This window comes from Mesorhizobium sp. RCAM 05104 (genome assembly GCF_059683645.1).
Window position 1 is genome coordinate 2,305,685 of sequence record NZ_CM185033.1, and the last position, 461,373, is coordinate 2,767,057.

Genomic DNA, 461,373 nt, shown 5'->3' on the forward strand with positions numbered 1-461,373 from the left:
GAACCATGTTCGCCTGCGAGCAGGCGAACATCTCTCCAGACATCCTGTGCACCTCGAAGGGCCTGACCGGCGGCGCCATCCCGCTGGCGGCCACGCTCGCCACCGATGCCATCTTCCAGGCCCATTATTCCGAAGACCGGAAGAAGACCTTCTTTCATTCGAGCTCCTACACCGCCAATCCGATCGCCTGCGCGGCAGCACTTGCCAATGTCGAGATCTGGCAGGACGAGCCGGTGGCCGAGCGGATCGCGACGTTGAGCGCGATGCAGGCCACCGGGCTGCAACGCTTTCGGGACAATCCATGTTTTGCCGACTGCCGAACCTCGGGAACGATCGCAGCGCTCGACCTTCGAACCGGTTCCGCAGGTTACCTCGCCGAGATTGGTCCGAAGCTGCGCGCGTTCTTCCTCGAGCGCGGCCTGCTTGTTCGTCCGCTCGGCAATGTCCTCTATCTACTCCCGCCCTATTGCATCACCGGCGGCGAGTTGGACGCGCTCTACGACGCGATCGAGGAGGCCGGCGAACGCTTCGGGTCTAGGCCATGAGCAAGTCGTCGCGCATTCTCGGGTTCGGTCATCATGCGCCTGGGCGCAAGGTTGCGAATGCCGAGATCGAAAACAATCTCGGCCTTGAGCCGGGCTGGATCGAAAGGCGTACCGGAATCCGCACCCGCTTCTGGGCAACGGACGAAGACACGCTGTCTGGTCTTGCCACGCAGGCTGGCGACATGGCGCTGGCGAACGCCGGTATTGACCGTAGCGACATCGGTCTACTCTTGCTCGCCACCTCGACGCCCGATCACCTCCTGCCGCCCAGTGCACCGCTGGTCGCACATCGGCTGGGACTGGGCCGCGCCGGCGCGATCGACCTGACCGGCGCCTGCGCTGGCTTCATCTATGCGCTGATGTTTGCGGATGGGTTCACTCGCCTGCACGGCAAACCAGCGCTGGTCATCGCCGCCAACATCCTCAGCCGCCGCATCAATCCAGCCGAGCGCGCGAGCTCGGTCTTGTTTGCCGATGCCGCTGGCGCCCTGGTGGTCGGTCCGTGCGAGGACCCGGATCAGGGCATTCTAGGCGCTTCGGTGGATTCCGACGGCTCACGCTACGGGCTGATCCATATCCCGGCGGGAGGAAGCAACATCCCGTTCCGCGGCGACCTCGACATCGGGCAAACCCGCATGACAATGACCGACGGCCGCGAAGTGTTTGCCAAGGCTGTCGAGATGATGACCGATTGCTCCATAAGCGCGCTGGCCGCGGCCCGAATGCGGCCGCAGGACATTGATCGGTTCGTGCCGCATCAGGCCAATGCCCGCATTTTCGACGCGGTCGGGCGAAACCTCGGAATAACGGACCAAGCAATCGTCAAGACGATCGCCGATTACGGCAACTCTTCCGCCGCGACGATCCCACTGTCGCTCTCGCTGGCCCATCGGACGGACCCATTTCGACCGGGCGAGAAAATCCTGCTGGCGGCAGCGGGTGCGGGTCTCAGCGGCGGTGCACTCGTCGTCGGAATTTAGCCGACACCTGGCTGCTCCGAGGACGGCAGGATTCATTATGGATAGGACAACAGACCCATGCGAAAACTAGTCGCCGGCAAGCTGCACGGCATCTACGTCACCGAAGCGAACCTCAACTACCACGGTTCGATAACGCTTGACCCTGACCACTGCGAAGAAGCGGGGATCCTGCCCATGGAATTCGTGGAGATATGGAACAAGAATTCCGGGGCGCGGATTTCGACCTATGTCATCCTGGGCGAGCGCGGTTCACGATGCTGTATTCTCAATGGAGCAGCGGCCCGCACTTGCCAGCCGGACGACCAGATCATTGTCTGCAACTCCATCTACCTGGACGAAGCGCATATTACCTCTCTGAAGCCCCGGATCGTTACGTTCGACCAGGATAACAACATACTCGACCGCCTAAGCTACTCCGTCGATCTTGACGCAGATGGCCGCTACACCTTCTCGATCCTTGACGAGACTGATGAGGCTTTGGCCATTCCTGCCATGGTCTCCGGGGCGTGACACCCGCCGCACATGTGACATCAGTGTTCGTCAATTGGTGGCCTGCTAGCAAGGCCGAGCCTGGCTCGTTGGTCATCGGCAAAATGTTCGGCGGGCGACTGCGTCTTGAACCGATGAACTGTCAGTTTGCCGTTCTCAACAATATGAACGGCCCATCCCCCACCGCAACGCTTGACGCGCACGTCGTTTGGTTCGCCAGCCACCATTGCCGCCCCTCATTTTCGTCGCCCTGGACCGAGACTGGAAGTCGCTCCATGCACGGCGAAAGACACGGGACCTTACGTTACGTCAAGCAAAGATTTTCTGACGGCTGATGACTTGTCGATATGACTACGGAGGCAATTCAGGCGCGGAACGTCCGGGCACGCGGTATCTTGCGCTCGGATCGATTTAGATGCCCAAATTTTGCATTTTAATGCAGTCTTAATTATCCGCGGCCAATGTGAATGGGAACGCGTATCCAGTTCGAGTAACTCTGCAAAAAGCCCGCCGCTCTTGCCCTCAAGAGTGGCGGGTTTTTCGGTTGTGAGCACTGGTGCGGTCGTTGCGGATGCGGCCACAGCACAAGCGCCGTGGCGTCATCCCTGCCCCCCTCCGTCAATGGCGCGGTGCTGCTTTTCGGGGCGAAGGCTCGTCTAGGACGAAGCTGAACGCGCGAGCCGCCGGCTCTTGCTGATGCTGGGCACCGGACCCCTCCCCGGTGCACGAGCCTTGGCGCCCGGGTTCTCGTGGCAATCGTTTCCGGTCTCGACCAGATGGTTGCAGAGGAACAGGAGAACGCCTGTCACCTACCGGTGCATCTGTCCGGAATATGAAAAGGCGGGGTCTACCCGCCTTCTCTTGCAAGCAGCCTGGCTCCCAAGTACTTCGCGCTGGCTTACAGCAGCCTGCTCCTCAAGCCGTCCGGTGAGTCCTGTTCTCCCCTTATATCGCTCGGCCAGCACATCCGGGCGGACCGCATCCCTCCGCTGCTGGTAGGAGTCAGGGAAAAAATTCAGCCGGCTTTGCTGAGGCTGCCAGCTGAGGACTTGCCAGTGCGGCGGTCCTGTTCGATTTCATAGTTGATCTTCTGGCCGTCAGCGAGAGTCGAGAGGCCCGCCCGTTCAACGGCGGAAATGTGGACAAAAACATCCTGACCGCCATTGTCGGGCTGGATAAATCCAAATCCCTTGGTGCTGTTGAACCATTTTACCGTTCCAGTCGCCATGTGCGTTTTCCTTTGTAACAATTGCAATGTGGGCAGGCCGTCAGGCCGGTCCCGATTCATAACCGACTTTGGAGTAAGACGCCGCAAAAACGAGAAATCTGCAAGGCTCAATTTGATCGGCGGCTGTAACTCCTCATGGACCGTCCAGCGTCCGCCCGTAAAGGCTCACAACGACACGCGTTACGGCCCCGATGCGATACCCAAGACGGACGGGGCTGGAAGCGCAATAGCTACCAGGCAGGGCGACGGGAAGTTGATCGTTTGGGGAAAATGGGGGCTATGGACGACGCCGCTGGCGGACGGTTCGGGCCTCGCCGGTATGGACGGAAGCTGGCCGTCGGCCTGTCCCGCGGCAGGGCCACTCAGCATGCGCGACTTTTCGTGAGAGGTGGTCCTATGCAAAAGCCATACGTGCGCAGTAGATGTCCACCCGGCCGGACAGGCCAAGAGCCTTTTGGGGAATCGACATTGCCGCTGCTCCCACCTTTGATCCGCCACCTCAAATCTCCTGACCTGTTTGGCAGCCTTGACCGCGTGCCGGCGCTTGGCAAAGCAGTCAGTGAGCGGACATTTGAGGTCCTCAACCCATCGACGGGCGAAGTGCTGGCAGAGCTTCCCGATATGGGTGTCGAGGAGACGCGGGCTGCGGTCGACAAAGCATATAGCGCGCAGCCTGGATGGGCGGCATTGACGGCCCGTGAACGCAGCGACGTTCTGTGGCGCTGGCATCAGCTGATTATCGACCACGCCGATGACCTTGCCGCGATATTGACCGCGGAAATGGGCAAGCCCCTTGCCGAGGCCAAATCGGAAGTGTCGCATGCGGCGGCCTACCTGCAATGGTACGCCGAAGAGGCCAACCGCATCTATGGGGAGACGATCTCCGCACCATCGACGGACCGCCGTCTGCTCGTGATCAAGCAGCCGATCGGCGTCGTCGGCACGATTACGCCATGGAATTTCCCGGCTTCCATGGTGGCGCGCAAGATCTCGCCGGCCTTGGCGGCAGGCTGCGCGATCGTGCTGAAACTGGCTGAACAGACGCCGCTCGTGGCCGGTGCAATGTTTGCCCTTGCGCATCAGGCCGGCTTTCCCGAAGGCGTGGTCAACCTGATCTACGCGTCTGAGGGCGATGCCGTCGGATGCGAACTCTGCACAAACCTCAAGGTCCGCAAGATCAGCTTCACCCGCTCGACCGAGGTTGGCCGGCTGCTCATGCGCCAGTGCTCGGACCAGATCAAGAAGGTCAGTCTCGAGCTCGGCGGGTCCTCGAACATGTGAAGCAGGTCGCACCTCGATGGGCGGCGGCTCCGGACCCGCTGAAACTGTCGCATTCGTCACCTTGAGGTCAGCTTCGCACCGACGCCGCTGTTGTGCCACAGTCAAGCAAGGCGGTCGCCTCGAGGTGAGCACGTCCCCGGAAGCGTCGGGTATCGGACCTGGACAAGCGTTCACATCATCGTTCCACCCCACCGGCTGTCCCGGCGATGGCCGTCAGCAGGTCCTGAGCATCCCAGCTTTCTAATCGCTGCGCAGAATCTTTGCTTCAAGCGCGGCTGCCACGAAAGCTCTTCGAGCCGCCGCTGGATAAGCCTCACCGCGCAATACCTGCAGACAGGCATCCATCGCGGCCTTCCGTTTCGCGGTCTGACGTTGAAGATCACGCAGCAAAATAGCGGCCGCGTCATTGACCTCGAACACGATCCGCTCTGAGCTGTGAAGGCTAAGCCGAACAACGACTGGCCTCTCAAATCTGCTCAATACGGTCATGTCTCCGCTCCTGCGAGGCAAATAGCCTCGATCGCACCTTGGCTCGGCCGAACGGTTCGGCTGCTCACTGAACCTCGCCCCTCGCGATCGATGTGCGGTACCTGATTCATGGCGGGGTTGCGCCGCTAATGTCGAGACCTGCTTCTGCTTTCTGCTATCCGTGAAATCCCGACACAATGCTCCCTCGGCGTGCCCCGTGCCAGACGCCTAAACCTGCACTTTTCCACGGCCGGACTTGCAGGCAGCGAGCCATTGCATGGCGGAAATTGCATCTTCTAATATGGCGGCCCGTTTCGCAAAGCCGAAAAAGGCATTGCGTGCTGCGCTTACAGGTTTTCGCCCATCGTATGCATCATAGCAGGTCCTGAGGGCTGCCTCGTAATTCACGTCTCTGCGATCTTCTGGCCATTCGTTGAGGAAATCGATGGCGTCCGCAAGGCTGGCAATCTCCTGCACGATGTAGGTTGCACGCTTTACGAAAACTGGGCTGCTGAAAGCCTCAGGGTTCATTGGTTCCTCCCGACCTACTGAACGACTGGTCTGCGTGAACAGGCGCTTCATCGACACCCGCCGACATTCGCAGAATGTGTTGTCAGGGCAATGACGGTTCAAGAGGAAGGCAGCGGCGTGATGCCCTCCGGTAGGCCAGCAGGCCGATTCCATACATACTGTTGCAAGAGCGGCTCATCAGGTGGCAAAAAAATCTGCATCGTTCCGACCATTTCGCACGAAACGCTTGGTACATCTTCCGGCGTTGACCCGCCACGAGGAAGCGGCTCCGCACCCTCCGCTTCGTCACAGGGCTACTCCCAGGGTTGTACGGACTTGCGGCCTTCAGCCTACCTGAGCAAGGCAACGTGACCGTCGAGATACGAGACAACCAGACCATCGCCGCAAAAGTGCCGGTCCTGCTATTCAAGTACCTAGCTCCTGACCCACCGGCTCCGCGGCAATGCCAGGAATTTCGCCTATCCGGAGAGGTTTCCCGATTAAATAGCCTTGAGCTTCATCACATCTGACGCAGCGCAGATAGTCGAGCTGTTCGGGAGTTTCTACGCCTTCGGCTGTTACCTCGATTCGAAGCTCATGCGCCAACTCAACCAACGATCTTACAATCGCAGCGCAGTCCGCATCGGTGAGCATATCCTGGACAAAAGATCGGTCGATCTTGAGGCGCGAAAGAGGCAGTTTACGAAGATAGGTCAGTGATGAATAGCCGGTGCCAAAATCGTCAAGAGCAACTGTGACGGATAGAGAAACTAACGATTGTAAGAATGAAATCGTTTCTTCAAAATTCGAAATCAGCACAGTTTCTGTGATCTCGACCTCGAGTCTTCGGGGCTCCAAGCCGGCTTCAGCCAAGGCCACTACAATTCCATCCAGCAAGGCCTTGTTCTTAAGCTGCACTACCGACAAGTTGACGGAGACCCGCAAGTCGCGCGGCCAGCGCGCCGCTGCCAAACAAGCCGTTTTGACGACCCAGTGTCCGATGGAGTGAATCAAACCCGTTTCTTCAGCGATGGGTATGAACTCCGACGGAGGGATTGGGCCAAGGATCGGATGCTGCCACCGCAGAAGCGCTTCAAAACCTCGGATGCGATCGCTCCCGAGGTCGAGAAAGGGTTGAAATGCGAGCCAAAGCTGGTCGTTGGCGAGCGCAGATGCCAGATCGCGTTCAAGGGCACGGCGCCTTGCAGCGGCTTCATCGTCGCTTGCGCTGAAAAACTCGATGGACCCCGCCCCCAGCGTCTTAGCCCTGTATAGCGCGGTGTCGACGCACCGCAGGAGTTGGTTGGCATCCAAACCGTCAGTGGGCGCCAAAGCGATACCGATAGAGGCCCTCCAATAAATTTCTCGTCCTTCGATCAAGAAAGGGGCGCGCATGGCCTCTATGATCTGTTTGGCCAAGGACCTGATCTGATCTGGCCTGATATCGCGCGTAGCAATTATTGCAAATTCGCCGCCCTCGAATCTGGCAATGCCATCGCTCTCCCGCGTCGATCTCCGAAGTCTCGCAGCCACTTCGACCAAAAGGGCATCCGCCATGGCTCGGCCAAAGCGATCATTCACCTCGGCAAAATTGTTAAGATCGAACAAAAGCAACGCACAGTGCTGGTCAAACTGCTTTGCGTCCACCAACGCGTTCTCCAGCCGCTCGTTGAAGCTGAACCGGTTTGGCAGTCTCGTTAGAACATCCCTGCGAATGGCATTTTCGCTTTCCGCTTGCAGAATGAAGCGTTGGGTAAATTCGACCGCGTGAGCAAGCACTGCACGAAACAGCGTGATGGCGTAGCTAACTATCAGGATTGCAACGGGCAGATTGACGGCGCCTTCCATCCACACAATCGCAACCGCCGAACCGACGAAGATCGGCAGCGTATACGCGATGGCGGCAATAGGAATCGTGGAGAAAGAAGCGGCGCCGCCTGCGATCATCCCGGCGCTCAGGCAGGTAATGACGACCTGGGCGGCACTTGTTGCCCCGCTGAAGAACAGGACGGGAAGTGCTCCCCACCAAGTGCCGAACAGGAAGGCGTTCCGCACCAGGTTTTGCGTTGTTTGGCGAGACACTGACCTTGGTTTGACTGGCTGAAACGATAATCTCGCTCTTAGGCCTACGAACCCGGCGGCGACGATGATAACACTCGCCCAGAGGATGGCTTTCGTTTGGTCCGGGGAGCCCCAAAGCGCCATAACAAGAGTGGCCGCATTGAGTATGTTCGCAACCATGCCGAGAGGCGTGTTGCGAAGCACGATACTGACCTGCTCCGCCCTGATTCGGCCGGCAAGTGGTTCGATTGTCGAGGGCCCGCCAAAAACTCGCAGGTCTCCCGCCAGAAGGTCACCAAACCTTGCGGCATACAGACGCTGCATCACTCTTTCACTCCCCCACGCTAGAGTAGTAGCTGCGTGTTGGTCTCCTAGCACCGAACACTTCGGAAAAAGTAAATTTCAGCCGCAAAAATTGGACAGCCCAGTTTGGAAACCGAGGCCTTCGGAAATTCGAAGATAGCGAAAACCGCAATGCTTACTTAGGGGCATCGTCGACCTAACGTGATCCATGTTTTCGCAATTGTGGCGTTGGCGATCGCGCTTTCTGTTTCGACGCCTGCTGGCTAAGCTGGTTTAATGAGCCGGCTCATTCTCGAAGGGATCGAAATTCGTCGATGGTTTCGACCTCGTCATCTTCGAGCTCGTCGCTTGGGAGAACACCGCTATCCCGACACCGCGTTCTGTCTTATTGGTGTGACGTTTGCATGCGCCCGAACCGCGTACTCTCCAGGACAAGCATCAGCGGCACGGCGAACCGCTGCTCGAGGCGCTACGCCCGTTCGATGTAACGCGGAAGGCGCAGCCGTCGATCGCGGCTGGGCGGGCAGAACCGAGTTGCCGAAATGCGCCACCATCTCAGCATAGGAGCTGTTGACCTGTAGAACCCAGCATCATCTCCGAACGCTCGCGAGTCTCACCACGAACGTGCGACGGGCTTGCGCACTACGCCGCGCTGTTCTTGACCAGGCGCAGTTCGTGGTTGCTCTGCCGTCGGGAAGCGGGCGTCCTGCCTTTGCCGCTCGTATGCTGGGCGAAGTCGGAAATCGGGCAGGGTCGGCCAAGTAGGTAACCCTGGATCGCATCGCAGGCTTCTTGCCGCAAGAAGGTCAGCTCTGCGTCCGTTTCGACACCCTCTGCCAGGACCGGGAGCTTGAGGCCCCGAGCGAGGCCAAAGACCGCACGCATGACGGCAGCCGCCTCATCGCTGGTATCCACTGCCCGGATAAGAGACTGATCGACTTTGATCTTGTCAAACGGGAATGCCCGCAAATTCGATAGCGACGAGTATCCGGTGCCAAAATCATCCATGGCAATTTGAACCCCAAGGCTTTTGAGCTGACGCAGGGCAGCGAGCGCCCGCCCGATATCCTTGATCAGGCAAGTTTCGGTAATTTCCAGCTCGAGGCGGAACGGATCGAGACCGGTTTCTTTCAGCACTGCCCCGACCAGCTCGGGCAAATTCCCGCCGTGGAGTTGCATGGCCGAAACGTTGACGCTGATTGCTAGCGGTTGTTGCCAGCTTGCCGCTTCGGCGCAGGCGGTCCGCAGCACCCATTCACCGATCTTCAGAATGGCGCCACATTCTTCAGCGACCGGGATGAACACCGCCGGCGGAACTGCGCCGCGTTCCGGATGATCCCACCGCAGCAGCGCTTCGAAACCGAACACCTCGTTGGACTGGAGTTGCGCCTGCGGTTGATAGACGAGGCGGAGTTCCTTGCGCGAGATCGCGTGACGGATGTCGTGCTCGAACTGGCGGCGATCGCGCAGATGCTCGCCCATGGACGGCTCAAAAACGCAATAAAGGCCACGCCCCTGCACCTTTGCCTCATAAAGCGCTGCGTCGGCATGGCTCAGAAGCGTCTCCCGATCGGGTGCATCGTTCGGGAATACAGCGATGCCTATGCTGGTGCCGATGGTGACGCCGGCAGGCAGGTTGGCGCCTGTGTCGTTGAATGCGTCCAGGATGTCTTCAGCAGTGCGCGTCGCATAGCCCGCGCTCGGCAGACCGGGAACAATCACAGCGAACTCGTCGCCGCCCAAGCGCGCAACCATCTGCCCTGGCTTAAGGACGCCCCTGATCTTGTCGGCCACACACTGCAGTACAGCGTCTCCGACGAGATGGCCGAAGAGGTCGTTGATCTCCTTGAAGCGGTCGAGATCGAGGAAGAGGACGGCAAGGCACCTCTCAGCGCTGCGATGCGTCGCAAACTCGGCCTCCAGCTTTTCGTTGAAGCTCGTGCGGTTTGGAAGCTTGGTCAAGGGATCGTGGTGGGCAAGGAAATGAATCTCCTCCTCCGCCCGCTTGCGCCCGCGGATATCGCGCACGGCAAGAACCTGGTGTTGCTTGCCGGCATAGAGCATGCTGTGCCGGATCAGCTCAACCGGGACCGTACTGCCGTCCGTCGCGCATAGCCCCATCTCCAGCGGCGTTTGCGCAGTGCCCGTGAACTCGCCTTGGGAAACGGTGGGAAAGAAGGACGCGAGCGGGCGGCCGGCCGGCTGAGAGCCGTCGAGGCAGGCAAGCGCGGCGAAACTGCGATTGGCTGCCACGATCTCGGTTTCGTTGCACACGATCAGCCCCTCGACGGCCGCGTCGGCCAGCTCCTGCATACGCGCTGCCTCGCCGGCGCGACGGAGATCGCGCACGTCGAGGGCGAGGCCGATGATGGCCAAAAGGATGATGAGGATCGAAACGAGGGCTACGCCAGCCGCCATCCAGTCCGCCGGCAACGCCGTTGCGGAAATGACAATGCGCGGGTCTGGCATGATTGCAGCCGCGGCCATCGCCGTGAAATGGTGGCAGCAAATCGCTACCGTCAGCACGAGGCTGCCGAGCGCCTTCCACTTGACCGTGTTGGCGTGAAGGGCAACCGGCAATGCGGCCGCGCCGAACAGCCCACCAAGAATGATTGAGGCGGCGACGAGCGGCACGTCCCAGACGACGCGGCCCGCGATCTCGAATGCGGCCATGCCGGTGTAGTGCATCACCGCGATGCCGCCTCCCACGATCGCACCCCCGATCCAGCGTACATGTGGGACGCGTGGCGAGATGCCGATCGTGAGACCCGTCCCGGTCAAGGCGATCGCGGCCAGCAACGACATGATCGTCAAGGCGATGTTGTAGCCGCTCGGTACGGCGGGCTGGAAGGCCAACATGGCTATGAAATGCGTCGCCCAGATGCCGAAGCCGGTGGCGACCGCGGCGACAGCTAGCCAGATCCGTCGCATTTCGCTTTCACTGCGCCCGACATGGTGGAGGAGGTTCACGGCCGTGAACGAGGCCAGGGCGCAGATGAAGGCGGCCAGCGCGACCAGACGCAGATCATGCTGCGTCGCAATACAAGTGTAGACTTTCAGCATGCTCTTCCCCCAAGCAGGACGATCACCCCGTCTGGGAAGAAATCTACGACCAAAACTTGAATAAAGCGCTTAGGCGAAAAATCCACTTTGATTATCGTTACCGAAGGTTGTGAAGGAACTCCACAGGCTCGCTGCAGAATGGGCGGGCCGGTAGCGCCGTAAATGGGAACGCCTGATTCTAGGCTTTGCAGTATGTTTGCCTAAGGCTACGGGCGTGAGGCGAACTCAGCGGAGGCCGTCGATGTCGAGCTGCGCTTGCGGTCGGCGATGTCGCCGGCGGAGCTCGAGGTCCAGCGCAGGGGCTACGCTACCACTCTACACTGACGACCGGTGATCCAGGCAATCGAGCAGGGTGCCGTACCACCCCGCGCGTCTGGATCAACGACAATGAGGGCTGCGGAACAAGCCTGGTCAGCGCCACCTTCTTGCGGCTTCTCAACCCGGTGGAGGGAAGCCGATGCGATGGGCACCAACTGCGGCTTTGGGATTGCCGAGCGCTTGCCGATCGGCAATCTGTGTCCGCCCACTCATGACATCCAGCATGCTTCCATCAGCAGCATGAATCAGTTGCAGGTGACCGATTCCAAAAATGCGTTGGACGGGACCGATATGCTCAGGAACATGGGAGTATGGACAAGGGTGGCGGTCATCTTCATTGCATTTTGAATATTTTACGGATTCGCCGATGGGCCCAACAACGGCGGCTGCGTAGGGCGATATGATCGTATGGCGATCACCCTGAAAGCTGGACAAGAGATCGCGAGCGCGGGCCCGGGTGCCGGCGGGGAGCCGCTTTCGTCGTGGCTTGGACGGCGGCAACGCCTCCGAAAACCTTTGGAGAATGCGTGGCGCGGGTGGACGAAAGCGTGCGCTCCGCCTAGAGGACACTCGCAACTCCCCTAAGTCCGCGAGATCACTATGAGGCAGCCGCAGCGACCCTTTGTCGTCGAGATCAAACAGAAGCGTGGGCTGGTGAAGCGGCCACAGTCGATCTGGGGCGGCATCGACCTGGCAGCCATCGCGAACGAAGTCGCGGAAGCGAAGACGGAAAGTGCGATCGCCAAAGCGACGCCGCAGCCGACTTTTTCCGAAGATCTTCGTTCTCAGCCCGTGCCAACCACGAGCGAAGCGGTATCCGACGCCAAGGACGTGATCATGCCCGACGGATCGTCTCCTAAGCCGCCGACGGTTGAGGAAGCGCTGGTTCCTGAGGCACCGACCGCACTGACACTGACGGGAGGCAGACGAACCCGCAAGTTAAAGCGGTGGCAGAAAGATGTTCCTTTGCCGCGAGGTCAGCGATGGAAGCGGCGCCTGCCTTGGGTGCTCCGCCAGATCCGGGCCTAGCGGTAGATAGATCGCTCCAGATTGAAACTGCCCTTGTCACTGTTCATGACAATCGGCAGCTCATCCAGCTAACGAAGAGCCGCCCTGTCAGCCGCTCTCGGATTTGGGTGCGAGGATGAAATCGAAGACTGGCTGAGGCGGTTGGCCCGGCATCGGCTCTCGCAAAACAACCGGGAGAGTTGTGGCCGCTTCGGCTTCGACCGCGAGGGCGGCGGGTTTCATTCCAATTGCGGCCTCAAAGAGCCGGCTCGGCAGAAGCGCCACCTGACGAAAGAGCGCTGCAGCTCTTGCGGCATGGCGCGCGGCAGCGACCCGCTTTCCCTGGCGGATCTTCACCCCGGCCGCCGCCAATAGGATCAATCCCTTGAAGAACAGGGATGCTGGGCGCTTTGTTTCGCAGCATGCCATAGAGGCTCCCAAGCCTCATGAGCTTCCCAGTAATAGCCGTGGTTGAAAAGGTCGATTCCACATCGGAACACGTTTGAGCTGAGTGATTCCTCGACCGTAACAACAGTCCCCGGATCGCTTTGGTAACTGTGACCCAACGGGTCGCGGACCGGATGTGGATGTTTGCCAGGCAGGTATGCGTAGCCCGGGAAATTCTTTTCGGGCAGCAGGCGAGGACGTCACATTGGCCAGCAATCATGAAAGCGCCGTGGTGGCAATTCCAGATGAAGTAATCGCTTGCGCCAGAGTGCCAGCGGTAAAGAAATGTCTTGCGCTGCCCCGACAAAATGCGCTCATGGGACCATTCCTCCATGGGCACGTGCGCCGGGAGGGCACCTCTAACGCGACCGATAGACCGAGGAAGGGCTCAACCCAATGAGCAGGGTGGCGCGCGAAGATGCGAGTCCAGCGTCGTCGGCGACATTTGCGCCGCTCGAGAATGCGACCTTTCGTTCGATCTGGCTTGCCACACAGGTCGCCAGCCTTGGCTGGCTGATTCAAACCGTCGCCATCAGTTGGCTGATGGTGACCATCTCGACCTCGGACGTGATGGTCGCCCTGGTGCAGGCTTCGACCACACTACCCGTATTTGTCCTGTCGATCTTCGCCGGGGCCCTGGCTGACAACTACAGCCGCCGCAATCTCATGTTCGCCGGCTGGTGCGCGATAGCGTTGTCCTCGGCGACGCTGACTGTTCTTGCGGCGCTGGGGATTTTCAATCCTTGGATGGTTCTCGCCTTCAGCTGTTTGGCCGGAGCGGGAGCCGCGTTCACCGATCCCGCCTGGCACGCGTCGGTGGGCGATATCTTGCGAAAACGCGAAGTCCCGGCCGCGGTCACGCTCATCTCGGTTGGATACAATGCCATTCGAAGCGTGGGCCCGGCGCTCGGTGGCATCGTCGTTGCCTCCTTTGGACCGCTGACAGCTTTTGCTGTGGCGACACTGACCTATGTAGCGCTGCTGTGGACCATAGGGCGCCGCAAATGGGATGTTCGCGCTTCACCTCTCCCGCGCGAGCCATTGACCACTGCCATCCATGACGGAGCGCGCTTCACGGCCCTGTCGGCGGAGATCAAGGCGGCAATCGCGCGTGGAGCGCTTTTTGGCCTGACCAGCATCTCCATACTCGCGCTCCTGCCTCTCGTTGCCCGCGATCAGCTAGGCGGAGGACCAATCGTTTATGGTGTCCTGATGGCCGGCTTTGGGACCGGCGCCTTGTGCGTCGGCATTTGCAACAATGTCTTGAGGCGGTCTTTGTCCCAGGAGCGGCTGACAACACTGGCATGCATTGCCTGTGCGGCATGTTGTCTATCTCTTGCTCTTACCTCCTCAGTGGTGGTGGCGGCTATCGCGCTGGCACTCGGTGGCGCGGGCTGGGTCGTCACCTGGACGGGGCTTGACGTGAGCGTCCAATTGGCAAGCCCAAGGTGGGTCGTCGGTCGCACGCTCTCGATCCACTATGCCCTTTCGTCTGGCGGTATCGCGGCCGGCAGTTGGCTGTGGGGCACCGTGGCTGAGAACTATTCGCTCACCACAGCCCTGGAATCTTCCGCTGGTGCGCTAATAATGGTCGCGGCCACCGGGCTCCTGATGCCTATCCGCCAATGGCAGGACTCTGATCAGGATCCTTTTGGCTTCGAAACGCCGCAGCTCGCTCTCGATCTGAAGCCGAGAAGCGGGCCGATCGTTGTCAAGATCGAGTACTCAATACCGGAGGCGAACGTCGAAGCTTTCCTGGACCGGATGCAGGAACGACGGCGCGTGCAAAGCCGCGTCGGTGCTCGCCACTGGAACCTCCAGCGCGATCTTCAGGATCCCTTGCTTTGGACAGAAACCTTTCGTACGCCGACCTGGATGGACTATCTGCGGCTGAATCATCGGCTGACAACGGCGGACAAGAAGTTGGACCAACATCTGCTCGAATTGAACATGGGAGCTCCACCTCTTACCAAGCTATCGATTGAGCGACCGACCGGGGCAACCCGCAAGCGGGCTCAATCGACGCGATTTTTCTTCCGGCTGTGAACGCAGGGTTTGGGCCGGTAGGGCTTGGTGGGCGCGGCGGCATGATCGCTTGTGGTCCGCGAATGGTTGAAAGTAAGCCAAACCGAGGAGAAACAGGTGTTCCGCAACACCTGTGCGGCCGTGGCGCTGGGTTACCCCGGTTACGAGGCGCGCGCTATGACCTGCAGTTGGAAGCGACTATTGCGGCGCGGCGATTAGGATGAGATTCAGCGTCAATCAAGATGAGACTCGGCGGGGGTGGTGTGACGCACTGAGGGCGTAGCCCGAACGGAGTTACACCACCCCCGCGGCGTCACTGCCGGCGTCTGTTGAGCGCGGTTGGCTGAAGTACCTTGGCGATTTTCTGAAGAATGGAGAATCACCTTTGTGCCAGGCCGTCATGTAACCGACCATCAGATGAGGCTCTTTATGAAGTTACGACAGGAACACACGACCGAGGTTGCCGCGGCCAAGGCGTCGATCAGCAGAGCGACGGCCTATCGCATCAAAAAGAATCCGGACCTGCCATCGCAAAAGCAAAAGGCTCGCGGCCGGCGACGGCCTGACCCTCTCGAGCACATCTTCGATGCTGAAGTCGTTCCCCTTTTGAAGGCGGCGCCAGGCATCCGTACAGTCGCCATCTACCAAGAGATGCTGCGGCGGCACCCGGAACTGAGCGAGGGCATTCGCCGGACCCTGGAGCGGCGCATTCGGTCATGGCGCGCCATCCACGGCGAAGAGCAGGAGGTCATCTTCCGTCAGCTTCACGAGCCCGGCCGGCTCGGGCTGTCGGATTTTACCGACATGAGCAGCCTGGGCGTGTCGATCGCTGGCCAGCCGCTCGATCATCTGCTCTACCACTTCCGGCTCGCCTGGTCGGGCTTCGAACACAGCCACGTCATTCTCGGTGGCGAGAGCTTCGTGGCCCTGGCCGAAGGACTGCAGAACGCGCTCTGGTCACTTGGCGGAGCGCCGTTCTATCACCGCAGCGACAGCCTGTCGGCGGCTTTCCGCAATCTCAGTGCCGATGCGCAGGAGGACCTGACACGGCGCTACGAGGAACTCTGCGCCCATTATCGCATGACGCCGACCCGCAACAACAAGGGCATCGCCCACGAGAACGGGTCGATTGAAAGCAGCCATGGTCATCTCAAGAGCGCCATCCGTGACGCCCTTCTGATGCGCGGCAGCAGGGACTTCGACGATCTCGACGCGTACCGCGCCTTCATCGATGAGATCGCCAGCCGGCACAACGCCAATCATGGCAAACGCATTGATGCCGAACGCCCTCATCTGCAGGAACTCCCCGACCGGCGGACCAGCGACTTCGAGGAGGTGGCCGTGACCGTGTCGCGGACGGGTGGCTTCACCTTGCGCAAGGTCTTCTACACCGTTCCCTCCCGCCTGATCGGACATCGGCTTCGCGTCCGGCTGTTCGACGATCGCCTCGAGGTCTTTGTCGGAGGAACACACCTGATGACGCTGCCCAGAAGCCGCGGGCATGCGGATGGAAGGCACGATCAGGTCGTCAATTATCGGCACGTCATCCATTCCCTGCGCAAAAAGCCGATGGCGCTTCTTAATCTCGTCTATCGTGACAAGCTCTTCCCGCGGCAGGAATACCGCAGGGCCTTCGATGTGCTCATTGAGCGGCTGCCGGACAGGCAGGCCTGCAAGGTGATGGTCGAATTGCTGGCGCTGGCCCATGATCGAGGCTGCGAGCGCGAACTTGCCGAGCAGCTCGCCGAGACCCTCGACGCCGGCGACCTGCCCGATATTGCTGTCTTTCGATCGCTATTCGGCCCGGATCCCGCACTGCTGCCGACCGTCTCGGTGCAACTCGCTTCCCTCAACGGCTATGAAGCCCTGATCGGCACGGCCTATGCGGGAGACGTCGCATGAAGGCCGCCCACATCATCGACGAAGCCCGTCTCGGCATCATGCTCAACGAACTCAGATTGCCGACGATCAAGACCCTGTGGCCGCAATTTGCCGAACAGGCTGATCGAGAGGGATGGCCCGCCGCCCGGTTCCTGTCGGCCATTGCCGAGCATGAGTTGGCCGAGCGCGATCGGCGCCGGATCGAACGCCATCTGGCCGAAGCGCATCTGCCGCCCGGAAAGACACTCGACAGCTTCGCCTTCGATGCCGTACCCATGGTCTCCAAGGCGCAGGTCATGGCCATGACCGCCGGCGATAGCTGGCTCGCAAAGGGCGCCAATATCCTGTTGTTTGGCCCGCCCGGCGGCGGAAAGTCGCATCTCGCCGCAGCTATCGGGCTCGCCCTCATCGAGAACGGCTGGCGTGTGCTGTTCACCCGAACAACCGATCTCGTCCAGAAGCTTCAGGTCGCACGGCGTGAGCTGCAACTCGAATCCGCCATCGCCAAGCTCGACAAGTTCGATCTGCTCATCCTCGACGATCTGGCCTACGTCACCAAGGACCAGGCCGAAACGAGCGCGCTCTTCGAACTCATCTGCGCAAGATATGAGCGGCGTTCCATCATGATCACCGCCAATCAGCCCTTTGGAGAATGGAACAGGGTCTTTCCCGACCCCGCCATGACCCTCGCCGCGGTCGACCGACTTGTTCATCACGCAACGATCTTCGAGATGAATGTCGAAAGCTACCGGCGCAGATCCGCCATCGAAGCCAAACGCCAGCGCGGCAGGCCAGCCTCCTACGCGACAATCAAAAACACGCACGAGCTTGTCGCGGAGCGACAATCAGAAAACGGCGAAACTCTTGCCAGCGACAATCAGCATGATAATTTGCCCGTGACCGCGCTCTGAGAGTCTCATCCAGATTGTCGCGCAGGTCTCTTCCAGATCGACGCGCTATAGACTATCCCGGACGCCGAAGAAATGGTTCTTTCCGAGTGCCATCAGCGCAACCGCGGTCTTGCGAAGTGACGCGCCGGCCTAGCCGGCGCAGTTGCGCGGTCACCCGGCGATAGCCTTAGCGGCCCCCTTGTGGCTGTCAAAGATAGCCTTGATCGCCTCCTTCAGCGCCGCATGGCGGTCCGGGCGCGAGGCCGCCTTTTGCCGAACGTGCTGCGCGGCAGCTTCGCCAGTTCGAGTAGTCCCTCAAGCGGATGCAACGGCCTTAACGCCTGGACGGCTTGCGCTTTTTGGGCGCGTGTCCCTGCGTTAAGGCCTCCAGTTTTTTAGGTAGGCGTTCTCCATCCGCAGCTGCTTCAGCTCGGCCAGCAGTTCTTCACGGCTTTTGGCCTCGTCACTGGCTGCAACAGGCACTGCGGGGGCCGGCGGCTTTGACATGGGTTGTCCTCTGGGGCGCGGGCCGAGCGCCTCTATCCCGCCCGCATGATAGCGCTTCTCCCAGTCCGTCAGGCAACCGGCATTGCGGATATTGAACAGCGCCGCCGTCTGGCGATGCGACAGACCGTCCTCCCACATCCGCTCAAGCACTGACAGCTTGAAAGCCGCGTCGTAACGACCGTACTTGCCCAACAGCCCGGCATCGCCATGCACCCTGTCGCATTGCCTCAAGGAAAATGTTACCGCGCGGGTTCGTTGCCTCACCTAAAATATTACCCGTGAAGGCGCATGTCGCCATGGTGCCTTCACCACCAGGGAGGCAACATGAAGACGAAGATGACACATGCCATGCGTGTGGAACTGGCCAATGCGGTCAGGGATCGCTATGCGGCCGCAACGACCAAGGACAAGCGCCGGATCTTGGAGGAGTTCATTGCGGCGACGGGGTATCACGAAAAGTCCGCAATCCGTGTCCTGAACAGCCGCCCGGAGCCAAAGCACCGTCAGATCCGCCAACGCCCGTCGCTCTATGACGAGGCCGCGCGGGCCGCCTTGATCGTGCTGTGGGAAGCTTCTGATCGAGTTTGCGGCAAGCGCCTCAAGGCACTGCTGCCCATTCTATTGCCGGCGCTGGAACGCAATGGGCATTTGAAGCTCGAGGAGGAGATACACCACAAGGTCCTGTCGATGAGCGCCGCGACGATCGACCGCTTGCTCCAGATGCCAAGGCGCACCATGCGTACGAAAAAGCCGCCAAGGGTTATGCCAGAGCCCCGGCGGCGCATCAAAATGCGCACCTTTGCCGACTGGAACGAGCCGCTGCCCGGCAGCATGGAGATGGACCTGGTCGCTCATTGCGGGGAAGTCAACCGCGGTAGCTACGTTCACAGCCTGGTTCTGACCGACATCGCGAGCGGATGGACGGAGGCCGCGCCCATCGTGGTCCGAGAAGGTACCCTCGTGGTCGAGACACTCGATCGGATCCGCACGGGCTTGCCCTTTGCCCTGAGAGCGCTGGATGTGGATAATGGCAGCGAGTTCGTCAACAACAGGCTGATCGAATATTGCCTTGGTCACGGCATCGAACTCACTCGCTCGCGGCCTTACCGTAAGAACGACCAAGCGTGGATAGAGCAGAAAAATGGCGCCGTAGTACGGAAGCTCCTGGGGTATCGGCGCTTCGAGGGCTTGGCGGCGGCCAGAGCGATCACGCGCCTCTACGCGGCATCCCGGCTGTTCGTGAACTTCTTCCAGCCCTCGTTCAAGCTGGCTGCCAAACAGCGTGACGGTGCGAAGGTAGCTAAGCGCTATCATCCACCGCAGACTCCCTGCGAGCGTCTCCTGCAGGCGGAGGCTATCCCGATGACCGCCAAGAACAAGCTGCGCGAGATCGCCGGCGACCTCGATCCGCTGAAGCTGCTGGAGGAGATGCGAGCTGTCCAGGCTTATCTGGCGGCGCTGGCTGACGGCGAAACACCGCCACCGGCGACATCGGAACCGCCCAACCTGGCCGCGTTCGTAGCCAGCCTATCGAGCGCCTGGCATGCGGGCGAGATACGTCCGACCTTCTCCATTGAGGCCAAACCGCGTTACCTGCGAAGTCTACAAAAGGTCTCGACACAAACCCTTATTGCGAGTCCCTCGCCGACGCTCAAACCGGTGATCCCACCCACTCCTCCCGTGACAGCCGCGAAGATGCAGGAGAAGCCGAAGCTGGTCTACGCCGAGCCTGGCCAAGCCCGCGTCCAGGCGCTCCGCATGGTGTGGCCGATCGTTTGTCGCCGATTGGAGGAATTCCCCAACATCAACGCCACGCAGCTCTTCGAGGAGCTGTGCGTCCAGTTTCCAGGTCGATTTACCCGCAAGCAGTACAAAACACTCGTTCGACGGGTCAATCTCTGGCGCCAAGCGGCTCGCGCCCGCGGTGTTGTCGTTGGGCCAAAGACTTATCGTCGGCTCAACGACAAACCGCGCGGCCGACGTCCCGACATCTTTAAGGACCATTGGGAAGAGATGGCACGATGCCTTGAAGAGCGTCCGGATCAGACCGCACTTGAACTTCTCGTCGAGTTCCAGGTCCGTTATCCCGGACGATACAGCTTGCACCAGCTTCACACGTTGCAGAAGCGAGTAAGGGCGTGGCGACAACAAGCCGTGCAGCGGCTCATCGGCGAGGTCAGCAGCCTAGCGCCGTATGTCGCTTCAGATTCCGCACGTCTGGCGAGCGGGTAACATTCTTGGTGAGGCAGCTGGTAACAAAATTAGGTGAGGCAACACGACACACCTGGTATAAGGCAACCCACTTGCGAACAGTCGCCGCGTCAACTCCATGGTCCGACGCCGCACTCGCGTAGCTTTCATCTCCGCTCAGATACTTATCGACAACTGATCGCTTGAAACTCGCACTGTGTCTGGACATGCAAAACCCCGAAGGTTGTGTCCAACTTTCGGGGGGCAGTTCATTGACGGGGCTTCTTTGTTCAGCGACTGTGCTCAACCTTCAGGAAGTCGGAACAGCTGACGAGCAACCTCCCTTCTCCAAAGCAAGCGAGTTCGAGCGGGCTCGGCATGCTTGGCGTCTTCCTGACACCGGGTGCGAAAAACGAGGCACTTGCAAGCCTCGCGGCAGCTTTCCCGGCTAAGGCTGTCGCCGAGGCCTTGGCTGAGGATGTGGATCCGAACGGTCTCCTACCCGCCTCGCTGGCCTATTGGAGCTACGAGGGCTCGCTGACGACGCCGCCATGCTCGGAGATCGTCGACTGGATGGTGGCACGCGAGCCGCTGCAGGTTGGCGCCGCCGACATCGACAAGTCACCGCGCTTTACCCAATGAATGCGCGGCCGGTCCTGGCGCCGAACCGCCGTTTCATCCTGACGAGCTGACAGACGTTAGGGGTTGGAGGACAAATCAGCGGCCTTATGTAATGCTTGGGAATCTGTTTTCGGCGAAATTCGTCTTGTAGGACCAATTTTCGTGTGGTAAGATCATTCTTCACGGTTTGGGCGGCTTGAAACCAAAATTCGAGCGAAGGGTCCGATTTTCATGGCTGCAGCGCAGCAGCACCAATTTTTAGGACCTGTTATTGTTTTTCAGGAAATACGCCTTCCGGAGACCGCGACCCCGGCCGGATACAGCGCCCTGATAGGAGCCTACGGGCTCGCCGTTCCCTTGCCTCGCACGTTGTCCGCGATTGGCGAGCATCATCGAATTACTGAACGGGACGGCTGGAGGATCATGACGCCCCGCCATGCCCCACATCCAACCGTAGAAGGCCACCTTACCTTCGCGCTCAAGTACGAGGGGCTCGACCTTGCCGTCCTCAAGCGGCTGTTCCAGGTCACCGGTCCCGTACCGATCGAGGCGTTGGTCCGTGAACGCCCAACCGGCAGTTATGCCCGCCGCATCTGGTTTCTATATGAATGGCTGACGGGCGCGCGTCTCGATCTGCCCGACGCGGATGCCGGACGCTACGTTCCGGTTGTCGATCCCGAGTTGCAATGGTCCGGACCCGTGAAGACCGCTTCGCGCTACCGCATAAGGGACAATCTCCCAGGCACGCCTGAGTTCTGCCCTCTGGTGTTCCGCACCAAGGCTCTTGAAAAATTCATTGGCCTTGAACTGCCGAGGCGTGCGGAGGCAATCGTAGCGGACGTGCCGCGCGACCTCCTTGCTCGGACCGCCGCCTTTCTTGTGCTCAAAGACTCGCGATCAAGCTACGCGATCGAGGGCGAGCGCCCGCCGCAAGACCGAATCCAACGCTGGGGTCGCGCCATCGGCGAAGCCGGCCGCCAACCGATCGATCGCGATGAGCTGCTGCGTCTGCAAAGAATTGTACTCGGCGATGCCCGTTTCGTGAGACTTGGCTTCCGAAAGGAAGGAGGCTTCGTCGGCCAGCATGACCGAGATAATCGCATGCCTCTGCCCGATCACATCAGCGCTCGGCCTGAGGACCTGCCGCGGCTCATCGATGGGATGGTGGCCTTCGATCAAGGCCCCGCGCAAAACCTTGATGCAGTTGTCGCCGCCGCAATCCTCGCCTTCGGCTTTGTCTACATCCACCCGTTCGAGGACGGAAACGGCCGCATTCACCGCTACCTAATCCACCATGTCCTTGCCATGTACGGCTTCAATCCGCCGGGACTGGTGTTTCCCGTCTCGGCCGCGATCCTGGACCGGATCGACGAGTACAGGCGCGTGCTCGAGAGTTATTCGCAGCGCCTTCTGCCATTGGTCGAATGGGAACCGACGCCGCAATTCAACGTCCGGGTGCTGAATGACACGGGGGATTTCTATCGATTCTTCGATGCAACCCCACACGCTGAATTCCTCTATGCCTGCGTTCAGCGGACGATCGAACGAGACCTTCCCGAGGAATCCGCTTTTCTGCAGCGCTACGATCGATTCCGGCAACAGGTGGATGCCTTTATCGACATGCCCGAACGTCTGACCGATCTGCTCTTCCGTTTCCTTCACCAGAATGGTGGTCATCTGTCGAACCGCACCCGCGAAAACGAATTCGCCGCACTGACCAATGACGAGGCAGGGCGGATCGAGGCGATCTACGCGCGAACCTTTGGTATCGATTGAAGGCGTGATCATCATAACGATCGATCTTTAGTCCGGCGGTTTGGCATCCCCTTCCCTCTCTTGGTCCGAGGCGTGATTTGTGGCCGACACATGCACGAGCTTTCCGTCCCAGTTTTTTCCGCCGGCCCAAATGCGCTTCACAAAATATAGCACCGTCCCGTTCAATCTGAGGCATTCATCCGGGCGGCAAAGGCGGTGGGATACGGCTGGCTTTCGCGGCGCAGTGACCCGTTGAACCTGATCCAGTTCATACTGCTGCTAGAGACGGCACAAACGCTTTGCGGGAGTTACGCCCGAAGTCCTGTTTGGGCAGGGTCGACCAAAGCGTCTTTTCATCCTTCCGGCATCGATCTGAGTCTCCAATGTTGATGGCTTTTCAAAAGCGCGGCTAAACGACGACAAGAGTTTGGTGCTTGTGGACGGAACAAAAAGGCGGCCTTCGCAGGCCGCCGAGTGTCGAGGATGTGTGCTTCAGAGCGCCGGAGGAGCGGCTGGTGCGTTTTTCGCGCTGTGCCTGCTCTTGTCGTCGTTTGTCAGCGGTTTTCGACCGTCTTCGACACTCCAATGCATGAGCAAAGGAGCTTAATGAATGCCATCATCCCTACCGTGTCCACGGGACCGCTGCCGGCCTCGCGGAAAGTCCACAGACCCGGCTTGATCCACCAGCAGATCAGGGTGCCGGTGCGCAAAATTTCTGTCTATCCGACGGCCGGCGAGCCGCCCGTCACCGACTCGATCCGTCCAGTCCATCATTGGGTGCCACGGCCAGTCTATGATCTTGATTTTTCAGCATTTTTTCTTTAACATCAAATCGTTAGAACCTGCCGAGTGCACACGAATTTACGCCAGAATACGACCCTTTTCGCCACGTTTCGATCTCTCGGTGCACACGGAGCGCACACGAAAAAATGGCCACCTACACAAAGCTCTCGTCCGGTTCCTGGCGTGTCCAAGTCCGTCGCAAAAGGTCGCTACGTCAGCGAGACCTTCCTGCGCCGAGACGACGCACGGCGCTGGGCAACAGAAACCGAGCGCCAAGTCGATCGCGGTGAGACGCCGACCAAGTTCCGTATAGCGCGCCTGAAAACTTTCGGCGAACTCATCGACCTTCATATCGACGACATGTGCGATGTAGGCAAGTCCCCTCGCCGCTCCAAGGCAGCAGCCCTCGAATTGCTGCAAAGACATCTAGGGAAGTGCAACATCGCGGCTCTCGATCGCGAACGGCTCATTCGTTTTGGGCGTGACCGGGCAGCCCAAGGTGCCGGACCGATGACGCTCGGCATCGACATCGGCTTTATAAAACTCATTCTGGCTCATGCCACTGCGGTGCACGGCCTGCCCGTCAAGGTCGAACCAGTTGATCTCGCGCGTATTGCCCTAAAGAGGCTTGGCCTCGTTGGTAAAGGCAATCAGCGCGACAGGAGGCCGACCCAAGATGAACTCGACAGGCTTATCGCCCACTTCGATGCAAATCCTCGTCAAATGGCGCCGGTTGGTCAGATAATACGTTTTGCCGTCGCAACCGCGATGCGCCAGGAAGAAATCTGCAAGGCGCGATGGTCCGACATGGACGCCCGCACGCGGATGCTTCTAATTCGTGACCGGAAAGACCCGCGAAACAAAAACGGGAACAATCAACGCATACCCTTGTTCGCGGCAACTGGGTACGACGCATGGGCCATTGTCGAGGAACGACTGACCAAGCGAAGCAATGACGATGATCGAATTTTCCCATTCAATCATAGGTCAGTCGGAACCGCCTTCCGTCTAGGGTGCGTTGACCTGGGCATCAACGACCTTCATTTCCATGATTTGCGGCACGAAGGCACGAGCCGCCTATTCGAAGCTGGGTTCACAATCGAACAGGTAGCGCTGGTTACAGGGCACAAGGATTGGAAGATGCTGCGACGCTACACACATCTAAAGCCCGAGATGCTTCATACTATCCACGCTGCGAAGGCTGCGTAGTTGAGTTGCGAGGGCGGCAGCATTAGCTGAGCCACCCCGAGAGCAATGTTCGCGTAGCCGCTTTTGTAATTGATGTGCAAGGATTTGTGTAAGGCAATCCGATCTTTTCGACCTTATTTTGGCGCTCCCCTGCGCCGTGCATACCGAGACAAAGTCCCGGGGAATGAGGGCATCGTCCAAGACTCGCGACTTGAGAATGCTGGATCAAAGCTGCCTGTCAAAGCCCCCGCTGATTCAGTTATGTTTTTAGCATATTGCTATTAGCTATATGCTACGATACCGCTATCCATAGCGAGTGACCCGGAGCTCTACGAATGACGGCTGACGAAGCACTAAAGAAAATCAAAGTTGCAATCGAGACATCGCCGCGGAACGGCTATATCGCCGAGCTTCATGTCCAGGTGATCAAGTACGCCAATGTCCTGGAGGGTGTTACCGGTAAGGAATTCTGCGCGGCCGTGGGGCTGACGCCGGCCTTCGGGACTGAATTTGCGAAGATGCGCAAGATTGCCGGCAGGCTGATCGACGCTGGCCTTGATGTGGACAGGATATGACGACCGTCGCATCAAACTACCTTTACTCCACCCTGCGGGAGCGCATCGTCGAGCATGTGTTCGTAGGCGACGCTCTCCGCGAGCTGTGGAGGCTCGGTGTATATGACGTTGAGGTACTCCGATCGGAGTTCGACGCCCACGGCTACGACTTGGTCATGGCCCGAGGAAAGATCGTTCGGCACATCCAGTTCAAGACTGGAACGCAGAAGAGGCCCGGCACCGTGTCCCTCTCCCGTGCCTTGGCTGAGAAACCCAGCGGCTGCGCCATTTGGATCCGACTGGAATCCGACCTCGCCATGGGACCGTTTTTCTGGTTTGGCGCTGCGCCAGGAGAACCGCTCGCTGCGCTTGATCATTATCCCAACTCCCGGCGCCCAACGCCCAACAAAACCGGTGTACGGCCGATCCGCAAGAACCATCACGAGGTGCCAAGTGCCGCCTTCGTGCCCCGTAGCACCTTACGTGAAATTCTCACCGACCTTTTCGGGGACCTAGCGCCAACGCTGGTTCTGGAGGAATTGGAATGATCCCTGCCCTTCGGCCCGACGTGAGACACTGTCATGTACAACTACGTCTTCTTTAAAATGTGGGGACCCCACCGGCAGTCCCTGATCAAGGGGCATCAGTTTTACATCGAACAGGCCCGCAAGCGCCTGTTGTCACAGTTCGCGAACATGGAAGCCGAAGCCGAAAAGGCCTCGGAGGAGCGGCTGGAGCAAAGCAGTGACCGGTTTGACCCCGACCGGCACGATCCCAGTGATTTCTACGAGGCCGCCAACGACGCCGGCATTGAGTTCTACCAGCTCCTGAGCGACATGCGCGACCAAACCCGGCTGAGTGTGATCGCGGGAATGTTTCACGAATGGGAGAAACAGCTGCGGGACTGGCTGGTGCGCGAAATCCAGCACTGGCATCAAGGAGACACGGCAATTGCAAAAGTCTGGTCAGCGGACTTCGGCAAGATTGCCGACCTCTTAGAGAGTTTGGGCTGGAGGATCCGGAGCACCGACTATTTCACGACGCTCGACGCGTGCAGGCTGGTGGTCAACGTCTACAAGCATGGCGACGGACCAGCTCTGAAGGACCTGAAGCTGAAGCACCCTGAATATCTCGAAGATCGGCTTAGTGGTTCGGGCTTGCCATGGACTTTCGACCTGGTGGACTACACGAATCTCAAGGTAAGCGATGACCAGTTTCAGGCGTTCTCGGACGCGATTGTCGCGTTCTGGCGGAATGTTCCCGACAGCGTCGCCGGATCCGAAATAGCAAAGCCCCCTGAGTGGTTCAAAAAAGCCATTCAAAGCGATAACGCCGCCGGGTCTCAATAGGGCGACGAAAAAGGCAGGCAGGCCGCCAGGGCGACTGTCAGGCCGCCGCCCTAGCGTCTCGGCCTTCCAAGGCCAGCAGGTAGTCGCTGGCTTCCGACGCCTTGCTGGCAGCTGCGATGAATGCCCTGCGGTCACCTTTAAGAATCTTGATCCAGCTGGCCACGTACTTGGCGTGGTCAGCGCGAGGTTCCGCCTCGATACCCAGCTTCGCGCAGAGGAATGCGGCTCCGAGTTCGGCAACCAATTCTTCGGCCGCGTAGGCGGCATCACCGAAGCGCTTGCCGAATTCGCGTTGCAGACGTGGCGCCGTCCAATGGGTGAGTTCGTGGAGGGCGACACCGTAATAGGCCTCGGTGGCGCTGCTGGTGGACGTGCCAGTGAACAGATGCTGGGGTGGCAACACGATTTCGTCAGTGCTTGGCCGGTAGAAGGCTTGTGCGCCCTCGTGGGTGATTTTGGCACGGCTTGCGGCGATCAAGGTATCGACTCGCGCTATCGAGGACACCTTGTTGTCTTCCGGCGTGCGGGCTTTTTCGGGCTGATAACCATCTACCTGCCCGACGTTGAACACCCAGCTCAGACGGGCACAGGGAATGCGGTGGCCGTCCTCGTCAGTGCCGGCATCGTCGGCATCCTTGCGCTCGAGCATCTTGAACCAGATGACCGGGGTGCCTTTCTCGCCCTTGCGGACGCTTGCGCCCTTCTCGGACCACTGCTTGAACGTCGCCCAGGTATTCTCCGGGTAGCCGGCCTCTTTGGCGGCGACCCACAGCATGACCACGTTGATGCCGCGATATTCGTGGCCGGATACAGCGTTGACCGGCATGGTCAGCGACGGGCCGACCCAGGGGCGCTCGCAAGGCCCGCAGTTTTCGAGGGCACCGAGAATGGTGTCGGTGATGATCTGATAGGTGTCGCGCTTCGTTGGCATGGTTGGCTCCTTTCTGGTCCGCCGTTGCGGCGGGAGCCTCCAGGCGGCGGAGGGCCATAGCGTCGCATGCACCCGCAGGGCCGGAACGAAGTGAAGGAGGGCTTGCCCTTGCCTGCGGCGCGGCCTGTAGCAGCCTGCTCCCCATTGCCGCACGGTTCAGAAGGGCCGGAATCCCATGCGCGCGTCACCGGATCATGCCGAGACGCGCCTGCCCCGATGCGGGATTGCGCTGCTGGGGATGGATGATCCATCGACCTGGCATATAGGCGGCCTGCTAACCCGCGGTTCTGCGATATGATTGCTGTGGTCCGCCACGGGTGCCTCAGAAACGGGCACTCCTGGTTGTAATCGGGCTCATCTGCCGCAGCGTGAGCCACAAGAACATATCAAGAACTCTATTGGGGTTGACCCCGTGTTGATCCGGGGCGTTTTCCATACTAATGTAATCGAATGCGTTACACTCAAAGTCAGATTCGCGAGCTGCTTTCCATTTCGGTGGATGCGTTTCGTACGTGGCGGGATGCCATTCCCGCGCTGGCGATGCACAAGGGACATGCTCCGAGTTTCACGCCTGGGGACGTTGTTGCGATGGCAATCGTCGCGGAACTCGTCAAGGACTTTGGTGTCCGTGTTAGCACGGTCGGCGGCCGTTTTGATCAACTGTTCATGGAGTGCCGGGGTAGGTCTTGGCTGTCCCTTGAACACTGCGTTGCTCTGATCGAAGTCGACAATCTCCGCCTTGTGGACGTGAACGCGCCTCATCGCCCATCACTGGACGCCTCCACTCTTCGCGTTCCTTGCGCGCCGATCATATCGCGCCTGCGCTCGGCGCTCACGGCAACCGAAACCGATGATGTGCAAGGCTATCTACAGTTTCCCCCGACTTCTGTAACCAAGCAGCCTGAGCAGCGCGGAAAACGAGCATGACCACGGTCCAGGCATCCGCGTTGGCGCCGGAGTGGAAAGTCCGCTTGGGACTTACTCATCGGCATTCGCCCGAACTTTACGAGTCAGCTGACGCCGTTAGCGACGTGCCGCATGCGCCAGCTATCCGCGCCGCACTCAATGAAATGGGCGTTTCAGCGATTTTCTGTGTTCAAGGAGTTCCCACCGTCGCCATTCTCGAAGCCGATGTTTACGATCGTGCCAAAATTATCGATCTCCACGGCGCGCTTTGGAACCAGGGCTTGGCGAGCCTGCTGCTGGTCATCGCCGAGGATACGCTCAGAGCGTTTTCGCTCGCGCGCACTCCGTTTAGCGATCCTGGCGACGCATTCGAGACCCGCTGCCTCATTGATAGCCTCAGCCTGACGACCGAAGCCCTAAGGTTTCAGAATCTCATCTATGGCGCGGAATCCGGACGCCTTTGGAAGGACTACGGCGATTATTTCCCGCCAAAAGAACGTATCGACCAAGTTCTTCTCGATAATCTGAATGCGTCCCACGAACTCTTGCAATCTGCCGAACTTGCCCCTGATGCGGCGCAAGCCTTGCTCATACAGGCAATGTTTATCGCCTATCTTGAAGATCGAGAGATCGTAACGCCTGCCTATTTTGCGGCCGTTACCGAGATGAGCGCTGAGAGTTTCTCGGCGCTGCTGGAAACCGGCGACGTCGATCTCTTTCGATCGCTCTTTCGAACTCTCCATAAAGATTTCAATGGTGACCTGTTCGTTGCGCCCTGCTCTTTCGAGCCGAAAGGCGAGGCGCCTGAAGTCACGGCCACCCATCTTACCATCCTGGCCCGCTTTCGATCGGGGCGTGAAGAGATGGCGCATTCAGGCCAGCAACGGTTCTGGGGTTATGACTTCCGCTATATCCCGATCGAGCTTGTCAGCGCCGTCTATGATCGCTTTCTGGGGGAACGAGAGGCCGAACGCCGTGCAAACGGCGCCTATTACACGCCCATGTTCCTCGCCGATACCGTCGTTTCCCAAGCCTGGGAGATGTTACCGGACGCGGCACGGACGGCTGGAAACTTCCTTGACCCCGCCTGCGGTTCGGGCGTTTTTCTCGTCCGGTCGTTCCAGCGGCTCTGCGAGCATTGGCGAGCGAAGCACAAAACGCAGACGATTTCCTGGAAGACACTTTTATCGCTGCTGAGCCAAATTAATGGCTGGGATCTAAATGGCGGGGCCGTTCGCGTCGCGGTGTTCTCGCTCTATGTCGCCCTCCTCGAAGAGGTCTCACCACGCGACATCCGAAAACTCATCACCCGGGGAAAACTCCTCCCCGAACTCTGGGGCAAGACCCTCGTCTGCCGAGACTTTTTTGAGGTGTCGCCAGACGGCGCCCGGTACGACGTTATCATCGGCAATCCGCCATGGACTAGCCGCCGCGGCTCGGCGCGCTCGTCCGTCCAGTGGAGCAAGAAGACCGGCCATCCTATGCCCGGAGGCGAAGACGCCTGGGCATTCAGTTGGAAAGCTCTCTCACATCTCGCTGACGGCGGACTGATCGCGTTCCTGTTGCCGGCGATGGGATTTTTGCACAACCACGCCCAAAACACCGTTGACGCACGTGACGCGTTCTTCCGGAAATCTCGGGTCCGCCGCATTATCAACTTCGCGGACCTTCGATTTCAGCTTTTCGAGAAAGCCCATCGTCCCGCCGCTCTGATTATCTACGGCAGCGCGAAAGCGGACAGTTTCCCATATCGGTTCGACTATTGGGCGCCGAAAGCCGATCTTAATCTCCGTATCAAGCGTGTCATCACGCTGAGCAGCGCCGACAAGACCGTACTAGGGGTCGGCACGGTTCTGGATAACCCGCTTATCTTCAAGCAGCGGCTTTGGATGCGGGACCCAGACGCCAAGCTCTTTGGTTACCTTGCCAGGCTCCCCAAGCTGGAGGCCTTCGTTAGCGATTTCGGTAGCCTGAGCCGTCGCCGTGAAGAGCCCGGCGATCGATGGGTGATCGGGCAAGGCTATCAGCCTTTCAATGAGGACAGCGAAAGCAACGCGCCTCCGCTCGCCAGCGAATACGTCGGTCGATTGCCGGACCTACCGATTACAGCCTACTCACGTTTGGCTCAGGCTGCGGAAGGCTTGCAACCGGCCGCTTCACCGACGGTTCGTCGTCGCGGATTCGAGGCCGGGTTCGACGGTGCGCGCATTCTTATCCCGCGTGGGGTGGAGACATCGCAAAATCGCCTGCGGGCCGCCTATTGCGACGAGCCCCTGACCTTCCAGCATATCTTCCAGGCGATAGTTGTGCCGGATGGCCAAAGCGACCGTGCGAAGGTCCTCACCGCCATACTCAATAGCCGAATCGCGGTTTGGTACGCCTTTCATGGCACCGCGTCGTTCGGTTCGGATCGACCGGAGGTCCAGCAGGCCGACCTGCTGCGATTGCCGTTTCCGTCGCCTGCCGATGTTCCCGATCAAGACGCAGCTGCGCAAGCAGCTCGTAAGCTGATTGCAATTGTTGACGCCGCACGCGGCCGGTCGAACGAGACGTTTTCGATGCAGGGCGAAGAGAGCGAGATCCTTCGAACCATCGATCGGCTGGCGTACCAATATTTTTGCCTGTCGCCCGATGAAATCGCGCTGATCGACGATACCGTCGAAGCGATCCTGCCCGCGCTTCAGCCCCATGAAGGCCACTTCCCGAAACTGTGGGGTGCACCGAACGAACCGCAACGGGCACAATACGCGCGCACGTTGGCGGCCAGCCTGACGGACTGGTTCAAAGACAAGAAAATTGATGCTCGCCTCGTCGCGCGCGGAGCGGACCTAGCGATACTTCGCCTGCACTTGGGCGGCCATGAAGACTATGCCGAGGATGCCGGCGGCGAGCTAAGCGACGTTCTTGAGCAACTCGCTGCTCACATCAACAGGCCCCTCGATGGCAATTTCCAGTTGATGCCGGACCTCCGGGTTTTCGTCGGTGACCACCTTTACCTAATTAAGCCGATGCAGATGCGCTTTTGGCTACGCTCCACCGCGCTCGCCGATGCGGATGGAATAGCGCTCGATCTCCAGCAAGCCGCAGCCGTACCGCAACGGCGGAGCGCTGATTGATGCTAATCGGTGATATGCAGGAGTGGGTCGACAGCTTCGTTTCGTTTGATGATCGCTTTCTAGAGAGGATCGCAGCGGCGTGGCCGGCTTGCATGGCCGTTCTCCCCGAACAGCCTGGGGAAGATGAGATCACCATCAACCTCGTCGATCATCTCACCAAGGACGTCGTCGTGCGTCGGCTGTGCCATTGGGTCGAGTATCAGTTCGAGCCATTCGGCCTCGCTACGGACGGGTCGAAATACAGCAAGGGCATCATCGACATCGCCGTACTCTTCGACTGGGAACGAGAGCGATATCTGGCTTATGAGTGTAAGCGGCTCAACGTGATCAACGGCGGAAACCGCAGCTCCTTGGCCACCATGTACGTCACCCAAGGCATGATGCGTTTTCTCACGGAACAGTATGCGGAGCATCTGCCTATCGGCTGCATGCTGGGCTATGTGCTGGACGGGGATGTGCCCTTTGCCAAGGCGCGGCTCGCCAGCGTCATAGGAAGCCATCCTCCTCTTGCGCTCATAGATGGGCCAACGCCACTTGCCGCAATCGAAACCATCGAACGATTCCGAACACGGCACACCCGTCGAGCTGGATTGGAAATTGAGCTTCGACACGCGCTATTTTCTAACCCATCAGTGTCTGCGCCAATTGGCTGACGAACCGAGCCGAATCGACCGCTACTGAGTTCGACACAGATGGCGCCTCGATAGTCCAGGACCAGACGTGGAGAGCGGTTTTGGGATCGCAATGGCCAACGTCAGACCGTCGATCCCGTTCTCCAATACCCCGTCCCAAGGAAGGAAGCCGCTCTCAAGAAACCAGCATCGATCTATCAACTGAGCCGCCCGTGGCACCGTTTGTACTTTTCGCCTGATCCACATGGGCATCGCTCGTTACGACCGACCTTCCGCTCTGCTACGGGACCCCGCACAGTTGGAATGCGCCCGTTGCCCTTCAATATGCAGGTGACTGCCGTTCCCAACATCGAACGCGCCGCCTTCGGCCTTGCAGGGTAGCGCTACGTGGCGACGATTTATTGCATCGACACATCGGCCATGATCGCTGCCTGGTACGAACGTTACAAGCCCAAGTGCTTCCCGAAACTGTGGGACGAGTTTGACAAGCTGATCGGTCCCCGGAGCTGCATGACTGGCTGAAAGAGCGCGCGGACATGTTTGTCGCGCCCGACCAGGCGATCCAGCAGCGCGTCCAGCATGTGCTGAACACCTACAAAGGCCTGGTCGCCGCCGGCAAAGAGAAGTCTGCCGCCGACAGCTTGGGCTTGCGGCCGAACTTAACCCCCATGGCCTTGGCGCGAGCGCGTCCATTCGACGTGTTCTCGAGGATCCTGCGCCGTTGCCATTTGGCGGCCCATCCGACAAGGAAAAGTACCAGATCTGACATCTCCGACGTGGTGTCGATAAAGGGCTCGTCCAGCAGGCGCAGCCCGGCGCCGGCCGACCCTCACCCTGCGCGTGGCGAGCGGATGAAGCCGCGAGATCGTGCTGTTGCTGACATTGTAGCGGTGGGCGACCTCACCCCTTGCCTCCCCACGTAAAGGGTCCCGGTGCTTCCGCACCGATTCCAAAATTATTTGCTCTTCGCCCGCCCCCTCTTCCGCCTTGACTAGTACCAGCCTACGGCCTATCTCAGCGCCACGTTAGCACTCGCCACTGTCGAGTGCTAACGCCGCTCCGGCAACGGACAACCGTTCAACCTCCGCGCACCAGGGACATCCAAAATGGCAAACTCGAATTTCCGACCGCTTCATGACCGGGTGGTCGTTCGTCGGGTCGAATCCGAATCCGAGACCGCCGGCGGGATCATCATCCCCGACACGGCGAAGGAAAAGCCGCAGGAAGGCAAGATCGTCGCCGTCGGCTCCGGCGCCCGCGACGAAGCCGGCAAGCTCGCGCCCCTGGACGTCAAGGCTGGCGACCGCATCCTGTTCGGCAAGTGGTCGGGCACCGAAGTCAAGCTCAATGGCGAAGACCTTCTGATCATGAAGGAATCCGACATCATGGGCATCATCGGCTGAATATCGGCCTCACCGTCAACTGAATCTTGAATCTGCGGGTTCGATCCCGAACCCCTGACAGGAGCTTACAATGGCTGCAAAACACGTAAAATTCTCCCGTGATGCCCGCGAGCGCATGCTGCGCGGCGTCAACATCCTCGCCGACGCGGTGAAGGTCACGCTCGGCCCCAAGGGCCGCAACGTCGTCATCGACAAGTCGTTCGGCGCCCCGCGCATCACCAAGGACGGCGTCACCGTCGCCAAGGAAATCGAGCTTGAGGACAAGTTCGAGAACATGGGCGCGCAGATGGTCCGCGAAGTTGCTTCCAAGACCAACGACATCGCCGGCGACGGCACCACGACCGCGACCGTTCTGGCGCAGTCGATCGTCCAGGAAGGCCACAAGGCGGTTGCCGCCGGCATGAACCCGATGGACCTGAAGCGCGGCATCGATCTGGCCGTCACCGAAGTCGTCGAGGCTCTCGGCAAGGCTGCCAAGAAGATCAAGACCTCGGAAGAGGTTGCCCAGGTCGGCACAATCGCCGGCAATGGCGACGAGTCGGTCGGCAAGATGATCGCGGAAGCGATGCAGAAGGTCGGCAACGAAGGCGTCATCACGGTTGAGGAAGCCAAGACCGCCGAGACCGAACTCGAAGTCGTCGAAGGCATGCAGTTCGACCGCGGGTACCTGTCGCCCTACTTCGTCACCAACGCCGACAAGATGGTTGCGGATCTGGAAGACGCTTACATTCTCCTGCACGAGAAGAAGCTCTCCAACCTCCAGGCCATGCTGCCGATCCTCGAGGCTGTCGTGCAGACCTCGAAGCCGCTGGTCATCATCTCGGAAGACGTCGAAGGCGAGGCCCTCGCCACGCTCGTCGTCAACAAGCTGCGTGGCGGCCTGAAGATCGCCGCCGTCAAGGCGCCGGGCTTCGGCGATCGCCGCAAGGCCATGCTGGAAGACATCGCCATCCTCACCGGTGGCCAGGTCATCTCGGAAGACCTCGGCATCAAGCTCGAGAATGTCGGCCTCAACATGCTCGGCCGCGCCAAGAAGGTGTCGATCTCCAAGGAGAACACCACCATCGTCGACGGCGCCGGCAAGAAGGCCGAGATCCAGGGCCGCGTCGCCCAGATCAAGCAGCAGATCGAAGAGACCACCTCGGACTACGACAAGGAGAAGCTGCAGGAACGTCTCGCCAAGTTGGCGGGCGGCGTTGCGGTGATCCGCGTCGGCGGCGCGACGGAAGTCGAAGTCAAGGAAAAGAAGGACCGCGTCGATGACGCCCTCAACGCGACCCGCGCGGCCGTGGAAGAAGGCATCGTTGCAGGCGGCGGCGTTGCACTGCTGCGCGCCTCGGCCAACATCAAGGCCACCGGCGCCAATGCCGACCAGGCCGCTGGCATCAACATCGTGCGTCGCGCTCTGCAGGCTCCGGCCCGCCAGATCGCGGCCAACGCCGGTGCGGAAGCATCGATCGTTGCCGGCAAGATCCTCGAGAACAAGGGCGCGACGTTCGGCTACAACGCCCAGACCGGCGAATATGGCGACATGATCGCCATGGGTATCGTCGATCCGGTCAAGGTCGTGCGCACGGCTCTCCAGGACGCGGCCTCGGTGGCCGGCCTGCTCGTCACCACCGAAGCCATGATCGCGGAGGCTCCGAAGAAGGAGTCGGCTGGCGGCGGCATGCCTGGCGGCATGGGCGGCGGCGGCATGGGCGGCATGGGTGGTATGGGCGGTATGGGCGGTATGGATTTTTAAGGCCCACGCATCTCAACAATCTCGAAAGGGCGGCAGCAATGCCGCCCTTTTCTTAGGCGCAAATCCGGTCTGGAAAAGTTCGGCGCTCGCGAAATTTTGGATCGACGGCCGCTATCGGCGTTAGCCGGTGTCAAAGGAGTTTCGGAGGAGAAATCCGAAGAGACGATTACGGCAATCGCTGACCCCTATTCGCGCAGGACCGGGCGCAGCCTGCTCGCGCAAATTCATGTCAGTTTCATAAATCCGTTGCGGCGATCTCGTAGATGAGGGAGGCGGCTTTGCTTTGCGGCCGCCCCTGGAAAAGGATGGAACAATGTCCAAGATCACCGGCAAGACTGAAACGATCGAAAACGTCGAATTCCCTACCTTCGACCCATCCAAGGGTGCTGAGCAAGTCCGCGCTGTCGCGGATCAGAGCGTTGAGCAGTCGAAAGAAGTATTTTCCAAATTGAGCTCGGACGCCGAAACGGCTCAAAAGGCTTTCGAGTCGACATTTGAAATGGCCAAAACCACCAGCAACGAGATGCTTCTGAAAACGATTGCGGCTCTGCAAGCCAATGCCGAAGCCGGCTTCACGCACCTCGAAGCGCTGGTTGCCGTGAAGACGCCGTCCGAGTTCTTCGAACTGCAGACCGCCTTCCTGCGCAAACAGATCGAGAAGTCCGCCGAGCAGGCCAAGGGCGTCCAGGCATTGATGTTGAGAGCTAGCGAGGACGTGTCAAAGCCGATCAAGGATGCCTTTGAAAAGGCTTTGAAGGTACGCAAGGCCGCTTGATTGCTTCAAGCAATCCGGGACAGACGGTCAATACCTCGTCGAACGTCTCATTGGCTCATTGGGCAAGACCGGCACCTCGCGCGGGTCTTTTCCCATCTGATCGGATATCTTTTTCCTTTGTCTGCCCGACTGGGTCGGTTTGACACGGTGGCCACTGACCGAGACCACAGCGTCAATGTTTTGTGTAAGCGGCGACCGTGTTCTTGCCGCGCGGGTGCGGCGGTCTCGCGACCACTGAGAAGCGCGCCGGCAGCTTCGACCCACAATTTCGGCCGCAGGCTCAGGCCTTACGGAGACGCACCAACGGGAACAAACAGCTTGTCGCCATTGTGGTCGACTTCTACCAGCTCTGGCTTTTGGCTCATGCGCTCCCCGATCCCGCGATGAAAGATGATGGCGTTCATATAGGCGAAGGGTCATCGCGAGCGCGGCGGTTCGCAACGGGTAGTCGACAAGAGAATGCACGAGCAAGAACACAACAGAAAGAAACGCCGCCTTCTGAAAGGAGTCCTAGCGAATTCTAGCAAACGCAATCAAGAGAAGGCATAGGTACAAAGCCACTAAGATGGCTGCGACCACTCCACCTTCGAAAGTAATTTCGAGATACTCGTTGTGGGCATGGTTTACATATGCGCGGAATATCATCCCTTCTTTTTCGTATATTTGGTAGGCCTTCTGAAAATTTCCAAATCCGACTCCGGTAACCCAATTCTCTTTTATTCCATCCATGGTACGGGGCAAACTCCGCGCGTCCGAACGCAGGATCTATCTCCCTTGCATCGATGGTCGTCCATGCCCCTATCGTGTAGACGGGAGAGCCCAACGAACAGGACGAATGCGCTAAAGCCAGGCCCCGGCCCCGGCCCAGGCAGGCTGCGCGCGTGCCAGCGTGTCGAGCGCGCCCAGGGCGGCGCCGGCCCGGAAGGCGGCGTCGCCGTCGCTCGGTGCGCCGGCGCTTGCGATCGCCCACGCCGCAGAAGAGCTGGCGGTCGCGGGATCGAGGCGAATCATGATTTTGGAGGGTAAAGCGCTCGTGCGCTTTGTGCCATGATTTTCGCGCCAAAACGCACAGCCTGTCGGCGCACCAAAACGAATGATAACTTGCCTTATCGGACGTATCCGAAATCCACTTAGCCGAGCGCCGCCAGCCCGTGCTTCTTGACCACAGACAGCAGTTTCAACGCCATCCCGCTCGGCCGCTTGGCGCCAGTCTCCCACTTTTGCACCGTCGATTCCGACGTGTTGAGATAACGCGCGAACACCGGTTGGCTGACATGGTTCTTCTCGCGCAGCGCCTTGATCTCGTCGGGCCCGATCGCCGCCGGCGCCGTCAGGCAGCTCGCGTCGAAGCTGCGCATCGTCGTCTTGTCGATTGCCCCGACCTTGTAGAGCGCGCGCGCCGAGCTATGGATCGCCTCAAAGGCGTCGGACTTGTAAGTTCTAGTCTTGCTCATGGCATATCTCCACGAAGTCTCCATCTCCAAGCAATTCGGCGATCTGCCGATCCGTCAAACCTGCATAGGCCTTGGCCAACTTGCGGAACTGCGCCAGTTCATGGTCATCGATGTTGGCCCTGTCCTGCTTGGCGAACAGATATTCATAGACCCAGAACTGGTCGAAACCAGCCAGGATGATCGAGCGGTGCCGGTTGTCGTTCAGGCGCTTCTTGAACACGCCGCCGCCCAGATCATCCGCCTGTCCCACCGCCACCTGTTCGATCGCCTTGCACAGGGCAGCGTCGCTGATCCGCGCCTTGCGCGCCACCTTGGCGAACCAGGCCGTCTTGAACGTCCGTCGTCTCATGGGTTTAGATAGCACCAGGTGCTATGGTTTTCAATAGCGATCGTCGCCCTCGACCGAGTCCGCTTAAGGGCGCGAGAATCCCGTGCCCGGCCTGGAAATCCGTGCGGTCGCCAGGTGGACAGCCTCGTTGTTTGGCGGCAAGCTGGCGCCACCACGCGTGATTCACATTGTGGCCTGCATCATCGGTCTCACATTCTTCAATCGCCCAACCGCGCCGTCGAACGCAACTGCGGCAATCGTCAACCCGGAAATGCCGTTTGTGACAAAGAGCGCATCCCAAGTCTCAGCCGATCCCTTTCGCAAAGCAAAATTTCGCGAGATCGCCCGCGGCATCGTCGCCAAGGACCGCTACAATCGAAAATATGGCCTGGCTGTCGATACCGCGGGCGCCATCGCCGGCGCCCTGGAACGGGCCTACCGACAAGGCGCTGCCGGCTCCCGGCCGGATCGGCAGCCGCAAAGCCGGAATTCAGAAACTGGTCCGCTCGATTGGGCGCTCATTCCGCCGCGGCCGCGCAACGCCTTCTGGAGCGTTTGCCTGGCAAGCTTTGGCCGCGATGGCACGCGCCAAGACGAGGGCTATCTCGTGCCGACAGTGACGCAACGCGGGACTGCGGGATGGCAGCTCATTGTGTCCGGCAAAAGATATAACGACAGACCGATCGCCGAAAGAACGATGGTCCCACTTGTGCGTCTTGGGTTGATCGAAGCGGCGGCGGTCGGCACAGGACGTCTCATCGTTTCGCAGCATGGCCAGGAAACATGGCGGCTATTCAACAAACGTGGAGGACGGTTCCCCGATGACCTCACCGATTTGTGACGCAACCGGCCACGACGACGGCGACCTGCCCGACATCGTCGATCTCGTGCTTGATATGGGCCGCGTGCCGGCCGAGCCGCAAAAGTCCCCTCCCCTGCCGGTCGGGCTGGAAAACCTCGTCGAAACGGCCAGGGACTACGCCAGACGCGCCAGTTCGGAGAATACACAGACCGCCTACGCCAAGGATTGGCGGCATTTTTCGTCCTGGTGCCGCCGCAGCAGCTTTGAGCCGCTGCCGCCGGAGCCGCAAACGGATCGGGCTTTATATCAGCGCCTGTGCTGCCGGCGACGTCAAGCGCGGCGTGAAACCGCTTTCCGTCGCCACCATCGAGCGGCGCCTGTCCGGATTGGGGTGGAATTTTACCCAGCGCGGTTTTTCTCTCGACCGCGCCGATCGTCACATCGCGACAGTGCTCGCCGGCATCCGCCGCAAGCACGCCAAGCCGCCGCGGCAGAAAGAGGCCGTGCTCGGCGACGACATCAAGGCGATGGTCAACACGCTCGGCCACGATCTCAGGGGCCTGCGCGACCGGGCGATCCTACTGCTCGGGTTCGCCGGCGGGCTGCGGCAAATCGTCGGCCTCGACGTCGTGCGCGACGACAAGAGTGACGGCGCCGGCTGGATCGAGATTTTTGCCGACAAGGGCGTGCTGGTGACGCTGCGCGGCAAGACCGGCTGGCGCCAGGTCGAGGTCGGCCTCGGCGCATCCGCCCAGACCTGCCCGGTCGCCGCGCTCGAGAGCTGGATCCGTTTCGGCCGCATCGCTCGCGGTCCCCTGTTCCGGCGCATCTTCAAGGACAACAAGACCGTCGACGTCGAGCGGCTCTCCGACAAGCATGTCGCCCGCCTGGTGAAGCAGACCGCGCTCGCCGCCGGCGTTCGCTCCGATCTTCCGGAAGGGGAGCGCGCGCTCCTGTTCTCAGGACACTCGCTGCGCGCCGGCCTTGCCTCTTCGGCCGACATCGAGGAGGGTTACGTGCAGAAGCAGCTCGGCCATGCCTCGGCCGAGATGACCCGCAAATATCAGCGCCGACGCGATCGGTTCCGGACCAACCTCACCAAGGCGAGCGGGCTGTAGGTACAAAAAATGCCCCCGCCCCTCCCCTTCTTGCACATCTCATGGCGAACCCGGCGTGGCGCGCCAGCGGTTCAATAACTAGATTACGCGAACGCCTTTCACTCTGACCTGGCATTCTCATGAAGAACATTGGTTTTCTGTCGTTCGGACACTGGACGCCCTCGCCGCAATCGCAGACGCAGTCCGCCTCCGGCGCTCTGCTGCAGTCCATCGAGCTTGCCGTCGCTGCCGAGGAACTGGGCGCGGACGGGGCTTATTTCCGTGTACATCCCTTCGCCCGCCAGCTCGGCTCGCCGTCTCCGCTGCTGGCGGCCATCGGCGCCAAGACCGGGCGGATCGAGATCGGCACGGCCGTCATCGACATGCGCTACGAGAACCCGCTCTACATGGCCGAGAACGCCGGTGCTGCCGACCTGATCGCCGGCGGGCGTTTGCAGTTGGGTATCAGCCGCGGCTCGCCCGAGCAGGTGATCGACGGATGGCGCTACTTCGGCTACGCCCGCAAGAGGGTGAGAGCGATGCCGAAATGGCCCGGCGACACACGGAGGTGCTGCTCGAAGTCTTGCGCGGCAAAGGCTTTGCCCAGCCTAATCCGCGGCCGATGTTTCCCAATCCTCCCGGCCCGCTTCGCGTCGAGCCGCACTCGGAGGGTCTGCGCGACAGGATCTGGTGGGGCGCCGCCACCAACGCCACCGCGGAATGGGCGGCGAAATTAGGCATGAACCTGCAGAGCTCCACACTCAAGTTCGACGAGAGCGGAAAACCCTTTCACATCCAGCAGGCCGAGCAGATCCGCGCCTTTCGTGCAGCTTGGAAGGCGGCCGGTCACGAACGTGAGCCGCGAGTGTCCGTGAGCCGTAGCATATTTGCGCTGGTCGACGATCGCGACCGCGCCTATTTCGGCAGCAATGAGAGCGAGGATCATTTCGGCTACATCGAAGCGGCCACGCGCGCCGTGTTCGGCCGCACCTATGCCGCCGAGCCAGACGTCCTCATCGAGGAACTGAAGAAGGACGACGCCATCATTGAGGCCGACACGCTGCTGCTCACCGTCCCCAACCAGCTCGGCGTCGATTACAATGCGCATGTGATCGAGGCGATCCTGACCCATATCGCCCGGCCTTGGGCTGGCGCTGACGCGTGCGGCCGAAGACGCCCTGCCCTTCGGCGAGCGCTTCACCGCCAGGACAGCTGGTCTTTCGGCAGCCGGCCGCTCGGATCGAACACGTTCACCTTGTGTGGAAGATCCGGACCCCAGTCCCACAGCACCAGGTTGCGATCCTCCATTTCGGCGCCCGGCGCGAAACTCGGAACCAGAATACCGGCAATGCCTTGAGGCCGCAGTTGGCCATAGATGGACCAGGATGCAGGGCGCTCTCCGTCGCTGAGAGCGGTCGCCCAGGCGCAGCCCATGTCCGCGAGCGTGGCAGAAGATTCTCCCCTCCCCTTTTCGCTCGTCAGATCCGCAACGTCGTCGCAATCGACTTCGTAAGAGCACAGCACGCAGGGGGCGATCCGATGCGCGAAACCTTGGTTGGCTTCCTTACTCGTGGCTGCTCGGGCACACCCACCTGTCGACGACGGCGTGCTTCACACAGGTGGCGACAACCACGATCGCCCGGACTGAGAGCCCGCTCGATCGGCTGCGCCTCGAGGTCGTGCCGCCGGCCTGAGATCGCGCCATGAGAGGTGGCTCGGTTTGTCTGAACAGTTTAGGGCGTTTCGCTAAGTGGATTTCCGCCTCGATTATGCTGCCGCCATCATCGGCGTCAGCGTGTTAAAGTAAGCCTGATCCGGCGTCTGCCGGTCAAGGGATGAATGTGGGCGTCGGCTATTGTAGAAGGTCAGGTAACGGCCGATGCCAGCGCGGTCCTCGGACACGGTTTTGTAGGCGTGGAGATAGACCTCCTCGTATTTGATCGAACGCCAGAGCCGCTCGACGAAGACATTGTCCCGCCATGCGCCCTTGCCGTCCATCGAGATGTCGATCTCGGCCTTCTTCAGCACGGCGGTGAAGTCGACGGATGTGAACTGCGACCCCAGGTCGGTGTTGATGATCTCCGGCTTGCCATAGCGGGCAAGCGCTTCCTCGACCGCCTCGATGCAGAAGGCCGCTTCCATGGTGATCGACAGCCGCCACGATAAGACCTTCCGGCTGAACCAGTCCACGACAGCGCAGAGATAGACGAAGCCCCGCGCCATGGGAATGTAGGTCAGGTCCATCGCCCAGACCTGGTTGGGTGTGGTGATCGCCAGCTTGCGCAGGAGATAGGGATAGACCTTGTGACCTGGTGCCGGTTTCGAGGTGTTCGGGCGACGACAAATCGCCTCGATGCCCATCTTCTTCATCAGCGTGGCGACGTGAAGACGTCCGGTTTGCAGCCCTTCTGCCTTCAAAAGCCCTTGCAACATCCGGCTTCCGGCAAACGGGTAGTCGAGATGCAGTTCGTCGATCCGGCGCATCAAAGCCAGATCGCCGTCCGACACAGGCCGCGGAGAATAATAGACGCTGCCACGGCTGAAGCCGAGAAGCTTCGCCTGGCGCACGACCGACAGTTTGTGCTCGCGGTCGATCATTTCTTTCCGCCCAGCAATCCCGCTTTGCCGAGCGCACGGGACAAAAAAACGTTCTCCAACGTCAGTTCGCCGATCTTGGCGTGCAGTGTTTTGACATCGACTGTGGGGACCGCCGGCTCTGCTTTGGCTTCATCGCCGAACACGCCCGTCGCCCCTCAATGAGCTGGTCTTTCCACTGCTTGATCTGATTGGCGTGCACGTCGAACTGCTGGGACAGTTCCACCAGCGTCCTTCGCCTTGAAAGCCGGGCTGTGGTTCCGGCGCGGTCGTCATGCAATCTCCTGTTTCCGGCATCTAAGCCAAACACAGGCAGAAATTCCACTTATCCGCGCTGTTCAAATTTCCCGAGCCAGCTCTATGCGACCGGCGCTGGAGGTGGCGGACATCTTCCGCCGCCATGGCCCCGCTTATCGTCGTATCCATGATGGTCATCTCGGCCGGGGGGAGCGCCGCGTCATGGCGGCCATCGAGCTGTGCCGGACGGCGGTGCTCGGCGGCATGAGCCGCGCGATGGCTGGCTCGCCGATCGTCAAGTCGATCTGTTGCCGGTATCCTGATCTTTACGCGGATGGCGTCGAAGAAGACGAGCGGATAGCACGGGCTCGAGCGGCCGGTTCTGCCATTCGCTGGCCTGCTCCGGCACCGCATCGGTGACCGCCGAAGTCAGGTCCGGTGACACCTCGAGGCCGTAGAGCTCCTCCAGATGCCCCTGAATTTCGCGAGCCGTCAAGCCGCGGGCATACATCGAGATGATCTTCGTCGAAATCCGGAAAGCGACGTTGATACTTGGCGATCAGCTTCGGATCGAAGGTGCCGGCCCGGTCGCGCGGGCCAGTTAGCGTCATCTTCGACGTCCCGGTCAGCACGGTCTTCCTCGAAGACCCGTTGCGACAGTTGCTAGAACCACCTCACGGCGCTCGCCCTCGAGGTATTCGCCAGTTCCGCGTTCAAAATCCGCTCCGACAGCGCCTTCTTCAGATCGTCCGATCGTCCAGCAGGCCGTCCTCGCTGAAAACCTCGACGAGGACGGTCCGTTTGCGAGCTGACCCCATGCACGGTGCCTGTACTTGCCGACGGATGGCGCCCTCGAACTGCTCCGGCTTTAGATGCGCCAAACGTTCCAGGTCACCGCTCTTGTGAAGGTCATTAGACGGAGTAGTACATCTTAAACTCGATGGGTTGCGGGGTCCTCTCGACGCAGGTGACCTCCTCCATCTTCAGCTTGATATAGCTATCGATCAAGTCGTCATCGAAGCTTCCGCCAGCCTTAAGGAACGCGCGGTCCTCGTCAAGACTGGTAAGAGCTTCGCGCAGCGAACCGCAGACAGTCTGGATCTTCTGCTGCTCGCACTGCGGCAATTCGTAGAGATCCTGATCCATCGGTACTCCGGGATCGATCTTGTTCAGGATGCCATCGAGACCGGCCATCAGGACCGCCGCGAAGGCGAGGTAAGGATTGGCGGCTGAATCAGGGAAGCGGACCTCGACTCGCGTGGCCTCCGGCGAGGTCGCCAACGGAATGCGGCAGGAGGCAGAGCGATTACGGACTGAGTAGGCCAGCAGAACCGGAGCCTCGTAGCCAGGGACGAGACGCTTATAGGAGTTCGTCGTCGGGTTGGTGAAGGCGTTGAGTGCCCGGGCGTGCTTGATGATGCCGCCGATGTACCACAGGCATTCCTGGGACAGGCTGGCATACTTGTCGCCGGCGAAGAGAGGCTTGCCGCCCTTCCACAGCGACTGGTTCACGTGCATGCCCGAGCCGCTCTCGCTAAATACCGGCTTAGGCATGAAGGTCGCCGTCTTTCCATAGGACTTCGCGACATTGAGAACACAATATTTAAGGATCTGGATCGCGTCGGCGCTGCGAACTAGGGTGTCGAACTTTATACCGAGTTCGTGCTGGGCGGGAGCCACCTCGTGGTGATGCTTCTCGACTATCACGCCCATGGCCTTCATGGTTGCCAGCATCTCACTGCGCATGTCCTGACCGGAATCCAGCGGCGGAACCGGAAGGTAGCCGGCCTTGGTCTGGATGCAGTGACCGTGGTTGCCGCCTTCACGATGCGTATAGCCGTTGACCGGCAGCTCGGAGGATGTGAGCTTAAAGCTGGTGTCGTAGGGGTCAGACGTAAACTCCACGGAGTCGAACACGAAGAACTCGGACTCGGGGCCGACATAGACCGTATCGGCAATTCCCGTGGACTGCAGGTAGGCCTCGGCCCTCTTCGCGATGCGGCGCGAATCTCGGTTGTATGGCTCGCCCGTCTCCGGCTCGAGAATGTCGCAGTTGATCGTCAGGGTGGACGCCGAGGTGAACGGGTCCATCTGGGCGGTCGTCGGATCGGGCATAAGGGTCATGTCGGACTCGTTGATCGCCTTCCAGCCGGCAATGGACGAGCCGTCAAACATAATGCCGTCAGCAAACGTGTTCTGGTCGGCTGTCGAGGCGTCGACAGTGATATGATGCAACTTGCCGCGCGGGTCGGTGAAACGGAAGTCGAGGTATTGGACGTCGTCATCTTTGATAAACTTAAGCACTGTCTTGGCGGTCTGCATTATGTCTGGCCACTTCTGCCTGTTAAGCGTCTGAATCAAAACGACTGGTGCCTTTGCGAGGCGACGCGCGAGCAGGCGGATGTGGGCGATGAAGACCCAGGCTTCGGCGGACGCGATGGTTCCTTCGAAGTCCTTGGCCAGTCTGCGGCATCTGCCGAGCCAAGCGAATGTTCTCATAGACCGCGCTGCTGCCGTCTGAGCGTGCGACGGCTCGGCCACCGCTCCGCTCTCGAAGGTGAGAGCATCACCATAGAGCGCTATCAGCTGCTCGCGGCAACCAGCGTCGGGGAGCGGAATTTCAATAGCTTCGTCTACGCGGCCCGGGCGCGAAGCGAGCGCTTCCTCAATGTCCTCCGGCCGGTTCGTCGTCAGCAATAAAAAGATAATTGTCCCTGACACAAGACCGTCGTCCATCTCGTTCAACAGACGGTTGAGGAGGCGTTCGGCCTTTTGACCATGAACATCCTCTCGCGACCGGCCCACCAGATCGACGTCCTCCAGCACGACGATGCTCGGCTGCAAGGGGTCGCAGCCGACGATTAGGATCCTTTGCCCGAGGTCGACAAGGACGGCGAGCGCATTTTTGGGACGTCGTCGATTTGCCGATGCCCCCCTTGCCGTAGAACGCGATCTGACGCAGACGTGACATGTAGCTTTCCTTCTTCTGTGCCATTTGCGTCTGCCCGCGACATGAATACCGGTCGGCAGCTCTCGCCGCTTTGCACCTAAGGGTTTCAAGACCCGTGCCAACTTGGCTGATTGGCCGGAGAAGAAGATTTGTGAATGCTTTTCAGCGGCTTAGCCCGAGGCAACAAGAGATCGGCTAAGCGAGCCGTGTGTAACGGACCCGACAAAGACGACAATGTGTCGGATCCTGACTGCGGCGGATCGGAGCGGTGCGGGACCGCTCCGCAGGTGAGCGGCCAGGTGAATTCGGGCACTCATCGTTCCTGGCCTCGCATCGAGCCGACCAGGCATGGCCGAGGGGCGCCCATTGGCGCCTTGCGCTGATTAGAGCGAAGCATCGAAAATCAGCACAAGGCGCACTCGGGCCGCAGAACTTTAGTCGCAGCAGTCACTGTCATCTTCTTCGGCGTTTTTTCTTCTTGACGCCTTGTCGATGAGGCCGACGATGCGCCTGTTGAGACGGCTGGACAATACTCCGGAGTCGCCGAAGACCACCTCCACATCGTCGCGCGAGACAAAATCAGCGCCATCTCGCGCAAGGCTCCTTTGAGCCAGACGACGGACCATCTCTTTGACATAGACCGCGCTGCTGCCGTCTGAGCGTGCGACGGCATCGGCCACCGCTCCGCTCTCGAAGGTGAGAGCATCACCATAGAGCGCTATCAGCTGCTCGCGGCAACCAGCGTCGGGGAGCGGAATTTCAATAGCTTCGTCTACGCGGCCCGGGCGCGAAGCGAGCGCTTCCTCAATGTCCTCCGGCCGGTTCGTCGTAAGGAAGAAAAAGATATCTGTCCCTGACTCAAGACCGTCCATCTCGTTCAACAGACGGTTGAGGAGGCATGCGGCCTTATGACCATGAACATCCTCTCGCGACCGGCCCACCAGATCGACGTCCTCCAGCACGACGATGCTCGGCTGCAAGGTACGGGCCAGCGCGATGTAGTACCTAATCCCAATTGTCTGCTCAGCCGTGACCAGAACGGTAGTGCGGCCAGGCAGGTTGGCACAAACATGACGGATGACGTGCGTCTTGCCTGTCCCAGGAGCTCCGTAAAGCAGAATACCCTTTTGCGTCGATTGGCCGAGACGCTTCAGCCCTTCTCGGTGTCGATCGAAATCGAAGATGTGGGCATCAAGACGCGCCATAGTTGCCTCGGAAAGCACCAGGTCCTTCCGGCATACGGCAGGAAGGCTATGAACCCGCATCGTACCCTGCATCCCAGAGGTTCCTGCATCTTCTTCGAAAGAGAGGACCTTGTTGCGATAATATCTTGAATTCTCGCAGCCCTCCTGGATCTTGCGAAGAAATTCGCGCGAGAAGTCGGATGCCTGCTCGCCGGGCAGACAAGCGATTTCCGCTTGAACGTATGTTATGCCATTGTATGAGGCGGTGAACTGCGACAGAAAAACCGCAACCGGCTCGTCGCCGATCTGGAACAACCACAGGCCGTTGTGCAGAGACGCATAAGGCTCCTCTTCGCCAATGTCGATGTCCTGATATTGCAAGGGTGTTATCGAGACTGCATCTTCCTGGCGAATGATCAGGTCCGACAGCTTCATCGGCTCGTCCGCCCAGCGCTGGTGGACGCCGACCAGCTTGGGAGACAGAGGCGCGATCTGCTCTTCGATCATGGTTTGAAGATCCGGCAGGAGATGTAAATAAAACCGTCGGCTGGAGCTCGTCAGCTCCGTAAAATCATCGGTTTTGAAATGGGCATGGAGTTCCTGCCATGTAAAGGGAAAACCGCTCATGGTGATATACTTTGCGAGCTCATAATTGAGCGACGATTTGCGCGACAATGCATCAGGTGTCCTCACAGCATGCTGTACAACAAGTCCCAGGATGCATGGAAGTAGCCGGCCTTGAGCACGTCCTGGAGTTCGAGATCTTCCACCGAACCTTCTTGTGCTGCGAGGTGCAGGACGTATCCTGCGCCTTCGCGTTCAGGATCAGGCGGGTGGAGTCGGCTTTCGGATCGCAGCCGACGATGAGGATCCTCTGCCCGAGGTCGACAAGGGCGGCGAGCGTATTTTGGGAGGTGGTGGACTTGCCGATGCCGCCCTTGCCGTAAAAGGCGATCTGACGCAGACCTGACATTATAGATTTCCTTCCTTCGTTCCATCCATCGCGGCTGCCCGCGACATAAATGCCGATGGGCAGCTCTTGCCGCCTCGCACCTAAGGGTTTCAAGATTCGTGCCAACTTTTCCGATGCATAGCTAACGGGGATCTTCCTTTTTCTTTTCAGCTAGTTAGCTTGGGCTCTAACAAGTGCTCGCTGCCAATAAATAATTCTCGGAACAAGCCGTGTAGCGGACGCGACAATGCCCGACACAAAGCGTCAGCTTCGAGCCGCTACCAGAAGTTGGGCCTTTAAGTCAGAGTCGATTTTTGGCTGCCTAAGGCTGCGGGCATAGCGACTGGCTTGCGTCGTTCCCGCCGCGGGACATCAGACGTCCGTGCTCGGAGCTGCTTTGCGCATCGCTGGTTCGAGACGGACCGGCGAAGTCGGCATGGAACGGCCTGAGGGGTGCCTTCCGACGCTGACATCCTAGTCCGGTATGGAGAATCCGGCACCGATATTGCAGGCCGGACCATCACAACATGTCGGGCAGCGATGGCCATTCCCTCCGTGCAACGCCGCCGCAACGGCGGCCCTTCTGTCTTTAACGCGGCTTAACGCAGCAACCCCTGTTGCAGCGCACCCAAACTGGCGGGGCTTATTCATGACCGAATTCGCGACTGGCTTCATGAAGGCTGTTCTGCACGGCCCAGAAAAGCCGGATGGGCGGTCTCGACCCGTATGGGGTGCGGTCATTTCGCTTGCCTTGGGCACCTTCGGGCTGGTGGCGGCAGAGTGTCTGCCTGCCAGCGTGCTGACGCCGCTCGCGCATGATCTCGGTGTCTCGCCGGGTGAGGCTGGACAGGCGATGACAGCGACGGCGGTTGCTGCGGCCATCTCGGCGCCAACGATAGCCATCGTCACAAAGCGCCTGGACCGCAGGACCGTCCTGTGGGCGATGATGCTGCTTCAGATCCTGTCCAACCTTCTGATGGCAGTCGAGTCGCTGCCGGTTTGCCTGGCAGCACGCGTCTTGCTCGGCATTGCGCTCGGAGGCTTCTGGTCGATTTCGGCATCACTGGCGATACGGCTCGTTCCAGATCACCTTCTGTCGCGCGCCATGTCAATCATCCTCGGCGGCGTTTCGGTCGCTCTCGTATGCGCGCCTTCAATCGGCGTCTATGTCGGCGCCACCTGGGGATGGCGAGCGCCCTTCATGCTGACCGCGGTCCTCAATGCCGTTACACTGCTGGTGCTACTTTTAACGGTGCCGAGGCTGCCTCCCGTTGAAATGGCTGGATTCCGCAGTCTGCTGGATGTGGCCAAAAATCCGGCCATCAAGGTCGCACTTTTGGTCGTACTGCTGGTCGCTTCTGGGCACTTCGCCAGCTTCAGCTATATCCGGACCTTCCTCGAGACGACTCCCAAGCTCGATACCAATGGGATCTCCATACTGTTCCTCGTTTCTGGCATAAGCGGCTTCTTCGGCAGTTTAGCCGGAGCATTCCTGGCCAAACACAGTCTCAAGGCAGTCGCGGCCCTGCCATCCCTGCTTATGGCGATAGCCGCTATCTCGTTGCTGAAGTTTGGAGCATCGACCTTTGCCTCGGCGATTGCGGTTTCCGTATGGGGCTTTGCCTTCGGTGCGGTGCCGGTGGGGTTGCAGACTTGGATAGTGCTGCGTGCCGTTCCCGAGCAGGCCGAAAGCGCCGGTGTGCTGACGGCCTCAACGTTCCAGGTAGCCATCGCAGCCGGCACGATTTTTGGCGGGCTGCTTGTGAATAATGCCGGCGTCACCAGTGTCTTTGCCTACACCGCGATTGCCACATTGCTTGCGGCCCTCACAGTGTTCTTATTCGGCCCGAAACGCGCAACCTAACCTCCTGATGGGAGAGAAGCTCAGCGCTGGGGTGCAATCGCACCAGCCGCGCGACGCGGTCCTGCCCACGATACTTTTTCGATCCAGGCCTTCGTCTCGCTATCGGATAGGCCGCCCTGGATCGCCGCTACTGCCCTTTCCGCGTTGGCCCGACCAGGCATGGACCAGCGCCGGCGCGCCTCGCCGGCCTTCACCGTCCGAGACTACAGGGAGCGATCAGCGTTCGGCCGGGCGGAGTTGGTCAGGTTGCGCAGCCCGGCCGAGCGCGGATCGCGTTTGCCAGCTGATGGGTGAATACGCGCGGTTCTTGTCTCGAAAATACGCGCGGTTCTTGTCTCGAAAAGCCGGGCCGGCAGTAGGTCGACGGTTGCGCCCGCCATCATCATCGCGCGCAACAGTCGAGAGGGCGGCATTCCCGACAGCACGCCCGCATGATCCGAAAGTTAATTCCGATCCGCGATGCACTGCGCGAGTGCCGTAGGCGCGCGAATTCGACGGCCCTGAGAGCAAAAGCGCACGCAGAGTGTGCATCGCGCCGCCGGAACGAGCTTACAGCGCGTCAGCTCACCGTCAGCTCCTTCGAGTAGCCCTCTTCGAGAGCGATGTAACAAACTCAAAATCATATTGAAAGACTCCCGCCAAAAGAAGGGAACGAATGCCAGGTACGGTCGGAAAAGTGGCTCATCCGAAAGCTCCAACCAAGCTAACGACCCGGTACGGTCAAAGGGCAGCGACGGCTTTGGCAAGCACTTGCGCACTTTGCTTGCCACATATCACGGCCACGTTAGTTACAGCGACACGGCCTACTACCTCACGGGCTCCGCGGAGCTCCTCGCTATCGCGGCTGAGCGTGCCGCCCTCGATGGAGGCGCAGCATGAGCGAACACCTGCTCCTGGCGCCGCTCCTGGAGTCCTATTTCCGCCGGCGCCTGACGAAGCAACGCAATGCGCTCCCGCGACCGTGGCCCAGCTATCGCGACGCCTTGCGCATGCTGATCCTCTTTGCCGCCGACCGGTTGCATAAGAAGCCGGCGGGGTTGGCGCTCGAAGATCTCGATCGAGACCTCGTTCTCGCTTTTCTCGACGAACTCGAGGAGAAGCGCAACAATTGCGTCGCCACGCGCAACGCCCGCTTGGCCGCGATCCGGTCTTTTTTCCACCACGTCGCTGCCGCCGACCCGGCGTCCTTCGGTGTGGCCCAACGCGTGCTGTCGATTCCCATTAAACGGGCACACATCGAGGTAACGCACCATCTCACCAAGGCCGAAGTGGATACCCTCATCGCGGCGCCCGATCCAAAGACGCCTCGTGGTCGGCGCGACCGAGCCTTTCTGCTCTTCCTGGCACGGACCGGCGCCCGCGTCTCGGAAGCCACCGGCGTCAACGCAAATGACCTTCAGTTGGAGCGCTCTCACCCGCAAGTGCTGCTGCGCGGCAAGGGGCGCAGAGACCGCGTCGTGCCCATTCCTAAGGACCTGGCGCGAGCGCTGACGACCTTGTTGGGCGAGCGCGGGATCACCATCACGAGCCGCGACCGATATTCGTCGGCGCCCGCAACGAGCGCCTGACTCGCTTCGGAGCGACCCATATCGTGCGGCGGCCGAGGCCGTGCCTATCAGGCCAGCCTTGGCCGACAAGCCCATATCGCCGCACATCTTCCGGCCCTCCCTCGCCATGAAGCTTCTCCAGTCTGGCGTGGACCTTTTGACGATCCAAGCCTGGCTTGGGCACGCACAGGTCGCCACGACCCACCGCTATGCCGCAGCGGATGTCGAGATGATGCGCAATGGACTCGAGAAGGCCGGCGTCAACGGCGATCACGGCGCGCGTTTCCGACCGAAAGACTCCGTTCTGCAACTGCTGAACTCCATCTGAATATTATGTGGCGGAGGCAAGCTGGGTTTGGCCGGCCCGAAAGCGGTCAGGGCGGCTCCGCCACATAATCTTCTGTCAAATATATAATCGCCCGCCCGACGCATAAGAACGGTTATGTGGCGCGCCACATAACCGTTCAACGGCGCGCTTTACGTGTTCCGCTCGAAAAGAGCGGACAGAATCAAGGCGGTCTGGTGGGACGGGTCCGGGGTATGCCTGTTTGCCAAGACGCTCGAGGAAACGAAGTTCTGCTGGCCACGCATCGGGCCCTCGCGTGTTCAGCTGAACCACGCTCAGCTCTTGGCGCTGGTTGACGGGCTGGACTGGAAGAAGGTCCGGCCGGCGGTGGTGAGGCGGCCGCAATCGGTAGGCTGAAGAGCCTGTGGCAAGTTGAATCAGGCCCTTGAAAGCGTTGGGAAAACGGCTGCGAACATGCTGTGATGCCAGTCATGGCGATGGCTGCCGAAGAGCTTCCGGACGACGTTGATGCGCTGAAGGCGATTGTCGTGGCGCTAGCCGAAAAGGCCGCCCTTCTGGAGGTGATACCAAGTCGACATCGACGCGAATCCAAAGCAGAAGAGGGGCTAAGGTCGATGACAACACCAATTGCCGATACCAATGCCAAGACGATTATGGCCACAGAGGCACGCGATTGGGGCCAGGTTGGTGCGCGGGGGCTCTACGATCCGCGAAACGAACACGATGGCTGCGGGGTCGGCTTCGTCGCGCATCTCAAGGGTGAGAAGTCGCATCAGATCGTGCGCGATGGCCTCTTCATGCTCAAAAACCTGACCCACCGCGGCGCGGTCGGTGCCGATCCGCTGATGGGCGATGGCGCCGGCATTCTCGTTCAGATCCCGGACCTCTTTTTTCGCGAGGAGATGGCGAAGAAGGGCGTTACCTTGCCGAAGGCAGGCGAATATGCCGTCGGCTATCTCTTCATGCCGCGCGACGAGAAGCTTGTCGCCCATTTCCAGGATGTGATCAGCGAAGTCGTGGCCGAGGAAGGCCAGATTCTACTCGGCTACCGTGACGTGCCGGTCGACAATTCGTTGCTCTCCAAAGCGCCGGACATCGCTGCGACCGAGCCGCATCATGTCCAGGTGTTCATCGGTGCCGGCCGCGAGGCAGCCACGAAAGATGAATTCGAACGGCGGCTGTTCACGCTCCGCAAGGTGATCTCCAACCGCATCTATGCGGAAGCCGGCGGCGATCTCGGTTTCTATATCGTGTCACTGTCGACCACCACCATCGTCTACAAGGGCATGTTCCTCGCCTATCAGGTCGGGGCCTATTACAAGGACCTCGCCGACGAACGCTTCCAGTCGGCGGTTGCGCTCGTACACCAGCGCTTCTCGACCAACACCTTCCCGTCCTGGAAGCTCGCGCATCCTTACCGCATGGTCGCCCACAATGGCGAGATCAACACGCTGCGCGGCAACGTCAACTGGATGGCGGCACGACAGGCGTCCGTTTCCTCGCCGCTCTTCGGCGACGACATTTCCAAGCTCTGGCCGATCTCCTATGAAGGCCAGTCGGACACGGCCTGTTTCGACAATGCGCTCGAATTCCTCGTGCGCGGCGGCTATTCGCTTTCGCATGCCGTCATGATGCTCATTCCGGAGGCCTGGGCCGGCAACCAGCTCATGGCGCAGGAGCGCAAGGCCTTCTACGAATATCACGCGGCGCTGATGGAGCCGTGGGATGGGCCGGCGGCGGTCGCCTTCACCGACGGCCGCCAGATCGGCGCCACGCTCGACCGCAACGGCCTTCGCCCGGCGCGCTATATCGTCACCAGCGACGACCGCGTCATCATGGCGTCGGAGGCGGGCGTGTTGCCCGTCGCCGAGGACAAGATCGTCAAGAAATGGCGTTTGCAGCCCGGCAAGATGCTGCTGATCGATATGGAAGAGGGCCGCATCATTTCCGACGAGGAAGTGAAGTCGTCGCTTGCCGGCAAGCATCCCTATCGCCAATGGCTCGACAACACCCAGCTGATCCTCGAAGAGCTGAAGCCGGTCGGGCCCCGGGCACTGCTGCACCGCGACGTCTCCTTGATCGACCGGCAGCAGGCCTTCGGCTACACGCAAGAAGATACGAAGCTCCTGATGTTGCCGATGGCGACGACCGGTCAGGAGGCGATCGGCTCGATGGGCACCGACACGCCGATCTCGGCGATGTCCGACAAGCCGAAGCTGCTGTACACCTATTTCAAGCAGAACTTCGCCCAGGTCACCAACCCGCCGATCGACCCGATCCGCGAGGAACTGATGATGAGCCTCGTCTCCTTCATCGGTCCGCGCCCGAACATCCTCGATCACGAGGGCATGGCACATGCGAAGCGGCTCGAGGTCCGCCAGCCGATCCTTACCAATGGCGACCTCGAGAAGATCCGCTCGATCGGCCACACTGAAGACCGCTTCGACACCAAGACGCTCGATTTTACCTATGACATTACCCGCGGTGCCGAAGGCATGCCGGAGATGCTCGACCGTCTGTGCGAAAGGGCGGAAGCGGCAGTCAAGGGCGGCTACAACATCATCGTGCTTTCGGACCGGCAGATCGGCCCGGACCGCGTCGCGATCCCGGCGCTGCTCGCCACCGCAGCCGTGCACCACCACCTGCTCTGCAAGGGATTGCGCACGTCGGTCGGCCTCGTCGTCGAATCCGGCGAACCGCGCGAGATCCATCATTTCTGCCTGCTCGCCGGTTACGGTGCGGAGGCGATCAATCCCTATCTCGCCTTCGACACGCTCATCGACATGCACAAGCGCGGCGAGTTTCCGAAGGAACTCGACGAGAAGGAAGTCTTCCACAACTACATCAAGGCGGTCGGCCAAGGTATCCTCAAGGTCATGTCCAAAATGGGCATCTCTACCTATCAGTCCTATTGCGGCGCGCAGATCTTCGACGCCGTCGGCCTTTCGTCCGAGCTGGTCGGCAAGTACTTCTTGGGTACGGCGACGACGATCGAAGGCATCGGCCTCGAGGAGTTCGCGGCGGAAACCGTCTCTCGCCACAAGGCCGCCTTCGGCAGCGATCCGGTGCTCGCCAATACGCTCGACGTCGGTGGCGAATACGCCTTCCGCATGCGCGGCGAAAGCCACGCCTGGACGCCGGCCGCCATCGCCTCGCTCCAGCAGGCGGTGCGCGACAATGCCGAGGACCGCTATCGCGAGTTCTCCGCGATGATGAACGAGTCGGCGAGCCGCATGAACACGATCCGCGGGCTCTTCACGATCAAGGACGCCGAGGCAGCCGGCCGCAAGCCGATCGCTGTCGAGGAGGTCGAGCCGGCATCGGAGATCGTCAAGCGCTTCTCGACGGGAGCGATGTCCTTCGGCTCAATCAGCCGCGAGGCGCACACGACGCTGGCAGTCGCGATGAACCGGATCGGCGGCAAGTCGAACACTGGCGAAGGCGGCGAGGAGAGCGATCGCTACCTGCCGCTGCCGGACGGCTCGACGAACCCCGAGCGGTCGGCGATCAAGCAGATCGCCTCGGGCCGCTTCGGCGTCACCACCGAATATCTGGTCAATGCCGACGTGCTGCAGATCAAGGTGGCTCAGGGCGCAAAACCCGGCGAAGGCGGCTATCTGCCGGGCCACAAGGTCGATGCGACCGTCGCCAAGACTCGGCACTCGACTCCGGGCGTAGACCTGATCTCGCCGCCGCCGCACCATGACATCTATTCGATCGAGGATCTGGAGCAGCTGATTTACGATCTGAAGAACGTCAATCCCGAGGCTGACATCTCGGTCAAGCTGGTTTCCGAATTTGGAGTCGGCACGGTTGCGGCCGGCGTTGCCAAGGCGCGCGCCGATCACATCACGATTTCCGGTTTCGACGGTGGCACCGGTGCTGCGCCGCTGACCTCGGTGAAGCATGCGGGTAGCCCCTGGGAGATCGGCCTTGCCGAAACGCAGCAGAGGCTGGTGCGCAATGGTCTGCGCTCTCGCATCGCTCTGCAGGTCGACGGCGGCTTGAAGACCGGCCGCGACGTCGTCATCGGGGCACTGCTCGGCGCCGACGAATTCGGTTTCGCCACCGCGTCGTTGATCGCGGTCGGCTGCGTCATGATGCGCAAGTGTCACCTGAACACCTGTTCTGTCGGCGTCGCTACCCAGGATCCGATGCTCCGGAAGCGTTTTAAGGGGACGCCGGAGCATGTCGTCAACTACTTCTTCTTCGTTGCGGAGGAAGTGCGCGAAATCCTCGCATCGCTTGGAGCCAGAAAGCTTGACGACGTCATCGGGTCCTCGGACCTGCTGGATCGCGACGGAATGATCGAGCACTGGAAGGCGAGGGGCCTCGACTTCTCGAATATCTTCCACAAGGAGGAGGCTCCGAAGGAAGCGACCTATTGGACGGAGCGCCAGAACCATCCGATCGACGACATTCTCGACCGCAGGCTGATCGAGAAGGCGAAGCTCGCGCTGGAGACCAAGGTGCCGGTCGCCTTCGAGGCCGAAATCAAGAACGTCGACCGCTCGGCCGGCGCGATGCTTTCGGGCGCACTTGCCAAGCGCTGGGGCCATAAAGGGCTGAAGGACGATACGATCCACGTGACCATCAAGGGCACGGCGGGCCAGTCCTTCGGCGCGTTTCTCGCCCGCGGCATCACTTTCGACCTAGTCGGTGACGGGAACGACTATGTCGGCAAGGGGCTCTCGGGTGGACGCATCATCGTGCGGCCGCCGGAGAACGCGCGGATCGTGCCGCATCAGTCGATCATCGTCGGCAACACCGTGCTTTACGGTGCGATTTCCGGCGAGTGCTACTTCAACGGCGTCGCCGGCGAACGCTTCGCGGTGCGCAACTCCGGAGCGATCGCGGTCGTCGAAGGCGTCGGCGATCACGGCTGCGAATATATGACCGGAGGCGTCGTCGTCGTTCTCGGCGGCACCGGCCGCAATTTCGCGGCCGGCATGTCGGGCGGTGTCGCTTATGTGCTCGACGAGGAGGGCGATTTCGCCCGGCGCTGCAATATGGCCATGGTCGAGCTGCAGCCGGTGCTGGAGGAGGACGACATGCTGGAGAAGCTGCATCACCACGGCGGCGACCTCATGCACGAAGGCATGGTCGACGTCTCGGGCGACATGACGCGGCATGACGAGGAGCGGCTCTACCGACTCATCTCGAGCCATCTGCACTACGCCGGTTCGGCCCGCGCCAAGGAGATCCTCGATCACTGGGCGGACTACCGGCCGAAGTTCCGCAAGGTGATGCCGGTCGAGTACCGCCGCGCGCTCGAGGATACGGAGCGCATGAAAATGGGCGGTGGAGAAAACGTTCCATGATCACATCCACAAAAAGCGCCGTTACTCCGATCGGACGGGATCTAAGCTCACCTTCACCAATCCTGGCCTCAGTGCAGAGGGCAATCTTAACAGGCAGAAGAGGCCAGACATAATGCAGACCGCCAAGACAGTGCTTAAGTTTATCAAAGATGACGACGTCCAATACCTCGACTTCCGTTTCACCGACCCGCGCGGCAAGTTGCATCATATCACTGTCGACGCCTCGACAGCCGACCAGAACACGTTTGCTGACGGCATTATGTTTGACGGCTCGTCCATTGCCGGCTGGAAGGCGATCAACGAGTCCGACATGACCCTTATGCCCGATCCGACGACCGCCCAGATGGACCCGTTCACCTCGGCGTCCACCCTGACGATCAACTGCGACATTCTCGAGCCGGAGACGGGCGAGCCATACAACCGAGATTTGCGCCGCATCGCGAAGAGGGCCGAGGCCTGACGCTAACTGTCCCGCGCGACCGCTTCGCGCTCAGGGAAACGGCTGCGGTTGCGGTCGAGATTGATCCGCGCACCTTCACGGCCGAGATGGCCGAAGCCTGGGGAGCAGCCGGCGTGAACCGCGCAAGCCTCGGCGTGCAGAGCTTCGATCCCGTTGTTCAAAAAGCGGTCAACCGGGTGCAGAGTGAGACGCAAATGGCGGCTGCCGTCGAAGGCTGCGCCGGCATGGAGTAAGCCGCATCAATTTCGACCTGATCTTCGGTCTCCCGCATCAGACGGTGCAGTCCTGCGTCCAGACCGCGACGGCGGCGGTCGCCATGCGCCCCAACCGGCTTGCGGTGTTCGGCTATTCGCACATTCCGTCGCTCATAAATAATCAGCGCCAGATCGAGGAGACAGCACTGCCGGACAGCGCTGCCCGCGCCGAACAGGCTGCGGCCGTGGCCGAGACGCTGGTTGTCGCCGGCTACCGAGAGATCGGGCTCGACCATTTCACCTTGCCGGACGATGAGCTTACACTGGCGCAGAAAACCGGTCGCCTGCGGCGCAACTCCTGGGTTACTCGGCCGACACCTGCAAAACCCTGATCGGTTTCGGCGCGTCGGCTATCGGCCGCGTCGGCGAAGGGTACGTCCAGAACGAGGTTACACGGGATTCTTACACCCGGCACATCGCAGCTGGCCGTCTGGCGACGTCAAAGGGCTACCGTCTCACCGACGAAGACCGCGTGCGAGCCGCAATCATCGAGAGACTGATGTGCGATCTCGAGGCGGATGTGCCGGCAATCTGTGCCGGTCACGGATCTGATCCGATCCGTTTTCTCGATTCAGCTGAAGGCTTGGCGATGCTGGCCGAGGACGGGATAGTGGACATCGAAAAGGGTTTCATTCGCGTGCGGCAGGAGCATCGCTTTGTGATTCGCGCTGTTGCTGCCGCATTCGATGCATTTCTCGACCGGGTTGCCCCGTAAGCACAGCCATCGGCATGAGCGGAGGCCAAAGGGATTACCGCTCGTCGCTAACGGCTTGGGTAGCTTGGCGATGTTCTCGACGACCGTTCCGTGGCAGCGTGGTGGTCGCAATCCTTTCGAACGGACCCTGCCGAAGAAACCGCCTTTCTGCAGCTCGATTCGGCAACAGGTGGCTGTCCTTATCGACATGCCGCGGCTGGCCAGTCTGCCCTTCCGTTTCCTTCACTGGTGGTCATCTGTCGAACCGCGCCCACGAAAATGAATTCGCCGCTGACCAATGACGACGGCAGGTCGGATCGAGGCGATCTACGCGCAAACGTTTAGTGCCGATTGAAGGCGAGACCATCATAAGGATCGATCTTTAAGCCCCGAAGGTTTGGCGATCCCCGTATCCCTGTCCAGGTTTCCGGGGCGTGATTGTCGCTGACGCATGCGCGAGCTTTCTGCCCGGTTTGATGGGCCGCCGATCAGCGCCGCGAGCCGAATGCGCTTGACAAAGCAGCGCCGGCCCGTTCAATTCCAAGCATTCACCAGGGGAGTCCCGGCAAGGGGCTGAGATACTGCTGGCTTTCGCGGCGCAGTGACCCGTTGAACCTGATCCAGTTCATACTGGCGTAGGGACGGTGCAAGCGCTTTGCGGGAGTCACGCCCGAAGTCCTGTTTCGAACAGGCGGCCAAAGCGTCTTTTCATCCTTCCGGCACAGAACTGGGTCTCCAATGCACGAGCAAAGGAGCCTCAAGATGAATGCCCTCACCCCCGCCGTGTCGACGGGACCACTGCCCGCCTCACGCAAGATCCACAAATCCGGCGTCCTCCATCCGCACATCAAGGTGCCGATGCGCGAAATCTCCGTCCATCCGACGGCGGGCGAACCGCCCGTCACCGTCTACGATCCGTCCGGCCCCTATACCGACCCGACCGTCGAAACCAGTATCGAAAAAGGCCTCGCCCGGCTTCGCCATGAATGGATTACGGCGCGCGGCGATGTCGAAGCCTATGACGGTCGCCACGTGCGGCCGGAAGACAACGGATTTGTCGCTGGCGAGCGCCTGACACCGGAATTTCCGGTCCGCAACCGGCCGCTCAGGGCCAAGGCCGGCAAGGCGGTGACACAGCTTGCCTATGCGCGCGCCGGCATCATCACGCCCGAAATGGAGTTCGTCGCCATCCGCGAGAACCTCGGCCGCGAAATCCTGCGTGGCAAACTTGAGCGCGACGGCGAGGCCTTCGGCGCCGCGATCCCCGACTTCGTCACGCCCGAATTCGTGCGCGAGGAGGTAGCGCGCGGACGCGCGATCATTCCTGCCAACATCAATCATCCCGAGAGCGAGCCGATGATCATCGGTCGCAATTTCCTGGTGAAGATCAATGCCAATATCGGTAACTCGGCGGTCACCTCCTCGATGGCGGAGGAAGTCGAGAAAATGGTCTGGGCGATCCGCTGGGGCGCCGATACGGTGATGGATCTGTCGACAGGCCGCAACATCCACAACATCCGGGACTGGATCGTGCGCAATGCGCCAGTGCCGATCGGCACGGTGCCGCTTTACCAGGCGCTCGAGAAGGTCGGCGGCATCGCCGAGGACCTGACCTGGGAGGTCTACCGCGACACGCTGATCGAACAGGCCGAACAGGGCGTCGACTATTTCACCATCCATGCCGGCGTGCGGCTGCACTACATCCCGCTGACCGTTGACCGGGTCACGGGCATCGTCTCACGCGGCGGGTCGATCATGGCCAAATGGTGCCTGCACCATCACCGGGAAAGCTTCCTCTACGAGCATTTCGCGGAGATCTGCGACATCTGCCGCGCCTATGATGTGTCCTTCTCACTCGGCGACGGCCTTCGTCCCGGCTCGATTGCCGATGCTAACGACGCGGCGCAATTCGCCGAGCTGGAAACGCTCGGCGAGCTGACCCAGATCGCCTGGGCGAAAGATTGCCAGGTGATGATCGAGGGGCCCGGCCACGTGCCGATGCACAAGATCAAGCAGAACATGGACAAGCAGCTCGCCGTCTGCGGCGAAGCGCCGTTCTATACGCTTGGACCGCTGACGACGGACATCGCGCCGGGCTACGATCACATCACCTCAGGCATTGGTGCTGCCATGATCGGCTGGTTCGGCACGGCCATGCTCTGTTACGTCACGCCGAAGGAGCATCTCGGCCTTCCCGATCGCAACGACGTCAAGATTGGCGTGATCACCTACAAGATCGCCGCCCATGCCGCCGACCTGGCGAAGGGCCATCCGGCAGCGAAAGTCAGGGATGATGCCCTTTCCCGCGCGCGCTTCGAGTTCCGCTGGGAGGACCAGTTCAACCTGTCGCTCGACCCCGAAACCGCGCGCTCCTTCCACGACCAGACCTTGCCCAAAGAGGCGCACAAGCTGGCACATTTCTGCTCGATGTGCGGGCCGAAATTCTGCTCCATGCGTATCTCGCACGACATCCGCGCCGAGGCACAGAAGGAGGGCATGGCGGCGATGGCGGCAAAATACCGCGAGGGTGGCGATCTCTACATACCTGCTGACGAGACCGGCGCACCGCTCATGCCAGAGGCGCCGGAACCGTCATGAAGGTCTTGGTCAAAGGGGCCGGCGTCGCCGGCCTCACGGCCGCCTTCGAGTTCGCCACACGCGGCGCGGCGGTGACAGTTGCCGAGACAAGACATGCCCTCGGCGGCAATGCGTCGTGGTTCGCCGGCGGCATGCTGGCGCCATGGTGCGAGCGTGAAAGCGCCGAGCAGCCGGTGCTCGACCTCGGACGCGATGCCGCTGATTGGTGGGATGCGGCAACGCCCGGCCAGGTGACGCGGGCTGGAACACTGGTCTTGGCCGCGCCGCGCGATGCGGGCGAGCTCGACCGATTTGCCAGCCGCACGTCGGGCCATCGGCGTCTCGATGAAAATGAAATCGCCCTTCTGGAGCCCGACCTTGCCGGCCGCTTCCGCCGCGGATTGCTTTTCCCAGACGAAGCCCATCTCGACCCGCGCCTGGCGATGGCGGCACTTCATCACAGACTGTCGGCGATGGGTGTCGAATTCCGCTTCGGCGCCGATGCCCGGCACATTTCCGGTTTCGATCGCCGGATCGACTGCACGGGGATGGCGGCAGAAGACGACGGCCTGCGCGGCGTTCGCGGCGAGATGCTGATCCTGCGCACGCCGGACATTTCGCTGTCACGCCCGGTCCGGCTGCTTCATCCGCGCTTTCCGCTCTACGTGGTGCCGCGTACCGATCACCGTTTCATGGTTGGCGCGACGATGATCGAAAGCCAGTCCACAGGACCGGTCACGGCGCGTTCGATGATGGAGCTTTTGGGCGCGGCCTATGCTCTCCATCCGGCCTTCGGCGAGGCTGGCATCATTGAGACCGGCGCCGGCGTCCGTCCGGCCTTTCCCGACAATCTGCCGCGTGTCGAGGCATGTGGAAGCACCGTCGCGATCAACGGGCTCTATCGCCATGGTTTTCTTCTCGCCCCCGCCATGGCGCGCCAGGCTGCCGACCTGGTTTTTAGCCAAGACAGAACCAAGGAGCTTGCGGATGAAACTGATGGTCAACGGCGAAGTGCATGAGGTTGCCGCCACCACACTGGCCGAGCTGCTTGCCGCGCTCGACTATGAGGGCGATTGGCTGGCAACGGCCGTCAACAACGATCTCGTGCACAAAGCCAACCGCGCGGAATTCCAGTTGAGCGACGGCGACCGGATCGAAATCCTCTCACCCATGCAGGGAGGCTAGACCATGTTCGAGCTTTATGGAACCGAGCTTCCGTCGCGTCTGCTTCTCGGCACCGCTCAATATCCTTCGCCGACCATCCTTGCGGAGGCAGTCAAGGCGTCGGGCACGTCGGTGGTGACCGTCTCGTTGCGCCGTGAGATGGCGGGCGGTAGGGCCGGCGAAAAATTCTGGTCGTTGATCCGCTCGCTGGGTGTCAGAATCCTGCCCAACACTGCCGGCTGTCACTCCGCCAAGGAAGCGGTCACGACCGCGAAAATGGCACGTGAGGGCTTCGGTACGAACTGGATTAAGCTCGAAGTGATCGGCAACCACGACACGCTGCAGCCGGACGTGTTCGGCCTTGTCGAAGCAGCCCGCATCCTGTGCGAGGACGGCTTTGATGTATTCCCCTATACCACCGACGACCTCGTCGTCGCCGAGCGGCTGCTTGCGGCGGGCTGCAAGGTCTTGATGCCGTGGTGCGCACCGATCGGTTCCGCGCTCGGGCCGGTCAACATCATGGCGCTGCGCTCGATGCGCGGCCATTTCCCTGGCGTCCCGCTGATCGTGGACGCTGGCCTCGGACGGCCGTCGCATGCGGCCACCGTCATGGAACTTGGCTTTGACGCAGTCCTCCTGAACACGGCGGTCGCCAAGGCCGCTGATCCGGTCGGCATGGCGCGTGCGTTCGGCAAGGCGGTCGATGCCGGTCGTGAGGCTTTCCGCTCGGGAATGCTCGAACCGCGCGAGGTCGCCGTGCCGTCGACACCGACGAATGGCAGAGCAGTCTTTTCATGAAGCTCGATCCCTTCTACCTAATCGTCGACAGCGCCGCCTGGATCGAACGGCTGGTGCCGCTCGGCGTCAAGCTGGTTCAGCTTCGCATAAAGACCATGGATGAGGCCGGGTTGCGCGCGGAGATCCGCAAAGCGAAGGCCTTATGCGCCCAGCACCGCTGCCAGCTCATCGTCAACGACCACTGGCGCCTGGCAATCGAGGAAGGCTGCGACTTCGTCCATCTTGGCCAGGAGGATTTGCAGACCGCCGACCGTTCGCGGATTCGGGCAGCCGGCGTGCGGCTCGGATTGAGCACGCATGATCATATCGAACTGGAAACGGCGATGGCCGCCGAGCCCGACTATGTAGCGCTCGGCCCCATCTACCCGACCATCCTGAAGAAGATGAAATGGCCCCCGCAAGGGGTCGAACGGATCAACGAGTGGAAGCGCCGGGTAGCACCGATTCCTCTGGTCGCCATTGGCGGCCTCAACCCGGACCGGCTCGACGGCGTCTTCGCGGCTGGCGCGGACAGCGCGGCGGTGGTGACCGACATCACGCTGAACGACGACCCCGAAGCACGCACGCGAGAATGGATCGAAAAGACAGGCCGATGGCGCTGAGGCGAGACCCGCATGTGCTCGTCGTCGGTGGCTCGGACTCCAGCGGGGGTGCCGGAATTGCTCGCGATATCGAGACGATCTCCTCCATTGGCGTGCGAACCTGCCTTGCTGTTGCCGCGCTGACGGTGCAGACGCACGAAGCCGTCATGGAAATCCATCCTTCGCAGCCCGATCTTGTGGCCGATCAGATGCGCGCCGCGCTGCAGGCCAACACGGTGGCGGCCATCAAGATCGGCATGCTGGCGACTGCCGAGATCATCGTTGCCGTTGCGGCGGTGCTGCGCGAAAATCCGCAGGTGCCGGCAATCCTCGACCCCGTGCTCGCCTCGACCTCAGGCCGGGCGCTGCTGGAAGCAGATGCCATCGCTGTCATGAAGCGCAGTCTGATGCCGCTTTGCCGTCTCGTCACGCCCAATCTCATCGAGCTGGCGCTCCTTGTTGGCTCGGAACTGGCGATGGATGAAGACAGCGCGGTGTGGCAAGGCCAGGAATTGCTGAACGCCGGAGCGCAGGCCATTCTGATCAAGGGCGGCCATGCATTGGGACCTCGATCAACCGATATTCTGTTGCGCTCCGATCACGAACCAGTCCGCTTCGACACACCGCGTCTGGCTACGTCGATGCGCGGGACGGGATGCATGCTGGCCAGTGCGATTGCGGCGCATATGGCGAAAGCGAGCCCACTCGAAGACGGCGTGCGCGAAGGCAAGCTGTTTGTTTTCGAGACGCTGAAGGAGAATGCGGCCGCGTGACAGCGACCGCTTCATGTGCGCCACTTTGCGGTCCGTTTGGTCATACCGCCAGTATAGACTTCAAGCGCTGACACTCATGGACGGCCTTCGGACGGGGTTCCTTGCGTCGACGACCTCCGGTCACTGAAGGTTGAACTCTCGTCCGCAGGAGTGATCGCGAAGGTTCATGCGCGCTGTAACAAGCGAGATCCACGTCCGACCAAAATTGTCGAAGCCGGTCCGATGCGAGCCGGTGGTCGCCACCTGATCAGCACCTCGCCATTCGCGTGCAGCGCTGCAACAGATCCTTCAAAGAAATTCATAGAACTCTTAGCAACTCAAAACCGGTGTGAATGGTATGTTATCGAAACATCTGAGGTTAGCGGGTCAAAACCGAGGTGACGCGACTACCGAACAGCATTCAATCTCTGTTTAGCGGCAATGGCAAGAAGATCATCTCTCATCTTGGTCGCTCGAACACCGCCACCGTCTTCTCAAGACAAGTACATGCTTGCAAAACAGGCGTGTTCCCTCGCGACCAGCGTGATTGTCTGGGCATTTGGAGGCAAAAACAAGATTTTTTCGAAGGCTGTAGCATCGACGGAGAACGCCAAGTGACAAAGTCAGTAGGACGGGCGCCCAATTTTTCCATATGGCTTGATGCTGACCAATGATGACACTGGTCAGTCGCCTACGCACGGCAGCGCATCTTGATCGCCTTCGGATCCTGGGCCTTTGCGCCCATGCGGACCTAACTGTCTGCCAGCTAGCGGAGATTTTGGGTCTGCGTCGCGAGCAGGTTGTGCGACACGTCCGGCTGCTCGTCAGAGCCGACTTTCTTTGGAGCAACGAACAACGTCCCTGGTCCTCGTACCATCTCAAAGCAGGAGGCAAGGACGGCGGTCTGGTTCAATTCTTGGTCGATCTCCTGCCCCACGGCGATGGCTATCATAAACGAGACCTACAACGGCTCGAAGCGACACAAGACGCGCGGTCGAAGGAGACCGCCTGCTTGCTCGTGAACAGATCAATCCAGTTGGAGCGCGAGACTACAATGGACAACTCCTCGGACCGCGCGATCGTGCTGCCCGACACCCCCGGACGGTCTCCCTTGGCCGCGGTCGATTACCGCGTTCACGAACTGCTTCTAAGACAAGAGCGGCAGGAGCGAACAACGCTCAAACTGATCGCTTCTGAGAACTTCGCCTCATCGGCCGTGCTGGAAGCGACGGGCTCGATTTTCACGAACAAGTACGCCGAGGGGTACCCCGGTGCGCGCTACTACGCGGGAAACGAGATCATCGATGAGCTTGAGAACCTCGCCATTGAGCGCCTGAAGGCGCTATTTGGCAGTGAACACGCCAACGTCCAGCCTTATTCCGGCTCGCCGGCCAATCAGGCTGTCTATCGCGCGGTTTTGAGCCCGGGAGACAAGGTGATGGGCTTGTCCCTCCCGGGTGGGGGTCATCTGACACATGGATGGGCCGTCAACTTCTCAGGCACTGATTACAAACGCATCCCCTATGGGCTGCACGAAAAGACGCAGCAGATTGACTATCACCGCTTGCGCGAGACGGCCAAGCGGGAACGGCCGAAACTTATTTGGGTCGGCGGAACTGCTTATCCCCGCGTTTTTGACTATGCGGCAATGGCGGAAATCGCTTCGGAGGTGAACTCCTATCTCGTGGCCGACATCGCGCACATAAGCGGCCTCATTGTCGCGGGAGCGCACCCGAACCCCGTCGGCCATTGCGACGTCGTCAGCAGCACGTCTCACAAGTCAATCCGCGGTCCCCGCGGGGGCTTCATTTTGTCAAGGAATGAAGATCGCTATCAGGCGCTCTATCATCCGAAAAGCAAACACAATCTGGCCAAACGTATAGACCGTGCGGTGTTCCCTCTCCTGCAGGGCGGACCGCATATGAATATCATCGCCGCTCTAGCTGTCACTTTGCAGGAAGCCGCGAACCAGTCCTTCCGTGCCTACGGTCAGCAGATCGTCAAGAATGCCAAGGCGCTGGCTCAGGCGCTCCTGGAGAGAGGGTATGATCTGGTCACCGGTGGGACTGACAATCACATGCTGATCCTTGATCTGCGCGATCGGCCACTGTCTGGCAAAGCCTATGCCGAGCGATTGGCAAAGGCCGGCATCATTACGAATTTTAACATGGTGCCGGGCGACCCGCGCCATCCGGCGGTCACAAGCGGAATTCGCCTGGGGTCGCCAGCAGTGACGTCGATGGGCATGCGCGAGGCGGAAATGGCGCAGATTGCCGCCTTCATCGACCTGGTCTGCCGCCAGCCCAATGATCCGGATGTCCATGCCTGCGTGCGGAAAGACGTCGCCGACTTCTGCGCTGCGTTCGATGTCCCTGGCATCACCGACAGGTAAGGCGGGCAAATCGAAGGTCGCCACCTAACTGCAACATCTGAAACGAGGACATTCAATGACTAGGCAGTTCGTATTCTCTTCCGAATCCGTCGGCGCGGGACACCCGGATAAGATGGCCGACAACATCTCGGATGCCATCCTCGATGCGATCCTCCGCACCGATCCGAAGGCGCGAGTCGCGTGTGAAGCATTGGTGAAGACAGGGATGGTCGTTCTCGCCGGCGAGATTACCAGCGATGCGCAGATCGATTACAGCCAAGTAGCCCGCGATACGATTGTCGATATTGGATACGATGACGATGCGATCGGCTTTGATGGTCGGCGTTGCACCGTCGTTTTGGCTCTCACAGAGCAGTCGCCCGACATTAGCCAGGGCGTTGACGAGGGGCGAGGGCAGGATCTCGAGCAGGGAGCGGGGGATCAGGGCCTCATGTTCGGGTTCGCATGCAGCGAGACCGATACACTGATGCCCTTGCCGATCCAGCTCGCTCACTGCTTGACGAAAAGACAGGCAGAGGTCCGCAAAGCGGGACAGCTGAGCTGGTTGCGTCCGGACGTAAAATCTCAAGTGTCCATCCGCTATGAAGGTTTGCGCCCGGTGGCGCTGGATACCGTAGTCCTGTCGACGCAACATGCCGAGGAGGTCACACAAGAAACAGTCCGAGAAGGCGTCATCGAGGAGATCATCAAGCCGGTCTTGCCGCCCCACCTGGACACGACGGGAACCAGGTTCTTGGTCAATCCAACGGGGCGGTTCGTAGTCGGTGGGCCGCGCGGCGACTGCGGCCTCACTGGACGCAAGATCATCGTCGATTCCTATGGTGGGATGGGGCGTCACGGCGGCGGCGCCTTTTCGGGCAAGGACCCATCCAAGGTTGACCGCTCGGCTGCCTACGCGGCCCGGTATGTCGCGAAGAATATCGTGGCTAGCGGACTTGCGGAAGTCTGCGAAGTTCAGCTTGCCTACGCGATCGGTGTGGCCGCTCCGGTGTCTGTCCTGGTCAACACGTTCGGGACCGCGAAGATCGCGGAAGAAAGGATCGAGCGGCTCATTCTTGAGCTGTTCGATCTCAGACCGAAGGGCATTATCAAGATGCTTGATCTCTTGCGCCCGATATACCACAAGACCGCCACGTACGGGCACTTCGGCCGCGAAGAACCCGAGTTCACCTGGGAGAGGACGGACAGAGCGGATGACTTGCGGCGCGAGGCGGGACTCGCCGCCGCGCAAGGGCCGACGCCGGATCGATCGCCATGCGGAAAGTCCATTCCAAGCGGACCGTTGAGCGGAGACTTTGATGCCGGATTATGACGTGCTTTGCATCGGCAATGCCATTGTCGACATCATCGCCCAGTGCGACGAGGAATTCCTCGAGACCAACGGCATCATCAAGGGCGCGATGAACCTCATCGATCCAAAGCGCGCCGAACTGCTCTACAGCCGCATGGGCCCGGCGATCGAAGCGTCCGGCGGCAGCGCCGGCAACACGGCAGCCGGCGTCGCCAGCTTCGGCGGTCGCGCCGCCTTCTTCGGCAAGGTCTCCAACGATGCGCTCGGCGAGATTTATGCCCACGATATCCATGCGCAGGGCGTCGCCTTCGACACCAGGCCGCTCAAGGGCGAGCCGCCGACGGCGCGCTCGATGATCTTCGTCACGCCGGACGGCGAGCGCTCGATGAACACCTATCTCGGCGCCGCCGTCGAGCTCGGGCCCGAGGACGTCGAGGCCGACAAGGCCTCGGGCGCCGCGGTTACCTATTTCGAAGGCTATCTGTGGGACCCGCCGCGCGCCAAGGAGGCGATCCGGCAGACGGCCATGCTGGCGCACGCTGCCGGGCGCGAAGTGTCGATGACCTTGTCGGATTCGTTCTGCGTCGACCGCTACCGCGACGAGTTCCTCGAGCTGATGCGCTCGGGCACGGTCGACATCGTCTTTGCCAACAGCCACGAGATCAAGTCGCTCTATCAGACATCGTCCTTCGACGAGGCGCTGGCCAAGATCCGCAAGGACTGCAGAATAGCCGCCGTGACCCGCTCGGAAAAAGGCTCGGTGATCGTGCGCGGCGACGAGACCGTGGTCATCCAGGCGACCGCGATCAAGGAACTGGTCGACACGACAGGCGCCGGCGATCTTTACGCCGCCGGTTTCCTGCATGGCTACACGCAAGGCCGCGACCTCAAGACCTGCGGCGACCTCGGCTCACTGGCGGCCGGACTGGTGATCGAGCAGATCGGCCCAAGGCCACGGCAGAATTTGCGCCGCGAGGCGGAACAGGCGGGGCTGCGTCAGGCGGACATCTCGAGGAGTAGCTGCTCACCTCCCCCTTATGCAGGCGGTCCAGGCGAGCGCGGATAAATCAAAATGTCGCACGCGCATCCGCCGGTTTTCCGCTGTGTTTCAAGTTGCCGAAATTCAGACTTTGACGCCACCTGCCGGTAGCAGTCTAGGATCTTGATCATCACGACGCCGAGGCCTGCCGCAAGTCGCTCAAGAGCCGGGATCATGTGATTGGCTGATTTGCCGGCCCCTTATCGGCATCCACAGCCTCCTGGAGAGCGACTGGAAGGCAACAGCTGACGACAACGATCCAAGCGATTTTGGGCAACATTGCCCACAAGTTAAAGACGCGATCACATAACCACATAAACATTTCTTTATGCGGCATTGACAAGAGAGTGGGCTGCTGTGATTGTCTGCGCGTCGTGGTTCTCCGTACGGCGTTGCCACAGCGGAGCTAAGAGGGAAGCCGGTGCGATGCCGGCGCTGCCCCCGCAACTGTTAGCGGCGAGCCCACCCCTAATGTCACTGAGGAAAACAGCCTCGGGAAGACGGGCAGAGGCTATGACCCGCGAGCCAGGAGACCTGCCACGGCGAGCAACGTCCACGGGCGGGGTGTCTCGGTGGTCGCGGCAGCCGGCGTTCGTGCCGGCCTGCTAGCGCCTTCGGTGTCCCCACGGCCCAACCATCGGGGTATGACATGACCATCTCTCAGCAGATTCCTGTAGCAACGCTCGGTATGCCGCGTATCGGTCGCAGGCGAGAACTGAAATTCGCGCTTGAAAGCTACTGGTCCGGAAAATCTTCCGCTGCCGACCTTCTGACGACGGCGAAGGCCCTCCGTGCCGCCAGTTGGAGGGAGCAGCAAGATCGCGGCGTATCAAAAATCCCGTCGAACGACTTCTCACTCTACGACCATGTGCTCGACACCGCGGCCATGGTCGGTGCCGTGCCATCCCGCTACGGTTGGAAGGGCGGCGAGGTCCCACTCGACATCTACTTCGCGATGGCGCGCGGCAAGCAAGGTGAGACCGCGGGTTGTGGACATGCCGGCCACGAGCATGCGGCTCAGGGGCACCGCTTAACCGCATTGGAAATGACCAAATGGTTCGACACTAACTATCATTTCATGGTGCCGGAGCTGACCGAACAGACCTTCGCCCTCTTGTCTGCGAAACCGGTCGACCACTTCCTCGAAGCCAAAGCCCTCGATATTCACACACGCCCAGTCATCCTTGGACCGGTCACCTTCCTCAAGCTGGCAAAAACACCTGCCGAAGGTTTCAATCCGATAGCGCTCCTGCCGCGGCTGCTGCCTGTATACGAGCAACTCCTGCGCAGGCTAAAGCTCTCGGGAGCCGACTGGGTGCAGATTGATGAGCCAGCGCTTGTGCTCGATCTTAACCCGAACGAACGAGCTGCGTTCGAGTTCGCCTACGGCCAGCTGTCGAAAGCCGCGCCCGAGTTGAAGGTCATGCTGGCTACCTATTTCGGACCGCTGGGAGACAACCTCGAGACCGCGATTTCTCTGCCCGTGGCGGGCCTGCATCTCGATCTCGTGCGCGCTCCCGAGCAGTTGGAGACGGTTGGTCGGCTCACACCGAAGGATCTGGTGCTCTCGCTTGGCTTGATCGACGGCCGCAACGTCTGGCGCGCGAACCTGCCTGCGATTCTCGACCGCATCAAGCCGATCGTCGCAGGCTGGCCCCTGGACCGTGTCGAGATCGCGCCTTCCTGCTCGATGCTTCATGTGCCGATCGACCTGCGGATGGAGACCGCGCTCGATGTGGACGTCAGATCCTGGCTGGCATTCGCGGCCCAGAAGATCGATGAGCTGGTCGTGCTGGCCCAGGCCTTGTCGGAAGGCAGGGAGGCCGCAGCAGGCGCATTGAAAGCTTCTGCCGAGGCGGCCGCCGCGCGCGCAACGTCCACAAAGGTCCATAATCCGCTCGTTGAGGGGCGGATCATCAGCATCGACGCCATGAAGCAACGAAAGAGCGCATTTGCCCAGCATTCCAGAGTCCAGGCTGGCACGCTCGGCCTGCCGCCATTCCCAACGACGACCATCGGGTCCTTCCCGCAGACGCCGGAGGTGCGCAAGGCGCGCTCCGCTCATGCGAAGGCGAGCTGAGCTATGTCGATTACGAGACCTTCCTGAAGAAGGAGACCGAGGCTGCTATTCGTTGGCAGGAGGAGATCGGCCTGGACGTGCTGGTGCACGGTGAGTTCGAACGAAACGACATGGTGCAGCATTTCGGCGAGCAACTGTCCGGCCTCGCCTTCACCCAGCATGGCTGGGTGCAAAGCTATGGCTCCCGCTACGCACGCCCTCCCATCATCTTCGGCGACGTATCGCGGCCCAATCCGATGACGGTGCGCTGGTGGCAATTTGCCCAGTCGCTGACGGAAAAGCCGGTGAAGGGAATGCTCACAGGCCCAGTGACCATTCTTAACTGGTCTTTTGTTCGCGACGACGTACCTCGCTCCGAAGCCTGCCGCCAGATCGCGCTCGCCATGCGCGATGAGGTGACAGACCTCGAACGAGCCGGTGCAAGGATGATCCAGATCGACGAGGCCGCTTTTCGCGAAGGCCTGCCACTGCGCAAGTCCGACTGGAAAGTCTACCTCGACTGGGCCGTCGAATGCTTCCGGCTCGCTTCAACGGGTGTAAAGGACGCGACCCAAATCCATACTCACATGTGCTATTCGGAATTCAACGAGATCATCGACGCGATCACCGAAATGGACGCGGATGTAATTTCGATTGAGACGTCGCGCTCGAAAATGGAACTGCTGGACGCCTTCACGAGCTCCAAATATCCGAACGAAATCGGTCCCGGAGTCTACGACCTTCACTCACCACGTGTCCCGGAAGTCGCGGAGATTTCGGACCTCGTCACGCTTGCCCGCGAGCGACTGTCCGACGGCCAGTTGTGGATAAATCCGGACTGTGGCCTCAAAACACGCAAATGGGAGGAGGTCCGCCCTGCCCTCATGAACATGGTCGCTGCAGCCCGGGCGCTTCGGGAGAAAGTGCCGGCCGGGAGGCCTTCCTGAGTCCTAACCATGTGGTGATTTACCGGCTGCCGCGTGTCGGCCGTTAAATGCCCAACCGATTACTTTACTGGAAATAGTCATTCGAGGAAAAACGGGTGGGCGGCACGCTGCGCTTGTCAAACATATGGCAGCCGGGTTCAATTGGAAGATCTCGGTTGGTTCGAACGCCGGAGCGGATGGAGCTTTGATCCCGGACGCCGCGCGGACGGCCGGTGGATCCCAGAAATCCCGGCGCCTGGCGACTATCACCGAACTTTGACCGATCGCGGGTGCGAAGCCACATTGGTATGTGAGCGCCTGAATGGAGTGTCATGCCACGCCCGAAACGCGTGCAGATCTCCCCGTCCGAAAAACTGCACCAGAGGACTGCAACCCGCTGCTTTCCTCTTGAAACTGTCATCGCCCTGACAACACATTCTGCAATTGTCGGAGGGTGTCGATGAGGCGCCGCGTCACGCAAACTAGTTGTTCAGCAGATCGGGAGGACCGAATGAACTCTGAGGCCTTCAGCAACCCCCTTTTCGTGAAGCGTGCACCGTACATCGTGCAAGAGATCGCCAGCCTTGCGGACGCTATCGATTTCCTCAATGAGTGGCCGGGACGCAGAGATCTGATCCACGAAGCCGCCCTCAGAGCGTGCTACGATGCATATGATGGGCGAAAACCGGTAAGTACAGCGCGCAATGCCTTTTTCGGCTTTGCGAAACGGGCCGCCATATTGGAAGATGCAACCTCCGCGATGCAGTGGCTCGCTGCCGGCAAGTCGGGCAGTGGAAAAGTGTAGGCGTCGGCGAAATGTATGAGGCGGGCGCGGGGCAGCACGCTGAGGAGGGCGCTGTTCGAGATTTCGCTATTCGAGATTTTCAGAGTTCGCCGAAAGCAAAACTCACCGCAACAGGGCAGATTTCACGCAATCCCGACCATGAACCAAACACTGCACATCGGTCGTTGGTGGCAAAATCGGGCTGTTTGAAAGGGGATCGACGGTTTAGACTCGCTCTGCCGCCGTGCTGGGCGCGTGCTCCGAAGATTGTGGCTGCCATCTCGACCTGCGTGTCATCATGGAAACTGTCGCTTGGACAACGGCTGATCGAGATGGCAAGAGCTACAGCATTTAACTGCTCCCCTCCTCAGGGTTTGACGGACCGACGAGCCAGCTCCGGCATTGATCCATCATCATGGTGCATATGGATCGTCGCGAGTGCCGATGTTGACGTTCCGTGCCGCAATTTACTTTGATATTGAGATGTCCTGATCTACTAACCCATGGCAGCGGCGGAAGCCCATTATGAGCTGCCGATGATCTTTCTCAGCACTCGGTTTTCATCGGTGTGAGAATCGACCACTTGCCTTGATGCCGAGGGATCGCCACATTTTTTTCGCGGCCTGCGCTACTGATGGGCACATCCTTCAGAACCTCTACGGTGCACGCCGCCGTCTGCACCATTGGTTTTTCCGAGCAAAGAACCCTCCCGTCCATGGTCGTCTGACCTCGGCAAGGAACACCTGAGCGGAGGTCTCGTATTCCACCATGCGATCGGATTCCGCACTTGCTGAAGACTGCGAGTTCGGACGAGAATTTTCGACTTATTTCACCGAATAATCGAAGCCATTGCCGCGGCTTGCAAGTCTCCGCGCGTGGTGCACCTGCCGTTGACTTTCATCTGCTGCGCGCTTCGCCCTGCGGACAGGATACAGCGAAGCCTCCACGGCCGCGAAAATCTCGCGACGGCGGCTCGATTCCGGGGCCGGACCGCCATTTTGCGGATGTGATCCGTGGTGCCTGGCCTGGATCACGCCATCCAACTCCTGACCGCATCATCATTACCATCGCCCTCCTCCAGCCCGGCCGAGCCTCCCGATCGCCGGATCGATGATGATGATCCCCTTGGAGAATAGTCTCTTTTGAAAAGTGTGACGGTCTGCGCCGTCCTACCGTGTTTCAGCCTTTGCGTTGGCCTCCTGCGCTTCCTGCCGCACACACGGCGAAGCGCTGTCATTCTACCGTGTAACACCCACTGGAAATACGACAGGCGGACCACAATAATCACGTCTGAGCTAAAAATTTTTCGGGCAAACCTCGAAAAAGGAAACGACAGCTCTTGGTCTTCAAGACGCCGCTTGAACTTGGTTGGGGAAAGGTCACCAGTCTGGCCGTTCCGAAACTTAGTTACCTTTCTTTGACCCGGCATCGTCGCCGAGAGATCAACGGGCGTGTTGTAGAGCGCGACATTTCGTCGGGTCGTGGTCGAGTAGCTCAGCCATTCGGCTTTCGCCCTCACAGATCCGCGCGGGCGAATTTCCGGCAGTCGGCTCTTTCCGAGGGTGACCCGCGTCATATGTTCCGCGCCGACGAGCTGACTGCGCGGCAAGGATTGAGAGCGACGAAGCTTCGCTAACGCTTACATTTCTCCGGTATTTCGGCGATGCATTCCTCGAGACGCTCCAGGCGGAATTTCGCATTGCGAAGTTCATGTCCGGCTTCGTTCGATGGCGCCCGATTGGTGTGGTCACCACGAGGTCGCGCTCCAGTTCGGCTATGCGCGCGCGCACCTGCCGAGCCTCGTCCTGACGCGACGCCTTGATCCATCCACGCCGCGCATCCGCCTTCCTGCCAACCGCCCCGAAACCATGCGGGGCATGCGACCAAGACCGTAATTTCCGGCAAGCCGAAACGCTCTAAATTTAACATCCGCTAATGTAAGTCTAGTCGCATCGGCATGGCCGTGGGCGTTCGGCTTGACGCGCGCATCGACAACCGCAAATCGGTGATGCGTTTGGCGGCAAGCCATGCACGCTGGACGCCGAGAAGGTGGTAGAAATCACTGGCCACCCTGTTAGCGGCGTTTACCGCTGCGCGCCTACGATCGAGCGGTGTCGGCGCCCGGCGAAGCCAATGCAGCGGGTAAGGGCGCCCAATGGTGCGACACTGCCAAGATGCCGAACCTGGGGCGGATGCAATAGTCGACTGACAGCGATGTGCGGCATAGTCAAAGCGCAGTGACAGGCCGTTAAGCGCCGGGCAGTGCGCCTTTCGCTGACATCTCGAAGACATCGAGCAGGATGGCCAGCCCGACGCCGCACGCGGTCAGGATGACGCCGGCCATGAAGATGCGGTTGGCGCGTTCATAGATGGGTCGGCGCAGCGAACTCATGTCGAGCAGTATGGACAGCGCCCGCATCTGCAACGCGATACCGACCAGGATCGGCACAATGGCGAACAGGTCGTACAGCCGCCATGGCATGGGATTCGCCGCCCAATGCGTGACGAAGCCAAGCGAAAAGGCGAGCAGGATGCCCACAACGGTGATTGTGCCGTTGCGGAAAATTGTCTCGATCAGCTCTTCCTTCGGATCGTGCTCGTCCAGCGTCCCTCTCCTCCCTATCCGTGGCAGGCTTTGCACAGTTTGCGACTAAGCTCTCGGAAAAACCCTCTACATCGCCGCCAATTAGTCAAGAGACCTTCGGAGATCGGGCAAAGCGAACCGGTGGCTGCGCGGGGAATTAGCGGAACTGGACGGTCAAACGCCGTTGACTTTGGCATAGTCTGAGACCGGCGATCGGGGCCATGTGCCCTATCGCCCCATATGGGCGTTTCTCGTTGTAGGTATCTGCGCCAATCCTCAACTTTTGGAACCTTTGGCCTGTCTCGCGCCAGATACTAGCATGATGCCGTCGCAACGGGCTGGCGGCGGAAGCATTGTCTGCACTATGGGATCACGCAAGGCATTGCCTTCTCAAGGAGGTTGCGATCATCTCTTCCCAGTGATGGTCGCAATCATTCGTTGTCGCCGTTTCGGCGGGTAAGATGGGCAAGACCACCTCCGGTACCTTTCCGGTCAGCGAGTTGAGGAAGGCAACGAGCAGGTCGACTTCTTCTGCCTTCAATTCTTCGCCCGAGCCGGGTGGCGCCGATAATGGCCACGGCCTGTTTCAGATCCCAAACCTTGCCCGAATGAAAGTACGGCGCGGTGAGTGCTACGTTGCGCAGCGGCGCCGCGCGGAAAACATAGGAATCGTCAGCTGTATTGGTGACCGCAAAGCGGCCCTTGTCCTTTTTCGGCAGGACCTCGCGCTGGGCTTTTCCACAAGGCCGAATTGGTAAAAGTCCTGCCCGCCAACGTTGATACCGGCATGGCAGGACGAGCACCCTTCTCCATGAAAAGAGGCAGGCCCTGTTTCTGTTCGGAAGTCATGGCTGCATCATCGCCATTGAGGAAGGCATCGAAGGGGGCCGGCGTGACCAACGTCGCCTCAAAGGCTTCAACTGCCTTGGCCAAGTTGTCGAAGGTGACGCGATCGGCCTCACCCGGGAATGGTGGGATGCGGCTATAGACCTCGATGCTGGACGAGCATCGCAATAATCCTGTCGAGACATTTGTTGCTTTCAGCGGCAGCCGCCACTATGAAGCGACGCTTCGCCGACTACGTTTCAAGCCGACCGGAGAGTTTCATGACAGAAGAAGCCGACAAGAACATCGACACCCTCATCGAGCTCACCGCCGATGTCGTCTCAGCCTATGTCTCCAACAATCCGGTTCCGGTGGGGGATCTCCCTGCTCTGATCGGCCAAGTGCACGCAGCTTTGAAAGGCACGACCGGAAGCGTCTCCGCAGCAGAGCCTGAGGCTCTCAAGCCTGCGGTCCCGATCAAGAAGTCGGTGACACCGGACTACATCATCTCACTTGAGGACGGGAAGAAATTCAAATCGCTAAAGCGCCATCTGTCGACCCACTATGGGCTGACGCCGGATGAGTATCGCGCCAAATGGGGCCTGTCGGCGGATTATCCCATGGTCGCCCCGAACTACGCAGCGGCGCGCTCGGCCTTGGCCAAGACGATGGGGCTCGGCCGCAAACCGAAGGAGCCGGAAACGCCGGTGCCGGCGAAGCGGACTCGCAAGAAGGTCGCGGCTTAATCTCGGCAACCGAGATTCGCTGCTGCCATTGGCATGATCTGCGCGGAATATGAAAGGCGGGGGAGCAACCCCCGCCTTACCTTTGCAGACAGCCTTCGCGACCGCTTGCAGCAATCTGCTGCTCCGGCCTTCCGGTCGGGTTAGCCCATCCGGGACGTACCGCGTGCTTCCGGCTCTCGCGGGACGCGGCCTGAAAATCAGCCAGCTTTGCTGAGACTGCCAGCGGATGACTTGCCAGTGCGGCGGTCCTGTTCGATCTCATAGTTGATCTTCTGACCTTCATTGAGGGTAGAAAGGCCCGCGCGCTCGACAGCGGAGATGTGGACGAAAACATCCTGCCCCCCATTGTCGGGCTGGATAAATCCAAATCCCTTGGAGCTGTTGAACCACTTCACCGTTCCGGTCGCCATATGGGTATTCCTTTGTAACAATTGCAGCGTGGGCAGGCCATAAGGCCAGTCCGCTTCATAGCCGAGACTATAGGCAAAGCAAAAACGAAAAATTGCACGGCCCCGGCTCGATCTGCTGATAGTGGCTCGCGCCACGGGTCAACGGCCGGGTGGTTCACGTCGCCACCTTGGTGCATGACCCTGGCGAGGGCTTGAAGGAGTTCGGAATTGGATTGTTTCGAAAGGATCGAGGCGTTAGTCGATGCGGCCAGCGCGGATGCGATCGATAGGGCGCGCGTTTTGCTGGATCAGTTCGACGATAAGTCACAAACAATCGCCCAGGCGATCGACGACTTCCTGCTTGATTTAATGACCCTGGTGTTTGTTATAGAAAGCACCCAAGAGATGTTCCATTATCCAGCGCGGCGGTTGGCACATCTGAAATTGACCAGGATCAGGCTGTTGTTGGCATCATAGCGTTGAGCTTGGAGCCGGTCCCGGTTAGAAACATCGATCTGTTAGTCGGCTAACCAGCGCGTAAAACTACCTGCATGGCGCGTGCAAGATGCCGTCGCCTCCTCAGCCAGCCTCTTCGCCACCTCTACTGCGAAGAGTCCGGCGGCCACCTCCCCTTTCCTACGACCCAGGCTCCTGACTCCTCTGCTCGTTCAGCGTCGACCCTGGCCTGCCTGTCGATGACAGCGATCTGCGGCGACAAGCATCATCCCCATTCCAACGCTCTCCGTGCCGCAGCGAATTCGAGGCACATCATATCTCCTGCGCGGCCGCGTGCTCGATCGTCTCCCGGACGCGCGTTTCGGATAACCGCGCATGTACCGTGCCAAATCAGAAAACCGTTGGAGGCGATGTGGTCGATCGGCCTTTGCTATGTTGCGTATCCGACATTGTCGGACATCGGACCTGGCCGAATGCGAAGCACTTGCGGCTTGGGACCTCACCAAGAAATACAGCCGCGGGCCTCCCAGACCCATCCGAAGATGACACTCGAGCCAGGCCTGGCAACACGAAGACGGTTGCTCACCCGGCTCGGCGTTGCGCGACGATCCGGCCTTTCGCGCAAGAGGAGACGGGGACGAAGCGCCTTCAAAATGAGGAACAAATCACTTGGCCTCAAACCTTGTCTGTCGACCGGCCACCACAACGGGGGCCATCGATCGAACTTCGGTTTCACTGGCTGCGGAGGCATTCATTGCCACCGCATTGGTTCTCTCGGCGACCGCTCCGGTTCTGGCCGCTAAAGATGATGATAAAGTCACGGATTTCCTGCTCGACAACGGCATGGAGGTGGTCGTCATCCCCGATCACCGTGCGCCGATCGTCACCCATATGGTGTGGTACAAGATCGGCAGCGCCGACGAGCCGCCGGGCAAATCTGGCCTTGCCCATTTTGTCGAGCATCTGATGTTCAAGGCAGCGATTTTCAACCATGCAGCCGGCGAGTTCGACCGCGCCGTCTCCGCCATCGGCGGCTCGCACAACGCCTTCACCTCCTATGACTACACCGCCTTCCATGAGACGGTGGCGCCGTCGGCATTGGAGCAGATGATGAGCTTCGAGGCCGATCGCATGGAGAATATCTTCTTCACCGACGACGTCATCAAGACCGAGCGCGACGTGGTCCTGGAGGAACGCCGCTGGCGCATCCACAACAATCCGCAAGCCGTGCTGGACGAGGAAGTCGACGCCACGCTCTGGCAGAACCAGTCCTACCGGATCCCGGTTATCGGCTGGATGCAGGAGATCGAGCAGTTGAACTGGGACGACGCGACCGCGTTTTATGACAAATACTACCGGCCCAACAACGCCGTGCTGATCGTGACCGGCGATGTCGAGCCGGAAACGGTGAAGGCGCTGGCCAGAAAGACGTACGGAAAGGTTGCAGCTGGTCCTGGTTTAGACCGCATCCGCCCGGTCGAGCCGGAGAAGAACACCAAGCGTACCGTGACGCTGACCGATGTGCGCGTTTCGGTACCCCGCTTTTCCACGCCATGGGTGGTGCCGTCCTATCATACGGCCGAATCTGGCGAGGCCGAGGCGCTGGACCTCCTGGCCGATATCCTCGGCGGCGGGAACCGCAGCCGGCTCTACCAGCAGCTGTTGGTGAAGCAGGGCATTGCTGCCGAGGCCGATGCCGATTTCGAGGGCACTATGCTGGATGCCACCAGCTTCACCATCTACGCCTCGCCGCGCGGCGATGCCAAGCTCGCCGATCTGGAAGCCGCGGCTAATGCCGAGATCGCCCGCATCGTCAAGGACGGTGTGACCGATGACGAGCTGAACAAGGCCAAGGACCGCCGTATCCGATCGGTGATCCTCGCCCGCGACAACCCGGCCGGCACGGGCCACATATATGGCTCAACGCTTGCCACCGGCGGCAGCGTAAAGGATGTCGCGGAATGGCCGGACCGTATTCGCAAGGTCACCGCCGATCAGGTGAAGGCCGTAGCCGCCCGCTATCTCGTGCCCGACAATTCGACCACCGGCTATCTCTTGCCAGAGACGGAGAATTGATGTGATGACGAACCAACATCGCCGCGCTTTTGCACACGCCTTGGCTTCTCCCCCTCTTCTGGAAGAAGGACGGGCCGCGTGCCGCGCTAACCCGCTGACTATCCTTCTCCTCACCGTCCTTTTCCTCATCCCGCCGGCGCTCACCGCCAATGCGGCGATGAACATCCAAGAGGTGAAATCTCACAAGGGCATCACCGCCTGGCTGGTGGAGGACCATACGGTGCCGATCATCTCGGTCCGCTTCGTCTTCAAGGGCGGCACCACCCAGGACCCCGTCGGCAAGGAGGGGCTCGTTTATCTTATGACCGGCCTGTTCGACGAGGGTGCCGGCGATCTCGACAGCGAGGCCTTTCATGTGAAGCTCGACGATGCCGGTGCCGAGATGAGCTTCGACGCGCAACTTGACGGCATCCATGGCTCGATGCGCATACTTTCGGGACAACAGGACGCTGCTTTCGATCTGCTCAGGCTCGCAATCAACAGGCCGCGCTTCGACCAGGAGCCGGTCGACCGCATCCGTGCCCAACTCCTCTCCGGCATCATCGCCAATGAGCGCGACCCCGAAGCGATCGCTCAGCGCAAATGGCTGCGCGCGATCTACGGCACGCATCCCTATTCGAGGCCGGACGACGGCACCAAAGTGAGCCTCGCCGGCATCACGCCGGCCGATCTCGGCGCCTTCCACAACGCTATTTTCGCTCGCGACGGGCTCCATGTTGCCGTGGTCGGCGACATTGACGCGACGAGGCTGAGTGAAAAGCTCGACCAGCTATTCGGCGATTTGCAAGAGAAGCAGACGCTCTCCCCCCTTGCCGATGTCGCCGCAAAACTCGCACAGCAGGTGGAGGTGAACTACGAGCTTCCGCAGACCTCGCTGCGATTGGCTTTTCCTGGCGTCGGACGCAGCGAGCCGGATTTCTTCGCCGCGCTGCTGATGAACGATATCCTCGGCGGCTCGCCCTTCACGTCGCGCCTGTGGGAGGAGGTGCGGGAAAAGCGCGGCCTTGCCTATGGCCTCGGCTCTTATCTGACCGGTTACGAGCATTCTCATGAGCTGCTGCTTACGACGGCGACAAGCTCGGACCGCGTCGTCGAGACACTGAACATCGTGCTCCAGGTGGCACAGCAGGGGCCTACTGGGGCCGAACTCGAGGCGAGCAAGAAACATCTGATCGGCGCCTATGCCATCAACTATCTGGATTCCTCCAGCTCGATTGCAGCCGCGCTCGTCGGATTGCAGCTCGACAATCTCGGCATCGACTACATCCAGCGCCGCGCCGCTCTCATCGATCAGGTGACGCTCGAAGAGGTTAAGGCAGCGGCGAAGAAGCTGCTTTCCGCCGATCCCGCCATTATGGTGATCGGGCCGCCGCTGGCGGGCAAAGGATGAGTACAGGACCCGGTTCATCGCCCTTCTCCCTTGTGAGCCTTTTTCATGGGGAGAGTCCGGCTGGTGAGCAACAGGCCCTTTTTAACGGACCCCAGACCGCTGACAAACCCCGTCGATTTTCGGCGGGGCTTTTCTTATGGGGGGTTGGCGGGTCAGAATTTTCGGGTGTCGACAGCGTTTGTCAGCGGGGTGCCTGCCTCATGCGAGGCCGGGCTTTGGCGTTTGGCTGAGTGCCAGGGCCCCATGCGGTCAGCCGGTTGGTGTCGATGCGCTCCTTCGCATATCGGACCAGACGTGGCGAATGATGGTGCTGGGCCTTGGCAATTTTCGGCTAGTGAGAACCGCGAGCCATCTTCCGGAGAACTCAAAGTAGCCTCCTTTTCCTGTTTGGGGACGGTGGCCTACCAGCTGTCTGGCCGAGGCCCTATAAGGAACCAGGACGTCGCGGAATACACAAGCACACTGCTGACAATATACGCACTGCATCAAGGAGGAATCCGGTATTGCCCCTGTGCCTCCCGATGATCCGGCACCTGAGTTCCCCGGACCTGTTTGGGCCCATTGATCGCCTGCCGGCGCTTGGCACGCGGCTCAGCGAGCGCACGTTCGAGGTCCTCAACCCGTCGACTGGCGAAGTGCTGGCAGAGCTTCCTGAAATGGGCGTGGAGGAGACGCGCGCTGCGATCGACAAGGCCTATGTCGCGCAGCCTGCATGGGCGGCTTTGACCGCGCGTGAGCGCAGCGATGTTCTGTGGCGATGGCATCAGTTGATCATCGACCACGCCGACGATCTCGCCGCGATTCTCACCGCTGAGATGGGCAAGCCGCTTGCGGAAGCCAAGTCGGAGATATCGCATGCTGCGGCGTATCTTCAATGGTACGCCGAAGAGGCCAATCGCATTTATGGCGAGACGATCTCCGCACCATCGACGGACCGTCGAATGCTGGTGATCAAGCAGCCGATCGGCGTCGTCGGCACGATCACACCATGGAATTTCCCGGCTTCCATGGTGGCGCGCAAGATCTCGCCGGCCTTGGCGGCGGGCTGCACGATCATCCTCAAGCCCGCTGAACAGACGCCGCTCGTGGCGGGCGCAATGTTCGCCCTTGCGCACCAGGCTGGCTTTCCCGAAGGCGTCGTCAACCTGATCTATGCGTCCGAAGCCGATGCGGTCGGTCACGAACTCTGCACCAATCCCAAGGTCCGAAAGATCAGCTTCACTGGCTCAACCGAGGTTGGCCGGCTGCTGATGCGCCAGTGCTCGGACCAGATCAAGAAGGTCAGCCTCGAGCTGGGCGGCAATGCACCTTTTATCGTCTTCGATGACGCCGATGTCGACGCCGCGGTTGACGGTGCGATCCAGGCGAAGTTCCGCAATGCTGGCCAGACCTGCGTTTCGGCGAACCGCCTTTACGTCCAATCGAGTGTTCACGATGAGTTCGTTGAGAAATTCGTGGAGAAAGTCTGGCACTTATCGGTTGGCGACGGCTTCACTCTGGGAGCGGAAATCGGACCACTGATCGACGGGCATGCTTTGGCCAAGATCGAATCCCATATCACCGATGCCGTCTCCAAAGGCGGCACAATTCGATGCGGGGGCAAACGCATCGGCACGAAGGGAACATTTTTCCAACCGACGGTCCTCACTGAAATCTCCAGCGAAATGACAGTGGCGCAGGAGGAGACATTTGGGCCCTTGGCTCCGATCATTCGTTTCGAAGATGCGGATCAGGTCGTGCGTGAGGCCAACGACACGATTTATGGCCTCGCCGCCTATTTTTATGCGTCAAACCTGAAGCGTGTCTGGCGTGTAGCCGAGGCCTTGGAGTATGGAATGGTGGGCATCAACACCGGACGCATGTCCTCGGAAGCGGCACCCTTCGGCGGGATGAAGCAGTCCGGCATCGGGCGGGAGGGTTCCCGCCATGGCCTGGAGGATTACCTCGAAATGAAATACCTTTGCATAGGCGGGATCTAAGGCGTCTGTTGGCGCGGTTCGCAGATCCGACAATCGCGCGATCTCTAACGACCGGCATCGGAAGATCGCTGCTCGATGGGTCCGGCCAAGGGCACTATTTCCCATCCGATATCCCTTGAAACCCAAGGAATGCAAGGCCTTCCGTTTTCCCCGGGTACACTTTCGGGTACACCAAACTCGGCCAGTGAACGGCTTGTCCATGGATGGAGATTGTACCTCGCCGTCTTTTTTTGCAAAATCTAATGTAAGCACGTTTCGTGAACGAGAAAGTGGACTATAATTCGGCTAGCCGGCGTGAACAGACCACGTAGCCCGCAGTCGCTCATGACGGCGATGTTTTGCGATGCCATAATCGCATCGTCGGACAAAAGCTTCTAGACGACGAGTGGCGCGCCCACAGCCTTGAGGTTTCTCCGGCGCCGCTTAATGCCATCCAAATCCTCCTCAAGAGGCTTGGAGATTGCCTTCTTCATGTTCCAATCGCCGCAACCCTCTTCAGCCGGACATTGCCGCCGGCTAACCTCAACTTCTGAACGCCAGGGGCACATACACGCTGAAACCGGATGCCCGGCAGGAGCCTGAGCTCGCTGCCGGGCCGGGTACGCCTTGGGAGGTGGCGTAACTCAGCGGTTTTTCGGGGCCATGAGACGACTTCTCAGTCCGAACGCCTTTTGCCGAAAGCCTTGCATGTACCGTGCCAAGGAAAAAAGCATTTAAAAACAACTGATGGATCATCCGATTCTGCTATGTTGTGTATCCGACATTGTCGGGTACCGCCGGACGTAGCTGAATGGTGCATGAATTAGCCCCCCGCGGGTTCTGACCGCTATTCCCGAGACGACGCTGGGCAACCGGGATCTGCTGCATGCCAGGCACGACGTTATCGATCGCGACGGCTCTCAGCATCGAGTGCGACGTCTAGTTCGTCCGAGCTGTCGGTCGATGCGGGGACAGCGCCCAGAGCATCAAACTTTCCCTCCTCATTATTGCGCGTCTGGCTGCGATCGCGGATCCAGCAAGGGCGCGGTAGGCTGGATCATCGAAGGCCTCCTTCCCCGCCATTGGAGGCGAAACTTCACACTATGGCAGCCTGTGCAGTTGCACAGGGGAAGCCGACTATCGGTGAACCGAAAAAAACGAACCGCGAGACGCGCAATGGCCTGTTGGTGGTGCTCACGTCGGCTTCTCTGCGGAAGTATCGAGATGGAGCGCGGGCGCGCTCCGCTTGCCCCTTGAATGCAGCCAATTTTCAGGCAGACCTGCTCCTCCCTGCCTATTATTGCGAGCACACATTCGCAGCAGCGTCAGTGACATACCGTCCACATTGCTAGTCTGACCGAGATACTGCACCGAGCCGGACCGCCCGGTTTCCTGAACCCTCGCACCTTGATGGGCCGCCTGCAGGCCAAGTTCTCATAGGAACCAGGCGTTTGCGTCCGTTCGAACGCAGCTTGCTGACACGATGGATAGACCTCAAATACGTCAAGCGGACGGTGAAGCCTGGAATGCTGGCAGAGCTTGCACAACCGTCATTCGGCCGACCCGTGCCCCCATCCCCTTCACCTCGGGTCTCCGATTCCTTTCGCCGACGGTGTGTAGATTTAGACGCGTAGCCGATCTTTGTCGCTCAGATCGTCGTCAACTCATGGGTATCTGCTGATCGAAGCCGGAGAAGCGTGTTGGAGCGAAGATGTTGCGATGTTGCGTCCCAACCAAGTTCGCTGTGAGCTTCACTGCTTGAGTTTCGTACGGTGTTACCGAGCCCGTACCGAAAAGGTCGATCCGGTGGTTACGGGTGCAGTCATTGTCGGATCTTCGACGATGTCGGACATGAGACACAGCGCTGTCAGAGTGATCGCATTGTTCTGAAACGATTTTCCTAGTTGGCACGACACATGCAGTTCCTGTCCGCAAGCGCTACGCCGCACCAACTGAGAAGAACTCATCCCATGCTCACGCTTTTCGATCATGCGGTCGCCGCCGCAAACACTGAGCTTACCCGAGCCGACGGAAGCCTTTGCGCTTTCATTCTTCAGGTTGTCCGGAAATGACCGCATTCGATTTCCGTCCAACTCTGAATGCTCCCGACGATGACCCCTATCTTTGGCTTGAAGATATAGAAGGCGAACGGGCACTTGACTGGACCGCCAGCCAGTCGGCCAGGACCCTGGGGAACTTCGGTGGAACGCAGTTCGAGCGCGACCGCGCGGCTCTGACAACGATTTTCGACCGTCCCGACAGGATTCCCCTGATCACGCGCCGCGGTCAGTACCTCTACAATTTCTGGCAAGATGCCCGTAACCCGCGCGGCCTGTGGCGCCGGACCACCCTTGCCTCCTACGCAAAGGCGCATCCCCAATGGGAGGTACTGCTCGATCTGGACGCCCGCGCCGTTAAAGATGGAGAGGATTGGGTCTGGGGCGGCGCGTCGATCGAGCCGGAGAGACGGGAGAGAGCCGTTCTGCGCCTGTCGCGCGGCGGCAGCGATGCGGTCGTGCATCGCGAATTCGATCTGGGGTCTCTGAGCTTTGTCGGCGACGGCTTCAATCTCCCCGAGGCCAAGGGCGGCATTGAATGGCTCGACCCCGACACGCTTCTGCTTTCCAGTGCGCTTGGCGATGGCATGGCCACCCGCTCCGGCTACGCGCGCACCGTACGGCTGTGGAAGCGTGGCGCGGATCCGCTCACCGCGCCGGTAATCTTCGAGACTGGCTCCGAATCCCTCAGCGTGTCTGGTCATCTGGACCGCACCACCGAGAGCGAGCGCATTTGGTTCATCGAGAAGCCGGCCTTCTTCGAAGTGATAGGTCATATCGGCGACAGGAGCGGGCCGAAGATTGAGATCGACCTTCCTCAGGACGCCCGGTGGAATGGCTTCGGCGACTGGCTGGCGGTAAAGCCACGCAAGCCCTGGACTGTGGGAGGGACGACCCATGCCGCCGACGCGCTGATCGGCATCTCGCTGTCCTCCTTCATCGCCGGCGAGCGCAGTTTTAGCACCCTCTTTGAGCCAGGCGACAGGCGCTCCCTGCAGTCATTCTTCTGGAATGATGGAAAGGTCATCACCTCCTACCTCGTCAACCTTGTTCCGCGTTTCGAGATGTTCACCCCCGGCCCGCAGGAATGGACGCGCCGAGCGCTGGACACAGTACCAAAAGGGACTGTTCACCTGTGGTCGCTCGATGCGAGAGATCACGAGACGAATGGAGAGGTCCTCATTTCGGCTCAGGATCCGATCACGCCGCCGCAGCTTCTCCTATTCGACCTCAATGCCGCGCCGCCTCTCGGCGCTCCAGTTATTCTGAAGCGCAACCCGGAGAATTTCGACGCATCCGGGCTGGTGGTCACGCGTCACGAGGCAGTCTCGACCGATGGTGAGATGATCCCCTATACGCAGGTCGGCCCGGCGAACGGGAACGGGGATGCCCCGGTTCACCTCACCGCCTACGGCGGGTTCGGCATATCGCTCCTGCCCCACTACAACTCCTCGATCGGCAAGCTGTGGCTCGAACGAGGCGGCACCTGCGTGGTCGCGAATATCCGGGGCGGCGGCGAGTTCGGCATCCGTTGGCACGACGCCGGGCGCAGACAGGGCAAGCGCCTCACCCATGACGATTTCGCCGCCGTTGCCGCCGACCTTGTGCGCAGGGGCATTGCGCGGCCGGAGCGGATTGCCGCCGAGGGCGGCTCAAATGGCGGCCTCCTGATCGCCAATATGCTTACCCGCTACCCTGAGCGTTTCGGCGCGCTGTTCTGCACAGTTCCGCTTATCGACATGCGCCGCTACACCAAGCTTTTGGGCGCAGCCGGGATTGACGAATATGGCGATCCCGACAAGCCGCAGGATTGGGCTTTCATCAAGGAATTCTCCGCCTATCACGCGGCGACGCCGGGACAGCCCTATCCGCCGATCCTGCTCGCCACCACGAAGCGGGACGACCGCGTCCACCCGGGCCACGCGCGTAAGATGGCCGCAAAGCTGCAGGCACTTGGCTATCCCGCTTACTTCTACGAGCTCAGCGCGGGCGGGCACAGCTACGGCAAGGACAATCGCGAGCGGGCCGCATTCATCGCCCTGGGCAACAACTTCCTTCGCAGTGCGATCGGCTGGCACGCCGATTGCGTTCGATAGGTAGGCGCAACCCATGCAGAGGCAACGTTTCAAATAAAGTGAGCACTGGTCGATGATTGCGGGAAACACCAAAATAATGTCGGCACACTATCATGCACAATGCGTATTATCCGCCTTCAATATAAATCAATCCAAGGAGATTCGTAGTAGTGCAGCGCATAATTTCTGAAGGTAAAGGAGAGAATATCATGGCGAGAAAGCGAATGGCGGTGGCGCGGGGAGTAACAGCAGCGGTCGTCCTTATCGGGATGGGACAGCAGGCTGTCGCGGCGGACCTTGCGCAAGCCGTGAGCGTCCCGCAGGCAGGAGTCTCGGTCACGGAAGCGCCAAGCCCTTGGCAGATCCGCCTGCGTGGGTTGGGGGTCATCACCAAGGATTCGGGCTACGTCAATGCGGTGCCCGGCTCCGATCTTTCCTATTCGGACACCGTGATCCCGGAACTCGATATCACCTATTTCTTCACGGACAACATCGCCGCCGAACTCATACTCGGCACCACCTATGCGAACATCGACGGCCAAGGAACGATCGGCGGGTTGGGCAACATCGGCAAGGTTTGGCTGCTGCCGCCCACGCTCACATTGCAGTATCATTTTACCGATTTCGGCGCCTTCAAGCCCTATGTCGGTGCCGGCGTAAACTACACGATCTTCTATAACCAGGATGTCGGCAGTGCCGATGCTCTCAATGTCAAGAACACGTTCGGCGCCGCGCTGCAGGTCGGGTTCGACTACATGGTGGATCGGCACTGGGGCGTCAACTTCGACGTGAAGAAGCTCTTCCTGAAGCCAGACTTCGACGTCACTGTGGACGGCGCGAAGCTGACGGGGAAGGCCGCACTCGATCCCTGGTTGATAGGCGCAGGTGTCACCTACCGCTTCTGATAGCGAAAGGCGAAGGCGGCTTGCTGATAGCCGATCTGAAATGAAGGGCGCCTCGTGCGCCCTTTTTACGGTCGTCCCTGCACGGGCGACACTTGAAGAAGCCGTTGTCGAGAGGGCGGCCGCCCTCTTCCGGCGGACCAAGAAGGGGACCCTTGGTCAACGCGGCCTTGACTAACGCCTGAAATGGAAGTGCTTTGATGCGCTTTGGATCAGGATGGCTTTTGGTATTGTTGATGGAATGCTGCAGCCAGACCCTTTGCCGGCATCGGTCTCCCGGACGTCATTTCTGAGCTTATGCGCCTGCGTACGGCGAGCACGGAGCTCCTCGACGCCGACAACATGCCTTGTTCAGCCATGCTGCGACAGCTGGCTGTTGTTTTGCTGCAGTAGCGGTGGCTGGCGCCTCGGAAGCATTCCTCGGCAGCCCAAGGCCGGCCTTTGCGCTCCCCCATGGCTTGACCCATGGCACGGTGCCGCGCTCCAGCTCGGCAATGATGCGGTCGGTGATCTCCTGATAGAGGCTGGCGCCCGCGCGCTCGCCCTTGGCTGCGCCAGCCTCTCCGCTGGCGGAACGCTTACTATTTGCGCGCATCGTTTCATCCTCCGCTTGCCAATCGCGCGCCTTTCCCCGGAAGCGGGGTGGGCGGCGAGTCGCGACCGGAAAGGCCCGCCGTCTAAGGCGGACCGCATCCGAAGGACCGGAACGAAGAGAAGGACCCGAAGCGAGAGCGAAGGGTTGCGGGATGCCGCGGCGGGTCTAGAAGGGAGGGCCGCCCACCTTGCGCCGCCGGGAAAGGCCCAACAGAGAAGAATGGCGCGGGTTAGACGACCCGCGCCAGGGGGCGAAGCCGAATGGCCGAGACCGCCTGCGCTTGCCGAAGAAAAGCGGGCTCGGTTCACGAGCAGCTGGCGCGCGCCGTGAGGCGCGCGGGCGCCCGCTACGTCCGCAGGCTGGACAGAATCTCGCACGGATCAGCGTCAAGCACCGCAGTTACGTCGAGAAACTCAATGATATCGAGACGCTGCTCTCCACCCTCGTACTTGGCCACGAAGGATTGCGGCCGACCAAGCTTCTCAGCCACCTGCGCCTGGGTCAGGCCTTTGGCCTTGCGCAGCGATATTAGCTGGGCCAGAAACCGCTGGTGGCGGGGCGATCGAAGAGATTTGGGCATGTAGCGAACCGGTCAGGTAAAGACCGGCTCAGCGACTAATCCCAGTTTCGGATTATCCCAGTTTGGGATATGCTGCATGGCTTCAGCGATCAACATGCGAGGTTCGCAGCAGACATGAATCGATCAACGGGAACAGATGGGACTCAAAGCTCAACGCTGCGCGACGAAGTCCCCTGGTCGGAAAGCCTCACGAGCTACGACAGGGAGCATTTCACCATTTACCTGCGGATCTTGGACGCCTGCGCCGACAATGCCAGCGTAGAAGAGATGGCCGATCTCATTCTTGGCATCGACCCGGCTCTTGAGCCGGTACGGGCTCGCAAGGTTTTTCGCAGTCATCTCGACCGTGCGAACTGGATGGTGACGACCGGCTACAAGGAAATTTTCGCCGGCTGACGCACAGCGCGGACTGTGATGCTTTTTCAGACGTGGAAGTCTCGATAGCCACCATTCAGGGTGACGGCGCGGCGGATGCGGTCGCGCAGGTGATCGCGAGGATCCCTCCAGTCGGCATGGACGCGGCCCTGACCTATCAGCGCTTCAGCGATTTCGCGATGTGACGCTCCGACGAGCGATCCGTCGAGCGCACGAAGAACGAAGGTCAATCGGGGGCCGCGTTTGTCGGGCGGAAACAAGCGTGTGGGCATTTGTCCGTGCGCACAGAGGGCATTGAGGCACTCGAGTGCCCACAGGCGATGCTTCGAAAGTGCTGCCGGCCAGATCGCCTCGGCGCGCAGGTAAACAGGCCGCAGGATGTCCGCACCCGAGACAGCGAGCTGGAGACTGCGATGCGCATTGCGAAGAAGAACATGCTGGCTCTTGCATCAGCAGGACTGTCGCACGACATGACAACGCCGCCAGGTCGAAAGGCGACGTCGCCGACAATGTGGACAGCTGTTCCGCAATGATCGGCAACACATGTGCGCACCGAGGCGGACACCAGAACACGGCCGCACTGCGCCCATAAGCCTCAGCGAAACAAAACACCCCAGCGCGACAGGTCGCCGGCCGACGCGATCACCTCGACGGGGGCGCTACGCGGCAAATTGTTGGCCCGCTGGAGCGCAGCGAGCAGATCCCGCTGGAATGCCGGGTTGCGTCTCAGAAACTCCCAGGCCCAGCCCCGCACCGTCAAATGAGCGGTGTAGTCGTACGATCTTTCGTCCCACCAGTCTGGCGTAACGTCTGTCGCAACAGATGCGGGCATGACGGTACTCCCCTGCCCGCCCCCGTTGCGTGGAAAGATCATGCCACCCGCCGAAGCACTGGCGACCATAGCACCGGACCGCCAATGCCGCCGTTTTGTCGAACCACCTGCAATATTTCTCTCGACACTTCGAGATAGCCGGCCAGCGCGCGGGTGACGCCGATCGTTTGCGGCTCGCCGATCCGCTCAAGCGGCCAGCCGGCGCGCCGAAGGATGCGCTCCAAACGCAAATCGGTGACTGTCACGATGCGGCTGAGCTGGCGCGACAGACCGAACTCGATCATGCCGGCGAAGAGTTCGTTGGTACCGAGAGCAATACCTCCCGCTCCCTTCGGTGCGGACGGCGCAATGTCGAGCGCGAAGCGGCTGCTTTCCCAGATGCGCGAGTCCCCGGGCGCGGTCTTGCCCTCCAACAGCATCGGAAACGTGTCGCGAAGCATTGTCGGGCCTGTAGAGGGCAAAAGGCGCACGCAACCAGCGACTCGAGCGTCGAAACTATGGAGCAGCAGGTAGTGAGGTCTCAGCGCGTCAAAGGTATCAATCTCATGCCCGCCATTCACTCCCACGTTCCAATCGAGACGTTCCTTGAAGACGCGGTAGCGCAGGCGATGCATTGCATGCAGTTCGTCGGCAAAGTCATCGTAGCAGTCGGGCGCAATCAGCTGGATCATCGAAGGCCTCCTCGCCGGGATATCTCCCCGCTATTGGAGGCGAATCTTCACGATCTGGCAGCCTGTGCAGTTGCGCAGGTGAGGCTGACTTGTCATTGAAGCGAAAAACCTGAACGGGCGAGACGCGTAATCGCCTGTCTGGTGGTCGTCAATCCAAGCTTTCGGCGAGCGTTGCCCAGATGAAACGCGGCTGTGTGCCGCGTGATCCCGAGGATACGGCCGATATCGCGGGCCGACTTGCCCTTCGCGGACCATTGCAAGCATTCGTATTCGCGCGGCGTCAGCGACACACCGTCCACCATTCGATTGCCCGAAAGCCTGCTGCGAACGAACATATGAAAACTGGTCGCGATAAACGGGAGACCTTGTTCATAGCGTTCCTCGACTCGGAAAAATGCAGGATCGGGCTTGTCAGCGGCAAAGGTCATCGCCGCAAAATTCCCTCGGAGATCTATAATCGGGATCGTCACGCCGCAGCAGATGCCGAACTGCGCCGCTTCTTCGAAAACCTGAGCCCCTGAAGCCTCGCTGCCCTTCAGATCGGATCCCCATCGAAACGGGCATCCACCACAGCGTGCACGCACAATGACCGGGTCGACACTCTGGTACCGGTTTTCAAGATAGCGCGATGTCCAGTGCGCCGGATAGTTCGAGATCAGCGTGGGCTTGCCACCAGACCGCATTGGCAAGGATAGGTAGGCAAAAGCGAGTAGATCGAGTTCCGAAGCTACATCGGCCAGGGCGCTGCGAAGATCGGCCTCATCGATGCTTTCCGACAGCCGTTCCAAAAATCTCTCGAAGACAGCTTGCACGTCTCTCGCCCTACCTTGAACTCACCCCCGATTCACACGCAGCGAAGCGCTGCTACGGCGCATACCGCCGGGCAGACAGCGGGAAGACAAGCGGCCTAACTCGCCGGGAATGCAGCACGTTATAAAATCACGCCCAACGCCGCGAAGTCGGCACGATGTCGCGCTAACTTTCTGCCTGCTCGAACAAGGACGCTTCGAGACATTTGCCAGCAGCGCAATGCCGGCGGACGACTTGGGCCTGTTCATACGGAACCCGCGATCTCCCCACCGGGACGTCGTTGTGGCGACCTTGGTCAAACGGCTGAGACCAGAGCAAGAAATCTCGTTGGGAAACGTTGAGGCGTCCGACCCGGACTTCTCCCGTTCGCGCCCGATGTGAGTGTGATCTCGATAATCTGGCCACGATGACACTGCCCCAGATCGTAGTGCGTGAAATTCATTTTGCCCTCATTCTGTGTGCCCGAATGCTGAAACGGTCGGAATTTTTATTAAAGCTTCGCGATTTCCTCGCCTGTTTCGGAAGCGCGACTCGAGTAGGCTAAGATGGTCGCCTCTCTCTCATCCAATACTTCAAAGAGAAATAACTTAGTCCGGAATTGGCAGAGCCATGGATGCAAGACCCATTCATGTGGTTTGCCGCACATGAGGACCATGAGGGGCTTCTGATTGCGCGCAGCCGGTGTCCTGATGATCGTCTTCAGGCATGCTCGATCCGTCCAACTCAGGCGGTTCGAAACTGCATCCGGGTGTGTGTGCCAGTCCCCAAGATACGTGTCCAACCTCCCCGAACGTTCATAGTGCTTCGCGATCTCCGCGTGCTGCCAGCTTTGATCAGGGAGAAAGCTGCTTCGCTCATGAGATGCTTGGGGCCCGGCCGGTATCATTGCAGTTACGACGGCAACGTTGCTTTCGGCCCAGTACCCCATGAAGGTCCCACCCGTTTCCCGATCATACCAAAGGTCGGCATCGGTCTGCATGCCCTGCATGATCGCTCGAGGCAGCCATACTACGGGTTGCATCCGCATTCCAGCATGGGAGGCAACCCGTCGACCCGCCAAGACGGCGGCACCCGCTTGATGCCGTCATGCAATGTGAGGGTGTGAACCAAGGATTCCTTGAAATCGTCTGGCTGCCAAAGCATGTCCACGGTCAAGCGGACAGCTTCCAAAGATAATTCATGGAGATCGAATGAAGCCCCAGTGAAGGTCAGCTCGGCGCATCCAGCCGGCTGATTCAGCCCTGATGTTTCTCCTGATCCAGGAGCTTTATCGATCAAACCTTTCGCATAGGCGAATTCGCGGCAGGTTGGACAGCCGGATTTCGGCTGGTAGGCAGCAACGACACCTCCCTTCAATGAGAGCGACCCGAAAAGAGAGATCATCGGTTTGCCTGCGGACTTGCAGTGATCAGCCAGCAAACGTGAGATTCCGGAAGAGGCCGTCGCGTCGATGACGATGTCCGCCTTCCCAAAGATCGGCGGTAGAACTGAATGGTCTCCTCCGGTCCCGTGGGCAGCCGTGGCTATCCCTACGGTGTGATGGATCGCCTCGACCTCGACCCCTGGGTATTCGGATTCCACATGCTGCTTGACGGCAGCGGTCTTTCGCATTCCCCAGGCCGTCGCACCAAGCGGCCATCGGATGGAGTTTCCTGGTTCGACGATGTCATGGTCGATAACGGTGAGATGGGAACAGCCGTTGCGGGCAAGCTCGATCGCAACTGGGGCACCAATAGCTCCCATTCCGAAGATGGCGATCACCTTGTCTTTCAAGATGCCAACTGACGGAACTCGGGCGCCGATGTCTGTGGCCCCGGCGCGGAGCGTAGGCACGATGATCATCGAGGGGCTGGTAGCTCTCTGCCCCTGCTTCACAGGCCGGAACGACTTTGCCGGTCCGTAACGCAGTGGAAATAGCCAGGTGTCGCCGTCAATACCGTGGCTGAGTTCCGTCGACTGGACAGTGACGGACATCGAAATGGCGGGCGAGTCATAAGTGATCGCGCGGCTTTCGAAGGTAATCTGGTCCTGCACCTTTCGATCACGCCAGCCCTCGCGCGGTGGCGGCGCGAAACGACCTACGCGCCTCCATGGAAATGTGCCTGTGACCTTCTTCAATTCAAGTCCGTGGGGAAGAGGATATGTCCGAGTAGCTAGAACGGATCCGTCCTTCGCCTTGATTTCCTCAACCGCACCCTGGAATCTGATTTTGTTGTCCATCTTCTGCAGGGAGTAAGACACCCGCAGCGTTCCCTCTGTTTGATCTCCTACGTTCCAGGCGGTGTCGATCAACATGTAGCTCCCATCGACATAGCCAGGGAATGCTGGGGCAATGCCGTTCCACCAGACTTCCATCGGTTCGCCCTGCGGATCCTCCACGCCCGTGCCATCCAGAGCGTTGGTGAGCTGTTTCTCAAGAAGTTTCGCCAACGTCCACTCGATGGACCACAGTCCCGTGTCACGGCCCAACAAGCAAAGGTTACCGTCAGTCGGTGAGCAATGTTTGTGCGGAAAGGTTTCCGGGTTTCCTCGAAGGGCGACTTGCGGGCGGACGAAGGGATAGCTGTCGGGGAAAACTGCGCGAAGCTGGCAGACTTCCCCGGATGCCAGCGGCCATTCAAACTCGACGCAGAGCACCCCGTTTTTCAGTTGGTCTTCGTCGATTCGTAGCGAGTCTCGGGCGAAGAATGCGAGGTCACGGAGTTCGAAATCAAATCGTCCTACGCAGGTATACTCCCAGTGGGGGAGCATACCTGCTTTCAGATCGCGATAGCCTATCCAGTTCATCCTACGGGACGGTCCGGCGGCTGAGGTGGGTCCTTAGGGCCAGGCGGAACGCCGGGCGGACGACCCGGAACCCCATCTGGCGGGCCCGGGACCCAGTCGGGCGGGCCGGGCGGGGTGTGGCCTGGATTGCCGGGGGTTGGGGGCCGTGCCATGTTGATTCTCCATTTTGGCTTTGGTCGAAGATACAGATTTTCACATCGCGGCGTTCTCAGCTAAGCTGAGAAGATACGATTGTTTTATTTCGGTTGAGCATAATCCGCCGCTCGAGATGCGGTTTGGCGGCCCGTGCGAGGACGCGGCGCTGGCGCCGCCTCGCGCGCGACTACGAACAGCGCATCGACGTCTCCAAATCCATGGCCTACGTCGCCACGCGAAGTCTTTCGCTGCGCATAATCAGCCATTGAACCAATTCTCAAAAAGACTCTAACGACTGATCGGACGGCGACATTTGAGAACTATAGTAATTAGGGACGAGAGTTTGCGCCAAAATGCGTTGGCTGCTGAAATATGGGCTGCAGAAACCGGCGCGCTTTGAAACGTCACCAGCCACTGCGTTGCGCGCTGTGACCGGATATGGTCTTCCTCCTGATGCTAGGGTCCGGCCCAAGACCGATCGCAACGATGCCCTGCTCAAATCTTTGGACCGTTTGCTTCGAGTCCGTTCATTCGAAGGCCGCTGCTGCGCAGAGGCTGCGGACGATCGGAAGCAGCTAGGAAGGCAGCTGGCAGGGCATGATGGCAAACTGGCAAACGCGCCGGGAATGCCGGAGTGTGGCGCGGGCGATCCCCTGGGGCGCCGATACTGCGCATCCGATGAAGCCGGCCATATTTGAAGCTCTGATGTTGGGAATCCCAATCGATTAATATTGGATAGAAACTTTGGCTACTACAGCGCTATCGACGCATGCTCGGCCACCTGTTGGTGCGTGGCGAACCAGACACAAGCGCGGATTAGCTCCTCAACGATGATGATCCAGGTCTCGAAAAGTGCGGCTGGTGACGACTCCGGATCCATCACACAGTCCCAAGCGAGCATATGGGCTGCCGCACGGCCCGCCGCCTCGTTTTCGAATCGCAGATGGCGGAGGATCGCCTGCATCCGTTCCGCTGGGATCGAATAAAGATCATTCTGAAGCGCGCAGGATTCAGCGAGTGTGTTTCGGTTGGCCATCCAGGACCGGCAAATCCGTCGCGCCCGGCTTCGGTCGTTCCATTCGTAGCTGATCGGTGGATTGCCCACCTCCCAGCCCGACGGCAGATTCATCTCGTTGGCTGTCGCAAGGAAGCCCCGTTCGGGATTTCGGGCCGACGGCAAATCTTCCGGCGCGACATAGCCGCTCCACTCGTAGCGCCCGTCGCCCGACACAGGCAGGAGCCCGTTCCAGTTGGGCCGGATCGGGGTCTTGCCGGCCGTCTGCCAACCGGCCTGGGGCGGTCAAAAGGTTCGGCCGGATCGGCGCCGCCGAGCGCGAGCTCCTCGAACAGGTCCCGTCCCACTTCGAGCGGCTCGTGCGTTCCGAAGATGAGCTGCCGCGCGCGCCCCGCGGAGGTGAGACATTCCAAATCTCGCCCGCTTTGCGCGGCCTGCATTTCAGCAGTCGGCGCATTTTGGCGCAAACGTTCCTCCCGCCGGTGCTACCATTCTCAAAAATGCCGCCGCCCGATCGCCCGATCAGTCGTTTGTTAGAGTCGTTTGTTAGAAACGACAGGCGAGCCCTGGCTGGTGGCGTCGACAAGGCCCAATAAGCGCGGGTTAACCGCGCCGGTGGCTCAAAATAAGGGGAACTTGAACATGACGATTTCTCGACGCAACCTCTTCAAGGTGGGTATCGCGGCCGGAGCAGCTTTATCGATCCCTTCCGTCCTGCGGGCGCAGACATCACCAACGACCCACCGGACGGTGCGCATGGTGAAGGGTGACCTTACCGTCTTCGACCCGGTCGTTACAACGTCTACCATCACCACCGACCATGGTTTGGCCATTTACGACACGCTGTTTGCGCTCGACCCCAAGTTGATGCCGCAGCCGCAAATGGTAGGGGAGTGGGGCGTTTCCGACGACAAGAAGACCTACACGTTCGAGCTCCGGGATGGCCTGGGCTGGCACGATGGCACTCCCGTCACTGCGGCGGACTGTGTGGCCTCGATCCGTCGCTGGGGACAGGTGGATCCCGGCGGACAACTCCTCATCGAGCGAGCCAGAGATATCTCGAAGAAGGATGACAAGACCTTCACGATCACGCTCAAGGAACCGCTGGGGCTGCTGATCGATCTGCTGGCGACATCAGGGCAACCCCTGTTTATCATGCGCGAGAAGGACGCCAATCGCCCCGCAACCGAGCAGGTGACCGCGAATATCGGTTCGGGGCCGTTCAAGTTTAACCATGCTCTTGCGAAGCCGGGCGCGAGCTTCACCTACGATCGCAACGAAAAATATGTGCCGCGCAGCGAGGCGTCCGACGGATTCGCCGGTGGGAAGGTCGTCAAGATCGATCGCGTCATTTGGGAAAATATCGCCGATCAGCAGACTGCTTTCGCGGCCTTGCAAGGGGGTGAAATTGACTTCGTTCAGTCGCCGCCCGCCGATCTTTATTCAGCGATCGAGAGCGACCCTAACCTTGAACTCCAGCTTCTGAACACGACGGGCAGCGATTACTACCTGCGCATGAACTGTCTGCAGAAGCCGTTCGACAATGTGAAGGCCCGCCAAGCGATGCTTCACCTGGTCGATCAGGAGGCGTTTTTGCGCGTTACTGCCCCCGACCCAAAGTACGCCAACACCGTCACTTCGATATTTGGAACCGGAACGCTCTATTCCAACGACGAAAATACGGGATGGTACAAGAAGGGCGGCGACCTGGAAAAAGCCAAGCAACTCTTCAAGGAAGCGGGATATGCGGGCGAGAAAGTCGTCATCCTGCAGCCCACGGACTGGGCGGAGGGGAGCAACGCCTCTCAGCTTCTAGCGGCCACGCTACGAACGATTGAGGTGAATGCCGAGCTTGCGCCGAGCGACTGGGGCGGAGTTGTTGCGCGCCGGGCGAACAAGGGCCCCGTCGAGAACGGTGGCTGGAGCATATTCATCACGAGCCAGTCCGATTACGAACACGGCGATCCGATCGGCTCACCATTCTTTCTCGCGAATGGCGACAAGGCCTGGTATGGCTGGCCGAAGAACGACGAATTTGAGGCTCTTCGGGCCCAATGGGCAGATGTCGAAACGCTCGAAGAGCGCAAGGCGCTGTCCCGCAACATGCAAAGGGTTTGGTGGGACTTCGTCGGCGCCGTCTTCTTGGGTCAAGCGAAATCGCCAATTGCGCGCCGCAGGGCACTCACCCACCTCATCAGCACCCCGGGGGCATACATCCCTATGTGGAACATGCAGAAGGCCTGAGCGCAATTGGGGGCCGCCTACATCCTTCGCAGGCTTCTCACGCTGTCGCCGGCGACCCATGATCTCTGGCGTCGTCATCACGGAAACGGTTTTGTTCGACAATCCCGACAAGCGCGGTGCGGGTATCGTTCAGGCCGGACCAGGCGCGGAGCTGAGCGCGGCCGGCGTCTGGCCGCTCCGGCGCAGCACCGCGTCGCGGATCAGCCGCATGCGGTCGTTGCCGAAATACATGCCGTCGCTGCCGACGAACGTGGTCGGCGAGCCGAAGTCGCCGCGATCCAAATCAGCAGGACTTCTCTGGCCTAAAGATTGCCGTAGAGACTGGAACAACAATCCAAACCCAGCTCGAGGCGCAAAACCACAAGTTGAAGGGACCGGCGGATCTGGCTTTGCCGGCTTCGGGCACCGCCAACGGTCCGAGACATCGTACTAAAAAGAAGGCAGAAATATATGCGCGATTTCCAAGTTCCCGGTCGGTCACCGGTCCGATCCACGCAGGGTATGGCCGCCACATCACACCCCTTATCAACGCTTGCAGCGATAGAGACTCTTCACTCTGGCGGCAACGCGGTGGACGCGGCGATCTGTGCCTCTGCCGTGCAAGCCGTGGTCGAGCCGCAATCCACCGGGATTGGCGGCGATTGCTTCGTGCTTTACTGCCCCTCCGGGACGGACGAGCCTATCGCGCTCAACGGGTCTGGCCGTGCGCCTGCAGAAGCGACTATCGATTGGTATCGCGGCCAGGGCATGACGGCCATGCCGACATACGGGCCCCATTCCGTGACAGTGCCAGGGGCGATCGATGCGTGGTGCCGCCTGCAACAGGACCATGGCAAGCTCACGCTGGCCGACGTGCTTGCTCCCGCCATTCGTTACGCCGCGGCGGGCTATGTCGTGCATGACCGCGTGGCTTTCGATTGGGCGGCGTCGGCGAGCCTTCTGTCGGCCGACCCGCATTCGGCCGAAATCTTCTTACCTGGCGGCCAAGCTCCGCAAGCTGGCGATATCCACCGCCAGCCGGCCTTGGCGCGCACCCTGCAGAAGATCGCGACCGACGGGCGCGACGGCTTCTACGCCGGCTCAGTCGCCGAAGCCATCGTGCGGCGACTAAACGCGCTCGACGGGCTCCACACGACAGAAGATTTTTCCGCGACGGCGAGTGACTACGTCGCACCCATCTCGACAGAATACCGCGGTTATCGCATTCATCAGATGCCGCCGAACAATCAGGGTCTAACGGCGCTCCTGATGCTCAACATTCTGTCAGGTCAGTGCCTCACCGAGCTCGATCCGCATGGGGCAGACCGGTTCCACTTGGAGGTCGAGGCGGGTCGTCTGGCCTATCGCGAGCGCAACCTCCGACTGGGCGATGCCGAGAGCAGCTGGGAAGCCGTAACAGAGATGCTGTCCTCCCAGCACGCCGATTGCTTGCGTCGGGAAATCAACCTCGGTCGTGCCATGATCAATCTGCCCGATCCTGAACTGGCCACGAGCGACACGGTCTATATCTCGGTCGTCGACAAGGATCGCAATGCAATCAGTTTCATCAATTCGACCTACAATTACTTCGGCAGCGGGATCACCTGCCCCGAGACGGGCGTCGTTCTACAGAATCGCGGTGCGAGCTTCCGGCTGAACCCACAGCACCCCAATGCCCTGGCCCCCCGCAAGCGCCCGCTGCACACCATCATGCCGGGCATGGTGACGCGGGCCGGGCGCGCGGTGATGCCCTATGGCGTCATGGGCGGGGATTACCAGCCCTTCGGTCACGCTCATTTCCTCACCAACGTGATCGACTACGGAATGGACCTGCAGGAGGCAATCGATAGTCCGCGCGTGTTCTACCAGGACGGATGCGTGGTCGTTGAACACGGCGTGAGCGAGGATGCAATCCGTCAACTGCGGGACAAAGGGCACAAGGTGGCGCTTGCGGACAAGCCTCATGGTGGCGGACAGGCCATCTGGATAAACTGGGAACGAGGCACGCTTACGGGGGCTTCGGACCCTCGCAAGGACGGCATGGCGGTCGGATATTGAGCCGTCACGGCGCACTGGGTCCTGAAAGAGTTTCAGAAGGTCTACACCGACCCGGCATCTCCGTTGCACGTACGGGAGGACCCAATGCAGTTCATCAGGCTTGATGGAATCGTTTATCGCGGGGCATTTTGCACGTGTTCTTCAACATGAGAACCGGTTTGAGCCAGAGGTCAGGCTCATTTCAAACCGCGCCGCTGTGTGCGGTGCGTATTTCAGCTGCCAACGCATTTTGGCGCAAACTCTCCTCCCCCAGGCATTACCGTTAAAAATGTCGTCTCCCGGTCAGGTCTGCGTTGGAGAGCGGCCACGCAAGGAGGCGCCAGACGGACTGGCGGGCGGGAAGATCGTGAAGGTCGATCATGTCATCTGGGACAATATTGCCGATCAACAGACTGCTTCCGCCGCCTTGCAAGCGGGTGAGATTGATTACGTTGAAGCGCCTCTCACAGATCTTTTCTCAGAGATCGAGAGCGATCCCGAGCTTGAACTCCAAGTTCTGAACAATGCGGGCGAAGACATGTACTTGCGCATAAACTGTCTGCAAAAGCCGTTCGACACCGTGAAGGCGCGCCAAACGCTGCTGCACTTGGTCGATCAGAAGGCGATGGTGCGCGCCGCATTCGGCGACCCAAAATACTTCAACACCGTCACTTCGACGTTTGGAAACGAAGCATCGGTCTCCAGCGACGAAACACGGGATGGTTCAAGAAGGGCGGCGATCCGGAAAAGGGCAGGCAAGTGTTCGAGGAGGCCGGATATGCAGGCGAGAAGGTCGTGATTCTCCAGACAACGGACCGGCCGCCGGCCGACAAGGCATCACAGCTTCCGGCGGCCACGCTGCGCAAGATTGGCTTCAATGCCGAGCTTGCGCCGAGCGACTGGGCCGGGGCTGTTGCGCGCCGGGCGAACAAGGGCCCCATTGAGGACGGCGTTTGGATGTCCGAACTGCAGCCCAGCTCGACCCCCCAGCTGGACAGCTAACTTGGGCCGTCCGGCCGCGAGACTTGCGCTCTGTCCTTGGACGACGCTCGACCATTAGTGCTTGCATTGACCCTTGCCTCTAACAGGTGAGCCATCCCTTGTCCTGAGCCTATGCTCCAGGTCCGTCCCTAGCACCGAAAGAGGTCCTATGAACTACCGCGTCCTCACTGGCCAAATCTCCCAGGAGACTAACACCTTCAACAAAATACCGACCAGGCTCGACCAATTCCGGGCCTCGGGATTGCTGCTGGGCGACGAGATTCCGCCGGCGTGGCGCGGCACGCGCACCGCGCTCGGCGCGACGTTCGAGGCGGCGGACAAATTTGACTGGACGCTCTCCCATTCGCTCGTCTCTAGCGCCAACCCGGGGGGAACGGTGACGAAGGAAACTTTTGAGCAACTCTGCTCCTGGTTCCTTGCAGGCGCTGAGGGCTGCGATGGCGCGCTTATTGACCTCCACGGTGCGATGGTCGCTGAGGGCTATGAGGACGCGGAGGGCGAGATCCTGGCCCGCCTTCGTACAGTCCTCGGCCCCGATGCGCCGATCGTCGTCACGCTCGACCTGCATGCCAACGTCACGGAGAAGATGGCGACGAACGCCTCGGCGCTGATTGCCGTGCGCACATATCCTCATATCGACTACTATGAACGCGCTTGGCAGGCGGCCGAGTTGCTCAACCGCGCTCTTCGCGGCGAGATCCGTCCGCGCACCGTCATCGCCAAACGCCCGATGCTGCACGGTCTTGATTATGGGCGCACTCAGGTAGGCCCGATGCGCGAGCTGATTGAGCGCGGCGAGGCGCTGGAAGCCTCTGGCAAGGCGCTCGTGGTCAGCGTCTGCGCCGGGTTCTCTCTAAGCGACATTTACGATGTCGGGCCCAGCGTCACCGTTACTGCCGAGGGCGATACCACCGAGGCGCAGCGCATCGCCGAGGAATTTATGGACTATGCTTGGGAGACACGTGAGTTTGTCTCCGTCAGCCACACAGCTATTAGCATCGACGAGGCGGTGGAACGCGCCAAATCCGGTGAGGCGGGCGCCGACAAGCCACTGGTGCTCGCTGATGTCAGCGACAATCCCGGGGGCGGTGCTTACGGCGATACGACGAACCTGCTTCGCGCGATGATCGCGGCCGATCTCCAGAACGCCGCCTTCCATGCGATTTTCGATCCGGCCGCCGTGCAGACCGGTATTGCCATCGGCATCGGGAACAAGGGGCGCATCCTGCTCGGCGGTAAGTACGCCCCCGAGGCGGGCGGAGGGCCGCTCGAAGTCGAGGCGCAGATTGTCTCCATCACTGACGGGCATTTTCGCTGCTATGGACCTATGGGCGGAGGCCAATGGCGCAATTATGGGCCGAGCCTTATGCTACGCGTTGGCGGCGTCGAAGTCGCGGTGATCACGCGGAACGGCCAAGCGACCGACCTCGCCCAGCTCACCTCCCTCGGTATCGACCCGCTTCACTGCGCGACCATAGTAGTGAAGTCTTATCATCATTTCCGTGCGGCGTTGGAACCGATCGCGCGCGAGGTAATCGGGGTCGACGGCGGCGGGATGCTGGGATCCGCCCCCCTATCAAGGTACCACCGTGTCCGGCGCCCGATTTGGCCACTCGATGAGATCAAGCCCTATTAGCTGTGGAGCCTTCTGTGGTTGCCGCCCGGAATGCAAGAGGCTTCTGGCCCTTTTCGACGTGTGGATCGAGTGCGGTCTTCTGTCAGGCCTTCATGTGCGGCATTCCAGAAGCCGCTGGTCGGTATGGTGATCTGCAGATCCAATTCTCAACAACGAGCGCATTGGCTCTTTGGCTCCAGCTGGGTTTCCTGATCCAGATCTGTTCGATCGTTGCGCCCATTCGGGTCGTCGCCTTCTCACCCCCTTTACCGGCGCCGGGCTGTTTGCTGCAGGTCGATTATGCAGCCGCAGCCGACGCCGGATTCCGATAATCCTCATTTGTTCTGAGCATCGCCCTGATCGCCCACGCCATCTTTGCCAGGGCGATCGCCACGAGCATTCGCGGCTTTCTCGACAGCTCATACAAGTTCCAAGTGACAACTTCGTCATTCGACGTTCTGTGTCAGCCGTGTCCGATTAAAAACGTCATGTTCGGGACTCGACACGCGGAGGCGCAAGCATTCGGCCGTTGCGGCATAAAACACATGGTTTGCCCTCTTACTCGCACAACCTCTTCGGTGGCACGCCGATTGTAGGGGACATGGTGAAGCATCCGTTTTGACTATTGCGGTCTGGCGGTCTCCGGCCGAGGAGGTCCATATGAAACTTGCTCAAACGATGCAACTCGATGCGATAGAGACTGCACTGTTGAGTGCTGTCCCGCCAATCGAAGCGTTGCCGCGTCCGTCGCGGATGCCGCTGTCATTCCCGCAGCAGCGGCTTTGGTTCCTGTCGCGTCGGGCGGGCGGCAGCAAGGCCTGTCACATCCAGGTTGGGCTTCGGCTTCGCGGCGAGCTAGACCAGGCGGCACTGCAATCGGCTTTGGACGGGGTAGTGGCGCGTCACGAGGTGCTGCACACCACCTTCGGTGTGGAGGACGGCGAGCCGTTCCAGCGGATCGGGCCGGCGGACGTGGGCCTGCCGCTGAAACGAGACGATCTGACAGCGGTAGCGAATGTGGAGGCGACGCTCGCGGAGCTGATGCGGCATGAAGCGCAGGCGGAGTTCGACCTGGAAGCCGGGCCGCTGATCCGCGGACGGTTGCTGCGCCTGGCGGTGGACGATCATGCGCTTCTGATCACCATGCATCACATGGTCTCGGACGACTGGTCGCGGACGATCCTGACACGCGAGCCCTGCGAGCTCTACGCCGCGGCCCGGGGCGGCCGCGCGGATCGGCTGACGCCGTTGCCGGTGCAGTATGCCTTTTACCCGGTTTTGGCAGCGCCGTTGGCTGTTGGGCGAGGTGCTGAAACGTCAGTCGGCATACTGGCTCCGGATGCTGGAGGGAGCAAGTCCGTTCGCCGCTCGGCCGGCCGTACCGGCGGGGCGCGAGGGGTCCAGACGAGCTGTTCCCTTCGATCAACCAAATCCGAGCGTATGAACGCAATAGCGAGAAAACATCCAGGGAGTATCTTATGCGAATAGCCGTGGTGTGGAACCATGATTATACGGGCGTGATCAACCGGTTCGGTCAGTCTTCTCCGGAGGAATACGACCACGAGATGGTCGAAAGCGTCGCGGCGGCACTGCAAGAGGGCGGCCACGAGACGCTGCTGTGCGAAGGCGATAAAGGACTGCTCGCTACGCTCGAGCGGTTCATGCCGCCCGATCCCCAAGCCTGTCCCTCCGGATTCGTCTTCAACATGGCGTATGGAATTCAGGGCGAGTGCCGTTTGACCCACGTTCCGGCCATGCTCGAGATGGCCGGCGTTCCGTACACCGGATCGAGCCCGCTCGGGCATGGGCTGGCGTTCGATAAAGTCATCACCAAGAGACTCATCACCGATTGCGGCGTGCCGACGCCGAACTTCCGCGTCATGCGCCGCGGCACCGAGAATACCGGCGACCTGCGATTCCCAGTGGTAGTGAAGCCCCGTCACGAACTCGCCAGCTTCGGAGTGCAGCTCGTACATGAGCCTGCTCAGCTGAGGCACGCCGTGGAAGTGATCGTCACGCAGTATTCGCAGGATGCGCTCGTGGAAGAATACATCGAGGGGCGGGAAATCTGGGTCGCGCTGCTGGGAAACGGAGATCTCGAGGTGTTGCCTCCGGTGGAGCTGGACTTCGGCGAGCGCGAAGCGCGTCTCATGACTTGGGAAGCGAAGCACGTGGCGACCGCGGCGCCGCAGACGATTTGCCCGGCGCAAATCGGGAGCAAGCTTGCAACGGTGCTGCGGGATATTTCGGTTGCGACCTTCCGTGCCTGCCATTGCCGGGATTACGCCCGCGTAGACCTCCGAATCGACCACTCCGGCCAGCCCTTTGTCCTGGAAATCAACTCCATGCCGGTGCTCGGTATGGGCAGCAGTTATGTCCTGGCCACGACGGCCTGTCGATACCGGATCAATACTCCCCAGAAGTGCCGTTTGAATCTTCCTCAGTCTAGTGTTGCCGCCGGTCCTCCGGGGCGCGCCCCGGAGGACCGGCGGCGCGTCATCACCGATACTGCTCTCGATGGTCGAGAGGGGAATGGCGGTGATCAAACTCGGGGAGATAGTCATGATCTTGGATATGCACCGGCAGGGGCTGTCGGTGTCAGCGATCGCCAGGCAGACCGGCGTCGATCGAAAGACAATCCGCAAATACATCGAGCGTGGCCTTGAGGCGCCTGCCTATGGACCAAGAAAGCCGCGGGCGACGGTGATTGATCCCTTCACCACCTATCTGCGTGAACGGGTTGCTGCCTATCCCGGCCTTAGCGGTCGGCGGCTCTTGCGAGAACTGAAGGATCGTGGGTACGCCGGTGGCTACACTACCGTCACGGACTTCCTCAGAGACGTTCGTCCGACCTCAGAAGCCGGCTTTGAAGTTCGGTTTGAAACAGCTCCCGGCGAACAGGCACAGGTGGATTTCGCCCAATTCCATGTCGTCTTCACCGACGAGCCGGCAACCCCCAGGATCGTCTGGCTGTTTTCTATGGTGCTGGGCTATAGCCGTCTCATCTGGGCGCGCTTTGCCATGCATCAGGATCTGCCGACGGTGTTGCGATGCCACGCGGCGGCGTTCGATGCGATCGGCGGCGTCCCGCGCGAGATCCTTTACGACCGGATGAAGACAGCGGTCATCGGCGAAGGCGAAACGGGCGGCATTGTTTATAACCGTGCTCTGCTCGATCTCGCCCGCCATTTCGGCTTTCATCCAAAGGCCTGCAAACCATATCGCGCCAAGACGAAGGGAAAGGTCGAGCGACCATTTCGCTATATTCGTGAAGACTTCTTCCTGGCGCGCTCGTTTCGTAACCTTGATGATCTTAACACCCAACTGCGGCAATGGCTGGATGCCGTTGCCAATCCGCGCGTGCACGCCACAACGCAGCGCGTCGTCGTCGAGGCCTTCGCGGAAGAGCGCCTTCATCTGCGTCCCTTGCCGCTGGCTCCGTTCCGATCGGTTCTGCGGCTTGAGCGAAGGATATCCCGAGAGGGCATGGTGAGTGTCGGTGGAAACGCATACAGCGTGCCCGACGCCACCAGAAGGCGGCTCGTCGAGGTTCACACCTTGGCCAATGAGGTTCGAATCTTCGAAGACGGCGCGCTGATTGCTGTCCATCCGGTGTTGGAAGGTCGCCATCAGCGCCGCGTCGAACCAGGACACAGAACCCTTCGCTCACCGCCGCGATCGCGATCGCGCGTCAACAATGACGAGATCATTCTTCATGGATCCGGAGACCGGGTCACGCAGCGGCCGCTCGCCTTCTATGACGCCGTCGCCAGAGCCATGGCGCAGGAGAACCGCCCATGAACGCCGCTCTCGATGCCGTGCCGTCGATGATCGACCGCATTCGCCATGACCTTGTCGGCTTGAAGATGCCACGTGCCCTTGAAGCGCTCGACCATATTGTCCGCCGCCTGGAGCATGGCGAGCTGTCGGCACTCGAAGCGATCGACATTCTCCTTTCCGAAGAGCTGACCCTGCGCGAGAACAGTCGCATAAAGACGGCGCTGCGGATGGGTCGGCTGGCAACCATCAAAACGCTCGCCGGCTTCGATTTCACTTTCCAGCCCTCCCTCGATCGCGATCGGATCTTCACGCTCGCGCAACTGGGTTTCGTCGAAAGGCACGAGGCCGTCCATTTCCTCGGGCCGCCGGGAACCGGCAAAAGCCATCTCGCCGTGGCGCTCGGCGTCGAGGCTGTCAAAGCCGGCAAGAGCGTCTACTTCTGTACGCTTGCCGATCTCATCGCAGCGCTGTCCAGGGCCGAGCGCGAGGGACGGCTGCAAGAACGCATCCGCTTCTTCTGCAGGCCAGGTCTGCTGATCGTCGATGAGATCGGTTATCTCCCGGTCATCGCCGGCGGCGGCAACCTGTTCTTCCAGCTCGTCAACGCCCGCTACGAGAAAGGGGCAATGATCCTGACGTCCAATCGCGGCTTTGCAGAGTGGGGCGATGTTTTTGGAGACGCCGTGGTCGCCACCGCGCTTCTCGACAGGCTTTTGCATCATGCCGTCGTCGTTCAGATCGAAGGATCAAGCTACAGGCTGCGCCAACATGCCGAATTGATGCCTGAACACGTCCGTTCGAAAGCCCTGATTACTCCACCGTCCTTCGCCCCACCATCACGGCCGCGAGGGCGGCCGCCGAAAAATACCCAATTCTCCATGCCGTCCGAGACGGCATAATTGGGGAATTTTACTTCGGCACTTTTGAGGAAAGTTCACCCGGTATTGACACGGCCGCCGGACACAGCTTCTCGAGCTTGGTTACTCGTATCCTCGATGTCGCCCACACGCGGTATTTCGGAACCGGCATCCCCTAGGCCGAACACGCATCGAGCCGACGTCCTGCGGGCGCCACCTTCACCCGAGAAAACAACCGGCGACCGGTTCGCGTGGCATGGTGGTGACCAATCACCCGCTCGCTTCCGCCGCGGGGGCGGAAATGTTCGCTGCCGGCGGCAACGCGATCGACGCCGCCATCGCGGCCTTATTCACCCTCACAGTCGTTGAACCGATGATGGTCGGGGTACTGGATGGGGGGTGTGGCTCACATCCGCCTCGCTGCCGCGGCGGGCCTAGAAGGGAGAGCCGCCCACCCCGCGCCACCGGGGAAGGCCAACAAACAAACCGCGACGGCCGTCTGGCCGGCGACCGTCAGCAGCCCACAGGCTGCCCGCGGCAGGGGGCGAAGCCGAATGGCCGAGACCGCCTGAGCCTGCCGAAGAAAAGCGGGCTCGGTTCACGAGCACCCAGTGCGCCGTGAGGCGCGCGGGCACCCGCTACGTCCGCAGGCTGGCCAGAATCTCGCACGCATCAACCTCAAGCGCCGCAGTTACGTCGAGAAACTCAATGATATCGAGACGTCGCTCTCCACCCTCGTACCTGGCCACGAAGGATTGCGGCCGACCAAGCTTCTCAGCTACCTGCGCCTGGGAGGCCTTTGGCGTTGCGCAGCGATATTAGCTGGGCCAGAAACCGCTGGTGGCGGGGCGATCGAAGAGATTTGGGCATGTCGGCGAATCGGTCACGTAAAGACCGGCTCAGCGACTAATCCCAGTTTCGGATTATCCCAGTTTGGGATATTCTGCATGGATCCAGGGATCGACATGCGAGGTTTACAGCAGACATGAATCGATCAACGGGAACAGATGGGACTCAAGGCTCAACGCTTCGCGACGAAGTCCCCTGGTCGGAGAGTCTCACAGCCTATGACAGGGAGCATTTCAGGATCTACCTGCGGATCCTGGACGCCTGCGCCGACAATGCCAGCGAAGAGGAGATGGCCGATCTCATTCTCGGCATCGACGCAGCCCTTGAGCCGGTCCGCGCCCGCAAGGCTCTTCGCAGCCATATCGACCGCGCGAACTGGATGATGACGACCGGCTACAAGGAACTGTTCGCCGGCTGACGCACGGCGCGGACTATGACGTTTTTCAAACAAGGAAGTCTCTGTACCCGCCATTCATGAGCGCACGGCCGCGAGAGACGGCGCGGCGGATGCGGTCGCGGAGGTGATCGCGAGGATCCGTCCAGTCGGCGAGGACGCGCCTCTCACCGATCAGCACTTCAGCGATCTCGCGATGTGACGCTTCGGCGAGCGATCCGTCGAGGGCGCGAAGAACGAAGTTCAATCGGGGGCCGCGTTTTTCCGGCGGAACCAAGCGGGCAGGCAATTCGCCGTAAGCACAAAGGGCATTGAGGCACTCGAGTGCCCACAGGTGTCGTGTTGCCTCACCTAATTTTGTTACCGAGTGCCTCATCAAGAATGTTACCCGCTCGCCAGGCGTGCGGAATCTGAAGCGACATACGGCGCTAGGCTGCTGACTTCGCCGATGAGCCGCTGCACGGCTTGTTGTCGCCACGCCCTTACTCGCTTCTGCAACGTGTGAAGCTGGTGCAAGCTGTATCGTCCGGGATAACGGACCTGGAACTCGACGAGAAGTTCAAGTGCGGTCTGATCCGGACGCTCTTCAAGGCATCGTGCCATCTCTTCCCAATGGTCCTTAAAGATGTCGGGACGTCGGCCGCGCGGTTTGTCGTTGAGCCGACGATAAGTCTTTGGCCCAACGACAACACCGCGGGCGCGAGCCGCTTGGCGCCAGAGATTGACCCGTCGAACGAGTGTTTTGTACTGCTTGCGGGTAAATCGACCTGGAAACTGGACGCACAGCTCCTCGAAGAGCTGCGTGGCGTTGATGTTGGGGAATTCCTCCAATCGGCGACAAACGATCGGCCACACCATGCGGAGCGCCTGGACGCGGGCTTGGCCAGGCTCGGCGTAGACCAGCTTCGGCTTCTCCTGCATCTTCGCGGCTGTCACGGGAGGAGTGGGTGGGATCACCGGTTTGAGCGTCGGCGAGGGACTCGCAATAAGGGTTTGTGTCGAGACCTTTTGTAGACTTCGCAGGTAACGCGGTTTGGCCTCAATGGAGAAGGTCGGACGGATCTCGCCCGCATGCCAGGCGCTCGATAGGCTGGCTACGAACGCGGCCAGGTTGGGCGGTTCCAATGTCGCCGGTGGCGGTGTTTCGCCGTCAGCCAGCGCCGCCAGATAAGCCTGGACAGCTCGCATCTCCTCCAGCAGCTTCAGCGGATCGAGGTCGCCGGCGATCTCGCGCAGCTTGCTCTTGGCGGCCATCGGGATAGCCTCCGCCTGCAGGAGACGCTCGCAGGGAGTCTGCGGTGGATGATAGCGCTTAGCTACCTTCGCACCGTCACGCTGTTTGGCAGCCAGCTTGAACGAGGGCTGGAAGAAGTTCACGAACAGCCGGGATGCCGCGTAGAGGCGCGTGATCGCTCTGGCCGCCGCCAAGCCCTCGAAGCGCCGATACCCCAGGAGCTTCCGTACTACGGCGCCATTTTTCTGCTCTATCCACGCTTGGTCGTTCTTACGGTAAGGCCGCGAGCGAGTGAGTTCGATGCCGTGACCAAGGCAATATTCGATCAGCCTGTTGTTGACGAACTCGCTGCCATTATCCACATCCAGCGCTCTCAGGGCAAAGGGCAAGCCCGTGCGGATCCGATCGAGTGTCTCGACCACGAGGGTACCTTCTCGGACCACGATGGGCGCGGCCTCCGTCCATCCGCTCGCGATGTCGGTCAGAACCAGGCTGTGAACGTAGCTACCGCGGTTGACTTCCCCGCAATGAGCGACCAGGTCCATCTCCATGCTGCCGGGCAGCGGCTCGTTCCAGTCGGCAAAGGTGCGCATTTTGATGCGCCGCCGGGGCTCTGGCATAACCCTTGGCGGCTTTTTCGTACGCATGGTGCGCCTTGGCATCTGGAGCAAGCGGTCGATCGTCGCGGCGCTCATCGACAGGACCTTGTGGTGTATCTCCTCCTCGAGCTTCAAATGCCCATTGCGTTCCAGCGCCGGCAATAGAATGGGCAGCAGTGCCTTGAGGCGCTTGCCGCAGACTCGATCTGAAGCTTCCCACAGCACAATCAAGGCGGCCCGAGCGGCCTCATCATAGAGCGACGGGCGTTGGCGGGTCTGACGGTGCTTCGGCTCCGGGCGGCTGTTCAGGACACGGATTGCGGACTTTTCGTGATACCCCGTCGCCGCAATGAACTCCTCCAAGATCCGGCGCTTGTCCTTGGTCGTCGCGGCCGCATAGCGATCCCTGACCGCATTGGCCAGTTCCATACGCATGGCATGTGTCATCTTCGTCTTCATGTTGCCTCCCTGGTGGTGAAGGCACCATGGCGACATGCGCCTTCACGGGTAATATTTTAGGTGAGGCAACGAACCCGCGCGGTAACATTTTCCTTGAGGCAACGCGACACACAGGCGATGCTTCAAAAGCGCTGGGGGCCAGATCGCCTCGGCACGCAGGTGAAACTGGCTGCAGGATGTCCGCACCCGAGACAGCGATCTGGAGGCTGCGCTCCGCATTGCCAAGAAGAACATGCTGGCTCTTGTCGGGCACCATCAGGACCGCCGCACGACATGGCAATGCCGTCAGTTCGAACGGCGATGCCGTCGACGATGAAGATGGCTGTTCCGCAATGACCGGCAGGACATTTGCGCAGCGGCGCGGACTCCAGAACACGGCCGCCCTGCGCCCCTGGGATTCAGCGAAACAAAACACCCCAGCGCAACAGGTCGCCGGCCGACGCGATCACCTCGACGGGTGCTCCGCGCGAGAAACTGTTGGCCTGCCGGAGCGCGGCGAGCAGATCACGCTGGAATGCCGGATTGCGCCGCAAGAACTCCCAGGCCCAACCGCGCAGCGTCAGCTGAGCGGTATAGTCGTATGATCTTTCATGCCACCAGTCGGGCGGATCGGTCTCTGTCGCAACAGATGTCTGCATGACCGCGCTACCCCTGCCCGCCCCAGTCGCGTGGAAAGATCATGCGACGCGACGAAGCACCGGCGCCCGTGGCACCGGACCGACCATGCCAGCGTTTCGCTGCACAACGTGCAGTCTTTCGACACTTCGAGATAGCCGGCCAGCGCGCGCGTGACGCCGATCGTGTGCGGCTCTCCGATCCGCTCAAGCGGCCATCCGGCTCGCCGAAGGATGCGCTCGATGCGCAAGTCGGTGACGGTGACGATGTGGCTGGTCGGCGCGACAGGCCGAACTCGATCATGCCGGCGAAGAGCTCGTAGGTGCCGACGGCAATGCCGCCCACTCCTTTCGGTGCAGACGAAGCAATGTCGAGGGCGAAGCGGCTGCTTTCCCAGATGCGCGGGTCCTCGGGCGCGGTTTCCCCCTCCAAAAGCACCGGAAGGTGTCGCGAAGCATAGTCGGGCCGGTCGAGGGCAGAAGGCGCACGCAACCATCGACGAACCGTCGAAACCGCGCAGCCAGGTAGTGCGGTCTGAGCGCGTCGAAGGAATCGATCTCGTAGCTGCCATCGGCTCGCACGTCCCAGTCGAGCCGTTCCTTGAAGACGCGGTAGCGCAGGCGATGCATTGCATGCAGTTCGTCGGCAACGTCGTCGTAGCAGTCGGGCGTAATAAGTTGGATCATCAAAGGCCTCCTCGCGGGGGAAATTTCCCCGCCATTGGAGGCGAACCTTCACCCCAGGGCAGCCTGTACAGCTGCACAGGTGAGGCTGACTTGTCAGTGAACCGAAAAACCCGAACCGGCGAGGCGCGCAATCGCCTGTTTGGTGGTCGTCACGCCAAGCTTCCTGCGGGCGTTGTCGAGATGGAACGCAGCCGTGCGCCGCTTGATCCCCAGGATGCAGCCGATTTCCCAGGCCGACTTGCCTCGGGCTGCCCATTGCAGGCACTCGTATTCGCGCGGCGTCAGCGAGACACCATCGATCATTCGCTCGGCGGACAGTTTGCGGCGAACGAACATATGAAAACAACTCGCGATAAACGGGAGACCTTGTTCATAGCGTTCTGCGGCGCGGAAAAATACAGGATCGGGCTTGTCAGCGGCAAAGGTCATCGCCGCAAAATTCCCTCGGCGATCGATAATCGGGATCGTCACGCCGCAGCAGATGCCAAACCGCGCCGCTTCTTCGAAAACCTGAGCCCCTGAACCCTCGCCGCTCAGATCGGATCCCCATCGAAATGTGCATCCGCCACAGCGTGCACGCACAATGACCGGGTCGACACTCTGATACCGGTTCTCAAGATAGCGTGCTGTCCAGGGCGCCGGATAATTCGAGATCAGCGTGGGCTTGTCATTAGGCCGCGGTGGCAAGGAGAGGTAGGCAAAAGCGAGCAGATCGAGTCCTGAGGCGATATCGGCCAAGGCGCCGCGGAGATCAGCCTCATCGACGCTTTCTGAAAGCCGTTCCAAAAATCTCTCGAAGACAGCTTGCATGTCTGTCCTTGTCAGCAGCTTTCCTTGACTCTCCGGCAACGTATCACGTGAAGAGTCACGCGGCAGCGGTAGGACATTGACAATCGTGCAAGAGCACTGCCGCGTAACACCTGCGCCAGTCGGCGTTCGCGCTCCAAGCCCCAGACATTCGCCAAAGTGCTCGCAGCGTTCAGAGGCGAGTCCACGTTTGGTGGCTTCTGCTGGAGGGAAAGCTGCAGGTAATATATGTGATGGTCGTCATATGGGTTCGACATAATCCGTATTGCTGCTCCCAGCCTATTCAGTCGCAAAAGCCAGTTCACCTTCCAGCGTCTCAGAAAAGGCGCCCTGCCGGTCGGGAGGTAAACCGGCAGGGCGCGCCGCGAAAACGTCGCGGTCGATGGGGGGACCGGACGGCAGCGGCAAGAAGTGACTGTTTTCGGATTCTGATCAAACGCGTGGGCAGCATTCTCGGATTGCGCTCAGATGCCTATCCTCTTTTAACTACTGGATGCGTCCCGATTGAGAATGCACGTTGATCGCTTGCTTCTTACTGCGCTGACAGTGCTCCGCCTTCGTTTCATCCCAGCAGAGCGAGATAGGTGGCGTTTTGCATGAGCAGCAGGTAGATCAGGGTGAACAGCCGTCGGGCGGTGTCGCTGTCGACAGTCACCTTCGGGGCGAGCCGCTCCCTCAGCAGCTCGGAGGCGTCGTTGTGAATGGCGCGGCGACCCACGTCGATCGCTTCGAACATGGCGGGGCTCGTGCGCGGCACTGCGTCGTAATAGCTCTCGCAGGTCAGGATGTAATCCTTGAGAAGCCGGCGTAAGGGGCCTAGAGAAAGATAATGGCTCACGATATGGGCTCCCTCCTCGGTGGCGATATGCAGTGCCAAGCGCGCGTTCTCCAATGCGAGGGTGAGACGATAGGGGCCGCTGTCATGACCGACCGGAATAAAGATGTTGCTCTCAAGCAAACCCTCCACGGCGATGGCGCGTTCCCGCTCGATGTGCGCGCAACGGCTGCTGCCTGAGCCCGCAAGCGACACATCGCAAAGCCGGAATGCGTCGGCGGCCATCGCGACTGCACGCTCACTGCCCTTCCACGCACATGGCGACGCCCATGCCGCCGCCGATGCAGAGCGTGGCGAGGCCTTTCTTGGCGCCGCGGCGCCTCATCTCGTAGACCAGCGTGTTGAAGATGCGGGCACCGGACGCGCCGATGGGATGGCCGATGGCGATGGCGCCGCCATTGACGTTGACGATGGACGGGTCCCAGCCCATGTCCTTGTTGACGGCACAGGCCTGGGCGGCGAAGGCCTCGTTGGCCTCGACCAGGTCGAGATCGCCGACCGACCAGCCGGCCTTGGCCAGCGCCTTGCGCGAGGCGGGAATAGGCCCGGTGCCCATGATCTGCGGATCGACGCCGGCGGTCGCCCAGGAGACGATGCGCGCCAGCGGCGTGATGCCGCGCTTTGCGGCTTCCGCTTCGGTCATCAGCAGCACGGCGGCGGCGCCGTCATTGATGCCGGAGGCATTGGCGGCGGTCACCGTGCCGTCCTTGTCGAAGGCCGGTCTTAGCTTGGTCATGGCGTCGATCGTGGCGCCGCGGCGGATGTATTCGTCCTGGTCGACGGTCGTGTCGCCCTTCTTGCCCTTGACGGTGAAAGCCACGATCTCGTCCTTGAACTTGCCGGCCTTCTGCGCGGCCTCTGCCTTGTTCTGGGAGGCCAATGCGAGCCGGTCCTGGTCCTCGCGGGCAATCTGGAACTGGCGAGCGACGTTTTCGGCTGTGTTGCCCATGTGGTAGCCATTGAAGGCATCCCACAGCCCGTCCTTGATCATGGTGTCGATCATCTTGTAGTCGCCCATCTTGACGCCAGCACGCAGGTGTTGAGCGTGCGGGGCCAGTGACATCGATTCCTGCCCGCCGGCGACGATCACCTTGGCATCGCCGGTGGCGATCTGCTGCATGCCAAGCGCGATGGCGCGCAGACCGGAGCCGCAAACCTGATTGAGGCCCCAGGCGGTGGTTTCTTTTGGCAGGCCGGCATTGATAGATGCCTGGCGGGCGGGGTTCTGGCCCTGAGCCGCGGTCAGCACCTGGCCGAGGATGACCTCGTCGACCTCCGCCGGCTCGACACCGGAACGCGACAGCAGTTCCTTGATGACCACGGCGCCAAGCTCATGCGCCGGGGTGGCGGCAAAGGCGCCGTTGAAGGAACCGACGGGCGTGCGCGCCGCGCTGGCGACCATGATTGAGGTTGTTCTCATAAGGCTTCCTCTGTTTTTAGAACTGAGCCCTGGCTCCGGCGGCGACGCGCCAACCCTCAGTTGACGACGGTTGCTTCGGTCGCGCTGCGAAGCGCACCGTCGCTCACGCCATCGGCGAGCCCGCCTTCGACGACGTCGAGCACGCCAAGATTTGTGATGATCCGATCGACCACGCGCTGGCCGGTCAGCGGCAGGGTGCAAGCTTTCAGCACCTTCGATTCGCCGGCTTTGTTGGTGTGGTCCATGACCACCACTACCCGCTTCACGCCAGCGACGAGATCCATAGCGCTGCCCATGCCCTTGACGAGCTTGCCGGGAATCATCCAGTTGGCGAGGTCGCCGTTCTCGGCCACTTCCATCGCCCCGAGAATTGCCATCGCGATCTTGCCGCCGCGGATCATCGCGAAGCTTTGCGCCGAGTCGAAAAAAGCCGAATGCGGCAGTGCGGTCACCGTCTGCTTCCCGGCATTGATGAGGCCGGCATCGATCTCGTCTTCGGTCGGAAACGGGCCGATACCGAGCAAGCCGTTCTCTGATTGCAGCGTCACCCGGACGCCTTCGGGAATGTGATTGGCGACCAGGGTGGGAATGCCGATGCCAAGATTGACCGACATGCCGTCCTGAATTTCGCGGGCGGCCCGTGCCGCCATCTGGTTCCGATCCCAAGCCATTGATTCCTCCTCGCTCAGGCCGCCGCGACCATTGTGCGCTGTTCGATGCGCTTCTCGTGCACGCCTTGGATCAGGCGGTGCACGTAGATGCCGGGCAGGTGAATCTGGTCGGGACCGAGGCTGCCAACCGGTACGATCTCCTCGACCTCGGCGACGCAGATCCTGCCGCAGGTAGCGGCCGGCGGGTTGAAGTTGCGCGCCGTTTTGCGAAAGACGAGATTGCCGAAGGTATCCGCCTTCCACGCCTTCACAATCGACAGGTCGGCGACAATGCCCGTCTCGAGCACATAGGTTTCGCAGTTGAAGGACTTATGCTCTTTGCCCTCAGCGACCACGGTGCCCACTCCGGTCTTCGTGTAGAAGCCGGCAATGTCGGCGCCGCCGGCGCCGCCGGCGCGCATGCGCTCAGCCAGCGTGCCCTGAGGGCTGAATTCGAGCTCCAGTTCGCCCCTAAGGTACTCGTGCATGAACTCGGCGTTCTCGCCGACATAGGACGAGATCATCTTCTTGATCTGCTTCGTCTTCAGCAGCAGGCCGAGGCCAAAGTCGTCGACGCCACAATTGTTCGAAGCGATTGTCAGCGCCTTCGTGGCCGCATCCCGGATCGCGCCGATCAAAAGTTCCGGTATGCCGCAAAGACCAAATCCACCCGCCGCAATCAAAATCCCGTCAAACAGCAAACCGTCGAGCGCCGAGCCCGCATCGCTATAGACTTTGTTCATGTAGCTCACCCCAAGTGTTGACCACTAACTTCTCGCTGACACGAATCACCTTGTGCGATGCTCAACAAGTGCCGAATACTTTTTGGCAGCGCGAATAGCCTCGCGACCCCACCTCTGAGAAACGAGTTCTCGCGCTTTTCATGGTTTTTCGCGGCGCTGTGACCGGCAGATACTGCGACATAGTCGTTCTGTGAGCTGCGCCGGTCCCCTCGCAGGTCTCGCCGAACCTGCCCGCTGGAGCGCACGTCCTCCATCATGGCTTGGCGCTCGATGGGCGGCCGGGAGCCGCCTTCGTCGAGCGACTGATGGTGCCGGCGAGCATAATGCGATCTTTGGTGGCGCTGGATGGCCAGGATGAAAAGACCATTCAACAGCGCGCTCGAGCACACTTCACCGACCTCAGTCGCCGACATTTCAGGCAGCCAGAACCGTCTCTACGAGGTTGACCCAATAGCCGATGCCATAAGGCAGGGCTTCGTCGTTGAAATCATATGCAGGGTTGTGCAAGGGAGCGGTCGGTCCATTTCCAAGGAAAATGAAAGCGCCCGGCCGTGCTTCAAGCATATATGAGAAATCCTCTGCCCCAATGCGTGGTTTCATCTTCTCGTCGACCGATGCAGGCCCCACTAGAGTGCATGCTGCCTCCACCGCTAAATTAGTTTCCTCCGTGTGGTTGACAGTAGTCGGGACGGATCGGAGGTACTTAAACTCAACATCTGCGCCGAATCCGCGCGCGATCCCCTGAGCGGAAGCGAAAATCTCTCGCTCGGCGAAGTCTCGAAGGCCTGGTGCGAGGGTCCTAACGGTTCCGGCAATTTCGACGCGATCGGGAATAACGTTGTAGGCCTGCGACGCGCTTAACTTGGTTACGGAGATCACGAGCGAGTCCTGAGGATCGGTCTGGCGCGAAACCAAGGTTTGCAAGCCCATGATGATCTGTGCTGCAATGACGACGGGGTCGACAGTGCGATGCGGCGCGCAAGCATGGCCGCCCCTGCCCTTCACAACAATGTCGAAGTCATCCTGCGATCCCATGATAGGGCCGTCACAAATTGCGAATTTACCGATCTCTATCCCAGATGCGTTGTGCATGCCAAAGACTTGGGAGATGCCGAAACGGTCCATAATTCCTTCCTGGACCATCTTATACCCGCCCGACGGGAATTCTGGCTCTTCTGCCGGCTGAAAGATTAACGCAACAGAGCCCTTGAACTTGCGCGTAGACGCCAGGTATTTCGCGGCGCCTAGCAACATGGCCGTGTGCCCGTCGTGGCCGCAGGCATGCATTACGCCTGGTATTTTGGACGACCAAGGCTTGTTTGACGCCTCGGTGATGGGCAGAGCATCCATGTCCGCTCTCAGCGCGATCGTGGGACCGTCTCCACCTTCGCCCTGAATCATCGCGACGATACCGGTCTCTGCTATCCCCGTTTCAATGTGATTGATGCCGAATGAGGCCAATTTCTCGGTCACGAACCTCGCTGTGTGGTGTTCCCGATAGTCGAGTTCAGGATTTTCATGGAGATAGCGGCGCCATTCGGTCGCCTCGCGCTGCAGATCCCCGCCGAAAGCTTCAACGCTTCTCATGTTGCATTAGCCCTTTTAGACACATTCCGCCGAGCCGTTTCGATAGCCCTTTTCCAGCCGCCGCGGTGGAAAAGGACAGCGGGATGAATTCAATCCGTTTTGAGCGCGGGACGACGATCGAACGTCAATCCTTCACCTTGTTCAATCGCCGTAGAATTCTTGATCCAACGACTCTGGGAATGATGACCCATGAGAGAGAGGGATTTGCGCCAAACTGCGTCGCCTGCTGAAATGTGGATTGCAAAAAAGCTGTGCGCTTTGAAATTTAGTCAGCTTTTTAGCGCACTTGGAACCTACTGCGGATGACAGCATACCGTCCGGGCGGCGACCACCGAACCGTGCCAACGGACAAACCGACGGTCAGATCACGTGGGTCAAGCTGGTGAAACGAACGGGTGTGGAAAGTTCGACCTCCTGCAGGCAAGGCTGATCGGCGCGCCATAGCTCCAAGCTGCATCGAAAGTGCGTCAGCCTTATCCCGACACCTGTAGATCGGCGATCAGTTCCTCGCGTCCGGAAGCGCCGCATCGCGTCCTGGCCCAAGGTGAGCGCGAGAGATTGAGCAGACCTTCCGCAATACGATAGAGGCGGCCAGGCTGTTGCTGAAGAAGCCCCTGGCATGGGGAACGAAAAAGGGACAAGCGGCGAGGCGCGGCGATCACTTCCAGCTATCGGGCAAAGGCGATCTCAGCCACGCTTGCCACACATATAGGGGCGCAGCTTGCCACGAGGACGACATCGCCGGCGGCCAGCGTCATGCCTGCCAACGCGGCCTACGGCGATCGAAGAAGGCCGCGATTCCTTCGGCGGCGTGGGTCGTTTCCCATGCATCGGCCAACAAAGCGACCGTCTCGTCGATGACCGCATCGTCGATTGCCGGGCCAAGTCGGCGCGCAAGCGCCTTGGCGGCGGCAACGGCCTGCGGCGAGGCCGAGCGATAGGGCCGGATCTCGGCCTCGACCGCCGCCTCCAGGTCGTCCGGCGGAACGGCGCGGGAAACCAGTCCGAGTTCGCGGGCTTCATTGGCGTCGAATATTCTGGCTGACATGAAGACCCGCCGCGCCCGGCCCTCTCCCATCCGAGCCAGCACATAGGGGGAGATCGTCGCAGGAATGAGGCCGAGCCGGACCTCGGTGAAGCCAAACCTCGCGGTGTCGACGGCGACCGCGACGTCGCAGACGCTCATCAGGCCGAGACCGCCACCGAATGCTTGGCCGTTGATGCGGCCGATCAGCGGCTTGGGCAGTTGGTTGAGCGCCCGAAGAGCCAGCGCCAGTTTCCTGGCCTCGGCGATTCGCTCGTCACGCGCGGCGGAGGCCTGCGCCCGCATCCAGGCGAGATCGGCGCCGGCACAGAAGCTGTCGCCCTCGCCGGTCAGCACTACCGCTCGCACCTTGTCGTCACTGGCGAGCAGTTCGGCGGCGCCCGCGAGTTCGGCGATCATCTGTCCCGACATGGCGTTGTGCTTGTCCGGGCGGGCGAGGGTCAACGTTGCGACGCCGATCTTGTCGGACGTGACGCGGATGGCGTCGAAGTTCATGGCCGCTCCTCTCTCAGGCTGCCCGCGAAGCGGGCAGCCTCCTCCAGTCGCTCCATACCGAGGCCCGTCTCATAGCCCTTGGCGGCTAGCATTGCAGCGACGGCGAGGGTGTCGACATTGCCCTTCGCACCAGGGGCGAAAGGGCAGCCGCCAAGGCCACCGACCGCGGCGTCGAAGGTGCGCACGCCCTTCTCCAGGCTTACCAGGATGTTATCGAGAGCCCGTCCCCCCGTGTCATGGTAATGCCCAGCAAGCCTCCCGGCCGGCACCTCTTCCAACACCGCATCGAGCATGGCCGCGATGGTTGCGGGCGCCCCCTGGCCGATCGTGTCGCCCAGCGAGATCTCATAGCAGCCCATCGCAAGGAGTTCTGCCGCAACCCTCGCGGCGGCAGCCGGTGGTATCGACCCTTCGTAAGGGCAGTCGGTGACGCAGGAGACATAGCTTCGCACCGGAATGCCATCGGCGGCAGCCGCGGCGAGCACGGGGCGGAAACGCTCGAGGCTCTCGGCAATCGAGCAGTTGATGTTCCTGCGGCTAAAGGTTTCGGAAGCCGACGCGAACACGGCGACCTCGTCAGCCTTCGCCGCCCCCGCCGCCTCGTAGCCCTTCAGGTTGGGGACCAGCACCGCGTAGATGACGCCGGGCGCACGGCGGATGCTGGCCATGACCTCGGTCGCATCGGCCATCTGCGGCACCCATCTCGGCGACACGAAGGAGGTTGCCTCGATCTTCTGGAAGCCGCAGTCTGACAGCATGTCGACGAGTCGAATCTTTTCGGCGGTCGGCACGAGGCGCTTCTCGTTCTGCAGGCCGTCGCGCGGCCCCATCTCGAAGATGCGGACGAATTCGCCCATTCGGGTCAGGCCTCCGGCTTTCCGTCGCACGGCGTGGCTCGCGCGTGCCCCATCACCTGACGCGTTGCTGCTCGGTAGGAGCGCAGCCTGTCGGCGATCATGCGCTTCAGCGCGAAGCCCTGTTTCTTCAACAGGCGCGTCACCAAACGATTGGCGGCCCTGGCATTGCGGCGGTTCTGGACGATCTCGTCGAGCACGTATCCATCCTGATCGACGGCGCGCCACAGCCAGTGCTTCTCGCTGGCGATGGTAATAGCCACCTGGTTGAGGTGCCAGATGTCGTCACGGCTTTGCTGTATTAGACATCAGACTTCCTCTCTTTTTCTAGGACTTCTCTTATTTTCCGACCAGCCTCACATCGACGGGGTAAATACCGCCTTCGTTCGCGATGATCGGGTTGATGTCGAGTTCTGAAAGGTTTTCCATTCTCATGATTGCAATGGAGACGGACGAGATAAATTCGGCAAGGGATCGCTTGTCGACTGTCGGATAGTTCCTGAAACCGTCGAGGATCTTCGAAACACGCGTCTCGTTGATCATGTCCAAAGCTTCTGCGGGAGAAAGCGGCGCCGCGCGAAAGGTCACGTCCTTGACCGCTTCGACCAGCACACCCCCGGAGCCGAACAAGACCACCGGGCCGAAGACTGGATCGTTGATGGCACCCACGAACAGCTCTACGCCGTCATTCACCATCGGCGCGACGATGTAACCGAAGGTCGTCACCGGGGGGCGTGGGATGCCATAGCCCTCGCGATGTCATCCGCGGCGGCGGGCGCCGCCTCTCGCGTCACACCTAGACGCACGCCACCGACATCGGATTTGTGCACGACAACGTCCGAGTCCAGCTTCACCGCACAAGGGATGGCAAAATTGGAGACCGCCGATTCTACGGACCCGGCATCGCTTGCAGCCGACCATTCACCGGTGTCCACGCCCAGGTTCTGCAAGATTACGCGGGCTGTCGTCTCTGCCGATAGCCCGATGGGAACGACAATGCGCGGCGCCTCCGGGGCCAGCGTTGCCTCATGGCTTTCCTGTTTCGAAAGCCAATTGGCCCGTTCAAACAGCGCCTTGGAACCGGTCACGGCCCAATCTAGCGAGGCGAAAACCTGCATGCCGCCATTTCGCAAGATGTCGTGATTCTCCGGCTTGCGATTGGCGTAGCAGCTATGAAAAACCAGAGGCAGGCCGGCGGACTTCTGCAAAGCCACGATCCGCTCGGCCGCCGAATTCTCAGCTCCCAACAGAGACTCTTCGAACCTTATGTGGTAAGCTCCAAACATGCCCGTTGTCAGAATGAGCCCTACCTGCGGATCTGACGCCAGAATTCCGATGCATTCGGGGAAAACGTCGGGATGCGCATCCACGGCGCTATAAACATCGATCGGATTTTCGACACTGGCCTCATCGCCAATGACTTTTCTCAACTTGGCCTTGGTGTCCTCCGAAAGGGAGGCAAGCGGAACCCCCGCCCGCGATAGCGCATCAACGGCGAGTGTTGCGTGTCCACCGCCGTCAGCCAGAACCGCAATCCCGGTTTCTGGTCTGGGAAGTGGGCTGGTTGCGAGGAGCGCAGCAACCGGCAACAACTCATCCGAGCGATCAACCAGGGTCACGCCCATTTGGGCCAACACCTTCACGGCGATTTCGTCGGCACCGGCGATCGAACCTGTATGGGAAAGCGCCGCCTTCCGGCCCTCGGTGGTTCGTCCGCCGCGCAGCATCACAATCGGGCAGCTCTGCCCCACTCGTGCCGCCGCGTCGAGGAATCTCCGGCCGTCACGCAAACCCTCACTGTAGATTGCAATTGAACCAGTGCTTTTGCGCAGGCCGAGCTCTTCGATCAGTTCGTCATATCCGACATCAGCCTGGTTACCGAGTCCCGCGATGACATCGAAGCCGAGCCCATTCATCGAGCGGCTATCCTCGGTGACCGAAAGTATCATGTTGCCGCTTTGCGTCAGAACACTGACCGGCCCCTTTGGCGGCAGCTCCGGCAAGCCAATGAGGTCCGCCTGCAAAGTGCAGTTCAGCATTCCCGATGTGTTCGGTCCAACAATCCGGACGCCGCTTTTCACCAAGGCGTCACGTAATCTTTTTTCCGTGGCAGATCCCTTGTCTCCTCGCTCGCCGAACCCGTGCGCCACAATCACTGCGCCCGGGATGCCTTTTTTGCCGCACTGAATCAGGATATCGGGCACTTCCTCCGCCGGCCGAACGATCACCGCGATATCCACACCTTCTGGAAGGGCATCGATGTCATTAACGACCGGCAAACCGAGGATCATCCCTCCCTTCGGGTTGACCGGCAGGATCGGATAGCCGTAGCCGGCCTTTTGAAGTGCCTTGATGATCTGATACCCGCGCTTGGAGGGACTCGCGGATGCGCCAATAACCGCGACGGAATGCGGCTCAAGTATGCGACTCACGGCTGTTGCCTCATTCACCCTTTCGCGGCGGTTGAAGATAGCGTGAAACGCTTGGTTTTCTTGCTTCGTAACGACTTCGTTCATGGATGATCTCTTGAGACGCTGCTAACCCTGCTTCATCCAAAAACTATTGCGCGTCCAACAGTTTTTTGGCATAGATTAATCGCGAATGAGCAATAATACTATCACTCTCAGGCATTTGCGGGCGCTTGTTGCGATCGCGGAGCGCGGTGGATACACCGCTGCGGCCCGCTCCCTGAATATCGCTCAATCGGCTTTAAGCCGAACGATCTTCGAGATTGAGGAGGAACTGGATACCCGCCTTTTCGAGCGCACTACAAGGAAGGTCGTCCTTACAGCATCCGGCGAACAGCTATTGATGAATGCGCGCCGTGTTCTCGAGGAATTCGACAGCGCGCTGTCACGGTTCCAGCTTTACCATAGAGGGCTAGACGGAATCGTGAGCCTAGCTGCACTTTCGTCGGTTGCGTCCATTATGCTGCCAACGATCATTTCCGAATTCCGGAAAGCCAGGCCCAACGTCAGAATGGCGGTAAGGGATGGTTTCGCGGACGAGGTTGTTCGTTACGTGTCCGACGGACACGTCGATTTTGGAATCACTTCCTTCCCAAGGGCGAAAGGACGGCTGATCTACGAGCAGATCGCGGCGGATAGTCTGATGTGCATCTGCTCGAAATCTCACAGATTTGCGGGCATGGAAACGGTGTCCTGGAACGACTTGGCTGGCGAAGACTTCGTCGCGTTCGCTCCCTTGAGCAGCATTCGCACCTGTGTGGATTTTGCAAATTCATGGAGTCCACAGAGGGGCCCCGGGCATCGCGCGACGGCCGCAAGTGCCTGACAGTAACATTATTGCTCATTCGCGATTGATCTATGCCCAAACTATGTTGGACGCGGGATAGTTTTTTGACAAAGCTGCGAGAAGGTAGAGATACCGCAGCGCTTCTCGGCGCGACGGCGATCGAATCGGTACGGCCGCATGGTGAGTGTCAAATAGCATTAAAACAACACCGAACAATGACAATGGGAGGAGTTACTGTGCCTGAGAGGAACAAACAAACTGGCGTTTTCCAGGACAGCCAGATTTCTCGCCGCGAACTCCTCAGTAGCGCGGCCGCCCTGGCTGGAGTCGCTGCCGTCAGCCCCATCCTGCTGAAGCCCGGACTTGCCAATGCCGCCGAACCGACTAAGGGCGGCTTCATGAAATTCGGCCTGGCTGATGGGTCCCAGACTGACACGCTCGATCCGGCTACCTGGCCCAGTTCATTCGCACTTGCGGCGCTCGGCGGGTCGATGTGCAACAATTTGACTGAGATCCTCCCAGACGGCTCGGTGGTGCCGGATTTGGCCGAGAGCTTTGAACCTTCCGGGGGCGCTACCAAGTGGGTGTTCAAGCTGCGCAAGGGCTCTACTTTCCACAACGGCAAAAATGTCACCCCTGCGGACATTATCGAATCTATGCGACACCATATGGGTGAGGGGACTAACTCCGGCGCGAAGGCCATGCTAGCACAGGTTGGGTCGATCGAGGCTGACGGGAAGGACGCTGTCACCTTTAAACTGAACAGCGGCGTCGCCGACTTCCCATACCTGCTCGCCGACTTCCACCTGCCGATCATGCCGGCGAAGGGCGAGGGCGGCCTGGACTGGACTGCGAAGGTGGGTACCGGCCCTTTCCTGCTTGAGCAATTCGAGCCTGGCGTGGGCGCCAAGCTAAAACGCAATCCCAACTACTACAAGGAAGGCAAGCCTTATCTTGACGAGGTTGAGTTCATCGTCATCACGGACGCCGTTGCCCGCACCAATGCACTTGTCACCGACGAGGTGCAGTACATGGAAGAGGTCGATATCAAGACCCTCACCATGTTGAAACGCAATCCGGACATTGCGATGCAGCTGGTACCCAGCGCGCGTCATGATTCGTTCGACATGAACACGCAGGTGGAGCCATTCAATAATAATGATGTTCGCTTGGCTCTTAAGTACGCCATCAATCGGGAAGAGATCTTAGACAAGATCTATTTGGGTACGGCGCAACTCGGCAATGATAACCCCTTAGCGCCGTCAATGCCCTTTGCTACTGATCCGCAGCCGCAACATGCCTACAGTATTGAGAAAGCTAAGGAGCACCTGAAGAAGGCGGGCTACGAGACGCTGAAAATCGACCTCTCGGTAGCTGAGTCGGCGGCGACAGGGTCCGTTGAGACCGCCGCTCTGTTCAAGGAGCAAGCAGCCAAGGCGGGCATTGAAATCAATCTGATTCGTGAGGCCGACGACGGCTATTGGGACAAGGTGTGGCTGAAGAAGCCGTTCGTTTCGGTCGGCTATTTTGGCCGGGCAACCAGTGACTGGCTCTTCACCCAATTTTATCAGACAGGCGCTGCGTGGAATTCGACCCATTTCAGTCACAAGCGGTTCGATGAGCTCCTGGCCGCAGCCCGCGGCGAAACCGACCAAGCCAAGCGCGCCGCCCAATACGGGGAAATGCAGCAAATTTTGCACGACGAAGGTGGCGCGATCGTGTATGCCTTCCTAAACTACACCAATGCCGTCTCCAAGAGGGTTGGTTTCAACAAAGTCGGCGGTGTATTTCCGCTTGATAATGGACGCGCTTCTGAGCGCTGGTGGTTGAACGCATAGTTTGGAACTAATATTTAGAGAGCGTCTGAGGCTTCAGGCGCCCTCCAAACCTCGGCAGCTTCACAACGACTGGCACTTTGTCAATATCGAGTCCTTAACGCCATAGGGGCTTGGGCGTTTTAGGATGGGTCCATGACACTATTAGGCCAAGCGTTGAGCTTACGTTTTACTGCTTTAGTTCTGTGCCGAAGACTCGTTCTCAAGCTGAGCTCTACCGTATGATACCGCCTCTTGTCCAAACAATTGTCTCGCGGCTTCTCCTTGGCGTTTTAACTCTAGCGGCTGTCTCGGTAGTTATCTTTTCCACAGTCAGCCTGCTTCCAGGTAATTTTGCCTCCGCGATTTTGGGTCAGTCGGCGACACCGGAGACAGTTGCGGCTTTTGAATCCCGCCTCGGCCTAGATGAACCCATCACCACGCGTTATTTCGAATGGGTGGGTGGCATCCTCCATGGTGATCTCGGCGAATCCTTATCGTCCAGTCAAGGTGAGCCTCGACTCGTCGCCGACATCATTTCATTGCGTCTCCGCAATACGCTGCTACTGGCCGGAGTGACCGCGATCATAGCAGTTCCACTTTCGATCGTGCTCGGCATCTTCTCGGCACTTTATCGCGGCACCCTTTTCGACCGCCTTGTGAACGGAATTTCACTAACCACGATTTCAGTTCCCGAGTTCTTTATTGCGTATCTCCTGATCATTTGCTTCGCCGTAAGACTGCGCTGGCTGCCTACACTTTCCAACGTCAAAGAGAGCATGGACGTTTTCGAGTGGATTTGGCGTATGGCCCTGCCCGTCTTGACCCTGACAATCGGGATTGTCGGCCATATGATGCGCATGACCAGGACGGCGATTGTGAGCGTGTTGTCAAGCCCCTACATCCACATGGCAAAATGTAAAGGTGCTTCACCCGCACGGGTCATCCTCCGGCACGCCCTGCCCAATGCTTGGGCCCCCATTGCTACGGTTGTGGCCTTGAACCTGGCTTATCTAGTTGTAGGCGTCGTGGTGGTGGAAACTGTTTTTGTCTATCCCGGTATAGGCCAGACAATGGTGGATGCAGTGCGCACACGCGACATACCGGTTGTGCAAGCATGCGCATTGATATTTGCGAGCGCCTACATCCTCCTGAATCTCTTTGCGGATATTGTTGCAATTTCCACCAACCCTAAGTTGCTCCACCCGAGGTGATGGACATGGTGGATATGCCAAACCCAGCCGATACCTCTTCGAGCGTCAAACGCATGTCACACCGGCGCAGCAGATTCGGGTATGCGCTCCGAAAAGCTCCCCTCAACGTCAAGCTCTGCTTCGCGATTATCGCAGTTTACCTGTTCGCCGTCTTTTTCGCCGACCTGATCGCTCCTTTCGGCGAATCCGAACTGGTCTCTCGGGAGGCATTCGCGCCGTGGAACCGCGTAAATCTGCTTGGCACGGATCAGCTTGGTCGAGACGTCCTTAGCCGACTTATCTATGGTGCGCGTAATTCCATTGGTATCGCCGTCGTAACAACGAGTATCGCCTTTTTGTTGGGCGGTACGTTGGGCATCATAGCCGCGTTGTTCCGCGGCTGGGTGGATCAAGTGGTCGGACGCCTTATCGATATCTTCATGGCGATTCCGCAGTTGATCTTTGCACTAATGCTGCTGTCCATTTTCGGAACATCGATCCAGAATCTGATCACAATTATCGCATTTCTGGATTCAACCCGCGTTTTCCGGCTTGCCCGCGCGTTGGCAATGGACGTCGCTGTGACAGATTACGTAGAGTCCGCACAGGTCCGCGGAGAGAACCTACTATGGATCATCGCTCGGGAAATCCTTCCCAACATTCGTCCAATATTGGTGGCCGAATTTGGGCTCCGCTTTTGCTTTGTGTTCTTAACCATATCCTCCCTGTCATTCCTAGGACTGGGCGTCCAGCCGCCGATGGCGGATTGGGGATCCATGGTGCGCGAGAATGCCAGCCTAATCACCTACGGGGGCATCACACCGCTAGTCCCAGCGGCAGCTATTGCTCTGATTACCATAGCAATCAACTTCATCGTCGATTGGTATTTGCAGATCAGTGGTGCTTCCAATGGCTGAGCGGACGAGCGAACAGGTGGAATCTTTGCCGAGCGGGACGGAACGCGGTCTGTTACTGCTCACGATCCGCAATCTCGTCATTAATGGTCTGGTCGACGACACCATTGTTCCAATTCTGCGTGGCATCGATCTTGACGTTCATCGTGGCGAGGTTATCGGCCTGATCGGTGAGTCCGGTGCCGGAAAATCGACGCTTGGGTTGGCGGCACTTGGAATCGTAAGCGAAGGCTGCATACTCGCCGATGGAAGCATCACTTTCGATGGAATCGACCTCCTCAGCTGCCCGGAAGCGGTCAAACGTCACCTGCGCGGCGTACGCATCGCCTATGTCGCACAGAGTGCCGCCGCGTCCTTCAACCCTGCGCACAAGCTGATCGACCAAGTGGTTGAAAGCGCTGAGATCCACAAGACCGAACGACGCAAGCGAGCCCTTGAAAAAGCGGTGGGCCTGTTTGGTGAGCTTGCGCTCCCGGATCCTGCTAGAATCGGCCAACGATATCCACACCAGGTCTCGGGCGGTCAGTTGCAGCGCCTGATGACGGCAATGGCAATGCACTGTTGGCCCGATCTTATCATTTTCGACGAGCCGACGACAGCCCTCGACGTGACGACTCAGGTCGAGGTTTTGGCGGCCATTCGCAAGGTCGTCCAGCAGTTTGGAACGGCGGCCATATACATCAGCCACGACTTGGCACTTGTGTCGCAGATGGCCGACCGCATCGTGGTTCTGAAGGACGGTGTCAAGGTTGAGGAAGCCGAGACGCGACGCATGCTCGCGGCGCCGGAACACCCATACACCAGAACTCTTTGGGCGGTCCGTTCCCTCGAAAAATCGCCGGCCGAGGCGGCGCTGCCGATTCTCGACATTCGGAATATCAACGCGGCGTACGGTCCGGTGCGGGTACTGGAGGACGTCAGTTTCACAGTGCCGCGCGGCCACACTGTTGCGGTGGTAGGCGAATCGGGCTCAGGCAAGTCAACCTTGGCTCGGGTCGTGTGTGGTTTGTTGGGAGTTCAGGGAGGCGAGGTGGTGTTTGATGGCAGTCGGCTGCCGCCGTTGAGAAAAGAACGCACAGGCGATATCCTGCGCCGTATCCAGCTAGTCTATCAATCCGCGGATACCTCGCTCAACCCCAGCCATACTGTGCGCACGCTCCTCTCGCGTCCACTGCGACTCTACTTCGGACTGAAGGGGTCGGCCGCCCATCAGCGCGTAAACGAACTACTCGAGATGATCGAGCTGAACGGCGCTTATATCGATCGGTACCCTTCGGAGCTCTCCGGCGGGCAGAAGCAGCGCATCTCCATCGCCCGCGCGTTGGCGGCCAATCCCGATTTGATCGTTTGCGATGAAGTGACCTCGGCCCTCGATCAAGTGATACAAGAGGGCATCCTGAAGCTGTTAATGTCACTCCAGAAGGAGCTGTCACTCTCATACCTCTTCATCACGCATGACCTCGCCACCGTGAAGGCGATTGCGGACGAAGTCGCCGTTATGCACGGCGGCCGAGTGGTTAGATTCGGTGAGAAGAATGCCGTTCTCTCGCCGCCGTTCGATGACTATACGCAACTGCTCATGAGTTCGGTGCCGCAGATGGACCCAGACTGGCTCGACGGCGTGATCCAGACGCGTGCGGGAGAGAGCACGCCGAAACGATTCGACCAAGTCCATTCTTTTCGATGAGTCGGGTCGCCATCGGCGGAAATCGATCTTCATGGGGGTTGCCAGACGCGATCATACCGAACTGGTCATTAATCAGTACGAACCGGCCCGGCCGAACGATGTCGGCACCGTATCCCCGATGTATCCCGCATCCGAGCTTCTTCAGATGCTCGAGACAGGAGCATCGAAGCGGGCGTCCCATGCTGGTGGAAGCGCGCAGATTGATTGACATTTTCCTTTCCATGATCCGCAAGAACGCCGCCGATGATCTCGAGCCGTGGATCTCAGCACACAAAAAGCCGCGTCGCATCTTTCGCTGTCATCCGCGACAGCACTGCCGAGCGTGCGGCGATCACCGACCGGTTGTCCGATGACAAACCGACGGTCGGGTCACCAGGCTCAAGGTGGTCAAGCAACAGATGTACGGGCGTGGAAAGCTTGACCTCCGCGCCGGACTGGAGAAGCTTCATGACGAGGGAGTGCCGCCTATGTTCCACCGACATAGGCGGCACGGCGTTGCCAGTCGAGTGCTAGGGGCGGGTGTACCTCTGAAGCAGATTGCCGATATCCTGCACCATCGCAGTAACGATGCGTCCATGATCTACACGAAGTCGATCTATTGGCTCGCGGCCGTCGGCATGCCCTGACTGGGGATCTGGGTTCCTCACCGGTTCGTGTCCATTATTGAGCTCTGAGCAGAAGGCCCATATGTTAATGGTCACAAATCGGGACCTCAGTTTTTCGTGCGAAAGGGGCTCTGACGCAGTTCGATGAAGCTCAGAGTTATGGCGCGCCGGTCACCCCTGCCTGTAGGACCTTTTGACGATCCAAGCCTGGCTCGGGCACGCGACACGCGCCGACCGCTAAGCCTCCGCGGATGTCAATCGACGGCGCATTGTCGCGGTTCGAGCCTTTGCCATTAAGGGCTAGAAAGGGCTCATTACCACAGCTGCACTTTCGTAAGCGTCCGGCCTGAGGCGTCTCCGCCAGCAACGCGTCGGCGGTAGCCATGACCTCAAACGAAGGGTCGCTCAGGATTCCGCCCAAGCGACGAAGGCTACGAAATCCAGTTAGCGAACTACTTTTCGAATGTTACTCAGAGCATAGAAAACCCAGCCGATGATGTGGCCGAAGAAATAAATGCACAGTGTGAGGTAAGCAAGCAGCGCCAACGTCAACAACGTCGAACTTGACGAAATATCGGTCACGAACATGGGTTGGAAAATATCTGAAATCCATCGGAAGCGCAGGCCCCAGCTGCATCCCAATTGTCCGCATTCCGAGTACGTACTGGGTATCGTTGCTCCGAGCCATGCGAGCGAAATTGCTATGAATTTGGTCCACGAATAACGTTGGTCCCGAATGAGCCTGTAGATCGAAATCGCCTTCCCAAACGCGAGCCCTATTGACGCCAGAATAGAAAAAACAATCGAGATTAGAAGGCTCATATCCGCTCCACTCGGGTTCCAGGCCGAAGTTACAGCTCGCGACTTTACGAAAGGTTCGGACAAACCTTCAATTTTTTGGTGACCGCGTCGAAAAGGCCACTAAATTGCGGTCATTGCCAATCCCTGTGACCAACGCCACGGCAGAAGCTCTTCGATCCGGTTGATCGGGTGTCCGTCGGCAGTGCGGGCAAGCACGTCGGTGAGCCAGGCTTCCGGATTGACGCCGTTGAGCCTCGCCGCGCCGATCAATGTGTAGATTGCCGCGGCCCGTTCGCCGCCGGCGTCGGAACCGGCGAAGAGGTAGTTCTTGCGGCCGAGCGCGATGCCGCGGAGCGCATTCTCGGCGATGTTGTTGTCGGCCTCCAGTCGGCCATCGCCGAGGAAGCGCGACAGGGCAACGCGACGCTTGATTGTGTAGCGGAACGCTTCCGCCAGCGCCGTGCCGAGAGCTTGCGAGCCGTTGCCTCCATCCAAGTGAACAGATCAGCGAGCAGCGGCTTTGCGGCGACGCGGATCGCCAAGCGATCATGCATAGGTTTGCCTCTTGCCGCGGCCTCGACCGCGTAGAGCTGGGCGATCCGGTCGAGCGCTTCCTTTGCGACCGGTGATGCGGTCGCTTCCCACGCGTCGAATATCTTGCGCCGGCAATGCGCCCAGCAAGCCACCTCTGTGATCTGGCCCGGGTTCGTGCGCTGTGGGCCGTAGAGTTCCTCAAAGCCGGCATAGGCATCGGCCTGCAGGAAGCCGGTGAAGGTCTTGAGATGCTCGCGTGGCCGTTCCGCCTTGCGGTCGGGGCTGTAGAAGAAGGCTGCAGCCGGCGGTGCCGTGCCCTGGAAAGGACGATCGTCGCGGACATAGACCCAGGCCCGGCCGGTCTTGGTGCGTCCGTTGCCCGGTCCAGCACCGGAACAGGCGTGTCGTCGCCATGGATCTTCTCAGCCGCGATGTGGCCGGGCACATAGTCGAGCACCTCGGTCACATCGTCGCCAAGCCGGGTCATGTGGGATCCACAGGCCCAGCAGAGGCAGGCTTCGCTGCCATCGGGATGGTGGACGATCTCTTCGCGTGGCAAATGGCCCGGCAAAGGCCGGCGCTTCGGCTGCACCCGGTCTGGTCGGGTGGGTGGAATGTTGGTCGCCTCGGCGGCTGCTTCGCTTTGCGCCTCGCCGGCCTCCAAGTCCTCAAGCTTCAGTTCGAGCTGCTCGATTGCCCGGTCGAGGCGTTCGGAGGAGCGGCCGAACTGCATGCAACGCAGCCGCGCGAGCTGCACCTTCAGCTTCTCGATCTCCAATCGGCCCAACTGAACGGCCGTCATTGCCGCCGCGAGCTCGGCCTGACAGGCTAGGGCGAACGCTCGCAAGGCGTCGGGATCGGAAGGAAGATCGGCGGTGGCCAGTGACATGATTCAGGATAGCAGAGACGAGGCTTTCGATCCAGAATAAATGAACAGAATCAGTGCTCTATCAAACGAGTTGAGGCACTCTCGGCGGCTCTGGCACTACCGTCCGCCGCCAGTCGATCCCTTCGATCAGAAGCGCCAGCTGTGCCGGCGTCAGCATTAAGGCGGCGTCGACGATCGACGGCCAGACGAACTTCCCCCGCTCCAGCCGCTTGGCGAACAAGCAAAGGCCGGAACCGTCATAGTAGAGTACCTTGAGGTAGCCGCCTTGCTTGCCGCGGAACAGGAACATGTGTCCGCAATAGGGATCCTTCTTCAGCACGGTGGCGACCACGGCAGCCAGGCCATCGAATCCCTTGCGCATGTCGACCGGACGGCAGGCGAGATAGACCTTCGTGCCTGGCGCGACGTTCGGGATCACGAGACGCTCTTCAACGCCATCAATACCCGGCGCAGCGCCCGCTCGTTGACGAAGGCGTCCGTGCGGACCCGAGCGCCATCCGGCAGATCGATCTCGATCACACCGGTGCGCTCCTCCAGCTTCGGCATCGGGGCCAGTTCGCGTCGTGATCCCGCGTTCGCCTTCGCCGGCGACACCGCGACCGGAACGCGCATTGCTGCCTCGCCCGTGTTCTCGTCACGACCGAGCACGCCGATCGGGATGAACTCCACGGCAGCGGATCTGTCGGCCTCTTCCAGCTTGGGTGCGACAGCAGGTAAGCGACCCTGTCGGGCCTCGCGTCGCCAGTTGAACAGCATGTTGGCGTTCATGTTGTGCCGCCGGGCTATCTCGGAAACCGATGCGCCCGGCACCAGCGTCTCCGCCACGATCCGGCACTTCTCTTCCTTGCTCCACGCCTGTCGGATAATCTTCCGAGCCGGCGGAGCTTCTCTCTCATCAACCAACATCAGCAAGTGTCCACTATCCCGACAAGTGGACACTATCTTCGTGTGATCGTCGCCGCACCGAAAGACGCCTCAGCCCGGACGCTTACGCACTTTCGTCGGTTGCGTGCCTTACGCTGCCGACCGACAAAGGCGGTCGGAACTCGCGGCTTCGAAGGTCTTTTAATGGTTGGCAGACTCGGCGCCCTACAACTCTTGGCATTGCCTCGACAGATTGATCATTAACGATGGACTTCAGGGCTCGATAATGGGGAGGTCAATGTAACAGCCTGCCGGACCATGATAGAACTTGAGAAGCGGCAGCTTTCCATCGGAAGGCACGCTGGGAAAGGTGGTCTTTTCGCTGCCGGCCAGAACCACTCTCAAGCTGTGACCCGCCGGTAGGCGGGCGGAAATCGGATGCAGCGTGAAGGTCAGGATGGCAGCCTCGCCCGGAATGAGCGGTTCGGCGTCGCGTTTAAGATAGCTGTGCTGCGGTCCAAGCGCACGGAACGGTGAATCGGTCCACACCTTCCGGTGCACAGCGCGCAGCTGCCCTTCCGTAAGGTAAAGGGAAACCCCGTCAGGCCGTACGGCTTCGAGATACACCAGAAAGGCACCATCCTCACGGGTCGAGGTAACATTCAAGTGGACGACGGGATGTCCAGTGATCTCGAGGTCACCGGTCAACTGCTCGCCGGTGTAGGCGAGGCGAGCGGCGTCGAACTGGCGCCGATCTCCATAATCCACCTTCAGTCCGGCACCAATCTGGGTTCCCCACCGGTTCGTGTCGACGTCACCCAAGGCAGGATCGACCTGGAGCGGGTCGAAGCCCGCCTCTCCGGGCGATGAGCTCAGGCGGGAGCCGCTTGCCATGTACCACCGTCGGCGGGTGGCCACGGGCGGCCATGAGCGGGTCGATTTCCACGCACCCTCTCCAAGCGTGTAGTAGTGGAGGACTTTCCCATGCTCGTGGGCAGCCTGGCCGTTGAAGCACAAGTCTGCAAAGCGGATGTCATTTGCGTGCTGGGTCGCGAAAGTTGGAACGATCGTCTCACCGGGGTCGCGGAGGGGATCATAGGCATAGTCGCCACCATGGTTCCAAGGACCGATGATCACGTTCATCGGATTTGACTGTCCCAGAAAGCGACGAATGGCGCCTTGCGCCGTTCCACCGTCAAACCAGCCCGCCAAGTTCTGTGTTGGGGTACCTGAGCGAGAGATCCGATCCGCTACCTCCTGGGTACTCCACTCGAGCATTGAGTCTCCTCCCCAGGTGCTCGGACGATCATCCTTGAACGTCACCTGCTGGAATCCCTGGGATATGGGCACCACGCGCTCGTGATCACGCAGTGCCGCGGCAAGGTCCGCCTCGCCATCGGCTCCTACGGGACGAACCCCCGGCGAGCGCTGGCCGTTGGCGAGAACTGCCGCATTGCGGTCGAGCTGCTTGACGCGATCTGACCAGGTTTGCACGACGAAGAGGTTGGGAACTCCGCCAGGAAAATAGCAATCTTCGTAAGAATCGTAATCCGCAAACCGCGGTATGATGCCCTTCAGCGCCGGATGATTTCGCTCCGCCATCCAGTCCGCCGTGTTGGCGGTGTAGGACAGGCCGTAGCCGACCACCTGACCCGTAGACCAGGGCTGGGCGACGATCCAGTCGAGTACTTCGCTGAAATCCAGCGTTTCGGCGCGCGCACGGTGATAGGGCCACTCGCCGAAAGATGCACCGGTGCCGCGAGAATCTCCGACGACAACCGCAAACCCATTTGGTACAAGCAGGTCAGCCCACTTGTTGGACAACTCTCCCTTTGTGCCGCGCCAGTAGCGCGTCATCACCAGAATGGTGTCGCGCTTGGTGTCGGTGTCGTCACCCATTGGACGGACGACATCCAAGGCAATCCTTACGCCATCGCGCATAGTTACGTAAGTGGATTCCAGCGGGCCGACCTTATTGGGGTTTGTAGCAGCACCATCAAGATCAAAGTCAAAAATCGAATTTGACGTTTCCTGACGCGAGAGGCTCATTCAATTCTCCTGTTGAGCGATTGCCATGTTGGCAAAGCGTGGCCACCCAAACCTGGTGGCACTGGGAAAGCGCCGCCTTCCGGCCCTCGATGGATCGTCCGTCGCGCAGCATCACAATCGGGCAGATCTGCCCACTCGTGCCGCCGCGTCGAGGAACCTCCGGCCGTCAAGCAAACCCTCACTGTAGATTGCAAGCGAACGAGTGTTTTTGCGCAGGCAAAGCTCCTCGATCAACTCGCAATATGAGGCCTGCTGATCTCATATCCGCGCTTGGCGGAATTCGTGGGTGCACCAATGACCGCGACGGAATGCGGCTCAAGGCTATTGCCTCGTCGTGACGCCCCATGGTCTATCTTCCTTCGAAACGAGGCGAGCGGCGTTCCGCGAAGGCCGTGACGCCTTCTGCCCAATCCCTGGTCTCCATGATTGCTAGCACGTCTTGGGCCTCGGTCCGAAAAAGGCTGTTGGGGCTTTGTGGGAAATTGATCGCCGCCTTGAGACGAGCCATTGGCAACGGTGCGTTCCTGACAATCCGCTCCACCAACGCGGCCGTGTGCTCCTTCATCTGATGCGCTGGCGGAGCCCCGGTTGCCAAGCCAATCTCCAGGCATTTCGCGCCGGTTATCCTGTCGCCCAGCAGCAAGAGACGCGCGGCATTCGTTAAGCCGATGAGCCTGGGAAGTCGGAGCGTCACACCTCCCCCCACATAGGTTCCAATGGCAACTTCGGGAAATCCGAGTTGGGCGTCCTCGGATATGACAAGAAAATCAGCAGAGGTCGCGATTTCCGCTCCGCCGCCTAGAGCATAGCCGTGCACCTGGGCAATTACGGGCGTCTTCATCGTCTGAATCCGCTCGCACACGCTCTGCCCGAGCATAATATAGGCCTCGCGCTCATCGCGCGTCCGTTCGCCGGATTTGTGGGCCTTCAGATCAGCACCGGCGCAGAAAGCCCGGCCGTTTCCGGACAGGATCACGCATCGGACATTAGGGTCATTGTCTGCATAATTCAGGGCATCCAACGTCTGTTGATATAGCGCTTCGTTGACCGCATTCATCCGTTCGGGGCGATTAAAGATAATGTGAAACGCTTGGTTTTCTTGCTTCGTAACGACTTCGTTCATGGATCAGTCCCCGGAAATGTTGCTCACTGCTTCGTCCAAAAACTATTGCGCGTCCAACAGTTTTTTGGCATAGATTAATCGCGAATGAGCAATAATACTATCACTCTCAGGCATTTGCGGGCGCTTGTTGCGATCGCGGAGCGCGGTGGATACACCGCTGCGGCCCGCTCCCTGAATATCGCTCAATCGGCTTTAAGCCGAACGATCTTCGAGATTGAGGAGGAACTGGATACCCGCCTTTTCGAGCGCACTACAAGGAAGGTCGTCCTTACAGCATCCGGCGAACAGCTATTGATGAATGCGCGCCGTGTTCTCGAGGAATTCGACAGCGCGCTGTCACGGTTCCAGCTTTACCATAGAGGGCTAGACGGAATCGTGAGCCTAGCTGCACTTTCGTCGGTTGCGTCCATTATGCTGCCAACGATCATTTCCGAATTCCGGAAAGCCAGGCCCAACGTCAGAATGGCGGTAAGGGATGGTTTCGCGGACGAGGTTGTTCGTTACGTGTCCGACGGACACGTCGATTTTGGAATCACTTCCTTCCCAAGGGCGAAAGGACGGCTGATCTACGAGCAGATCGCGGCGGATAGTCTGATGTGCATCTGCTCGAAATCTCACAGATTTGCGGGCATGGAAACGGTGTCCTGGAACGACTTGGCTGGCGAAGACTTCGTCGCGTTCGCTCCCTTGAGCAGCATTCGCACCTGTGTGGATCGCGCTTTGCAAATTGGTGAAATCCAACTCGGGACCATCACAGAGGCTCGGGACGTCGGCACGGTTGCGGGCCTCGTATCCGCCGAGCTAGGCATATCAGCGGTGCCTAGCCTTGTCCTGCCCATGATGCAGTTTTGTGAATTAACCCAGAAAAGGTTGGTGAGTCCTGTAGTCGAACGCGAGATCTATCTTGTCCACGATCCACAGACACCGATTCCTCCAGCCGCTGGATTTCTCATGGAAATGCTTCGGCAGGGAGCGATGCATGGATTCGGAATTCCGAGCGGAGCAAGATGGGTGAATGATCGTCCGATCCAACATCCGCGTAACAGTGTAGGCGCCAGTTCTCCTGTTTGAAGCGCCAACCACCTTCGACATAGGTGCCGCACGTGTTCGTGATTCCGACGTCATTTGATGTTGATTCCCGAAGTGACCTGGGACAGGGCAGTTTTCCAGTGTGAAGTGATCCATGGTTGAACCCACCCCTGCTGTCTGTTTGGAGGGATTTGGAATGATACACATGGATTACTGAGCGTTATCCGGAGCTTGCATCTGCGGGACGGACTGCGTATTCTGACAAAGCCGGGCCATCGATTCCGATTTGAAGCCGGCCAGTCATTCCGATTTCATTCCGGCCGGTGTTCCGATTTGAAGCCGGCTATTTTTCGGACTAATCCTGGGTCTGGTTAATGTTTGGGTTTCGTTCCGGTCAAGCTTGCGCTGTTTCAGACGCTCTTGGCGAGCGCTGTTTTCGCATGCTTTCCCCGGTGAGATCGATGCGACAGGCGTTGTGAACGAGGGGGTCCAGGCATTGGCCAGAGTTGGGTTTGCAATGATCTCGTACCAGCGATCCAGGGCAACTGACTGGTGACGATTGTCAATCGGCGTTCTTGCAGTCTCAAGCACATCACGCCGCTAGTCCACGAAGACATTGTCGCCCGCGGCGCGTTCTTGGCGCATCGTCGGAGAAAGCCATTGTTCGAAGCTGCGAAAGAGTTCGCAGGACCGGCTGTAGCCATATCCGTACGGCAAGATGGGCCCAAGTTCGGCTCTGTGCGTCGCCTGCTCCAGAACGCGGCGCACGGCCTGGCCGCGCATGATCATCATCTCGAGCTTCGCGATCGGCGTCGTATAGGCCATCAGGCAGACGAGTGGGTCTGGCCTTTCCGCATGCGGAAATGCGGCGGTGTAGTTGCCTTCGCATAACCAGCTGCGCGTTGCTCTACGAGCGCGCGTCCAACGCGAGATCCCGCCGGGCATCCCAAACGGCCAGATTATAAAGCCAAGTGGACACCAATATGAACGGTTCGCTCAACAGAACGTTACCAAACATTTGTACAACGGCTAACAAATATTCACAAATATTTCGCCTAAAAACCGCTCTGATCTGTGCAACAATGGATCGCAACAATCAGAACAATTAAGGAGCGAACATGGAAAAGCGCATGAACACCGATATGAGTAATTCCAATTCCCTGCCCGAGATTGAATCATATTTCAGCGAAGATCACTTGCTTCTGAGCGATTTGGTCAATCCGCCGGAAAAAAGTGACAGGGACGCAAGAGCAATTTGGGACCTTCTTTCACTTAAACAAGGCAGATCAGTCCTTGAAATCGGATGCGGTTATGGGCGGATTGCCAATCGATTGGCGGAAAGAGGAGCGCGGGTAACCGGACTGGATATCTCGCCGATTTTGCTAGAAAAAGCCAAAGCGGATGCGGCTGAACGCCGCGTAGAAGTTGAGTATGTGCTTGGCGATATGCGCTCACTACCCTGGCAAGATCGGTTTGACGCGGCTTTTTTGTGGTACACGACATTTGGCTATTTCGATGAAGCGGATAATGAGAGAGTGCTTCATGAAGCCGCTTCTTCACTTCAAAAGGGCGGGCGTCTGCTAATCGATCAGACCAATCGCTTCGCTTTGCAACGCGACGAGTCGCCTACCTACGATGTTTGGCAGCGTAACGACGATATAAAAATCAATATACTAAGCTACGATGCGCTAACCGATCGTGGAAACTCCGAAAGGATCGTAGTCCACGATGGATGCGTTAGACGAACGCGTTTTTCTGTCAGATACTATGGGTTTTCCGAATATGTTCGCATGTTGCGGAGCGCGGGGTTCGGGACTGTTGAAGCCTATGGGCAGGAGGGCGGAGAGTTCACATCCTGTGGTCCGCGCCTCGTGGTCGTCGCGCAGAAGTAAGTGGGCGTTCAGGGAGATGGGGATCGCTTTCTACAGTTCAAAAAAGCCCGCCGATGCCAACTGCAACCACCAAAGGTCAGCATTCCCACCTAAAGTCCCTGAGTAGCTCTCGAGCCACATTGTGGCCGGGCACTCCGCAACTCCTCCACCGGGATGCGAGGAAGCTCCGCACTAATACGGGCTTCTAATCGCGGCTCGGTGGTTCGAATAATGCGCTGCGTGTCGCTTGAAGAACATCTCGTCGATTGTCGTTTCGCACCGAGCGAGGGTCGCCGACGATCCTCGGTGGCTCATTCCGGCGCTTGATGCCGGTCGCCATGACCTCGTCGTATGCTCCTCGCATGCCATAGAGCTTCAACGTCCCCCTCAGATCCAGAACCTGCGTGCGTTCCATCAGCTTGCCCGCCTGAGGCTGTCGTAGCGGCGCAGTCGGCCTGCGGCATGCTGCAGGCGAAGAGCGTCTGGGGTGAGGATGGTGATGGCAGGCGTGGGGTCGCGCGGTCGCGCCGCCGCGCGAGAATGTGATGATGACGGCGGAGGAGCAGACGTTCTGGTTGAGCACTCCCTGGCAGACGACCTCCATGGCAACGATGCCGTCGGTCAGCACCGCGGCCCGGATCGCCACCATCTGCTGATCGCCGTCATGCGCCGCCTTCAATCTCCGCCGCACCCGCTCCATTGCGGATGCCAGAGTCCAGTCCCGGAACGGCGCGCCATTGCGCAGCGCACCGGGCTTGCGGGTGTCGCGTTGCCTCAAGGAAAATGTTACCGCGCGGGTTCGTTGCCTCACCTAAAATATTACCCGTGAAGGCGCATGTCGCCATGGTGCCTTCACCACCAGGGAGGCAACATGAAGACGAAGATGACACATGCCATGCGTATGGAACTGGCCAATGCGGTCAGGGATCGCTATGCGGCCGCGACGACCAAGGACAAGCGCCGGATCTTGGAGGAGTTCATTGCGGCGACGGGGTATCACGAAAAGTCCGCAATCCGTGTCCTGAACAGCCGCCCGGAGCCGAAGCACCGTCAGACCCGCCAACGCCCGTCGCTCTATGATGAGGCCGCTCGGGCCGCCTTGATTGTGCTGTGGGAAGCTTCAGATCGAGTCTGCGGCAAGCGCCTCAAGGCACTGCTGCCCATTCTATTGCCGGCGCTGGAACGCAATGGGCATTTGAAGCTCGAGGAGGAGATACACCACAAGGTCCTGTCGATGAGCGCCGCGACGATCGACCGCTTGCTCCAGATGCCAAGGCGCACCATGCGTACGAAAAAGCCGCCAAGGGTTATGCCAGAGCCCCGGCGGCGCATCAAAATGCGCACCTTTGCCGACTGGAACGAGCCGCTGCCCGGCAGCATGGAGATGGACCTGGTCGCTCATTGCGGGGAAGTCAACCGCGGTAGCTACGTTCACAGCCTGGTTCTGACCGACATCGCGAGCGGATGGACGGAGGCCGCGCCCATCGTGGTCCGAGAAGGTACCCTCGTGGTCGAGACACTCGATCGGATCCGCACGGGCTTGCCCTTTGCCCTGAGAGCGCTGGATGTGGATAATGGCAGCGAGTTCGTCAACAACAGGCTGATCGAATATTGCCTTGGTCACGGCATCGAACTCACTCGCTCGCGGCCTTACCGTAAGAACGACCAAGCGTGGATAGAGCAGAAAAATGGCGCCGTAGTACGGAAGCTCCTGGGGTATCGGCGCTTCGAGGGCTTGGCGGCGGCCAGAGCGATCACGCGCCTCTACGCGGCATCCCGGCTGTTCGTGAACTTCTTCCAGCCCTCGTTCAAGCTGGCTGCCAAACAGCGTGACGGTGCGAAGGTAGCTAAGCGCTATCATCCACCGCAGACTCCCTGCGAGCGTCTCCTGCAGGCGGAGGCTATCCCGATGGCCGCCAAGAGCAAGCTGCGCGAGATCGCCGGCGACCTCGATCCGCTGAAGCTGCTGGAGGAGATGCGAGCTGTCCAGGCTTATCTGGCGGCGCTGGCTGACGGCGAAACACCGCCACCGGCGACATCGGAACCGCCCAACCTGGCCGCGTTCGTAGCCAGCCTATCGAGCGCCTGGCATGCGGGCGAGATCCGTCCGACCTTCTCCATTGAGGCCTGTCAATACCGGGTGAACTTTCCTCAAAAGTGCCGAAGTAAAATTCCCCAATTATGCCGTCTCGGACGGCATGGAGAATTGGGTATTTTTCGGCGGCCGCCCTCGCGGCCGTGATGGTGGGGCGAAGGACGGTGGAGTAATCAGGGCTTTCGAACGGACGTGTTCAGGCATCAATTCGGCATGTTGGCGCAGCCTGTAGCTTGATCCTTCGATCTGAACGACGACGGCATGATGCAAAAGCCTGTCGAGAAGCGCGGTGGCGACCACGGCGTCTCCAAAAACATCGCCCCACTCTGCAAAGCCGCGATTGGACGTCAGGATCATTGCCCCTTTCTCGTAGCGGGCGTTGACGAGCTGGAAGAACAGGTTGCCGCCGCCGGCGATGACCGGGAGATAACCGATCTCATCGACGATCAGCAGACCTGGCCTGCAGAAGAAGCGGATGCGTTCTTGCAGCCGTCCCTCGCGCTCGGCCCTGGACAGCGCTGCGATGAGATCGGCAAGCGTACAGAAGTAGACGCTCTTGCCGGCTTTGACAGCCTCGACGCCGAGCGCCACGGCGAGATGGCTTTTGCCGGTTCCCGGCGGCCCGAGGAAATGGACGGCCTCGTGCCTTTCGACGAAACCCAGTTGCGCGAGCGTGAAGATCCGATCGCGATCGAGGGAGGGCTGGAAAGTGAAATCGAAGCCGGCGAGCGTTTTGATGGTTGCCAGCCGACCCATCCGCAGCGCCGTCTTTATGCGACTGTTCTCGCGCAGGGTCAGCTCTTCGGAAAGGAGAATGTCGATCGCTTCGAGTGCCGACAGCTCGCCATGCTCCAGGCGGCGGACAATATGGTCGAGCGCTTCAAGGGCACGTGGCATCTTCAAGCCGACAAGGTCATGGCGAATGCGGTCGATCATCGACGGCACGGCATCGAGAGCGGCGTTCATGGGCGGTTCTCCTGCGCCATGGCTCTGGCGACGGCGTCATAGAAGGCGAGCGGCCGCTGCGTGACCCGGTCTCCGGATCCATGAAGAATGATCTCGTCATTGTTGACGCGCGATCGCGATCGCGGCGGTGAGCGAAGGGTTCTGTGTCCTGGTTCGACGCGGCGCTGATGGCGACCTTCCAACACCGGATGGACAGCAATCAGCGCGCCGTCTTCGAAGATTCGAACCTCATTGGCCAAGGTGTGAACCTCGACGAGCCGCCTTCTGGTGGCGTCGGGCACGCTGTATGCGTTTCCACCGACACTCACCATGCCCTCTCGGGATATCCTTCGCTCAAGCCGCAGAACCGATCGGAACGGAGCCAGCGGCAAGGGACGCAGATGAAGGCGCTCTTCCGCGAAGGCCTCGACGACGACGCGCTGCGTTGTGGTGTGCACGCGCGGATTGGCAACGGCATCCAGCCATTGCCGCAGTTGGGTGTTAAGATCATCAAGGTTACGAAACGAGCGCGCCAGGAAGAAGTCTTCACGAATATAGCGAAATGGTCGCTCGACCTTTCCCTTCGTCTTGGCGCGATATGGTTTGCAGGCCTTTGGATGAAAGCCGAAATGGCGGGCGAGATCGAGCAGAGCACGGTTATAAACAATGCCGCCCGTTTCGCCTTCGCCGATGACCGCTGTCTTCATCCGGTCGTAAAGGATCTCGCGCGGGACGCCGCCGATCGCATCGAACGCCGCCGCGTGGCATCGCAACACCGTCGGCAGATCCTGATGCATGGCAAAGCGCGCCCAGATGAGACGGCTATAGCCCAGCACCATAGAAAACAGCCAGACGATCCTGGGGGTTGCCGGCTCGTCGGTGAAGACGACATGGAATTGGGCGAAATCCACCTGTGCCTGTTCGCCGGGAGCTGTTTCAAACCGAACTTCAAAGCCGGCTTCTGAGGTCGGACGAACGTCTCTGAGGAAGTCCGTGACGGTAGTGTAGCCACCGGCGTACCCACGATCCTTCAGTTCTCGCAAGAGCCGCCGACCGCTAAGGCCGGGATAGGCAGCAACCCGTTCACGCAGATAGGTGGTGAAGGGATCAATCACCGTCGCCCGCGGCTTTCTTGGTCCATAGGCAGGCGCCTCAAGGCCACGCTCGATGTATTTGCGGATTGTCTTTCGATCGACGCCGGTCTGCCTGGCGATCGCTGACACCGACAGCCCCTGCCGGTGCATATCCAAGATCATGACTATCTCCCCGAGTTTGATCACCGCCATTCCCCTCTCGACCATCGAGAGCAGTATCGGTGATGACGCGCCGCCGGTCCTCCGGGGCGCGCCCCGGAGGACCGGCGGCAACACTAGACTGAGGAAGATTCAAACGGCACTTCTGGGGAGTATTGATCCGGTATCGACAAGGCCAAACCGCGTTACCTGCGAAGTCTACAAAAGGTCTCGACACAAACCCTTATTGCGAGTCCCTCGCCGACGCTCAAACCGGTGATCCCACCCACTCCTCCCGTGACAGCCGCGAAGATGCAGGAGAAGCCGAAGCTGGTCTACGCCGAGCCTGGCCAAGCCCGCGTCCAGGCGCTCCGCATGGTGTGGCCGATCGTTTGTCGCCGATTGGAGGAATTCCCCAACATCAACGCCACGCAGCTCTTCGAGGAGCTGTGCGTCCAGTTTCCAGGTCGATTTACCCGCAAGCAGTACAAAACACTCGTTCGACGGGTCAATCTCTGGCGCCAAGCGGCTCGCGCCCGCGGTGTTGTCGTTGGGCCAAAGACTTATCGTCGGCTCAACGACAAACCGCGCGGCCGACGTCCCGACATCTTTAAGGACCATTGGGAAGAGATGGCACGATGCCTTGAAGAGCGTCCGGATCAGACCGCACTTGAACTTCTCGTCGAGTTCCAGGTCCGTTATCCCGGACGATACAGCTTGCACCAGCTTCACACGTTGCAGAAGCGAGTAAGGGCGTGGCGACAACAAGCCGTGCAGCGGCTCATCGGCGAAGTCAGCAGCCTAGCGCCGTATGTCGCTTCAGATTCCGCACGCCTGGCGAGCGGGTAACATTCTTGATGAGGCACTCGGTAACAAAATTAGGTGAGGCAACACGACATGCGGGCAAGGACCGGTATGCCAAGGATTGTAGAATGTGTCGCGCGCCCGAAGGAGCGGGCATACGCGGCGAGAGTGCGCCGTCCTGACCTGCCTTACAATTCGTTCTCGACCGTGCCGTGGCATTCTTATGAACGTTCGTCCGCTCCTCCGGGAATCACTGAAGCTGTGACAACCTCGCCTCGGATCGGACGGACAACCTATTTAAAACTCACATCTAGCTATTCGGGGATCAATGGCTTTGAAGGCCACCGGATTTATCTTTTTTAAGCGGGCGATGTGCGAATCTATATCATTGGGAAACATCGTAGCCGAGCCGCGTTCGTCCTTCCCCTTCGTGCCCGCCCGATAGGGCGAACAAGCCCGCGGCGTAAATCCCCAGTAGCGGGCAAAGGCGTGCAGTCGCACGTTAAACCGCACCTCCCGCGTCGTCGCATCGTGGTGTTCGACCAGCGCCTTCGGGTTGTCGAACAGTACTTCCGTTGGAACCCCGCCGAAGCGAAGGAAGGCTCCTTCCATCCCCTCGAACCAGTCCGCCTGGCGCTCCCGAAGCGAGGGACGGATATGCAGCCGACGCGAGTAACCCAGCGTTGCCACAAACAGGTGCACCCGAACACGCTCGCCGCCGATCCACGCCCGCGTGTCGCCAAAGTCGATCTGCATCTGATGTCCCGGCGCCGTCTCAAACCGAACCGTCGCGCGTTTCTGCGCCCTCAACTCCCGACGCCAACCCTGCACCCGAAGCTCCACCGAACGAAGCCCTATGACGATCCCATGTTCGCTCGCCAGTTCCTGGCGCACCACATCGGCGTTGCCGCCATGGCGAAAGAAGCGCTCCCGCAGCCAATCGTCCAGCCCGTCAAACGCCGTCCGCCGCACAGGCTTGCGAAACGGAACAGTCCCGCCCTCGCGCAGATACCGACGCACCGTGTTGCGCGCGCACCCGAATTCCTTCGCCAATCGCTTCGCTCCCCAGCCAAGCTCATGCAGCCGCAGCATCGCTGCCACCTCTTCAGGCTGAAGCATCTCCTCTCCCTGCAACGTTCTCGACAATGCAGAAGTCGCCGAAATCCCAGTCGTCATCCATGCCTCCTCTCATAATCGAGGGGGTCAGTTCGTCAGGGGTCAGTTTCTCAATTCGACCGACAGCGCCATCAGATTATCCGATGACCGACGAAGGTAGCCCGCGTGAGGCCGCCACGTTTCCTCGATACTTGGCGTCAGTTCTGGGGTGTAAAAGAATGCCCCTGGTTCTGTTGGGACTGAGCACGACCTTGTCAGCGAGCAAGCGAACCGAATCCAGGTCGCAACTCCGTCAACGGTTGGAGAAAATGGGGGACGTTTGATCGGCTTTTCTAGCGGGGCTTGTTGGTCGCTCGATCAATAGCGTTACTAAGGCGGAAGCTCTCCCGCGTGCAATTGGAAGACGCGTTTGTCCAGTTCCTTGTCTGCTTCCGTGAGACGATGGTTTAGGCGAAGGTAGTCGGTCCAGGTCGGCGTGCGGAAGGTCTCTGTCCATTCCACAGGCTTCTGCAGGTTGCGCTGGAGCGTCCAGTGCCGCGCACCGACGCGACTCTGTACGTGCCGGCGCTCGCGCATGACGTCCAGGAAAGCCTCGACATTTTCTTCGCGTACCAAATACTCGACCTTGACAGCGATGGGACCGCTTCTCGGCTTCAGATTGAGGTCCACTGCCGGGGCGTCGAATTCATCCAAAGGATCGGGCTCGGATTCGCGGCGCTCGCGAAGAGGAAACACGGCTCCGGCTGCAGCGACCAGCAACAGAGCTCCCGCGGAACCCTGCAGCGCCCAGACCAGGGAATGGTTCTGGGCCACCGTACCCCATACCCAACTGCCGGCCGCTATGCCGCCATCTACTAAAGCATAGTAGATCGAGATCGTGCGCCCCACGACCCATCGTGGGCTTGCCAACTGTACGCTCACGCCAACCCCGGACCAGGCGGTGACCCAACCCGCGCCGCCCAAGGCGAGCGCAATCGCCGCCACGGCAATCGAAGAGGTCAGCGCACGGGAGAGGGAGCATGCCGCGCAGGCGACGCAGGCGAGCGTCATCAGCCGTTCTTGAGACAAGCTCCGTCTGAATAGGGTATTGGAGATACCGGCGAAGACAGCGCCTGTCCCGAACCCGGCCATGAGGGTGCCATAGGCGAGAGGCCCTCCTCCCAACTGATCGCGGACAACCAGCGGCAGCAGCGCGAGTATGGCGATGCTGGCCAGGCCAAAGAGGGTTCCCCGCGCGATCGCCGCCTTGATTTCCGATGACATCGCCGTGAAGCGCAGCCCGTCATAGATCGCCGTCCTCATCGACTCACGCGGGAGCGGTGAGGAGCGAACCTTCCACTTGCAGCGCCATATGGTGGCTAGGGGGACCAGATAGCTGAGCATGGTTACGGCGAAGGCTGTCAGAAGGCCAAACGAGGCAACCACGATGCCGCCGAGTGCCGGGCCCACGGTCCGTACAGTGTTGAAGCCGACCGAGAGCAGGGTAACGGCAGCGGGAACGTCGCGTCGGTCCACGATGTCGCCAACCGAGGCTTGCCAGGCGGGATCGTTGAGAGCACCGCCGCATGCAATTAAAAAGCTGAAGCCGAGGATCATCCACGGGTCGGCAAAGTCCAGCGCCACAGACGCGGTCAACATCGCAGATGCTATCGCCATTAGGCACCGCCCGGCGAACATGACCCTGCGACGGCTGAAGTTATCGGCGATGGCCCCGGCGAAGACAGACAAAATGAACGCGGGCAGGTTCGCTGACGCCGGTACCAGCGCAACCATAAGATCGGAGGTCGAGATTGTGGCCATCAGCCAGCTAATGGCAACAGATCTGCATCAACCAGCCGAGACTGGAGACCTGCGTGGCGAGCCAGATGGAGCGAAAGGTCGGGTTCCTGAGCGGCGCAAACGTCGCTGGCGAAACTGATTCCGCGCCGTCACCCGCGACATTGCTCATTCAGTCTGACTCTTGCTCATGTTTCATTGTCACATTCTTCTACAGCCCGAAGCTGCCGCAATTCAGCTGAAGGATCGGACAGCGACTAATGTGCGCAGACACTCAGCAAATTGAATGCCCGGCAGGAGACTAAGCTCTCTGCCGGGCCGGTACGCCTTGGGGGGTCGCGTAAGTCGGTATCTTTGCGCATCAGTTCTAAATCGCGTTTTGCCGCTCTGGCAGGATCTGCAAGACGTGGCAGACCGCCGTCGGCGAGGTGGAAAATCCGCGCCTCCTTGTCCTTGTTGATGGCGACCATTCATGCCGGCTACATACTGGACGGCGCCAGCGACGTCGCAGGCAGCAGCGTCGAAACTGCCTGATGTGGGGCTATAAACAAACGGACTCGTCCTCGAAAATCATGGCCAACCTCGGTCCTCGGCGCGTAGGGCGTAAGGGATGGTTGTCATGCAAGCACGATTCGCGAGCGGTCATAACTTTTCTCCTGAATACTTCGCGCAAACACGTCGGGAGCTCGACCAACAAATGGGTCGAGCTCCAACTCAAATAGGCAACACCGTCTGCACCAGGTTGACCCAATAGCCGATGCCATAAGTCAGGGCTTCGTCGTCAAAGTCATATGCCGGGTTATGACACTGAGCCGTCGGTCCATTGCCAAGGAAAATGTAAGCGCCCGGCCGCGCCTCAAGCATGTAGGCGAAATCCTCTGCCCCAATGCTTGGTTTGATCTTCTCGTCCACCGATGCATGCCCGACGAGGCTGCGTGCCGCCTTGATCGCTAAATTGGTTTCCTCCGTGTGGTTGACAGTAGTCGGAACGGATCGAAGGTACCTGAACTCGATATCTGCGCCGAACCCGCGCGCGATACCCTGAGCGGATGCCAAAATCTCTCGTTCGGCGAAGTCTCGCAGGCCGGATGCGAGGGTCCTGACGGTTCCGGCGATTTCAACGCGATCGGGAATAACGTTGTAGGCCTGTGCCGCGCTCAACTTGGTGACGGAGATCACCAGCGACTCCCTAGGATCGGTCTGGCGCGAGACCAAGGTTTGCAGACCCATGATGATCTGTGCTGCAATGACGACGGGATCGATGGTTCGATGCGGCGCGCAAGCGTGGCCGCCCCTGCCCTTCACGATAATGTCGAAGTCGTCCTGCGAACCCATGATTGGGCCATGGCAGATGGCGAATTTGCCGACGTCCAAGCCCGGCCAACTATGCATGCCGAAGACTTGGGAGATGCCGAAACGGTCCATAATTCCTTCCTGGACCATCTTATACCCGCCCGACGGGAATTCTGGCTCTTCTGCAGGCTGAAAAATCAAAGCAACAGAGCCCTTGAACTTGCGCGTAGACGCCAGGTATTTCGCGGCGCCCAGCAACATGGCTGTATGACCGTCATGGCCGCATGCATGCATTATGCCTGGATTTTTCGACGACCAGGGTTTGTCTGACGCCTCATCGATGGGCAGGGCATCCATGTCGGCTCTCAGCCCGATCGTCGGCCCGTCTCCGCCTTCGCCTTGGATCAATGCGACGATGCCGGTCTCGGCTATCCCCGTTTCGATGTGATTGATGCCGAACGATGCCAATTTCTCGGCCACGAACCTCGCTGTGTTGTGTTCCCGAAAATCGAGCTCTGGATTTTCATGGAGATAGCGGCGCCACTCGGTCGCCTCGCGCTGCAGATCCCCGCCGAAAGCTTCAACGCTTCTCATGTTGCATTAGCCCTTTTTAGACACATTCCGATGAGCCGTTTCGATACCCTTTTCCAGCCGCGCTCTGCGTTGAAAAAGGACAGCGGGATGAATTGAATCCCTTTTTGAGCGCGGGATGACTATCGAACGTCAATTCATCACTTCGTTCAATCGAGAATTAGAATTCTTCGTCCAATACAGAATGATGCATGACGGAGAGAGATTTGCGCCAAACTGCGTCGGCTGCTGAAATGTGGATTGCAAGAACACCGCAGTGTGAAATGAAGTGGTCAGTTTGTGAGACCCACTTGGGACCTGCGCGTGGCGATGACAGTGCGGGGACGGATCTCGCCGCGTAGGGCGCGGTCGAGTAGTTCGGCCGCTTGCCATAGGTGCGCACGGCGATCAGCGCCGAGGCGTTCGTCGCCATCTTCTGAGTGACGTTGGCGTGCAGGTCGAGCGTGACGACGATCGGCGCGCAGGTCCCGTGTATGGCGCGCAACCGGCGAGGATCTCGCCTTTTGCGTCCTCGCAGCCCTCAGCGAGCATCGCACCGTGCAGGTTGATGAGCTCGCCATTGCAGCCCTTTTGCGCCTGCAAGGAACCAGGCACAGAGCTGCTCAAAAGTTTCCTCCGTCACCGTGCCCCAGGGTGGCGCTAGCTACGAGCGGATGAGAGAGCCGAATTTCTCCGCCGCCTCGAACGCCGCGCCCAGCGCGGTGTGTGTGCCCCGCCGCGCCAGAGGGATCTCGTCGCCCAGCAGCAATGCCAGAGTCCGGAAATGCTCGAGCATGGTGGGCACCTTGCTGAAGGTGTTTGCCTCATGTTCAATCTCGCCAGTGATGATGCGTAGTTCACGGGATGGGTCCGGATTACAAAGCGATGGAACAGCAGTTACGGTGCATCACCTGTTGACGTCATGTCATCCCAAGTACCAGGCTTCGAGTGCCGTTGGTGGGCAGAGCCCACGTCTCGCTGCCAGACGGGCTTGGCTAGTGCCGTCCTGCGCGGAGTTCAGCGAGCTGACTGCCATACCTCGCGGCGCAATTGTTACATGCCCCGCTGGGTCGGGATTGGCTGCAGTCGGATCAGTCCAATATCGTTCTCGATCTCGATACCGGTCCCGAATGGTTCCGAGAGCTTCCGCAGCCGCTCCAGAATAGCTCTTGCTTGCTGTCCCTGAGCGAGACGCGGCACGCCTCGGTTGGCAAATCTTTTCGAACGACCAAGTTCGATCGGATACAGCCGCAATTCCGCAAGCTGGTTGCGCTCAAAGCGGCTTACGGTCACGATGCTTTCATAAAAGGAAGGGCCGGATTGAGAGCCAACAAGTCCTTCTGCTGTCGGATACCCCTTTGCCACCTCGTCGATCGTTACCTCGGCGTCCGTGTGAACTCTTGGATCCTTGTCGTATTCATCGAACATGTCAGCGCCGACCGGGGTCCGAAGGTCCTGGCAGAAGAAATTTCCTAGGCTGTAAAAGATTGGCCTTCCTTTGTAGATTTCGATACCGCGCAATACATGCGGCCCGTGCACGATATATGCGTCCGCTCCGGCATCGATAACGCGGCGCGCAAACGGTTGTTCATAGTCCGGCGGGTCCAGGCTCCATTCCCCGGGCTCGTGCCCGTGATTCGTAACGATGCAGAAATCGGAGAACTGTTTGCCCTGACGAACATGTCGGAGAATGTTATCGACGTCACGCGGATCAGCTTCAAAGCTGTAACCGGCTTTGTTTCCCGGCTTGTACCTCACTCCGCCAAGCACGACCTGATCTGGCCGCTGTTCTGCAGGCCGGTCGCCCGGTAACGCTTCACGTACCCGTTTCAAATCCTCAAGCATCTCTGGTGGAACCACGATACTATTCGTCAGTCGAAGGGCATTCAGGCCTGGTCTCCCGGGTGCCTCACCAGCAGGATCGCATGCACGAGACATACGCGAGAACGTGGTTGCAAATGATATCAACGCCGCACAGCCACGAGAAGTCTCCATGAAGCGAGCCGCGCCGGCCTGAGAAAGATTCTCCCCTGCACCTGCATGGACGATGCCGTTCTCGTGGAGTATACGGCTCGTCTCGCGCATACCTTCAAGGCCCCAGTCTAGTGTATGGTTGTTCGCGCGACTAAGCATATTGAAGCCCATCGCTTTCAAGTCAGGTCCAAGCTCCGGGGCGCTGATGCAATATGCACCGCCATACTCCGCCTGTGGGCATCCTTTGGACCAAACATCCAAGATGTTGGTTTCCAGGTTGCCGAAAGTGACATCGGCTTCATGAAGGATCTTGACGAGCTCACCGAACCCAGGATGTCGCCCCTTGGTCACTGGTCGCGCATAGAGTAGGTCGCCAACTGCTGCCATTGTGAAGCCGTCTTCAACGTTTGTGGCAATTGAGCCGACCGTATCAAAGCCACCATCCTGATGGATTGGATTGCGACTGTTCTCGTACGAATCTCTCTCCATATGATCTCCTACTGTTCGCCAGTGCGAATTTGACTGTCGCTATACTTGGATTTTCCGATTCATTAGGATCGGGTCATGAGGCTGAGCCACATCCATAAGCGAATGATCGCCCGCTTCGGCCAGCTGGACCGGGATCTCTGTCGCCGGAGCGCGGACATGACAGGCCACGACGCGCCCATCTGCCATCGGCACCAAAGGCGGCACTTCGATGCGGCAACGCTCGACAGCGAGTGGACAGCGCGGGTGGAACGCGCACCCGCTCGGCGGATTGATGGGGCTTGGCACTTCGCCCTCCACCGGCGCTGCCAACCGAACTCGCGTGGGATCCGGCACTGGCGCTGCTGCGATGAGCGCCTCGGTATAGGGGTGGACCGGCTTGGCGAAGAGCGCTTCGCATTGAGCGAGTTCCACGATCCGCCCCAGATACATGACCGCAACGCGATGGCCGATATGCTCCACGACGCCAAGGTCATGTGAGATGAAGACGAAGGCGATGCCCATCTGTTGCTGGAGATCCAGAAGCAGATTCAAGATCTGTGCCTGTACGGATACGTCAAGGGCTGACACCGCTTCGTCGGCGATGATGAGCGAGGGCTGGAGGGCCAGCGCCCGAGCGATGCCGAGCCGCTGCCGCTGGCCGCCCGACAACTCGGACGGGAGCCGGTGCATCATCTCGGGCGACATTCCGACCTTCTGGAGAAGGTCCGCAGCAAGCGCGTTGCGTTGCTTCCGGCTGAGACGCTCAAAATTCTCGACGGGTTCGGTGATGATCTGTCCGGCGGTAAGGCGGGGATTTAGCGACGAGTAAGGATCCTGAAAGACCATCTGCATCCGACGGCGCCACGCGTGAAGCGCGTCCTTTTTGAGGCCCGCAATATCGGTTCCGTCGATCAGCACGCGCCCGCCCGTCGGCTCCACGAGTCGCATCAAGAGCCGCGCGACAGTCGACTTGCCGCAGCCGGATTCGCCGACGATGCAGAGCGTCTCGCCCGCCTCGACGGAAAAGGATACATCCTCCACCGCCCGGATCACTGGGACTGTCTTCTTGAAGATTCCCGAGCCAAGCGGATAATGCTTGGTCAGATTCGCGACTTTCAGCAGAGGACCATTCATGCGCCCATCACCTCTTCGGCGCGCCAGCAAGCTGCGGCATGGCTCAACCCGACATCACGCAGGGCGGGCGTCTTCTCGCGGCAAATATCGATTGCGAACGGGCAGCGAGGAGCAAAGCTGCACCCGACTATGGGCTCGCGAAGACTTGGGACAATGCCGGGAATTTCTGGAAGGCGTCGCTGTCGGCCGCGCCGCCGGTCAGGCACCGATCGCATGAGGCCCTGAGTGTAGGGATGCGCGGGACACGCAAATAGATCTATCGCGCTCGCTTGTTCAACGATCCGGCCGGCATACATGACAATGACGCGTTGGCATGTCTCGGCTACAACGCCCAGGTCATGCGTGATGAACATCACGGCCGTTCCCGTGCGCTCTTTCAGATCGACGATGAGCCGCAGGATCTGCGCCTGGATGGTGACGTCGAGCGCGGTCGTCGGCTCGTCGGCGATCAATAGTTCCGGTGAGCAGGCGAGTGCCATAGCGATCATGGCACGCTGGCGCATCCCGCCGGACATTTCGTGGGGATAGTTGTTGACGCGAAGCTCGGGATCCGCGATGCGGACGAGACGGAGCATCTCTTCGGCCTTGGCCATGGCCACCGATCGGGACGCTTTTGTGTGGATCTGCACCGCCTCGGCGATCTGGCGGCCGACCGTATAGACGGGGTTCAGACTCGTCATCGGCTCCTGGAAGATCATGGCAATCTGGTCGCCGCGGATCTGTCGCATTTCCCGATCGGACAGCTCAAGTAGGTCGCGTCCGTGAAAGTGGATCTCGCCGCCGACAGTCCTGGCGGTCAGCTTCGGCAGCAGGCGAAGGATGGAGAGGGCGGTGACGCTTTTTCCGCACCCCGATTCGCCGACGACGCCGAGCGTTTCGCCTTTCTTCACCTGGAAGCTGATGCCGCCCAGGGCGCGGGTGACGCTCTCTTCGCCGTAAAAGTGCGTTTCCAGATTTCGGACATCGAGAAGCAAATCGTTCCCTGCGGTTTGGTGCATCTGCATGTTAGCGCCTCCGCTTGGCGCGGGGGTCGAACATGTCGCGCAAGCCGTCCCCGAGCAGATTGACGGCAAGGACCGTGACGGCAAGCCCGATACCAGGGGCGAAGATCGTCATTGGAGCGATAGCAAGATACAGGCGAGAACTCGAGATCATGTTTCCCCAACTCGCAATCTCGGGTGGCACGCCAACGCCCAGGAAGCTCAGCCCGGCCTCTGTCAGAATCGCATCTGCGCAGACTATGGCGCTCTGGACCATGAGGGGCGCAATCGTGCTCGGGAGGATGTGTCGCCAAAGCACCCTCGGCAGGCGTGCGCCTCCACAGACGGCGGCCTCTACGTAAGGGCGCTCCCGAACACTCAGAACCACCGAACGGACAAGCCGCGTGATGCTTGGCATCTGGGGGATCGTGATGGCAACGATGAGGATGCCAATCCCAGGGCCCGTTAGGGAAATAAGGGCAATGGCCAGCAGAATCGTCGGGATCGACATGAGGCCGTCCATGACCCGCATGACAACGTTATCGAAGCTGCGGATATAGCCGGCGATGACGCCGATAAGAACGCCACCCAGAACCGCGCCGGCCGCCGCCGTCAATCCCACCAAAAGTGAGATCCGGGCGCCGAACACCGTTCGTGCAAAGACGTCACGGCCCAAATTATCGGTCCCGAACCACATCTCGGCTGAGGGCGGCTGAAGACGTTTGAATGGATCCATGTTCAGTGGATCGCCGGCGTAAAGCGGCGCCGCGAGTGCTAGAACGATCAACAGTGCCAAGAGGCCGCCGCCTATCACGACCAGCGGATGCCGCCTTGCCAGACGGGGAAGATCGGATATTCGCAGGCGGCCCGTCGGGACGTATTCAACTGGTGCGGACAATATTGTCATATCAGTACCGGATGCGGGGGTCGACCAGGGTGTAGGAAAGATCGACCGCGAGATTGATTAGGACGTACAGGCCCGAAACGAGGATGAGGACGCCTTGAATGATGGGATAGTCGCGGTTGTTGATCGCATCGACCACCAAACGACCGATACCGGGTACGTTGAACACCGTTTCCGTGATAACGACGCCGCCGATCAGACCAGCGAAACTTAAACCGATCACGGTGAGGATCGGCACACTCGCATTTTTCAGTGCGTGGTGGAAAAGCATGGCATAGGACGAGGCGCCCTTGGCAGCGGCTGTTCGCATATAATCTTCCGACAGAACTTCGAGCACGCTCGCCCGCGCGATCCGGGCGATGAAAGCAATGTAGGGAATGCTCAAAGTCACGGTCGGCAGGATCAGGTGCACAAACCAAGACCCGAGGCCGTTGTCGATCGGCACGTATCCCTGGACCGGCAGCCACCGCAGACTGATAGCGAAGAAGTAGATGAGAAAATAGCCGACCACAAACACCGGGACAGAAAAACCAATGGTCGCGAATGCCGTCATGATGCGATCAACAAGACCGCCAGATCGCCACGCGGCGAGGACGCCGAAGGAGACCCCAATCGTCACCGAGAGGATCATCGTCAGGATCGAAATGGAAATGGTCGGTTCAAGCCGCTGCGAGATGAGCTCGAGAACCGGTCTTCCGGCAAAGATCGAGGTGCCGAAATCGCCGCCGAGCATGTCCCGCACCCAATGCATGAACTGAACCGGCATAGGATCGTTCAGTCCCAGCTTCTCGCGGATGCCGGCGATCATCTCCGCCGTGGCCGACTTGCCGGCGATCATGTCAGCCGGGTCGCCGGGCGCCAGCCTGACAAGCAGGAAGACGAAGATCCCGACCATCGCCATGACGGCGATGGCCGAGATCAACCTGCGCACAATGTAAGCGGCCATTACGTGCTCAGCCCTTCTGCATGTTCCACATTGGCTCCAAAGCCGGCACGCCGATGAGGCCTGTGAGGGTCTTACGGCGCGCGATTGGCGAGACGCTTTGACCTAACAGAACCTCGGGCACATAATCCCACCATATCCGCTGCATCTTGCGGGCCAGTGCCTTGCGCTCCTCGAGCGTTTCGACATCCGCCCATTTGACCCGAAGAGCCTCATATTCGTCGTTCTGCGGCCAGCCGAACCAAGCTTTTTCGCCATCCATGGGCAGGCTGACCGCGGTGATAACATTGCCGAGGGTCACCTCAGGTTCGCTCGACATGAAGAGGCTCCAGCCTCCGTCCTCAATGGAGCCCTTTTTCGCGCGGCGTGCGACAACCCCACCCCAGTCGCTCGGGGCAAGCTCGGCATTGACCCCGATCTTCCGCAGCTCGGCCGCCAGGAACTGCGAGCCATCGTTGCTCGGCGCCCAGTCGGTGGCCTGGAGAATAACGACCTTCTCGCCGGCATATCCGGCCTCCTTGAACAGTTTCCTGGCCTTTTCCGGGTCGCCGCCCTTTTTGAACCACCCCGTATTTTCGTCGTTGGACACCGTCGTGTCGTTTCCAAACATCGAAGTAACGATGTTTGTGTATTTCGGGTCGCCAACCGCGGCGCGCAACATCGCCTCCTGATCGACCAAGTGCAGCAGCGCTTGGCGTGCCTTCACGTTGTCAAACGGCTTTTGTAGACAGTTTATGCGCATGAAGAGGTCTTGGCCCCACTTGTCCAGAACCTCGAGTTCCAGATTGGGATCGCTCTCGACCACTGGATAAAATTGGCTCGACAGACTCCCAAGGAAATCAACCTCACCTGCCTGCAAAGCCGCAAATGCAGTTTGCTCATCACCGTATAAACCGACTTCCGCGATGACACGATCGACCTTTACGACCTTTCCGCCAGAGAATCCGTCTGGGGCCTCTTTGCGCGGTACATATTTGTCATTGCGGTCGTAGGTGAAGCTAGCGCCCGGCCTGGCAAGAGCATGATTGAACTTCAGCGGACCCGATCCGATATTGTCGGTCGCCTGCTCCGTTGGAGCAAGATTCGCGTCCTTCTCGCGCATGATGAACGGGCCGTCGTCACCCAGGATGTTGAGAAGAACCCCCAGCGACTCCCTGAGAACGATGGTGAAGGTCTTGTCATCCTTCTTCGAGATATCCTTGGCCCGAGCCATAAGCAACTGGCCGCCGGGAAGCACTTGGCCCCACCGACGGATTGAGGCCACACAGTCCGCAGCGGTGACGGAGGTGCCGTCGTGCCATCCAAGGCCATCCCGAAGCTCGAAGGTATAGGTCTTCTTATCGTCGGAAACGTTCCACCTGCCCACCATCTGCGGCTGCGAGACAAAATTGGAATCTACGCCGAACAGCGTGTCGTATATCGCAAGGGCATGGGTTCGGGTCCCGTCACCCGTCGTAACAACCGGATCGAAGATTTGAAAGTCCTCCAATACCATGCGGACGGTCCGGTCGCGGCTCGGTTCTGCTGTCTGCGCCCGCAGGACGGAAGGAATTGATAAAGCCGTTCCGGCGGCGATGCCTACCTTAACAAAGTCGCGTCGAGAGATCGTCATGTTCCAGTTCCCCTTTCGAGTTAATGGCGCGGTTGATTCGCGCGCCTTGTTTTGGGATTTGTCGTCATCAGAGTTGGCTCGTTTCTTACAAGGCCTGATCGGGTGGCGGCAATTTGCAAACGCTACCACCATGGAGAGCAGAGTTTGTGCCAAAATGCATCGACTTCTGAAATGCAGGCCCCACAAAGCGGCGTGGTCTGAAATGTCTTTACCTCCGCGAGCCGCCCCGGGGCAGTTCGTCTTCGGTGGCAGACGCACGAGCCCTAAATTAAAACTAGAACCGGTAACTTTTCGAGGGCGCGCGTTCGACGGAGCGAACCGGCCGAACCTTTTGACCGCCACAAGTCGGGCAGAAAAAGGCCGATGCACGAGCAATCGATTTCTTCTGCGCACGGCATTGTAGCCCTTGCGCTTTTCCATGCCGTCGGCCTCGGGGATCGCGCCCGTACCGAAGCCCATCACAACGCGAGGCCCCCCTCGTATCGGATGTATTCAGCCTAGCGCGCATTCAGCCCCGGCACGAGCTGTGCCCGGCGATCGCTGATATCTCGCAGTCGACGTGGTTGGTCGGGACAGTGAAATCAGCCTCCTCCTGAACAAAATGGCCGACCTCGACCAGAGACGCCTTGTAGCCTCGATGCCGTAATGGGCTAGCGCTCCTCTGGTAGCCAGGAAGGTGGCTGTCCCTCAGAGTGATGATGTTGAAACGGGGTCCGATTGTGTTGGCCCCAAGCATCAAGCGAGGGACAACCATGGACTATTCTGCAGGAATTAATGTGTTGCTGGAACTAAGCAGTGTTTGCGTGGTCGATTCATCGGGCAAGATTGTACGTGAGACGAGGGTTGCGAGTGAACCGTAAGCACCCACATGGCCTCATGTTTCGCGGATCGATGAAGGGCGCGACACTCTCGTGATGATTTTCACGGGAGGTTTGTTTGCAGTCTGCACCCAAGTCCAGACCTGGAACATTTACAGTCATCGAGGCGGTGCGTGATCGTCTCGACGAGAGCCCGGCGGTGCTGCGCCGTCGCTGGTCGGATGAAGCAAAAGCGCGGGTTCTGGAAGAGGCGATGACGCCGGGAGCGAATGTCTCGGCGGTGGCGCGAGCGCATAGGGTGAGGCCGCAGCAGGTGTTTGCGTGGCGGCGCAAGGCGATCCGCTCCGGCGCCATCGCGATCCTGCCGGCAAAGCCGGAGGTCCAGACGCAGAGCTTCGCGCCGGTGGAATTAGCTCCTGGTGATGGTGATCGTGAGAGCGGTCTGGAGATCGTCATCGGCGACGCGACGAGGCGATCCGCTACGCCAGGAGCCGCCGCGAGGCACTTGAAAGCTTTTTGCACGACGGTCGCCTCGACATCGCGCCATTCGGCCCCAGACAATCACTCGCAAGAATGTGCTCTTCGCCGGATCCGACGGCGGCGGGCGGACATGGGCGACGATCGCCACGCTGCTGCAAACTGCGAAGATGAACGGCCTCGATCCGTTCGCCTGGTTCGCCCAGACTCTTCAGCGCATCGCCGCCAGCTGGCCCCACCGCGATCTCGATCAGCTCCTGCCACTCAACCAGCACGCCGGCTGAACGGCCACGGCTGGGCTACGAGTCAGGCGGAGATCATCGAGGTGTCGAGGCTGCGATGTCGGAGTAGATCAGCAATTTGCCTCAGTGCAATCCGAGTTCGGTCAGACACCGCACCATGGCGTAGGCGCGCATGCAAGACAACATTTACAAGCGTCAGCGGCACGGTAATCAGAAAGAAAGTAATCATTCATCATACCAGTCTCTCCCAATTTGCAGTGTAATTCGTTAGGCGGGCACTAGACTTATCCTGGAAGACGTCGCCTCTTCGACCTTTGTCATGGAATAGAGCAGTGGCTTGTATTCACCCTGCCTCCAGCTTGATGTCAGATCTGCATAATGTGCCGAGCCCGGAACGCCGGACTGTCCAGGATTGTTAACAAAGAGACTTTCGTCCCAGTTTCCCACGTCGATGATCATACGTACAGAGGGACCGCCGACAGCTGAAAAATCACCTATCCGATACGTTGCGTAATTGAGAGTCGAGCTGCTGCCGCCCAATCCCATCGGTTCCAAAGACCAATTCGCGGTTACGAGCGACTGGAGAGGATGCAGTAGATATAGTTTGTGGAGACGTCCCCATGACCAACCTGCGGCTTCTCCTCCCATCAACGTCGAACATTCCGTCCAGGCGTCCACGAGACTAGTTTGCAGAGCTTCAATCAATTCCCGATCTGGCGCAGCGTTTTCCAACCAGGCGGCAATGCTTGGCGCATCAAACGGCATGAGTAACGGAATGACTTGAGCACTGGCGCCTTCGCGCCTCGCGACCAAGGGGCCAAGGTGTTTGCTCAGCCAGACCTCAAACAGAGCCGCTGGTGCCGAATCCGCCGACAGATCATTGTCCCAGTTTTTCAGAAACTGCCAGATGGCCAGATCGCCTGCGTCTCTGAAAAGCTGGGTTACGGCCGTGGTGATGCGTGCCGCAATAGGCGAGAACGTCGAGCATTGCAGGCGGATGCAGTCTTCTAACGAGACAAGCTTGTCGCGGCTAAGCTCATAATGCAGCGTATTGTGTCTGCTGCTGTCCATCCATTCGTAGCCGATTGCCGGATTAGATTTGGACCAGTCATCTGGAACGTTCATTGCGTTCGCGGTGGCGATAAAACCGCGCGAAGGATTGAGTTCTGATGGACCTTTGCTGGGGCCAAGATAGCCTCTCCACTCGAAACGACCGTCGCCTGGCACGGGAAGGAGACCGTCCCAATTATCGCGGACAGGCGTAGCTCCGGCTGGCCGCCAAGCGATGGTATTGCTGGTATCCGCATAAACATGATTGACCGAAGGGCATCCCCAACCTTCAAGGCTACGAACATACTCTTGATGAGTCTTGGCCCTCATGACCGAGAGGCTGGCCATATAGGGCGCCATTCCCGGATCCATCCAGACAGTTCTCAGCCCGAACGCGCGGTTGTTTTTCTCGTCTTGATAAACCACCGGTCCGTGGCGGGTGAATTGCAGCCGAACTGGCTGATCTGGAAAGCCTTTAACCGGGATAACTTCCTCTGCGACGCGAAATTTCTCCCGACCACCATCATACGCGTAGCTGTCGGGATCATCTGAAGCAGTATCATAGACATAAATGTCTTCCTGATCCGCACCAAATATCGTGAGAGCGAAGGCTGCCGTTCCGTTGTGTCCCATTGACACTCCGGGCACCATTGGCTCCCCTGCGCCGATCACGTCCAGACCCGGCATAGCGAGATGCACGACGTAACGAATAGAAGGTAACGTGTGCGTGCGATGGGGGTCCAACGCTAAAATGGGGCGGCCTGTCGAGGTCTTTTCCGCCGAAATTGCCCAGTTGTTTGAGCCTTCCTCGAATGAGGATCGGCCAACTTCCCCTGATGGAACTACGACAGTCCAAAGACCGGCCTCCTCTAATGAACAGCCCAGTCTTTCTTTGGAGAAGGTTACCGGGCATCTTGCGAGTTGAAAATCTCGCAACACTCGGTCGCTCATCACCGCGGGCTCGAACCCCTCCGCAGGCGTCGGGGTGACTCCATGGGACAGTTGCCTGCGAAGCATATCGAGCTTTGCTCCGAGTTTCGGTCCGGCCAAAGCCATGACTTTCGAGCGCAGGAGTTCTGAAGACGCATTCTGAGCCAGCGAATGGGTGCGAACACGGACGACATCTTCCGGTTTCCAGCGATCCGGCCGATTTCCTAGCATAGCAAATTCGGGGGGAAGCTGGGCTAAGCCTGCATCGCAAGCATCGATGTAGGCGTTGATGCCGCTTGTGAATGCAGTGCAGATTTCTTCAGCGTCTGATCCATATGCTTTCCATTCGGACGCCATGTCGCCGCGATAAAGAAACAGGCGCGAAGCCCTGTCTTGCGCAAGGTATCCAGGGCCAAAATCGCGCGAGAGAAGGCCCAGGCCGCGTTTGCGGGCCAGATCGATTTGCCACAGCCGATCCCGCGCCGCATTCCAACCCTGCGCGAAGAAGAGATCATGCAGGTTTTCTGCTCGGATGTGGGGCACCCCCCACTGATCAAAATTGATAGAAACTTCGCTCTGAAGCCCCTTCACTTTCAGGCGCTTCGATGCTGGTGCGGAGAAGAGAGCCATATCAGTACCAGATTCGGGGATCGATCAGGGTGTAGGAAAGATCGAAGACGAAGATCCCGACCATCGCCATGACGGCGGCGGTCAAAACCAATCTACGAAAGGAGGTAAGCGGTCATCGCGCTCAGGCCTTCTGCATGTTCCACCACGGAGGCCTCGCGGGCACCTCGATGAACCCGGTGAGTGTTTTGCGGCGCGCAGTTGGCGTGACGGCTTGACCCAACCGCACGTCGCCGACGAAGTCCCACCATATCCGTTGCATCTTGCGGGCCAGTACCTTGCGCTCTTCCAGCGTTTCGACATCCGCCCATTTGGCCCGAAGCGCCTCATATTCGTCGTTCTTCGGCCAGCCGAACCAGGCCTTGTCGCCATTCGCGGCTAGATAGACTGCGGTGATCGGATTGCCTTGGTTGAAATCGGTATCGTCCGTGATGAAGATGCTCCAGCCGCCGCTCTCAACGTGGCCCTTGTTCGCCCGGCGCGCGACAACCCCGCCCCAGTTGCTCGATGCAAGCTCGGCATTGACCCCAATCTTTCGCAGCGTGTCCGCCAGAAGCTGCGCGGCGCTGTTGCCCGCTGCCCAGTCCGTGCTTTGGAGAATGACAACCTTCTCGCCAGCATATCCGGCCTCCTGGAAGAGCTGCTTGGCCTTATCCGGGGCGCCACCCTTCTTGAACCATCCCGTGTTTTCGTCGTTGGAATAAGGCGTACTATTTCCAAATATCGAAGTGACGGTGTGGCCGTACCTGGGGTCAGGGGCCATGACGCGCAAAAACGCCTCCTGGTCGATCAGGTGAAGCATCGCTTGGCGCGCCTTCACGTTGTCGAATGGCTTTTGCAGATGATTCATGCGCAGGCACATGTCCATGCCCGACTTTTCCAGAACCTGGAGTGCAAGGTTGGGATCGCCCTCGATCACGGAGAGAAGATCCATGGGCGGCTCTGCAAGGCAATCAATCTCACCCGCTTGCAAGGCCGCCAATGCAGTCTGCTCATCGGCGATATTGTTCCAGATGACGCGATCGACCTTGACGACCTTCCCGCCGGCAAATCCGTCGGGAGCCTCGCTGCGCGGCATGTATTTTTCGTTGCGATCATAGGTGAAGCTCGCGCCCGGCTTGGCAAGAGCATGGTTAAACTTGAACGGCCCCGATCCGATATTCGTCGTAACCTGTTCGGTTGCGGGCCGATCAGCGTCCTTCTCACGCATGATGTACAGCGAGCTTCCTGCTATCGTTGCCAACAGATCGATCAGCAGCCCCAACGGCTCCTTGAGTGTGATCGTGAAGGTCTTATCATCCTTCTTCGATATATCGCTGGCCCGCTCCATGAGCAGTTGTCCGCCGGGGTTCACTTGGCCCCAGCGGCGGATCGACGCCACACAGTCGGCCGCGGTGACCGGAGTGCCGTCGTGCCAGCCGAGCCCATCGCGGAGCTCGAACGTATATGTCTTCTTGTCATCGGAAACGCCCCACTTCCCCACCATTTGCGGCTGCGGCAAAAGCTTGGAGTCGAGCGCGAACAGCATGTCATAAATGGCGAGGGCATGCCTCTGGGTGATGCCAGTGGTCGTAAAGATCGGATCGAAGACCTGGAGGTCGCCCAGCGCCATACGGACCGTCCGTTCGGGCGTTGGTGCTGTCTGAGCCCGCAAGACCGACGGGATCGACAAAGCCGTACCAGCGGCCATGCCCATCTTAATGAGATTGCGTCGAGAGATTGTCACGTCCAGTTCCCCTTTCGAGTTCATGGCCCGGTTGATTCGCGGCTTTTTTGAGCTTTGTCGATGCCACCAGAGAAGGATTGCTTATCGTTTCTAATAAAAGCCTGATCGGGTGGCGCAATTTGGAAACGCTAGCACCGTGCACATGAGAGTTTGCGCCAAAATGCATCGATTTCTGAGATGCAGGCCCCACAAAGCGGCGGGATTTTGAAATATCTCAGCCTCCGCTGGCGCGACAGCCATCTTCGATCGCAGACGCACGAGCCTAAACTAGAAGCGGGATTTTTTCGAGCGGCGCGCGCTCGACGGCGCCAAACTGGCCGAACCCTTTAACCGCCGCAAGTCGGGCAGACGCGGGGCGGTTCATGGCATTCGTTTCCTTCGTCAGATGGTGGTCAAGCTCGCCCGGAGATCAGGCTTGAGCCGGTCAGGCGGCATGCTCTCGTCCGGAAAGAAGGCCGATGCCCGAGCAATGGATTTCTTCTGCGCATGGTATTGTAACCTTGCGCTTTTCCTGCGCCGTGGGCACCCGGGATCGCATCCGTACCGAATGCCCATCACAACGCGAGGCCCGCCCCATATTGGAGGTATTCAGCGTAGCGCGCATTCATCACCGGCACGAGCGGCGCCCGGCGACCCCTGAGATCTCGCAGTCGACTCCGCTGCAATCAGGCAACTTCGCGTGCCTCGGCAGGCAGGTCAATCGAAATGGTCTCCGCAAGCATCTCGGCAGTTGCAGCCGACAAGGTCCAACCTAAATGACCATGGCCCGTATTGTAGAACACACCGCGTGCCCGGCCTTTGCCGACCCGCGGCATCATGTCGGGCATCATCGGCCTCAACCCCGCCCACGGCACTACGTGATTGGTATTTATCCTCGGAAAATGCATTCGCGTCCAATCCACCAAAGGCTTAACGCGATCGTCCCGAATGTCGCGATTTGAACCGTTGAACTCAGCGGTTCCGGCGACCCGCAATCTAGACAAACCTAATCGGCTCGTAACGATCTTGGCTCGGTCATCGAGCAGGCTGACCCATGGTGCGGCTTCCTGTGACGCGGACTCATCGAGCTCGACCGTGATGGAGTAACCCTTGACCGGATAGATGTTGAGCCGATCGCCCAAGCTCGCGGCGAAGTCGCGACTGCTACAGCCCGCACAGATGACGATGGCGTCTGCGCATATGTCCTGGCTCCTGGAGTGTTGGTCCTCAGTACCAGTTGCATACAAAATTCGAAAACTTTGTTGACGTTCGATGCGCCTCACATCTGCATCGTAGTAGAAGCGAGCGCCGCGCCTCTCGCATGCCCGTGCAAGACCGGCTGTGTATTTGTGGATGTCGCCAGTCGAATCTGACGGCGTGTAGAACCCACCATATGGAGTATTGCGGAGAGCGGGTTCGATCGATTTGATCTCTTCCACTGTAACGGGCCGTCGGTCCAATCCGCCTTGCACCAACAACTCGTTTACCGCTCGCGCATGATCGAAATCGGCCTTTTCCCAATATAGATGAAGAATGCCGCGGCGAACATGATCGAAATCGATTCCTTCCCGCTCGGCGATCTCAAACATATGCTTCCGCGCCATGATCGCGAGCTTGGTCGTCTTTACCGTATTTTCGCGATAGTTAGCGATGTTCGCCACGAATTCCGCCAGCCAGCTGTACTTGTGCCAGCTGGGCGCAGGGTTCATTAGAAGTGGAGCGTCGCGTTTGATCATCCACTTGATCCCCTTGAGAATCGTCGACCAGCGGTTCCAGACTTCAGCGTTGCTTGCCGAGAGCTGTCCGCCATTGGCAAATGATGTTTCCATCGCAGCATACCGATGACGATCTAATACTGTGACATCATAACCACGCTCCAAAAGGGCATACGCAGTCGACACACCGGTGATCCCGGCGCCGACGACAACAATCTTGGGCATTTGCTCTCCAGACAACATAAACAGATAAACCGGTGCAGGTTCTGCGGGCGATCACCTAGACTACCGAGGCGGGCGAGCACTGCCTCGTTCCGGCTGGCATCAACGTGTCACTAGAGTTCGACAGTAGATTGGACGAGAATATCCAACCCTCTGGTTGCACAGATCGACCCGGATTTAACGCCAAAAACAATCATGACTTCCTCGCGGACATCGACGAAGGCGTTCCGTCATGTTGGACATCGGATGACTCCCAATTCCCTGCCCACCTCCGTGAAGGCCTCGACGGCACGGTCAACATCCGTACTCGAATGTGCGGCAGACATCTGCGTGCGGATGCGGGCCTGACCCTTCGGCACTACGGGGAAGGAGAAACTGATCACATAGATCCCGCGCTGGAGCATCTTCTCGGCCATCTGCTGCGCGAGAGTCGCGTCGCCCAATATCAAAGGGACAATTGGATGATTGCCTCCGGCTAGCGTGAAGCCGGCCTTCGACATCTTCGAGCGGAAACGGTCAGCATTGGCATAGAGCTTTTCACGCAGCGCATCGCCATGTTCGATCAGGGCGAACACCTTCAACGACGCCCCTGCGATGGAAGGCATCAGCGTGTTGGAGAAGAGATACGGTCGCGAGCGCTGGCGAAGCCAGTCGATGACCTCGCTCCTGCCCGACGTGTAGCCGCCCGAGGCGCCGCCGAGCGCCTTTCCCAGCGTGCCGGTGATGATGTCCACCCTGCCCTCGACGCCGCAATGCTCCGCCGTGCCGCGCCCATGCCTGCCGACGAATCCGACTGCATGGCTGTCGTCGACCATGACCATGGCGCCATATTTCTCGGCCAGGTCGCAAACGCCGCCAAGATTGGCGATGATGCCGTCCATGGAAAACACACCGTCGGTCGCGATCAATTTGAAGCGGCTGCCCTCGGCCTTCTTCAGCTCTTTTTCCAGCGCTTCCATGTCATTGTTGGCGTAGCGGAAGCGCCTGGCCTTGGAGAGGCGAATGCCGTCTATGATCGAAGCGTGGTTCAGCGCATCGGAAATAATGGCGTCTTCCTCGCCGAGCAGCGCCTCGAACAAACCAGCATTGGCGTCAAAACAGGATGAATAGAGGATCGCATCTTCCATCTTGAGGAATGAGGAGATGCGTGCCTCGAGTTGCTTGTGCTCTTCCTGAGTGCCGCAGATAAAGCGGACCGACGCCATACCGTATCCATAGCGGTCGAGCGCAGCCTTAGCCGCGTTCCGCAGATCTTCATTGTCGGCGAGACCGAGATAGTTGTTGGCGCAGAAATTCAGGACCTTGCTGCCACCCGCGAGTTCGATCTCGGACGACTGCGTCGAGGTGATGACGCGCTCGGATTTGTAGAGCCCCGCGGACTTCAACCCAGCCAGTTCCGCAGACAAATAGGCAATGAAATCGTTGTTCATCGGCAACTCCGCAGGAATGGCATGGAGTACGTCCAACACAAGTACATGATCAGTGACGACTGGACGCTCATCATCGAGTGGTAACGGCTGTCAATTCGCTCAACCCCGCGCGCCACGAGGCATAGGTAGCGTAGCCAGCTCCGAGCCCGTCATATTCCACAGGGTTTGTTACACCGAGCAAGCCGGCATCACCAGTTCGCGGAAGATCGACGGGTCGGTCGCCTCGTTGAGGTGCACGTCCACGGAGCGTGGGCGCGAGCTCGGCGGCGCAGAAAGTTGCCGCACCACCATCGCGGATCGACTGCTGGTCTTCCAGCAGCAGGAGACGTCGGTGTGTATCGGGCAGTCTGCCAAATCCAGGGCGGCGCCCCGTCGAAGCGCGCCTGCTCGACTTTCGGGAGCTTGCGGGACGACAGCTCATCGTCATCGTCACGATCCCGCTCGCCAAGTTGCTGTCGCATGGCTCATTTCCGATCACGGGTAGATGACAGCAGTCGACCATGCAGGATCATCGTGCTTTTGCCAGTAGAGATCCATGAGCCGGCGGGTGACGGATCCGACGCGCCCATTAGCGATCACGGCGTTGTCGATACGCGTCACGGGTATAATGCCGCCGGCAGTCGAGGTGATGAACACCTCGTCAGCCCCTTTAATCTCAATGCGACTAATGTCAGCAGCCGTAGCCGAGAGCCCGATCTCGGCGCAAAGGTCGAAGACAGTCCGGCGCGTGATGCCCGGCAACACTCCAAAAGCGGGTGTCCTCAGCGATTCGTCCTTGACAACGAACACATTGAAACCGGGCCCTTCCGCAATGTATCCGTTCGTATCTAGGATCAACGCTGTCTCCGCCCCCCTGTCGTAGGCGTCGAAAAGGCCCTTCACGAGATCGAGCCAATGATAGTTCTTGATTTCCGGATCGATCGATTTGGGCGGGATGCGGACGGTCTCGCTGATCGCGACGTGCAAGCCTCTTTCCAACTGTTCCTTGTTTGCAACCGACCCAAAAGGGACAGCAAACGCGATGAAGCGGTTCTCCGCTTGGCGGGGATCGCGGCTGAATGTCGGCGACGAACCGCGCGTGCAGATCATCTCCACGTACGCCGATCTATGGCCCGACAAAGCGACGCAGTTTTTGAGGATCGATACTATCACCTCGCGATCATAGGGCAGCTTCATTCGCAGCCGATCCATGCCCCGGAAGAAACGATCAAGGTGCAGATCCATTCGGAAGAACCTGCCATTCCAGACGTGCACGGTGTCGTAGGTCGCGTCGGAGTGCAGGAAACCCCAATCGAGCACGGAGATCTTGGCTTCGGACATCGGCAGGTATTGCCCGTCCATGAAAGCTACCCCGTTAGGATAGCGGCGTCGATCTGCGTGATGCTCGTCCACAGCTGGAAGCGCGGGTAAGATTTGCGTCATTTTCTACCTTTCCGATCCGGTACTTGGTCAGGCTCAAGAAGTGCCAGAGGCTTGCGGTCGAACGCGGCTTGGATGCTGATCACTGCAAGACAGAGCTCCGATACCAGCGATGTTGACGTGGAAGGCGCGACGTTGGGCATCAGATTCAGACGGTCAGAGAGCCGCAACGATCAGTTATCGGAATGAAATGAAATGGTTCGATCAGGCAGCGGCTAAACCATTTGGCTCAGGTTAGACCCGTCAGCCGAGCTAACCGCAAAAGCGGCCCCCGGGCTCTCGCGGTGAATTCGTTGTAATGAACAGCGATGGACTGAACGCTTGCACTTCATGGCTGGCTGCCATCAAGGCATTTACGCCCACTAAGCACGCCCGGCATTCGACCGTTGCGGCCCGCGCATCACATTGGGCCTGTGTCGGCGAGTCCCGCCCATGGCAAACCAGCTGCGTTTCCACGTTTAGAATAGCTTCGGCCGGATTGGCGCCGACGGGCGCGAGTTCCTCTAGAACGGGCCGTTCCACTTCATGGGGCTTGCACGTCTGCGACCGAAAGACGAGCTGCCACGTGCGGCCCGCTGAGGGTGAGACATTTCAAAACAACGCCGCTTTCAGGGGCTACATTTCAGCGGTCGATGCATTTTGGCGCAAACTCCCATCTCCAGCGCCTCACAGCTTCTTGCGGCCGCGCTGCGCAAGATAGATTGGAGTCAAATGCCGAGCTTGCACCGAACGACTGGGGCGGGGTTGTAGCGCGCCGGGCGAACAAGGGCCCTGTTGAGAGCGGCTGGAGCATCTTCATCACGGACGATCCTGATTACGTTCAGGGCGAGCCGAACGACCGAGGTCTTCCTCGGCGCGAACGGCGACAAAGCCTGGTTCGGCTGGCCGAAGAACAACTAATTTGAGGCACTCCGGGCCAAATGGCCAGATGTCAAAACCGCAAGGCACTGGCCCGCAAGATGCAACGGATTTGGTGGGACTTCGTCGGCGACGTCAGGCTTGGTCAAATTTATCACCAAGTGCTCGCCGCAAGAGACTCACCGGACCCATCGAGATGCGTACGTTGCATGGTGGAACATGCAGAAGGCCTAACCACGGCGGATACCGGCAAGTCCGCTGCGGCGTTGATGATCCCCGCCATCCGAGAGCAGCTGCGGCCGAACGATCCCCTGCCGGTTCAGGTCACACACTTGGGTGGGGGTGGCTCTGCGGTGATCTCGGCACCTCGATCTTTGCCCAACGGCCGGCTGTCGAGTTCATCTCGCAGCGGCTTGAACCGACCGTTTCCCTGTCCTGACATAAACGAGCGGTACTGGAGGCAAGACGGAAGGAGCGGCGAGCGTGCAGGCGTTGGCCGCGAAGGCGCGGCGATTTCCCACCTTACCGATCGCGACGGAGACTCCGGCTGCTTCCAGATCGGCACCTATTCGGTGGTTCGACGGCTGATCCTAGCCGCCTTAATGCACGGCGATAAGCTTTTGACGGCCTGAAGCGACGCTGTGGTTGCCGTTGCGGTGCTTTTCCACGCGCCTCGTCAGGCGCCGGGATTGCTCTGTCGTGATGGCAGGCGGGGGTTTGCAGGTTGCGGTCGACGGGTTCGTTTCGGGGCGTCAGCGCCCCATCGTTATGTCGCGAGTTGGGGGATGCGATCGAGGACGATGCGCAGGATGCGCTGGTCGGGGCACGATGTCGGCAGGTGCAGGCGGATTTGCGATTTCATCTCGACCACCCGCGCAGCGATTTTGATGAGGCGCAATCGCAGCGTGTCGAATTGGGCGACGGCAAAGCTCGAGCGCCTCGGCATCGCGGCCCGCAAGCCCCACATCAACCAGTAAGCACCGGCATGCAGGAATAGCCGGAACTGGTTGGCCGTCGCTCTGGTGCAGGATGTGCGGTCGGCGGCAAGATGCGTCTTCCACGACTTGATGTGGTTCTCGGCCGCGCCGCGCCGGCAGTAGACATCCTCGTAGAGCGCCTTGGCCTTCCCACCGGCAAGGTTGGTGACGAAGAAGCGGGTATCGGCACCTTGGGCGCCGACCTCGACCCGCGCGATGATGCGCTCGACGCGGCTCCAACTAGCGGCGCCGTCAACGAACTCCTTGAACCTGCGGACCTTGCCTGTCTTGGCCAACGCTTCGAAGCGCGCCGTCGTGCTGGCCTCCAGATCCGCGACATGCTTGCGCAGGGTCGTGGTGGGCGCGAGGCCAAAGATGAAGTCGACGTCGTTGGCGCGGCACCAGTCGATGACCTGCGGGCTGCAATAATGGCTATCGCCGCGGAGCAGGATTCGAATGTTCGGCCAGTTGATCCGGATCGCCCGCACCAGACGGCGCAGGTGGGGGCGGATCTCAGCCCCACTCGGCCGCTTGGCCGGTCGCAGGATCGCGCTGACGAACCGTCCCGCACCATCGAACACTACGATCGGCTGGAAGCCGTACTCGTCATGGTGGGCATTGAACAGGCGAAGCTGTTGGCCTCCGTGCACAGCGTCGAAGATGTCGTCAATGTCGAGTACGATCCGCTTCGGCACCTGCCGGAACGAGGCGCAATAGAGATCGACCATCGCCCGCCCCATCGCGACCAGCTCCCGCACGCCGGGCAGGTTCTCCAGCCGGCACAGCGTCGATTGCGACGCCAGATCCCGACCCGACGGCAGCGCATCCTGGGCCATCTTGAAGACCGGATCGCGGCGCAGCCGGTTGGCGTCGTTGCCGTCCTCGTAGCCGGCGGCAATCATCTTCATGCGAAAGCCGATCATGTCCGCCAGGCTGTGGACGACCTGGTCCGGGCAGCGCGGATCGTCGATGCAACGCGCCAGACGCTCGGCCACCCGCAACGCTTTTCCACCTCGGCCAAAGCCAGAACGCCGCTGTTGGACGACAGCATGCCGCCGTCGAAACGGGCGACGACGGACTTGCCGCCGACTGATGACAAACCGCTCAGCGGCAGCGTAAGATCGTTCATGGTGGGTGTGGTCTCCGGGAAATGGTTCGGATCGGCTTAAGCAACCAAATCCTACGTCATTTCAACGGCTTGCGCCACATCCACCAACCCCCATGAATTTTTCAGGCTAGGTCTTACCTGTTGCGCGGAAGACCTCCCGGCGGCAATCGGTGCCTTCAGTTCCCGCGAGGAGGACGGCTGCTACACACGTCCTGAGGGGCCGGCCTCCAGCGTGACCACCGAAAATGTCGATCCGGAGATCGCGGTGGTCGCCGGGCCGCAGCTGGTGGTGCCGGTGATGAATGCGCGTTATGCGCTGAATGCCGCCAGTGAGCGCGGGGGCTCGCTTTACGACGCGCTCTACGGCACCGACGCCATCCCGGAGACGGACGGCGCCGAGAGGGGCAACAAATTCAATCCGGCGCGCGGCGGGCCGCGCCGCGAGAATTGCGGTGCCGTAGTGGCTCGCCATCTCGGCGTAGGTCCGGTTGAGACCGGGATCATAGCGATCGGGGTTGGTGACGGCGGCCTTGAGATTGTCGCAGACCACGAACTTCGGTATGCCGCCTAGAAAGGCGAACAGGTTGGTGTGCACGCCGATCCAGTCGGGCAGGCTCTCGCTCCGGCACGCCTCGGCATAGGTGTAGTTCGAGGCTCCCATCGCCGCCACGAACAGCTTCATGGGGTGCGCTTCGCCGGTGTGACGGGATCGAAGATGTCGAAGGCGTCGCCGGCAAAGTCGACGAACACTTTCTCGCCGCCCAGGTGCGTCTGCCGCATTGAGGGGCGTACGCGTCCTTTCCAGGCCTCGAAAGTCGTACAGAACCACGTGTAGCCAAAGCCGTCGGGGTTGGCGGCGCGATACTCTTCCCACAGGAGCACGCGCGTCACACCGCGGCGGCGCAGCTCCTTCTCCACATGGCTCCAATCAGGCACGGCCGCCGAGGGCTGTGCGACGCTGACTTGGGCGCTGGAAACAGAAGAAGCTCAAGGCCTTCGTCGTCCATCCCTCGGACCAACGGCCAGGTCAGCCCGGCAAGGCGAGCTCGCCGTAGGTATCCATGCACAACCCCATTGCTGAGCCCAAGCATGCGCGCAATGACGCGCTCGGTGAGGCCCTGGACATGCCTTAAACGTAAAACTTCTCTGATCCGGCGCATCGACAATCTCTGGGTTGGCATCAGGCTTCCTCGTTGCATTGACGAGGCAACCTGTAGCCCGGTTGAGATGTCGGCCGAAGCGTCCACAACCTTCGAGAAGGCTGCTCACGATCATCTGAAATCGCTGCTCACGATCCCGCGAAATCCGTGCTCACGATCGACTGAAATACGCAACGGGATCAAGGGCCTCCTGTTGCCTCAAGTTACGAGCCGCTGCGGCGTGACCGGCAACATCGGCTTGAGGAATTGAGGACCGGCGACGGCCGCGCGCTGCCTGAACATCTGAAGGGCCAAATCCGTCGCGAGCTCGACCGACTCGAACTGGTGATAGCCCAGATCCCAGATCAAAGAGGTGCGGGCCGAGCGCGACGCTCTTCTGGCAATCGAAGTCGCCGAAACTCCAGCAGCGACATTGCTCGATCTATCGGCCCCGAGTGTGCGGCCATCCTCCACGTGGAAGGGCTGTTCCGGCACTTCGATAATCGCCCGCCGGACGCCGCCCATGCCGGGCTCGCGCCGACACCTTGGCAGAGCGGATCGGTCCAGCACAAACAAGGCGTCTCGAAGGCCGGGACCCCCGGCTCCGAACGACGATGGTTCGAGTTGGCCTGGCTGTGGCTGCGCAATCAACCGGGCTCAGCGCTTACCCGCTGGTTCCACGACGCTTGACGCGCAATCAGGGAGCCTTAAAAAGACAACCATCGTCGCCCTTGCAAGGAAGCTGCTCGTGGCGCTGTAGAAACACGTGACCGCAGGCGTCGTCTCGAAGGTGCCGTCATGAAGGCTGTCTGACGAGACCACACCGCCCCCCATCCCTCGAGGCCTGATCAGCACCGGCGGATCTGGGAGTCGGACCGAGATCCCAGCTGGCTGGGATGCCGTATCAAAGACGGGTCTCGCCTTCTGGGCTCTGCCGCCGCAAGCGGAACATTGGTGCAGCCACCCCAAGCAGCGACCGTATGTGAGTTTGACTAGGCTGGATTGACCGAGCCGTGTCGCGCAATCGGGCCCAGCTCTGGTTTCCGCTGCCAATTGGAGCAACACGACGCCGCCCTAACGGACCTCTTGACCTCAGCATCGTCATGTGAGCCCGGGATCAAACGGCCAGGCGTATTACACTGGGCCAGGTACCAGGACACGCAAAGCCGCATCACTGACTGAACCTGGCGTCCCTTGAACATCGCAACCCTCCGAAATTCGTCGAGACGCTCCGTACCCCACCGGCAACGAAAACGTTGCAACAATACCTTCAAGTAAATTTACAGAGTCTTTGCGACCACAGATCGCTGAGAATGGTACCTTCGCCGCAGGTCTGAGGTCAGACTCGGCTGAAAAAACCTGATGCCCGATGTTCGCTCACACCACCGCACCGCACGTATCGGAGGATATCAAAATCAATGACAAGAAAAACGCTCATCCTGCTTGAAGGGTCAGGTGCTAATGGTCCCCTCTACGTCCAAGCTGCCCTGCGTCTTGGGCTTCATCCAGTTACCCTGTCGGCTGACCCAGCTCAGTACGGCTATCTTTCGGCGGAAAGGCTTGAGGCAGTCCGTGTCGATACAGAGGACCTCGATGCGCTGATTCACGAATGCTCTCGGCTAGGTGCGATCTATGACATTGCTGGCATTACAGGCTTTGTGACCCCAGACGAGTCGGTCTATGCGACAGTTGGCAAGCTCTGCCGCCATTTCGATTTACCTGGACCGAACCCCGCATCAATTGAACGATGCTGTGACAAATTCGTTCAACGTCAGTTCCTCGCGGAGGGCGGCGTTCCAATACCTGCGTTTCGCTTGGCAGCGGACGCGAAGGAGGTGGAAAGCTCTGCCGCAGATATCGGCCTGCCGGTGGTTGTTAAGCCAGCGGTCGGCAACGGTAGCACCGGGGTCCGATTGTGCCGCAACGTCGATGAGTTAGCCGAACACACGACATACTTGTTGGGCGGGAAGCACATATGGCGATCTTCGCCGAGGATACTGGTCGAAGAATTCGCACAAGGCCCATACTACGAAGCCGAGATAATGGGAAACGCAGTCATTGGAGTTACTGCCGCTGAGTTCGACCGCCCACCACATTTCGTCTTTCGTGACAGCATCTTTCCGGCCCCGCTGACCGATGGCGAGCATAAACGTATCGCCGATGTTTCGCTAAGCTGTCTGCGGGCTCTCGGCCTTGGTTGGGGGCCAGCGAACATCGAATTCCGGTGGACGAAGCGTGGCCCAGTCGTCATTGAAGTCAATCCGCGCCTTCCGGTTGGTGTTACTCCTCGGGTGGTCCGGCTGGCTTACGGTATCGATCTCGTCACGGAGCACATCAAGCTTGTCATCGGCGAGGAATGGGATTTGCGCAGAAGGCATTCGCACACTGCGGCCACGCGGATTCTCGTTCCTGATCGCGATGGCATCCTCGATTGGATCGAAGGCGATATTCTGGCAGCTGCTATACCAGGTGTCGCCGAGGTCAAATTGTACGTTGAACCCAAGACCCCTATCGTCAGGAAAGGCGATTACCGAGACCGCATCGGACATGTAATCGCGGCTTCAGCCAGCCCAGGCCAAGCCAAGGCGATACTTCAGCGTGCCGTTGACTTGATCGATTGGTCGATCACACCATTTCCGACCTTGGCGAACGGGAGCAATCTGCGGCCCCCCTCGCACACCAGCGCAGGTGGTGCCGGGCAAGAGGTGATCGCGCCGAACGTTGGTACAATTGAGAGCACGAAGAGAGCAGATCGATCAGGATAGTTTTGCCGTGCGTGAGGAACCGGAGCAGGCTGATTTTGGCTGAGGCTTGATACTGTTGCGGTGAGCAGCATGATCAGGATCTGGCGCAGCAAAAAGTCTCAGTCAGCTGAGCGATAGTCGATGGCCTGCCACTGAACTTCCATCATCGGCGATTAGGCTCGGGCGTTTTCTGCTACGCCGTGGCGCGCGGTGTGAGCAACCGGCGGAGGCGCGAAGCCTTCAACTAGCGCAGTGCCAGAGCCGGTTGCGGCGAGAGTTCAGAGAGCTTGGTACAGGCACCGCGGTCTAAGAGTCGGTTTGGAAAATCACGGATGGGCGTTTCTGCGTAGCATGATGCCGCCCATGGCGACGAGGATCATGGCCTGCGAGACATCGATGCGCTGCTCGTAATCGCGCACGAGGCGTCGCCACCGGATCATCCATCCGAACGTCCGTTCGACGACCCAGCGACGCGGTAGAACCTTGAAGCCTTTCTGGTCGTCGGAGCGGCGGATGATCTCGACGATGAAGTCGAGATAGCAGGCCTTATCCATCAGCTTGAGCCGGTCATAGGCCCCGTCGGCGAAGAGATGCTTGACCCACGGCCAGCGTTTGCGGATGCCGTCGAGTATCGCCTGCGCACCCGCGCTGTCGGAGATGTCAGCGGTGGTCAGGTTGACCATCAGGAGCCGTCCGTCCGTATCGACCGCAATATGGCGCTTGCTGTCGTGTTGCCTCACCTAATTTTGTTACCGAGTGCCTCATCAAGAATGTTACCCGCTCGCCAGGCGTGCGGAATCTGAAGCGACATACGGCGCTAGGCTGCTGACTTCGCCGATGAGCCGCTGCACGGCTTGTTGTCGCCACGCCCTTACTCGCTTCTGCAACGTGTGAAGCTGGTGCAAGCTGTATCGTCCGGGATAACGGACCTGGAACTCGACGAGAAGTTCAAGTGCTGCGGCGCGGCGATTAGGATGAGATTCAGCGTCAATCAAGATGAGACTCGGCGGGGGTGGTGTGACGCACTGAGGGCGTAGCCCGAACGGAGTTACACCACCCCCGCGGCGTCACTGCCGGCGTCTGTTGAGCGCGGTTGGCTGAAGTACCTTGGCGATTTTCTGAAGAATGGAGAATCACCTTTGTGCCAGGCCGTCATGTAACCGACCATCAGATGAGGCTCTTTATGAAGTTACGACAGGAACACACGACCGAGGTTGCCGCGGCCAAGGCGTCGATCAGCAGAGCGACGGCCTATCGCATCAAAAAGAATCCGGACCTGCCATCGCAAAAGCAAAAGGCTCGCGGCCGGCGACGGCCTGACCCTCTCGAGCACATCTTCGATGCTGAAGTCGTTCCCCTTTTGAAGGCGGCGCCAGGCATCCGTACAGTCGCCATCTACCAAGAGATGCTGCGGCGGCACCCGGAACTGAGCGAGGGCATTCGCCGGACCCTGGAGCGGCGCATTCGGTCATGGCGCGCCATCCACGGCGAAGAGCAGGAGGTCATCTTCCGTCAGCTTCACGAGCCCGGCCGGCTCGGGCTGTCGGATTTTACCGACATGAGCAGCCTGGGCGTGTCGATCGCTGGCCAGCCGCTCGATCATCTGCTCTACCACTTCCGGCTCGCCTGGTCGGGCTTCGAACACAGCCACGTCATTCTCGGTGGCGAGAGCTTCGTGGCCCTGGCCGAAGGACTGCAGAACGCGCTCTGGTCACTTGGCGGAGCGCCGTTCTATCACCGCAGCGACAGCCTGTCGGCGGCTTTCCGCAATCTCAGTGCCGATGCGCAGGAGGACCTGACACGGCGCTACGAGGAACTCTGCGCCCATTATCGCATGACGCCGACCCGCAACAACAAGGGCATCGCCCACGAGAACGGGTCGATTGAAAGCAGCCATGGTCATCTCAAGAGCGCCATCCGTGACGCCCTTCTGATGCGCGGCAGCAGGGACTTCGACGATCTCGACGCGTACCGCGCCTTCATCGATGAGATCGCCAGCCGGCACAACGCCAATCATGGCAAACGCATTGATGCCGAACGCCCTCATCTGCAGGAACTCCCCGACCGGCGGACCAGCGACTTCGAGGAGGTGGCCGTGACCGTGTCGCGGACGGGTGGCTTCACCTTGCGCAAGGTCTTCTACACCGTTCCCTCCCGCCTGATCGGACATCGGCTTCGCGTCCGGCTGTTCGACGATCGCCTCGAGGTCTTTGTCGGAGGAACACACCTGATGACGCTGCCCAGAAGCCGCGGGCATGCGGATGGAAGGCACGATCAGGTCGTCAATTATCGGCACGTCATCCATTCCCTGCGCAAAAAGCCGATGGCGCTTCTTAATCTCGTCTATCGTGACAAGCTCTTCCCGCGGCAGGAATACCGCAGGGCCTTCGATGTGCTCATTGAGCGGCTGCCGGACAGGCAGGCCTGCAAGGTGATGGTCGAATTGCTGGCGCTGGCCCATGATCGAGGCTGCGAGCGCGAACTTGCCGAGCAGCTCGCCGAGACCCTCGACGCCGGCGACCTGCCCGATATTGCTGTCTTTCGATCGCTATTCGGCCCGGATCCCGCACTGCTGCCGACCGTCTCGGTGCAACTCGCTTCCCTCAACGGCTATGAAGCCCTGATCGGCACGGCCTATGCGGGAGACGTCGCATGAAGGCCGCCCACATCATCGACGAAGCCCGTCTCGGCATCATGCTCAACGAACTCAGATTGCCGACGATCAAGACCCTGTGGCCGCAATTTGCCGAACAGGCTGATCGAGAGGGATGGCCCGCCGCCCGGTTCCTGTCGGCCATTGCCGAGCATGAGTTGGCCGAGCGCGATCGGCGCCGGATCGAACGCCATCTGGCCGAAGCGCATCTGCCGCCCGGAAAGACACTCGACAGCTTCGCCTTCGATGCCGTACCCATGGTCTCCAAGGCGCAGGTCATGGCCATGACCGCCGGCGATAGCTGGCTCGCAAAGGGCGCCAATATCCTGTTGTTTGGCCCGCCCGGCGGCGGAAAGTCGCATCTCGCCGCAGCTATCGGGCTCGCCCTCATCGAGAACGGCTGGCGTGTGCTGTTCACCCGAACAACCGATCTCGTCCAGAAGCTTCAGGTCGCACGGCGTGAGCTGCAACTCGAATCCGCCATCGCCAAGCTCGACAAGTTCGATCTGCTCATCCTCGACGATCTGGCCTACGTCACCAAGGACCAGGCCGAAACGAGCGCGCTCTTCGAACTCATCTGCGCAAGATATGAGCGGCGTTCCATCATGATCACCGCCAATCAGCCCTTTGGAGAATGGAACAGGGTCTTTCCCGACCCCGCCATGACCCTCGCCGCGGTCGACCGACTTGTTCATCACGCAACGATCTTCGAGATGAATGTCGAAAGCTACCGGCGCAGATCCGCCATCGAAGCCAAACGCCAGCGCGGCAGGCCAGCCTCCTACGCGACAATCAAAAACACGCACGAGCTTGTCGCGGAGCGACAATCAGAAAACGGCGAAACTCTTGCCAGCGACAATCAGCATGATAATTTGCCCGTGACCGCGCTCTGAGAGTCTCATCCAGATTGTCGCGCAGGTCTCTTCCAGATCGACGCGCTATAAGTGCGGTCTGATCCGGACGCTCTTCAAGGCATCGTGCCATCTCTTCCCAATGGTCCTTAAAGATGTCGGGACGTCGGCCGCGCGGTTTGTCGTTGAGCCGACGATAAGTCTTTGGCCCAACGACAACACCGCGGGCGCGAGCCGCTTGGCGCCAGAGATTGACCCGTCGAACGAGTGTTTTGTACTGCTTGCGGGTAAATCGACCTGGAAACTGGACGCACAGCTCCTCGAAGAGCTGCGTGGCGTTGATGTTGGGGAATTCCTCCAATCGGCGACAAACGATCGGCCACACCATGCGGAGCGCCTGGACGCGGGCTTGGCCAGGCTCGGCGTAGACCAGCTTCGGCTTCTCCTGCATCTTCGCGGCTGTCACGGGAGGAGTGGGTGGGATCACCGGTTTGAGCGTCGGCGAGGGACTCGCAATAAGGGTTTGTGTCGAGACCTTTTGTAGACTTCGCAGGTAACGCGGTTTGGCCTCAATGGAGAAGGTCGGACGGATCTCGCCCGCATGCCAGGCGCTCGATAGGCTGGCTACGAACGCGGCCAGGTTGGGCGGTTCCAATGTCGCCGGTGGCGGTGTTTCGCCGTCAGCCAGCGCCGCCAGATAAGCCTGGACAGCTCGCATCTCCTCCAGCAGCTTCAGCGGATCGAGGTCGCCGGCGATCTCGCGCAGCTTGCTCTTGGCGGCCATCGGGATAGCCTCCGCCTGCAGGAGACGCTCGCAGGGAGTCTGCGGTGGATGATAGCGCTTAGCTACCTTCGCACCGTCACGCTGTTTGGCAGCCAGCTTGAACGAGGGCTGGAAGAAGTTCACGAACAGCCGGGATGCCGCGTAGAGGCGCGTGATCGCTCTGGCCGCCGCCAAGCCCTCGAAGCGCCGATACCCCAGGAGCTTCCGTACTACGGCGCCATTTTTCTGCTCTATCCACGCTTGGTCGTTCTTACGGTAAGGCCGCGAGCGAGTGAGTTCGATGCCGTGACCAAGGCAATATTCGATCAGCCTGTTGTTGACGAACTCGCTGCCATTATCCACATCCAGCGCTCTCAGGGCAAAGGGCAAGCCCGTGCGGATCCGATCGAGTGTCTCGACCACGAGGGTACCTTCTCGGACCACGATGGGCGCGGCCTCCGTCCATCCGCTCGCGATGTCGGTCAGAACCAGGCTGTGAACGTAGCTACCGCGGTTGACTTCCCCGCAATGAGCGACCAGGTCCATCTCCATGCTGCCGGGCAGCGGCTCGTTCCAGTCGGCAAAGGTGCGCATTTTGATGCGCCGCCGGGGCTCTGGCATAACCCTTGGCGGCTTTTTCGTACGCATGGTGCGCCTTGGCATCTGGAGCAAGCGGTCGATCGTCGCGGCGCTCATCGACAGGACCTTGTGGTGTATCTCCTCCTCGAGCTTCAAATGCCCATTGCGTTCCAGCGCCGGCAATAGAATGGGCAGCAGTGCCTTGAGGCGCTTGCCGCAGACTCGATCTGAAGCTTCCCACAGCACAATCAAGGCGGCCCGAGCGGCCTCATCATAGAGCGACGGGCGTTGGCGGGTCTGACGGTGCTTCGGCTCCGGGCGGCTGTTCAGGACACGGATTGCGGACTTTTCGTGATACCCCGTCGCCGCAATGAACTCCTCCAAGATCCGGCGCTTGTCCTTGGTCGTCGCGGCCGCATAGCGATCCCTGACCGCATTGGCCAGTTCCATACGCATGGCATGTGTCATCTTCGTCTTCATGTTGCCTCCCTGGTGGTGAAGGCACCATGGCGACATGCGCCTTCACGGGTAATATTTTAGGTGAGGCAACGAACCCGCGCGGTAACATTTTCCTTGAGGCAACGCGACACTTGCGCCCGACGATCTTCTTACCCGCGTCGTAGCCTCGTGCTTTTGCATGGGGTGCCTTGATCGACTGACTATCAATCACACCAGCGCTGGGTGAAGGTTCGCGACCCTGCCGCTCGCGGTCGAGCATCAGTTCCACGTCGTGGATCGTCTGAAACAGGAAGCGCCGTGCCAACTCGCGGAACCAGCTATAGACCGTCTGCCACGGCCCAAAATGAATGGGCAACATCCGCCACCCACAGCCTGAGCGCACCAGATAGCGCACCGCGTTGATTACCTCCCGAAAATCCACCTCGCGGGGACGCCCACGCCGACGTAACAGCCGGACTGGTCGGCGTGACACTGAGCACGGCCCGATCAGTGCGCGTCAGCCGGGTCTGAGGCGGGTGAAGAGGGCGAGTTTGTAAGCGACCACCGAGGACCAGACGTAAGCCTTGAAGTGGTTGAGCCCGCGCCAAGTGCAGCGGACCAAGCCATAGGCGCGCTCAAACAGGAGATGCTGGCCTCGATACCAGCGCGGAAGCTGCGCAGCTTGCGATAGACCCAGCGGCTCCTGACCATGTCTTCGATCCAGAGAGCGCTCTTCTTGTGGCACACCCAGATTTTTTGGCCTGGCGCAGATTGGCGGGCTGGCGTAGCCGCCGTCGGCCGCCGCCTGACGCGGCGGCTCGCCGTGAAATGATGTGGCGCTCCAGCATTAGCAGCAGACGCTCGCTGTCGGCTGGGTAGCCGCGCTTCGATGACGAGATCGAGGATCAGTCCATTGCGGCGGTCAGACTGAGCTTGTGACCGTAATCGACGTCGCGGCTGCCCCTCGATGATGATATCGGTATGCGGCTCGAACAGGCCACCAGCTTCTCGCCGGCCGGAACCGGCTCGCCGGCAGCACCCGCTGCTCGGTCTGGGGGATGATCCGCTCGATCAGCGGTCGGCAGTGGCGGACTTGGGCTTGCCTGAGTTCAACGGCCGGACCCGCCGCCAAGGTTATGCATCGCGCCGATCCAAGGAATCTGCAGTGCGATCTCAGAACTTTATCATCGACATCGGCGACCACTTTGACGCTTCAGACGTCGCTGGTTCAGGGGGGGCGATTCTGCTTTTGATCTCGCCGACATGGGCCAGTACGCAGTTCATCGCGACACATCAGGCGGACGACTTTCGTGTAGAGCCCAAAGTTCTCCTTGTCAGGTGAATCGTCCGGCGCTGCAGAATCCCGCTTTTTTCGAGATTTTCCTCTTTCGCTCAAACTGAAATGCATGGATCACGTATCTGTGTTGGAGATGATCCCAGTTTCATAGAAGAGCATCGCGGAACTTCTGACAACCACTTCTCAGCCCACAATGTCCATTAGAATCGCGGGTTTCGACCGCGGTTCACACTCGGCATAGAGGATCGCGGAGGCGCTTACTATTAGGTATGCCGCGAAATGGAAATTGCTCGGTAATCGAGCTCAACGCAGACGGCTACGACACGGTAGGGTAAGCAGAAGTCGGCCCTTAGGGCCAGCGGAACTGTGTCTCACACCCGCCGGCCCCTGCCGACCAAGGCATTGCGCTCTATGCGCGCTTCGAACTCACCGTGAGAGCTTCGTGTCACGACGACCCCGAAATACTCATCAAGAAGCGCGAGCACGCGCTGCGTGTCGCTCCGGAGCTTCTCTAGCCCGTACATCTTCACGACATATTCAGCCAGTAGTTGGAGAGCGCTCTCTTCGTCCCCTCCGTGGAAGACGAACGGGTCTGTGATACGCTGCACGGTTACCTCATCGAACTGCGCAGCAGCGAACAGATCGAGCACCTCGCCCGCGGTAAAATGAGGATAGTCATGCGGGGTCACGGAATACGTTGACACCACGTCAGCGAACCAGCGGGCAGTGGGCGAGCCCTCTTCGAAATCATGAAGAACAAAGATGCCACCGGGCCGGAGAATTCGCGCGGCCGCCCGGACAGCGGTGGCGCGCTGAGCGCGCGGGATGTGGTGCGTGCCGTAAGCCATCAGCACACCGTCTACCGATCCGTCTTTGATCCAGAACGGATCGGTCGCGCCTTGCCAGATCGCAAACAAGCCGTCGCGGATGCAACGGTCCACCATGAACTGAGACACGTCAGAGTTGATGAAACTCGGGCAGCGCGCCGCCCCCAAGAGCCGGTGCGCTACCTTGTTTACGTATCCGTCACCGGCGAGAAGATCGCAGATGATCAGTGATGAACAAAGTCCGTCGCGACCATTGGGATGCATTTTGCACAGGAGATCCATCACGCCCTCCGATCGTGCGAGCAGCGACAGTTGGATGCTATCGAGGTAATCCGACCCACGCCCTTCCGACGTGAACTCATTGCGCGACAGGTCGGTAAGGCAGTCGAATGATTCTCTAGCTATTCGGGGTTCGATGGCGCTGAAGGCGACCGGATTTGTCTGTTTTAAGCGGGCGATGTGCGAATCTATACCGTTGGAAAACATTTTAGTACTCCTTGGTGACCAGCCGACGGCGAGCTGAACGATACTTTAGGAACGAGACGCTGAGCGATCGAATTTGCGGACACCGTCTTTGGAGGGACTGTTGCCGCCGTGGGACCTCCCGTGACTATTTGGCATTCACTATGACGTTACTCCTTCTGGTCGGACTCTGTATCCGTCGCTCGCCAAGAGGACTGTCATGGATCTCTGAAGAACCCCTCAGCCTGGGGCGGGCAAACTAAGGAACGACTTGAGCACGCCGTAATTTCGCGCGCGCGTTCGGACCTCATCCTTCGGGCAAATCGTCCAACCAGCAGGCCCCCTCGAGATGCGGCCGAGAAAAGATCTTTCCGATCTTTTCCGGACTCTTGTTTTGATGATATCGCATGTACACGCGGTCATCGGCTGCTGCGAGATCGAGGATCTCGATCTTTCCTGTGTGATGGGACATGATGTATTTGAATGTCTTTTGAATACCGCCAAGACGTTGGTTAATGCCGCGTGCAATCTCTATCCCGCGGGACAGCGAAACCTGAAAATGCGATGCGCCTTTCACCGGTCTGGCCTGAAAGAGATAATAAGGACGCACACCCAATTTGTGACACTTGGCGAAAGTGGCAGCCAAGATCTCGGGATCATCGTTGACTTTCGCAAGAAGCACGGTTTGGTTCAGGAACTGCACGCCCTGTGCGCGCAAGGAGCAAATGTTGCGTTCCGCGTTGACCGAGATTTCACCGATGTGGTCGAAGTGTGTGACGATCACGGCGGCCTTACCCGCTTCATGGATCCGCTGAAACAAAGCCGGCAAAGCGGGATCCTCGAAGCGCTTGGGCTGATAGGCTAGTATTTTTGTGCCGATTCAGAATCGAGATCGAGATGTGGGATTGGCAGCAGATGATCAAGAATTTTGTCGAGCTTGGCCGTGCTGAGCACGAACGGGTCGCCCCCTGTTAGCAGCACGTTCGTAATTTCAGGATGGCTGCGAATATATTGCGCAATTTTCGCGAAATCAGCTGCTATTTCATCGGAGTCTTTGCCGACCATGCGTTTGCGAAGGCAATAACGGCAATATGAAGCGCAACGGTTCGTCACCAGCAACAAGCCGGTTTGGGCGTACTTGTGCTGAAACCCGGGAATGACCGTGTTTTGTTGCTCGCCGCTCGTGTCCAGGTTGCCGGAACTCTCGAACTCTTCGAATGAAGGCTGCACAATGTACTTGAGCTGTTCGTAATAACCGCTGTTGGCAATCTGCTCACGATAAAACTTTGTGACATGATTACGCATGATGCTGTTGGCTCGCAGTTCACCCTCGGCAATGACGCGCGTCCCCTCGATGAAATTCATCACCGCAGTGTCGGGCCGCGGGTCCGAGTTGGTGGGTGGTGCTTCGGGAGGGGGAGGGTAAATTCGAGATGCCGCGGAGGCCGCCCGCGCGTTCAACTCACGATCGCTAAGGCTCTGGCCCTTGTAGATGACCGCGATCGCTTCCGGATCCGACTGGGTCTGCGCCTCAAGCAGCTCGTGCACCCAGCGGTCCTGGGGAGAGGCTGCTTCCGTCGGGTTCGACTCGACTGGAAATCGATGTCCCTCCGCCAACACAAGCGGTGCCGACCAGACCCGCTGCCCCGTGTCGGCCGCCATCTGGCTCAGCGCCTGCTGAAAATAGCTCACCAACCGTTCCACCGTGCTCCGCTCAAACAGCGAAATCGGATAGATCAGCCTCCCGCAAATCGCTTTGCCGACCTGAGAAAGATTAAGCGCAAGATCATATTGTGCGACACGATCACCAACATCAGCGTAGTCAATTTCGAGCCCTGGCAGTTCCACAGTCTCCTCACCATTATTTCGCCATGCAAGTATAACCTGGACAATCGGGCTTTGATCCGGCTTGCGAGGAGCGGCGGCGAGTTCCACCGCTCGCTCAAACGGTAGGTCCTGATGATTCTGCGCCCCAAGCGCGGCGGCATTCACCCGTCCCAACAATGTTTCCAGCGTTGGATCGCCCGACAGATCGATCCGCAGCGGCAAGGTGTGAACGAAGCAGCCGATCAGCCCCTCGATCTCCGAGCGGGCGCGGTCGGCGCACGGTGTGCCAATCACCAGGTCGTTCTGACCTGACAGCCGCGCCAGCACCAGCGCCCAGCCCGCCAGGAGGGTCGCGAACAGTGTCGTCCCATGTCGCCGGCACAGCGCCTTGAGCTGTGCACTTAGCGGCTCGTGCAACACGAAGTCGACGTAACTGCCGCTGTAGTCCCGCTGCGCCGGACGCGGCCGGTCTGTCGGCAGTTCCAGCACCGCCGGCGCGCCATCCAGCATCCGGAGCCAGTATTCCGACTGCTGCTCTAGGACGTCACCTGCCAGCCAACCTCGCTTCCAAATCGCGTAGTCCGCATACTGCACCGGCAATGGCGTCAGCCGATCCGCGCGGCCCTCGAGGGCTGCGGCGTAGAGGTCGCTGAGCTCGCGTATCAGAATCTCCCGCGATCGGTCATCTGAGACCATGTGGTGCATGGTGATCAGCAGCATATGATCGTCCTCGGCCAAGCGTGCCAGTCGTGTGCGGATCAGCGGCCCGGCTTCGTTGGGGAACGCCGCCTGCTCTTCGAGGCACACCAACTCCGAGAGTGTCGCCTCTACGTCTGCCGCCGTTAGATCGTCCCGTTTCAGCGGCAGGCCGACGTCCGCCGGCCCGATCTGCTGGAACGGCTCGCCGTCCTCCATCCCGAAGGTGGTACGCAGCACCTCATGACGCGCCATCAACCCGTCCAAGGCCGACTGCAGGGCGGCCTCGTCCAGCTCGCCGCGAAGCCGAAGCCCTATCTGGATGTGACGGACCTCACTGCCGCCCTCCAGACGCGATAAGAACCAAAGCCGCTGCTGGGGGAATGACAGCGGAACCCGCGACGGACGCGGCAGAGCTTCAATTGCCGGGATCGCGCTCAGTGCACCGCCTCTCGCATTAATTTGGATTGTTCGAGCAAGTTTCATGTAGACCTCCTCGGTTGGAGAGTGCGACACCGCTATGGTTGCAACCAGATCCTTCAGCGTGTGCCATGCAATCGGCGTGCCGCCGACGAGGTTGTACCTGCAAGAGGGGGAAACCATGTGTTTTACGCCGCAGCGGCGGAATGCTTGCCCTCATTGTGTGTCAGGTTCCGAACAGCGACGTCTGCAACCGGTTACGGCGGGCACAGCAACACGTGAAATGACGGTCGGCTGCCAGAGATCGTAAATGCTCTGATCAGTTGGTCAGGCTCCGCGCGCATGCCAGTCGAGCGCCGTCAGATGCGAGGAGCAAGGCGATCATTCGGCAAGCCAGCGGCGAGATCGGCCATGGCTTCGGCGAGATCGCGCCGGCCTACGCAGATGATCGAGCGCGTTCCTGAGAAAGTGCACGTGTGGCAGCGTTGCCAAGCAGGTTCCGGGATCACGTCGCCGAGAACCGACGGACATCGCCGACTTCGCTGACGAAGGTGACGGCGACGACAAAGGAGACACCACGCAGCGCTTGATAGGCCGCCACCACCGGCGCCATCGACCAGCTCGGCACCAGCTCGGCGAGCTGGGCATCGAGCCGCTCCAGCCGGTTCTGCGCATCGGTGATCACATCGACCTGGTCCTGGAACACGATCTGCTGGGCCGGATGGTCGAACTTCTGCGCCGCCAGCCAGCGGGCATGCGCCGGGCCCCAATTCTTGCGTCCGCTAAAGACCCGGCCATGGCGCAGCAGGAACGACAGAAGCTGCTGGCGCTTCTTGCGCAGATCCTCGCTCGCCGCGGCTCGCACCCGCACCAGATCGCGCACCGCTTCATGCACCGCGTCCGGAACCCAGATCCCGGTCAGCTCCCCCGCCCTCAGCAGCCGTGCCAGGGTGACCGCATCGCGTCGGTTCGTCTTGACGCGTTCGCCCGGCCGCTTCGGGATCAGCGACGGCGCAACGACATCGCAGCGGTGGTCGAGCTCAACGATCTGGCGGCAAAGCCCGTAGCCGGTTGGGCCGGCCTCGTAGCAGAAATGCAGGCGCGGATATTTGCGCTCCAGCGTACGCACGAAGCGTTCCACCGCCGCTGGTGTCGCCTCGATCTCGCCGAAATAGCGGACCTCCCCTCCCGGCCGCCCTCCGCAATCGCAATCGCGTGCTTGGCTTTCGACACATCGACACCGACGTAAAAAACCTTATCTTCTGCCATGGCCCGTCCTTCCTTTGCTGGGGCTCGGCTCGGCATTCCCGAGCAACCCCCGTTTGCTTACAACTGCAAAGTCTAAGGACGGGCCGCCGCTCAGGCCACGGTCATAACGTCTAGAGTGCGGCCAGGCGTATTACGCTGGGCCAGGTACCATGCGCGAAGAAGGATCACTGACTGAACCCGGTGTCCCTTGAACAACCCTCCGAAATTCGTCGAGACGCTCCGCACCACACCGCCGGCAGCGAAACGTTGCAACAATACCTTAAAGTAACTTTACAGACACTTTGCGACCACAGATCGCTCACAATGGTACCTTCGCCGCCAAGCCTGATGCCAGGTGACTAGAAGGTTGACGCCAATTCGCGCTCGGACCTCGGCACAGCACGCAACGGAGGTTCTATAGCAATGACAAGAAGAGCACTCATCCTGCTTGAAGGCCACAGGAGCATTGGTCTGCTACACGTGAAAGCGGCCCTGCGTCTCGGGCTTCATCCAATTACCCTGTCATCTGATCCAACTCAGTACGGCTATCTTGCGGCGGAAAGACTTCAGGCAATCCAGGTCGATACAGACAATCTCGAAGCCCTGATCCATGAATGTACCCGACTACGTGCGACCTATGATATTGCTGGCATTACTGGATTCACGGGGCTCGACGAGTCGGTCTATGCGACGGTTTCTAAGCTCTGCCGGCATTTTGGTCTATCGGGACCGAACCCCACATCGATTGAACGATGCTGCGACAAATTTGTTCAACGTCAGTTCCTCGCGGAGGCTGGCGTTCCAATACCTGCTTATCGCTTGGCATCTGATTTGACGGAGGTGGAAAGCTCCGCGGTGGAGATCGGCCTGCCGGTGATTGTTAAGCCAGCCGTCGGCAGCGGCAGCTGCGGTGTCCGATTGTGCCGCACCGTCGACGAGTTGACCGAACATACGGCCTATCTGTTGGGCGGGAAGCACATACAGTGCTCTTCGCCGAGGATACTTGTCGAAGAATTCGCAGAAGGCCCCCAGTATAGCTCTTACACAATGGGAAATGAGGTCCTTGGGATTTGTGCCGCAGACTTCGGTCCCCTACCGCATTTCGTCTATCGTCAGTTCACCTTTCCGGCCCTGCTGACTGATGACGAGCATGAGCGTATCGCCGATGTTTCGCTGAGCTGTCTGCGAGCTCTCGGCCTTGGCTGGGGGCCGGCGCACGTTGAATTCCGATGGACGAAGCGTGGCCCAGTCGTCATTGAAGTCAACCCGCGTCTCCCAGGTGGGACCACTCCTCGGCTGATTCAGCTGGCTTGCGGTGTCGATCTGGTCACCCAGCACATCAAGCTCATCATCGGCGAGGAATGGAATTTGCGCAGAAGGCATTCGCACACTGCGGCTGCGCGCTTCCTAGTTCCTGATCGCGATGGCATACTCGAGTCGATCAATGGCGACCGGGCGGGTGCCCTATCAGGAGTCGCTGAGGTCAAATTTTATGTTGAACCCAAGACGCCGATCGTCAGGAAAGGCGATTACCGAGACACGATCGGACATGTCATCGCCGCTTCACCCAGCCCTGTTGAGACGGAGGCGACACTTCAGCGTGCCGTCGACTTAATCGATTGGTCCATCACACCAGTTCCGACCATTGGCGAATAGGAACAATCACCGACTCTTGCCGGTTTGCATTGCAAAGAGCTGTATTCGGGCGCATTGGAGGATCGGTTCGCTGCGGACCAGGCGGCGACAATGGCGAATACTCCGCGATGGACGGATCGGCTGCGTCTCGATCTGCTCTGCATCGTAACGCTCTGTGCTGAGGGTTGATCGGCGACTGGAGGCATGTCGACTGTTTCTGTCGCGAATTTGATTTTGGGCGCGAAGAACTGTGAAGGGTGCTGATCATGCTGGTAGCCGCTGTGTCGAGCGTCTGCACCGCACCTTACCTGGCGCGGCAACTTCCGCGTGGAGGCGGCGCGACGTGGTTCGACATCAGGGAACAGAGGCAGATCGCTCTCGATATCGACGCCGAGAACAGCAACTTTTGTTCCGCACAGATGAATCGTGAGCAGTGTCAAGCCACCAGATTTGGCAGTTCCTGAAAACGCCAACACGCTATATTCAAGTCCGTCAGCGACCAAGGGGCCCTAAATGGCTCGACCAGCGACGTCATCGGCATCGAAGTATGCGCGACTAAACCATCACTGGGCCCGGGTTTTCTCGCGGTCGATGGGACGCTGATCGAAGCCTAGCTCCGATGAAGAGCCACAAGCCGAAGGATGTTCGGACGAGGCCGCAGGCTGGTGGCGGCGGGCGCAGTGCCGAAACCATAGCGCGCGCCATTCTTCTCCTTCCTCACACCGGGGCGGTTGCTTTGCACGTGGCGAACAATCCGGCAGATCCCAAGGCCCCGAAGCATTGACTGCCAGTGGATCGCACGGTTTTCCACTCGAAAAAGCACAATTTGATGTTGGACGCGCAATGGCGGTTTTAAAAGGAAGTCCTGAGTGAGGGCTCCAGTACAACCCGCCCAACGCTACACCGTTACCCGCGGCTCGAACTTGACACGATCAAGCGCGATCATGCTCTTAAATTTTCGGACATTGGGGTTAGTGTAGAGCTTCGTCTTGACGAAGACGTCGAAGGCCTCGACATCCTCGACCGCCACGATCAGGATGAAATCGGCGTCGCCTGTAACCATATAGCATTGGGTAACCTCCTTGGCCGCCCGCATTGCGCGCTTGAAATCGTCGACAAGGTCCAGGCGTTCGCGGTCAAGCTCTACGGTCACGACAACGGTAAGCGATTTACCAAGAGCCTTCGGATCAACGAGCGAGATATCCGCAACGATTACGCCATCAACACGCAACTTGTTCACTCGACGCATGCATGACGCAGCCGAAGAACCGACAAGCTCCGCCAGCTCGGCAAAGGAGAGCCGATTGTTCTTCTGTAGCGCGGTAAGGATCCTTCGGTCTAGGTCGTCCACCGTGCGATGCCGCTTGTTTGAACATTTAATAATCGGATAGGAGTTTTAACAATCGCATAAGTTTTCGCAATGTTTGTTGCAATTCGCCCCAACGATTGAAACAACACGGCCATCCTAGCCCGGCGGATGATCGAATGTGCGCCCATTACGCATCCGAGTACCAAGGTCATGCAGTCGCGGCGCCCAGCGTTTGATGCCCTCGATGCCGAGTTGATCGCAAACTTCCTCAATCACATTTCTACAAGCCGGTCCAAAAACCGGAGCCCAATAGCAAGAATTTGCGGTGATGCGGCTGACACGCATACTATAGCGACCGCGAACTCGCTGGTGTCGACGCGTCCCGACGGCTGCATCCGGCGCTCATCCGACCGGCCACGTATGAGGCAATCCTAGGACTGATCGTAGCCACTGGATTGCGTTCAACGTTGCCGGCCGGTGCCTGGCCGAGCGCAAGACCAAGTTCATCAAGTCAAGGCACGTGCTGATAGGCTTCGATTACCACACGGCGCACGACGACGCTTTGGATGGGAAGGCCAAAGGGGGCCACGTGACGCACGAATATCGCGCGGTTCGCAGTCGCGGGTCGCTCGTGCTGCAGATAGGCCGCGATTGCGCGGCCCGTCTCGATCGGCAGGGGAAAAACGTCGAAACTGGCGGCTCTTCGTCCGGGCAATGCAGAGTGGTGCCCTGCCGCCAACTGAATCTCAAGGCACAGTTTGACCCCTCCCTGCAGTGCAATCCGAGATCCGTAGGCATCTCGCCACAGCCTAGAGCAAATCCAGCGATCGATGAATCGATTGTGATGTGACACCGGCTTGCTGGACTGATTCAACGTCCACTTTGATGAGGTTGGATGATGGCAAGGGCACTGAGCGAGGATCTTCGGTGGCGGGTTTTGAAGGCTTCCGATGAGGGTATGTCTGCCCGGCAGGCGGCGGCCCGGTTCGGGGTCGGAATATCGAGTGCGATCCGTTGGGTCGCGCGAGCCAAGCTCGGCGAGCGGACGCCTCGGCCACAGGGTTGGCGGCGAGGTTCAAGCCTCGATACGCATGAAGCCTTCATCGTCGGGCTGATCGAGGCGCGCAAGGACATCACGCTGGACGAAATGGTCGAGCGGCTGGCAGTCGAGCCGTCGGTACGCATCAGCCGCAGTGCCTTGAGCGCCTGGCTTGGCAAACGCGGCTGGACGTTCAAAAAAGTCCGCACATGCACTGGAGCAGGACCGTCCGGACGTCCTGAAGCGCCGTCGCGCCTGGTTCGACGGACAGCTCGATCTCGATCCGGCGAAGCTCGTGTTCATCGACGAGACCGGCCTGTCGACCAAGATGGCTCGGCTGCGGGGCCGTGCGCCACGCGGCGAGCGCTGTCGGGCCGGCGTGCCTCATGGCCACTGGAAGACCACTACCTTCACCGGGGCGCTGTGCCTTACCGGCATGACCGCGCCGTTCGTCTATGATGGCGCCATGAACGGCGCCGTCTTCCTCGCCTATGTCGAACAGGTCCTCGTCCCGACCCTGAAGCAGGGCGATATCGTCATCATGGATAACTTGCCGGCGCACAAGGCGGCAGGAGTGCGCGACGCGATCGAACAGGCCGGCGCGACATTCAGCTTGTTGCCACCATACAGCCCCGACTTTAACCCGATCGAGAACGCCTTCTCGAAGCTCAAGGCGCTTCTACGCGCCAAAGCAGAGCGTACGGTCAACGCCTTGTGGGATGCCGTCGGATCGATCGTCCAGCTGTTCTCCCCGGACGAATGTGCAAACTACTTCAAGGCGGCTGGATATGATCCGGATTAAGCCGGATGTGCTCTAGGCGCCCTTGCGCGACGAAAAATCCTGATCGAATGACGGTAGCAGTGTGTCGATCTGATCGCCGGACAGCGCAGTCTCGATCAGGCCGCCGTGGCTTCGGGAGGCGCTTTTTCTGATCTCGCCACTTTGCATGAAGATCACCCGATCGTCGGCCCGCCGGAGCGGCCAGACGCCGGTCGCGCTCAGCTCCGCGTCTGGTCCGGCCTGAACCATACGCCGCGCCGCGCCAATCCGCCGCCGAGCCCGATTGCCATACCGTCGGCACGCCAGCACGCGGCGCCAGTCATCGTGCCGTCGGCATCGAAGTAGATCGCACTCATGCCGCCCCCAACGATGTTAACCGCCGTCACATCGTGACCGCGGTCGCGCAATGCCGCGAGCACGCCTTCCGGCACCGAAGCCTCGACCTTCACCCCATAGCCCCGCGTCCAAAGCCGCGGCGCCTCCACCGCCTCCTGCACGCTCATGCCATGATCGATCAGGTTTGACAGCGCTTGCGTCACCGAGGGGAAGATCTGCAGTCCGCCAGGCAGGCCGATCGCATAGCGTAGCCTGCCGTCGCGCAGCACCATCACCGGTGACATCGACGAGGTGACGCGCTTGCCGGGTGCGACCGAGTTGGCGCGACCCGGACGCGGATCGAACGCGAACATGTAGTTGTTCGGGATCATGCCGGTTCCCGGCACGATATAGCGGGCACCGAACGAGGATCTGATCGTCTGCGTGCTGGCGACGACGTTGCCGAACCCGTCCGCCACGGTCAGATGGGTGGTGTGCGCGCCTTCACTAGGTGCCACCCCTGCGCTCCATGACTGGGTGCGGTCCATTGAGATGCGCGCCCGACGCTCCGCTGCATAGTCCTTGGACAGCAGCTTGCCGATCGGCTCCTGGACGAACGCCGGATCGGTGGACGCCGCTGCCCGGTCGGCGAAAGCGATCTTCAGCACTTCGGCCAGTAGGTGCAGCGTGTCCGGCGTTGCGAAGCCGAGCGCGCCGATGTCGTAGCCCTCCACGATATTCAACATCTGAATGATGTGCAGAGGGCCGAACAAAGGCGGCGGCGGCCCGACGATCTCATAGCTGCGATAAAGCCCGCGCAGCGGCTCACGATCGACGGTGCGATAGCCCGTCAGGTCCTCAAGTGTCAGAAAGCCCTCTTCCTGCGCTATGTGTTCCGTATAGTGACGTCCCAGCTCGCCGCCATACAGAATCTCGGGCCCCTTGCGCGCGATTGATCGCAGCGTCTCGGCATAATCGCCGGTGACCAGGCGGGTCCCGGACTGGATCGGCATGCCGCCGGGCAGATACAGTTTGGCGATTTCCGCATCGCGCGCGAGATCGGCCGCCGACTCGGAGACGCATTCCTGTAGATAGGGAGTCACGAGAAAGCCATGCGAGGCGTGACGGATCGCGGGCTCAGTAACGTCGGCCAAAGAGAACGTGCCGAACCGGCGCAGCGCCTCGCACCAGCCCAGCAGATTGCCGGGGGCGGCGACCGCGGTGGGGCCAATGGCGTTGCGGCGGCCGATCGTGTCCATCGTCCCGGGCGCGGCCTTCGGGTCAGGCGTGTAGGTGGTGGGGCCGGTCGCAAGCGGTGCGGTGCTCATGCCGTCGAGCACGTGATGCGTGCCGTTTGCGAGGCGGATATGCGCTATGCCGCCACCCAGCACCCCCACCATCATCGGCTCGACGACCGAAAGGGTGAATAAGGCCGCGATGGCAGCGTCGATCGCGTTGCCACCGGCAGCGAGCATTTCGGCCCCCGCGGCCGAAGCGAGCGGGTGATTGGTCACCACCATGCCACGCGACCCAGTCGCCGGTTGTTTCTCACAAGTGAAGGTAGCGCCCGCGTGAGAGCGCCAGTCAGTATCCCGCATCAATCACCTCCCGTTTACGGACCTGCAAATAGCGCACGGTGAGGCTGCTCCGCCATGCGGCATTGGCAGGCACGGAAGATGGCGCTGGAGACCCGGTGAGGCGAGGCATTGCCAATCAAGGCGCCGTTACCATTGTTCCAACATAGACACCTTCAGGCGGCCGGGTGTCCATCAATGAGTTCCCTCACCCTCTGTTTGCGGTGCATCTCGGCGCGCGCCCCGCGTTCCCGTATGTCCTCGCATTTTAGCTGCATGTCCCGAAAGAGTGTTTTTGCTAAGGAGACCTGGCTATCGGTTGATCTTATTCCTGGTCCTCCTCCGAACTGCAGCGCATCCCTGCACTCTTCAAGACTCGCCGGCAACACGCCAGCGAGATTGCTGGCCAGCTCGCTACGGCGCTCCGCGACGCAGCCATCCTGAGACAGGCGCTTGGCGATCTCGCTAACTAGTGTATGGGCCTTCCTGAAAGGAACCCCTCGCGATGCCATCCGTTCTGCGGCAACTGCCGTCATCGATGAGCCGTCTTCCAGATTGTTGCGCATAGACTGCACGTTGAAAGACATGAATTTCACTATAAGCAATGTGAGGGTGATGGCCCGCTTCAGGGCATCTTCTGCCAGGCCCAGCGGAGAGCAGCCGTAGTTGCTTACTTCGATCGAGTTGCTGAAAGGCGATTTGCAGGTAGCCGTTGCCGCAGAAACGTATGCGCCGATCACGGTGCTTGCCGACCCCTTGATGTGTTCGAGCAGAAAGGGGTTCTTCTTTGGGGGAGCATGGAAGAGCCGCCGGCAAGATTGTGAGGAATGTCGACGAGGGCGAACTCCCGCGTCGTCCAAACTTGCAGGTCCTGGGCCACACGACTGAGCAAGATTGAAACGCCAGCGAAGACTGAAAGCCCTTGCAGGTGATGGTCGCGGCTCGCGACCGCGTCAAGTGAGTTGAACGACGGTAGTTCGAATCCCAGAAGATTTGCGGTCTTCAAGGGATCTATGGGAATACTGGTGCCCCCGCCCGCGCCCCCCCCCATCGGGCAATTCCTGATGTCTTCCAGCAGGCAATGGAGGCGCTGGCGCTCGCGCCCCAGAGCGAAGAAGACGCCAAGCAGGTAGTGCCCTGGCGACCCAGGGAGTGCGATCTGGTATTGACTGTACAGCGGAGCCACAAGTCTCGATGCCTCTTCCTCTCGCTGAAGCAGGGCATCCTGTAGAATTCCTATTTCCTGCGAGATGGAACACGCGGCCTCCCGGAAAGCCAGTAGAGAAATGGTCGCGTTCAAGTCGTTACGGGATCTCGCAAGGTGCAGCCAGCCGGCCTTTTCCGGGCCAGCTCTGGCCGCAAGTTCGGCCTCATAGGCCAGATAGACACCACGCGGAGCATCGCGGCCCTCCAAAGACTGAAAGCCCTCGTCCTGGAGGTCCAAGATATGCTTGAGGAGATCGGCAGCGGCTGCCTGGCTGATCAAGCCCTGGTCCGCGAGCATCACCAGATGTGCTTCGTCTATGGCCGTCTGGTACTGCAGAAGGCGGCCGTCACGTGAGATTTCGATAGGTGGAGCGAGCAACTTCATCGCTTCGGGATGTAGGTTCCACCTGCCCTGGCTAGACCCAGCGACTTGCTTGTCGTCCGACTCTCCAGTAGCCGCTTCGACGTCGATCACAATGGCATCGATCATCCGGTCAGCTGCCGCGGCGGCGGCATTGAGTTCATCAGCGACGCCTATGGCGTAGGCTACCCGGTCTCTAAAGTCGCCGTTTGTTTGAACTTCCTCCCCCTCAGATTTCAGAAGACCCGCTTCAGGCACTGTCGGCTCTGGATTTCGAGAGAAGCCCAGGCGTTTAAGCTTGCCGGCCTTATGAAGAAGTCGGAAACGGATGGCTCCCGCCCTTGCGCTCGTCCGTGGAGGCGTGAACGCTTCTCCCGCGTAAAGTTTGATTACCATGTCCAGGATTGAGGTATCCAACGTGTGGGAGAGCATGACTGGAATCATTCCTCCAGCCAGCCTAGGATTGACCTCAATGATGACGGGGCCCGACTCCGCTATCACGAACTCTACATGAGCGGGTCCGAACTCCAAGCCCAGAGCCGATACTGCACCTGCGGCAAAAGAAGCCAGTTCCTTGAGGAACGGCTCCGGAAGCGGGGCCGGGAAGTCGTGCCCCACCTCGACGAAGCAGGGGGGCGGGCCTTTGTGCTTGGCAAGAATTCCAAGGCAATGCAGCGCCCCATCGTAAGCAATTATCTCTGCGGAGTATTCTTTACCCTCAATATATTGTTGGATGAGGATGTCGGGACTGGGCAGATCCACTTGATCGAGCAGTGCGCCCCTTGCACTCTCAAACGCCTTGATGGCGGCTGCGGCACTATCGCACAACCTTACGCCGCTACTACCGCTTCCGGAGACCGGCTTCACGACAACTGGCAGAGTAGCTTGGGCAAGAATGTTCTCGACGTCTCCGACGGATGTGGCCAACCGAGTTTCAGGGATCGTGATTGATTGTCGCTGCAACTCGGCCGCCTGTTTCCATTTGTTCCGGCATGTGGCTATAGCCTCCGGATTCGGTGCTGGTAACCCCATTGCCGTCGCGACACGTGACGCTACTTCCACAAAATAATCCGAGGATGAATATATCCCTGCCAGCCTGCTTAATTTGGCGGCGACCCCGATGAGTTCATCCGGACTACGCGTTTCAGCTTCGATCACTTCAGCGACGGAGTCCCTGAGAAACGGATAGCGCGCAGGATTGCGCGTGACGAGGTAGGGCTCAAAGCCCAGGACTCGGGCCCGCTTCATCAATAGTTCGCCGGTGCCTGTCGTGTTGCTTTCCACGAAAAGGAAGCTACCTCGGTTCATCATGAAGCCTGCTCCAGCGCGTTTAGGACAGTTTCCCGGCTTTTCCGATTCCAGCGATATCGGTTCCATGGCGGGAGAGCGGTCGAGGGATGCTCTTCGCTGGACGGAGCGTCCGGAAGAACACCTTCATGTAGACATCCGTTCTGCTTGAGCCACTCGTGATCGTAAACAGCTTCGACGTAGCGGTGGCCTTCGTCAGGACATATGACGACTACGGTTTCTCTTGGATACTGCCGAGCGCGCCAGCGCCCAACGATGTAGCTCACTCCGGAGGTCGGACCGGCGAAAACGGCGTGCCGCTCGTGGAGGCTTCGCGTTGCAGCAAATGCGAGCGGAGCCGAGATGAGATGCACCTCGTCATATAGTTCATGCTTCACGTTCTTGGGGACAAGACTGTTTCCCAGCCCCCGCAGTTTCCGTTCGCCATCCTGTTGGCCAAAAATGACGCTATTGAAGGTGTCCACTCCAATCAGGCGCGCGCCAGGGGCTTTTTGGCGGAGGCGCTCTATCGTTCCGCAAGTAGAGCCGCCCGACCCCACAGAACCGACCAAAGTTACGTCGGCGTCCAACATCCCCGATATCTGATCGGCGAAGAGCTTATAGGCTGCGGGGTTGTCCGGTGTTTCGTATTGCCGGGGCCAGAAACAGGAGTGGCCCAACTGTCTCATCCTAGCGTGTAATGCGTCGAGGCGGCTTCTTTGATTGCCACCCTGCTTCGCCTTTTCAGTTATTATGAAGACCTCGGCTCCCAAGGAGCTCAACCTGTTTTCCAGGCCTTTGTCCATCACTGGGTCTGTGAAGATTTCGAGCTGGAATCCACGTTCCCGGCAAACTACGGCCAAACCCAGCGCGAAGGTTCCGCTCGAGCTCTCAAGAACTTTCATGCCGTGCGTCAAAGTCCCTCGAGCCAGTGCTTGCTCAATGATGTACCTCGCGGGGAGAAGCTTCATGAACGCGAACTGCGCAAGATAAAGGTTTGTTTCACACCTAATAATGCTGGGGAGAGCATAGGCATCAGAATAGCCGGAGAATGGCAGGCATTTGCGAACAACGTCCATATTGCTTACCTCACCGGCAGCCAGTCATGGTCAGATATATTTTAGGCGAGTTGTCGAAAGGCGATACATGGGCGAACACGGACCGAAGCTTCCGTGGAAAGTCAGCCGCCATTCGATCAAGCAGGATTCCAATCATTGTGCCGCTGTGCGCGACTATGACCCCGAGAGCGTCAGTGGCCTCGGATGCTTTCAGCATCGAGTTTAGATGCTTCTTTGGGGTCCGCCCCTGATGCAGGAGAGCGCTGGCTGTAGCTATTCTGCCTATCGTGGCCGTGTCACCGCGGGGAATTGCTCTGCGGGCGCGGTCGAGTAATTCCTGATACTCTGCTCTGTGACTGGCGGAGATTTCACCTCGCCGTTGATCATAGTCGACGGTTTCGACGGTCCCTCCTTCATCGATACCTACGATTGCAAGCGGCGGCATTTGCCCGAGGAAGGAGAGAGGGCTACATGCTCGCTGCTGATAGGCGACCACGCCGGGGTACATCACCCCGTCGGATGGCTCAATCTCCGCCATTAGCTTCTCGATCAACGTTGTCCGGACTCTACGCTTGAAGCTGCAGGCGATTGACCGTGCAGTCGCAACGAGATCCGCAGACGAACTCGCCAACCCTTTGCCTTCCGGGAGTTCAGATTGCAAAAGGAGGTTTCCTCCTGAGACGCCGAGCGCAATCACGAGATTCTCAGCCAGTCGTTTTGCTTTGACTTTATGTGACGGATAAACGGTTACGGATCGTGTGCCTGCAATCGGCATGAAGTGAGCTCGCGCAAAGAGCGCGATGGGCATCGTGACCAAAAAGTGAGGGTCTCGGGGAACGCAGCCGACCGGTAGCTGACCTTGCAGCAACTCGCCGAATGTGCCGCAACAAAGAGCGTCGCTAGAATGAACCCTTGGCTGCTGCGCATCTTCGGCGATAATCTGGGCCGCATCTGCGCCATCGAACGTCTGGTGATACATGTATGGCCTCCAAACTTCATCGGCGGCCGCTTCGAGAAGTTCTCTAGTCAACATGCTTGCCCCGCCCCTTGGGGGCCCGACAGGATGGGTAGAATTTTGGATCGCCATATTACTTCCCCGTCATGTCCATTGAGTGGGATTTGCCGCTACGATACGAGACAATGGGCTCGCATTTCATTTGGGATACTTTCAAGTACCTGGGGCGCCCAGGTGCCTGATCTCCGCGTTTGGGGTGAACGTAGCATTGTCAGCGATTTTAGGTCGCAAAGAATCTGTGAAGTTACTTGTAGGAACTGTTGCACTGTCGATTGCCGGCGGCGTGGAATGCAGCGCCTCAGCGAATTTCAGTGCCTGTGACTTTCTAGGGACGCCATCTTGGTGGGTAGTCCTGCTTTGCGTTCGCAGGGACTTGGCCGTCCGACGCAATTGTTTAGGCCCCCAGCGTTCGTGTTGCCGAGTGTGAAGCCCGAGGATCCCAGCCCAGTGACGAGATCGACAGTCATGCCAGCGACGTGTGGTTCGTTGGCGGGATCGACGTATGTTCTAGTTCCGCCCGCCTCGATGACCGCGTCGCCGTCAGCGAGATGCTTTCCAGGCCTATTCCGTATTTTAGTCCAGCGCAGCCGCCCGCATCGACCATGATGCGCCGACCTTCGGCGGGCTTGGCGGCCAGCGAGAGCGCGGTCTTAAATGCGGCGACAGCATTTTCGGTGAGCTTGATCATAGGACGACATCCGCTGATGCGTTCGGAAGGTCCCTTGCATCGAACGTGCCAGAAAGGAAATTATCATCAAAGCAATGAGTTAGCAGATTTGTGATCCTGTCGGGAATCCGACATTGAGGGGAAAACCTTGCGGCGGCGGCCGATTTGCACGTCGTTGTCGCCTTTTGCCCGTGGGCTAATAGGGCAGCTCCGCACCCGGACACCAAATTTGCGGCATAGCCGATCAAGGAAAGCTCGCTAATGACTCGAATTTGGCTGCGAGCCCCAAGACCCGCTGCACGCTCGAAGCAAAGCATCAACTCGCAAAAAGAGAGAACCTTTCTGCTTGGCCAGCATTGGGGATCGCAATGCATTTGGCACACATGCATGCCTACCGCCAGGCTCGTCATCATCGTCCGCTTCACGCTACCTGGCTTGAGCTTCTTGCCGTTTCGGTCCTCAGGCGGTACCGGATCTCGACATTTGCGATTTCAAGGGGCCGCTCCATCTGAGCGCCGCCTGTTCCTGCCTCTCCCGCCTTGCGATTGAATTCCTAGCTGGCGACACAGGAGTTTTTCACGACGAAGCCGGTCCAGCTGCGGCTCGCGAATACCGCCATCCTCAGATTGACGATGATCGTGGCGAAAATGGCCAGGATGAGTGCCGGCATGTAAGCCGGCAGCTGTTCTGACGTCCTGATCGGAGTGGTCAGAACCCGTGACACAGAGTACGCTTTTAAAAGCCATCTGACTGCTTCTTTCTTTCCGAATATGTCGGGCCTTTAAGCGCGTTCGAGGCCCTTAGCTTACCCTCAGCATGACGGAGGGGGAGTGGCAGCGCACCGATGCCTATTCACCGTCAGGTTCAGGTTCAGCGTGCGCCTCCTCGAGCGAGTAGCCCTCGGACCTGATGGTACGAATGACGCTGCCGGCCGACGTCCTCTTCAGCTCCTTTCTGATCCGGCTGATATGGACATCGACGGTGCGCTCTTCGACGTGGATGTTGGGCCCCCAAGCTGCGTCCTTTAACTCCTTCCGCTTGAACACCTTGCCGGGATTCTCGAGCAAATGCTGCAGCAGTTTGTACTGGAGCGGTCCGAGGTGGATGTCGTGGCCGTTACCGCGGACTCGGCGGGCATCGACGTTCATCTCAAGGCTGCCACAGCGGAGCAATCTGCCGTTTACAATCCCGTTTGAACCGGGCTTCGCCAGCGCCAGCTTCGTCCGTAGACAGTCGAGCAGCTTGCCCGGTGCGAATGGCCGCACAAAACTTTCGTCAATGCCTGCCTTCAACAGATCGAAATGCTGGTTCTGGGCGCCGGGCGCGATCAGGGCAATAACGAGCAGCCGGCCGGTCCGGGGGTCCCCCTTGAGCTGGGAGCAGATGGTGGATCGTGTCGCGCTTGCCGGCTGGCAGTCCAGCACCACGGCCTTCGGCTCCCGCTCAACTGTCAATTTAAGCACGTCATCCACGCTGCTGGCCAGTTCAAACCTGAAGACATCCGCCTCCAGGATGTGTCCGTAGTTATGAATGAACTCCGGATCTTGCGAACAGATCAGGACCAGTGGCTTCATCGGTGCTGCGTTGTCTAAAGACATTAATTCTGCCTCGGCCGCATGGATTGATTGAGCTCGACATAGAAGTCGTCCCCCTGGGCGGCGCAGATGCCGACGGTTTCACCCGCCTGAGCCATGCCGTGAAGTTGCATGACCTCGCGTCAGCAGATCTTGAGGCGGCGACAGCAACCGATGCAGGTCGTCGCGTTGATAGCGGTCGCATATTCCGGGATCCTTCTGGCGTCGCGGGTGACGGAAGGGCTCGTCATCATGAATTCTCCAATGCACCGAACACTCTCCTTGCAGCGTCCACTCGGCAAGAATGTCGAACGTTTTCCCGCCGACGGCCTTGATCTCGGACAGCTTGATGGGAAGGCTCTTGGCGAGGTCGTGCAGTTGTCGTCTTCGCTGCACGCGAGAGACTGCAGGTTCGGCACGTTCTATGCAGCGCCTCAAGGTCTGACATGATCTCTTTCCCTCGAACCGGTTCCATCACGCACGCGCCACCTCGGGATAGGTCTCGATGGTGGCGATTGCGTCGCCGACCAGTTTCGTGCCGGCCTGAGTGAGCTTCCCGAACGTCTCGAAGCCGAACCGGTGGACGTCGCGAAGGGTCTTCGACAGAACCACCAACCGCCCGGACGTGAACAGCACCCGCCCGAAGCCTTCATGGCTCAGCTCCATGATAGGCGATGCCATCAGCCCGCAGCGCTCCTCGATCGCAAGCCCGACGGCGGTGTAAAACATATCAAGCCTCCACAGCACGTCCGGATCGGGATCGCCGATGATCGGGATTGCACGGCGCTGTTCCTTAGTGATGATGAAGGAGGCCAGCAGCTCGGGGTCCGCTTTGCCTTCCCACGCTCCGTAGGAGTCCTGAGCACGGATTAGCCGCACGAGGCATTTCAGGAACGGGCTGGCAAGCGCCACCTGATCCTCGGCGACAGCAGGGCTAACCACAGGGTCGGACATTTTCGCCTCCTCATTTCAGTCGTCGTCCTCAAAGGACGGTTTCGCGACGCCTGCCTCAGCCAGCAGCTTGCGCACCCAGGGGGAGGACACGTTCTGAGCATCACCTGCGTGCGCAACAGCACATCTTGGATACTCTGAGGCTGCGGAACCTTGAGCGGATAGATTTTTGCCGAAACAAGCTTGGCTGCCGAAGGTCCGCCGATTGCCAGACAAAACAGGAGGTGGCAGCCCTTCAGTGCTTCCACCTTCGGTGTGATGCGGTCATCCCCCTCGGTCCGATGTTTCCCGCTTTCGTCGGAGACGTCGTCGAAGGCCACGGCTTCCACGAGGTTCCACTCCTCGGGTGTCACATCGTAGATGACAAAGCGCCTGGCCGAGCCGAAATGCGCATTGAGCTCCTTCATGTCTTGTGTTGCGATTGCCACGCGCAAGGCGCCTGCTTGTCGTTCACGCATTGGATCTCGGCCCTCGTCAGTGACCAGTGAGAGGCGACGGACGGGCCCCATCTTGCGTTTCTCGCTTGCGGAGGGGATCAAGTTCTTCAGGTGTCGGCGCCTGCCGGCAAGCCTGGAAAATGTTGGCAACCTCGAAGACCAGGTCGCGGGTGCCCTGATAGAGGATTGTGAGCTTGTGCTGGCTGCCGAGCCGGTCGAAGACGGGGAAGCCGACGCGCATGAGCGGAATGCCAAGACGTTGCGATGCCTGGCGTCCATGTGAATGGGTGACCAGAAGATCAGCCCCGCCGGCAAGCGCTTCCAAATCGCCGAGATCGCCGATCTGAATCGAGGCCGCCGGAACCCTTTCCAGAATTTTCGACATATCGGTCGTGGCGACCGCCGCCGCGACTTCGGAGCCCATGCCGGTGAAGAAGGTTGCGAATTGATAGAGTTGGTCTGGTTCAGCAGCGATCGCAATTTTCTTGCCTCCGAAATGGAAATGTCCGTCGAGCAACGCATCCTGCAATTGCGCCCGGCGACGACGCACCCCGGCCGGCACCGCCGCGCCCGAAATCTCGGACAGCAGGGAGACGAAACGGTCGGCGCCCTCCATTCCGGTCAGCGACTCGAACAGCACGTAAGGGACGCCGGTCATCTTCTGCAGCACCTCGGCCGGACGGCGCATATGCTCTCCGATAGCGATGCATTGCGCGGCGGTGCCGAGCTCGCGGATATCCTCGACGCTGGTGCCGCCATAGGTTGTCGTAACCCACCAGTCGGGCACGGTGCCGTCGAGCGAGCCGGAGACGTCCGGCAAAATCACCGGCTGCAGCCCAAAGCTTTCAACCATCTCGCGCAAATGCTCGATGTCAGCCACGGTGAGATTCCAACCGGCCAGGATTGCGATCTTCTTTGACTGGCGCGCCCGCTCGCCCGGTCGCGTCATGCCTTCGATCATCGCGCTGACAGCCTTGGCCCAGCCCTGTTCGATCGCGCCGTCGAAATCCGGCGTGTTGGCCAGCACGATCTCCGTACCCGCGAGTTCTTCCGCCCGTTTCAGCCTGATGTCGGCAATGTCGCCTGCGCAATCTTCGCCACGGGTTTCCACCAGGGCCGTCGTGCAGACCCCGATCAGCTTTGGGTTCGTGCGGGTCTTCAGGTTGAGGATCGCCTCTTCCAGATTGTCTGACCCGCCGAGGATGGTTGTCACTTCATCCATCGCGGTGGTCTGTAGGGGAATCGCTTCCTTGAAATGCCGCACGAAGAGCACGAGCGCGAAGCTGGTGCAGCCTTGGATGCCGTGGAATAGCGGCACTGCGCCGTCGATCCCGAGAAAGGCCAAGGCAGCACCCAGCGGCTGTGACGACTTCAACGGATTGACCGAAGCTGATTTGGTCTGGGAAAGGACGCGGGTCATCGTGTTTCCTCAACGCTCGCCGAAATCGTCGGCGTGGTGCCGGTGAATTTCTTCAAAGCGTGCACGGTCTCGCTCGTTGTGCTCGGCGGTTCGTCCTTCATGGCAGGCTGGCAATCCCACGGTGCCGGTTCCCGCACCTGGCGCCAGATCGGGTTGTGAATGGCGAGGTCGATCTGGCGTACGAGTTCCACCATGCCGTCATAGCCGGCGTAAGGGTGTTGGCGCTCCTGGTTGATGTCGAGCCAGGGCGTCTTGGCCTTAAGCGCGATGAATTGCGTGCGCCCGCCCGACAGCATGATATCGGCCTTGTGTTCTGAGAGCATGGCGTAAAGCTCGCGCGCTGCCAGCTGCTCGAACATGTGGTTGTCGTCCTTGAGTATCTGCTTGATGCGCTCCTTGTCTTCGACTGTGGATTTCTTGACCGAGGTGCCGACGATCTCGATGCCGATCTCCATCAGCGCATGGACGACGGACCAGGACTTGACACCGCCTGTATTGAGCAGCACGCGCTTGCCTTGAAGCCGCGGCCGGTAGGCTTCGAGCTTGTTCCATGCAACCGCCTCCTGCTCAGCGATCAGCGTCTCCGTGCGGGCGAGGATCTCTGGATCAGCGCCCTTCTTCACGAGCAGCTCAGCAATGTTGCGCAGTGCTTCCGAGGTGTCGGTGATGCCGTAGAAGGAGCCTTCGAAGAACGGGATGTCCCAGCGCTCCTCCATCTTGCGAGCCAGATTGATGAGCGCGGTCGAGCACACCACCATAGCCGCCCGGGAGCGGTGCGCGGAAGCAACGTCAAGGTAGCGCGCGTCGCCCGGAATGCAGGCGCGCACCCGGATTCCGAGCCGATCGAGGAGCGGCTTCACCAGCCAGAATTCGCCGGAGAGGTTGAATTCGCCAAGGATATTGATGTCGTACGGCCCAGCGTCGTCGGGTTCCACCGTGCCGATGACGTGCTCGAGCAACGCCTCGGCGGCGAGCTTGTTGCCGAGGTTCTTGGAGCCGGCCAAGCCCGGCGCATTGACCGGCACCACGGCCAAGCCGAATTTTTCCCCCGCGCGTTTGCAGACCGCCTCGATGTCGTCGCCGATCAGCGCCGTCACACAGGTCGAATAGACGAAGATCGCTGGCGGCGCATAGGCTTCCTTGATCTCGCGGATCGCCTTGAACAGCTTGCGCTCGCCCTGCCCCATCACCACGTCGAGTTCGGTGAGGTCGGTCGTGAAGCTCGTGCGCCACAGCGTTGCCCCGGAGGAAGCGGCGCCGCGGTTGTCCCAGGAATTGCCCTCGCAGGCGAGCGGCGCGTGGACCAGATGCGCGACGTCGGTGATCGGCTGCAGCACGATCTTGGCGCCATCAAAGGCGCAGCCGCCGGCTGCCGCCCCGGGCGTCAGCGGCTTTGAGCAGCCCTCTTTGCGCGCCTTGGCATCCTTGCCGCGGTTTTTATCGCAGGCGGGCTCGTTGAAGACATCCTGGATTTTGGCGCTGGGCGATGACATTGCGTCGGTCTCCAAGGTCCGTTGGGCGGCGGACGGGCCCGGCGAAAAGCCGGCCGCCGCTGTTAGCGGGTGAGATCATAGGAATAGTCCGTCACGCCCGTCTCGCTCGTCTCGCGATCGAGCTTGTCGAAGATCTTGTCGAGGATCGTCGTCAGCACGCGCAGCCCGCCCTGGTAGCCCATGAGCGCAAAGCGATGGTGATGGTGCCGGTCGAAGATCGGAAACATCAGCCGGATCAGCGGCGTGCCGGTGTCGCGCTCCAGATACTTGCCATAGGAATTGCCGATCAGCAGGTCCACCGGCTCGGTGAAGAGCAGCGAGCGCATCGCCCACAGGTCCTTGCCCGCCCAGACCTGAGCGTCCTTGCCGAAGGGCGAGGATGCAAGCAGTTCCTTCATCTCGGCTTCCCACGCCGAAGTGCCATTGGTGGCGAGGCAATGTGTCGGCTCGCCACCGGTTTCCATGACGAAGCGCGCCATGGCATGGACGAAGTCCGGATCGCCGTAGATCGCGTATTTCTTGCCATGCAGCCAGGACTGGCTGTCAGCCATGGCGTCAACCAGTCGGCCGCGCTCCAGGCGGATTGTCTCAGGGATTTCCTTGCCGGAGATCGCCGAGAGCTCCATCAGGAATTCGTCGGTCGCCTGGACCCCGAGCGGGTAATGGAACGAGGCCGTCGCCTGTCCGACCTGCTCGCAATATTCCAGCGTTTTGCGGGTGTTGTAATACTGCAGCGAAAGTGTCGCCTCGGCGTTGAGCGCCTCCTTCACGTCTTCGATGTTCGTGCCGCCGTCATACATGCGGTATTCGCCGTCCGACGGGGTGTCGAACTGGTCAGAGGCGTCCTGGATGAAGGTGTAGGACACGCCCATCAGGTCAAGCAGGCGTTTGAGTTCCCGGTTGTTGCCAACGCAGAAGCCGTCGAAGCCCGGAATGATGTTGATGGTTCCCTTGGCTTCCGTGCGCTCCTGGCCTTTCCAGAAGTGCTCCAAAATGCCTTTGACCATGCCGTCATAGCCATCGACATGGCTGCCGACAAAGGCTGGCGTATGGGCAAAGGGCACGTCGAAGTCGCGCGGGACCGAGTTTTCGTCCTTGGCGTTCTGGATGAAGCTGTGCAGGTCGTCGCCAATGACCTCCGCCATACAGGTGGTCGAGACAGCGATCATCTTCGGGTCGTAGAGCTGGTAGGTGTTGGCGAGCCCATCGACCATGTTCTTCAGGCCGCCAAATACCGCCGCATCCTCGGTCATCGAAGAGGAAACCGCTGAAGCAGGCTCCTTGAAATGGCGCGACAGGTGCGAGCGGTAATAGGCCACGCAGCCCTGGCTGCCGTGGACGAAGGACATGGTCCGCTCGAAACCCGCGGCCGCAAACACGGCACCCAGCGGCTGGCAGGCCTTGGCGGGGTTCACGACAAGCGCTTCGCGGGCGAGATTCTTTTCGCGGTATTGCCACGTCTTGGTGAACTCGCGCTGATCGGTAACGATCTGATCGGCGTGCGGACATTCGAAATTCAGCTTCTTCTCGGCAAGCATCTGCCTGTATTCCGGCTCGCGGAACAGGGGGGCGTGGTCGAGAACTTTTTCAGCCGACTGCGGCATGGGTGGTTACCTCTTTCATCTGGGCGCCATACGGCAGCTCAGGGACGTGAAGACGTTTCAGGTCTCCCGCGGATCACGCGGCCACGGGCGTTCGTCGTCTCCCTGGGGAGACCAGGCCAAGGTCAGGTGTTACTCGGCAGCCATCGCTCGCCCACGGCTCGGGCTTGTTTTCCAGGGGGCCTGGTACAGGCCCCAGACCGGATTGTTGATGGCAAGGTCCACGTCGCGGGCGAAAATGGCAAAGCCGTCATAGCCGTGATACGGTCCTGAATAATCCCAGGAGTGCATCTGACGGAACGGTATGCCCATCTTCTGCACCGGGTATTTTTCCTTGATGCCCGAGCCGACAAGATTAGGGCGAACCCCCTCGATGAACTTTTCCAACTCGTAGCCGGTCACGTCATCATAGATGAGCGTGCCATTCTTCACGTAATGGCCCGTGCGCTGATAGTCGTCGTTGTGGGCGAACTCATAGCCGGTGCCGACGATCACCATGCCGAGATCCTCGTAGGCGGTGATGACGTGACGGGGGCGCAGGCCGCCGACATAGAGCATCACGGTATTGCCTTCGAGGCGCGGCCGGTACTTGGCAATGACCGCATCAACGAGCGGTCTGTACTTGGCGATGACCTTCTCAGTCTTCTCCTCGATTTCGGGCCCAAAATGCTTGGCTATGTTGCGCAGAGAGGCTTCGATCTGGGAGGGGCCGAAGAAATTGTACTCCATCCAGGCGACGCCATACTTTTCCTCCATGTGCCGGCAGATGTAGTTCATCGACCGGTAGCAGTGGATGAGGTTGAGCTTGGCCTTCGGGGCGCGCTCGATCTCGGCGAGGGTCGCGTCGCCCGACCAGTTGCCGACCACGCGCAGCCCTATCTCCTCGAGCAGGATGCGCGAGGCCCAGGCGTCGCCGCCGATATTGTAGTCGCCGATCACGTTGACGTCGTACGGGCCGGCCTCGAACTCCACGTCCTTCTTCTCGAAGACCCAGTCGCGGATCGCATCGTTGGCGATGTGATGGCCCAGCGATTGCGAGACGCCGCGGAAACCCTCGCAGCGCACCGGCACGATCGTCTTTTCGTGCTCCTTGGCCTTGTTACGGGAAACTGCTTCGGTGTCGTCGCCAATCAGGCCGATCGGGCATTCGGATTGCACGGTGATGCCATTGTTCAGCGGAAACAGTTCCTCGATCTCGTCGATGATCTGTTCCAGCTTCTTGTCGCCGCCGAAAACAATGTCCTTCTCCTGGAAATCGGAGGTGAACTGCATTGTCCCGAACGTGTCGATGCCCGTTGTTCCGACGTAGTAGTTGCGGCGCTGCGACCACGAATATTGCCCGCAGCCAACCGGGCCGTGCGAGATATGGACCATATCCTTGACTGGACCCCACACCACGCCCTTTGAGCCGGCATAGGCGCAGCCGCGAATGGTCATCACACCGGGAATGGACTTGATGTTCGATTTGACGTCGCATTCGGAAAGGACCTCGCCTTCCTCGCCAGCCTCGTCCCCGCTCTTTGCGACGCTGAGGTGCTTTTTGCGGCGCTTCGCCGCCTTGTCGGGATATTGCGACAGCACCTCCTCGATAAGCTTGGCGTGGAGAGCACCGTCATTCTCGTAATCCAGGCTCATGGGACCCCTTTCAAGGTATCTGGTGACGCTTCACCGACGAGGCGCCGTTCTTTGCAAGGCGGCCAGCTCAAGGAGGGCCCCCAATATCGGTCGTTACTGGGCTGCCGCCTTCGCCGCTTCCTTGGCCTGAAGCTCGGCAAGCATTTGCTCGTCGGTTTTCATGATGCCGAAGTCGAGCAGCATGTCCTCGAGCTCCTCCATCGTGATCGGGGTCGGGATGGTGCCCTGGCCAGAATTGGCGTGGATCTTCTCAGCCAGCGCCCGGTATTCGCCCGCCTGCTTCGAATCCGGCGCATACTGGATCACAGACATCTTCCTGAGTTCGGCGTGCTGGACGATGTTGTCGCGAGGCACGAAATGGATGAGCTTGGAATTGAGCCTGGAAGCCAGTGCTTCGGCAAGGTCGAGCTCGCGGTCGGTTTGGCGCTCGTTGCAGATCAGGCCGCCGAGCCGCACGCCGCCCGAATGGGCATATTTCAGGATGCCCTTGGCGATGTTGTTGGCGGCATAGAGCGCCATCATCTCGCCGGACATGACAATGTAGATTTCCTGGGCCTTGCCCTCGCGGATCGGCATCGCGAAGCCGCCGCACACCACGTCCCCGAGCACGTCGTAGGAGACATAGTCGACATCGTCATAGGCGCCGTTCTCCTCGAGGAAGTTGATCGAGGTGATGACACCGCGGCCGGCGCAGCCGACACCCGGCTCCGGGCCGCCGGATTCCACGCACTTGATCCCTCTGTAACCTACCTTGAGCACGTCCTGGAGTTCGAGGTCTTCGACCGAACCTTCCTGTGCCGCAAGATGCAGGACCGTATCCTGCGCTTTCGAGTTCAGGATCAGGCGGGTGGAGTCGGCTTTCGGATCGCAGCCGACGATGAGGATCCTCTGCCCGAGGTCGACAAGGGCGGCGAGCGTATTTTGGGAGGTGGTGGACTTGCCGATGCCGCCCTTGCCGTAAAAGGCGATCTGACGCAGACCTGACATTATAGATTTCCTTCCTTCGTTCCATCCATCGCGGCTGCCCGCGACATAAATGCCGATGGGCAGCTCTTGCCGCCTCACAACGAAGGGTTTCAAGACTCGTGCCAACTGGCTGATCGGACCAGAGAAAAACTTAGTGTTTGCTTTTCAACGGCTTAGGCCGAGGCCAGACATGCGATTGCCTGAACAAGCCTGTGTAGCGGACCCGACAAAGGCGACAGAAAGTGTCGGTTGGCGATCCTTGAGACCCTACGGCTGGGTCGGAGAGCTGGGGGCCTGTTGGAGCAGAGGCGATTTGACGACCCTTCGCGACAAGACTTCGCGGTTATTCTTGGACGCGCCGGCTCATCCGATAATGCTCAGCCATCAGGAATGTCACGTAGCTGCGGATCAGGTTACAATAGAGGCGCCCTTCATCGACATTGATCGTGATGCCGCTCTTAAGGTCAACGCCATGCCTGACCCCACCGCCTGTCGGTGACGAAAGATAGCCGTGTAGTGTAGTGAGCCAGGCAAGAACCTGCTCGATCGTTTGTCCCTTCTTCTTGGTCCGGAGTTCCTGCGCGATCTTGTTGAAGTACTTTTCTTCGATCGTGGTACTGCCGGTGCTAAGGCCTTTGAAAGCCGTTACAACCGATTCCATCAGCCACAGAATTTCCTGGACGGCCTGCCGGGGATGCCCTTCGGCGAGCAGCCTCTCGGATTGCTGGAGCGATTGTTGCACAATGTCCTGCGCCTGTTCATCGAGCGACTGATAGCGCTCGGGTACAGCGATTGGTTGATGAAGGCCGACGGCGATCAGTTCTGGCGGTCTGATCTCGTATCCGATGCCGTGCTCACTTAGAATGCGGTTCATGCGGCCGACATCAGGGACCGCAATGTCGTCGCTGCGCAGCGCCTCACACCCCTCGTAAAAGGCTTCGATGAATAGCGGCGCATTCTCTGCTGTCTGCCACATGAAAGTGTTCAGGTCGGATTCTGCCCAGCTCTCAGAAGAGCTGCTGCCCGATGCCCCGAAATATCCCTTGAAATGTTCGAGCATATGCCAGCGGTTTCCTTGGACCACGACTTTGCCGATGAGAGTGTCGAACTCATGCACCGCTTCCGGCGGCATAGGACCGGGTGTGTCGAAGCGCCAGGAAGCCGTCATTTTCATTTGTTCGTTTCTCCTTCAGCTGAATAGCTTTTCGAGCTCTTCCCTGTGAGCCTTATGCTTCTCAGGATTCTCAGCGCTGAGTTTGTTCAGGTTCAGCAGCTTCCAGCGTACCGCCGGGAGGGATGCTGCCTGCGGTAGACCGATCGCCTCGAAATCCGGCTCCCCCTCATGCAGGCTGGTCAGAAACCTGCGCGTATCGGCATCCATCCGCTTCCGCAAGTCTGCGAACAGCCGGTCTCTTGTCTCAGCGAGCTCTTCGAGAGTGACCGGTACCGTCGTCATGCCGACGAACTCACGAGCAAACGGTTCATCCAGTTTGCTCAGGCCCGGTGAAAGCAGCTCGTGCGCTGGTCGTGGGGAGCTGGCTACATAGACCAGAAACGTCCGGAACAGCGCGTCGGTGAAACCCTCGTTCTCGTAAAGTAGTTTTACGTCAAACAGATCGCGCGGATGCTGGCGATCGACGGCAGCATGAAGCTTGCCGCCGAACAGGTCCTCAAACGATACGACCTGGATGGATGCATATCCGAATTCATCTTCTACGGCCGCTGACACTTCGCGGCGTTCTGGATCATGCACAACCCCGCGCGTGACAGGCGAGGTCTCGATCTTGACTTCGGCGCCGTCGAGCCGTGCCTTGATACGGGTGGCGCCGCCGCCGCCGCCCTCTATCCGGCGGGCATCGAGTCGCGGGATGCCGCGGCTGGCGGCGGCGACAATCCGGTCGAGGGTTTCGTCAATGTCCGCCAGACTTTCCGCGCGATCCCGCACCGGCAGGTATGTCAGATCGATATCGACCGAGAGGCGCGGCATGTCGCGGTAGAAGAGATTGATAGCGGTCCCGCCCTTCAGCGCAAAGACTTCCTCATCTGCGATGAAGGGAAGCAGGCGCACCAGCAGAGCAACTTGCGCGGCATAGGCGTCACGGGCCATCGGCAGCTCCTTTTGGCGTTTCGGCAAACTCCGGTGGGACCATGATGCGATAGCGGGGATGTATCCTTCCCCCTTTCACAAGGGCGCGGTCCCCTGTTCCCAAATTGAAATCGTCAGTATTGAGACGCTCGCGCCAGGCATGTTTGTGGCGGTCGGCGAACACGAAGAACAGGCGTTTCACCTTGATGCTGCTGCAGCTCTGCAGCAAGGCGGCGAGGCGGCGGGGACTCAGCGTGGTGAGTCCCTCAAACACCATATCGAGATTGTGGAAGCTTTCGTTGGCAGGTAGTTCTTCGAGCGCTTCCAGGATCGCGCGTTCGGGCGAGGACAGGCGGAGCGCCCAGCCCCAGGGCAGCGTTACGGTGCTGGCGGATTTGTTGTCGGCAAGGCCGAGGGCCGATTCGCTGAACAGTGAGAGATTGCGTGTTGTGAGCGGCGCGTCCAGTTGAAGGCGCTGCAGCCAGGTGGGTATGTCGTTGCCGTAGAGCCAGACCGGGGCGGGGCTGCCGAGCGGAAGATAATGGCGGTAGCCCTGTAGGCCGAGGGCCGTGGTGCCGCCAGCGTGCACCTTGTAGTTCATGATGTGCTGGAGAGAGAGCAGACAGGTCGGCCAGTCGAGCGGAACCGGCTGCGGTGCCGGGCGGCGGAAAACACCGCGCGCGAGGCGCTGCAGCCAGCCGCTTTCTATATATTTGCGCGTCAGGAAACGGCTGACGCCTTGGGCCTCCAGCCAGTGCGCATCCACGATAAAGCCAGCCGGGACGGCCTTCAGAACGTTCTTTAGCTTATCTTCACGCGGTGCACTCATGGTACACATTATAGCCAATAGTTAAAGCGCCTGCCAAGCCCCCTTTAGAGGAACCTGATTATGGGTACCGATAGGACACCAAATTGATGGATATCAAAGAGACGCCGCTCGCTATTCCAAACCGAAAGATGCCTAGAGCATGTCCTGTTTAATCCGGTTCATATCCTGCGGCTTTGAAGTAGTTGGCACATTCGGCTGGGGTGAAGAGGTCGACGACCGCGCCGACCGCGTCCCACAGAGCCTTGATGGTTCTCTCGGCCTTTGCTCGCAGCAGGGCCTTGAGTTTGGCGAAGGCGTTCTCAATCGGATTGAAGTCGGGACTGTAGGGCGGCAGGTAGAGCAGGCTCGCGCCTGCGGCCTCAATCGCGTCGCGCACGCCGGCGGCCTTGTGGGCGGGCAGGTTGTCCATGACGACTACGTCGCCCTCCGACAATGTCGGGACCAGCACCTGCTCGACATAGGCCAGGAACACGTTGCCGTTCATGGCGCCGTCGTAGACGAAGGGCGCAGTCATGCCCGTCAGCCGCAGCGCTCCGGTGAAGGTCGTGGTCTTCCAGTGGCCATGCGGCACGCCGGCCCGGCAGCGCTCGCCGCGCGGCGCTCTTCCACGCAGGCGGGCCATCTTTGTGGAGAGGCCGGTCTCATCGATGAACACGAGCTTCGCCGGATCGAGATCGAGCTGGCCGTCGAACCAGTCCCGGCGCCGCTTCAGGATGTCGGGGCGATCCTGCTCCAGTGCGTGCGCGGACTTTTTTGAATGTCCAGCCGTGGCCGCGAAGCCAGGCGCTCAAGGCGCTGCGGCTGATCCGCACAGACTGCTCGGCGACGAGCCGCTCCACCATTTCGTTCAGCGTGATGTCCTTGCCCTCCTCGATCAGCCCGACGATGAAGACTTCATGCGCATCGAGGCTGGAGGCGCGGCGGCGGCCCTGCGGGCGTGGCGCCAGTTCGCCGATCTTCGCCCGCGCAATCCAGCGGATCGCGCTGGACACTCCCACGCCGAACCGCGCCGCCGCTTGCCGCGCCGACATGCCCTCGTCCGAAGCCTTCAAGACCCGCGACCGAAGATCCCCGCTCAATGCTCTTCCCATCGTCCACCTCCATCGAGGTGGATGTTGAATCAGCACAAAACGCAGCCGTCACATCACAATCGATTCATCGATCACAGGACGTGCTCTACTAATGCCTGTCGTTAGATCGCAGCAGAACGATGGCCGCCCTCGTGTGAGAAGTATATGATTTCCCATAGTAATTTGCGGACGCCTTTCATTGATTTTGAAATCGACGTCGCTCATCGAAATCCACTATGCTGAACCATGATTCTGAATTTCAGCGAATAGAGGTCCAAAGTCGCCGGGAGGCAATCTTTGTCAGGGGTGGTTCATGCGCGTAATGGAGCATTGAAAATACATGCCGCAACAGCCTTTGGCGCTGGGGCACGCAGTCACACATCACCGCCATGGGATGCTGCACCGCAGCTTGGCCATGGCGGTCCTGGAAAAGGTCGGCATCTGTCGCCAACGGAAACGCCATCTCACCAGGCGACCGGAGACCGTTCTTGCCAGTCTCCTTGACCGACTGTCAATCGGCCCGGAATGGGGACCCTGGATCGGCGCGCAAAGGGGCCCCCTTCATTGATCCGGGACGGTGAGCGCTCGCCGGGCGAAGCTGGTCAGGGTTGCGCAGCCCGAGCGAGCGCGGTTGGGCTTGGTGACGGCCCGATCATCAGCGCAGTTCTTGAAGCGCCAGCGCAAGTGAAGAAGATCAGGAGTGGAAAATGAGCAAGGCAGGATCGAGGATTTTGCAGGGCGCTCGGAAGCTCTTGCATACGCCAACGCTGACGCCGCCAAACTAAAGAATGCAACGGTCGATGTGCGTGCCATCCGCCGGAAATTGGGATGACGCAGAAGGAATTCGCAGCCCGCTACGGTTTTTCCTTCGGTCGTGTTCGTGATTGCGAACAGGGCCGCTCGAACCGACGCGCCGTCTCGCATCCTTCTCACTGTCCGAAGCCGTGGAACGCGCATTGTCGGCGGCCTAAAAAGAGCCATTCGAGAAACGCTGCTTGGCTGCGCGGCTTGGAGGGCTGTCCTCGACGATTCCTTTTCGGAGCATCATTCCTGGCTAAGTCCTTTTACCCGGCGATGCGCGCAGATGAGCCACTTACGGCCCGGACGAATGCGGCAAGCTGGCCGCCCCTCGTCACAATACGCACCGCCTTATATAGACGATGCTGATACTTTTTCTTCAACGATTGGTGTCAATGCGAAAGGGCCAGGCCGATCATTGCCTGGCCGAGCGCCAGACCGCCGTCGTTTGCGGGAACGCTTGCGTGCGCCAGCCCCTCCAATCCGGCAACTGTGAGCTCGGCGAGTACGCCTTCGAGCAGCAGCCGATTCTGGAAAGCGCCACCGGACAGTGCGACCGTGCCGACGCCGTTTTCCTTAGTGAGTCCGATGGCCTTCCGCGAGATGATCTCTATCAACGTCCTGTGGAAGCGTGCGGCAATCAGTCCGGTTTCGACGCCCGAAGCCTGATCGCGAAGAAGCGCTTCCCACAGACCTTTCCAAGAGATAGCCGGCCCCTTCGGCGAGGTTGCTGGCCAAGCCTCGGCCGCATCCATGAACGGGCTGGCGAGCGCCTCCATCTCCATGCCGGCTTGCCCCTCGTAGCTCTGGCGCTCGAAACAGATGCCGAGGAATGCCGCGCAGGCATCGAAAAGGCGCCCCGCCGAGGAGGCAAGCGGAGCATTGACGCCCCTCTCGATCATCCGGTCCAGCACGCCAAGCGGCTTTTTGGCCAGGGCGCGGACAAAGGGCCGATCGGCAGGAAGCTTGGCCAGGAAATCCGGACCGAAAGCCGCCCGCAGATGCGCATAGGCATTGCGCCACGGCTCGACGCTGGCCTTGTCGCCGCCGGGCATGGCGACCGGCTCGAAATATGCCAGCCTCCGGAACCCTCGATAGCCGCCGAGCAGGAACTCGCCGCCCCAGATCGTGCCGTCATCGCCGTATCCGAGACCGTCGAGGATAATGCCGAGCACCGGAGGTGCGTCGATTGCGCGGCCGTGCTGGGCAAGGCACGAGGCGAGATGCGCGTGATGGTGCTGGACCTGCACAAAACTTGCCGCGGTCTCACGGGCAAGCTCCATGGCAAGCTGGGTCGAACGGTAGCCCGGATGCCGGTCGGCCACAATGAGGTCCGGCTTCGTGTCGAACAGGCTTCGATACAGCCCCAACGCCTGCCCCCACGCGTCCTGGTTCTTCAGCTCCTCGAGGTCGCCGAGATGCTGCGACAGCAGCGCCTTGCCGTCGCCCGCCAGGCAGAACGCGGCCTTTAGATCGCCGCCCGCAGCCAGCACCCTGACCGGGCCATCGAAGCCCGCCGGCAGCGCGAGCGGCTCCGGCGCGAAACCGCGCGCGCGCCGCAACACCGAAATGCCGTGGCCGTCGCGGCGCACCACGCTGTCGTCGAGCCGGTTGACAATCTCGCGATCGTGCATCAGCCAGAAGTCGGCGATCCCGGCTAGCTCCTGCCGCGCCTCGTCGTTGTCCTTGCATTGCGGCTCGCCCGAGCGATTGCCGGAGGTCATCACCACCGGACCGTCCAGCGCCCGCAGCAAGAGATGATGCAGCGGCGTGTAGGGCAGCATGAAACCGAGCCGCTCGTTCTCCGGCGCCACGCCCCCCGCAACGCCGCAGCTGTCACGGCGCTTCACCAGCACGATCGGCGCCGCTCGCGCGGCAAGTGCGGCGCGCTCCTCGCCCGACAGCTCCGCGAATTCGGCAAGCTGCTCCAAGTCGCGCGCCATCAGCGCGAACGGCTTGCCGTCGCGTTTCTTGCGGGCGCGCAGCTGCGCCACCGCCGCTTCGTCCGTCGCGTCGCAGGCGAGATGGAACCCGCCGATGCCCTTGATCGCGACGATCCGCCCTTCCCCGATCAGCGCCGCCGCTTCCCGGATCACCGCCTGCGGGCCGCCGCCGACCACGACGCGGTCCGGACCTTCCAACCAGACGCGCGGGCCGCAGGCCGGGCAGGCGATCGGCTGGGCGTGAAAGCGGCGGTCGGCCGGATTTTCGTACTCGGCCCGGCATTCCTCGCATATCGAAAATCGTGCCATAGCGGTCGAGCGGCGGTCATAGGGGATAGCCTTGACGATCGACAGCCGCGGCCCGCAATGCGTGCAATTGGCGAAAGGGTAGAAATAGCGCCGGTCCTTGGGGTCGAGCACTTCCGCAAGACATTGCGGGCAGCAGGCGGCGTCGGGCACGATGCCGGTCTTCACCGGCCCGCCCGCACTCGCCGCAATAGCGAAGCCGCCCGCCGGCCGCGGCCCCTCAAGCGTCGCCGCCTCGATCCCGTCGATCTGCGCCAGCGGCGGGCATCGCGCCTTTAGCCTGTCCGCGAAGGTCTCGAACTCAGCATCGCTGCACCACAGCGCGATCTCCACGCCTGCAGCATCGTTGCGGACATGGCCCGATAGCCCCATAGCGGTCGCGATGCGCCACACTGTCGGCCGGAAGCCAACGCCTTGCACAAGCCCCGTCACCCGGACCAGGCGTCCCTCCACTGCGGGCTCGGCGAGCAGCGCGCCCATCAGTGCACCGTGCACACCATGCACGGCACGTCGAAATCCTCGCTCAGGATGCGCCACAGCGCCTCCAGCAAGCGGATTTCGTCGTCGACGAACAAAATGCACGGCAGGTCGCTCAAGATGCCTTCCTCATCCCCTCCCGGCCGCCCTGCCAGGCAACGTCGCGGTGGCGGGCGATCGTCACTGGGGTGCGCGACTTCGGCACCTTGTGCACGAAATTATGCCGCGCGACGTGGTAGCTCGGGTCGAAGCCGTAGAAATTGCGGCGCATCCGCGAAAGCTCCTCCTTGCGATAGGCTGAAAGCGGCTTGGCCGCCTCGTCGGCTGCGCGCTGGGCTTGTTTTTCGGCGAGCAACCGCGGAAACTCTGCGCTCCCGGCCAGCGCGGCAGCCGACGCCCTCACTTGCGCCATAAACAGCTCGCTTGCCCCCGCGAATACCCGGTTGGCCAGATTGAGATTCAGCGCCTCCTTCGCGCCCATCGGCAGGCGCGCCGCCGCGATCCGGCGGGCATTCTCAGGCCCGCAGCAGCTCGGCAGGAGATAGGTCCAGAACTCCGAGCCGTAGAGATTGCCCATGTCCTTGTAATGCGGGTTGAGGATGACGCTCGAGCGCATCCAGACCTGGTCGGTGCCGCGGGCGAGAAACACGCCGCCCGCTCCCGCATTTCCGGCAAGCGCTGCTACGGTGATGTGGCTTGTCGTGCGGATGATCGCCTCGGCGAGGTCGTCGATGGCATTGATGTTGACCCAGGACTCGTCGGCCGCGCTGTCGGCCGCCTCGATCCGGTTGAGGTCGAGCCCGTTGGACCAGAACTGCGCTCCTCCGCACAGCACGATCACCCTGGTCGGACGCTCCGTCGCTTTTGTATAAACGTCCAAAAGTCTTCGGCAGCCGTCCTTTCCCATTGCACCGTTATAGAAGGGGAAGTGCAGATAGCCGACCGCACCGCCTTCTTCGTAGATGATGTCCTGATACCCGCCCGGTGAATTGAGCGGGATCTCCGGCAGGCCTGCAACTTCGTTCGCGAAGACCATGGTCGCCGGGAGCTTGAACGGGTGTGGCGAATTGGGGTGCCGGACATGGCCGATCCACAACGCGCCGTCGACGGTGACGAGGGCGATCGCCGGCCCGCTCCTGGCGACGACCGCTCCCGGCTCCGGGAGCGATATCTTGCCCCGTTCACCCCGCGCGAGAGGCACGTCAGCCCCTGGTTCACGTGCCTCTCGCGCGTCGAAAAGGAAGACCGGTTCGCCGAAAAGCTTGTCCCGCACGCCCGGCGCGCCGTCCGCTGCTGCGATATTCTTCAGCACCGTTTCGGTCGTGTCGGTAGCCCAATCGATCCGCCGGTCCGCCTGCTTGATTGCATCCCGCCACCGGCCGAGGGGCGCAACAGATTGTTCTTCCGGGGCAATTGGCTTTTCGCCTTGCTCGAACCGCGCGATCGCTTCGAGCACCGCCGTCACCGCCGAGTCGGTCACCTCGTTACGATAGAGGCTCGATTTCGTCGCCTTTCGCACCGCGAAGGAGGCACTGGCCCAGACCGGCCCGGCATCCATTTCGGCCGCCGCCTCCAGCACCGTGACACCCCACTGCGTCGCCCCGTCCATCATCGCCCAGTCCAGCGCGGAGGGGCCGCGGTCGCCGACGATGCCTGGGTGAACGACCATGCAGCATTGGTTTTCATAGACTTTTTTCGGGATTGCGCGCTTCAGGAAGGGGGCGATGACAAGGTCTGGCCGAAACAAATCTACCGCCTCGATGGTCCGCTCGTCGTTGACGTCCATCTCGACCGAGACCTCGTGTGCGTGCTCGCCAAGCTCCACGAAAATCCTCTGACTCAAGGCGTTGAAGGCGGTGACGAGAAGCAGAATGCGCATCTTCAGCAGATCCTCGGAAGCTGTTCCCCGGCGATCCAGTCGACCACACGCATACCGCCAAGTCTCGTTTTCATCCGCACCAGCGCATGCTGGTCTGCGACGACTTCGCCAATGATTGCGGCATCCTGGCCCTTGGGATGAGCGCGTATCGCTGCGAGCAAAGTCTCCGCATCTTGCGCCGCGCAGATGGCGATCAGCTTGCCTTCGTTGGCAACGTTCAGCGGGTCGAGGCCGAGCAGTTCGCACGCCGCCGCGACCTCCGGCTTCACCGGAACCGCCGCTTCCCGGATTACCATTCCGACCTTGGACTGCTGCGCGATTTCGTTCAGCGTCGCCGACAATCCGCCGCGCGTTGGGTCACGCAGCACCCGGATACCGGGAATGGCAGCAAGCATCGCCGCCACCAGATCGTGCAGCTGCTGGCTGTCGGAGATGATTTCCGTTTCAAAATCAAGGTGTACTCGCTTCGACAGGATAGCCACTCCGTGGTCGCCCATGGTGCCGGAGACAAGGATTGCATCGCCCGGCCGGGCATTGCTTCCGCAGACGTCAGTGCCGTCCGCCAGCACGCCGACACCGGTCGTGGAGATGAAAACGCCATCGCCTTTGCCCTTCTCCACCACCTTGGTGTCGCCCGTAACCACGGGCACGCCCGCTTCCCGGGAGGCAAAAGCCATTGAAACAACTATCCTTTCGAGTTCGGCCAACGGAAAACCTTCCTCCAGGATGAAGGACGCGGACAGCCAGAGCGGCCGCGCGCCCATCATGGCGACGTCGTTGATCGTGCCGTGGATCGCCAGCGCGCCGATATCCCCACCCGGAAAGAACACAGGCGAGATGACATGCGCGTCCGTTGCCATCACCAGGCGTCCGCAGACGGTGCCGAGCAGGGCCGCGTCGTTGCCTTGGGCCAGGAACTCGTTGGCCAGATGTCTTTGAAAGATATCCCGAATCAGCTCGGCCGTCGCGCGGCCGCCCGCGCCATGCGTCATGTCCACCACGCCGCGGACCGACGAGGTGGTTACAGCTAGCCTGGGATCGTTCGCGCTCACTATTCCGCCGCCTCCAACGCCTTAGGCTTGCGGAAACGGCCATAGGTCCAGTAGGCCGCGCAGGCGCCCTCGGAGGAGACCATGCATGAGCCAATCGGGTTCTGCGGCGTGCACACGGTGCCGAACAGCTTGCAGTCGGTCGGCTTCTTCACCCCGCGCAGGATCGACGGGCATTCGCAGGACGTCACCTCGCGCGAAGCCTTGACCGACAGCTCGAAGCGCTTCTCGGCGTCGAAATCGGCATAAGCGTCGCGGATGCGCAGGGCGCTGTAGGGCACGGTGCCGAGGCCGCGCCAGTCAAAGGTCTTGCGCAGTTCGAAGACCGCGCTCACCAGGGCCTGCGCCTTGTGGTTGCCCTCCTCGGTCACGACGCGGGTATATTCGTTCTCGACCTCGTGCCGGTCTTCATTGACCTGCCGGATCAGCATCAGAACGGACTGCATGACGTCAAGCGGCTCGAAGCCGGCGATGACAACTGGCTTCTGGAATTCCTCGGCAAAGAATTCAAATGGCTGCGAGCCGATCACGGAGGAGACGTGCGAAGGTCCCAGGAACCCGTCGATCTTGACGATGCCCAGCTCCCGCACTTCCGGCGATTCAAGAATGTGAGAGATCGCCGCCGGCGTGAGCACATGGTTGCAGAACACGCTGAAATTCTTGAACCCCTCGGCTTGCGCCGTCTTGATCGCGACGGCCGTCGGCGGCGTCGTGGTTTCGAAGCCGATGGCGAAGAAGACGACTTGCCGCTCGGGGTTTTCACGCGCGATCTTCAAGGCATCGAGCGTTGAATAGACCATGCGGACATCCGCTCCGTCAGCCTTGGCGCGGATCAGGCTGCGATGCTTGGTGCCCGGCACGCGCATCATGTCGCCATAGGTGCAAAGGATGACCCCGTGCCGCTCGGCGAGTTCCACCGCATCGTCGAGGCGACAGATGGGCAGCACGCAAACGGGGCATCCGGGTCCGTGCACGAAATGCACGTTCTGCGGCATCAGGTCCTGCACGCCGTAGCGAAACATCGCATGCGTGTGCCCACCGCAGAACTCCATGAAATGATAGCTCTTTTCCGGATCAGCCTCGGTCGCGATGGCGCCGGCGATGGTCTTCGCAAGCTCCTGGTCGCGATATTCGTCGACATATTTCACGCCGAAGTCTCCTCCAGCTCCTCCAGCACGCCCGCTTCGGCCATCAGCTGCAGCGTGCGCTCGGCCTCCTCGGGGCTCACCTTGTGGAGCGCATAACCGACATGGACGAGCACGAAATCGTCAAGCGAGACGTCTGCCACCAAGGCCAACGAGATGCGCTTCCTGACCGTCCCGAACGCGACCACGGCCATGTCGTCGTCGAGCAGTTCAACGACGCGGGCGGGAATGGCCAGGCACATCAGGCTGCTCCCTTGAGCTCGGCCGCCAGCGGATGGCCGGCTAGCGCCATTGCGCGGGCCGCCCCGATCCAGGCCGTCCAGTCCGACATCCCCTCGCCCGTGCGCGCGGAAACCCTCAGCACCTTGATCCGCGGGTTCACCTTTCGGGCGTTGGCAATGCAGGCCTCCACGTTGAAGTCGAGATGCGGCAACAGGTCGGTCTTGTTGAGGATCATGAGATCGGCGGCGGCGAACATATCGGGATATTTCAATGGCTTGTCCTCGCCCTCGGTGACTGAGAGCACCACCACCTTGTGCGCCTCGCCGAGATCGAAGCCCGCCGGACAGACGAGGTTTCCCACGTTTTCGACGAGGAGCAGGCCTCCTTCGGCAAGGTCGAGGTGATCTGCGGCATGGCCGACCATATGCGCGTCGAGGTGGCAGCCCTTGCCGGTGTTGACCTGGATCGCGGGCGCGCCGGTGGCGCGGATGCGGTCGGCATCGTTGGAAGTCTGCTGGTCGCCCTCAATCACGGCGATCGGCAACTTGCCCCTCAGTGCGTCGATCGTGCGGCAAAGCAGCGTCGTTTTGCCAGAGCCGGGGCTGGAGACGAGGTTGAGCGCAAGCACGCCGCGCTCGGCGAACATTTTTCTGTTCGCATCGGCATACTCGTTGTTCTTGGAAAGCATATCCTTTTCCAGCTTGACCATCCGCGCCTGGCTCATGCCCGGCGCATGGGTGCTAGCGGGGCCCGAGCCACAATCGTGTATATGATCGTGATGATGATGATGGGGGCCGTGATCTTGGCCTTCGTGGCCGTGATGATGGTGATGGCCATGCGCCTTGCCCTCGATCCGGACCTCGCCCTCGCCACATCCGCAAACAGTGCACATCAGCTCACCTCCAATTCCCTGATCTTCATTTCCTCGCCGACGGTCACCTGCAGCTGATGGCTTCCGCAGTCGGGGCATGGATCGAAGCGTGCCGCGATCGGCACGCTCTGGCCGCAAGGCATGCACCAGGCCCTGCCTTCCGTCTCGACGATTTCCAGTCTTGCGTCTTGCGCCAGAGAGCCACGCATGACGACATCGAAGCCGAACTTCAGCGCCTCGACCTCGACATCGGATAGCCGCCCGATTTCCAGGCAGACGCGGCTCACCTTCCGAAAATCCTGTCTGGCGGCCTCTTCCTCGAGGATGCCACGGATGCACTCGCATATGGCCATCTCGTGCATTAGCGAAACCTCACATCGTAGCCGACGCAGGGGTCGATGGCCCGGACCAGGAGATCGGCCTGGACCGCCAGATCTTCACGCCTGGATGCAGCGAGCGCCGAAAGCGAGCGCGCGGCAATGCCGCTCTTCGCGAAATGAATGCTGGTCGGAGCCGTGATGTCGTAGTCGGCGATACGGTCGTCGTTCAAAACAATCCGATGTTCCAGCCGGCCGCGTGCTGCCTCGGCGAAGGCAGTAGCACAGCGGCCCCCGTTCTCGTCGCGAAAGACTTCGCACCTAGGCACTTCGGACCCGTCCGCGACATCCCGCAGGGCCGCCAGCCCTCCGGCGATCTGCCCCGGCAGCTTCGATGCCTCGACCAAGCGGGCGGCCAGCCGTGCGGCCAGCCCGGCGCCACCGTTTTCGGAAAGGAAAGCGCGAACGAGCGGCGCACCAGCCTGCCTGGCGAGGCAGCTCGTGTCGGCCGACGCTTGCTTCGGCAAATGTCCGTTTCCCCCATCTGTCGTTTCGGGGTGGCCTATCATGGCCCAGTCCCTTGCCAAGACCGGCGCGATGAGGCGGGCCGCAACCGTGCTGCGCTCCATAGCCCACTGCGCGAAGGCATCGCGATCCATCTCGCCAAGCGGCTTTTCGCCTTCGTAGACCACGGACTGCGTTAGATAGCTCGCTTCGGCTGCCGTTTCGGCGGCTTCCGCGCCCGGCATCCCCACGCACACGCCCGGAACGAATGCATCCCCGCCTGGAAAAAGTGCCTGCTTGAGGCGCTGCGGCAGGCCCATAGCCCGGCGCAGGATTTTACCGTCCGCAGGCTCGCCCGCGAGACTGGCAGTATCCAAGCCAATGCGCAGCAGGTGCTCGCGCAGCGTCTCGGCAAGCACAAGAAGCCGCCGCGCTTGTTTCGTGCGCCGGTCCGTCCCGATCTCCAGGGCCGCTTCGGCTGCCTCGACGCTCGCCGCCGACTGCGCAATACCACAAACACTGAACAGTGAGCCGATCACCGAGACGACCTCCCTCGCCGGCCGGCCACGCACGACCGGACCAAGCGCAATCGGGCGCGGCGGCATAACGATGGCTTCCACAACGCGACCGCCATCGCAGACGAGATCGATGGAGACGCGGCCATCAACGCTCATGCGGCGGTCTCCTCCTTGTCGCCCAAACCGAACAGCCAGCGGCGGGTCAGTCCCGGCGGCTGAGAGCTCGCAGGTATTCCGGTTGTCTCAAACTTGTCCAAGGTGCTTGCCTCTTCCTCAGGTAGCCGGCCTTCCCCGACACGGACCATGTCGCCGTCTTCGTCTTCTTCCGCCTCAGGATTGAACAGTTCCGCAAGCACCTGCCGCCCAGCCTCTTGCGCACTCTCCTGGTCGGCGAATTCGAACATCGGCGAGAACAGCGAGCACATGCGGTAGCAGCCGAGCTCCTCTTCATAGGCCTGGATGAACTCGAACCGATACGCCGGGAATGAGACATGCTCCTTCGCGCCCGTAGGCACGCGCGGGCGCGCTTGCCCGTCGCCAGAAGGTAGAAGCACGAGGTTCATGAACCAGGGTGTGACGAGAACCGCGAGCCATTCGCCCTGCCACTGCCGCACGCCCACCGCGCTGACGCAAAGCGCCGGGTTGAGGATCGGAATTCCTCCCATTGCCGTCCGTTCGATCCGCTGAAACACGAATTCTAGACGGGCAGCGACGGCTTGCGAATGATCCATGTCAGTCGTTCACGACCATGAAGCCCTGCTTGGAGCCGTCGCAGGTAGGGCAGCTCCAGTGCGCCGGCAGTTCGGCGAAAGGCGTGCCGGGCGAGATCTGCCAGTAGTCGTCGCCCTTGGCCGGGTCGTAGACATGCCAGCAAATCCTGCATTCGAGCCGCGACATCGGGTCGATCTTGGCATTGTCGCCGCCATAGGAACCGGCAAAGAACGAGTCGTTCATCGGTAGACCTCCAGGATTTCGAGGAGTCGCTGGCGGCTGTCGGCAATATCCTCGGGCGCGGCGCGGACCACCTCCGGCAAGGCCGTGACCTCGATCGTGTTGAGGATGAGATCGTCGCTCGAATTGAAAAAGCGCACCCACCAGACGCCGCGCGTCGCCGTCGTGGTCACGCGGCAATTGCCGTAGCCACGCGACAGCACGACCACCGGCCCGTGGCCAAGCAGGCCGTCGAGGAAGGTCAGGTCCTGTTCAGTGTGCGGCAGCAGCGACAGGTTTATGACGTGTGGCCCGATGCCGGGCCCGACGAGCGGGATGCGGTCATTGAGCTCTGAAATCAGCGGCGGCGCGTTCAAGACGCCCATCGGATAGGTCGCCGGCCCAACGAGCGTATTGCGGCAGCCGGCGAAGGCCCTCTCCAGCACGGCCGAGGGAAAGGCGCCGACATCGACGAAATCGCGCACAAGCCTGCCATCCGGTCCGGTCTGGCGCACGCGCCAGACACCGGCGAGCACCGACTCCTGAGCCTGCAGGTCTTCGCCGCAGATGATCGAGACCTCGCCTTCGCCCAGCGCCTGATCGATCAGCGCGCGATTGGCGCGGTCGAGGGGAGAAAGATCATGCACCGCGTTTTCGCAATCCAGCGAGCACCGGTCGAGGCTTTCGGCCAGCGCGGACAGCACCGCCAAAGCAGCTTCGAGCCCTGCGACATTTTCCTTCTCCGGCAACACGGGTGCCGCAGAGGTCGCCATGACCTTCAGCATTTCCATATACTGCAAGTCGCCGCCGTCCTCTTCGCCCGGCTGTGAACCCGGCCCGATGCCGCGGAATAGTGATGCTGCCATGGCGCGCCCTCCCCGGCGCTTTCGCTCAGTGGAAATGATCGTGGTCGCGACGGTCATGCGTCGCGCAGGCTTCGGGAAACTCGAAAGGCGGCGGCGCGCTCGGCTCGCGCGTCAGTATGCCGGCGATCTCGGTGAGGTAGTCTTCCCAGTCGAGCACGCGCTTTATGACGCCGAGATATTCGCCGTTCCTCAGGAAGACGAGCGCCGGGAAGGCGTTGAAGCGATAGCGGCTTTGCAGCTTGCGCTCGCTCTCGCGCGATACCACGACCGGCTTGAATACGCCCTGGAAGGCCTGCACCAGCTCCGGCAGGATCACCGCCACATCGTTGCTCTCGGCGAGCCGCAGCCAGTCACCGGGGAAAAACAGCGCGGTGAAGTCGAATGCGTCGATGTTCGCCTCGTCAACCACCGGGATGCGGTGGCGCTCCATCATCATGGTGAGAACGGGTGAAAACATGGACTCAGGCATCCTCCGTGCCTTGCGGTGCAAGGGCTTGCGTCGGCCGCAGATGCTCCGGCAGTTGCGGCTCGCGGCCGACCAGGTCGGCGAAGAGGTGGTCGACGTCGGCGTCGCCGGCGAGCGCACGCTCCGTCGCTTCGATGGCGTCGGCGATCAGGCGCGCCATCTCGGCTGTGACAGTCTCGCGCGCGGTGTCGAGGAAGGCGAGTATCCACGTACCCGCCGGCTGGTCGCCCACCAGCGTCATGTCGACGCGCCGCGTGCCGCTGCGACCGGTGCACAGGGCAATGCCGCCGCTGCATTCAACCACCTGGAAGGGAACGCCGACACACATCAGCCCTGCTCTCTGGACGATTGCAAAAGCGCGTCGACCTCGCGCTCGAAATTCGCCGGGCCAGCGAAGGCACTATTCGCGAGAAGCCGCGCGTCGCCGTGACGACAGGCCTCTTCCGGCCGGGGTCGACCGCTCTCGTAGATGCCGATGCGCATTTCGCGCGAGGCGAGCGTCTCTTCTTCGGCCAGCGGTTCGGGGCGCTTGGCGATTGTCGCGCCGTGCCGGGCGAGCCACTCGATGGCGATCTCGATTGCAGGCTCGATCTGAGCCTTCACCGCGGGCCGGAGACTGCCGCCGTAGTCGTCCAGCTCGACCGGTTGCACGCCGACGAGAAGGAGATGGGCGGGATAGTCACCCATCATCTCGGCCATGGCGAGAACTTCCTGAAAGCCAGTCTGGTGAAGCGAAATCTTCTTCACTCCGAGGAAGGCCGGCACCTCGCCGCCTTCGACGAGCTTCAGCGTGCCGGGCGCCAGGCCGTAGTCGACCGCATCGAACACGACGAGGATGTCGGCCTCGCGGATATGTTGGACGAGGTAGATGCCCTGCGTGCCGCCATCCATGGCCCGGACGTTGTCCGCCGTTTCGCAGAGCCGGTGGAACTCCTCCACCACGCGGACGCCGAAGCCCTCATCGGCCCATAGCAGATTTCCGATGCCGAGCACGAGCACCCGTGGCGCGCCGTTCATTGGAAAAGCCTCCTCCGTACCTTTTTCTTTCCAGCAGCAAGAGGCGGGCCAATTGGTGGGGGGCCGGCAAATGGTTTCGAAATAAGGGGTGATCTCTGGATAGCGAACGACGCGCAGAGGGCGATTACGATTTTACCGCACAGACGGAAAGTATCCTTCCATTGACGGGTGCGGCATCGGCCGGACTGAGAACCGACATTCCAGGCCGATGAAAAGTTTGCGTTCACTCGCCCACCCCACTGCGCCTCGCTCCGCACCTTTGCCCCTGAAAGGGATAGAGGAAGGGTGCCGGGCGTTGCGGTTGCGGTTGGCACTTCCGCTCCCCGTCGAACGGACGCAGAGGCGAAACCGAGACGAAATGTGGGTCGACTTCAAGGCCCCCTTGTTGAAGAGGAAAGCCGGCGCGGGCAAACGCCCGCGCCGGCAGGTGAGGTCACGAAAATCCTAGTGGGAATCACGCGGGGCACTGTTGCCTCGAAAAGTCCGCCAGCCTGAGAACATCGAGGAAATGATCGTCTGTCTCGACATGATGTCCTCGCGCACCGCGACATAGATGTGGATGATGACGAAGCAGATGATCACCCACATGCCGAGATGGTGCCAGGTGTGGACGTCCTGGCTCTGGCCGAACAGCGGGATCACCCGGCTCGAGAACAGCCTGTGCTGCCAGGAACCCATTCCGGTCCCTTCGCCGTAGAGTGCGAGACCGGTCACGATCATGAAGATGGTGAACCAGACGAACAGGATGTGCATGGCGATCGTGGCGAGCGGGTTGTGCCCCGAATACTTAATCGGCTCCCTGACAAGCAGGGCATACCAGAACACCTCATGCCAGACTTCCCGCCAGAAGCGGCCGCGCCAGACAGGCGGCAGGAATATCTGCCGGGCATGCTCGTTGCCGGCGAAGACCCAATAAATGCGGAAGGCGAAGCCAGCAATCAGGACATAGCCGGCCGCGAAATGCAGGTATCGTATCCAGCCGAAGACGAAGCTGGCGCTGGCTTCGCCGCCGACCGATGGCGGCGGCGAACCGATGAGGTAGCCGGTTCCGGCCAGCGCAAGGATCGCGAAGGCGTTGACCCAGTGCCAGAGGCGCAGCGGCGCCTCGTAGACATAGACCGCCTCTTGGCTGTGAGATGTATGGCTCACGGTCATGGCCGCCTCCTATCCGCCGAAGACGAGCGCGGCACCCGAGCCGGCGACCAGCATGCCGAGGCCGGTTCGCAGCCAGGGCGATGACGCGATTTTGAGGCCGACGCTGACGCCGAAGAGGCGGAGTGCTGCGGTCGACAGCGTGAAACCGCCGACATAGGCAAATGTTGCTCCTGCGGCCTCGCTGGCGTGCGCATGGCCGTGGAACAGCGCGAACAACCCGGCAAGGCCTATGCCGGCGATGCCCGGCAAACCTGCACCGAAAACGATCATCAGCCCGAGCGCCAGCACCGACAGCGCGATCATGCCTTCGATCTCTGGCAGGGCGACGCCGACAAAGGCGAGCGCGGCGCCGCCGCTCATGGCCATGAGGAAGGCGGCCGGTGCGGTCCAGACCCGCCACGGCATGGCGACCGATGACCAGACCCCGACCGCCGCCATAGCGAGCAGGTGGTCGAGACCGAGCAGCGGATGCGCGAGGCCCGCGGCAACGCCGCCCGCATAGCCTGCGCCGACATGGGCACAGGCCGGGCCGACAAGGGCGGCGAGCGATGCTGCTACGCCGAGTTTCACGACAGTGCGTCTCATCGAAAATCTCTCCCTACCGCACTTTGACATTGGCCAGCTCCCGGCCGTCCGGCCCCATCACGTGGGTCGAGCAGGCAAGGCACGGATCGAAGCTGTGTATCGTCCGCAGAATTTCGACCGGCTCCTCGGCGCGCTCGACCTTGGTGTCCATCAACGAGGCCTCGAAGGCGCCGATACTGCCGGCATTGTCGCGGGGAGAGCCGTTCCAGGTGGTCGGCACGACGCACTGGTAGTTCTCGATGCGGCCGTTCTTGATCCGGATCCAGTGACCCAGTGCGCCACGCGGCGCCTCGGTGAAGCCGACGCCCTTGATCTCGGCGGGCCAAGTCTTCGGGTCCCACTTCTCGGTGTTGGCCGTGGAGGAGTCGCCGGCCTTGATGTTGGCGATCAGCTTGTCCAGGAAGTAGGCCTGCTTGCGGGCCGCCCACTGCGCTTCTAGAGCGCGCGCAGCGGTGCGGCCGAGCGTGGAAAAGAGCGCGCTGAGCGGCGCGCCGAGCACGCGCAGCGTGGAATCGACTTGTTCCTTGATTTCCTCGTGGCCCTGGGCATAGCCCACGACATAGCGGGCGAGCGGGCCGACCTCCATGGCGTGGCCGCGCCATCGAGGTGCCTTGATCCAGGAATATTTTGCCGACTCGTCCAGCTCGATGATGTTGGTGCGTGTGCCCTTGGCATTGGGCCCCAGTTCGTAATGCGGCTCGGTGATGCCGTCCCAGGGGTGCAGGCCCTTGGCCTCGTCCGGATACTTGTACCAGGAGTGCGGCACGAATTCCTGGATCTGCTCGGGATCGCGTACGTCGACCGGCAGCACCTCCTTGAGATTGCCGTTGATGATGGCACCTTGCGGCATCATCAGGTTAGCGGCGGAATAGTCGTTGGCCTTGTCGGGGATATCGCCATAGGCGAGCACGCTCTTGCCCGACAGCCCGCCACCGTAGAGCCAGGCCTTGTAGAGATTGCCGATCGCGATAATGTCGGGGATGTAGACGTTGTCGACGAAGGCGATGGTACGCTCGATGACGCTGCGGACGTAGTTCAGCCGCTCCATGTTGATCGGCGCGCCGGCCGCCATCTCACCGTCGATATTGATCGCACAGGGCACGCCCCCCACCAGCCAGTTGGGATGGATGTCCTTGCCGCCGAAGATCGTGCGCGTCGTCATGATCTCCCTCTGGAAGTCAAGCGCTTCCAGATAGTGCGTCACCGCCATCAGGTCGGCTTCCGGTGGCAGCAGATAGGCCGGGTTGGTCCAGTAGCCGTTCTTGAACGGCCCGAGTTGGCCGCTCTCCACGAACTTCTTCAGCCGGTTCTGGATGTCACGGAAATAGCCCGGCGAGGACATCGGGTGGCTCGGCGAAACCGCCTGCTGCAGTTCCGACGTCGCCTTCGGGTCGGCTCTCAATGCGTTGACCGGGTTGACCCAGTCGAGCGCGTGCAGGTGGTAGAAGTGGACCAGATGGTCGTGCACCTGCAGCGAGAGCTGCATGATGTTACGGATCGAATTGGCGTTCTCCGGGATTATGATGCCCAGCGCGTCCTCGACCGCACGCACCGAGGTGAGCGCGTGCGTGCCGGTGCACACCCCGCAGATGCGCTGGGTGAAGGCCCAGGCGTCGCGCGGGTCGCGGCCCTTGAGGATGACCTCGAGCCCGCGCCACATGGTGCCGGTCGAGACCGCGTTGCGGATGATGTTGTTCTCGTCGATGTTGACCTCGCAGCGCATGTGGCCTTCGATCCGCGTGACCGGATCGACGACGACGCGCTGGCCGGAGGTATCGAGATTGAAGCCGTTCGGCGTCCGGATGCCCATCAGTTGTTCCCGCCTTTTTCGCGCATCCGCTTGACCACGCTCGCCGCCGCATGCGCGGCCGCGGCGGCGCCGACCACGGTCGCGGCTGTCGTGCCGATCCTGTCGGCATCGGCCTCGATGCCGAAGCCGTGGACGCGGGTCAGGCGGCTGTAGAAATCGCCCTTGTCCCAGAAGCCGTCCTCGGAGCAGCCGATGCAGGGATGGCCGGCCTGGATCGGGAAGGAGAGGCCGCCGTTCCAGCCCACCGTCGAGCAGGCGTTGTAGGTGGTCGGTCCCTTGCAGCCGACCTTGTAGAGGCAATAGCCCTTGCGCGCGCCCTCGTCATCGAAGGACTCGACGAACTGGCCGGCGTCGAAATGCGGGCGCCGATAGCATTTGTCGTGGATGCGCTGGCTGTAGAACATCTTCGGCCGGCCTTGCCGGTCGAGTTCGGGGAATTTCTCGAAGGTCAGGATATAAGTGATGACGGCCGTCATCACTTCTGCGATCGGCGGGCAACCGGGCACCTTGATGATCGGCTTGTCCGGCAGGCCGGGAACCTTATGGACGGGCGTAGCCCGCGTCGGGTTCGGCCGCGCGGCCTGTACGCAGCCCCAGGAGGCGCAGGAGCCCCAGGAGATGATCGCCTTGGCGTTGGAGGCGGCATGCTTGAGCTGGTCGACGAAGGGCTTGCCGCCGATGATGCAGAACATGCCATCCTCGTTGAGCGGCGGATTGCCTTCGACCGCGAGAATGTAGTTGCCCTTGTACTGTTCGACGATCTCGTCGACGATCGCCTCGGCCTGATGGCCGGCGGCCGCCATGAGCGTGTCGTCATAATCGAGTGAAAGCATCGACAGCACGACGTCCTTGGCGAGCGGGTGCGCCGAGCGGATGAAGCTTTCGGAGCAGCAGGTGCATTCGAGCCCATGCAGCCACAGCACCGGAATGCGCGGCTTGGATTCCATCGCGTAAGCTATTTTCGGCGCGAAGGCCGGTCCAAGGCCGAGGGAAGCCGCTGTCAGGCTACAGAATTTCAGGAAACTTCGGCGAGTGATCCCCTGCCGGCGCATGACCTCGTAGAATGTTTCTGGCGTCAGGACTTCCTCCACAGGCGGCGGCATCTCTTGTTGCCGGGATATGCGAAGGCGAAGCAAGTCCGGTGCCAGACTTGAAAAGTCGAACAAATTAAATACGCAGATGCTTTTCGAGGCGTTGCCTTGTTCCGGTCGCCGGCAATGGAGTGGCAACCGGGCTGGCAGATTGCAGAGAAAGCTTCCGCGATGCAGGGACGGGCGAGGAGCCCTAGCGACGGGTGCCGACGATATTCGGCGGACCTCGACCGACCGCGCCCAGAGGCCACGCGGCTTGTCAGGACGGCCGAACAGATCGCGCTCGCCCTGCGCGGCTACAGCAAACTGGGTATCGCGGGATTTGGTTCACGGGTTGGATGACGTCGAAGACGTTGCGCTCTTCGGCAGTCAGGTGGCTCCGCTTGTCCGGCGCTAGACCGCGCACGATGAGGCGGTGAGATCTGGCCACACGCGCGCCGGGGCCACTCCGTGATTTCGCTTGACGTACTGACGGCGACGGACCGGTGCCGACCACATGGTGTCTCGATCCATGCAAACAATACTGTCGCTATTGACCCAAACTGTCGACTATCGAACAGACGCACCATAGGCGAAACGTTTTGCATTTCGTGCGCAGCCCTCAAGCAAAAACGAAGGAAGAGCGCGACGCGAAGGTGCGCACACCTGTCTCGGAGCAAAGGAGGATATCGGGCTTGCAGGAGGTCGAGTTTTCCGCGTCCATACATCTAGCGCTTTACGAGCTTGAGTTTCGTATTTGGCCCTCCGTCTGGCCGTTTGACCAGGGTTCGGTGATCGCGGCGCGGACGGCTGCGCGGTCGCGAGTGATACCGCTGGCGAAGGATGCGGTGACCCGGCATCGGTTTCCAACCTGAGGGCGACCGGTGTGCGCGGCGTTTCGGAACCCGTCTCGCCTCCCCCTTCCACGGCAGGAAACCCTGGAGTGCTGTCTCTCTCTCCGCCAGCTCAGGAGCGCAATCACTCGAGGTATAGGGAGATCCTGATGTCGAACATGATGAAGGCGCTGGTCAAAGCCAAGGCCGAGCCGGGCATCTGGATGGAAGAGGTGCCGGTGCCGGAAATCGGCCCAAACGACGTTCTGATCAAGGTCAAAAAGACGGCGATCTGCGGTACCGATGTCCACATCTATAATTGGGACCAGTGGGCGCAGAAAACCGTGCCGGTGCCGATGGTGACCGGCCATGAATTCGTCGGCACGGTCGCCGATTTCGGTACGGCGGTGACCGAGTACAAGATCGGCCAGCGTGTTTCGGGCGAAGGCCACATCGTCTGCGGCCACTGCCGCAACTGCCGGGCGGGCAGGGGGCATCTGTGCCGCAACACGCTCGGCGTCGGCGTCAGCCGCCCCGGCGCCTTCGGCGAATATCTGGCGATCCCGCAGCACAACGTCGTGCCGATTCCCGATGATGTGCCCGACGAGATCGCCGCAATCTTCGATCCCTTGGGCAATGCCGTTCACACCGCACTGTCCTTTGATTTGGTCGGCGAGGACGTGCTGGTCACCGGCGCCGGGCCGATCGGCATCATGGGCGCGCTGGTGGCGCAATGCGTCGGCGTCCGGAAAGTCGTCATCACCGACATCAATCCGGTCAGGCTGGCGCTGGCGAGGAAGCTCGGCGTCCAGCACGTCGTCGACGCCTCGAAGGAAAAGCTGCGCGACGTCATGCCGGCGCTCGGCATGACCGAGGGTTTCGACGTCGGCCTCGAAATGTCGGGTGCCGCGCCTGCCTTCCGCGACATGATCGATACCATGAACAATGGCGGCAAAATTGCCATTCTCGGCATCGCGCCGACCGGCTTCGAGATCGACTGGAACAAGGTGATCTTCAAGATGCTGCATTTGAAGGGCATCTACGGCCGCGAGATGTTCGAGACCTGGTACAAGATGATTGCGCTGGTGCAGGGTCGTCGGCCGGTCCCGGTGGGGGACCTCCCTGCACCAACCGGCCAAGTGCACGCAGCACGGAAGCCAGGGTCGGAAGTGTCTCCGGAGAAGAGCCGCAAGGCTCTGAAACCTGCTGTCCCGATCAGGAAGTCGGTGACACCGGACTACATCATCTCCCTTGAGCACGGGAAGAAATTCGCGCGCTTTGCCCCTTCGCCGCGGGACACCATGTTCGTCGGACCACCGGGTCAACGAGCGGGTAGCTCACGTCTCTACTTCGTGCATAACTTCCTAAGCCGGGGTTGAGGAGTTTCGGAACTGGATTGTTTTAAGCCACGTCCGCCGATGGCAGCTTAAGCCAGGCACCTTCAGCACCTCGTTGATGTCGGCCTACCAAGCCTCCTCTCGCTAACCGCCACTTCCACTGAGAGTGGCCCGGCGGGCAGCTCATTTTCTTGGCGGCCACGTTCCTGACTGCCTCTGCTCATTCACGCTCGCGCCTGTCATGCCCGTCCAGGAAGCGTTTCCGGATCAGTTCCAACGCTCTCCGTGCCGCGGCCTGTTCGAGGCGCATCCTATTCCCCGGCGCGACAGCACGTTCAAATCCTCGTCCGCACCCGCAAGATATTGCACAAGCCGCAAGCGCTTTGCGTTCGGCATTGTCCAATATCCGACAATGTCGGGAAGGCAGCGTAGCAGTGTCATATCCATCACCTTGTGTTTGAACGGTTTGTCCTTTGGCACGGTCCTTGCGGTCCGCAAGGAGACTGGCACGCAGCGTGTTCAATCTGAGGAGTAACTCACTTGCCCCGAACCTTACCTCTCGTCCCACCACCGGGGCCATCGATGAATCTTCCGTCTGACGAGCTGCCCAGGATGCCTGCTGCGACCACCCTGGTGACGACCGCTCCGGCTCTGGCCGCCAGCGGCGACGGCAAGGCGACGAATTTCCTGCTCGACAACGGCATGGAAGTGGTCGTTATCACCGATCGCCGTGCGCCGCTCGTCACCCATATGGCCTGGTACAAGGTCGGCAGCGCCGACGAGCCGCCGGGCAAATCAGGCATTGCCCATTTCGTCGAGCATTTGATGTTCAAGGCGACCACCAATCATGCCGCCGGCGAGTTGGGCCGCGCCGTCTCGGCCATCGGTGGCTCGATCAATGCCTTCACCTCCTACGACTACACCGCCTTCCATGAGACCGTAGCGCTTTCGGCATTGGAGCAGATGATGAGCTTCGAAGCCGATCGCATGGTCAACCTCGTCCTCACCGACGATGATATCGAGACCGAGCGCGACGTGATCCTGGAGGAGCGCCGCTGGAGCACCGACAACAATCCGCAGGCGGTGCTGGAAGAGCAGATTGACGCCACACTCTGGCAGAACCAGCCCTATCGCATTCCGGTGATCGGCTGGATGCAGGAGATGGAGAAGCTGAACCGCGCCGACGCCAAGGCTTTCTACGACAAATACTACACGCCCAACAACGCCGTGCTGGTGGTGGCTGGCGATGTCGACCCGGATGTGGTCAAGGCGCTGGCCGAAAAGACCTATGGCAAGATCGCGCGTGGTCCAGACCTGCCGCCGCGCATCCGCCCGCTCGAGCCGGAGCAGAACACCAGGCGCACAGTGGCGTTGAGCGATCCTCGCGTGTCGGTGCCTCGCTTTTCGACGCATTGGGTGGTGCCGTCCTATCACACGGCGAAGCCGGGCAAGGCCGAGGCGCTCCGTCTTTTGGCGGGGATCCTCGGCGGCGGCAACCGCAGCCGACTCTACCAGCAACTGGTGGTGAAACAGGGCATTGCCGCCGGGGCCGGCGCCTTCTTCCAGGGCACCATGCTGGATGCCACCAAGTTCACCATCTACGGTTCGCCGCGCGGCGATGCCAAGCTCGCCGATCTGCAAGCGGCGATCGATGCGGAGATCGCCCGCATCGTCAAGGACGGTGTGACCGATGACGAGCTGGAAAAAGCCAAGAACCGCTATGTCCGCTCGATGATCTTCGCCCGCGACAAGCAGTACCATGTGGCCGAGATGTATGGCTCCACGCTTGCCACTGGCGGTAGCGTGAGAGACGTCGAGGAATGGCCGGACCGCATCCGCAAGGTCACCGCCGATCAGGTTAAGGCGGTCGCCGCCCGCTATCTCGTGCCCGACCATTCGACCACGGGCTATCTCTTGCCCAAGACGGAGAAGTGATGTGATGCCGAACCAACGCCGTGGCGTCTTTGCACAGGCGCGCTCCCCATGGACAAAGGAGGGCCGCGCGCGTCGCCACGCCGCTGGCGACCCTTCTCCTCGCCATTCTCTGCCTCTTCTGGCCGGCGATCAACGCCTGAACATTCAGGAGTTGAGATCTGAAAACGGCATCAACGCCTGGCTGGTGGAGGACCATGCGGTGCCTATCATCGCCATCCGGTTCGTCTTCGATGGCGGCAGGACGCAGGATCCGGCCGCCAAGGAGGGGCTCGCCAATCTGATGAGCGCCCTGTTCGCCGAGGGCGCCGGCGATCTCGACAGCGATGCCTTCCAGGTGAAGCTCGACGATGCCGGCGCCGAGATGAGCCTCCACGCGCAGCGCGACGGCATTTATGGCTCGATGCGCATGCTGTCCGAGCAGCAGAACGCCGCTTTCGACTTGCTTCGGCTCGCGGTCAACAGGCCGCGCTTCGACCAGGCGCCGATCGACCGCGTCCGCGCCCAGATGCTTTCCGGCATCATCGCCAATGAGCGCGACCCCAAGGCGATCGCCGAGCGCAAATGGCTGCGCGCGATCTACGGTACGCATCCCTATTCGCGGCCGGAGCAAGGCACCAAAGAGAGCCTCGCTGCCATCACAACGGCCGATCTCAACGCCTTCCACAAGGCCACTTTTGGCCGCGACGGCCTGCATGTGGCGGTGGTTGGCGACATCGATGCGAAGACGGTGAGTAAAAAGCTCGGCCAGCTGTTCGGCGATTTGCCTCAGAAGCAGACGCTCGCCCCCGTCGCCGATGTCGATCCCAAGCTCGGCCAGCAGCTGGCGGTCGACTATGACCTGCCGGAGACCTTGCTGCGGTTGGCTTTTCCGGGCGTCAAGCGCCACGCGCCGGACTTCTACGCCGCGATGGTGATGAACGAGATCCTCGGCGGCGCGCCCTTCACGTCGCGCCTGTGGGAGGAGGTGCGCGAGAAGCGTGGCCTCACCTACGGTGTCGGCTCCACACTGGTCGACTACGAGCATTCCAACGCGCTGCAGGTTGGGACGGCGACGAGCTCGGACCGCGCCGCCGAGACGCTCAGCCTCTTGCGCAAGGTGGTGAAGCAGATGGCGGAAGAGGGACCGACCGAGGCCGAGCTCGAGGCGGCCAAGAAATATCTGATCGGCGCCTATGCCATCAATACTCTGGGTTCCTCCAGCTCGATCGCAGCCACACTTGTCGAATGGCAGCTCGACAGGCTCGGCATCGACTACATTCAGCGCCGCGCCGCCCTCATCGATCAGGTGACGCTCGACCAGGTCAAGGCAGCGGCGAAGAAGCTGCTTTCGGCCGAGCCCGCCATTATGGTCGTCGGCCTGCCGCTGGGGCGCCAAGGATGAGCTCCGGACCCATTTGCCTTCCTTCTCCCCTTGTGAGGCCTTCGCAGGGGAAGAAGTCCGGTTCGGTGGGCTAATGAGGCCCGGGGAGCGGTTTTCAGCGCGTTAGCCGGTTCAGGCGAGCGATTCCCCGGATGTCCAAAAAAGCGCTGTTCACGAATTTTTTTAACCCGCCAATGCCTATTCGCGGGGTTGAAGGGCAAGGTGATCGATGGCTGATTCAAACATAAGCGCGTTCTTGCTGCATCGTCGGCGAAAATTGGTCGAATCTATCGCCGGGGAGCTGGAATCCAAGAACGGGGAGGACGCGAATGCCTTCTGGCGAAGCACCGTCAAAACAATTCTCGTCCAACTGTCCGAATCAGGAATTGCACCGGGGCTCGCCGAACAGGAAATTAGAACCCTTCTCCGTGCTGTCTTAGGCGATATAGCCACCCGGTCTGCGAAACTCTGACAATAGTATCGGCGCACGAGGAATGGTTGCCGCGTGGAGAACCCCGGGGGCTTCGCTAAGGCTAGCATCAGTCATCCGCCAATGCCGATCTCTCTTTTGGCGCTGCCTGAGCGTCTTTCCGCCCGGGCAGCGGTAGGTATCGCTTGCATGGTCGTAGGCGAAATCCTCACGCGAGAAGGTGCCGTCCTTGCGCTTGGAGTGGTCGAACACCGGGATGTGCGGCTCGATCCCACGCTCATGCACCAACCAGTTCAGCATTTCGGCCGAGCCGTAGCCGGTGTCGGCAATCAGCCGCTCCGGCCAGAGGCCGAACTCGTCGTGCGCCCGCTCGATCATGGTCTTGGCGGCCGTCACCTCGGCTTGGCGCACCGCGGTCGAGGGCTCCACGTCGACGATGACGGCGTGCTCCACGTCGATCAGATAGTTGGTGCAATAGGCATAGACGGACGGGCCGCCCCAAGAGGCGGTCCAGCGTGCTGCAGGATCGACAGGCGATACGAACTTTGGCTCTATCGGCGTGGCGGCCCCGAAGGCGGCGTCATCCAGAGTGGCGAAATACTCAGCCACGGCCCGCTTGGCTTTGGGATTGAGGTCCTCGGCCGTTTCGATCCCGCGCTGACGATGGGCGTCGGCGACGATCATGCTGGCATCGACCGCAAAGCCTTCGCCGCCGACGAGCCCTTCCGCTATACAGCGCCGGACGACGGTCTCGAACAGTTCGCGCAGCAGGTCGGCATCGCGGAAGCGGCCGTGGCGGGTCTTGGAGAAGGTTGAATGGTCAGGCACATCACCCTCGACGCCAAGCCGGCAGAACCACCGATAGGCCAGGTTCAGATGTATCTCCTCGCACAGCCGGCGCTCCGAGCGGATGCCAAAACAGTAGCCGACGATCAGCATGCGGATCAGCAGTTCAGGGTCGATCGAGGGACGGCCGATCGGGCTGTAGAAGGGCGCCAGATGCCGGCGGATGGCGGAAAGGTCGACGAAGCGGTCGATCGCTCTTAGCAGGTGGTCCGCCGGCACATGCCGCTCCAGGCTGAAGCCGTAGAACAGCTCCTCTTGCATCACACTTTGCTCGCCCATCATCGACTCAATCTCCTCTTACGACGAAGATTGCATCAGATGGGATATTCGGCTTGAGCCCCATCTTCGACGGTGATGGACGGAGGTGCTGCGCTCCGAGCTGATGATAGAACGTGGTCTGCAGCTACAGCCACAAACATCAGGAAGGAAGCGCAGCATGAAGCATTATGCCGGATTGGATATCTCGGTAAAAGAGACCGCCGTTTGCATTGTCGATGAAACTGGCAAGGCCGCGAGGTCAAGGTGGTCAACCACCCCGACGACCTAACCGCGGTTCTGAAAGATCCCGCCTTGCGCATCGAGCGGATCGGCTCGAGGCCGGACCGTTGTCGCAGTGGCTGTTCGAAGGCCTGGCCAGGGCCGGTTTGCCGGCAATCTGCATCGAGACCCGACACACCAAGGCATTCCTCAAGGCGCGGCCGAACAAGACGGATCGCAATGATGCGCGCGGCATCGCACAGATGATGCGCGTCAACCTGTTCCGCCCGGTGCATGTCAAGACGCTGACGAGCCAGAAGCGCCGCGCGCTGCTGACGGCGCGCAAGCTGCTGCAGGAAAAGGCCCTCGCCATCGAGAACGACCTGCGCGGCCTGATGCGCAATTTTGGGCTCAAGGTTGGCGTCGTCGGGACCGTCAAGTTTGAGGATCGGATTCGCGAGCTCGTCGAAGGACGCTGTGAACTGGCCGAAATTGTCACGCCGCTGCTGGAGGCGCGCTGCAGGCTGCGAGAACAGTTTACAGTTCTACATCGCAGACTTCTGAGAATCGTGCGGGACGATGAGGTCTGTCGGCGCTTGATGACGATCTCCGGCGTCGGTCCTGTGGTGGCGCTGGCTTACACCGCGACGATCGACATTCCACAGCGATTCAGAAACTCCAAAACGGTGGGATCCATCCTAGGACTGACGCCGGTGCTCAACCAATCAGGTGAAAGTCACCGCGTCGGCGGCGAATGTCATGCTCACGTGTTACCGAGGGGCGTTAAAGCTGAAGGATTGGGCGTTGGCGATCGCCAAGCGCTCCACCATGCGCAAGGCGCGGATCGCGCTTGCTCGTCGGCTGGCCATCATCATGCATGCGATGCTGCGGCACGGCACCGTGTTCAAGGCCGCATAGCGGATTGAGGACGAACGAGACAGGAAGCCGAAACGAGCTCCCGAGCGGAGCGACGCCCGAGGGAGGGAGTGGATGACGGCGCCGATTGTGTAGCATGCGGCCAACCAGATCGGCCGACTGCGCTTTCAACCAAGCCGCACCATACCCAGCTTACCCCATCAAGTGCCACGTGAGCACGAAGAGAACCCAGGCACCCGAACGCGTCGAGAACGCTCACAACCGAGCGGCCGCCCCTTGACTCATTAGAGAACACTATCGGTGGATACGCGACATAGCAGAGTCCGACTAAGCACACTGCCGAAACGGTTTTCTCATTTGGCACGGTTCGTGCGCTGATCGCAAACAGTCACGGACCAAGGAGAAGTCCCATGATCACCCACCAAAAAAATGCCACCCCACCTGTCCCGGACGCGCTCAAAGATGACACTCGAGTCAGACCGGGCAGCATGCTGACGGCGCATCTGGCCCGGCGCTGCCCAACGATTCTACTTTCTCCCACTAAGGGCGGCGAGGACGCAGGGCCCTCAAAACGAGGGACAACTCAGTTCGCCTCGAACCTTGCCCATCGCCCGGTCAGCACAACCGAAGCCATCAATGAACCTTCGGTCTGGCTGGCTGCGCGGCATCGCTGGACCCAGGAACTGACCGCCCGGGCCATCGCCGCCGGCGTCGATACGATCGACATTGCCTGCTCGGTCGATGCTGCCATGACCAAGGACGACGAAGCGAGGATGCTCCATTGACTACCATCGCATACAAGGACGGCGTGATGGCCGCCGACAGTCGGGCCTACGCCGGTCATTCCGGATACATCGGAACCAAGATGAAGATTCGCCGTCTGCCCGATGGACGCCTGATTGGCGCCTCTAGCGCCGGGGTTGGCGCGGGCGAGGCGATTCTGGACTGGTATGCAGCCGGCGCAGACATCAAGAACAGGCCAGACGGCGTGGAACGCGACGACGTCAATCTCCTGGTTGTTCACCCCGACGGGCGCGCTCAGATCGCCTGCCGGAGCTGGACGCTGACCGGCATGCTGTCCAATCCCTATTTCACGATCGGCAGCGGCGTCGGGCACGCGCAGGCTGTTCTGGAGTTCGGCGGCACGCCTGAGCAGGCCGTGGAGATTGCCTGCAAGTTCGATAGCTGTTCCGGGCTGCCGGTCGTCTCTCTGACGCACGGAACGCCCTCCCCTGCCCCGAAGAAGCGCAAGAGGAAGCGTAAATCATGCGTGTTGTAGCCGCGCGGCACCGCACCGATCTTGGCGCGATCTTCGTTTCTGCGGAACTCAGTAAATGGACCTGGTGGTTGATTACTTCGCTATCGCCGAGCAGTGGGGAGAACATGTCGAAACATCCGGTACGCGGCGGCGATATCACGGGACTGCTGGCACGCTTTGCCCAGCTGCCCAGACCAGCTGGTCGATCAGGAGCGATCTTGGCCGCTTGCCGGTCAAGCCCAAAGCGCAGCGGGTCTCCGACGGGTGATTCACCTCGCCAATTCTTAAGCGGCAAGCGCTTCCTATTCACGGTGTGCAATGCCCGACAATGTTGGATACGCGACATAGCAGAGTCCGACTAAGCACACTGCCGAAACGGTTTTCTCATTTGGCACGGTTCGTGCGCTGATCGCAAACAGTCACGGACCAAGGAGAAGTCCCATGATCACCCACCAAAAAAATGCCACCCCACCTGTCCCGGACGCGCTCAAAGATGACACTCGAGCCAGACCGGGCAGCATGCTGACGACGCATCTGGCCCGGCGCTGCCCAACGATTCTACTTGCCCCCACTAAGGGCGGCGACGACGCAGGGTCTTCAAGCCAAGGGACAACTCACTTCGCCTCGAACCTTGCCCATCGCCCGGTCAGCACAACCGAAGCCATCAATGAACCTTCGGTCTGGCTGGCTGCGCGGCATCGCTGGACCCAGGAACTGACCGCCCGGGCCATCGCCGCCGGCGTCGATACGATCGACATTGCCTGCTCGGTCGATGCTGCCATGACCAAGGACGACGAAGCGAGGATGCTCCATTGACTACCATCGCATACAAGGACGGCGTGATGGCCGCCGACAGTCGGGCCTACGCCGGTCATTCCGGATACATCGGAACCAAGATGAAAATCCGCCGTCTGCCCGATGGACGCCTGATTGGCGCCTCTAGCGCGGGGGTTGGCGCGTGCGAGGCGATTCTGGACTGGTATGCAGCCGGCGCAGACATCAAGAACAGGCCAGACGGCGTGAAACGCGACGACGTCAATCTCCTGGTTGTTCACCCCGACGGGCGCGCTCAGATCGCCTGCCGGAGCTGGACGCTGACCGGCATGCTGTCCAACCCCTATTTCGCGATCGGCAGCGGCGCCAGGCAGGCGCAGGCTGTTCTGGAGTTCGGCGGCACGCCTGAGCAGGCCGTGGAGATCGCCTGCAAGCTCGATTGGCGTTCCGGGCTGCCGGTCGTCTCTCTGACGCACGGAACGCCCTCCCCTGCCCCGAAGAAGCGCAAGAGGAAGCGCACATGACGTCGCTGTTCACCGCGCCCAGCCGCTTGGCTATGACGGATTCCGGGCAGCTTCTGCCGTGTTAGGCTGGCAATTAATTTAGAGAATGGGCAGTTAATTTGACAAGATGCTTGGTTTGGCCACTCCATGTGAGAATGAGGCTCGCGGTGTTTTTGCTCGAGAGCCTATCATGAACGATCCATTTCCCGACGAGATTGATGAGGCACTTTGGGATGAAGCGTGCCGGCGTACCCATGCGATCCGTGGCTTCCTGAGGCGCACCGGCCGCACAACGACCGGAAATGTTGAGGCGCTCGCAGCCGAACTCGGCCTCAACCAGGCGACAGCATATCGGCGGCCAAGCTGTTCCGCGTCGGCGGTACCGTCGTGTCGCTGGTCGATCGCAAACGCGGACGGCCGGAGGGTCGGTGCCGTAGCGGATGGTGTTGGAATTCGGCGGAGCAGCCTCCGGTAGGTTGAGCTTATCGGTTCAAGCGGCGAGGTCAATCTGCTGATCGAGCGGCTTGATTGGAAGTGTCTGCCAGCCGTCGATTTTTCGCATCGAGATTTGACCGGATGCCATCAGCGCCCAGAACAGCATGGCTGCGGTTTCGGCCGAAGGCAGCACGGTCTGGGTCTTGATGCGTCGCTTGAACTCCTCATGCAGATGCTCAATCGCATTGGTTGTTCTGGCGCTTTTCCATTGGCTCGGCGGCAGCCGGGTGAAGGCGAAGAGACGCTCGCCGGCCTCCTCCAGGCTATCGGCCACCGCGCGGCACTTGAGCCGCCATTTGCGCAGGAACGCCTTGCGGCGGATCTCGATCTCCTCCGGCGTGGCCGCGTAGATCATGTCGGTGTAATCGGCGCTGATCTCTCGTGCAGGCGCTCGGGAGCGTGGGCGAGCAGATTCCTATGCTTGTGAACCGTGCATCTTTGAACCGGCACGCCGTCCCACAGGGCCGCGATCGCCCTGTCCAGTCCGGGCGCGCCGTCGACGATGAGAAACTCAGGTCGGCGCAAGCCGCGCCCGACGAGATCGTCGAGAATGGCCCGCCAGGCCTCGGTCGTCTCGCCGCCCATGTTCTTGACGGAAAGCAGGATCTTCTGTCCGTCCTCGCGCACGCCGATGACCACGAGCAGCGAGATCGAGGTCGCCTTGCGGTCGAGCCTGACACGAACCACCGTCCCGTCGAGGATCAGGCGCACGATCGGCTCGTCGGCAAGCGAGCGGGCATTCCAGGCGTCCCAGTCCGTCTTCACCTTGCGCCAGGTGCGGCTGACGACGTCCTTGCCGATCGCGCCGCCGAACAGCGCGGCGAGCGCACGCCGCACGTCGCGTGTTCGTGCCGGCCAACGCGATCAGCGCGTCGGCGGCCATCGTGCGCCGCTGGTAGGCGCGCAGGGCCTTGCTCTTCCATTCCACCGTCTTGTCCTCGCCGGCATCAAGGCGGGCCCGCGGAACCGTGATCTCGGTGGTGCCGAAGGTCCCTGTCAGCGTGCGCGTCCGGCGGCCGTGGCGGTGGCCGGCGACACCAGTGGTCTCATCACTGCGCGCCGCCGGCTGCCGGCCATAACGGCGACGGGCAAGCACCGCGTCCAGCTCGGTCTCGAGCATCGTCTCGATGAAGCCGCGCACCCGCTCGCGCAGGCCAGCTTCGATCGGATCAAACCAGTTGTCGAAAAGATAGCTCGTCGCCTCATCCTCAGGATGAACGGCTTCCGCATTCATGGTAGTCCTTGTCATGGCGTAGTCTCCTGTCCGGCACTCTAACGCCGGATGATTCGAGGTTGAACACCCCAGAGACTACGCCAACTCCCAATTCCAACCACTCCCGCTACGGCACCTAGTCGAAGGCAAACCCAAGCTGTTTCTCCTGGGCGCGCACCTCCTCCGCGAACCCGACATAGCCGAGGCCGCCATTCGGGTGAACAGACGCGCCGGCTGGTATAGCATAGGATCTGCCTCCCCTTGACTTGACCTCGTCGAGCGCTTGTTGCCAACTGCGGCGGATGCCGATGTCAAAGCCTTCGTCGACCAGGCGCACCTCTGCGCCCATGATGCGGCTCAAAAGAATGTTGCCGACCCGGTCGTAGACGGCATCCTCATGTGGAACCCAGCTCTCATGAACCAGAAGACACTTCATGCCGATCTTGGCGGCGACCGCCGCGACCATCCGGGTGTGGTTGGACTGCACGCCGCCGACGGTGACGAGCGTATCGGCATCTGAAGCGACCGCATCGGGGATGATGTATTCAAGCTTGCGCAGCTTGTTTCCGCCGAACGCGAGACCGGAGTTGCAATCCTCGCGTTTGGCGTAGATTTCCACCTTGCCGCCCAGATGCTTGCCGAGGCGGTCGAGCTTCTCGATGGGCGTGAGTCCAAAGGTGAGCGGATAGCGTTCGAACTTTTTCAGCATGTTCTCTCCAGCAGAGCTGATCGAGCTGAACCAGCTCAGGTCTCGGTCATGGCCTCTTTGGTGCAACGCAAGCTGCGTCCGGAGACGTTGAAGAGAGCTTCATCGTTGCCAGCGTATGTAGACGTTGTCGACGAAGGCGATGGTACGCTCGATGACGCTGCGGACGTAGTTCAGCCGCTCCATGTTGATCGGCGCGCCGGCCGCCATCTCACCGTCGATGTTGATCGCACAGGGCACGCCCCCCACCAGCCAGTTGGGATGGATGTCCTTGCCGCCGAAGATCGTGCGCGTCGTCATGATCTCCTTCTGGAAGTCAAGCGCTTCCAGATAGTGCGTCACCGCCATCAGGTCGGCTTCCGGCGGCAGCAGATAGGCCGGGTTGGTCCAGTAGCCGTTCTTGAACGGCCCGAGTTGGCCGCTCTCCACGAACTTCTTCAGCCGGTTCTGGATGTCACGGAAATAGCCCGGCGAGGACATCGGGTGGCTCGGCGAAACCGCCTGCTGCAGTTCCGACGTCGCCTTCGGGTCGGCTCTCAATGCGTTGACCGGGTTGACCCAGTCGAGCGCGTGCAGGTGGTAGAAGTGGACCAGATGGTCGTGCACCTGCAGCGAGAGCTGCATGATGTTACGGATCGAATTGGCGTTCTCCGGGATTATGATGCCCAGCGCGTCCTCGACCGCACGCACCGAGGTGAGCGCGTGCGTGCCGGTGCACACCCCGCAGATGCGCTGGGTGAAGGCCCAGGCGTCGCGCGGGTCGCGGCCCTTGAGGATGACCTCGAGCCCGCGCCACATGGTGCCGGTCGAGACCGCGTTGCGGATGATGTTGTTCTCGTCGATGTTGACCTCGCAGCGCATGTGGCCTTCGATCCGCGTGACCGGATCGACGACGACGCGCTGGCCGGAGGTATCGAGATTGAAGCCGTTCGGCGTCCGGATGCCCATCAGTTGTTCCCGCCTTTTTCGCGCATCCGCTTGACCACGCTCGCCGCCGCATGCGCGGCCGCGGCGGCGCCGACCACGGTCGCGGCTGTCGTGCCGATCCTGTCGGCATCGGCCTCGATGCCGAAGCCGTGGACGCGGGTCAGGCGGCTGTAGAAATCGCCCTTGTCCCAGAAGCCGTCCTCGGAGCAGCCGATGCAGGGATGGCCGGCCTGGATCGGGAAGGAGAGGCCGCCGTTCCAGCCCACCGTCGAGCAGGCGTTGTAGGTGGTCGGTCCCTTGCAGCCGACCTTGTAGAGGCAATAGCCCTTGCGCGCGCCCTCGTCATCGAAGGACTCGACGAACTGGCCGGCGTCGAAATGCGGGCGCCGATAGCATTTGTCGTGGATGCGCTGGCTGTAGAACATCTTCGGCCGGCCTTGCCGGTCGAGTTCGGGGAATTTCTCGAAGGTCAGGATATAAGTGATGACGGCCGTCATCACTTCTGCGATCGGCGGGCAACCGGGCACCTTGATGATCGGCTTGTCCGGCAGGCCGGGAACCTTATGGACGGGCGTAGCCCGCGTCGGGTTCGGCCGCGCGGCCTGTACGCAGCCCCAGGAGGCGCAGGAGCCCCAGGAGATGATCGCCTTGGCGTTGGAGGCGGCATGCTTGAGCTGGTCGACGAAGGGCTTGCCGCCGATGATGCAGAACATGCCATCCTCGTTGAGCGGCGGATTGCCTTCGACCGCGAGGATGTAGTTGCTCTTGTACTGTTCGACGACCTCGTCGACGATCGCCTCGGCCTGATGGCCGGCGGCCGCCATGAGCGTGTCGTCATAATCGAGTGAAAGCATCGACAGCACCGTTCTCCGAAGCCAGTGGCGCTAATGCCGCCCAGCCATCCGGCTTGCCGGTTTTCCAAGCTCAAGGCGCTGCTGCGCGCCAAGGCCGAGCGGGGACCAAGGCCCTGTGGGGCGCCGTGGGCTCGGTCCTCGGCCAATTCACCCCTGTCGGGTGTGCAAAACTAATTCAAGACTGCAAGATATGAACCGGATTAAACAGGACGCGCTCTAGCGTGGCACCAAGGACATCACGATTAGTGGGCGACCTGCCAACCTCGCACCGTTATGTAGCTTTTCCACTGTCGCGATCCCGACAGAATTGTATCGTCACAAACAAACGGAACCAGCCGCGCAAAGCCAACCTGTTGCAATAACAACGGCTTTTTAGCTGGCATGGCTCTTGCTGCTTGAACTGTAACGTGCGCTCCGGCACAGAGCCGCTTCCAGCGGATCTCACGAGCATTGCGCTATGTAGGCCAAAGGACTTTTCTACAGCGAGGTCAGGGCGACGATGAGTAATCGTCGCGTTTTACCGAGTTCATTGGACCTGAGTTTATGGAGGAGGTCATTACAATGAACAAGGCGATTTCGTTCGGGGCGGGAGTCTTGCCGGTGACGGAGTCATCGACGACCCTTCGCGAGCTCATTCTTTCTGACGACCTGACATTTTTGATGGAAGCGCATGATGGGCTTTCGGCAGCGATTGCCGAGCGTGCCGGTTTTCGCGGGCTCTGGGCTTCTGGTCTTTCCATCGCCTCGGCACTTGGCTATCGGGACGCCAACGAAGCGAGTTGGACGCAAGTCGTCGACGTCGTCGAGCACATAGTCGATGCGACGAACATCCCCGTTCTTGTCGACGGTGACAGCGGCTTCGGAAATTTCAACAATGCTCGCTTGGTCGCGCGGAAGCTTGAGCAACGCGGCGCCAGCGGCATCTGCCTTGAGGACAAGAGGTTCCCGAAAATGAACTCCTTCGTCGGCGATCGGCATCTGCTCGCTGACATTGACGAATTCTGCGGCCGTCTCGAGGCCGTAAAAGACACGACGGGACCGGATTTCGTCGTCGTCGCGCGGATCGAGGCGCTGATCGCCGGTCACGGTCTCGATGAGGCGCTGTCCCGGGCCGACGCTTATTCAGAGGCCGGCGCCGACGCAATCCTCATCCACTCCCGCGAGGACGTCGCAGACGAGATCCTGACCTTCGCCAAAGAATGGAACAACAAGCTGCCGGTCGTCATCGTCCCGACCAAATACTACAAAACCCCGACTTCAGTCTATCGTGATGCCGGCATTTCGGCCGTCATCTGGGCCAACCATTCGATGCGGGCGGCGATCGCCGGCATGCGAGACATCTGCGTCCGCATCTGGTCGGAAGAAAGCATCGCCGGGATCGAGGACCAGGTTGCCGGCCTCGACGAGCTGTTCAGCCTGATCGGCTACGACGAACTGGCTCAGGCGGAAGGGCGGTATCTGCCGAAGCACATCACACAGCCCCAGGCATTGAAAGAACCAACCAAACTTGGTTGCGGAGGGTGCACATGCTTGCGCGACGGATGAGCTTGTTCGGCTCAAGCGGCACGGCAGCAGCGCGCGCTGCAGCAAACGCGGCTGCTGATGCCGGGATGGAGATTGTTGATCTCACGGCCGGCGAGATCTGGAGCGATCTGGCACCGACGATCCGGGACGGAGCGATCGAGGCGATTCGACAAGGCCTGAACCGCTACACTGACACCATCGGCTTTATGGAGTTGCGCGAGGCGCTGGCACGGAAGGTATCGGTCGAGACGGGGCAGCTCTGGCGGGCCGACGAGCTCGCCGTGACGAACGGCGCCAAGCAGGCTCTTTTCAACGTGGCGATGACGCTGATCAATCCCGGCGACCAGGTCATCATTCCCGCACCCTACTGGACGACATTCCCAGCGCAGGTCCAGATCGCCGGCGGCACCCCAGTCCATATCGACACGCGAAGAAACGGCTACGTTCCACGGATCGACGACATCCAACGCGTCATCACGCCGATGACCCGGGCCATCGTCGTCAACACGCCCGCCAACCCCAGCGGCGCCGTCTACGACGCGGAGACTCTTTCGGGCATCGCCCAGCTGGCGATGGATCGGGATCTCTGGATCATCTTCGATGAATGTTACGGCCCCTTCACCTTTGATGGCCATCGGCATCATCCGGTGGTGTCACTGGCCCCGGAGGTCCGGGCTCGGACGGTGATCGTCAATGCCTTCTCCAAAAGCCTGGCCCTCACCGGCTGGCGCATCGGGTATCTCGCTGCGCCGAAGGAACTGATCACGGCTGTCAAGGCGATTCAGTCGCACACGACATCGAACCCGAATGTCGTTGCCCAGCATGCCGTGCTGCACCACCTGCGTGAGGGAGATGGCGCCTTTGAAGCCCGGCTCAAGGCCCAATTGACGGCGGCGCGGCAGGCTGGGCTTACCGCCCTCTCCGAGCTGCGTCGCGTGCCGATGCCTGTAGCACAGGGCGGGTTCTATTTCTATCTCGATCTGTCCGGCCTGTTGCGGCCGACGCTCGCCAATGGTCACGCCAGGACGGCTGACGACATCGTGGCCGCACTGCTCGCGCAGGCCGGCGTGGCCGGCGTGTCAGGCACTGCCTTCGGCGATCCCATGGGGCTCAGGCTCTCCTATGGCATTCCGCCGGAGCAACTCGAGCCGGGCCTTGAGCGTGTGGTCAGCGTCCTTAACGCCTGGAACCGAAAGAATCGTCGCAGCAACCAAAAAAGAGGGGCTATAGACCCATGACTGCAATTGCTCCGAGAAAGGCGGTGATTCTTGCCGCCGGGTTTGGCTCGCGCCTGCGTCCCCTCACCGATCTGCGGCCGAAGCCGCTGGTCGAAGTCAATGGCACGCCGATCCTTCACAACGCCTTGCAGAACCTCGAGGCAGTCGGCGTTCGGGAGGTGACGATCGTCGTCGGCTATCGCAAAGACGCGATTCAATATTCCTGCGGCCGACGCTTCGGTGGGCTCGATATCAATTATGTGGAGTCGACGGTCTTCGACCGCACGGGCAGCGCCTATTCGCTCTGGCTGGCACGCGACGCTTTACTATCGGGAGACTGCTATCTTCTTGAGGCCGACGTCTTCTTTGAGGAGGACGCGCTTCGGCGCTTGACGATAGATGACGCAGCGAATTCAGCCGCAGTAGCGCCTTTTCATCCGTCGATGGAGGGCTCTGCAGTAATCTTGTCCGAAGGCGGATTTATTTCCGAGGTCCGGCTTAAACAAACAGCTGCGGACCTAGTTTCCGGCGGCCCGGCTCTCTTCAAGACAATGAATCTCATTCGCTTCTCCGGCGCCACGCTCCGCACGATAATCGTGCCGGGCCTTGATAATCTCATCGGTTCCGGTGCGATCAAAGCTTACATGGAGGAGCTTCTTGCTCATCTCATCGAAAGCCGCGGCCTCCGGCTTGCGGCTGCCCGCTGCGATGAGCTGCGATGGTACGAGATAGACAGCGAGGCCGATCTACGAACTGCAGAGAACATATTTTCACCTAACGCGGATCTTCTTTTCCGGCATCAAAATCGTGTCGAGATAGGATCGGAGGGCTTCCAATGATCATCTATCTCTCGGACCGCGCGAACCAGATCACGATGCTTGGCCTCCTGGCATCAGCAACCGCGCTCTATTTTGCGCAATCGGGCAGACCGGAGCTTGCCATCGCGGCAGCGCTCTGGGCGGTCTTGGCAGACCATTTCGACGGAGTGGTCGCGAAGCGAACGAAAAACCGGTCTGCAGAGACGGCCAATATGGGGAAGAGTCTGGATGGATTTGCTGACCTCCTGTACGGCGCCGTCATTCCGGCCGCGGTACTAATGCAAATCGGAACAGGCGGTGTCTTACCGTTTGTAACGGGGCTCGCTCTGATACTCGCTGGTGCTTTGCGATTGAGTTATTTCAGCAATTTCGGGATGTCCGCAAAAGGGTATTTCACCGGCGTTCCGCTTTCCTACGACGTTCCGCTCATGGCAGTTCTTATGCTTATCGCAGCGTGGATTCCTTTCCCACTGTGGAACACTGCTACATGCGGACTCTTCTTGTTGCTTGCGGTTCTGCACGTGCTGCCCATCCCCGTGCCAAGTATGAATCGCACAATGTATGCAGCGGTCACCGTATTCGCGGTCGTGGCATCAATATTCCTAGCTTATCGCGGCTTTTCGGCGAGGTAGCCGGCCGAAGCCAGTCCGTCTCTCACCTCACGGTAAAGCAGCTCGCAAATGAATAGTCCGATCAAATGGCACGATCTAGGCGCTGTCGCCGAACACTGCCCTCTTTATGCGGCGGTAGCGCTCGATGTGCTCTCCTCTTTCATCCTGGCAAGATGACCGCGCGCTGTCGTTGCAGATGTCGGGCCCAACGGCGTTTGCATGGTTACGCAATCGAACCGAGCAAGGGAATGTCGGATCAGCGACCCGCGTTCGGACCGGCCGTCGATTTCGAATGGACGGTGGGTTCAGCGGAGGAACCGGACCCCCGGACGCATCTGTGACTGGGTCTGCATGGGAACCGCATCCCATTGGACAGACGGGGTCGAAACAACGTCTACAAGTTATTCGGCCGAATCGAGACGGTGCTCACTAAACCGGGCGGATTCGGCAAGTGCTTTCGATTGCCATGCGCATCATGAGGAGATGACCGCAGCCACCTACTTGGACATGTGGAGATCCTACCACGATGTCCCGAGGCAAATCGGCTCAGAACGCTGGCGCGAGATCTTAAAACCTGTGCTGGATCGCGTAGCGGGGAAAACCAAGGTCATCACACTCCATCACACTCATGCATGGACGAGCCGGTCAATCTGAACCGAACCAAAATTGGATAGATATGGGAGCCTAGATTATGCAACCTACACCTTTGCCTGGCGAGCCCCTTAGTCGTTCACTCGTTCATGATTTTCCCGGCGGGTATTGGCGCTATGGTATCACCGATCATGTTCTGCTGGTAAATCTATACTTTCCGCCCCATGGCTTCTATACCGCGCTTGGCGAGCGGCTTCCCGAGCTCATCAGTTGCTATCCGTCACCGCAGCCACATCTTGCTGAGCAGTTGGGCAGCTTGATTTCCCAAGATCCGCGGAACCTCGTTGTTGGCAATGGCGTTGCGGAACTGATTCATGCGAGCATCCAAGCGCTAAACTGGCGCTTAGCCGTTCCGACACCGTCCTTCAATCCATACGAGCAGGTGGTGTCGCCCGAGCGGCTGGCGCGGTTTCCTTTACCTGCTCCGGACTTCGAGCTCGATGTCGAGAAGTTCGCCTGGCATGCGATAGCGCATAACGCCGACGCGGTCGTTGTCATTTCGCCGAACAATCCAACCTCTAGGGGAGTGTTACGGCAGGAGCTTCTCCACCTCACAAAAATACTTCTAGCGAGAAATATTCGGATCATTGTCGATGAATCGTTCGTCGAATTCACCCCAGAGGGGGCTTGCGGAAGTGTCGAGGACAGAATCCAAGAATATCCAAACCTTGTGATATTCAAAAGCCTCGGGAAAATATTCGGTGTTTGCGGACTACGTCTCGGTTACATGCTCGCAAGCGATCAAAAGCTTATATCATCCGTACGAAGCAATTTGCCGGCATGGAATGTAAGTACTTTGGGAGAGTTTTTCCTCCACGCTCTGCCGAGCTACCAGCGCGAAGCGGAGGAAAGCTGGACTCAGGTGCGCCGGGATCGCGACCAGCTCTATTCAGAACTCGCGAAGATCCCTGATATGCTTGTACTTCGGCCCGATGCAAACTTCGTCTTTTGCCGCCTTCCAGATGATTGGCCAGATGGAGTCGCGCTCGCGGAAAAGCTCCTTGCGCACCATCGAGTCCTGATTCGCCACAGCGGGGCTAAAACGCTCAGCAAGGGAACTCGGTACCTGCGTATTGCTGCGCGGACGTTCGACGAAAACAGGCTTCTTGTAGAGCGCCTGCAGGAGGTCGCCGAAACGTAGAGACGGTACGAAACGGAGAAAGAAAAATGGCGAACCGATGGAAAATCCAGCGTGTCCCAAGTGAGGTGTGGCCCCGGGGAGAAGCTCGGGATCGGCTTTTGGCCCGCTGACATGGTTGGTCGCGATCGCCGGCGTCTACAACGGCGACATCGCCGAGCAAACAGAGCTGGATCGATTGTTGCAGGAACAAGGGACTGGCAAGCAGAATCTCCTTTCCATCTCAATCTATCTCAGCGACCTCAAAGAGAAGCTTTCGACGATATCTGGGTGGAGCGGATTGGTCCGGACCATGCCCATTGGCCTCAGCGCGCATGCGTCCAAGCCGAGCTGGAACATGGCATACGAGTGGAGGTCGCGTTGGAAAGGCGCATCAAGCATCGGCGCATCACGTTCATGGTCGCCTTTTCTTTCGTCGAAGGCTTGCCGCTGCGCAAACATGCGGTCCTATCATTCCGCCGTTCCGCTCTCGACGTAGGTCGAGGCTCCGACCCGGACACGCCGAAGAACCTGCCTGAAACGGCCAAGCCCCACATCAAAAGCTTCACTGCGACTTTCTGGGGCAGCCTTCTGGCCTGGCTCCACAACTTCGGTCAGAACCCGGCCGGTCATGCTTTCCGGCTGCTTTATCTCCAAGAGGTGCAGAATGGTCGGTGCGAAATCGCAGATCCCAGATGGGACCACGGAAACAGACCCCTGCCCGGGGAAAGCCGAACCAGCAACAACACCGAGGGCGACCAGTTCCCTAGGATGAAGACCACCATGAACGCCGAGGCCTGCACGGCGGTTGTTTTCGTAGAACGTGCCGCCGACAAGGCCGAATGGATCGACACTGTCATTCGCGCGGAAGCAAAAGGACACGTCCGGCGCGCGGACATGATCGATGAAAACAAGGTGGCTCCCGAGACTGCCGAGGGCGATGCCCTCGATATCATTCTTGGCGCGGGTAAAGACCGGCCCGCACCACGGCTCGCCGGTGATCGTGGCCACGATTCGAGCGATCCGTTCGTCGCTTGGGTCAGCGAGATAGAGCGCGCCGACCTGCCCGGGCACCACCACGACATCGACATCCGGTGCGGGTGCCGTACCGGGTCGGCAGCCCGCATCGCGCAGGCGCTCGACGACCGAAACCTGGGTATGACCCGTGATGTGTCCGTGGTCGGAGATCGCGATAATCTGTACGCCTTCAGCACGTCCCTCCGCTTCCCACCAGTCGAGCACTCGGCCAAACTGGCGGTCGCAATGTGCGATGATGGTCCGAGTCGCCTCAGCGCCGGTGCCGTGGAAGTGCGAGCTGACGTCTGGCTCGCCGTAGGAGAGGACCGTGACGTCCGGCCGGCATTTCGGCCAAATGACATCGAGAAATGCTGATGTGATCCAGTCTTGGCCGGCCTTGTCAGGCTTAGTGCTGGGCGGTTTCGGCGGCAACGGCCCGACAAGCTCTTCGGCTTGAGCCAGCAGATCGTCCGGCGTGCAGACCTCGCGGAAATGCCCCGAGAGCCGAACATGCCCGAAATCCTCGGCCTTGTGGTGGAAAAAGCGCGTTGTGCCGGGCGAGTTGGTGGCCAAGACGGCAAGACTCCGACCGGCCGAAGCGAGGATTTCCCCCAGTGTCTGTGTGGACATCAGCCGCCCACCGCTTTCCAGGTCAAGCTTGCGCAGGAGAACCGCGTCTTCTGTGTCGATGTAGCGGGACGGAGTGACTGAACGGTCGACATATATGTTCCCAACCATGCCGTGCCGGCTCGTGGTCGAACCGGTCACCAAGCTGGGAAAGGCCGAGCGGGTTTCGCTTGGATAGACCGTGCGATGGTTCGACAGAGTGATGCCCTGGGCCTGTAGACGGCAGAGGTTCGGCGTCAGGTCGGGTGCGACTAGGTCAGGGCGCAGGCCGTCGAAACTGACGATGAGGAAGCGCATACCGTGTATCTCGCAGTTCACGTTGACAAAGACGCCATTTCGCTAGCAGTCGCATATCGCGAGGACGCGCGACAAAGACCAGAATGGTTCGGAAGAGTCGGCGCCGATAATGAATTGATTTTCCAGCATGAACGCTCCGAGACCGCGGACATACCAGGGCCACTCATATGGGAGCACCATGCCGGGCTCAATTTCCGTCGTTTCGTTCGAGCAACCGATTGCCCCACGCTCCAATAGCAATCGTTTCATTTGTGAAACCTTGCATCTGTTTGATCCTCTTGTCCCTGATGAGGCGGCAGCCTTCGCTGCGTTCCCGTTACTGCAGTCCCTTGTCCAACCGGTCGCGCAGCCAGTCGCCCAACAGGCTGATGGAGAGCGTCGTCGTAACGATCAGCGCAGCTGGCGCAAACATGATCCATGGCGCACGTGTCATATACTCCCGGCCATAGCCGAGCATGTTTCCGAGGCTCGTCATCGGGGGCTGAACGCCAAGGCCCAGAAAGGACAGGCTGCTTTCCATGAGGATGATCTCCGGGAAAGTCAGCGTCATGGAAACAATGAGCGTCGATGAGATATTCGGGAGGATGTGCCGCAGATATACCTGCATTGGGCTCGCACCCAATTGACGGGCGGCGCTGGCGTAGCCTTGCGCGCTGGCGGCGATCGCAAGCCCGCGTGCGATACGGGCATAGCGCTCCCAGCCGTAAAGCCCCATCAGTCCAATGAACAACGGCAAAGCGTTCCCGAAAAACGCAAGGACCGACAGGGAAAGGATGAGGAATGGCATGGCTGCCTGGAAGTCAGCGAGCATCAGGATGAACTGTTCGACCCGACCTCGAAAGTGGGCCGCCGCAAAGCCCATGGTCGTGCCGAACCACGCCGAAATCAGCGTTGCCGCCAGAGCGACCAGAACTGAGATACGAACGGACACGATCAATCGTGATAGAATATCGCGTCCCAGTTCGTCCGTTCCAAGCAGATGCCGCGGATGGAATGGCGAAGCCAACCGGTTTGGCAGATCAAGAGCGGTGTATCGGTACGGAGCGATTTGATCGGCGAGCAGCGCTATACCAACGACAAAAACAATCCAGAGCAGGCTGGCGATGACGGTGAATGGGATTGGGTGGTGTTTGGTGTTCTTCCGCGTGCCAGCTGCCGTTTCGCTCACTTCTTCCATCATGTTCATTCTCAGTGTCCTCCGGAGGAGTTGGCTTCGGCCAGGCGCGGGTCGAGGAAGCCGTAGAGGAAGTCCACGATGAGATTGGAAAGCACCATTGCGACGGCCACCAGCAGGAGAATGCATTGCACGACCGCCAGATCGCGGGCTGCCACCGACACGACCAGCAGATTGCCGACACCCGGCCAGGAGAACACGCTCTCGACCACAACCGAACCCGCTATCAGATTGCCAACCATGATGCCGACAATCGTAACGGTTGGAATCGCGGCGTTCGGCAGCGCGTGACCACGCACAACCGCGGCCCAGGGGATTCCCTTTGCGCTGGCGGTACGGATGTAGGGCTGCCCCAGCACCTCCAGCATTGCACTTCGAACGAATCGGGCAAGCACCGCGGCGCCGCCAACGCCGAGAGTGATGATCGGCAGGATGAGATGCTGCAAACTGCCGGTGCCGCCGGTCGGCAGCCAGGCAAACCAGATTGCAAGGACTTGAACCAATACGAGGCCGAGGACAAAGCTTGGTACAGTATAACCTGCGACCGCCGTGACCATGACGGCGCGGTCAATAGCGGTGTTCCTATGCAAAGCGGCATAGATACCGGCTGGAATGCCGATCGCCAACTTCATCAGGAGCGCAGGCAGGGTCAGCATGAGGGTCGCCGGGATACGTCCCAGGACAAGATCAAGCGCGGGCCCGCCTCCACGCATCGAACGGCCGAACTCGCCTTGAAAGATTGCTGCGAAGTAATGGAGATATTGCATCCAAAGTGGCTGATCCAGATCCCACTCCCGGCGAAAGGCGGCCATGGCCTCGGGCGAAGCGTCGTCCCCCATGATGCTGCGGGCCGGATCTCCCGAGAGCCTCAGGACGATGAAGGCGAACGTGACCACCAGCGCGACTGTCAGAACGGCACGTAAGACACGGATGGCAAAGAAACGAAACATCAGGATCCAACCTCCTTGGTCGGCGGGTTGGTATGCACGGCATGACAGGCAACGGAGCGTCCGTCCGGCAGAGTTGAGAATGTGGGGCAGACACTCACACACTCCGGCCGCGCGATGGCACAGCGAGGGTGGAACGCGCAGCCGGTCGGACGGGCTGCAGGGTTGGGTGGTTCACCTTTGAGTATGATACGCTCGCGCGTGCGCCGGCCTGCAACAGGTACCGCTGAGACAAGCGCCTTAGTATAGGGGTGGGTGGGGTTCGAGAGCAGAAGATGTGTCTCGCCAAATTCGACGATGCGGCCGAGATACATCACAGCCATACTCTGACTGACCTGGCGAACCACTTTCAGATCATGACTGATGAAGAGGAGACTGAGACGCAATTCCTTCTGAAGGTCCATGAGGACGTTCACGACCTGGGCCTGGATCGAAACGTCGAGAGCCGAGACCGGCTCGTCGCAGACCAGCAACGCCGGTTGCATGATCAGCGCCCGAGCAAGAACAGCACGCTGACGCTGCCCACCCGACAGTTGATAAGGCAGGCTCGTGGCATGACTCGCATTCAGGCCAACCGCGTCGAGCATAGCCAGCGCTTTGTTGTTACGCTTCGATGCAGACCCGATGTCATGGATGTCCAGTGGTTCCCGGACCTGATCGATGATTGACAGTCGGCGGTCCAGCGCAGCGAGCGGATCCTGGTAGATCATTTGCATCTGCGCTCGCATACGGCGCCACGCTGGTGTATCGGTGGCCGGCAGTTCAGTACCGCGGAAGAGCACATATCCGCTGTTCGGCCGTTCAAGGCCGAGCGCGATCCGTCCTGTGGTTGATTTTCCCGAACCGGATTCGCCGACGAGAGCCAGCGTCTGCCCCTCTTTCAGAGACAGTGAGACTTCATCGACAGCATGGACAGGCACTTTTTTTCCGAAGAGACCCTGCCGCGTCGAATAGCTGCGCGAAATGCCGTGCAGGTCAAGAATACTTGCAGTCATGCCAGCACGCTTGTCTTGAGACTTAAGGGCTTCTGGGCCTCCGTGGCGGGCCCTGCTATGCAGGCGGAGAAGCCGCCGGCTTCGGTTTGCGCGAGTCGCGGAATGGTTACTTCACAAACCGCCATGCGTTGCGGACAACGGGGCGCAAACGGGCACCCCGGAGGCATGTTTTCAGGCTCCGGCACCTGCCCCTCGATGGGAATGAGCTGTCGCAACGCGCCTTCGAAAGGCGGCAAGGCCGCAAGAAGCCCTTGTGTATAAGGATGCCGCGGACTTGCAAAAATCGATTCTGAAGGCGCCGTCTCGACGACGAGGCCGCCATACATGACCATAATGCGTTCGCAGGTTTCGGAAACGACGCCGAGATCGTGGCTGATGAGAACAAGAGCCATGCCCGTCTCGCGCCGAATGGTGGTCAAGAGGTCCAGTATCTGGGCCTGGATTGTCGCGTCGAGCGCGGTGGTCGGCTCGTCGGCAACCAGGACGTCCGGCTTTCCGGCGAGCGCCGTGGCGATCATGACCCGCTGGTTCTGACCGCCGGACAGTTCATGGGGATAGGCGTCGAAGCGACGTTCCGCGTCCGGCAGGCCAACGAGCTCAAAAAGACGTTTTGCCTCGGCCCGGATGCTCGATCCCGACAGCCCCTGATGTCGAGCGAGAACTTCGCCAACCTGCCGACCAATTCGGATGACAGGATTGAGCGCGCTCGACGGATCCTGGAAGATCATCGCCACGCGTCCGCCCCTGATCCGGTCAAGCCGCATCGCTGCTGCGCCACGGAGTTCTTCCCCGTCCAGCCGAATGCTTCCCGACACGGTAGCCGTGCGAGGCAGAAGCCCGAGCGCGGCAAGCCAGGTAACGGACTTGCCGCTACCTGACTCGCCTACAATACCGATTGACTCGCCCCGTGCGACCGTGAGGTCGATCCCCCGAATTACCTGGACGCCGCTGAAGTCTACGGTGAGGCCTTCGATCGTGAGCAACGGTTGCGACGACCGAGCCGCCGTCAAAGCGGATGCTGGTGTTGTGCCGGCGAGAGTTGCCATCGCCGTCCCTCCTCTGGCGGTCATCAGTTTTGCGTATGCGCGGCGTTGAAAGGACCGAAGTTCAGGTCGAGTGTCTGCCCCGGGACCCAGGCGATATCCTTGCGCTTGCCATAGAACTGACCGGAACCGTGGAGGATCACGCAAGGCGGATCTTCCCGGTCAACGATCTGGAGCATTTGGCGGATGATCGGCCGGCGCGCTTGCGGGTCGGCCATCTTTTTCAACTGCTCACCAAGGCCGAAGTACTCATCATTGCTCCAGATACCCTCTTTGACGTTCTCCCCAAATGGTCCGAAGACGCGCCAGGCGTGGCCGAGCGGGTCCGGGAAGATGGCGGTGTTTGAACTGTCGTAAATTGCGTTGATCGGCTTGCTTTCGATCTGGGCGAAGTTCTCCATCATCTGGATTTCGACATTGATGCCGACCGCCCGCCACATTTCGACCATTATCTGCGCGCCGGCGACCTGGTTGGGATAGTAGTTGTTGAGCAATCGGTAGGTAATCATTTCACCATTGTAGCCGCTCTCGCGTAGGAGTTGACGCGCCAAGTCGGGGTCGTATTCGAGACCGGGGAAATCCTCGATATACGCATCGCCGAAGCTGGGGAGTTGGTAGCCGTTGGGAATGAGCAGCCTGTCCTGCCAAAGCGCCTGGACGATAGCCTCTCGGTCGATCGCGAGGCTAAGGGCACGGCGCACGCCAACTTTGCCGAGGATCGGACCGGTCGTGTCGATATTCAGTGCGCGGATATTCTGAACGGGGCCGCCGGAGACTTCGAGTTCGGGGTGCTTCTTGATTTCCGAGAACATGTCGGGAGAGAGATCCGTGATAAAGTCCACTTCGCCCGAGATGAGCGCGTTGACCCGTGAAGCCAGTTCGGGGATGATCCGGAAATGAATCCCTTCTAAGGGCGGCAGCCCACCCCAGTAGGCATCGTGCGCGGCCAGAACGACTTCGACATCGAGTGATTGGCTGACAATCCGATACGGGCCTGTTCCGACCGGCGCAGCCGTCCAGGCATCCCAGGAACCTGACGCTCCGAAAGCACGCTTGCTGACGATTTCCGCCCCCCAGGACGCCAATCGTTTCTCGATCAGCGCATCTTCGTCTTTGGTGTGGACAACGACAGTGTGGCTGTCGACGATGTCGACCTTGTCGATGGTGTCCAGAGTCTCCATGGCAGTGACCTTTCCTGCCATGTCTGGGCCAAGCAGGTGCTCAGGACTCAAAGTGAAGGCGACATCCTCAGCGGTGAAATCACCGTCATCATGGAACTTCACACCCTTACGCAGGAAAAGACGAACTGACTTGGCGTTCATCCGTTCCCAACGCTCCGCAAGGGCCGGACGTAACGTCATAGCGGACGTCTGGTCGAAGGCGAGCAATGTGTCGAACATCTGCGGCGCTATGCGCCGTGTCGCGGTGTGAGCGTACAAAACAGGCTCGACGGCGGGCGGGAAGCTGGACATGCCGATTCTAAGCGTCCGGCGAGCGGCGCCCTGGGCCTTCGCTGAAGGTACTCCAGTCATTGCCAAAAGACTGCTTGCCCCCCCGGCTACCAATAGATTACGTCGCGTTATCGAAAACATGTGCGTACCTGCCTCCAGTGTAGTCTCGCGAAGCAGATGTTTGCTTCGGGCTGTGAAAACTCTTTATTACGGCCATCGGCGTTTACGGCCATCGGCACTTCTCGGTACCCGGCGAGAACGAGCGGGAGTACTCACTCTGATTTGCTACAACCGCATGACAATCATCGAATAATCCGATAGCAAACACGCTCTTTTGGATGATCTAGGAAGGCGACTAAAACCGGCCATGTCAGACGGCAAAGATCTTTCGCTCAACGCTGTTCGGGCTTTCGTGCAGGTCGCACGCGACAACAGCGTCACCCGGGCTTCGAAAACCCTTGGCATCACCCAAAGCTCGGTGAGCCGCCACATCGCGGTGCTCGAGGAGTATTTCGGCGCAAAGCTGCTCGAACGGCATGGACGCCTGAGTCGGTTGACGGATTTCGGGCGGCTATTCGCCGATGCCGTTGCCGAGCCGCTCGACACGATTTTCTTTACGGCAAAGCGGATGCGCCGCGGTGACGGCAAAGGTGCCAACCGGCTCGTCGTCAGGACCTCGCTCTCGACCTTTGCCTATACGCTGCTGATTCCCAATTTGAGCGACTTCTCGAAGGAAATGGGCGGCGTTACGGTCGACGTCATCAGCACCCTGTCGGCCCCCGCCTCAACCGACAGCTTCGATGTGCTTCTGACCCGAGACCTGACGCTGACCGAACCGGGAGATCGATGGGATTTCTACGACGAACAACTCGTCTGCGTCGGGGCGCCCGACTGTGTCGCCGGCCGCGGGCTCGAAGCGCTGCGCACCACACCGGTGATTGCCGTCACGTCGCGGCCGGACATCCTGCCGACCTGGCTTCGCGGCATGGACCTGAAAACGTCGGACATCATCTCCGGGGCACGCTACGACCATTACTACCTAGCCCTGCCGGCGGTAACGACCGGTCAGACTTTGCTGGTGACACCCAATATCATCGTCGCGGATCTGATCAGACAGGGCCTCCTGGACGTGCTGCCCGGCTCGCGCGCGCCGAGCGGCATGCAGTACCGGGCCTATGCGGTCGATCGCAGCGACAATCCGGATCTCGCCCGCGCCTTCTGCCGTTGGCTCACAAGGCTCTGCCGGAAAAAAACCGAGGATGAGAGCGCCGGGAAATAATTGCTGACCGCAATGATGCATCGCAAAACGCGATCCTTTTGGCCGCTTTCCGCGATGCCAAAGCTGGCGAGCTAAGAGCGCCTCATTTAGCTCTGGGCATAACTCCCCTGCTCTGAGGAAAGTCCATTGCCGCTACTCGCCAAAAGACTGCAGGCCGTCCGCCCCTCCCAGACAAAAGCCATGACCGACAAGGCGAGCGCCTTGCGCGAACAAGGCATCGATATCATCACATTGAGCCAGGGCGAACCGAACTTCGACACGCCAGAATCCGTCCAGCAGGCCGGCATCGCCGCCATCCTTGATGGCAAGACGCGCTATACGCCGGTCGCCGGGGTCAAGCCGCTGCGCGAGGCGATCCGGGAGAAGCTCTCGCGAGACAACGGGGTCGATTATGACATCGACAACATCACCGTCGGCTGTGGCGCCAAGCAGATCGTCTTCAACGGCCTCTTCGCCACTCTCGATGCCGGGGACGAGGTCATCGTCCCCACGCCCTGCTGGGTGTCTTATCCGGACATGGTGCGGCTGGCCGGCGGCCAACCGGTGCTCGTCGCCTGCCACGAGCGGTCGGGTTTCAAGCTGAAGCCGGAACACCTGGAAGCGGCTATCACGCCGCGCACCAAATGGCTGATGCTGAATTCGCCGAACAATCCCACCGGCGCTGTCTATTCCAAGGCCGATCTGGCCGCTCTGGCCGAGGTCCTGCGCCGACACAGCCACGTCCACGTCCTTTCCGACGATATCTATGAAAAGCTCGTCTATGACGTGCCTTTCGCGACGATGGCCGAGGCCGCGCCGGATCTCATCGACAGGGTGCTGACGGTCAACGGCGTTTCCAAGTCCAGCGCCATGACGGGCTGGCGCCTTGGCTACGGGGCCGGTCCGAAAGATCTCATTAAGGCGATGAACACGATCGAGGGCCAGACGTCGTCGCACACCAGTTCGATCTCGCAATATGCGGCGATCGAGGCCATTGCCGGCAACCAGGACCACATCGTCGATTTCGTATCCGCTTTCCGCAAGCGCCGCGATCTCGTCGTCGAGCAGATTAATCAAGCCGAGGGCCTGAAGTGTCGCGTGCCGGACGGCGCCTTCTATGTCTTCGTCTCCTGCGCCGGTGTCATCGGCAAAGTGACCGGCAAGGGCAAGGTGATCGAGAACGACATGGATTTCGCCATGCATCTGCTGGAAGAGTTCGGCGTCGCGGTCGTGCCCGGCAGCGGCTTCATGGCCTCACCCTATATCCGCATTTCCTATGCCGCATCAGAGGACGAGTTGAAGCGCGCCTGCGGCCGCATTCTCGCCGCCTGCACCGCCCTGTCCGAAAGCGAGAAGACGTATGAGCAAAGCGAAGCAACTGCGTGACCGCATGGCCGAACGCGGCCTCGTCCACATCATGGCGGCCCATAGCCCGCTTTCGGCCGTCTTGGCCGAGGAAGCCGGTTTCGACGGGATCTGGGCCTCAGGCTTCGAGCTCTCCGCCCTCTACGGTCTGCCGGACATGAGCCTCATCTCGATGACGCAGCACCTCGACATGCTGCGGGCGATCGCCGGCCGGTCGTCGCTGCCGATCGTCGCCGATATCGACACCGGCTACGGCAATGCGATCAATGTCATCCATGCCATCTCCGAATATGAACGCGCCGGCGCCTCGGCGGTTGTCATCGAGGACAAGACCTTCCCGAAGGTCACCAGCCTCGCCGCCGGCGGCCGCCAGGAACTACTTCGGGTCGAGGAGTTTCAGGGCAAGATCAAGGCGGCCATCAGCACCCGCACCGACCCTGACTTCCTCGTCATCGCCCGGACAGAAGCGCTGATCGCCGGTCTCGGCGAAGAGGAAGCGCTGAAGCGCGCCACGGCCTATGTGCAGGCCGGGGCCGACATGATCCTGGTCCATTCGAAACAGAAAACGCCGGACGAAGTTGAAAGCTTCGTGCGCGCCTGGAGCGGCAAGGCGCCAATCGTGATCGTGCCGACGGCGTATCCGGAGATGAACGAGGAACGTATTAAGGCGCTCGGCAGGATCGCGATCGTTATCTACGGCAACCACGCGATCCGCGCTTCGGTCACGGCGATGAAGAATGTCTTCGCGCGCATTCTCAAGGATCGCGGCATCCACAACGTCAACCGAGACATCGTTTCCGTCGAGGAGGTGTTCCGTTTGCAAAGAATGGATCAGGTCAAAGCCGACGAGGAACGCTTTCTGCAGTAACGTTCGACCGAACATTGTGTCTGACCAGTGGATGAGCTGTCGCCATGACGAAGTGCCGTTGAAGACGGTCCTTAGGCCGTAACCTTTCTTCGAACTGTCTTGCCTCCTAAGGCAACAAAGCTGCCAAGGCGCGAGCCCGATCCTGCGGCTCGGCAAGTCCCTCGGTAAGGGCAGCGATTTGCCGTTGTAGCGCGGGCGTTAGCCCGGCCACGCCTGACCCGAGGGCTCGGAGAGCCTCGGTGCGATCCTCGGCGTCGTTAATGCCATCGGCGAGGACGACGAGACGCCTCTGGAGGTGTAGGCGATTGCTCCGCAAGCTCTGGCTGAGACTCGCAACGTCGCTGCTGATCAAGGGCGGAGCGGTCGAGCTCGCGGCTGACGATCTCCTGGATATTCTTCGGGAGACGCGTGAAGGCGCACTTGTTGCCGAGCACCCAATAGTCGTCCCAGAACGTGGCCAGTCGGGCTGCAGGACTTCTGCACCCCATAGAGCCCGCGGCGTCGCAATGATGGCGAGTGGATTCTCCTGCCCTCGATCGCTCACTTACCGTTGAGGGCGCGATAGGCGCGGATCACCTGGCTGTCGTCGACTTGGCCGTCGCCGCGGCCGGAAACGGAAAGAAAGAGCTGGTGGGACAAAGCGGCGAATGGCAGCGCTCGGCCCGCCTCGAGCACCATGCCGAGATCCTTGACGAAGATATCGATTGTGCTGGAGACCTCCGTGTCGTCCATGATCATGCGCGGCCCGCGATCTTTCAGCATCCAACTTGAGGCTGATGTGCCCGAGAGTATGGTGAGCATGCACGCGGCATCGACGCCGACCTTCTCAGCAAGCGAAAAGGCCTCGGCCGCGACTGCGATGTGAACGCCGCAGAGCAGCTGATTGACAGTCTTGACGGCTGCTCCCTGCCCGGGGCGCTCGCCGATGTGGAAGACCCTGTCGCCCATCGCCTTGAAGATCGGCTGGGCTGCCTCGAAGACCCCCTGCGGCGCAGCCGCCATGATCGTAAGCGTCCCGGCTATTGCCCCGGCAGTGCCGCCCGAGACCGGCGCGTCAATGAATCCTCGCCCGGTCGCGGTAACGCGCGCGGCGATTGATTCGACCGATTTCGGCGGACAGGTCGCCATCAGACAGACGATCGCGTCAGCAGGCGCGGCCGCCAGCGCTCCATCTGTGAAGAGCACCGTTTGCGCCTGCGCCGCATCGACCACCATGAGCACGACAAAATTCGCACCCGCGCAGGATCCGGCAGCCGAGGCGGCTGGCGTGCCTCCCGCCGCTTGTAGATCCGCCAGGCTCTTTGCGGCGATATCGAAGCCCTGAACCTCAAAGCTGCTTTTGAGAAGATTTCGGGCCATGGGCCCGCCCATCGAGCCGAGTCCGATGAAGGCTATCTTTGTCATGCTGCCATCCTCCTTTGCCCCTAGAGCCAGCTCTTTACGGCGTCGCACATGGCGCTCGTGGAAAGCCCGTAGCGGTCGTGAAGGGTCGGCAGCGCACCAGCGTCGAGGAACTCGTCGGGCAACCCGATCTGGCGGAAGGCGGGCGGCCGGACATTGGCGCGCATCAGCAGGCCGGCAACGGCTTCGCCAAGGCCACCGACCACCATGTGGTTCTCGGCCACGATCACCATGCGCCCGGTGCGGGACGCTTCGCGCAGGATCGTGGCCTCGTCGAGCGGCTTGATCGTGGGCACGTGCAGGACGCCGATAGCGACGCGATCGCCGCGCAGCACCTCGGCTGCCTCCAGTGCACGCATGGTCATGAAGCCGGAAGAGACGATCAGCGCATCGGCGCCCTCGCGCAGCTGTTTCGCCCTACCGAGCTCGAAGCTATAGCCGTACTCGTCGAGCACGAGCGGAACGTTGCCGCGCAGAAGCCGCATATAAACCGGTCCCTGATGCGCGGCGAGCGCCGGAACCGCGTGCTCGATCTCATGCGCATCGCAGGGATCGACGATCATTAGGTTTGGTGTCCCTCGGAAGATCGCGATGTCTTCAGTCGCCTGGTGGGTCGGCCCATATCCGGTTGTCAGGCCCGGCAGGGCGCAGACGATCTTGACGTTGAGGTTCTGCTGCGCGATCGCGAGGCAGATGAAGTCGTAGGCGCGCCGCGAGGCGAAGACCGCATAGGTTGAGGCCCAAGGCATGAACCCCTCGCGGGCGAGGCCTGCCGCAGCGCTCATCAAGAGCTGCTCAGCCATGCCCATCTGGTAGAAGCGATCGGGATGCCTCTGGGCAAATATATGAAGATCGGTGTATTTGCCGAGATCGGCGGTCAGTCCCAGGATTTCGGGTTGCGAGTCCGCGAGCTTCGCCAGCGCATGCCCGAACGGCGCAGGTTTCGTGCGCTGATGTGGCCCCGCCAGCGAGGCGATCATGGCCGCGGTGGTCAGGCGCGGGCGGCCATCATAGGCAGCGCGATCGAGATGAGCGGGCTGGATATATTTCGAGCGCCTCATCACACGATCTCCGACTCGATGAAGTTGAGCGCCTGCGCCCATTCGTCCTTGTCGACGCGCAGGAAGTGGTTCGGCTCGCGCGCCTCCAGGAAGGGCACTCCCTTCGCCATTTTGGTGTCGCAGATAATGATGCGCGGCTGCGGCCCGTCATGATGCCGGGCGGCATCGAAGGCCTTCAACAGCGCATCGATGTCGTTGCCATCGACGCGCTGGACGAACCAGCCGAAGGCTTCGAACTTCGGCGCGAGCGGCTCGAAATTGAGGATCTCCGTCGAGGGACCATCGGCCTGCATGTTGTTGACGTCAACGATGCCGATCAGGTTGTCGAGCTTGTAGCTTCCGGCCGACATCGCGGCTTCCCAGGTCGAGCCCTCGTCGAGCTCGCCGTCGGAGAACAGGTTGTAGACGAACGATTTCGAGCCTCTGCGCTTCAGCCCGAGGCAAGACCCGACGGCAATGCCAAGACCTTGGCCGAGCGAGCCGCCAGTGATCTCCATTCCCGGGGTGTAGGCAGCCATTCCGGACATCGGCAAGCGGCTGTCATCGCTGCCATAGGTCTCGATCTCGTCTTCCGGGATGACCTTGGCCTCGATCAGCGCAGCGTATAGCGCGATCGCATAGTGACCGATCGAGAGGAGGAAGCGGTCGCGCCCCTCCCATTGCGGGTCGTCGGGCCGATAGTTCAGCGCGTGGAAATAGGAGACCGCCAGCACATCGGCGATGCCGAGCGCCTGGGCGATGTAGCCTTGCCCCTGAACCTGTCCCATGCGCAACGCGTGGCGCCGGATGCGTCGGGCCCGTTCTCGCAACGTCACGTTGTGATCAATTGCCGTCATTTTGTCGAGGATCTTCCCTTCGTCACAGGCAATGCGACATCGTGCGGCAAAGTCACGGCCGTTGAAGGGCCGCATGGAACTGCGTGTCAGTGGATGAGCAAGCCGCCGTTCACATCCAGCGTCGCACCGGTGACGTAGGACGACAGGTCGCAGGCGAGGAAAAGGCAGGCCTTGGCGACGTCGGAAGCTTCACCAATCCGGTTCATCGGGATCGATTTCAGCACGTTCGCGCGCATCTCGTCAGTAAGCTTGCCGGCAGTCATGTCGGTCTGAATGAGGCCGGGGGCGACGCTATTGACGCGGATTCCGGACGGAGCCAACTCTCGCGCCATGGCGCGGGCGAGCCCGAGGATGCCGGCTTTGGCGGCGCTGTAATGCGGCCCGCCGAAAATCCCGCCGCCGCGCTGCGCGGAAACCGACGACAGGCAGACAATGGCGCCCGTGCCCTTGTTTTTCATTGCGGGGATGACTGCCTGACTCATGTAGAGCGTGCCGCGCAGACTGACGTCGGTGACCGCCTCGTAATTGTCGGGCGTTATGTCCATAATGTTCAGCGGCTCGGTGATGCCGGCATTGTTGACAAGAACATCAACCTGACCAACCTTGCCGGTTACCTGCTCGACGGCCGTCAGGCACGCCTCTCGATCCGTGACGTCGCATGCAAGGCCGAGATGCTCGCGTCCGATCGCCACTGCGGCGGCTTCGGCGGCCCGAGCATTTAGGTCTAGCACCACGATACGGGCGCCGTGCTCGGCGAAGAGCCGCACGGTGGCGCGGCCTATTCCGCGCTCGGAAGCTGCTCCCGTAACGATGCAGATCTTGTCCTCAAGCAGCATAGGCATTGACCCTCCGGTCGAGCGCTTCCGCGGCGATTTCTGCGGCCGGCCCGATACTTATCTTTTCATGTTTCATTATGTTGAGCCCCGGTACTCTAACGAATTTGTCATGACGCATAGATGAGATGCGAAAGCTTCCATCGTATACTGCGCGCCACAGGAAGCACCCGGGTGATGCCGAATGTTCGACGCTGTCTTCCGGCGTGTGCGCCGCCACCGAGCATAACGACGGGGAGGCCGGTCTCGCGCGTCGAATTCATCGAAGCAAGTTGCGTGCCGATTCAGCGCTCCATCTGCGTTACACCGATTGCTCGGTAACCGGTGGCCCGGCCTTGGCGACCTTTGGCCGGGCTTTGCGACATTCTTGTTCAGCTTCGGACACAAGTAGGTCTCGTCCGTGGGCGACATATGCGTCGGCCCCAGCGTCGATCAGCTTGTGGACAAATGATTGGGCGTAATCAGCCGGCTCCTGGCTCCAATTCCCTGGATTGTGCTCGTGGTTGCTGACGATACAGAAGTCGGAAAACTGCTTGGCCTGGCGAACATTGCGTAAAATGCGTTCAGTATCACGCGGGTCGTCTTCACAGCTGTCGCCGATCGTTTCCCCACTCTTGAATTTGACTCCGGCGAGTTCGAGCCTGTCCGAATCCTGACGACCAGGTCCTGGGCTCGGCAGGGCATTGCGTATCCGCTATCAGTGCGCGCATAGTTTGGTAACATTTCCAGCTAAACCGCCTCGAAAGACACAACAGTAGGCCTCAGTACGATGCTTTCCGCGTTCCCAGCGCGACATTTGGCGTGTGAACATCGTTCGCAATAGCAACATTATCGACGGCGCGGCCGCCGCCGGATGGCACGATGCCTCCCTGTGGGAAGAGGCCAAACGTCAAGGCGATACCGCGATCAAGCGCCTGATCGACAAGGGTTTGGAACGAACCAGCGTTACGGTTGTGTGCATTGGGGCCCAGACGGCATCTCGGAAATATGTTGCCTATGAGATCGAGCAGTCAGCACTTCGTCGCAATCTGCTTTTGGGTGTTCGCATTCACCATCTCCGTGACCAGTTCGGCTCGGTAGACAGTCCCGGTTTCATCCCTGCACTGCTCACCAGCTACCGCGCCCCTGTCATTGATTTCACGACATCCGATGAGCTTGGGCGGCGAATCGAACGGCTGATGACGGCGCGCGTATAGTCAGGAAGAAGCCTCGCCTGATGCGCCACGAGAAATTCATCGAGGATTACGTTCAGGCCCTGCAACATGAAAACGCGGGGCTGTTTGTCGGAGCCGGCCTATCGACAAGTGCGGGCTATCCGAGCTGGAAAGACTTCGTGCAAGAGTTGGCGGAGGAGATCGGCCTTGACGTGAACCAGGAAACCGATCTTCCGGGAGTGGTGCAATATTTCCTGAACAGCGCGGGGAGAAAGCGCACCCGCCTTGCTAGCCTGATCTCAAAGGAGATCGGCATTGACAAGCCAATCCCCGAAATCCTTCACACGCTCGCCCGCCTCCCATTGAAACACATCTGGACCACGAATTACGACGAACTTCTCGAACGATCGTGGCGGGAGCAACGGCTTTTCCTCGAGGTGAATACAACGAAGCAGAATCTCGTTATCAACAACCCTGCCGCACATGCGCAGTTGTACAAAATGCACGGCACGGTGGGAAATCCGTCTGATGTTGTTATCGCCAAGGGGGACTATGAAGGCTACCGCCGTGAGCGCGGCGAGTTCCTGAACCTGCTGCACAGCCACCTTGTTTCCCGGCGCATGCTGTTCCTTGGCTTTTCGTTCACGGACCCCAATCTCTCCCAGTTGTTCACTCTCATCCGGGACGCATTCGGCGATATGCCGCCTGAGCACTATGCGGTCGTCAGGCGTCCGCATCGCGGAGACTTCGAAGGTCGCGGTGCCGAGGCGCGTTTCGCATATGCAGATCGGCGACACAAGCTGTGGGTCAAGGACCTGGAAAATTACGGAATCCAATGCATCGAAGTCGACGCTTGGGCAGAGTTGGACGAACTAATGAAAGCCGTCGAGCAGAGGCTCGCCGCGGCGAGTGTCATGGTATCCGGCAGCTACCCGGAGGCACTTCCCGAAGGAGAACCCGACAATCGGAGAAAGATCGAGGCGGTGGCTCAAGGCGTGGGCAAATTTCTGATCCACGAGAACTACCGCATTGTGTCGGGATTCGGCCTCGTTGTCGGCAGTGCGACCCTGTCAGGCGCGCTCGATGAACTCTATCGTGATGTCGCTCCGAATCTTGAGCGTCGGCTTTTCCTGCGGCCCTTCCCGCAGCTCATTCCGCCCGGACAGGATCGGCAAGAATTCTACCGTCGCTACCGGGAAGATCTTGTTCGCCAAGCGGGAGCTTGCGTCTTCATATGCGGCGCCAAAATTGACGGTGACTCCGTTGTCGTTGCCGACGGGGTGGTCGCCGAGTACGACATACTGAAAGCGCTGGGACGAACGCCCATCCCAATCGGCGCTACAGGCGGTGCGGCCCGGAAAATATGGGAAGTCGTCAACACCGACTTTGCTGGTGTCTTCGGCACCATGCCAAGGCGTTCATTCGACATTCTCAATGATGCAAACGCGACGCCCGAGCAGCTTATTAAAGCGGTTGGGGACATATTGAAATGGATCAGGAAAAACGGAAGCGTGATCTGAACAATCTGAACAGACACGACGTTTCGCATCCAGGCGGTCAAAAACTCGACGGAATATAGACGGGTTCAACTCGCCCGTTGCGAAAACGTCTACATCATCCTGGACAGCGGCTTCAGTTCAGCGAAGTCTTCGCCGGTACCTGGACGCTTCGGGAAATTCACGATGAAGTCTTCGGCCAGCCGCCGGCTTGGCAGTAGGCCCGACGGGGCGTACACCCCGCCCTCGCGCAAGTTGCTTTGCCCGCACACGTCGACTCGCAAATGCCATTCATGCGCCGGTGCGATACCTTGCGCCACATCGGCCGGGCCTGCTGACCGGAACAAGGCAATCCCGGCCGTCGCCTCCATTCCGTTCAGAGCCTCGCAGGCAGCCGGAAGCTCGGTAGCCATGTATCTTGCTTGATCGTGCTGGAAGTTGCCGAAAATCCGGTACGAGTACAGACCGCTCGAAATCGTGAGTCGGCTGACGCGATAGATTGTGTCCGGATACTTCAGCGTTTCGAAGATCGCGGTCCCACTAGGGCCTACTAGAATCTTCCTGGTCGCTGCACGCGCCTTCCCCATGTCCATCCCTCGCGCTCGCTTCTCCATCGATTGTCGGCGGAACCATGAAAGCAACAAGAGCTAATGGCTCGCGAAGGGTGAATCGCGACTGTGACGGCAATCGACCCCACTGCATTTTCTCTTGATAGTAAGCGGCATAATTTTTCCGCTCCGGATAGAATTCGAAAACGTTCTGATGAGCACGTTGCGAAGGGTAATGCTCCATCCGGCAGTGAACCGGATCAAGTGACGGCATGATCGCACGGGTTGAATTTCACAAGATCTTGTTGAATGGATGCATATGTGGTTGACGCATGGTCTCCCACAGGTCACCGTTCTTTCGGGCATTTTGGGGCGTGACATGTGGGCAGACAGCGAAAGCGATGTCGACTACCTGAACTATTCGGAAGTATCGGAGATGATCAGCGAGATGATCTCCGACGATTCCATGCTGCCGATTTCCTTGGGCGTGTATGGCAGCTGGGGCGTTGGCAAGTCTAGCGTCCTGCAGCTGGTTGCAAACGAGCTGGCCGAGGATAAGCGGAACCTTATCGTCCCCTTCGACGCCTGGCTCTACCAGGATTTCGACGAGGCGAAGTCAGCGCTGATGTCAGTGATCGCGAAGAGCCTGTACGACGCGACCCCCGAAAACTTCAAAGACAAGGCTGTTAGCCTCTACAGGCGGACCAACAAGCTCAAAGCTTTCGGAATCGCCGCGGACATCGGGGCTTTTGCTGCCGGGATTCCCACCTTCGGAATGTTCACGAAGGCGGCAGGGGCGGTCGGCGACATGTGGGAGGGCGATGCCGACGAAGAGGATGTCGCAGCTCTCAAAGGTGCAGCCAAGGAAGTCAAGGGGCGTGCCTCCGGCCTTCTCCGCCCGCAGGAGAAGCGAAATCCGCCGGAGGAGATCGAAGCCTTCCGGAAGGAGTTCAGTGACCTGCTGCTGTCGATAGATCGGAAGCTCGTCGTATTCGTTGATAACCTCGACCGTTGCCTGCCGGCGAATGCGATAGCCACACTCGAGGCGATGCGGCTATTCCTATTTCTTCCGCGCACAGCCTTCGTAGTGGCGGCAGACGAAGAGATGATCCGGCACGCTGTTTCCAAGCATTTCTCGAGTCCGGGTGATCGGCATGTTTCCGACTATCTCGACAAACTCATCCAGGTTCCCGTGCGCGTCCCGAAGCTTGGCTTGCAAGAAGTGCGGGCCTATCTCTTCATGCTTGCTGCCTCACGGTCCGGCGTGGATCCGGGGAAGCTCGAAAGCCTACGGAAGTTCCTCATCGACAAGCTCAGGCAGAGCTGGTCAGACGACCCACCGTTTGATGTCGACCAGGTGGCCGCGAAACTCGAGATTCCGGCCACACACGAGCTGAGACGCGCTCTGGACACCATGAATCGGCTAGCAGGGCTTCTGGCGTTCTCGCAGCGGATCAACGGAAATCCCCGCATCGTCAAGCGGATGCTGAACGTGATCCGCATGCGAGCCTCTGTCGCGAGGCGCCGCAATATGGCGCTCGACGAGGCGATCATCGCCAAGCTGGTTCTCTTTGAGCGCTGCACGAGTGAGGACGCAATCCGAGAGTTCAACCGCCTCGTGAGCGGAGCGCCTGACGGTAAGGTCCCGCTTCTTGCGAAGCTTGAATCCTCGAAGGCGGCTGACATCCCCGGACTTCTTCCCAAGGATTGGGCCGATTTCGCTGCGTTCGTCTCTGACTGGGTCAAGCTTCACCCGCCGCTGGCCGGGATCGACCTCCGACCCGCCGTCTACCTGGCTCGTGAGACGTTGCCCATGCGCTTCGACTCGTCCCGTCTGAGTTCCAAGACCAAAAAGGCGGTGGAGACGCTCCTGAAGACCACCACGACGAGTTCGCCTGCGTCGAAACAGGCGTTGAAAGAGATCGATCCCGCCGAGGCAGGCGAGGCCATGGACGAAATGATTGGGTCTTTTGCCCGTAACTCCGATTGGGCCAAGGGGCGCGACGATTTCCGTGGCGCTGTGCTCTTGGCAAGGCGTTGGCCCATGGCCCACGAGAAACTTGTTCGCTTTGTCGAAGGGCTCCCGCGTGTCCCCAAATGGATTACCGCCCTAATGAAGGACGACACGGGAGAGCGTAGCTGATGGGAACGTCTTCGTCGTCGAAGGGGTCGGGGCGAAATCAACCAATGGTCCCGCCATGGGCTGACGACCAGCCGGGAACGCCATTGCCGGTGCCGCCTCCCAAACGCTTTCAAGCCTTCCGCACGTCCTTCGGGAGCTACCTGAAAGGAGGCGACAAGGCCACCCTGCAGCGCGCTCTCGGGCATTATGCTCGCACGTCTACGGGCGGCAGCTCGGTCGGACCTCGGCGGTTTGGCTCCGTCTACACCACGGGCGGGGACCTCTATTCGGTGCTGTCATCGCTGGGTGGAGACGGCGCTGAGGCTGGCACGCTAGGGCTTTCGAAGGAAACCTTGACCGGCCAGCCGCTCGACGTCGTGTGTCAGCGTCTCGCGGAGGCGCTCGCGCCCGACAACGCTGATGCGGACAGAATTCGCGAGGCTATCGATGAAGCGATGCTTGAGGTACTCGGCGAGGACGAGAATTTCGATCCCGACCGCCTCGACGAGGAGACGGTCTACCGCATTCTCGCCGAATACCTATCGCAAGCCGTGTTTCAGGAGATCGTCGAAGAGGTCGGCGGGTCGTGGGCGAACGCCCCGGACGAGAAGAGGACTCCGGAAGCCGAAGCCGAGTTGCTTGAACTGATCCGCGTCGTTGTCGATGAGAAGCTTGGTCCGAAAATGGAAGGGAAAAAAGGCCTGAACAGAGCCGACGTCCATCGGTTCATGCGGGAAACGGTCACCGAAGTTTGGCAGGAGTGGGAGAACTACGATGACTAAGCTGAAGTTCCATGTGGACGAGGCTTCCATCCCACCCACCGACGTTGCCGATACCGTCCATGTGCATCTCTTTGGCTCCCGGCCCGCGCGCCTTGGAACCGGATCGATTGGCAACCGGCTTGAGAAGGCTGTGACCCGACTTGGTGCGCCAATCGATCCGGTCGCGTTCGACTTTCTCTCCATCGCCCTCGCGGTGGTCGCTGCCGACACATTCATCGACAGAGAATCCAGGTCAGCGAACGGATGGTCGCGCGAACTTTCGCTCGAAATTCCGCTGGCACGACCTGCAGTCTGGCAGGGCGTATCTGGCGAACTCGAGCAAGCATTGAATTTCCTGAGCGGCGACCAGTGGAAGCTATCTTTTTCTGCGGGCGGGAAGGCACCTCCATCCAAGGACAGTATCCTCCGACATTTCCGGACCCATATCGGTATCGGTGCGACGGACTGCGCCTGCCTCTTCTCCGGCGGCCTCGACAGCATGATTGGCGCACAACGCCTGATCGAGGATGGGCGGAAGCCGCTGCTGATCAGCCACTCATACCGCGGCGACAAGAGCTACCAGGAGAACGTCGCCCCGGGACTGGGCAAGGCCCTCCCCCGCTTCGAGGCAAACGCCAACCCGGTCTTCAGCGGACCGAACAAGAATGACACCAGCATGCGGACCCGTAGCCTTGGGTTCTTGGCCTACGGTGTGATCGGAGCCAGCGCCCTGTCATCGGTGAAAGGCGCCCAAAACGATATCAAGCTTTATGTGCCAGAAAATGGCTTCATCGCGCTCAATGCGCCTCTAACGCGGCGGCGGATCGGGTCGCACAGCACCCGCACCACGCACCCTCACTTCCTCGCCCGGGTGCAAGCAATCCTTCACAAGGTCGGCCTCCCGGTCCAGCTGGAGAATAAATACCGCCACATGACGAAGGGCGAGATGCTGAAGGTGCTGAGCCCAGGCAAGGACTTGACGCAGACGGCGCTCTCGACGGTCTCCTGTGGTAAGTGGAAGCGCAAGAGCCAGCAATGCGGACACTGCGTCCCCTGCCTCATCCGTCGTTCTGCCTTCGCCAAGGCAGGTATAAAGGATACCACGAACTACCAATATCCCGACCTCGGGCTGGCGTGGGACAGGCCCGACATCCGCGACGACGTGATGGCGATGCTTGTGGCGACGGCGCGCGATGGACGTGGTCTCCGGCAGCGAGCGATCTCAAGTGGACCTTTGCCAATGGAAAGTGCAGAACGTGAGGGATGGTTCGGCGTCCACAAGCGTGGCCTTGAGGAAGTCGGAACCTACTTGAGGAGCCAAGGGTTCGGGCCTTGATCGACTTTCATTGCCACCTTGACCTGTTTCCGAATCCGGCACTTGCCGCGGATAGCGCTGAGCGCGCCGGAATGTACGTGCTTTCCGTGACGAACACGCCGAAGGCATTCCCTAAAACGGCCCAGCTCGCCAAAGGCAGGAAGCGGATCAGGACAGCCCTTGGACTTCACCCTCAGCTTGTTCATGAGCGGCACGGCGAGGTGCCGCTGTTTGTCAGGCTGCTGGGCGAGAGCGAATACGTTGGTGAGATAGGCCTGGACGGCGGCGATGAATTCGCGCGCCACCTTGACCTGCAGAAGGATGTCTTCAACAGGCTCTTGCGAGCGTGCTCGCAGGCGGGCGGTCGCGTGATGTCCATCCATAGCCGGCATGCCAGCGGGGAAGTACTCGAAGCGCTTGCGCGGAACCCCGGAGCGGGCATTCCAATCCTACATTGGTTCTCCGGATCCGTTCCGCATGCCGAGAAGGCTGCCGATGTCGGTGCATGGTTTTCCGTAGGCCTTCCCATGGTCCGGAGCAGACGCGCTGCAAGCCTGCTTTCCAAAATGCCGAGGAACCGAATTCTCACCGAAACGGACGCGCCGTTCGCTTCTACATCGGGACAGCACTATCCTGTTGCAGCGGTTGCGGAGACGGTGTCTGCGCTTGCGGGATTATGGGAATGCGATGTCGCTTCCGCTCAGGGGCAGTTGAACGACAATCTCCGAACGCTTGTCCATAGAACCACCCAGTTCCGGCCTGGGTCTTTGGTGACGCAAGCTCGCGGATAGCTGTCTATACGAATCGATTACGGTGTGACCAGAGTCGAGGCAACCCTAGCCCCCTTGTCGTGTTGCCTTCTGTTGTTGCCGTCCGTTGTGCAAGGAGTTTCGGAGTCTCTGACTTTCTGAACGTGCGATCGAGTGCGGTCTTCTGTCAGGCCTTTGAGTGCGGCACTTGCCGAAGCCGCTGGCCAGTATGGTGATCTGCGGATCGGGTCTAATCTCACGTGCGTGCTTGAAAGCACCGAGGCAACAGCTGGTTTTCCCGATCCAGATCGGTTCGATCATGCGCCCATTCAGGTCATCGCCTTCTCACACCCCCAATGCCGAGTTACCCGTCCACGCTGACCAACAGGTCAGGCCATGGCGGTTAACACCGGATCTCGATAATCTTCTTGTTTCGTCAGATGACCCACATTCTGCGGGCCATCTTGTTCGCCAGCGCGATCGCGACCAACATCCGTGGCTTCCTCGTTATCATCCGCGCCAGCCAGGAACCCTACGCCGGAGGCTTTCTGCTCGCCCAATTCCGCCAAGCGGGAGCTTGCGTCGTCATATGCGGCGTGACTCCGTTGTCGCCGCCGCGCTGTAGTTGCTGCCCGGTCTGCTTAGGGCTCAAGTAGCTGATATATGGTCAACCATGGCCCTGGCGTTCGTGCTGCGTCTTATATGGTCCAAACGCGGATCGGTTTCGGCTGGATCAACAGGCACGAAGGCAGCGCCCAGCATCTGGGTCGCAAGAATCGTCGCGACCAGTTCAGTTGACCGGCCAAGTTTAACAATGACCGCATCACCAGGGCGCACGCCAGCGGCCTCCAAGCGCCCCACAAGAGTGGACGCGGACTTCCCCAGCCGTTCGTAGCTTACGTCGCCATTCTCGTCCGTCCGCACAGCAATGTTTGATGAGAACTTGCTCAAAGTCTTGCTGATAACGTCGGCAACCGTATCGTGGCCGAAACGTGACCGCCGGTGAGGACCCGACAAGTTCGGTATCAGGGTGTGCATCGCCAGGTCTCCATTAGATTCTCCTCAACGGTCGGTGGTTTTCGAGATCAATTCCATCGCTGGGTGCGGTCGGTCGGGCTGGGCTATCCGGCAGGAAAATCTCATCTGCGAGTGGCATCGCGTGGCCGCGCAGTTGAACGCGCTATTCGTTGTGGGGCTTGAGAAATCCTTCCTCCGTTCTGGAGGGTCTGTTCACAGCTTGGGCGCCCCTAGTCTGCCCAGGTGACGACCGCCAGTTGCTTGCCACAGGCCGGCAGCGATGACGGCTGGTCGCCGTGCTCGGCCTCATTGAGAAAAAACGAGCGCGCCGATATGGTGTGATCGCGAAGGAGATCACGCCGGAGCCGAAAACCTAACTCACAGGGCCTGAAGGCCCTTTTCATAGATTCTTGCCAACACCTCACAGGCAGCCCTAGCCCGCTCCTGGGTTCGCCCAACAAGCGGTCCGCCTCCCAACGATGCCGGAGCACCAGCTTTGTTATCCCAAACCATCCAAGTGCCGTACATTTCCCGAAGGCAAATAAACCTGGATTTGACGTGCATGGTAAACAACGGGTGGGGTCCCAATTGGTTCGCTAAGCTCCCGATCACGATCATTTCGTGAACGGTGTCCTAGGAGTCATTTCTCACATTGAAGGTAACCTAGCCCGCCTTCACCACACCTGGAGAAGCCCTGATACCCATAGTTGCCTTGGCGAGATCAATGCCCGGCGTCGCATAAGCGAGCCCATTGGCATTTGCGCGCTCGCCCCCTTGTTCCACAGCGTCACCGCGACAAGCGCAGCGCCTGGGCCGCGTCGGCAGTGCCGGCCATCAATGTTGCGGCAGCGAGCCCGAGCGCTGCCCCTCTCGATATACTTTTCATGACCACCTCGTTCAGGACGGCTGCGGAAGCGCTCGACAACCCGGCCGTCATTCTGCTCGCGGCTTTCCCCGACGTCCTTGCGCTGAATCAAACGCCTCCGGAAAAGAGTACGCTTTGAGGCATTTCCATACGAATCCGTAAGTCGCGCACCTGCTCCTTGTCTCATAGGCTGACGGGCAGCGGCGAAACTGATTCGGCCCTTCGCTGCTCCTTGGGTGCCCACACCCAACAACCCGCTGCTACCCCCAAATTCCCGCTACAGCCATCGAAGCTTCCCCTTATTGTTCCTGAGGGAGAACCCTTTTTCCTCTGAAAGATGGGGAGTGACCGTCAACCCATATCCTTCCGGAAGTGGCAGTTTTCTGGCTCTGAGATAACGGTCCAACAGAATTCGCTGCAGATACGCCCTGTACTCCATACATCCGGCTTCAGCACCGCCCGGTCGAAGCCTTCCCTCCCCGAGTGGACTTTTCCCTGGACCCCTTCGACCACCGCGAAATATCCGATATCGGCCGCTACTGCCTGAACCCCGACTGTCGACATCTTGCCTCCAACAGTCCCAAGAGGCAGTTAGCGCCCTTCCCCGATCGCCAGCGCACAGAACCGCATAGCGCGCTGATCTCAGCGGACATCCGTCTGCTCGATCAATGCTTCGGGAAGCTTATCGCATTTCCCGACGACCAGCTCGGCAACCCGCCGAGAACAGGAGAGCTATGCCATGACCAAAGATATCAAGACTCCACGCTCCGGAACTAGTCTGACCGGAACCCGAGGCTCCTCATTCCCCGATCAGGAGATTGGCGGTGAGACCGAGGGCGGGGGCTTATCCATACCAAGCCATCTCAGACTGCCAGAAGATCAGGCCGGATTTTCATTCCACCGTCGGACTCGTTGACCAGCCGCAACTTCAAAATGCGTTCGAGAGGCTCTTGCAGGGGAAGCATCGTGAATCCAAGGACAAACAGGAAACTCGTCTATGAAAGCGGTCTCGAACGCGACGCCGCATACATTCTTATGGCTCACCCCAATGTCGCCGACGTGCGCGATCAGCCGCCCGCAATCGACTACGTTGACCGCAACGGCAAGGGGCACAAGCACACCTTTGACTTCGAAGCGCGCATGATGTGCGTCGAGCGGTAGCCGTCAAGCCGGAACACAGAGTCGGCCCCAGCGGGATCGAAGAAACGCTCACCCTCATTCGGGAGCAGTCGCCCCCGGGCTCCGCCAACCGAATTGTCCTTCGGACCGTCTCCTTTTCGTCATCCTCTGTTCGCACTTGACGTGTTTGTGAGAACAGCTCTTGATCTGGCGACAGCACCATCGCCGGATGGGTGGCCTCTGACGTCTCTGTGGCGCCTCCGGACCCTTGTATGCCCGCAGGGGGTCGAGGCGATGGCGATCAAGCGATTCGCGAACAGCTCGTCCTGCGAGTCGGCGACCCGGCATTCTTCATCGGCAGGATCAAATCCGGCTTGGCAGCGACGATCGCCTCGTCGGACATCTGCTTGTAGCCGGTGAAACCCTCGACCGCATTGACCGCTTAATGATGCCGTCGCCTGCCGTGTCGCTGCCCGTGGCAAGGATCTTGCTGTCTTGCGCCGACAGCACGAACAGGATGCGCTTGCGCTCCTTGATCGTGGCCGTCTGCTTTTCGGCCGCCGTCAGCTTTGCATCCATCTCGGCCGCGAACTTCTGGGCTTTGACATCGACGCCGAGGTCTTGCCGACTATCATTCAAGGATGCCTTTATGGCGGAGGTCCCCCCGGCAACTCGATGAAGGGCCCGATCGATTTCTGCAACACATCGGCCGCTTGCTTCGCTTCGCGTCGCTGCCATGCAAGGCCAGAACGTTGGACGGAATGACCGACAGAACGCCTTGGTCCGACAGCCGACGCATGTAGGCGACATCGGTCATCTTCAGCGCGGCTTTCGGATAGTAGCTCGTCGAATTGCGAGCGACGAGATAACCTTCCTCGCCAAGCTTAGACGATCTCGGTGATGCAGCGGTCGATCCAGCGATCCATGACGGATCGGAAAAAACAGGTACGCCCTCATTGGCCTCGGCGGGCGAAGGGACGGCCAGCAGAACGCCGAGCCTCACGCGGCGGACGGGTTGGGGATGCGCGGCAGATGCTCGACAAGGAAACGCCAGTCGCCGCGCTCGCGTTCGCCTTCCTGGCGCGTACCGAAGAACTGGATGATCATCATGCCGTCGGCACCGTAGGCTTCGAGTGACGTGACGTGGCCGTCCCTGGTCGGCTTGCGCACGGCCCAGACCTCGCGGATGTGGTGGGTCCTGAGATGCAGGTGGAAGGTTTCGTCGAGGACATTGATCCTGGACCCGATCGGCTTGACTGACTTGATCGGGCCGGAATGGATCTGGATGCAGCCACGATTGCCGACAAAGCACATGATCGGCATCTCGCCATCGGCGGCGTGTTCAAACATGGCGCCAACGGCATCGTTGTCGAGCAGCCAGGCATAGTCCTGGCCGACCATGCGCATCGCCTGGCAGCGGCTGAGCTCCAGCCTCTTCAACATGCCGAAGAACTGATGCACGTCCGTCAGCCGGCTCCAGTGCTCGCGCAGGTCCTCGACCGTGGCCGCTTGGTTCGGAACCCCTGCGTCATCGTCGACTCCGCTCGCCTGAGCCGACACGATCGGCTCCTGGTTTGAGGATTCGAGTGCCGCCACCAGCTTCTGGTAGGCATAGAGGTTTGAAGCGGGCCTGAGATGCACTCCGTCCACCGCCTCGCCGGTGGCGTCGAAGAACCGCAGGCTGCGACGGATGTTGCTGCCATCGCGCTTCTCGACTGCGAAGCCATAAGCCCACGCTTCCGGGAAAATGCGCAGGTCGATGTCGTCGCCGAGCACCATGGCATGTTGGTTGCCGGTGACCACTTTGTCATAGATGCCGATCTTCTCATGCACGGCACTTTCATTGCGGGTCAGCGCCATCACCTCGCCGACCGCTTCGAGGCCGGTCAGCAGATCATTGACGCGGGGCTCGATGCGCACCACGCCAAAACCGCAATGCGCCGCAATCAGTTCCGCTTCCGAAATGCCCAACTGGGCGGCGAGATCGCGCTCGCGTATATTCGGCATGTCTCCCTGCGCCCGCCGGATTTCGGCCGGCGAGCGTTTCACGCGCTGGTCCATGTCGTCCACCTGTCTGTCTTCTGTCTGCACCTTGAAATCGCTGATCTGCATACTTGTTGAGGATCAGTTGCCCTGCCGGGTGATCTTCAGCCGACAGAGCGCGCCGGGAATGCTCGATCCCGATCGCGTACTCGCCCGCAACGGAGTGTTGCTGGAGAGCGTGCGCATCGCCGTCGACATCGCCTTGCAACCGGGCGTGCAGCTAGAACGGCGAAACGCAATGACACTGACCGGCAAATGCCGGTCGAATGCGATCCCAAGTCGGTCAATGGGCACCAGTTGGTGGTGAGCGATTGTGGGTGTCAACGCCAATTGGCGGATGGGGCATTCGAATTCCGCGGGCGGTGCTGCTTTCCGATAGAAAGCGGATCTGACCCAGATCTGACATGTTGCTTTCCTTCCTTCCTTCCATCCGTCGCGAGGGGACGCCCACGATACGATGATCGGCCGGCGGTTCTTGCCGCCTCGCCTAAGGGAGCTTCAAACGTCGTGCCAATTGCGCCGAAGCAAGCTCAGAAAAAATCTTCTGCATCCTAGTCAATGGTTTACGTCAGAGTGGAGCAGGAACTCAGGTCGAGCAGTCCCATGTCGCGGCCTCGACAAACCCGACAGTACGTGTCGGCTGCCCGACGTCTTCCCAGCAACGAGGCACAAAGATTCATTGTAGCGTTACGCGGCAGGTACATTCGGCAGCGCTCATCGCAGCTCTCGCTCCAGCCAGCGCCGACGGTGACGTCCAGTTCGCAATCATCGTCGAAGAGAGAGATGATGCCGTGCCGCATCTGCACAAACGATCGCAGGAGATGGACGACCTTGGCCAACGTGACTTGGAGCCGGGAGGGGGCGGTGAGTGCTTTCGATATTTCGAAGATGCCGGCAAGCGCTCTCTCGTGCGACGGCACAATAGCGACCGCTTTATTCGTCTCGGATCTTGAGTTAGCCCTTTTCCCGTCCTGAAGCGATGTGCAGCATGACGGTCTCTCCTCGGCCCTTTGTTCGGATTCGCGAGTATTGCCTAAGTCTAGCATGTCATCCTCAATCTCGCGCCGCGAAATCAATGCTCGCGGCATGTGCGCCTGCGAAGCTCGCGGCGTGTGCGCCTGCGACGTCGTCCGGCGCGTAGACGCTCTCGGCAAATGGCATTGTCGGCCGAGCCGTCGTTGACCGGGACTAGCGTCCTCGCCCCGCAGGCCGCGGCAAAATCGACGAGCTTGCTCGCGCGCGGGAGGCCACGCATTGAAGCGCTGCAAGGCGTTGACAGAGATAATCGAGACGGCGGATCGGACTTCCGCAGACCGAATGCCGCCTGCAACAGGATTGCTGAAAAGATGGTCGCGGAATTGGACGTGGTTCAGGTCCTGGTCACGGGCAAGCGTGAAAAATGCCTGAACATCGAGTCGGGGCGCCGCAGTGTAGTCGAGTGCAAAGCGAGGCGATACCGGAAGCATGGCTTGACTCTCCTCCCTGAAGTGTGGTTGCCTAGTGTGGCCGCCGTTCCAGGCTTCTGCCGGGCGCAACCGCACGTTGATTCAACAGGTCGGAATGAGGGTAGCTAGTGGTTTACGCCTGACATAAGAGTCCGGCTGGTGATTCCCTTTTGTGAGTGCGCATGCGAGTCTGGCGCATGCGTACAGGAATATTCCTCACCGTTTCTTCGATTGATCGTCAGCGTCTGGGCGCGCTGATCAGAGATCGCAATGCGCCGCAGAAGCACGTTTGGCGCGCCGAGATCATTCTGTTGAGCAGCGACGGCGTGGGCACCGTCGAGATCATGCGGCAAACTGGTAAGTCCAAGACCTGCGTGTGGCGCTGGCAGGAGCGCTTCGCCGCGGAAGGCTTCGAGGGACTGTTGCGCGACAAGACGCGCCCCTCGCGCATTGCCCCACTCGGACCTGAAGTCGCCGAGCGCGTGGTGGCACTGACGTTGCAGGACCCGCCTGGCGAGACGACGCACTGGACCGCCGACATGATGGCGGCCGCGGCCGGCATCAGCGCCAGCGCGGTGCGCCGCATCTGGAAGGCGCACGGGCTGCAGCCCAACCGCTGGCGCCAGTTCAAGCTCTCCAACGATCCGCAGTTCGTCGACAAACTGCGCAACGTCGTCGGCCTCTATGTTGATCCGCCGGCTCACGCCATCGTGCTGTCGGTCGACGAGAAGAGCCAGATCCAGGCGCTCGACCGCACTCAGCCCGGCCTGCCCATGAAGAAGGGTAGGCTCGGCACCATGACCCACGACTACAAGCGCAACGGCACGACCACCCTGTTTGCCGCCCTCAACGTGCTCGACGGCACCGTCATCGGCAGCGCCATCGTCACCAGGAATTCATCCGCTTCCTCAACGCTATCGATGCCGAGGTGCCGGCCAGCAAGGCCATCCACGTCGTCCTCGACAACTACACCGCTCACAAGCACCCCAAGGTGCGTGCCTGGCTCGGCCGCCATCAGCGCTTCACCTTCCCACTTCACACCGACCTCATGCTCGTGGCTCAACGCGGTCGAGGGCTTCTTCGCAAAACTGTCGAAGCGTCGTCTCAGGCGCGGTGTCTTCCACTCCGTCGTCGACCTCCAGGCGGCGATCAACCGCTTCGTTGCAGAGCACAACCAGCAACCTAAACCCTTCACTTGGACCGCCGATCCAGACAAGATCATCGCTGCCGTCAAACGCGGGCACCAAGTGTTAGATTCCATCCACTAGTCAACCGCGCTTTCTTTCATTTGTGACAGGAAACTCGTCGCCTATGATAGAATTCTATCAGCACTTTTTTATCATCGAGCAGAAAGATGTCGAACGGCAGAAATGTCCCCAGCGTCTGCGCGGTGCCTGGCGCGCTGACCGTGCAGAGCGTGTTGCGTGGCTGTGCCATTCACCCTCGTTTTGAAGTAGCCGGAAGCGACAACGGCAGCCGACGACACTGTCGGCTCGCTGGCGTTGCTCGCGGCAACCGTCATTCCGTCAATGTGATGATGTAGAAGCGGTGATAGCGTGAAGCTGGTCGTAGGCACGGCTTCCTTGGCAATGCGAATGTAAGCATCTCTTGAAGCGGACCGTCGCGGGTCAGGACCAACGGAAACAATCCCTGCTTCTCGACGTCTCCTTTCAGAACTGTCGGCTGCCGGGGTGGCAAGAGCACGCTCGCGTAGGGAACACTCCGTTTTGGTGGCCGGCGATGCGGCCCGTCGCAAAGACGACAAAACCGAGGGGCTCACCCAGCAAAACCGCACGCAGAAAGGTCGACCGGCGGCCGATCTGCCAGAGGGAATATCAAAAAGGCGAGTTGCAAGGCGCCCTTGTCAATCGCGTCTTCTGCCACCGCATTCTCTTCAGACCCGACCGTGGCGAACCTTAGTGTGGAACTCTGCCTGGAGTGAGGCAGATAGTGCGGAAATCCGCACATTCCCACTGACGCAAGATGACCGAAACCGGGAAAGGCCGTGATTGGCGCAGGTCCTCATTTTGGCACGGCACTTGCGGCCGACCTGGCAGCAGCGTTCGACCGGAGCGTCGCGACGGGAGAAACCTTGGAAGGGAGGAAGAGCCCGGCCCCTATCCGGTTGGGAGAGAAATGATGTTAGCTCCACAAATCCGCAGCGCGAGTCCCGCGCCTCGCAAGGCCTTCTATGCCAAGCCCTACGTGCAGGTGCTTGCCGCCATCGTCCTCGGCGTCGCCCTCGGCCATTTCTATCCGGAACTCGGCGAGAGCGTGAAACCGCTGGGGGATGCCTTCATCAGGCTCGTCAAGATGATCATCGCGCCTGTCATCTTCCTGACAATTGCGACCGGCATCGCCGGCATGAACGATCTTCACAAGGTCGGCCGAGTTGCCGGCAAGGCGATGGTCTATTTCCTCACCTTCTCGACGCTCGCACTTATCGTCGGCCTTGTCGTCGCCAATGTCGTTCAGCCGGGCGCCGGCCTCAACGTCGATCCGGCTTCGCTCGATGCCTCGACTGTCAACACCTATGCCGCCAAGGCCCACGAGCAGTCGGTCACCGGCTTCCTGATGAACATCATCCCGTCAACGATCGTTGGTGCCTTCGCCGAAGGCAACATCCTGCAGGTCCTGTTCTTCTCGGTTCTGTTCGGCATCGCCCTGGCCATGGTCGCAGAGACGGGCAAGCCAGTCGTTTGCTTTCTCCAGGCGCTTATCGCCCCCGTTTTCAAGCTCGTCAGCCTGTTGATGAAGGCCGCCCCGATCGGCGCTTTCGGCGCAATGGCCTTCACGACCGGCAAATATGGCATCGGGTCGATCGTCAACCTCGCGATGCTGGTCGGGACGTTCTATTTCACCGCCTTCCTCTTCGTGTTCGGCGTTCTTGGCGCGGTCTGCCGCTACAACGGCTTCTCGATCCTTTCGCTCATCCGCTACATCAAGGAAGAGCTGCTGCTTGTCCTGGCAACGTCCTCCTCGGAAGCGGCGCTGCCCTCGCTCATGGAGAAGATGGAGAAGGCCGGCGCCAAGCGTTCGGTCGTGGGTCTCGTCATCCCAACCGGATATTCCTTCAACCTGGACGGCACCAATATCTACATGACGCTGGCGGCCCTCTTCATCGCCCAGGCGACGAACACGCATTTGTCGGTTACCGATCAGATTTTCCTGTTGCTCGTTGCGATGCTTTCCTCGAAGGGTGCAGCAGGTGTAACAGGTGCGGGGTTCATCACGCTGGCCGCTACGCTCGCCGTAGTACCCAGTGTTCCCGTTGCTGGCATGGCGCTGATCCTTGGCGTCGACCGCTTCATGTCCGAATGCCGGGCGCTGACGAATGTCGTCGGTAACGCGGTGGCATCGCTCGTCGTCGCCCGCTGGGAAGGCGAATTGGACCAAGCGCAGATGAAAGCCGCCTTCTGCGGTCATCGGTTTGCTGGGCATTAAACCGGCCCCGCCGCGTAAATCACAGCTTCGCTACCTATTAAGTCACCGGGCTGGTCACAAGACCAAACGATCGACTAGCAGGCCTCCAAACAACGCCTCCCCTGGCGATGAAATCAGAAGCGACAAATGCGTGAGTGCAAAGTTACAGGCTCCCTAGGCAAACGACCTATACATAGATACGCGCCCGGTTACGCTTGGATTGCTGTTCGTAGCATACGCTATCGATCATGGCGTATGCGGACGTTTGCACTTTGCCGCCCAAAACCTTCGCCGAACGCTGGATGACAGAGAGTCAGCCGGCGTTAGAACTATTCAGAATTGGACCCATGACCAAGCGCCCCACAATTGCCGATCTCGCCCGCGAAGCCGGGGTGAGCGTGGCAACGGTCGATCGGGTGCTGAACGCTCGCCTTCCAGTGAGGGAGGAGACCGCGCGGCGGGTCCACGAAGCCGCTCACGCGATCGGCTATCATAACGCGGGTCTCATCAAACAGCGCTGGCGACCGGACTTGCCGCGGTATCGGCTGGGCTTCATCCTGAGAAAGCCGGCCCAGCATTTCTACCAAGAATTCGTGCGCGAGGTCGAAGCAGCGGTTAGTTCGGCCGAGTCCTTCGTTGGCAGGCCTTCCATCGAATTCGCGCGCTCACATTTGCCCGAGGACCTGGCGGCTACCCTCAAGGATCTTGGTAGGCGCTGTCACGCGATAGGCATGGTGGCTCCGGACCATCCTAAGATCACGGCAGCAGTCGAGGAGCTCAAGGCTAAAGGCATCCCGGTTTTCTCTCTGCTTTCTGACTTCGCCGCTGGCGTGCGCGAGGGTTACGTCGGTCTCGACAACCGCAAGGTCGGGCGCACGGCAGCTTGGATGTTCTCCAAAGCCGCCAAACGGCCTGGCAAAGTGGCGGTGTTTGTCGGCAGCCACCGTTTCCAGAGTCATGGCCTGCGGGAAAGCGGCTTTCGTTCCTATTTCCGTGAGAACCAGCCAGCATTCGAGGTGCTCGATACGCTCGTGAACCTTGAGAAACGAGAGATCACTTACGAGACGCTACTGGATCTTATGCAGCGGGAACCTGATCTCGTCGGCTTCTACATGGCCGGCGGTGGCATGGAGGGTGCCATCTCCGCGCTCCGGGACGAGGGCAAAGGTCAAGATCTCGTCGCGATCGTGAATGAAATCACGCCGGAGTCACGGAGGGCCCTCGCCGACGACGTCATTACGATGGCGCTCGCCACGCCACTGCGCCGACTTTGCCAGGAGCTGATGCCGCTTATGGACAACGCCATCAAGACCGGCACGGCGGAGACAGCGGGGCAGACATTTCTGCCGTTTGACATTTATCTGCCAGAAAATATTTGAAATGATGTAATCCTATCAGAAGGTCCGAGATTCCTATCATAAATGCAAGAAACGCGCAATTGACTCGCCTGCTTCATTCAGGTTTGTGCATCGGCCTGTGGCGGGGGCGCGCGGAGAAGCCAGACAAAGCGAAACTGGCGCCGCACTTCTGGAAGGAAAGCCAACCCTATGCGCCAGGTATCTCCCCGCTTTGCGCTCGACCACATGACCGCGCCCTCACTAGACGTCAGTGCAATTTTCGCACTTGCTCGTGACCACGGCCTGACCGAGGTTCAAATTCGTGACCATCATTTCAGCAATCCTGTTACACGCGCCATTCCGGCTGCGGACGTCCGGTCTGCTGCTACCAAAGCCGGCGTCACGATAATCTCCATCAACGCCTTGCAGCGCTTCAACGACTGGACTCCCACGCGTCAGGCCGAGGCGAGCAAGCTCGCCGACTATGCGGCGGCGTGCGGGGCTAAGATGGTCGTGCTGGTGCCGGTCAACGACGGCTCGTGGGCCGGCAACGGCGAGCGCCATGACAATCTCCGCGTCGCTCTAAATGCGCTCAAGCCGATCCTCCAGTCGCGCGGTCTAGTCGGCCTCATCGAGCCGCTGGGCTTTCGAACCTGCTCGCTGCGATCAAAGAAGGAAGCGGCCGAGGCCATTGCCGCAGTTGATGGCCAGTCCGTCTACCGCCTCGTGCACGACACGTTCCACCACACACTGGCCGGGGAGATATCCTTGTTCTGCGAGCTTACTGGCCTGGTGCACATTTCAGGCGTGAACGACCCGACCTTCTGGATTTACCCGGATCGCTTCCTTGGAGGGTCCGACAATGGCAGCCAGATCCAGGCGCTGCTTGATGGCGGCTACGCGGGACCCTTCTCATTCGAGCTGGTCGAGGAAGTCCGCACGCTGGACGATCTCGCAGGCGCACTTGCCGCCAGCATTGACTTCATCAAACGCGCTATGTTGACGCAAAAGCAAGTGCTGGCAGACGTAGTAAATCTAAGTGCGCCTAGAGCCTCCCGTGGTGTCACAGCGGAGCAGCCATCCGAGATGCCTCCTGCATCATTATCTCCCGCATCCAGATGCTTGCCGGATCGCTATTGTGCAGAGCCGGCCATCGGACGGTTTCGGTGAAAGCGGGGAGCGGCAGCGGAAGTTCGACGACCTGAAGGGGGAACGTTTTTTCGAAATGCCTGACCAGCCGGAAGGGCATGGTCGCTATACGAGCCGTGCCGGACACCATAGGCGGGATCATGCTGAAGCCCTGCACGACGACCTCGACACGTCTCTTAAGACCATGCTCAAGCAAAAACCATTCCTCGATGGAGGGCTTCAGCAAACGTCCGAACCTGACGCAGACGTGCCTCATCGACATGTATCTCTCGAATGTAAGCTGCCGTGGCAGCTGCTTGTTCGTGGGACAGCCTACGCAAACGAGCCTCTCGTTGAACAGCGGCACGCTTGAATGCGCACTCGACGTGAACAAATCCGGGAGAATTAGAAAATCGACGTCACCACGCCGGAGGAGCTCATCGGGGCTATCGTCGAGAGGCAGCAATTCGAAGTTGACGGCGGGGGCTTCGCGGGCAACACGCTCCACGACCTTTTCAAAAAACACGAGCGTGGCGAAATCGGAAACAATGATCCTGAAGCGGCGGTCGGATCGAGCTGGGTTAAACGGATCCGAAGAAATAATCGAGGACTGGATGTGCAGGAGAGCGTCGCGGACTGCGGGGGCAAGTGCTGCTGCACGTGATGTCAGAATACGTTCTCGGCCGCTCATGCTGAACAGTTCATCGCCGAAAAAATCGCGCAGCCGGGCGACGGCCGAACTCATGGCCGACTGACTGAGGTTGATGCGGCGTGCCGCCGCCGAGAGATTGCGCTCGGCCAGCAGCGCGTCGAGCACGACGAGAAGGTTCAGATCCAGCCCTTTGAACCGCATGTCGTCAGCTATCCATAGCGTGAATGCGTTTCATCGAAACAAACGATTTCTGAATCCTACATTGACAACAGCATCTGACGCGCACCGATCGCCCACTGCCTCTATCGCGTGACGAGTGCGTTAAAAAGAGCCCGAAAGGAGAAATCTTTCCATACGCTCTGACGTGCGGTGGAGGTTGTGCTGGACGGACTGGGCCTTCAACGCAAAGCCATTCGAAGGCGGCCGTAGTTGGGCCGGTGAGAGGCCGGAATTCCGCGCAATCGGCTACGACGCGCACGGCATAGCGGCCCACATTGGCATACTGCGCCGCTTCACCAAAGGTTGGCGAAGCCCCAATCCATTTTTCACACCGCAAATCCTCGATGTGCTGCGCAACATCGGATGCCGGCGACGTTCTTCGTCTTCGGTGCCTACGCCGCAGTGCACCCGGATCTCATCCGGCCTCCACCAAGCAGTTGGTCTAGGTGAGTCGCACAAGCTGGTGAGAGGCAGATTTCGCAACGCCGCGCGGCTCAGGCATTGAGCCAAGTCGAAAACGCAAGCTGGAAAGGAACAAGATGGTAGATCAACTGACCAACGAAATAATCGCAATCATCAAGACGCGCGCGGCGTCGGAGGGCGGCATAGCGCCTGCCTCGGGCGGCGAGATAACGGCTGCCACGGGACTAACTTCACTCGGCATCGATTCACTGGGATGCCTCCGCGCTCGAGTTGATCGCCTGCGTGATGGCAATCCGCGAGAGCGTCGTGCCGCCAACTGCCAATTATCGTGAGCTGGACCCCGATTGCGATCTCGACGTCACGCCCAATGTGCCACGCGAGCGCAAGGTGCGCGTGGCACTGAGCAACTCCTTCGCCTTTGGCGGCACGAACGCGGTTCTGGCATTCAGGCAGGTGTAGAAGCCATGACAGAATACCTCCTGTAACTCGTCTCGCATCAAGATGCTTGCCGGATAGCTATTGTGAAGGGCGGGTCATTGGCCGCTTCGGCGAATGCGGGAAGTGGCAGAAAGCTCGACGATCCGCAGGGTATCGACTTTGCGAGATTCTTAACCGTTGAGGCGGCGTAGGCTCGACTCGAGGGTCTTTCCAAAGCTGTACGCGACAATATCTGGAAGGCGCAGGGCCGACTCTGCGCCCGCTGTAGTCGCCTGAGAGCTGCCGGCAAGAAGCCACCGGGGGTTATGGCCGAGATCGTGCATGAGATGGCCCCTTGCTTGCAGGTCGTCGGCGAGAGGTTTCACCATCATAGCGGTTCCGAGCCAACGTGCGCCACAGCGCCGGGGGCGGAGCCACGGTGGGGAACTCCCCTCGTGATTATGTGGCCGAGCCAGTCCGCCCGGCGCCGTCCCCATAGTGTTAGAAGGGTTCAGCTCCAAAGTGCGACGAGAGCTCTGAAGGTGAGTCGCGTGCGTCAAGTTCTGCAAAAACGTCATGTGGGAGCGGGCATCCGTTTGTTCGTCGGCGGTGACCATCCCTTCCTCCCGACCACACGACATTGCGGTGAGCGCGCGCAACGCGGTCAAGGCTGGCCGCAGGCCACCGTCGAAGGTGGCGCGATAGGCGGCGTTGACGGCGCGAACACCCCGCTCACACCGAGCCTGTGATGAACGAAGCGGTTCAGGCCGCCTGTCGCAGCACCTCCTTCTTGTGCTCGCGCGAATGCTCCTTGTTGAGATAGCGGGTGCCTTCCAGCCGGTTCTCAACGCAGCTATTCAAGCGCTAGGGGCGCTTGAAGAAAGCGTTGGTATTGGGGTTGGTGGAGAGTGCAATACGAGGCGGAGGCGATCACCGAGGAAGCTGTGCGCCTCTCTTCTCGGCTCGACGGTGAATGAGGAGGCTGCGCGGCGAACGCGCGCCGACGTCAATGCCAGGGCCATTTGCTGAACTTGACGCACAACTCCCGCTCCCTAGACCAAGGACAGGCCGAGTTGAAGATACGGAAGGCGGTTCCCAACCCGCGGATGAGAGGCTGATGAACCCGTCGTCTCTGAGCTCCACTCCTTGCCCCGTACAGCTTCAGCCGATCCGACTGCTCGCAACACCTGCCAAGCAGCCGATCTATCGCCCTCAGGCCTGCAGGAACATGAGCGGGGTGATAGGCGGAGAATTCTAGGAGCGCGTGCTACGTCCCGAGGTCTTGCTTGGAGTAGCCATGCTGGACGCCTCCTGCAACATTATCTCCCGCATCCAGATACTTGCCGGATCACTGTTGTGAGCGGTCGGCCATTGGAGGGTCTCGGTAAATCCGGGAAGTGGCAGCGGAAGGTCGATAATCTGCAGGGGGTACGTTTTTTCGAAATGCCTGACCAGCCGCAAGGGCATGGTCGCTATACGATCTGTGCCTGATACCATTGGCGGGATCATGCTGAAGCCCTGCACGGAGACCTCGACACGTCTTTTAAGACCATGCTCAAGCAAAAACCATTCCTCGATGGAGGGCTTTAGCAAACGCCCGAACTTGACCGAAACGTGCTTCATCGACATGTATCTCTCGAATGTAAGCTTCCGTGGCAGCTGCTTGTTCGTGGCGCAGCCCACGCACACGAGCGTCTCGTCGAACAGCGCCACTCTCGAATGCGCGCTCGACTTGAACAAATCCGGGAGAATTAGAAAATCGATGTCACCGCGTCGGAGGAGCTCATCAGGGCTGTCGTCGATAGGCAGCAATTCGAAGGTGACGCCGGGTGCTTCCCGCGCAACACGCTCGACGACCTTTTCAAAAAACACGAGTGTGACGAAATCGGAAAGAATGACCTTGAAGCGGCGATCGGATTGAGCCGGACTAAACGGATCCCAAGAAATAATCGAGCCCTGGATGTGCAGGAGAGCCTCGCGAACTGCGGGGGCGAGTGCTTCCGCACGCGGTGTCAGAATGCGTTCGCGGCCGCTCATCGTAAATAGTTCGTCGTGGAAATAGTCACGCAGCCGCGCGACGGCCGCACTCATGGCCGGCTGACTAAGGTTGATGCGGCGTGCCGCCGCCGTGAGGCCGCGCTCACTCAGCAGCGCGTCGAGCACGACGAGAAGGTTCAGATCCAGCCCTTTGAACCGCATGTCGGCAGCTATCCATGGTGTGGATACGTTTGATCGAAACAAACGATTTACCGATTTTGCATAACGCCGCATAGGGGAATTCAAGGAAGCGCTAAAGGAAGTTTGTTTATGTTTGCGTTGGCTCCGAAGAGCACTTTCCGGTGTAGGCCTTCCCATGTGCGCCGAACATCAACCAAATTGCATGTTGGTGATCTGCGCAAGCAGCATCGCGTCGGCTCGACGCGACAAGCTCCCCAATGATTCGGCGCTTACCTCGGCTCCTGTTCGATACCTTCCGCGAGACCGGCTCGGCCTGCGCCGTCGTGCGCCGCCTGCGCGGCGAGAAGATCCTCTTTCCCCGGCGTATCCGTCGCGGCATCGGCAAGGGCGACGTCCTGTGGAGCGAGATAGACCATTCCCGCGTGCTCCAGATTCTGCACAACCCGCGATATGCCGGCGCATTCGCCTATGGGCGCACGCGCACCGCCTACAATGCCAAGCTCAAGTCCGTGCAGCTGCGCGTGGCGAGATCCGACTGGCAGGTGCTTATACCCGACGCCCACGAGGGCTACATTTCCTGGGCCGAGTACGAGCGCAATCAGACTACCCTGGAACAGAACGCCGCCGGCTTTTCACCTGGCCTGCGCGGACGCTGCCCCGCCAGGGCAGCGGTCTGTTGCAGGGACGGCTGCTGTGCGGCCGCTGCGGTGCACGCATGCGCGTCCATTACGAGCCATTCGAGGGGCGGCTGCGCCCGTATTATGTCTGCAACGAAGCCGTCGTGCGGCACGCCGGCAAACATTGCCAATGGGTGCGCGGCGCTCCAGTCGACGACGCGGTGAGCGCGCTCCTGCTGGAGGCGATGGCGCCGGCAGCGATCGACGTCGCGCTTGCCGTGCAGCAGGAGATCACCAAGCGCGTGGAGCAGGCCGCGGCCCTGCGCGGCACGCAGCTGCAACGCGCCCGCTACGAGGCTGAACTGGCCCGCCGGCGCTACCTGAAGGTCGATCCGGATAACCGCCTGGTCGCCGACGCGCTGGAAGCCGACTGGAACGCACGGCTGCGCGACCTCGACGCACTCCAGCGCGAGCACGAGCGCCAGAACGAAGCCGACCGCTCGCTGCTGGATGAGCCAGCGCAGAAGCGCATCAGGGCGCTGGCCGCCGATTTCCCGCGCATCTGGAACGACGAGCGCACCGGTGCCGTCGAACGCAAGCGCATGCTCGGCCTTCTCATCGAAGATGTGACGCTGCTCGTCGACGAGCAGGTCAACATCCATATCCGCTGGCGCGGCGGGCGCACGCAGAGCCTGTCGGTGACCAGACCGCGGCCCATGTCAGTGATACGCAAGACGCCGGCACAGGTCGTGGCGTTGATGAATGAGCTGCTGGAGACCGCCAACGACCAGCAGATCGCTGCCCGCCTCAATGAACTCGGGCATCGCAACTGGCGCGGCGAACCCTTCACCCTGAAGAAGGTCATGCTCGTGCGCCGCACCTATGGATTGAAGAACCGGTACGAACGGCTGCGGGAGAGCGGAATGCTGACCGGCGAGGAAGTAGCCCAGCAGCTCGGCGTGTGCGCCTCGACCGTTCACCAACTCGGGCGAAAGGGCATTCTCAAGCGCCATCGATACGCAACCAACCATCGATACTTATACGAACCGCCGGGCAACGTCAGACTCGAAAAAGGCGCCGGCAGTCGATATGGTGGTCGTCCGCCCAGATTAATTGTCGCTCAACAACTCCAACAAGGTGCATCGTGATGCCTGCTCCTTCGTCTTGGCGCGATATGGTTTGCAGGCCTTTGGATGAAAGCCGAAATGGCGAGCGAGATCGAGCAGAGCGCGGTTATAAACAATGCCGCCCGTCTCGCCTTCGCCGATGACGGCAGTCTTCATTCGGTCGTAAAGGATCTCGCGTGGAACGCCGCCGATCGCATCGAACGCCGCGGCGTGGCATCGCAACACCGTCGGCAGATCCTGATGCATGGCAAAGCGCGCCCAGATGAGACGGCTATAGCCCAGCACCATAGAAAACAGCCAGACTATCCTGGGGGTTGCCGGCTCATCGGTGAAGACGACATGGAATTGGGCGAAATCCACCTGGGCCTGTTCGCCGGGAGCTGTTTCGAACCGAACTTCAAAGCCGGGTTCTGAGGTCGGACGAACGTCTCTGAGAAAGTCCGTGACGGTAGTGTAGCAACCGGCATACCCACGATCCTTCAGCTCTCGCAAGAGCCGCCGACCGCTAAGGCCGGGATAGGCGGCAACCCGTTCACGCAGATAGGCGGTGAATGGATCAATCACCGTCGCCCGCGGCTTCCTTGGTCCATAGGCAGGGGCCTCAAGGCCACGCTCGATGTATTTGCGGATTGTCTTTCGATTGACGCCGGTCTGCCTGGCGATCGCTGACACCGACAGCCCTTGCCGATGCATATCCAAGATCATGACTATCTCCCCAAGTTTGATCACCGCCATTCCCCTCTCGACCATCGAGAGGGGTATCGGTGATGACGCGCCGCCGGTCCTCCGGGGCGCGCCCCGGAAGACCGGCGGCAACGCTAAACTGAGGAAGATTCAAACGGCACTTATGGGGAGTATTGACCCGGTATCGACAGTGGCGGACCTGGATCACCATCCGGTCGCTGTCGATATCCGCCACCTTGAGGCTCACCGCCTCCGAGGCGCGCAACCCCGCGGCATAGGCGGTGGTCAGTGCAGTGCGCGCCTTCAACGATGGCACCGCTTCCAGAAAGCGCACCACCTCGTCGGCGCTCAGGATCGCCGGCAACTTGCGCGGCGTGCGCGCATAGCCGATGCGCTCCGGGATCTCCGCCCGGTCCAGCGTCACGCCGTAGAAGAAACGCAACGCACAGACCGTCTGGTTCAGCGCCGGCCAGGAAATGCCCTGCGACACCAGATAAACCTGGAACGCACGGACGTCCTCCAGCCCCAGACGATCCGGCGACCGGCCGAAATAACGGCTGAACTTCGCCACCGCATGCAGATAGGATCGTTGCGTCGCGGGCGACAGGTTGCGCAAGCTCATGTCGTCGATCATGCGACGGCGCAGCGGGCTTACCGCTGCCGTGGCTTCAGCCATGGGATGGTCTCCTGGTCAGGGGTTGGTCTCAGCAACCAAACCTTCCCATCAGGAGGCCATTCCAGCCAATGCACACGCCAATCCCGCGTCAGCGGGTTCGTTCAATCCCAAAAACGCCCGCCTCATCAAAAATATGCCAAAGTAGTGCTAGGCTTCGTGGACAAAGCTTGACGCTAGACTCGGTCGCTGATTCAAGGCTGTCTTTTGGAGGCAGCGTTGGGCGAGCGGATTGGGGTATCGGACGAGGAATGGGCACGGATCGGGCCGCTGCTGCCAGCTGAGCGGGGTCGAGGGTGCCGTCCGGCGCAGGATAATCGGCGCTATTTCGAAGGCAGGATGTGGATGGCCCGAACCGGGGCGCAATGGCCTCATCTGCCTGATGCCTGATGAATATGGCAAGTGGAACAGCGTCTTCCGCCGATACCGGCGATGGGTCGCGACGGGGGTGTTCAAGCAAGAACCATTCCTCGATGGAGGGCTTCAGAATACGCCCGAACCTGACCGAGACGTGCCTCATCGACATGTATCTCTCGAACGTAAGCTGCCGGACAGCTGCTTGTGGTGGACAGCCATAATCGAGCACTGGATGTGCAGAGATCGTCGCGAACCGCGGGGGCAAGTGCTGCCGCACGCGGGGTCACAAAACGTTCGCGGCCGCTCGTCGTAAACAGTTCATCGCCGAAAAAATCGCGCAGCGGGGGCGACGGCCGCACTCATGAGGTTGATGGGGCGGGCCGCCGCCGAGAGGCTGCGCTCCACCAGCAGCGCGTCGAGCACAACGAGGAGATTTAGGTCAATCCCTTTGAAACGCATGCCTTTAGCTATCCATAGCGTGGATGCCGTTAATCGAAACAAACGATTTTACCGATTCTGGAGGACGTCGCATAGGGAGAATTCAAAGAAGCCCTAAAGGAAAATCGTCGATGTTTGCGTTAGCTCCTCGGAGCATTCTCGGCTCCGAGGAGCATCTTCTGGTGTACGCCTTCCGGCATACGCCGAAACATCAATCAACTCGCATGTCGGTTGCGGCTTGGTTCTTCGGTGATCCGCGCAAGGTCCATCGCGTCAGCTCGACGCGACAAGCTCTCCATGCGTAGGCGCTTATCTCAAAAACAGCAATCAAGATGAGGTATTTCCATGGGCTCTGACGTACGGTGGAAGTTGTGCTGGGAAAATGAGTTGCAACTGGCCGACCATGTCGAACTCTCCGATTTCTTTCTAAAGACTTATGGACGGCATGGGGCCTTCAACGCAAAGCCATTCGAAGGCGGCCGTAGCTGGGCCGGTGCGAGGCCGGAATTCCGCGCAATCGGTTACGACGCGCACGGCATAGCGGCTCATATTGGCATACTGCGCCGCTTCATCAAAGTTGGCGAGGTCGATCTACTGGTGGCCGAAATTGGCTTATACGGGGTCCGTCCGGATCTTGAGGGACTCGGAATCAGCTTTTCACTGAGCGTTGTGTACCCATTGCTGCAGCGGATGGGGGTTCCATTTGTGTTCGGAACGGTTCGGCAGGCAATGCGGAACCACGTTGAGAGGTTCTGCCGCGGCGGTCTGGCGAGCATTGTGTCGGGGGTTGAGGTACGGTCCACCCTCGCAAATATACATCCCGACCTGCCGCCTACCCGCGTCGAGGACGTGATCGTCTTCGTTGCGCCAATTGGACGCTCGATGGACGAGTGGCCGTCCGGCACCCTGATCGACCGAAACGGTCCAGAATTGTAAGCAGGACTACACATGTGAGTGCCGGGTGATGCGCTGACGCCGACCTTTGAGGACTTGCCCAACCCACATTGCATACCGCAGATCCGTCATGTGCTGGCGCCACATCGGGTGCCGGCGACCTTCTTCGTCATCGGAGCCTACGCCGCAGATCGGCCGGAACTCAGCCCGCCCTTATGAGCATGAGCTTTGTCGGTGGCTATTTTCGCAACGCGGCCCGCAGGAGTTGAGCCGCGTCCACGTCAAACCAGCTGAAATCGAAAGGAACAGACAGAATGGCTGATCAACTCGCAACGGAAATCATTGCCATAATCAAGAAACGCGTCGAATCTGAGAACTTTGCGGGAGCGTTTCGACCCATAGTCGGCGAAATAACGACGGAGACGGAAGTGACCGCGCTCGGCATCGATTCGCTGGGACTGGCGGACGTGCTCTGGGACCTCGAGCAAGCCTATGGCATTAAGATCGAAATGAACACATCGGAGGCGTGGTCGGATCTCCAGAATGTTGGCGACATCGTGAAAGCCATCCGCGGCTTGCTTGCTGAGGCAGCTTGAATGGACAGGCGGGTCGTCATCACCGGAATAGGCGGGCTGTGCGGGCTGGGCACCAATGCCCCCTCCATCTGGAAAGAGATGCGCGAAGGTCGCTCAGCAATCGGCCCGATTGTCAATTCAGAGCTCCACGGGTTGACCGGCACGATCGGTGCCGAGATCATGACGCTCCCTGAGCACGACATCGACCGCAGGCAGCTCGTCACCATGGACCGCTTCAGCCTGCTTGCCGTGCTTGCAGCGCGGGAAGCCATGCGACAGGCCGGACTTCCCTGCGATGAACGAATGCCTATCGCTTCGGTTCGACAGTGGGCGTCGGCGGCAGCGGCTGGGAAGCGATCGAGGCAAGCTACCGCGCTCTCCTTTTGAACGGCGCGCGCCGTGCTGGCGTCATGGACGTACCCAAGGCGATGCCGAGTGCCGCTGCCGGCTAGGTCAGCATGAGCCTCGGCCTGCGCGGGCCGGTCTTCGGCGTCACCTCCGCCTGCGCCTCTGCCAACCATGCGATTGCCTCAGCCGTAGACCAGATCAGGTGCGGCCGGGCCGACGTGATGCTTGCCGGAGGCAGCGACGCGCCATTCGTATTTTGTGTGGTGAAAGCGTGGGAAGCAATGCGCGTGCTTGCGCCAGATACCTGCAGGCCCTTCTCCTCCGACAGGAGGGGCTTGGTGCTGGGCGAGGGTGCGGGGATGGCCGTGCTGGAAAGCTATGAACATGCCACTGTTCGCGGCGCAACGATTATTGCCGAGATCGCCGGCATCGGCCTTTCCGCTGATGCCTTCAACCTCGTCGCGCCGGCTGTCGAGGGGCCGGAGGCGGCGATGCGCGCCTGCCTTGCCGATGCCGGGCTGAATGCCCAGGATGTCGACTACATCAATGCGCACGGCACCGGCACCAAGGCCAATGATCGGATGGAGACGGAGGCGATCAAGCGAGTCTTCGGTGGCCACGCCAACTCGATGTCCATCTCTTCCACCAAGTCCATGCACGCGGCATTGCCTCGGCGCCGCGAGCGCGCTTGAAATGATCGCCTGCGTGATGGCAATCCAAGAGGGTGTCGTGCCGCCGACCGCCAATTATCGCGAGCCCGACCCCGATTGCGATCTCGATGTCACGCCCAACGTCGCGCGCGAGCGCAAGGTCCGCGTGGCACTGAGCAACGCCTTCGCCATGGCCGGCATGAACGCAGTTCTGGCATTCAGGCAGGTGTAGGACGACATGCCGGCAAGGTCACCTTCCGTATCCCGATGTTTGCGGAATTCCCGATCGGTCCGTAGCGGCCTCCTTGCTCAGGTGGGCTGAAGGGTTGGAGTGCAAGTATTTGCAGTAGCCCAGTGAAGCAGCAGATTTAGGTGATCACGTCGGTCATCCGGCGCCTGGAATTATCGTGGCCGAGACCTCTGCGCTGCGCGAGTTCGCGGCGAGGAAGCTGCCACGAACCGAGACTTCTGGCGCGGCGATGCTGCAGCATTTGAAAAGAGCATAATAAATGTTGGAACTGACTGGCCGCAAGGCCCTCGTCACCGGCGCATCCGGGGGCATCGGCGAGGCGATCGCCAGGATGCTGCATGCGCAAGGCGCGATCGTTGGCCTGCATGGCACCCGCGTCGAGAAACTGGAAGCGCTGGCAACCGAGCTTGGCGACCGGGTCAGGCTGTTCCCGGCGAACCTTTCCAATCGCGACGAGGTCAAGGCGCTCGGCCAGAAGGTCGAGGCCGACCTCGAAGGCGTCGACATTCTCGTCAACAACGCCGGCATCACCAAGGACGGGCTGTTCGTGCGCATGGCGGATGCCGACTGGGATTCGGTGCTCGAGGTCAACCTGACCGCCGTTTTCCGTCTGACCCGCGAACTCACGCATCCGATGATGCGCCGCCGGCACGGCCGCATCATCAACATCACGTCCGTGGTCGGCGTCACCGGCAATCCCGGCCAGACCAACTACTGCGCCTCCAAGGCCGGCATGATCGGCTTTCCAAATCGCTGGCGCAGGAGATCGCCGCCCGCAACATCACCGTCAACTGCGTCGCCCCGGGCTTCATCGAATCGGCGATGACCGACAAGCTCAACGACAAGCAGAAGGAGGCGATCATGGCGGCGATCCCGACCCGGCGCATGGGCACCAGCGCCGAAGTGGCGTCTGCCGTCGCCTATCTCGCTTCCAACGAAGCCGCTTACGTCACCGGCCAGACCATCCATGTGAATGGCGGCATGGCTATGATCTGAGCACGGGCTGACCGGAGCTTACCTGTTCCAAAACGCCCTTGCGTCACGGTCCGCGACCCGCGCAACCAGCTATCTGCCACGAAGATCTGGGATTCATCCAGCATCACCGAAGGGGCAGCAATATGCGTGATTTCAGATAGCCCAGCAGCGCGGCGTTATCACCCTTGGCCGTCGGCCGCCCCGATGGCCAAGAGCCACAGGTAGTGGCGGCCGAGATTACGCGGGAGATGGGCCACAGTGCGGGTAGGCATCACGCGAGAGGTCTCCACTCTAACGAACTTAGAGGCTGTTTGGAAAATCGGATTTGAGGGGTTTCGTTTGCGCATGAAGTCTGATTCAGAGCGTGGATGTGGACCGAACAGAGCCGTGGCCGTGTTGCCAAGATCGCGCGTAAGACGAAGCGTTATCCGTGTGATCTGACAGATGAGGAATGGGAGCGGATCGCGCCACTGATGCCGGTTCCTGGTCGGCGTGGGCGTCCCCGCGAGGTGGATTTTCGGGAGGTAATCAACGCGGTGCGCTATCTGGTGCGCTCAGGCTGTGGGTGGCGGATGTTGCCCATTCATTTTGGGCCGTGGCAGACGGTCTATAGCTGGTTCCGCGAGTTGGCACGGCGCTTCCTGTTTCAGACGATCCACGACGTGGAACTGATGCTCGACCGCGAGCGGCAGGGTCGCGAACCTTCACCCTGCGCTGGTGTGATTGATAGTCAGTCGATCAAGGCACCCCATGCAAAAGCACGAGGCTACGACGCGGGTAAGAAGATCGTCGGGCGCAAGCGCCATATTGCGGTCGATACGGACGGACGGCTCCTGATGGTCAACCTGACCACCGCTGACATCTCCGACAGCGCGGGTGCGCAGGCGATACTCGACGGCATCCGCAAACGCTGGCCGTGGGTCAAGCATCTCTTCGCCGACGGGGCCTATGACCGGCTCAAGCTGATGGATAAGGCCTGCTATCTCGACTTCATCGTCGAGATCATCCGCCGCTCCGACGACCAGAAAGGCTTCAAGGTTCTACCGCGTCGCTGGGTCGTCGAACGGACGTTCGGATGGATGATCCGGTGGCGACGCCTCGTGCGCGATTACGAGCAGCGCATCGATGACTCGCAGGCCATGATCCTCGTCGCCATGGGCGGCATCATGCTACGCAGAAACGCCCATCCGTGATTTTCCAAACCGACTCTTAGGGGGCGAGTGCTTCCGCACGCGGTATTAGAATAAGTTCGCGGCTGTTCATGGCAATATTTCATCGTGGAAAGAATTGTGCAGCCGCGCGACGACATGGCCGGTTGGCTTAGAGCATTTTGATAGAAGCATGCCCACGAGCGTGTGCGAGGTAGTTTGCGCATTCGGTGGATGTGGTTTTGTGGATGAGCTGGCCCATCTCCACCCCTCGCGCCTGAGAAACTGCCAAACCGCATTACGGGACACTAAGATACCGCGTGCGGCCAGCTTCTGCCGATGCAGCGTCAGATTCGAGGTCTGCTCGATCCGCTCGATGATGATGAACGCCCGATGCTCCAGAACGCTGTGGCGATGGCCACCCCAGGCCGAGCGCTACCCGTAGCTCGATAGCGCTGGACCACACAATGCGACGCCAAAGCGCGCCGCAAGCTGGCGGGCTAGTCACGAAGATTGTTCGAAAGGGCTCGTGTCATCCGATGCTTCGGCTTGCCGCGGCAGTGAGGCCGCGCCCGGCGAGCGCGCGTCGTGCACCACGAGGAGATTTACATCGAGCCGTTTGAAAACGCATGTCATCAGCTATCCAAAGCGTGGATGCATCTGATCGAAACAAACGATTTTACCGATTTTGCAGAACGTCGCATAGGGAGAATTCAAGGAAGTCCTAAAGGAACGTTGTCGATGTTTGCGTTAGCTCCGAGGAGCACTTTCGGCTCCGAGGAGCATTTTCTGGTGTACGCCTTCCGGCATACGCCCAACATCAATCAAGTCGCATGTCGATTGCGGCTTGGTTCTTCGGTGACCCGTGCAAGGTCCATCGCTTCCACACGACGCGACAACCTCTCCATTCCATCCGGCACGGTTCGGCAGGCGATGCCGAACCATGTTGCGCCAATTCGATGCTCGATGGGCGAGTGGCCGCCCGGCACCCTGATCGATCGGAGCGTTCCAAACCTATGAAAAATGTGGACTACATGTGCGAAGTGCCCAGTGACTGCGCTGACGGCACTCAAGATCGCAGCGTCTATTTGACGTTTGACGACGGGCCCAATCCAGTTTGCACACCGCAGATCCTCGATTTGTTGGCGCAACATCGGGTGCCGGCGACGTTCTTCGTCATCGGTGCCCACGCAGCAGACCAGCCGGAACTCATCCGACGAATGATTGCAGAAGGGCACGAGGTAGCCAATCACACGATGACTCATCCAGACCTGTCCAGATGCGGACCCGGCGAAGTCGAACGTGAAATAGTCGAGGCAAGCAACGCCATCAGGATGGCGTGTCCCCAGGCCACGGTCCGGCGCATGCGCGCGCCGTATGGGGTCTGGACCGAGGACGTGCTCACTACGTCGGCGCGCGCTGGATTGGCATGCGTCCATTGGTCAGTTGACCCGCGAGACTGGGCTCGCCCTGGCGTCGACGCGATTGTCGATGAGGTGCTCACCGGTGTTGAGCCGGGCGCAATTGTGCTCTTGCACGACGGGTGGCCCGAGGAGTTGAAATCGGCCACTTACGCCGGTCTGCGTGACCAGACTGTCACGGCGCTATCCCGCCTGATTCCAGCGCTGCATCACCGCGGTTTTGTAATCCGCCCGCTCCCTCAACATCACTGAACATACGAGATCCCATGGACCTGCTTACCACGACCAGTACTGTCGCCGTCGCGTGCTATGCACTGCTCTCGACTGTTTATAAGGGCATGCAGGCGGTTTATTCCCTGCCGCCAACCGTTGCACCGGCGTCGGAAGACCTGGTCGGCTCCGACCTCTGGCCGAGCGTGGATGTCATCATCCCCTGCTACAACGAAGGCCCGCTTACGCTCTCGGCGTGCCTAGATTCCATTGCAAACCAGGAATACGCCGGAAAGCTACGTGTCTACGTGGTTGATGACGGTTCTGGAAATCGCGACGCCGTCATTCCCATTCACGACAATTACGCCGGCGACCCGCGATTCGACTTCATTCTGCTCCCAGAGAATGTCGGCAAGCGCAAAGCGCAGATCGCCGCGATACGTCGCTCATCTGGAGATTTGGTGCTCAACGTCGACTCGGACACGACACTTGCGTCCGACGTCATCATGAAGCTTGCACGGAAGATGCAGGATCCAGCAATCGGCGCTGCCATGGGCCAGTTGACGGCAAGCAACCGGAGCGACACTTGGCTGACCCGATTGATCGATATGGAGTACTGGCTGGCCTGCAACGAGGAGAGGGCGGCGCAAGCCCGCTTCGGTGCCGTCATGTGCTGTTGCGGCCCATGTGCTATGTACCGCCGATCTTCGCTGCTTTCGCTGCTAGACCAGTACGAGACGCAGATGTTTCGGGGCAAGCCAAGCGACTTCGGTGAGGATCGCCATCTTACGATCCTCATGCTGGAGGCAGGCTTTCGAACCGAGTACGTTCCGGACGCTATTGCTGTAACGGTGGTTCCCGATAGGTTAGGACCTTATCTGCGCCAACAACTGCGCTGGGCACGGAGCACTTTCCGGGACACGCTGCTTGCGCTGCGCCTGTTGCCCGGCCTCGATCGCTATCTTACATTGGACGTCGTCGGACAGAATCTTGGACCGCTACTTCTTGCCCTGTCGGTAATAGCCGGGATTGCGCAATTTGCACTGACAGCCACGCTGCCGTGGCCGACAATCCTGGTTATTGCAGCAATGACCATCATTCGGTGCACCGTGACAGCATGTCGAGCTCGGCAAGCTCGATTTATCGGCTTTTCTCTGCACACTTTTATCAACATCTTTCTGTTACTCCCCTTGAAAACCTATGCTTTGTGCACCTTGAGCAATAGTGATTGGCTTTCACGCAAGACTGCCACCCTGCCCAACGCCGACAAAAAGCAGATCATCGTCGCAAACCCGATTACCGGAGTTGGTACAGGCAGTTCGGGAAGTGCTGAGGCAATTCGAAGAACGGATCTTCCGCGCGATTCTTCAAAGTTGGTGAACGCGGACAGCGTTTGCAGCGCTGAGTGATCGAGTGCGTTGGCTGGATGGACACGTTGTGAGCTTGGGCAACATCCATCAATTGTCAGCACGGCGATCGATTGCATCTCGACGCTAATCCTTCCGGTGAGAGCGACACACGCTTGCTTCGGCTGTGACTATCCAAAGGGGCCGTCACAATGCGATGGCCGGTTCTGCCAAGAAATATTCGCAAGTAAGCTACCGGCCGGCTGATCGGCCTCTTAAGACTGAGATAGACACATGTCCAAAGTAGCAATCGACCTTGCCGGCGTGAAGAAGTCCTTCGGCGACAAGCTTGTTGTGAACGGGCTGTCGTTCACCGTTGCGTCGGGAGAGTGCTTCGGCTTGCTGGGGCCGAACGGTGCGGGCAAGAGCACGATTGCGCGTATGCTCCTCGGCATGACAGTGCCTGATGCGGGCAAGATCACGGTTCTTGGAGAGCCGGTGGGTGCGCGGAGTCGCTTGGCACGCAAGAGCATCGGCGTGGTTCCGCAGTTCGACAACCTTGACCAGGAATTCACCGTACGAGAGAACCTGTTGGTGTTCGGGCGCTACTTCGGCATGAGCACACGCAAGATCAAAGAGGTCATCCCGTCGCTCCTCGAGTTCGCCCGTCTTGAGAGCAAGGCGGATGCACGTGTCGGCGAACTATCCGGCGGCATGAAACGGCGTTTGACACTGGCACGTGCGCTGATCAACGACCCCCAGCTACTCGTGATGGACGAGCCGACGACCGGCCTCGACCCGCACGCGCGACACCTGATTTGGGAGCGTCTGCGTTTCCTGCTGGGGCGCGGTAAGACGATCATTTTGACTACCCATTTTATGGAAGAGGCCGAGCGTTTATGCGATCGGCTGTGCGTTCTGGAGCATGGACGCAAACTCGCCGAAGGCAGCCCTCATGCCCTGATTGAGGAACACATCGGGTGCCAGGTGATCGAGATCTTCGGCGGGAATCCCCAGGAGTTGGTTTCGCTGATCAGGCCATACGTGCAGCGCGTCGAGGTGAGCGGCGAGACGCTCTTTTGCTATACGGCCGATCCGGAGCAGGTTCGCGTACAACTGCGCGGGCGCGCGGGTCTGCGCCTTCTGGAGCGTCCACCCAGTCTGGAGGACGTTTTCTTGCGGCTGACCGGACGCGAGATGGAGAAGTGAACGATGGGTAAAGGTTTTTCGGCGGCTCTACCCGCCAACGCTTGGAACTGGATTGCGGTATGGCGCCGCAACTATCTGGCATGGACGAAGGTCGCGCTCGCGTCGATTCTCGGTAACCTCGCCGATCCTATGATCTACCTGTTCGGACTCGGCACTGGTCTCGGAATGATGGTAGGTCGCGTTGAAGACGCGTCGTACCCTGCTTTTTTGGCAGCCGGCATGGTCGCGACAAGTGCGATGACCGCGTCCACCTTCGAAACAATTTATGCGACTTTCCCTCGCATGAACGAACAGCGGACCTGGGAAGCGATCCTGCACACACAACTTACCCTCGGCGACATCGTTCTCGGTGAGTTGGTGTGGGCAACCACAAAGGCCTTTCTGGCCGGTACGGCAATTGCGATGGTGGCCGTCATAGCGGGCTACTCAGCATGGTCGTCCGTCCTCTATGTGCTACCAGTCATCGCTCTCACTGGGTTGGCCTTTGCGAGCTTGGCGATGATCGTAATCGCGCTTGCGCCGAGTTACCACTACTTCATATTCTACCAGACGCTCTTCCTCACACCCATGTTGTTCCTGTCCGGCGCTGTCTTCCCGGTCACTCAACTGCCAAGCACCTTTCAACACATAGCGGGCATCTTACCGCTGGCGCATTCGATCGACCTAATTCGTCCGGGCATGCTTGATCGCCCGGCTGGGGACATCGCCCTGCACATTGGTGCGCTTTGCATATACGCGGTAGTGCCGTTCTTCCTCTCGATGGTGCTGCTTCGCCGGCGCCTGCTGCGTTGATGCTACTTTCGAATACAAGAAGGAGAACGAGAGTCAGCATCGCGAACGGCTACAGCCGCGAGCGTGCTTGGCCCAGCGACTGTGAGTTGGGGACAGCAGAACACACAAGCTGAGGCGCACACGCGACTGGACGCAGCCTTGCACGCCGGTCTGCGATACCAGAACCTCATGGCGCGATCCGGCTGCATGAGCGCGGATTGCATCCGTCCGCGTCTAGAGATCACATCCAGTATTCTTGTCCTGGGTGCCCCTGAACCGTCGAAACTATCATCAGCTGGAACACACACCATGACCCACATTTCACCGACACCTGAGCCTTTTGCCATCCTTGCTATGCCAAGGACCGGGACACACTACCTGGAAGTATTGCTAAACGAGCATCCGAACATATTGAGTAACGGTGAGTTGCTCAACGAGTACGACACCAACTGGCCCGATACGGATCGCTTGCTGCTCGGCGATCGCGAGCTCCTAGAGCTTGCTTACGTGCGCTGTCCCACTTGGAGCGACAAGACGGTGACGCATGTTGGCTGCAAGGTCAACGAACCTCAGTTTCACGATCATCCGGGCTTTTTTGCGGAACTGGCCCGTTGGCCAGGACTCAAGGTCATCCTCGTGGTCCGGAGAAACATACTGGAATCCCTAAGGTCGCTGGTGCAGGCACGGCAAAGCGGCCAATGGCTGAAGTTCAGTTCGGACAAGGATGCGGCTCCGCCACCACGGGTCAGATTGCCAATCGCCGACTGCGAGGCGTACTTCAAAACCGCCGACGCTTTCTACGCTCGAGTTGCGCACGCCTTCGCGCCGTCCAACGTGCTGGTAATCGAATATGAGAGCCTTCTCCAAGAACCCGCCGCATGTTTGGGAGCGATTTGGGATTTCTTGGGGGTTCCGGGGCTTCAGCTTTCCGGTCGCGCCATCCTTCAGCGCCAGGAAGCGCGACCGCTCGACGAAATGGTAGAGAACTTCGACGAGTTGCGGCTTCACTTCGCAGACGGACCTTATGCGAGGTTCTTTGACGTCGCTGCCGTGTGACTGGCCTTCGCAGCCAGTAGCGGGCTTGCTCCACGACGGGGCTGCCACTTGGCTGCGATTGGCATCAACTAAGGGCGTTCTTGTTGCAGACTTGCCAAGAAGGGCATGACCGCCAACGTACTTCCTCCCGACCTGATCGACAGGCAGGATCAAGAACGTTCCCACCACCAAACCACGCTGACCAAATCAGGTCGGTTTTGACGTCCCCCTGGAGCGATTGCGCATGTTCATTCCTGTTCCCGAGACCCACGGCAGATCCATAGCCAAGGCTGTCAGTTGGCGCATCACAGGCAGTGTCGATACGTTCGCGCTCAGCTGGCTCATAACTGGAAACGTCGTTTCCGCGGGATCGATCGCCAGTGCTGAAGTTATTACAAAAATCGTGCTGTACTATCTCCACGAACGGGCATGGTCGTTCATTCCGTTTGGCCGGCGCATGATATTGCCGGCTGATTGAACACCACACCATTGGGGCAATCTCTCGGATGTCTCAGATCGTCGCGATGACGAAAGCTGTGATCATATGGTTTCAGCAAGCGTCGAACGTCCGGCGCACATTCGCGCTTGCAAGGGCCCGCTTCGGGGATGACTGGCAGTTCTGCCCGGGGCGGCGCTTTAAGCGCCGTCAAAGGCTGGATTAGAAAGTGCCGACATGAATGTTCCTTTGACGCACCTGCAACGTCTGGAGGCCGAGTCCATCCACATCTTCCGGGAGGTTGCGGCCGCCTTCACCAAGCCGGTCATGCTTTATTCGGTGGGCAAGGATTCCTCGGTGCTGATGCATCTGGCAATGAAGGCGTTCTATCCCGCCAAGCCGCCTTTCCCCTTCCTGCATGTCGACACGACCTGGAAGTTCCGCGAAATGATCACCTTTCGCGATCAGATGGCGCAGAAACGCGGCTTCGATCTGCTCGTTCATGTCAACGAAGATGGCGTTCGCGACAACATCAATCCGTTCGATCACGGTTCCAACACCCACACCCATGTGATGAAGACCGTGGCGCTGCGCCAGGCGCTCGACAAATACGGTTTTGACGCAGCCTTTGGCGGGGCGCGGCGCGACGAGGAGAAGTCGCGCGCCAAGGAGCGCATCTTTTCCTTCCGCAACGCCCAGCACGCCTGGGATCCGAAGAACCAGCGGCCGGAGATGTGGAAGATCTTCAACACCCGCATCGCGTCGGGTGAATCGATCCGGGTGTTTCCGCTGTCGAACTGGACCGAGCTCGACATCTGGCAGTACATTCTGCAGGAAAACATCCCGATCGTGCCGCTCTATTTCGCCAAGGAGCGGCCCGTCGTCGAGCGCGACGGCATGCTGATCCTGCGGGATGACGAGCGCATGAAACTGCGCCCCGGCGAGACTGTGGAGGACCGCCTTGTGCGGTTCCGCACGCTCGGCTGCTATCCGCTGACCGGCGCCATCGAATCGGATGCCGACACACTGGAAGCCATCGTTGGCGAAATGCTGACCGCGCGCACCTCCGAGCGGCAGGGTCGCCTGATCGACCGCGATGAAGCCGGCTCGATGGAAAAGAAGAAGCGCGAAGGGTATTTCTGAGCATGCGCCACATCCTGGCCAAGAGCCTCGCCCCGACCGACAGCATCCGCGAATACATGGCGGCGCAGGAGAAGAAATCGCTGCTGCGTTTCCTGACCTGCGGTTCGGTCGATGATGGCAAGTCGACACTGATCGGCCGCCTGCTGTCGGACACCAAGCAGATTTTCGAGGACCAGCTCGCCGCGCTCGAGCGCGATTCGCGCAAGCACGGCACCACTGGCGACGACATCGACTTCGCGCTTCTGGTCGACGGCCTCGAGGCCGAGCGCGAGCAGGGCATCACCATCGACGTCGCCTATCGCTTCTTCGCCACGCCGAAGCGCAAGTTCATCGTTGCCGACACGCCCGGCCACGAACAGTACACGCGCAACATGGCGACCGGCGCCTCGACTGCCGATCTCGCCATCGTGCTGATCGACGCCCGCCAGGGTGTGCTGCGCCAGACCAGGCGTCATTCGATCATCGCCTCGTTGCTCGGCATCCGCCACATCGTGCTCGCCGTCAACAAGATCGACCTCGTCGGTTTCGACCATGGCGTCTTCGATCGGATCGTCGAAGACTACAGGCAGTTCTCGCAGGAACTCGGCTTCCAGACGGTCATGCCGATCCCGATGTCCGCCCGCTACGGCGACAACGTCACCGGCCGCTCCGACAAGACGAAATGGTATTCCGGCCCGACGCTGATCGAGCATCTCGAAAACGTGTCGGTCGATGAAGCTGCCGCCGAACTGCCGTTCCGTTTCCCGGTGCAGTATGTCAACCGCCCCAATCTCGACTTCCGCGGCTTTGCCGGCACCATCGCGTCCGGCAAGGTTGCACAGGGTGACGAGGTCGTCGTCGCCAAATCCGGCAAATCCTCTCATGTCAGGCGCATCGTCGCGCATGGCGGCGATCTGCAACAAGCAGTCGCCGGCCAGGCCATCACCCTTGTTCTCGACGACGAGGTCGAGGTTTCCAGAGGCAACATGCTGGTGTCGCCGGCGGCACGGCCGCAAGTCGCCGACCAGTTCGCCGCCAACATCGTCTGGTTCGACGATCATGCGCTGCTGCCGGGCCGCTCCTACATCCTGCGGACAGAGACCGACCAGACCAGCGCCACCGTCACCGACCTGAAGTATCGGGTCAACGTCAACGACTTCGCCCATGAGGCGGCCAAGTCGCTGGAAATGAACGAAGTCGGCATCTGCAACATCTCGACGCGGTCGCCCATCGCTTTCGATACGTTCGCCGACAACCGCACGACCGGCGCTTTCATCCTGATTGACCGCATCACCAACGCCACCGTCGGCGCCGGCATGATCCTGCATTCGCTGCGCCGCGCCGAAAACATCCACTGGCAATCGCACGATGTCGGCAAGCGCGTGCGCGCCGATATGAAGCATCAGCGGCCGGCAGTGTTCTGGTTCACCGGGCTGTCCGGCTCGGGCAAGTCGACCATCGCCAATCTGTTCGAAAAGAAGCTCTTCGCCGGCGGGCGCCATACCTACATCCTGGATGGCGACAATGTCCGTCACGGCCTCAATCGCGATCTCGGCTTCACCGACGCCGATCGCGTCGAAAACATCCGCCGCGTCGCCGAGGTGGCGCGGCTGATGGCCGATGCCGGACTGATCGTCATCGTTTCCTTCATTTCACCGTTCAGCGCCGAGCGGCGCATGGCCAGGGAATTGATGGCCGACGGCGAATTCGTCGAGGTGTTTGTCGACACGCCCTTCGAGGAATGCGCCAGGCGCGACCCGAAGGGCCTGTATGCGCGGGCGCTGAATGGCGAAATCAAGAATTTCACCGGCGTCGATTCCCCTTACGAAGCGCCGGAGAACCCGGAAATCCATCTCAAGACACTCGGCAAATCGGCCGAAGAGATGGTAGAGGCCTTGGAACTCTGGCTGATCGAGCGCGACATTGCGCAACCACCTCCTGCCGACAATGGTGGATCCATCTGATGACAAGGCAGTCGTTGCCCTGTTCGAAGGGTCGGCACTGGCCGCGAGTGGCGCCATCGGCTGTCTTTGATTTAGCCATGAGACGAAGGCGGACGCCTCGCCCCCACACGCAGGGATTGTTGAGCCGGGGTCGCACACAACAGTTCGATGTCGGTTGCAAACTCAAAAACAACGAAACAGCCGGAGACCACCCACCTGATCACGCAGCATCGCCCTGAACTATGCGCTTCCCGACCAGATGGATGGAGCTCGTGGGTTGCTGCCGACATCGTCGATTTTGCCGGTATGTGGCAATCGGCCATGGTTTGTGCCACAGGCTGACATAAATCCGATAGGTCGAATTCAGATCCAACAAGTGCATTGCATTACGATATCGGACCGGGAACCGTAGACTGTGTTCCAGGCTGATGCGGACGATAAAAACGAGGAAGAAGGATGGGAGCTGGAGCCTTGACCAGGGATGTTGAACCCGAGAATGCCGAGCGCCAGCGATGGCTGGCCCTGGCGGAAAAGGCGTTGGCCGGCGCATCCTTCGAGGAAAAGCTGGTCTCGCACACCGACGACAACATCCGCATCGAACCCCTCTACGGCCGCAGCATCGCAGCCGAACCGACCGTGCGCGCGAACCCGAAATCGCCCTGGATCGTCAGCCAGCGCATCGATGATCCGGATATCGACCGCGCCAGAACCCAGGCTCTGGAGGACGTAGCGCAAGGTGCGACGGGATTGTCGCTTGTCTTCGAAGGCGCACCGAACGCGTTCGGCTACGGCCTGCCTAGAACGGCACAGGCGCTGGAGACGGTGCTGGACGGCGTGCCGCTCAACCGCATCCAGATCCGCATCGATGCCCATCCCTGGAGCCGCGCCGTGGCCGACTGGCTGGTGGCGTTCCTGAGCAAGCGCCGGTCGGATCCGGCAAAACTCAATCTCTCCTTCGGCATCGATCCGGCGGCGATCTTCGCCGGAACCGGCCGGCTGCGCATGTCGATCGAGGCGTTGCGGGCCTCGATGCCGCAGTCGCTGGCGCATTTCTTCTCGATGGGCGTTCCGGGCGTGCTGCTGGAGGCAGACGGACGCGTGTTCCACAATGCCGGCGCCACGGAAGCGCAAGAGCTCGGCATCATGCTGGCTTCGGCGGTCTCCTATCTCAGAATGTTCGAGACGGCGCGGCAGCCGCTTGTCTATGCCGCACCCCATATCGGCTATGCGCTCAGCGTCGACCAGGACCAGTTCCTGTCGGCGGCCAAGGTGCGGGCGCTGCGCAGGCTCTGGGCACGGGTGCAGGAGGCCTGCTCGATCCCCAATTCCACGGCCAATATCCATGCCGAGACGTCGTTTCGCATGATGACGGCCATGGATCCGGAAACCAACATCCTGCGCACCACGATTGCCTGCTTTGCCGCAGCATCCGGCGGCGCCGATTCGATCTCCATCCTGCCGCACACGATCGCGCATGGCTTGCCGGCGGGTTTTGCCCGTCGCGTTGCCCGCAACGCGCAGCTGATCATGGCCAATGAAAGCCATATCGATCATGTCGCCGATCCTGCCTATGGTTCCGGCGGGGTCGAAGCGCTGACCGCGGAACTGTGCGAGATGGCCTGGGCGGAATTGCAGACAATCGAGGCCGAGGGCGGCGTCTTGTCCAGCCTTCAGGACGGACATATCCAGAAGCGCGTTCACGCCGCGGCGGCGCGGCGCAACGCGGCCTACCAGGCTGGCGAGCGGACCATCATCGGCACCACGCTCTACCCGTTGAAAAGCGAACGCCCGGTCGAGACACTGGCAGCGGAACGGCGGCCCGCCTTTACCGAAGGCGTTGCCGTCTGCGAGCCGCTGTTTCCGGTCCGTATCGACCAATCGATCGGAGCCGCCTCTTGATCCCGGGTTTCAGCCAGATCGGCTGGGTGCCGCCACGCCGCACCTCCGTCGAGGTCAAAGGCCAGCGCACGACTCCGGAAGGTTGTCAGCATTGATGCTGTCAGTCTCCACGACGCAGGCTCCGGTCAGGCGAATCTTGGCCGCGTCGTTCGCTAGCAAGCTGTAAAGGTCTACAGGCTGCATCAATGACGGCTTTGCCCTTCGATGGCGGGAACACATCCCGCACGGAGGCGACGCATGCGCCAACGACGTCCTGCTGACGCGAGCAGGGATGCAGCACGTGCTGATGCGACAGGATTGCCAGAGTTTGCAGATCGCCGTTTCCGGCGCCTCCGTGCTCCGCCCGTTGCGGCTATGCGTCGACGCCATCGCGCCTACGCGGCGTCTGAAGTACCATCTTGCTGCCCTCCGGTGACAAAATGACATCCACGGCGGCAGCCGCCCGATGGCCAGTGCCTCGCCAGCCGGTCGCCGTCACGGCCGATAGTGATCACTGTCGATGTTCAAGCAGGCGATCAAGGACACGGTTGCCACCGGGTATCGCCAGACACGCTGCCCCACGACTGCAGCTTGTATCTGCTTCCGACATTGAATGATCTCCATTTTCGACGATTTCGTTTCGCCGCACGGCCAGCGAGCCGCCGCCGATGAGAGTGCGTTCGCTTACCGCTGCCTCCATTCGGCGAGGAACGAACCCACCGGTAACAGCTTATCGCGGACAAAGATCCTAAGCCGCGCGATGATGACCGGCTTGGACAGTTTGATGCTGCGTGGTTCCATATCCGCAGCGCTGATGGTCCGCATCAATACAATCGATTTGCCCTATCTTTCGAAATGCTGGAAAGCATCGCTCTTTCACTCCCATCTGGTACCACCTAAGGACCGGGCAATGCCTTACGAAGCTATTTTTAGCCTTGGATCTGACTGCACTCCTGCGACGCAAATCAGACGCTATTTCAAACGGCGACCGAGCAGCTGTTTTGATTGGATTGTGACACCTATAGCCTCCATCGAGGAAATATTGGCAGATGATGGAGCGCGATTTGGGCTTCGTGTATCAGCCTGCTTCAATGGGACGTCAGCTTTTTGCGAGAATTACGGGGTAGTTTACCACCATGAATTCGATCGGACCACGTCCAACGCAGTGATATTCACGCCGGAAGCGTTACGGTCTTGCCGAGAGAAGCTGATTTACAAATACAATAAGATGCTCGACATTGCTCGGACACGAAAAACGTTGTTTGTGCGTTATGTCTCGGCGACGGATGCTCCGGGGGATCAGCAGATGGGAAAGACGTTTGGCGTAGACGATCTCCAGGAGATGGTCACTCTACTTGAGAAAAAATTGGGACACTCAAGGTTCCATGTGGCCTATTTCCGCGCCATCGGGAATGCCTATGATAGGTCGAAGTTCACAGGGCCAGTCCCGGAGCGCTGCAGTATCCATCAGGAGAACCATGTTCCTGAACAACTGGGCGAGGTTGACGTATGGAACGTGTTCTTCTCGAAAATGGGACTTTCGCCAGACCGTCCACCGCTGCTGTAATCTTCAAGAGTTGACCAGAAGCATCCTTCGCGGCCATCCAAGGGGGATAGTCGGCGCGTCGATGTGGAACGGATCCTCGACCTCGCCGAAACGATCGGTTTTCGATCCACATGAAATATTGCGCATGCTGGGGGAAGATTTCGAGCACAGGATCAAGCCCCCAAGCCCCACTATCGCAAACCCGTCCTATTGACGTTGGCGGGCGCCCGCGCGCCTCATGACGCGCGCGGGCTCTCGTGAACCGAGCCCGCTTCATTCGCTCTGCTCACGGCGGTCTCGGCCCTTCGGGCTTTGATTCCTGGCCATAACAACCCTTCGGTTATCCAGCGGAGCCGCTTTCGTGTCACTCCGAGGAACACCGAGCCAAGGCAGGTTGACCGTACGATCGCGGACATCGTGGCCGCCCATAACGGGCGCTACAACATCGACATCCACCTGAAGCATGATCCGTCGGTCACCGAACCTTTCGCCGAAACGCAACGTCCGGCGCCTTGAAGCGATCCGCCACGCCACCGGTGGAGTGAAGCGCGAGCCTGACGGCACCTGGGTCATCGGGCCGGACCATCGCAAACGCGTCGTCGTCTACGAGCGTCAGCGTGCCAGGGAAGAACCTGTGACGGTCGAGAAGCTCTCCTCATTGTCGCTTGAGCAACAGATTGGTTTCGACGGCGCCACCTGGATTGACCGCGAGCTGGTGTCTGACAGACCGGAGGCTTTGCATGGCTCGGGTTTCGGCCGTGATGTGCGGGCCGCGCAGGCACGCAGGCGGCAGTGGCTGCTCGTGCAGGGTCTCGCGAGTGAAGAGCAGGACCGGATAGTTTATCGAGCCAACATGATTTCGATCCTGCGTCAGCGTAAGCTGAACCGTGTTGTCGGTCAGCTTTCGCAGGAACTTGGGCCCTCGTATGCCGAAGCCCGGGCAGGAGATCGAATAGAGGGTACGCTGCGCCGATCGGTTGAGCTCGCCTGCGGCAAATATGCCGCGATCGAGAGGTCGCGCGAGCTCACGCTGGTGCCATGGCGGCCGGTGCTCCAGCGGCACATCGGCAAGGAGGTTTCTGGCGTGGTTCAGCGCGAGGGTATCTCCTGGAACATCGGTCGGCAAAGGGGTGGGCCCAGCTTTACATGACGACGCAGCAGCGATGCTTCATGCAACGCCCGATCGACCCGTCGCGCCGCGAAGCGCGGCGGGTTTTTCTCTTGAGCACTTGTTTTTGGTCGCGGGACGTTTGCTGCCGTAGTGTCCAGCCTGTTGCAATAGCGCCAACTATCGATTGTGCTCGACGGAGCCTGCAGCGAAGGGGGGTGTCATGCCGATTTCGTCGAAATGCTGAGCAACCGGCGTCTTCAATCCCTCCGATCTGGCGTTGCTGGGGCGCGTCTTCGATCATTAGACATTGAGGGCCAATCTGCGCAATCTGCGTGAGGCGCTCGCGTCCCGGATCGTTCAGGAGGCCCGTATCGCCGAGATTAGCTGTCTCGCCGCCGGATGATCGAGGACGTCGCCCAAACGCGTCCTAGCCCCATCCACTGGGTGGATGACAGTTATCCCAATAATCGATTTTACCAGTCGTACCGAATTCCCCTAGGAGGCTCTGAATAGAAACGGCCGGGCGGGTGTCCTTCCGGTCGACCCAGGCTGCCGGGAGAAATCGGAGACGAGCATGTGCGGGATTGTTGGCATCGTTGGGCAACAGCCAGTGTCGGAGCGGTTGGTCGACGCGCTGAAGCGTCTGGAATATCGCGGCTATGACTCAGCCGGCGTTGCGACGATCACCGAGGGCGCCTTGCACCGCCGGCGCGCCGAGGGCAAGCTCGTCAATCTCGAGACGAGACTGAAGGAAGAGCCGCTGAGCGGCAACATCGGCATCGGCCACACGCGCTGGGCAACCCATGGGGCACCAACTGAACGCAACGCGCATCCGCACTTTAGCGATGGTGTGGCCGTCGTCCATAACGGCATTATCGAGAATTTCGCCGAGTTGAAGGACGAATTGGCGGCTGCGGGGGCTGCCGGCAGTCGACGAGATAGTCGCGCCGATGATTTTCTCGCTGCCGATACAGCTTCTTGCCTACCACTCGGCGCGGGTCATGGGCACAGATGTCGACTAGCCGCGCAATCTCGCAAAATCGGTCACCGTCGAATGATTGTGGGAGGTGACATGGCTGACTGGTCCGCCGCCCTCTATGTCAAATTCGAGGATGAGCGAACGCGGCCGGCGCACGAATTCGGCGCCCACGTGAGGGCCGCAGCGCCTGCGCGTGCGACGGATTGAAAATGCATCGCGTCATCATCAGCGGCATCGGCGTTGAAATCCCTGAAGCCAAGATCACCAATGAAGAACTGGTCGCCAGCTTCAATGCCTGGGTCGACATGGAGAATGCGCGCCGCCAGGAGACCGGCGAGCCGCCGCTGCCGAAATCGGACAGCGACTTCATCGTCCACGCCTCGGGCGTGCGCACCCGCCATGTGATCGAGCGCGAGGGCATTCTCGACCCGACCCGCATGGCCCCGCGCATTCCGGCGCGGCCCGACGATGCGCTGTCGCTCGAGGCCGAGTTCGGCATCGCCTCGGCGCGAAAGGCCCTCGACCATGCCGGACTGAGCCCGTCCGATATCGACCTGGTGATCTGCTCGGCCTCGCATCACCAGCGGTCTTATCCGGCGATCGCCATCGAAATGCAGCAAGTGTTGGGGACAAAGGGCGCCGGCTTCGACATGGGGCTTGGCTGTTCTTCGGCGGCGGCCGCCCTGCACATCGCCGTCAACCTTGTGCGGTCGGGCGCGCACAAACGCATTCTGGTGACGACGCCGGAGATCATCACCGGCCATCTCAATTTCCGCGACCGGCAGACGCATTTCATCTTCGGCGACGCGTCCGTGTCCATGGTGGTGGAGGGGCTTGCCCAGGGCGAGAAGCGGCCGGGACGATTCGAGGTGCTCGACACGCGCATCTGGACGCAGATGTCGAACAACATCCGCACGAATCTGGGCTACCACACCCGCACCGCCCAGGACGATCCCTACATGATCAATCTGGAAGGCAATCTGATCAAGCAGGTCGGCAACAAGGTGTTCAAGGAAGTCACCGTCGCCGGGCAGAAGTTCATCGTCGAATTCCTCGCCGAGCACGGGCTGACGCCGCAGGCGGTCAGGCGCTTCTGGCTGCATCAGGCCAATGCGCGCATGAATGCGATGATCCTGAAACTGTCGTTCGGCCACGAGGTCGACCACGACCGCGCGCCGATGGTGCTGGAGCGGCTCGGCAACACGGCCGGCGCCGGCGCCATCATCGCGCTGTCGGAGAACCACGCCGACATGAAGCCCGGCGATTTCGGCCTGATCTGCGCGTTTGGCGCGGGGTATTCGATAGGCGGCGCGCTGCTGAGGATGCTCTAAAATCGGCGGTTTCAGACTGATGCGAACGGCACCCGCATGGGCACCGCTCCTCCAGTCTTGCCTTCATGCAGCTTGCGGATCGCCAGATCCTCGCCTGTCGTCTTTGCATCATGTGGATCATCTCGATCCCCGTCCAGCGTGCCGATCGCGCTGGCGCGTGATTGAAACCGAGCATGGGCCGTACACGACACTTGATGCGCCGATGGTCCTGCTCGATCGATTGTTGAGGTATTGGCTCTGCGGATCTGGATCGGCGTCAGTCTGCGCCGCGAACGGTCCTGGAGGCGGGGTTGGTCGTGTTGTAGGAAACAATGGCCGCCCGATTGGTCCGCATGCCATTTGCCGGTCACGGCACGTTTGCGCCCATTGAAGCGTTTCAGCAGCAAGGGCGAGAAGCGAACGACCCAGCGATAGATCGTCGAATGATCGATGGCCTGATGCCACGCTCGGGCCATCATGTCCTTCAAATTGCCAGGGCTCAAGCCGTAGGCCAGATACCAGCCAACGCAAAGCAGGATGGCGGACTGGTCGAAATGGCGACCGTTGAACATCTGAACTCTCCGGCGAAACACCGGAGGCCATGCCATGCCTCTGGTTGCCGAAAACTTAGCAACCCATCCGTCTTGACGGGAACGTTGTCGTCGTCAGGTTCTCGACAGCTTCCCTGTGTCAAATCCAAGCCCAGCTTCAAACGGGCTTATATTGCTGAAAGTGAGAACCGATGGACTTCACCTCGACCAAGCGGGTGCGTGGCATCGAACAGGGCTGGCCCGCAAGAGAGCTCACCCGCGGCTCCGTCCGCAGGTGCGGCGGCCTTTGAGCGGCAACTGAGCGAGGTCGCCAATACAGGTGGAGGTGGTGGAGCAATGCCGGCCGGCTCGGCGCCGCAGCCGGCTCAGTCAACTCAGTTTTTGAAAAGGGTCAGCAAGCGCCCTCTTCATTTCAGGGATCAAGACTTTATTTTCAGTCTTGAGGAGGCCCTCATCAAAGGCGGGGCCTCCGAGCCCACCGCCAAGAATAATGTAAGTACTCTTCTCCGCTATGGCCACTGGCTCTTCGCAAATAACAAAGATCCCGTGAAGGATCGGCTCGACAAGCAGTCGCTGACCGATGATGCGCGCGAATTCATCGGAAAGGGTAATCCCTCGAGGCTGCTTACGGCAATAAGTCATCTCCGGACCTCGCAGTCGACGGGGGGAATCGTGCCGATCGCAGGCCGCGCTGAGTTGACTCCGTATCCGGAGGACGCGGCTATCATCGAAGAGTACAGGAAGGAAGCAGGGACAAACACCGGCGGTACGAATGCAACTGCTCTTAAGAGCTTCAGTGTAAGCGCGAATTTCTCCGCACCTTTTTCCATTGAGCGTGTTTTGGCATGAAGTGTCCACTTAACGGAGGTGGACACCAAGTGATTGAGGACGATGAACAGAAACTGCTGGTGAGGCGGATTTTGCGCAACGGCCGCCGGCGGTACGACCCGGCGTCGAAAGAGCGGCTAGTTGCGGCCTGCCTTGAGCCTGGCGTGTCGGTATCGCGACTTGCGCTTGAACATGGGATCAATGCCAACCTTCTTCGGAAATGGATAAAGACGACCAAAGACGCCGGTGCTTTGCCGCCACCTGCACCGTCTGCGTTCATTCCAGTTCAAGTCACCGCTGCGGACCACAGCCTGCCTATGCAGAGCAATTCGGTGGACAGGCCTGCTGCGCGTGGTGAAGAGCGGCTGTCGAAGTCGGAAAGCATGGGCTCATCGCCACTCCCAGCCAAGGTGAGCGCGTCTTTGCCGAACGGCGTGAAGCTGGTGCTGGAATGCGGTGATGTAGACGCGTTGACGGCGATCATTGGAGCTCTGGGCCATGTTCAGACTGGGCGCTGATCTCAACGTCTACCTGCACCGCGAGCCGATCGATTTTAGGGCCGGCATCAACAGCCTTGCGGTCCTGGTTCAGGAGGTGATGGAGCTTGACCCATTTGCGCCTGCGGTCTTTGCATTTTGCAATCGCCGCCGCGACCGGATGAAACTCTTGTTCTTCGACCGGTCCGGCTTCGTGCTGGTTCTGAAGCGGCTGACCGAAGACAGGTTCCGATGGCCACGCCGGGAGACGGCGGTGGTTACGCTGACGACCGAGCAGCTCCATTGGATTCTCGACGGCATCGACATCGATGCAATGGTGCGCCATCCGGTGCGGCAATATCAGGTTGCGGGCTGACGGCTCCCGAATTGTGCGGTTGACGCGTCGGTGCGGTTCAGATTCAAAACTACGATGAATCGACCTGGCGAACCGACTGTTGAGGAGTTGATGGCGCGCATTGCTGTGCTGCAGGCGGAGAACCGTCAGCTCGCAGAACGCGTGGTTAAGCTCGAGGAAGAGTTGGCGCTGGCGCGCTCACATCGTTTTGCGCCCAAGAGCGAAAAGCACGTTGATCGCCTCTTCAATGAAGCCGAACAGGTTGCCGATGAAGACGACGCGGGCAGCGAAGATGGCAATGTCATCGACCTGCCGGACACCGGCTTTCCGTCCACCGAAAAGCCGGAGGCAAAGAAGCGTGGCCGCAAGGCCCTGCCGGAACACCTGCCGCGCGAGCGCGTCGAGTATGACCTTCCCGAAGATCAGAAGGCCTGTCCTTGCTGTCGTCACCGGATGCACCACATGGGCGAGGCCATTACCGAGCAGCTTCATATCGAGGTGAAGGCGAAGGTCCTGCAGAATGTGCGCTTCAAGTATGCCTGCCGCCATTGCGACCGCACCGGCATCAATACGCCGGTCGTGATCGCGCCGATGCCCGCGCAGCCCTTGCCGGGCAGCATCGCCACGGCCTCGACACTGGCATTTGCTCTTGTTCACAAGTACGTCGACGGCACGCCGCTCTACCGCTTGAGCCAGGCATTCGAGCGAGTCGGCGTGCCCGTCAGCCGCGGCGCTCTGGGGCATTGGGTGATCGGATCGAGCGAGAAGCATCTCTCCCGCATCTATGACGCACTGAAGCTGCGGCTCAGGTCTCAAGCACTCATCCATGGCGACGAGACCACCGTCCAGGTCCTGAAGGAAAAGGACAGGGAGGCCACCAGCACATCATTTATGTGGGCATACCGGAGCGGCGAAGAGAGTAACGAGCCGATCGTGCTGCTCGATTATCAACCGGGTCGCGGCCAGATTTATCCGCAGGCCTTCCTCGGCGATTACCGCGGCATACTGATGAGCGATGGCTATACCGCATGGCGCACGCTGGCAGGGGCCACCCATGTGGGATGCATGGCCCATTCCAGACGTCGCTTCGTCGATGCCCTCAAGGCAAGAAAGAAGGGGGGCGGTCCGCCGGAGCAGGCGCTCAAGTTCTTCGAGCAGCTCTACCGGGTTGAAGGCCAAGCGCGGAACGAAAAGCCGGACAAGGGCGAAACACAAGCCGATTGCATTCGCCGCTTTCGCCAGCAACACAGCGTTCCCATCCTCAATGCTCTCAAGATATGGCTCGACGACATCGCGCCGAAGGTCTTGCCCGATAGCAAGATCGGCGACGCCGTGTCCTACACTCTGAACCAGTGGGAGTACCTGACGCGATACACAGAAGACGGCAGGATGCCGATCGACAACAACCTCCTCGAACGCGATATCAGAATCTTTGCCACCGGCAGAAAATCCTGGCTGTTCAGCGATACCGTGGATGGAGCCAGGGCCAGCGCCGTCATATACAGCCTGATGCTGACCTGCCGCGCCTGTGGCGTCGAGCCCTTGGCCTACTTGCGCCACGTCCTCAGCGAATTGCCGCAGCGCGCCACAGACGCCGACATCACCGACCTGCTGCCCTTCAACTTCGCCAAAACCGCCGCTGCATGATCCGATGCAGCCGTCTGACAGCGACCCCGTCAAACGGGCCGCGTCAACGCGCATGGAAATGAGCGCTTACGCTTCAGTGACTACCTACGTCAAAGCAACAAAAAGGGCATCGCTGGTCGGCTTTCCGGCAACGCATTGGATGGAGATGTCAAGGGCTATAAGCAGGACGCCGGCGGTCATCGGAACATCGGTGCCGCACTGGCTCATCTTCGACAATCGCACGCCGGCGCTAAGGAGCTCGAGCGCCGTGTTTCCCCCGTTCCTGATCGCGACGACGCGGCACTGATGGAACCGAGGCGGGTCGGCGCCGCTGCTGCGCAGCACAGCGCGTGGCAGGAAGCTGGCAGTTGGCCAAAGGAGCTTCCTGCGGAAAGCCACGATCGGCTGATCGACGAATCTGGCCCGTCGTCCTCGGCGCCACAGCCGGCTCAGTCAACTCAGTTTTTGAAAAGGGTCAGCAAGCGCCCTCTTCATTTAAGGGATCAAGACTTTATTTTCAGCCTTGAGGAGGCCCTCGTCAAAGGCGGGGCCGCCGAGCAGACCGCCAAGAACAATGTAAGTGCTCTTCTCGGCTTTGGCCACTGGCTCTTCGCAAATAACAAAGATCCCGTGAAGGATCGGCTCGACAAGCAATCGCTGACCGATGATGCGCGCGAATTCATTGGAAAGGGTGATCCCTCGAGGCTGCTTACGGCAATAAGTCATCTCCGGACCTCGCAGTCGACGGGGGAATCGTGCCGATCGCAGGCCGCGCTGAGTTGACTCCGTATCCGGAGGACGCGGCTCTCATCAAAGAGTACAGAAAGGAAGCAGCGACAAATATCGGCAGTTCCAATGCAACTGATCTTAGGAGCTTCAGTGACTACCTACGTCAAAACAACAAGAAGGGCATTGCTGGTCGGCTTTCCGGCGAGGCATTGGATGGCGATGTCAAGGGCTTCAAGGAGGACACCGGTGGTCATCGGAACATCGGTTTCGCACTGGCTCAGCTCCGAAAATCGCAGGCCGGCGCTAAAGCGATGGAGCTCGAGCGCCGTGTTCCCACCGGTCCTGATCTCGACGACGCGGCACTGATGGAGCCGAGGCGGGTCGGCGACGCCGCTGCGCAGCAAAGCGCGTGGCCGGAAGCTGGCAGTTGGCCAGAGGAGCTTCAAGGACAGCAGGATAATCAACCAGCCCCGTCATTTTTCATTGCTCCAGGGAAGTTGCCCGCTGGACTGGATAACCTCAACAGCATAGCGGCGGGCGCTTTCGGAGCAACCGGCTCTCGGCAGTCTGGGGTTCAGGCTGCCACCCGGCCGTTGTTAGCGGTCAGCGAACAGCAGATTCGGCGCTCGCCTGGCGCGATTGACAGGGGCATGCCAACCGAGTGGGTCATCATTAACAATGAACATTCCACAGTGCTGTTGAGGCCAGCGAAGCGGCAGAGGACCCTGAATGCGCCGTCAACCGTCGCCATTCAGCAGCAGCTGAGCGAGATCGGCAATTCAGTCGGCCGCATGCCGATGCAGCCCTCCACCTACCCGGTGGGCGCATTGCCATTGGAAGGGCAGCCCGTTATGCGGGAGAGAGAGGGCGAATACATCCCAAGGCTGCATGCGGAGACTAGCGCGATCGGAGGCGCCACTGCGCAGCACAGTGCCCCGCATGAAGCTATCGCTTTGCCACCCATGGAAGATTACGATCAGGATCTGCTTTGGGGGGATTGGATAAGGCCGGCCCACAGCCATTTCTCGGGCCAATCGCGAGCCATCATCAGCCGCCGGATTCCGCAGAAGCCGTTCATCCTTTGAACTGGCGCAACGACCACCAGTCGGCCGCGGACGAGTTGGCCGGGAGCAACGTCCTGCCAAGCCGGCAGGACGGCGGGTTTGAGGCGGTTCATCAGAATCCGCCCACATCATTCGAGCTTAACGCTTGGGTTCCATCGCCTGCCTTTCCGCCGCTGTTTACCGGGCCAGTACCGGGTCGTTACCAGGGCGCTCGACAGCCCGGCTCGCCGCAGGAGCTTTCTCTTGTGCCAGCCTCCTCGGACGATGAAGCTTTGGCGTGGTTGAGCGAGGAGTTGGTGCGGCGGCGGATGCAAGAACCGGCGTCGCCATCAACTGCCAGAGCTCAGGATCTCTATCCTGGCTTTGAAGCATTGGTTGATCCAGATCCGGCTGAGTTGGGTTACAATGCTCACTTTGCGCCGGCGCCTTCTGCCAGAGCTCCCTTAGACATCTACGGCGATCTTGATTCTCTAGTTGATTTGCCGTCCACACCGGTCGACTTGCGCGACGATGCTCATTCCGCACCGGTGCGTCCGCGCGGGCAGATGGTCGAGACGAAGTGGCAGCAGATGATGCAAGGGACAGGGTCCGCCGCCGTATTGAGGCAGGGAGGCCCCGATGACGTTCAGCTCATCCATCACACTCGACCTCGGCCCATGAGTGAAGCTGCGCCAGCGGCACCGGCAAGGGCTCCAGGACCCGGCTGGCCAGTCACCGCCAAGCTGCCAGACACCTACCGCGGTCTTCCCGTGGTTGATGTGACTACGTCCACGACCACCTCCTCCGATGCCCAGATCGGGGCGTTGGATCCGACAGCCTCGTCCAATGTCACCAACGGGTCGGTGCTCGGCGCCACCGAGTGGCTGAGCGACGCCCATGTGCAGAGGGATTACGATTTCGTAGAGCAGCAGCTGCAGGGGATCAATCCGACGCTCGCCGCCCGGACACGGCTAGTCAGTCCGTCGGTATCCCATCTACTGCGCCACATGGAGCCGCAAAACGCGCGAGGCACATTGCAGTCCATCTATAATCAAAACGACGCCCCAGCCGACTTCCTGTTCCTGCCATTGAACAATGGCACTCCCAATAGCCCCGGCACCCATTGGTCGCTGCTGCTCGTTGATCGCCGCAACCCGGAAAGGCGGTTCGCCTATCACTACGACTCCCTTCAGCGAGAGGGATACAACGACGTGCCTGCAACACAACTCGCAAGACTGCTGAACGCCACCTTGACGCCAGCCCGCATGCCGCGACAGCCGAACCATTATGATTGCGGCGTCTTTGTGCTGGAGGGCACGTGGGCGCTGCTTCAACGATTGGTGGACGGGAAGCGGCCGGACCACGAGCCGCTGCACCTCGACAACCTCATCGCCGATCGGCAGGCGCTGCAAAACCGACTCAGGGGGCGCATGCCGCACGAGGAGGAGCCCCGGCAGTTGTTGGATGATGAACCCGCCTCCCCACCAATGATGGCATTCGACCCAGCGGAACTCCGGCTACTGTTGGATGATGAGCCTGCCTCCTCTTCGCCAAGAGTTAATTCGACCCCACATGCGCGAACGGACGGTGTTCATCAGCCAACCCAGGCGCCGTGGCTCCCTGAACGCAAAAGATCAGCATGAAGTCGAATTTGAAACGTTTTGCCCAAGCAACTGCGATCGCCTCGCTCTGGACGGTAACCGCTACGTCGGCGAAAAAGGGATGTGGATCACAGGGCAGGCAAACCCTTCCTATAGAAGCGCAGGCCCGGTCCGAACTGAACTATGGTGGCAAGCAGCAAGAACACGTACAGCGGCGTTGTCACGTTGTTTGAAATGTGGCCGCGTGAGGCCGACACCGCGCTTTTCAGGCAGGCCGTGCACTCACGGCCTCCCACGCGGCCATTGCCTGGCGTCGATGGGTTCGAATTTGTGCTGCGGAGCGGTTGTCTGGGATGGGACGAAGAGATTTCGGACGGCGGAGAAGATCGACACGAAATGCTGCAATGAGCCGACCGACCGGAAACCCTGTCGCGTTCGTTCCCGTTTTCGGAACGGCAGGTGAGAATTCTCCGCCCGGTTGTTCAAGCCTTTATGCGAGCGGTGTTCCACGTTCGGCATGAGCTGGCGTTTGGCCGCCCCGTAGGAGCGCAATTTGTCGGTGATCATACGCTTTGGCAGCAGACCCTGCTTCTTCAGAAGTCGCGTCAGCAGGCGCTTGGCGGCCTTGCTGTTGCGACGCGTCTGGACGATCTCGTCGAGCAGATATCCGTCCTGATCAACCGGCTCCACAACCGTAAGCGGTGCGCCAAGGGCACCTTGCAAGATGCCGATGAACATGGAGGTTTCGGGCCATGACATTGGAACATGCAACGGGCGATATGGTCGCCGAGTTAAGCGGCGCCGCGGCGGCCGAAGGTCTTAAAACGGTGCCCGGGCGCGTGCGGCAACGAAGGCTGTGGAGTTGCACTGAGAAGCGCGCGTTGGTCGACCTGGCGAGCGCGGCGGGGTCGTCGGTGACCGAGGTCGCGGAAGCGTTCGGCGTAGCTCCGTCACAGCTCTATGCGTGGCGCAAGCAGATGGCCGGCGGGGAACTCGATGCCGATCAGGCGATGGCGACCTTCGCGCGCATCGACGTGAGCGATCTGCCGGATGTCGAACGCCCCGTCGCCGATTGCCCGGACCCGGCCGGCAGGATCGTCGTGGCCTTTGCGAGCGGCACGCGATTGCGGATCGACGGGATCGTCGATCCGACAGCACTGCGCATCGTCCTGGCGGAGTTGACCAGGTGATCACGGTGGTGCCGACCGACCGGATTTACCTGTGCTGCGGCGCGACCGACATGCGTCGCGGGATCAACAGCCTGGCGCGGATGGTGCAGCAGGTGCTCGCGCTCGACCCGCACACCGGCGCGATCTTCTGCTTCCGTGGACACAAGGGTCATATCATCAAGATTCTGTCGCATGACGACCAGGGGTTCTGTCTGTTTACAAAGCGGCTGACCGATGGTTGTTTTGCCTGGCCAACCACCAAGGATCAGGTCGCCGTGTCGCTCACCAAGGCGCAGCTTTCGCTGCTTTTGGACGGGATCGATTGGCGCCGGCCGAGCAAGATTTATCGACCGCGTTTGGCTGGCTGATTTTGATGTTTCTTATTGATTTTGTGTTGATTCTTCTTCCGTGACGAGGGTCTTTCGGGTATAGGTTTTGGGTGTCGGAACAAGCTCCCTCAACCGCTGATTTCTTCGCTCGGATCGCCCTTCTGGAGGCGGCCGTTTCTGCCCGTGACATCACCATCGCCGAACGCGATGAGCAGCTTCGAAGAGAGCGCGCCGAGGCCGCACTTCGCATCCAGCGCCTGCAGCTGCGGATCGATCGCTTCAACCGCAAGGCCTTCGGCCGCTCCTCCGAGAAGCTGGGCCAGATGCGGCTCGAACTCGAAGATCTCGAGACCGATTTCGCCGCCAGCGTGCCCGATCTCGAGCTGCCCATCGTTGCTGACACCGACAAGGTCCGGGTGTTGCCGGTGCGTAAGCTCAATCCCAACCTGCCGCGCAAGCGGGCCGTTCGCGAGCCGTCTTGCGCATGTTGCCCGGGCTGCGGCGGCGATCTGCGCGCCATGGGCGAAGATAGCGACGAGATGCTCGATCTGGTTGCCCAGGCCTGGCAGGTGATGGAGACCATTCGACCCAAGTACAGCTGCCGGACCTGCGATAAAATCATCCAGGCGCCGGCGCCAGCCAAGGCCATTGCACGCGGTAAGCTCAGCTATGCCGCGCTCGCCCATATCATGATGGCCAAGTGGGGTTATCATCTGCCCTTCTACCGTCAGGCACAGATGATGGCCGCCAAGGGCGTCGATATCGAGCGATCCACCCTTGCGCGCAGCGCCGGCTACGCCGCCGCCTTGCTCGACCCGATCTACAACCGCATCCGTGAGATCGGCCGTACCCGCACCAAGATTCATACCGACGACACGCGGCTTCCGATCCTGGCGCCCGGCAACGGCAAGACCCACAAGGGCGCGCTCTGGGTTTACGTCGCCGACGACCGCAATTCGGGTTCGCAGGAGCCGCCGATCGCCTGGTATCGCGCCACCATGGGCCGCGCCGGCGAGAGCGTGATGACCGAGCTCGCCGGATTTGCCGGCACGCTCCAGGCCGACGGTTTCAGCGGCTATAACCAGCTCTACAAGGGCGGCGCCATTCGAGAAGCTGCGTGCCTGGCCCATCTGCGTCGCAAGATATTCGACGTTCACGACAGCCAGCCGACCGAGCTCAGCACGACGGCGATGGCCAGTATCCAGGCGATCTACCGGATCGAGGAAGAGATACGGGGACTCCCGCCCGCCGAGAGATTGGCCGCACGACGAAGTCGGACCCGACCACTGGTCCGGGCGCTGCGACGACAGCTCACGCGCCAGGGCAACGGTTTGTCGCGCCATGCCGATATCGCGAAGGCCTTCGCCTATGGCACCAGACGATGGCGCGCGTTCAATCGCTTCCTCTACGATGGCCAGCTCGAGCCCGACAACCTGATCGCGGAGCGGGCGATTCGCGGATTTACGGTCGGCAGGCGCAATTGGCTTTTCTCGGGCAACTTCGCCGCGGCCGAGCGGTCAGCGGTCGTGCTCAGCATCATCGAGACCTGCAAGCTCTGCGGCGTCGATGCCGAAGCCTACATGGCCGATGTCACCGAGCGCATCCAGAACGACTGGCCAGCCTCGCGCTGGGATGAGCTGATGCCGTGGAATTGGGTGCGCCGCCAAGAGATGCCGCTCCCGTTGGCAGCATGAGCGCAATCGATGACATGGCGCTTTCGGACGAGGCGCTGGAGGCCTGGATGGCCGTCAAGATCAACCGTCGCCCGCTGGTGCGGACCATGTCGGCGCTGGATGGCTTCGTAACGGCAGCGGTCACCGGGCCACGGTTCCCGGACCCGCAAGACTGGATGTGCCCCCTCATGGGGTTGCCGCGCGACGTCCTGGCCAAAGGCTCTGCTACCGATCACGCCGTGTTTGCCAGCGTCGCCAGGATCCACAACCGGATCAACGAGACGCTCTTCGACAGACCGCAGGATTATGCGCCCCGATTCGCCACCAAGCCCAGCGGCGGCATCGACCCCCGGCCGTGGTGCCAGGGGTTCTACGCGGCCATGAATCTCAACATCAAAAAATGGAAACGGCTACTCGACCTCGACAACCCCAACCACGGCCTGCTGCTGCCGATCCTGATCTACTGCGTCGACAAAAAGGGGCGGCCCGTCCTCGGCAAGCCCAGGCCGGGGCCCGAAACCGCGCGCTTCATCGAGCATGAGGCCTACAAAGACATCGCCCTCGTCATCCCCGCCCTGCGCGAACTCCACTACGTCACCCGTTATGACGATCCGCAGTGATCGGCGGCGACGCGCGGACCAACGGCTGCCCTACTATAGAGCACTATTTCGGGAAAGGTGCCTTGGCGCATCGCTCTGATGTCCTTTTGCAAGGCGCGATCTGCGCAGTAATCCACCCGACACCGATTTCCTCGGTCGGTTTCTCATTGACTGAGCGCCTATCGGTGGAGACGTGGCCTGGGACGCGGGTGAACAAGCTCTGATGCGCGGGTTGGTTACCGCATGTCCATGTATTCGTCCGGGGCTGGTCCTCTCTCTTACAACGGGCGTCGGCATTGCCGGCCACAAAGCGATGCCGGGAATTCCCCATTCAATGCCACGTCCCCGCCGATAGGCGCGATGATTATTTCGTCGCGACCTATCAGGTTCCTGCCTGCTGCTCATCCGCTCGGGCGATGGCCCACATGAAAGCAGCGAGTTCCCGAGCTATTGCGGTCACAGCCACGGTGCTGCGCTTGCCACGCGCGATCAGGGCCCTGTAGCGCTTGGTCAAGCGCGCCTGTGCGTTCCACGCTATGTCTCGCACGACTTCAGGCATGTGGCGGCTTTCGAAGTATTTTCTTTTCCCCAGTTTGGCCGGATAGCGGTAAGTCCAGGCGCTCTCGGCCAAGACGCGGCGCACTCGGGCATTCCCAGCCTTGGTGATACCGCCCCGTCGCACGGCGTCCCCGGTCGAGCGCTCCGAGGGGACAAGTCCGAGATAAGCCATCAGTTGTCGCGGGTTGGCAAAGCGGCGTACATCGCCGATTTCGACCATGAAGGTAGCCGCACAAATGAGCTGGACCCCACGCAAAGCCTGCAAGCGTTCGACTACCGGCGCGAGTGGCCAGTCGAGCAGGCCGTCTTCGATTGCTTTTTCCAGGCGTGCTACTCTTTCCCGGCACTGCGACTCTGCGAGGATCAACTCCTGCAGGACAGCTTGCTGACTGCGGTATGAGAAACTCAGTCCATGCAGCCATTTGAGATACTTCGTTCCCCAGGCCTTCAAGCCCGAATAAATCTTGCCATGTCGCAACAGGAAGGATCGAATCTCCTGCCGCTTGCGGGTTCGGTCCTTCACCGCCGCCTCGCGGGCGCGGATCAGGTCACGCATAGCCTCATGAGCAGCGTCCGGTGTCCAGATCTCCGTCAGCTCACCGGCACGGAACAGCCGGGCAAGTTTCTCGGCATCGCGGCGGTTCGTCTTGACCCGATCGCCAGGCTTGCGCGGGATCAGAGACGGAGCAATCACGGCGCACTCGTAGCCAAGCGCTTCGATCTCCCGCTTCAGACCGTATCCGGTGGGTCCAGCCTCATAGCAAAATCTCAATCGTACACCTGGGCGTCCGAGCTTGCGGACGAGGCGGCGTACTGACGCACTATCGGAAGATATCTCTCCGACATATCGAACCTCGCCGGTACGCCCGCTCTCGGCGAGAGCAACAGCATGCCGATCCTTCGCAACATCCAATCCTACGAAAACTTCGCTATATTCTTCCATGGTTCGTCCTCCTGGCATGAGGATAGGCTCGACGAGCAACCCTCGTTTCAACACTGCCAGTGTAGGGCGAACCACCTCACAACCGGCAACCAGAAAGGACATAAGGTCTTACCCACAACCAGCACTTCTGACCGTTGATGCGCACCGCGACTTCATCCAGGTGCCAGACATCATCTTTCGTCGGCGACTTGCGGCGTATGCGGCGCGCATAATCAGAGGCTGTTTGGAAAATCGGATTTGAGGGGTTTCGTTTGCGCATGAAGTCTGATTCAGAGCGTGGATGTGGACCGAACAGAGCCGTGGCCGTGTTGCCAAGATCGCGCGTAAGACGAAGCGTTATCCGTGTGATCTGACAGATGAGGAATGGGAGCGGATCGCGCCACTGATGCCGGTTCCTGGTCGGCGTGGGCGTCCCCGTATAGCGCGTCGATCTGGAAGAGACCTGCGCGACAATCTGGATGAGACTCTCAGAGCGCGGTCACGGGCAAATTATCATGCTGATTGTCGCTGGCAAGAGTTTCGCCGTTTTCTGATTGTCGCTCCGCGACAAGCTCGTGCGTGTTTTTGATTGTCGCGTAGGAGGCTGGCCTGCCGCGCTGGCGTTTGGCTTCGATGGCGGATCTGCGCCGGTAGCTTTCGACATTCATCTCGAAGATCGTTGCGTGATGAACAAGTCGGTCGACCGCGGCGAGGGTCATGGCGGGGTCGGGAAAGACCCTGTTCCATTCTCCAAAGGGCTGATTGGCGGTGATCATGATGGAACGCCGCTCATATCTTGCGCAGATGAGTTCGAAGAGCGCGCTCGTTTCGGCCTGGTCCTTGGTGACGTAGGCCAGATCGTCGAGGATGAGCAGATCGAACTTGTCGAGCTTGGCGATGGCGGATTCGAGTTGCAGCTCACGCCGTGCGACCTGAAGCTTCTGGACGAGATCGGTTGTTCGGGTGAACAGCACACGCCAGCCGTTCTCGATGAGGGCGAGCCCGATAGCTGCGGCGAGATGCGACTTTCCGCCGCCGGGCGGGCCAAACAACAGGATATTGGCGCCCTTTGCGAGCCAGCTATCGCCGGCGGTCATGGCCATGACCTGCGCCTTGGAGACCATGGGTACGGCATCGAAGGCGAAGCTGTCGAGTGTCTTTCCGGGCGGCAGATGCGCTTCGGCCAGATGGCGTTCGATCCGGCGCCGATCGCGCTCGGCCAACTCATGCTCGGCAATGGCCGACAGGAACCGGGCGGCGGGCCATCCCTCTCGATCAGCCTGTTCGGCAAATTGCGGCCACAGGGTCTTGATCGTCGGCAATCTGAGTTCGTTGAGCATGATGCCGAGACGGGCTTCGTCGATGATGTGGGCGGCCTTCATGCGACGTCTCCCGCATAGGCCGTGCCGATCAGGGCTTCATAGCCGTTGAGGGAAGCGAGTTGCACCGAGACGGTCGGCAGCAGTGCGGGATCCGGGCCGAATAGCGATCGAAAGACAGCAATATCGGGCAGGTCGCCGGCGTCGAGGGTCTCGGCGAGCTGCTCGGCAAGTTCGCGCTCGCAGCCTCGATCATGGGCCAGCGCCAGCAATTCGACCATCACCTTGCAGGCCTGCCTGTCCGGCAGCCGCTCAATGAGCACATCGAAGGCCCTGCGGTATTCCTGCCGCGGGAAGAGCTTGTCACGATAGACGAGATTAAGAAGCGCCATCGGCTTTTTGCGCAGGGAATGGATGACGTGCCGATAATTGACGACCTGATCGTGCCTTCCATCCGCATGCCCGCGGCTTCTGGGCAGCGTCATCAGGTGTGTTCCTCCGACAAAGACCTCGAGGCGATCGTCGAACAGCCGGACGCGAAGCCGATGTCCGATCAGGCGGGAGGGAACGGTGTAGAAGACCTTGCGCAAGGTGAAGCCACCCGTCCGCGACACGGTCACGGCCACCTCCTCGAAGTCGCTGGTCCGCCGGTCGGGGAGTTCCTGCAGATGAGGGCGTTCGGCATCAATGCGTTTGCCATGATTGGCGTTGTGCCGGCTGGCGATCTCATCGATGAAGGCGCGGTACGCGTCGAGATCGTCGAAGTCCCTGCTGCCGCGCATCAGAAGGGCGTCACGGATGGCGCTCTTGAGATGACCATGGCTGCTTTCAATCGACCCGTTCTCGTGGGCGATGCCCTTGTTGTTGCGGGTCGGCGTCATGCGATAATGGGCGCAGAGTTCCTCGTAGCGCCGTGTCAGGTCCTCCTGCGCATCGGCACTGAGATTGCGGAAAGCCGCCGACAGGCTGTCGCTGCGGTGATAGAACGGCGCTCCGCCAAGTGACCAGAGCGCGTTCTGCAGTCCTTCGGCCAGGGCCACGAAGCTCTCGCCACCGAGAATGACGTGGCTGTGTTCGAAGCCCGACCAGGCGAGCCGGAAGTGGTAGAGCAGATGATCGAGCGGCTGGCCAGCGATCGACACGCCCAGGCTGCTCATGTCGGTAAAATCCGACAGCCCGAGCCGGCCGGGCTCGTGAAGCTGACGGAAGATGACCTCCTGCTCTTCGCCGTGGATGGCGCGCCATGACCGAATGCGCCGCTCCAGGGTCCGGCGAATGCCCTCGCTCAGTTCCGGGTGCCGCCGCAGCATCTCTTGGTAGATGGCGACTGTACGGATGCCTGGCGCCGCCTTCAAAAGGGGAACGACTTCAGCATCGAAGATGTGCTCGAGAGGGTCAGGCCGTCGCCGGCCGCGAGCCTTTTGCTTTTGCGATGGCAGGTCCGGATTCTTTTTGATGCGATAGGCCGTCGCTCTGCTGATCGACGCCTTGGCCGCGGCAACCTCGGTCGTGTGTTCCTGTCGTAACTTCATAAAGAGCCTCATCTGATGGTCGGTTACATGACGGCCTGGCACAAAGGTGATTCTCCATTCTTCAGAAAATCGCCAAGGTACTTCAGCCAACCGCGCTCAACAGACGCCGGCAGTGACGCCGCGGGGGTGGTGTAACTCCGTTCGGGCTACGCCCTCAGTGCGTCACACCACCCCCGCCGAGTCTCATCTTGATTGACGCTGAATCTCATCCTAATCGCCGCGCCGCATCCCCGCGAGGTGGATTTTCGGGAGGTAATCAACGCGGTGCGCTATCTGGTGCGCTCAGGCTGTGGGTGGCGGATGTTGCCCATTCATTTTGGGCCGTGGCAGACGGTCTATAGCTGGTTCCGCGAGTTGGCACGGCGCTTCCTGTTTCAGACGATCCACGACGTGGAACTGATGCTCGACCGCGAGCGGCAGGGTCGCGAACCTTCACCCTGCGCTGGTGTGATTGATAGTCAGTCGATCAAGGCACCCCATGCAAAAGCACGAGGCTACGACGCGGGTAAGAAGATCGTCGGGCGCAAGCGCCATATTGCGGTCGATACGGACGGACGGCTCCTGATGGTCAACCTGACCACCGCTGACATCTCCGACAGCGCGGGTGCGCAGGCGATACTCGACGGCATCCGCAAACGCTGGCCGTGGGTCAAGCATCTCTTCGCCGACGGGGCCTATGACCGGCTCAAGCTGATGGATAAGGCCTGCTATCTCGACTTCATCGTCGAGATCATCCGCCGCTCCGACGACCAGAAAGGCTTCAAGGTTCTACCGCGTCGCTGGGTCGTCGAACGGACGTTCGGATGGATGATCCGGTGGCGACGCCTCGTGCGCGATTACGAGCAGCGCATCGATGTCTCGCAGGCCATGATCCTCGTCGCCATGGGCGGCATCATGCTACGCAGAGGCGCAGAGGTCGCGTCCCTACAGGTGGTGTAGCTCGGCGGTAGCGAAGCCGCTCGCGAGCGCGCCCTCGATAGCGCTGTAGCGAGCGAGCGGCTTTGCGGTGGTCATCGACAGTTCGCCGGTAAGGTCGGGTTGCTGACACCAACCTGATTCTGAAGGAACCATCGATGACCGACGACATGATGAACCTGCGCGCGCTCGTGGAGAAGACTCCGGATTCCGATCTCTTGCGCGAGATGATTGGCTTTGCCGCCGAGCGGCTGATGGAGCTGGAGGTGGGCGCCGCCACCGGCGCCGCCTATGGCGAGAAGAACCCGCTGCGGACGGCCCAGCGCAACGGCTATCGCGAGCGCGACTGGGAGACGCGCGCCGGCACCGTCGAGCTGCGCATCCCCAAGCTCAGGAAGGGCTCCTACTTTCCGGGCTTCCTCGAACCGCGGCGCATGGCGGAGAAGGCGCTGACGGCCGTCATCCAGGAGGCCTACGTCCAGGGTATCTCGACCCGCTCGGTTGACGACCTGGTCAAGGCCATGGGCATGAGCGGCATCTCCAAGAGCCAGGTCAGCCGGCTGTGCGAAGAGATCGACGGCAAGGTCAAAGCGTTCCTTGAAAGACCCATCGAGGGCGACTGGCCATACCTGTGGATCGATGCCACCTACCTCAAGGTGCGCCGCGGCGGACGCATCGTCTCGGTCGCCGTCATCATCGCTGTCGGCGTCAACGCGGACGGCCGGCGCGAGGTGCTGGGCATGGAGGTCGGCACGTCTGAGGCCGAGCCGATCTGGACGGAGTTTTTGCGCAAGCTGACCCGCCGCGGCCTCAGGGGCGTCAAGCTCGTCGTCTCCGATGCCCATGAAGGCATCAAGGCGGCCGTCACCAAGGTGCTGTGCGCGACATGGCAGCGCTGCCGGGTCCACTTCATGAGGAACGTGCTGGCGCATGCCGGCAAGAGCGGGCGCCGTGTCGTCTCCGCCTTCATCGCCACCGCGTTTGCCCAGGAGACGCCAGAAGCCGCCAGCACCCAATGGTGTGCCGTCGCCGACCAGATCCGGCCGAAGGTGCCCAAGCTCGCCGCCATCATGGACGACGCCGAGCCCGACGTGCTGGCCTACATGACCTTCCCCAGGGAGCACCGCGCCAAGCTGCATAGCACCAACCCGATCGAGCGCCTCAACGGCGAGATCAAGCGCAGGACCGAGGTCGTCGGCATCTTCCCCAATGACGATGCCATCGTCCGCCTCGTCGGCGCGTTGCTGCTTGAACAGAATGATGAATGGGCCGTCCAGCGCGCCAGATACATGACGCTGGAAACCATCAGCCAAATGAGCGATGATCCTCTCATCAGCCTGCCAGCCGTGGCACGCTGATCATCCCGGCCCCATGCCGGAGAGCGCGGCGACCAAGCCGTCAGCTACACCACTCCCTGGGACACGATCCGGCGTGTCACCCTAGATGAGCTTGATCGGGCCCGCCCTTCGGTGCGAACACATCATGCCACCGGCAGGGCAGCGTGCGACTCGCCGCGCCTGGCTGAAATGCGAATGCATCCATTATGTGTATACCTATGATCCGAACATTCGATTGTTCAAGTCACTTCTCGAAAGCTAACCCTTCGTAGCCACGGAATCATGGGGTTCTCGAGGGCGACCTCGGCCTAACGAATGCAGGGGCCGCACGTAGGTGGACGATGCGCAGAGAAATTGCAGGCGGAGTTGTGGCATTTTGGGTTGACCAAGCGGCATTTCGGCCCGTCAACTCGTCTTCACATGTTCCATCCCCGCCTATTGCAGGAGTGCGGCTTGCACGCTCCTGCGATTACCCGTCGGAGAGAGGGTTACGAATACTGCGACGAGTTGCGCGACTTCTGCTGTCGCACCATCCCATAGCGGTCGGTCACCTGTCCTACCTTGATAGGAGATGAAATGCGAACGCTGCTCGTTGACCATCATGCGGATCTTACGCGCGCCGTGCGAGTTGCGCTCGGCGATAGCGGTTTCGCCGTTGACGTCGTTGGTACACTGGAACAGGCGTCGAGTGCATTTTGTTGCGCGAGCTATGAAATTCTTCTGCTGGAGTTGGTTCTGCCGGATGGCGACGGTCTGGATTGGCTGAGGCAGCTAAGGAGCGACGGACATTCAGTTCCTGCCGTCGTGATGAGCAACATCGACCATCTTGAGCAGCGAATTGCGGTTTTCAATGGTGGCGCGGACGACTTTCTGGTCAAGCCGGTGTTTACGGACGAACTCATCGCCAGAATGCGAGCTGTTCTGCGCCGGTCGACACAGATGACCGACCCGATCATCGTATTTGGCAATCTCCACTTCGATCCGATCGGCCGTCAGGTTTCCGTTGCTGGTCATCCGCTGATGGCCGCACGCCGTGAACTATGTATTCTAGAGCATCTGCTCAACCGTGCAGGCCGCATCGTGCCGCGGGCGCACTTGGAAGATCACCTCTATTCGTTCAACGATGAAGTATCTGCCAACGCGCTTGAAGTCGGAATCTATCGCTTACGCGGACATCTCAATAGGTCAGGTGCAACGCCACGGATCAAGACCGTGCGTGGCATTGGTTACATTCTCGAATGTCCGACTAGCGCGACATCCGCATAGTTGGTCGAATTGAAAGAAAAGACTGCCTTGAAAATCATTCCAACTGGTCATGCGGGCACTGATCCGCGGCCGCCGCTCATCGTCGGCCAGAGACCTATTTTTGCGTGCTACTTGAGCCATGTCCTCTGCGCGCTCATTTTGTTTTCTCCCCTTCCCGCCGCTGCCCAGAACAAGCAGGTTCAAGCGGCACCGCGTGCCGCTTCCAACAGCATCAACGCCACGCTGAACCTTTCCTCTTCGCTCGGCAAGACAGTTCATTTGCCCGCGGCAGCCGCGACTATCTTTGTTGCCGACCCGGCGATCGCCGATTATCAGGCACCCTCAAGTAAAACCATCTTCGTATTTGGCAAGAAATCCGGGCAAACGAGCCTATTCGCCCTGGACGAAAACGGCGAGGCTCTCGCTGAGTTTCGTATCGTCGTCACGCAACCGATCGGGGAACTGCGCGCCATGTTGAGGGACCAGGTCGGCGACTATCCGATCCGAGTCAGCTATACGCCGCGCGGTGCCATCTTAAGCGGTACAGCGCCCGATGCCGAGACCGTCGACACGGCGAAAAGAGTTACTGAGCAATTTCTCGGGGACGGTGCGCAGGTCGTCAATAACATCAAGGTCGCTGGATCCTTGCAGGTTAACCTCAGTGTCCGCGTAGCGGAGGTCTCCCGTAGCGCGATGAAGGCACTCGGCATTAACCTGTCCGCCTTCGGTCAAGTCGGCAATTTCAAAGTGGGTTTATTAAGCGGCAAAGGTGCTGGCGCTGGTGCGGCGAATGGGGGCGGTACAGCAGAAATCGGATTCGACAATGGTGCTGTGAACGTCGGCGCGGTTCTCGATGCGCTCGCCGAGGAGCACATCGCTTCCGTGTTGGCCGAGCCAAACCTCACCGCTATGTCAGGTGAAACTGCCAGCTTCCTGGCCGGTGGCGAATTTCCCATCCCTGTCTTGCAGGAAAAGGGGCAAGTCTCGGTTGAATTCCGTCACTTCGGCGTCAGCCTAGAATTCGTGCCAACCGTTCTCAACAACGACCAAATCAATATTCGCGTAAAGCCGGAAGTCAGCGAACTATCGTCTCAAGGGGCTGTTCAAATCAACGGCATCTCCGTGCCGGCAATTTCCACCCGCCGTGCCGACACGGTCGTCGAACTCGCCAGCGGGCAGAGCTTCGCGATTGGTGGACTCATCAGGCGGAGCGTCAACACTGATATCAGTGTTTTTCCTTGGCTGGGCGAGTTGCCGATCCTTGGCGCCCTGTTTCGTTCGTCCTCATTTCAAAAGCAAGAGACGGAACTGGTTATTCTGGTGACGCCTTACATCGTAAGGCCAGGATCGAACCCCAACCAGATGAGCGCACCGACGGACCGGATGGGGTCGCCTTTGGACCAGGGGGCCACTCTGACGAACTCGTTGGCAAGTCCGCCAGGAGACCAGCGCCCTAGTCCCCGCACTGGTGTGTCAGGCGCCAAGGGCGGCCTCGGCTTTATCATTGAATAGCGGTCTACGAATGACGTTGCGGATCATAAGTCTGGTGGTCACTCTGACGGTAAGTGTAAGTGGCTGCACAAGCACCGCGCCGATTGTCGAGCCATTGGCACCGATCCTTATCGGGCAGGAGACCACCGTACTAACGTTACACAGCCTTCGCGCTTCCGAACGGCGGCGTTTGCGCGTTTTCCTTGAAACGGCAAGTCACGGCCGGCGCGATGCCCTTCACCTCCTTATCAGCGGGGCGTTCGGGCTCAGCGCAGAGGCCGTCCATGAGGCCAGGCAGATGGGCATCGGCGCCTACAACATCCATTTGCTCGACCAAACCAACGGCGGCGCAGTGCGAATAGAGGCGATTGTCTATCGTGCCCGCCCTCCTGTCTGTCCTTCGTATTCCGGCCCTTTACTCAATGACAAGTCCTTCGACCAGACGCTTGGCTGTTCGATACGCCATAACCTGGCGGCAATGGTCAGCGATCCGCGCGATTTGCTCGACAACAAGGCTGTCAAACCAAGCGATGGTGATCGTGCGGCTGTACCAGTAGCCAGATACAGGACCTTCGCGAAGGGCAAAGACGGCTGATGTCAAGTCGTCTCGTCTCTACCTGGTACACCCTGGCAGCTGCTCCAGCACCTACGTGCGGACCCATCGGATTTGGCGCACGATCATCGCCTCATCGAGGTCGTTGACCCAGATGGAAAACAGCTGCCCCCTTACCACACTAGGGCGCACTTGAGTGACGCTGCAGGCTCGCGACTTTCCTTGGTGAGACAGCCGTTACTGTCACGCTGATGGTGTGAACGGAGTTGAGAGGATCCGCTTCCAAGGCACCTTTTGAGGGCAAGACGATGGCATGCGCACTGAGCGGACTCTTTGTTGGCGTTTTAAGCTTCGCGTACCTGAAGTGCCACCGCTTGGATCAATGGCCAGGCACCCAATATTGCCCGGTTCGTGTCGAACAAGATGGCGCGGCGCCGCGCTCCAGGCGGCGCGTGAGCGGGGCCGGCGGGGCCCCATGGCCGCCGGAGGATCACTTTCTTCAGCGGGCGCTGCGCCTCAGCTTGACGGCGCCGTGCGTCGGCGCGACCGAGCTGGCCGGCGCCACGCTTAATTTTCTGCCGCAATCGAGAACGCGTTGTCAAACCCAAGTCGCATTGGGCCTTGATGATCGCTCTGCTTTGGCGCGCACAATCCCCTCTGCCGGGTTCTTTTGTCGAGCTCTCCTTCTCACCCGCCCGGTGTGACACCACTTCAAAGGCGCAGGTCAGCCGGATCAAGCCGGACCTGCTCTAGACACTTTGGAATAGATGGCGATCTGGCGATCTTCTAGGCGCGCCGGTCAGATCGATAGCGCCGCGGCAGCAAAGTTTACGCGGCCGCTGATTGGCAGGATGGGGGATCGCGCCGAGGAAGCGAAATCCGTTTATCAGGCCACGTTCTGAGATAATTGCGGCGTGCCGATCGGGCTAGGAATACCTGCGGCGTGGACAGGTTCCGCATTCAGGCGTGCCTGCAGATTGTTCAAATACTCTTCTGCATAGGTTTGCGCCGTTGAAAGCGGCAGATTGATGCCGGCCGTCGCAGCCTCTTCCAATGCTTTCCTGATGAGCCCGTTGCGAATCGCGAGTTTGACCTGGGGGCCGGCGACAAGACTGACCGCCTGCGCTGCGACACCGAGGCCAGCTTCTAGCAGCGCCTGCTTCATATTGCCTCCGGTAATAGCTGTACGGACAACATTTAACGCTTGCGCCTCGCACGCAAGCGCCATCGATGCGAGATCGGCCACCTGGCCCACGGCCGGAACGAAGCTGAGGAGACCAACCGCCGTCGCAGTCCAATCAACCACTGTCGAGTACACCTTGAGCACGTCGCCGACTGTGTGGATGAAGGCCCCGCCGTTCTGTTTGGAAGACTTGATATCGGGCTGGTCCGCCGCACCCATCATCATGTCCGCGACGGCCTCCTGCTCTGCAGCGGCTTCAGGCACATGGGTTTTCGTTTTCTGAACGGTGCTGTTCGCAACAGACATGTTGCCGTAGAATTGCGCGAAGTCTTTTTTGCTGATGTTACCGGAATCGACCGTATGCCCGCCGCCGAAGTCGAAGAACTCATTGTGGGTCTTATAGCCCGTAATTGAATTGTTCAGCAAACCGAACAAAAGCGGATCGGAGAGTAACTGCGAGGCCGTTTGGCGTACCTTCGGATCGAGGCTCTTGTCGTCTGCCATGCTCGCCAGCTTGTCACGAGTCAGGTCACCGCTCCCAAAGAATGCGCGCTGATTGCTGTTAATCATCTTGAGCGTGTTCAGCTCGGTTTGCGTGAGGCTCATTGACGATGTAGCGGCTTTGAGGAACTCGTCTTTATGGACCGTATCTGAACCACCGCACAGCTGCTTCCAGGCATCCGGGTGATTTAGGAAGTGTTGAGCAGCCGCAATGACCTGAGGCGGACATTTGCCGGTTTTCGCTTGGCCGTCGACGATCCGCTTGAAATCAGCCAGGCTTAGATCCTTAGGCAGGTCGTCGGAGTACCGGTAAAGCTCGCGCAACGCATCGCTCAAGGTCATGACCGAAGCCTGAGCATTTCCGGCGCTGTCGGATGGAATGTAGTTCTGCTGGTAGCTTTGCGCCTGCCGGTCCTGAAATTCGGCAACTTGTGAGTGATGGTGGGAAAATCCAGACAAATCCTTCGCCGTGATCTTGCCTCCACAGCGACCATCGCCCTGCGATCCGATCGCGTAAAAGAGTTCGGGATCCTGCTGCAGTCCTTCGATCGCCGCTTTCAGATCCGGCGGCGTAGAGGGATCATTGGCTTTATCGCCAAGCGACTCCCAACTGAGTGGGCATTGGTCCTTGTGACGGTTCAGCACTGCCACGATCTGCAACTCGGCCTTGGTTAGCGAGCCGCCGTTCCACGTGATTCTCGAGCTTGGCACGGGAGCCGGCGATATGAAATCGGAGGCGATCGCAGGAGGCTGCGGGGCCTGATCCATCGATTCGATTGCCGCCTTCATATGCGACGGCAGCAGGTCCAATGGGTGCTGCCGCAAATCTTCCAACGTCGATTCGACATCCGGCGCCAGCGGACCCCGGAGCGCGCCAGGATTGGTCATGTCTCCGAGCAAGTAGGTGGACAGCATTGCCTCGAAGGACGATGCGCTTTGCTGAGTCTGCAATACCGCGGCAGAAGGCTTCAGGCCCGACCATGCCTGTACGGGCTGTGGGAGATTCGAAGTGATGGATGATGAAAGGTTGCTGGCCGACATTGTGCATCCTCAGACGTGACGTTGAAATCCCAACAAAGGCCTCATGTAAGCCAATGTTTCACGAACGTTCCGAGCGTTGGCCGGTCGCCAAAATGGCCCCTAGCAGTGCCTTTAATTGCTCCGCTCGTTGTTAGCCCCAAGGTCAATTCCAGCCAAAAGCCAGCGACATGGGGCTTCCGATTCCCATCATGAGCGGCTTAGCTTTCGAGAAACTGACGAATTTCAGAAGAATTCACAATCAGGAGCGGCCGACGTGATGATTTCTCCAGAAGCTGCGGCGTCTCCTTAGATGTCATCTCTGGCTCAGCTCAGGCTTCCCTGCAACGCTATCCGGTTGCGGCACGTCAGAAGAATAAGAGGCTTCCGGTTGTCCGTTACGGACGACCGTGGTGGAGGAACCCCGAAACAATATCAGTACCGATTCCCTTGGCGGCGTCTCAGCGACGTGAGGCTGCGCCTGCGCCTCGGCCACAAGGCCGTTGAACGTCTGCTCCACGAGCGCGATGAAGCGCGGTGGACCGGAAACAAGGACGAGGCCATTTCCGGGCGTGGGTCTCACTACATAGCGGTCATCGGAGATGCCAAGCCTATCGAGGGCGCCGTTGAAGGCATCGAAACGAACCGAAGTGAGCACAAGCATCCGAGTTTGCGCTTCTTTTGCAGCGGACACATAGAGCACAAGCCCATCATAGTACCATTGGAGATGGTACAGGTTGGTCAAGCGGTCCAGGAACTTGCGCGGTGGCAAATCCGGCATACGCCCGCGAATCCGCCCCTTCACCTCGGCGCTGATATTGACCCTGATGTTCAGGTTGTTGCCGAATTCCTGCAACGCGGCAGTGAGATCCTGATCTAGAACCGTATACCTATAGGGTGTCGAGGGAAGCGATAGGGGGGCGCCGACAGTTGTTTGGATGGCGGCGGAGAGAAAAAACCCGACACAGAGAAGTCTTTTCAAGCTGTGCAGGATGGTGGATCGTATGAACGTTCTTGGCATCTCGCCCTGATAAACCAAAGGATGGAATTTTCACAAGTCACCAAAGTCGTCAAAGTGACTTTAAATGACCAACCGACGCTCCCGTCAGCTTGTCGTCAGCTCGCCTCCCTAAGGGATTGCCTCAACAGCGGGCGATGAACCGGCTGGACTCATCACACGTTAAAGAGAAGCAATCGAGTCCTTGTATGATGATGCCTGTCACGTCGATCCCTGCCAGTGTTACTGACAGTCTCTCCAGGGTTGGCTCACCGTCATTCGGCGAGCAGGCCCACTTTGACCACGCTCTAGCACAGGCGGCTGCCTCGATGAAAAACGATACCGCTGCGGCGGCGCCTGTTCCTCCGCCCTTGGATGTTCAACGCGCGACTGCGCAGACAAGTCCACTGGGACACCGCGTGCTGCAGGCGATTTCTTCGATGCACGGGGACAATGCAGTTACTTCTGCCGCGCCCGACCATCAGGTAGCCCTAACGAAGGGCGCTCTACCGGGTGCGGCTGAGAGGCTTCCGGTCGAAGGTGGGGCAACGGGGACGTCGGACGTTCCGCGAGCAGGGGGTGACTTCGAAGCGATGGTTGCTGGTCTGCGGGATCTCTACAACGGCGTCACCCAGGTTGCCCTTGTTTCCAAAGGTGTCAGCGGCATCACCTCATCGGTGAACAAACTAATAAAAGAAGGATGAACGGCGCGAATGATTGGCTTAGCCCATGGCGAAATCATGCGTAGTCGCCCGTCTGGTCGGCGATCGCTTCATTTTGTCGTGCTGCCACTTCTCTTCGCCTTAAGTGGTTGCAAGGTCGATCTCTACGCGCAATTGCAGGAGCGCGAGGCGAATGAGATGCTCGCGCTTCTGATAGACAACGGAGTTGACGCGGTCCGGGTTGCCGCTAAGGACGGGACCAGCACGATCCAGGTCGACGAAAAGCTGCTTGCCTTCTCAATCAACCTCTTGAATGCCAAGGGGCTGCCGCGCCAGTCTTTCAAGAACATCGGCGAGATATTCGAAGGATCAGGACTGATTGCCTCGCCGACCGAGGAGCGTGCCCGTTACGTTTATGCTCTGAGCGAAGAGTTGTCGCGCACGATCAGCGATATTGATGGCGTCTTCTCAGTACGTGTTCATGTCGTTCTGCCGAATAACGACCTGTTACGAGCGGGCGGCACGCCATCCTCGGCCTCGGTCTTTATCCGGCACGACGCCAAAGCAAATCTTTCCGTTCTGCTGCCGAAAATAAAGATGCTCGTCGCCGACAGCATCGAAGGCTTGTCCTACGAAAAGGTCGAAGTGGTTTTGGTGCCAGTGGAACGGTCCGTACATGAGCAACCCTCCGTACCGGCGACTGCGTTGGCCCAAGCGTCTAAATCCTTTCCTGCGCCACTTCTGGCGATCGTGATGGGTGTTGCCGCAGCTGTATTCGCTGTGGCGTGCTATCTCTTAGCAAGTGTTCTTCGGCATCGGCGCAGACAATCATCGGGCGAATTATCCAAGATCGGGGGCCGCTCGGGTGTTTCCGCTGTCGAGGCCATTCGAAAAAAAATCATTGGCCGTGCGGCATAGGTGATATTCTCAATGCCCATTTCGATGCAGACTAGCGATCGCGATCATTCGTCGCAATTGCGTTCCGCGTACTGGAGCAAGCTTGCTGCTTCGGCCCATCCGACTCGTCTTGCCGCCTGTCTGGATCCGACGTTATCGGCTGCGACAGTGGTGCAGTTGCAGACCTGTGCCAGGCTGCAGCCAAAATTGGCAGAATTGCTGCTTGACAATGACACGGATTCGAACGGATGCGGCTGGCCGGATCTTCTGCAGGGGCATGACCCGCGTCGGGCTGCCCTCTTTGCGGGTAGTGTTTGGCATGCTCGTTCGCTGCTGAAGCTTGTTTCACAACGTCACCTCACGGTGCTAGTTGAACATATCGGCGCTGATGCGCACGCTTTTGGCATCCGACATCTGGCGTATGCGATCACAGGCAGTTTGATCGCGGATCCGAAAAAACTCGCGCTCCAAATTGAACACGATGGACATGCCTGCCTTGGTGCTTGGCTCGATCAGAGTCCAGTGCTTGAGCGTAACCGCGTGCTTCTACGGTTGCCCCTCGGGACAGCCGCCGAGAATCCAGCGCCCGAGCACGGCAATGCCTCAGGCCAGTTGTTTTCGCTCGTGCTAGCCCATTTTGAGACGGAGATCCCGGCGCTATGACAGCCGATGTTTCCGCGGCGCCCGTCGCACCGCAAATGCGCCCGGTTGGGCCACTGATACCGGCAAGTGAGCTCGAAATCTGGCAGTGCGCCGCAGAAGCGCGCGCTGCGGCAGAACGGCATCAGCAGCGGGTTCGCAGTTGGGCACGCGCCGCTTATCAGCGTGAGCGGGCGCGCGGCCAAATCGAGGGTTTGAATGCAGGCGCGGAGGAGTTGGCACGGCTGATTGCGGGGACAGTCTCCGAAGTGGCGCAACGAAAGGCGGTTCTGGAGCAGGAACTGCCACAGCTCGTGATGGAGGTCCTAAGCGATATTCTGGGCGCTTTCGACCCGGGTGAGCTGTTGGTGAGGGCTGTTCGTCACGCCATTGAGCGCAAATACAGCGGCGCGGAAGTTTGCCTTCATGTATGCCCCATGCAAGTCGATATGCTCGCGCGCGAGTTTGCTGGATGCGACGGAAGGGAGGGTCGGCCGAGGGTTCGGATCGATCCGGATCCGACGTTGTCGCTTCAACAGTGCGTGCTGTGGAGCGAGTATGGCAATGTCGATCTGGGACTTGACGCACAGATGCGCGCGCTGCGTCTCGGCTTCGGGTTGCTGTCTGAGGAAGGCGAACCGTGACCACGCCGGTACCAGAGCATAATAATTTCGCTGGCATCCGGGCTCCCGATCCGGCGATCTCGTCTTTGAGGTCTGCAGCAAAGCAAATCGACACGCGTGTGGTGCGCGGACGGATCACGCGGGCTATCGGTACACTGGTCCATGCTGTCTTGCCGGACACTCGTATTGGGGAAATTTGTCTCCTACAGGATCCGCGAACCGGACTGTCGCTGGAAGCCGAGGTGATCGGCCTGTTGGATGATGGGGTGTTGCTTACGCCGATCGGCGACTTGGTCGGCCTGTCCAGCCGCACAGAAGTCGTGGCCACCGGACGAATGCGTGAAGTGCCAGTCGGCCCCGATTTGCTCGGCCGCGTGATTGACAGCCGTTGCCGTCCACTTGACGGCAAAGGCGAAGTTAAAACGGCCGAAACTCGTCCGCTGCGCGGCAGGGCACCCAATCCGATGACAAGGCGCATTGTTGAGCGGCCATTCCCGCTCGGAGTCCGTGCCCTGGATGGTCTCCTGACATGCGGCGAGGGCCAGCGGATCGGGATCTATGGCGAGCCTGGTTGTGGCAAGTCGACGTTATTGTCGCAGATCGTAAAAGGTGCCGCCGCTGACGTTGTCATAGTCGCCCTCATAGGCGAACGCGGACGTGAAGTTCGTGAATTCATCGAGCGGCATCTTGGGGAGGCCGGCCTGCGCCGTACGGTCGTTGTCGTTGAAACGTCCGACCGCTCAGCAGTGGAGCGGGCGCAATGTGCTCCTATGGCGACTGCGCTCGCCGAATATTTTCGCGAACAGGGACTACGCGTCGCTCTCATGATGGACTCGCTGACGCGCTTCTGCCGCGCCATGCGAGAAATAGGCCTCGCTGCTGGTGAGCCGCCGACCCGACGGGGCTTCCCTCCTTCCGTGTTTGGCATGCTGCCAGGCCTGCTGGAGCGGGCCGGCATGGGTGAGCGCGGCTCGATCACGGCCTTCTACACTGTGCTTGTCGAAGGTGATGGCACAGGTGATCCAATCGCCGAGGAATCGCGCGGCATTCTCGATGGCCATGTCGTCCTCTCACGCGCTATCGCGGCGCGATCGCATTTCCCCGCTATCGATGTGCTGCAGAGTCGCAGCCGCGTGATGGATGCGGTCGTTTCTGGGACACATCGCAAGGCAGCATCCTTCTTCCGCGATCTCCTGTCGCGCTATGCCGAGAACGAGTTTTTGATCAATGTCGGCGAATACAAGCAAGGCGGCGATCCCCTAACTGACCGGGCTGTCGCGTCGATTGGCGAGCTGAGGGAATTTTTGTGCCAGACCGAAGGCGAGGCGTCGCATTTCGAGGAGACGGTCGCATGGATGTCGCGTCTGACCGCGTGAATCGTGTTCAGGCCTCGAAGTTACGGCTCCTGAAGGAAATGCAAGAGCGTGGTGCCCGTAGGGAGCTGTCCAAGAAGGAAACCGAGCGCCATATGGCCACCTTAGCCGTACACAATGCCTCGCAGGGGCTTGCAATCGCACAGCAACATTGCGCTTCGGCCGAAGCAGCGCTCTACCAAGAGCTGATGACGCTCGACAGCTTGTCCAGCGCAGCACTCGACCGTCACGACCTTTGTATTGACCGGCTTGCGGCTGAGATCGCTTTCAAACGCCAGATGCTTGATGATGCACGCCTTGCTCAAGAAAAGGCCGAGATAGCGGCATCTGAGAAGAGGGAGCTATGGGTCAGATGTTCGGCGGCAACGCACAAATGGCAACAAATCGACGATGACGTCAGGCGCGCGGTCGATATTCAGTCGGATGCCGCAGGCGAGATAGAGGCCGACGATGAAATGTTGCTTCGGTATGGGAGGGTTTCTCTCGCCCAGATGTCCCGCAACCAGATCCGATAACCGCAGGTTCTGTGAATGACGCGCTCGTGCAGTTTAGAGCCGCTTTGGTAACCACTGTGGTCAGACCCGCTATACTCGAACCAGCGCTAACACTGTCCCACGAGGTCGCCTCGTGGCTCAATGATATAGCGACTTCCCGCACGCCGTTTCAGAGCCGGATCGGCGACAAGTCGCTATCGCTGCGGATGGGCGGAGTTGTGTGGCAGCAGGAACCTACTGCCATTCCGATGCTTGACTGCATTTGGCGGGTGGGAGGTGAAACGGTCGTCTTGTCGCTGTCCCGACCGCTTGTAGAGGCGCTCGTCTCGACAGTGCAGAGTGGCCTTGCTTTCCCTTCCGAGCCAACTGCTTCGCTCATTCTCGAACTTGCACTCGAGCCGCTGATAGCTCGCCTGGAGCTCAGGACACAGCGGAGCGTGCACCTCCTTTGCGTGCGTGAAGCCATGACACCGGCACCTTATCTCGAGCTGGATATCGTCTTCGGTCCCGTCAGTGGCAAGGGTCGTCTGTGCCTGTTCTCGCCTCTTGATGGCTTGGTGCCGTCTGCGTTCCGCGCCTTGGGCGTACTGATTGGGCAGTTGCCGCGACAGCCGCGCGGGCTTTCCACAGAGCTTCCGGTCATAGTTGCAGGAGAGATCGGCACGCTTCGCGCTCCGGCGGCGCTTCTTCGAAGAGCATGTGCCGGTGATGCTCTGATACCAGACATAGCGCCGTTCGGCCGTGGCCAGATCACCCTATCAGTGGGTCAGTTATGGACCGAGGCAGATCATGAGGGCGACCACCTAATCCTGCGGGCGCCTTTCCGCCCGCGATCGTGCCCGTTGGAGAATGCGCATATGAAACAACCCGAATCTCAACTAAGGCCGTCGGAAGCCGATCTCGACGAAATCGAGATCATGCTTGTCTTTGAATGCGGCCGCTGGCCTATCCCTCTAGGAGAATTGAGGAGTGCCGGCGAAGGGCATGTTTTCGAACTTGGTCGGCCGATCGATGGTCCAGTCGACATAGTTGCTAATGGTCGGCGTATCGGGCGTGGCGACATTGTGCGCATCGGAGATGAGCTGGGCATCAGACTCTGCGGCAGATTGGCATGCAATGACTGAGATTCAGCCGGCCGTCCTGACGCTTCTTGCGGTTACCGCCGGACTCGGGCTGCTGGTTTTAGCAGTCGCCACGACCACGGCGTTCGTAAAGGTATCGGTTGTTCTATTCCTCGTCCGCAATGCGCTCGGGACCCAGACGATACCACCGAACGTGGTACTATACGCCGCGGCATTGATCCTCACCATGTTCGTTAGCGCGCCTGTTATTGAACAGACCTATGATCGCCTCACAGATCCGAAACTGCGTTATCAGACGATCGATGACTGGATAAGCGCCGCTCAAGAAGGAAGTGAACCCTTGCGCGATCATCTCAAGAAGTTCACGAACGAAGAGCAGCGGCGATTTTTCCTTTCCTCGACTGAAAAAGTCTGGCCAGAGGAAATGCGTGCCAAAGCCACACCTGATGATTTTGCCATTCTCGTACCATCTTTTCTAATTTCAGAACTCAAGCGTGCATTCGAAATCGGCTTTCTCCTTTATCTGCCCTTTATCGTCATCGATCTTATCGTAACGACAATCTTGATGGCGATGGGCATGTCAATGGTATCCCCGACGGTTATATCTGTACCTTTCAAACTATTTTTGTTTGTCGCTATTGATGGCTGGTCGAGATTGATGCACGGACTTGTGTTGAGTTACACGATACCGGGAGGTTAACTATTACTGAATCGACTATTGTCACACTTATGAGCCAATCTTTGATGGTTTTCATGATCTGGATTCTGCCGCCGCTCATTGCATCGGTGGTTGTTGGCCTGGGCATTGGCATCATCCAGGCGGCAACGCAGATTCAGGATGAAAGCCTGCCGCTCACGGTGAAGCTTCTGGTCGTTGTCGCGGTAATTGGCCTGTTTGCCCCTGTGCTGAGCGCCCCGCTCATAGAGCTTGCCGACCAGATCTTTACTGAGTTTCCCGCAATGACACCAAGCTACTAGCCTCCGCCATGTATGCGTCATCGGGCGAGATTCAAATCCTGATCCATGCGGCTCTCGAGCTCGTCGTTGCGGCCAGTCTTGGCGCAGCCCGCGCGATAGGCATTATGCTGATACTTCCTGTATTTACACGATCTCAGGTCGGTGGGCTGATCCGCAGCTGCCTGGCTGTTGCCTTCGGACTGCCGTGCTTGGCACACGTGAGCGACGGGCTGCACGCGCTGGATCCTGAAACGGTTCTAATCCATGTAACTCTGCTCGGTTTGAAGGAGGTTTTTGTCGGCGTGCTACTTGGCACTTTGCTCGGCATCCCCCTATGGGGCCTTCAGGCGGCTGGTGAGTTTATCGATAACCAACGTGGCATCACCAGCCCGTCCGCTCCGACCGACCCCGCGACGAACAGCCAGGCTTCCGCTATGGGCGTTTTTCTCGGGATCACTGCAATAACGATCTTCGTCGCATCAGGAGGTATGGAGGCTGTCATCAGTGCTCTTTATGGCAGCTACCTGATCTGGCCCGTTTTTCGGTTTCACCCCACATTGAGCCCGCAAGGAGCAATGGAGCTATTAGGGCTCCTCGACCACATTATGCGCACGACATTATTGGTCTCCGGCCCTGTCGTGATCTTCCTGCTGCTGGTGGATGTATCAATGATGATACTCCGTCGCTTTGCGCCGCAATTCAAGTCGAGCCAACTGTCCCCGACGCTCAAGAATATCGGCTTTCCGATTATCATGGTCACCTACACCGCCTATCTGGTCGAGGGCATGAAACTGGAGATTGCACAAGCGAATGGCGCGCTTGAGTGGTTCGGCAAGTTGCTGAAATGAGCGACACGAGTGAAGAAAAGAATCACGCCGCCACCCCGACGAAGCTAAGGGAAGCGCGCAAAAACGGGCAGATACCGCGCAGCGCCGATTTCGTCCGCGCGGCCGGCACTTGCGCTGGGTTCGGCTACCTTTGGCTGAGAGGGAGCGTGATCGAAGACAAATGCCAGGAAGCGCTATTACTGGTCGACAAGCTGCAGAACCTTCCTTTCGATATCGCGGTCCGGCAGGCATTGGTCCTGCTGATCGAACTCACCCTGGGGGCCGTTGGCCCGCTGCTTGGAGCTCTCGTCGCCGCGGTAATTTTGGCGGGATTGATAGCCAATGGTGGATTTGTCTTCTCTCTCGAGCCTATGAAGCCCAAGTTTGAGAAGATTGACCCTTTTCAAGGGCTGAAACGCATGGTGTCTGCGCGTTCAGCAGTCGAGCTTGGGAAGACACTGTTTAAGGTAGTGGTCCTCAGCACCACCTTTCTTATCTTGCTTTTCGACATGTGGAAGACGGTGATCTATTTGCCAGTCTGCGGCATGGGCTGTCTCGGCTTGGTCTTTACGGAGGCGAAACTGCTGATGGGGATTGGCGCCGGTGCACTTCTGGTGGGCGGGCTGATCGATCTCCTGTTGCAGCGTTCGTTGTTTCTGCGCGAAATGCGCATGACCAAGACCGAAGTGACGCGCGAGTTGAAGGAACAGCAGGGGACGCCAGAGTTGAAGAGTGAACGGCGTCGCATCCGCGACGAGACAGCTGGCGAGCCTCCGCTTGGGTTGAATCGCGCCACGTTGATCTTCAGAGGAAAGGCGATACTGGTCGGTCTTCGCTACATTCGTGGTGAGACCGGGGTGCCGGTCCTAGTTTGCCGCGCCGAGGGCGAGGCCGCTTCGCACATGTTCTATGAGGCGCAGGCGCTACATCTCACTATTGTCGATGATCATGTCCTAAGGCCTGTTGAGATTCAGGATTCCACTTTTGGCTTGGTTGTGATTCAAGCTTCGGATGGAACGATTTGTGCTGACTGACGCCCAATGGGCGAAGATGGAACCGCATTGCCTGGGTAAGCCAATTGACCCTGGTCGAAGTGGAAGCGACAACCGCCGCTTCATCGAAGCCGTGCTTTGGATCGTGCGCACGGGAAGCCCGTGGCGTGATCTTCCAGCTTTCTTCGGGGGCTGGAACACCGTTTTCAAGCGATACCGCGATTGGGTCAAAGCCGATGTTTTCATTCGGCTTTTCGAGGCCTGTTCGGACCAGCCGGATATGGAGTATGCCATGATCGATGCAACCATCGTCAAGGTCCACCGCCACGGCCAGGGCGCAAAAGGGGGACTCAAAGCCAGGCCATAGGCCGATCCAAGGGCGGCATGACCACCAAGATTCTCGCGCTCACTGATGCGCTCGGCAATCTCGTGCGCTTCGTTCTCCTGCCCGGCCATCGTTTCGATACGGTAGGCGTTGCGCCGCTCATCGACGGCCTCTCCTTCGGCGGGCTGATCGCCGACAAGGCTTTCGACAGCAACAGCATCATCGCCGATCTGAACGAGCGCGGCGCCAGGATCGTTATCTCGCAGCATCCGAGGCGCGCCTTGCCGCTGCCTCTCGATCTCGAACTCTACAAATGGCGTCATCTCATCGAAAACTTCTTCTGCAAACTCAAGGAATTCAAGCGCATTGCCATGCGAGCTGACAAAACAGACCAGAGCTTCAACGCCATCATCCATCTCGCTGCCGCCGTCATAAACTCACGATGAATCTCAACAGGCCTTAGCGCATCAGCTCATCAGCGCAACGAAACTGGGCAACGCCGTTCCCAGGCAACATTTCGAGCCCGTCGCGAGAGCACTCTTCGCCGCAGGCTTAGCCTAGATGTGGCGCCTCAACAGGCTGTCCTCGGTGAGGCCGAGTCTGCTGATTGGCGTTGTGGGATTAGGCTGCGGTCTGTTCCACAGCCAGGCAGGCAGCTCGACGGCGCGATCATGGGAAGTCGGGCATGGGACGGCATAGGCCTATTCCCCAAGACCACGCTTGATGAAGCGCCCGGCCTTGCGTTGGTCTTGGCGTGTAAGTTTGATGCGGATGGGCTTGAGCCCAAGGATGCGGCAATCCTCGCGAAGGCTTTCGCCTTGTAGCCGAAGCCGGCCTAGTAGGCGACCGCCTCGTATGGTCGAATTGGTAGCTCGTCCGATATCCCTGCACGCGTAGTGCCACCGGGCAGACGGATGCTATCACCGGATCGACCTCGATCGCGGCGACTTGAGAGGCCTTAGCCATTAGACCGCCAGGACCGGGTGTTTTGCGCGTGAAGGAGTGCCGCTGAGCCTGCCGACGCTCGCCGACCAGGTTGGCGCGGCCACATTCGCGTTCGTGCCCATCCATCGTCGATCGAGCCTCATGTCCTCCTCGCCGACCGATGGCACGGCGGCGATACAAACGTGCCGGTCCTCGCCAAGGGCAAGACCGATACTGGCAGGCTGCGGGTCTATGTCCGCGTTCGGCGGTGTCGATCCGCCCGCCGGGCTGTTTCATTATTCGCAGCTACCGGCGTGGCGAACATCCACGGGTCCATCTTGGCACCTGGTCCGCGATCCCGCAGGCCGACGCCTATGGCGGCTATGGCGAACGCCACGCGCCGCCGGTACTCGAAGCAGGGCGCATGCGCGCCGCAAATTGTTCGAGCTCGCCGGAAGCCGATCTTTGCCACAATCGCCTAAAAGAGGATCATGCGCGTACCAGGGCAATCTTTACGTTAAGGTCGGATTGCACAGGGATATACTTGCCACAGGAAGCGGCTTGTTCCGCCGTTCCGGCTCCGGTTTCGCCTCTGCGCTTTCAAGGCGCGCCAGAAGCCGGGCCCGCTCTCCCGCAGCCTTTTCCACGCTGGCCTGCTTGACGTGGCCGTAGCCGCGAATGAGAGCCGGGACTGACGCCAAGGCAGCAGCCGCCTCTAACTTCGCTGGCGTCACGATGCGGGCGATGCGGTCGACATCGGCCTCGTAGCTTGCGAGCAGGCCGCGCTCCGTCCGCCGCTCGGCGGAATAGCCGAACAGATCGAGCGCTGATCCGCGCAGGCCCTTCAGCGACGCAAGCAGGCTGAATGCCTTCATCATCCCCGGCCCGAAACTTGATTTCTTTGGCTTTCCGTCCGTGCCGCGCCGGCCCATGATCGGGGGCGCGAGGTGGAATTCCAGCCGGTCGTATTCCTGGAATTGCGCCGCCAGTTGGCGCTGGAACGATCCGTCCGTGTAGAGGCGGGCGACTTCATACTCGTCCTTGATAGCCATCAGTTTGAAGAGGTTTCTCGCCACGGCCTCGGCGACCGGGGCGGAGCCCGGCAAGACTGCCTGCTCGGCCTTGCGGACGGCCGCGACACGATCGGCGTAACGCTTCGCATAGGCGGCGTTCTGATAGGCGGTCAGGAACTCCACTCGACGCGCGACGATCTCGTCAAGCGTCTGTGCGATACCGGGCTCCGCCGCCTGGCCAGGCCGGCCGAGCATTCCTTTGACGAAATCCGGCTGATGCGCCGCGCGCCGTCCCCAGCGGAAAGCTGCGATATTCATGGCGACCGACTCGCCATTGAGTTCGATGGCGCGTTCGATCGCCTCCGCCGGCAGCGGCAGCCCGCCATGCTGGTAGGCAAAGCCCAGCATGAACATGTTGGCCCCGAGCGAATTGCCGAACAGCGCCGACGCAGTGCGCGTGGCGTCGAAGAAATGCGCCTTTTCGCCGGCAGCCTCGCGAATGGCCTCCTTCAGCCGCTCCACGGGCAGCGAAAAATCGGCCGAGCGCGCGAAGTCGCCCGGCATGATCTCGGCGGTGTTGGCGACGAAGATCGTATGGCCCTCGCGCACCGCCGCCAGCACCTTCTTGTTGCCCGACACGACCAGGTCGCAGCCGAGAACGAGGTCGGCCTTGCCCGCCGAGACGCGGATGGCGTGGATATCCTCAGGGGTTTTTGCGATGCGGACATGTGAAAAGACCGCCCCGCCCTTCTGCGCCAGGCCCGCCATGTCGATCATGCCGCAGCCCTTGCCCTCCAGATGCGCCGCCATGCCGAGGATGGCGCCGACTGTGACGACGCCGGTGCCGCCGACGCCGTCGATGATCGACGACCAGCCGTCGCCATTGAGCGCAAAAAGCTGTGGCTCCAGCACGCCTTCGAGCGGATCGGAGTTTCCTGCCATGCCTTTGGCCTTGCGAATCTTCGCGCCATGCACGGTGACGAAGGACGGGCAAAAGCCGTTGACGCAGGAGAAATCCTTATTGCAGCTCGACTGGTCAATGCGGCGCTTGCGGCCGAACTCAGTTTCGACGGGTTGGATCGAGGCGCAGTTGGATTGGACGCCGCAATCGCCGCAGCCTTCGCAGACGAGCTCATTGATGATGACGCGCTTGTCGGGGTCCGGAAAGGTTCCCCGCTTGCGGCGGCGGCGCTTTTCGGCCGCGCAGGTCTGGTCATAAAGCAGCACGGACACGCCCTTCACCTCGCGCAACTGCCGCTGCACCAGGTCGAGATCATCGCGATGGTGGATGGTGGAACCGGCGGGAAACCCTATCCCGGCGGCGGCATACTTGCGGGGTTCGTCGGTGACGATGGCGATGCGCTCGACGCCCTCGGCGTGCACCTGGCTCGCGATCATGTCGACGGTCAGATTGCCTTCGAGCGGCTGGCCACCAGTCATAGCGACGGCGTCGTTGTAGAGGATCTTATAGGTGATGTTCGCGCCCGAGGCGAGCGCGAAGCGCAGCGCTAGCGAGCCGGAATGGTTATAGGTGCCGTCGCCGAGGTTCTGGAAGATGTGCTCGCGCGTCGAGAACGGCGCCTGGCCGACCCATTGCGCGCCCTCCCCGCCCATCGCGGTGAAGCCGACCGTGGAGCGGTCCATCCACAGCGCCATGAAGTGGCAGCCGATGCCGGCGGTGGCGATCGAGCCTTCGGGCACTTTGGTCGAGGAATTGTGCGGGCAGCCGGAGCAGAAGAATGGCGTGCGCGCGCCAATGTCCTTCTTGTCGGCAAGCGTCGCCTGGAACTGCTTTAGCCGAGCGACCCGTGCAGTAATCTCCTCCGACGGTCCGATCGTCTCGACGATGCGCTCGCCGAGCGCGATCGCGATATCATTCGGGTCGAGGGAACCCTTGGCCGGGAAAAGCCAGCCGCCGCGCTCGTCCTTCTTGCCAATCACCATGGGCTGCATGGCCGTGTTGTAGAGGCTCTCGCGCAGCTGGACTTCGATCAGCGAGCGCTTCTCCTCGACGACGATCACCTTCTCCAGGCCACGCACGAAATCCGCAATGTGCTCGAAGTCGAGCGGCCACGGGCAGCCTATCTTGAACAGCCGCACGCCGAGCTGGTTGGCGCGGGCTTCGTCGACGCCGATATCCTCCAGCGCCTGGCGTACGTCAAGATAGCTCTTGCCGATGGTGATGATGCCGATCTTCGGATTTCGGCCGCCCGAATAGACGATTCGATTGAGATCATTGGCCTTGATGAAGGCCGCCGCTGCGGCACGCTTGTGTTCGTGCAGACGCGCTTCCTGGCCGAGCTGGTCGAGCTCGTGGCGGATATTCAAACCGCTGGGCGGCATGTCGAACTCGGGGATGATGATGTTCAGCCGGTCGAGCGACGCATCCACCGAAGCCGTCGATTCGATATTGTCCTTGACGCATTTGATCGCCGCCCAGGTGCCGGCGAAGCGCGACATGGCGTAGCCGTAAAGGCCGTATTCGATCAGTTCCTGCACACCCGCCGGATTGAGGATTGGGATCATGGTATCGACGAACACGAACTCGGTGGCGTGCGCGTTGCTGGATGATTCCGCCATGTGGTCGTCGCCCATCAGGGCGAGCACACCGCCATACCTGGACGATCCGGCGAGATTGGCGTGGCGAAAAACGTCGCCGGAGCGGTCGACGCCCGGACCCTTGCCGTACCAGATCGAAAAAACGCCGTCATATTTGCCTTCGCCGAGCAATTCCGTCTGCTGCGTACCCCAGCAGGCCGTAGCGGCCAGTTCCTCGTTCAGCCCGGGCTGGAAAACGATGCTGGCGTCGGCAAGCTGCCGTTTGGCTTTCCAGAGCTGGAGGTCGAGACCGCCGAGCGGCGAGCCGCGATAGCCCGAAACGAAGCCGGCGGTGTTAAGCCCCGCGCGGCGATCGCGCTCGCGCTGCATGAGGAGCATACGCACGACCGCCTGCGCGCCCGACAGGAAGATGCGCTCCTTGGAAAGGTCGAATTTGTCGTCGAGCGCAACGTCATGAAGCGTCATCTGCAATTCCTTCGACGCGACAGCTCAAATCGGGCGTCCGCTTCAGGCAAGTTTTGGCCGGGGTGTTCCGCGCACCAGCGCCGCTCGCCCTTTTTGCGATAGTTGAGGTGCGGGGCCGGCAACCCGTGCAGTTCGCGGCATACGCTGTTTGGACCAGAGAGGCTCAACTGCCAGCATCTGGACCAACGACCCTCTGGCCTCCAGATTTCGGAGGTATGACTCATGGTGTCACCACAAGCGGCACTTAACTGCGAGCCCCCGACTATATCGCGTGTCGAGCAGCCGGTGTCGACCGGTGCTCCACCGCGGCAAGCGGATGGCGTGGGTGGCCGCTGAACCCTCCGGTCAACAGGGACTTGCAGAACGCAGGGGTGAGCTTGCCGCGGTGGATTACGACGTTCTCGTGACCGGTCGCAGCCCGGGCGTCCTGCCACTGGCGATTGTGGCCGCGCTGTTCATTGGATTTGACGTGGCAAGCGACGAAGTCGGCGTCATTCAGCGTCGCCAACTGCCCCGCATGTACCGACTCCTTCGTATGGATGTGCACCCACATCGGTTTCGGCATTGCACCATTGCGCAGCGCCTTGGGCTGCAGCCGGATTTCGAATAGCGTCCCTGGCTCCCCCCTCAACGGCTGCGGTGGATCCGCAGGCGTCAACTCCTTGGCCTGCCGCAAGTGTTCAAGGTACTTCTGCGACGGAAATGCGTAGGTCTTCATGCATTCGATCGTAATCGTGGCCTTTTGCTCTTTCAAAGCCTTGGCCAGTCCCTGCGCCTGGCCCAACATTCTCTTGAGCTGTTCTGTGTCTTCGTGCACTTTGGGTACTTGCGAAGGCGAGAGTCGGAGGAGACTATCATGCTGCTTAAACGCGGCCAGACAGGCCTGCATCTCGGCGGCCTGGGTCTGCAGACGCTCGACCACGGTGTCCACGACGTGTTCGGCGTTCTCGGGTTTCATCTGGCGCGCTTGCGAGACGGCCTTTTGCTGACCAGCCAGATCGAACTTCAGGAGTTCGGCCAACCGTGCCAGCATCTGCTCCGAAGCCGGGGCCTGCCAGATCGCCAAGCGTGCAGCCGCCACCGACGCACTCGCATCCGGCGCCTCCTCCGCACTCACGAGCTTTTTCGTACCTAGATCGGAAAGCACGACAACCTTGGCTGCTGGCGCCGGATCGCCGTCGTTTGCAGCGACTTGCGGCTCCGGCTGGCCGGCGGCCGAAGAGCTAGCACCGGCGGCCGAAGTGCCGGCGCCAGCGGCCTGCTTGTCTTTCCCTTTCCCGTTCGCTTTCCGTTTCTTGCCCACTGCAGTGCCTTGGGCCCCTGCAGCCTCGCTGGCAGTGTCGGCCGGTATCGCAGCGCGAGCGTCGGCCGGCGGTGCAATGATGGCTTTGGTCTGCAGTTGTTGTGCCAAGGTTTCGGCGATTGTAGCCGTGCCGGCAGTGCCGGCCGGTTTTGCAGCACCAGCGGCTGCCGGCGATGCAATGATGGCTGGCGACTTCGGCTGCAGTTCCAGGAAGTGCATGACCTCGTCCGCAGTGATCCATGCGTCGTCCACGATCTGGCCCAACAGTTCCAATGGGAGGCCGGCACCTGTTCGGTCATCGCCTAACTTGGCAAGCATGTCGTGCAACGCCAATCCAAATTCCGAAAGCCGCTCCATGACTCCTTCCAGCACGGCGCAGTGCTCTGCGTCGAGTGGGCGCCCTTCGCTGGACAACACAGCGTCGCCGGTCGAGTGGAATGCCGGAAAAACGTCGCTGATGAAGGTCCCCAGCAGACGCACCTTCCGGTCCTCACCTATGAGGATTTCCCTCACGGCTGCTTCGAACGTGCTCGCCAGCGGCTCAATCTTGATCTGCGCGAGAGCGACCCGCGATTGCAGCACCATGACCTTCAAATTCGCTGCCCAGCCGGTGTGCAGGCGCAGTGCGGCCTGTTCGCCCTCTCGCATCTCGGCCGTTGCGCTCGGTAAGTTGGCAGTGGCGGCGCAGACGGACCGCATCCGTTCGCAGCGCCGCAGCTTCTTTTCCCACCACTCCATGAGGGCCACATAGTGCTTCGCCACACTGGAAACTGCTCGGCTCAGCGGGTCGCGGGGAGTGTTGGATGCGCGCAACTTGTGGAGTACCGCGTCCGCAGCCTCCCTTTTTTCGCGCAAGGCGTAGAGTATGTTGGTGGCAAACATGTTGCAGTGCTTCGCCCGATTGAGCGTTTCGTCGCGGAATTCACGCGCCCGATCGTCGGACAGAATGCTACGCGCCACTGCCGGGGGCAGGCTTGCGTAGTAGTTCAGAACTGTCGAGCCTGCATTGATGAACCGATCCATCTGATCTTGCGCCTCCTCCAACGAGTCGTGTCCGCGCAGGGCCGCATTACGGCAACCGTCAAGCTCGCTAAGCAGGCCGAGCATTCGTAGCTTTGCCGCGTTGATTTCTTCGCCTGTCAAGGAAATGGGAACTGCCACACTCGAGCTTGGAGGCTGGCTGGCGACCGGCGCCGTAGCTCCGCCCTCGGACGCAGTGGCCCCACCCTCCGAGACTGAGGGAAAATCGCGTTGCCGCGCAATCGCTGCAGGTGGCGCAGCGGCTTCACGTGGCGCAGCAGTCAGGGTTCGATGTGCGCCAACGGAGTGGCCGGAAGACCCGTCGCCCAGGGCATCATCGGCACCGCGCGCGGAGGACGTCCCTCTATCTTGAGCCCCAGAGCGGATCCGCTCGACAACGGATCCGAACGATTGACTGCCTTCCCCAAGAGCAACACTGGATTGCGAGCGCGAACTGCTCGCCCCCAACGTGCTGTCGGCTCCAGCATTCCCTATGCGCGATCTGCCAGGTCGACCAATGCCCGTCATATTACATCTCCGATATTGGCAAGAATGCGCCCATTGTGTTGGGGCTGATGTCGCTCAGCCGTAGTGGATCTGGGCCCTGACCTGCGGGAGCTTGGTGCGCCCTGTACCACTGCTCTCTGTCCTCTGCCGAGACTAGTGGAGGCTTGCTTGCTGCCTTTCACCGGCACGGTTGTTCGCCCACTTACGCCGAAAATGAGCTGCCGCTGGAACCTGCTCCGGCTAAGCGCATCCGGGCAGCCATGTCTGCAAGCCTTTGGCTTCTGCGTCCGATCGCCGGGCGGTTACCAAGGTCAGCTTAGCCAAAGTGGGGTAGTGCACATCGGACGAGCCACCAATTGACCATACATGACGATTCGCACTCCTATGTTTCGCATTGAGTTCAGGCTGGCTTGGCGTGGCAGGTCTAGACCGCCTAGCTGACGATTAGCTGACGAAGGGCTCCTCGGGACGCAAAAACCGACCTGGCTCATGCGTTAGCGATTGGGGTATCTTAGTTGGACGTGAAGGGAGCGCAGACGGAAATGTCAGGCGGGGGCTCGGGCTATAACTTTCCGTTCCGCGATAGCGTTGACGCGATGGAGCGCTTTGAGCCGGCTGCGCGAACAGATTACGGAAGGTTGAGAAGATCGAAGAAGTGCTGCAGGTTTTCCAGCGAACGGAAGCCTTGCTCGTGCGCTTTCGCAGCGGCTCGTGGGAATTCTTGGCCCAATGTTAGGGCCCCTGTGCGTGCGGTGCTCGACATCCGGGATGACCTGCCGTTTCGTTGCTCTGTAGGAGCGCAGCTGTCGGTAATGATGCGCGTTGGTGCCAGGCCTGTTGTTCAACAGACGGTGAGCAGGCGCCTAGCGGCCTTGGTACTGCGGCGATCCTGGACGTTCCCGTCGAGAACATATCAATCCTGCTCGACAGCCCGCCACAACCCATGAACGTGCGTCTACCCCAGCGCCTCCTCACAAGATCAGCGCGAGAGCCGTGCCCTCCCCTGATGCGGTCGGCTGCAGGTTCCCAAATGGGCGATTTCCCGGTTCGGCCAATACCAGTCATGGTCTAGCTCCGATGCAGGGGAGATACGTTCAGCGTTGTCGGTGATCCTTAGACGCTTGGTCGTCGAGCGCTGCCTGGCCCAAATGAACGCAACCGCCGCCTCTCTTCGTGCCACGTCGATTCCGGCGTGGCGCCCTGCTTGATGTCAACTCGCGCAAGAAGGATGGCAATGATCCAGTGGACACCGCGTTTAGTTCCCCGAAGCTGCGTTGGTGGCCCGCTGAAAAAACTTCGCATCGAAGGCGGGGAGCACAGACGCGCTCAGGCCGGCGGGTCACTGACCGGCAGCGGCTATTGATAGCGCAGTGGCGCAGCCTGGACGCGCCGGAAGCGTAGGACGACCGAATGGATATCCAGGTGATGCGCACGCAGTAGCGCCGTAGGTTGGGCGGCCGACGCGCGGATCGCAGACGTTTAATACCGGCACAAACAGGCGTCGCGTGCGTGCAATCGGTGACTAAGAGAGAGCGGAGAGCAGGAGTACGGCCACAGCACAGCCTGATGGCAGGCGGCAACCGGCGTCACCTGTGAGGAGGACCGCACCGACGGTGGGCGCTCAGTCACGGCCTGACATGTCCTGGCTTTCTTTGCGCCATCTTAAGGCGACAACATCATTCGCGTCACTACAACTGCCGCGCTAGAACCGACTGTCCACATCATGACTTGCCGCGCACGAAGGCCAGATCGTGCACGACCATTTATTTTGCGGTAGCGCCGCATTTTGTTGAGACTCGTCAGCTTCTCGAAAGCTCACGCTCATAGCTTGAGGAGATTGAGCTTGTTACGCGTCGCCGCCAATGGAAACAGATGCCGGAGTAACTGATGGTCGCAGCAATTGGTAGTGGAGGTGGCAACATCGGTGTTTCCTTGGCCCAAAAGGGCCATGGACATTCGGATGGACAGCCGCATCAAGGATCCACCGGGTCTTCTGGTCAGAGCAGGCCGGTTGGCGGGAGCGAACCGGCGGATCGTCCAACCATTTCTGACCAAGCTGCAGTTCAAAGCGAGTTCGAAAGCACTCTTCGTGCGGTTGCGCTGCAAATTGCAAGCGATGCCATGGATGAAGCGGAGGATGCTATGGCAGAAACTGAAGAGGATGCCTGACGTCGGATGGTCCGCGTCAGGAGGTGCGTGCTGTTGGTGACGGCACAGTTTGAACAGAAAGGAAAACAACATGAGTAAAGTAGGTACTGCTACTAGTGCGGCTGGTACTGCCGCTTCAGGTGCTGTAGACGTAGCTACCAAAGCTGCTGGGGCTGCCGCGTTCCAGGCGCAACTCGCGGAGCTAACGGCGGTTAGCTTGGAGGCTACGGCTAGGAGTATCCAGCTGCGCACTCTTACGACCAACCTCAACACAATCAAGAAGGCGGCCGACGAACGCGTTCAGTAGTGTCGGAAGCGGGGCTCTAGAGTAGCCCCGAACGTGCCCCCCCAGGTGGCGCGATGTGGAACCAAGATGAGCCGCATGGCAATTGCCGTGCGGCTTCTCTTCTTGTTCGGGAGATCATCCTTGAATGACGCCGTTTCCCTTCATTTCGAAGTTCTGTCGGGGCTCTATTGCGGACTGACCGGTAAGGCGGCTCTAGAAACGGGCTTGATCGGCAGTGGCCTCGATGCGGATATAATCTTCGTCGAGCAAGGACTCGCGCCGCACCATTTTCGTATGGCTCTTCTTGGCAATTCGATCGAGGTCGAGGCGCTTGCAGCCGGCCTCAGGATGGAAGACAACAGGAATATTGCGGCAGGGGAGTGCGTTGTGGTGCCCCTTCCGGTCGTCATTCATGCAGGCGCGATGTCCATTCTCTGGTCAGTGCAGGATGCTGCGCCAGCCAGTGCGATCGGCATACCACGTCTTTCCATCTCCGTGCTTGCCTTGGTGTTACTCGGCTCTCTCGGGATCGGCGCGCTCTCGGCCATTTTCTCCTACTACGGCAACGCTGGTGCATTGAGCACCAATTCACCTGGTGCCGACCTTGAGTCCAAGCTGAGCAGTAACCGCGCTGACGATCAGACTAACGTGGCAGCGGCCAAAGACCTGCAACAGGAAGTCGACAAAGCGGGCCTGCTCGATATTAAGATCGGCTCCGCAAAGGGTGTTGTGACCGCTGAAGGGACCGTCACGTCTGCATCGGTCATCGGTTGGCAGAAGGTTCAGCAGTGGTTCGATCATCGCACGAAGGGCGCTCTAACACTGGTCAATGGAGTGGTCATCAAAGAGGAGAAGGCGCCATCCGCAATCGCCGTTGAAGCTGTTTGGCGCGGGCCCCTGCCGTATGTCGTAATCGCTGGTGAGAAGTATTTTGTCGGCGCCATTTTGGATGATGGGTGGATGGTCGATCGGATCGAGGACCGTCGTGTGCTGCTCAGCCGAAATGGCCGCCTTGCTGCTCTCTCGTATTAATGATTTCCAAGTTCGCAGGCCATATTAAGGAGAACGCCATGGTCAAGCTGCCCCATCTATCCTGTTGCCTCGCTATCGTGCGGTGCGTGAAGGCATCGTCGTCCCGCGGGACGAGTTACGGCGAATTGTGCTGCTCCGGCAGAACCGGAGCAGCTTGATCAAAGGCTAGCTGCTCCGGTTGCGGCTCGCTGCCCACGGTAGTTTTCGGGATATACAGCTGCTGCGGCTTTTCGCGTATGCGTTCATCTCGAAGGTCATCAGCGGTGAGGCCCTTACGGTTCAGGACAGACTGGGTACCTCCTGGCAAGCACGTCCTCGTGCCTGCCTCTCGTTCTCAAGCGCAAGCGATGCCCTCTGATGGGTCTTCGAAAGCTGCGTAGCAGCAGAGCAATTCTCAAACCATCATAGAGGGGCCTCGGATGGCCAACGTTTTGCGTAACTTCATCGAGCGTGCGCCGGCCAACCCGGACTTAATGGTCGCGTTGATGCTGCTTCTAGCCGTAGCTATGATGGTCATGCCAATCCCGATCATGGTGATCGACACGCTGATCGGATTCAATATGGGATTGGCCATACTGCTGCTATTGGTCGCCCTGTATGTCAGCACGCCACTCGATTTTTCGTCGTTGCCCGGCGTCATTTTGATATCCACGGTATTCCGTCTGGCGCTCACCATCGCAACGACGCGACTGATCCTGGCCGAGGGGGAGGCAGGTAGCATCATCCACACCTTCGGCGATTTCGTAATCTCAGGCAATATCGTCGTAGGTTTTGTCATATTTCTGGTCGTGACCATGGTGCAATTCATGGTCCTCGCGAAGGGCGCCGAACGTGTCGCAGAAGTGGCGGCGCGCTTCACGCTCGACGCTCTGCCGGGCAAGCAAATGGCGGTCGACGCAGAGTTGCGCAACGGCCACATCGATGCCAACGAATCGCGCAGGCGGCGCGCCACATTGGAGAGGGAAAGCCAACTTTATGGCGCGATGGATGGCGCAATGAAATTTGTGAAGGGCGACGCCATTGCCGGGCTGGTGGTTATCTTCATCAACATGCTGGGTGGGATTTCGATCGGCCTGCTCTCGAAGGGCATGTCGTTCGGCGAGGTGCTGCATCACTATACTCTGCTGACGATAGGTGATGCGTTGATCTCGCAGATTCCGGCCCTGCTGCTCTCAATTACGGCGGCGACCATCGTCACTCGCGTAACTGGGGCTGTAAGTTCCAACCTTGGTACGGACATAGTCAAGCAACTCACCGCCAGTAAGCGAGCATTGCGGCTGGCGGCCTGCGTCTTGGTTGTGATGGGGTTCGTTCCTGGTTTCCCCCTGCCCGTCTTTCTGATCTTGGCCGCAGTCTTCGCCGCGGCAAGCATTGTCAAGGGTGATGTGCCGGGCGGCGGCAAGGTCGATGCTGCAACTGCAGCGCCAGTAGAGAAGGAAACCGTCCGTGCAGAGGCATGTCCGATCGCCTTCTTCCTTGCGCCGAGCCTTACGCATGCGATCGACCAAGTTGAATTGCAACAGCACATTGCACGCGTTTCGCAACTAGTCTCGGCCGATCTCGGCATTGTCGTTCCGCGCATCCCGGTCGCGGTCGACCAGCAGCTGCCCGAGTCGCAATTCAGGATAGATGTCGAGGGCGTGCCAGTCGAACAGGATTTGATTAATCCGACACAGCTCACCCTCACAGACGATCTGGCGAGCATTGAATCGAGCGGCATCCCATTTCGGCATGATCCAGAAATGGACAAAATCTGGGTCGAACAAAGCCATGCGCCGGCTCTCAATGCCGCCGGCATCGGGCATCACCGTCCCAGCGAACGCCTCGCGTTGCGTATCCATGCGACCTTGACCCGCTATGCACCGCGCTTGGTGGGCATCCAAGAAACCCGCCATTTGCTGGGTCGCATGGAGCAGGAATACGCTGATCTGGTGAAGGAGGTGCTGCGCACCACGCCGATCCCTCGGATTGCCGATGTGCTGCGCCGCCTGCTGGATGAAGGTATCCCTATCCGCAATACCCGACTCGTCTTGGAGGCATTGGCCGAATGGAGCGAACGTGAGCAAAACGTCGCACTGCTCACGGAATACGTTCGTTCTGGCATGAAGCGGCAGATCTGTCACCGCTATGCCACACACGGAATCGTGCCCGCCTTCGTTATCGAACGTGAGACTGAGGATTTCATGCGCAGCGCCGTTCGGGATTCGGCTGCAGGCCCATATCTCGTGTTAGAGGATCGGCAAAGCGAAGCGCTGCTGTCACAGATGCGTCAGATCCTTTCCAGCGCAGCACCGGGTCAGACCCTCCCTGTCGTATTGACTTCAATGGATGTCCGACGTTTCGTCCGCGGTTTTCTAAGCCGAAACGGGATCGATCTTGCTGTTCTGTCTTATCAGGACCTCGCCTCCGACTTCACGATTCAGCCCGCCGGATCGATCAAGCTCCGACTGGAACCAATATTGGAACGTCACGGAAACCGCGCAATATCGGCGTTGCCGCCAACTGACAGCCAAAGCGCTCGATGATAGGGAAAACCAAGCATGAATTCACATGAGAATGCAGTCGCTGCGCCGTACTCAGTTCTCTTCGCAGTGCTCGCCATTCTGCCTCTCGCGGGTTGCACTAGCTGGAATAAGCCGGGTCTTTCAGTGAAGGAGACATCGCCACCAGAGTTGCTGGGCGCCAATAACATCGATCCGGCTATGCGCGAACGCATTTGGCGCGCAGTCAGTCAGGATTCTCAAGTGCAGGCTTTGCGGGATGATCTGAAGCAGCATCCGGACAATGTCGATGCGGCAATCCGTCTTACGAAGGCCTTGCTGGCGCAGGAACGCGCGCATGAGGCGCTTCAGGTACTCGACAGCGTCTTAGTTGCCGTCCCAGGAAATTTGCGTGCATTGAATGCGAAGGGAGTTGTCTTGGATAACGAGGGGCGGCATGACGCGGCACAAGCGCTATACCGCCAAGCTCTCGAAGCAGAGCCAGAGAATCAGATGTTGCACCATAATCTCAACCTGTCGCTAGCGTTTGACGGGAAGTCCAAACGGAGTGCGTTGGCACCATCGCGATAGAGGCATAGCGGGAGCGCTGTACGCGAGCTGTGACGGCATTGGACCTACACAAGCAGACACAGCAGGTATGCAGGCGGTGTTACGTTAACTGGCGGTCAGCTTTTGGAGCATAGGGCGACGGTATGAACGGTTCGCCCGTTAGCTGCAATCGCCACCGCCGCCCGAGGTCATTGCTCACGCGGTCCGGCTTTATTCCGATTTCCGCTGAGCTTGGGTCTGGTTGACGAAATGCTGCTGGAGCGCGGCATTGTGGTCCCCTACGAGACAATCGTATCCCTCCGCCGAAGGCCGTCTGTCTTGATTTGATAAATGGCCTTAAGCCCATGCCTTATGTCATGCGCTACAGTCATTTCACGAATTGAGGTCCTGCCTGCCGATGACCTTGGTCGCCGGCGGGACTGGACGGACGAAGAGAAGATCCGCATCGTCGAGGAGAGCTTGCAGGGCTATCGGCAGGGTTCGGCGACGGCTCGGCGCTACGGGCTGTCGCGCTCGCTGCTTACGACCTGGCGTCGGGAATACCGGAGCGGCGTTCTTGGCAGTGCGGCTGCACATGGCTTCGTGTCGCTGGCGATTTCGCCGCCGGAAGCCGAGCCTCGCGAGGTGGTATCGCAGCCTCGGTCCGACAATGAGGTGCAGATCGAGATCGGTCTGCCGAATGGCCGCCGCCTGACGATCCCGGCGACGCTCGATCCGAACATCGTGGCCCGTCTGTTGCCGGTTCTGGACGCGTCATGATCGCCTTTCCGGCCGGGGTGAAGGTCTGGATCGCGGGTGGCGTGACGGACATGCGTTGCGGCATGAACAGCCTGGCGCTGAAGGTGCAGGAAGGGCTCCGGCGCGATCCTCATGGCGGCGAGATCTTTTGCTTTCGGGGACGCAAGGGCAATCTGATCAAGATCCTCTGGCATGACGGGGTTGGCATGTCGCTCTATATGAAGCGCCTGGAGGCGGGGAAGTTCATCTGGCCGGTCAGCCAGAACGGCTCTGCCGTTCCTGTTTCGTCAGCGCAATTGGGCTACCTCCTTGAAGGGATCGATTGGCGTAATCCACGCTGGACACAGCGACCTGCGAAAGCAGGATGATGTCCTTATTTCACTGTTTTTGTTAGGTTTTCTCTCCGGAGCATGGTAGCTTCCCGCCATGGACGAAGCGGCTTCGGAGATTGCCAGATTGCGCGCCGCGCTTGCGGCATCGGAGGCTCGTGCCGCCTCGGCCGAGGCCGAACTCGCACAGGTGCGCGCTGTCGCCACAACCTCCGAGGCGATGATCAGGCGCCTCAAGCTCGAGATCGCCAAACTGCGGCGGGAGCAGTATGGCCAGAGCTCGGAACGCCGCGCCCGGCTGATCGACCAGATGGAGTTGGAACTCGAAGAGCTCGAGGCCGACGCCACCGAGGACGAGATCGCGGCAGAACGCGCCGCGGCGAAGATCACGAACGTTTCTGCGTTCGAACGTCGTCGTCCGGCACGCAAACCGTTCCCTGAACACTTGCCGCGCGAGCGCTTGGTCATCGAGGCTCCCTCGACCTGCACCTGCTGCGGTTCGGCTCGTATCGTAAAGATGGGCCAAGACATCACCGAGACGCTGGAGGTGATCCCTCGCCAGTGGAAAGTGATCCAGACGGTGCGCGAGAAGTTCACGTGCCGGGATTGCGAGAAGATCTCGCAGCCACCAGCACCTTTCCATGCCACACCGCGCGGATGGGCAGGACCGAACCTGCTGGCTACGATCCTCTTCGAGAAGTTCGGCCAGCATCAGCCGTTGAACCGCCAGGCCGAGCGTTATGCCAGGGAAGGCGTCGATCTCAGCCTCTCCACGCTGGCCGATCAGGTCGGGGCTTGCGCGACCGCCTTGCAGCCGATCCATGATCTGATCAGCGTCCATGTTCTGGCAGCCGAACGGCTGCATGGCGATGACACGACCGTGCCGCTTCTGGCTCGAGGCGCAACAAGGCAGGCCAGGCTCTGGACCTACGTCCGCGATGAGCGCCCCTTCGCGGGTGGTGCTCCTCCTGCAGCACTCTTCTACTTCTCTCCCGATCGCGAGAAGACCCTGTCGCATTGCCTCAAGGAAAATGTTACCGCGCGGGTTCGTTGCCTCACCTAAAATGTTACCCGTGAAGGCGCATGTCGCCATGGTACCTTCACCACCAGGGAGGCAACATGAAGACGAAGATGACACATGCCATGCGTGTGGAACTGGCCAATGCGGTCAGGGATCGCTATGCGGCCGCAACGACCAAGGACAAGCGCCGGATCTTGGAGGAGTTCATTGCGGCGACGGGGTATCACGAAAAGTCCGCAATCCGTGTCCTGAACAGCCGCCCGGAGCCAAAGCACCGTCAGATCCGCCAACGCCCGTCGCTCTATGACGAGGCCGCGCGGGCCGCCTTGATCGTGCTGTGGGAAGCTTCTGATCGAGTTTGCGGCAAGCGCCTCAAGGCACTGCTGCCCATTCTATTGCCGGCGCTGGAACGCAATGGGCATTTGAAGCTCGAGGAGGAGATACACCACAAGGTCCTGTCGATGAGCGCCGCGACGATCGACCGCTTGCTCCAGATGCCAAGGCGCACCATGCGTACGAAAAAGCCGCCAAGGGTTATGCCAGAGCCCCGGCGGCGCATCAAAATGCGCACCTTTGCCGACTGGAACGAGCCGCTGCCCGGCAGCATGGAGATGGACCTGGTCGCTCATTGCGGGGAAGTCAACCGCGGTAGCTACGTTCACAGCCTGGTTCTGACCGACATCGCGAGCGGATGGACGGAGGCCGCGCCCATCGTGGTCCGAGAAGGTACCCTCGTGGTCGAGACACTCGATCGGATCCGCACGGGCTTGCCCTTTGCCCTGAGAGCGCTGGATGTGGATAATGGCAGCGAGTTCGTCAACAACCGGCTGATCGAATATTGCCTTGGTCACGGCATCGAACTCACTCGCTCGCGGCCTTACCGTAAGAACGACCAAGCGTGGATAGAGCAGAAAAATGGCGCCGTAGTACGGAAGCTCCTGGGGTATCGGCGCTTCGAGGGCTTGGCGGCGGCCAGAGCGATCACGCGCCTCTACGCGGCATCCCGGCTGTTCGTGAACTTCTTCCAGCCCTCGTTCAAGCTGGCTGCCAAACAGCGTGACGGTGCGAAGGTAGCTAAGCGCTATCATCCACCGCAGACTCCCTGCGAGCGTCTCCTGCAGGCGGAGGCTATCCCGATGACCGCCAAGAACAAGCTGCGCGAGATCGCCGGCGACCTCGATCCGCTGAAGCTGCTGGAGGAGATGCGAGCTGTCCAGGCTTATCTGGCGGCGCTGGCTGACGGCGAAACACCGCCACCGGCGACATCGGAACCGCCCAACCTGGCCGCGTTCGTAGCCAGCCTATCGAGCGCCTGGCATGCGGGCGAGATACGTCCGACCTTCTCCATTGAGGCCAAACCGCGTTACCTGCGAAGTCTACAAAAGGTCTCGACACAAACCCTTATTGCGAGTCCCTCGCCGACGCTCAAACCGGTGATCCCACCCACTCCTCCCGTGACAGCCGCGAAGATGCAGGAGAAGCCGAAGCTGGTCTACGCCGAGCCTGGCCAAGCCCGCGTCCAGGCGCTCCGCATGGTGTGGCCGATCGTTTGTCGCCGATTGGAGGAATTCCCCAACATCAACGCCACGCAGCTCTTCGAGGAGCTGTGCGTCCAGTTTCCAGGTCGATTTACCCGCAAGCAGTACAAAACACTCGTTCGACGGGTCAATCTCTGGCGCCAAGCGGCTCGCGCCCGCGGTGTTGTCGTTGGGCCAAAGACTTATCGTCGGCTCAACGACAAACCGCGCGGCCGACGTCCCGACATCTTTAAGGACCATTGGGAAGAGATGGCACGATGCCTTGAAGAGCGTCCGGATCAGACCGCACTTGAACTTCTCGTCGAGTTCCAGGTCCGTTATCCCGGACGATACAGCTTGCACCAGCTTCACACGTTGCAGAAGCGAGTAAGGGCGTGGCGACAACAAGCCGTGCAGCGGCTCATCGGCGAGGTCAGCAGCCTAGCGCCGTATGTCGCTTCAGATTCCGCACGTCTGGCGAGCGGGTAACATTCTTGGTGAGGCAGCTGGTAACAAAATTAGGTGAGGCAACACGACAATCTAGGCACGATCTCCAAGTGTCGAAGACGGTCGAAAACCGCTGACAAACGACGACAAGAGCTGAAGCGCTGGAAAGAGCAAAGGCGGCCGCCCGCGCGCTCTTCAACTAGCGCTGTAGCGGGCGGTCGCCTTTGCGGCGCGGTGCTGATCACGTGAGGTTGAGAAGGCGGTAGACGCGGGGCACGTCTCCAGGCGCCCTGAGGCGGCTTTCGACGTACCCCGCCATGCGCCTGCCTTGTGGTATCTGCGGGTAATCAGCGCCGCAGAAACAATCCGGCGTAACACCGATCTCAACTGGCAAGTCCGGGCTCGGTGTCACGCTCCACTGACGGTGCGCGACCTGCATTATCGCATTGTCAGCGCATTCCGTCGACCTTTTCCCCGAACTCCCAGCGGCGCTCCGAAAGGACCGTCGCGGATGCTCACGGGCCGCTTCTTTCTGTGCGGCCGCTGCCGTTCGCAGGTAACGATCTGCCGCAGCTGCGACCGGGGACAGCGCTACTGCGGCCAGGACTGCGCCCGTGCTGCCCGCCGCGAGAGTGTGCGCGAGGCGGGGCGACGTTATCAGCGCAGCCGCCGTGGACGCCTGGCTCATGCGGTCCGGGCCCGACGACATCGGGCTCGGCACAATAAAGTGACGCATCATTCTCCACCTGCATCTCCTGCCGGTTCACTACTGGTCAGTCCCTCGAACGATGTCGTCGCTGCTTTTGCTGACGTCGTCGGGCGGGCGACGACATCGGTCATGCCCACGCCGTGCTGTCGGCGCTGCGACTGTCGACTGTCGCCGTTCGTTCGCACCGGCTTCGTGCGTCGCCGGGGGCCTCGTTATGCCCGTGAAGCTGACTACGCAGACGGAGAGCCCGCATCATGACCATCAGCCCCGAACTGGAAGCGCAGATCCTGCGCCTGTATCACGCCGAGAAGTGGCGCTGCGGCACCATCGCCAGGCAATTGCATGTCCATCACACGACGGTACATCGCGTTCTGGCCCAGGCGGGATTGCCCCGGCACAAGCCGCTGCAGAGAGCCTCAATCATTGAACCGTATCTTCCATTCATTGAGCAGACGCTGGAAAAGTTCCCCTCGCTGACCGCCAGCCGCCTTTATGCGATGGTGCGCGAGCGCGGCTACCGGGGCTTGCCGACGCACTTTCGGCACCTGGTTGCCCTGCACCGTCCCCGCAAGCCGGCCGAGGCGTTCCTGCGGCTACGCACATTGCCGGGCGAGCAGGGACAGGTCGACTGGGCCCACTTCGGTCACATCGAGATCGGCAACGCCCGCCGGCCGCTAATGGCGTTCGTGATGGTGCTTTCCTACTCACGCGACATCTACCTGCGCTTCTTCCTCGACGCGCGCATGGAAAACTTCCTGCGCGGTCACGTCGGCGCGTTCAACACATGGTGCGGGCTGCCCAGGGTCCTGCTCTACGACAATCTCAAGAGTGCGGTGCTCGAGCGCCAAGGCGATGCGATCCGCTTCCATCCGACGCTGCTTGCCTTCGCCGGCTTCTATCGGTTCGAGCCACGTCCTGTTGCGGTTGCCCGGGGCAACGAAAAAGGCCGCGTCGAGCGCGCCATACGGCATATAAGGGAAGCATTCTTCATCGCCCGCAGGTTCACCGATCTCGACGATCTGAATGCCCAGGCCGAACAGTGGTGCCGCAACCAGGCAGCCGACCGGCCATGCCCCGAGGACCGGACGATGACGGTCCGCCAGGCGTTTGCGCAAGAGCAGCCACTGCTTCTGCCGCTGCCCGCCAACCCATACCCCGTCGAGGAGCAGGTCGCCGCCAAGGTTGGCAAAACGCCCTATGTGCGCTTCGACCTCAACGATTACTCGGTACCGCATGCTCATGTCCGGCGCACGCTCAGCGTGCGCGCCGATCTCGGCCTGGTCCGCGTCTTCGAAGGCGCAAAGATGATCGCCAGTCACCGTCGCAGCTATGATCGTGACCAGCAGATCGAGGACCCTCAGCACCTCAAGGCTCTCGTCGCAATCAAGCGCGAGGCGCGCCAGCATCGCGGCCTCAACAGCCTGACGCGCGCCGTGCCGGCCTGCCAGACCCTGATGATCCGGGCCGCCGAGCGTGGCTCCAATATCGGTGCGATCAAAAACGCGATGCTGAAACTGCTTGACCTGTACGGCGCGCAGGAACTGCAGGCCGCCGTCGAGGAAGCTTTGCATGCCGGCGCCTCCCATTCGAGGTCGGTTCGCGACGTACTGGAACGCCGCCGGGTCGCCCGTGGTGCTCCGCCGCCGGTCGAAACGAGCCTGCCCGAACACGTGCGGCGCAAGGATACGACGGTACGGCCGCATCGCCTCGACAGCTACGACCAACTGACCCTTGGAGGCAAAGATGATGAATAATCCCGACATCCTGCTCAACCGGGCCAAGGCGTTGCGCCTCAATGGCCTGATCACCCATTGGGACGAAATCGCTGACGCGGACTGGCTGGCCGCCGTCCTTCAATGGGAAGAAGAGGAGCGCTCCGACCGTTCGATGCGGCGACGCATGCGTGCCGCCAGGCTCGGCCACTTCAAGCAACTGTCCGATTATGACTGGCACTGGCCGCGCCGCATCGACCGCGCCGCCGTCGAGGATCTGATGACCCTGTCCTTCATGAACGATGCCGCCAACATCGTCTTTATCGGCCCCAACGGCGTCGGGAAATCGACACTTGCTCGCAATGTCGCTCACCAGGCGCTCATCTGCGGTCACACCGTCCTCTTCCGAACCGCCAGCGAGATGCTCGGCGAACTCGCCGCCCTCGACAGCGATGCAGCCTTGCGCCGACGGCTTCACCACTACGCCGCCGCCGACGTTCTTGCGATCGACGAGGTCGGGTATCTGTCCTACTCGAACCGTCATGCGGACCTGCTGTTCGAGCTCATCAGCCGGCGCTACGAAAAACGCTCAACCATCATCACCACCAACAGACCCTTCGCTGATTGGTCGGAGGTCTTTCCCAATGCCGCCTGCGTCGTCAGCCTCGTCGACCGCCTCATGCACCGATCCGAGGTGATCTCCATCGAAGGCGATTCCTATCGCTTCAAGGAAGCGGCCGAGCGATCAAAGGCACAGCGCGAAAAACGCACCAGCCGCTCCTCCGGCGAAAAGGTGCCCGCGGCATGAAACCAGATCCTCAACCGTCCGGCCTCAGTCGTGGAATCCACTTCCTCATCAATCCCGAATGGACACCCGAACAGGCGCTCGCTGTCTTCGAGCTCCTCAACGATCTCGCCGATAGCATCTGGTCGCACTACGGCGTCCAACTCCAGGAACTTATCCAGGAGCAGCAACGAACACCGACCAATCACAGCGATATCGAAAAAGCCCCGTCCTCGCTCTGAAGCACACATCCTCGACACTCGGCGGCCTGCGAAGGCCGCCTTTTTGTTCCGTCCACAAGCACCAAACTCTTGTCGTCGTTTAGCCGCGCTTTTGAAAAGCCATCAACACCAAGACGCTGTCGCCAATGCTGCGCATTGGCTACCTCGTGGTACCGCCGGAATTGCAGGACGTCTTCGCGACGGCCAAGCAGCTTCTGGACAGGCATTCTCCGGTGGCCGAGCAGGAGGCCCTGGCCATGCTCATCGAAAGCGGCGGCTATGAAAGCCATGTGCGGCGCGTCCGCCGTCTGAACGGCGAGCGCCGAGAGACCCTGCTCGCCGCCCTTCGACGCGCGTTCGCAGACCGCATCGTCATCGAAGGCGCTGATGCCGGGCTGCATGTCGTCGTCTGGTTCAAGGACCTCCGTCGGTCATTGGAGGACGTGCTGGTTGAAGAGGCGCGACGAGAAGGCGTGGGTGTTCATTCAATATCGCCGCTCTACGGTCGGGAAATGGATGAAGGCCGCGCCACCGGATTGGATTGGTGATGGGCTATTCCGCCTTGACCACGCGCCAGATCAAGAACGGCGTTCGATTGCTCACGGACGCTGTCGATCGGGTGAGAAGGAACTCTCCAGATTGAAGTTGTGGTTTGTTCCTCTCGGGAGTTTTAGCCGTTGGCTGTCAGATATGAAGGCATGGCAACACCTTACGCACTTATGAGCAATAAAATAAATCATAGCTTGTTTTTTAACAGATTGCTTCATATAGTAAGACACAGTTGCGCAGATCGTCGACACCTGCGTCGAAAGCGGGAAAGGAAAAGCCATAGCTTCTGAATTGCGCTCTGCTAGGGTCTTTTTCAAGGACCACCTTGCCGGTACGTTGTCAGAGACACCTGCCGGAGGCACCCGCTTTGCCTACGAGCGGGGTTGGACGGAGGATGTTGCCTGCTGCTTTCCAGTCACGCGGAACGAGTATGATTGGACGTCAGGCCTACATCCCTTTTTCCAACATCTCGGACCCGAGGGCTGGCTGCGCGAGCAACAGGCACGCGCGGCTCATGTTGACGGTCAGGACGATCTTGGCCTGCTGCTGCGATACGGTTCAGATTGCATTGGTGCTGTGAGCGTTGTCCCGCCCGAAGGTTCCGAGCTTCCCGCGGCAGCCGCCGAGGCCACGACCAGTCCTGGCCGTACGGTTTCAGGGATACAGAAGAAGCTCCTTGTTGTGCGCGGCAAGGATGGCTTTGTCCCGGCCGGAGCAACTGGACCGGCTCCCTATATCGCAAAATTCAACTCCGAAAGCATTCCGACGCTCGTCCGCAACGAGGCCTTGAGCTTGCGGTGGGCCGGCGTAGTGCTCGGCGCGAAAGAAGTCAACGAGTTCCAATCCGCACCGGTGGGTGACGAGTATGCCCTCATTGTCACCCGGTTCGACCGCGGGCCGAAGGGAGAAAAGTTCCGACAGGAAGATTGCGCGCAGATCCTCGCCAAGCCCCGCGGCCAGGACTATGGAGGCAAATACGATGCTGCCTACGAAGATGTGGCCACGATCATCAAAAAGCACTCATCGCGCGCAGTCATCGACCTTCAGCGCTTCTTTCAGCGTTTGGTGGCCTTTGCGCTTGTCGGGAACTGCGACGCCCATCTCAAGAATTTCTCCCTATTGGAAACGCCGACGGGACTTAGGCTCTCGCCCGCCTATGATGTCCTCAATACCGCAATCTATGACGGTTTTGATCAAACATTGGCACTGACCATCCGCGGCAAGCAGGTCAACCTTGGCGCTGCCGACGGCGAGCTGTTCCGAGGTTTCGGAGGCGATATTGGCCTTCCGGATCGCGTCATCGACCAGACGCTGAAGGAGCTTAAGCGACTGGTCGCCAAAGCTTCAGCGGTCATCCAGCCGCCTGCAGCCGAAGGACCCGACGGTTTTGTCACCAGATATTCTGAGATCGTGAGTAACCAATGCCTGAGAATCCTCGGGGAATAGGCCCGCTGAGCTGGCGCACGCTCGTTGATGAAGCGCTCGCCCGCCGAAAAGAAGAACGTATGACCCAGCGCGAGCATGCAGCGCTCGCTGGTGTCAGCATCCCGACCATTGCAGCGTTCGAACGGGGCGAGCACACCCTCACGCTCGCAAAGGCTTTCGACATCCTTCGTGTTGTCGGACTTTTGGACGAGCCTGCCGAAGGCGGTGCGCAGGACCGGTTCGTGCGGGAGGCATTTGAGCGGTGGCGCGCCCTCACGAATGATTTGCGAAGCGACAACCCTGCCAGGTTTCCAAACGGCTGGTATCGGTTCGACTACTGCCTGGAAGGTGATCTGAAGTCATTTGCTCTGACGGAGTTCGAGCAGGTCCTGGACAAAGCGGTCACCAGGCACACTGGTTGGCCGGTCTTCATGATGCTGACCCGGGAAGATCTTGCCCCACGCAAGGTCGGCGGAGCCATCGAGGTTTGGCTGCCCCCGGAGAGTGACGGGATCAAGCGTGGTAGCGACCCCGCGCATTGCGACTTCTGGCGTGCCGTACCCTCGGGACGATTGTTCCTGATCCGTGGCTATCAGGAAGACGGTCAGGAGACTTTTCCGCCGGCGAGTGTATTCGATACGACATTGCCTGTATGGCGGATGGGCGAGGCGCTCCTTCACGCCGAGCGACTAGCTGGTCTTATGCGGAAGGACCCGGAAAGCCAGATCACGGTCCGGTTTCGTGCGCTCTATACCGGACTGACCGGCCGGCTCTTGCGGAACTGGGCGAACCCGATCAGTGAACTTATGTTTGAGGGGAGGCCTGCTCGCAGCGACGAGGTACTGGTTGAAACCGAGGTCCCCGTGGCCGATATCAGTTCCCGCCTTGCGGACATTCTATTTCCTATGGTGGCCGCCATCTACGAACGGTTCGGCGTTGTAGGTCTCACCACAAATCGCATCCAGGCGGAGGTCGGACGCCTTCTGAGCAGCAGGATGCGATAGATCGCAGCCAAGCCCCGTCTCATCACGCCGGAGCACAGTCAATGGACTGCTACTTTTTGGGGAAAAGTTCGGGAAAAAGCAGCAGCGCAAATTGGCCGGTGAGCGTGTCCGGTCCATCTTGGATCTCCGCTTCTGCCGCAATGAACTTGTCACGAACGCTTTTTCTCTCGAAGAGATATCCAGCGTCCGTGACGGTGATTGTCTTCCGCAGCAGGCGCGCGAAACCATGTCGCCGGTCCACCGCCAGGAATGTGTTGATCAACTCGGCAAGGTTGTGCTGCTGCGAGCCGATGAGTTTCTTTTGAATGAAGGAAAGAATGCAGTTCAAGGAGAGCGTCGTAGTCAGCCTCGACGAGCAGCTCGCCTGTGAGGCCATCCTGCCCGATCGTCGCCGCAACTTCATCGAGCAACGCTATGCGATCCGGCCGTGGCGTGCCGATTTCGGTCGTTGCGGTGAGCCAGCGTGATCGAAAATCGACGTGCCAGGCTGGCCGAGGCGCAACCGCAAATGGGGGTCCACTCGGTGGCTAGAGCACGTCCTGTGATCGATGAATCGATTGTGATGTGACGGCTGCGTTTTGTGCTGATTCAACATCCACTACCGTTGGCATCGACCTTGCGAAGTCGGTGTTCCAGATTGGTGCGATTGATGCCGCCGGCAATGTTATCGTCCGGCGACAGTTGCGTCGCCAGCGGATGTTGAAGTTCTTCGAGCAGTTGGGCCTTGGTTCATTGGGATGGAGGCGTGCGACACTGCCCGCTACTGGGCGCCAATTAGGTGTCGGTGACAAATTGGAGGCCGACGGCATCGCGATCGTGCCGGCACTGCTCGTCTTCGGCGCTTTCTCGCTCTCTCCACTTCAAAACATCTTCCAGCTGCTGCTGAATTTCACTGGCGAGCGCGAGTAGCGACTGGCCGTTGTGGGCGAGGGCGAGGTAGCCGGAGGGATCCTCCGGCCACAATTCGTTGCGCAACACCCAGCCACACCTTGAGTCCCAAAGAGCTTTTGCTTAGTTTGCCACAGCATCGGCCTTCAACAGCGGCCCGCGAGGACATGTGGCACAAGACAGCCAAACCCTTCATGGCGACGGCATCTCGGCTGTTATAGTGGGGCAGGGTGCCGAACTGGTGTCGCTGCAAGATGCGCAAGGATTTGAGTTTCTGTGGCAGGCCGGGCCGGCCTGGCGGCGCCATTCTCCGGTGCTGTTTCCGATTGTCGGCCGGCTAAAGGGCGATCAACTGCGTCACCGCGGCCGGCCCTATGCGATGACGCAGCACGGCTTCGCGCGCGACAAGCCTTTTGTGTGGGCGGACAGGGGGCCTCGATCCTGCACGCTGGTTCTTACCGACGACGCCGACACCCGCGCGCACTATCCCTTCGCCTTTCGCCTGGCCGTGACTTACACGCTGGAACGCCAGCAACTCGGCGTGACCTTCGAGGTCACCAACACAGGCGAAGAGCTGTTGCCGGCCTCCATCGGCGCGCACCCGGCGTTCAACTGGCCGTTGCTGTCGGAGTTACCTAAGGAGGCCTACCGCCTGACCTTTGCCGATGATGAGCCGGCGCCGATTCCTCGCCTTAAGGATGGCCTCCTGCTCGCAGCACCGCGGCCGACGCCGATCGAAGGCAGGACGCTTGCACTGTCCGAACGGCTGTTCGATGACGATGCCGTCATTCTGGATCGGCCCGCAAGCACCAGCGTGCGCTACGCGGCAGGCGATCGAATTGTCATGGCAGGGATTTCCAGAACTGGGCATCTGGTCAATGCCGGGCGGCGCCCCGTTCCTGTGCATCGAACCCTGGCACGGCATAGCAAGCCCTGTGGACTTCGATGGCAACTTCATCGATAAGCCGGGCCTGATGCTGGTCGCACCGGGGGCGAAGCGGTCGCTTAATTACCGGATCAGGCTGGAGGGTTCGTTGCGCGTCCGAGACTAAGGTCATGATGGCGACACGTGGCAATGATCATTCTCAGAATGTGGCAGACGTGGACCGCGCATTTGGCTGATTGTGAGCAGCCATTTCACGAGATGATGAGCGGCCGCTTCGCCCGACCTGTTCATTGATTCAGGTGTTTGCGGCTGGGTCAAGAGCATGGGCGCGAGCCTCTCGCGCCGTGCTTGTGCGGATTCCGGCACTCGGTGCTGGCGAATACGTGCACATGCAACTTAAGCGACGGCGGAAGCAGCCGTCGCAGGAACGGGCCAGGAAATCCTCGCCGCCCTGCCCTGTCCGCTCATTCAGCGGTTGGCGGCGCAAACTGCGACCGGACCTTGGCCCACTGATCGGCCGCGCGGAAGCCGCTGTGAATGGTGTAGCACGATCGGAAATTTCATCCAGCGCGGCAGCCAGCCTCTCGAGTTTCTCGCGACCGTTCTCGCCGGACCGGCAACGATCGTCTTATGCCTGTTGACCTTCTCGGCGAAATTGCCGTTCGCGACACGCTCGACTGCAACATTGGCCAGCATGCGTTGGCAATATCCTTGTTGCGCAGGAGATCGAAGAAGGCATCGTCCGGCGGCCACAATGCGCCCATGCCAACATTCAGATGGTTACCGACCGCCTGGGCCACGGCGCATCAGGCCTCCATCGTCTCGCCATGCGATGGTGAGAGCGCGCACTACATCGTCGTCGGAGCGCTCCAAAGGGCGGGCGAAGATAGGGGCCGTGGCATAGTCGCGGCCATTGCCGCCGGCTTCGCGCCGCCCTCATCCGGCGTGCCGACCAATGCCAAAACCTTGCGCCGCTTTCGGCTCGAGCTCCCGGCTCAAGCTTGAACGTCTCGTACAAACCATCTGGCCTGCGGCGACTTCAACGCAGTGGCGCCTGGCATCGATGCGTCAGATTACGTCATCCGCGTGGCGTACGCGCTCTCATGGTCTTGGCGCTTCGGGACCGTGCGGTGGCCACGCTTTCTGGCGGCGCGAAGCCCGTGATCCCGTGTCCAAAAACTGACAGCGGCAGACAAAGTGTCAGGTTCACGGCAACACGGGACGAGGGTGTCTCGCCTTGTTGCCGGACAACGAAGCCAAAGCTTCCGAAGGTTTGGGCCGGACAAGGTAAAATAAGATGAGCGCGGACGGTAAAAAAAACGCGGTGTATCTGGCGTCTCAAATGCACGGAATATTGCATTCCGCTATGGTGGTCGCCCTTCAAATTTCAGCTTGGCGATAGGGCACACGACTCATCCGCGTCTGGGTGGTTCGCCGTTCCTTAACGCTATGATCCTGGGGCAAATGCTGCCAGGATTTAAACCAAGTCAACGTATGTTGAAGGCTGCGGACGCTTGTATTGAGGTATGCCCCGTTCTTGGTGCGCCTTTCCAGTGAAAGAAGCGGAAAAACCGCAAATGACTTGGCTCCGATTGTAGGCGGGCTGTGCCGCCCTTCTTCTTCGACATCTTCTCGTACTCCCTGGAATGGAACAGTGATTGGCGTCCAGAACAATGATATCGGACCGTCCAGCATCGAGTGGCTTGCGCCGGATGGCGCTCCCCGGCCCCTCGCGAGCGGCGCGCACGGCGGCCGGCCTGACGGCTCACAAACCGTATACGCGCGCAAGGACGGCCGCGAGCACTGCCACATCGTCTGGTCATGCATCGACTGGCAGAGCGAGAAGGCGGTCCATCTCGCTTTCGATCATGAAAAGCTCATGATGGTCAGCCGCGAGTTCGCGCGCGATCATGGCCTTCATCTGCCGGACGGGTACAAGCGTGATCGTTCCGATGATAAGCGCCGCCCGCAGTCTTTTTATTAGAGCCGGCAGGAGCCCTGACCGGGCTCTCGAAGGAAGAGCGTATGATCATGATCACGCAGGCCTTCCGGCAGAGCGACAATGCGCGCTCGTTTGTCCGGGCGCTCGAAGCTAGGGACTATGTGCTCGCGACAGGGCGGGTGGAGCGACGGGCGCTGGCGCAGAGCCTTTCGCATAGGGCAGCGCGAGCGACGGTCGCGGATTGAAGGTGGTGGCGAACTCGGCCGGTGTCTGGCCAGGCGATTTGGGAGTGCGGCCGCGCGGTGTTGCAGTCGCGCGCCCAGGGCGATGGCGACGCGCGCCGTGCGCAATGTAATGCCATTCGACCGGTTCTGACTCGCCGGGAGAGGATGGCGTTCGAGATGAACTCACTGGCATTGTCGCTGACCAGTGATGAGCCGGTCCAATTCGCGGGCAACCGAGCGCCCTCTCGACCGTACTGAATAGCGCGCCTTTGCCATACCGGCGGATTAGCGCGGCCGACCTTACTTCGGCAGAAGCGAGCAATTTCTGCACCAGGCGCGCAACGTATGCCACTCCTTCAGATCGCCCAGCGATACGTCTGGGCCTGCATGTATGCTGCCTTCGATGATGGCGTGCGGCGACACTTTCGGCTCGCCGGGTGTGATGATCGTCTTCTGCGCCTTGACCCACTCGGGGACATTGCCGTTCGGCCGTCCCGACCAAGGCCAAAGCCTCGCGCCGTTTTCCGCTCCCGGGCCGAGCTTGAACGTCTCGTCGATGATGTTCTGGCGTGCGGCGAACTCAACGCCCAGGCGCTTGGCCTCGATGCATGACACGACGTGATGCGGCGGTGTCGCACGGGTTCTCACGGTTTGGCGCTTCAGGATCGTGCGGATGGGACCACGCTTTTCTGGCAGCGCGAAAGCAACGGGCAATGCGTGTCCAAAACCTGACAGAGGCAGAAACTTGTCAGGTTCTTTACAACCGCCATCCGGGCACTGCGGAGGCTTTTCAAAGCATATTCATGGGGTTACTGCGCGCTGAGCGCGCTGGCACAGCTTTTGCGCTCTTAAGGGCGACTGCACGCGATGGGCAAGACGAGCGATGCTCTCTCCTGAATCCGTGTGCCGTCTCTGAGCGGGAACAAGCTCGCGCAGAAAGCAAGCTCTGGAGACCTACATTGGCGGAATTATGGATCGAGTCCCCGGCTCCTTCGATTAAAGTCGAGACCTGGCTGCGTGGCGAGCCGCTCACCAGCTTCGAGCCCGGAAAACTGTACATCGTCGAATTTTGGAGAACTACGTGCGGCCCATGTGTGGACGCGATGCCCCATCTTATGCAGCTGCAGGAGAAATACAGGGAGAGTGGCGTTGAGATCGTCGCAGTCGCGGCATATGAACGCGCTCCCACGGCCGATGAGGCCCGAAGCAATCTGGACGCGTGGTTGACCGAAAAGTTCCCGAATCTGAACTATCGGATGGCGTTCGACTCCTCAGGCGAAATGGACAAGCTTTGGATGGAGCCCAGCTTTTCTTTCACGATTCCCACCAGTTTCGTGGTCGACCGAGACGGCCACATCGCCTTTATTGGTGAACCGACGGAACTCGATGAGGTTTTGCCGAGGGTGCTCAACGGCAGCTGGCGCACCAGCGATCAAGCGAAAGCCGTCGCGACCAAGCGGATCGCGAAAGGCGAAACCGAAGCGCGCGAACGAGCGCTGAAGAAGCCGATCAGGGACAAATTTCAGGCGGCGGTGGAGAAAGGGGATTGGAAGACGGCGCTCTCGGCGATCGAAGAGGGCATCACCTTGTTGCCCGACAACCTCAATTTCCGCCAGTCTCAGGTGACTCTGTTGCTTCACAAAATGCGCGACATGGAGGCCGGCTTGCCCGCAATGCGCCAATTCGTTCGCGATGCGATCGATAGAAACTCCGAACATTGGATGATTGAGGCGCTAGATCAACTCTTCACGCCGGGCTTTGATTATTCCGGCTTTCCGTCTGCTGAGCGCTTCGCGATGGGCGAAGAGCTGTCCAAACACATCGTGGCACTGCCACAAGGCGACGGCTATAAGTTCGTGTCTTATCCGATGGTCGCTCAGTACTATCATGAGAGCGGCAACAAAGCACGCGCCATCGAGTTGGTCGAGCAGGCACTGAAAGCGCTGGAGGGTCCGGAGCCTATCTCGAACGAACTGAAACAGCACCTTCTACCGGAGTTGCTGCAGGCTCTGGCCAACTACAAGGGTGAGAAGGTTTGTCACGGCGCTCTCTGTGTGGCTCCGCAAAAGGACTCTCCCAAAAGCTGAAAGGGGCGGCCAAGGAGGAAACCAAAGAAGGGGCGAGAGTCGAAATGCCTTAGTGGTCAATTCGTCCACTTCCCTGGCGTGGTTGTGCAAATAGCCGGCCCAGGCGTCCAGCCCAGCCTCGCCGTCATCCGAAAACACGTGACCGACTAAGGAGAAGACGTTCCCTGATCACCTCACCAAAACATACTGCCGCTGCGGGTCTCCCGGACCCGTCAAAGATGGCACTGGAGTAAGGCTTGGCAACATGAAGAAGGTTACTCAGCCAGCTCGGGCGCTGCCCACCGATCCACCTGCTCACAAAGGCCGGGAAGACGGGGGACGCAGCCGACCGCCTATCTCAGCGCCACGATAGCACTCGCACGCTCCGGCAACGGACAGCCGTCCAACCTCCGCACCAGGAACATCCCAAAATGGCAAACTTGAATTTCCGGCCGCTGCATGACCGCGTGGTCGTTCGCCGCGTCGAATCCGAATCCAAGACCGCCGGCGGGATCATCATCCCGGATACGGCGAAGGAAAAGCCGCAGGAAGGCGAGATCATCGCCGTTGGTTCCGGCGCCCGCGACGAAGCCGGCAAGCTCGTCCCGCTGGACGTCAAGGCTGGCGACCGCATCCTGTTCGGCAAGTGGTCGGGCACCGAAGTCAAGCTCAATGGCGAAGACCTTCTGATCATGAAGGAATCCGACATCATGGGCATCATCGGCTGAATCTCGGCCTCACCGTCAACTGAACTTTCGGGCTCAATCCAAGCCCCTGCCAGGAGCTAAAACATGGCTGCCAAAGACGTAAAATTCTCCCGCGACGCCCGCGAGCGCATGCTGCGCGGCGTCAACATCCTCGCCGACGCGGTGAAGGTCACGCTCGGCCCCAAGGGCCGCAACGTCGTCATCGACAAGTCGTTCGGCGCCCCGCGCATCACCAAGGACGGCGTCACCGTCGCCAAGGAAATCGAGCTTGAAGACAAGTTCGAGAACATGGGCGCACAGATGGTCCGCGAAGTTGCTTCGAAGACCAACGACATCGCCGGCGACGGCACCACGACCGCGACCGTTCTGGCGCAGTCGATCGTCCAGGAAGGCCACAAGGCGGTTGCCGCCGGCATGAACCCGATGGACCTGAAGCGCGGCATCGACCTCGCCGGTTGCCGACGTCGTCGCGACGCTGATCAAGAACGCCAAGAAGATCAAGACCTCGGAAGAGGTTGCCCAGGTCGGCACCATCGCCGGCAATGGCGATGCTTCGGTCGGCTCGATGATCGCGGAAGCGATGCAGAAGGTCGGCAATGAGGGCGTCATCACGGTCGAGGAGGCCAAGACCGCCGAGACCGAACTCGAAGTCGTCGAAGGCATGCAGTTCGACCGCGGCTACCTGTCGCCCTACTTCGTCACCAACGCCGACAAGATGGTTGCGGATCTGGAAGACGCCTACATCCTTCTCCACGAGAAGAAGCTCTCCAACCTGCAGGCCATGCTGCCGATCCTCGAGGCTGTCGTGCAGACCTCGAAGCCGCTGGTCATCATCTCGGAAGACGTCGAAGGCGAGGCTCTGGCCACGCTCGTCGTCAACAAGCTGCGTGGCGGCCTGAAGATCGCCGCCGTCAAGGCGCCGGGCTTCGGTGATCGCCGCAAGGCCATGCTGGAAGACATCGCCATCCTCACCGGTGGCCAGGTCATTTCCGAAGACCTCGGCATCAAGCTCGAGAACGTCGGCCTCAACATGCTCGGCCGCGCCAAGAAGGTGTCGATCTCCAAGGAGAACACCACCATCGTCGACGGCGCCGGAAAGAAGGCCGAGATCCAGGGCCGCGTTGCCCAGATCAAGCGTAAGCGCTCATTTCCATGCGCGTTGACGCGGCCCGTTTGACGGGGTCGCTGTCAGACGGCTGCATCGGATCATGCAGCGGCGGTTTTGGCGAAGTTGAAGGGCAGCAGGTCGGTGATGTCGGCGTCTGTGGCGCGCTGCGGCAATTCGCTGAGGACGTGGCGCAAGTAGGCCAAGGGCTCGACGCCACAGGCGCGGCAGGTCAGCATCAGGCTGTATATGACGGCGCTGGCCCTGGCTCCATCCACGGTATCGCTGAACAGCCAGGATTTTCTGCCGGTGGCAAAGATTCTGATATCGCGTTCGAGGAGGTTGTTGTCGATCGGCATCCTGCCGTCTTCTGTGTATCGCGTCAGGTACTCCCACTGGTTCAGAGTGTAGGACACGGCGTCGCCGATCTTGCTATCGGGCAAGACCTTCGGCGCGATGTCGTCGAGCCATATCTTGAGAGCATTGAGGATGGGAACGCTGTGTTGCTGGCGAAAGCGGCGAATGCAATCGGCTTGTGTTTCGCCCTTGTCCGGCTTTTCGTTCCGCGCTTGGCCTTCAACCCGGTAGAGCTGCTCGAAGAACTTGAGCGCCTGCTCCGGCGGACCGCCCCCTTCTTTCTTGCCTTGAGGGCATCGACGAAGCGACGTCTGGAATGGGCCATGCATCCCACATGGGTGGCCCCTGCCAGCGTGCGCCATGCGGTATAGCCATCGCTCATCAGTATGCCGCGGTAATCGCCGAGGAAGGCCTGCGGATAAATCTGGCCGCGACCCGGTTGATAATCGAGCAGCACGATCGGCTCGTTACTCTCTTCGCCGCTCCGGTATGCCCACATAAATGATGTGCTGGTGGCCTCCCTGTCCTTTTCCTTCAGGACCTGGACGGTGGTCTCGTCGCCATGGATGAGTGCTTGAGACCTGAGCCGCAGCTTCAGTGCGTCATAGATGCGGGAGAGATGCTTCTCGCTCGATCCGATCACCCAATGCCCCAGAGCGCCGCGGCTGACGGGCACGCCGACTCGCTCGAATGCCTGGCTCAAGCGGTAGAGCGGCGTGCCGTCGACGTACTTGTGAACAAGAGCAAATGCCAGTGTCGAGGCCGTGGCGATGCTGCCCGGCAAGGGCTGCGCGGGCATCGGCGCGATCACGACCGGCGTATTGATGCCGGTGCGGTCGCAATGGCGGCAGGCATACTTGAAGCGCACATTCTGCAGGACCTTCGCCTTCACCTCGATATGAAGCTGCTCGGTAATGGCCTCGCCCATGTGGTGCATCCGGTGACGACAGCAAGGACAGGCCTTCTGATCTTCGGGAAGGTCATACTCGACGCGCTCGCGCGGCAGGTGTTCCGGCAGGGCCTTGCGGCCACGCTTCTTTGCCTCCGGCTTTTCGGTGGACGGAAAGCCGGTGTCCGGCAGGTCGATGACATTGCCATCTTCGCTGCCCGCGTCGTCTTCATCGGCAACCTGTTCGGCTTCATTGAAGAGGCGATCAACGTGCTTTTCGCTCTTGGGCGCAAAACGATGTGAGCGCGCCAGCGCCAACTCTTCCTCGAGCTTAACCACGCGTTCTGCGAGCTGACGGTTCTCCGCCTGCAGCACAGCAATGCGCGCCATCAACTCCTCAACAGTCGGTTCGCCAGGTCGATTCATCGTAGTTTTGAATCTGAACCGCACCGACGCGTCAACCGCACAATTCGGGAGCCGTCAGCCCGCAACCTGATATTGCCGCACCGGATGGCGCACCATTGCATCGATGTCGATGCCGTCGAGAATCCAATGGAGCTGCTCGGTCGTCAGCGTAACCACCGCCGTCTCCCGGCGTGGCCATCGGAACCTGTCTTCGGTCAGCCGCTTCAGAACCAGCACGAAGCCGGACCGGTCGAAGAACAAGAGTTTCATCCGGTCGCGGCGGCGATTGCAAAATGCAAAGACCGCAGGCGCAAATGGGTCAAGCTCCATCACCTCCTGAACCAGGACCGCAAGGCTGTTGATGCCGGCCCTAAAATCGATCGGCTCGCGGTGCAGGTAGACGTTGAGATCAGCGCCCAGTCTGAACATGGCCCAGAGCTCCAATGATCGCCGTCAACGCGTCTACATCACCGCATTCCAGCACCAGCTTCACGCCGTTCGGCAAAGACGCGCTCACCTTGGCTGGGAGTGGCGATGAGCCCATGCTTTCCGACTTCGACAGCCGCTCTTCACCACGCGCAGCAGGCCTGTCCACCGAATTGCTCTGCATAGGCAGGCTGTGGTCCGCAGCGGTGACTTGAACTGGAATGAACGCAGACGGTGCAGGTGGCGGCAAAGCACCGGCGTCTTTGGTCGTCTTTATCCATTTCCGAAGAAGGTTGGCATTGATCCCATGTTCAAGCGCAAGTCGCGATACCGACACGCCAGGCTCAAGGCAGGCCGCAACTAGCCGCTCTTTCGACGCCGGGTCGTACCGCCGGCGGCCGTTGCGCAAAATCCGCCTCACCAGCAGTTTCTGTTCATCGTCCTCAATCACTTGGTGTCCACCTCCGTTAAGTGGACACTTCATGCCAAAACACGCTCAATGGAAAAAGGTGCGGAGAAATTCGCGCTTACGATCAAGCAGCAGATCGAGGAGACCACGTCGGACTACGACAAGGAGAAGCTGCAGGAACGTCTCGCCAAGCTGGCGGGCGGCGTTGCGGTGATCCGCGTCGGCGGTGCGACGGAAGTCGAAGTCAAGGAAAAGAAGGACCGCGTCGATGACGCCCTCAACGCGACCCGCGCGGCCGTGGAAGAAGGCATCGTTGCAGGCGGCGGCGTCGCCCTGCTGCGCGCTTCGGCCAACATCAAGGCCACCGGCGTCAATGCCGATCAGGCTGCTGGCATCAACATCGTGCGCCGCGCGCTGCAGGCTCCGGCCCGCCAGATCGCGTCGAACGCCGGTGCGGAAGCATCGATCGTTGCCGGCAAGATCCTCGAGAACAAGGGCGCGACCTTCGGCTACAACGCCCAGACCGGCGAGTATGGCGACATGATCGCCATGGGTATCGTCGATCCGGTCAAGGTCGTTCGCACGGCTCTCCAGGACGCGGCCTCGGTCGCCGGCCTGCTCGTCACCACCGAAGCCATGATCGCGGAGGCTCCGAAGAAGGAGTCGGCTGGCGGCGGCATGCCTGGCGGCATGGGCGGCGGCGGCATGGGTGGCATGGGCGGTATGGGCGGTATGGATTTTTAAGGTCCACGCACCTCAACAATCTCGATGGGCGGCAGTGATGCCGCCTTTCTGTGACGCGGAGCCAAGCCGGAGGCAAGAACGGAGGAAGGACGATGATGCATGTTTCACCTGTGACGACGGAGCAGACCGCCCCCGCGCAGACGAAAGCCGTCGCCGTCAAACGCGCTGCGGAGCTTTTGGATTCTGGCGCCACCAAAACTCGACCGTGACCGGAATGTGCCACTTCTTGGCAAGGCGTTCGACCTCTTTCCATGCACCGGAAGCCGACTGGCCCTGCACCGAAATGCCCAGGTACGGATGGTATTTGAATCCCTCATCCTCAAACTGAACGGCCTTGGCTGGAACTCCCAACTCGCGAGTAAGCTTGTCGCCCTCCAATCCCTTTGCCTTCAGTTGGGCGACCATTGTCAGCAGGATGGACGACCACCTCGGGCTCGGCACCGCCTTCCCATTGATCGTCGCCGACAACGGCTTCTTGAAAGCCAGACCGGGCGCCACGTCGAACTGCATGGCGCCTCCCTCCGGGACAACGGCTTCGTCGGGCTCATCGTCGCGCTCCAGGCCGAGCTGATCCATCGCCTCCTTCACGACACGATCTAGCGTATCGGCGGGCGTTTTCGTGCCGAACCAACTTGCGATGAGCTTTAGATCGGCAAAGGTGGCATTTATTCTCACTACGGGCATCATGCGCTTCTCCCGAGTTTCGATAGCCGATATGTTACATATCTAAGTCGCAAAATGTTACCTATCCCATTGTACTGGCCGATTTCACTACAATCACGGCTTTCAGCATTCGCTGAACGAGATGGCTTATGCTATTTCAAGCGATATGCCATTTTCAACAAATGTTGAAAACTTCTGAATCGATGAAAAACCTGGAACAGCAGGCGGCAGGCGCGCTCGCCGCGCTTCTACAGCGCGTGCCGGCGCTTGTCATCGACCATATCCAGATCGAGCCCGTCGGCGGCCCCGACCGCGGCGTCGATATCCTGGCGCATGTGGTCGTTGCTGATCGCCGGCATACGCTGGTCTGTGAGGTCACGTCGAGCGGCCAGCCCCGCTATGTTCGTATGGGATTGCTCCAACTGCGTAACTACGCTGCCCATTTCGATGGGAGTGCAATACCGATCTTTGTCGCGCCGTACCTCTCTCTCAGAGGCTCAGGCGTTGTGCCGCGACTACCAGGTGGGATTTCTTGATCTAGCTGGCAACGCCAACATCATCTTTGATGGCATCTTCATAGAGCGGCATGTCGAAAGCAAGCCAAGCGCGGAACGAAGGGAACTCAAATCCTTTTTCAAACCCAAATCTGCCCAGGTGCTGCGCTCGTTGCTGCGAAATCCGGACAGGCCATGGCGCGTTGCTAAACTCGCCGAAGCTTCGGCGGTCAGCCTGGGCCATGTCGGTAATGTCCGCCCTTAGCGCGAGGACGGAAGCCGGACTAGCGATCCTCGCGTCATTCTCGGCAGCGCAATGGTTGTCGCCATACGGGCGAAGTGGCACGCAGTACTTTATGCCGACGACGACGGGCTCGCACGGCTGACCGATGCAATGAAGCTGTCTTCGGCATCCAAAGGTGAAAATGTGCTGGTCACATTGCCCAAGGACATCGGCGTTTTCCGGGATGCCATCGAGCCCGTGCCGGGCATTATGTGCACCGGGCCCGTGCAAACGTATCTCGATCTGGCGACCGCAGGTCGCTGTGGGACCAAGCGGCCTTGGCCGACTGGAAATCGCCGGCGTCGGACGGGCCTGCTGCGACCAAATTCCCATCCGACTTTTGGCTTATTGGTTTGGGCCATCTCGGCCAGGCTTTCCTCTGGACGATAGGACTGTTGCCATTCGCCGACTCGGCCGATGTCCGGATGTTTCTTCAGGACGTCGACTGGCTGGACGGTCAACCCAAAGTACATCAGTGCTTACCTTTGCGACCGACGAAGGTAGGTTGAAGACGCGGATCGGTGCTGATTGGGCCGAAGCTCGCGGCTTCCGCACCAAGCTGATCGAGCGAAGGTTTGCCGCTGATTTTCGCATCGCTCACGATGAACCGCTGCTGGGCTGTGTGGCGTTGATAATCCGCAGGCGCGGGCAATCCTCGAAGGGGCAGGTTTTGCGACCGTGTTTGAGGCGGGCCTTGGAAGCGGCGTTGAAGATTTCCGTCTGATCAGGACGCACAGCTTTCCGGCACCGATCAAGGCTTTGGAGATATGGGCAGACGAGCAAGGGGAGAGAACTACGTTCGTGATGACGACAAAAGGCCGGCTGCATACGTCGATCTACGTGATAGAGGCACCCTTGACGAGTGCGGTCTCACCATGTTGGCGAAAGTGGCTGTGGGGGGCCCGTTCGTTGGAATGGTGGCTGCCGCCGTTCTGATTTCTCAGACAATCCGAATGGTCTCGGATGGCATGCGCATGGCCGTTTTCAACCTGGATGTTCGGGCACCACAGTATCGAAGCCTCGCATGGCGTGAAAAGCCGGATATCGTTGTGTACGGCACGGCTGCATCGAAGGAAAATGGCAGTGCTAGCACAACTGTCTCTGATTGAACGTCAGGGTATGCCCTGAGGTGACCTAACGCCCTGCCGCGAGGCCCATGTAACATCTTGGTTAACATCGACCATTTATGACAGAGTAACCTCGGGCCTAAACCTTTAGGTGACGTCGCATGAGCCGGATTGGGTCGCCCGCGTCATTGCGCCACCCTATAATTTGAAGTCCTGAAACGCGAGTAGGTTTGAAGACGCATGCCCGGCAGGAGACTGAGCTCGCTGCCGGGCCGGGTACGCCTTGGGAGGTGGCGTAAGTCAGCGACTTTCGTGGCGGCGGAACCACTCAGTCCGCGCGTTTTGCTGAATAGCGTGCATGTACCGTGCCAAAGCAAAAGCGCTTAAAAAACAACCGATGCGTCAGCTTCCACTTCGTTATGTACATGACATTGTCGGTTATCGGACAACACCGAACGTGCCTCTCGGCCTCGAGCGACGCCTGAACAAGAGCGCCCGCAAGGCCGTTCGCTGCCATGTCGACTGGGCGCACTCTGGGTAACCGGGTTTAAGCTCCGAACTGTTCGCCGGCTGACGCACAGGGCGGACTGTCACTTTTCAAGTGAGGAAATCTCTATACCCTCCATCCATGAGGGCGAGGGCGCGAGAGACGGCGCGGCGAATGCGGTCGCGCAGATGATCGCGAGGATCCCTCCAGTCGGCATGGACGCGCCGTTGACCGATCAGAGCTTCGGCGAGCTCGCGATGTGACGCCCCAGCAAGTGAACCGTCGAGCGCACGAAGAACGAAGGTCAAACGGGCACCGCGTCTTTCCGGCGGAAACAAGCGGGCAGGCAGACGTTGACCCACACTTAGAGCATTGAGGCACTCAATCGCCCTCAGGCGATGCTTCAAAAGCTTCGCGGGCCAGATTGCCTCGGTACGGAGGCAGACAGGGTGCAAGATCTCTGCGCCAGAGACGGCGAGCTGGAGCGTATGCTCTGAATCGCGAAGGATAACATACTGGCGCTTGTCGGGCGCCAGCAAGACCGTAGCAGCACATGACAATGCCGAGAGCTCGAACGGCGATGTCGCCGAGGATGCGGACAGCTGTTCTGCAATGACCGGCAGCACATGGACGCACCAGAGCGGAGACCAGAATACGAGCGAATTGCGCCCATAAGACTCGGCGAAACAGGACACCCCAACGTGACAGGTCACCGGCCGACGCGACCACGTCGAGAATGGGTCGGTATGACAAAGTATTGGCCTGCTGGCGCGCTGCTACCAGATCACGCTGGAATGCTGGATTGCGGCGTAAGAACTCCCAGGCCCACTCGCGCGGCGTCAGACCTGAGGTGTAATCGTATGATCTTTCATCGCGCCAATCAGGCTCGTCCGCGCCAGTCACGAGAACTGTAGGCATGACTGTGCTCCCCTGCCCGCCCCCACGGACCTCGAAGCATCATGCCACCTGGCAAGGCACCGGCGCTGAAGGCACCAGACCTCGAGCACGCCGTTTCGTCGAAGCGTGTGCCATTGGCACCTTGGAGGGCAGAAGGCGCGCGCAATAGCTCCAGGCCGTCGAACTCGCACAGCGACAGCCACCGCGGCCTGTGCACGCCAACGCAATTAATTTCATGTCCGTGATCGGCTCGTGCATCCCGTCCCAGACGTTCCTTGAAGGGGCAGTGGGCGTCGCGTTGGATTGCACGCTGGTGGTGGGCAAGTCGTCGTAGCGCCGGGGCTATAAGCTCAGTCATCGGGAGGTCTCCTCGGGAATTTCCCCATTGGAGGCCAAGTTCCGCGCTATGGCAGCCTGTATAGTTGTACACGTGAAGCCGACTGGTCAGTGGGTCGCAAAACGAACCGGCGAGGCGCGCAAATCGTTGCCTTCGGTGGTGCTCACGCCGAGCTTTCTTTGCGGACGGTATGGAGATGGAGCGCGGCCAGACTCCGCTTGCCCTGCTGCAGCCGATTTCCCAGGCAGACTTGCGCCCGCACTGTCCCTGTTGCTGCGGCCTACCAATGCGTGGCGTCAGGAAGACATCGTCGACCACTAGCCGTCTCGCCGAGATACTACGCCGAGCCTGAGCTCCCACCTCTCATGAACCCTCGTATCGCATATCGGAGGGCGGCCGACATCAGCCCAAGTTGCCATAGGGGCCAGTCACATGCGTTCGCGCGAATGCAGCTTGCTGGCTTGATCGACAGACGTCAAGAATGCAATCAAGGGAACGGTGCAGGCCAAGATTGCGGCAGGGCTTGGACAACCATCAGGTCGCCCAAGCGGCGCCCAGTCCCTTTCCTCGAATCTCCGGTTTTTTGCCGCTGGCGGTGTGTAGACCACAGCCGCAGCCGGCCCTGCTTGAGTTCTGCACGGCGTCAGCTATCGCGCCGGAGGTTGATCCGGTGATTACAGGGTACGCTCGTTGTCGCATTCGCGACGATGTCTGACTTCTGACACGGCGCTGCCAGAGTGATCGCATTGTTCCGTAAGATTTTCCCGGTTGGCACGACGATTGCGGTCCTGTGCGCAAAAGCACTGCGACGCCACACCGACTGGGAAGAATTCATCCATGATCACGCTTTTCGAACATGCGGGTGCCGCCGCCAACACTAAGCGTTCCCGAGCAGACGGAAGCCATTGCGCTTTCATTTCTCTGGTTGTGCGGACATGACTGAATTCGATTTCCGCCCAACACTGAATGCACCCGACGATGACCCCCGTCTTTGGCTTGAAGATGTAGAAGGTGAACGGGCACTTGCGTGGACCGCCAGCCAGTCGGCAAAGACCCTGAAGGACTTCGGTGGAACGCAGTTCGAGCGCGACCGAGCGGCACTGACGGCGATTTTCGACCGTTCCGACAGGATACCCCTAGTCACGCGCCGCGGTCAGTATCTCTACAATTTCTGGCAGGATGCCGGAAATCCCCGCGGGCTGTGGCGCCGGACCACCCTTTCCGTCTACATGAAGGCGGATCCCCAGTGGGAGCTACTGCTCGATCTGGACTTCCTCGCCGCGAGAGACGGAGAGGACTGGATCTGGGGCGGCGCGTTGATCGAGCCCGAGAGACGGGAACGAGCCGTTCTGCGCCTGTCGCGCGGCGGCAGCGACGCGGTCGTGCATCGCGAATTCGACTTGAGCTCTCTGAACTTTGTCGCCGACGGTTTCAGTCTCCCGGAGGCCAAGGGCAGCATTGATTGGCTCGACTCCAACACGCTTCTGCTTTCCAGTGCGCTTGGTGATGGCATGGCCACCCGCTCCGGCTACGCGCGCACCGTGCGACTGTGGGAGCGTGGCGCGGATCCCCTGACGGCCCCAGTAATCTTCGAGACCGGTTCCGAAACCATCGGTGTGTCTGGCCATCTGGACCGCACCGCCGAGAGCGAGCGTCTATGGTTTGTCGAGCAGCTGGCCTGCTTGGAGAAGATAGTCCGCATGGGCGATAGAGGCGGGCCGACGGTTGAGATCGACCTTCCTCGGGACGCCTGGTGGAATGTCTTCGGCGATTGGTTGGCGGTAAAGCCGCGCAGAGCATGGACGGTTGGCGGGACGACCTATGCCGCCGACGCGCTGATCGGCATCTCGCTTTCCTCCTTCCTGGCCGGCGAGCGCGGATTTAGTACCCTGTTTGAACCAGCCGAAAGGCGTTCCCTGCAGTCATTCTTCTGGAATGAGGGGAAGCTCATCAGTTCCTACTTCAGCAACCTCGTTCCGCGATTCGAGATGTTCACCCCCGGTCCCCAGGAATGGACGCGCCGAACCCTGGACACCGTGCCCGGCGAGGAAAGTGTTCAACTCTGGTCACTCGACGCAGAAGATCACGAGACCAATGGAGAGGTCCTGGTCTGGGCTCAGGATCCGATCACGCCGCCGCAGCTTTCCCTATTCGATCTCAATTCAGCGCCGCCTCTCAGCGCTTCACTAATCCTGAAGCGTAACCCGGAGAATTTCCACGCATCCGGACTGGTGGTCACGCGCCACGAGGCGGTCTCGATCGATGGTGAGATGATTCCCTATACGCAGGTCGGTCCGGCTGACGGGAACGGGGATGCCCCAGTTCACCTCACCGCCTATGGCGGGTTCGGCATATCGCTCCTGCCCTCCTACAATTCCTCGCTCGGCAAGCTGTGGCTCGAACGCGGCGGCACCTGCGTGGTGGCGAACATCCGGGGCGGCGGTGAGTTCGGCACCCGTTGGCACGAGGCCGGGCGCAGGGAGGGCAAGCGTCTTGCCCATGATGATTTCGCCGCCGTTGCCGCCGACCTGGTGCGAAGGGGCATTACGCTCCCGAGGCGGATTGCCGCCGAGGGCGGCTCAAATGGCGGCCTGCTGATTGCCAACATGCTGACCCGCTACCCTGAGCACTTCGGCGCGCTGTTCTGCACAGTTCCGCTTGTCGACATGCGCCGCTACACCAAGCTCCTGGCGGGCGCGAGCTGGATCGACGAATATGGCGATCCCGACAAGGCTGACGATTGGGCTTTTCTGAAGGAAATCTCCGCCTATCACACTGCCACGCCGGGACAGCCCTATCCGCCTGTCCTGCTCGCGACCACGAAACGCGACGACCGCGTCCACCCGGGCCATGCGCGCAAGATGGCCGCAAAACTGCAGGCTCTTGGCTATCCCGCTTACTTTTACGAGCCTGTCGCAGGCGGGCACGGCTTCGGCAAGAACAATCGGGAGCGCGCTGCATTCATCAGTCTTGGCATCAATTTCCTTCGCAGCGTCATCGGCTGGCAAGCCGAAAGTATTTCATTGACGACCGGGAGGCCGGCAAAAGCAAACTACGAATGAGCGAGTAGAGGTCGATGACAGCGAGAACGGTGCAAATAATACGAGCACGGTTTGCGCAAATGCGCGCCCGCACTCTGTCGATCCCAATCAATACTGCAGGACTATAGCAGTCTACCATTTCTGAAGAGCAAGGAGATAATTTCATGGCAACAAAGCAAATGAATGTGGCGCGGGCAGCAACAGCGGCCGTTGTCCTGGTGCTGGTCGGACACCAGGCGGTCGCGGCAGACTTTTCAGAACCGTGCGACCCCGACGAGGGTCCCTTGGTCACGGAATGGCCAAGCCCCTGGCAGATCCGCCTGCGCGCGTTGGGGGTCATCACTGAGGATTCGGGCTTCGTTAATAGGGTGCCCGGCTCCGGACTTTCCTATTCGAACACGGTGACGCCCGAACTCGATATTTCGTATTTCTTCACCGACAACGTCGAAGGCTCGGCGCGCGCAGCGCTCAATGCGCCGGCGTTATGGAGACTGTCGGGCGAGTGTCGCGTTTTTCCTGCCTGCCCCGGGTGGGCCGATGATTACGGCAACATGCGGGGTGAGCGAGCGCAGGTCTGAGGCTACCGGCATGGCACACGAGTTTCTTACGTGCCGCAGATCGTCCGTGTAAGTAGCGGTTGGCCCCCATCCCGTTTAATTGGAGGCAGCCGAGTGCCTGACGAGGCAGGCAGCTCAGTGCGTTTGGGAGATGAGCACTACATCAGCCCTCCACGAGCCGGCTGTTCGGATGATCGACCCGGCTCAATTTTCTGTAGAGTATAGGGTCTGGGAAGAAAAAAGGGCGGACGAGGCGCCCTCTTTCAGTTTTGTCGTCAGCAAGCCCGGTCTTCGACTCAGAAGCGGTAGGTGACACCTGCGCCTATCAGCCAGGGATCGAGCTCCGCTTTCCCCGTCAGCTTGACGCCGGCCACGGTGACGTCGAAGTCTGGCTTTAGGAATAGCTTCTTTACGTCGAAGTTGACGCCCCAGTGCTGGTCCAACATGTAGTCGAAACCGAGCTGCAGCGCGGTGCCGAACGTGTTCTTGACCTTGAGATCATCGGCGCTGCCGGCCTGCTGATGATAAAAGATCGTGTAGTTCACGCCGGCGCCAACATAGGGCTTGAAAGCACCAAAATCGGCAAAATGGTACTGCAATGTCAGTGTGGGCGGCAGCAGCCATACCTTGCCGATATTCCCCAGGCCGCCAATCGAGCCCTGGCCTGTTATGTTGGCATAGGTGGTGCCCAGGATAAGCTCGGCGGCGTCGGCCTATCAGAGGGATCGAACAGGCTGGTCGACGAAGTCCAGCGCGAGCCAGAGCCCGAGCTCATTCTGGCGATTAAAGAGAGGTGGATTGGGGCGATGGACGGGGCAGGTTCCGCCAACATCACACCGTACCCACAAGTTGCCGACTGTATTGCCGGCAGAATGGCGACACCTTTGCATCATCGTGCCACTTTGCGAGACCCGGCGCCACCTCTATGGCGATGGCCCTAGGCCTGAAATTGGACTGCTTACCCACCGGACGATGGCTTCACCCCGTTGTTGACGTACGCATCCTATGCGCTAGGCGCCGGCAAGTACGCCTTCCGCTGAAAGAGACTTCGATGGGCCGCCCACAATGTCGTTATCGTAGCGCAATAATATCCACTGGCTGCGAACCTCGTTGTGGGTCTCCTCGAGGTCGAAGTGCCGGCGATGCGCGCTTCGTCCGGTCGAAAGTGTGTTTCCAATGGGGGGCGCCACCTCTGAGCGCATTACAATCACTCGACAGTAACTGATTTTGCGAGATTGTGCGGCTGGTCCACATCTGTGCCCATGATGACGGCTGTGTGATAGGCAAGAAGCTGTATGGGCAACGAGAAGATCATCGGCGCGATAATCTCGTCGACAACTGGCAGCACGATCGTGTGCACAGTGTCGAGCTTCGATGCGGTTGCTCCTCTTTCATCCGTGATCAGGATAATCCGCCCTCCACGGGCGGCGATTTCCTCGATATTGGAGACGGTCTTTTGAAAAAGCGAATACGGCGCGATGACAGTCACTGGCATGTTCTCGTCGATCAATGCGGTTGGGCCGTGTTTCAATTCACCCGCCGCATAGCCCTCGGCGTGGATGTAGGAAATCTCCTTGGGCTTCAGCGCACCTTCCATCGCCAGTGGGAAACTGGTGCCACGGCCGAGATACAGGACGTCATTATCGCAAGGGGCTCGATCTTTGGTTGGATGCTGTTCAGGACCTAGCCCATGATGCGCGGCATTTCGGCAAGGCTCTTGACGAGCGCCTGCACATCGCCTTCGGTTACCGTTCCGCGGGCCCGGGCGGCGCTGATGGCAAATGCGGCAAGAACGGCAAGCTGGCAGGTGAAGGCCTTAGTAGAGGCGACGCCGATCTCCGGGCCGGCAAGGATCGGGAAGATCGCGTCGGCCTCTCGAGCGATACTCGATTCAGGGGTATTGACGACGGCGCCAATTTTCAGCCCAAGCTCCTTACAGTATCTCGGTGACGCCAGCGTGTCGGCGGTTTCGCCAGACTGCGAAATGAAAAGAGCAGCAGACTGGGGCGACAACGGGATCTCGCGGTAGCGGAATTCGGACGCAACGTCGATTTCGACCGGCAGGCGAGCATAGCGCTCAAACCAGTATTTTCCGATCAGTCCGGCGAGGTAGGCGGTGCCGCAGGCAGAGATCGCCAGGCTCGGAATGCTGGCGAAATCGAAGCTGGAAACCGGATCGGCGCGATTCTCTATCAAGCCGATATAATGGGCGAGCACAGGGCAATGGCCTCCGGCTACTCATAGATTTCCTTCTCCATGAAGTGGCGATGTTTGCCCTTGTTGGCCAGATAGGCCGTGGCCATGGAGGTCTGACGCGGACGCTCTACGGGGTAGCCGTCGAAATCAAATATATCGGCACCCCTCTTGCCGATAATGGCCCAGTCACCGTCGATGAGATAGGTGACTTCATTCGTGAAGGGAGCAAGCGCGACCTCATCGGATCCCAGGAAGATCTCGCCGTCGCCGTAGCCGATTGCCAGCGGTGGCCCATTGCGCGCCGCCATGATGCTCGACGGATCATCCTAAAAAAGGATGGCGAGCCCGTAGGCGCCCTTGATGCGTTTCAGCATGGCATGCATCGCTTCGCCCTGCCCCATGCCCTCCTGGCGGTATCGGGCCAAGAGATGCGCGACGACCTCGGTGTCGGTCTGGAACTCGGCTCCCGCCGCCGCCAAGGTAAGCCTTGCAATCATCTTCAAGCGAGGAAATCTCGATATCTACGATCCATGAGGATGTGACCGCGCCCGATGGCGCGGCGGATGCAATCGCGAAGGTAGCCGCGCGGATCGTGCAATAGGCATGGGCGCATTACTGGCCCAACAAGGCCGCTGCGATTTCACGGTGCGAGGCATTGCGAGCGGGCGTCGAGCGCCTGGAGGACAAAGCGCAGGCGGCTGAACACCGTGAGTCATGCGAGCATTCGGCTGACCAATCATAGGAGTCGTGCGATCCGCTGGAGCGCGTCACCACAGGCTGTGTAGCGCGGCGGTCGCGAAGCCGCTCGCGAGCGCCCTCAACAGCCGCAGCGAGCGAGCGGCTTTGCGGCGGTCATCGATGTTCCCCGGCAAAGCTCGGTTGCGGAATACCAACCTGATTTTAAAGGAACCATCGATGATCGGTAACATGACGAACCTAGGCGCACTCTCTTGGAGAGGACTGTGGATTCCGGTCTCTTGCGGGACATGATGGGCTTTCCCGCCGAGCGAGTGATGGAACCGGAGGTTGGGGCCGCCATCGGCGCCGCATATGGCGAGGCCCGAAGCTACGCGACAGTGCGACGCGCCGGCACCGTCGAACTGCGCATCCCAAGCTCAGGAATAAGCTCCGAATTTCCCCAGATCGCGTCGCACGCCGACAAGGCGCTGATCGCCGTCATCCACGAGCCCTAGATCTAATTGTCTCTCGCCCCGTTCGGTTGATGACAAGCCATGGCCATGGAGATGGACAGCAATTCCAAAAGCCGGGCCGTCTTCACCGAAACCGAGGGCCGCAAGCGTCAATTGGTGCGCCGACGCCGACAGATCCTGCCGAAGGTGCCGAAGGGGGGCGACAATTACGGATGATGTCGAGCCCGACGTGCTTGCCGATATTACTTTCTCCAAGAGAGCACCACACCAAGCTCCACGCCACCAATACACTCGAGCGCCTCAACGGCAAAATTAGGCCGCGCACCGAGCTCGACGAATCTTCCTTCTTACGGTTCGATAATTCCAAGTTTCAAAGCTTCTACAGCAGCTACCATTCTGCTGGTCACATCGAACTTCTGCATTACGTTTTTCACATGGAAATCTACGGTGTTTCGGGATCGTCCTAATATCGTCCCTATTTCTCCTGACGTTTTTCCTCTCGATACCCAAAAAATGCACTCTATTTCTTTAGGAGAGAGCTTATAAACGTGCTCCGATGCCATCGGAGTTGCGAGCTTCGTAATCCTCACATGAAACTGTACCGCGGCAAGTTGCAGGTAGGTGATCGCTCTATTTTGCAATTCGCTGTCCGACGATTGAGCAAAACTCATAAACGTGAAGCTGTCAGCGGGGCCATGCAATGGAACTGTAACGCCTGACTTCAAGCCGAACGTCGCCGCCTCATCCAGGACGCGGCGTTCATTTTCAGTTGTGCTTCCGTCGGCGTAAACTTCACTCCATCGGAAGGCCCCTACCCCCTTTCGACCTTTCTTGATGAGCGGGTCTATTTTGGCATAACCCATTTTCAAGTAGCGCTCCTGCCATTCATCAGGGTAATTCCACATCACCGCAGAGTCCGGTCGGGCCGGCTTCAAAACCCTTTGTTCTGATGCAAGCGGGCCATAGGCGATCCACGGGCAATCGAAATTCAGCGCAAACGCAGACAACAATTCGAACAACTGTTCGGATTCAGCGATATCATCAGTGGTGTCGAGGAATATGCTTAACTCGACCGCAATCCGGGGGAGTTCCATGATCTCTCCTTCAGTTGCGTTCTCATTGGGTGCGAGCTTGCTCCAGCCCAGCATCCCAACTGAGTAGTCAAGGGGAATCTGAGTCGTAGCTCTTCTCCACCTGTAGAGGGACATTCAAGAGTCGTGCCAACTTGGGCGCAAAGCTTTTCTTCAGATTGCAATGGGCTGGGGTAAAGATACTCAGGAGATGAACCGAACAGCACTTTGTCGCGGAGTGCACAATCTGACAGTGGAGCATGTGATCTGCTCCGTCACCGGCCTCGGTCTTTCGATACGGCCAACCGCCCAGGAAGGAATTGGGGTCGCGCGCCCTCTGCGCGGAACGGCTTTTGTTCACCAGATCATCGAGGTCCGCGAAATTGGCTGCGGCCTTTCCGGCTCAGCGCTGACCGACTTGGGAGGCGTCCGGGCGCGAGCTATCGCGCCTCAGCCATTGCGAAAGGTGTAGCCGTAACCGTTGATTGCGGGCGCGCCACCCAGATGGGCGTAGAGGACCCTCGACCCCTCTGGAAAGAAGCCCTTCTGGACGAGGTCGATCATCCCTTGCATCGATTTGCCCTCATAGACTGGATCGGTAATCATACCCTCGAGCCGCGCGCACAGACGGATCGCCTCCTTGGTTTCCTCGGATGGAATGCCATAACGCGGGTACGCATAGTCCTCGAGCAACACCACGTCAGCCTCGACAAGTTCCGTTCCGAGCTCGACGAGGATCGCTGTACGTTGGGCAATGCTAAGCACCTGAGCCTTGGTCTTTGCTGGAGTGGCGGATGCATCGATACCGACGACGTTGCGTTGTCGACCATCCTCAGCGAACCCGACGATCATGCCGGCATGCGTTGAACCTGTCACAGTGCAAACAACGATGTAATCGAAGGCAAGACCAAGCTGTTTCTCCTGAGCGCGCACCTCCTCGGCGAACCCCACATAGCCAAGGCCACCGTATTTGTGGACAGAGGCCCCAGCCGGTATCGCATAAGGTCTGCCGCCCCTTGCCTTGACATCATGGAGCGCTTCTTCCCAACTGTAGCGGATACCTATGTCAAAGCCCTCGTCGACCAGGCGCACCTCTGCGCCCAAGATGCGGCTCAAAAGAATGTTGCCGACCCGGTCGTAGACGACATCCTCATGTGGAACCCAGCTCTCTTGAACCAGAAGACATTTCATGCCGATCTTGGCCGCGACCGCCGCGACCATCCGGGTGTGGTTGGACTGCACGCCCCCGACGGTGACCAGCGTATCGGCATCTGACGCGATTGCATCGGGAACGATGTATTCGAGCTTGCGCAGCTTGTTTCCACCGAACGCGAGACCTGAGTTGCAGTCCTCGCGTTTAGCGTAGATCTCTACCTTGCCGCCCAGATGTTTGCCGAGGCGGTCGAGCTTCTCGATCGGCGTTGGGCCAAAGGTGAGCGGATAGCGTTCGAACTTTTCCAGCATGTTTTCTCCAGCAGAAGGCGATCCAGCCTGAACCAGCTCCGACCTCGGTAATGGTCCCTTTTTGCTGAAGCCAGCTGTGTTCTGAGATGTTGTAGAAGTGACTCATCGTCGTCGCCAGGCCTCGGTCGACCGACCCGCACGCAGGCGTGGTGCGGCGCCTCCTGTGTGCCTGCCGAACCCAACAGATTCACCCCAGGATGTGGCCACCGCTGGCCAGTTCAAGCCCAATTATGTTCTTGACCTGTCAGATCGATGCCCCTTGTTGGTCCAAAGTGGCGTGAACGTGAGTTCCGGTCTGTCACTACGCCTCAACAGAGCGTCGACACACCGCCATCAGGACGAGCTGAGGGACATCTGAACATTCATTCCTCAACTCGTCATCTTATGGCGGCTGGTTTCCAACTGCGTTGTGAAAGGCTTATTTTACCTCTGCGCGACAAGCACAGCTGGACCTCCAGAGCAGAAAGAGCACGCTGCCGAAATAGACCATCTGGAGCAGCAGCGAGCAGGCCAGCGTCGTGACGACGGCTAGACGGATCGACTGCGACGCAAAGTAAACGGTCACAGCATTGCAGCACAAAACCAGCGCCAGGAGCCGACAAAAGATCATGTAGTTCAAAGCCGTTCTCCTGTCTAGTTAATCATGCTGCTCATGCTGCGATCTGGTCGGCCGCAACATGCGTCTGGCAGTTCTTTGGGCAGACGCGGCCGCAGGCTCCGCAGCCAATGCAGCGGCCGGCATGATCCACTATCATGATCATGCGATTGAGCTCGCCGTCGAAGTCGTCGTCCTCCCCGTCGCAGATGCCGAGGATTTCACCCGCGTCATCCACGCCGTGAAGATGCATGACCTCGCGTGAGCAGACCTTGAAACAGCGGCCGCAGCCGATACAAGTCTTCCCATCTATAGCGGTCAGATATTCCGGCACCCATATGGAGCCGTCGCGGCTGATGAATGTGCTCCTCATCGTAAATTCTTCATTTTGGCGAGCTCTCTCCTGGCACCATGCAACTCGGCATAAACGGCGTGCGCTTTCTCGGCGACTTCCTCTATCTCAGTCCATTTGACCGGAAGACCCTCGGCAAGGTCGCGCAAGTTCGTCTTAGCAATAGCCGCGCGCAGTTGAAGCTTTCGGACTTCCTTCACCATCTCATCCAGATTTGACATGATCCTTCCTCGATAATCGGTTTCTTCACGCCCGCGCAAAGTCGGGACAGGGAATAGCTGCAGTCGCATCGTCGCCCAGTTTCGTACCGGCGCATCCGCAAGTTTCTGCAAAGTCTCGAAGCCGAACCGATGGACGCCTCGACAGAACGACTAACTGCCCGAGCATGAAAAGCACTGGCCCCAAGCCTCAATCGGTTTCGTCTTTGTTGGCGATGTCATCACGCCTGAGCGCTCCTCGCTCGCAATCCCCCACCGCGGTGGGAAATATGTCGAGCCTACACAGCAGGATCGCCGGGGATCTTAACGCTGCAGCTTTTTGGTGATGATGAAGTCGGCCAGCAGCTCGGTCCCCGATTTGCACTTGGCATGAGCCGTCCTGAGCACGGATCAGCGGCAGGAGCCTTTGAATGAACGGTCGGGCAGGGTCCGCACTCGGTCGCCCAAAATTCAACAAGATACACCTTGCCCGACTGAAAGGTCGTGAGGGGCTCGCCACGCAGCCAGGCGTCCACCTTGATTGGGGGAGCCGGGGACTCAATACGCAACACCATGTTGTTCTCCAAATTCCCACACCTTTCCTGGCGTGCATGCGCGAGCTGCTCGTTCTCTCAGCAGCGGAACACACGGATCAGCAGACGATCAATCCTCTTTAGTGTTCTCATGCGGTCAGCCCGACGAGTCTTGCCGCATCTCAAGCAGCAAAGGCCGTGCCAGCACGCTCAGTACGCAGTAAGGGCATGATTAGGCTTCGAAAAACCTCACAAACCCGGCGGGGCCGGTTGTTTTAGATCCGACATGTTTTCCGCCGGCTGTAAGGTTTTGGACACGCATCACTCCTGCATCAGACACTTGGGAGACAAAGCAGCTTGGCTGCCTTGCCTGCGGCAAGCTGGCCTCGGCTCGTAGAACAGCAGCACTTCGGCGCCTTTCGAAAGTGCGCGGGCAACCCCAAGACTGGCTCCCGCGTGCAGCGACTGACTGCCGGCCGGTTTTTTGGATCAGCCTGTCTCCGAAAGCCTGAAGCCGGGGTCGAGGAGGCCCGATGCGTCGAGTGCGAGCTGCCGCCGGATAGCGCCTATGCTGTTTCGCTAGACACCGGATGCCGCATCCACACCGGCCTTCAGCGAAGGCGGACAGCATTCCTTAGCGGCCCCCGCCGATGATCAGTCGTCGACAGGTCATATCCCGCTGCCCATTTCTTCTGCGACGGGGTGGGGCCAGCTCTCGACGGAGGTAGGTCTGATGAAGCCGGGATGCTCGGGGTTCGCGTGCGCCGCGCGCCCCAGAAGGCTGTCGAGGATGCGACGCGCTCGCAAGGCCAGCAGGCTTAGATTTGGATCAGCCAGCCCGCGCTCCCCGAGGGTCGCGTTCTGTACGAAGATGCGCCTGTCACGCGGTCCGTCCCAGCCCACCGAAAAATCCTCGCGAATGGCCAACTCATTGTCGATATGTCCCAGCCGGTCCGCCATCGGTTCCAAGAAGTCTGGTACCGCGTTCTCGTAACCGGTGGCCAGGATGACGATGTCGGCCGTGACTTCGTCGACCTCCTCCATGCCGTGCTGGAGGGTCAGCCTGTGACCCGCGCCGAGGTTGATGCAGTGTGAGACGCTGCAGCCCGGCAGCAGCGTGATTTCGCAGTGGTTTGTTAAAAACGCGTGGCGGTATAGCGCCTGATAGATCGCGCGCAACGTGTTTTCCGAAATGCCGTCGGAAGCAAGCACGAAACGCCTCAGGAACAGTTTGCGCTGCGACTCGTTCATTGCCGCGAAGCGATCCGAAAAGCAGGCCACGAACAACTCGTTGGTAAACTGGCTGTTGTCGATGGGCAGATAGTTTTCGCGCTCCGAGACCCAAGTGATCGATCGAGGCCGCCGCTCTTTTGGCGGGCCGACAAGGTGCAACAGCACCTCGGCTCCCGACTGGCCTCCACCAACCACGCAAACGTCCTTTTTCCAAACCTCAGGATGGATGTGCAGTAAATCCGATGAGTGGAACAGGTTGCGCCCAGTCCAGCCCTGAAACTGAGACGGAATCCGCGCCTGCTTGCCGATGCCGACCACGAGGTCTCTAGCGCCAAAAACTGCGTCGTTCGTCCACACCCGAAACTCGCCGTCAAAGCGGATTTCGCGCACAGTCTGGCCGCCGCGGACAAGCGGGTTCCTGTGGAAGGCCCAGTTCAAGTATTGCTCGAACTCAGCTCTGGGTACGGCCTCGAATTGTGCATTCAAGAAGTGGTACAGACGCCCGTTCTCGTGCAGGTAGTTTACGAAAGTGTAGGCTGATCGCGGATTCACCAGCGTGACCAGATCCTTGAAGTGGCTGACCTGGAGCTCCGAGGAATCGAATGCGCGGCCTGGGTGCCAGCGGAAGTCGACCTGCCGATCCAAGAACAGTGCCCCTCGCCCCATCTGCTCATGTATTTGACACGCAAGGCTCAGATTAGACGGTCCAGCACCCACCCCAATGCAAGAGAGGTCCATTTGTCTTCCTCCTGTAGGTGTTTTCCCAATCAGGCGATGTTCGCGGCGAATATCGGCCATGGCCATTGGGCTTCCCCTCTACGCGGGCATTCTCGACCTCGGTGCCGCTGTCCCCGCTGTCGTGTGGTCGGCTGTGAAGCCCATGGATCCCAGCCAAGTCATGAGATCGACACTCATTTCGGCGACTTGTGGGGCGTTGGCGGGATCGAGATAGGTCGGCCCGCCTCGATAACCGCGTCGCGATCAGCGAGATGGTTTCCAAGCCTATTCCCTATCGGCCGGCCTGGCCGGGCCGATCCCACGTTAATGCCGTCCCTTGGCCGGCCTTGGACACTTCCTGACCGTGATGTCTTCCGCGACAGCCCAAATTCGCCTCGAACATCTCTTCCGCGCAAATCCGGTCGAAGGTCACTACGAAGTTTCACTTCCAACGTTCGGCAATTGGTCCGCCCTGTGTTGCACGGACACACTTAAAGCGGGCACGCCGCAGAACTGGCGAATTGACCAGGGGTCCATTCCACATGTGATCCCTTTGCGATCTTTGCTCATCAGGCGATTGCGCTTTGATGTTCAGGAGCCTTGTTTTGCGGAACCACGCAAAGCTTCGCGTAGCAGGCCTTCTCACCCGTGTAGTTGGCCAGGGCTTGGAGCAGTCCGGCATCGTGTCCGGATCACCCAGAGATTTCAGTGCCACCTCGATCAACTCGATCGCGCGATCTTTGTTGCCGCTCTCATAATAGTATTGAGCGACCGGGACGTACCAAGACACGGCCTCGAACTTTTTGTCGATCGCATCCTCAACTAGCTGGCGCATAGCTGCGCAACACCATGTTGTTCTCCATAGCTATTCCACACCTTCCTGACGTTTATGCGCGAGCTGGTTCTTCTCTCAGAAACGGAACACACCAGTTACCAGACCATCAATCGTCTTGCGTGTTCTCATGCGGTCAGCCCTCACTCAGCTCAACGCGCAAAGGCCGTGCCAACTTGCTGGCTCAGCAACTGTGCGGTGCACCTTGGGAAACCGATCTTGATTAGTCCTCGACTGCGAGGTTCCCGACCGAGCTCGAGAAGATTGCTTCCGCCTCAATCGGTCGGAGGTCATCGCATGATTTGAAGCGCCAACTTGCTAACAATCATGCAGCCCATGCTGCATGTCTGACTCATGAAGCGACCGTTTCGGGATCGTTGTTTTGCGGAGCCACACAGAGAGGGCCGTGACAGACCTTCTCCCCCTTGTAGTTGGCCAGCATCTGCAGCAAACCCGGTAAAACGAATTCCTTCACGTCGTCGGGAACAGGCTCGGGCAGCGACTTCAGTGCCAGCTCGATCAAGTCGATCGCGCGCTCCTTGTCGCCGCTGTCACGATAGTACCGAGCGACTGCTGGATAGGACCACAACCGATCGAGCTGGTCTTTGGCGGGATCCAAGGCCAGGATCTGTTCGGACAGGTCCTTGCCCATCGCAAAGCGGGCATCAGACGGAATGCGCGAATGGTCGGTCCATGGGTGGAAGAGTTGGTCTAAGGCCATGGTCATCCAATGCTCGGAGTTTCTGGCGATCGCGTCGCGAACCAATTTGTGCATGACGCGCAAGCCGTTCGGAATGTCCTGCATGCTGTTAAGCACCAGATGTACATGATACAGTCGCAGATCGACGTCGTCCGGCACCAAGGCGATACCCTCTTCGATTGCCGAGAGCGCCGTCTTCCAATCCTCTTTCTCAACCGCAGCTCCAAACTTGGCCAGGATCGGCTTTCTCAACGCTTGCCGGCGCGCTTTGGGTTCCTGTTTGGCGATTCGCTCCTTATCCGCGGCTTTCGCTTCGTCGCTGCTGCGCCAGCTGCCATTGAGAACTTTCGGTAAGACGGTATCGAGGTCAGTAGGATCACCAATGAAGGCTATGTGGCCATCGCGGTCTACTATGAATGTCGTGGGAATCCCGGTTGATAAGCTTGGCTCCATCCAAAGCTTCTTCATTTCACCGGTGGAGTCGAACGCGATCGGAAAGTTCAGATTTGGGAACTTGTTCGTCAACCAGGCGTCCAACCCGCTTCGGGCCCCCTCTGTCGTTGCTGCACGTTCGCTAGCCGCGACGCCAACGACCTCAAGTCCGCGGTCCCTGAATGTTTCCTGCAGCTGCATCAGACGGGGCATCGCCGCCACACAGGGGGCGCACCAAGTCGCCCAAAATTCGACGAGGTACACTTTGCCGGACCGAAAGTTCGTGAGGGGCTTGCCACGCAACCAGTTCTCCACTTTGATCGGAGGAGCCGGGGACTCCATTCGAAGTGACGTGTCGTTCTTCAAGCGATTCTCACTTTCGTGGCTTTATGCGCGAGCTGGTTTTTTCTCAGAAGCGGAACGCACGGGTCAGGAGACCATCGCCCGCCTTGCGGCTTGCAGTCAGCCCTCACCACAGGGTCGCTGCATCTCAGGTCGCAAAGGGCGTGCCAACCCTCTCACCACGCAGTAAGCGCTGATTGCTTCGATAAAGCGCAACGGGCCAAACACGGCCGGTGTCTTGAACCTGACATTTTTTGTGTCGGCGTCAGGTATTTGACATGAGTTAGTCCTGCGCGAGCTGCTTTAGGACAGTGAAGAGCTTGGCTTATCTCGACTGAGCAGATTGAGCTCGGCTCAGCGAGCAGCACCACGACGCAGGATTCGCTGGCGATCTCCACGGCCTGGCCTCCTATTATGGCAACAGTCTGCGGGCCCACTTGTGTTACCTCTATCCATTAGCCCCTCACGATTGAAATGCCGTCTGGGGCCATGAGTTTGTCGAGATCGGTCGCTTGCCCTGTGGCGCATTACAGGTGCGGATATAGGCCTTTACCCTCCCCGCAGCCATTCTCGACCTGGGTGCCGCCGGGTTTGCGAGAGTTTATCCTTGCCTCGTATTGTCGGAGCCGAAGCTCATGGGAGATCCCTAATGCCGGCGACGGTGGCGCGTGAGCGGGATAGCCCAATGTCTGCCTGCACGTCGTCAGCGAGAGCGTAAGCGCGTAGGCATCCCCACGTAGCGTGCAGGCGGTTGATCGCTCATTTTCAGCATGAATCATGCGGAGAATCCTATGAGCGACAGTATGAGCCATCATCGAACATTCGAGATTTTGACGGCGGAGCCTGTGCCGTCCCGACGCAAGCCGCGCCATCGGTCGGACGAAGAGAAGGCACGGCTTGTTGCCGAAGCGTTCTCGCCAGGGGGCAATGTGTCGGCGGTTGCGCGTTCCGAGGAGCTGGACCCCTCGCAGCTCTATGCTTGGCGCCGCAAGGCGCTTTCGTCGGGCATGGTTGCGCCACTAACGGAGGCAGCGAGCAATCCGGCGAAGTTCACGCGCTTTGAAGCGGTGGGCAGCGACACGGTGGAAATCGTCATTGGCGACGCAGTGGTGCGCGCCGGCGGCTATGTCGATCCCGATCGCCTGGCGAGGATCATCCGCGCGGTTCGCAAGGCATGATCGCTTCCGGTGTGGTGGTTTACGTGTCGTGCCAGCCGGTCGACTTCCGCAAGGGCGCGGCTTCTTTGATGGCGCTGGTCAGGGATGGCGGCCTGGACCCGTTCTCGGGGGCGCTTCACGTATTCCGTTCGAAGCGTGCGGACCGGGTTCGCATCGTGTGGTGGGACGGCAGCGGGGTTTGTCTTTATTCGAAGACTCTGGAAGATCACAGCTTCTGCTGGTCTGCGATATCGGCCGCGCGCATGCGTCTCGACCACGCCCAGCTGATGGCGCTTCTGGCCGGGTTAGACTGGAAAAAGATCCGTCCGGCCAGGGTCAGGCGGCCGTTATCGACGGGCTGAAACCGGCCTGCGGCAAGATGAATCATGCGACTGGAACGGTTGGGAAAGCGGCTGTTTTTGTGCTTTGTTGCTTGCATGGTTCTACCGGGTCTTGCCCTTCCCGACGACGTTGATGCGCTGAAGGCGATGATCCTTTCCATGGCTCGCGAGCAGGCTGCGAGCGAGGCCCGGATCGTAGTCGCCGAAGCTCGAATCGCAGCATCCGAGGCGGAGGTCTCCCGGCTGAAGGCCGTCGAGAAGAGCGCCCACGAGCGGATCGCCAATCTCACGTCGATCCTGAAAGTTTTGCAGCGCACGCAACATGGCACGCGTTCCGAGCGGCTACGCCTGGCCATCGACGACGAGCAGGTCTCCTTTGTCTTCGAGGAGGTCGAGACCGGCCTTTCGGCGATCCGGAGCGAACTTGCTCACGCGGCTGGGGACAAGCCGAAGCGAGCCCCGCGCCCGCGCAAGGGTTTTGCCGCCCACCTCGAACGCATCGAGGAAGTTATCGAGCCGGAAATCCCGGGCGACTGCGAGGGGCTGGAAAAGGTTCTGATTGGCGAGGATCGATCCGAGCGGCTGGACGTCGTGCCCCCGAAGTTCCGGGTCATCGTCACGCGCCGTCCCAAATACGCTTTCCGGGGCCGTGACGGCGTGGTCCAGGCTCTGGCGTCGGTGCACATCGTTGAAAGCGGCCTGCCGACGGAGCGGCTGCTCGCCTATATCGCCGTGTCGAAATACGCCGACGGCCTTCCCTCTTTACCGGCAGGAGACGATCTATCTGCGCGATGGCGTTGAACTCAGCCGGTCGTTGATGGCGCAGTGGATGGGGCACCTGGGCTTCGAATTGCAGATGCTCGCCGATTACATCCTTGAGCGCGTCAAGGAGGGCGAAAGGGTCTTCGCCGACGAGACGACCTTGCCCACCCTTGCCCCCGGAGCGGGGAAAACCACGAAGGCCTGGCTATGGGCCTACGCACGGGATGATCGACCCTATGGTGGAACCAGTCCGCCAATGGTTGCCTATCGTTTTGAAGACAGCAGAGGCGCGGATTGCGTGGCGCGCCACCTCGCCGGATTCAGCGGTATCCTACAAGTGGACGGCTACTCGGCCTATACCAACCTGGTCAAGGCACGGGCCAAAGCCGGCAGCAATGAAACAATCCGGCTCGCCGGGTGCTGGGCTCACCTGCGGCGCAAACTCTACGACCTGCACATCAGCGGGATCTCGCAGGCCGCGACGGATTCGATCATCGCCATGACCGAATTGTGGAAGGTCGAGGACGAGGTTCGCGGCAAGGATGCCGGAAGCCGCGCTGCGCTTCCGTGGCCATTGTCGCGAGCCTCTTCGATCTATGGGAAGCGGAACTGAGCAAGGTCTCCGGAAAATCCAAGACCGCCGAGGCGATCCGCTACGCGCTCGCCCGGCGGGAGGCGCTGGAACGCTTTCTGATGGACGGTCGCATCGAAATCGACTCCAATATCGTCGAGCGTGCAATCAGGCCCCAGACAATCACGCGAAAGAATAGTCTATTCGCCGGCAGCCAAGGCGGTGGACGAACCTGGGCGACGGTAGCCACCTTGCTGCAAACCTGCAAAATGAACAGCGTCGATCCGCTCGACTGGCTCTCACAGACCTTGACTCGCATCGCTCAAGGCTGGCCGGCATCCGAGATCGAAATGCTCATGCCTTGGAACTTTAGGCCTGACGTTATCGGCTGACCGCTTACGCGAGAGCTTTCGAAACCCATCGTTGATTCCATCGGGCGGAGTCGCCCGCCTCCCCTATGACGCGCCGATGTTGACCGGCTTGGTGACCAGCGAGAGTACGGGATTCAATGCGGCGACAGCATCCGTCGCTCAGCTTGATCATGGGAGGACATCCGTTGATTCGTTCGGAAGCTCCGCTGCATCGAATGCGCCGGAAGGAAACTATTATAAACACAAAGGGCAGCAGGTTGTGATCTGTCGGGTGGGCGTGTCGCCAATCGGCAGGTCCACCTCGGTCGGACGGAATAATGCCAGTCTATCCGGATCAGCGACTGGTTCCTCCTGAGTTCGCGGCCTACGTCGTCAATGCCTTCCGCCCTTCAGACGTTCTCCTTCCCGACACGCCTGAAGGCAGCCCTCAACCCTCCGGACCGAATGCGTCTCGCCGGTAGCGAAAACAAATGGTCAGACTCGCGGCTCTGCAGGATGCGCCAGGAAGCGCTTACATTGAATGGTGGACCGTGGGCATCAGAATTAGGAGGACTCCGCTCTACCTTCCGTCTTGCGCATGACCTGGAGAGATTTCCGGTTGGCGTCGCCTCCCGAGCGACGCTTTTTCATGTTCGTTACTCTCCGTAAAATCGATTGTTTCGATGAAGCCCATCAACGGTATGAATGCGGGCCACCGGATGCGATCAAGAACCCTAACCCAGAGCCCAATACCAATTATCGGCGCAACGCGCCTGCAAACTCAACGCTCGACCTGCCTATGAGAAAACTGCACGATGGGGGATGCGATCGCCGCCAATCGGAATCGCCCGACGCAGCACGGGCGAGATGAGTCGATTGCCGAGAAGGAGATAGGTCAGGCTTGAGAGATTGCTGGCCTTTTTCGTGCTGCTCCAGTTGGTCCATTCGGCAGCGTGCTCGTACTCGATTGCCACTGACAACGGGGGCAGCCGGGAACAGTGGCCATGTCCACCGCTACTGACCGACCATTAAAAGGCTATTGCCTTGGCCGAACGGCGGTGCTGGCCGCAGCAAAGGGTCCGAACTCGGCCTGCCGCGCAGAAAGCCTCTCTTTCTCGACTTCCGCCAACCCACGAAGCCGGGCCTAGATGGGTCTAGCAGCATCCCTGCGCGGCCTTGGTCTCCGCGCAGCGGAATCATCTCGGGCGAGCAGTACCCGACAGCAACTCAAGACCGGACGTATTCCCGATGGCGCCACCCAGCACATTGGCTCCGAGGAGCTTCGCGCCGCCGCGATCTCTCTCCCGATGATATGAATAGGTCACCCAGGGGAGTAAAGCTTCGAATAGCGTGGGTGCAACTTCGGAACCAGTCAGCGCGTCAAAAACAGCGGCAATGTCGGCTTCTCAACCATCCATCTCGTCACACCGCCAAAGAGCCGCTCACGCAGCCGACGGCTGCCATAAGCGCCCATGACTATCATGTCTGCGGACGTGTCGATTGCGTGCTGCGCGAGCACCGTTGCCACCGGTTTACCGGCGCTCGGCAGCCGATCAACCGACACCCGAGCACCGTGCCGAGTGAGATAGGCAACAATATCGGCTCCAGGCTCCGCGCCGTTCCCGTTGTAGTTCGCCTTCGGATCGACCAGGGCAACACGAACTTCCTCAGCAGCGCATAAGAGACCCAGCGCTTCCCGAACCGCACGGGACACCTCGAGTCGTGAATCCCAACCGACCAGGACGTGCCGTGGCCACAGGGTCGCCTTAGCGCCGTTCGGCACAATAAGCACCGGTTTTCCCGTGTCGAATAAGCTGCCATTGATAACGAGAGGTCCGACAATACTGTCGTTGAGAAGTGCGGGGCCGACCATTGTCAGGTCGGCGCAGAGCGCACGCTGTCGAACCACCTCACCGACGCCGGTCGCTTCGCAATAATCCGTATCCACGTCATAGGAAAGGCACATCGCTCTTAGCAGTCTCTGGGTGTCTTTGTAGCGTCTTTCCAGTCTGGCCACGTCCTGTGTAAATCCATCGATTTGCCGAAACCGGTCGTTCAATGTTGGCCATTGCCTGTCCATGTCCCATAGGCCACTCGGGGACACCAACTCCGTTCGGCGGATACGACATAACGAGCATCGGAGCCGGTATAATCCGTACGGAAAGGTGCGCGCCGACTTCGGCACACAAGCCGGCAGCAGTTCTGACGTCCTGATCGGAATGGTCAGCGCCGGTCACAGAGAGTACAGTTTTGAATGCCATTTGCCTGCCCTGCTCTGCGTGTTCGTTTTGTGGCGTTCTGGCTGCAAGACCGGCTCACAGCGCGAGAGTGGGAGTGCCACCCCGGCACTTGATTCAGTCGTCCCGCTTCTCGAGCGAGTAGCCGGCCGACCTCACGGTGCGAATGACGCTGCCGGGCGAAGCTGACTTCAGGGCTTTTCTTATCCGGCTGATATGGACATCAACGGTGCGTGGACCGACATGGACGTTGTCGGGCCAAGCTCTGCGGATAAGCTCATCCCGGCTGAAGACCGTGCCGGGAGCTTCAATCATAAGCCGCAGCACGTTGAACTCGATGAGTCCGAGGTGAATGTCGTGGCCATTGCCGCGAATCCGGCGGGCATCCACCTTCATCTCGAGGCCGCCCCAGGTGAGCCAGCCGCCGTTTTCAAGACCATTTGCGCCCCGCTTCGGCAGCGCCAGCCTCGCCCGTAGACAGTCGAGGAGCTTGGCCGGGTCGATCGGCCGCACAAAGATCTCGTCAATGCCAGCTTTCAGGAGATCGAGGTGCTGGTCCTCGGCGCCGCGCGCGATCAGGGCAATAACGGGCAGGTCGGCCGTCCGCGGCTCCTCCTTGAGGCGGGCGCAGATTGTGGCTCCCGTCGCGCTTGCTGGGACGCAGTCCAGCACGACGGCGTGGAACTCCCGTTGTTCGGCCAATACAAATGCTTCCTTCGCGCAGCCTGCCTGCTCACTCGCGAAGATGTCCGCCTCCAGAATGTGGCTATAATTCAGATAGAACTCCGCATCTTGCGAACAGATCAGGACGAGTGGCTTCATCGGCGCTACCCCAAGAGCCCCCTCATCGACCTGGCCCGCCTCGGCTTCCGTGGGCTGGCCATCGCGGCTGCTCAAGATTGTCATGGCCCCTTTGCTCGAAACCTGCTTCATCACGCACGCGCCACCTCGGGATAGGTCTCGATGGTGGCGATTGCGTCGCCGACCAGTTTCGTGCCGGCCTGAGTGAGCTTCCCGAACGTCTCGAAGCCGAACCGGTGGACGTCGCGCAGGGTCTTCGACAGAACCACCAACCGCCCGGACGTGAACAGCACGCGCCCGAAGCCTTCATGGCTCAGCTCCATGATAGGCGATGCCATGAGGCCGGAGCGCTCCTCGATCGAAAGCCCAACAGCGGTGTAAAACATATCAAGCCTCCACAGCACGTCCGGATCGGGATCGCCGATGATCGGGATTGCACGGCGCTGTTCCTTGGTGATGATGAAGGAGGCCAACAGCTCGGGGTCCGCTTTGCCTTCCCACGCTCCGTAGGAGTCCTGAGCACGGATTAGCCGCACGAGGCATTTCAGGAACGGGCTGGCAAGCGCCACCTGATCCTCGGCGACAGCAGGGCTAACCACAGGGTCGGACATTTTCGCCTCCTCATTTCAGTCGTCGTCCTCAAAGGACGGTTTCGCGACGCCTGCCTCAGCCAGCAGCTTGCGCACCCAGGGGGAGGACACGTTCTGAGCATCACCTGCGTGCGCAACAGCACATCTTGGATACTCTGAGGCTGCGGAACCTTGAGCGGATAGATTTTTGCCGAAACAAGCTTGGCTGCCGAAGGTCCGCCGATTGCCAGACAAAACAGGAGGTGGCAGCCCTTCAGTGCTTCCACCTTCGGTGTGATGCGGTCATCCCCCTCGGTCCGATGTTTCCCGCTTTCGTCGGAGACGTCGTCGAAGGCCACGGCTTCCACGAGGTTCCACTCCTCGGGTGTCACATCGTAGATGACAAAGCGCCTGGCCGAGCCGAAATGCGCATTGAGCTCCTTCATGTCTTGTGTTGCGATTGCCACGCGCAAGGCGCCTGCTTGTCGTTCACGCATTGGATCTCGGCCCTCGTCAGTGACCAGTGAGAGGCGACGGACGGGCCCCATCTTGCGTTTCTCGCTTGCGGAGGGGATCAAGTTCTTCAGGTGTCGGCGCCTGCCGGCAAGCCTGGAAAATGTTGGCAACCTCGAAGACCAGGTCGCGGGTGCCCTGATAGAGGATTGTGAGCTTGTGCTGGCTGCCGAGCCGGTCGAAGACGGGGAAGCCGACGCGCATGAGCGGAATGCCAAGACGTTGCGATGCCTGGCGTCCATGTGAATGGGTGACCAGAAGATCAGCCCCGCCGGCAAGCGCTTCCAAATCGCCGAGATCGCCGATCTGAATCGAGGCCGCCGGAACCCTTTCCAGAATTTTCGACATATCGGTCGTGGCGACCGCCGCCGCGACTTCGGAGCCCATGCCGGTGAAGAAGGTTGCGAATTGATAGAGTTGGTCTGGTTCAGCAGCGATCGCAATTTTCTTGCCTCCGAAATGGAAATGTCCGTCGAGCAACGCATCCTGCAATTGCGCCCGGCGACGACGCACCCCGGCCGGCACCGCCGCGCCCGAAATCTCGGACAGCAGGGAGACGAAACGGTCGGCGCCCTCCATTCCGGTCAGCGACTCGAACAGCACGTAAGGGACGCCGGTCATCTTCTGCAGCACCTCGGCCGGACGGCGCATATGCTCTCCGATAGCGATGCATTGCGCGGCGGTGCCGAGCTCGCGGATATCCTCGACGCTGGTGCCGCCATAGGTTGTCGTAACCCACCAGTCGGGCACGGTGCCGTCGAGCGAGCCGGAGACGTCCGGCAAAATCACCGGCTGCAGCCCAAAGCTTTCAACCATCTCGCGCAAATGCTCGATGTCAGCCACGGTGAGATTCCAACCGGCCAGGATTGCGATCTTCTTTGACTGGCGCGCCCGCTCGCCCGGTCGCGTCATGCCTTCGATCATCGCGCTGACAGCCTTGGCCCAGCCCTGTTCGATCGCGCCGTCGAAATCCGGCGTGTTGGCCAGCACGATCTCCGTACCCGCGAGTTCTTCCGCCCGTTTCAGCCTGATGTCGGCAATGTCGCCTGCGCAATCTTCGCCACGGGTTTCCACCAGGGCCGTCGTGCAGACCCCGATCAGCTTTGGGTTCGTGCGGGTCTTCAGGTTGAGGATCGCCTCTTCCAGATTGTCTGACCCGCCGAGGATGGTTGTCACTTCATCCATCGCGGTGGTCTGTAGGGGAATCGCTTCCTTGAAATGCCGCACGAAGAGCACGAGCGCGAAGCTGGTGCAGCCTTGGATGCCGTGGAATAGCGGCACTGCGCCGTCGATCCCGAGAAAGGCCAAGGCAGCACCCAGCGGCTGTGACGACTTCAACGGATTGACCGAAGCTGATTTGGTCTGGGAAAGGACGCGGGTCATCGTGTTTCCTCAACGCTCGCCGAAATCGTCGGCGTGGTGCCGGTGAATTTCTTCAAAGCGTGCACGGTCTCGCTCGTTGTGCTCGGCGGTTCGTCCTTCATGGCAGGCTGGCAATCCCACGGTGCCGGTTCCCGCACCTGGCGCCAGATCGGGTTGTGAATGGCGAGGTCGATCTGGCGTACGAGTTCCACCATGCCGTCATAGCCGGCGTAAGGGTGTTGGCGCTCCTGGTTGATGTCGAGCCAGGGCGTCTTGGCCTTAAGCGCGATGAATTGCGTGCGCCCGCCCGACAGCATGATATCGGCCTTGTGTTCTGAGAGCATGGCGTAAAGCTCGCGCGCTGCCAGCTGCTCGAACATGTGGTTGTCGTCCTTGAGTATCTGCTTGATGCGCTCCTTGTCTTCGACTGTGGATTTCTTGACCGAGGTGCCGACGATCTCGATGCCGATCTCCATCAGCGCATGGACGACGGACCAGGACTTGACACCGCCTGTATTGAGCAGCACGCGCTTGCCTTGAAGCCGCGGCCGGTAGGCTTCGAGCTTGTTCCATGCAACCGCCTCCTGCTCAGCGATCAGCGTCTCCGTGCGGGCGAGGATCTCTGGATCAGCGCCCTTCTTCACGAGCAGCTCAGCAATGTTGCGCAGTGCTTCCGAGGTGTCGGTGATGCCGTAGAAGGAGCCTTCGAAGAACGGGATGTCCCAGCGCTCCTCCATCTTGCGAGCCAGATTGATGAGCGCGGTCGAGCACACCACCATAGCCGCCCGGGAGCGGTGCGCGGAAGCAACGTCAAGGTAGCGCGCGTCGCCCGGAATGCAGGCGCGCACCCGGATTCCGAGCCGATCGAGGAGCGGCTTCACCAGCCAGAATTCGCCGGAGAGGTTGAATTCGCCAAGGATATTGATGTCGTACGGCCCAGCGTCGTCGGGTTCCACCGTGCCGATGACGTGCTCGAGCAACGCCTCGGCGGCGAGCTTGTTGCCGAGGTTCTTGGAGCCGGCCAAGCCCGGCGCATTGACCGGCACCACGGCCAAGCCGAATTTTTCCCCCGCGCGTTTGCAGACCGCCTCGATGTCGTCGCCGATCAGCGCCGTCACACAGGTCGAATAGACGAAGATCGCTGGCGGCGCATAGGCTTCCTTGATCTCGCGGATCGCCTTGAACAGCTTGCGCTCGCCCTGCCCCATCACCACGTCGAGTTCGGTGAGGTCGGTCGTGAAGCTCGTGCGCCACAGCGTTGCCCCGGAGGAAGCGGCGCCGCGGTTGTCCCAGGAATTGCCCTCGCAGGCGAGCGGCGCGTGGACCAGATGCGCGACGTCGGTGATCGGCTGCAGCACGATCTTGGCGCCATCAAAGGCGCAGCCGCCGGCTGCCGCCCCGGGCGTCAGCGGCTTTGAGCAGCCCTCTTTGCGCGCCTTGGCATCCTTGCCGCGGTTTTTATCGCAGGCGGGCTCGTTGAAGACATCCTGGATTTTGGCGCTGGGCGATGACATTGCGTCGGTCTCCAAGGTCCGTTGGGCGGCGGACGGGCCCGGCGAAAAGCCGGCCGCCGCTGTTAGCGGGTGAGATCATAGGAATAGTCCGTCACGCCCGTCTCGCTCGTCTCGCGATCGAGCTTGTCGAAGATCTTGTCGAGGATCGTCGTCAGCACGCGCAGCCCGCCCTGGTAGCCCATGAGCGCAAAGCGATGGTGATGGTGCCGGTCGAAGATCGGAAACATCAGCCGGATCAGCGGCGTGCCGGTGTCGCGCTCCAGATACTTGCCATAGGAATTGCCGATCAGCAGGTCCACCGGCTCGGTGAAGAGCAGCGAGCGCATCGCCCACAGGTCCTTGCCCGCCCAGACCTGAGCGTCCTTGCCGAAGGGCGAGGATGCAAGCAGTTCCTTCATCTCGGCTTCCCACGCCGAAGTGCCATTGGTGGCGAGGCAATGTGTCGGCTCGCCACCGGTTTCCATGACGAAGCGCGCCATGGCATGGACGAAGTCCGGATCGCCGTAGATCGCGTATTTCTTGCCATGCAGCCAGGACTGGCTGTCAGCCATGGCGTCAACCAGTCGGCCGCGCTCCAGGCGGATTGTCTCAGGGATTTCCTTGCCGGAGATCGCCGAGAGCTCCATCAGGAATTCGTCGGTCGCCTGGACCCCGAGCGGGTAATGGAACGAGGCCGTCGCCTGTCCGACCTGCTCGCAATATTCCAGCGTTTTGCGGGTGTTGTAATACTGCAGCGAAAGTGTCGCCTCGGCGTTGAGCGCCTCCTTCACGTCTTCGATGTTCGTGCCGCCGTCATACATGCGGTATTCGCCGTCCGACGGGGTGTCGAACTGGTCAGAGGCGTCCTGGATGAAGGTGTAGGACACGCCCATCAGGTCAAGCAGGCGTTTGAGTTCCCGGTTGTTGCCAACGCAGAAGCCGTCGAAGCCCGGAATGATGTTGATGGTTCCCTTGGCTTCCGTGCGCTCCTGGCCTTTCCAGAAGTGCTCCAAAATGCCTTTGACCATGCCGTCATAGCCATCGACATGGCTGCCGACAAAGGCTGGCGTATGGGCAAAGGGCACGTCGAAGTCGCGCGGGACCGAGTTTTCGTCCTTGGCGTTCTGGATGAAGCTGTGCAGGTCGTCGCCAATGACCTCCGCCATACAGGTGGTCGAGACAGCGATCATCTTCGGGTCGTAGAGCTGGTAGGTGTTGGCGAGCCCATCGACCATGTTCTTCAGGCCGCCAAATACCGCCGCATCCTCGGTCATCGAAGAGGAAACCGCTGAAGCAGGCTCCTTGAAATGGCGCGACAGGTGCGAGCGGTAATAGGCCACGCAGCCCTGGCTGCCGTGGACGAAGGACATGGTCCGCTCGAAACCCGCGGCCGCAAACACGGCACCCAGCGGCTGGCAGGCCTTGGCGGGGTTCACGACAAGCGCTTCGCGGGCGAGATTCTTTTCGCGGTATTGCCACGTCTTGGTGAACTCGCGCTGATCGGTAACGATCTGATCGGCGTGCGGACATTCGAAATTCAGCTTCTTCTCGGCAAGCATCTGCCTGTATTCCGGCTCGCGGAACAGGGGGGCGTGGTCGAGAACTTTTTCAGCCGACTGCGGCATGGGTGGTTACCTCTTTCATCTGGGCGCCATACGGCAGCTCAGGGACGTGAAGACGTTTCAGGTCTCCCGCGGATCACGCGGCCACGGGCGTTCGTCGTCTCCCTGGGGAGACCAGGCCAAGGTCAGGTGTTACTCGGCAGCCATCGCTCGCCCACGGCTCGGGCTTGTTTTCCAGGGGGCCTGGTACAGGCCCCAGACCGGATTGTTGATGGCAAGGTCCACGTCGCGGGCGAAAATGGCAAAGCCGTCATAGCCGTGATACGGTCCTGAATAATCCCAGGAGTGCATCTGACGGAACGGTATGCCCATCTTCTGCACCGGGTATTTTTCCTTGATGCCCGAGCCGACAAGATTAGGGCGAACCCCCTCGATGAACTTTTCCAACTCGTAGCCGGTCACGTCATCATAGATGAGCGTGCCATTCTTCACGTAATGGCCCGTGCGCTGATAGTCGTCGTTGTGGGCGAACTCATAGCCGGTGCCGACGATCACCATGCCGAGATCCTCGTAGGCGGTGATGACGTGACGGGGGCGCAGGCCGCCGACATAGAGCATCACGGTATTGCCTTCGAGGCGCGGCCGGTACTTGGCAATGACCGCATCAACGAGCGGTCTGTACTTGGCGATGACCTTCTCAGTCTTCTCCTCGATTTCGGGCCCAAAATGCTTGGCTATGTTGCGCAGAGAGGCTTCGATCTGGGAGGGGCCGAAGAAATTGTACTCCATCCAGGCGACGCCATACTTTTCCTCCATGTGCCGGCAGATGTAGTTCATCGACCGGTAGCAGTGGATGAGGTTGAGCTTGGCCTTCGGGGCGCGCTCGATCTCGGCGAGGGTCGCGTCGCCCGACCAGTTGCCGACCACGCGCAGCCCTATCTCCTCGAGCAGGATGCGCGAGGCCCAGGCGTCGCCGCCGATATTGTAGTCGCCGATCACGTTGACGTCGTACGGGCCGGCCTCGAACTCCACGTCCTTCTTCTCGAAGACCCAGTCGCGGATCGCATCGTTGGCGATGTGATGGCCCAGCGATTGCGAGACGCCGCGGAAACCCTCGCAGCGCACCGGCACGATCGTCTTTTCGTGCTCCTTGGCCTTGTTACGGGAAACTGCTTCGGTGTCGTCGCCAATCAGGCCGATCGGGCATTCGGATTGCACGGTGATGCCATTGTTCAGCGGAAACAGTTCCTCGATCTCGTCGATGATCTGTTCCAGCTTCTTGTCGCCGCCGAAAACAATGTCCTTCTCCTGGAAATCGGAGGTGAACTGCATTGTCCCGAACGTGTCGATGCCCGTTGTTCCGACGTAGTAGTTGCGGCGCTGCGACCACGAATATTGCCCGCAGCCAACCGGGCCGTGCGAGATATGGACCATATCCTTGACTGGACCCCACACCACGCCCTTTGAGCCGGCATAGGCGCAGCCGCGAATGGTCATCACACCGGGAATGGACTTGATGTTCGATTTGACGTCGCATTCGGAAAGGACCTCGCCTTCCTCGCCAGCCTCGTCCCCGCTCTTTGCGACGCTGAGGTGCTTTTTGCGGCGCTTCGCCGCCTTGTCGGGATATTGCGACAGCACCTCCTCGATAAGCTTGGCGTGGAGAGCACCGTCATTCTCGTAATCCAGGCTCATGGGACCCCTTTCAAGGTATCTGGTGACGCTTCACCGACGAGGCGCCGTTCTTTGCAAGGCGGCCAGCTCAAGGAGGGCCCCCAATATCGGTCGTTACTGGGCTGCCGCCTTCGCCGCTTCCTTGGCCTGAAGCTCGGCAAGCATTTGCTCGTCGGTTTTCATGATGCCGAAGTCGAGCAGCATGTCCTCGAGCTCCTCCATCGTGATCGGGGTCGGGATGGTGCCCTGGCCAGAATTGGCGTGGATCTTCTCAGCCAGCGCCCGGTATTCGCCCGCCTGCTTCGAATCCGGCGCATACTGGATCACAGACATCTTCCTGAGTTCGGCGTGCTGGACGATGTTGTCGCGAGGCACGAAATGGATGAGCTTGGAATTGAGCCTGGAAGCCAGTGCTTCGGCAAGGTCGAGCTCGCGGTCGGTTTGGCGCTCGTTGCAGATCAGGCCGCCGAGCCGCACGCCGCCCGAATGGGCATATTTCAGGATGCCCTTGGCGATGTTGTTGGCGGCATAGAGCGCCATCATCTCGCCGGACATGACAATGTAGATTTCCTGGGCCTTGCCCTCGCGGATCGGCATCGCGAAGCCGCCGCACACCACGTCCCCGAGCACGTCGTAGGAGACATAGTCGACATCGTCATAGGCGCCGTTCTCCTCGAGGAAGTTGATCGAGGTGATGACACCGCGGCCGGCGCAGCCGACACCCGGCTCCGGGCCGCCGGATTCCACGCACTTGATCCCTCTGTAACCTACCTTGAGCACGTCCTGGAGTTCGAGGTCTTCGACCGAACCTTCCTGTGCCGCAAGATGCAGGACCGTATCCTGCGCTTTCGAGTTCAGGATCAGGCGGGTGGAGTCGGCTTTCGGATCGCAGCCGACGATGAGGATCCTCTGCCCGAGGTCGACAAGGGCGGCGAGCGTATTTTGGGAGGTGGTGGACTTGCCGATGCCGCCCTTGCCGTAAAAGGCGATCTGACGCAAACCTGACATTATAGATTTCCTTCCTTCGTTCCATCCATCGCGGCTGCCCGCGACATAAATGCCGATGGGCAGCTCTCGCCGCCTCGCACCAAAGGGTTTCAAGACTCGTGCCAACTTTTCCGATGCATAGCTAACTGGGATCTTCCTTTTTCTTTTCAGCTGGTTAGCTTGGGCTCTAACAAGTGCTCGCTGCCAGATAAATGATGGTAGGAACAAGCCGTGTAGCGGACCCGACAATGCCCGACACAAAGCGTCAGCTTCGAGCCGCTACCAGAAGTTGGGCCTTCGAGTCAGAGCCAATTTTGGCTGCCTAAAGGCGGCGGGCATAGCGACCGGCTTTGCGTCGTTCCCGCCGCGCAACATCAGACGTGCTCGGAGCTGCTTGCGCATGGCTGGTTCGAGACGGACGGCGACGTCGGCATGGAACGGCCTGACGAGTTGCCTCCCGACGATGACATCCTCGTCCGGCACGGAGAACCGGCACCGAAATTGCACGCCCCACTGTCACAACATGTCGGGCAGCGACGGCGCGCTTCTGGCTTTAATTCGGGTCATCGCAGCCAACCCATGTTGCAGCGCAACGCAAACCTGGCGAGCATATTCATGACCGGATCCACGACAGGCTTCATGAAGGCTGTTCTGCACGGCCCAGAAAAGCCGGATCAACGGTCTCGTCCCGCATGGGGTGCGGTCATTTCGCTTGCCTTGGGCACCTTCGGGCTGGTGACGGCAGAGTTTCTGCCTGCCAGCGTGCTGACGCGGCTCGCGCATGATCTCGGTATCACAGAGGGCGTCGCTGGACAGACGATGACAGCGACGGCGATTGCTGCGGCGATCTCGGCGCCGACGATGGCCATCATCACAAAGCGCCTGGACCGCAGGATCGTCCTGTGGGCGATGATGCTGCTTCAGATCCTGTCCAACATTCTGGCGGAAGTCGCGTGGTCGCCGACGGTCTTCCTGGCGGCACGTGTCGTGCTCGGCATTGCGCTCGGAGGCTTCTGGTCGATTTCGGCATCGCTAGCCATGCGGCTCGTTCCAAATCACCTTCGTATGCGCGCCTCCCATCGGCGCCTATCTCGGCCACATCTGGGGATGGCAGGCGCCCTTCATGATCACCGCGGTCGTTAATGCCGTTACACTGCTTGTGCAGTTGGTAACGATGCCGACGCTGCCTCCCGTTGAAATGGCTGGATTCCGCAGTCTGCTGGATGTGGCCAAAAATCCGACCATCAAGGTCGCACTTTTGGTCGTACTGCTGGTCGCTTCTGGGCACTTCGCCAGCTTCACCTACATCCGGGCCTTCCTCGGGACCAATCCCGAGCTCGATATCGAGGAGATCTCGCTACTATTGCTCGTTTCTGGCATAAGCGGCTTCTTCGGCAGTTTAGCCGGAGCATTCCTGGCCAAACACAGTCTCAAGGCGGTCGCGGCCCTGCCATCCCTGCTTATGGCGATAGCCGCTATCTCGTTGCTGATGCTTGGAGCATCGACCTTTGCCTCGGCGATTGCGGTTTCCGTATGGGGCTTTGCCTTCGGTGCGGTGCCGGTGGGGTTGCAGACTTGGATGGTGCTGCGTGCCGTTCCCGAGCAGGCCGAAAGCGCCGGCGTGCTGATGACCTCAGCGTTCCAGGTAGCCATCGCAGCCGGCGCGATTTTCGGCGGACTACTGGTGGATGCTTCCGGCGTCACCAGTGTCTTTGCCTACACCGCGATTGCCACATTGCTTGCGGCCCTCACAGTGTTCCTATTCGGCCCGAAACGCGCAACCTAACCTCCTGATGGGAGAGAAGCTCAGCGCTGAGGTGGAATCGCACCAGCCGCGCGACGCGGTCCTGCCCCCGATACTTTTTCGATCCAGGCCTTCGTCTCGCCTATCGATAGGCCACATGGATTGCGGCTACTGCCCTTTCCGCGTGGGGCCGACCAGGCATGGACCAGCGCCGGCGCCTCGCCGGCCTTCACCGTCCGAGACTACAGGGAGCGATAGCGTTCGGCCGGGGTTGGTCAGGTTGCGCAGCCCGGCCGAGCGCGGATCGCGTTTGCCAGCTGATGGGTGAATACGCGCGGTGGCGCTGTCACATTGTTTGAAGCGTGGACGCGCGGAAGCCCACAGCTGTTTTCAGGCAATCTGCAACGCCGCGGCCTTCCATTCTGCCATGGCATTGAGGCGGTGAGTTCGGATCTGCGTGGCGGACCTGTTTGAGCGGGAGGGGACAAAGAGATTGCGTATGGCGGAGAAGACGGAGACGAAATGCTGAAGGGAGCCAATGCTGGAAGCCTTGCCGAATTCGCTCCGGCTTTCGAAACGGCAGGTGAGAGTTCTCCGCCCGGTTGTTGAGGCCCTTGTGCGACCGGTGCTCGATATCGGGCATGACCTGACGTCTTGCCGCTGAATAGGAGCGCAGCTTATCGGTGACGATACGCTTCGGCGACAGGCCTTGCTTCTTCAGCAGACGAATGAGCAGACGCCTGGCCGCCTTGGTATTGCGGCGGGTCTGCACGATCTCATCCAGCACATAGCCGTCCTGGTCGACGGCGCGCCACAGCCAGCACCGCCTGCCGTTGATGCGCACGGCTACCTCATCAAGATGCCAGACATCGTCTTTCGATGGCGCCTTGCGGCGCAGGCGACGTGCATAATCGGGACTGTGCTTCTTTCCCCAGCGGCGGATGGTCTCGTAGGAGACGACGATCCCCCGCTCCAGCAGCATTTCTTCAACATCGCGCAGGCTCAGCCCGAACCGGTAATAAAGCCAGACGGCATGAGCAACGATTTCGATCGGAAAGCGATGGTTCTTGTAGGTGGCGCATGCTTCGACCATGCCAACCTGACTTATCGTCAAACCGTTAAGCCAAAATCAATGTGACAGCACCTGCCCCCGTCATCGCACATCGGTATCCACGCTTCGTTAAGTTGACGATGCCGTCGCGGTCGAACGATCAGTGGGATGGATCGCTCTCTCGATCTGACATGTCGCCGTCCGTCTCGCCGCCGGTCTGTGGGTCGTCGGGCGACGGATCAGCCCTCGTCCTTTGGTGCGAATGTCTCGTCCAAATGGTAGCTCAGGGAATGTGCGGATGCATCCATGATTTGGATGATCCCGATCCAAACAATCAATTTGTTCAATTTATCAGCCTTCGCGAAAAGCTGACTGCGGTCCCACAGCGTTGCTGGCGCACATACGCACGCAGGAGGCGCCTCAGGTACTCGACAGCGTCCTAGTTGCGGCCCGGGTAATCTGGGTGCGTTCAACGCGCGGGGCCCGTGCATTGATGGGTAGCTGCTCTGCGCGCGCGATTGTCCAGCGTTCAGAATTGGAGAAATCAATTTGCGACCAAGTAAGAGACTGGCCGGACTGGCATTCTTGATTGTAGTGACTGCACCGCTATCTTCGAACGCCGCCTCGCCCGAGAGCATTTTGGGCGCCCTAGCGGAGGCATACCAGAACAATTCTTCTCTGAATTCGTCCCGCGCCAATGTCCGCGTCACGGACGAGAGCGTGGCCATCGCCAAGTCAGGGTGGCGCCCGACGATCGAGGGTTCCGCGAGCATCGAGCAATCCAGCAGCCCTGTTAACGGGAGGAATAAAAACGCGCATACGACAACCGGCAAATATGGCGTCAAGATCAAGCAGACGCTGTTTGACGGTTTTCAGACTAGGAACAACGTCGCCGCCGCCGAATCGCAGGTCAAAGCTTCGGTCGAAAGCCTGCGCAACACCGAAGAGAACATCCTGTTCAAAGCAGCCCAGGCCTATATGGACGTCGTTCGTGACCGGCAGAAAGCGGTGCTGAGGCATCAAAATGTGCGGTTCCTGACCGAGCAGGCGCGAGCTGCGCGTCTGCGCTTCGAGGTCGGCGAGGGTACACGTACTGACGTCGCCCAGGCCGACGCCTCGCGCGCCTCTGCCGTGGCGCAATTGGCCGCCGCCCGTGAGCAGCTCCTGGTGAGCGCGGCGACCTACCGTCAGATCGTCGGTCACGAGCCGGGGAAGCTCAGGGCCGCTTCGCCGCTGTCGAAGCTGTTGCCGCCGAGCCTCGATGCGGCAATCGTGACTGCATCGAGCCAACACCCCGCCATCCTGGCCTCGGAGCATCTGGTTGACGCGGCAGCGTTTTCGGTGAAATCGGCCGAAGGTGCGCTGCTGCCACAGCTTTCCGCTTCCGCCGGCGTCTCGAGCGCCTATAGCAACACCTCGCCTATTGCCAGCCAGCAGGACGGCACGACCAATTCAGGCAGCATCGGCGCGACACTGACCATACCGATCTATTCGGGTGGCCGCACTTCGGCGCTGGTACGACAGCGCAAGGAATCGCTCGGTCAAGCCCGGATCGATATCGATGTCGCCCGCGATCTGGTGCGTCAGCAAGTGACTGCGGCATGGACGACGTACACCGCAGCCCGGCAAACCCGAGCAGCCAACAGGCAGGTGATTGCCGCTGCGCAGCTTGCCTTGAATGGCGTCATGGAGGAGCGCGACGTCGGCCAGCGCACCACGCTCGACGTTCTCAACGCTCAGGCCGCAGTCATTACCGGCAAGATCGATCAGGCCAAAGCCGAACACGACGTGGTGGTGGCGAGTTATGGCATCCTAAAGGCAATCGGTCACCTATCCGCCGAGCGTCTCAACCTGCAGGTGACAAAATACAGGCCGGAAGAACACTACAACGATGTCAAGGACAAGTGGATCGGTCTACGCACGCCGGACGGGCGATAAACCGCCCGAGGAGATGTACTCATATACCACCTGGGGTACTGTCGAGCACTTGTAGGTGAGAGCGCAAATTGCGACGATGTTGCCACATCATAGTTGCGACTGCAGCTCCCGCCATGACAACCCCCAATTGAAAAGTTCAGTCACATCCAGGAGCGAAAGCGATATGCATCGTCGTAATCTAATCAAAGGGTTCGTTGCACTCGGCGCGTGTCCCGTTTGCGCTGAAGCCGCGCGGGCGGCCAGCACCCATTGGGGATATGCCGGCCCGGTCGGACCCGAACACTGGGGCGATATGGATAATTTCGTCTGCTCGGCGGGCACGCAGCAATCGCCGATCGATATCAAAGGCGCGGTCAAGGCGGATATTCCGCACATCGCCATAGGTTGGCATAAGGGCGGCGGCAAGATGGTGAACAACGGCCACACCATTCAAGTCAACCTGCCGCAAGGCAGCACGCTCACCCGGGGGGATCGTGTCTACGAACTGGTACAGTTCCATTTCCATGCGCCGAGCGAACACCACGTCGCAGGCAAGAGTTTTCCGATGGAAGCGCATTTCGTCCATAAAGACACCCGTAGCGATACTCTGGGTGTGCTGGGCGTGTTTCTGACGCCAGGCGCGACAAATGCCACCTTTGCCAGCCTTGCCGCAGCATTTCCCGCAATCTCAGGCGAGGAGACAGCGGTCGACGAGGTCGACCCCAACGGGCTTCTACCGGCTTCGCTTGGCTACTGGACATACGAGGGATCATTGACGACGCCGCCATGCACCGAGAACGTCAAGTGGATGGTTGCGACGGAACCGGTTGAGATCGACCCAGCAGACATAGAGCGATTTACCTCGCTCTATCCGTTGAACGCGCGGCCTATCCGTTCACCCAATCGGCGCTTCATCCTAGGCCTCGGCTGAGGTCCCGCCCACCGTCACGGGGTGGGGCCTGGCTGACGCTGTATCGACGTCTGCTTCAAATATCGTGGGGATGTGCTCCGCATCGCAGAGGCCCTTTGGGAGCTCGGCCTCACCTTGGAGCGGACCAAGAGCAAGTTGGTCGAGTTTGGTCGGTCGCGCAGCGACAGGCGGGCAAGCGCGGAAGGAAACGCCCGGAGACGATCTAGTTTCTGCCTGACGCTGTACTGCACGCGTAACCGCGTCGATACCGTTGGTGTAGTCGAGCCGGCCGACCCCGGTTGCAAGCTTCGCGCCACTGCGTTTCTTCTGCAGGGAACGAGATATAAGCGTCCTGTTTCCCAAGCGACTCCGAAGCATATTGTGCGACTGGGATCGATGCCGATCGGAACACTTTTGGCAACGCATCTGTACCAGTCCGAAAGGATCTGTTGCAACCTTTTGATTACCAGTGCTGTGGCAAGGAGCCTTCGATCATTTCGGAGGTTGCAATGTTCAAAGGCCGCCAGCGACCAATCCGTGAGGTGCTGTCACATTGATTTTGGCTTAACGGTTTGACGATAAGTCAGGTTGGCATGGTCGAAGCATGCGCCACCTACAAGAACCATCGCTTTCCGATCGAAATCGTTGCTCATGCCGTCTGGCTTTATTACCGGTTCGGGCTGAGCCTGCGCGATGTTGAAGAAATGCTGCTGGAGCGGGGGATCGTCGTCTCCTACGAGACCATCCGCCGCTGGGGTGTCAATGACCACGGAATCGGGACCCTGTTTTTTCGCGCAAAAGGTACGAAAATCACCCCTCAAACAGGGTCCTCATTCCATGAAAAATCACAGTGGCGATCAAGCAGGCCCGCTCGTTCTTTCCCTTCCCCCTGCTGGGCGTAGATTTCGACAACGACAGCGCCTTCATGAACGAGTTCGTCGTCTCCTGGTGCCGAAGTGAGGACCTGGAAGTGACGCGCTCTCGTGCCTATCGAAAGAATGACCAGGCGCATGTGGAGCAGAAGAATGGCGCCATCGTGCGTCGCCTGGTGGGGTATGGTCGGTTTGTCGGCGCGGAGGCAACAGCCGCTCTTGGTCAACTTTATGCTGTGGTGCGGCTTTACGGCAATCTGTTCCAGCCGTCATTCAAGCTTCAGGAGAAGACGCGGATCGGCGCTCGTGTGATCAAGCGCATCATCCGCCAATTCCGCCTGCGGCCCGTGTCCTTACACATCCGGGTGTGGCCGAGGCCAACAAGCAGCAGCTACAGGCGATGATGGAAACCGCCGATCCCGTGCTGCTGTTTGCTGGTCTCCGCGCCGCGCAGGCGGAGCTTGGACGGCGGGTCGATCGTCGTGGCCTGAATGCGAAGATTGAGGAGCCGGCCGTTATCGATCTCCAGCGCTTCACCGCGAATCTGAAGACGGCCTGGAAGAGTGGCGAGACCCGACCAACGCATCGGCGGCCGTATCGGCGGACCAAACCCTATCCGAAGAGGCCCAGCATGTACGAGCCGTTCGAGGCGCAGATCAAGGCATGGCTCGACGAAGAGCCGGCGCTGTCGGCAGCAAGTGTGTTGCTACGCCTGACAAAGATCGACCCGTCGCGCTTCAAGGAAAGGAACCTGAGAATGGTGCAACGGCTTGTGAAGGCCTGGCGCATGGAAATGGCTGGGCTGATCATCCTCGATGGCGGCTGGATGAAGAGCTGGCCCCATCGCGCTCGGTAACATTCCTCGCTGAGGCAATAGGGGGGGGTCAATTTCTCATTTCGCCCGACACCAGGGGCCGAAATGGATCGGCAGCATCCGCCAACCGCAACCGGAGCGGACCAGGTAGCGCACGGCGTTGACCACCTCCCGGAAATCAACCTCGCGCGGACGGCCGCGACGCCCAGGCTTGGGCATCAGCGGTGCGAACTGCTCCCACTCTTCGTCCGTCAAATCAGACGGGTAGCGCTTGGTCTTCTTGGCAATCTGGGCCATCCGCCCACGGCTCTGCTCTGTCCACATCAACAGCTTGAATCATAACCAAGCCTCAGACGGAACCCATAGCCAGCCGATTTTCAAAACAGATGGGGTGATTGGGGTCTCGGCCGAGCCAGATGATGGCGGCTGCTCCTGTCGAAATGTGAAAACGTGGTCGATGTGAGTCGCCACAAACATTTGGAAGGAGCAGCCATGAAGTACTTTGCCGGACTGGACGTGTCTTTGGAAGAGACCTCTATTTGCATTGTCGACGAGACTGGCCGGATCGTGAAGGAGGCGAGAGCGTTGAGCGATCCGCAGGCGTTGTGTGAAGCGCTGAAGGGGACCGGCTTGCCGCTTGAGCGGATCGGCCTGGAAGCGTGCTCGCTGACGGCCTGGCTTCACGATGGACTGCACGCCGAAGGCTTGCCGGCGACCTGCATCGAGACGCGGCAGGCCAATGCGGCGATGAAGACCATGCCCAACAAGACCGATCGCAATGACGCCCGCGCGCTGGCGCAGATCATGCGCACCGGCTGGTATCAGCAGGTGCACGTCAAGAGCCGGCAGTGCCGGCTTTGGCGCTCGCTGCTGGTTGCCCGCCGCACGGTGCTGAACGAGATGCGTTCGATCGAGAACGTGGTGCGGGCGATGCTGCGCGAGGCCGGCGTCAAACTGGGCTTGCCGTCGCGCAGCGCTTTTGCCGGCCGCGTGCGGGAACTGGCCGGCGCCGACGCCCAGATGATGGCGATGGTCGAGCCGCTGCTTGCGATCCTCGCCGTCATGCTGGGAGAGTTCGCCCGCCTGACCAAGCAGGTTCTCGATATCGTGCGCAAGGAGGAAGTCTGCCGGCGGCTGATGAGCGCGCCGGGCGTCGGGCCGATCACCGCGCTTGCCTTCCGCGCCACGATCGACCGGCCGGAGCGGTTCGGCTCGTCGCGGGCGGTAGGGGCGCATCTGGGGCTGACGCCGGCGCGCTACCAGTCCGGCGAGACCGACATCCAGGGAAGGGTCAGCCGCTGCGGCGATGAACTCGCCCGCACCGCCCTCTACGAGGCAGCGCATTCGCTGCTCGTGCGATCGAAGAAGTGGTCGAGCCTCAGGGCCTGGGGCATGACCATCGCCAGGCGCCGGGGCATGGCGCGGGCGCGGGTGGCGGTGGCCCGCAAGCTGGCGGTCATCCTGCATCGCATGTGGGCCGAGGCAACCGAATTCCGCTTTGGAAAGGAGCCTGCCGCGGTGGCGGCGTGAACCGAGGCCAATCAAAGGAACACGCAACACGAACAAAGCCTTCGCCCGAAAGGGCGATGCCCGGATCGTTCCGTGGGGACGATGGGCGAGGCGATCTCGTTGAGAGTCCCGAACCTGCCGGCCAAAACTCGGCAAGGTCGTGAAACAGATTGAGACGCCTCGCTCTCCTGACCCCATCATGCGGCGGCCAGAGCGCCGACCGCGAAGAGAAGCGAGTGACCCACGGAACGGTCCAGAAAAAAGTGCAGGAGCATCTTGACCTCAACGACCCCAATCAGAGAAGCCTCTAAGATGGGCAAGACGCCCGAAAGGGCCTCACGTATGCGGCACTTTCGGGCCGTGCAAGAGCTCAACATTAAGAATCCAGCGCAAGGCGAACTCTGGCCGCACAACATTAGCCGCAGCAGTCACTCTCATCTTCTTCGGCTCCTTGTCTTTTTAAGGTTTTCTCACTGAGGCCGACAAGGCGCCTATTGAGACGGCTCGACAATGTTCGAGTGTCGCCGAAGACCATCTTCACATCCTCGCGCGAGACGACATCACCGCCATCCCGTGCCAGGCTCCGTTGAGCCAAACGACGGACCATTTCCTTGACATAGGCCGCGGTGCTGTTCTCCGAGCGTGCAACGGCGTCCGCCACCGCTCCGTTTTCGAAGACGAGCGCACGACCGTACAGCGCGATCAGCCGCTCGCGGCAACTGGCGTCGGGAAGCGGTATCTCAATTGCTTCGTCGACGCGGCCCGGGCGCGAGGCGAGCGCGTCCTCAATGTCCTCCGGCCGGTTAGTCGTCAGCAAGAAGAGGATATCTGTGTTTGGTTCAAGACCATCCATTTCATTCAACAGACGGTTGAGCAGACGTTCGGCTTTCAGGCTATATACGTTTTCTCGCGACCGACCCATCAGGTCGACGTCCTCCAGCACGACGATGCTCGGCTGAAGGGTGCGGGCCAACGCGATGTAGAACCCAATCGCCGCTGTCTGCTCAGCCGTAACCAGAACGGTAGTGCGTCCGGGCAGGTTGGCAGAAACATAACGGATGACGTGTGTCTTGCCTGTGCCAGGGGACCATAAAGCAGAATACCCTTTTGCGCGTGTTGGCCGAGGCGCTTCAACCCCTCTCGGTGTCGATCAAGGTCGAAGATGTTGGCATCAAGACGCGCCATAGTTGCCTCCGAAAGCACGACCTCGTTCCGGGGTACGGCAGGAAGGCGATGAACCCGCATCGCTCCCGGCATCCCGGAGTTAAATGCATCGTCTTCAAAAGAGAGAACCTTGTTGCGGTAGTATTGCGAGCTTTCGCCTGCCGCATGGATTTTGCCAAGAAATCCATGCGAGAAGGCGCAGGCCTGCTCGCCCGGCAGATAAGCGATTTCCACTTGAACCGTTCGGCCGCCCCAGCGGTCAAAAAACTGCGACAGGAGGACCGCCACAGGCTGTTCGCCGATAAGGAATAACCACAGGCCATTGTGCAGTGACGCGTAAGGCACATCTTCGCCGACATCGATGTCCTGATATTGCAAGGGTGTCAGCGCAACGACGGTTCCACCCTCGCTAATGACCATGTCCGACAACTTCATGGCATCGAACTCGTCCCGCTGGTGGACGCCGACGAGCTTGGGAGATAAGGGCGCAATCTGCTCTTCAATGACCGTTTGAACGTCCGGCAGCAAATGGGCAGCAAACTTTCGGCGCGAGCTAGCGAGACCTGTCAGATCATCGGTTTTGAAATGCCGATTTAGTGCCTGCCAGGCATAGCGATCAATATGGGTCACAGCAAATCCTTCAGTTGAGTTGAGCGGAAGATCAATGCGCTCTTCATCAAGTGTCGTTAGGGGCAGCCGAGGCTCTCCTCGAATTTTGCAGACGTCCCACCGACAAAGATCATGGAAGCAATTTGCGTGCCCGGTTGGCGCTCCGTTGCGTTCTGCCGCTTCCCACCAACCAGCGGCGCTTCTTGGCGACCTTTTCGGTCGGCCTTGCGACAATTCTAGTCCAGTTTCCGACACAAGAGGTTTCGATAGAGACGCTCGGCGAGACTAATTGGAACGCCAGCATGTACCCGAGCCGAATTCGACCTCATCGACTCTGGACAATGGCGCTTGCCGAAGAGCGGCCGGCGATGATTGCTGCGACCGGCCTGCGTTCACGTTAGTCGCGGGGCAGACACACTGTGCAATCGCTGTGCCGGCTGATGCGGGGTATTGCCTGGGCTTGCGCTGTCTGGTCCGTCCTTTGCCAGCCGGTGCCGGAAGCGTGAATACCCGCTCTACACAGGACTTTTGTCCAGTGTGATGACGTGACGGCTCTGGCGCGCAGCACCGGGTTGGCGAAGACGTCGTCCCGAAGCGATAGCGCTGGTGCAGAAGCAGCTTCATTGGAATGGCATGCCGCTTGCACCCTTCTGGTTAGAGCCCATCAAACCACGAAGAAGGCGACTACCATGGCTGACGCGCGAAGCTCCAAACGATCGACAAAGCCGACGGCGGCCGTCTTCGCTGAAGACCGGGACATCGTCCGGTTTGGAGATCCGTCCTCGGAAGCGGCTTTGCAGCTGGGGTCCGATGTCGAGACGCCAGATGATGCTCGCGCATTTGCCAGACATCGGTTTGCATCAGCATGTCAGTGGCCAAGAGGCGCCTCAAAGTTTCGGCAGAGCCCACGTCAGCCGGAAACAGGCAAGTCCAGCCAATACGCTGAACCAGTTCAGCCACGCCGGTCTGTGGCGTGGAGACTCACATTTGCGACTCATACGCTCATCCCGCTACTGGTCATTTCCGGTTGCCAGGAGATTGACCCCGGCTATGAGGAGTGGGTGATCCATGCCGGCTCCGGCGCCGTAGTCGCGGCAAGACAGATCGAGCCGCTCGAAGGTGCCCTCATCCCTCATATCGATGCCCTTCGGGTGAGAAAGATCTGGAGCCGGACCGTTCCCATGGATCGGGAGCCGCGTCCCCTCATCCCTCACGTCGATGCCGTTCGGGTGAGGAACATCTGGAGCCGGGCCGTTCCCATACACCCTAATGGGGAAAGCATCGGGAGCGCCGTCGGCATCATGCCCGGCACAAGACCCGCAGTTCGGTATTGCGCCAGCCCCCGCAAGAATCCAGTGCCAGTTTCCTTTAAAGGAGAAAATTGATGACCGGTCAAAAGAAGGTTCCCTTCGTCACGTTTCTCACGCGTGTTCGCGATGATTCAGTCCAGGGCCCCAATCCATACCGCTGGGAAGAAAGAACATCCGACGACTACTTTGCCGGCAAACGGGTCATCCTGTTCTCGCTGCCTGGCGCTTTCACCCCGACCTGTTCGACCTACCAACTGCCCAATTTCGAAGACCTCTACGAGGAATTCAAGAAGGAAGGAGTTGACGCGATCTACTGCCTCTCCGTCAACGATGCCTTTGTCATGAATGCATGGGGGAAGTCCTTGGGGCTGCAGAAAGTCGAGCTGATCCCGGACGGTTCAGGCGAGTTCACTCGCAAAATGGGCATGCTTGTTGCCAAGGACAATCTCGGCTTCGGTATGCGCTCCTGGCGCTACGCGGCTCTGGTCAATAATGGCGTGGTGGAGCAGTGGTTTGAGGAGGAAGGTTTCTCCGACAACTGCGAGACCGACCCCTATGGCGTCTCATCCCCGCAGAACGTCCTTCAAACATTGAAGGACGCAGCATGACCTGGTGCCGAAGATGTGCAGCTGCGTTTTGGACGACACTTGCACAAGGGCAAAGCTCTAAAGCGGCGCGCCCGGTGAGGTCATTCAAAGGTCACGCGCAAGCGTCGACCTGTGAGAGATCGAACTAGCCGCGGTCAAGAGCTTCTTAGACAGGAATACCAAGTGACCATAAAATCGTCATTCAGCCTACTTCAGAAACAGTCTCTTGCATTATCGCCTCAACTCATCGAGTCGATTCGCATGCTGCAACTGAACATTCCCGAACTGCATCAGTTCGTGGAGCAGGAGCTCGAGAAAAATCCCCTTCTGGAGCATCCGAAGGGGTCCCGGGATCTGCCCAGGCAAAGGAAATCGAGCACCGCCTTCGAGGAGTTTGTCGCCTTACCCGAAACGTTGCACGACCATGTCGCTAGTCAGATTTCCTTCACCGCCTTCACACAGCACGAGCGGCTGATTGCTAATGTGCTTGCGGGTCATCTGGATGACACTGGTTATCTTGGGGCAAGTGCTTCGGAGCTGGCCGGGAAGCTAAACATCCCGCTGGCCGATGTGGAACGAGTTTTGGGTATCCTGCAGCACCTCGATCCGCCGGGAATTTTCGCACGATCTCTCGGCGAATGTTTTGAGATACAGCTGCGCCAGCGAGACCGGTTCGACCCGGCCATGGCGGCTTTGATTGCCAACCTTGACGTGCTTGCGCGACGCGATTTTCAGACTTTGAAGGAGCGTTGCGGCGTCGATGACGAAGATCTTCTCGACATGCTGCAGGAAATCCGTGCGCTCGCCCCCAAGCCCGGAAACGCATTCCACTCGGGCGCGCCGGAAGGCATCGTACCGGACGTCTGGGTCACGCCCTCGCCCGGAGGTGGATGGCAGATCGAGCTTGATCCGAACACGCAGCCCAAGGTGCTGATCAACCACACTTATCTCAAGGAGGTTTCATGCCGAGTCGCCAAAAAATCGAAAGACATGATATTTCTCAACGAATGCTTGAAGAACGCGACCTGGTTAATCCGCAGCCTCGATCAGCGTGCCAAGACGATCGTCAAGGTTTCGACCGAAATCGTGCGCCAGCAGGATGCCTTCCTGAAATATGGCGTCGCCCACCTACGGCCTCTCAATCTCAAGGCGGTCGCTGACGCGATCAACATGCACGAGTCGACTGTAAGCCGGGTGACGTCGAACAAGTACATGCAAACCCCACTCGGGGTGTTCGAGCTCAAGTACTTTTTCACTGTCGCGATCGCCTCTTCCGAAGGCGATGTCGCGCACTCCGCCGAAGCTGTCCGCCATAGGATCAAAGCAATGGTCGCCGAAGAATCGTTTGATAACGTGCTTTCGGACGATGACATCGCTGACCGGCTCAAGGAATACGGCATCGATCTCGCTCGCCGCACCGTCACAAAATATCGCGAGGCGATGAATATCCCCTCCTCGGTACAGCGGCGCCGGGAAAAACGCTTTTGGCGCAATCAAGGCCTCAAGGCCTCGTGACGAAAAGCGGCTCTTAAACCGATGTGACGCGTTCTTCACATTCGCCTTCCTCGGGGCCGAAGCAATTTTCGAAATCACTGCATTCCCGACAATTGGGTGCAGTGCACAGCGAAAACCCTTCGGCCTCGCAGAGTTTGCGGTAAAAGTACTTCTTCCATTTCATGTTTTGGGTGTTGCCGGCCGCCAGCGTTGGAAAGTGCGTGGCAAGAAGGCGATTGAGCTCGGCCCGGTCGAGAAGCCCAAGGTCCTGCCACAGATGGCCATCATGCATGGCGCGCCGGGCGAGTATCTTAGCGAAGCGGGCGCTCGCCGGGTCGCTCGGCCGGGCATGTGCCAGTAGCAGGCCGCGCAGAAGTTCTTCCTCCATACCGGGCTCAGGATCGCTGACGTCTTCGGAGGCGAATGCTGCCATCGCGGTACCGGGGAAACTGCGGGGCAAGACCTCGCGCAACTCGGCATGGGAAAGGCCTGTTGACTCCGCCGCTGTCGCCTTGCCAGCCTCGACCTCCTTGAGCGCACAGGAGAAGACGCAGGCAAGCACATGTTCGTCGAACTCCTTCTCCGGCTGGATCGTGGGCCATTGGCCGGCGCCGATACGCGCATCGTTTTGACCGGACATGGTTCCGTTCTCCTGGTCTGTGCCTTCACGCAGCACTCTGCCGTGCGCAACATGGGTCAGTCAGTCTTTCGGGCACACGTGTGCGCAGGCTCGACCCCAATGGAGCGGTCGGCGAGATCGACCGCCATGATCATGCAATTGAGTTCGCCTTCAAACGCGTCGTGCAGCCCGTCGCAGGCGCGAGGATTTCACCCACGACACGACGCCTTGAAGTTGCCTGACGGCGCGAGCAGATTCTGAAGCAGCGGTTAGCAGTGAAAGCGCAGCCGTCCGCAGGTGAGATAGTGGGGAACCCCATCTGGGGCCGTCCAGGTGACGGAAGCGCCGCTCATCGAAAGCACACCAAGTTCCATTCATGAGCCTGCCATTGAACCGTGCGTCTATGCCGAGTGTAACGAAAAAGAAGCGGCACGAAGTTCGACCCCTTGTGAATTCAAACGCGCGCATGACCCAGCGCCTTGTTGATCGCGGGAATGATCTTGTCTCCCCAGAGTTCGATCTGGCGCAGCATTGTCCTTTGGTCGAAATCCCCCAACTGGGTCTGGATTGCGATCTGATCCGGTTTCAGAATGTCGATCTCTTCCAGCAAGCGATCAATCACGCGATTCACGCTGCCGATCGGCATATTGTTGCGCATTGCCTCGAAGGACAGATCCTGCTGGGCGGGCGTTTCCTGCAGCAGGTAGCCGTCGTGGCTCTGCTGGCGGCGCTGATGCAGCGCCTCGGACAGGCGGCGCTGGAAGCGGGCGTTGTCGAGATAGCTCTTGATCTCCTCCCCGTCATCGCTGGCGTAGCAGCAACGCAGCAGCGATATCCTGGCGGCGGTGACATTTCTGTCCTCGGAAGCCGCCGCCTCCTTGATCGCTCCGCGCAACGTGCTCAAAGTCTCCAGGCCGTCGTGGAATGCCGTGACAAAGAAATTGTGTCCCTCGCGGTAGGCCCGTTTCATGCGGGCCGGGCCGCCGGCCATCCAGATCGGCGGGGCCGGCCTCTGGACGGTGGGTACTGAAATCGCCGTCGGGGGTATTTTCTCATAGTGGCCATCGTGCTCGAAGATGTTCTGGTTGAGACCTTTCAGAAGGATGTCGAGGTGTTCCGAAAAGATGGCCGGCGCCTCATCGATATTGACGCCGAAGCGCTCGAACTCGAACTGTTGGTATCCAGAGCCGACGCCGAGTTCCAGGCGACCGTTCGCAAGGATATCGGCGAAGCCGATCTCGGAGAGCAGACGCTGCGGTTTGTAGAGCGGCAGCACGCAGATGGCAGTGCCGAGGCGAATGGTGCTCGTCACGCCGGCGCAGTGGGCCACCATCATCAACGGCGACGGGATCAGGCTGTAGTTGTTGAAGTGGTGTTCTGCGAACCAGGCTGTGCCGAAGCCGGCCTGCTCCGAAACGATGGCCTGTTCGATGGAGTTTCGGATGACGATGTCGGGGGATTGATGATAGCCACGTTGGGCGGCCAGGATGAAGGTGGCGAATTCCACTGTGTTTCCTTGTTTGCTGCTGGTTGGCGGATTTGGAAATGCGCTCGTCCGAGACACCGATTGTCTCGGATCGGGCGCCTGGCAGGGGCACAGTGTTGCGATAAGCGGTTTTGCGATCCGCGGTTGCGGGCACGCCCCAGAGCTTGTCCCCGTGCCGAGGGACGTTTTGCCCCGCCGACATCTTCGATTGGGGCGGCGCTGCGGGCGCGTGCCAAGCCAGGGTCTCCGCTTTCATGAACAGCACCGGTCGCCTGGCGAATGGTCGATGTTCAAACAGCCGCCTGCGCAAAGCATTCGTCGTAGAGTTCGCTGGCGTTTCCTGCGTCACCGAACGCGGTCCAGCCGCCGTCCACATAGAGGATCGAGCCGTTGATGTATGAGGCGTCGGACGAAGCCAGGAAAAAAGCAGCATCTGCAACATCTTCCGGCCGTCCCATCCTACCCAAGGGGATTCGGCGTCCGATCGCTTTCGTGTCGATGCGGCGGGCCTTCGCCAACTCGCTAATGGCAGGCGTGCGGATGTAGCCAGGAGCGACAGTGGCAGTGCGAATGCCGACGGGCCCCAGTTCGGCCGCCATGCAGCGGGTCAGCATATCCATCCCCGCCTTCGAGGCGCCATAGGCATGACGCGGCGCGAAGGGCAGAAAGCTGTTGATCGATCCTAGGTTGAGGATCACCCCGCCGGGGCGCATCATCTTGATCGCTTCACGCGCGCAAGTGAAGGCGCCGGTGAGATTAACATGCAGGACATGTTCGATCTCTGCAGGCATTTGTTCGATGCCCGCCACAAAAGTGTCGACAGAAGCACCATTGACAAGGATATCAAGGCGCCCGAAGCGCCCCCGCAGCTCCTCAAACAGCGCCACCACCTCGCTCTCGATTGCCACATCCACGGATTTCGCTATGTTCTTGCCGCCGAGCAATGCAGCCAGGAGTGTCGCTGCGGCGGTATCTTTATCGGCGATCACGACGGTGTCACCGTTCGCGGCAAAACGGACAGCAACAGCGGCGCCTACACCGTTGGCGCCACCTGTGACGAGCACGACTCGCGCGTCGGTGCGTTCGGCCGGAGAGGAAAGTTCTGTTCTGGGGAACCCTTCCACCTCAGGGCTGGCGTCCCCGGGTTGGTTGAATGACATCCAGCCGCCGTCGACCACCAGGACCGATCCAGTGACGTAGCCTGCCTTCGCGCTGGCCAGAAAACGCACAGCCCGGGCGATCTCGTCGGGGCGAGCCATGCGTCCCATTGGCACCCGACGGCGCATCGCCGAGAGGTTCATTTTGCCTGCTCGTTCCAGCTCTGCAATCATAGGCGTGCGCACGCAGCCCGGCGCTACCGCCGTCACGCGGATGCCGCGAGAAGCCCACTCGCATGCAAGCGACTTCGTCAACGAGATCAGGCCCGCTTTCGAGGCTGCGTAGGCATTGCGCTTGGGATTGCTGGCCACGCCTGACATCGAAGCGACGTTGACGATGGCACCTCCCGGCCTCATGCGCCTCGCCGCCTCGCGCGCCATGAGGAACGGCCCAATCAGGTTTACTGCCAGGCCGCGTCGGAAGGCGTCGACATCGGTGTCGACAGTGGCAGCCATAGTGGGTCCCACCCCGGCGTTGTTGATGAGGACGCCGATCTGCCCGAACTGTGCTTCGACCCGGCCATAAAGCGCAACGATATCTCCCTCTCGTGAGACATCGCACTCAAGGCCAAAGTGCGGCTCGCCGAGATCGCGGGCCAGTTCAACCACGCCGCTCCCCGGAAGGTCCACCGCAACAATAGTGTCTCGATCTCCGGCAAGAACATCGACCAGGGCACGGCCGATCCCGCCCGCGGCGCCTGTTATAATGACGACCCGTCCTGCATGCTTCATGGGAACTTTCTCCAGGAGTCTCGGGAATCTCTGCCCTCGACGTCGTGCGGCCGAATGGTGTGCCGCGGTAGAGCACCTGTGCTGGTGCCGGTCGCTTGCGTTCCCAGACGTCGTCCGCGTGGGCTGCGGTCCAACTCTCGGTTGGATAGCCGAATGTGGTGAGCGACGCCTCAAGCACAGGCGCTTGCTCGATGAGCGGCTCTGCCAAAGTCCAGCAAATCGATGTAGACCGGCCTCGCCACGCTCGTGGCCTCAGAGCAGAGCGCTGTCACGGTCACGCTGTCGCGGGCAGAAAGGCTACCCTGCCGGCCGCATCTTTACCGTGCAGGGTGTCGCCAAGGCTGCTGTGGCGTAGCAGAGTTGTCATAAATTGTCGTGCCACCGATGTGGTTGTCCCGTTCGGAAGCTGGGAACGCATTATCGCGACAAACAACGCGACTTTCCGATCGTGTAGACCGGATCGTTCGGATACGGTGCTCCAATCGGCTGTCGCAGGCCGAACCGTTCTGCCTCAAGCACCGCCGCTGGGATCTGCTCCTCGAGCCAATCGTAGACGACGGTCCGTTCGGCAATCCGCCACTCGCCTGCCCTCTTTTGAAAGAGATCGCAGTAGCGCCCGCTTAGCAGCATCTGGCGCATTTCTCCGTCTTTGTCCGGTCCGCGTTGCAGCGCGGTGAAATAGCTCTCGACTGCTGCCTCTGCCGGGTTGATGATTTCGACAAGGATGTTCGTGATCTGATGGATGTTGCGCGGTCCGGTCTTGAAGACACCGAGCGCAAACCGGATGAAGCCCTCTGCCGAACCGCAATAGGCCCCGTGATTGTCATGTGCATCAGGCCAGTAGGCGCTACGCAGCGCTGCCTCATCGGCGCGGTCTATCCCGCGGCAGTACCGATAGAGGCAGTCGCGGATCGCCTCACGGTCGAGTAGTTCGGTAAATGTTGCTTGGTCCATAGTCGCAAATTCCGTGGTGCTGAGGTGTTCCTGGAGCGCAGTCTTCCGTTTGCGCCTGGCCTCGGCTACTAGGCGCGCAGCAGGCGGATCGTCTATTTCCAGCGCTAGTTCGGGGCAAGATCGCACCCCATCTGCCGCAAGCAGTTGCTCCCCGTCCGCAATATCAATGTCACCGGGTAGGATGTAGCCCGCCTCATCCAGCTTGAAGACTGCCGGCGCTCGCGCCGAGCATCGCGCATGACCCTGGCACCTGGTTTTGTGAACGATAATGCGCACGGCTACTCCCACGTCTGTGCCCAGCTCCGGGCGGCCTTGGTCAAGCCCAGTCCAGGATCAGATTTTCGATCCCGAACACATGGCCGCCATGGGTGATGGGTGCTGTTCCCTCCTTGATCCGAAAGGGCGGTATGCGCGCCAGCCACTCCTCCAGCCCAATGACAATTTCCCGCCGGGCGAGATGTGAGCCAAGGCAACGGTGGGGACCATAGCCAAAGGCGGCGTGGCGGTTGCCCTCTCGCGTCAGATCGACCGTGTTGGGGGACTCGAATTCCGCGGGGTCACGATTTGCAATCATCGTGGCGCAGGAAACAAAGTCCCCCTTGTGGATCGGCGCACCTTTGAAATCGATATCTTTCCGTGCCACGCGGATCATCTGAACGCTCGGATAGGCGCGCAGCAATTCTTCGGCGGCGAGCACAATCCGGTCTGGTTCGTTCCGCAGCAATTCCTGGTCTTCGAGGTTGCGCGCGAGATAGGTCAAGTCGAAGCCAATGGCTGCAGCGACGGTGTCGAGCCCCGCCACGAAGGTAAGCACGCCAATGCCACGGACCTCCTGGTCCGTCAGCCCGCGACCCTCGACCTGTGCATGCACGATGAAGCTCATGAAATCGTTGACGGGCTCTTTGCGGCGCAGCGCTGCCAGTTCGTCAATGAACGCAACAATCGTCCGAGCGGCCGCCGGCCGTCTGACATCGTCGCCGTGGAGCAGATCTTTCGCCCAGCCGACAAATGTATCGAGACGGTGATCCGGCAGTCCGAGAAAGCGAAGGAAGATGTTGACCGCGAAAGGAAAGGCGAAGTCCTTCATCACGTCGCAGCTTGTGCCCGACGAGGCGATGCTGTCGATGAGCGTTATCGCTCGCTCGCGGATAGTCGGTTCAAATTCCGTTATACGCTGTGGCGAAAGCAGCGGATTGAGCAGTGAGCGAAAGACTCCATGGTACGGTGGATCGAGTTCGAGCGGGATCATCGGCCAGTCCTCGCCCAGTGCGGATGCGAAGATGCTGCGATGACTGGAAAAGACTTCGGTCTCCTGCAGCACCCGGCGCTGATCTGCCGCGCGAGTGATGACCCAAGTACCCTGCCCAGCCCGCGTGTTCCAAGGCGAATAAAAGATCGGCGGTCCCGCATGCACGCAAGCGACTGCTGCGTGCGGATCGCCGTTGGGCGTCGGGGACATGCCTGGCGACGTAAAAAGACTGAAGTCTCCCACCATTTCCGGGGGGACATGATCTGGAACCGGGTTGGCCGCCATTTGGTTCTCCTGCGTTCAGGCGTTTACGCGCTCGACTGAGATACCGCTGAACTGCGTAACGCACTGCCGACATCGCCTCAGATGACATTGAGCAAATCGCGTGCCGAATAGGCGCACCGTTGGCGCTGCTCATATATCCGTAGTGGCCCCGGTGTGGGGCGACGCCTGGTAGGTCTTTCGACATTCTTGTCCGTTCCAGACACGACAACGTTGCGCATAGAAAGCTAACGAGGAGCCTAGTGAAGGAGGCTAAGGATCGAACGAGGTCCCTCCCAGACCGGGTGTGGCTCGGCGGTAGGGAAGCCGCTCGCGAGCGCGCCCTCCACAAGCGCTGTAGGGAGCGAGCGGCTTTGCGGTGGCAATCGACAGTTCGCAGGTCAGGTTGGGGTTGCTGACACCAATTAATTCGTAGGAACGATCGATGACCGACGACATGATGAGCCTGCGCGCTCGTGGAGAAGGCTCCGTCAGCCGAGGCTATCGCGGGCCGCAAATAACTGATCTTTGAAGATTGCTCCTCGACATTCTTCTGCGTCAGGATCACCTCGCTTGGCGGTGACGATGGTCTCGTCGGACATCTGCTGCTAGCCGGAGAAATCCTGGACCGCACTGGTCGTACCGGCAACCCGGCCGTCGACTGCTGCGTCGCCGCCTGAGCCAAGAATCTACCCGCCCTGCTCCGATAGCACGAACAGGATGCGCTGGCGTTCTTTGATGATACGGTCTGCTTTGGGCGGCGTTCAGCTTTGCATCCATCTCGCACGCTATCCTTTCGGACTTGGCATTAGACGCCGAGGGGCCTTGCTGGCGACATGGATTGTTCGAGCATGCCTTTGTGGAGCCGTCCCTCAGGAAACTTGACGGAAGGCCCGATCGATTTCGACCACTTGCTGCCACCCGCCGCCGTACAGGGCCGGGATGTTGGACGTTCGATCGACGTACAGCTGACGCGTTAGCCCACATTGGGCAGCTTCCGGTTCTGGTACATCGCAACGGAAGCATTGATGGCTATGCTCGCGAACCGTGTAGGCGCTCTGGGGAATGGAAACTCCGATCGAGGCGAGCCGCGACGGATCGCAAAAGACAGCTGTGCCCTCGTTGGCCTCGGCAGGCAGAACGGTGGTCAGCAGAATCCTGGGTGGCGGGGCGGACGCCGAGTGAAAACGGAAATCAACATGCATCGGTCTTACCTCAAGCGGCGGTTGAATTGGGAATGCGCGGCAGGTTCTCGGTCAGTAACCGCCAGTCGTCGCGCTCGGGTTCGCCTTCCTTGCGCGTGCCGAAAAACTGGATGATCATCTTGCCGTCGGCGCCATAGGCTTCGAGTGACGTGACGTGGCCGTCCCTGGTCGGTTTGCGCACGGCCCAAACCTCACGGATGTGTTGGGTCCTGAGATGCAGGCGGAAAGTGGCGTCGAGTACGTTGATCCAAGGCCCGATCTGCCTGACGAACTTGATCGGGCCGGAATGGATCTGGATGCAGCCACGATTGCCGACAAAGCACATGATCGGCATCTCGTCATCGGCGACACGATGGAACATGCCGCCAACGGCAGCATTGTCGAGCAGCCAGGCGTAATCCTGGCCGACCATGCGGACCGCTTGGCGGCGGCTGAGGTTCAGCGTCTTCAGCATGCCGAAGAACTGGTGTACGTCGGTCAGCTGGCTCCAGTGCTCCCGTAGGTCGTCGATGGTAGCGGCTTGGTCCGGAGTCTTTGCCTCATTTTCCGCTGACCTCGTCTTAAGCGATACGATCGGCTCCTGGTTCGAGGATTGGAGCTCGTCTGTCAGTCTTTGATAGGCATAGAGGTTTGAGGACGGCCTCAGATGCACCTTGTGCACTGCCTCGCCTGCGGCGTCGAAAAATTGCAGGCTGCGGCGGATCTCCCCGCCTTCGCGTGTCTCGACGGCAAAGCCATGCACCCACACCTTCGGGAAGATGCGCAAATCAATGTCATTGCCGAGCACCATGGCGTGATGATTGCCGGTGAGCACGTTGTCGTAGGTACCTATCTTCTCATGCTCGGCACTGTCATTGCTGGTCAGCGCCATCACCTCGCCCACCGCCTCGAGACCGGTTAGCACATCATTGACGCGCGGCTCGATGCGCACCGTGCCAAAACCGCAATGTGCCGCGGAGAGCTCCGCTTCCGAAATGCCCAATTGGCCAGCGAGATCGCGGCCGCGGATTTTGGGGCTGTCTTCGCGTGCTCGCCGGATTCTCTCCGGCGAAGGTTTCTCGCGCTGGTGCATGTCTTACCTCTCTTGCCCATACTGTCGGTCAGGAGCCTAAGTCCTCGCCAAAAGGGAGCCTCAAAACTCGTGCCAATTGCTCAAAGCATCTCGGAAACTGGCCTAGGTGCCAGTTCATCGGGAACTCGGGCACGACCCCCTGTGGCGGACCCGACAAATCCGACAATACGTGTCGACTGCCCGACGCCTTCGCGGCAATTCCGAACCGGAATCGCGGCCGTGTTGCGATGTCGCACTGTTCGAGAACGGGTTTTCTCATTGGCACGGGTCATGCACGTTGACCCGCAAAATCGTCACGCACCGAGGAGAAAGCGAGCCATGATTACGCTCACCGACAAGGCCGTTGCCGCCGTCAAGACCGCCCTTTCCGCCGCTACTGACCCCGCTGAAGGCTTTCGCATCATGGTCGAGGCCGGCGGCTGCTCCGGCTTCAAATACTCAATTGGTCTGGAGAGCGTCCAGCGCGAGGGCGACGCGATCCTCGAGACAGATGGGATCAAGGTGTTCGTAGACGCCGGCTCCCAGCCGCATGTCGCCGGCATGACCGTCGACTTCGTCACCGGTTTCGAATCCTCCGGCTTTGTCTTCGACAATCCTAACGCGCGAGCGAAGTGCTCCTGCGGCAAGTCCTTCGGCTGATCGTCGAAGACGGAGAGAGGGCGCGAGAGGTGAGTTTGTCGCTGGCGACGGCGGCACCCTGTCTAGGTGAACTTGTGGGGAGCTGCACCGGCTCTGGATCGTCTCGGCTATCAACGCCGTGTGCAGGCTCGATAAGTCCTTGCGCTTAACGTCATTCCGCTCGATTGGAGACCACACCCATGTCAGTTGTCTATCTCGACAACAACGCCACGACACGGGTCGATCCCGAGGTCGTTCAAGCGATGTTGCCCTTCCTTACGGATCAATTCGGCAACCCTTCGTCGGCGCACGGTCTTGGCACCCTTGCCGGCGCTGCGTTGAGGAACGCGCGGCGGCAGTTGCAGGCACTGATCGGTGCGGAGTCCGATGACGAGATCACCTTCACCTCGGGTGGGACGGAAAGCGACAACGCGGCCATTCTTTCGGCACTCGAGGTGATCCCTGACCGGACAGAGATCGTGACTTCCGCCGTCGAACATCCGGCCGTGCTGACGCTTTGCGCGCATCTCGAGCGGACGCGCCGGGTCAAGGTGCACAGGATCCCGGTGGATCGCAATGGCCGGCTCGACATTGAGGCTTACCGGGCTGCCCTCACCCCAAACGTGGCAATCGTCTCCATCATGTGGGCCAACAACGAGACTGGTACGATCTTCCCCGTCGCCAAGCTCGCCGAATTGGCCAAGGAAGTCGGCGCCCTCTTCCACACCGATGCCGTGCAGGCGGTCGGCAAGCTCCCGATGAACCTGAAATCGACCGCTATCGACATGCTGTCACTCTCCGGCCATAAATTTCATGGACCGAAAGGCGTCGGAGCACTTTTCGTCAAGCGCGGGGTGCGCTTCCACTCGCTGATCAAAGGGGGTCATCAAGAGAGAGACCGGCGTGCGGGCACCGAAAACACGCCCGGCATAGTCGGGCTCGGCAGGGCAGCCGAACTCGCCCTGAAATTCATGGATGCCGAGACCACACGGATAAAGTGGCTCCGGGACCGGCTGGAGAACGGGGTTCTTCAGCGTGTCCCAAACTCCTTTGTCAACGGCGATCCGTTGGAGCGCTTGCCGAACACCCTAAACATCGCCTTCGAACGTATCGAAGGTGATGGAATCCTGCATCTCCTCGACCGCATGGGCATCGCCTGTTCCTCCGGCCCCGCCTGCACCTCCGGCTACCCGGAGCCGAGCCACGTCCTGAGGGCGATGAATATCGCACATGGGGCGGTCCGCTTCTCATTCTCGCGTGACAACGACCAAGACGACGTGGACCGAGTGCTCGAGGTCTTGCCTGCCATCGTGGATAAGCTGCGCGAGCCCCTCAGTTCTGCGCCGGAAGGGCGGAGTGCCGAAGACCGTCAATGCGGTCCAGGTCTCAGCGCCGGAAGCACCGGCGACCATTCATGAGCAGTCAGGTCTTTCTCAACGATACGACCCTGCGCGACGGCGAGCAGGCACCCGGCGTTGCTTTCACGGTGGCGGAAAAACTTGAGATCGCTGAGTCGCTTGCGGCAGCCGGCGTCCATGAGATCGAGATCGGCACGCCGGCAATGGGCGCCGACGAGATCGACGCAATTCGCGCCGTGGTCGCGCGGAGCCTCCCGGTGCGGCTCACGGCCTGGTGCCGGATGACCTCACCGGATCTCGATGCAGCGATCAAGAGCGGGGTCCGCGCCGTCAATCTGTCGTTGCCTGCATCGGACATCCAACTTGCCGCCAAGCTCGGCCTCGATCAAGCAGGAGCGCTCCAGCTTATCGAGTATATGGTCGGGCGCGCAGCCGCCAGCGGCTTCTCCGTCGCCGTGGGCTGCGAGGATGCTTCGCGAGCCGACCGGGATCATCTCGCCCGCGTTATCAAGACGGCGGCGCGCGCCGGCGCAAGCCGCGTGAGGCTGGCTGACACAGTCGGCGTTCTCGACCCCTTTTCGACCTTCGAGCTTGTCGCCCAGCTCGCCGCGGAGTCTCCCGTCGACCTCGAATTCCATGCGCACAACGATCTCGGCCTCGCTACGGCCAACACCCTGGCGGCGATCCGCGCCGGCGCGCGCCATGCTTCAGTCACCGTCCTTGGACTCGGCGAGCGCGCGGGCAATGCCGCGCTGGAAGAGGTGGCCGCCGCGTTAGCCGTCCTCCAGCACGCAGATACTGGCATCGACCTGACCGCATTGCCCGCCCTGGCAGCCAAGGTGGCGCAGGCGTCACGCCGACCGACAGCCGCCACCAAGCCGATCGTCGGGGCCGATGTTTTTGCCCATGAATCCGGCATTCACGTCGCAGGGCTGCTGAAGGACCCGCGAACCTATCAGGGGCTCGATCCGGCTCTCGTTGGCCGCTGCCGGCGTATCGTCATCGGGAAGCATTCCGGCGTCACCGCGATCGCCCATGTGCTGAGCGAAAGCGGCCGCGATCTCGACCCGGATCTGGCGGCCGCGATGCTTGTCTGCATCCGCCGCAAGGCGGCCAAGCTCAAATCGAGCATCACCGCCATGCAACTGGTCGATATCTATGACCGAATGTGCAGCGAGGCAGCAGGCGCGACTTTGGCATCGAGTGAGGTGGCCTGATGTCGCTTGTCGTCGCCATCATCTCGAATCGTACAGCAGCCACGCGGAGACGGAGAAGGCGTTCCGCCGTCCCATTGGCTATGACGTCCAAAACCTTCTGGAGATCAAGGTGCATGATCCGGCCCCGTCTGGCCGGTCTCCTCATAGGTGCAAGCAACAAGACCTCGGTCCCACCCAGGTCGGAGCCCAGCCAGATCGAGAGCCAATGCGGCAATAATCGAGCCCATCTCGCACTGCACGGCGCTGCGCATGCGCCCGTTCGCCACGCCCGGGCTGGGCACCGGATGCCCAGCCTTGGCGACGAAGCGATTGTCTCGCTGGCTCAGCCCACCTGGTTCATCAAGCTGCGGGTTTCGCGGCTGCAGATCAGAGTTTTTCGTATCTGACCCCACAGTTTTCCGACAAGGGAGAATGCAATGACCTGTTCCGCTGACGGCCGTCCCATCGACGTCACCGATATCCTCGCGCGACTGAAAGGCCTGTCGGCCGCGGAGGAGTTCTTCTCTGTCCTTGCCGTCTCGTATGATCCGAAGGTACTCAATGTTTCACGGCTCCATATCATGAAGCGTGTGGGACAATACCTTGCTGAGGAAGATTTCTCCGGTCTGCCCGACCCGGTGATCGCCGCGCGCGTGCGCGCCATGCTGGAACGGGCTTACGGGGACTTCGCGGTTTCCTCGCCGCTCACGCACCGGGTCTTCAAGGTGCTCAAAGACCACGATCCGGACAAAGCTTGCACGACAGGCCGCGGCTACGTTCCGTTCGATTCCGTCCTGAAGCGGTTCGGCAGGGAATAAGGACGACATAGCTGCGACGCGACAATGTCAATAACCCGACAAATCCGGTCATCGCGACGGCGTCTTCAGAAATGACCAGCCGAATTTCAAAGGAATAGTGGCCGCAAAGCACTTGGCACGAATGATGCTGCCAAGAACTCGCACCGCCAGCCCGCATCCGGTTAACAGCGTAGAGAAACGCCAATGCACATCGTCGTCAGCATAAAGCAGGTGCCGGACTCGGCACAGATACGGGTCCATCCAGTGACGAACACCATCATGCGCCAGGGTGTGCCGACCATCATAAACCCCTACGACCTATTCGCCCTCGAAGAAGCACTCAGGCTACGCGACGCTTATGGTGGGGAGGTCACCGTGCTCACTATGGGTCCACCCATGGCAGAGGACTCCCTGCGCAAGGCGCTTGGCTACGGCGCCGATCGCGCGGTGCTTTTGACCGACCGCTATTTTGCCGGTTCCGACACACTGGCGACGTCATTTGCTCTCTCTCAGGCAATCGCGAAGATTGGCGAAACCTTCGGCACGCCGGACGTGGTCTTCACGGGCAAGCAGACGATCGACGGCGACACCGCGCAAGTCGGGCCCGGCATCGCCAAGCGTCTCGATCTCCACCAACTCACCTATGTCGCGAAAATCGCTACCATTGATCTTGCTGCGCGCGAGATCACGGTGGAGCGTCGTTGCGAGGGCGGGACGCAGACGCTGAAGAGCAAGCTGCCTTGCCTCATCACCATGCTGGAAGGCACCAACGAGATGCGTCGGGGCTCGATCGAAGACGCATTGAGCGCTGCGCGGAGGCAGATTGTGAAATGGAATGCGGCCGAGGCGGGCATTGAGGACCTCACCAAGTGCGGCTTGCGTGGCTCGCCGACGGTCGTCAAACGCGTTTTCGCCCCTACCGCGCGGTCGGAAAAGGCGGCGCAAATTGACACGGCCGAAAAGACGCTGCGCGATCTCGCCGACGAACTGATTGTTGCAATTTTCACCCGCCAGCCGGCACTGGAACCGGAACTGGCCTTCGACGGCGCCTGACGGCAAGGAGCAGACCATATGTCGAGCGCGACCCCAGACACCCCCCGCCCGCCCGCCGGCCGTGCCGGGATGAAGAAGGAGCTGCCCGAGCGTTTCAGGGCCTATCGGCACGTTTGGGTTTTCATCGAGCTCGAACGCGGCCAGGTCCACTCCGTATCCTTCGAATTGCTTGGTGAGGGCCGCAAGCTAGCAGACAAACTTGGCGTCCAGCTCGCGGGCGTTGTGCTCGGACCGCCGGAAGAAGCCACCCAGAACGCAGTCGCCGAAGCCTTCGCCTATGGCGCCGACCTTGTCTACTTCGTCGAGGCGCCGCTGCTCGCCGACTATCGGAATGAGCCTTTCACCAAGGCGATGACCGATCTGGTTGATACTTACAAACCCGAGATTCTGCTTCTCGGTGCGACCACGCTCGGCAGGGATCTCGCCGGGTCCGTCGCGACGACCTTGCTGACAGGGCTCACGGCCGACTGCACCGAACTCGATGTGGATGCCGACGGTTCGCTTGCCGCGACCCGTCCGACTTTTGGGGGTTCCTTGCTATGCACGATCTACACGCTCAACTACAGGCCGCAGATGGCGACGGTGCGACCGAGGGTCATGCCCATGCCGCAGCGGGCGGACAGAGCGATCGGGCGCGTCATCGTGCACAAGCTGTCGCTGGCCGAGGATGAAATCGTCACCAAAATCCTCGGCTTTCTGCCGGATAGCCAATCAGGCACAGCCAATCTCGCCTATGCCGATGTGGTGGTTGCGGGAGGGCTCGGCCTAGGCGGGGCGGAGAACCTGCAGCTTGTGAAGAGTCTCGCGCGAGCGATTGGCGCTGAATTTGGCTGTTCGCGGCCGCTGGTCCAAAAGGGCTGGATGCCGGCGGATCGGCAGATCGGCCAAACTGGCAAGACAATCCGGCCGAAGCTTTACATAGCGGCTGGTATTTCCGGCGCGATCCAGCACCGCGTTGGAGTTGAGGCAGCAGATCTCATCGTGGCCATCAACACCGACCCGAACGCTCCGATTTTCGATTTCGCTCACCTCGGGATCGTCACCGATGCGGTGCGCTTCCTCCCCGCGCTGACCGAGGCCTTCACCCGGCGGCTGTCACCGCACAGCCGCGACAAGCTTGCGAGCTAAGGGAGATGGAGATGATCAACGAAGAGTTCGACGCCATTGTCATCGGGGCCGGCATGTCCGGGAACGCAGCTGCTTACACCATGGCAAGCGACGGCTTGAAGGTACTCCAGTTGGAGCGAGGTGAATATCCGGGCTCCAAGAATGTCCAGGGCGCCATCATGTACGCGAACATGCTGGAGAAGATCATCCCGGATTTCCGCGATGATGCACCTCTGGAGCGGCATCTGGTCGAACAGCGGCTATGGGTGATGGACGAGACCTCCCACACCGGGATTCACTATCGGTCGGAGGACTTCAACGAGGTGAAGCCCAATCGCTATACCATCATCCGCGCCCAGTTCGATAAGTGGTTTTCGCGCAGGGTGCGCGAGGCCGGCGCGACGGTTCTGTGCGAGACGACCGTGACGGAACTCGTGCGTGACGACAAGGGCAAGGTGATCGGGGTCGGGACGGATCGGGCTGGCGGAGCGATCTACGCGGACGTCGTTGTTCTTGCAGAAGGTGTCTGCGGGCTGCTTGGCACGCGAGGCGGCCTGCGCAAGATGCTGAAGCCGGAAGCCGTGGCGCTGGCCGTCAAGGAAATGCATTTCTTGCCCGAAGAGGTCATTGAGCAGCGGTTCGGCGTCAAAGGGAGTGAAGGCTGCGTGATCGAGGCAGTCGGCACGATATCCCACGGAATGGCCGGGCTCGGGTTCCTCTACACCAACAAGGAATCGATCTCACTGGGCATCGGCTGCCTGGTCTCGGATTTCACCGCGAAGATGGAGAGCCCTTACGCCCTCCTGGACGCGCTAAAAAACCATCCTTCGATCCGGCCGCTGATCGCCGGTTCGGAGGTGAAAGAATACGCGGCGCATCTCATTCCTGAAGGTGGCTACAAGGCAATTCCACAGCTCTTTGGCGACGGTTGGGTCGTTGTTGGCGATGCTGCGCAATTGAACAACGCCATTCACCGCGAGGGTTCGAACCTCGCCATGACCTCCGGTCGCATTGCGGCTGAGGCTATCATCAAGGTCAAGAAACGCAACGATCCCATGACCAAACGGAACCTCGCCCTTTACAAGACCATGCTGGATGAATCCTTCGTGGTGAAGGACCTGCGGAAATACAAAGACATGCCAGCCTTACTCCATAATAACGCCGGTAATTTCTTCACGACCTACCCACGGTTAATGTCGGAAGCCGCGCAGAACTTCATGCGGGTCGACGGCACGCCAAAGATCGAGAAGGAAAAGGCGACCACGGCAGCCTTCATCAAAGCGCGATCGCGGTTGGGTCTGGTCAGCGACGCGATCCGCCTGGCATTGGCGTGGCGGTGAGGCACTGACGACATGACGAACCCAGTGACGAATTTGCGTGTCGAGGACAAGCTCTACCAGAACCGCTATCTGGTGGACTCCGGCCGTCCGCATATAAGGGTGCGACCGCACGAGCAACCAAGCGCGAATCTGCTGGCGCTGACCCGCGTCTGTCCAGCGAAATGCTATGAGTTGAACGACAAGGGTCAGGTTGAAATCACCGCTGATGGCTGCATGGAGTGCGGCACCTGCCGCATCTTGTGCGAGACCAGCGGCGAGATCGAATGGAACTATCCGCGCGGTGGCTTCGGTGTCCTCTTCAAGTTCGGATGATCGGCGTTTGCACCGTTTTATAGGGCACTTGTGTACTCTTGGAGTTACCGCAAGCGCCAACCGCTGCTGGCACCGTCCTCGCAAAGGGGGTGGGTGAACAGTGTGCTTCCAAAATTGCATGAAAGGCGCTTGGGAATCTACGAGATATCGAAGGCCTTGCGAATGCCTTACTGGGTCCAGGCCAAGGCCGCTCGCATCCTCGGCGTCACGCCGCGGCAGGTCGGATACGCTTTGCGCCGACATAGTATCGAGGTGAAGAAATTCCAGCGTTCTCACGACGTGAAGAACAAGACCACACCCCTGCGCCAGGTGCGCGGGAAGCTGTCAGAGCCTGGGCCAAGCTGCTAGGGCCTCTGACGATCATCACCCTCTTGATCGCGGTCATGACGGAGCCCATTCGGGCGTCTTGACGAGAGTAAAGGGGAGGCACCGCCTCTCCTAACCGGAACCATGCCGACACAGGATGCGGCGACAACTTCACCACCGATGAGTTCGCCGCCGCCGAGATCGACATCTTCGTCGGAGACCGGTCGAGAACGTTGTGCCGAGGCGATCAGGGGTGAATTGATCGACAGGGGATTTCTGTCTCTCAATGATGTCCGGCCGCAGTCGCTTCCTCACGTTCTGCGGGTAGCCACTGTCGCAAGTCCGACAAACTATGTCGGAGCAACCCCATGATATCTGACGCGAAAGCCGATTGCCGGTCATAGTGCCGCCTTTTGAGTTGGCATTGCGCTTGCGCTTAGAACTGCGACGTCAACCCGCAACGGAGCCGTTCAATGTCCGCACCCGTGATTTCGGTCGAGAGCCTGACCGACACGAGGCTCTCCGACCAGTCGCTGGCGAGCGCGAATTCGGGTGGCTGCGCATCTACCTCCTGCGGATCGTCGAGAAGACCGGACGATCTGGATCCGGCTGTCTGGGACAAGATCAAGGATCACCCGTGCTTTTCAGAAGAGGCGCATCACTATTTCGCGCGCATGCACGTCGCTGTCGCGCCTGCGTGCAACGTCCAGTGCAACTACTGCAATCGCAAATATGACTGCGCCAACGAAAGCCGGCCCGGGGTTGTCTCGGAAAAGCTCACGCCCGACCAGGCGGTACGCAAAGTGATCGCGGTCGCCAACGAAGTGCCGCAGCTTTCCGTGCTTGGCATCGCCGGACCGGGTGATGCCTGCTACGACTGGGAGAAGACGAAGGCGACGTTCGAACGCGTCGTGAGGGAAATCCCCGACGTCAAGCTTTGCGTCTCTACCAATGGGCTCGCGCTGCCGGACCATGTCGCCGAGCTTGCCGACATGAATGTCGATCACGTGACGATCACTATCAACATGGTCGATCCGGAAGTCGGCACAAAGATCTATCCCTGGATCTTTTACGACCATCGCCGCTACGTCGGCATCGAAGCCGCCAGGATTCTGCACGAGCGGCAGATGCTTGGCTTGGAGATGCTGAGCGCGCGCGGCATCCTCACCAAAATCAATTCGGTGATGATCCCTGGAGTAAACGACCAGCACCTCATTGAGGTGAACAAGTGGGTCAAGCAGCGCGGCGCGTTCCTGCACAACGTCATGCCCCTGATTTCGGACCCAGCTCACGGCACGTACTATGGACTGACCGGGCAGCGCGGCCCAAATGCAATAGAGATGAAGGCTCTTCAGGATCGTCTTCAAGGCGGCGCCAAGCTGATGCGCCACTGCCGGCAGTGCCGGGCAGATGCCGTCGGTCTGCTCGGCGAGGATCGTGGCCAGGAATTCACGCTCGACCAGATTCCCGGCGAGCTCACCTACGATGCCAGCAAGCGCGAAGCCTATCGGGCGCTGGTCGCGGAAGAGCGCCGTGATCACCTGGCGGCCAGGAGCGAAGCGATCGGAATGGTCAAGACTGCGAGTTCCGGCAAGGCCCTCCTCGTCGCGGTGGCGACTAAGGGCGGGGGCCGCGTCAACGAACACTTCGGCCATGCCAAAGAATTCCAAGTGTATGAAGCCTCGCCGACAGGGATCAACTTTGTTGGGCACCGCAAGGTTGAGCAGTATTGCCTTGGCGGTTGGGGCGAGAATGCCACTCTCGACGGCGTCATGGCTGCACTGGAAGGCATAGACATCGTGCTTTGCGCCAAGATTGGAAATTGCCCCAAGGATCAGCTCGCGGACGCCGGTATCCGAGCAACCGACGCTTACGGTCATGACTACATTGAGACGGCAATCGGCGCCATTTACGCCGTCGAGTCTGGCGTCCGGGCACTCACGGCGACCGCCTGAGCCGTCTCATTTCACTCGAACCAGGAGTCAAAATGGCTTTCAAGATCATCGCATCCCAATGCACGCAATGTGGCGCCTGCGAATTCGAATGCCCGTCCGGTGCGATCAAGTTCAAAGGCGAGAGCTACGTGGTCGAGCCGCAGAAGTGCACCGAATGTGAGGGAGCATTCGACACGCAGCAATGTGCCTCGGTATGCCCGGTGCCGAAGACCTGCGTTCCTGCCTGACCCCAATCAGGCTACCGCATAGCGGCTGCCTCCGGGGGCCCGCGAACATCAACAACTGTAGCCTCAAAGAAACAAGGAACCGCCATGTGGCTCGCACGCGAACAGGAGGTCGAAATCCACAGGCCTCCCCGATTTAGGCCGGGAGAGCGGGTCCGTGCCACTCGTCACATAAAGAATGACGGCACCTATCCTGGCAGGGAGATCGGCGAAAATCTCGTGCGCAAGGGTGAAGAGGGTTATGTGCGCGACATCGGCACCTTTCTACAGCAGTTCTTTATCTACGCGGTCGAATGGATCGACCGTGGCACCATCGTTGGCATGCGAGCGCGTGAATTGATGAGCCTCGACAAAGCCGACCTTCCCTGCAGGGCCGAAGAAAACGCGAAGCAAGGAACGGCCCGATGAAAGTAATGATCCGTAGGACCGATGCCGGATTGTCCGCGTATGTTCCCAAAAAAGATCTCGAAGAGGCGATTATCAAGTTCGAGAACCAAGACTTGTGGGGCGGGGTCGTAACGCTCAAGAACGGCTGGCGCCTCCTCCTACCCGATCTTCCCCCGAATACGCGTCTGCCGATCACCGTCGAGGCAAGGAAGCTTCCGGACGAGGACTGATGCTGAGCCTTAATCAGAGGCGTCGAGAGGAAACGAGCATGAACACGATCCCGACCTCCGGCCACCACGTGGTCGTCCGCGACAGTTTTGCCCGAAAGCTGCTTGAGCTGGCCAGACGAGCGCTCGTCTGCGATCAGGTGATCCCGTATCTCGGTCCGGGTCTCCTCCGGCTCGGCTCCGCGGAGCCGCCCGTACCGTCGACCCCCGAAGCCGTTGCCGCGGCACTCAACACGCGGGCGCCAGCCCCCTCGAAGATCCGCACCAATATGTGGTCGGTCGCGCAGTTCATCGAACAGCGCCGGCATCGCCGCACACTTCAAGCTTGGATGACCGAGATATTCGCGGCGCCGGCGACGCCGACCGCCCTCCACGCTTGGCTCGCAAAACTCCCGCTCTCCCTCATCGTCGACAGCTGGTACGAAGGCGCGATGCGCGCAGCGCTAGCAGAGGCCGGCCGAACCGACGTCGTCGAGATACAAGGCATCACGCGGGCGAACGAGTTTGCTAACGTTTGGACCCGGACTTACGACTTGGCCGGAAGGGAACTTGACGCCGGAGCAGCGACAAAGACGGTTCTCTATACGCCTCATGGCAGTGTTAGACCGGCCGCAAATTTCCTCATCGCCGATTCCGACTATGTCGAAGCCCTGACCGAAATCGACATCCAGACGCCAATCCCTGAGGTGGTCAAGGAACGGCGCACCGACCGGGGCTTTTTCTTCGTCGGCTGCCGCTTCAACGATCAGATGCTGCGTACTTACGCCAGGCAGATCATGAAGCGCTCAGAAGGCCCACGTTACGCGATCATGGATGGGCAAGCGCTGACCAGAAACGAAGCCCGTTTCCTTGCGGCAAGCGGAATCACGGTGGTCGACATGCCAGCGAGCGAAGCCGTGGCGCAACTCACCGGGTCAGCGTCTTGAGCAGATAGTGGTCAGGATCAACTTGGAGGGCGCCTTTGATGTGAGTCGACCGGCTTGCTTTTGAAGGCGCAAAATTCAGTCGGGAACACACCGTGAGCAGAGATGCTGTTGGCACGACCCCTCTCAAATCGTCCGGGCATGTGAAAGCGGCGGGGTGGGGCCGAGGCTTGAGCACTCTGCTGCGCATTACGCGCATGAATTTGAGGCACCCTTGGCAGGTCGCGCTAGTTATCGGTTCGACGATCATAGCCGTGATCCTGCAGTTGCTAATTCCCCGGCTTCTCGGCTGGGCTGTCGACCAGACCCAGGTGGCAATCGGGAGTGGTGTCACGGCGACGGCTGCAGAACAAGCGCTATGGACTCCGGCTCTCCTGCTTCTCGCCGCGAGTACGCTACGCGGCCTCTTCACGATGGCGCAAAACTATTTTGCCGAAGCCGTCGGGTATCACGTCGCGTATGAACTGCGGCTGGCTTGTTACGACAAAGTCCAGCGCCTCAGCTTTTCCTTTCACGACCGGGTGCATTCAGGCGACCTGATCACTCTCGGTATCCTCGATCTCGACGGCGTGCGGATGTATTTTTCCACCGCCCTGGTTCGCTTGCTCCTGCTCACCATGTTGATCGGGATCGGCGCCTACATGATGATCTCAACCGACCCGGTGCTCGGTCTCATCGCGCTAAGCTTCGTGCCTTTCGTAGCCTGGCGATCGTCGGTCACGCAGCTTAAGCTACGCGTCATCTGGCTCGACCTCCAGGAGCGGCTTTCCCTCCTAGGCCGCGTGATGGAGGAAAATCTCGAGGGCATCCGCATTGTCCGGGCGTTTTCGGCACAAGCTTATGAAATGGTAAAGTTCGACCGCGCCTCGAAAAACGCGCTCGAACTCGCCCACGAGCAGGTTGATGTCTACGTGCCCAATACGTCGGCAATGACCCTGGCCTTCTTTTTCGCCATGGGGTTGGTCCTCTGGATCGGTTGCAACAAGGTCATCGCCGGCCAGATCAGCGTTGGGACGCTCACGATGTTCCTGGCCTTCATGACGATCCTGCAAATGCCCGTCCGCCAGATCGGTCTGATGGTCAACGGCTTCGCCCGCGCCAACACTTGCGGTTCGCGCCTCTTCGGTCTGCTCGACCAGGACATTACCATCAGGGATGCTTCCACCGCCAGACCGCTTGAGATCGGTGAAGGCACTCTGCGCTTCGACAATGTCTCGTTTGCATATCCCGGCACCGGAAACCGCGCCATTCTGAAGAATATCACCTTTAGTGCCCGTAGGGGCGAGACGATCGCGATCGTGGGTCCGCCGGGTTCGGGAAAATCGACAATGGCTCACCTGATCCCCCGCTTTTACGATGTCACTGGGGGCACCATCATGCTTGACGGGCAGGACATCCGTGGGGTTACCCTCGCCACGCTTCGCCAGGCGGTCGCCGTCGTACAGCAGGATACATTCCTGTTCACTACCACGATCGAGAACAACATCGCCTATGGCGACCCCTGGGCGAAGGAACAGCGGATCGAGCGCGCTAGCGAATCCGCCCAGTTGCACAATTACATTCTCGGCCTCCCCGCGGGCTACAAGACGGTCGTCGGCGAACGTGGCGCCTCTCTCTCTGGCGGCCAGCGCCAGCGTCTCGCCATAGCTCGCACGATGATGTTGCGCCCATCAATCGTCATTTTCGACGACTCAACGGCCGCGATCGACGCCGCCACCGAGCAGCGCATCCGCGCGGCGATACGGCGTTTCGCCAAGGATAGGCTGACGATCATCATCGCCCACCGGCTCAGTTCGCTCAAGCACGCCGACCGGATCCTGTTTGTCGACAACGGTAAGATCGTGGAACGCGGTACCCATCAGGAGCTCTTGGCCAAGCGAGGACGCTATAAGGCCCTTCATGATCTTCAGTTGCGCCCGGAAGATAACATTGCGACCACGTACAGAGGCGCGCCCTGATGGCCAAGGTGCACGCCAGCGAACTCGAAATCGAACCCAATGACAGCGGCAGACGTCCGCCGCGCGCGGTCGTCGGTTCCCATCGCGTCGAGGAGGAGATGTTCGGCCGGGCTTTTGACAAAAAGATCATTCGGCGCATCTGGGCCTTCGTTCATCCCTACCGGGGCATGGCGGCCCTCTCGGTTGCCGCATTGCTGATTTTCACTGGAACGCAGCTTCTTATCCCGCTGATTATCCGCTACGCGATCGACCAGGCTACAACTCCGGCAGGCGTTGATCGCTCCGCCCTGCTTGAGGCCGCCGGCGCGTTTGCACTAGCCATTCTGGTTAATTTCGGCGCCGCCTACGCGCAGGAAATCGTGGTGGGAAAAATGGCCGAGAACGTCCTCTTCGACATCCGACGCGCCATGTTTGCCCATCTGCAGAAGGTATCGCTCTCCTTCATGGACAAGACCGAGGTCGGACGACTCATGTCCCGCCTCCAAGGCGACGTCAACTCTATCCACGAATTCCTCGAAAGCTCGATCTACTCCGTAGGCGATATCGCGCTTCTCTTCGGCATCGTTTTCGTAATGCTGTACGTCAACTTCAGCCTCGGCCTTCTGACGCTCTCTGTCTTGCCGGTCCTGTTGATTATCCGCATCGTCTGGCTGCCGCGTGCACGCCAGGCCTTCATGGCTGCACAAGACACCAATTCAGTTGTCAACGGCGCGTTGGCCGAAGCCATTCACGGCGTGCGCACCGTCCAGTCCATGGACCGCCAGCAGGTAAACTTCCTGCTGTATGACGACAAGGCACATGCCGACCTCAGGACACACCTGGTTGCCGCCAGGTATGCACAAGCCATGGTGCCGATCGTCGATGGCCTCACCGGTCTCGCCATGGCCGTCGTCATTGTGGTCGGCGGCTCCACGATCGTGAATGGCCGCATCGATGTGGGGGTATTGGTTGTGTACATATTCTATATCCAACGCTTCTTTGACCCGATTCGCTCACTTACTCTGCAATATTCCGTGATGCAGCGTGCAATGGCATCCGGCAAGCGCCTGACCGATGTGCTCGACGTCAGGATCGAGATCCAGGACAAACCGGATGCCAGGATCCTTGCGCCCGAAATGGACGGCTCGGTCGAGTTCAGGAACGTCACGTTCGGCTACGATCCCAAACAGCCGGTGCTGAAAAACGTCTCCTTCCGGGTCAATCCAGGCGAGACGGTCGCCTTGGTCGGGCCGACCGGCTCTGGTAAATCGAGCGCGATGGCGCTCGTCCACCGCTTCTATGATGTTCAGCAAGGTCAAGTGCTGGTCGGCGGACATGATGTGCGCGATCTCGCCCAGGAATCGCTCGGGCTCCAGATCGCCATGGTGCTGCAGGAGCCATTTCTGTTCACCGGGACGATCTTCGAGAACATCCGCTACCACAAGACGGAAGCGACGCGGGACAAAGTGATCGAGGCCGCCAAAGTGGTCGGAGCCCACGACTTCATCATGAGCCTTCCCAACGGGTATGATACCCAACTCGGCGAACGCGGCGGCAACCTTTCTCTCGGCCAGCGTCAGCTTGTCAGTTTCGCCCGCGCTCTCGTTGCCGACGCCAAAGTCCTAGTTCTTGACGAGGCCACCGCCAACATCGACAGCTACACGGAAATGCTGATCCAGAAGGCTCTGCGAAAACTCCTGGAAGGCCGCACTGGCCTTGTCATCGCTCACCGGCTCGCCACAATCCGCGGTGCCGATCGGATCATCGTACTTCAGAATGGCCAGGTTATCGAGACCGGCAACCACGATAAACTGATGGCCATGGGTGGGCTTTATTCCAAACTCTACAATCTCAACTACTCATCCTTCGACGACATTCCCAAAGAGGAAGCCGATCCGACCGTAAAAGCCGCCTCTCGTACCTGACGCATGCATCGCCGGCCGTATCCACTTTAGGCGCGTCGGCGAACGCCGCGGATGAAGCGGGCAGAGACAAGCCACTCGCACTCAAGGAAGCCACCTGCGTGACGGCCGTATGATGAGCCGGATAACCCTATCCGTTTCCAATCAGACGAACGCTGCCTCGCCTTCAGCAAGCCCTGTAGAACAAGAAGCCGTGCCGGACGAGACCGATCAGAAAACGGCGGCAACCATCTGCGACGATCAATTACTGTCGTAAATTCGGCACAGTTTGCCGGGCGACATTGAGCCGGGTTTAACAACCTTGAACCGCCTGCTTATATCCTCAGCGGGTCATCTTACCCGAGCTGGACTTCCCACGACCTTCGCCCCTGCGGGAACGTCTCGCGTGACCACGCTGCCAGCGCCCACGACCGCATCATTGCCAATCGTAATGCCCGGCAGAATGATTGCTCCACCGCCGATCCAGGCACGACTGCCAATTCTGACAGGACGCCCGAACTGCAGACCGGACTGTCGCTGCTCGGGATCATGTGGATGTTCGGCGGTATAGATCTGTACGGCGGGGCCAATTGTCGTTCCTTTGCCAATCCTCACCTCTGCTACGTCAAGGATGACGCAGTTGAAGTTGACGTAGACGTAGGCCTCGATGTGGATGTTGAAACCGTAGTCGCAAAAAAGGGCGGACGGATGACCGCTCCGGGTCCAACTTCTCCGAGCCGCTCCGACAAGAGCGTATGCCAATGCTCGGCAGTTTGGCCCAGCATATCATTGTACCGCTTTAGCCAAGCCCCCGTAGCTAGCAGGTCAGCTTGGATCTCCGGATCCGAAGCATTGTACAACTCGCCTGCGAGCATCTTCTCTTTTTGACTGCGCATCATCGTTCCTCGTCAGACCGTGCCCTCAGGGGTGGTGTAGGAGTGTACAGCATTGCTCGATCGCGCGCGCCCTGGTTCGAGACCGAGAGGTAGTCCCCTCCAGGACCGTTCGCTGCACAGCCTCCAAGCGTTGAAGAAACGCTGATAGACCTGACGCAGGGGCCATAACCGACGGGTGGGCAACTGTCCAGCGGATGATGTTTGATCTGCGGTCACTTCAGGTTTTTTCGTCGGTAGCATACTGTCGTCCCACAACAGCGTCTGGCTCTGGTCGAGGCAAACCGGCTGCTGGGCGCCGAGCGTGTGGCGCGTGGCATCGACGATCCACGCTTCCGGACAAGATCGCACTTCTTCCTGCCCCACACCAAGGCTCGTAAAAATCGTATCAACTCACCGGTCGACCCGGACATTCGTTTCCAACGGTTAGCCTAAGCCTTAGGCAAGAAAGTGCCTAAGCTAAGCGGCGTGTGTCGCGGACCCGACAATCCGACACTCCGTGTCGGATGGCGATCACAGAGCACGATGGTACTCAGAGACCGGAAAAATCGGGCTGCGAGTCGGAGGCAATTGAGCATGAGACCGCTGGAGGCATTCGGCCTGTACTCGGTTCGGGCTGCTATTGATCCCGCGGTTCGGACACCCAGCGCCCCAGCCGTCCACTGGTGCAATGCACCTGCCCTGTTTGCGGACGCATCAATCGACGAACCCGCCGCCAGTCTACTGAACATGGGCGGTTGATGCCGGTCGCGCCAGTGGCGTTCGAGTAGCCGGGTCGCGCAACCATCATAGCCGAAGCCGGCGGTCTTCGCCGTTTTCGGTGTTCATCGAGTTTCTAAGTTCTGCCTGTGGACTCTCGACACAGCCGTCAGGCCAATATCGAGGCCAGCCAGCCTTTCCAAGTTCGGCGACGCACCCGGACGAGCCAGGCAAGTTGCCAAGCGTCAGCGTGAGAACGGATTCTTCGGGCATAGTTCGAGCACTACATCGCAAGAGGATCGCGACAATCAGATCTGCGCCTCAAGGCGGTGATTGCCGCTACAGTGAAGATGGCACGTGTTGTGCAGCATCGGCGAATGCGGTCCGACTACCGGCCTTTCGTTAAGGGCGGGACGGTCCCGACCAAGCCAGGAGCACCAATTGCGCAATCCCCTCGCCTTTCTCCACTTGAGTGCCCTAGATGCAGTCGCTCCGTCTCGCCGGCGTCTTCATCTAAATGCTGGGCGCGAGCTGATGATCACGCGCAAGCAGGCGCTCGCCTTTCTGGCCGATCCCGACGCCTACCTCAATGGAAAGCCGCTATGAGCTCGAATGATACATCAGCGCTACGAATACGAGACCTTCGGGGCAGGGCATCATCCCCTCGCGGAACGTAGCCACGCCGCTCTGGCCTACGCCAGCAAGGGCCAACTCAGATAGCAGGCCAGAGACGGCAACCACGTGAACCTGCACACGCGCCAGCCGGCGACGACTGCGCGATCGACAAATGACCTACACGCCGGCATTTTGCTGTTGTCGGCGCTCTCTTGGCCCGAGGATTGCGTGACCCTCACCGAACTACCCCGGATTTCGAAACCATCAACAGGAGTAAAGATGGACACCCCACAATTCGAGCGGGAGATCCACAAGATCGCCAACCGATGTGTGAGCGAGGCCAGGGCAGTCGCCAAGAAACGACGGCGCTGGACTCAGGAACTAACTGCGACAGACGTCGCTGCCGGCATCGACACGGCCGAGATCGCACGCCCGGCCGACGCGGCCAGGACCAACGTTGACGAGGGGACGTGGCTGTGACGACGATTGCCTATAGGCACGGCGTGATGGCCGCCGACAGCCGTGCCTACGGCGGCCGCGAGGGATCAATCGGCTCCAAGGTCAAAATCCGCCGTCTTCCGGATGGACGCCTGATTGGCGCCACCAGTGCCCAGGTTGGCGCCGGTGAGGCCATTTTGGACTGGTATGCCGCTGGCGCCGACGTTCACAAGACGCCAGAGGGTGTAGAAAGCGATGAGGTCGGTCTGCTGGTCGTTCATCCCGACGGGCGCGCTCAGGTGGCGTCCGGCGCCTGGACGCTGACCGGCATGCTCGAAAACGCCTATTTCGCTGTTGGGAGCGGCTCCCATTACGCGGTGGCCATTCTCGAATTCGGCGGGACCCCACAGCAGGCTGTAGAGATCGCCTGCAAGTTCGATTCGTGCTCCGGGCTCCCGGTCGTGTCCCTGATGCACGGAGCGCCCTGCCCTTCCCCGCGCCACTCCAGGCGGGCCAAGTGGCTGTCGTGGGTCGGCAGGAGGTTCAAGATTTCGGGCTAGCTATCGTCGCGGTTGCCGTGACAATAAATGGTTCACCATCGGCCGTGCGCAACGGGTTCTTCTCGCCAGAGGCGGCGCCGGTGGCGGCCCCAACCTCCAGCGCCATCAGCCGCTCGGCCAAAGAGCGTTTGCCAATGCTCGGCAGTTTGGCCCAGCGTATCATTGTACCGCTTTAGCCAAGCCTCCGTGGGGGCTTGGATCTCCGGATCCGCGGCATTGTACAACTCGCACGCCCCCCGGATTTGAGAACCGGGCGGCAGTCTTGTTGACGACCAAGTTCTTCTGCACAATTATCAGGCGGTGAAACATTGCTGAGAATCGGACGCGGTGTAAGCATCAGTCAGCAACTGTCCAGCCGTGTCGATGTCTGCCACTTTTCAGATTTGGCCGTCTGCCGATACAGCGGTAAGCGATCGGCGTATGTGTCAGACCGGCATTGGGCGCGGTGACTGCGCGCCCTCCACCACACACGATCAGGCAACCCAAGAGACTATAAATCTCCGGCATCATGCGCGGGATCCTCCC

The 461,373-nt window shown here is 60.2% G+C and carries 354 protein-coding genes, 92 pseudogenes and 2 riboswitches (1 of these 448 running past the window's edge); of the genes and pseudogenes, 239 read left to right on the top strand and 207 right to left on the bottom strand.

Annotated features, from left to right (window positions below; genetic code table 11):
- The 3 genes in view from AC56QP_RS11475 to panD are tightly spaced (at most 57 nt apart) and all read left to right on the top strand, a layout consistent with a single transcriptional unit that may run on beyond the window.
- Positions 1–545, top strand: the 3' portion of a protein-coding gene (locus AC56QP_RS11475; protein WP_489859621.1) for an adenosylmethionine--8-amino-7-oxononanoate transaminase. 721 nt of this gene lie to the left of the window's left edge; 545 of the gene's 1,266 nt are visible here — the last part of the coding sequence; the start codon falls outside the window, past its left edge; the stop codon is at positions 543–545.
- Positions 542–1,525, top strand: a complete 984-nt coding sequence (gene bioZ / locus AC56QP_RS11480) for a 3-oxopimeloyl-[acyl-carrier-protein] synthase BioZ (RefSeq protein WP_489859620.1) — start codon at positions 542–544, stop codon at positions 1,523–1,525. The genes AC56QP_RS11475 and bioZ overlap by 4 nt, the downstream gene beginning before the upstream one ends.
- A gap of 57 nt (positions 1,526–1,582) precedes the next feature.
- Positions 1,583–2,035 carry an aspartate 1-decarboxylase gene (gene panD, locus AC56QP_RS11485; RefSeq protein ID WP_111548091.1) on the top strand — a complete coding sequence of 151 codons (453 nt, stop codon included), beginning with the start codon at positions 1,583–1,585 and terminating at the stop codon, positions 2,033–2,035.
- A gap of 994 nt (positions 2,036–3,029) precedes the next feature.
- On the opposite strand, the gene AC56QP_RS11490 is transcribed toward panD, so the two are convergent.
- Complete coding sequence (locus AC56QP_RS11490; RefSeq protein ID WP_023749661.1) at positions 3,030–3,242, bottom strand: cold-shock protein; 213 nt, start codon at positions 3,240–3,242, stop codon at positions 3,030–3,032.
- A gap of 468 nt (positions 3,243–3,710) precedes the next feature.
- Here AC56QP_RS11490 and AC56QP_RS11495 point away from each other — a divergent pair.
- Positions 3,711–4,514: pseudogene (locus AC56QP_RS11495) on the top strand (aldehyde dehydrogenase family protein); the annotation flags it as partial.
- Between the two features lie 249 nt (positions 4,515–4,763).
- Here AC56QP_RS11495 and AC56QP_RS11500 read toward each other — a convergent pair.
- From AC56QP_RS11500 to AC56QP_RS11515, 4 genes are all read right to left on the bottom strand, one after another.
- Entirely contained in the window at positions 4,764–5,012 is a 249-nt protein-coding gene (locus tag AC56QP_RS11500; protein ID WP_489859619.1) for a DUF982 domain-containing protein, read from the bottom strand.
- Between the two features lie 207 nt (positions 5,013–5,219).
- A complete protein-coding gene (locus AC56QP_RS11505; protein WP_489863624.1) occupies positions 5,220–5,522 on the bottom strand; it encodes a DUF982 domain-containing protein in 303 nt (100 codons plus the stop codon).
- Positions 5,523–5,927: 405 nt separating this feature from the next.
- Positions 5,928–7,886: a putative bifunctional diguanylate cyclase/phosphodiesterase gene (locus AC56QP_RS11510; protein WP_489863623.1), complete on the bottom strand. Its 1,959-nt coding sequence runs from the start codon at positions 7,884–7,886 to the stop codon at positions 5,928–5,930.
- 621 nt (positions 7,887–8,507) lie between these two features.
- On the bottom strand, positions 8,508–10,928 hold the full coding sequence (locus AC56QP_RS11515; protein WP_489859618.1) for a bifunctional diguanylate cyclase/phosphodiesterase: 2,421 nt from the start codon (positions 10,926–10,928) through the stop codon (positions 8,508–8,510).
- Positions 10,929–11,390: 462 nt separating this feature from the next.
- Here AC56QP_RS11515 and AC56QP_RS11520 point away from each other — a divergent pair, with 462 nt between their 5' ends.
- Both AC56QP_RS11520 and AC56QP_RS11525 read left to right on the top strand, forming a co-directional pair.
- Positions 11,391–11,594, top strand: a complete 204-nt coding sequence (locus AC56QP_RS11520) for a hypothetical protein (protein ID WP_111548097.1) — start codon at positions 11,391–11,393, stop codon at positions 11,592–11,594.
- A 252-nt stretch (positions 11,595–11,846) separates the two neighbouring features.
- Positions 11,847–12,275, top strand: coding sequence for a hypothetical protein (locus AC56QP_RS11525; protein ID WP_489859617.1), 429 nt, complete (start codon positions 11,847–11,849; stop codon positions 12,273–12,275).
- 87 nt (positions 12,276–12,362) lie between these two features.
- On the opposite strand, the gene AC56QP_RS11530 is transcribed toward AC56QP_RS11525, so the two are convergent.
- Together AC56QP_RS11530 and AC56QP_RS11535 are read right to left on the bottom strand one after the other, a co-directional pair.
- Positions 12,363–12,683, bottom strand: coding sequence for a DUF309 domain-containing protein (locus tag AC56QP_RS11530; RefSeq protein ID WP_489863707.1), 321 nt, complete (start codon positions 12,681–12,683; stop codon positions 12,363–12,365).
- Positions 12,632–12,754: a DUF309 domain-containing protein gene (locus AC56QP_RS11535; protein ID WP_489863622.1), complete on the bottom strand. Its 123-nt coding sequence runs from the start codon at positions 12,752–12,754 to the stop codon at positions 12,632–12,634. Before AC56QP_RS11535 ends, AC56QP_RS11530 begins: the two co-directional genes overlap by 52 nt.
- 343 nt (positions 12,755–13,097) lie before the next feature.
- On the opposite strand from AC56QP_RS11535, the gene AC56QP_RS11540 reads away from it, so the two are divergent.
- The 3 genes from AC56QP_RS11540 to istB (AC56QP_RS11550) all read left to right on the top strand — a co-directional run bounded on the left by AC56QP_RS11540 (position 13,098) and on the right by istB (AC56QP_RS11550) (position 17,518).
- Positions 13,098–14,747, top strand: coding sequence for an MFS transporter (locus tag AC56QP_RS11540; protein WP_489859616.1), 1,650 nt, complete (start codon positions 13,098–13,100; stop codon positions 14,745–14,747).
- Positions 14,748–15,113: 366 nt separating this feature from the next.
- The gene (gene istA, locus AC56QP_RS11545) at positions 15,114–16,628 is read left to right on the top strand and encodes an IS21 family transposase (protein WP_489859523.1); all 1,515 of its coding nucleotides are present in this window, start codon (positions 15,114–15,116) and stop codon (positions 16,626–16,628) included.
- Positions 16,625–17,518, top strand: a complete 894-nt coding sequence (gene istB / locus AC56QP_RS11550) for an IS21-like element helper ATPase IstB (RefSeq protein ID WP_352722235.1) — start codon at positions 16,625–16,627, stop codon at positions 17,516–17,518. The genes istA (AC56QP_RS11545) and istB (AC56QP_RS11550) overlap by 4 nt, the downstream gene beginning before the upstream one ends.
- A 357-nt stretch (positions 17,519–17,875) precedes the next feature.
- On the opposite strand, the gene AC56QP_RS11555 is transcribed toward istB (AC56QP_RS11550), so the two are convergent.
- Positions 17,876–18,217, bottom strand: a complete 342-nt coding sequence (locus tag AC56QP_RS11555; RefSeq protein ID WP_489859615.1) for a helix-turn-helix domain-containing protein — start codon at positions 18,215–18,217, stop codon at positions 17,876–17,878.
- A gap of 111 nt (positions 18,218–18,328) precedes the next feature.
- Here AC56QP_RS11555 and AC56QP_RS11560 point away from each other — a divergent pair, with 111 nt between their 5' ends.
- Positions 18,329–20,236 (top strand): DDE-type integrase/transposase/recombinase, encoded by a 1,908-nt coding sequence (locus AC56QP_RS11560; protein WP_489859614.1) that lies wholly within the window; start codon positions 18,329–18,331, stop codon positions 20,234–20,236.
- Here the strand turns inward: AC56QP_RS11560 and AC56QP_RS11565 are convergent.
- The gene (locus tag AC56QP_RS11565) at positions 20,181–20,423 is read right to left on the bottom strand and encodes a transposase (protein WP_489859613.1); all 243 of its coding nucleotides are present in this window, start codon (positions 20,421–20,423) and stop codon (positions 20,181–20,183) included. The two genes, AC56QP_RS11560 and AC56QP_RS11565, sit on opposite strands and share 56 nt — an antisense overlap.
- Positions 20,424–20,545: 122 nt before the next feature.
- Between AC56QP_RS11565 and AC56QP_RS11570 the strand changes: the two are divergent.
- The 6 genes and pseudogenes from AC56QP_RS11570 to AC56QP_RS11595 all read left to right on the top strand — a co-directional run.
- Positions 20,546–20,886: pseudogene (locus tag AC56QP_RS11570) on the top strand (carbonic anhydrase family protein); the annotation flags it as partial.
- A 160-nt stretch (positions 20,887–21,046) separates the two neighbouring features.
- Positions 21,047–22,591: a Fic family protein gene (locus AC56QP_RS11575; protein ID WP_489859612.1), complete on the top strand. Its 1,545-nt coding sequence runs from the start codon at positions 21,047–21,049 to the stop codon at positions 22,589–22,591.
- Between the two features lie 945 nt (positions 22,592–23,536).
- Positions 23,537–24,562: a site-specific integrase gene (locus tag AC56QP_RS11580; RefSeq protein ID WP_489859611.1), complete on the top strand. Its 1,026-nt coding sequence runs from the start codon at positions 23,537–23,539 to the stop codon at positions 24,560–24,562.
- A gap of 314 nt (positions 24,563–24,876) precedes the next feature.
- Positions 24,877–25,116 carry an HTH-like domain-containing protein gene (locus tag AC56QP_RS11585; protein WP_183458950.1) on the top strand — a complete coding sequence of 80 codons (240 nt, stop codon included), beginning with the start codon at positions 24,877–24,879 and terminating at the stop codon, positions 25,114–25,116.
- On the top strand, positions 25,113–25,643 hold the full coding sequence (locus AC56QP_RS11590; protein ID WP_489859610.1) for a hypothetical protein: 531 nt from the start codon (positions 25,113–25,115) through the stop codon (positions 25,641–25,643). Before AC56QP_RS11585 ends, AC56QP_RS11590 begins: the two co-directional genes overlap by 4 nt.
- Before the next feature lie 33 nt (positions 25,644–25,676).
- Positions 25,677–26,444 carry a hypothetical protein gene (locus AC56QP_RS11595; protein ID WP_489859609.1) on the top strand — a complete coding sequence of 256 codons (768 nt, stop codon included), beginning with the start codon at positions 25,677–25,679 and terminating at the stop codon, positions 26,442–26,444.
- Between the two features lie 37 nt (positions 26,445–26,481).
- Here AC56QP_RS11595 and AC56QP_RS11600 read toward each other — a convergent pair whose 3' ends face one another.
- Entirely contained in the window at positions 26,482–27,375 is an 894-nt protein-coding gene (locus tag AC56QP_RS11600) for an ArdC family protein (protein ID WP_489859608.1), read from the bottom strand.
- A 450-nt stretch (positions 27,376–27,825) separates the two neighbouring features.
- On the opposite strand from AC56QP_RS11600, the gene AC56QP_RS11605 reads away from it, so the two are divergent.
- From AC56QP_RS11605 to AC56QP_RS11615, 3 genes are read left to right on the top strand one after another with little or no spacing between them, the layout of a single operon-like run.
- Positions 27,826–28,302 (top strand): hypothetical protein, encoded by a 477-nt coding sequence (locus AC56QP_RS11605; RefSeq protein WP_489859607.1) that lies wholly within the window; start codon positions 27,826–27,828, stop codon positions 28,300–28,302.
- Complete coding sequence (locus AC56QP_RS11610) at positions 28,299–31,397, top strand: HsdM family class I SAM-dependent methyltransferase (protein ID WP_489859606.1); 3,099 nt, start codon at positions 28,299–28,301, stop codon at positions 31,395–31,397. The genes AC56QP_RS11605 and AC56QP_RS11610 overlap by 4 nt, the downstream gene beginning before the upstream one ends.
- A complete protein-coding gene (locus AC56QP_RS11615; RefSeq protein ID WP_489859605.1) occupies positions 31,394–32,050 on the top strand; it encodes a hypothetical protein in 657 nt (218 codons plus the stop codon). The genes AC56QP_RS11610 and AC56QP_RS11615 overlap by 4 nt, the downstream gene beginning before the upstream one ends.
- A gap of 176 nt (positions 32,051–32,226) precedes the next feature.
- Here the strand turns inward: AC56QP_RS11615 and AC56QP_RS11620 are convergent, their stop codons facing one another.
- Complete coding sequence (locus AC56QP_RS11620) at positions 32,227–32,379, bottom strand: SEC-C metal-binding domain-containing protein (protein WP_489859604.1); 153 nt, start codon at positions 32,377–32,379, stop codon at positions 32,227–32,229.
- Positions 32,380–32,449: 70 nt separating this feature from the next.
- On the opposite strand from AC56QP_RS11620, the gene AC56QP_RS11625 reads away from it, so the two are divergent.
- The 5 genes from AC56QP_RS11625 (at position 32,450) to AC56QP_RS11645 (ending at position 35,951) form a co-directional block, all read left to right on the top strand.
- Complete coding sequence (locus AC56QP_RS11625; RefSeq protein ID WP_489863621.1) at positions 32,450–32,551, top strand: hypothetical protein; 102 nt, start codon at positions 32,450–32,452, stop codon at positions 32,549–32,551.
- A gap of 14 nt (positions 32,552–32,565) precedes the next feature.
- Positions 32,566–32,952 carry a hypothetical protein gene (locus AC56QP_RS11630; RefSeq protein WP_489859603.1) on the top strand — a complete coding sequence of 129 codons (387 nt, stop codon included), beginning with the start codon at positions 32,566–32,568 and terminating at the stop codon, positions 32,950–32,952.
- 183 nt (positions 32,953–33,135) lie between these two features.
- Positions 33,136–33,432 carry a co-chaperone GroES gene (groES, locus tag AC56QP_RS11635; RefSeq protein WP_489859602.1) on the top strand — a complete coding sequence of 99 codons (297 nt, stop codon included), beginning with the start codon at positions 33,136–33,138 and terminating at the stop codon, positions 33,430–33,432.
- A 70-nt stretch (positions 33,433–33,502) separates the two neighbouring features.
- Positions 33,503–35,176 (top strand): chaperonin GroEL, encoded by a 1,674-nt coding sequence (groL, locus tag AC56QP_RS11640; RefSeq protein WP_489859601.1) that lies wholly within the window; start codon positions 33,503–33,505, stop codon positions 35,174–35,176.
- Between the two features lie 313 nt (positions 35,177–35,489).
- On the top strand, positions 35,490–35,951 hold the full coding sequence (locus AC56QP_RS11645; RefSeq protein ID WP_489859600.1) for a phasin: 462 nt from the start codon (positions 35,490–35,492) through the stop codon (positions 35,949–35,951).
- A 510-nt stretch (positions 35,952–36,461) separates the two neighbouring features.
- On the opposite strand, the gene AC56QP_RS11650 is transcribed toward AC56QP_RS11645, so the two are convergent.
- From AC56QP_RS11650 to AC56QP_RS11660, 3 genes are all read right to left on the bottom strand, one after another.
- Entirely contained in the window at positions 36,462–36,680 is a 219-nt protein-coding gene (locus AC56QP_RS11650; protein ID WP_489859599.1) for an O-antigen ligase family protein, read from the bottom strand.
- A 401-nt stretch (positions 36,681–37,081) separates the two neighbouring features.
- On the bottom strand, positions 37,082–37,405 hold the full coding sequence (locus AC56QP_RS11655; protein WP_135909714.1) for a helix-turn-helix domain-containing protein: 324 nt from the start codon (positions 37,403–37,405) through the stop codon (positions 37,082–37,084).
- Positions 37,392–37,754: a type II toxin-antitoxin system RelE/ParE family toxin gene (locus tag AC56QP_RS11660; protein WP_489859598.1), complete on the bottom strand. Its 363-nt coding sequence runs from the start codon at positions 37,752–37,754 to the stop codon at positions 37,392–37,394. Before AC56QP_RS11660 ends, AC56QP_RS11655 begins: the two co-directional genes overlap by 14 nt.
- Before the next feature lie 82 nt (positions 37,755–37,836).
- Here AC56QP_RS11660 and AC56QP_RS11665 point away from each other — a divergent pair, with 82 nt between their 5' ends.
- The 3 genes and pseudogenes from AC56QP_RS11665 (at position 37,837) to AC56QP_RS11675 (ending at position 40,790) form a co-directional block, all read left to right on the top strand.
- Positions 37,837–38,574, top strand: coding sequence for a hypothetical protein (locus AC56QP_RS11665; protein ID WP_489859597.1), 738 nt, complete (start codon positions 37,837–37,839; stop codon positions 38,572–38,574).
- 55 nt (positions 38,575–38,629) lie between these two features.
- A pseudogene (locus AC56QP_RS11670) lies at positions 38,630–39,653 on the top strand (tyrosine-type recombinase/integrase).
- A gap of 119 nt (positions 39,654–39,772) precedes the next feature.
- Positions 39,773–40,790, top strand: a pseudogene (locus AC56QP_RS11675) (LLM class flavin-dependent oxidoreductase).
- Positions 40,791–40,829: 39 nt separating this feature from the next.
- Here the strand turns inward: AC56QP_RS11675 and AC56QP_RS11680 are convergent.
- Positions 40,830–41,198 (bottom strand): annotated as a pseudogene (locus AC56QP_RS11680) (RES family NAD+ phosphorylase); the annotation flags it as partial.
- Between the two features lie 8 nt (positions 41,199–41,206).
- Here AC56QP_RS11680 and AC56QP_RS11685 point away from each other — a divergent pair.
- Positions 41,207–41,326, top strand: a pseudogene (locus AC56QP_RS11685) (tyrosine-type recombinase/integrase); the annotation flags it as partial.
- Between the two features lie 73 nt (positions 41,327–41,399).
- Here the strand turns inward: AC56QP_RS11685 and AC56QP_RS11690 are convergent.
- Positions 41,400–42,524 (bottom strand): annotated as a pseudogene (locus AC56QP_RS11690) (IS3 family transposase).
- A gap of 63 nt (positions 42,525–42,587) precedes the next feature.
- Between AC56QP_RS11690 and AC56QP_RS11695 the strand changes: the two are divergent.
- Positions 42,588–42,728, top strand: a pseudogene (locus tag AC56QP_RS11695) (IS91 family transposase); the annotation flags it as partial.
- Positions 42,729–42,782: 54 nt separating this feature from the next.
- Here AC56QP_RS11695 and AC56QP_RS11700 read toward each other — a convergent pair.
- The 7 genes and pseudogenes from AC56QP_RS11700 to AC56QP_RS11730 all read right to left on the bottom strand — a co-directional run.
- Positions 42,783–43,286, bottom strand: a pseudogene (locus AC56QP_RS11700) (transposase); the annotation flags it as partial.
- A 90-nt stretch (positions 43,287–43,376) separates the two neighbouring features.
- The gene (glnA, locus tag AC56QP_RS11705; protein ID WP_489863620.1) at positions 43,377–44,786 is read right to left on the bottom strand and encodes a type I glutamate--ammonia ligase; all 1,410 of its coding nucleotides are present in this window, start codon (positions 44,784–44,786) and stop codon (positions 43,377–43,379) included.
- A gap of 51 nt (positions 44,787–44,837) precedes the next feature.
- Positions 44,838–44,960: pseudogene (locus tag AC56QP_RS11710) on the bottom strand (IS5/IS1182 family transposase); the annotation flags it as partial.
- A gap of 174 nt (positions 44,961–45,134) precedes the next feature.
- Positions 45,135–45,290, bottom strand: a pseudogene (locus AC56QP_RS11715) (AAA family ATPase); the annotation flags it as partial.
- Between the two features lie 18 nt (positions 45,291–45,308).
- Positions 45,309–45,435, bottom strand: a pseudogene (locus AC56QP_RS11720) (AAA family ATPase); the annotation flags it as partial.
- Positions 45,436–45,848: 413 nt separating this feature from the next.
- Positions 45,849–47,273: an ATP-binding protein gene (locus AC56QP_RS11725; protein WP_489859596.1), complete on the bottom strand. Its 1,425-nt coding sequence runs from the start codon at positions 47,271–47,273 to the stop codon at positions 45,849–45,851.
- Positions 47,274–47,326: 53 nt separating this feature from the next.
- Positions 47,327–47,571 (bottom strand): annotated as a pseudogene (locus AC56QP_RS11730) (AAA family ATPase); the annotation flags it as partial.
- Between the two features lie 432 nt (positions 47,572–48,003).
- On the opposite strand from AC56QP_RS11730, the gene AC56QP_RS11735 reads away from it, so the two are divergent.
- The 19 genes and pseudogenes from AC56QP_RS11735 (at position 48,004) to AC56QP_RS11825 (ending at position 72,381) form a co-directional block, all read left to right on the top strand.
- Positions 48,004–48,153 (top strand): RNA polymerase factor sigma-54, encoded by a 150-nt coding sequence (locus AC56QP_RS11735; RefSeq protein WP_489859595.1) that lies wholly within the window; start codon positions 48,004–48,006, stop codon positions 48,151–48,153.
- Between the two features lie 46 nt (positions 48,154–48,199).
- Positions 48,200–49,414 carry an MFS transporter gene (locus tag AC56QP_RS11740; protein WP_489859594.1) on the top strand — a complete coding sequence of 405 codons (1,215 nt, stop codon included), beginning with the start codon at positions 48,200–48,202 and terminating at the stop codon, positions 49,412–49,414.
- Positions 49,415–50,289: 875 nt separating this feature from the next.
- Entirely contained in the window at positions 50,290–50,982 is a 693-nt protein-coding gene (locus AC56QP_RS11745) for a tyrosine-type recombinase/integrase (RefSeq protein ID WP_489859593.1), read from the top strand.
- A gap of 58 nt (positions 50,983–51,040) precedes the next feature.
- Positions 51,041–51,289 (top strand): tyrosine-type recombinase/integrase, encoded by a 249-nt coding sequence (locus AC56QP_RS11750; RefSeq protein ID WP_489859592.1) that lies wholly within the window; start codon positions 51,041–51,043, stop codon positions 51,287–51,289.
- Between the two features lie 153 nt (positions 51,290–51,442).
- Positions 51,443–51,664: an IS66 family insertion sequence element accessory protein TnpB gene (gene tnpB, locus AC56QP_RS11755; RefSeq protein WP_497104011.1), complete on the top strand. Its 222-nt coding sequence runs from the start codon at positions 51,443–51,445 to the stop codon at positions 51,662–51,664.
- Positions 51,665–51,921: 257 nt separating this feature from the next.
- Complete coding sequence (gene gltB / locus AC56QP_RS11760) at positions 51,922–56,589, top strand: glutamate synthase large subunit (protein WP_489863619.1); 4,668 nt, start codon at positions 51,922–51,924, stop codon at positions 56,587–56,589.
- A 112-nt stretch (positions 56,590–56,701) separates the two neighbouring features.
- Positions 56,702–57,046: pseudogene (locus tag AC56QP_RS11765) on the top strand (glutamine synthetase beta-grasp domain-containing protein); the annotation flags it as partial.
- Between the two features lie 17 nt (positions 57,047–57,063).
- A pseudogene (locus AC56QP_RS11770) lies at positions 57,064–58,018 on the top strand (radical SAM protein); the annotation flags it as partial.
- A gap of 522 nt (positions 58,019–58,540) precedes the next feature.
- Positions 58,541–58,657, top strand: a riboswitch (TPP riboswitch).
- Positions 58,658–58,759: 102 nt separating this feature from the next.
- Positions 58,760–60,595: a phosphomethylpyrimidine synthase ThiC gene (thiC, locus tag AC56QP_RS11775; protein ID WP_489859591.1), complete on the top strand. Its 1,836-nt coding sequence runs from the start codon at positions 58,760–58,762 to the stop codon at positions 60,593–60,595.
- A complete protein-coding gene (gene thiO, locus AC56QP_RS11780) occupies positions 60,592–61,593 on the top strand; it encodes a glycine oxidase ThiO (RefSeq protein WP_489859590.1) in 1,002 nt (333 codons plus the stop codon). The genes thiC and thiO overlap by 4 nt, the downstream gene beginning before the upstream one ends.
- On the top strand, positions 61,562–61,759 hold the full coding sequence (gene thiS / locus AC56QP_RS11785; RefSeq protein WP_481829827.1) for a sulfur carrier protein ThiS: 198 nt from the start codon (positions 61,562–61,564) through the stop codon (positions 61,757–61,759). Before thiO ends, thiS begins: the two co-directional genes overlap by 32 nt.
- A 3-nt stretch (positions 61,760–61,762) precedes the next feature.
- Positions 61,763–62,536: a thiazole synthase gene (locus AC56QP_RS11790; protein WP_489859589.1), complete on the top strand. Its 774-nt coding sequence runs from the start codon at positions 61,763–61,765 to the stop codon at positions 62,534–62,536.
- Positions 62,533–63,138, top strand: coding sequence for a thiamine phosphate synthase (locus AC56QP_RS11795; protein ID WP_489859588.1), 606 nt, complete (start codon positions 62,533–62,535; stop codon positions 63,136–63,138). The genes AC56QP_RS11790 and AC56QP_RS11795 overlap by 4 nt, the downstream gene beginning before the upstream one ends.
- On the top strand, positions 63,129–63,890 hold the full coding sequence (locus tag AC56QP_RS11800; protein ID WP_489859587.1) for a hydroxymethylpyrimidine/phosphomethylpyrimidine kinase: 762 nt from the start codon (positions 63,129–63,131) through the stop codon (positions 63,888–63,890). Before AC56QP_RS11795 ends, AC56QP_RS11800 begins: the two co-directional genes overlap by 10 nt.
- 1,033 nt (positions 63,891–64,923) lie before the next feature.
- Positions 64,924–66,261 carry a serine hydroxymethyltransferase gene (glyA, locus tag AC56QP_RS11805; protein ID WP_497101057.1) on the top strand — a complete coding sequence of 446 codons (1,338 nt, stop codon included), beginning with the start codon at positions 64,924–64,926 and terminating at the stop codon, positions 66,259–66,261.
- 55 nt (positions 66,262–66,316) lie between these two features.
- Complete coding sequence (gene metK, locus AC56QP_RS11810) at positions 66,317–67,573, top strand: methionine adenosyltransferase (RefSeq protein ID WP_489859586.1); 1,257 nt, start codon at positions 66,317–66,319, stop codon at positions 67,571–67,573.
- Positions 67,560–68,546: pseudogene (locus AC56QP_RS11815) on the top strand (adenosine kinase); the annotation flags it as partial. The gene metK and the pseudogene AC56QP_RS11815, both read left to right, overlap by 14 nt.
- Positions 68,547–68,949: 403 nt before the next feature.
- A riboswitch (cobalamin riboswitch) is annotated at positions 68,950–69,147 on the top strand.
- A 93-nt stretch (positions 69,148–69,240) separates the two neighbouring features.
- Positions 69,241–71,597: pseudogene (metE, locus tag AC56QP_RS11820) on the top strand (5-methyltetrahydropteroyltriglutamate--homocysteine S-methyltransferase).
- Between the two features lie 490 nt (positions 71,598–72,087).
- Complete coding sequence (locus AC56QP_RS11825; protein ID WP_489859585.1) at positions 72,088–72,381, top strand: DUF982 domain-containing protein; 294 nt, start codon at positions 72,088–72,090, stop codon at positions 72,379–72,381.
- Between the two features lie 2,227 nt (positions 72,382–74,608).
- Here the strand turns inward: AC56QP_RS11825 and AC56QP_RS11830 are convergent.
- Positions 74,609–74,965: a hypothetical protein gene (locus AC56QP_RS11830; protein ID WP_111548147.1), complete on the bottom strand. Its 357-nt coding sequence runs from the start codon at positions 74,963–74,965 to the stop codon at positions 74,609–74,611.
- Positions 74,966–75,314: 349 nt separating this feature from the next.
- A pseudogene (locus AC56QP_RS11835) lies at positions 75,315–75,913 on the bottom strand (cytochrome-c peroxidase); the annotation flags it as partial.
- A 137-nt stretch (positions 75,914–76,050) separates the two neighbouring features.
- Between AC56QP_RS11835 and AC56QP_RS11840 the strand changes: the two are divergent.
- On the top strand, positions 76,051–76,515 hold the full coding sequence (locus AC56QP_RS11840) for a Ros/MucR family transcriptional regulator (protein ID WP_258599975.1): 465 nt from the start codon (positions 76,051–76,053) through the stop codon (positions 76,513–76,515).
- A gap of 197 nt (positions 76,516–76,712) precedes the next feature.
- Here AC56QP_RS11840 and AC56QP_RS11845 read toward each other — a convergent pair whose 3' ends face one another.
- On the bottom strand, positions 76,713–76,925 hold the full coding sequence (locus AC56QP_RS11845) for a cold-shock protein (protein ID WP_095495993.1): 213 nt from the start codon (positions 76,923–76,925) through the stop codon (positions 76,713–76,715).
- A 207-nt stretch (positions 76,926–77,132) separates the two neighbouring features.
- On the opposite strand from AC56QP_RS11845, the gene AC56QP_RS11850 reads away from it, so the two are divergent.
- The 6 genes and pseudogenes from AC56QP_RS11850 (at position 77,133) to AC56QP_RS11875 (ending at position 87,821) form a co-directional block, all read left to right on the top strand.
- On the top strand, positions 77,133–77,381 hold the full coding sequence (locus tag AC56QP_RS11850) for a hypothetical protein (protein WP_258599974.1): 249 nt from the start codon (positions 77,133–77,135) through the stop codon (positions 77,379–77,381).
- Between the two features lie 697 nt (positions 77,382–78,078).
- A pseudogene (locus tag AC56QP_RS11855) lies at positions 78,079–79,436 on the top strand (M16 family metallopeptidase).
- A 4-nt stretch (positions 79,437–79,440) separates the two neighbouring features.
- Positions 79,441–80,826: a M16 family metallopeptidase gene (locus AC56QP_RS11860; protein ID WP_489859584.1), complete on the top strand. Its 1,386-nt coding sequence runs from the start codon at positions 79,441–79,443 to the stop codon at positions 80,824–80,826.
- A 521-nt stretch (positions 80,827–81,347) separates the two neighbouring features.
- Entirely contained in the window at positions 81,348–82,805 is a 1,458-nt protein-coding gene (locus AC56QP_RS11865) for an NAD-dependent succinate-semialdehyde dehydrogenase (protein WP_489859583.1), read from the top strand.
- A gap of 2,047 nt (positions 82,806–84,852) precedes the next feature.
- The gene (locus tag AC56QP_RS11870; protein WP_489859582.1) at positions 84,853–86,937 is read left to right on the top strand and encodes a prolyl oligopeptidase family serine peptidase; all 2,085 of its coding nucleotides are present in this window, start codon (positions 84,853–84,855) and stop codon (positions 86,935–86,937) included.
- A gap of 188 nt (positions 86,938–87,125) precedes the next feature.
- Positions 87,126–87,821, top strand: a complete 696-nt coding sequence (locus AC56QP_RS11875; RefSeq protein WP_489863618.1) for an OmpW/AlkL family protein — start codon at positions 87,126–87,128, stop codon at positions 87,819–87,821.
- A gap of 292 nt (positions 87,822–88,113) precedes the next feature.
- Here AC56QP_RS11875 and AC56QP_RS11880 read toward each other — a convergent pair whose 3' ends face one another.
- Both AC56QP_RS11880 and AC56QP_RS11885 read right to left on the bottom strand, forming a co-directional pair.
- Positions 88,114–88,413 carry an ArdC-like ssDNA-binding domain-containing protein gene (locus AC56QP_RS11880; protein WP_497109046.1) on the bottom strand — a complete coding sequence of 100 codons (300 nt, stop codon included), beginning with the start codon at positions 88,411–88,413 and terminating at the stop codon, positions 88,114–88,116.
- 346 nt (positions 88,414–88,759) lie between these two features.
- Entirely contained in the window at positions 88,760–88,993 is a 234-nt protein-coding gene (locus AC56QP_RS11885) for a helix-turn-helix domain-containing protein (RefSeq protein WP_489859581.1), read from the bottom strand.
- Positions 88,994–89,107: 114 nt separating this feature from the next.
- Between AC56QP_RS11885 and AC56QP_RS11890 the strand changes: the two genes are divergently transcribed.
- Positions 89,108–89,389 (top strand): hypothetical protein, encoded by a 282-nt coding sequence (locus AC56QP_RS11890; RefSeq protein WP_489859580.1) that lies wholly within the window; start codon positions 89,108–89,110, stop codon positions 89,387–89,389.
- A 26-nt stretch (positions 89,390–89,415) separates the two neighbouring features.
- Here AC56QP_RS11890 and AC56QP_RS11895 read toward each other — a convergent pair whose 3' ends face one another.
- From AC56QP_RS11895 to AC56QP_RS11925, 7 genes are all read right to left on the bottom strand, one after another.
- Entirely contained in the window at positions 89,416–89,640 is a 225-nt protein-coding gene (locus AC56QP_RS11895; protein WP_489859579.1) for a DNA -binding domain-containing protein, read from the bottom strand.
- Positions 89,641–89,963: 323 nt separating this feature from the next.
- The gene (locus tag AC56QP_RS11900; RefSeq protein ID WP_489859578.1) at positions 89,964–90,200 is read right to left on the bottom strand and encodes a transcriptional regulator domain-containing protein; all 237 of its coding nucleotides are present in this window, start codon (positions 90,198–90,200) and stop codon (positions 89,964–89,966) included.
- 38 nt (positions 90,201–90,238) lie between these two features.
- Complete coding sequence (locus AC56QP_RS11905; protein WP_489859577.1) at positions 90,239–90,871, bottom strand: acyl-homoserine-lactone synthase; 633 nt, start codon at positions 90,869–90,871, stop codon at positions 90,239–90,241.
- 92 nt (positions 90,872–90,963) lie between these two features.
- A complete protein-coding gene (locus tag AC56QP_RS11910) occupies positions 90,964–91,683 on the bottom strand; it encodes a helix-turn-helix transcriptional regulator (protein ID WP_489859576.1) in 720 nt (239 codons plus the stop codon).
- Positions 91,684–92,171: 488 nt separating this feature from the next.
- Entirely contained in the window at positions 92,172–92,708 is a 537-nt protein-coding gene (locus tag AC56QP_RS11915) for a Mov34/MPN/PAD-1 family protein (RefSeq protein WP_497104012.1), read from the bottom strand.
- Positions 92,690–94,468 carry a ThiF family adenylyltransferase gene (locus AC56QP_RS11920; RefSeq protein WP_497100553.1) on the bottom strand — a complete coding sequence of 593 codons (1,779 nt, stop codon included), beginning with the start codon at positions 94,466–94,468 and terminating at the stop codon, positions 92,690–92,692. The genes AC56QP_RS11915 and AC56QP_RS11920 overlap by 19 nt, the downstream gene beginning before the upstream one ends.
- An 886-nt stretch (positions 94,469–95,354) precedes the next feature.
- A complete protein-coding gene (locus tag AC56QP_RS11925; protein WP_489859574.1) occupies positions 95,355–95,834 on the bottom strand; it encodes a penicillin acylase family protein in 480 nt (159 codons plus the stop codon).
- 426 nt (positions 95,835–96,260) lie between these two features.
- Here AC56QP_RS11925 and AC56QP_RS11930 point away from each other — a divergent pair, with 426 nt between their 5' ends.
- Positions 96,261–97,862 carry an ABC transporter substrate-binding protein gene (locus AC56QP_RS11930; RefSeq protein ID WP_489859573.1) on the top strand — a complete coding sequence of 534 codons (1,602 nt, stop codon included), beginning with the start codon at positions 96,261–96,263 and terminating at the stop codon, positions 97,860–97,862.
- Between the two features lie 129 nt (positions 97,863–97,991).
- Here AC56QP_RS11930 and AC56QP_RS11935 read toward each other — a convergent pair whose 3' ends face one another.
- On the bottom strand, positions 97,992–98,144 hold the full coding sequence (locus AC56QP_RS11935; protein WP_489859572.1) for a hypothetical protein: 153 nt from the start codon (positions 98,142–98,144) through the stop codon (positions 97,992–97,994).
- A 168-nt stretch (positions 98,145–98,312) separates the two neighbouring features.
- On the opposite strand from AC56QP_RS11935, the gene ggt (AC56QP_RS11940) reads away from it, so the two are divergent.
- The 10 genes and pseudogenes from ggt (AC56QP_RS11940) (at position 98,313) to AC56QP_RS11985 (ending at position 108,399) form a co-directional block, all read left to right on the top strand.
- A complete protein-coding gene (ggt, locus tag AC56QP_RS11940) occupies positions 98,313–99,899 on the top strand; it encodes a gamma-glutamyltransferase (RefSeq protein WP_497100552.1) in 1,587 nt (528 codons plus the stop codon).
- A gap of 103 nt (positions 99,900–100,002) precedes the next feature.
- Positions 100,003–100,677: an ABC transporter substrate-binding protein gene (locus AC56QP_RS11945; RefSeq protein ID WP_489863616.1), complete on the top strand. Its 675-nt coding sequence runs from the start codon at positions 100,003–100,005 to the stop codon at positions 100,675–100,677.
- Positions 100,674–100,880, top strand: coding sequence for a hypothetical protein (locus AC56QP_RS11950; protein ID WP_489859571.1), 207 nt, complete (start codon positions 100,674–100,676; stop codon positions 100,878–100,880). The genes AC56QP_RS11945 and AC56QP_RS11950 overlap by 4 nt, the downstream gene beginning before the upstream one ends.
- 148 nt (positions 100,881–101,028) lie before the next feature.
- The gene (locus AC56QP_RS11955) at positions 101,029–102,516 is read left to right on the top strand and encodes a M81 family metallopeptidase (protein ID WP_497100551.1); all 1,488 of its coding nucleotides are present in this window, start codon (positions 101,029–101,031) and stop codon (positions 102,514–102,516) included.
- 639 nt (positions 102,517–103,155) lie between these two features.
- Positions 103,156–103,983 (top strand): condensation domain-containing protein, encoded by an 828-nt coding sequence (locus tag AC56QP_RS11960; protein ID WP_489859568.1) that lies wholly within the window; start codon positions 103,156–103,158, stop codon positions 103,981–103,983.
- Positions 103,974–105,161: a D-alanine--D-alanine ligase family protein gene (locus tag AC56QP_RS11965; RefSeq protein ID WP_489859567.1), complete on the top strand. Its 1,188-nt coding sequence runs from the start codon at positions 103,974–103,976 to the stop codon at positions 105,159–105,161. Before AC56QP_RS11960 ends, AC56QP_RS11965 begins: the two co-directional genes overlap by 10 nt.
- Complete coding sequence (gene istA, locus AC56QP_RS11970) at positions 105,058–106,296, top strand: IS21 family transposase (RefSeq protein ID WP_489863615.1); 1,239 nt, start codon at positions 105,058–105,060, stop codon at positions 106,294–106,296. Before AC56QP_RS11965 ends, istA (AC56QP_RS11970) begins: the two co-directional genes overlap by 104 nt.
- Positions 106,293–107,174 carry an IS21-like element helper ATPase IstB gene (istB, locus tag AC56QP_RS11975; RefSeq protein WP_489859566.1) on the top strand — a complete coding sequence of 294 codons (882 nt, stop codon included), beginning with the start codon at positions 106,293–106,295 and terminating at the stop codon, positions 107,172–107,174. Before istA (AC56QP_RS11970) ends, istB (AC56QP_RS11975) begins: the two co-directional genes overlap by 4 nt.
- 214 nt (positions 107,175–107,388) lie before the next feature.
- Positions 107,389–107,554, top strand: a pseudogene (locus AC56QP_RS11980) (gamma-glutamyltransferase); the annotation flags it as partial.
- A gap of 563 nt (positions 107,555–108,117) precedes the next feature.
- Positions 108,118–108,399 (top strand): DNA -binding domain-containing protein, encoded by a 282-nt coding sequence (locus AC56QP_RS11985; RefSeq protein WP_489859565.1) that lies wholly within the window; start codon positions 108,118–108,120, stop codon positions 108,397–108,399.
- 25 nt (positions 108,400–108,424) lie between these two features.
- On the opposite strand, the gene AC56QP_RS11990 is transcribed toward AC56QP_RS11985, so the two are convergent.
- The 15 genes and pseudogenes from AC56QP_RS11990 to AC56QP_RS12060 form a co-directional block, all read right to left on the bottom strand.
- A complete protein-coding gene (locus AC56QP_RS11990; RefSeq protein WP_489859564.1) occupies positions 108,425–108,751 on the bottom strand; it encodes a DUF2285 domain-containing protein in 327 nt (108 codons plus the stop codon).
- An 8-nt stretch (positions 108,752–108,759) separates the two neighbouring features.
- On the bottom strand, positions 108,760–110,667 hold the full coding sequence (locus AC56QP_RS11995; protein ID WP_489859563.1) for a DDE-type integrase/transposase/recombinase: 1,908 nt from the start codon (positions 110,665–110,667) through the stop codon (positions 108,760–108,762).
- Between the two features lie 398 nt (positions 110,668–111,065).
- On the bottom strand, positions 111,066–111,305 hold the full coding sequence (locus tag AC56QP_RS12000; RefSeq protein ID WP_489859562.1) for a transcriptional regulator domain-containing protein: 240 nt from the start codon (positions 111,303–111,305) through the stop codon (positions 111,066–111,068).
- A complete protein-coding gene (locus AC56QP_RS12005; RefSeq protein WP_489859561.1) occupies positions 111,227–111,532 on the bottom strand; it encodes an acyl-homoserine-lactone synthase in 306 nt (101 codons plus the stop codon). The genes AC56QP_RS12000 and AC56QP_RS12005 overlap by 79 nt, the downstream gene beginning before the upstream one ends.
- 49 nt (positions 111,533–111,581) lie before the next feature.
- Positions 111,582–111,968: an acyl-homoserine-lactone synthase gene (locus AC56QP_RS12010; protein WP_497100550.1), complete on the bottom strand. Its 387-nt coding sequence runs from the start codon at positions 111,966–111,968 to the stop codon at positions 111,582–111,584.
- A 93-nt stretch (positions 111,969–112,061) separates the two neighbouring features.
- Complete coding sequence (locus AC56QP_RS12015) at positions 112,062–112,778, bottom strand: LuxR family transcriptional regulator (protein WP_489859560.1); 717 nt, start codon at positions 112,776–112,778, stop codon at positions 112,062–112,064.
- Between the two features lie 559 nt (positions 112,779–113,337).
- On the bottom strand, positions 113,338–113,835 hold the full coding sequence (locus AC56QP_RS12020) for a UPF0262 family protein (RefSeq protein ID WP_489859559.1): 498 nt from the start codon (positions 113,833–113,835) through the stop codon (positions 113,338–113,340).
- A 13-nt stretch (positions 113,836–113,848) separates the two neighbouring features.
- A complete protein-coding gene (locus AC56QP_RS12025; protein ID WP_489859558.1) occupies positions 113,849–115,030 on the bottom strand; it encodes an acetyl-CoA C-acetyltransferase in 1,182 nt (393 codons plus the stop codon).
- 56 nt (positions 115,031–115,086) lie between these two features.
- The gene (locus AC56QP_RS12030) at positions 115,087–115,701 is read right to left on the bottom strand and encodes a 3-oxoacid CoA-transferase subunit B (RefSeq protein WP_489859557.1); all 615 of its coding nucleotides are present in this window, start codon (positions 115,699–115,701) and stop codon (positions 115,087–115,089) included.
- A gap of 14 nt (positions 115,702–115,715) precedes the next feature.
- Entirely contained in the window at positions 115,716–116,423 is a 708-nt protein-coding gene (locus AC56QP_RS12035) for a CoA transferase subunit A (protein WP_489859556.1), read from the bottom strand.
- Between the two features lie 414 nt (positions 116,424–116,837).
- On the bottom strand, positions 116,838–118,010 hold the full coding sequence (locus AC56QP_RS12040) for a M20 aminoacylase family protein (RefSeq protein WP_489859555.1): 1,173 nt from the start codon (positions 118,008–118,010) through the stop codon (positions 116,838–116,840).
- 754 nt (positions 118,011–118,764) lie between these two features.
- Positions 118,765–119,550: a crotonase/enoyl-CoA hydratase family protein gene (locus AC56QP_RS12045; protein WP_489859554.1), complete on the bottom strand. Its 786-nt coding sequence runs from the start codon at positions 119,548–119,550 to the stop codon at positions 118,765–118,767.
- On the bottom strand, positions 119,547–120,407 hold the full coding sequence (locus AC56QP_RS12050; RefSeq protein ID WP_489859553.1) for a hydroxymethylglutaryl-CoA lyase: 861 nt from the start codon (positions 120,405–120,407) through the stop codon (positions 119,547–119,549). Before AC56QP_RS12050 ends, AC56QP_RS12045 begins: the two co-directional genes overlap by 4 nt.
- A gap of 50 nt (positions 120,408–120,457) precedes the next feature.
- Positions 120,458–120,712: pseudogene (locus AC56QP_RS12055) on the bottom strand (DDE-type integrase/transposase/recombinase); the annotation flags it as partial.
- A 31-nt stretch (positions 120,713–120,743) separates the two neighbouring features.
- Positions 120,744–122,920: pseudogene (locus AC56QP_RS12060) on the bottom strand (acetate--CoA ligase family protein).
- Between the two features lie 85 nt (positions 122,921–123,005).
- Between AC56QP_RS12060 and AC56QP_RS12065 the strand changes: the two are divergent.
- The 5 genes from AC56QP_RS12065 (at position 123,006) to AC56QP_RS12085 (ending at position 129,267) form a co-directional block, all read left to right on the top strand.
- Positions 123,006–123,698 carry a LysR family transcriptional regulator gene (locus tag AC56QP_RS12065; RefSeq protein ID WP_489859551.1) on the top strand — a complete coding sequence of 231 codons (693 nt, stop codon included), beginning with the start codon at positions 123,006–123,008 and terminating at the stop codon, positions 123,696–123,698.
- A 197-nt stretch (positions 123,699–123,895) separates the two neighbouring features.
- Complete coding sequence (locus AC56QP_RS12070; RefSeq protein ID WP_489859550.1) at positions 123,896–125,497, top strand: ABC transporter substrate-binding protein; 1,602 nt, start codon at positions 123,896–123,898, stop codon at positions 125,495–125,497.
- A gap of 218 nt (positions 125,498–125,715) precedes the next feature.
- A complete protein-coding gene (locus tag AC56QP_RS12075) occupies positions 125,716–126,687 on the top strand; it encodes an ABC transporter permease (RefSeq protein ID WP_489859549.1) in 972 nt (323 codons plus the stop codon).
- Between the two features lie 5 nt (positions 126,688–126,692).
- On the top strand, positions 126,693–127,583 hold the full coding sequence (locus tag AC56QP_RS12080; RefSeq protein ID WP_489859548.1) for an ABC transporter permease: 891 nt from the start codon (positions 126,693–126,695) through the stop codon (positions 127,581–127,583).
- Positions 127,576–129,267, top strand: coding sequence for an ABC transporter ATP-binding protein (locus tag AC56QP_RS12085; protein WP_489859547.1), 1,692 nt, complete (start codon positions 127,576–127,578; stop codon positions 129,265–129,267). The genes AC56QP_RS12080 and AC56QP_RS12085 overlap by 8 nt, the downstream gene beginning before the upstream one ends.
- Positions 129,268–129,530: 263 nt before the next feature.
- Here AC56QP_RS12085 and AC56QP_RS12090 read toward each other — a convergent pair whose 3' ends face one another.
- The 6 genes and pseudogenes from AC56QP_RS12090 to AC56QP_RS12115 form a co-directional block, all read right to left on the bottom strand.
- Positions 129,531–129,716, bottom strand: coding sequence for a hypothetical protein (locus AC56QP_RS12090; protein ID WP_489859546.1), 186 nt, complete (start codon positions 129,714–129,716; stop codon positions 129,531–129,533).
- Between the two features lie 1,077 nt (positions 129,717–130,793).
- Positions 130,794–132,096 (bottom strand): annotated as a pseudogene (tnpC, locus tag AC56QP_RS12095) (IS66 family transposase).
- A gap of 61 nt (positions 132,097–132,157) precedes the next feature.
- Complete coding sequence (tnpB, locus tag AC56QP_RS12100) at positions 132,158–132,514, bottom strand: IS66 family insertion sequence element accessory protein TnpB (protein ID WP_489859545.1); 357 nt, start codon at positions 132,512–132,514, stop codon at positions 132,158–132,160.
- Positions 132,511–133,002, bottom strand: a complete 492-nt coding sequence (tnpA, locus tag AC56QP_RS12105) for an IS66-like element accessory protein TnpA (protein WP_489859544.1) — start codon at positions 133,000–133,002, stop codon at positions 132,511–132,513. Before tnpA (AC56QP_RS12105) ends, tnpB (AC56QP_RS12100) begins: the two co-directional genes overlap by 4 nt.
- A gap of 231 nt (positions 133,003–133,233) precedes the next feature.
- The gene (locus AC56QP_RS12110; RefSeq protein WP_489859543.1) at positions 133,234–135,009 is read right to left on the bottom strand and encodes a CocE/NonD family hydrolase; all 1,776 of its coding nucleotides are present in this window, start codon (positions 135,007–135,009) and stop codon (positions 133,234–133,236) included.
- A gap of 349 nt (positions 135,010–135,358) precedes the next feature.
- A complete protein-coding gene (locus tag AC56QP_RS12115; protein ID WP_489859542.1) occupies positions 135,359–136,132 on the bottom strand; it encodes an enoyl-CoA hydratase/isomerase family protein in 774 nt (257 codons plus the stop codon).
- A gap of 84 nt (positions 136,133–136,216) precedes the next feature.
- On the opposite strand from AC56QP_RS12115, the gene AC56QP_RS12120 reads away from it, so the two are divergent.
- On the top strand, positions 136,217–137,203 hold the full coding sequence (locus tag AC56QP_RS12120) for a LysR family transcriptional regulator (RefSeq protein ID WP_489859541.1): 987 nt from the start codon (positions 136,217–136,219) through the stop codon (positions 137,201–137,203).
- A gap of 558 nt (positions 137,204–137,761) precedes the next feature.
- Here the strand turns inward: AC56QP_RS12120 and AC56QP_RS12125 are convergent.
- Positions 137,762–137,986 carry a hypothetical protein gene (locus tag AC56QP_RS12125; RefSeq protein ID WP_489859540.1) on the bottom strand — a complete coding sequence of 75 codons (225 nt, stop codon included), beginning with the start codon at positions 137,984–137,986 and terminating at the stop codon, positions 137,762–137,764.
- A gap of 293 nt (positions 137,987–138,279) precedes the next feature.
- Here AC56QP_RS12125 and AC56QP_RS12130 point away from each other — a divergent pair, with 293 nt between their 5' ends.
- On the top strand, positions 138,280–139,053 hold the full coding sequence (locus AC56QP_RS12130) for a class I SAM-dependent methyltransferase (protein WP_489859539.1): 774 nt from the start codon (positions 138,280–138,282) through the stop codon (positions 139,051–139,053).
- Positions 139,054–139,321: 268 nt separating this feature from the next.
- Here the strand turns inward: AC56QP_RS12130 and AC56QP_RS12135 are convergent.
- Positions 139,322–139,447: pseudogene (locus AC56QP_RS12135) on the bottom strand (IS21-like element helper ATPase IstB); the annotation flags it as partial.
- Between the two features lie 456 nt (positions 139,448–139,903).
- On the opposite strand from AC56QP_RS12135, the gene AC56QP_RS12140 reads away from it, so the two are divergent.
- Positions 139,904–141,274 carry a DDE-type integrase/transposase/recombinase gene (locus AC56QP_RS12140; RefSeq protein WP_497100549.1) on the top strand — a complete coding sequence of 457 codons (1,371 nt, stop codon included), beginning with the start codon at positions 139,904–139,906 and terminating at the stop codon, positions 141,272–141,274.
- Here AC56QP_RS12140 and istB (AC56QP_RS12145) read toward each other — a convergent pair.
- Positions 141,212–142,093: an IS21-like element helper ATPase IstB gene (istB, locus tag AC56QP_RS12145; RefSeq protein ID WP_489859566.1), complete on the bottom strand. Its 882-nt coding sequence runs from the start codon at positions 142,091–142,093 to the stop codon at positions 141,212–141,214. The genes AC56QP_RS12140 and istB (AC56QP_RS12145) overlap by 63 nt on opposite strands.
- Positions 142,090–143,352 carry an IS21 family transposase gene (gene istA / locus AC56QP_RS12150; protein ID WP_497101055.1) on the bottom strand — a complete coding sequence of 421 codons (1,263 nt, stop codon included), beginning with the start codon at positions 143,350–143,352 and terminating at the stop codon, positions 142,090–142,092. The genes istB (AC56QP_RS12145) and istA (AC56QP_RS12150) overlap by 4 nt, the downstream gene beginning before the upstream one ends.
- 264 nt (positions 143,353–143,616) lie before the next feature.
- Here istA (AC56QP_RS12150) and AC56QP_RS12155 point away from each other — a divergent pair, with 264 nt between their 5' ends.
- Positions 143,617–144,153, top strand: a complete 537-nt coding sequence (locus AC56QP_RS12155; protein ID WP_497100548.1) for a hypothetical protein — start codon at positions 143,617–143,619, stop codon at positions 144,151–144,153.
- A 336-nt stretch (positions 144,154–144,489) separates the two neighbouring features.
- On the opposite strand, the pseudogene istA (AC56QP_RS12160) reads toward AC56QP_RS12155, so the two are convergent.
- From istA (AC56QP_RS12160) to AC56QP_RS12210, 11 genes and pseudogenes are all read right to left on the bottom strand, one after another.
- Positions 144,490–145,284: pseudogene (gene istA / locus AC56QP_RS12160) on the bottom strand (IS21 family transposase); the annotation flags it as partial.
- Positions 145,285–145,516: 232 nt separating this feature from the next.
- Positions 145,517–147,172: pseudogene (locus tag AC56QP_RS12165) on the bottom strand (MFS transporter).
- 542 nt (positions 147,173–147,714) lie between these two features.
- Positions 147,715–148,887 (bottom strand): M20 aminoacylase family protein, encoded by a 1,173-nt coding sequence (locus AC56QP_RS12170; RefSeq protein ID WP_489859537.1) that lies wholly within the window; start codon positions 148,885–148,887, stop codon positions 147,715–147,717.
- 157 nt (positions 148,888–149,044) lie between these two features.
- The gene (locus tag AC56QP_RS12175; RefSeq protein WP_497109047.1) at positions 149,045–149,368 is read right to left on the bottom strand and encodes a M81 family metallopeptidase; all 324 of its coding nucleotides are present in this window, start codon (positions 149,366–149,368) and stop codon (positions 149,045–149,047) included.
- Between the two features lie 159 nt (positions 149,369–149,527).
- Positions 149,528–149,659, bottom strand: a complete 132-nt coding sequence (locus AC56QP_RS12180) for a hypothetical protein (RefSeq protein WP_489859535.1) — start codon at positions 149,657–149,659, stop codon at positions 149,528–149,530.
- Between the two features lie 257 nt (positions 149,660–149,916).
- On the bottom strand, positions 149,917–151,326 hold the full coding sequence (locus tag AC56QP_RS12185; RefSeq protein ID WP_489859534.1) for a CapA family protein: 1,410 nt from the start codon (positions 151,324–151,326) through the stop codon (positions 149,917–149,919).
- Between the two features lie 39 nt (positions 151,327–151,365).
- Positions 151,366–152,439 (bottom strand): ABC transporter ATP-binding protein, encoded by a 1,074-nt coding sequence (locus AC56QP_RS12190; RefSeq protein WP_489859533.1) that lies wholly within the window; start codon positions 152,437–152,439, stop codon positions 151,366–151,368.
- Positions 152,436–153,443: an ABC transporter ATP-binding protein gene (locus AC56QP_RS12195; protein ID WP_489859532.1), complete on the bottom strand. Its 1,008-nt coding sequence runs from the start codon at positions 153,441–153,443 to the stop codon at positions 152,436–152,438. Before AC56QP_RS12195 ends, AC56QP_RS12190 begins: the two co-directional genes overlap by 4 nt.
- A gap of 1 nt (position 153,444) precedes the next feature.
- A complete protein-coding gene (locus tag AC56QP_RS12200) occupies positions 153,445–154,326 on the bottom strand; it encodes an ABC transporter permease (RefSeq protein ID WP_489859531.1) in 882 nt (293 codons plus the stop codon).
- A 1-nt stretch (position 154,327) separates the two neighbouring features.
- Positions 154,328–155,269 carry an ABC transporter permease gene (locus tag AC56QP_RS12205; protein ID WP_489859530.1) on the bottom strand — a complete coding sequence of 314 codons (942 nt, stop codon included), beginning with the start codon at positions 155,267–155,269 and terminating at the stop codon, positions 154,328–154,330.
- Positions 155,270–155,276: 7 nt separating this feature from the next.
- Positions 155,277–156,878, bottom strand: a complete 1,602-nt coding sequence (locus AC56QP_RS12210; protein ID WP_489863613.1) for an ABC transporter substrate-binding protein — start codon at positions 156,876–156,878, stop codon at positions 155,277–155,279.
- Between the two features lie 752 nt (positions 156,879–157,630).
- On the opposite strand from AC56QP_RS12210, the pseudogene AC56QP_RS12215 reads away from it, so the two are divergent.
- From AC56QP_RS12215 to AC56QP_RS12225, 3 pseudogenes are all read left to right on the top strand, one after another.
- Positions 157,631–157,735 (top strand): annotated as a pseudogene (locus tag AC56QP_RS12215) (IS110 family transposase); the annotation flags it as partial.
- Between the two features lie 160 nt (positions 157,736–157,895).
- Positions 157,896–158,042: pseudogene (locus AC56QP_RS12220) on the top strand (transposase); the annotation flags it as partial.
- Between the two features lie 122 nt (positions 158,043–158,164).
- Positions 158,165–158,457, top strand: a pseudogene (locus AC56QP_RS12225) (transposase domain-containing protein); the annotation flags it as partial.
- Between the two features lie 225 nt (positions 158,458–158,682).
- Here AC56QP_RS12225 and AC56QP_RS12230 read toward each other — a convergent pair.
- The 7 genes and pseudogenes from AC56QP_RS12230 to AC56QP_RS12260 form a co-directional block, all read right to left on the bottom strand.
- A complete protein-coding gene (locus AC56QP_RS12230; protein ID WP_497100547.1) occupies positions 158,683–161,025 on the bottom strand; it encodes a penicillin acylase family protein in 2,343 nt (780 codons plus the stop codon).
- Between the two features lie 121 nt (positions 161,026–161,146).
- The gene (locus AC56QP_RS12235) at positions 161,147–162,748 is read right to left on the bottom strand and encodes an ABC transporter substrate-binding protein (RefSeq protein WP_489863612.1); all 1,602 of its coding nucleotides are present in this window, start codon (positions 162,746–162,748) and stop codon (positions 161,147–161,149) included.
- Between the two features lie 665 nt (positions 162,749–163,413).
- Positions 163,414–164,667, bottom strand: a complete 1,254-nt coding sequence (locus AC56QP_RS12240; protein ID WP_489859528.1) for a D-amino acid dehydrogenase — start codon at positions 164,665–164,667, stop codon at positions 163,414–163,416.
- Positions 164,668–164,894: 227 nt separating this feature from the next.
- The gene (locus tag AC56QP_RS12245) at positions 164,895–166,094 is read right to left on the bottom strand and encodes a glycine C-acetyltransferase (RefSeq protein ID WP_489859527.1); all 1,200 of its coding nucleotides are present in this window, start codon (positions 166,092–166,094) and stop codon (positions 164,895–164,897) included.
- A gap of 70 nt (positions 166,095–166,164) precedes the next feature.
- Positions 166,165–166,596, bottom strand: coding sequence for an acyl-CoA dehydrogenase family protein (locus AC56QP_RS12250; RefSeq protein WP_497104016.1), 432 nt, complete (start codon positions 166,594–166,596; stop codon positions 166,165–166,167).
- Positions 166,569–167,516 (bottom strand): aminotransferase class IV, encoded by a 948-nt coding sequence (locus tag AC56QP_RS12255; protein ID WP_497100546.1) that lies wholly within the window; start codon positions 167,514–167,516, stop codon positions 166,569–166,571. The genes AC56QP_RS12250 and AC56QP_RS12255 overlap by 28 nt, the downstream gene beginning before the upstream one ends.
- A gap of 1,621 nt (positions 167,517–169,137) precedes the next feature.
- Positions 169,138–170,477: pseudogene (locus AC56QP_RS12260) on the bottom strand (IS1380 family transposase).
- 181 nt (positions 170,478–170,658) lie between these two features.
- Between AC56QP_RS12260 and AC56QP_RS12265 the strand changes: the two are divergent.
- Positions 170,659–170,886 (top strand): annotated as a pseudogene (locus AC56QP_RS12265) (malate synthase G); the annotation flags it as partial.
- On the opposite strand, the pseudogene istA (AC56QP_RS12270) reads toward AC56QP_RS12265, so the two are convergent.
- Positions 170,887–171,637 (bottom strand): annotated as a pseudogene (gene istA, locus AC56QP_RS12270) (IS21 family transposase); the annotation flags it as partial.
- Positions 171,638–171,817: 180 nt separating this feature from the next.
- Here istA (AC56QP_RS12270) and AC56QP_RS12275 point away from each other — a divergent pair.
- Together AC56QP_RS12275 and AC56QP_RS12280 are read left to right on the top strand one after the other, a co-directional pair.
- Positions 171,818–172,355, top strand: a pseudogene (locus AC56QP_RS12275) (transposase); the annotation flags it as partial.
- 658 nt (positions 172,356–173,013) lie between these two features.
- The gene (locus tag AC56QP_RS12280; protein WP_489859525.1) at positions 173,014–174,360 is read left to right on the top strand and encodes an ATP-grasp domain-containing protein; all 1,347 of its coding nucleotides are present in this window, start codon (positions 173,014–173,016) and stop codon (positions 174,358–174,360) included.
- A 305-nt stretch (positions 174,361–174,665) separates the two neighbouring features.
- Here the strand turns inward: AC56QP_RS12280 and AC56QP_RS12285 are convergent.
- Positions 174,666–175,061, bottom strand: a pseudogene (locus tag AC56QP_RS12285) (IS5 family transposase); the annotation flags it as partial.
- 51 nt (positions 175,062–175,112) lie between these two features.
- Complete coding sequence (locus AC56QP_RS12290; RefSeq protein ID WP_489859524.1) at positions 175,113–175,334, bottom strand: hypothetical protein; 222 nt, start codon at positions 175,332–175,334, stop codon at positions 175,113–175,115.
- A 146-nt stretch (positions 175,335–175,480) separates the two neighbouring features.
- Between AC56QP_RS12290 and istA (AC56QP_RS12295) the strand changes: the two genes are divergently transcribed.
- Positions 175,481–176,995 (top strand): IS21 family transposase, encoded by a 1,515-nt coding sequence (gene istA, locus AC56QP_RS12295; protein ID WP_489859523.1) that lies wholly within the window; start codon positions 175,481–175,483, stop codon positions 176,993–176,995.
- Positions 176,992–177,885 (top strand): IS21-like element helper ATPase IstB, encoded by an 894-nt coding sequence (istB, locus tag AC56QP_RS12300; RefSeq protein WP_352722235.1) that lies wholly within the window; start codon positions 176,992–176,994, stop codon positions 177,883–177,885. Before istA (AC56QP_RS12295) ends, istB (AC56QP_RS12300) begins: the two co-directional genes overlap by 4 nt.
- On the opposite strand, the gene AC56QP_RS12305 is transcribed toward istB (AC56QP_RS12300), so the two are convergent.
- From AC56QP_RS12305 to AC56QP_RS12335, 7 genes and pseudogenes are all read right to left on the bottom strand, one after another.
- Positions 177,785–179,665, bottom strand: a complete 1,881-nt coding sequence (locus tag AC56QP_RS12305) for a DDE-type integrase/transposase/recombinase (RefSeq protein WP_489859522.1) — start codon at positions 179,663–179,665, stop codon at positions 177,785–177,787. The genes istB (AC56QP_RS12300) and AC56QP_RS12305 overlap by 101 nt on opposite strands.
- Before the next feature lie 97 nt (positions 179,666–179,762).
- Positions 179,763–180,086, bottom strand: a pseudogene (locus AC56QP_RS12310) (transposase); the annotation flags it as partial.
- Between the two features lie 54 nt (positions 180,087–180,140).
- A pseudogene (locus AC56QP_RS12315) lies at positions 180,141–180,761 on the bottom strand (transposase); the annotation flags it as partial.
- 530 nt (positions 180,762–181,291) lie between these two features.
- Positions 181,292–182,233: a methyltransferase domain-containing protein gene (locus AC56QP_RS12320; RefSeq protein WP_489859521.1), complete on the bottom strand. Its 942-nt coding sequence runs from the start codon at positions 182,231–182,233 to the stop codon at positions 181,292–181,294.
- Positions 182,234–182,516: 283 nt separating this feature from the next.
- Positions 182,517–183,574, bottom strand: a pseudogene (locus tag AC56QP_RS12325) (KamA family radical SAM protein).
- A 321-nt stretch (positions 183,575–183,895) separates the two neighbouring features.
- Positions 183,896–185,335 (bottom strand): annotated as a pseudogene (locus AC56QP_RS12330) (condensation domain-containing protein); the annotation flags it as partial.
- A gap of 334 nt (positions 185,336–185,669) precedes the next feature.
- Positions 185,670–186,421: pseudogene (locus tag AC56QP_RS12335) on the bottom strand (IS110 family RNA-guided transposase); the annotation flags it as partial.
- A gap of 402 nt (positions 186,422–186,823) precedes the next feature.
- Between AC56QP_RS12335 and AC56QP_RS12340 the strand changes: the two are divergent.
- Positions 186,824–188,056: an ATP-grasp domain-containing protein gene (locus AC56QP_RS12340; protein ID WP_489859520.1), complete on the top strand. Its 1,233-nt coding sequence runs from the start codon at positions 186,824–186,826 to the stop codon at positions 188,054–188,056.
- Positions 188,057–188,933: 877 nt separating this feature from the next.
- On the opposite strand, the gene AC56QP_RS12345 is transcribed toward AC56QP_RS12340, so the two are convergent.
- Positions 188,934–189,386, bottom strand: a complete 453-nt coding sequence (locus AC56QP_RS12345; protein WP_489859519.1) for an Lrp/AsnC family transcriptional regulator — start codon at positions 189,384–189,386, stop codon at positions 188,934–188,936.
- A gap of 856 nt (positions 189,387–190,242) precedes the next feature.
- On the opposite strand from AC56QP_RS12345, the gene AC56QP_RS12350 reads away from it, so the two are divergent.
- Positions 190,243–191,185 (top strand): IS630 family transposase gene (locus AC56QP_RS12350; RefSeq protein ID WP_489859518.1). Its coding sequence is split into 2 segments (ribosomal slippage): positions 190,243–190,580 and positions 190,579–191,185, totalling 945 coding nucleotides; the frame shifts between segments, so codons are not numbered across the junction.
- A gap of 12 nt (positions 191,186–191,197) precedes the next feature.
- Here AC56QP_RS12350 and AC56QP_RS12355 read toward each other — a convergent pair.
- The 8 genes and pseudogenes from AC56QP_RS12355 to AC56QP_RS12390 all read right to left on the bottom strand — a co-directional run bounded on the left by AC56QP_RS12355 (position 191,198) and on the right by AC56QP_RS12390 (position 200,221).
- Positions 191,198–191,413, bottom strand: a complete 216-nt coding sequence (locus tag AC56QP_RS12355; protein ID WP_489859517.1) for a hypothetical protein — start codon at positions 191,411–191,413, stop codon at positions 191,198–191,200.
- Positions 191,383–193,077 carry a gamma-glutamyltransferase gene (gene ggt / locus AC56QP_RS12360; protein WP_489859516.1) on the bottom strand — a complete coding sequence of 565 codons (1,695 nt, stop codon included), beginning with the start codon at positions 193,075–193,077 and terminating at the stop codon, positions 191,383–191,385. Before ggt (AC56QP_RS12360) ends, AC56QP_RS12355 begins: the two co-directional genes overlap by 31 nt.
- Positions 193,078–193,229: 152 nt before the next feature.
- Positions 193,230–193,793 (bottom strand): hypothetical protein, encoded by a 564-nt coding sequence (locus tag AC56QP_RS12365; protein ID WP_497100545.1) that lies wholly within the window; start codon positions 193,791–193,793, stop codon positions 193,230–193,232.
- Positions 193,790–195,931 carry a lyase family protein gene (locus AC56QP_RS12370; protein ID WP_497109048.1) on the bottom strand — a complete coding sequence of 714 codons (2,142 nt, stop codon included), beginning with the start codon at positions 195,929–195,931 and terminating at the stop codon, positions 193,790–193,792. Before AC56QP_RS12370 ends, AC56QP_RS12365 begins: the two co-directional genes overlap by 4 nt.
- Positions 195,928–196,986 carry a cysteine synthase family protein gene (locus tag AC56QP_RS12375; protein WP_489859513.1) on the bottom strand — a complete coding sequence of 353 codons (1,059 nt, stop codon included), beginning with the start codon at positions 196,984–196,986 and terminating at the stop codon, positions 195,928–195,930. The genes AC56QP_RS12370 and AC56QP_RS12375 overlap by 4 nt, the downstream gene beginning before the upstream one ends.
- Positions 196,987–196,996: 10 nt before the next feature.
- The gene (locus tag AC56QP_RS12380; RefSeq protein ID WP_489859512.1) at positions 196,997–197,944 is read right to left on the bottom strand and encodes a GHMP family kinase ATP-binding protein; all 948 of its coding nucleotides are present in this window, start codon (positions 197,942–197,944) and stop codon (positions 196,997–196,999) included.
- Positions 197,945–198,384: 440 nt separating this feature from the next.
- Positions 198,385–198,668: pseudogene (locus AC56QP_RS12385) on the bottom strand (iron-sulfur cluster assembly accessory protein); the annotation flags it as partial.
- An 827-nt stretch (positions 198,669–199,495) separates the two neighbouring features.
- Entirely contained in the window at positions 199,496–200,221 is a 726-nt protein-coding gene (locus AC56QP_RS12390) for a winged helix-turn-helix transcriptional regulator (RefSeq protein ID WP_489859511.1), read from the bottom strand.
- 132 nt (positions 200,222–200,353) lie between these two features.
- Between AC56QP_RS12390 and AC56QP_RS12395 the strand changes: the two genes are divergently transcribed.
- Complete coding sequence (locus AC56QP_RS12395; protein WP_489859510.1) at positions 200,354–200,671, top strand: hypothetical protein; 318 nt, start codon at positions 200,354–200,356, stop codon at positions 200,669–200,671.
- A 24-nt stretch (positions 200,672–200,695) separates the two neighbouring features.
- Here AC56QP_RS12395 and AC56QP_RS12400 read toward each other — a convergent pair whose 3' ends face one another.
- The 29 genes and pseudogenes from AC56QP_RS12400 to AC56QP_RS12540 form a co-directional block, all read right to left on the bottom strand.
- A complete protein-coding gene (locus AC56QP_RS12400; RefSeq protein ID WP_489859509.1) occupies positions 200,696–201,175 on the bottom strand; it encodes a NifX-associated nitrogen fixation protein in 480 nt (159 codons plus the stop codon).
- Positions 201,176–201,190: 15 nt separating this feature from the next.
- Positions 201,191–201,681, bottom strand: a pseudogene (nifX, locus tag AC56QP_RS12405) (nitrogen fixation protein NifX).
- Positions 201,647–203,029 carry a nitrogenase iron-molybdenum cofactor biosynthesis protein NifN gene (nifN, locus tag AC56QP_RS12410; protein ID WP_497100476.1) on the bottom strand — a complete coding sequence of 461 codons (1,383 nt, stop codon included), beginning with the start codon at positions 203,027–203,029 and terminating at the stop codon, positions 201,647–201,649. The pseudogene nifX (AC56QP_RS12405) and the gene nifN (AC56QP_RS12410) overlap by 35 nt, the downstream one beginning before the upstream one ends.
- Positions 203,026–204,522 (bottom strand): nitrogenase iron-molybdenum cofactor biosynthesis protein NifE, encoded by a 1,497-nt coding sequence (gene nifE / locus AC56QP_RS12415; protein ID WP_489859507.1) that lies wholly within the window; start codon positions 204,520–204,522, stop codon positions 203,026–203,028. The genes nifN (AC56QP_RS12410) and nifE (AC56QP_RS12415) overlap by 4 nt, the downstream gene beginning before the upstream one ends.
- 62 nt (positions 204,523–204,584) lie before the next feature.
- Positions 204,585–206,126 (bottom strand): nitrogenase molybdenum-iron protein subunit beta, encoded by a 1,542-nt coding sequence (nifK, locus tag AC56QP_RS12420; RefSeq protein ID WP_489859506.1) that lies wholly within the window; start codon positions 206,124–206,126, stop codon positions 204,585–204,587.
- A 129-nt stretch (positions 206,127–206,255) separates the two neighbouring features.
- On the bottom strand, positions 206,256–207,758 hold the full coding sequence (gene nifD, locus AC56QP_RS12425) for a nitrogenase molybdenum-iron protein alpha chain (RefSeq protein ID WP_489859505.1): 1,503 nt from the start codon (positions 207,756–207,758) through the stop codon (positions 206,256–206,258).
- Positions 207,759–207,851: 93 nt separating this feature from the next.
- Positions 207,852–208,745: a nitrogenase iron protein gene (gene nifH, locus AC56QP_RS12430; protein ID WP_013533491.1), complete on the bottom strand. Its 894-nt coding sequence runs from the start codon at positions 208,743–208,745 to the stop codon at positions 207,852–207,854.
- Positions 208,746–209,067: 322 nt separating this feature from the next.
- Positions 209,068–209,898 (bottom strand): hypothetical protein, encoded by an 831-nt coding sequence (locus tag AC56QP_RS12435; protein WP_489859504.1) that lies wholly within the window; start codon positions 209,896–209,898, stop codon positions 209,068–209,070.
- Between the two features lie 15 nt (positions 209,899–209,913).
- A complete protein-coding gene (locus AC56QP_RS12440) occupies positions 209,914–210,831 on the bottom strand; it encodes a nucleotidyl transferase AbiEii/AbiGii toxin family protein (protein WP_111545594.1) in 918 nt (305 codons plus the stop codon).
- On the bottom strand, positions 210,821–211,639 hold the full coding sequence (locus AC56QP_RS12445; protein ID WP_489859503.1) for a type IV toxin-antitoxin system AbiEi family antitoxin domain-containing protein: 819 nt from the start codon (positions 211,637–211,639) through the stop codon (positions 210,821–210,823). The genes AC56QP_RS12440 and AC56QP_RS12445 overlap by 11 nt, the downstream gene beginning before the upstream one ends.
- A 148-nt stretch (positions 211,640–211,787) precedes the next feature.
- A protein-coding gene (locus AC56QP_RS12450) for an IS630 family transposase (RefSeq protein WP_489859502.1) occupies positions 211,788–212,730 on the bottom strand; the annotation gives its coding sequence in 2 pieces (ribosomal slippage) (positions 211,788–212,394 and positions 212,393–212,730; 945 coding nt in all).
- 1,169 nt (positions 212,731–213,899) lie between these two features.
- The gene (gene hypF / locus AC56QP_RS12455; RefSeq protein WP_489859501.1) at positions 213,900–216,260 is read right to left on the bottom strand and encodes a carbamoyltransferase HypF; all 2,361 of its coding nucleotides are present in this window, start codon (positions 216,258–216,260) and stop codon (positions 213,900–213,902) included.
- A gap of 88 nt (positions 216,261–216,348) precedes the next feature.
- Positions 216,349–218,112, bottom strand: a complete 1,764-nt coding sequence (locus AC56QP_RS12460) for a hydrogenase maturation protein (RefSeq protein WP_497100542.1) — start codon at positions 218,110–218,112, stop codon at positions 216,349–216,351.
- A gap of 2 nt (positions 218,113–218,114) precedes the next feature.
- Positions 218,115–219,104 carry a hydrogenase expression/formation protein HypE gene (gene hypE, locus AC56QP_RS12465; protein ID WP_489863609.1) on the bottom strand — a complete coding sequence of 330 codons (990 nt, stop codon included), beginning with the start codon at positions 219,102–219,104 and terminating at the stop codon, positions 218,115–218,117.
- Between the two features lie 59 nt (positions 219,105–219,163).
- A complete protein-coding gene (hypD, locus tag AC56QP_RS12470) occupies positions 219,164–220,309 on the bottom strand; it encodes a hydrogenase formation protein HypD (protein WP_489859499.1) in 1,146 nt (381 codons plus the stop codon).
- Complete coding sequence (locus tag AC56QP_RS12475) at positions 220,306–220,548, bottom strand: HypC/HybG/HupF family hydrogenase formation chaperone (protein WP_489859498.1); 243 nt, start codon at positions 220,546–220,548, stop codon at positions 220,306–220,308. Before AC56QP_RS12475 ends, hypD begins: the two co-directional genes overlap by 4 nt.
- A complete protein-coding gene (gene hypB, locus AC56QP_RS12480) occupies positions 220,548–221,420 on the bottom strand; it encodes a hydrogenase nickel incorporation protein HypB (RefSeq protein ID WP_489859497.1) in 873 nt (290 codons plus the stop codon). Before hypB ends, AC56QP_RS12475 begins: the two co-directional genes overlap by 1 nt.
- Positions 221,420–221,761 (bottom strand): hydrogenase maturation nickel metallochaperone HypA, encoded by a 342-nt coding sequence (gene hypA, locus AC56QP_RS12485; RefSeq protein WP_489859496.1) that lies wholly within the window; start codon positions 221,759–221,761, stop codon positions 221,420–221,422. The genes hypB and hypA overlap by 1 nt, the downstream gene beginning before the upstream one ends.
- On the bottom strand, positions 221,761–222,894 hold the full coding sequence (locus AC56QP_RS12490; RefSeq protein ID WP_489859495.1) for a hypothetical protein: 1,134 nt from the start codon (positions 222,892–222,894) through the stop codon (positions 221,761–221,763). The genes hypA and AC56QP_RS12490 overlap by 1 nt, the downstream gene beginning before the upstream one ends.
- Positions 222,891–223,469, bottom strand: a complete 579-nt coding sequence (hybE, locus tag AC56QP_RS12495; protein WP_489859494.1) for a [NiFe]-hydrogenase assembly chaperone HybE — start codon at positions 223,467–223,469, stop codon at positions 222,891–222,893. Before hybE ends, AC56QP_RS12490 begins: the two co-directional genes overlap by 4 nt.
- A 1-nt stretch (position 223,470) precedes the next feature.
- Complete coding sequence (locus tag AC56QP_RS12500) at positions 223,471–223,692, bottom strand: rubredoxin (protein ID WP_489859493.1); 222 nt, start codon at positions 223,690–223,692, stop codon at positions 223,471–223,473.
- Complete coding sequence (locus AC56QP_RS12505) at positions 223,689–224,534, bottom strand: hydrogenase expression/formation protein (RefSeq protein WP_489859492.1); 846 nt, start codon at positions 224,532–224,534, stop codon at positions 223,689–223,691. Before AC56QP_RS12505 ends, AC56QP_RS12500 begins: the two co-directional genes overlap by 4 nt.
- Positions 224,535–224,559: 25 nt before the next feature.
- Complete coding sequence (locus AC56QP_RS12510; protein ID WP_489859491.1) at positions 224,560–224,991, bottom strand: thioredoxin domain-containing protein; 432 nt, start codon at positions 224,989–224,991, stop codon at positions 224,560–224,562.
- A gap of 4 nt (positions 224,992–224,995) precedes the next feature.
- Complete coding sequence (locus tag AC56QP_RS12515) at positions 224,996–225,328, bottom strand: HypC/HybG/HupF family hydrogenase formation chaperone (protein WP_489859490.1); 333 nt, start codon at positions 225,326–225,328, stop codon at positions 224,996–224,998.
- Positions 225,328–226,017: a HyaD/HybD family hydrogenase maturation endopeptidase gene (locus AC56QP_RS12520; RefSeq protein WP_489859489.1), complete on the bottom strand. Its 690-nt coding sequence runs from the start codon at positions 226,015–226,017 to the stop codon at positions 225,328–225,330. Before AC56QP_RS12520 ends, AC56QP_RS12515 begins: the two co-directional genes overlap by 1 nt.
- A 444-nt stretch (positions 226,018–226,461) precedes the next feature.
- A complete protein-coding gene (gene cybH, locus AC56QP_RS12525) occupies positions 226,462–227,172 on the bottom strand; it encodes a Ni/Fe-hydrogenase, b-type cytochrome subunit (RefSeq protein WP_489859488.1) in 711 nt (236 codons plus the stop codon).
- 9 nt (positions 227,173–227,181) lie between these two features.
- A complete protein-coding gene (locus tag AC56QP_RS12530; RefSeq protein WP_489859487.1) occupies positions 227,182–227,757 on the bottom strand; it encodes a HupE/UreJ family protein in 576 nt (191 codons plus the stop codon).
- A 13-nt stretch (positions 227,758–227,770) separates the two neighbouring features.
- Positions 227,771–229,567 carry a nickel-dependent hydrogenase large subunit gene (locus tag AC56QP_RS12535; protein ID WP_489859486.1) on the bottom strand — a complete coding sequence of 599 codons (1,797 nt, stop codon included), beginning with the start codon at positions 229,565–229,567 and terminating at the stop codon, positions 227,771–227,773.
- Positions 229,567–230,670 carry a hydrogenase small subunit gene (locus tag AC56QP_RS12540; RefSeq protein ID WP_489859485.1) on the bottom strand — a complete coding sequence of 368 codons (1,104 nt, stop codon included), beginning with the start codon at positions 230,668–230,670 and terminating at the stop codon, positions 229,567–229,569. Before AC56QP_RS12540 ends, AC56QP_RS12535 begins: the two co-directional genes overlap by 1 nt.
- 970 nt (positions 230,671–231,640) lie before the next feature.
- Between AC56QP_RS12540 and tdh the strand changes: the two are divergent.
- The 5 genes and pseudogenes from tdh to AC56QP_RS12565 form a co-directional block, all read left to right on the top strand.
- Positions 231,641–232,591 (top strand): annotated as a pseudogene (gene tdh / locus AC56QP_RS12545) (L-threonine 3-dehydrogenase); the annotation flags it as partial.
- Complete coding sequence (locus AC56QP_RS12550) at positions 232,580–232,849, top strand: MucR family transcriptional regulator (protein ID WP_497104079.1); 270 nt, start codon at positions 232,580–232,582, stop codon at positions 232,847–232,849. The pseudogene tdh and the gene AC56QP_RS12550, both read left to right, overlap by 12 nt.
- A 540-nt stretch (positions 232,850–233,389) precedes the next feature.
- A complete protein-coding gene (locus AC56QP_RS12555; protein ID WP_489859483.1) occupies positions 233,390–234,742 on the top strand; it encodes a M16 family metallopeptidase in 1,353 nt (450 codons plus the stop codon).
- Positions 234,743–234,893: 151 nt separating this feature from the next.
- Positions 234,894–236,123, top strand: coding sequence for a M16 family metallopeptidase (locus AC56QP_RS12560; RefSeq protein ID WP_489859482.1), 1,230 nt, complete (start codon positions 234,894–234,896; stop codon positions 236,121–236,123).
- A 208-nt stretch (positions 236,124–236,331) separates the two neighbouring features.
- A complete protein-coding gene (locus AC56QP_RS12565) occupies positions 236,332–236,574 on the top strand; it encodes a DUF6074 family protein (RefSeq protein ID WP_489859481.1) in 243 nt (80 codons plus the stop codon).
- Between the two features lie 93 nt (positions 236,575–236,667).
- On the opposite strand, the pseudogene AC56QP_RS12570 reads toward AC56QP_RS12565, so the two are convergent.
- A pseudogene (locus tag AC56QP_RS12570) lies at positions 236,668–237,660 on the bottom strand (transposase); the annotation flags it as partial.
- Between the two features lie 154 nt (positions 237,661–237,814).
- On the opposite strand from AC56QP_RS12570, the pseudogene AC56QP_RS12575 reads away from it, so the two are divergent.
- The 6 genes and pseudogenes from AC56QP_RS12575 (at position 237,815) to AC56QP_RS12600 (ending at position 241,287) form a co-directional block, all read left to right on the top strand.
- Positions 237,815–238,773, top strand: a pseudogene (locus tag AC56QP_RS12575) (IS110 family RNA-guided transposase).
- 368 nt (positions 238,774–239,141) lie between these two features.
- Positions 239,142–239,516, top strand: a complete 375-nt coding sequence (locus tag AC56QP_RS12580; RefSeq protein ID WP_489859480.1) for a hypothetical protein — start codon at positions 239,142–239,144, stop codon at positions 239,514–239,516.
- Positions 239,513–240,010, top strand: a complete 498-nt coding sequence (locus AC56QP_RS12585; protein WP_489859479.1) for a hypothetical protein — start codon at positions 239,513–239,515, stop codon at positions 240,008–240,010. Before AC56QP_RS12580 ends, AC56QP_RS12585 begins: the two co-directional genes overlap by 4 nt.
- A pseudogene (locus AC56QP_RS12590) lies at positions 239,998–240,189 on the top strand (hypothetical protein); the annotation flags it as partial. The gene AC56QP_RS12585 and the pseudogene AC56QP_RS12590, both read left to right, overlap by 13 nt.
- Positions 240,190–240,430: 241 nt before the next feature.
- A complete protein-coding gene (locus tag AC56QP_RS12595) occupies positions 240,431–240,805 on the top strand; it encodes a hypothetical protein (protein WP_489859478.1) in 375 nt (124 codons plus the stop codon).
- Between the two features lie 26 nt (positions 240,806–240,831).
- Positions 240,832–241,287 carry a hypothetical protein gene (locus AC56QP_RS12600; protein ID WP_489859477.1) on the top strand — a complete coding sequence of 152 codons (456 nt, stop codon included), beginning with the start codon at positions 240,832–240,834 and terminating at the stop codon, positions 241,285–241,287.
- Positions 241,288–241,756: 469 nt separating this feature from the next.
- Here AC56QP_RS12600 and AC56QP_RS12605 read toward each other — a convergent pair.
- The 4 pseudogenes from AC56QP_RS12605 to AC56QP_RS12620 all read right to left on the bottom strand — a co-directional run.
- A pseudogene (locus AC56QP_RS12605) lies at positions 241,757–242,995 on the bottom strand (IS256 family transposase).
- A gap of 118 nt (positions 242,996–243,113) precedes the next feature.
- Positions 243,114–243,683 (bottom strand): annotated as a pseudogene (locus AC56QP_RS12610) (pyridoxal-phosphate dependent enzyme); the annotation flags it as partial.
- 114 nt (positions 243,684–243,797) lie between these two features.
- Positions 243,798–244,628, bottom strand: a pseudogene (locus tag AC56QP_RS12615) (nickel-dependent hydrogenase large subunit); the annotation flags it as partial.
- A pseudogene (locus AC56QP_RS12620) lies at positions 244,628–245,470 on the bottom strand (hydrogenase small subunit); the annotation flags it as partial. The pseudogenes AC56QP_RS12615 and AC56QP_RS12620, both read right to left, overlap by 1 nt.
- A gap of 552 nt (positions 245,471–246,022) precedes the next feature.
- On the opposite strand from AC56QP_RS12620, the gene aepX reads away from it, so the two are divergent.
- The 5 genes from aepX to AC56QP_RS12645 all read left to right on the top strand — a co-directional run bounded on the left by aepX (position 246,023) and on the right by AC56QP_RS12645 (position 251,423).
- Positions 246,023–247,006 (top strand): phosphoenolpyruvate mutase, encoded by a 984-nt coding sequence (aepX, locus tag AC56QP_RS12625; protein ID WP_489859476.1) that lies wholly within the window; start codon positions 246,023–246,025, stop codon positions 247,004–247,006.
- The gene (locus AC56QP_RS12630) at positions 246,988–248,223 is read left to right on the top strand and encodes an aminotransferase class I/II-fold pyridoxal phosphate-dependent enzyme (protein WP_489859475.1); all 1,236 of its coding nucleotides are present in this window, start codon (positions 246,988–246,990) and stop codon (positions 248,221–248,223) included. The genes aepX and AC56QP_RS12630 overlap by 19 nt, the downstream gene beginning before the upstream one ends.
- Positions 248,220–249,041 (top strand): phosphocholine cytidylyltransferase family protein, encoded by an 822-nt coding sequence (locus AC56QP_RS12635; protein WP_489859474.1) that lies wholly within the window; start codon positions 248,220–248,222, stop codon positions 249,039–249,041. The genes AC56QP_RS12630 and AC56QP_RS12635 overlap by 4 nt, the downstream gene beginning before the upstream one ends.
- Entirely contained in the window at positions 249,038–249,652 is a 615-nt protein-coding gene (locus AC56QP_RS12640; RefSeq protein WP_489859473.1) for a CDP-alcohol phosphatidyltransferase family protein, read from the top strand. Before AC56QP_RS12635 ends, AC56QP_RS12640 begins: the two co-directional genes overlap by 4 nt.
- A gap of 670 nt (positions 249,653–250,322) precedes the next feature.
- The gene (locus AC56QP_RS12645; RefSeq protein ID WP_489859472.1) at positions 250,323–251,423 is read left to right on the top strand and encodes a pyridoxal phosphate-dependent aminotransferase; all 1,101 of its coding nucleotides are present in this window, start codon (positions 250,323–250,325) and stop codon (positions 251,421–251,423) included.
- 447 nt (positions 251,424–251,870) lie between these two features.
- Here the strand turns inward: AC56QP_RS12645 and AC56QP_RS12650 are convergent, their stop codons facing one another.
- From AC56QP_RS12650 to AC56QP_RS12675, 6 genes are all read right to left on the bottom strand, one after another.
- The gene (locus tag AC56QP_RS12650) at positions 251,871–253,340 is read right to left on the bottom strand and encodes an alkaline phosphatase family protein (protein ID WP_489859471.1); all 1,470 of its coding nucleotides are present in this window, start codon (positions 253,338–253,340) and stop codon (positions 251,871–251,873) included.
- Positions 253,341–253,656: 316 nt separating this feature from the next.
- Positions 253,657–254,520 (bottom strand): ABC transporter permease, encoded by an 864-nt coding sequence (locus AC56QP_RS12655; RefSeq protein ID WP_167458562.1) that lies wholly within the window; start codon positions 254,518–254,520, stop codon positions 253,657–253,659.
- 8 nt (positions 254,521–254,528) lie between these two features.
- Positions 254,529–255,464 carry an ABC transporter permease gene (locus AC56QP_RS12660; protein ID WP_489859470.1) on the bottom strand — a complete coding sequence of 312 codons (936 nt, stop codon included), beginning with the start codon at positions 255,462–255,464 and terminating at the stop codon, positions 254,529–254,531.
- Complete coding sequence (locus AC56QP_RS12665) at positions 255,464–256,456, bottom strand: ABC transporter ATP-binding protein (protein ID WP_489859469.1); 993 nt, start codon at positions 256,454–256,456, stop codon at positions 255,464–255,466. The genes AC56QP_RS12660 and AC56QP_RS12665 overlap by 1 nt, the downstream gene beginning before the upstream one ends.
- Positions 256,453–257,502, bottom strand: a complete 1,050-nt coding sequence (locus tag AC56QP_RS12670) for an ABC transporter ATP-binding protein (protein WP_489859468.1) — start codon at positions 257,500–257,502, stop codon at positions 256,453–256,455. Before AC56QP_RS12670 ends, AC56QP_RS12665 begins: the two co-directional genes overlap by 4 nt.
- A 23-nt stretch (positions 257,503–257,525) precedes the next feature.
- Positions 257,526–258,971, bottom strand: a complete 1,446-nt coding sequence (locus AC56QP_RS12675) for an ABC transporter substrate-binding protein (protein WP_489859467.1) — start codon at positions 258,969–258,971, stop codon at positions 257,526–257,528.
- 346 nt (positions 258,972–259,317) lie between these two features.
- Here AC56QP_RS12675 and AC56QP_RS12680 point away from each other — a divergent pair, with 346 nt between their 5' ends.
- The 3 genes from AC56QP_RS12680 (at position 259,318) to AC56QP_RS12690 (ending at position 262,441) form a co-directional block, all read left to right on the top strand.
- Positions 259,318–260,229 (top strand): LysR family transcriptional regulator, encoded by a 912-nt coding sequence (locus AC56QP_RS12680; protein WP_489859466.1) that lies wholly within the window; start codon positions 259,318–259,320, stop codon positions 260,227–260,229.
- 180 nt (positions 260,230–260,409) lie between these two features.
- A complete protein-coding gene (locus AC56QP_RS12685) occupies positions 260,410–261,594 on the top strand; it encodes a pyridoxal phosphate-dependent aminotransferase (protein WP_489859465.1) in 1,185 nt (394 codons plus the stop codon).
- Complete coding sequence (locus AC56QP_RS12690) at positions 261,569–262,441, top strand: phosphonopyruvate hydrolase (protein WP_489859464.1); 873 nt, start codon at positions 261,569–261,571, stop codon at positions 262,439–262,441. Before AC56QP_RS12685 ends, AC56QP_RS12690 begins: the two co-directional genes overlap by 26 nt.
- A gap of 106 nt (positions 262,442–262,547) precedes the next feature.
- Here the strand turns inward: AC56QP_RS12690 and AC56QP_RS12695 are convergent.
- The 6 genes and pseudogenes from AC56QP_RS12695 to AC56QP_RS12720 form a co-directional block, all read right to left on the bottom strand.
- Positions 262,548–262,973 (bottom strand): annotated as a pseudogene (locus tag AC56QP_RS12695) (hypothetical protein); the annotation flags it as partial.
- Positions 262,974–262,981: 8 nt separating this feature from the next.
- Positions 262,982–263,845 carry an NAD(P)-dependent oxidoreductase gene (locus tag AC56QP_RS12700; RefSeq protein ID WP_489863608.1) on the bottom strand — a complete coding sequence of 288 codons (864 nt, stop codon included), beginning with the start codon at positions 263,843–263,845 and terminating at the stop codon, positions 262,982–262,984.
- Positions 263,846–263,865: 20 nt separating this feature from the next.
- Positions 263,866–264,903 (bottom strand): transketolase family protein, encoded by a 1,038-nt coding sequence (locus AC56QP_RS12705; protein ID WP_489859463.1) that lies wholly within the window; start codon positions 264,901–264,903, stop codon positions 263,866–263,868.
- A complete protein-coding gene (locus tag AC56QP_RS12710; protein WP_489859462.1) occupies positions 264,903–265,739 on the bottom strand; it encodes a transketolase in 837 nt (278 codons plus the stop codon). The genes AC56QP_RS12705 and AC56QP_RS12710 overlap by 1 nt, the downstream gene beginning before the upstream one ends.
- Before the next feature lie 86 nt (positions 265,740–265,825).
- Positions 265,826–266,575, bottom strand: coding sequence for an SDR family NAD(P)-dependent oxidoreductase (locus tag AC56QP_RS12715; protein ID WP_489859461.1), 750 nt, complete (start codon positions 266,573–266,575; stop codon positions 265,826–265,828).
- Positions 266,576–266,873: 298 nt separating this feature from the next.
- Entirely contained in the window at positions 266,874–267,263 is a 390-nt protein-coding gene (locus tag AC56QP_RS12720; RefSeq protein ID WP_497104080.1) for a CapA family protein, read from the bottom strand.
- Between the two features lie 112 nt (positions 267,264–267,375).
- Between AC56QP_RS12720 and AC56QP_RS12725 the strand changes: the two genes are divergently transcribed.
- Positions 267,376–267,768 (top strand): TIR domain-containing protein, encoded by a 393-nt coding sequence (locus AC56QP_RS12725; protein WP_489859460.1) that lies wholly within the window; start codon positions 267,376–267,378, stop codon positions 267,766–267,768.
- Positions 267,769–267,788: 20 nt separating this feature from the next.
- Complete coding sequence (locus tag AC56QP_RS12730) at positions 267,789–269,246, top strand: SIR2 family protein (protein ID WP_489859459.1); 1,458 nt, start codon at positions 267,789–267,791, stop codon at positions 269,244–269,246.
- Positions 269,247–269,335: 89 nt separating this feature from the next.
- Here the strand turns inward: AC56QP_RS12730 and AC56QP_RS12735 are convergent, their stop codons facing one another.
- Positions 269,336–269,815, bottom strand: coding sequence for a hypothetical protein (locus tag AC56QP_RS12735; protein WP_489859458.1), 480 nt, complete (start codon positions 269,813–269,815; stop codon positions 269,336–269,338).
- Between the two features lie 334 nt (positions 269,816–270,149).
- Between AC56QP_RS12735 and AC56QP_RS12740 the strand changes: the two genes are divergently transcribed.
- Genes AC56QP_RS12740 through qatD form a run of 4 tightly spaced genes read left to right on the top strand, consistent with a single transcriptional unit; the run spans position 270,150 to position 274,759 of the window.
- Positions 270,150–271,913 carry a KAP family P-loop NTPase fold protein gene (locus AC56QP_RS12740; protein ID WP_489859457.1) on the top strand — a complete coding sequence of 588 codons (1,764 nt, stop codon included), beginning with the start codon at positions 270,150–270,152 and terminating at the stop codon, positions 271,911–271,913.
- Positions 271,913–272,674 carry a Qat anti-phage system associated protein QatB gene (locus AC56QP_RS12745; RefSeq protein ID WP_489859456.1) on the top strand — a complete coding sequence of 254 codons (762 nt, stop codon included), beginning with the start codon at positions 271,913–271,915 and terminating at the stop codon, positions 272,672–272,674. Before AC56QP_RS12740 ends, AC56QP_RS12745 begins: the two co-directional genes overlap by 1 nt.
- Positions 272,667–273,989 (top strand): Qat anti-phage system QueC-like protein QatC, encoded by a 1,323-nt coding sequence (gene qatC, locus AC56QP_RS12750; RefSeq protein WP_489859455.1) that lies wholly within the window; start codon positions 272,667–272,669, stop codon positions 273,987–273,989. The genes AC56QP_RS12745 and qatC overlap by 8 nt, the downstream gene beginning before the upstream one ends.
- On the top strand, positions 273,986–274,759 hold the full coding sequence (qatD, locus tag AC56QP_RS12755; protein ID WP_489859454.1) for a Qat anti-phage system TatD family nuclease QatD: 774 nt from the start codon (positions 273,986–273,988) through the stop codon (positions 274,757–274,759). The genes qatC and qatD overlap by 4 nt, the downstream gene beginning before the upstream one ends.
- 347 nt (positions 274,760–275,106) lie before the next feature.
- On the opposite strand, the pseudogene AC56QP_RS12760 reads toward qatD, so the two are convergent.
- Both AC56QP_RS12760 and AC56QP_RS12765 read right to left on the bottom strand, forming a co-directional pair.
- A pseudogene (locus tag AC56QP_RS12760) lies at positions 275,107–275,249 on the bottom strand (IS110 family RNA-guided transposase); the annotation flags it as partial.
- A gap of 116 nt (positions 275,250–275,365) precedes the next feature.
- Positions 275,366–275,755, bottom strand: a complete 390-nt coding sequence (locus tag AC56QP_RS12765; protein ID WP_489859453.1) for an AMP-binding protein — start codon at positions 275,753–275,755, stop codon at positions 275,366–275,368.
- A 1,810-nt stretch (positions 275,756–277,565) separates the two neighbouring features.
- On the opposite strand from AC56QP_RS12765, the gene AC56QP_RS12770 reads away from it, so the two are divergent.
- Positions 277,566–277,760, top strand: coding sequence for a hypothetical protein (locus AC56QP_RS12770; RefSeq protein ID WP_489859452.1), 195 nt, complete (start codon positions 277,566–277,568; stop codon positions 277,758–277,760).
- Positions 277,761–278,081: 321 nt separating this feature from the next.
- On the opposite strand, the gene AC56QP_RS12775 is transcribed toward AC56QP_RS12770, so the two are convergent.
- The gene (locus tag AC56QP_RS12775; protein WP_497100540.1) at positions 278,082–278,456 is read right to left on the bottom strand and encodes a hypothetical protein; all 375 of its coding nucleotides are present in this window, start codon (positions 278,454–278,456) and stop codon (positions 278,082–278,084) included.
- Between the two features lie 261 nt (positions 278,457–278,717).
- Positions 278,718–279,779 (bottom strand): hemin-degrading factor, encoded by a 1,062-nt coding sequence (locus tag AC56QP_RS12780; RefSeq protein ID WP_489859450.1) that lies wholly within the window; start codon positions 279,777–279,779, stop codon positions 278,718–278,720.
- Here AC56QP_RS12780 and AC56QP_RS12785 point away from each other — a divergent pair.
- Positions 279,778–280,068: a hypothetical protein gene (locus AC56QP_RS12785; protein WP_489859449.1), complete on the top strand. Its 291-nt coding sequence runs from the start codon at positions 279,778–279,780 to the stop codon at positions 280,066–280,068. The genes AC56QP_RS12780 and AC56QP_RS12785 overlap by 2 nt on opposite strands.
- 256 nt (positions 280,069–280,324) lie before the next feature.
- Here AC56QP_RS12785 and AC56QP_RS12790 read toward each other — a convergent pair whose 3' ends face one another.
- On the bottom strand, positions 280,325–281,227 hold the full coding sequence (locus AC56QP_RS12790; protein WP_489859448.1) for a hypothetical protein: 903 nt from the start codon (positions 281,225–281,227) through the stop codon (positions 280,325–280,327).
- 176 nt (positions 281,228–281,403) lie between these two features.
- Here AC56QP_RS12790 and AC56QP_RS12795 point away from each other — a divergent pair.
- From AC56QP_RS12795 to AC56QP_RS12810, 4 genes and pseudogenes are all read left to right on the top strand, one after another.
- A pseudogene (locus AC56QP_RS12795) lies at positions 281,404–282,474 on the top strand (IS630 family transposase).
- 871 nt (positions 282,475–283,345) lie between these two features.
- The gene (locus tag AC56QP_RS12800; RefSeq protein ID WP_489859447.1) at positions 283,346–284,650 is read left to right on the top strand and encodes a dicarboxylate/amino acid:cation symporter; all 1,305 of its coding nucleotides are present in this window, start codon (positions 283,346–283,348) and stop codon (positions 284,648–284,650) included.
- 326 nt (positions 284,651–284,976) lie between these two features.
- A complete protein-coding gene (locus tag AC56QP_RS12805) occupies positions 284,977–286,008 on the top strand; it encodes a LacI family DNA-binding transcriptional regulator (protein ID WP_489859446.1) in 1,032 nt (343 codons plus the stop codon).
- 168 nt (positions 286,009–286,176) lie between these two features.
- Positions 286,177–286,953: pseudogene (locus AC56QP_RS12810) on the top strand (TIM barrel protein); the annotation flags it as partial.
- A 76-nt stretch (positions 286,954–287,029) separates the two neighbouring features.
- Here the strand turns inward: AC56QP_RS12810 and AC56QP_RS12815 are convergent.
- Positions 287,030–287,947, bottom strand: a complete 918-nt coding sequence (locus tag AC56QP_RS12815; RefSeq protein ID WP_497100539.1) for a LysR family transcriptional regulator — start codon at positions 287,945–287,947, stop codon at positions 287,030–287,032.
- A gap of 151 nt (positions 287,948–288,098) precedes the next feature.
- On the opposite strand from AC56QP_RS12815, the pseudogene AC56QP_RS12820 reads away from it, so the two are divergent.
- From AC56QP_RS12820 to AC56QP_RS12840, 5 genes and pseudogenes are all read left to right on the top strand, one after another.
- Positions 288,099–288,266, top strand: a pseudogene (locus AC56QP_RS12820) (acyltransferase); the annotation flags it as partial.
- 12 nt (positions 288,267–288,278) lie between these two features.
- A pseudogene (locus tag AC56QP_RS12825) lies at positions 288,279–288,388 on the top strand (polysaccharide deacetylase family protein); the annotation flags it as partial.
- Between the two features lie 116 nt (positions 288,389–288,504).
- Positions 288,505–288,642 (top strand): annotated as a pseudogene (locus AC56QP_RS12830) (nodulation protein NodF); the annotation flags it as partial.
- 1 nt (position 288,643) lies between these two features.
- Positions 288,644–288,847: pseudogene (locus AC56QP_RS12835) on the top strand (beta-ACP synthase); the annotation flags it as partial.
- Between the two features lie 509 nt (positions 288,848–289,356).
- Positions 289,357–289,554 (top strand): hypothetical protein, encoded by a 198-nt coding sequence (locus AC56QP_RS12840; RefSeq protein ID WP_497100538.1) that lies wholly within the window; start codon positions 289,357–289,359, stop codon positions 289,552–289,554.
- Positions 289,555–290,059: 505 nt separating this feature from the next.
- On the opposite strand, the gene AC56QP_RS12845 is transcribed toward AC56QP_RS12840, so the two are convergent.
- Positions 290,060–291,004, bottom strand: a complete 945-nt coding sequence (locus AC56QP_RS12845; RefSeq protein ID WP_497100537.1) for a LysR family transcriptional regulator — start codon at positions 291,002–291,004, stop codon at positions 290,060–290,062.
- A 236-nt stretch (positions 291,005–291,240) separates the two neighbouring features.
- On the opposite strand from AC56QP_RS12845, the pseudogene AC56QP_RS12850 reads away from it, so the two are divergent.
- Both AC56QP_RS12850 and AC56QP_RS12855 read left to right on the top strand, forming a co-directional pair.
- Positions 291,241–291,543: pseudogene (locus AC56QP_RS12850) on the top strand (recombinase family protein); the annotation flags it as partial.
- A 155-nt stretch (positions 291,544–291,698) separates the two neighbouring features.
- Entirely contained in the window at positions 291,699–292,748 is a 1,050-nt protein-coding gene (locus AC56QP_RS12855; RefSeq protein ID WP_497100536.1) for a hypothetical protein, read from the top strand.
- Here the strand turns inward: AC56QP_RS12855 and istA (AC56QP_RS12860) are convergent.
- Both istA (AC56QP_RS12860) and AC56QP_RS12865 read right to left on the bottom strand, forming a co-directional pair.
- Positions 292,743–293,432: pseudogene (istA, locus tag AC56QP_RS12860) on the bottom strand (IS21 family transposase); the annotation flags it as partial. The gene AC56QP_RS12855 and the pseudogene istA (AC56QP_RS12860) sit on opposite strands and share 6 nt — an antisense overlap.
- Positions 293,329–294,087, bottom strand: a complete 759-nt coding sequence (locus AC56QP_RS12865) for a tyrosine-type recombinase/integrase (protein ID WP_497100535.1) — start codon at positions 294,085–294,087, stop codon at positions 293,329–293,331. The pseudogene istA (AC56QP_RS12860) and the gene AC56QP_RS12865, both read right to left, overlap by 104 nt.
- A 216-nt stretch (positions 294,088–294,303) precedes the next feature.
- On the opposite strand from AC56QP_RS12865, the gene AC56QP_RS12870 reads away from it, so the two are divergent.
- On the top strand, positions 294,304–294,474 hold the full coding sequence (locus AC56QP_RS12870) for a transposase (protein WP_497104025.1): 171 nt from the start codon (positions 294,304–294,306) through the stop codon (positions 294,472–294,474).
- A 206-nt stretch (positions 294,475–294,680) separates the two neighbouring features.
- Here the strand turns inward: AC56QP_RS12870 and AC56QP_RS12875 are convergent.
- Positions 294,681–294,900: pseudogene (locus tag AC56QP_RS12875) on the bottom strand (LysR family transcriptional regulator); the annotation flags it as partial.
- A 324-nt stretch (positions 294,901–295,224) separates the two neighbouring features.
- Between AC56QP_RS12875 and AC56QP_RS12880 the strand changes: the two are divergent.
- The 6 genes and pseudogenes from AC56QP_RS12880 (at position 295,225) to AC56QP_RS12905 (ending at position 299,764) form a co-directional block, all read left to right on the top strand.
- Positions 295,225–295,815 (top strand): NodA family N-acyltransferase, encoded by a 591-nt coding sequence (locus AC56QP_RS12880; protein ID WP_497100533.1) that lies wholly within the window; start codon positions 295,225–295,227, stop codon positions 295,813–295,815.
- Between the two features lie 42 nt (positions 295,816–295,857).
- Positions 295,858–295,977 (top strand): annotated as a pseudogene (locus AC56QP_RS12885) (polysaccharide deacetylase family protein); the annotation flags it as partial.
- A gap of 110 nt (positions 295,978–296,087) precedes the next feature.
- Positions 296,088–296,369 (top strand): acyl carrier protein, encoded by a 282-nt coding sequence (locus AC56QP_RS12890; protein ID WP_497100532.1) that lies wholly within the window; start codon positions 296,088–296,090, stop codon positions 296,367–296,369.
- Positions 296,370–297,578: pseudogene (locus tag AC56QP_RS12895) on the top strand (beta-ketoacyl-[acyl-carrier-protein] synthase family protein).
- Between the two features lie 277 nt (positions 297,579–297,855).
- Positions 297,856–298,592, top strand: a pseudogene (fabG, locus tag AC56QP_RS12900) (3-oxoacyl-[acyl-carrier-protein] reductase).
- Between the two features lie 347 nt (positions 298,593–298,939).
- On the top strand, positions 298,940–299,764 hold the full coding sequence (locus AC56QP_RS12905) for an IS5 family transposase (RefSeq protein WP_497100531.1): 825 nt from the start codon (positions 298,940–298,942) through the stop codon (positions 299,762–299,764).
- A gap of 222 nt (positions 299,765–299,986) precedes the next feature.
- Here the strand turns inward: AC56QP_RS12905 and AC56QP_RS12910 are convergent.
- Positions 299,987–300,177: pseudogene (locus tag AC56QP_RS12910) on the bottom strand (IS630 family transposase); the annotation flags it as partial.
- A gap of 130 nt (positions 300,178–300,307) precedes the next feature.
- Here AC56QP_RS12910 and AC56QP_RS12915 point away from each other — a divergent pair.
- From AC56QP_RS12915 to AC56QP_RS12985, 15 genes and pseudogenes are all read left to right on the top strand, one after another.
- Complete coding sequence (locus tag AC56QP_RS12915) at positions 300,308–300,739, top strand: hypothetical protein (protein ID WP_497100530.1); 432 nt, start codon at positions 300,308–300,310, stop codon at positions 300,737–300,739.
- Entirely contained in the window at positions 300,736–301,392 is a 657-nt protein-coding gene (nodB, locus tag AC56QP_RS12920) for a chitooligosaccharide deacetylase NodB (RefSeq protein ID WP_497100529.1), read from the top strand. Before AC56QP_RS12915 ends, nodB begins: the two co-directional genes overlap by 4 nt.
- Positions 301,393–301,406: 14 nt before the next feature.
- On the top strand, positions 301,407–302,759 hold the full coding sequence (gene nodC, locus AC56QP_RS12925) for a chitooligosaccharide synthase NodC (protein ID WP_497100528.1): 1,353 nt from the start codon (positions 301,407–301,409) through the stop codon (positions 302,757–302,759).
- 231 nt (positions 302,760–302,990) lie between these two features.
- Positions 302,991–303,905, top strand: coding sequence for a nodulation factor ABC transporter ATP-binding protein NodI (nodI, locus tag AC56QP_RS12930; RefSeq protein WP_183455228.1), 915 nt, complete (start codon positions 302,991–302,993; stop codon positions 303,903–303,905).
- A gap of 3 nt (positions 303,906–303,908) precedes the next feature.
- Complete coding sequence (locus AC56QP_RS12935) at positions 303,909–304,697, top strand: ABC transporter permease (protein ID WP_497100527.1); 789 nt, start codon at positions 303,909–303,911, stop codon at positions 304,695–304,697.
- A 288-nt stretch (positions 304,698–304,985) separates the two neighbouring features.
- Positions 304,986–305,732, top strand: coding sequence for a sulfotransferase (locus AC56QP_RS12940; RefSeq protein ID WP_497100526.1), 747 nt, complete (start codon positions 304,986–304,988; stop codon positions 305,730–305,732).
- Positions 305,733–305,955: 223 nt separating this feature from the next.
- On the top strand, positions 305,956–306,189 hold the full coding sequence (locus AC56QP_RS12945; RefSeq protein WP_183455225.1) for a DUF2061 domain-containing protein: 234 nt from the start codon (positions 305,956–305,958) through the stop codon (positions 306,187–306,189).
- A 195-nt stretch (positions 306,190–306,384) separates the two neighbouring features.
- Positions 306,385–307,290: a sulfate adenylyltransferase subunit CysD gene (gene cysD / locus AC56QP_RS12950; protein ID WP_497100525.1), complete on the top strand. Its 906-nt coding sequence runs from the start codon at positions 306,385–306,387 to the stop codon at positions 307,288–307,290.
- Between the two features lie 2 nt (positions 307,291–307,292).
- Positions 307,293–309,233 (top strand): sulfate adenylyltransferase subunit CysN, encoded by a 1,941-nt coding sequence (gene cysN, locus AC56QP_RS12955; protein ID WP_497100524.1) that lies wholly within the window; start codon positions 307,293–307,295, stop codon positions 309,231–309,233.
- 435 nt (positions 309,234–309,668) lie between these two features.
- Positions 309,669–311,111 carry a methylmalonyl-CoA mutase subunit beta gene (locus AC56QP_RS12960; protein ID WP_497100523.1) on the top strand — a complete coding sequence of 481 codons (1,443 nt, stop codon included), beginning with the start codon at positions 309,669–309,671 and terminating at the stop codon, positions 311,109–311,111.
- A 592-nt stretch (positions 311,112–311,703) separates the two neighbouring features.
- On the top strand, positions 311,704–312,657 hold the full coding sequence (locus AC56QP_RS12965) for a hypothetical protein (RefSeq protein ID WP_497100522.1): 954 nt from the start codon (positions 311,704–311,706) through the stop codon (positions 312,655–312,657).
- A gap of 396 nt (positions 312,658–313,053) precedes the next feature.
- On the top strand, positions 313,054–313,152 hold the full coding sequence (locus tag AC56QP_RS12970) for a hypothetical protein (RefSeq protein WP_475461188.1): 99 nt from the start codon (positions 313,054–313,056) through the stop codon (positions 313,150–313,152).
- 25 nt (positions 313,153–313,177) lie between these two features.
- Complete coding sequence (locus tag AC56QP_RS12975) at positions 313,178–313,786, top strand: DUF3363 domain-containing protein (RefSeq protein WP_497100521.1); 609 nt, start codon at positions 313,178–313,180, stop codon at positions 313,784–313,786.
- A 535-nt stretch (positions 313,787–314,321) separates the two neighbouring features.
- A pseudogene (locus AC56QP_RS12980) lies at positions 314,322–314,669 on the top strand (glutamine--fructose-6-phosphate transaminase (isomerizing)); the annotation flags it as partial.
- A 266-nt stretch (positions 314,670–314,935) separates the two neighbouring features.
- Positions 314,936–316,057 carry a beta-ketoacyl-ACP synthase III gene (locus AC56QP_RS12985; protein ID WP_497100520.1) on the top strand — a complete coding sequence of 374 codons (1,122 nt, stop codon included), beginning with the start codon at positions 314,936–314,938 and terminating at the stop codon, positions 316,055–316,057.
- An 88-nt stretch (positions 316,058–316,145) separates the two neighbouring features.
- On the opposite strand, the pseudogene AC56QP_RS12990 reads toward AC56QP_RS12985, so the two are convergent.
- A pseudogene (locus AC56QP_RS12990) lies at positions 316,146–316,608 on the bottom strand (DDE-type integrase/transposase/recombinase); the annotation flags it as partial.
- A 315-nt stretch (positions 316,609–316,923) separates the two neighbouring features.
- On the opposite strand from AC56QP_RS12990, the gene AC56QP_RS12995 reads away from it, so the two are divergent.
- The 7 genes from AC56QP_RS12995 (at position 316,924) to AC56QP_RS13025 (ending at position 323,287) form a co-directional block, all read left to right on the top strand.
- On the top strand, positions 316,924–317,436 hold the full coding sequence (locus tag AC56QP_RS12995) for a hypothetical protein (RefSeq protein WP_497100519.1): 513 nt from the start codon (positions 316,924–316,926) through the stop codon (positions 317,434–317,436).
- A gap of 32 nt (positions 317,437–317,468) precedes the next feature.
- Positions 317,469–317,933 (top strand): IS66-like element accessory protein TnpA, encoded by a 465-nt coding sequence (tnpA, locus tag AC56QP_RS13000; protein ID WP_258599064.1) that lies wholly within the window; start codon positions 317,469–317,471, stop codon positions 317,931–317,933.
- Positions 317,914–318,267, top strand: coding sequence for an IS66 family insertion sequence element accessory protein TnpB (gene tnpB / locus AC56QP_RS13005; RefSeq protein ID WP_258580693.1), 354 nt, complete (start codon positions 317,914–317,916; stop codon positions 318,265–318,267). Before tnpA (AC56QP_RS13000) ends, tnpB (AC56QP_RS13005) begins: the two co-directional genes overlap by 20 nt.
- 54 nt (positions 318,268–318,321) lie before the next feature.
- On the top strand, positions 318,322–319,893 hold the full coding sequence (gene tnpC / locus AC56QP_RS13010) for an IS66 family transposase (protein ID WP_489863891.1): 1,572 nt from the start codon (positions 318,322–318,324) through the stop codon (positions 319,891–319,893).
- Between the two features lie 135 nt (positions 319,894–320,028).
- Complete coding sequence (locus AC56QP_RS13015; RefSeq protein ID WP_497109049.1) at positions 320,029–320,655, top strand: hypothetical protein; 627 nt, start codon at positions 320,029–320,031, stop codon at positions 320,653–320,655.
- A complete protein-coding gene (locus AC56QP_RS13020) occupies positions 320,628–321,686 on the top strand; it encodes a hypothetical protein (RefSeq protein WP_497109050.1) in 1,059 nt (352 codons plus the stop codon). The genes AC56QP_RS13015 and AC56QP_RS13020 overlap by 28 nt, the downstream gene beginning before the upstream one ends.
- On the top strand, positions 321,683–323,287 hold the full coding sequence (locus AC56QP_RS13025) for a Ulp1 family isopeptidase (protein ID WP_497109051.1): 1,605 nt from the start codon (positions 321,683–321,685) through the stop codon (positions 323,285–323,287). The genes AC56QP_RS13020 and AC56QP_RS13025 overlap by 4 nt, the downstream gene beginning before the upstream one ends.
- A gap of 223 nt (positions 323,288–323,510) precedes the next feature.
- On the opposite strand, the pseudogene AC56QP_RS13030 reads toward AC56QP_RS13025, so the two are convergent.
- Positions 323,511–323,926 (bottom strand): annotated as a pseudogene (locus AC56QP_RS13030) (IS6 family transposase); the annotation flags it as partial.
- Between the two features lie 71 nt (positions 323,927–323,997).
- Here AC56QP_RS13030 and tnpA (AC56QP_RS13035) point away from each other — a divergent pair.
- The 4 genes from tnpA (AC56QP_RS13035) to AC56QP_RS13050 all read left to right on the top strand — a co-directional run bounded on the left by tnpA (AC56QP_RS13035) (position 323,998) and on the right by AC56QP_RS13050 (position 327,036).
- Positions 323,998–324,435, top strand: a complete 438-nt coding sequence (gene tnpA / locus AC56QP_RS13035; RefSeq protein WP_352608053.1) for an IS66-like element accessory protein TnpA — start codon at positions 323,998–324,000, stop codon at positions 324,433–324,435.
- The gene (tnpB, locus tag AC56QP_RS13040) at positions 324,432–324,782 is read left to right on the top strand and encodes an IS66 family insertion sequence element accessory protein TnpB (RefSeq protein ID WP_352608055.1); all 351 of its coding nucleotides are present in this window, start codon (positions 324,432–324,434) and stop codon (positions 324,780–324,782) included. Before tnpA (AC56QP_RS13035) ends, tnpB (AC56QP_RS13040) begins: the two co-directional genes overlap by 4 nt.
- Before the next feature lie 71 nt (positions 324,783–324,853).
- On the top strand, positions 324,854–326,437 hold the full coding sequence (gene tnpC, locus AC56QP_RS13045; protein WP_497100517.1) for an IS66 family transposase: 1,584 nt from the start codon (positions 324,854–324,856) through the stop codon (positions 326,435–326,437).
- 14 nt (positions 326,438–326,451) lie between these two features.
- Positions 326,452–327,036 carry a UPF0149 family protein gene (locus tag AC56QP_RS13050; RefSeq protein WP_497109052.1) on the top strand — a complete coding sequence of 195 codons (585 nt, stop codon included), beginning with the start codon at positions 326,452–326,454 and terminating at the stop codon, positions 327,034–327,036.
- A gap of 361 nt (positions 327,037–327,397) precedes the next feature.
- Here the strand turns inward: AC56QP_RS13050 and AC56QP_RS13055 are convergent, their stop codons facing one another.
- Positions 327,398–328,516: an IS110 family RNA-guided transposase gene (locus AC56QP_RS13055; protein ID WP_497100515.1), complete on the bottom strand. Its 1,119-nt coding sequence runs from the start codon at positions 328,514–328,516 to the stop codon at positions 327,398–327,400.
- Positions 328,517–328,796: 280 nt separating this feature from the next.
- Here AC56QP_RS13055 and AC56QP_RS13060 point away from each other — a divergent pair.
- Positions 328,797–328,934: pseudogene (locus tag AC56QP_RS13060) on the top strand (transposase); the annotation flags it as partial.
- A gap of 49 nt (positions 328,935–328,983) precedes the next feature.
- Here the strand turns inward: AC56QP_RS13060 and istB (AC56QP_RS13065) are convergent.
- Together istB (AC56QP_RS13065) and istA (AC56QP_RS13070) are read right to left on the bottom strand one after the other, a co-directional pair.
- Positions 328,984–329,877 (bottom strand): IS21-like element helper ATPase IstB, encoded by an 894-nt coding sequence (gene istB, locus AC56QP_RS13065; protein WP_352722235.1) that lies wholly within the window; start codon positions 329,875–329,877, stop codon positions 328,984–328,986.
- A complete protein-coding gene (gene istA / locus AC56QP_RS13070) occupies positions 329,874–331,388 on the bottom strand; it encodes an IS21 family transposase (protein WP_489859523.1) in 1,515 nt (504 codons plus the stop codon). Before istA (AC56QP_RS13070) ends, istB (AC56QP_RS13065) begins: the two co-directional genes overlap by 4 nt.
- A gap of 186 nt (positions 331,389–331,574) precedes the next feature.
- Here istA (AC56QP_RS13070) and AC56QP_RS13075 point away from each other — a divergent pair.
- From AC56QP_RS13075 to AC56QP_RS13095, 5 genes and pseudogenes are all read left to right on the top strand, one after another.
- A pseudogene (locus AC56QP_RS13075) lies at positions 331,575–332,285 on the top strand (IS5 family transposase); the annotation flags it as partial.
- Between the two features lie 134 nt (positions 332,286–332,419).
- The gene (locus AC56QP_RS13080) at positions 332,420–333,619 is read left to right on the top strand and encodes an IS256 family transposase (RefSeq protein ID WP_489858334.1); all 1,200 of its coding nucleotides are present in this window, start codon (positions 332,420–332,422) and stop codon (positions 333,617–333,619) included.
- 555 nt (positions 333,620–334,174) lie between these two features.
- On the top strand, positions 334,175–334,864 hold the full coding sequence (locus AC56QP_RS13085; RefSeq protein ID WP_183455245.1) for a response regulator: 690 nt from the start codon (positions 334,175–334,177) through the stop codon (positions 334,862–334,864).
- A 27-nt stretch (positions 334,865–334,891) separates the two neighbouring features.
- A complete protein-coding gene (locus AC56QP_RS13090; protein ID WP_497101051.1) occupies positions 334,892–336,355 on the top strand; it encodes a type II and III secretion system protein family protein in 1,464 nt (487 codons plus the stop codon).
- Between the two features lie 10 nt (positions 336,356–336,365).
- Complete coding sequence (locus AC56QP_RS13095; RefSeq protein ID WP_497100514.1) at positions 336,366–336,929, top strand: CpaD family pilus assembly lipoprotein; 564 nt, start codon at positions 336,366–336,368, stop codon at positions 336,927–336,929.
- An 844-nt stretch (positions 336,930–337,773) separates the two neighbouring features.
- Here the strand turns inward: AC56QP_RS13095 and AC56QP_RS13100 are convergent.
- Positions 337,774–339,612, bottom strand: a complete 1,839-nt coding sequence (locus tag AC56QP_RS13100) for an HrpF/NolX family T3SS translocon protein (RefSeq protein WP_497104028.1) — start codon at positions 339,610–339,612, stop codon at positions 337,774–337,776.
- A gap of 292 nt (positions 339,613–339,904) precedes the next feature.
- Positions 339,905–340,609 carry a secretin N-terminal domain-containing protein gene (locus AC56QP_RS13105; protein WP_497101050.1) on the bottom strand — a complete coding sequence of 235 codons (705 nt, stop codon included), beginning with the start codon at positions 340,607–340,609 and terminating at the stop codon, positions 339,905–339,907.
- Positions 340,610–340,914: 305 nt separating this feature from the next.
- Between AC56QP_RS13105 and AC56QP_RS13110 the strand changes: the two genes are divergently transcribed.
- The 13 genes and pseudogenes from AC56QP_RS13110 to AC56QP_RS13170 all read left to right on the top strand — a co-directional run.
- Entirely contained in the window at positions 340,915–341,289 is a 375-nt protein-coding gene (locus AC56QP_RS13110; protein WP_497104029.1) for a nodulation protein NolB, read from the top strand.
- 9 nt (positions 341,290–341,298) lie between these two features.
- Positions 341,299–342,165, top strand: a complete 867-nt coding sequence (gene sctJ, locus AC56QP_RS13115; RefSeq protein WP_497100512.1) for a type III secretion system inner membrane ring lipoprotein SctJ — start codon at positions 341,299–341,301, stop codon at positions 342,163–342,165.
- A 12-nt stretch (positions 342,166–342,177) separates the two neighbouring features.
- Positions 342,178–342,807, top strand: coding sequence for a nodulation protein NolU (locus AC56QP_RS13120; protein WP_497100511.1), 630 nt, complete (start codon positions 342,178–342,180; stop codon positions 342,805–342,807).
- Positions 342,804–343,427, top strand: a complete 624-nt coding sequence (gene sctL, locus AC56QP_RS13125; RefSeq protein WP_183455251.1) for a type III secretion system stator protein SctL — start codon at positions 342,804–342,806, stop codon at positions 343,425–343,427. Before AC56QP_RS13120 ends, sctL begins: the two co-directional genes overlap by 4 nt.
- Positions 343,424–344,782, top strand: a complete 1,359-nt coding sequence (sctN, locus tag AC56QP_RS13130) for a type III secretion system ATPase SctN (RefSeq protein ID WP_497100510.1) — start codon at positions 343,424–343,426, stop codon at positions 344,780–344,782. The genes sctL and sctN overlap by 4 nt, the downstream gene beginning before the upstream one ends.
- Entirely contained in the window at positions 344,758–345,294 is a 537-nt protein-coding gene (locus AC56QP_RS13135; RefSeq protein WP_497100509.1) for a hypothetical protein, read from the top strand. The genes sctN and AC56QP_RS13135 overlap by 25 nt, the downstream gene beginning before the upstream one ends.
- 26 nt (positions 345,295–345,320) lie before the next feature.
- Positions 345,321–346,397 carry a type III secretion system cytoplasmic ring protein SctQ gene (sctQ, locus tag AC56QP_RS13140; protein ID WP_497101049.1) on the top strand — a complete coding sequence of 359 codons (1,077 nt, stop codon included), beginning with the start codon at positions 345,321–345,323 and terminating at the stop codon, positions 346,395–346,397.
- Entirely contained in the window at positions 346,390–347,055 is a 666-nt protein-coding gene (gene sctR / locus AC56QP_RS13145) for a type III secretion system export apparatus subunit SctR (RefSeq protein ID WP_464615194.1), read from the top strand. Before sctQ ends, sctR begins: the two co-directional genes overlap by 8 nt.
- 29 nt (positions 347,056–347,084) lie before the next feature.
- The gene (locus tag AC56QP_RS13150; protein ID WP_183465589.1) at positions 347,085–347,333 is read left to right on the top strand and encodes an EscS/YscS/HrcS family type III secretion system export apparatus protein; all 249 of its coding nucleotides are present in this window, start codon (positions 347,085–347,087) and stop codon (positions 347,331–347,333) included.
- A gap of 8 nt (positions 347,334–347,341) precedes the next feature.
- On the top strand, positions 347,342–348,160 hold the full coding sequence (gene sctT / locus AC56QP_RS13155; RefSeq protein ID WP_497100508.1) for a type III secretion system export apparatus subunit SctT: 819 nt from the start codon (positions 347,342–347,344) through the stop codon (positions 348,158–348,160).
- Positions 348,157–349,173: an EscU/YscU/HrcU family type III secretion system export apparatus switch protein gene (locus tag AC56QP_RS13160; RefSeq protein ID WP_497100507.1), complete on the top strand. Its 1,017-nt coding sequence runs from the start codon at positions 348,157–348,159 to the stop codon at positions 349,171–349,173. The genes sctT and AC56QP_RS13160 overlap by 4 nt, the downstream gene beginning before the upstream one ends.
- A protein-coding gene (locus AC56QP_RS13165; RefSeq protein WP_489861503.1) for an IS5 family transposase occupies positions 349,151–349,902 on the top strand; the annotation gives its coding sequence in 2 pieces (ribosomal slippage) (positions 349,151–349,481 and positions 349,481–349,902; 753 coding nt in all). The genes AC56QP_RS13160 and AC56QP_RS13165 overlap by 23 nt, the downstream gene beginning before the upstream one ends.
- A gap of 541 nt (positions 349,903–350,443) precedes the next feature.
- Positions 350,444–350,783: pseudogene (locus AC56QP_RS13170) on the top strand (IS66 family transposase); the annotation flags it as partial.
- Positions 350,784–350,892: 109 nt separating this feature from the next.
- Here the strand turns inward: AC56QP_RS13170 and AC56QP_RS13175 are convergent.
- On the bottom strand, positions 350,893–354,417 hold the full coding sequence (locus AC56QP_RS13175) for an indolepyruvate ferredoxin oxidoreductase family protein (RefSeq protein ID WP_497109053.1): 3,525 nt from the start codon (positions 354,415–354,417) through the stop codon (positions 350,893–350,895).
- 262 nt (positions 354,418–354,679) lie between these two features.
- Positions 354,680–356,863: a T3SS effector XopP-like protein gene (locus AC56QP_RS13180; RefSeq protein ID WP_497100505.1), complete on the bottom strand. Its 2,184-nt coding sequence runs from the start codon at positions 356,861–356,863 to the stop codon at positions 354,680–354,682.
- A gap of 2,271 nt (positions 356,864–359,134) precedes the next feature.
- Between AC56QP_RS13180 and AC56QP_RS13185 the strand changes: the two genes are divergently transcribed.
- The 15 genes and pseudogenes from AC56QP_RS13185 to AC56QP_RS13255 all read left to right on the top strand — a co-directional run bounded on the left by AC56QP_RS13185 (position 359,135) and on the right by AC56QP_RS13255 (position 374,219).
- Entirely contained in the window at positions 359,135–359,416 is a 282-nt protein-coding gene (locus AC56QP_RS13185) for a nodulation protein NopC (RefSeq protein WP_258598547.1), read from the top strand.
- A 406-nt stretch (positions 359,417–359,822) separates the two neighbouring features.
- A complete protein-coding gene (locus AC56QP_RS13190) occupies positions 359,823–360,713 on the top strand; it encodes a SctD/MshK family protein (RefSeq protein ID WP_497100504.1) in 891 nt (296 codons plus the stop codon).
- A gap of 419 nt (positions 360,714–361,132) precedes the next feature.
- Positions 361,133–363,238, top strand: a complete 2,106-nt coding sequence (gene sctV / locus AC56QP_RS13195; RefSeq protein ID WP_497100503.1) for a type III secretion system export apparatus subunit SctV — start codon at positions 361,133–361,135, stop codon at positions 363,236–363,238.
- 15 nt (positions 363,239–363,253) lie between these two features.
- Positions 363,254–363,784, top strand: a complete 531-nt coding sequence (locus AC56QP_RS13200) for a tetratricopeptide repeat protein (protein WP_183465580.1) — start codon at positions 363,254–363,256, stop codon at positions 363,782–363,784.
- 330 nt (positions 363,785–364,114) lie between these two features.
- On the top strand, positions 364,115–364,522 hold the full coding sequence (gene tnpA, locus AC56QP_RS13205; protein ID WP_497100502.1) for an IS66-like element accessory protein TnpA: 408 nt from the start codon (positions 364,115–364,117) through the stop codon (positions 364,520–364,522).
- Entirely contained in the window at positions 364,519–364,869 is a 351-nt protein-coding gene (tnpB, locus tag AC56QP_RS13210; protein WP_497100501.1) for an IS66 family insertion sequence element accessory protein TnpB, read from the top strand. Before tnpA (AC56QP_RS13205) ends, tnpB (AC56QP_RS13210) begins: the two co-directional genes overlap by 4 nt.
- 58 nt (positions 364,870–364,927) lie before the next feature.
- Positions 364,928–365,833: pseudogene (gene tnpC, locus AC56QP_RS13215) on the top strand (IS66 family transposase); the annotation flags it as partial.
- A gap of 116 nt (positions 365,834–365,949) precedes the next feature.
- Positions 365,950–367,857 (top strand): DDE-type integrase/transposase/recombinase, encoded by a 1,908-nt coding sequence (locus AC56QP_RS13220; protein ID WP_489859614.1) that lies wholly within the window; start codon positions 365,950–365,952, stop codon positions 367,855–367,857.
- Between the two features lie 921 nt (positions 367,858–368,778).
- Positions 368,779–370,278 carry an IS21 family transposase gene (istA, locus tag AC56QP_RS13225; RefSeq protein WP_497100500.1) on the top strand — a complete coding sequence of 500 codons (1,500 nt, stop codon included), beginning with the start codon at positions 368,779–368,781 and terminating at the stop codon, positions 370,276–370,278.
- Positions 370,268–371,044: an IS21-like element helper ATPase IstB gene (gene istB / locus AC56QP_RS13230; protein WP_210308052.1), complete on the top strand. Its 777-nt coding sequence runs from the start codon at positions 370,268–370,270 to the stop codon at positions 371,042–371,044. The genes istA (AC56QP_RS13225) and istB (AC56QP_RS13230) overlap by 11 nt, the downstream gene beginning before the upstream one ends.
- Complete coding sequence (locus AC56QP_RS13235) at positions 371,041–371,262, top strand: hypothetical protein (RefSeq protein WP_183459435.1); 222 nt, start codon at positions 371,041–371,043, stop codon at positions 371,260–371,262. Before istB (AC56QP_RS13230) ends, AC56QP_RS13235 begins: the two co-directional genes overlap by 4 nt.
- 107 nt (positions 371,263–371,369) lie before the next feature.
- A pseudogene (locus AC56QP_RS13240) lies at positions 371,370–371,884 on the top strand (MocR-like pyridoxine biosynthesis transcription factor PdxR); the annotation flags it as partial.
- A gap of 242 nt (positions 371,885–372,126) precedes the next feature.
- A pseudogene (locus tag AC56QP_RS13245) lies at positions 372,127–372,318 on the top strand (HipA N-terminal domain-containing protein); the annotation flags it as partial.
- A 48-nt stretch (positions 372,319–372,366) separates the two neighbouring features.
- Positions 372,367–373,236 (top strand): HipA domain-containing protein, encoded by an 870-nt coding sequence (locus tag AC56QP_RS13250; protein ID WP_497101048.1) that lies wholly within the window; start codon positions 372,367–372,369, stop codon positions 373,234–373,236.
- Positions 373,212–374,219: a helix-turn-helix transcriptional regulator gene (locus AC56QP_RS13255; protein ID WP_497100499.1), complete on the top strand. Its 1,008-nt coding sequence runs from the start codon at positions 373,212–373,214 to the stop codon at positions 374,217–374,219. The genes AC56QP_RS13250 and AC56QP_RS13255 overlap by 25 nt, the downstream gene beginning before the upstream one ends.
- A gap of 49 nt (positions 374,220–374,268) precedes the next feature.
- Here AC56QP_RS13255 and AC56QP_RS13260 read toward each other — a convergent pair whose 3' ends face one another.
- Positions 374,269–374,547 carry a hypothetical protein gene (locus AC56QP_RS13260; protein ID WP_497100498.1) on the bottom strand — a complete coding sequence of 93 codons (279 nt, stop codon included), beginning with the start codon at positions 374,545–374,547 and terminating at the stop codon, positions 374,269–374,271.
- On the opposite strand from AC56QP_RS13260, the gene AC56QP_RS13265 reads away from it, so the two are divergent.
- A complete protein-coding gene (locus AC56QP_RS13265; protein WP_497100497.1) occupies positions 374,537–374,686 on the top strand; it encodes a hypothetical protein in 150 nt (49 codons plus the stop codon). The two genes, AC56QP_RS13260 and AC56QP_RS13265, sit on opposite strands and share 11 nt — an antisense overlap.
- Before the next feature lie 97 nt (positions 374,687–374,783).
- Positions 374,784–374,989: pseudogene (locus AC56QP_RS13270) on the top strand (hypothetical protein); the annotation flags it as partial.
- Between the two features lie 4 nt (positions 374,990–374,993).
- Here the strand turns inward: AC56QP_RS13270 and AC56QP_RS13275 are convergent.
- Positions 374,994–375,197, bottom strand: coding sequence for a hypothetical protein (locus AC56QP_RS13275; RefSeq protein WP_497100496.1), 204 nt, complete (start codon positions 375,195–375,197; stop codon positions 374,994–374,996).
- A 79-nt stretch (positions 375,198–375,276) separates the two neighbouring features.
- Between AC56QP_RS13275 and AC56QP_RS13280 the strand changes: the two are divergent.
- Positions 375,277–376,159 (top strand): annotated as a pseudogene (locus AC56QP_RS13280) (aldose 1-epimerase family protein).
- A gap of 302 nt (positions 376,160–376,461) precedes the next feature.
- On the opposite strand, the gene AC56QP_RS13285 reads toward AC56QP_RS13280, so the two are convergent.
- Positions 376,462–376,689 carry a hypothetical protein gene (locus tag AC56QP_RS13285; RefSeq protein WP_497100495.1) on the bottom strand — a complete coding sequence of 76 codons (228 nt, stop codon included), beginning with the start codon at positions 376,687–376,689 and terminating at the stop codon, positions 376,462–376,464.
- Positions 376,690–377,647: 958 nt separating this feature from the next.
- Here AC56QP_RS13285 and AC56QP_RS13290 point away from each other — a divergent pair.
- Entirely contained in the window at positions 377,648–377,977 is a 330-nt protein-coding gene (locus AC56QP_RS13290; protein ID WP_497100494.1) for a relaxase/mobilization nuclease domain-containing protein, read from the top strand.
- A 41-nt stretch (positions 377,978–378,018) separates the two neighbouring features.
- Positions 378,019–378,180 carry a hypothetical protein gene (locus AC56QP_RS13295; RefSeq protein WP_497100493.1) on the top strand — a complete coding sequence of 54 codons (162 nt, stop codon included), beginning with the start codon at positions 378,019–378,021 and terminating at the stop codon, positions 378,178–378,180.
- A 279-nt stretch (positions 378,181–378,459) separates the two neighbouring features.
- Here AC56QP_RS13295 and AC56QP_RS13300 read toward each other — a convergent pair whose 3' ends face one another.
- Complete coding sequence (locus AC56QP_RS13300) at positions 378,460–378,873, bottom strand: hypothetical protein (protein ID WP_497100492.1); 414 nt, start codon at positions 378,871–378,873, stop codon at positions 378,460–378,462.
- Between the two features lie 245 nt (positions 378,874–379,118).
- Between AC56QP_RS13300 and AC56QP_RS13305 the strand changes: the two genes are divergently transcribed.
- From AC56QP_RS13305 to groEL, 3 genes and pseudogenes are all read left to right on the top strand, one after another.
- Complete coding sequence (locus tag AC56QP_RS13305) at positions 379,119–380,246, top strand: TlpA disulfide reductase family protein (RefSeq protein ID WP_497100491.1); 1,128 nt, start codon at positions 379,119–379,121, stop codon at positions 380,244–380,246.
- Positions 380,247–380,656: 410 nt separating this feature from the next.
- A complete protein-coding gene (gene groES, locus AC56QP_RS13310) occupies positions 380,657–380,953 on the top strand; it encodes a co-chaperone GroES (RefSeq protein ID WP_489859639.1) in 297 nt (98 codons plus the stop codon).
- A 63-nt stretch (positions 380,954–381,016) separates the two neighbouring features.
- A pseudogene (groEL, locus tag AC56QP_RS13315) lies at positions 381,017–382,073 on the top strand (chaperonin GroEL); the annotation flags it as partial.
- A gap of 65 nt (positions 382,074–382,138) precedes the next feature.
- Here groEL and tnpC (AC56QP_RS13320) read toward each other — a convergent pair.
- The 3 genes and pseudogenes from tnpC (AC56QP_RS13320) to tnpA (AC56QP_RS13330) form a co-directional block, all read right to left on the bottom strand.
- Positions 382,139–383,709, bottom strand: a pseudogene (gene tnpC, locus AC56QP_RS13320) (IS66 family transposase).
- A gap of 54 nt (positions 383,710–383,763) precedes the next feature.
- Positions 383,764–384,117: an IS66 family insertion sequence element accessory protein TnpB gene (gene tnpB, locus AC56QP_RS13325; protein ID WP_258580693.1), complete on the bottom strand. Its 354-nt coding sequence runs from the start codon at positions 384,115–384,117 to the stop codon at positions 383,764–383,766.
- Positions 384,098–384,562: an IS66-like element accessory protein TnpA gene (gene tnpA, locus AC56QP_RS13330; RefSeq protein ID WP_258599064.1), complete on the bottom strand. Its 465-nt coding sequence runs from the start codon at positions 384,560–384,562 to the stop codon at positions 384,098–384,100. Before tnpA (AC56QP_RS13330) ends, tnpB (AC56QP_RS13325) begins: the two co-directional genes overlap by 20 nt.
- 84 nt (positions 384,563–384,646) lie before the next feature.
- On the opposite strand from tnpA (AC56QP_RS13330), the pseudogene AC56QP_RS13335 reads away from it, so the two are divergent.
- A pseudogene (locus AC56QP_RS13335) lies at positions 384,647–385,267 on the top strand (TCP-1/cpn60 chaperonin family protein); the annotation flags it as partial.
- 156 nt (positions 385,268–385,423) lie between these two features.
- Here the strand turns inward: AC56QP_RS13335 and AC56QP_RS13340 are convergent.
- On the bottom strand, positions 385,424–385,954 hold the full coding sequence (locus AC56QP_RS13340) for a T4SS efffector SepA family protein (protein ID WP_497100490.1): 531 nt from the start codon (positions 385,952–385,954) through the stop codon (positions 385,424–385,426).
- Positions 385,955–386,079: 125 nt separating this feature from the next.
- On the opposite strand from AC56QP_RS13340, the gene AC56QP_RS13345 reads away from it, so the two are divergent.
- Entirely contained in the window at positions 386,080–386,466 is a 387-nt protein-coding gene (locus AC56QP_RS13345) for a hypothetical protein (RefSeq protein ID WP_497100489.1), read from the top strand.
- Position 386,467: 1 nt separating this feature from the next.
- On the opposite strand, the gene AC56QP_RS13350 is transcribed toward AC56QP_RS13345, so the two are convergent.
- Positions 386,468–386,668: a hypothetical protein gene (locus AC56QP_RS13350; RefSeq protein WP_497100488.1), complete on the bottom strand. Its 201-nt coding sequence runs from the start codon at positions 386,666–386,668 to the stop codon at positions 386,468–386,470.
- A 251-nt stretch (positions 386,669–386,919) separates the two neighbouring features.
- Between AC56QP_RS13350 and AC56QP_RS13355 the strand changes: the two are divergent.
- Together AC56QP_RS13355 and AC56QP_RS13360 are read left to right on the top strand one after the other, a co-directional pair.
- Positions 386,920–387,442: pseudogene (locus AC56QP_RS13355) on the top strand (hypothetical protein); the annotation flags it as partial.
- Positions 387,443–387,474: 32 nt separating this feature from the next.
- The gene (locus AC56QP_RS13360; RefSeq protein ID WP_497100487.1) at positions 387,475–387,816 is read left to right on the top strand and encodes a hypothetical protein; all 342 of its coding nucleotides are present in this window, start codon (positions 387,475–387,477) and stop codon (positions 387,814–387,816) included.
- Between the two features lie 555 nt (positions 387,817–388,371).
- Here the strand turns inward: AC56QP_RS13360 and AC56QP_RS13365 are convergent.
- Both AC56QP_RS13365 and AC56QP_RS13370 read right to left on the bottom strand, forming a co-directional pair.
- Positions 388,372–388,887: a DUF2285 domain-containing protein gene (locus AC56QP_RS13365; RefSeq protein ID WP_497101047.1), complete on the bottom strand. Its 516-nt coding sequence runs from the start codon at positions 388,885–388,887 to the stop codon at positions 388,372–388,374.
- Positions 388,888–389,002: 115 nt separating this feature from the next.
- Positions 389,003–389,179, bottom strand: a pseudogene (locus AC56QP_RS13370) (transcriptional regulator domain-containing protein); the annotation flags it as partial.
- A gap of 1,251 nt (positions 389,180–390,430) precedes the next feature.
- Between AC56QP_RS13370 and AC56QP_RS13375 the strand changes: the two are divergent.
- Together AC56QP_RS13375 and AC56QP_RS13380 are read left to right on the top strand one after the other, a co-directional pair.
- Complete coding sequence (locus AC56QP_RS13375; RefSeq protein ID WP_497100486.1) at positions 390,431–392,557, top strand: prolyl oligopeptidase family serine peptidase; 2,127 nt, start codon at positions 390,431–390,433, stop codon at positions 392,555–392,557.
- A 143-nt stretch (positions 392,558–392,700) separates the two neighbouring features.
- Positions 392,701–392,982, top strand: a pseudogene (locus AC56QP_RS13380) (OmpW/AlkL family protein); the annotation flags it as partial.
- A 407-nt stretch (positions 392,983–393,389) separates the two neighbouring features.
- Here the strand turns inward: AC56QP_RS13380 and AC56QP_RS13385 are convergent.
- Both AC56QP_RS13385 and glmS read right to left on the bottom strand, forming a co-directional pair.
- Positions 393,390–393,800: pseudogene (locus AC56QP_RS13385) on the bottom strand (OmpW/AlkL family protein); the annotation flags it as partial.
- 500 nt (positions 393,801–394,300) lie between these two features.
- Positions 394,301–395,777, bottom strand: a pseudogene (gene glmS, locus AC56QP_RS13390) (glutamine--fructose-6-phosphate transaminase (isomerizing)); the annotation flags it as partial.
- 474 nt (positions 395,778–396,251) lie between these two features.
- Between glmS and AC56QP_RS13395 the strand changes: the two are divergent.
- Together AC56QP_RS13395 and AC56QP_RS13400 are read left to right on the top strand one after the other, a co-directional pair.
- On the top strand, positions 396,252–396,482 hold the full coding sequence (locus tag AC56QP_RS13395) for a hypothetical protein (RefSeq protein ID WP_497100485.1): 231 nt from the start codon (positions 396,252–396,254) through the stop codon (positions 396,480–396,482).
- A gap of 39 nt (positions 396,483–396,521) precedes the next feature.
- Positions 396,522–396,656 (top strand): hypothetical protein, encoded by a 135-nt coding sequence (locus AC56QP_RS13400; protein WP_281004946.1) that lies wholly within the window; start codon positions 396,522–396,524, stop codon positions 396,654–396,656.
- A gap of 131 nt (positions 396,657–396,787) precedes the next feature.
- Here the strand turns inward: AC56QP_RS13400 and AC56QP_RS13405 are convergent, their stop codons facing one another.
- From AC56QP_RS13405 to AC56QP_RS13435, 7 genes are all read right to left on the bottom strand, one after another.
- Positions 396,788–397,534 (bottom strand): LuxR family transcriptional regulator, encoded by a 747-nt coding sequence (locus AC56QP_RS13405; RefSeq protein ID WP_497100484.1) that lies wholly within the window; start codon positions 397,532–397,534, stop codon positions 396,788–396,790.
- A gap of 426 nt (positions 397,535–397,960) precedes the next feature.
- Entirely contained in the window at positions 397,961–398,974 is a 1,014-nt protein-coding gene (locus AC56QP_RS13410) for a 1-aminocyclopropane-1-carboxylate deaminase (protein ID WP_497100483.1), read from the bottom strand.
- Positions 398,975–399,392: 418 nt separating this feature from the next.
- Positions 399,393–399,584, bottom strand: a complete 192-nt coding sequence (locus AC56QP_RS13415; RefSeq protein ID WP_497101046.1) for an exopolysaccharide production repressor protein — start codon at positions 399,582–399,584, stop codon at positions 399,393–399,395.
- Between the two features lie 40 nt (positions 399,585–399,624).
- Positions 399,625–399,942 (bottom strand): ferredoxin III, nif-specific, encoded by a 318-nt coding sequence (gene fdxB, locus AC56QP_RS13420; RefSeq protein ID WP_497100482.1) that lies wholly within the window; start codon positions 399,940–399,942, stop codon positions 399,625–399,627.
- Complete coding sequence (locus AC56QP_RS13425; RefSeq protein ID WP_497100481.1) at positions 399,939–400,142, bottom strand: CCE_0567 family metalloprotein; 204 nt, start codon at positions 400,140–400,142, stop codon at positions 399,939–399,941. Before AC56QP_RS13425 ends, fdxB begins: the two co-directional genes overlap by 4 nt.
- A 1,178-nt stretch (positions 400,143–401,320) precedes the next feature.
- Entirely contained in the window at positions 401,321–402,688 is a 1,368-nt protein-coding gene (locus tag AC56QP_RS13430) for a lysine N(6)-hydroxylase/L-ornithine N(5)-oxygenase family protein (RefSeq protein ID WP_497100480.1), read from the bottom strand.
- Between the two features lie 1,097 nt (positions 402,689–403,785).
- Complete coding sequence (locus AC56QP_RS13435; RefSeq protein ID WP_497101045.1) at positions 403,786–404,907, bottom strand: TlpA disulfide reductase family protein; 1,122 nt, start codon at positions 404,905–404,907, stop codon at positions 403,786–403,788.
- 791 nt (positions 404,908–405,698) lie between these two features.
- On the opposite strand from AC56QP_RS13435, the gene AC56QP_RS13440 reads away from it, so the two are divergent.
- The 3 genes and pseudogenes from AC56QP_RS13440 to tnpC (AC56QP_RS13450) all read left to right on the top strand — a co-directional run bounded on the left by AC56QP_RS13440 (position 405,699) and on the right by tnpC (AC56QP_RS13450) (position 408,130).
- Complete coding sequence (locus AC56QP_RS13440; protein ID WP_497100479.1) at positions 405,699–406,085, top strand: transposase; 387 nt, start codon at positions 405,699–405,701, stop codon at positions 406,083–406,085.
- Positions 406,082–406,426, top strand: coding sequence for an IS66 family insertion sequence element accessory protein TnpB (gene tnpB / locus AC56QP_RS13445; protein ID WP_023693549.1), 345 nt, complete (start codon positions 406,082–406,084; stop codon positions 406,424–406,426). The genes AC56QP_RS13440 and tnpB (AC56QP_RS13445) overlap by 4 nt, the downstream gene beginning before the upstream one ends.
- A 75-nt stretch (positions 406,427–406,501) precedes the next feature.
- Positions 406,502–408,130: pseudogene (gene tnpC / locus AC56QP_RS13450) on the top strand (IS66 family transposase).
- A gap of 1,330 nt (positions 408,131–409,460) precedes the next feature.
- Here the strand turns inward: tnpC (AC56QP_RS13450) and AC56QP_RS13455 are convergent.
- From AC56QP_RS13455 to nifH (AC56QP_RS13495), 9 genes and pseudogenes are all read right to left on the bottom strand, one after another.
- Complete coding sequence (locus AC56QP_RS13455) at positions 409,461–410,105, bottom strand: universal stress protein (protein WP_497100478.1); 645 nt, start codon at positions 410,103–410,105, stop codon at positions 409,461–409,463.
- Positions 410,106–410,442: 337 nt separating this feature from the next.
- Entirely contained in the window at positions 410,443–411,258 is an 816-nt protein-coding gene (locus AC56QP_RS13460) for a response regulator transcription factor (protein ID WP_497101044.1), read from the bottom strand.
- Complete coding sequence (locus AC56QP_RS13465) at positions 411,258–411,737, bottom strand: NifX-associated nitrogen fixation protein (protein ID WP_497100477.1); 480 nt, start codon at positions 411,735–411,737, stop codon at positions 411,258–411,260. Before AC56QP_RS13465 ends, AC56QP_RS13460 begins: the two co-directional genes overlap by 1 nt.
- A gap of 15 nt (positions 411,738–411,752) precedes the next feature.
- A pseudogene (gene nifX, locus AC56QP_RS13470) lies at positions 411,753–412,243 on the bottom strand (nitrogen fixation protein NifX).
- A complete protein-coding gene (nifN, locus tag AC56QP_RS13475; protein ID WP_497100476.1) occupies positions 412,209–413,591 on the bottom strand; it encodes a nitrogenase iron-molybdenum cofactor biosynthesis protein NifN in 1,383 nt (460 codons plus the stop codon). The pseudogene nifX (AC56QP_RS13470) and the gene nifN (AC56QP_RS13475) overlap by 35 nt, the downstream one beginning before the upstream one ends.
- Positions 413,588–415,084, bottom strand: a complete 1,497-nt coding sequence (gene nifE / locus AC56QP_RS13480) for a nitrogenase iron-molybdenum cofactor biosynthesis protein NifE (protein WP_489859507.1) — start codon at positions 415,082–415,084, stop codon at positions 413,588–413,590. Before nifE (AC56QP_RS13480) ends, nifN (AC56QP_RS13475) begins: the two co-directional genes overlap by 4 nt.
- A 62-nt stretch (positions 415,085–415,146) precedes the next feature.
- Entirely contained in the window at positions 415,147–416,688 is a 1,542-nt protein-coding gene (gene nifK, locus AC56QP_RS13485) for a nitrogenase molybdenum-iron protein subunit beta (protein ID WP_489859506.1), read from the bottom strand.
- 129 nt (positions 416,689–416,817) lie between these two features.
- On the bottom strand, positions 416,818–418,320 hold the full coding sequence (gene nifD, locus AC56QP_RS13490) for a nitrogenase molybdenum-iron protein alpha chain (protein WP_489859505.1): 1,503 nt from the start codon (positions 418,318–418,320) through the stop codon (positions 416,818–416,820).
- Positions 418,321–418,413: 93 nt separating this feature from the next.
- Positions 418,414–419,307, bottom strand: coding sequence for a nitrogenase iron protein (gene nifH, locus AC56QP_RS13495; RefSeq protein WP_013533491.1), 894 nt, complete (start codon positions 419,305–419,307; stop codon positions 418,414–418,416).
- 594 nt (positions 419,308–419,901) lie between these two features.
- Between nifH (AC56QP_RS13495) and AC56QP_RS13500 the strand changes: the two are divergent.
- Positions 419,902–421,072: pseudogene (locus AC56QP_RS13500) on the top strand (MFS transporter).
- A gap of 348 nt (positions 421,073–421,420) precedes the next feature.
- Here AC56QP_RS13500 and AC56QP_RS13505 read toward each other — a convergent pair.
- Positions 421,421–422,123, bottom strand: a pseudogene (locus AC56QP_RS13505) (IS6 family transposase).
- 543 nt (positions 422,124–422,666) lie between these two features.
- Between AC56QP_RS13505 and AC56QP_RS13510 the strand changes: the two are divergent.
- The 5 genes and pseudogenes from AC56QP_RS13510 to AC56QP_RS13530 all read left to right on the top strand — a co-directional run bounded on the left by AC56QP_RS13510 (position 422,667) and on the right by AC56QP_RS13530 (position 426,636).
- Complete coding sequence (locus AC56QP_RS13510) at positions 422,667–424,019, top strand: TolC family outer membrane protein (protein ID WP_497100475.1); 1,353 nt, start codon at positions 422,667–422,669, stop codon at positions 424,017–424,019.
- Between the two features lie 163 nt (positions 424,020–424,182).
- A complete protein-coding gene (locus tag AC56QP_RS13515; RefSeq protein WP_497100474.1) occupies positions 424,183–424,929 on the top strand; it encodes a carbonic anhydrase in 747 nt (248 codons plus the stop codon).
- A 572-nt stretch (positions 424,930–425,501) separates the two neighbouring features.
- A pseudogene (locus AC56QP_RS13520) lies at positions 425,502–425,663 on the top strand (IS6 family transposase); the annotation flags it as partial.
- A gap of 95 nt (positions 425,664–425,758) precedes the next feature.
- Positions 425,759–426,184: a hypothetical protein gene (locus AC56QP_RS13525; RefSeq protein WP_497100473.1), complete on the top strand. Its 426-nt coding sequence runs from the start codon at positions 425,759–425,761 to the stop codon at positions 426,182–426,184.
- Positions 426,181–426,636: a hypothetical protein gene (locus AC56QP_RS13530; protein ID WP_497100472.1), complete on the top strand. Its 456-nt coding sequence runs from the start codon at positions 426,181–426,183 to the stop codon at positions 426,634–426,636. Before AC56QP_RS13525 ends, AC56QP_RS13530 begins: the two co-directional genes overlap by 4 nt.
- Before the next feature lie 51 nt (positions 426,637–426,687).
- Here AC56QP_RS13530 and AC56QP_RS13535 read toward each other — a convergent pair.
- Positions 426,688–426,918 (bottom strand): annotated as a pseudogene (locus AC56QP_RS13535) (transposase); the annotation flags it as partial.
- Between the two features lie 168 nt (positions 426,919–427,086).
- On the opposite strand from AC56QP_RS13535, the gene AC56QP_RS13540 reads away from it, so the two are divergent.
- Positions 427,087–428,124 carry an IS110 family RNA-guided transposase gene (locus AC56QP_RS13540; protein ID WP_497100471.1) on the top strand — a complete coding sequence of 346 codons (1,038 nt, stop codon included), beginning with the start codon at positions 427,087–427,089 and terminating at the stop codon, positions 428,122–428,124.
- A gap of 394 nt (positions 428,125–428,518) precedes the next feature.
- On the opposite strand, the gene AC56QP_RS13545 is transcribed toward AC56QP_RS13540, so the two are convergent.
- A complete protein-coding gene (locus AC56QP_RS13545; RefSeq protein WP_497101043.1) occupies positions 428,519–429,142 on the bottom strand; it encodes an AAA family ATPase in 624 nt (207 codons plus the stop codon).
- Entirely contained in the window at positions 429,025–429,897 is an 873-nt protein-coding gene (locus tag AC56QP_RS13550) for a hypothetical protein (protein ID WP_497100470.1), read from the bottom strand. The genes AC56QP_RS13545 and AC56QP_RS13550 overlap by 118 nt, the downstream gene beginning before the upstream one ends.
- A 1,363-nt stretch (positions 429,898–431,260) precedes the next feature.
- Between AC56QP_RS13550 and AC56QP_RS13555 the strand changes: the two genes are divergently transcribed.
- Together AC56QP_RS13555 and rpoN are read left to right on the top strand one after the other, a co-directional pair.
- Positions 431,261–431,794: a peroxiredoxin gene (locus tag AC56QP_RS13555; protein WP_497100469.1), complete on the top strand. Its 534-nt coding sequence runs from the start codon at positions 431,261–431,263 to the stop codon at positions 431,792–431,794.
- A gap of 168 nt (positions 431,795–431,962) precedes the next feature.
- A complete protein-coding gene (gene rpoN / locus AC56QP_RS13560; protein ID WP_497101042.1) occupies positions 431,963–433,288 on the top strand; it encodes an RNA polymerase factor sigma-54 in 1,326 nt (441 codons plus the stop codon).
- A 13-nt stretch (positions 433,289–433,301) separates the two neighbouring features.
- On the opposite strand, the gene AC56QP_RS13565 is transcribed toward rpoN, so the two are convergent.
- The 8 genes and pseudogenes from AC56QP_RS13565 to AC56QP_RS13600 form a co-directional block, all read right to left on the bottom strand.
- On the bottom strand, positions 433,302–433,907 hold the full coding sequence (locus AC56QP_RS13565) for a nitrogen fixation protein NifQ (protein ID WP_497101041.1): 606 nt from the start codon (positions 433,905–433,907) through the stop codon (positions 433,302–433,304).
- 433 nt (positions 433,908–434,340) lie between these two features.
- Positions 434,341–435,393 carry an LLM class flavin-dependent oxidoreductase gene (locus tag AC56QP_RS13570; protein ID WP_497100468.1) on the bottom strand — a complete coding sequence of 351 codons (1,053 nt, stop codon included), beginning with the start codon at positions 435,391–435,393 and terminating at the stop codon, positions 434,341–434,343.
- Between the two features lie 269 nt (positions 435,394–435,662).
- A complete protein-coding gene (locus AC56QP_RS13575; RefSeq protein ID WP_497100467.1) occupies positions 435,663–437,261 on the bottom strand; it encodes an SDR family oxidoreductase in 1,599 nt (532 codons plus the stop codon).
- A gap of 417 nt (positions 437,262–437,678) precedes the next feature.
- Positions 437,679–438,215 carry a nuclear transport factor 2 family protein gene (locus AC56QP_RS13580; protein WP_497101040.1) on the bottom strand — a complete coding sequence of 179 codons (537 nt, stop codon included), beginning with the start codon at positions 438,213–438,215 and terminating at the stop codon, positions 437,679–437,681.
- Positions 438,216–438,368: 153 nt separating this feature from the next.
- Positions 438,369–438,503, bottom strand: a pseudogene (locus tag AC56QP_RS13585) (ferredoxin); the annotation flags it as partial.
- Between the two features lie 28 nt (positions 438,504–438,531).
- The gene (locus AC56QP_RS13590) at positions 438,532–439,749 is read right to left on the bottom strand and encodes a cytochrome P450 (RefSeq protein WP_497100466.1); all 1,218 of its coding nucleotides are present in this window, start codon (positions 439,747–439,749) and stop codon (positions 438,532–438,534) included.
- Positions 439,750–440,597: 848 nt separating this feature from the next.
- A complete protein-coding gene (locus tag AC56QP_RS13595) occupies positions 440,598–440,930 on the bottom strand; it encodes a hypothetical protein (protein ID WP_497100465.1) in 333 nt (110 codons plus the stop codon).
- 10 nt (positions 440,931–440,940) lie between these two features.
- Positions 440,941–442,002, bottom strand: a complete 1,062-nt coding sequence (locus AC56QP_RS13600) for a hemin-degrading factor (RefSeq protein ID WP_497100464.1) — start codon at positions 442,000–442,002, stop codon at positions 440,941–440,943.
- Positions 442,003–442,320: 318 nt separating this feature from the next.
- Between AC56QP_RS13600 and AC56QP_RS13605 the strand changes: the two genes are divergently transcribed.
- From AC56QP_RS13605 to AC56QP_RS13680, 16 genes and pseudogenes are all read left to right on the top strand, one after another.
- Positions 442,321–442,641 carry a HesB/IscA family protein gene (locus AC56QP_RS13605; RefSeq protein ID WP_111542612.1) on the top strand — a complete coding sequence of 107 codons (321 nt, stop codon included), beginning with the start codon at positions 442,321–442,323 and terminating at the stop codon, positions 442,639–442,641.
- A gap of 179 nt (positions 442,642–442,820) precedes the next feature.
- Positions 442,821–444,038 carry a cysteine desulfurase NifS gene (gene nifS, locus AC56QP_RS13610; protein ID WP_497100463.1) on the top strand — a complete coding sequence of 406 codons (1,218 nt, stop codon included), beginning with the start codon at positions 442,821–442,823 and terminating at the stop codon, positions 444,036–444,038.
- Complete coding sequence (gene nifV, locus AC56QP_RS13615; protein ID WP_497100462.1) at positions 444,035–445,195, top strand: homocitrate synthase; 1,161 nt, start codon at positions 444,035–444,037, stop codon at positions 445,193–445,195. Before nifS ends, nifV begins: the two co-directional genes overlap by 4 nt.
- Positions 445,196–445,611: 416 nt before the next feature.
- A complete protein-coding gene (nifW, locus tag AC56QP_RS13620) occupies positions 445,612–445,992 on the top strand; it encodes a nitrogenase stabilizing/protective protein NifW (RefSeq protein WP_497100461.1) in 381 nt (126 codons plus the stop codon).
- Between the two features lie 183 nt (positions 445,993–446,175).
- Entirely contained in the window at positions 446,176–447,024 is an 849-nt protein-coding gene (locus tag AC56QP_RS13625) for an electron transfer flavoprotein subunit beta/FixA family protein (protein WP_497100460.1), read from the top strand.
- Positions 447,025–447,042: 18 nt separating this feature from the next.
- A complete protein-coding gene (locus tag AC56QP_RS13630) occupies positions 447,043–448,152 on the top strand; it encodes an electron transfer flavoprotein subunit alpha/FixB family protein (RefSeq protein ID WP_497100459.1) in 1,110 nt (369 codons plus the stop codon).
- An 11-nt stretch (positions 448,153–448,163) separates the two neighbouring features.
- Entirely contained in the window at positions 448,164–449,471 is a 1,308-nt protein-coding gene (locus AC56QP_RS13635; RefSeq protein WP_497100458.1) for an FAD-dependent oxidoreductase, read from the top strand.
- Between the two features lie 12 nt (positions 449,472–449,483).
- Positions 449,484–449,783 (top strand): ferredoxin family protein, encoded by a 300-nt coding sequence (locus AC56QP_RS13640; RefSeq protein WP_111542606.1) that lies wholly within the window; start codon positions 449,484–449,486, stop codon positions 449,781–449,783.
- Between the two features lie 108 nt (positions 449,784–449,891).
- Positions 449,892–450,047, top strand: a pseudogene (locus AC56QP_RS13645) (helix-turn-helix domain-containing protein); the annotation flags it as partial.
- Positions 450,048–450,562: 515 nt separating this feature from the next.
- Positions 450,563–452,044 (top strand): nitrogenase cofactor biosynthesis protein NifB, encoded by a 1,482-nt coding sequence (nifB, locus tag AC56QP_RS13650; protein ID WP_497100457.1) that lies wholly within the window; start codon positions 450,563–450,565, stop codon positions 452,042–452,044.
- 32 nt (positions 452,045–452,076) lie between these two features.
- Positions 452,077–452,271, top strand: coding sequence for a 4Fe-4S dicluster domain-containing protein (locus tag AC56QP_RS13655; RefSeq protein WP_038655036.1), 195 nt, complete (start codon positions 452,077–452,079; stop codon positions 452,269–452,271).
- Between the two features lie 84 nt (positions 452,272–452,355).
- A complete protein-coding gene (locus AC56QP_RS13660; protein ID WP_038655039.1) occupies positions 452,356–452,676 on the top strand; it encodes a nitrogen fixation protein NifZ in 321 nt (106 codons plus the stop codon).
- A complete protein-coding gene (nifT, locus tag AC56QP_RS13665) occupies positions 452,673–452,885 on the top strand; it encodes a putative nitrogen fixation protein NifT (RefSeq protein WP_497100456.1) in 213 nt (70 codons plus the stop codon). The genes AC56QP_RS13660 and nifT overlap by 4 nt, the downstream gene beginning before the upstream one ends.
- 38 nt (positions 452,886–452,923) lie before the next feature.
- Positions 452,924–453,808 carry an SIR2 family NAD-dependent protein deacylase gene (locus AC56QP_RS13670; RefSeq protein ID WP_497100455.1) on the top strand — a complete coding sequence of 295 codons (885 nt, stop codon included), beginning with the start codon at positions 452,924–452,926 and terminating at the stop codon, positions 453,806–453,808.
- A gap of 92 nt (positions 453,809–453,900) precedes the next feature.
- Positions 453,901–455,763, top strand: a complete 1,863-nt coding sequence (locus tag AC56QP_RS13675) for an ABC transporter ATP-binding protein (RefSeq protein WP_497100454.1) — start codon at positions 453,901–453,903, stop codon at positions 455,761–455,763.
- On the top strand, positions 455,763–457,667 hold the full coding sequence (locus AC56QP_RS13680; RefSeq protein ID WP_497100453.1) for an ABC transporter ATP-binding protein: 1,905 nt from the start codon (positions 455,763–455,765) through the stop codon (positions 457,665–457,667). Before AC56QP_RS13675 ends, AC56QP_RS13680 begins: the two co-directional genes overlap by 1 nt.
- A 327-nt stretch (positions 457,668–457,994) precedes the next feature.
- On the opposite strand, the pseudogene AC56QP_RS13685 reads toward AC56QP_RS13680, so the two are convergent.
- Positions 457,995–458,542, bottom strand: a pseudogene (locus tag AC56QP_RS13685) (sugar O-acetyltransferase).
- Between the two features lie 1,134 nt (positions 458,543–459,676).
- On the opposite strand from AC56QP_RS13685, the gene AC56QP_RS13690 reads away from it, so the two are divergent.
- The 3 genes from AC56QP_RS13690 (at position 459,677) to AC56QP_RS13700 (ending at position 460,848) form a co-directional block, all read left to right on the top strand.
- Positions 459,677–459,841, top strand: coding sequence for a hypothetical protein (locus AC56QP_RS13690; protein ID WP_208647029.1), 165 nt, complete (start codon positions 459,677–459,679; stop codon positions 459,839–459,841).
- 288 nt (positions 459,842–460,129) lie between these two features.
- The gene (locus tag AC56QP_RS13695) at positions 460,130–460,330 is read left to right on the top strand and encodes a hypothetical protein (protein WP_111542600.1); all 201 of its coding nucleotides are present in this window, start codon (positions 460,130–460,132) and stop codon (positions 460,328–460,330) included.
- Positions 460,327–460,848 carry an Ntn hydrolase family protein gene (locus AC56QP_RS13700; RefSeq protein WP_497100452.1) on the top strand — a complete coding sequence of 174 codons (522 nt, stop codon included), beginning with the start codon at positions 460,327–460,329 and terminating at the stop codon, positions 460,846–460,848. The genes AC56QP_RS13695 and AC56QP_RS13700 overlap by 4 nt, the downstream gene beginning before the upstream one ends.
- Positions 460,849–461,373: the final 525 nt, after the last annotated feature.

Bases quoted from the DNA above. Each gene is read 5' to 3' on its own strand.
- bioZ (WP_489859620.1), top strand. From the start codon at position 542: ATGAGCAAGTCGTCGCGCATTCTCGGGTTCGGTCATCATGCGCCTGGG.
- panD (WP_111548091.1), top strand. From the start codon at position 1,583: ATGCGAAAACTAGTCGCCGGCAAGCTGCACGGCATCTACGTCACCGAA.
- AC56QP_RS11490 (WP_023749661.1), bottom strand. From the start codon at position 3,242: ATGGCGACTGGAACGGTAAAATGGTTCAACAGCACCAAGGGATTTGGA.
- AC56QP_RS11500 (WP_489859619.1), bottom strand. From the start codon at position 5,012: ATGACCGTATTGAGCAGATTTGAGAGGCCAGTCGTTGTTCGGCTTAGC.
- AC56QP_RS11505 (WP_489863624.1), bottom strand. From the start codon at position 5,522: ATGAACCCTGAGGCTTTCAGCAGCCCAGTTTTCGTAAAGCGTGCAACC.
- AC56QP_RS11510 (WP_489863623.1), bottom strand. From the start codon at position 7,886: ATGCAGCGTCTGTATGCCGCAAGGTTTGGTGACCTTCTGGCGGGAGAC.
- AC56QP_RS11515 (WP_489859618.1), bottom strand. From the start codon at position 10,928: ATGCTGAAAGTCTACACTTGTATTGCGACGCAGCATGATCTGCGTCTG.
- AC56QP_RS11520 (WP_111548097.1), top strand. From the start codon at position 11,391: ATGGGCACCAACTGCGGCTTTGGGATTGCCGAGCGCTTGCCGATCGGC.
- AC56QP_RS11525 (WP_489859617.1), top strand. From the start codon at position 11,847: ATGAGGCAGCCGCAGCGACCCTTTGTCGTCGAGATCAAACAGAAGCGT.
- AC56QP_RS11530 (WP_489863707.1), bottom strand. From the start codon at position 12,683: ATGGCATGCTGCGAAACAAAGCGCCCAGCATCCCTGTTCTTCAAGGGA.
- AC56QP_RS11540 (WP_489859616.1), top strand. From the start codon at position 13,098: ATGAGCAGGGTGGCGCGCGAAGATGCGAGTCCAGCGTCGTCGGCGACA.
- istB (WP_352722235.1), top strand. From the start codon at position 16,625: ATGAAGGCCGCCCACATCATCGACGAAGCCCGTCTCGGCATCATGCTC.
- AC56QP_RS11560 (WP_489859614.1), top strand. From the start codon at position 18,329: ATGAAGACGAAGATGACACATGCCATGCGTGTGGAACTGGCCAATGCG.
- AC56QP_RS11565 (WP_489859613.1), bottom strand. From the start codon at position 20,423: ATGTCCAGACACAGTGCGAGTTTCAAGCGATCAGTTGTCGATAAGTAT.
- AC56QP_RS11575 (WP_489859612.1), top strand. From the start codon at position 21,047: ATGGCTGCAGCGCAGCAGCACCAATTTTTAGGACCTGTTATTGTTTTT.
- AC56QP_RS11585 (WP_183458950.1), top strand. From the start codon at position 24,877: ATGACGGCTGACGAAGCACTAAAGAAAATCAAAGTTGCAATCGAGACA.
- AC56QP_RS11590 (WP_489859610.1), top strand. From the start codon at position 25,113: ATGACGACCGTCGCATCAAACTACCTTTACTCCACCCTGCGGGAGCGC.
- AC56QP_RS11595 (WP_489859609.1), top strand. From the start codon at position 25,677: ATGTACAACTACGTCTTCTTTAAAATGTGGGGACCCCACCGGCAGTCC.
- AC56QP_RS11600 (WP_489859608.1), bottom strand. From the start codon at position 27,375: ATGCCAACGAAGCGCGACACCTATCAGATCATCACCGACACCATTCTC.
- AC56QP_RS11605 (WP_489859607.1), top strand. From the start codon at position 27,826: ATGCGTTACACTCAAAGTCAGATTCGCGAGCTGCTTTCCATTTCGGTG.
- AC56QP_RS11610 (WP_489859606.1), top strand. From the start codon at position 28,299: ATGACCACGGTCCAGGCATCCGCGTTGGCGCCGGAGTGGAAAGTCCGC.
- AC56QP_RS11620 (WP_489859604.1), bottom strand. From the start codon at position 32,379: ATGTTGGGAACGGCAGTCACCTGCATATTGAAGGGCAACGGGCGCATT.
- AC56QP_RS11625 (WP_489863621.1), top strand. From the start codon at position 32,450: ATGATCGCTGCCTGGTACGAACGTTACAAGCCCAAGTGCTTCCCGAAA.
- AC56QP_RS11630 (WP_489859603.1), top strand. From the start codon at position 32,566: ATGTTTGTCGCGCCCGACCAGGCGATCCAGCAGCGCGTCCAGCATGTG.
- groES (WP_489859602.1), top strand. From the start codon at position 33,136: ATGGCAAACTCGAATTTCCGACCGCTTCATGACCGGGTGGTCGTTCGT.
- groL (WP_489859601.1), top strand. From the start codon at position 33,503: ATGGCTGCAAAACACGTAAAATTCTCCCGTGATGCCCGCGAGCGCATG.
- AC56QP_RS11645 (WP_489859600.1), top strand. From the start codon at position 35,490: ATGTCCAAGATCACCGGCAAGACTGAAACGATCGAAAACGTCGAATTC.
- AC56QP_RS11650 (WP_489859599.1), bottom strand. From the start codon at position 36,680: ATGGATGGAATAAAAGAGAATTGGGTTACCGGAGTCGGATTTGGAAAT.
- AC56QP_RS11655 (WP_135909714.1), bottom strand. From the start codon at position 37,405: ATGAGCAAGACTAGAACTTACAAGTCCGACGCCTTTGAGGCGATCCAT.
- AC56QP_RS11660 (WP_489859598.1), bottom strand. From the start codon at position 37,754: ATGAGACGACGGACGTTCAAGACGGCCTGGTTCGCCAAGGTGGCGCGC.
- glnA (WP_489863620.1), bottom strand. From the start codon at position 44,786: ATGCAGACCGCCAAGACAGTGCTTAAGTTTATCAAAGATGACGACGTC.
- AC56QP_RS11740 (WP_489859594.1), top strand. From the start codon at position 48,200: ATGACCGAATTCGCGACTGGCTTCATGAAGGCTGTTCTGCACGGCCCA.
- AC56QP_RS11745 (WP_489859593.1), top strand. From the start codon at position 50,290: ATGAGCGAACACCTGCTCCTGGCGCCGCTCCTGGAGTCCTATTTCCGC.
- gltB (WP_489863619.1), top strand. From the start codon at position 51,922: ATGGCCACAGAGGCACGCGATTGGGGCCAGGTTGGTGCGCGGGGGCTC.
- thiC (WP_489859591.1), top strand. From the start codon at position 58,760: ATGAATGCCCTCACCCCCGCCGTGTCGACGGGACCACTGCCCGCCTCA.
- thiO (WP_489859590.1), top strand. From the start codon at position 60,592: ATGAAGGTCTTGGTCAAAGGGGCCGGCGTCGCCGGCCTCACGGCCGCC.
- thiS (WP_481829827.1), top strand. From the start codon at position 61,562: ATGAAACTGATGGTCAACGGCGAAGTGCATGAGGTTGCCGCCACCACA.
- AC56QP_RS11790 (WP_489859589.1), top strand. From the start codon at position 61,763: ATGTTCGAGCTTTATGGAACCGAGCTTCCGTCGCGTCTGCTTCTCGGC.
- AC56QP_RS11795 (WP_489859588.1), top strand. From the start codon at position 62,533: ATGAAGCTCGATCCCTTCTACCTAATCGTCGACAGCGCCGCCTGGATC.
- AC56QP_RS11800 (WP_489859587.1), top strand. From the start codon at position 63,129: ATGGCGCTGAGGCGAGACCCGCATGTGCTCGTCGTCGGTGGCTCGGAC.
- glyA (WP_497101057.1), top strand. From the start codon at position 64,924: ATGGACAACTCCTCGGACCGCGCGATCGTGCTGCCCGACACCCCCGGA.
- metK (WP_489859586.1), top strand. From the start codon at position 66,317: ATGACTAGGCAGTTCGTATTCTCTTCCGAATCCGTCGGCGCGGGACAC.
- AC56QP_RS11825 (WP_489859585.1), top strand. From the start codon at position 72,088: ATGAACTCTGAGGCCTTCAGCAACCCCCTTTTCGTGAAGCGTGCACCG.
- AC56QP_RS11840 (WP_258599975.1), top strand. From the start codon at position 76,051: ATGACAGAAGAAGCCGACAAGAACATCGACACCCTCATCGAGCTCACC.
- AC56QP_RS11845 (WP_095495993.1), bottom strand. From the start codon at position 76,925: ATGGCGACCGGAACGGTGAAGTGGTTCAACAGCTCCAAGGGATTTGGA.
- AC56QP_RS11860 (WP_489859584.1), top strand. From the start codon at position 79,441: ATGACGAACCAACATCGCCGCGCTTTTGCACACGCCTTGGCTTCTCCC.
- AC56QP_RS11865 (WP_489859583.1), top strand. From the start codon at position 81,348: ATGATCCGGCACCTGAGTTCCCCGGACCTGTTTGGGCCCATTGATCGC.
- AC56QP_RS11870 (WP_489859582.1), top strand. From the start codon at position 84,853: ATGACCGCATTCGATTTCCGTCCAACTCTGAATGCTCCCGACGATGAC.
- AC56QP_RS11875 (WP_489863618.1), top strand. From the start codon at position 87,126: ATGGCGAGAAAGCGAATGGCGGTGGCGCGGGGAGTAACAGCAGCGGTC.
- AC56QP_RS11880 (WP_497109046.1), bottom strand. From the start codon at position 88,413: ATGCGCGCAAATAGTAAGCGTTCCGCCAGCGGAGAGGCTGGCGCAGCC.
- AC56QP_RS11885 (WP_489859581.1), bottom strand. From the start codon at position 88,993: ATGCCCAAATCTCTTCGATCGCCCCGCCACCAGCGGTTTCTGGCCCAG.
- AC56QP_RS11890 (WP_489859580.1), top strand. From the start codon at position 89,108: ATGAATCGATCAACGGGAACAGATGGGACTCAAAGCTCAACGCTGCGC.
- AC56QP_RS11895 (WP_489859579.1), bottom strand. From the start codon at position 89,640: ATGCCCACACGCTTGTTTCCGCCCGACAAACGCGGCCCCCGATTGACC.
- AC56QP_RS11900 (WP_489859578.1), bottom strand. From the start codon at position 90,200: ATGCCCGCATCTGTTGCGACAGACGTTACGCCAGACTGGTGGGACGAA.
- AC56QP_RS11905 (WP_489859577.1), bottom strand. From the start codon at position 90,871: ATGATCCAGCTGATTGCGCCCGACTGCTACGATGACTTTGCCGACGAA.
- AC56QP_RS11915 (WP_497104012.1), bottom strand. From the start codon at position 92,708: ATGCGGATGCAACCCGTAGTATGGCTGCCTCGAGCGATCATGCAGGGC.
- AC56QP_RS11920 (WP_497100553.1), bottom strand. From the start codon at position 94,468: ATGAACTGGATAGGCTATCGCGATCTGAAAGCAGGTATGCTCCCCCAC.
- AC56QP_RS11930 (WP_489859573.1), top strand. From the start codon at position 96,261: ATGACGATTTCTCGACGCAACCTCTTCAAGGTGGGTATCGCGGCCGGA.
- ggt (WP_497100552.1), top strand. From the start codon at position 98,313: ATGCGCGATTTCCAAGTTCCCGGTCGGTCACCGGTCCGATCCACGCAG.
- AC56QP_RS11945 (WP_489863616.1), top strand. From the start codon at position 100,003: ATGGAATCGTTTATCGCGGGGCATTTTGCACGTGTTCTTCAACATGAG.
- AC56QP_RS11955 (WP_497100551.1), top strand. From the start codon at position 101,029: ATGAACTACCGCGTCCTCACTGGCCAAATCTCCCAGGAGACTAACACC.
- AC56QP_RS11960 (WP_489859568.1), top strand. From the start codon at position 103,156: ATGAAACTTGCTCAAACGATGCAACTCGATGCGATAGAGACTGCACTG.
- AC56QP_RS11965 (WP_489859567.1), top strand. From the start codon at position 103,974: ATGCGAATAGCCGTGGTGTGGAACCATGATTATACGGGCGTGATCAAC.
- istA (WP_489863615.1), top strand. From the start codon at position 105,058: ATGATCTTGGATATGCACCGGCAGGGGCTGTCGGTGTCAGCGATCGCC.
- istB (WP_489859566.1), top strand. From the start codon at position 106,293: ATGAACGCCGCTCTCGATGCCGTGCCGTCGATGATCGACCGCATTCGC.
- AC56QP_RS11985 (WP_489859565.1), top strand. From the start codon at position 108,118: ATGAATCGATCAACGGGAACAGATGGGACTCAAGGCTCAACGCTTCGC.
- AC56QP_RS11990 (WP_489859564.1), bottom strand. From the start codon at position 108,751: ATGAGGCACTCGGTAACAAAATTAGGTGAGGCAACACGACACCTGTGG.
- AC56QP_RS11995 (WP_489859563.1), bottom strand. From the start codon at position 110,667: ATGAAGACGAAGATGACACATGCCATGCGTATGGAACTGGCCAATGCG.
- AC56QP_RS12000 (WP_489859562.1), bottom strand. From the start codon at position 111,305: ATGCAGACATCTGTTGCGACAGAGACCGATCCGCCCGACTGGTGGCAT.
- AC56QP_RS12010 (WP_497100550.1), bottom strand. From the start codon at position 111,968: ATGATCCAACTTATTACGCCCGACTGCTACGACGACGTTGCCGACGAA.
- AC56QP_RS12015 (WP_489859560.1), bottom strand. From the start codon at position 112,778: ATGCAAGCTGTCTTCGAGAGATTTTTGGAACGGCTTTCAGAAAGCGTC.
- AC56QP_RS12020 (WP_489859559.1), bottom strand. From the start codon at position 113,835: ATGGCCGCCGACGCATTCCGGCTTTGCGATGTGTCGCTTGCGGGCTCA.
- AC56QP_RS12025 (WP_489859558.1), bottom strand. From the start codon at position 115,030: ATGAGAACAACCTCAATCATGGTCGCCAGCGCGGCGCGCACGCCCGTC.
- AC56QP_RS12030 (WP_489859557.1), bottom strand. From the start codon at position 115,701: ATGGCTTGGGATCGGAACCAGATGGCGGCACGGGCCGCCCGCGAAATT.
- AC56QP_RS12035 (WP_489859556.1), bottom strand. From the start codon at position 116,423: ATGAACAAAGTCTATAGCGATGCGGGCTCGGCGCTCGACGGTTTGCTG.
- AC56QP_RS12040 (WP_489859555.1), bottom strand. From the start codon at position 118,010: ATGAGAAGCGTTGAAGCTTTCGGCGGGGATCTGCAGCGCGAGGCGACC.
- AC56QP_RS12045 (WP_489859554.1), bottom strand. From the start codon at position 119,550: ATGAACTTCGACGCCATCCGCGTCACGTCCGACAAGATCGGCGTCGCA.
- AC56QP_RS12050 (WP_489859553.1), bottom strand. From the start codon at position 120,407: ATGGGCGAATTCGTCCGCATCTTCGAGATGGGGCCGCGCGACGGCCTG.
- AC56QP_RS12065 (WP_489859551.1), top strand. From the start codon at position 123,006: ATGAGCAATAATACTATCACTCTCAGGCATTTGCGGGCGCTTGTTGCG.
- AC56QP_RS12075 (WP_489859549.1), top strand. From the start codon at position 125,716: ATGATACCGCCTCTTGTCCAAACAATTGTCTCGCGGCTTCTCCTTGGC.
- AC56QP_RS12080 (WP_489859548.1), top strand. From the start codon at position 126,693: ATGGTGGATATGCCAAACCCAGCCGATACCTCTTCGAGCGTCAAACGC.
- AC56QP_RS12085 (WP_489859547.1), top strand. From the start codon at position 127,576: ATGGCTGAGCGGACGAGCGAACAGGTGGAATCTTTGCCGAGCGGGACG.
- AC56QP_RS12090 (WP_489859546.1), bottom strand. From the start codon at position 129,716: ATGAAGCTTCTCCAGTCCGGCGCGGAGGTCAAGCTTTCCACGCCCGTA.
- tnpA (WP_489859544.1), bottom strand. From the start codon at position 133,002: ATGTTGGTTGATGAGAGAGAAGCTCCGCCGGCTCGGAAGATTATCCGA.
- AC56QP_RS12110 (WP_489859543.1), bottom strand. From the start codon at position 135,009: ATGAGCCTCTCGCGTCAGGAAACGTCAAATTCGATTTTTGACTTTGAT.
- AC56QP_RS12115 (WP_489859542.1), bottom strand. From the start codon at position 136,132: ATGAACGAAGTCGTTACGAAGCAAGAAAACCAAGCGTTTCACATTATC.
- AC56QP_RS12120 (WP_489859541.1), top strand. From the start codon at position 136,217: ATGAGCAATAATACTATCACTCTCAGGCATTTGCGGGCGCTTGTTGCG.
- AC56QP_RS12125 (WP_489859540.1), bottom strand. From the start codon at position 137,986: ATGGCCTATACGACGCCGATCGCGAAGCTCGAGATGATGATCATGCGC.
- AC56QP_RS12130 (WP_489859539.1), top strand. From the start codon at position 138,280: ATGGAAAAGCGCATGAACACCGATATGAGTAATTCCAATTCCCTGCCC.
- AC56QP_RS12140 (WP_497100549.1), top strand. From the start codon at position 139,904: ATGAAGACGAAGATGACACATGCCATGCGTATGGAACTGGCCAATGCG.
- istB (WP_489859566.1), bottom strand. From the start codon at position 142,093: ATGAACGCCGCTCTCGATGCCGTGCCGTCGATGATCGACCGCATTCGC.
- AC56QP_RS12155 (WP_497100548.1), top strand. From the start codon at position 143,617: ATGCAGGAGAAGCCGAAGCTGGTCTACGCCGAGCCTGGCCAAGCCCGC.
- AC56QP_RS12170 (WP_489859537.1), bottom strand. From the start codon at position 148,887: ATGAGAAGCGTTGAAGCTTTCGGCGGGGATCTGCAGCGCGAGGCGACC.
- AC56QP_RS12180 (WP_489859535.1), bottom strand. From the start codon at position 149,659: ATGCTCGAGCATTTCCGGACTCTGGCATTGCTGCTGGGCGACGAGATC.
- AC56QP_RS12185 (WP_489859534.1), bottom strand. From the start codon at position 151,326: ATGGAGAGAGATTCGTACGAGAACAGTCGCAATCCAATCCATCAGGAT.
- AC56QP_RS12190 (WP_489859533.1), bottom strand. From the start codon at position 152,439: ATGAATGGTCCTCTGCTGAAAGTCGCGAATCTGACCAAGCATTATCCG.
- AC56QP_RS12195 (WP_489859532.1), bottom strand. From the start codon at position 153,443: ATGCAGATGCACCAAACCGCAGGGAACGATTTGCTTCTCGATGTCCGA.
- AC56QP_RS12200 (WP_489859531.1), bottom strand. From the start codon at position 154,326: ATGACAATATTGTCCGCACCAGTTGAATACGTCCCGACGGGCCGCCTG.
- AC56QP_RS12205 (WP_489859530.1), bottom strand. From the start codon at position 155,269: ATGGCCGCTTACATTGTGCGCAGGTTGATCTCGGCCATCGCCGTCATG.
- AC56QP_RS12210 (WP_489863613.1), bottom strand. From the start codon at position 156,878: ATGACGATCTCTCGACGCGACTTTGTTAAGGTAGGCATCGCCGCCGGA.
- AC56QP_RS12230 (WP_497100547.1), bottom strand. From the start codon at position 161,025: ATGGCTCTCTTCTCCGCACCAGCATCGAAGCGCCTGAAAGTGAAGGGG.
- AC56QP_RS12240 (WP_489859528.1), bottom strand. From the start codon at position 164,667: ATGCCCAAGATTGTTGTCGTCGGCGCCGGGATCACCGGTGTGTCGACT.
- AC56QP_RS12245 (WP_489859527.1), bottom strand. From the start codon at position 166,094: ATGAACAACGATTTCATTGCCTATTTGTCTGCGGAACTGGCTGGGTTG.
- AC56QP_RS12250 (WP_497104016.1), bottom strand. From the start codon at position 166,596: ATGGTCGACTGCTGTCATCTACCCGTGATCGGAAATGAGCCATGCGAC.
- AC56QP_RS12255 (WP_497100546.1), bottom strand. From the start codon at position 167,516: ATGACGCAAATCTTACCCGCGCTTCCAGCTGTGGACGAGCATCACGCA.
- AC56QP_RS12280 (WP_489859525.1), top strand. From the start codon at position 173,014: ATGACAAGAAAAACGCTCATCCTGCTTGAAGGGTCAGGTGCTAATGGT.
- istB (WP_352722235.1), top strand. From the start codon at position 176,992: ATGAAGGCCGCCCACATCATCGACGAAGCCCGTCTCGGCATCATGCTC.
- AC56QP_RS12305 (WP_489859522.1), bottom strand. From the start codon at position 179,665: ATGAAGACGAAGATGACACATGCCATGCGTATGGAACTGGCCAATGCG.
- AC56QP_RS12320 (WP_489859521.1), bottom strand. From the start codon at position 182,233: ATGTTTTCCAACGGTATAGATTCGCACATCGCCCGCTTAAAACAGACA.
- AC56QP_RS12340 (WP_489859520.1), top strand. From the start codon at position 186,824: ATGACAAGAAGAGCACTCATCCTGCTTGAAGGCCACAGGAGCATTGGT.
- AC56QP_RS12355 (WP_489859517.1), bottom strand. From the start codon at position 191,413: ATGGTTCAGGCCGGACCAGACGCGGAGCTGAGCGCGACCGGCGTCTGG.
- ggt (WP_489859516.1), bottom strand. From the start codon at position 193,077: ATGCGGGATACTGACTGGCGCTCTCACGCGGGCGCTACCTTCACTTGT.
- AC56QP_RS12370 (WP_497109048.1), bottom strand. From the start codon at position 195,931: ATGATGAACCGAGGTAGCTTCCTTTTCGTGGAAAGCAACACGACAGGC.
- AC56QP_RS12375 (WP_489859513.1), bottom strand. From the start codon at position 196,986: ATGGACGTTGTTCGCAAATGCCTGCCATTCTCCGGCTATTCTGATGCC.
- AC56QP_RS12380 (WP_489859512.1), bottom strand. From the start codon at position 197,944: ATGTATCACCAGACGTTCGATGGCGCAGATGCGGCCCAGATTATCGCC.
- AC56QP_RS12390 (WP_489859511.1), bottom strand. From the start codon at position 200,221: ATGAAGCCACTGGTCCTGATCTGTTCGCAAGATCCGGAGTTCATTCAT.
- AC56QP_RS12395 (WP_489859510.1), top strand. From the start codon at position 200,354: ATGACCTCGCGTCAGCAGATCTTGAGGCGGCGACAGCAACCGATGCAG.
- AC56QP_RS12400 (WP_489859509.1), bottom strand. From the start codon at position 201,175: ATGTCCGACCCTGTGGTTAGCCCTGCTGTCGCCGAGGATCAGGTGGCG.
- nifN (WP_497100476.1), bottom strand. From the start codon at position 203,029: ATGACCCGCGTCCTTTCCCAGACCAAATCAGCTTCGGTCAATCCGTTG.
- nifE (WP_489859507.1), bottom strand. From the start codon at position 204,522: ATGTCATCGCCCAGCGCCAAAATCCAGGATGTCTTCAACGAGCCCGCC.
- nifK (WP_489859506.1), bottom strand. From the start codon at position 206,126: ATGCCGCAGTCGGCTGAAAAAGTTCTCGACCACGCCCCCCTGTTCCGC.
- nifD (WP_489859505.1), bottom strand. From the start codon at position 207,758: ATGAGCCTGGATTACGAGAATGACGGTGCTCTCCACGCCAAGCTTATC.
- nifH (WP_013533491.1), bottom strand. From the start codon at position 208,745: ATGTCAGGTCTGCGTCAGATCGCCTTTTACGGCAAGGGCGGCATCGGC.
- AC56QP_RS12435 (WP_489859504.1), bottom strand. From the start codon at position 209,898: ATGAAAATGACGGCTTCCTGGCGCTTCGACACACCCGGTCCTATGCCG.
- AC56QP_RS12440 (WP_111545594.1), bottom strand. From the start codon at position 210,831: ATGGCCCGTGACGCCTATGCCGCGCAAGTTGCTCTGCTGGTGCGCCTG.
- AC56QP_RS12445 (WP_489859503.1), bottom strand. From the start codon at position 211,639: ATGAGTGCACCGCGTGAAGATAAGCTAAAGAACGTTCTGAAGGCCGTC.
- AC56QP_RS12460 (WP_497100542.1), bottom strand. From the start codon at position 218,112: ATGCGCATTCTGCTTCTCGTCACCGCCTTCAACGCCTTGAGTCAGAGG.
- hypE (WP_489863609.1), bottom strand. From the start codon at position 219,104: ATGACGCATGGCGCGGGCGGCCGCGCGACGGCCGAGCTGATTCGGGAT.
- AC56QP_RS12475 (WP_489859498.1), bottom strand. From the start codon at position 220,548: ATGTGCCTGGCCATTCCCGCCCGCGTCGTTGAACTGCTCGACGACGAC.
- hypB (WP_489859497.1), bottom strand. From the start codon at position 221,420: ATGTGCACTGTTTGCGGATGTGGCGAGGGCGAGGTCCGGATCGAGGGC.
- hypA (WP_489859496.1), bottom strand. From the start codon at position 221,761: ATGCACGAGATGGCCATATGCGAGTGCATCCGTGGCATCCTCGAGGAA.
- AC56QP_RS12490 (WP_489859495.1), bottom strand. From the start codon at position 222,894: ATGAGCGTTGATGGCCGCGTCTCCATCGATCTCGTCTGCGATGGCGGT.
- hybE (WP_489859494.1), bottom strand. From the start codon at position 223,469: ATGGATCATTCGCAAGCCGTCGCTGCCCGTCTAGAATTCGTGTTTCAG.
- AC56QP_RS12500 (WP_489859493.1), bottom strand. From the start codon at position 223,692: ATGAACGACTCGTTCTTTGCCGGTTCCTATGGCGGCGACAATGCCAAG.
- AC56QP_RS12505 (WP_489859492.1), bottom strand. From the start codon at position 224,534: ATGGCAGCATCACTATTCCGCGGCATCGGGCCGGGTTCACAGCCGGGC.
- AC56QP_RS12510 (WP_489859491.1), bottom strand. From the start codon at position 224,991: ATGTTTTCACCCGTTCTCACCATGATGATGGAGCGCCACCGCATCCCG.
- AC56QP_RS12515 (WP_489859490.1), bottom strand. From the start codon at position 225,328: ATGTGTGTCGGCGTTCCCTTCCAGGTGGTTGAATGCAGCGGCGGCATT.
- AC56QP_RS12520 (WP_489859489.1), bottom strand. From the start codon at position 226,017: ATGAACGGCGCGCCACGGGTGCTCGTGCTCGGCATCGGAAATCTGCTA.
- cybH (WP_489859488.1), bottom strand. From the start codon at position 227,172: ATGACCGTGAGCCATACATCTCACAGCCAAGAGGCGGTCTATGTCTAC.
- AC56QP_RS12530 (WP_489859487.1), bottom strand. From the start codon at position 227,757: ATGAGACGCACTGTCGTGAAACTCGGCGTAGCAGCATCGCTCGCCGCC.
- AC56QP_RS12535 (WP_489859486.1), bottom strand. From the start codon at position 229,567: ATGGGCATCCGGACGCCGAACGGCTTCAATCTCGATACCTCCGGCCAG.
- AC56QP_RS12540 (WP_489859485.1), bottom strand. From the start codon at position 230,670: ATGCCGCCGCCTGTGGAGGAAGTCCTGACGCCAGAAACATTCTACGAG.
- AC56QP_RS12555 (WP_489859483.1), top strand. From the start codon at position 233,390: ATGAATCTTCCGTCTGACGAGCTGCCCAGGATGCCTGCTGCGACCACC.
- AC56QP_RS12565 (WP_489859481.1), top strand. From the start codon at position 236,332: ATGGCTGATTCAAACATAAGCGCGTTCTTGCTGCATCGTCGGCGAAAA.
- AC56QP_RS12580 (WP_489859480.1), top strand. From the start codon at position 239,142: ATGATCACCCACCAAAAAAATGCCACCCCACCTGTCCCGGACGCGCTC.
- AC56QP_RS12595 (WP_489859478.1), top strand. From the start codon at position 240,431: ATGATCACCCACCAAAAAAATGCCACCCCACCTGTCCCGGACGCGCTC.
- AC56QP_RS12600 (WP_489859477.1), top strand. From the start codon at position 240,832: ATGGCCGCCGACAGTCGGGCCTACGCCGGTCATTCCGGATACATCGGA.
- aepX (WP_489859476.1), top strand. From the start codon at position 246,023: ATGAACAAGGCGATTTCGTTCGGGGCGGGAGTCTTGCCGGTGACGGAG.
- AC56QP_RS12630 (WP_489859475.1), top strand. From the start codon at position 246,988: ATGCTTGCGCGACGGATGAGCTTGTTCGGCTCAAGCGGCACGGCAGCA.
- AC56QP_RS12635 (WP_489859474.1), top strand. From the start codon at position 248,220: ATGACTGCAATTGCTCCGAGAAAGGCGGTGATTCTTGCCGCCGGGTTT.
- AC56QP_RS12640 (WP_489859473.1), top strand. From the start codon at position 249,038: ATGATCATCTATCTCTCGGACCGCGCGAACCAGATCACGATGCTTGGC.
- AC56QP_RS12645 (WP_489859472.1), top strand. From the start codon at position 250,323: ATGCAACCTACACCTTTGCCTGGCGAGCCCCTTAGTCGTTCACTCGTT.
- AC56QP_RS12650 (WP_489859471.1), bottom strand. From the start codon at position 253,340: ATGCGCTTCCTCATCGTCAGTTTCGACGGCCTGCGCCCTGACCTAGTC.
- AC56QP_RS12655 (WP_167458562.1), bottom strand. From the start codon at position 254,520: ATGATGGAAGAAGTGAGCGAAACGGCAGCTGGCACGCGGAAGAACACC.
- AC56QP_RS12660 (WP_489859470.1), bottom strand. From the start codon at position 255,464: ATGTTTCGTTTCTTTGCCATCCGTGTCTTACGTGCCGTTCTGACAGTC.
- AC56QP_RS12665 (WP_489859469.1), bottom strand. From the start codon at position 256,456: ATGACTGCAAGTATTCTTGACCTGCACGGCATTTCGCGCAGCTATTCG.
- AC56QP_RS12670 (WP_489859468.1), bottom strand. From the start codon at position 257,502: ATGGCAACTCTCGCCGGCACAACACCAGCATCCGCTTTGACGGCGGCT.
- AC56QP_RS12675 (WP_489859467.1), bottom strand. From the start codon at position 258,971: ATGTCCAGCTTCCCGCCCGCCGTCGAGCCTGTTTTGTACGCTCACACC.
- AC56QP_RS12680 (WP_489859466.1), top strand. From the start codon at position 259,318: ATGTCAGACGGCAAAGATCTTTCGCTCAACGCTGTTCGGGCTTTCGTG.
- AC56QP_RS12685 (WP_489859465.1), top strand. From the start codon at position 260,410: ATGACCGACAAGGCGAGCGCCTTGCGCGAACAAGGCATCGATATCATC.
- AC56QP_RS12690 (WP_489859464.1), top strand. From the start codon at position 261,569: ATGAGCAAAGCGAAGCAACTGCGTGACCGCATGGCCGAACGCGGCCTC.
- AC56QP_RS12700 (WP_489863608.1), bottom strand. From the start codon at position 263,845: ATGACAAAGATAGCCTTCATCGGACTCGGCTCGATGGGCGGGCCCATG.
- AC56QP_RS12705 (WP_489859463.1), bottom strand. From the start codon at position 264,903: ATGAGGCGCTCGAAATATATCCAGCCCGCTCATCTCGATCGCGCTGCC.
- AC56QP_RS12710 (WP_489859462.1), bottom strand. From the start codon at position 265,739: ATGACGGCAATTGATCACAACGTGACGTTGCGAGAACGGGCCCGACGC.
- AC56QP_RS12715 (WP_489859461.1), bottom strand. From the start codon at position 266,575: ATGCTGCTTGAGGACAAGATCTGCATCGTTACGGGAGCAGCTTCCGAG.
- AC56QP_RS12730 (WP_489859459.1), top strand. From the start codon at position 267,789: ATGCGCCACGAGAAATTCATCGAGGATTACGTTCAGGCCCTGCAACAT.
- AC56QP_RS12735 (WP_489859458.1), bottom strand. From the start codon at position 269,815: ATGGACATGGGGAAGGCGCGTGCAGCGACCAGGAAGATTCTAGTAGGC.
- AC56QP_RS12740 (WP_489859457.1), top strand. From the start codon at position 270,150: ATGTGGGCAGACAGCGAAAGCGATGTCGACTACCTGAACTATTCGGAA.
- AC56QP_RS12745 (WP_489859456.1), top strand. From the start codon at position 271,913: ATGGGAACGTCTTCGTCGTCGAAGGGGTCGGGGCGAAATCAACCAATG.
- qatC (WP_489859455.1), top strand. From the start codon at position 272,667: ATGACTAAGCTGAAGTTCCATGTGGACGAGGCTTCCATCCCACCCACC.
- AC56QP_RS12765 (WP_489859453.1), bottom strand. From the start codon at position 275,755: ATGCACACCCTGATACCGAACTTGTCGGGTCCTCACCGGCGGTCACGT.
- AC56QP_RS12775 (WP_497100540.1), bottom strand. From the start codon at position 278,456: ATGGCAGCGACGCGAAGCGAAGCAAGCGGCCGATGTGTTGCAGAAATC.
- AC56QP_RS12785 (WP_489859449.1), top strand. From the start codon at position 279,778: ATGTCGTCCACCTGTCTGTCTTCTGTCTGCACCTTGAAATCGCTGATC.
- AC56QP_RS12780 (WP_489859450.1), bottom strand. From the start codon at position 279,779: ATGGACCAGCGCGTGAAACGCTCGCCGGCCGAAATCCGGCGGGCGCAG.
- AC56QP_RS12790 (WP_489859448.1), bottom strand. From the start codon at position 281,227: ATGCTTCCGGTATCGCCTCGCTTTGCACTCGACTACACTGCGGCGCCC.
- AC56QP_RS12800 (WP_489859447.1), top strand. From the start codon at position 283,346: ATGTTAGCTCCACAAATCCGCAGCGCGAGTCCCGCGCCTCGCAAGGCC.
- AC56QP_RS12805 (WP_489859446.1), top strand. From the start codon at position 284,977: ATGACCAAGCGCCCCACAATTGCCGATCTCGCCCGCGAAGCCGGGGTG.
- AC56QP_RS12815 (WP_497100539.1), bottom strand. From the start codon at position 287,947: ATGCGGTTCAAAGGGCTGGATCTGAACCTTCTCGTCGTGCTCGACGCG.
- AC56QP_RS12845 (WP_497100537.1), bottom strand. From the start codon at position 291,004: ATGCGGTTCAAAGGGCTGGATCTGAACCTTCTCGTCGTGCTCGACGCG.
- AC56QP_RS12855 (WP_497100536.1), top strand. From the start codon at position 291,699: ATGCGCGTCCATTACGAGCCATTCGAGGGGCGGCTGCGCCCGTATTAT.
- AC56QP_RS12865 (WP_497100535.1), bottom strand. From the start codon at position 294,087: ATGGCTGAAGCCACGGCAGCGGTAAGCCCGCTGCGCCGTCGCATGATC.
- AC56QP_RS12880 (WP_497100533.1), top strand. From the start codon at position 295,225: ATGGGCTCTGACGTACGGTGGAAGTTGTGCTGGGAAAATGAGTTGCAA.
- AC56QP_RS12890 (WP_497100532.1), top strand. From the start codon at position 296,088: ATGGCTGATCAACTCGCAACGGAAATCATTGCCATAATCAAGAAACGC.
- AC56QP_RS12905 (WP_497100531.1), top strand. From the start codon at position 298,940: ATGTGGACCGAACAGAGCCGTGGCCGTGTTGCCAAGATCGCGCGTAAG.
- nodB (WP_497100529.1), top strand. From the start codon at position 300,736: ATGAAAAATGTGGACTACATGTGCGAAGTGCCCAGTGACTGCGCTGAC.
- nodC (WP_497100528.1), top strand. From the start codon at position 301,407: ATGGACCTGCTTACCACGACCAGTACTGTCGCCGTCGCGTGCTATGCA.
- nodI (WP_183455228.1), top strand. From the start codon at position 302,991: ATGTCCAAAGTAGCAATCGACCTTGCCGGCGTGAAGAAGTCCTTCGGC.
- AC56QP_RS12935 (WP_497100527.1), top strand. From the start codon at position 303,909: ATGGGTAAAGGTTTTTCGGCGGCTCTACCCGCCAACGCTTGGAACTGG.
- AC56QP_RS12940 (WP_497100526.1), top strand. From the start codon at position 304,986: ATGACCCACATTTCACCGACACCTGAGCCTTTTGCCATCCTTGCTATG.
- AC56QP_RS12945 (WP_183455225.1), top strand. From the start codon at position 305,956: ATGTTCATTCCTGTTCCCGAGACCCACGGCAGATCCATAGCCAAGGCT.
- cysD (WP_497100525.1), top strand. From the start codon at position 306,385: ATGAATGTTCCTTTGACGCACCTGCAACGTCTGGAGGCCGAGTCCATC.
- cysN (WP_497100524.1), top strand. From the start codon at position 307,293: ATGCGCCACATCCTGGCCAAGAGCCTCGCCCCGACCGACAGCATCCGC.
- AC56QP_RS12960 (WP_497100523.1), top strand. From the start codon at position 309,669: ATGGGAGCTGGAGCCTTGACCAGGGATGTTGAACCCGAGAATGCCGAG.
- AC56QP_RS12965 (WP_497100522.1), top strand. From the start codon at position 311,704: ATGATCTCCATTTTCGACGATTTCGTTTCGCCGCACGGCCAGCGAGCC.
- AC56QP_RS12985 (WP_497100520.1), top strand. From the start codon at position 314,936: ATGCATCGCGTCATCATCAGCGGCATCGGCGTTGAAATCCCTGAAGCC.
- AC56QP_RS12995 (WP_497100519.1), top strand. From the start codon at position 316,924: ATGCCGGCCGGCTCGGCGCCGCAGCCGGCTCAGTCAACTCAGTTTTTG.
- tnpB (WP_258580693.1), top strand. From the start codon at position 317,914: ATGTTCAGACTGGGCGCTGATCTCAACGTCTACCTGCACCGCGAGCCG.
- tnpC (WP_489863891.1), top strand. From the start codon at position 318,322: ATGAATCGACCTGGCGAACCGACTGTTGAGGAGTTGATGGCGCGCATT.
- tnpA (WP_352608053.1), top strand. From the start codon at position 323,998: ATGACATTGGAACATGCAACGGGCGATATGGTCGCCGAGTTAAGCGGC.
- AC56QP_RS13050 (WP_497109052.1), top strand. From the start codon at position 326,452: ATGGCGCTTTCGGACGAGGCGCTGGAGGCCTGGATGGCCGTCAAGATC.
- AC56QP_RS13055 (WP_497100515.1), bottom strand. From the start codon at position 328,516: ATGGAAGAATATAGCGAAGTTTTCGTAGGATTGGATGTTGCGAAGGAT.
- istB (WP_352722235.1), bottom strand. From the start codon at position 329,877: ATGAAGGCCGCCCACATCATCGACGAAGCCCGTCTCGGCATCATGCTC.
- AC56QP_RS13080 (WP_489858334.1), top strand. From the start codon at position 332,420: ATGACCGACGACATGATGAACCTGCGCGCGCTCGTGGAGAAGACTCCG.
- AC56QP_RS13085 (WP_183455245.1), top strand. From the start codon at position 334,175: ATGCGAACGCTGCTCGTTGACCATCATGCGGATCTTACGCGCGCCGTG.
- AC56QP_RS13095 (WP_497100514.1), top strand. From the start codon at position 336,366: ATGACGTTGCGGATCATAAGTCTGGTGGTCACTCTGACGGTAAGTGTA.
- AC56QP_RS13100 (WP_497104028.1), bottom strand. From the start codon at position 339,612: ATGTCGGCCAGCAACCTTTCATCATCCATCACTTCGAATCTCCCACAG.
- AC56QP_RS13105 (WP_497101050.1), bottom strand. From the start codon at position 340,609: ATGCCAAGAACGTTCATACGATCCACCATCCTGCACAGCTTGAAAAGA.
- AC56QP_RS13110 (WP_497104029.1), top strand. From the start codon at position 340,915: ATGAAAAACGATACCGCTGCGGCGGCGCCTGTTCCTCCGCCCTTGGAT.
- sctJ (WP_497100512.1), top strand. From the start codon at position 341,299: ATGATTGGCTTAGCCCATGGCGAAATCATGCGTAGTCGCCCGTCTGGT.
- AC56QP_RS13120 (WP_497100511.1), top strand. From the start codon at position 342,178: ATGCCCATTTCGATGCAGACTAGCGATCGCGATCATTCGTCGCAATTG.
- sctL (WP_183455251.1), top strand. From the start codon at position 342,804: ATGACAGCCGATGTTTCCGCGGCGCCCGTCGCACCGCAAATGCGCCCG.
- AC56QP_RS13135 (WP_497100509.1), top strand. From the start codon at position 344,758: ATGGATGTCGCGTCTGACCGCGTGAATCGTGTTCAGGCCTCGAAGTTA.
- sctR (WP_464615194.1), top strand. From the start codon at position 346,390: ATGACTGAGATTCAGCCGGCCGTCCTGACGCTTCTTGCGGTTACCGCC.
- AC56QP_RS13150 (WP_183465589.1), top strand. From the start codon at position 347,085: ATGAGCCAATCTTTGATGGTTTTCATGATCTGGATTCTGCCGCCGCTC.
- sctT (WP_497100508.1), top strand. From the start codon at position 347,342: ATGTATGCGTCATCGGGCGAGATTCAAATCCTGATCCATGCGGCTCTC.
- AC56QP_RS13160 (WP_497100507.1), top strand. From the start codon at position 348,157: ATGAGCGACACGAGTGAAGAAAAGAATCACGCCGCCACCCCGACGAAG.
- AC56QP_RS13175 (WP_497109053.1), bottom strand. From the start codon at position 354,417: ATGACGCTTCATGACGTTGCGCTCGACGACAAATTCGACCTTTCCAAG.
- AC56QP_RS13185 (WP_258598547.1), top strand. From the start codon at position 359,135: ATGGTCGCAGCAATTGGTAGTGGAGGTGGCAACATCGGTGTTTCCTTG.
- sctV (WP_497100503.1), top strand. From the start codon at position 361,133: ATGGCCAACGTTTTGCGTAACTTCATCGAGCGTGCGCCGGCCAACCCG.
- AC56QP_RS13200 (WP_183465580.1), top strand. From the start codon at position 363,254: ATGAATTCACATGAGAATGCAGTCGCTGCGCCGTACTCAGTTCTCTTC.
- tnpA (WP_497100502.1), top strand. From the start codon at position 364,115: ATGTCATGCGCTACAGTCATTTCACGAATTGAGGTCCTGCCTGCCGAT.
- tnpB (WP_497100501.1), top strand. From the start codon at position 364,519: ATGATCGCCTTTCCGGCCGGGGTGAAGGTCTGGATCGCGGGTGGCGTG.
- AC56QP_RS13220 (WP_489859614.1), top strand. From the start codon at position 365,950: ATGAAGACGAAGATGACACATGCCATGCGTGTGGAACTGGCCAATGCG.
- istA (WP_497100500.1), top strand. From the start codon at position 368,779: ATGACCATCAGCCCCGAACTGGAAGCGCAGATCCTGCGCCTGTATCAC.
- istB (WP_210308052.1), top strand. From the start codon at position 370,268: ATGATGAATAATCCCGACATCCTGCTCAACCGGGCCAAGGCGTTGCGC.
- AC56QP_RS13235 (WP_183459435.1), top strand. From the start codon at position 371,041: ATGAAACCAGATCCTCAACCGTCCGGCCTCAGTCGTGGAATCCACTTC.
- AC56QP_RS13255 (WP_497100499.1), top strand. From the start codon at position 373,212: ATGCCTGAGAATCCTCGGGGAATAGGCCCGCTGAGCTGGCGCACGCTC.
- AC56QP_RS13265 (WP_497100497.1), top strand. From the start codon at position 374,537: ATGCAGTTCAAGGAGAGCGTCGTAGTCAGCCTCGACGAGCAGCTCGCC.
- AC56QP_RS13285 (WP_497100495.1), bottom strand. From the start codon at position 376,689: ATGCTGGCCAATGTTGCAGTCGAGCGTGTCGCGAACGGCAATTTCGCC.
- AC56QP_RS13295 (WP_497100493.1), top strand. From the start codon at position 378,019: ATGATCATGATCACGCAGGCCTTCCGGCAGAGCGACAATGCGCGCTCG.
- groES (WP_489859639.1), top strand. From the start codon at position 380,657: ATGGCAAACTTGAATTTCCGGCCGCTGCATGACCGCGTGGTCGTTCGC.
- tnpB (WP_258580693.1), bottom strand. From the start codon at position 384,117: ATGTTCAGACTGGGCGCTGATCTCAACGTCTACCTGCACCGCGAGCCG.
- AC56QP_RS13340 (WP_497100490.1), bottom strand. From the start codon at position 385,954: ATGATGCCCGTAGTGAGAATAAATGCCACCTTTGCCGATCTAAAGCTC.
- AC56QP_RS13345 (WP_497100489.1), top strand. From the start codon at position 386,080: ATGCTATTTCAAGCGATATGCCATTTTCAACAAATGTTGAAAACTTCT.
- AC56QP_RS13350 (WP_497100488.1), bottom strand. From the start codon at position 386,668: ATGGCCCAGGCTGACCGCCGAAGCTTCGGCGAGTTTAGCAACGCGCCA.
- AC56QP_RS13360 (WP_497100487.1), top strand. From the start codon at position 387,475: ATGGGCAGACGAGCAAGGGGAGAGAACTACGTTCGTGATGACGACAAA.
- AC56QP_RS13375 (WP_497100486.1), top strand. From the start codon at position 390,431: ATGACTGAATTCGATTTCCGCCCAACACTGAATGCACCCGACGATGAC.
- AC56QP_RS13400 (WP_281004946.1), top strand. From the start codon at position 396,522: ATGGCCATGGAGATGGACAGCAATTCCAAAAGCCGGGCCGTCTTCACC.
- AC56QP_RS13405 (WP_497100484.1), bottom strand. From the start codon at position 397,534: ATGGAACTCCCCCGGATTGCGGTCGAGTTAAGCATATTCCTCGACACC.
- AC56QP_RS13410 (WP_497100483.1), bottom strand. From the start codon at position 398,974: ATGCTGGAAAAGTTCGAACGCTATCCGCTCACCTTTGGCCCAACGCCG.
- AC56QP_RS13415 (WP_497101046.1), bottom strand. From the start codon at position 399,584: ATGATCTTTTGTCGGCTCCTGGCGCTGGTTTTGTGCTGCAATGCTGTG.
- fdxB (WP_497100482.1), bottom strand. From the start codon at position 399,942: ATGAGGAGCACATTCATCAGCCGCGACGGCTCCATATGGGTGCCGGAA.
- AC56QP_RS13425 (WP_497100481.1), bottom strand. From the start codon at position 400,142: ATGTCAAATCTGGATGAGATGGTGAAGGAAGTCCGAAAGCTTCAACTG.
- AC56QP_RS13430 (WP_497100480.1), bottom strand. From the start codon at position 402,688: ATGGCCATGGCCGATATTCGCCGCGAACATCGCCTGATTGGGAAAACA.
- AC56QP_RS13435 (WP_497101045.1), bottom strand. From the start codon at position 404,907: ATGGAGTCCCCGGCTCCTCCGATCAAAGTGGAGAACTGGTTGCGTGGC.
- AC56QP_RS13440 (WP_497100479.1), top strand. From the start codon at position 405,699: ATGAGCGACAGTATGAGCCATCATCGAACATTCGAGATTTTGACGGCG.
- tnpB (WP_023693549.1), top strand. From the start codon at position 406,082: ATGATCGCTTCCGGTGTGGTGGTTTACGTGTCGTGCCAGCCGGTCGAC.
- AC56QP_RS13460 (WP_497101044.1), bottom strand. From the start codon at position 411,258: ATGAAGCAGGTTTCGAGCAAAGGGGCCATGACAATCTTGAGCAGCCGC.
- AC56QP_RS13465 (WP_497100477.1), bottom strand. From the start codon at position 411,737: ATGTCCGACCCTGTGGTTAGCCCTGCTGTCGCCGAGGATCAGGTGGCG.
- nifN (WP_497100476.1), bottom strand. From the start codon at position 413,591: ATGACCCGCGTCCTTTCCCAGACCAAATCAGCTTCGGTCAATCCGTTG.
- nifE (WP_489859507.1), bottom strand. From the start codon at position 415,084: ATGTCATCGCCCAGCGCCAAAATCCAGGATGTCTTCAACGAGCCCGCC.
- nifK (WP_489859506.1), bottom strand. From the start codon at position 416,688: ATGCCGCAGTCGGCTGAAAAAGTTCTCGACCACGCCCCCCTGTTCCGC.
- nifD (WP_489859505.1), bottom strand. From the start codon at position 418,320: ATGAGCCTGGATTACGAGAATGACGGTGCTCTCCACGCCAAGCTTATC.
- nifH (WP_013533491.1), bottom strand. From the start codon at position 419,307: ATGTCAGGTTTGCGTCAGATCGCCTTTTACGGCAAGGGCGGCATCGGC.
- AC56QP_RS13515 (WP_497100474.1), top strand. From the start codon at position 424,183: ATGCATCGTCGTAATCTAATCAAAGGGTTCGTTGCACTCGGCGCGTGT.
- AC56QP_RS13530 (WP_497100472.1), top strand. From the start codon at position 426,181: ATGATGGAAACCGCCGATCCCGTGCTGCTGTTTGCTGGTCTCCGCGCC.
- AC56QP_RS13540 (WP_497100471.1), top strand. From the start codon at position 427,087: ATGAAGTACTTTGCCGGACTGGACGTGTCTTTGGAAGAGACCTCTATT.
- AC56QP_RS13555 (WP_497100469.1), top strand. From the start codon at position 431,261: ATGACCGGTCAAAAGAAGGTTCCCTTCGTCACGTTTCTCACGCGTGTT.
- AC56QP_RS13565 (WP_497101041.1), bottom strand. From the start codon at position 433,907: ATGTCCGGTCAAAACGATGCGCGTATCGGCGCCGGCCAATGGCCCACG.
- AC56QP_RS13575 (WP_497100467.1), bottom strand. From the start codon at position 437,261: ATGAAGCATGCAGGACGGGTCGTCATTATAACAGGCGCCGCGGGCGGG.
- AC56QP_RS13580 (WP_497101040.1), bottom strand. From the start codon at position 438,215: ATGGACCAAGCAACATTTACCGAACTACTCGACCGTGAGGCGATCCGC.
- AC56QP_RS13590 (WP_497100466.1), bottom strand. From the start codon at position 439,749: ATGGCGGCCAACCCGGTTCCAGATCATGTCCCCCCGGAAATGGTGGGA.
- AC56QP_RS13595 (WP_497100465.1), bottom strand. From the start codon at position 440,930: ATGCATGTTGATTTCCGTTTTCACTCGGCGTCCGCCCCGCCACCCAGG.
- AC56QP_RS13600 (WP_497100464.1), bottom strand. From the start codon at position 442,002: ATGCACCAGCGCGAGAAACCTTCGCCGGAGAGAATCCGGCGAGCACGC.
- AC56QP_RS13605 (WP_111542612.1), top strand. From the start codon at position 442,321: ATGATTACGCTCACCGACAAGGCCGTTGCCGCCGTCAAGACCGCCCTT.
- nifS (WP_497100463.1), top strand. From the start codon at position 442,821: ATGTCAGTTGTCTATCTCGACAACAACGCCACGACACGGGTCGATCCC.
- nifV (WP_497100462.1), top strand. From the start codon at position 444,035: ATGAGCAGTCAGGTCTTTCTCAACGATACGACCCTGCGCGACGGCGAG.
- nifW (WP_497100461.1), top strand. From the start codon at position 445,612: ATGACCTGTTCCGCTGACGGCCGTCCCATCGACGTCACCGATATCCTC.
- AC56QP_RS13625 (WP_497100460.1), top strand. From the start codon at position 446,176: ATGCACATCGTCGTCAGCATAAAGCAGGTGCCGGACTCGGCACAGATA.
- AC56QP_RS13630 (WP_497100459.1), top strand. From the start codon at position 447,043: ATGTCGAGCGCGACCCCAGACACCCCCCGCCCGCCCGCCGGCCGTGCC.
- AC56QP_RS13635 (WP_497100458.1), top strand. From the start codon at position 448,164: ATGATCAACGAAGAGTTCGACGCCATTGTCATCGGGGCCGGCATGTCC.
- AC56QP_RS13640 (WP_111542606.1), top strand. From the start codon at position 449,484: ATGACGAACCCAGTGACGAATTTGCGTGTCGAGGACAAGCTCTACCAG.
- nifB (WP_497100457.1), top strand. From the start codon at position 450,563: ATGTCCGCACCCGTGATTTCGGTCGAGAGCCTGACCGACACGAGGCTC.
- AC56QP_RS13655 (WP_038655036.1), top strand. From the start codon at position 452,077: ATGGCTTTCAAGATCATCGCATCCCAATGCACGCAATGTGGCGCCTGC.
- AC56QP_RS13660 (WP_038655039.1), top strand. From the start codon at position 452,356: ATGTGGCTCGCACGCGAACAGGAGGTCGAAATCCACAGGCCTCCCCGA.
- nifT (WP_497100456.1), top strand. From the start codon at position 452,673: ATGAAAGTAATGATCCGTAGGACCGATGCCGGATTGTCCGCGTATGTT.
- AC56QP_RS13670 (WP_497100455.1), top strand. From the start codon at position 452,924: ATGAACACGATCCCGACCTCCGGCCACCACGTGGTCGTCCGCGACAGT.
- AC56QP_RS13680 (WP_497100453.1), top strand. From the start codon at position 455,763: ATGGCCAAGGTGCACGCCAGCGAACTCGAAATCGAACCCAATGACAGC.
- AC56QP_RS13695 (WP_111542600.1), top strand. From the start codon at position 460,130: ATGGACACCCCACAATTCGAGCGGGAGATCCACAAGATCGCCAACCGA.